The sequence below is a fragment of the Leptolyngbya sp. O-77 genome (genome assembly GCF_001548395.1).
Taxonomy (GTDB): Bacteria; Cyanobacteriota; Cyanobacteriia; order Elainellales; family Elainellaceae; genus Thermoleptolyngbya.
Map to the genome: position 1 here is coordinate 3,498,350 of NZ_AP017367.1, position 461,373 is coordinate 3,959,722.

The 461,373-nt window shown below is 56.0% G+C and carries 395 protein-coding genes, 4 tRNA genes, 1 other RNA gene, 4 pseudogenes and 1 riboswitch (1 of these 405 running past the window's edge); of the genes and pseudogenes, 192 read left to right on the forward strand and 212 right to left on the reverse strand.

Going from position 1 to position 461,373, the window contains the following annotated elements; all coding sequences use genetic code 11:
* Positions 1–25: 25 nt before the first annotated feature.
* Positions 26–1,258 carry an aminotransferase class I/II-fold pyridoxal phosphate-dependent enzyme gene (locus tag O77CONTIG1_RS14865; RefSeq protein WP_068511912.1) on the reverse strand — a complete coding sequence of 411 codons (1,233 nt, stop codon included), beginning with the start codon at positions 1,256–1,258 and terminating at the stop codon, positions 26–28.
* A 201-nt stretch (positions 1,259–1,459) separates the two neighbouring features.
* Here O77CONTIG1_RS14865 and dtd point away from each other — a divergent pair, with 201 nt between their 5' ends.
* Positions 1,460–1,897: a D-aminoacyl-tRNA deacylase gene (dtd, locus tag O77CONTIG1_RS14870; protein WP_068511916.1), complete on the forward strand. Its 438-nt coding sequence runs from the start codon at positions 1,460–1,462 to the stop codon at positions 1,895–1,897.
* Positions 1,898–2,288: 391 nt separating this feature from the next.
* A complete protein-coding gene (locus O77CONTIG1_RS14875; protein WP_068511919.1) occupies positions 2,289–3,440 on the forward strand; it encodes a hybrid sensor histidine kinase/response regulator in 1,152 nt (383 codons plus the stop codon).
* Positions 3,441–3,466: 26 nt separating this feature from the next.
* On the opposite strand, the gene O77CONTIG1_RS14880 is transcribed toward O77CONTIG1_RS14875, so the two are convergent.
* The 5 genes from O77CONTIG1_RS14880 to O77CONTIG1_RS14895 all read right to left on the reverse strand — a co-directional run bounded on the left by O77CONTIG1_RS14880 (position 3,467) and on the right by O77CONTIG1_RS14895 (position 6,357).
* Entirely contained in the window at positions 3,467–4,651 is a 1,185-nt protein-coding gene (locus O77CONTIG1_RS14880) for a DNA double-strand break repair nuclease NurA (protein WP_068511922.1), read from the reverse strand.
* Positions 4,652–4,762: 111 nt separating this feature from the next.
* Positions 4,763–5,353, reverse strand: coding sequence for a peroxiredoxin (locus O77CONTIG1_RS14885; RefSeq protein ID WP_068511926.1), 591 nt, complete (start codon positions 5,351–5,353; stop codon positions 4,763–4,765).
* 352 nt (positions 5,354–5,705) lie between these two features.
* Positions 5,706–5,778: transfer RNA gene (locus O77CONTIG1_RS14890), tRNA-Glu, on the reverse strand.
* 56 nt (positions 5,779–5,834) lie between these two features.
* Positions 5,835–6,002, reverse strand: coding sequence for a hypothetical protein (locus O77CONTIG1_RS24645; protein WP_156435293.1), 168 nt, complete (start codon positions 6,000–6,002; stop codon positions 5,835–5,837).
* A 76-nt stretch (positions 6,003–6,078) separates the two neighbouring features.
* Positions 6,079–6,357 carry an Npun_R1517 family heterocyst differentiation transcriptional regulator gene (locus tag O77CONTIG1_RS14895; protein ID WP_068511929.1) on the reverse strand — a complete coding sequence of 93 codons (279 nt, stop codon included), beginning with the start codon at positions 6,355–6,357 and terminating at the stop codon, positions 6,079–6,081.
* 1,466 nt (positions 6,358–7,823) lie between these two features.
* Here O77CONTIG1_RS14895 and mnmG point away from each other — a divergent pair.
* From mnmG to O77CONTIG1_RS14915, 4 genes are all read left to right on the forward strand, one after another.
* Complete coding sequence (gene mnmG / locus O77CONTIG1_RS14900; RefSeq protein ID WP_068511935.1) at positions 7,824–9,737, forward strand: tRNA uridine-5-carboxymethylaminomethyl(34) synthesis enzyme MnmG; 1,914 nt, start codon at positions 7,824–7,826, stop codon at positions 9,735–9,737.
* Between the two features lie 144 nt (positions 9,738–9,881).
* On the forward strand, positions 9,882–10,475 hold the full coding sequence (locus O77CONTIG1_RS14905; protein ID WP_068511938.1) for a tRNA-(ms[2]io[6]A)-hydroxylase: 594 nt from the start codon (positions 9,882–9,884) through the stop codon (positions 10,473–10,475).
* A 15-nt stretch (positions 10,476–10,490) separates the two neighbouring features.
* Complete coding sequence (locus O77CONTIG1_RS14910) at positions 10,491–11,018, forward strand: GNAT family N-acetyltransferase (RefSeq protein ID WP_068511941.1); 528 nt, start codon at positions 10,491–10,493, stop codon at positions 11,016–11,018.
* A gap of 373 nt (positions 11,019–11,391) precedes the next feature.
* Complete coding sequence (locus tag O77CONTIG1_RS14915) at positions 11,392–12,621, forward strand: glycosyltransferase (RefSeq protein ID WP_068511943.1); 1,230 nt, start codon at positions 11,392–11,394, stop codon at positions 12,619–12,621.
* Between the two features lie 206 nt (positions 12,622–12,827).
* Here the strand turns inward: O77CONTIG1_RS14915 and O77CONTIG1_RS23625 are convergent, their stop codons facing one another.
* From O77CONTIG1_RS23625 to O77CONTIG1_RS24650, 5 genes are all read right to left on the reverse strand, one after another.
* The gene (locus O77CONTIG1_RS23625) at positions 12,828–13,004 is read right to left on the reverse strand and encodes a DUF4278 domain-containing protein (protein WP_084782687.1); all 177 of its coding nucleotides are present in this window, start codon (positions 13,002–13,004) and stop codon (positions 12,828–12,830) included.
* Between the two features lie 582 nt (positions 13,005–13,586).
* Positions 13,587–14,549: a cyanoexosortase C gene (crtC, locus tag O77CONTIG1_RS14920; protein WP_068511948.1), complete on the reverse strand. Its 963-nt coding sequence runs from the start codon at positions 14,547–14,549 to the stop codon at positions 13,587–13,589.
* A 19-nt stretch (positions 14,550–14,568) separates the two neighbouring features.
* A complete protein-coding gene (locus O77CONTIG1_RS14925; protein WP_068511951.1) occupies positions 14,569–15,162 on the reverse strand; it encodes an HpsJ family protein in 594 nt (197 codons plus the stop codon).
* A gap of 483 nt (positions 15,163–15,645) precedes the next feature.
* Positions 15,646–17,790: a glycine--tRNA ligase subunit beta gene (glyS, locus tag O77CONTIG1_RS14930; protein WP_068511954.1), complete on the reverse strand. Its 2,145-nt coding sequence runs from the start codon at positions 17,788–17,790 to the stop codon at positions 15,646–15,648.
* Between the two features lie 305 nt (positions 17,791–18,095).
* Positions 18,096–18,242 carry a hypothetical protein gene (locus tag O77CONTIG1_RS24650; RefSeq protein WP_156435295.1) on the reverse strand — a complete coding sequence of 49 codons (147 nt, stop codon included), beginning with the start codon at positions 18,240–18,242 and terminating at the stop codon, positions 18,096–18,098.
* Here O77CONTIG1_RS24650 and O77CONTIG1_RS14935 point away from each other — a divergent pair.
* Complete coding sequence (locus tag O77CONTIG1_RS14935; RefSeq protein WP_068511958.1) at positions 18,241–19,713, forward strand: sulfotransferase family 2 domain-containing protein; 1,473 nt, start codon at positions 18,241–18,243, stop codon at positions 19,711–19,713. The genes O77CONTIG1_RS24650 and O77CONTIG1_RS14935 overlap by 2 nt on opposite strands.
* Before the next feature lie 41 nt (positions 19,714–19,754).
* On the opposite strand, the gene O77CONTIG1_RS14940 is transcribed toward O77CONTIG1_RS14935, so the two are convergent.
* Positions 19,755–20,819 (reverse strand): hypothetical protein, encoded by a 1,065-nt coding sequence (locus O77CONTIG1_RS14940; RefSeq protein WP_068511962.1) that lies wholly within the window; start codon positions 20,817–20,819, stop codon positions 19,755–19,757.
* 89 nt (positions 20,820–20,908) lie between these two features.
* The gene (locus O77CONTIG1_RS14945) at positions 20,909–21,406 is read right to left on the reverse strand and encodes a DUF4112 domain-containing protein (RefSeq protein ID WP_068511964.1); all 498 of its coding nucleotides are present in this window, start codon (positions 21,404–21,406) and stop codon (positions 20,909–20,911) included.
* A gap of 270 nt (positions 21,407–21,676) precedes the next feature.
* Between O77CONTIG1_RS14945 and O77CONTIG1_RS14950 the strand changes: the two genes are divergently transcribed.
* The 6 genes and pseudogenes from O77CONTIG1_RS14950 (at position 21,677) to O77CONTIG1_RS14965 (ending at position 27,563) form a co-directional block, all read left to right on the forward strand.
* The gene (locus O77CONTIG1_RS14950) at positions 21,677–22,360 is read left to right on the forward strand and encodes a hypothetical protein (RefSeq protein WP_156435297.1); all 684 of its coding nucleotides are present in this window, start codon (positions 21,677–21,679) and stop codon (positions 22,358–22,360) included.
* Positions 22,361–22,636: 276 nt separating this feature from the next.
* Positions 22,637–22,948 carry a PHP domain-containing protein gene (locus O77CONTIG1_RS28005; RefSeq protein WP_317134112.1) on the forward strand — a complete coding sequence of 104 codons (312 nt, stop codon included), beginning with the start codon at positions 22,637–22,639 and terminating at the stop codon, positions 22,946–22,948.
* A pseudogene (gene dnaE / locus O77CONTIG1_RS14955) lies at positions 22,936–24,882 on the forward strand (DNA polymerase III subunit alpha); the annotation flags it as partial. The gene O77CONTIG1_RS28005 and the pseudogene dnaE, both read left to right, overlap by 13 nt.
* Positions 24,883–24,915: 33 nt before the next feature.
* Positions 24,916–25,260 carry a hypothetical protein gene (locus tag O77CONTIG1_RS28010; protein WP_317134264.1) on the forward strand — a complete coding sequence of 115 codons (345 nt, stop codon included), beginning with the start codon at positions 24,916–24,918 and terminating at the stop codon, positions 25,258–25,260.
* Between the two features lie 40 nt (positions 25,261–25,300).
* Positions 25,301–25,960, forward strand: coding sequence for a Uma2 family endonuclease (locus O77CONTIG1_RS14960; RefSeq protein ID WP_068511968.1), 660 nt, complete (start codon positions 25,301–25,303; stop codon positions 25,958–25,960).
* A gap of 265 nt (positions 25,961–26,225) precedes the next feature.
* The gene (locus O77CONTIG1_RS14965; protein ID WP_068511971.1) at positions 26,226–27,563 is read left to right on the forward strand and encodes an OB-fold nucleic acid binding domain-containing protein; all 1,338 of its coding nucleotides are present in this window, start codon (positions 26,226–26,228) and stop codon (positions 27,561–27,563) included.
* A gap of 17 nt (positions 27,564–27,580) precedes the next feature.
* Here O77CONTIG1_RS14965 and O77CONTIG1_RS14970 read toward each other — a convergent pair whose 3' ends face one another.
* The gene (locus O77CONTIG1_RS14970) at positions 27,581–28,858 is read right to left on the reverse strand and encodes a dihydroorotase (RefSeq protein ID WP_068511975.1); all 1,278 of its coding nucleotides are present in this window, start codon (positions 28,856–28,858) and stop codon (positions 27,581–27,583) included.
* Positions 28,859–28,865: 7 nt separating this feature from the next.
* The gene (locus tag O77CONTIG1_RS14975) at positions 28,866–30,188 is read right to left on the reverse strand and encodes a histidine phosphatase family protein (RefSeq protein WP_286132338.1); all 1,323 of its coding nucleotides are present in this window, start codon (positions 30,186–30,188) and stop codon (positions 28,866–28,868) included.
* Between the two features lie 499 nt (positions 30,189–30,687).
* Here O77CONTIG1_RS14975 and O77CONTIG1_RS14980 point away from each other — a divergent pair, with 499 nt between their 5' ends.
* Entirely contained in the window at positions 30,688–32,265 is a 1,578-nt protein-coding gene (locus tag O77CONTIG1_RS14980; RefSeq protein ID WP_068511979.1) for a type II CAAX endopeptidase family protein, read from the forward strand.
* A gap of 29 nt (positions 32,266–32,294) precedes the next feature.
* Here the strand turns inward: O77CONTIG1_RS14980 and O77CONTIG1_RS14985 are convergent, their stop codons facing one another.
* Entirely contained in the window at positions 32,295–34,280 is a 1,986-nt protein-coding gene (locus O77CONTIG1_RS14985; protein WP_317134113.1) for a transglycosylase domain-containing protein, read from the reverse strand.
* Between the two features lie 478 nt (positions 34,281–34,758).
* Here O77CONTIG1_RS14985 and tyrS point away from each other — a divergent pair, with 478 nt between their 5' ends.
* Complete coding sequence (tyrS, locus tag O77CONTIG1_RS14990) at positions 34,759–35,982, forward strand: tyrosine--tRNA ligase (RefSeq protein WP_068511982.1); 1,224 nt, start codon at positions 34,759–34,761, stop codon at positions 35,980–35,982.
* A 301-nt stretch (positions 35,983–36,283) separates the two neighbouring features.
* Here tyrS and O77CONTIG1_RS23630 read toward each other — a convergent pair.
* Both O77CONTIG1_RS23630 and O77CONTIG1_RS15005 read right to left on the reverse strand, forming a co-directional pair.
* A protein-coding gene (locus O77CONTIG1_RS23630) for an IS5 family transposase (protein ID WP_410503466.1) occupies positions 36,284–37,046 on the reverse strand; the annotation gives its coding sequence in 2 pieces (ribosomal slippage) (positions 36,284–36,700 and positions 36,702–37,046; 762 coding nt in all).
* Positions 37,047–37,180: 134 nt separating this feature from the next.
* Complete coding sequence (locus O77CONTIG1_RS15005) at positions 37,181–37,804, reverse strand: hypothetical protein (protein WP_084782689.1); 624 nt, start codon at positions 37,802–37,804, stop codon at positions 37,181–37,183.
* 418 nt (positions 37,805–38,222) lie between these two features.
* On the opposite strand from O77CONTIG1_RS15005, the gene O77CONTIG1_RS15010 reads away from it, so the two are divergent.
* Entirely contained in the window at positions 38,223–40,091 is a 1,869-nt protein-coding gene (locus O77CONTIG1_RS15010) for an ABC transporter substrate-binding protein (RefSeq protein WP_286132339.1), read from the forward strand.
* Positions 40,092–40,172: 81 nt separating this feature from the next.
* Positions 40,173–40,442, forward strand: a complete 270-nt coding sequence (locus O77CONTIG1_RS15015; RefSeq protein ID WP_084782694.1) for a YciI family protein — start codon at positions 40,173–40,175, stop codon at positions 40,440–40,442.
* Here O77CONTIG1_RS15015 and O77CONTIG1_RS15020 read toward each other — a convergent pair.
* Positions 40,439–41,212: a Uma2 family endonuclease gene (locus tag O77CONTIG1_RS15020; protein ID WP_084782697.1), complete on the reverse strand. Its 774-nt coding sequence runs from the start codon at positions 41,210–41,212 to the stop codon at positions 40,439–40,441. The two genes, O77CONTIG1_RS15015 and O77CONTIG1_RS15020, sit on opposite strands and share 4 nt — an antisense overlap.
* Positions 41,213–41,379: 167 nt before the next feature.
* Between O77CONTIG1_RS15020 and O77CONTIG1_RS15025 the strand changes: the two genes are divergently transcribed.
* Entirely contained in the window at positions 41,380–42,357 is a 978-nt protein-coding gene (locus tag O77CONTIG1_RS15025) for a cysteine synthase A (protein WP_068511989.1), read from the forward strand.
* On the opposite strand, the gene O77CONTIG1_RS15030 is transcribed toward O77CONTIG1_RS15025, so the two are convergent.
* The 3 genes from O77CONTIG1_RS15030 to O77CONTIG1_RS15035 form a co-directional block, all read right to left on the reverse strand.
* Positions 42,354–42,959 carry a hypothetical protein gene (locus O77CONTIG1_RS15030; RefSeq protein WP_068511992.1) on the reverse strand — a complete coding sequence of 202 codons (606 nt, stop codon included), beginning with the start codon at positions 42,957–42,959 and terminating at the stop codon, positions 42,354–42,356. The genes O77CONTIG1_RS15025 and O77CONTIG1_RS15030 overlap by 4 nt on opposite strands.
* A 98-nt stretch (positions 42,960–43,057) precedes the next feature.
* On the reverse strand, positions 43,058–43,231 hold the full coding sequence (locus O77CONTIG1_RS25215) for a hypothetical protein (protein WP_172354027.1): 174 nt from the start codon (positions 43,229–43,231) through the stop codon (positions 43,058–43,060).
* A 49-nt stretch (positions 43,232–43,280) separates the two neighbouring features.
* The gene (locus O77CONTIG1_RS15035; protein WP_068511996.1) at positions 43,281–43,472 is read right to left on the reverse strand and encodes a hypothetical protein; all 192 of its coding nucleotides are present in this window, start codon (positions 43,470–43,472) and stop codon (positions 43,281–43,283) included.
* Positions 43,473–43,731: 259 nt separating this feature from the next.
* On the opposite strand from O77CONTIG1_RS15035, the gene O77CONTIG1_RS23635 reads away from it, so the two are divergent.
* Positions 43,732–44,494, forward strand: a protein-coding gene (locus tag O77CONTIG1_RS23635) for an IS5 family transposase (RefSeq protein ID WP_410503467.1) whose coding sequence is annotated in 2 segments (ribosomal slippage) — positions 43,732–44,076 and positions 44,078–44,494 — 762 coding nt in all. Because the reading frame shifts where the segments join, the coding sequence is not laid out codon by codon here.
* Positions 44,495–44,882: 388 nt separating this feature from the next.
* On the opposite strand, the gene O77CONTIG1_RS15050 is transcribed toward O77CONTIG1_RS23635, so the two are convergent.
* Both O77CONTIG1_RS15050 and O77CONTIG1_RS15055 read right to left on the reverse strand, forming a co-directional pair.
* Positions 44,883–45,500 carry a TetR/AcrR family transcriptional regulator gene (locus O77CONTIG1_RS15050; protein ID WP_068511999.1) on the reverse strand — a complete coding sequence of 206 codons (618 nt, stop codon included), beginning with the start codon at positions 45,498–45,500 and terminating at the stop codon, positions 44,883–44,885.
* A 148-nt stretch (positions 45,501–45,648) separates the two neighbouring features.
* On the reverse strand, positions 45,649–46,125 hold the full coding sequence (locus O77CONTIG1_RS15055; RefSeq protein WP_068512002.1) for a hypothetical protein: 477 nt from the start codon (positions 46,123–46,125) through the stop codon (positions 45,649–45,651).
* 312 nt (positions 46,126–46,437) lie between these two features.
* On the opposite strand from O77CONTIG1_RS15055, the gene O77CONTIG1_RS15060 reads away from it, so the two are divergent.
* The 3 genes from O77CONTIG1_RS15060 (at position 46,438) to O77CONTIG1_RS15070 (ending at position 50,881) form a co-directional block, all read left to right on the forward strand.
* Entirely contained in the window at positions 46,438–47,310 is an 873-nt protein-coding gene (locus O77CONTIG1_RS15060; RefSeq protein ID WP_068512007.1) for an MBL fold metallo-hydrolase, read from the forward strand.
* A 70-nt stretch (positions 47,311–47,380) separates the two neighbouring features.
* The gene (locus tag O77CONTIG1_RS15065; RefSeq protein ID WP_068512009.1) at positions 47,381–48,361 is read left to right on the forward strand and encodes a DUF5357 family protein; all 981 of its coding nucleotides are present in this window, start codon (positions 47,381–47,383) and stop codon (positions 48,359–48,361) included.
* Positions 48,362–48,469: 108 nt separating this feature from the next.
* Complete coding sequence (locus tag O77CONTIG1_RS15070; protein WP_172799700.1) at positions 48,470–50,881, forward strand: putative 2-aminoethylphosphonate ABC transporter permease subunit; 2,412 nt, start codon at positions 48,470–48,472, stop codon at positions 50,879–50,881.
* Between the two features lie 47 nt (positions 50,882–50,928).
* Here the strand turns inward: O77CONTIG1_RS15070 and O77CONTIG1_RS15075 are convergent, their stop codons facing one another.
* Positions 50,929–51,465, reverse strand: a complete 537-nt coding sequence (locus O77CONTIG1_RS15075) for a Chromate resistance protein ChrB (RefSeq protein ID WP_068512011.1) — start codon at positions 51,463–51,465, stop codon at positions 50,929–50,931.
* Positions 51,466–51,618: 153 nt separating this feature from the next.
* On the opposite strand from O77CONTIG1_RS15075, the gene O77CONTIG1_RS15080 reads away from it, so the two are divergent.
* A complete protein-coding gene (locus O77CONTIG1_RS15080; protein ID WP_068512012.1) occupies positions 51,619–52,779 on the forward strand; it encodes an MFS transporter in 1,161 nt (386 codons plus the stop codon).
* A gap of 19 nt (positions 52,780–52,798) precedes the next feature.
* Here O77CONTIG1_RS15080 and pta read toward each other — a convergent pair whose 3' ends face one another.
* Positions 52,799–54,934 (reverse strand): phosphate acetyltransferase, encoded by a 2,136-nt coding sequence (pta, locus tag O77CONTIG1_RS15085; protein WP_068512014.1) that lies wholly within the window; start codon positions 54,932–54,934, stop codon positions 52,799–52,801.
* Positions 54,935–55,107: 173 nt separating this feature from the next.
* Here pta and O77CONTIG1_RS15090 point away from each other — a divergent pair, with 173 nt between their 5' ends.
* Positions 55,108–55,683, forward strand: coding sequence for a dihydrofolate reductase family protein (locus O77CONTIG1_RS15090; RefSeq protein ID WP_068512017.1), 576 nt, complete (start codon positions 55,108–55,110; stop codon positions 55,681–55,683).
* Positions 55,684–55,699: 16 nt separating this feature from the next.
* Here O77CONTIG1_RS15090 and O77CONTIG1_RS15095 read toward each other — a convergent pair whose 3' ends face one another.
* From O77CONTIG1_RS15095 to O77CONTIG1_RS15110, 7 genes are all read right to left on the reverse strand, one after another.
* Positions 55,700–57,142 carry an AAA family ATPase gene (locus O77CONTIG1_RS15095; RefSeq protein ID WP_068512020.1) on the reverse strand — a complete coding sequence of 481 codons (1,443 nt, stop codon included), beginning with the start codon at positions 57,140–57,142 and terminating at the stop codon, positions 55,700–55,702.
* An 84-nt stretch (positions 57,143–57,226) separates the two neighbouring features.
* Positions 57,227–57,973, reverse strand: coding sequence for an N-acetylmuramoyl-L-alanine amidase (locus O77CONTIG1_RS23640; RefSeq protein WP_172799701.1), 747 nt, complete (start codon positions 57,971–57,973; stop codon positions 57,227–57,229).
* Positions 57,955–58,980, reverse strand: coding sequence for a hypothetical protein (locus tag O77CONTIG1_RS25220; protein ID WP_172799702.1), 1,026 nt, complete (start codon positions 58,978–58,980; stop codon positions 57,955–57,957). The genes O77CONTIG1_RS23640 and O77CONTIG1_RS25220 overlap by 19 nt, the downstream gene beginning before the upstream one ends.
* A 210-nt stretch (positions 58,981–59,190) precedes the next feature.
* Entirely contained in the window at positions 59,191–59,451 is a 261-nt protein-coding gene (locus O77CONTIG1_RS24655) for a hypothetical protein (protein WP_156435303.1), read from the reverse strand.
* The gene (locus O77CONTIG1_RS15105) at positions 59,405–59,623 is read right to left on the reverse strand and encodes a hypothetical protein (protein WP_068512024.1); all 219 of its coding nucleotides are present in this window, start codon (positions 59,621–59,623) and stop codon (positions 59,405–59,407) included. The genes O77CONTIG1_RS24655 and O77CONTIG1_RS15105 overlap by 47 nt, the downstream gene beginning before the upstream one ends.
* Positions 59,587–59,799, reverse strand: a complete 213-nt coding sequence (locus O77CONTIG1_RS24660) for a hypothetical protein (protein WP_156435305.1) — start codon at positions 59,797–59,799, stop codon at positions 59,587–59,589. Before O77CONTIG1_RS24660 ends, O77CONTIG1_RS15105 begins: the two co-directional genes overlap by 37 nt.
* A gap of 43 nt (positions 59,800–59,842) precedes the next feature.
* Complete coding sequence (locus O77CONTIG1_RS15110) at positions 59,843–61,048, reverse strand: AMIN domain-containing protein (RefSeq protein ID WP_068512027.1); 1,206 nt, start codon at positions 61,046–61,048, stop codon at positions 59,843–59,845.
* Positions 61,049–61,413: 365 nt separating this feature from the next.
* Here O77CONTIG1_RS15110 and O77CONTIG1_RS15115 point away from each other — a divergent pair, with 365 nt between their 5' ends.
* Positions 61,414–62,178, forward strand: coding sequence for a metal ABC transporter ATP-binding protein (locus O77CONTIG1_RS15115; RefSeq protein WP_068512030.1), 765 nt, complete (start codon positions 61,414–61,416; stop codon positions 62,176–62,178).
* Between the two features lie 4 nt (positions 62,179–62,182).
* Positions 62,183–63,028 carry a metal ABC transporter permease gene (locus O77CONTIG1_RS15120; protein ID WP_068512034.1) on the forward strand — a complete coding sequence of 282 codons (846 nt, stop codon included), beginning with the start codon at positions 62,183–62,185 and terminating at the stop codon, positions 63,026–63,028.
* A 70-nt stretch (positions 63,029–63,098) separates the two neighbouring features.
* Here the strand turns inward: O77CONTIG1_RS15120 and O77CONTIG1_RS15125 are convergent, their stop codons facing one another.
* Complete coding sequence (locus O77CONTIG1_RS15125) at positions 63,099–63,461, reverse strand: hypothetical protein (protein WP_068512037.1); 363 nt, start codon at positions 63,459–63,461, stop codon at positions 63,099–63,101.
* Between the two features lie 264 nt (positions 63,462–63,725).
* A complete protein-coding gene (locus O77CONTIG1_RS15130; RefSeq protein ID WP_084782700.1) occupies positions 63,726–64,925 on the reverse strand; it encodes an HhoA/HhoB/HtrA family serine endopeptidase in 1,200 nt (399 codons plus the stop codon).
* A 265-nt stretch (positions 64,926–65,190) separates the two neighbouring features.
* Here O77CONTIG1_RS15130 and O77CONTIG1_RS15135 point away from each other — a divergent pair, with 265 nt between their 5' ends.
* Positions 65,191–65,562 carry a metal-sensing transcriptional repressor gene (locus O77CONTIG1_RS15135; protein ID WP_084782701.1) on the forward strand — a complete coding sequence of 124 codons (372 nt, stop codon included), beginning with the start codon at positions 65,191–65,193 and terminating at the stop codon, positions 65,560–65,562.
* Between the two features lie 20 nt (positions 65,563–65,582).
* On the opposite strand, the gene O77CONTIG1_RS15140 is transcribed toward O77CONTIG1_RS15135, so the two are convergent.
* The 5 genes from O77CONTIG1_RS15140 to O77CONTIG1_RS15160 all read right to left on the reverse strand — a co-directional run bounded on the left by O77CONTIG1_RS15140 (position 65,583) and on the right by O77CONTIG1_RS15160 (position 69,913).
* The gene (locus O77CONTIG1_RS15140; RefSeq protein ID WP_286132340.1) at positions 65,583–66,287 is read right to left on the reverse strand and encodes a glycoside hydrolase family protein; all 705 of its coding nucleotides are present in this window, start codon (positions 66,285–66,287) and stop codon (positions 65,583–65,585) included.
* 68 nt (positions 66,288–66,355) lie between these two features.
* Positions 66,356–67,015, reverse strand: a complete 660-nt coding sequence (locus tag O77CONTIG1_RS15145) for an SDR family oxidoreductase (protein WP_068512042.1) — start codon at positions 67,013–67,015, stop codon at positions 66,356–66,358.
* A gap of 139 nt (positions 67,016–67,154) precedes the next feature.
* Positions 67,155–67,898, reverse strand: coding sequence for an NUDIX hydrolase (locus tag O77CONTIG1_RS15150; RefSeq protein WP_068512044.1), 744 nt, complete (start codon positions 67,896–67,898; stop codon positions 67,155–67,157).
* Positions 67,847–68,458, reverse strand: coding sequence for a nicotinate-nucleotide adenylyltransferase (locus O77CONTIG1_RS15155; protein WP_068512048.1), 612 nt, complete (start codon positions 68,456–68,458; stop codon positions 67,847–67,849). The genes O77CONTIG1_RS15150 and O77CONTIG1_RS15155 overlap by 52 nt, the downstream gene beginning before the upstream one ends.
* 84 nt (positions 68,459–68,542) lie before the next feature.
* Positions 68,543–69,913: a nicotinate phosphoribosyltransferase gene (locus tag O77CONTIG1_RS15160; protein WP_068512049.1), complete on the reverse strand. Its 1,371-nt coding sequence runs from the start codon at positions 69,911–69,913 to the stop codon at positions 68,543–68,545.
* Positions 69,914–70,368: 455 nt separating this feature from the next.
* On the opposite strand from O77CONTIG1_RS15160, the gene O77CONTIG1_RS15165 reads away from it, so the two are divergent.
* On the forward strand, positions 70,369–70,962 hold the full coding sequence (locus tag O77CONTIG1_RS15165) for a MarC family protein (RefSeq protein ID WP_068512052.1): 594 nt from the start codon (positions 70,369–70,371) through the stop codon (positions 70,960–70,962).
* Positions 70,963–71,152: 190 nt separating this feature from the next.
* Positions 71,153–71,881, forward strand: coding sequence for a DUF3153 domain-containing protein (locus O77CONTIG1_RS15170; protein WP_172799703.1), 729 nt, complete (start codon positions 71,153–71,155; stop codon positions 71,879–71,881).
* Positions 71,882–72,050: 169 nt separating this feature from the next.
* Here O77CONTIG1_RS15170 and O77CONTIG1_RS15175 read toward each other — a convergent pair whose 3' ends face one another.
* The 5 genes from O77CONTIG1_RS15175 to O77CONTIG1_RS15190 all read right to left on the reverse strand — a co-directional run bounded on the left by O77CONTIG1_RS15175 (position 72,051) and on the right by O77CONTIG1_RS15190 (position 82,810).
* Positions 72,051–73,097 (reverse strand): glycosyltransferase family 2 protein, encoded by a 1,047-nt coding sequence (locus tag O77CONTIG1_RS15175; protein ID WP_286132341.1) that lies wholly within the window; start codon positions 73,095–73,097, stop codon positions 72,051–72,053.
* Positions 73,084–73,245 (reverse strand): hypothetical protein, encoded by a 162-nt coding sequence (locus tag O77CONTIG1_RS26215; RefSeq protein ID WP_225894591.1) that lies wholly within the window; start codon positions 73,243–73,245, stop codon positions 73,084–73,086. The genes O77CONTIG1_RS15175 and O77CONTIG1_RS26215 overlap by 14 nt, the downstream gene beginning before the upstream one ends.
* Positions 73,246–73,484: 239 nt before the next feature.
* Positions 73,485–75,668, reverse strand: coding sequence for a choice-of-anchor L domain-containing protein (locus O77CONTIG1_RS27010; RefSeq protein WP_286132342.1), 2,184 nt, complete (start codon positions 75,666–75,668; stop codon positions 73,485–73,487).
* Between the two features lie 2 nt (positions 75,669–75,670).
* Complete coding sequence (locus O77CONTIG1_RS27015) at positions 75,671–80,827, reverse strand: calcium-binding protein (protein WP_068512061.1); 5,157 nt, start codon at positions 80,825–80,827, stop codon at positions 75,671–75,673.
* A 96-nt stretch (positions 80,828–80,923) separates the two neighbouring features.
* Complete coding sequence (locus O77CONTIG1_RS15190) at positions 80,924–82,810, reverse strand: calcium-binding protein (protein ID WP_068512066.1); 1,887 nt, start codon at positions 82,808–82,810, stop codon at positions 80,924–80,926.
* A 224-nt stretch (positions 82,811–83,034) separates the two neighbouring features.
* Between O77CONTIG1_RS15190 and O77CONTIG1_RS15195 the strand changes: the two genes are divergently transcribed.
* The 3 genes from O77CONTIG1_RS15195 (at position 83,035) to O77CONTIG1_RS15205 (ending at position 87,984) form a co-directional block, all read left to right on the forward strand.
* Positions 83,035–84,081 (forward strand): AAA family ATPase, encoded by a 1,047-nt coding sequence (locus O77CONTIG1_RS15195; protein ID WP_068512069.1) that lies wholly within the window; start codon positions 83,035–83,037, stop codon positions 84,079–84,081.
* Positions 84,082–84,322: 241 nt separating this feature from the next.
* Positions 84,323–87,103, forward strand: coding sequence for a helix-turn-helix domain-containing protein (locus O77CONTIG1_RS15200; RefSeq protein WP_172799705.1), 2,781 nt, complete (start codon positions 84,323–84,325; stop codon positions 87,101–87,103).
* Between the two features lie 404 nt (positions 87,104–87,507).
* Positions 87,508–87,984: a hypothetical protein gene (locus tag O77CONTIG1_RS15205; RefSeq protein ID WP_068512076.1), complete on the forward strand. Its 477-nt coding sequence runs from the start codon at positions 87,508–87,510 to the stop codon at positions 87,982–87,984.
* A gap of 20 nt (positions 87,985–88,004) precedes the next feature.
* Here the strand turns inward: O77CONTIG1_RS15205 and O77CONTIG1_RS15210 are convergent, their stop codons facing one another.
* Complete coding sequence (locus tag O77CONTIG1_RS15210) at positions 88,005–92,885, reverse strand: filamentous hemagglutinin N-terminal domain-containing protein (protein WP_068512079.1); 4,881 nt, start codon at positions 92,883–92,885, stop codon at positions 88,005–88,007.
* A 315-nt stretch (positions 92,886–93,200) separates the two neighbouring features.
* Between O77CONTIG1_RS15210 and O77CONTIG1_RS15215 the strand changes: the two genes are divergently transcribed.
* The 4 genes from O77CONTIG1_RS15215 to O77CONTIG1_RS15230 all read left to right on the forward strand — a co-directional run bounded on the left by O77CONTIG1_RS15215 (position 93,201) and on the right by O77CONTIG1_RS15230 (position 97,805).
* Positions 93,201–93,914, forward strand: a complete 714-nt coding sequence (locus tag O77CONTIG1_RS15215; RefSeq protein WP_156435306.1) for a hypothetical protein — start codon at positions 93,201–93,203, stop codon at positions 93,912–93,914.
* 103 nt (positions 93,915–94,017) lie between these two features.
* Positions 94,018–94,800, forward strand: coding sequence for a response regulator (locus O77CONTIG1_RS15220; protein ID WP_317134116.1), 783 nt, complete (start codon positions 94,018–94,020; stop codon positions 94,798–94,800).
* The gene (locus tag O77CONTIG1_RS15225) at positions 94,801–96,720 is read left to right on the forward strand and encodes a CHASE2 domain-containing protein (protein WP_068512089.1); all 1,920 of its coding nucleotides are present in this window, start codon (positions 94,801–94,803) and stop codon (positions 96,718–96,720) included.
* A 266-nt stretch (positions 96,721–96,986) separates the two neighbouring features.
* On the forward strand, positions 96,987–97,805 hold the full coding sequence (locus O77CONTIG1_RS15230; RefSeq protein WP_084782707.1) for a DUF928 domain-containing protein: 819 nt from the start codon (positions 96,987–96,989) through the stop codon (positions 97,803–97,805).
* A gap of 154 nt (positions 97,806–97,959) precedes the next feature.
* Here the strand turns inward: O77CONTIG1_RS15230 and O77CONTIG1_RS15235 are convergent, their stop codons facing one another.
* From O77CONTIG1_RS15235 to O77CONTIG1_RS15245, 3 genes are all read right to left on the reverse strand, one after another.
* Positions 97,960–99,258 carry a DUF3086 domain-containing protein gene (locus O77CONTIG1_RS15235; protein WP_084782708.1) on the reverse strand — a complete coding sequence of 433 codons (1,299 nt, stop codon included), beginning with the start codon at positions 99,256–99,258 and terminating at the stop codon, positions 97,960–97,962.
* 8 nt (positions 99,259–99,266) lie between these two features.
* Positions 99,267–99,659 (reverse strand): DUF3119 family protein, encoded by a 393-nt coding sequence (locus O77CONTIG1_RS15240; protein WP_068512093.1) that lies wholly within the window; start codon positions 99,657–99,659, stop codon positions 99,267–99,269.
* Between the two features lie 152 nt (positions 99,660–99,811).
* Positions 99,812–100,603, reverse strand: a complete 792-nt coding sequence (locus O77CONTIG1_RS15245; RefSeq protein WP_084782710.1) for an MlaE family lipid ABC transporter permease subunit — start codon at positions 100,601–100,603, stop codon at positions 99,812–99,814.
* 547 nt (positions 100,604–101,150) lie between these two features.
* Here O77CONTIG1_RS15245 and O77CONTIG1_RS15250 point away from each other — a divergent pair.
* Positions 101,151–101,438, forward strand: coding sequence for a hypothetical protein (locus O77CONTIG1_RS15250; protein ID WP_156435308.1), 288 nt, complete (start codon positions 101,151–101,153; stop codon positions 101,436–101,438).
* A 95-nt stretch (positions 101,439–101,533) separates the two neighbouring features.
* Here the strand turns inward: O77CONTIG1_RS15250 and O77CONTIG1_RS15255 are convergent, their stop codons facing one another.
* The 3 genes from O77CONTIG1_RS15255 to O77CONTIG1_RS15265 all read right to left on the reverse strand — a co-directional run bounded on the left by O77CONTIG1_RS15255 (position 101,534) and on the right by O77CONTIG1_RS15265 (position 106,258).
* Positions 101,534–102,409: a hypothetical protein gene (locus O77CONTIG1_RS15255; RefSeq protein WP_068512102.1), complete on the reverse strand. Its 876-nt coding sequence runs from the start codon at positions 102,407–102,409 to the stop codon at positions 101,534–101,536.
* Positions 102,410–102,468: 59 nt separating this feature from the next.
* A complete protein-coding gene (locus tag O77CONTIG1_RS15260) occupies positions 102,469–103,365 on the reverse strand; it encodes an LD-carboxypeptidase (protein WP_068512105.1) in 897 nt (298 codons plus the stop codon).
* A 76-nt stretch (positions 103,366–103,441) separates the two neighbouring features.
* Positions 103,442–106,258 (reverse strand): S-layer homology domain-containing protein, encoded by a 2,817-nt coding sequence (locus O77CONTIG1_RS15265; protein ID WP_084782712.1) that lies wholly within the window; start codon positions 106,256–106,258, stop codon positions 103,442–103,444.
* A 262-nt stretch (positions 106,259–106,520) separates the two neighbouring features.
* Between O77CONTIG1_RS15265 and O77CONTIG1_RS15270 the strand changes: the two genes are divergently transcribed.
* The 7 genes from O77CONTIG1_RS15270 (at position 106,521) to O77CONTIG1_RS28020 (ending at position 111,769) form a co-directional block, all read left to right on the forward strand.
* On the forward strand, positions 106,521–106,907 hold the full coding sequence (locus O77CONTIG1_RS15270) for a hypothetical protein (protein ID WP_068512107.1): 387 nt from the start codon (positions 106,521–106,523) through the stop codon (positions 106,905–106,907).
* Between the two features lie 176 nt (positions 106,908–107,083).
* Positions 107,084–107,449 (forward strand): YtxH domain-containing protein, encoded by a 366-nt coding sequence (locus O77CONTIG1_RS15275; protein WP_068512110.1) that lies wholly within the window; start codon positions 107,084–107,086, stop codon positions 107,447–107,449.
* Positions 107,450–107,472: 23 nt separating this feature from the next.
* Entirely contained in the window at positions 107,473–108,297 is an 825-nt protein-coding gene (locus O77CONTIG1_RS28015) for a hypothetical protein (RefSeq protein WP_197673203.1), read from the forward strand.
* 391 nt (positions 108,298–108,688) lie between these two features.
* The gene (locus O77CONTIG1_RS15285) at positions 108,689–109,468 is read left to right on the forward strand and encodes a TPM domain-containing protein (protein ID WP_317134117.1); all 780 of its coding nucleotides are present in this window, start codon (positions 108,689–108,691) and stop codon (positions 109,466–109,468) included.
* Between the two features lie 225 nt (positions 109,469–109,693).
* Entirely contained in the window at positions 109,694–110,314 is a 621-nt protein-coding gene (locus O77CONTIG1_RS15290) for a precorrin-8X methylmutase (protein WP_068512116.1), read from the forward strand.
* Positions 110,315–110,510: 196 nt separating this feature from the next.
* Positions 110,511–111,347 (forward strand): FtsW/RodA/SpoVE family cell cycle protein, encoded by an 837-nt coding sequence (locus O77CONTIG1_RS15295; protein ID WP_317134118.1) that lies wholly within the window; start codon positions 110,511–110,513, stop codon positions 111,345–111,347.
* A gap of 32 nt (positions 111,348–111,379) precedes the next feature.
* Positions 111,380–111,769 (forward strand): FtsW/RodA/SpoVE family cell cycle protein, encoded by a 390-nt coding sequence (locus O77CONTIG1_RS28020; protein ID WP_317134265.1) that lies wholly within the window; start codon positions 111,380–111,382, stop codon positions 111,767–111,769.
* 38 nt (positions 111,770–111,807) lie between these two features.
* Here O77CONTIG1_RS28020 and O77CONTIG1_RS15300 read toward each other — a convergent pair whose 3' ends face one another.
* Both O77CONTIG1_RS15300 and O77CONTIG1_RS15305 read right to left on the reverse strand, forming a co-directional pair.
* Complete coding sequence (locus tag O77CONTIG1_RS15300; protein WP_068512119.1) at positions 111,808–112,191, reverse strand: VOC family protein; 384 nt, start codon at positions 112,189–112,191, stop codon at positions 111,808–111,810.
* Positions 112,192–112,222: 31 nt separating this feature from the next.
* Complete coding sequence (locus O77CONTIG1_RS15305; protein ID WP_286132344.1) at positions 112,223–112,429, reverse strand: hypothetical protein; 207 nt, start codon at positions 112,427–112,429, stop codon at positions 112,223–112,225.
* Positions 112,430–112,821: 392 nt separating this feature from the next.
* On the opposite strand from O77CONTIG1_RS15305, the gene O77CONTIG1_RS15310 reads away from it, so the two are divergent.
* Positions 112,822–113,070, forward strand: a complete 249-nt coding sequence (locus O77CONTIG1_RS15310) for a DUF3052 family protein (RefSeq protein WP_172799706.1) — start codon at positions 112,822–112,824, stop codon at positions 113,068–113,070.
* 45 nt (positions 113,071–113,115) lie between these two features.
* Here the strand turns inward: O77CONTIG1_RS15310 and O77CONTIG1_RS15315 are convergent, their stop codons facing one another.
* Positions 113,116–113,373 (reverse strand): DUF3253 domain-containing protein, encoded by a 258-nt coding sequence (locus tag O77CONTIG1_RS15315; protein ID WP_068512128.1) that lies wholly within the window; start codon positions 113,371–113,373, stop codon positions 113,116–113,118.
* A 32-nt stretch (positions 113,374–113,405) separates the two neighbouring features.
* Here O77CONTIG1_RS15315 and O77CONTIG1_RS15320 point away from each other — a divergent pair, with 32 nt between their 5' ends.
* Positions 113,406–114,059, forward strand: coding sequence for a flavin reductase family protein (locus O77CONTIG1_RS15320; RefSeq protein WP_068512131.1), 654 nt, complete (start codon positions 113,406–113,408; stop codon positions 114,057–114,059).
* A 60-nt stretch (positions 114,060–114,119) separates the two neighbouring features.
* A complete protein-coding gene (locus O77CONTIG1_RS15325) occupies positions 114,120–114,593 on the forward strand; it encodes a nucleoside deaminase (protein WP_068512133.1) in 474 nt (157 codons plus the stop codon).
* 82 nt (positions 114,594–114,675) lie between these two features.
* Here O77CONTIG1_RS15325 and O77CONTIG1_RS23645 read toward each other — a convergent pair whose 3' ends face one another.
* The 3 genes from O77CONTIG1_RS23645 to O77CONTIG1_RS24665 all read right to left on the reverse strand — a co-directional run bounded on the left by O77CONTIG1_RS23645 (position 114,676) and on the right by O77CONTIG1_RS24665 (position 116,539).
* Positions 114,676–114,828, reverse strand: a complete 153-nt coding sequence (locus tag O77CONTIG1_RS23645; protein WP_084782713.1) for a ribbon-helix-helix domain-containing protein — start codon at positions 114,826–114,828, stop codon at positions 114,676–114,678.
* 149 nt (positions 114,829–114,977) lie between these two features.
* The gene (locus tag O77CONTIG1_RS15330) at positions 114,978–115,943 is read right to left on the reverse strand and encodes a transposase (RefSeq protein WP_084782715.1); all 966 of its coding nucleotides are present in this window, start codon (positions 115,941–115,943) and stop codon (positions 114,978–114,980) included.
* Positions 115,944–116,257: 314 nt separating this feature from the next.
* The gene (locus O77CONTIG1_RS24665; protein ID WP_156435310.1) at positions 116,258–116,539 is read right to left on the reverse strand and encodes a hypothetical protein; all 282 of its coding nucleotides are present in this window, start codon (positions 116,537–116,539) and stop codon (positions 116,258–116,260) included.
* Positions 116,540–116,844: 305 nt separating this feature from the next.
* Between O77CONTIG1_RS24665 and O77CONTIG1_RS15335 the strand changes: the two genes are divergently transcribed.
* Both O77CONTIG1_RS15335 and O77CONTIG1_RS15340 read left to right on the forward strand, forming a co-directional pair.
* Positions 116,845–117,045 (forward strand): nucleotidyltransferase family protein, encoded by a 201-nt coding sequence (locus tag O77CONTIG1_RS15335; RefSeq protein ID WP_286132706.1) that lies wholly within the window; start codon positions 116,845–116,847, stop codon positions 117,043–117,045.
* Positions 117,046–117,059: 14 nt separating this feature from the next.
* Positions 117,060–117,371, forward strand: coding sequence for a DUF86 domain-containing protein (locus O77CONTIG1_RS15340; protein ID WP_084782717.1), 312 nt, complete (start codon positions 117,060–117,062; stop codon positions 117,369–117,371).
* Positions 117,372–117,649: 278 nt separating this feature from the next.
* Here the strand turns inward: O77CONTIG1_RS15340 and O77CONTIG1_RS24670 are convergent, their stop codons facing one another.
* Both O77CONTIG1_RS24670 and O77CONTIG1_RS15345 read right to left on the reverse strand, forming a co-directional pair.
* Positions 117,650–117,922, reverse strand: a complete 273-nt coding sequence (locus O77CONTIG1_RS24670; RefSeq protein WP_156435312.1) for a hypothetical protein — start codon at positions 117,920–117,922, stop codon at positions 117,650–117,652.
* Complete coding sequence (locus tag O77CONTIG1_RS15345; RefSeq protein ID WP_068512146.1) at positions 117,909–118,622, reverse strand: TetR/AcrR family transcriptional regulator; 714 nt, start codon at positions 118,620–118,622, stop codon at positions 117,909–117,911. The genes O77CONTIG1_RS24670 and O77CONTIG1_RS15345 overlap by 14 nt, the downstream gene beginning before the upstream one ends.
* Before the next feature lie 351 nt (positions 118,623–118,973).
* On the opposite strand from O77CONTIG1_RS15345, the gene O77CONTIG1_RS15350 reads away from it, so the two are divergent.
* The 4 genes from O77CONTIG1_RS15350 (at position 118,974) to O77CONTIG1_RS15365 (ending at position 124,101) form a co-directional block, all read left to right on the forward strand.
* Positions 118,974–119,762: an acyl-CoA desaturase gene (locus tag O77CONTIG1_RS15350; RefSeq protein ID WP_225894592.1), complete on the forward strand. Its 789-nt coding sequence runs from the start codon at positions 118,974–118,976 to the stop codon at positions 119,760–119,762.
* Between the two features lie 1,080 nt (positions 119,763–120,842).
* Positions 120,843–121,057, forward strand: a riboswitch (cyclic di-AMP (ydaO/yuaA leader).
* Between the two features lie 698 nt (positions 121,058–121,755).
* On the forward strand, positions 121,756–122,508 hold the full coding sequence (locus tag O77CONTIG1_RS15355; RefSeq protein WP_225894593.1) for a universal stress protein: 753 nt from the start codon (positions 121,756–121,758) through the stop codon (positions 122,506–122,508).
* Positions 122,509–122,905: 397 nt separating this feature from the next.
* The gene (gene lgt / locus O77CONTIG1_RS15360) at positions 122,906–123,751 is read left to right on the forward strand and encodes a prolipoprotein diacylglyceryl transferase (RefSeq protein ID WP_068512152.1); all 846 of its coding nucleotides are present in this window, start codon (positions 122,906–122,908) and stop codon (positions 123,749–123,751) included.
* A 170-nt stretch (positions 123,752–123,921) separates the two neighbouring features.
* On the forward strand, positions 123,922–124,101 hold the full coding sequence (locus tag O77CONTIG1_RS15365; protein ID WP_068512157.1) for a hypothetical protein: 180 nt from the start codon (positions 123,922–123,924) through the stop codon (positions 124,099–124,101).
* 525 nt (positions 124,102–124,626) lie between these two features.
* Here the strand turns inward: O77CONTIG1_RS15365 and leuD are convergent.
* Positions 124,627–125,223 (reverse strand): 3-isopropylmalate dehydratase small subunit, encoded by a 597-nt coding sequence (leuD, locus tag O77CONTIG1_RS15370; RefSeq protein WP_197673204.1) that lies wholly within the window; start codon positions 125,221–125,223, stop codon positions 124,627–124,629.
* 130 nt (positions 125,224–125,353) lie between these two features.
* Here leuD and O77CONTIG1_RS15375 point away from each other — a divergent pair, with 130 nt between their 5' ends.
* Positions 125,354–126,145, forward strand: a complete 792-nt coding sequence (locus tag O77CONTIG1_RS15375; RefSeq protein WP_068512160.1) for a Uma2 family endonuclease — start codon at positions 125,354–125,356, stop codon at positions 126,143–126,145.
* Between the two features lie 10 nt (positions 126,146–126,155).
* Here O77CONTIG1_RS15375 and O77CONTIG1_RS15380 read toward each other — a convergent pair whose 3' ends face one another.
* Genes O77CONTIG1_RS15380 through leuC form a run of 4 tightly spaced genes read right to left on the reverse strand, consistent with a single transcriptional unit; the run spans position 126,156 to position 128,976 of the window.
* Complete coding sequence (locus O77CONTIG1_RS15380; RefSeq protein ID WP_068516665.1) at positions 126,156–126,977, reverse strand: SDR family oxidoreductase; 822 nt, start codon at positions 126,975–126,977, stop codon at positions 126,156–126,158.
* 5 nt (positions 126,978–126,982) lie between these two features.
* On the reverse strand, positions 126,983–127,372 hold the full coding sequence (locus tag O77CONTIG1_RS15385; protein ID WP_068512163.1) for a type II toxin-antitoxin system death-on-curing family toxin: 390 nt from the start codon (positions 127,370–127,372) through the stop codon (positions 126,983–126,985).
* Positions 127,359–127,550, reverse strand: a complete 192-nt coding sequence (locus O77CONTIG1_RS15390; protein ID WP_068512165.1) for a hypothetical protein — start codon at positions 127,548–127,550, stop codon at positions 127,359–127,361. The genes O77CONTIG1_RS15385 and O77CONTIG1_RS15390 overlap by 14 nt, the downstream gene beginning before the upstream one ends.
* 22 nt (positions 127,551–127,572) lie before the next feature.
* A complete protein-coding gene (gene leuC / locus O77CONTIG1_RS15395) occupies positions 127,573–128,976 on the reverse strand; it encodes a 3-isopropylmalate dehydratase large subunit (RefSeq protein ID WP_068512168.1) in 1,404 nt (467 codons plus the stop codon).
* A 322-nt stretch (positions 128,977–129,298) separates the two neighbouring features.
* Here leuC and O77CONTIG1_RS15400 point away from each other — a divergent pair, with 322 nt between their 5' ends.
* The 4 genes from O77CONTIG1_RS15400 to O77CONTIG1_RS15415 all read left to right on the forward strand — a co-directional run bounded on the left by O77CONTIG1_RS15400 (position 129,299) and on the right by O77CONTIG1_RS15415 (position 132,704).
* Complete coding sequence (locus O77CONTIG1_RS15400; RefSeq protein WP_172799707.1) at positions 129,299–129,652, forward strand: hypothetical protein; 354 nt, start codon at positions 129,299–129,301, stop codon at positions 129,650–129,652.
* 123 nt (positions 129,653–129,775) lie between these two features.
* Positions 129,776–130,273: a hypothetical protein gene (locus O77CONTIG1_RS24675; RefSeq protein ID WP_156435314.1), complete on the forward strand. Its 498-nt coding sequence runs from the start codon at positions 129,776–129,778 to the stop codon at positions 130,271–130,273.
* A gap of 47 nt (positions 130,274–130,320) precedes the next feature.
* Positions 130,321–130,692: a hypothetical protein gene (locus O77CONTIG1_RS27025; RefSeq protein WP_068512179.1), complete on the forward strand. Its 372-nt coding sequence runs from the start codon at positions 130,321–130,323 to the stop codon at positions 130,690–130,692.
* A gap of 5 nt (positions 130,693–130,697) precedes the next feature.
* Positions 130,698–132,704, forward strand: coding sequence for a hypothetical protein (locus O77CONTIG1_RS15415; RefSeq protein ID WP_156435316.1), 2,007 nt, complete (start codon positions 130,698–130,700; stop codon positions 132,702–132,704).
* On the opposite strand, the gene O77CONTIG1_RS28025 is transcribed toward O77CONTIG1_RS15415, so the two are convergent.
* Together O77CONTIG1_RS28025 and O77CONTIG1_RS28030 are read right to left on the reverse strand one after the other, a co-directional pair.
* The gene (locus O77CONTIG1_RS28025; protein WP_286132346.1) at positions 132,691–134,742 is read right to left on the reverse strand and encodes a DEAD/DEAH box helicase; all 2,052 of its coding nucleotides are present in this window, start codon (positions 134,740–134,742) and stop codon (positions 132,691–132,693) included. The two genes, O77CONTIG1_RS15415 and O77CONTIG1_RS28025, sit on opposite strands and share 14 nt — an antisense overlap.
* A complete protein-coding gene (locus O77CONTIG1_RS28030; RefSeq protein ID WP_286132347.1) occupies positions 134,694–136,061 on the reverse strand; it encodes a hypothetical protein in 1,368 nt (455 codons plus the stop codon). Before O77CONTIG1_RS28030 ends, O77CONTIG1_RS28025 begins: the two co-directional genes overlap by 49 nt.
* A gap of 81 nt (positions 136,062–136,142) precedes the next feature.
* On the opposite strand from O77CONTIG1_RS28030, the gene O77CONTIG1_RS28035 reads away from it, so the two are divergent.
* Positions 136,143–136,883 carry a GNAT family N-acetyltransferase gene (locus O77CONTIG1_RS28035; protein ID WP_068512184.1) on the forward strand — a complete coding sequence of 247 codons (741 nt, stop codon included), beginning with the start codon at positions 136,143–136,145 and terminating at the stop codon, positions 136,881–136,883.
* A gap of 199 nt (positions 136,884–137,082) precedes the next feature.
* Here O77CONTIG1_RS28035 and O77CONTIG1_RS27045 read toward each other — a convergent pair whose 3' ends face one another.
* The 3 genes from O77CONTIG1_RS27045 to O77CONTIG1_RS26260 form a co-directional block, all read right to left on the reverse strand.
* The gene (locus O77CONTIG1_RS27045; protein WP_286132349.1) at positions 137,083–137,214 is read right to left on the reverse strand and encodes a hypothetical protein; all 132 of its coding nucleotides are present in this window, start codon (positions 137,212–137,214) and stop codon (positions 137,083–137,085) included.
* Between the two features lie 113 nt (positions 137,215–137,327).
* Complete coding sequence (locus O77CONTIG1_RS15435) at positions 137,328–137,645, reverse strand: hypothetical protein (protein ID WP_068512187.1); 318 nt, start codon at positions 137,643–137,645, stop codon at positions 137,328–137,330.
* 279 nt (positions 137,646–137,924) lie between these two features.
* Entirely contained in the window at positions 137,925–139,250 is a 1,326-nt protein-coding gene (locus O77CONTIG1_RS26260; protein ID WP_068512190.1) for a bluetail domain-containing putative surface protein, read from the reverse strand.
* Between the two features lie 436 nt (positions 139,251–139,686).
* On the opposite strand from O77CONTIG1_RS26260, the gene O77CONTIG1_RS15445 reads away from it, so the two are divergent.
* The gene (locus O77CONTIG1_RS15445) at positions 139,687–140,988 is read left to right on the forward strand and encodes a glycosyltransferase family 4 protein (protein WP_068512193.1); all 1,302 of its coding nucleotides are present in this window, start codon (positions 139,687–139,689) and stop codon (positions 140,986–140,988) included.
* Between the two features lie 130 nt (positions 140,989–141,118).
* Here the strand turns inward: O77CONTIG1_RS15445 and O77CONTIG1_RS15450 are convergent, their stop codons facing one another.
* From O77CONTIG1_RS15450 to O77CONTIG1_RS15460, 3 genes are all read right to left on the reverse strand, one after another.
* On the reverse strand, positions 141,119–142,015 hold the full coding sequence (locus O77CONTIG1_RS15450; protein WP_286132350.1) for a M48 family metalloprotease: 897 nt from the start codon (positions 142,013–142,015) through the stop codon (positions 141,119–141,121).
* A gap of 278 nt (positions 142,016–142,293) precedes the next feature.
* Positions 142,294–144,087: a DUF5942 domain-containing protein gene (locus tag O77CONTIG1_RS15455; RefSeq protein WP_068512199.1), complete on the reverse strand. Its 1,794-nt coding sequence runs from the start codon at positions 144,085–144,087 to the stop codon at positions 142,294–142,296.
* Positions 144,088–144,420: 333 nt separating this feature from the next.
* Positions 144,421–144,960 carry a phycobiliprotein lyase gene (locus O77CONTIG1_RS15460; RefSeq protein ID WP_068512202.1) on the reverse strand — a complete coding sequence of 180 codons (540 nt, stop codon included), beginning with the start codon at positions 144,958–144,960 and terminating at the stop codon, positions 144,421–144,423.
* Between the two features lie 257 nt (positions 144,961–145,217).
* Here O77CONTIG1_RS15460 and uvrB point away from each other — a divergent pair, with 257 nt between their 5' ends.
* Positions 145,218–147,278 (forward strand): excinuclease ABC subunit UvrB, encoded by a 2,061-nt coding sequence (uvrB, locus tag O77CONTIG1_RS15465; RefSeq protein ID WP_068512205.1) that lies wholly within the window; start codon positions 145,218–145,220, stop codon positions 147,276–147,278.
* 158 nt (positions 147,279–147,436) lie between these two features.
* A complete protein-coding gene (locus O77CONTIG1_RS15470) occupies positions 147,437–148,462 on the forward strand; it encodes a glycosyltransferase family 2 protein (RefSeq protein ID WP_197673205.1) in 1,026 nt (341 codons plus the stop codon).
* Positions 148,463–148,469: 7 nt separating this feature from the next.
* Here the strand turns inward: O77CONTIG1_RS15470 and O77CONTIG1_RS15475 are convergent, their stop codons facing one another.
* From O77CONTIG1_RS15475 to O77CONTIG1_RS15500, 5 genes are all read right to left on the reverse strand, one after another.
* Positions 148,470–149,561 carry an AI-2E family transporter gene (locus O77CONTIG1_RS15475; RefSeq protein WP_225894594.1) on the reverse strand — a complete coding sequence of 364 codons (1,092 nt, stop codon included), beginning with the start codon at positions 149,559–149,561 and terminating at the stop codon, positions 148,470–148,472.
* A gap of 39 nt (positions 149,562–149,600) precedes the next feature.
* Positions 149,601–151,598, reverse strand: coding sequence for an alpha/beta hydrolase (locus O77CONTIG1_RS15480; protein WP_068512210.1), 1,998 nt, complete (start codon positions 151,596–151,598; stop codon positions 149,601–149,603).
* A 134-nt stretch (positions 151,599–151,732) separates the two neighbouring features.
* Positions 151,733–152,551, reverse strand: a complete 819-nt coding sequence (locus O77CONTIG1_RS15485) for an acyl-CoA desaturase (RefSeq protein WP_068512213.1) — start codon at positions 152,549–152,551, stop codon at positions 151,733–151,735.
* A 606-nt stretch (positions 152,552–153,157) separates the two neighbouring features.
* A complete protein-coding gene (locus tag O77CONTIG1_RS15495; protein ID WP_156435318.1) occupies positions 153,158–153,841 on the reverse strand; it encodes a hypothetical protein in 684 nt (227 codons plus the stop codon).
* 224 nt (positions 153,842–154,065) lie between these two features.
* A complete protein-coding gene (locus tag O77CONTIG1_RS15500; protein ID WP_068512221.1) occupies positions 154,066–155,421 on the reverse strand; it encodes a S8 family serine peptidase in 1,356 nt (451 codons plus the stop codon).
* Between O77CONTIG1_RS15500 and O77CONTIG1_RS24680 the strand changes: the two genes are divergently transcribed.
* Positions 155,414–155,608 carry a hypothetical protein gene (locus O77CONTIG1_RS24680; protein ID WP_156435320.1) on the forward strand — a complete coding sequence of 65 codons (195 nt, stop codon included), beginning with the start codon at positions 155,414–155,416 and terminating at the stop codon, positions 155,606–155,608. The two genes, O77CONTIG1_RS15500 and O77CONTIG1_RS24680, sit on opposite strands and share 8 nt — an antisense overlap.
* 276 nt (positions 155,609–155,884) lie before the next feature.
* Here the strand turns inward: O77CONTIG1_RS24680 and O77CONTIG1_RS15505 are convergent, their stop codons facing one another.
* Positions 155,885–156,367: an ABA4-like family protein gene (locus O77CONTIG1_RS15505; RefSeq protein ID WP_286132351.1), complete on the reverse strand. Its 483-nt coding sequence runs from the start codon at positions 156,365–156,367 to the stop codon at positions 155,885–155,887.
* 75 nt (positions 156,368–156,442) lie between these two features.
* A complete protein-coding gene (locus tag O77CONTIG1_RS15510) occupies positions 156,443–157,798 on the reverse strand; it encodes a (Fe-S)-binding protein (protein ID WP_068512228.1) in 1,356 nt (451 codons plus the stop codon).
* Positions 157,799–158,061: 263 nt separating this feature from the next.
* Between O77CONTIG1_RS15510 and O77CONTIG1_RS15515 the strand changes: the two genes are divergently transcribed.
* On the forward strand, positions 158,062–159,591 hold the full coding sequence (locus O77CONTIG1_RS15515; RefSeq protein ID WP_068512231.1) for an FAD-dependent oxidoreductase: 1,530 nt from the start codon (positions 158,062–158,064) through the stop codon (positions 159,589–159,591).
* A 171-nt stretch (positions 159,592–159,762) separates the two neighbouring features.
* Here the strand turns inward: O77CONTIG1_RS15515 and O77CONTIG1_RS15520 are convergent, their stop codons facing one another.
* Positions 159,763–160,119, reverse strand: coding sequence for a hypothetical protein (locus tag O77CONTIG1_RS15520; RefSeq protein ID WP_068512234.1), 357 nt, complete (start codon positions 160,117–160,119; stop codon positions 159,763–159,765).
* Positions 160,116–160,241: a hypothetical protein gene (locus O77CONTIG1_RS27050; protein WP_286132352.1), complete on the reverse strand. Its 126-nt coding sequence runs from the start codon at positions 160,239–160,241 to the stop codon at positions 160,116–160,118. The genes O77CONTIG1_RS15520 and O77CONTIG1_RS27050 overlap by 4 nt, the downstream gene beginning before the upstream one ends.
* Positions 160,242–160,376: 135 nt before the next feature.
* Here O77CONTIG1_RS27050 and O77CONTIG1_RS15525 point away from each other — a divergent pair, with 135 nt between their 5' ends.
* Complete coding sequence (locus O77CONTIG1_RS15525) at positions 160,377–161,138, forward strand: HAD family hydrolase (RefSeq protein WP_068512237.1); 762 nt, start codon at positions 160,377–160,379, stop codon at positions 161,136–161,138.
* A gap of 98 nt (positions 161,139–161,236) precedes the next feature.
* The gene (locus tag O77CONTIG1_RS15530) at positions 161,237–161,578 is read left to right on the forward strand and encodes a hypothetical protein (RefSeq protein ID WP_068512240.1); all 342 of its coding nucleotides are present in this window, start codon (positions 161,237–161,239) and stop codon (positions 161,576–161,578) included.
* A 94-nt stretch (positions 161,579–161,672) separates the two neighbouring features.
* Here the strand turns inward: O77CONTIG1_RS15530 and O77CONTIG1_RS15535 are convergent, their stop codons facing one another.
* The 5 genes from O77CONTIG1_RS15535 to O77CONTIG1_RS15555 form a co-directional block, all read right to left on the reverse strand.
* Entirely contained in the window at positions 161,673–162,599 is a 927-nt protein-coding gene (locus tag O77CONTIG1_RS15535) for a TIGR01777 family oxidoreductase (RefSeq protein ID WP_068512242.1), read from the reverse strand.
* A gap of 78 nt (positions 162,600–162,677) precedes the next feature.
* The gene (locus tag O77CONTIG1_RS15540) at positions 162,678–164,729 is read right to left on the reverse strand and encodes a cation:proton antiporter (RefSeq protein ID WP_068512245.1); all 2,052 of its coding nucleotides are present in this window, start codon (positions 164,727–164,729) and stop codon (positions 162,678–162,680) included.
* 62 nt (positions 164,730–164,791) lie between these two features.
* Entirely contained in the window at positions 164,792–165,274 is a 483-nt protein-coding gene (locus O77CONTIG1_RS15545) for a hypothetical protein (protein ID WP_197673206.1), read from the reverse strand.
* Between the two features lie 17 nt (positions 165,275–165,291).
* An RNA gene (ffs, locus tag O77CONTIG1_RS15550) (signal recognition particle sRNA small type) lies at positions 165,292–165,388 on the reverse strand.
* 122 nt (positions 165,389–165,510) lie between these two features.
* Positions 165,511–166,236 carry an amino acid ABC transporter ATP-binding protein gene (locus O77CONTIG1_RS15555; protein ID WP_228721765.1) on the reverse strand — a complete coding sequence of 242 codons (726 nt, stop codon included), beginning with the start codon at positions 166,234–166,236 and terminating at the stop codon, positions 165,511–165,513.
* Positions 166,237–166,541: 305 nt separating this feature from the next.
* Here O77CONTIG1_RS15555 and O77CONTIG1_RS15560 point away from each other — a divergent pair, with 305 nt between their 5' ends.
* Both O77CONTIG1_RS15560 and O77CONTIG1_RS15565 read left to right on the forward strand, forming a co-directional pair.
* Positions 166,542–167,816: a M16 family metallopeptidase gene (locus tag O77CONTIG1_RS15560; RefSeq protein ID WP_068512253.1), complete on the forward strand. Its 1,275-nt coding sequence runs from the start codon at positions 166,542–166,544 to the stop codon at positions 167,814–167,816.
* A 183-nt stretch (positions 167,817–167,999) separates the two neighbouring features.
* Positions 168,000–169,286, forward strand: a complete 1,287-nt coding sequence (locus O77CONTIG1_RS15565) for a M16 family metallopeptidase (protein ID WP_068512257.1) — start codon at positions 168,000–168,002, stop codon at positions 169,284–169,286.
* 115 nt (positions 169,287–169,401) lie between these two features.
* Here O77CONTIG1_RS15565 and O77CONTIG1_RS15570 read toward each other — a convergent pair whose 3' ends face one another.
* Entirely contained in the window at positions 169,402–170,331 is a 930-nt protein-coding gene (locus O77CONTIG1_RS15570) for a response regulator (RefSeq protein WP_317134119.1), read from the reverse strand.
* A 235-nt stretch (positions 170,332–170,566) separates the two neighbouring features.
* On the opposite strand from O77CONTIG1_RS15570, the gene O77CONTIG1_RS15575 reads away from it, so the two are divergent.
* Positions 170,567–171,766, forward strand: coding sequence for a class I SAM-dependent rRNA methyltransferase (locus O77CONTIG1_RS15575; protein WP_068512262.1), 1,200 nt, complete (start codon positions 170,567–170,569; stop codon positions 171,764–171,766).
* Here O77CONTIG1_RS15575 and O77CONTIG1_RS24690 read toward each other — a convergent pair.
* From O77CONTIG1_RS24690 to O77CONTIG1_RS15600, 5 genes are all read right to left on the reverse strand, one after another.
* Positions 171,746–171,895, reverse strand: coding sequence for a hypothetical protein (locus O77CONTIG1_RS24690; RefSeq protein WP_156435324.1), 150 nt, complete (start codon positions 171,893–171,895; stop codon positions 171,746–171,748). The two genes, O77CONTIG1_RS15575 and O77CONTIG1_RS24690, sit on opposite strands and share 21 nt — an antisense overlap.
* Positions 171,896–171,913: 18 nt before the next feature.
* Entirely contained in the window at positions 171,914–172,555 is a 642-nt protein-coding gene (locus tag O77CONTIG1_RS15580) for a Uma2 family endonuclease (protein WP_084782724.1), read from the reverse strand.
* 625 nt (positions 172,556–173,180) lie between these two features.
* Complete coding sequence (locus O77CONTIG1_RS15590; RefSeq protein ID WP_068512270.1) at positions 173,181–174,800, reverse strand: cation:proton antiporter; 1,620 nt, start codon at positions 174,798–174,800, stop codon at positions 173,181–173,183.
* A 176-nt stretch (positions 174,801–174,976) separates the two neighbouring features.
* Positions 174,977–175,360: a dihydroneopterin aldolase gene (gene folB, locus O77CONTIG1_RS15595; protein ID WP_068512275.1), complete on the reverse strand. Its 384-nt coding sequence runs from the start codon at positions 175,358–175,360 to the stop codon at positions 174,977–174,979.
* Between the two features lie 464 nt (positions 175,361–175,824).
* The gene (locus O77CONTIG1_RS15600) at positions 175,825–176,307 is read right to left on the reverse strand and encodes a hypothetical protein (RefSeq protein ID WP_068512278.1); all 483 of its coding nucleotides are present in this window, start codon (positions 176,305–176,307) and stop codon (positions 175,825–175,827) included.
* Positions 176,308–176,662: 355 nt separating this feature from the next.
* Here O77CONTIG1_RS15600 and psbP point away from each other — a divergent pair, with 355 nt between their 5' ends.
* Positions 176,663–177,202 (forward strand): photosystem II reaction center PsbP, encoded by a 540-nt coding sequence (gene psbP, locus O77CONTIG1_RS15605; RefSeq protein ID WP_068512279.1) that lies wholly within the window; start codon positions 176,663–176,665, stop codon positions 177,200–177,202.
* Positions 177,203–177,234: 32 nt separating this feature from the next.
* Here psbP and O77CONTIG1_RS15610 read toward each other — a convergent pair whose 3' ends face one another.
* Complete coding sequence (locus O77CONTIG1_RS15610; RefSeq protein ID WP_068516671.1) at positions 177,235–178,338, reverse strand: serine/threonine-protein kinase; 1,104 nt, start codon at positions 178,336–178,338, stop codon at positions 177,235–177,237.
* A gap of 785 nt (positions 178,339–179,123) precedes the next feature.
* Between O77CONTIG1_RS15610 and O77CONTIG1_RS15615 the strand changes: the two genes are divergently transcribed.
* Positions 179,124–179,474, forward strand: coding sequence for a YbaB/EbfC family nucleoid-associated protein (locus tag O77CONTIG1_RS15615; RefSeq protein ID WP_068512282.1), 351 nt, complete (start codon positions 179,124–179,126; stop codon positions 179,472–179,474).
* A gap of 265 nt (positions 179,475–179,739) precedes the next feature.
* On the opposite strand, the gene O77CONTIG1_RS15620 is transcribed toward O77CONTIG1_RS15615, so the two are convergent.
* On the reverse strand, positions 179,740–181,089 hold the full coding sequence (locus tag O77CONTIG1_RS15620; protein ID WP_068512288.1) for an N-acetylmuramoyl-L-alanine amidase: 1,350 nt from the start codon (positions 181,087–181,089) through the stop codon (positions 179,740–179,742).
* A gap of 245 nt (positions 181,090–181,334) precedes the next feature.
* Between O77CONTIG1_RS15620 and dnaG the strand changes: the two genes are divergently transcribed.
* Entirely contained in the window at positions 181,335–183,341 is a 2,007-nt protein-coding gene (gene dnaG, locus O77CONTIG1_RS15625) for a DNA primase (RefSeq protein WP_068512291.1), read from the forward strand.
* A gap of 109 nt (positions 183,342–183,450) precedes the next feature.
* On the opposite strand, the gene O77CONTIG1_RS15630 is transcribed toward dnaG, so the two are convergent.
* From O77CONTIG1_RS15630 to O77CONTIG1_RS15650, 6 genes and pseudogenes are all read right to left on the reverse strand, one after another.
* Positions 183,451–184,062, reverse strand: coding sequence for a pyridoxamine 5'-phosphate oxidase family protein (locus O77CONTIG1_RS15630; RefSeq protein WP_286132353.1), 612 nt, complete (start codon positions 184,060–184,062; stop codon positions 183,451–183,453).
* An 88-nt stretch (positions 184,063–184,150) separates the two neighbouring features.
* Positions 184,151–184,579, reverse strand: coding sequence for a bis(5'-nucleosyl)-tetraphosphatase (locus O77CONTIG1_RS15635; protein ID WP_068512295.1), 429 nt, complete (start codon positions 184,577–184,579; stop codon positions 184,151–184,153).
* A 391-nt stretch (positions 184,580–184,970) separates the two neighbouring features.
* Positions 184,971–186,392 carry a choice-of-anchor I domain-containing protein gene (locus tag O77CONTIG1_RS26265; protein ID WP_172799708.1) on the reverse strand — a complete coding sequence of 474 codons (1,422 nt, stop codon included), beginning with the start codon at positions 186,390–186,392 and terminating at the stop codon, positions 184,971–184,973.
* A 10-nt stretch (positions 186,393–186,402) separates the two neighbouring features.
* Positions 186,403–187,251: pseudogene (locus O77CONTIG1_RS25605) on the reverse strand (choice-of-anchor I family protein); the annotation flags it as partial.
* Between the two features lie 409 nt (positions 187,252–187,660).
* Entirely contained in the window at positions 187,661–188,839 is a 1,179-nt protein-coding gene (locus O77CONTIG1_RS15645) for a cysteine desulfurase family protein (protein ID WP_068516674.1), read from the reverse strand.
* Positions 188,840–189,004: 165 nt separating this feature from the next.
* Positions 189,005–190,915, reverse strand: coding sequence for a transketolase C-terminal domain-containing protein (locus O77CONTIG1_RS15650; protein ID WP_068512298.1), 1,911 nt, complete (start codon positions 190,913–190,915; stop codon positions 189,005–189,007).
* Between the two features lie 576 nt (positions 190,916–191,491).
* Between O77CONTIG1_RS15650 and O77CONTIG1_RS23665 the strand changes: the two genes are divergently transcribed.
* Complete coding sequence (locus tag O77CONTIG1_RS23665; protein ID WP_156435329.1) at positions 191,492–193,612, forward strand: IS1096 element passenger TnpR family protein; 2,121 nt, start codon at positions 191,492–191,494, stop codon at positions 193,610–193,612.
* 6 nt (positions 193,613–193,618) lie between these two features.
* On the opposite strand, the gene O77CONTIG1_RS15660 is transcribed toward O77CONTIG1_RS23665, so the two are convergent.
* Positions 193,619–194,746, reverse strand: a complete 1,128-nt coding sequence (locus tag O77CONTIG1_RS15660; protein ID WP_068512301.1) for an ABC transporter ATP-binding protein — start codon at positions 194,744–194,746, stop codon at positions 193,619–193,621.
* A gap of 416 nt (positions 194,747–195,162) precedes the next feature.
* On the opposite strand from O77CONTIG1_RS15660, the gene hisH reads away from it, so the two are divergent.
* On the forward strand, positions 195,163–195,810 hold the full coding sequence (hisH, locus tag O77CONTIG1_RS15670; RefSeq protein ID WP_068512307.1) for an imidazole glycerol phosphate synthase subunit HisH: 648 nt from the start codon (positions 195,163–195,165) through the stop codon (positions 195,808–195,810).
* A gap of 90 nt (positions 195,811–195,900) precedes the next feature.
* Positions 195,901–196,479, forward strand: a complete 579-nt coding sequence (gene rsmD, locus O77CONTIG1_RS15675) for a 16S rRNA (guanine(966)-N(2))-methyltransferase RsmD (protein WP_068512310.1) — start codon at positions 195,901–195,903, stop codon at positions 196,477–196,479.
* 173 nt (positions 196,480–196,652) lie between these two features.
* Here the strand turns inward: rsmD and petG are convergent, their stop codons facing one another.
* Complete coding sequence (petG, locus tag O77CONTIG1_RS15680) at positions 196,653–196,766, reverse strand: cytochrome b6-f complex subunit V (protein ID WP_068512313.1); 114 nt, start codon at positions 196,764–196,766, stop codon at positions 196,653–196,655.
* A gap of 293 nt (positions 196,767–197,059) precedes the next feature.
* On the opposite strand from petG, the gene O77CONTIG1_RS15685 reads away from it, so the two are divergent.
* The gene (locus O77CONTIG1_RS15685) at positions 197,060–197,476 is read left to right on the forward strand and encodes a c-type cytochrome (protein ID WP_286132354.1); all 417 of its coding nucleotides are present in this window, start codon (positions 197,060–197,062) and stop codon (positions 197,474–197,476) included.
* A gap of 219 nt (positions 197,477–197,695) precedes the next feature.
* On the opposite strand, the gene O77CONTIG1_RS15690 is transcribed toward O77CONTIG1_RS15685, so the two are convergent.
* The gene (locus O77CONTIG1_RS15690) at positions 197,696–198,412 is read right to left on the reverse strand and encodes a response regulator transcription factor (protein ID WP_068512316.1); all 717 of its coding nucleotides are present in this window, start codon (positions 198,410–198,412) and stop codon (positions 197,696–197,698) included.
* A 231-nt stretch (positions 198,413–198,643) separates the two neighbouring features.
* Here O77CONTIG1_RS15690 and O77CONTIG1_RS15695 point away from each other — a divergent pair, with 231 nt between their 5' ends.
* Both O77CONTIG1_RS15695 and O77CONTIG1_RS15700 read left to right on the forward strand, forming a co-directional pair.
* Complete coding sequence (locus tag O77CONTIG1_RS15695; protein WP_068512319.1) at positions 198,644–200,581, forward strand: tetratricopeptide repeat protein; 1,938 nt, start codon at positions 198,644–198,646, stop codon at positions 200,579–200,581.
* Between the two features lie 13 nt (positions 200,582–200,594).
* The gene (locus O77CONTIG1_RS15700; RefSeq protein ID WP_068512322.1) at positions 200,595–201,401 is read left to right on the forward strand and encodes an inositol monophosphatase family protein; all 807 of its coding nucleotides are present in this window, start codon (positions 200,595–200,597) and stop codon (positions 201,399–201,401) included.
* A 112-nt stretch (positions 201,402–201,513) separates the two neighbouring features.
* Here the strand turns inward: O77CONTIG1_RS15700 and murA are convergent, their stop codons facing one another.
* The gene (murA, locus tag O77CONTIG1_RS15705; RefSeq protein ID WP_225894595.1) at positions 201,514–202,854 is read right to left on the reverse strand and encodes a UDP-N-acetylglucosamine 1-carboxyvinyltransferase; all 1,341 of its coding nucleotides are present in this window, start codon (positions 202,852–202,854) and stop codon (positions 201,514–201,516) included.
* Between the two features lie 344 nt (positions 202,855–203,198).
* Between murA and O77CONTIG1_RS15710 the strand changes: the two genes are divergently transcribed.
* Both O77CONTIG1_RS15710 and O77CONTIG1_RS15715 read left to right on the forward strand, forming a co-directional pair.
* A tRNA-Leu gene (locus O77CONTIG1_RS15710) sits at positions 203,199–203,282 on the forward strand.
* A gap of 318 nt (positions 203,283–203,600) precedes the next feature.
* On the forward strand, positions 203,601–204,293 hold the full coding sequence (locus O77CONTIG1_RS15715) for a TrmH family RNA methyltransferase (RefSeq protein WP_317134120.1): 693 nt from the start codon (positions 203,601–203,603) through the stop codon (positions 204,291–204,293).
* Positions 204,294–204,397: 104 nt separating this feature from the next.
* On the opposite strand, the gene O77CONTIG1_RS15720 is transcribed toward O77CONTIG1_RS15715, so the two are convergent.
* Complete coding sequence (locus O77CONTIG1_RS15720; RefSeq protein ID WP_068512329.1) at positions 204,398–204,628, reverse strand: hypothetical protein; 231 nt, start codon at positions 204,626–204,628, stop codon at positions 204,398–204,400.
* Positions 204,629–205,155: 527 nt separating this feature from the next.
* Here O77CONTIG1_RS15720 and O77CONTIG1_RS28040 point away from each other — a divergent pair.
* From O77CONTIG1_RS28040 to O77CONTIG1_RS15745, 6 genes are all read left to right on the forward strand, one after another.
* Complete coding sequence (locus O77CONTIG1_RS28040; protein WP_317134121.1) at positions 205,156–205,806, forward strand: FAD-dependent oxidoreductase; 651 nt, start codon at positions 205,156–205,158, stop codon at positions 205,804–205,806.
* Positions 205,803–206,591 (forward strand): FAD-dependent oxidoreductase, encoded by a 789-nt coding sequence (locus O77CONTIG1_RS28045; RefSeq protein ID WP_317134122.1) that lies wholly within the window; start codon positions 205,803–205,805, stop codon positions 206,589–206,591. Before O77CONTIG1_RS28040 ends, O77CONTIG1_RS28045 begins: the two co-directional genes overlap by 4 nt.
* 103 nt (positions 206,592–206,694) lie before the next feature.
* The gene (gene trpC / locus O77CONTIG1_RS15730; RefSeq protein WP_068512333.1) at positions 206,695–207,579 is read left to right on the forward strand and encodes an indole-3-glycerol phosphate synthase TrpC; all 885 of its coding nucleotides are present in this window, start codon (positions 206,695–206,697) and stop codon (positions 207,577–207,579) included.
* A gap of 396 nt (positions 207,580–207,975) precedes the next feature.
* Positions 207,976–208,230 carry a DUF5340 domain-containing protein gene (locus O77CONTIG1_RS15735; RefSeq protein WP_068512337.1) on the forward strand — a complete coding sequence of 85 codons (255 nt, stop codon included), beginning with the start codon at positions 207,976–207,978 and terminating at the stop codon, positions 208,228–208,230.
* Positions 208,231–209,103: 873 nt separating this feature from the next.
* Positions 209,104–210,483: a hypothetical protein gene (locus tag O77CONTIG1_RS15740; protein ID WP_156435331.1), complete on the forward strand. Its 1,380-nt coding sequence runs from the start codon at positions 209,104–209,106 to the stop codon at positions 210,481–210,483.
* 103 nt (positions 210,484–210,586) lie between these two features.
* Positions 210,587–210,937: an EamA family transporter gene (locus O77CONTIG1_RS15745; protein ID WP_286132355.1), complete on the forward strand. Its 351-nt coding sequence runs from the start codon at positions 210,587–210,589 to the stop codon at positions 210,935–210,937.
* A 78-nt stretch (positions 210,938–211,015) separates the two neighbouring features.
* On the opposite strand, the gene O77CONTIG1_RS15750 is transcribed toward O77CONTIG1_RS15745, so the two are convergent.
* On the reverse strand, positions 211,016–212,113 hold the full coding sequence (locus O77CONTIG1_RS15750; RefSeq protein WP_068512345.1) for a glycosyltransferase family 4 protein: 1,098 nt from the start codon (positions 212,111–212,113) through the stop codon (positions 211,016–211,018).
* Between the two features lie 1,000 nt (positions 212,114–213,113).
* Between O77CONTIG1_RS15750 and hisG the strand changes: the two genes are divergently transcribed.
* Entirely contained in the window at positions 213,114–213,818 is a 705-nt protein-coding gene (gene hisG, locus O77CONTIG1_RS15760) for an ATP phosphoribosyltransferase (protein WP_068512350.1), read from the forward strand.
* Between the two features lie 468 nt (positions 213,819–214,286).
* Here hisG and O77CONTIG1_RS27055 read toward each other — a convergent pair whose 3' ends face one another.
* The gene (locus tag O77CONTIG1_RS27055) at positions 214,287–214,418 is read right to left on the reverse strand and encodes a hypothetical protein (RefSeq protein ID WP_255548791.1); all 132 of its coding nucleotides are present in this window, start codon (positions 214,416–214,418) and stop codon (positions 214,287–214,289) included.
* A 292-nt stretch (positions 214,419–214,710) separates the two neighbouring features.
* Between O77CONTIG1_RS27055 and O77CONTIG1_RS15765 the strand changes: the two genes are divergently transcribed.
* Positions 214,711–214,980 (forward strand): hypothetical protein, encoded by a 270-nt coding sequence (locus O77CONTIG1_RS15765; protein ID WP_068512354.1) that lies wholly within the window; start codon positions 214,711–214,713, stop codon positions 214,978–214,980.
* A 74-nt stretch (positions 214,981–215,054) separates the two neighbouring features.
* Here O77CONTIG1_RS15765 and O77CONTIG1_RS15770 read toward each other — a convergent pair whose 3' ends face one another.
* From O77CONTIG1_RS15770 to O77CONTIG1_RS28065, 5 genes are all read right to left on the reverse strand, one after another.
* The gene (locus O77CONTIG1_RS15770; protein WP_068512357.1) at positions 215,055–215,588 is read right to left on the reverse strand and encodes a hypothetical protein; all 534 of its coding nucleotides are present in this window, start codon (positions 215,586–215,588) and stop codon (positions 215,055–215,057) included.
* Between the two features lie 149 nt (positions 215,589–215,737).
* Complete coding sequence (locus tag O77CONTIG1_RS28050; protein ID WP_317134123.1) at positions 215,738–216,673, reverse strand: AAA family ATPase; 936 nt, start codon at positions 216,671–216,673, stop codon at positions 215,738–215,740.
* A gap of 63 nt (positions 216,674–216,736) precedes the next feature.
* Positions 216,737–217,636, reverse strand: a complete 900-nt coding sequence (locus O77CONTIG1_RS28055; RefSeq protein WP_410503508.1) for an AAA family ATPase — start codon at positions 217,634–217,636, stop codon at positions 216,737–216,739.
* Positions 217,637–217,741: 105 nt separating this feature from the next.
* Positions 217,742–218,161, reverse strand: a complete 420-nt coding sequence (locus O77CONTIG1_RS28060) for a Clp protease N-terminal domain-containing protein (RefSeq protein WP_317134125.1) — start codon at positions 218,159–218,161, stop codon at positions 217,742–217,744.
* A gap of 37 nt (positions 218,162–218,198) precedes the next feature.
* Positions 218,199–218,324 (reverse strand): Clp protease N-terminal domain-containing protein, encoded by a 126-nt coding sequence (locus O77CONTIG1_RS28065; RefSeq protein WP_317134126.1) that lies wholly within the window; start codon positions 218,322–218,324, stop codon positions 218,199–218,201.
* Positions 218,325–218,929: 605 nt separating this feature from the next.
* On the opposite strand from O77CONTIG1_RS28065, the gene O77CONTIG1_RS15780 reads away from it, so the two are divergent.
* Both O77CONTIG1_RS15780 and O77CONTIG1_RS24700 read left to right on the forward strand, forming a co-directional pair.
* A complete protein-coding gene (locus tag O77CONTIG1_RS15780; protein WP_068512360.1) occupies positions 218,930–220,048 on the forward strand; it encodes a protein kinase domain-containing protein in 1,119 nt (372 codons plus the stop codon).
* Between the two features lie 53 nt (positions 220,049–220,101).
* Entirely contained in the window at positions 220,102–220,653 is a 552-nt protein-coding gene (locus tag O77CONTIG1_RS24700; RefSeq protein WP_068512363.1) for a WG repeat-containing protein, read from the forward strand.
* Positions 220,654–220,812: 159 nt separating this feature from the next.
* Here the strand turns inward: O77CONTIG1_RS24700 and O77CONTIG1_RS27060 are convergent, their stop codons facing one another.
* Positions 220,813–220,944, reverse strand: coding sequence for a hypothetical protein (locus tag O77CONTIG1_RS27060; RefSeq protein WP_286132356.1), 132 nt, complete (start codon positions 220,942–220,944; stop codon positions 220,813–220,815).
* Positions 220,945–221,064: 120 nt separating this feature from the next.
* Here O77CONTIG1_RS27060 and O77CONTIG1_RS15790 point away from each other — a divergent pair, with 120 nt between their 5' ends.
* The 4 genes from O77CONTIG1_RS15790 (at position 221,065) to O77CONTIG1_RS15805 (ending at position 224,042) form a co-directional block, all read left to right on the forward strand.
* Positions 221,065–221,475 (forward strand): ubiquinol-cytochrome c reductase iron-sulfur subunit, encoded by a 411-nt coding sequence (locus tag O77CONTIG1_RS15790; protein WP_068512365.1) that lies wholly within the window; start codon positions 221,065–221,067, stop codon positions 221,473–221,475.
* A gap of 140 nt (positions 221,476–221,615) precedes the next feature.
* Positions 221,616–222,773 (forward strand): hypothetical protein, encoded by a 1,158-nt coding sequence (locus O77CONTIG1_RS15795; RefSeq protein WP_068512369.1) that lies wholly within the window; start codon positions 221,616–221,618, stop codon positions 222,771–222,773.
* 32 nt (positions 222,774–222,805) lie between these two features.
* Positions 222,806–223,591: a hypothetical protein gene (locus O77CONTIG1_RS15800; RefSeq protein ID WP_156435335.1), complete on the forward strand. Its 786-nt coding sequence runs from the start codon at positions 222,806–222,808 to the stop codon at positions 223,589–223,591.
* A gap of 22 nt (positions 223,592–223,613) precedes the next feature.
* Complete coding sequence (locus O77CONTIG1_RS15805; RefSeq protein ID WP_068512374.1) at positions 223,614–224,042, forward strand: VOC family protein; 429 nt, start codon at positions 223,614–223,616, stop codon at positions 224,040–224,042.
* Between the two features lie 37 nt (positions 224,043–224,079).
* Here the strand turns inward: O77CONTIG1_RS15805 and O77CONTIG1_RS15810 are convergent, their stop codons facing one another.
* From O77CONTIG1_RS15810 to O77CONTIG1_RS25620, 3 genes are all read right to left on the reverse strand, one after another.
* On the reverse strand, positions 224,080–224,277 hold the full coding sequence (locus O77CONTIG1_RS15810) for a hypothetical protein (protein WP_156435337.1): 198 nt from the start codon (positions 224,275–224,277) through the stop codon (positions 224,080–224,082).
* Between the two features lie 411 nt (positions 224,278–224,688).
* Positions 224,689–225,306 (reverse strand): ISL3 family transposase, encoded by a 618-nt coding sequence (locus tag O77CONTIG1_RS25615; RefSeq protein ID WP_286132708.1) that lies wholly within the window; start codon positions 225,304–225,306, stop codon positions 224,689–224,691.
* 19 nt (positions 225,307–225,325) lie between these two features.
* Entirely contained in the window at positions 225,326–225,841 is a 516-nt protein-coding gene (locus tag O77CONTIG1_RS25620; protein WP_197673207.1) for a transposase family protein, read from the reverse strand.
* 458 nt (positions 225,842–226,299) lie between these two features.
* Here O77CONTIG1_RS25620 and O77CONTIG1_RS15820 point away from each other — a divergent pair, with 458 nt between their 5' ends.
* On the forward strand, positions 226,300–227,268 hold the full coding sequence (locus O77CONTIG1_RS15820) for a sensor histidine kinase (protein ID WP_225894596.1): 969 nt from the start codon (positions 226,300–226,302) through the stop codon (positions 227,266–227,268).
* Between the two features lie 37 nt (positions 227,269–227,305).
* On the opposite strand, the gene O77CONTIG1_RS15825 is transcribed toward O77CONTIG1_RS15820, so the two are convergent.
* Positions 227,306–228,271: a transposase gene (locus O77CONTIG1_RS15825; RefSeq protein WP_084782715.1), complete on the reverse strand. Its 966-nt coding sequence runs from the start codon at positions 228,269–228,271 to the stop codon at positions 227,306–227,308.
* A gap of 134 nt (positions 228,272–228,405) precedes the next feature.
* Between O77CONTIG1_RS15825 and O77CONTIG1_RS15830 the strand changes: the two genes are divergently transcribed.
* Complete coding sequence (locus O77CONTIG1_RS15830) at positions 228,406–228,828, forward strand: sensor histidine kinase (RefSeq protein WP_197673208.1); 423 nt, start codon at positions 228,406–228,408, stop codon at positions 228,826–228,828.
* A 99-nt stretch (positions 228,829–228,927) separates the two neighbouring features.
* Here the strand turns inward: O77CONTIG1_RS15830 and O77CONTIG1_RS15835 are convergent, their stop codons facing one another.
* Positions 228,928–229,902, reverse strand: a complete 975-nt coding sequence (locus O77CONTIG1_RS15835) for a carbonic anhydrase (protein ID WP_068512386.1) — start codon at positions 229,900–229,902, stop codon at positions 228,928–228,930.
* Between the two features lie 410 nt (positions 229,903–230,312).
* Between O77CONTIG1_RS15835 and O77CONTIG1_RS15840 the strand changes: the two genes are divergently transcribed.
* The 4 genes from O77CONTIG1_RS15840 to O77CONTIG1_RS15855 all read left to right on the forward strand — a co-directional run bounded on the left by O77CONTIG1_RS15840 (position 230,313) and on the right by O77CONTIG1_RS15855 (position 237,118).
* Entirely contained in the window at positions 230,313–232,313 is a 2,001-nt protein-coding gene (locus O77CONTIG1_RS15840; protein WP_068512388.1) for an ABC transporter ATP-binding protein/permease, read from the forward strand.
* 46 nt (positions 232,314–232,359) lie between these two features.
* The gene (locus O77CONTIG1_RS15845; protein WP_068512392.1) at positions 232,360–233,868 is read left to right on the forward strand and encodes a bifunctional folylpolyglutamate synthase/dihydrofolate synthase; all 1,509 of its coding nucleotides are present in this window, start codon (positions 232,360–232,362) and stop codon (positions 233,866–233,868) included.
* Between the two features lie 140 nt (positions 233,869–234,008).
* Positions 234,009–236,102 carry a DUF4912 domain-containing protein gene (locus tag O77CONTIG1_RS15850; protein WP_068512394.1) on the forward strand — a complete coding sequence of 698 codons (2,094 nt, stop codon included), beginning with the start codon at positions 234,009–234,011 and terminating at the stop codon, positions 236,100–236,102.
* Positions 236,103–236,545: 443 nt separating this feature from the next.
* Positions 236,546–237,118 (forward strand): peptidoglycan-binding domain-containing protein, encoded by a 573-nt coding sequence (locus tag O77CONTIG1_RS15855; protein ID WP_084782732.1) that lies wholly within the window; start codon positions 236,546–236,548, stop codon positions 237,116–237,118.
* Positions 237,119–237,423: 305 nt separating this feature from the next.
* Here the strand turns inward: O77CONTIG1_RS15855 and O77CONTIG1_RS27065 are convergent, their stop codons facing one another.
* Positions 237,424–239,286: a bluetail domain-containing putative surface protein gene (locus O77CONTIG1_RS27065; protein ID WP_068512396.1), complete on the reverse strand. Its 1,863-nt coding sequence runs from the start codon at positions 239,284–239,286 to the stop codon at positions 237,424–237,426.
* A gap of 262 nt (positions 239,287–239,548) precedes the next feature.
* A complete protein-coding gene (locus tag O77CONTIG1_RS15865) occupies positions 239,549–241,603 on the reverse strand; it encodes a serine/threonine-protein kinase (protein WP_068512397.1) in 2,055 nt (684 codons plus the stop codon).
* A gap of 407 nt (positions 241,604–242,010) precedes the next feature.
* Between O77CONTIG1_RS15865 and O77CONTIG1_RS15870 the strand changes: the two genes are divergently transcribed.
* From O77CONTIG1_RS15870 to O77CONTIG1_RS15885, 5 genes are all read left to right on the forward strand, one after another.
* Positions 242,011–242,964 (forward strand): glycosyltransferase family 2 protein, encoded by a 954-nt coding sequence (locus tag O77CONTIG1_RS15870; RefSeq protein WP_084782733.1) that lies wholly within the window; start codon positions 242,011–242,013, stop codon positions 242,962–242,964.
* Between the two features lie 154 nt (positions 242,965–243,118).
* Positions 243,119–244,267, forward strand: coding sequence for an AAA family ATPase (locus O77CONTIG1_RS15875; protein ID WP_068512403.1), 1,149 nt, complete (start codon positions 243,119–243,121; stop codon positions 244,265–244,267).
* Positions 244,268–244,465: 198 nt separating this feature from the next.
* Positions 244,466–245,502 (forward strand): ISKra4 family transposase gene (locus O77CONTIG1_RS15880; RefSeq protein ID WP_410503509.1). Its coding sequence is split into 2 segments (ribosomal slippage): positions 244,466–244,598 and positions 244,598–245,502, totalling 1,038 coding nucleotides; the frame shifts between segments, so codons are not numbered across the junction.
* Positions 245,503–245,657: 155 nt separating this feature from the next.
* The gene (locus O77CONTIG1_RS23680; protein WP_197673209.1) at positions 245,658–246,056 is read left to right on the forward strand and encodes a hypothetical protein; all 399 of its coding nucleotides are present in this window, start codon (positions 245,658–245,660) and stop codon (positions 246,054–246,056) included.
* A gap of 184 nt (positions 246,057–246,240) precedes the next feature.
* On the forward strand, positions 246,241–247,842 hold the full coding sequence (locus O77CONTIG1_RS15885; protein ID WP_068512406.1) for a hypothetical protein: 1,602 nt from the start codon (positions 246,241–246,243) through the stop codon (positions 247,840–247,842).
* Here the strand turns inward: O77CONTIG1_RS15885 and O77CONTIG1_RS15890 are convergent.
* The 3 genes from O77CONTIG1_RS15890 to O77CONTIG1_RS15900 form a co-directional block, all read right to left on the reverse strand.
* Positions 247,819–248,103: a hypothetical protein gene (locus O77CONTIG1_RS15890; protein WP_068512409.1), complete on the reverse strand. Its 285-nt coding sequence runs from the start codon at positions 248,101–248,103 to the stop codon at positions 247,819–247,821. The genes O77CONTIG1_RS15885 and O77CONTIG1_RS15890 overlap by 24 nt on opposite strands.
* The gene (locus O77CONTIG1_RS15895; RefSeq protein ID WP_156435341.1) at positions 248,100–248,630 is read right to left on the reverse strand and encodes a hypothetical protein; all 531 of its coding nucleotides are present in this window, start codon (positions 248,628–248,630) and stop codon (positions 248,100–248,102) included. Before O77CONTIG1_RS15895 ends, O77CONTIG1_RS15890 begins: the two co-directional genes overlap by 4 nt.
* A gap of 423 nt (positions 248,631–249,053) precedes the next feature.
* The gene (locus O77CONTIG1_RS15900) at positions 249,054–250,277 is read right to left on the reverse strand and encodes an SH3 domain-containing protein (RefSeq protein WP_156435343.1); all 1,224 of its coding nucleotides are present in this window, start codon (positions 250,275–250,277) and stop codon (positions 249,054–249,056) included.
* Between the two features lie 289 nt (positions 250,278–250,566).
* Between O77CONTIG1_RS15900 and O77CONTIG1_RS15905 the strand changes: the two genes are divergently transcribed.
* Positions 250,567–251,130, forward strand: a complete 564-nt coding sequence (locus O77CONTIG1_RS15905; protein ID WP_156435345.1) for a hypothetical protein — start codon at positions 250,567–250,569, stop codon at positions 251,128–251,130.
* A gap of 110 nt (positions 251,131–251,240) precedes the next feature.
* Here O77CONTIG1_RS15905 and O77CONTIG1_RS15910 read toward each other — a convergent pair whose 3' ends face one another.
* Positions 251,241–251,894: an SH3 domain-containing protein gene (locus O77CONTIG1_RS15910; RefSeq protein WP_068512420.1), complete on the reverse strand. Its 654-nt coding sequence runs from the start codon at positions 251,892–251,894 to the stop codon at positions 251,241–251,243.
* 335 nt (positions 251,895–252,229) lie between these two features.
* Positions 252,230–252,865: a hypothetical protein gene (locus tag O77CONTIG1_RS15915; protein ID WP_068512426.1), complete on the reverse strand. Its 636-nt coding sequence runs from the start codon at positions 252,863–252,865 to the stop codon at positions 252,230–252,232.
* 770 nt (positions 252,866–253,635) lie between these two features.
* On the opposite strand from O77CONTIG1_RS15915, the gene O77CONTIG1_RS15925 reads away from it, so the two are divergent.
* Positions 253,636–254,091, forward strand: coding sequence for a hypothetical protein (locus O77CONTIG1_RS15925; RefSeq protein ID WP_156435347.1), 456 nt, complete (start codon positions 253,636–253,638; stop codon positions 254,089–254,091).
* Between the two features lie 122 nt (positions 254,092–254,213).
* Here O77CONTIG1_RS15925 and glcD read toward each other — a convergent pair whose 3' ends face one another.
* On the reverse strand, positions 254,214–255,689 hold the full coding sequence (glcD, locus tag O77CONTIG1_RS15930; protein WP_068512434.1) for a glycolate oxidase subunit GlcD: 1,476 nt from the start codon (positions 255,687–255,689) through the stop codon (positions 254,214–254,216).
* 321 nt (positions 255,690–256,010) lie between these two features.
* On the opposite strand from glcD, the gene O77CONTIG1_RS15935 reads away from it, so the two are divergent.
* Positions 256,011–257,237, forward strand: coding sequence for a homocysteine biosynthesis protein (locus O77CONTIG1_RS15935; protein ID WP_068512437.1), 1,227 nt, complete (start codon positions 256,011–256,013; stop codon positions 257,235–257,237).
* A gap of 39 nt (positions 257,238–257,276) precedes the next feature.
* On the opposite strand, the gene O77CONTIG1_RS15940 is transcribed toward O77CONTIG1_RS15935, so the two are convergent.
* A complete protein-coding gene (locus tag O77CONTIG1_RS15940; protein WP_156435349.1) occupies positions 257,277–258,596 on the reverse strand; it encodes a hypothetical protein in 1,320 nt (439 codons plus the stop codon).
* 383 nt (positions 258,597–258,979) lie between these two features.
* On the opposite strand from O77CONTIG1_RS15940, the gene O77CONTIG1_RS15950 reads away from it, so the two are divergent.
* Together O77CONTIG1_RS15950 and O77CONTIG1_RS15955 are read left to right on the forward strand one after the other, a co-directional pair.
* Positions 258,980–259,936: a tetratricopeptide repeat protein gene (locus O77CONTIG1_RS15950; protein WP_156435352.1), complete on the forward strand. Its 957-nt coding sequence runs from the start codon at positions 258,980–258,982 to the stop codon at positions 259,934–259,936.
* Positions 259,937–260,000: 64 nt separating this feature from the next.
* On the forward strand, positions 260,001–261,062 hold the full coding sequence (locus O77CONTIG1_RS15955; RefSeq protein WP_068512449.1) for a threonine aldolase family protein: 1,062 nt from the start codon (positions 260,001–260,003) through the stop codon (positions 261,060–261,062).
* A gap of 57 nt (positions 261,063–261,119) precedes the next feature.
* On the opposite strand, the gene O77CONTIG1_RS15960 is transcribed toward O77CONTIG1_RS15955, so the two are convergent.
* The 4 genes from O77CONTIG1_RS15960 to O77CONTIG1_RS24715 all read right to left on the reverse strand — a co-directional run bounded on the left by O77CONTIG1_RS15960 (position 261,120) and on the right by O77CONTIG1_RS24715 (position 265,386).
* Entirely contained in the window at positions 261,120–261,524 is a 405-nt protein-coding gene (locus O77CONTIG1_RS15960) for a hypothetical protein (protein WP_068512451.1), read from the reverse strand.
* An 851-nt stretch (positions 261,525–262,375) separates the two neighbouring features.
* The gene (locus O77CONTIG1_RS25630; RefSeq protein WP_068512455.1) at positions 262,376–263,797 is read right to left on the reverse strand and encodes a hypothetical protein; all 1,422 of its coding nucleotides are present in this window, start codon (positions 263,795–263,797) and stop codon (positions 262,376–262,378) included.
* Between the two features lie 641 nt (positions 263,798–264,438).
* Positions 264,439–264,828 (reverse strand): hypothetical protein, encoded by a 390-nt coding sequence (locus O77CONTIG1_RS15980; RefSeq protein WP_084782735.1) that lies wholly within the window; start codon positions 264,826–264,828, stop codon positions 264,439–264,441.
* A 102-nt stretch (positions 264,829–264,930) separates the two neighbouring features.
* Positions 264,931–265,386, reverse strand: a complete 456-nt coding sequence (locus O77CONTIG1_RS24715; protein ID WP_156435356.1) for a hypothetical protein — start codon at positions 265,384–265,386, stop codon at positions 264,931–264,933.
* A 528-nt stretch (positions 265,387–265,914) separates the two neighbouring features.
* Between O77CONTIG1_RS24715 and O77CONTIG1_RS15990 the strand changes: the two genes are divergently transcribed.
* The 3 genes from O77CONTIG1_RS15990 (at position 265,915) to O77CONTIG1_RS16000 (ending at position 268,281) form a co-directional block, all read left to right on the forward strand.
* Complete coding sequence (locus tag O77CONTIG1_RS15990) at positions 265,915–266,850, forward strand: carbohydrate ABC transporter permease (RefSeq protein WP_084782737.1); 936 nt, start codon at positions 265,915–265,917, stop codon at positions 266,848–266,850.
* A 286-nt stretch (positions 266,851–267,136) separates the two neighbouring features.
* Entirely contained in the window at positions 267,137–267,697 is a 561-nt protein-coding gene (gene coaD, locus O77CONTIG1_RS15995) for a pantetheine-phosphate adenylyltransferase (RefSeq protein ID WP_068512465.1), read from the forward strand.
* Complete coding sequence (locus O77CONTIG1_RS16000) at positions 267,598–268,281, forward strand: ATP synthase F0 subunit B (RefSeq protein ID WP_068512470.1); 684 nt, start codon at positions 267,598–267,600, stop codon at positions 268,279–268,281. The genes coaD and O77CONTIG1_RS16000 overlap by 100 nt, the downstream gene beginning before the upstream one ends.
* Positions 268,282–270,641: 2,360 nt before the next feature.
* Here the strand turns inward: O77CONTIG1_RS16000 and O77CONTIG1_RS16010 are convergent.
* On the reverse strand, positions 270,642–274,700 hold the full coding sequence (locus O77CONTIG1_RS16010) for a hypothetical protein (RefSeq protein WP_068512476.1): 4,059 nt from the start codon (positions 274,698–274,700) through the stop codon (positions 270,642–270,644).
* A gap of 938 nt (positions 274,701–275,638) precedes the next feature.
* Between O77CONTIG1_RS16010 and O77CONTIG1_RS16015 the strand changes: the two genes are divergently transcribed.
* From O77CONTIG1_RS16015 to O77CONTIG1_RS16040, 6 genes are all read left to right on the forward strand, one after another.
* Positions 275,639–277,576 carry a SpoIID/LytB domain-containing protein gene (locus tag O77CONTIG1_RS16015; protein WP_172799709.1) on the forward strand — a complete coding sequence of 646 codons (1,938 nt, stop codon included), beginning with the start codon at positions 275,639–275,641 and terminating at the stop codon, positions 277,574–277,576.
* A 306-nt stretch (positions 277,577–277,882) separates the two neighbouring features.
* On the forward strand, positions 277,883–278,899 hold the full coding sequence (locus tag O77CONTIG1_RS16020; protein ID WP_068507690.1) for an IS4 family transposase: 1,017 nt from the start codon (positions 277,883–277,885) through the stop codon (positions 278,897–278,899).
* 479 nt (positions 278,900–279,378) lie between these two features.
* Positions 279,379–281,856, forward strand: coding sequence for a type I secretion C-terminal target domain-containing protein (locus O77CONTIG1_RS27070; protein ID WP_068512481.1), 2,478 nt, complete (start codon positions 279,379–279,381; stop codon positions 281,854–281,856).
* Positions 281,857–282,257: 401 nt separating this feature from the next.
* Entirely contained in the window at positions 282,258–284,888 is a 2,631-nt protein-coding gene (gene glgP / locus O77CONTIG1_RS16030) for an alpha-glucan family phosphorylase (RefSeq protein ID WP_068512484.1), read from the forward strand.
* Positions 284,889–284,997: 109 nt separating this feature from the next.
* Positions 284,998–285,351 (forward strand): type II toxin-antitoxin system prevent-host-death family antitoxin, encoded by a 354-nt coding sequence (locus O77CONTIG1_RS16035; protein WP_068512486.1) that lies wholly within the window; start codon positions 284,998–285,000, stop codon positions 285,349–285,351.
* Positions 285,352–285,354: 3 nt separating this feature from the next.
* Entirely contained in the window at positions 285,355–285,654 is a 300-nt protein-coding gene (locus O77CONTIG1_RS16040) for a type II toxin-antitoxin system RelE/ParE family toxin (protein WP_068512487.1), read from the forward strand.
* A gap of 6 nt (positions 285,655–285,660) precedes the next feature.
* Here the strand turns inward: O77CONTIG1_RS16040 and O77CONTIG1_RS16045 are convergent, their stop codons facing one another.
* The 11 genes from O77CONTIG1_RS16045 to O77CONTIG1_RS16095 all read right to left on the reverse strand — a co-directional run bounded on the left by O77CONTIG1_RS16045 (position 285,661) and on the right by O77CONTIG1_RS16095 (position 304,612).
* On the reverse strand, positions 285,661–286,335 hold the full coding sequence (locus tag O77CONTIG1_RS16045) for a response regulator transcription factor (RefSeq protein WP_068512489.1): 675 nt from the start codon (positions 286,333–286,335) through the stop codon (positions 285,661–285,663).
* Positions 286,336–286,523: 188 nt separating this feature from the next.
* Positions 286,524–287,948, reverse strand: a complete 1,425-nt coding sequence (locus tag O77CONTIG1_RS16050) for a sensor histidine kinase (protein WP_068512491.1) — start codon at positions 287,946–287,948, stop codon at positions 286,524–286,526.
* Positions 287,949–288,262: 314 nt separating this feature from the next.
* Entirely contained in the window at positions 288,263–289,441 is a 1,179-nt protein-coding gene (locus O77CONTIG1_RS16055) for a cysteine desulfurase family protein (protein ID WP_068512494.1), read from the reverse strand.
* A 38-nt stretch (positions 289,442–289,479) separates the two neighbouring features.
* On the reverse strand, positions 289,480–294,786 hold the full coding sequence (locus O77CONTIG1_RS16060; RefSeq protein WP_197673210.1) for an FtsK/SpoIIIE domain-containing protein: 5,307 nt from the start codon (positions 294,784–294,786) through the stop codon (positions 289,480–289,482).
* A complete protein-coding gene (locus O77CONTIG1_RS16065; protein ID WP_068512496.1) occupies positions 294,783–296,336 on the reverse strand; it encodes a hypothetical protein in 1,554 nt (517 codons plus the stop codon). Before O77CONTIG1_RS16065 ends, O77CONTIG1_RS16060 begins: the two co-directional genes overlap by 4 nt.
* Positions 296,333–298,117, reverse strand: a complete 1,785-nt coding sequence (locus tag O77CONTIG1_RS16070) for a hypothetical protein (protein WP_197673211.1) — start codon at positions 298,115–298,117, stop codon at positions 296,333–296,335. Before O77CONTIG1_RS16070 ends, O77CONTIG1_RS16065 begins: the two co-directional genes overlap by 4 nt.
* 304 nt (positions 298,118–298,421) lie before the next feature.
* Positions 298,422–298,619, reverse strand: coding sequence for a hypothetical protein (locus tag O77CONTIG1_RS16075; protein ID WP_068512502.1), 198 nt, complete (start codon positions 298,617–298,619; stop codon positions 298,422–298,424).
* Positions 298,616–299,227 (reverse strand): Uma2 family endonuclease, encoded by a 612-nt coding sequence (locus tag O77CONTIG1_RS16080; RefSeq protein WP_068512505.1) that lies wholly within the window; start codon positions 299,225–299,227, stop codon positions 298,616–298,618. Before O77CONTIG1_RS16080 ends, O77CONTIG1_RS16075 begins: the two co-directional genes overlap by 4 nt.
* Positions 299,228–299,278: 51 nt before the next feature.
* Complete coding sequence (locus O77CONTIG1_RS16085; RefSeq protein ID WP_068512508.1) at positions 299,279–300,097, reverse strand: phosphoadenosine phosphosulfate reductase family protein; 819 nt, start codon at positions 300,095–300,097, stop codon at positions 299,279–299,281.
* A complete protein-coding gene (locus O77CONTIG1_RS16090) occupies positions 300,084–303,650 on the reverse strand; it encodes a hypothetical protein (protein WP_197673212.1) in 3,567 nt (1,188 codons plus the stop codon). The genes O77CONTIG1_RS16085 and O77CONTIG1_RS16090 overlap by 14 nt, the downstream gene beginning before the upstream one ends.
* A gap of 14 nt (positions 303,651–303,664) precedes the next feature.
* Positions 303,665–304,612: a DUF4007 family protein gene (locus tag O77CONTIG1_RS16095; protein ID WP_068512510.1), complete on the reverse strand. Its 948-nt coding sequence runs from the start codon at positions 304,610–304,612 to the stop codon at positions 303,665–303,667.
* Positions 304,613–304,838: 226 nt separating this feature from the next.
* Here O77CONTIG1_RS16095 and O77CONTIG1_RS16100 point away from each other — a divergent pair, with 226 nt between their 5' ends.
* Both O77CONTIG1_RS16100 and O77CONTIG1_RS16105 read left to right on the forward strand, forming a co-directional pair.
* Positions 304,839–306,905, forward strand: a complete 2,067-nt coding sequence (locus O77CONTIG1_RS16100; RefSeq protein WP_068512512.1) for a DNA phosphorothioation-associated putative methyltransferase — start codon at positions 304,839–304,841, stop codon at positions 306,903–306,905.
* A complete protein-coding gene (locus tag O77CONTIG1_RS16105; RefSeq protein ID WP_068512515.1) occupies positions 306,905–307,423 on the forward strand; it encodes a hypothetical protein in 519 nt (172 codons plus the stop codon). Before O77CONTIG1_RS16100 ends, O77CONTIG1_RS16105 begins: the two co-directional genes overlap by 1 nt.
* A 70-nt stretch (positions 307,424–307,493) precedes the next feature.
* Here the strand turns inward: O77CONTIG1_RS16105 and O77CONTIG1_RS16110 are convergent, their stop codons facing one another.
* The 3 genes from O77CONTIG1_RS16110 to O77CONTIG1_RS16125 form a co-directional block, all read right to left on the reverse strand.
* On the reverse strand, positions 307,494–307,973 hold the full coding sequence (locus O77CONTIG1_RS16110; RefSeq protein ID WP_068512518.1) for a hypothetical protein: 480 nt from the start codon (positions 307,971–307,973) through the stop codon (positions 307,494–307,496).
* Positions 307,974–308,187: 214 nt separating this feature from the next.
* Positions 308,188–308,950, reverse strand: a protein-coding gene (locus O77CONTIG1_RS23700; protein ID WP_410503468.1) for an IS5 family transposase whose coding sequence is annotated in 2 segments (ribosomal slippage) — positions 308,188–308,604 and positions 308,606–308,950 — 762 coding nt in all. Because the reading frame shifts where the segments join, the coding sequence is not laid out codon by codon here.
* Between the two features lie 76 nt (positions 308,951–309,026).
* A tRNA-Ala gene (locus O77CONTIG1_RS16125) sits at positions 309,027–309,099 on the reverse strand.
* A gap of 174 nt (positions 309,100–309,273) precedes the next feature.
* Here O77CONTIG1_RS16125 and O77CONTIG1_RS16130 point away from each other — a divergent pair.
* The gene (locus tag O77CONTIG1_RS16130; protein WP_068512521.1) at positions 309,274–310,383 is read left to right on the forward strand and encodes a RuBisCO accumulation factor 1; all 1,110 of its coding nucleotides are present in this window, start codon (positions 309,274–309,276) and stop codon (positions 310,381–310,383) included.
* Positions 310,365–311,447: an aromatic ring-hydroxylating oxygenase subunit alpha gene (locus tag O77CONTIG1_RS16135; RefSeq protein WP_225894597.1), complete on the forward strand. Its 1,083-nt coding sequence runs from the start codon at positions 310,365–310,367 to the stop codon at positions 311,445–311,447. Before O77CONTIG1_RS16130 ends, O77CONTIG1_RS16135 begins: the two co-directional genes overlap by 19 nt.
* Positions 311,448–311,461: 14 nt before the next feature.
* On the opposite strand, the gene O77CONTIG1_RS16140 is transcribed toward O77CONTIG1_RS16135, so the two are convergent.
* From O77CONTIG1_RS16140 to O77CONTIG1_RS16155, 3 genes are all read right to left on the reverse strand, one after another.
* On the reverse strand, positions 311,462–312,427 hold the full coding sequence (locus O77CONTIG1_RS16140) for an ABC transporter ATP-binding protein (RefSeq protein ID WP_068512523.1): 966 nt from the start codon (positions 312,425–312,427) through the stop codon (positions 311,462–311,464).
* Positions 312,428–312,437: 10 nt separating this feature from the next.
* On the reverse strand, positions 312,438–313,382 hold the full coding sequence (locus tag O77CONTIG1_RS16145; RefSeq protein ID WP_225894598.1) for a glycine betaine ABC transporter substrate-binding protein: 945 nt from the start codon (positions 313,380–313,382) through the stop codon (positions 312,438–312,440).
* Between the two features lie 347 nt (positions 313,383–313,729).
* Positions 313,730–315,292, reverse strand: coding sequence for a hypothetical protein (locus O77CONTIG1_RS16155; protein ID WP_068512530.1), 1,563 nt, complete (start codon positions 315,290–315,292; stop codon positions 313,730–313,732).
* 176 nt (positions 315,293–315,468) lie between these two features.
* On the opposite strand from O77CONTIG1_RS16155, the gene O77CONTIG1_RS16160 reads away from it, so the two are divergent.
* Positions 315,469–316,797 carry a DUF58 domain-containing protein gene (locus O77CONTIG1_RS16160; RefSeq protein ID WP_068512537.1) on the forward strand — a complete coding sequence of 443 codons (1,329 nt, stop codon included), beginning with the start codon at positions 315,469–315,471 and terminating at the stop codon, positions 316,795–316,797.
* Positions 316,798–316,904: 107 nt separating this feature from the next.
* On the opposite strand, the gene O77CONTIG1_RS16165 is transcribed toward O77CONTIG1_RS16160, so the two are convergent.
* Together O77CONTIG1_RS16165 and pdhA are read right to left on the reverse strand one after the other, a co-directional pair.
* Positions 316,905–317,162: a chlororespiratory reduction protein 7 gene (locus O77CONTIG1_RS16165; RefSeq protein ID WP_068512539.1), complete on the reverse strand. Its 258-nt coding sequence runs from the start codon at positions 317,160–317,162 to the stop codon at positions 316,905–316,907.
* Between the two features lie 14 nt (positions 317,163–317,176).
* Positions 317,177–318,205 (reverse strand): pyruvate dehydrogenase (acetyl-transferring) E1 component subunit alpha, encoded by a 1,029-nt coding sequence (pdhA, locus tag O77CONTIG1_RS16170; RefSeq protein ID WP_068512541.1) that lies wholly within the window; start codon positions 318,203–318,205, stop codon positions 317,177–317,179.
* A 1,144-nt stretch (positions 318,206–319,349) separates the two neighbouring features.
* Between pdhA and O77CONTIG1_RS16180 the strand changes: the two genes are divergently transcribed.
* Together O77CONTIG1_RS16180 and O77CONTIG1_RS16185 are read left to right on the forward strand one after the other, a co-directional pair.
* The gene (locus O77CONTIG1_RS16180) at positions 319,350–321,758 is read left to right on the forward strand and encodes an IMS domain-containing protein (RefSeq protein ID WP_084782746.1); all 2,409 of its coding nucleotides are present in this window, start codon (positions 319,350–319,352) and stop codon (positions 321,756–321,758) included.
* A 209-nt stretch (positions 321,759–321,967) separates the two neighbouring features.
* Complete coding sequence (locus tag O77CONTIG1_RS16185; RefSeq protein WP_068512546.1) at positions 321,968–323,035, forward strand: AEC family transporter; 1,068 nt, start codon at positions 321,968–321,970, stop codon at positions 323,033–323,035.
* Between the two features lie 85 nt (positions 323,036–323,120).
* On the opposite strand, the gene O77CONTIG1_RS24725 is transcribed toward O77CONTIG1_RS16185, so the two are convergent.
* The 3 genes from O77CONTIG1_RS24725 to O77CONTIG1_RS26290 form a co-directional block, all read right to left on the reverse strand.
* A complete protein-coding gene (locus O77CONTIG1_RS24725) occupies positions 323,121–323,456 on the reverse strand; it encodes a hypothetical protein (RefSeq protein WP_156435360.1) in 336 nt (111 codons plus the stop codon).
* 652 nt (positions 323,457–324,108) lie between these two features.
* Positions 324,109–324,507 (reverse strand): hypothetical protein, encoded by a 399-nt coding sequence (locus tag O77CONTIG1_RS16195; RefSeq protein WP_286132358.1) that lies wholly within the window; start codon positions 324,505–324,507, stop codon positions 324,109–324,111.
* Positions 324,500–324,682, reverse strand: a complete 183-nt coding sequence (locus O77CONTIG1_RS26290) for a hypothetical protein (protein ID WP_225894820.1) — start codon at positions 324,680–324,682, stop codon at positions 324,500–324,502. Before O77CONTIG1_RS26290 ends, O77CONTIG1_RS16195 begins: the two co-directional genes overlap by 8 nt.
* A 983-nt stretch (positions 324,683–325,665) precedes the next feature.
* Here O77CONTIG1_RS26290 and O77CONTIG1_RS16200 point away from each other — a divergent pair.
* Together O77CONTIG1_RS16200 and O77CONTIG1_RS16205 are read left to right on the forward strand one after the other, a co-directional pair.
* Entirely contained in the window at positions 325,666–326,814 is a 1,149-nt protein-coding gene (locus O77CONTIG1_RS16200; protein ID WP_068512555.1) for a hypothetical protein, read from the forward strand.
* Between the two features lie 62 nt (positions 326,815–326,876).
* Positions 326,877–327,971 carry a sensor histidine kinase gene (locus O77CONTIG1_RS16205; protein ID WP_068512560.1) on the forward strand — a complete coding sequence of 365 codons (1,095 nt, stop codon included), beginning with the start codon at positions 326,877–326,879 and terminating at the stop codon, positions 327,969–327,971.
* 52 nt (positions 327,972–328,023) lie between these two features.
* Here the strand turns inward: O77CONTIG1_RS16205 and O77CONTIG1_RS16210 are convergent, their stop codons facing one another.
* Positions 328,024–328,263, reverse strand: coding sequence for a hypothetical protein (locus O77CONTIG1_RS16210; RefSeq protein ID WP_068512565.1), 240 nt, complete (start codon positions 328,261–328,263; stop codon positions 328,024–328,026).
* 402 nt (positions 328,264–328,665) lie between these two features.
* Here O77CONTIG1_RS16210 and O77CONTIG1_RS16215 point away from each other — a divergent pair, with 402 nt between their 5' ends.
* From O77CONTIG1_RS16215 to O77CONTIG1_RS16230, 4 genes are all read left to right on the forward strand, one after another.
* Entirely contained in the window at positions 328,666–329,478 is an 813-nt protein-coding gene (locus O77CONTIG1_RS16215; RefSeq protein ID WP_084782748.1) for an ABC transporter ATP-binding protein, read from the forward strand.
* Between the two features lie 122 nt (positions 329,479–329,600).
* Complete coding sequence (locus tag O77CONTIG1_RS16220) at positions 329,601–331,337, forward strand: sulfotransferase family 2 domain-containing protein (RefSeq protein ID WP_172799711.1); 1,737 nt, start codon at positions 329,601–329,603, stop codon at positions 331,335–331,337.
* 164 nt (positions 331,338–331,501) lie between these two features.
* Positions 331,502–331,864 (forward strand): 50S ribosomal protein L19, encoded by a 363-nt coding sequence (rplS, locus tag O77CONTIG1_RS16225; RefSeq protein WP_068512570.1) that lies wholly within the window; start codon positions 331,502–331,504, stop codon positions 331,862–331,864.
* A 106-nt stretch (positions 331,865–331,970) separates the two neighbouring features.
* Positions 331,971–332,043: transfer RNA gene (locus O77CONTIG1_RS16230), tRNA-Trp, on the forward strand.
* A gap of 51 nt (positions 332,044–332,094) precedes the next feature.
* Here O77CONTIG1_RS16230 and O77CONTIG1_RS16235 read toward each other — a convergent pair.
* Positions 332,095–334,830, reverse strand: a complete 2,736-nt coding sequence (locus O77CONTIG1_RS16235; protein ID WP_225894599.1) for a GAF domain-containing protein — start codon at positions 334,828–334,830, stop codon at positions 332,095–332,097.
* A gap of 541 nt (positions 334,831–335,371) precedes the next feature.
* On the opposite strand from O77CONTIG1_RS16235, the gene O77CONTIG1_RS27075 reads away from it, so the two are divergent.
* Complete coding sequence (locus O77CONTIG1_RS27075) at positions 335,372–335,503, forward strand: hypothetical protein (protein ID WP_286132359.1); 132 nt, start codon at positions 335,372–335,374, stop codon at positions 335,501–335,503.
* A 274-nt stretch (positions 335,504–335,777) separates the two neighbouring features.
* Here O77CONTIG1_RS27075 and O77CONTIG1_RS23705 read toward each other — a convergent pair.
* The 8 genes from O77CONTIG1_RS23705 to O77CONTIG1_RS16275 form a co-directional block, all read right to left on the reverse strand.
* A protein-coding gene (locus O77CONTIG1_RS23705) for an IS5 family transposase (protein ID WP_410503469.1) occupies positions 335,778–336,538 on the reverse strand; the annotation gives its coding sequence in 2 pieces (ribosomal slippage) (positions 335,778–336,052 and positions 336,052–336,538; 762 coding nt in all).
* A 121-nt stretch (positions 336,539–336,659) separates the two neighbouring features.
* Positions 336,660–337,070 carry a DUF4332 domain-containing protein gene (locus tag O77CONTIG1_RS16250; RefSeq protein ID WP_068512578.1) on the reverse strand — a complete coding sequence of 137 codons (411 nt, stop codon included), beginning with the start codon at positions 337,068–337,070 and terminating at the stop codon, positions 336,660–336,662.
* A 249-nt stretch (positions 337,071–337,319) separates the two neighbouring features.
* Complete coding sequence (locus O77CONTIG1_RS28070; RefSeq protein ID WP_286132360.1) at positions 337,320–337,460, reverse strand: His/Gly/Thr/Pro-type tRNA ligase C-terminal domain-containing protein; 141 nt, start codon at positions 337,458–337,460, stop codon at positions 337,320–337,322.
* Positions 337,461–337,493: 33 nt separating this feature from the next.
* Positions 337,494–339,155, reverse strand: a complete 1,662-nt coding sequence (gene thrS / locus O77CONTIG1_RS16255) for a threonine--tRNA ligase (RefSeq protein WP_286132361.1) — start codon at positions 339,153–339,155, stop codon at positions 337,494–337,496.
* A 179-nt stretch (positions 339,156–339,334) separates the two neighbouring features.
* Positions 339,335–339,673, reverse strand: coding sequence for a hypothetical protein (locus tag O77CONTIG1_RS16260; protein WP_068512581.1), 339 nt, complete (start codon positions 339,671–339,673; stop codon positions 339,335–339,337).
* Between the two features lie 95 nt (positions 339,674–339,768).
* Positions 339,769–340,086, reverse strand: a complete 318-nt coding sequence (locus O77CONTIG1_RS16265) for a hypothetical protein (protein ID WP_068512584.1) — start codon at positions 340,084–340,086, stop codon at positions 339,769–339,771.
* 244 nt (positions 340,087–340,330) lie between these two features.
* Complete coding sequence (locus tag O77CONTIG1_RS16270) at positions 340,331–341,350, reverse strand: IS4 family transposase (protein WP_068512587.1); 1,020 nt, start codon at positions 341,348–341,350, stop codon at positions 340,331–340,333.
* 79 nt (positions 341,351–341,429) lie between these two features.
* Positions 341,430–341,747 carry a hypothetical protein gene (locus O77CONTIG1_RS16275; protein WP_068512590.1) on the reverse strand — a complete coding sequence of 106 codons (318 nt, stop codon included), beginning with the start codon at positions 341,745–341,747 and terminating at the stop codon, positions 341,430–341,432.
* 32 nt (positions 341,748–341,779) lie between these two features.
* On the opposite strand from O77CONTIG1_RS16275, the gene O77CONTIG1_RS24730 reads away from it, so the two are divergent.
* From O77CONTIG1_RS24730 to O77CONTIG1_RS23710, 3 genes are all read left to right on the forward strand, one after another.
* Entirely contained in the window at positions 341,780–341,962 is a 183-nt protein-coding gene (locus tag O77CONTIG1_RS24730; protein WP_156435367.1) for a hypothetical protein, read from the forward strand.
* A 156-nt stretch (positions 341,963–342,118) separates the two neighbouring features.
* Entirely contained in the window at positions 342,119–343,822 is a 1,704-nt protein-coding gene (locus tag O77CONTIG1_RS16280; RefSeq protein ID WP_068516697.1) for a potassium channel family protein, read from the forward strand.
* 89 nt (positions 343,823–343,911) lie between these two features.
* Entirely contained in the window at positions 343,912–346,389 is a 2,478-nt protein-coding gene (locus O77CONTIG1_RS23710; protein WP_084782750.1) for a glycosyltransferase, read from the forward strand.
* 31 nt (positions 346,390–346,420) lie between these two features.
* Here O77CONTIG1_RS23710 and O77CONTIG1_RS16290 read toward each other — a convergent pair whose 3' ends face one another.
* Positions 346,421–347,272, reverse strand: coding sequence for a universal stress protein (locus tag O77CONTIG1_RS16290; protein ID WP_068512592.1), 852 nt, complete (start codon positions 347,270–347,272; stop codon positions 346,421–346,423).
* Between the two features lie 106 nt (positions 347,273–347,378).
* A complete protein-coding gene (locus O77CONTIG1_RS24735) occupies positions 347,379–347,528 on the reverse strand; it encodes a hypothetical protein (RefSeq protein WP_156435369.1) in 150 nt (49 codons plus the stop codon).
* 206 nt (positions 347,529–347,734) lie between these two features.
* Between O77CONTIG1_RS24735 and O77CONTIG1_RS16295 the strand changes: the two genes are divergently transcribed.
* From O77CONTIG1_RS16295 to guaD, 5 genes are all read left to right on the forward strand, one after another.
* Entirely contained in the window at positions 347,735–349,462 is a 1,728-nt protein-coding gene (locus O77CONTIG1_RS16295; protein WP_068512593.1) for an ABC transporter permease, read from the forward strand.
* 145 nt (positions 349,463–349,607) lie between these two features.
* On the forward strand, positions 349,608–350,990 hold the full coding sequence (locus O77CONTIG1_RS16300; protein WP_068512597.1) for a nitrate/sulfonate/bicarbonate ABC transporter ATP-binding protein: 1,383 nt from the start codon (positions 349,608–349,610) through the stop codon (positions 350,988–350,990).
* A gap of 207 nt (positions 350,991–351,197) precedes the next feature.
* The gene (locus O77CONTIG1_RS16305; protein WP_068512600.1) at positions 351,198–351,659 is read left to right on the forward strand and encodes an acyl-CoA thioesterase; all 462 of its coding nucleotides are present in this window, start codon (positions 351,198–351,200) and stop codon (positions 351,657–351,659) included.
* A gap of 131 nt (positions 351,660–351,790) precedes the next feature.
* Positions 351,791–352,729 (forward strand): ribokinase, encoded by a 939-nt coding sequence (gene rbsK, locus O77CONTIG1_RS16310; protein ID WP_068512603.1) that lies wholly within the window; start codon positions 351,791–351,793, stop codon positions 352,727–352,729.
* A 197-nt stretch (positions 352,730–352,926) separates the two neighbouring features.
* The gene (gene guaD / locus O77CONTIG1_RS16315; RefSeq protein ID WP_068512606.1) at positions 352,927–354,288 is read left to right on the forward strand and encodes a guanine deaminase; all 1,362 of its coding nucleotides are present in this window, start codon (positions 352,927–352,929) and stop codon (positions 354,286–354,288) included.
* Positions 354,289–354,874: 586 nt separating this feature from the next.
* On the opposite strand, the gene O77CONTIG1_RS16320 is transcribed toward guaD, so the two are convergent.
* Positions 354,875–355,189, reverse strand: a complete 315-nt coding sequence (locus O77CONTIG1_RS16320; protein WP_068512609.1) for a DUF3155 domain-containing protein — start codon at positions 355,187–355,189, stop codon at positions 354,875–354,877.
* Positions 355,190–356,014: 825 nt separating this feature from the next.
* Here O77CONTIG1_RS16320 and O77CONTIG1_RS16325 point away from each other — a divergent pair.
* From O77CONTIG1_RS16325 to O77CONTIG1_RS16335, 3 genes are all read left to right on the forward strand, one after another.
* Positions 356,015–357,442 carry a sensor histidine kinase gene (locus O77CONTIG1_RS16325; RefSeq protein ID WP_197673213.1) on the forward strand — a complete coding sequence of 476 codons (1,428 nt, stop codon included), beginning with the start codon at positions 356,015–356,017 and terminating at the stop codon, positions 357,440–357,442.
* A gap of 253 nt (positions 357,443–357,695) precedes the next feature.
* On the forward strand, positions 357,696–358,466 hold the full coding sequence (gene aqpZ / locus O77CONTIG1_RS16330) for an aquaporin Z (RefSeq protein ID WP_068512616.1): 771 nt from the start codon (positions 357,696–357,698) through the stop codon (positions 358,464–358,466).
* A gap of 354 nt (positions 358,467–358,820) precedes the next feature.
* Entirely contained in the window at positions 358,821–360,113 is a 1,293-nt protein-coding gene (locus tag O77CONTIG1_RS16335) for an MFS transporter (RefSeq protein WP_068512618.1), read from the forward strand.
* A gap of 64 nt (positions 360,114–360,177) precedes the next feature.
* Here the strand turns inward: O77CONTIG1_RS16335 and O77CONTIG1_RS16340 are convergent, their stop codons facing one another.
* Complete coding sequence (locus O77CONTIG1_RS16340; protein WP_068512621.1) at positions 360,178–361,077, reverse strand: antibiotic biosynthesis monooxygenase; 900 nt, start codon at positions 361,075–361,077, stop codon at positions 360,178–360,180.
* A 622-nt stretch (positions 361,078–361,699) separates the two neighbouring features.
* On the opposite strand from O77CONTIG1_RS16340, the gene O77CONTIG1_RS16345 reads away from it, so the two are divergent.
* The 3 genes from O77CONTIG1_RS16345 (at position 361,700) to O77CONTIG1_RS16355 (ending at position 367,101) form a co-directional block, all read left to right on the forward strand.
* Positions 361,700–363,139: a uracil-xanthine permease family protein gene (locus O77CONTIG1_RS16345; protein WP_068512623.1), complete on the forward strand. Its 1,440-nt coding sequence runs from the start codon at positions 361,700–361,702 to the stop codon at positions 363,137–363,139.
* Positions 363,140–363,823: 684 nt separating this feature from the next.
* On the forward strand, positions 363,824–365,863 hold the full coding sequence (locus O77CONTIG1_RS16350) for an iron uptake porin (RefSeq protein WP_068512627.1): 2,040 nt from the start codon (positions 363,824–363,826) through the stop codon (positions 365,861–365,863).
* 296 nt (positions 365,864–366,159) lie between these two features.
* Positions 366,160–367,101: a YihY/virulence factor BrkB family protein gene (locus tag O77CONTIG1_RS16355; RefSeq protein WP_068516702.1), complete on the forward strand. Its 942-nt coding sequence runs from the start codon at positions 366,160–366,162 to the stop codon at positions 367,099–367,101.
* Between the two features lie 329 nt (positions 367,102–367,430).
* On the opposite strand, the gene O77CONTIG1_RS16360 is transcribed toward O77CONTIG1_RS16355, so the two are convergent.
* The 3 genes from O77CONTIG1_RS16360 to O77CONTIG1_RS16370 form a co-directional block, all read right to left on the reverse strand.
* Positions 367,431–367,751 (reverse strand): Mo-dependent nitrogenase C-terminal domain-containing protein, encoded by a 321-nt coding sequence (locus O77CONTIG1_RS16360; protein ID WP_068512630.1) that lies wholly within the window; start codon positions 367,749–367,751, stop codon positions 367,431–367,433.
* A gap of 476 nt (positions 367,752–368,227) precedes the next feature.
* The gene (gene hemJ / locus O77CONTIG1_RS16365) at positions 368,228–368,818 is read right to left on the reverse strand and encodes a protoporphyrinogen oxidase HemJ (protein WP_068512631.1); all 591 of its coding nucleotides are present in this window, start codon (positions 368,816–368,818) and stop codon (positions 368,228–368,230) included.
* Positions 368,819–369,251: 433 nt separating this feature from the next.
* A complete protein-coding gene (locus O77CONTIG1_RS16370) occupies positions 369,252–369,476 on the reverse strand; it encodes a DUF2811 domain-containing protein (protein ID WP_068512634.1) in 225 nt (74 codons plus the stop codon).
* A 725-nt stretch (positions 369,477–370,201) separates the two neighbouring features.
* On the opposite strand from O77CONTIG1_RS16370, the gene O77CONTIG1_RS16375 reads away from it, so the two are divergent.
* The 6 genes from O77CONTIG1_RS16375 to bchD all read left to right on the forward strand — a co-directional run bounded on the left by O77CONTIG1_RS16375 (position 370,202) and on the right by bchD (position 376,291).
* Entirely contained in the window at positions 370,202–371,041 is an 840-nt protein-coding gene (locus tag O77CONTIG1_RS16375; protein WP_068512635.1) for a prepilin peptidase, read from the forward strand.
* Between the two features lie 241 nt (positions 371,042–371,282).
* Positions 371,283–371,507 carry a hypothetical protein gene (locus O77CONTIG1_RS24740; protein ID WP_156435370.1) on the forward strand — a complete coding sequence of 75 codons (225 nt, stop codon included), beginning with the start codon at positions 371,283–371,285 and terminating at the stop codon, positions 371,505–371,507.
* A gap of 188 nt (positions 371,508–371,695) precedes the next feature.
* The gene (gene accD / locus O77CONTIG1_RS16380) at positions 371,696–372,631 is read left to right on the forward strand and encodes an acetyl-CoA carboxylase, carboxyltransferase subunit beta (protein ID WP_068512638.1); all 936 of its coding nucleotides are present in this window, start codon (positions 371,696–371,698) and stop codon (positions 372,629–372,631) included.
* A 159-nt stretch (positions 372,632–372,790) separates the two neighbouring features.
* The gene (locus tag O77CONTIG1_RS16385; RefSeq protein ID WP_068512651.1) at positions 372,791–373,075 is read left to right on the forward strand and encodes a hypothetical protein; all 285 of its coding nucleotides are present in this window, start codon (positions 372,791–372,793) and stop codon (positions 373,073–373,075) included.
* 110 nt (positions 373,076–373,185) lie between these two features.
* Positions 373,186–374,133, forward strand: a complete 948-nt coding sequence (gene pip, locus O77CONTIG1_RS16390; protein ID WP_068512654.1) for a prolyl aminopeptidase — start codon at positions 373,186–373,188, stop codon at positions 374,131–374,133.
* A 70-nt stretch (positions 374,134–374,203) separates the two neighbouring features.
* Entirely contained in the window at positions 374,204–376,291 is a 2,088-nt protein-coding gene (gene bchD / locus O77CONTIG1_RS16395; protein ID WP_068512657.1) for a magnesium chelatase ATPase subunit D, read from the forward strand.
* Positions 376,292–376,360: 69 nt separating this feature from the next.
* On the opposite strand, the gene O77CONTIG1_RS16400 is transcribed toward bchD, so the two are convergent.
* The 3 genes from O77CONTIG1_RS16400 to O77CONTIG1_RS16415 form a co-directional block, all read right to left on the reverse strand.
* Positions 376,361–377,317 (reverse strand): RNA polymerase sigma factor, RpoD/SigA family, encoded by a 957-nt coding sequence (locus O77CONTIG1_RS16400; protein WP_068512659.1) that lies wholly within the window; start codon positions 377,315–377,317, stop codon positions 376,361–376,363.
* 996 nt (positions 377,318–378,313) lie between these two features.
* Complete coding sequence (locus O77CONTIG1_RS16405) at positions 378,314–379,120, reverse strand: RNA polymerase sigma factor SigF (protein WP_068512661.1); 807 nt, start codon at positions 379,118–379,120, stop codon at positions 378,314–378,316.
* Between the two features lie 1,069 nt (positions 379,121–380,189).
* Positions 380,190–381,020 carry a photosystem II manganese-stabilizing polypeptide gene (locus O77CONTIG1_RS16415; RefSeq protein WP_068512666.1) on the reverse strand — a complete coding sequence of 277 codons (831 nt, stop codon included), beginning with the start codon at positions 381,018–381,020 and terminating at the stop codon, positions 380,190–380,192.
* Positions 381,021–381,404: 384 nt separating this feature from the next.
* On the opposite strand from O77CONTIG1_RS16415, the gene O77CONTIG1_RS16420 reads away from it, so the two are divergent.
* Entirely contained in the window at positions 381,405–381,815 is a 411-nt protein-coding gene (locus O77CONTIG1_RS16420) for a hypothetical protein (RefSeq protein ID WP_225894600.1), read from the forward strand.
* A 118-nt stretch (positions 381,816–381,933) separates the two neighbouring features.
* A complete protein-coding gene (gene clpP, locus O77CONTIG1_RS16425; protein ID WP_068512668.1) occupies positions 381,934–382,545 on the forward strand; it encodes an ATP-dependent Clp endopeptidase proteolytic subunit ClpP in 612 nt (203 codons plus the stop codon).
* Between the two features lie 189 nt (positions 382,546–382,734).
* On the opposite strand, the gene O77CONTIG1_RS16430 is transcribed toward clpP, so the two are convergent.
* The 3 genes from O77CONTIG1_RS16430 to O77CONTIG1_RS16440 form a co-directional block, all read right to left on the reverse strand.
* The gene (locus O77CONTIG1_RS16430) at positions 382,735–383,463 is read right to left on the reverse strand and encodes a lecithin retinol acyltransferase family protein (RefSeq protein ID WP_068512670.1); all 729 of its coding nucleotides are present in this window, start codon (positions 383,461–383,463) and stop codon (positions 382,735–382,737) included.
* Between the two features lie 124 nt (positions 383,464–383,587).
* Positions 383,588–384,346: a M50 family metallopeptidase gene (locus O77CONTIG1_RS16435; RefSeq protein ID WP_068512673.1), complete on the reverse strand. Its 759-nt coding sequence runs from the start codon at positions 384,344–384,346 to the stop codon at positions 383,588–383,590.
* A 235-nt stretch (positions 384,347–384,581) separates the two neighbouring features.
* The gene (locus tag O77CONTIG1_RS16440) at positions 384,582–385,100 is read right to left on the reverse strand and encodes an FHA domain-containing protein (RefSeq protein WP_084782754.1); all 519 of its coding nucleotides are present in this window, start codon (positions 385,098–385,100) and stop codon (positions 384,582–384,584) included.
* A gap of 503 nt (positions 385,101–385,603) precedes the next feature.
* Between O77CONTIG1_RS16440 and O77CONTIG1_RS16445 the strand changes: the two genes are divergently transcribed.
* Positions 385,604–387,658 carry a hypothetical protein gene (locus O77CONTIG1_RS16445; protein WP_068512675.1) on the forward strand — a complete coding sequence of 685 codons (2,055 nt, stop codon included), beginning with the start codon at positions 385,604–385,606 and terminating at the stop codon, positions 387,656–387,658.
* A gap of 59 nt (positions 387,659–387,717) precedes the next feature.
* Here O77CONTIG1_RS16445 and O77CONTIG1_RS16450 read toward each other — a convergent pair whose 3' ends face one another.
* The gene (locus O77CONTIG1_RS16450; protein ID WP_068512677.1) at positions 387,718–388,503 is read right to left on the reverse strand and encodes an FHA domain-containing protein; all 786 of its coding nucleotides are present in this window, start codon (positions 388,501–388,503) and stop codon (positions 387,718–387,720) included.
* Positions 388,504–388,928: 425 nt separating this feature from the next.
* Between O77CONTIG1_RS16450 and O77CONTIG1_RS16455 the strand changes: the two genes are divergently transcribed.
* Positions 388,929–389,897: a S1 RNA-binding domain-containing protein gene (locus O77CONTIG1_RS16455; protein WP_197673214.1), complete on the forward strand. Its 969-nt coding sequence runs from the start codon at positions 388,929–388,931 to the stop codon at positions 389,895–389,897.
* Between the two features lie 831 nt (positions 389,898–390,728).
* On the forward strand, positions 390,729–391,535 hold the full coding sequence (tatC, locus tag O77CONTIG1_RS16460) for a twin-arginine translocase subunit TatC (protein ID WP_068512679.1): 807 nt from the start codon (positions 390,729–390,731) through the stop codon (positions 391,533–391,535).
* A gap of 22 nt (positions 391,536–391,557) precedes the next feature.
* Here tatC and O77CONTIG1_RS16465 read toward each other — a convergent pair whose 3' ends face one another.
* Entirely contained in the window at positions 391,558–391,866 is a 309-nt protein-coding gene (locus O77CONTIG1_RS16465) for a DUF3067 family protein (protein ID WP_068512681.1), read from the reverse strand.
* A gap of 318 nt (positions 391,867–392,184) precedes the next feature.
* On the opposite strand from O77CONTIG1_RS16465, the gene petC reads away from it, so the two are divergent.
* Positions 392,185–392,727 carry a cytochrome b6-f complex iron-sulfur subunit gene (gene petC, locus O77CONTIG1_RS16470; RefSeq protein ID WP_068512683.1) on the forward strand — a complete coding sequence of 181 codons (543 nt, stop codon included), beginning with the start codon at positions 392,185–392,187 and terminating at the stop codon, positions 392,725–392,727.
* A 147-nt stretch (positions 392,728–392,874) separates the two neighbouring features.
* The gene (gene petA, locus O77CONTIG1_RS16475) at positions 392,875–393,825 is read left to right on the forward strand and encodes a cytochrome f (RefSeq protein ID WP_297089015.1); all 951 of its coding nucleotides are present in this window, start codon (positions 392,875–392,877) and stop codon (positions 393,823–393,825) included.
* Positions 393,826–394,230: 405 nt separating this feature from the next.
* Here the strand turns inward: petA and O77CONTIG1_RS16480 are convergent, their stop codons facing one another.
* The 3 genes from O77CONTIG1_RS16480 to O77CONTIG1_RS16490 form a co-directional block, all read right to left on the reverse strand.
* A complete protein-coding gene (locus tag O77CONTIG1_RS16480) occupies positions 394,231–395,019 on the reverse strand; it encodes a transporter substrate-binding domain-containing protein (RefSeq protein WP_068512687.1) in 789 nt (262 codons plus the stop codon).
* 300 nt (positions 395,020–395,319) lie between these two features.
* Positions 395,320–396,339 (reverse strand): 16S rRNA (cytosine(1402)-N(4))-methyltransferase RsmH, encoded by a 1,020-nt coding sequence (rsmH, locus tag O77CONTIG1_RS16485; RefSeq protein ID WP_084782757.1) that lies wholly within the window; start codon positions 396,337–396,339, stop codon positions 395,320–395,322.
* A 23-nt stretch (positions 396,340–396,362) separates the two neighbouring features.
* Positions 396,363–396,887, reverse strand: coding sequence for a hypothetical protein (locus O77CONTIG1_RS16490; RefSeq protein WP_068512690.1), 525 nt, complete (start codon positions 396,885–396,887; stop codon positions 396,363–396,365).
* 299 nt (positions 396,888–397,186) lie between these two features.
* Here O77CONTIG1_RS16490 and O77CONTIG1_RS16495 point away from each other — a divergent pair, with 299 nt between their 5' ends.
* Positions 397,187–397,573 (forward strand): hypothetical protein, encoded by a 387-nt coding sequence (locus tag O77CONTIG1_RS16495; protein WP_068512691.1) that lies wholly within the window; start codon positions 397,187–397,189, stop codon positions 397,571–397,573.
* Positions 397,574–397,795: 222 nt separating this feature from the next.
* Positions 397,796–398,590 carry a neutral zinc metallopeptidase gene (locus O77CONTIG1_RS16500; protein ID WP_286132364.1) on the forward strand — a complete coding sequence of 265 codons (795 nt, stop codon included), beginning with the start codon at positions 397,796–397,798 and terminating at the stop codon, positions 398,588–398,590.
* Positions 398,591–398,654: 64 nt separating this feature from the next.
* Here the strand turns inward: O77CONTIG1_RS16500 and O77CONTIG1_RS16505 are convergent, their stop codons facing one another.
* Both O77CONTIG1_RS16505 and O77CONTIG1_RS16510 read right to left on the reverse strand, forming a co-directional pair.
* A complete protein-coding gene (locus O77CONTIG1_RS16505; RefSeq protein ID WP_068512693.1) occupies positions 398,655–399,011 on the reverse strand; it encodes a Lin0512 family protein in 357 nt (118 codons plus the stop codon).
* On the reverse strand, positions 399,008–399,361 hold the full coding sequence (locus tag O77CONTIG1_RS16510) for a hypothetical protein (protein WP_156435372.1): 354 nt from the start codon (positions 399,359–399,361) through the stop codon (positions 399,008–399,010). Before O77CONTIG1_RS16510 ends, O77CONTIG1_RS16505 begins: the two co-directional genes overlap by 4 nt.
* Before the next feature lie 291 nt (positions 399,362–399,652).
* On the opposite strand from O77CONTIG1_RS16510, the gene xdhA reads away from it, so the two are divergent.
* The 5 genes from xdhA (at position 399,653) to tkt (ending at position 407,783) form a co-directional block, all read left to right on the forward strand.
* Positions 399,653–401,068 (forward strand): xanthine dehydrogenase small subunit, encoded by a 1,416-nt coding sequence (xdhA, locus tag O77CONTIG1_RS16515; protein WP_084782759.1) that lies wholly within the window; start codon positions 399,653–399,655, stop codon positions 401,066–401,068.
* A gap of 2 nt (positions 401,069–401,070) precedes the next feature.
* Positions 401,071–403,401 (forward strand): xanthine dehydrogenase molybdopterin binding subunit, encoded by a 2,331-nt coding sequence (xdhB, locus tag O77CONTIG1_RS16520; RefSeq protein WP_286132365.1) that lies wholly within the window; start codon positions 401,071–401,073, stop codon positions 403,399–403,401.
* Positions 403,402–403,787: 386 nt separating this feature from the next.
* Positions 403,788–404,030, forward strand: coding sequence for an acyl carrier protein (gene acpP / locus O77CONTIG1_RS16525; RefSeq protein ID WP_068512699.1), 243 nt, complete (start codon positions 403,788–403,790; stop codon positions 404,028–404,030).
* A 116-nt stretch (positions 404,031–404,146) separates the two neighbouring features.
* On the forward strand, positions 404,147–405,406 hold the full coding sequence (fabF, locus tag O77CONTIG1_RS16530; RefSeq protein WP_068516713.1) for a beta-ketoacyl-ACP synthase II: 1,260 nt from the start codon (positions 404,147–404,149) through the stop codon (positions 405,404–405,406).
* Positions 405,407–405,770: 364 nt separating this feature from the next.
* Positions 405,771–407,783, forward strand: coding sequence for a transketolase (gene tkt, locus O77CONTIG1_RS16535; RefSeq protein WP_068512702.1), 2,013 nt, complete (start codon positions 405,771–405,773; stop codon positions 407,781–407,783).
* 103 nt (positions 407,784–407,886) lie between these two features.
* Here tkt and O77CONTIG1_RS16540 read toward each other — a convergent pair whose 3' ends face one another.
* The 4 genes from O77CONTIG1_RS16540 to O77CONTIG1_RS16555 form a co-directional block, all read right to left on the reverse strand.
* On the reverse strand, positions 407,887–408,714 hold the full coding sequence (locus tag O77CONTIG1_RS16540; RefSeq protein WP_068512705.1) for an ABC transporter permease: 828 nt from the start codon (positions 408,712–408,714) through the stop codon (positions 407,887–407,889).
* A 21-nt stretch (positions 408,715–408,735) separates the two neighbouring features.
* Positions 408,736–409,674, reverse strand: a complete 939-nt coding sequence (locus tag O77CONTIG1_RS16545; protein ID WP_084782761.1) for an ABC transporter permease — start codon at positions 409,672–409,674, stop codon at positions 408,736–408,738.
* A gap of 39 nt (positions 409,675–409,713) precedes the next feature.
* Positions 409,714–410,916 (reverse strand): PotD/PotF family extracellular solute-binding protein, encoded by a 1,203-nt coding sequence (locus O77CONTIG1_RS16550; protein ID WP_084782764.1) that lies wholly within the window; start codon positions 410,914–410,916, stop codon positions 409,714–409,716.
* A 155-nt stretch (positions 410,917–411,071) separates the two neighbouring features.
* A complete protein-coding gene (locus tag O77CONTIG1_RS16555; protein ID WP_068512708.1) occupies positions 411,072–412,211 on the reverse strand; it encodes an ABC transporter ATP-binding protein in 1,140 nt (379 codons plus the stop codon).
* Positions 412,212–412,749: 538 nt separating this feature from the next.
* On the opposite strand from O77CONTIG1_RS16555, the gene O77CONTIG1_RS27085 reads away from it, so the two are divergent.
* From O77CONTIG1_RS27085 to O77CONTIG1_RS16565, 3 genes are all read left to right on the forward strand, one after another.
* On the forward strand, positions 412,750–412,884 hold the full coding sequence (locus O77CONTIG1_RS27085) for a hypothetical protein (protein WP_286132366.1): 135 nt from the start codon (positions 412,750–412,752) through the stop codon (positions 412,882–412,884).
* A 98-nt stretch (positions 412,885–412,982) separates the two neighbouring features.
* Positions 412,983–414,803 (forward strand): penicillin-binding protein 2, encoded by a 1,821-nt coding sequence (mrdA, locus tag O77CONTIG1_RS16560; protein WP_068512710.1) that lies wholly within the window; start codon positions 412,983–412,985, stop codon positions 414,801–414,803.
* A 307-nt stretch (positions 414,804–415,110) separates the two neighbouring features.
* A complete protein-coding gene (locus O77CONTIG1_RS16565; RefSeq protein WP_068512712.1) occupies positions 415,111–416,634 on the forward strand; it encodes a flavin monoamine oxidase family protein in 1,524 nt (507 codons plus the stop codon).
* A 128-nt stretch (positions 416,635–416,762) separates the two neighbouring features.
* Here O77CONTIG1_RS16565 and O77CONTIG1_RS24745 read toward each other — a convergent pair whose 3' ends face one another.
* Together O77CONTIG1_RS24745 and O77CONTIG1_RS16570 are read right to left on the reverse strand one after the other, a co-directional pair.
* The gene (locus tag O77CONTIG1_RS24745; protein ID WP_156435375.1) at positions 416,763–416,903 is read right to left on the reverse strand and encodes a hypothetical protein; all 141 of its coding nucleotides are present in this window, start codon (positions 416,901–416,903) and stop codon (positions 416,763–416,765) included.
* 283 nt (positions 416,904–417,186) lie between these two features.
* Positions 417,187–417,555, reverse strand: coding sequence for a single-stranded DNA-binding protein (locus O77CONTIG1_RS16570; protein WP_068512714.1), 369 nt, complete (start codon positions 417,553–417,555; stop codon positions 417,187–417,189).
* 949 nt (positions 417,556–418,504) lie between these two features.
* On the opposite strand from O77CONTIG1_RS16570, the gene O77CONTIG1_RS16575 reads away from it, so the two are divergent.
* The 5 genes from O77CONTIG1_RS16575 (at position 418,505) to O77CONTIG1_RS16595 (ending at position 422,682) form a co-directional block, all read left to right on the forward strand.
* Positions 418,505–419,512, forward strand: a complete 1,008-nt coding sequence (locus tag O77CONTIG1_RS16575) for a rod shape-determining protein (protein ID WP_068512718.1) — start codon at positions 418,505–418,507, stop codon at positions 419,510–419,512.
* Between the two features lie 142 nt (positions 419,513–419,654).
* Positions 419,655–420,455 (forward strand): rod shape-determining protein MreC, encoded by an 801-nt coding sequence (gene mreC, locus O77CONTIG1_RS16580; RefSeq protein WP_068512719.1) that lies wholly within the window; start codon positions 419,655–419,657, stop codon positions 420,453–420,455.
* 17 nt (positions 420,456–420,472) lie between these two features.
* A complete protein-coding gene (mreD, locus tag O77CONTIG1_RS16585) occupies positions 420,473–421,048 on the forward strand; it encodes a rod shape-determining protein MreD (protein WP_068512721.1) in 576 nt (191 codons plus the stop codon).
* Positions 421,049–421,367: 319 nt separating this feature from the next.
* On the forward strand, positions 421,368–421,799 hold the full coding sequence (locus O77CONTIG1_RS16590) for a hypothetical protein (protein WP_156435377.1): 432 nt from the start codon (positions 421,368–421,370) through the stop codon (positions 421,797–421,799).
* A gap of 259 nt (positions 421,800–422,058) precedes the next feature.
* Complete coding sequence (locus O77CONTIG1_RS16595) at positions 422,059–422,682, forward strand: Uma2 family endonuclease (RefSeq protein ID WP_068512732.1); 624 nt, start codon at positions 422,059–422,061, stop codon at positions 422,680–422,682.
* Positions 422,683–422,726: 44 nt separating this feature from the next.
* Here O77CONTIG1_RS16595 and O77CONTIG1_RS16600 read toward each other — a convergent pair whose 3' ends face one another.
* The 8 genes from O77CONTIG1_RS16600 to O77CONTIG1_RS16635 all read right to left on the reverse strand — a co-directional run bounded on the left by O77CONTIG1_RS16600 (position 422,727) and on the right by O77CONTIG1_RS16635 (position 430,555).
* Positions 422,727–423,485 (reverse strand): 16S rRNA (uracil(1498)-N(3))-methyltransferase, encoded by a 759-nt coding sequence (locus O77CONTIG1_RS16600; protein ID WP_068512734.1) that lies wholly within the window; start codon positions 423,483–423,485, stop codon positions 422,727–422,729.
* Positions 423,486–423,539: 54 nt separating this feature from the next.
* Positions 423,540–424,241, reverse strand: a complete 702-nt coding sequence (locus O77CONTIG1_RS16605) for a cupin domain-containing protein (RefSeq protein ID WP_068512739.1) — start codon at positions 424,239–424,241, stop codon at positions 423,540–423,542.
* Positions 424,242–424,420: 179 nt separating this feature from the next.
* Positions 424,421–425,002, reverse strand: coding sequence for a sigma-70 family RNA polymerase sigma factor (locus O77CONTIG1_RS16610; RefSeq protein ID WP_068512741.1), 582 nt, complete (start codon positions 425,000–425,002; stop codon positions 424,421–424,423).
* Between the two features lie 70 nt (positions 425,003–425,072).
* Entirely contained in the window at positions 425,073–426,641 is a 1,569-nt protein-coding gene (gene ftsY / locus O77CONTIG1_RS16615) for a signal recognition particle-docking protein FtsY (RefSeq protein WP_068512743.1), read from the reverse strand.
* A gap of 271 nt (positions 426,642–426,912) precedes the next feature.
* Positions 426,913–427,590 carry a transcription antitermination factor NusB gene (gene nusB, locus O77CONTIG1_RS16620; RefSeq protein WP_068512745.1) on the reverse strand — a complete coding sequence of 226 codons (678 nt, stop codon included), beginning with the start codon at positions 427,588–427,590 and terminating at the stop codon, positions 426,913–426,915.
* Positions 427,591–427,650: 60 nt separating this feature from the next.
* Positions 427,651–428,523 carry a DUF502 domain-containing protein gene (locus tag O77CONTIG1_RS16625; RefSeq protein ID WP_084782768.1) on the reverse strand — a complete coding sequence of 291 codons (873 nt, stop codon included), beginning with the start codon at positions 428,521–428,523 and terminating at the stop codon, positions 427,651–427,653.
* 299 nt (positions 428,524–428,822) lie between these two features.
* Positions 428,823–429,752, reverse strand: a complete 930-nt coding sequence (locus O77CONTIG1_RS16630; RefSeq protein ID WP_084782770.1) for a glycosyltransferase family 2 protein — start codon at positions 429,750–429,752, stop codon at positions 428,823–428,825.
* A 23-nt stretch (positions 429,753–429,775) separates the two neighbouring features.
* Positions 429,776–430,555, reverse strand: a complete 780-nt coding sequence (locus O77CONTIG1_RS16635; RefSeq protein WP_068512747.1) for an HpsJ family protein — start codon at positions 430,553–430,555, stop codon at positions 429,776–429,778.
* Positions 430,556–431,136: 581 nt separating this feature from the next.
* Here O77CONTIG1_RS16635 and pgl point away from each other — a divergent pair.
* The 3 genes and pseudogenes from pgl (at position 431,137) to O77CONTIG1_RS16650 (ending at position 434,337) form a co-directional block, all read left to right on the forward strand.
* A pseudogene (pgl, locus tag O77CONTIG1_RS16640) lies at positions 431,137–431,869 on the forward strand (6-phosphogluconolactonase).
* 651 nt (positions 431,870–432,520) lie between these two features.
* A pseudogene (locus O77CONTIG1_RS28075) lies at positions 432,521–433,102 on the forward strand (hypothetical protein).
* Complete coding sequence (locus O77CONTIG1_RS16650; protein ID WP_317134128.1) at positions 433,102–434,337, forward strand: ACT domain-containing protein; 1,236 nt, start codon at positions 433,102–433,104, stop codon at positions 434,335–434,337. The pseudogene O77CONTIG1_RS28075 and the gene O77CONTIG1_RS16650 overlap by 1 nt, the downstream one beginning before the upstream one ends.
* Before the next feature lie 18 nt (positions 434,338–434,355).
* Here O77CONTIG1_RS16650 and O77CONTIG1_RS16655 read toward each other — a convergent pair whose 3' ends face one another.
* Positions 434,356–435,426 carry an AI-2E family transporter gene (locus O77CONTIG1_RS16655; protein WP_286132367.1) on the reverse strand — a complete coding sequence of 357 codons (1,071 nt, stop codon included), beginning with the start codon at positions 435,424–435,426 and terminating at the stop codon, positions 434,356–434,358.
* Between the two features lie 244 nt (positions 435,427–435,670).
* Between O77CONTIG1_RS16655 and O77CONTIG1_RS16660 the strand changes: the two genes are divergently transcribed.
* The 6 genes from O77CONTIG1_RS16660 (at position 435,671) to O77CONTIG1_RS16685 (ending at position 441,934) form a co-directional block, all read left to right on the forward strand.
* Positions 435,671–436,861, forward strand: a complete 1,191-nt coding sequence (locus tag O77CONTIG1_RS16660; RefSeq protein ID WP_068512754.1) for a CobW family GTP-binding protein — start codon at positions 435,671–435,673, stop codon at positions 436,859–436,861.
* Positions 436,862–437,315: 454 nt separating this feature from the next.
* Entirely contained in the window at positions 437,316–438,416 is a 1,101-nt protein-coding gene (locus O77CONTIG1_RS16665; RefSeq protein ID WP_068512758.1) for a sulfate ABC transporter substrate-binding protein, read from the forward strand.
* A 209-nt stretch (positions 438,417–438,625) separates the two neighbouring features.
* On the forward strand, positions 438,626–439,708 hold the full coding sequence (locus O77CONTIG1_RS16670; RefSeq protein ID WP_068516724.1) for a sulfate ABC transporter substrate-binding protein: 1,083 nt from the start codon (positions 438,626–438,628) through the stop codon (positions 439,706–439,708).
* Between the two features lie 84 nt (positions 439,709–439,792).
* Positions 439,793–440,653: a sulfate ABC transporter permease subunit CysT gene (cysT, locus tag O77CONTIG1_RS16675; protein WP_068512759.1), complete on the forward strand. Its 861-nt coding sequence runs from the start codon at positions 439,793–439,795 to the stop codon at positions 440,651–440,653.
* On the forward strand, positions 440,643–441,524 hold the full coding sequence (gene cysW / locus O77CONTIG1_RS16680) for a sulfate ABC transporter permease subunit CysW (RefSeq protein ID WP_068512761.1): 882 nt from the start codon (positions 440,643–440,645) through the stop codon (positions 441,522–441,524). The genes cysT and cysW overlap by 11 nt, the downstream gene beginning before the upstream one ends.
* A 92-nt stretch (positions 441,525–441,616) precedes the next feature.
* Positions 441,617–441,934: an NIL domain-containing protein gene (locus tag O77CONTIG1_RS16685; RefSeq protein ID WP_084782772.1), complete on the forward strand. Its 318-nt coding sequence runs from the start codon at positions 441,617–441,619 to the stop codon at positions 441,932–441,934.
* Between the two features lie 445 nt (positions 441,935–442,379).
* On the opposite strand, the gene O77CONTIG1_RS16690 is transcribed toward O77CONTIG1_RS16685, so the two are convergent.
* From O77CONTIG1_RS16690 to O77CONTIG1_RS16700, 3 genes are all read right to left on the reverse strand, one after another.
* Positions 442,380–442,901: a YqeG family HAD IIIA-type phosphatase gene (locus O77CONTIG1_RS16690; protein WP_068512763.1), complete on the reverse strand. Its 522-nt coding sequence runs from the start codon at positions 442,899–442,901 to the stop codon at positions 442,380–442,382.
* A gap of 114 nt (positions 442,902–443,015) precedes the next feature.
* A complete protein-coding gene (gene mltG / locus O77CONTIG1_RS16695; protein ID WP_068512765.1) occupies positions 443,016–444,107 on the reverse strand; it encodes an endolytic transglycosylase MltG in 1,092 nt (363 codons plus the stop codon).
* A gap of 268 nt (positions 444,108–444,375) precedes the next feature.
* Entirely contained in the window at positions 444,376–444,972 is a 597-nt protein-coding gene (locus tag O77CONTIG1_RS16700; protein WP_084782774.1) for a DUF3727 domain-containing protein, read from the reverse strand.
* Here O77CONTIG1_RS16700 and O77CONTIG1_RS24750 point away from each other — a divergent pair.
* Positions 444,971–445,183: a hypothetical protein gene (locus O77CONTIG1_RS24750; RefSeq protein ID WP_156435379.1), complete on the forward strand. Its 213-nt coding sequence runs from the start codon at positions 444,971–444,973 to the stop codon at positions 445,181–445,183. The two genes, O77CONTIG1_RS16700 and O77CONTIG1_RS24750, sit on opposite strands and share 2 nt — an antisense overlap.
* Here the strand turns inward: O77CONTIG1_RS24750 and ruvX are convergent.
* The 3 genes from ruvX to O77CONTIG1_RS16715 all read right to left on the reverse strand — a co-directional run bounded on the left by ruvX (position 445,180) and on the right by O77CONTIG1_RS16715 (position 447,459).
* The gene (gene ruvX, locus O77CONTIG1_RS16705) at positions 445,180–445,611 is read right to left on the reverse strand and encodes a Holliday junction resolvase RuvX (protein ID WP_068512767.1); all 432 of its coding nucleotides are present in this window, start codon (positions 445,609–445,611) and stop codon (positions 445,180–445,182) included. The two genes, O77CONTIG1_RS24750 and ruvX, sit on opposite strands and share 4 nt — an antisense overlap.
* Positions 445,612–445,670: 59 nt before the next feature.
* Positions 445,671–446,855, reverse strand: a complete 1,185-nt coding sequence (locus tag O77CONTIG1_RS16710) for a GNAT family N-acetyltransferase (protein ID WP_068512769.1) — start codon at positions 446,853–446,855, stop codon at positions 445,671–445,673.
* Between the two features lie 154 nt (positions 446,856–447,009).
* Positions 447,010–447,459, reverse strand: a complete 450-nt coding sequence (locus O77CONTIG1_RS16715) for an NfeD family protein (protein WP_068512771.1) — start codon at positions 447,457–447,459, stop codon at positions 447,010–447,012.
* A 295-nt stretch (positions 447,460–447,754) separates the two neighbouring features.
* Between O77CONTIG1_RS16715 and O77CONTIG1_RS16720 the strand changes: the two genes are divergently transcribed.
* The 5 genes from O77CONTIG1_RS16720 to O77CONTIG1_RS16740 all read left to right on the forward strand — a co-directional run bounded on the left by O77CONTIG1_RS16720 (position 447,755) and on the right by O77CONTIG1_RS16740 (position 452,353).
* Positions 447,755–448,606: a Uma2 family endonuclease gene (locus O77CONTIG1_RS16720; protein WP_068512774.1), complete on the forward strand. Its 852-nt coding sequence runs from the start codon at positions 447,755–447,757 to the stop codon at positions 448,604–448,606.
* Between the two features lie 191 nt (positions 448,607–448,797).
* On the forward strand, positions 448,798–449,475 hold the full coding sequence (locus tag O77CONTIG1_RS16725) for a DUF305 domain-containing protein (RefSeq protein ID WP_156435381.1): 678 nt from the start codon (positions 448,798–448,800) through the stop codon (positions 449,473–449,475).
* 348 nt (positions 449,476–449,823) lie between these two features.
* Positions 449,824–450,378, forward strand: a complete 555-nt coding sequence (locus O77CONTIG1_RS16730; RefSeq protein ID WP_156435383.1) for a hypothetical protein — start codon at positions 449,824–449,826, stop codon at positions 450,376–450,378.
* A 549-nt stretch (positions 450,379–450,927) separates the two neighbouring features.
* A complete protein-coding gene (locus O77CONTIG1_RS16735) occupies positions 450,928–451,638 on the forward strand; it encodes an amino acid ABC transporter permease (RefSeq protein ID WP_068512777.1) in 711 nt (236 codons plus the stop codon).
* Positions 451,631–452,353: an amino acid ABC transporter ATP-binding protein gene (locus O77CONTIG1_RS16740; RefSeq protein WP_068512778.1), complete on the forward strand. Its 723-nt coding sequence runs from the start codon at positions 451,631–451,633 to the stop codon at positions 452,351–452,353. Before O77CONTIG1_RS16735 ends, O77CONTIG1_RS16740 begins: the two co-directional genes overlap by 8 nt.
* 109 nt (positions 452,354–452,462) lie before the next feature.
* On the opposite strand, the gene O77CONTIG1_RS16745 is transcribed toward O77CONTIG1_RS16740, so the two are convergent.
* The 6 genes from O77CONTIG1_RS16745 to cobO all read right to left on the reverse strand — a co-directional run bounded on the left by O77CONTIG1_RS16745 (position 452,463) and on the right by cobO (position 459,542).
* Positions 452,463–454,679 (reverse strand): peptidase domain-containing ABC transporter, encoded by a 2,217-nt coding sequence (locus O77CONTIG1_RS16745; RefSeq protein WP_068512782.1) that lies wholly within the window; start codon positions 454,677–454,679, stop codon positions 452,463–452,465.
* Positions 454,680–455,015: 336 nt separating this feature from the next.
* The gene (locus O77CONTIG1_RS16750; RefSeq protein WP_068512785.1) at positions 455,016–456,194 is read right to left on the reverse strand and encodes a 1-acyl-sn-glycerol-3-phosphate acyltransferase; all 1,179 of its coding nucleotides are present in this window, start codon (positions 456,192–456,194) and stop codon (positions 455,016–455,018) included.
* Between the two features lie 47 nt (positions 456,195–456,241).
* A complete protein-coding gene (locus tag O77CONTIG1_RS16755) occupies positions 456,242–457,114 on the reverse strand; it encodes a universal stress protein (RefSeq protein WP_068512790.1) in 873 nt (290 codons plus the stop codon).
* Positions 457,115–457,619: 505 nt separating this feature from the next.
* A complete protein-coding gene (locus tag O77CONTIG1_RS16760) occupies positions 457,620–457,814 on the reverse strand; it encodes an NblA/ycf18 family protein (protein ID WP_068512792.1) in 195 nt (64 codons plus the stop codon).
* Positions 457,815–458,565: 751 nt separating this feature from the next.
* Positions 458,566–458,730 (reverse strand): hypothetical protein, encoded by a 165-nt coding sequence (locus O77CONTIG1_RS24755; protein ID WP_156435385.1) that lies wholly within the window; start codon positions 458,728–458,730, stop codon positions 458,566–458,568.
* A gap of 116 nt (positions 458,731–458,846) precedes the next feature.
* Entirely contained in the window at positions 458,847–459,542 is a 696-nt protein-coding gene (gene cobO, locus O77CONTIG1_RS16765; RefSeq protein ID WP_317134129.1) for a cob(I)yrinic acid a,c-diamide adenosyltransferase, read from the reverse strand.
* Between the two features lie 230 nt (positions 459,543–459,772).
* Between cobO and O77CONTIG1_RS16770 the strand changes: the two genes are divergently transcribed.
* Both O77CONTIG1_RS16770 and O77CONTIG1_RS16775 read left to right on the forward strand, forming a co-directional pair.
* Positions 459,773–461,008: an ABC transporter substrate-binding protein gene (locus tag O77CONTIG1_RS16770; RefSeq protein WP_068512794.1), complete on the forward strand. Its 1,236-nt coding sequence runs from the start codon at positions 459,773–459,775 to the stop codon at positions 461,006–461,008.
* Between the two features lie 97 nt (positions 461,009–461,105).
* On the forward strand, positions 461,106–461,373 hold the 5' end (the start) of the coding sequence (locus O77CONTIG1_RS16775) for an ABC transporter permease (protein ID WP_068512796.1). It continues 620 nt past the right edge of the window; the window shows 268 of its 888 coding nt (coding positions 1–268); its start codon is at positions 461,106–461,108; its stop codon lies beyond the right edge, outside the window.

Genomic DNA, 461,373 nt, shown 5'->3' on the forward strand with positions numbered 1-461,373 from the left:
GCGTAAGTCCTATTTAGGTTTTGGGTCAGGTTTTTGGGCCAACGGCTGCAATGGCGGCTTCGAGGGCGATCGCCACATGAGTCCAGTGGGTTCCCCCCTGGCAAAAGACCGTGTACGGCTCCCGCAGCGGCCCATCGGCAGAAAATTCCGACGTGCTGCCGTCGATAAACGTGCCGCCTGCCATCACTAGCTCGCTCTCGTAACCGGGCATTTCCGCAGGCACAGGACTGAGGTACGACCCAATGGGGGAATATTCCTGGATCGCCTTGCAAAAGGCAATGACCTTTTCGGGTGATCCGAGGCGAATCGCCTGGATCACATCGCGGCGGGGCGCATTGGGCAGCGGATTCACTGGATAGCCCAACTGGTGAAACACATGGCTCGTCAGGTGGTTGCCCTTCATCGCCTCGCCCACCATCTGTGGCGCTAGGAATAGCCCCTGAAACAGCAGCCGATTTTGGTCAAAGGTCGCGCCGCCCTCACTGCCGATGCCAGGGGACGTGAGCCGACAGCAGGCTTTTTCTACCAAATCCGCCCGGCCGGCCACGTAGCCGCCTGCGGTGACGATCGTGCCGCCCGGATTTTTGATCAGCGACCCGGCGATCAGGTCTGCCCCGACGGTGGGCGGTTCGCAGTCTGCCACAAACTCGCCGTAGCAGTTGTCCACAAAGCAGACGGTATCAGGATTTTGCTGCTTTACCAGGTGGATAATTTTGGCAATGTCGTCGATGGACAGGCTTTGCCGCCAGGAATAGCCGCAGGAGCGCTGGATCAGCACCAGTTTGGTTTCCGGGCGAATTGCAGTGGCCAAATCTGGCCAGGCGATCGCCCCTTCTGGGGTTAGTTCCAACTGCCGATAAGACACGCCAAAGTCCTTCAGCGACCCCTGCCCCTCGCCCCGCAACCCGATGACCTCCTCCAGCGTGTCGTAGGGTGCGCCCGCCACCGCCAGCAGTTCGTCCCCCGGCCGCAGCACCCCAAACAGCGCAGAAGCGATCGCGTGCGTCCCCGACACAAACTGCACCCGCACCGCCGCCGCCTCTGCCCCCATCACCTGGGCAAACACCCGATCCATCACCTGCCGTCCCAAATCGCCATGCCCATAGCCGCTGACGCTGGCAAAGTGATGAACCCCTACGCCGTGATGCCGAAAGGCCTCCAGCACCCGCCGCAGGTTCGCTTTTACCTGGGCATCGATGCGGGCAAAGGTAGGCTGGAGGGCGTGTTCTGCTTGGACGATTAGACTGGCACTGAGCATGATTAAGAGAGCGTTGTGCGAACAGAGGAAAAATTACACGAATCTCCTATGATGCCATGCAAAATCAGGGTTTTGCATAGAAGCATTGGTCTTCAAGCAAGGTTCAAGCAAGGTTCAAACAGGGTTCGGACAGTATTTCGGACAGTATTTCGGACAGTATTCCAGCAGAGAGCCGTTCTGGAACAGCAAGGAGTCGGGAAAATGCGGGTCGTGTTGCAGCGGGTGTCGTCATCACAGGTTACGGTAGCGGGCGAAGTTGTAGGGCAGATTGGGCGCGGGCTGAATCTGCTGGTCGGCATCGCCAGTACAGACACCGAAGCGGAACTGGATTGGATGACGCGCAAGTGTTTGGAATTGCGGGTATTTTCCAATGGTGACGGCAAATTTGACCAGTCGGTGCTGGATGTTGGTGGAGACCTGCTGGTGATTAGCCAGTTCACCTTGTATGGCGACTGTCGCAAGGGGCGACGACCGTCGTTTGATCAGGCCGCAGCTCCCCCGCTCGCAGAGGTCCTATATCACCAGTTTGTCGAAAAGCTTCGCCAGAGCGGGCTGCGCGTAGAGACGGGGCGGTTTGGCGCGATGATGCAGGTGTCGATTGAGAACGATGGCCCGGTCACATTAATTCTGGAAAAATGATATTGGAGCGGGTGTTGGAGAAACTAGCCACCAGTTTTAATCTGGACGCAATCTGGACGCAATCTGGACACACGCGAACCGCAGCCCGTCCCCTTCACAACTCACCCTCTAGATTCCGCATTTTGCTGCAAAAAACACCCTGTTAGGTGAGGGCTTTCCCGAATACCGAACAGTATTATGAAGCCAACCGTAAAGCGCTGGGCGGTGAGCAAGCCCGTCTGAGACGCTTTTGTCGGGGACTGAGTCATTGCTTCTGAAGTGCAATCAGAGTCGCAATGAAAGCAGCGCCATTAAAGCAGTGCCGTTAAAGTAGTGCCGTTAAAGTAGTGCAATTAGTGCAGTTAAAGCGAAATTTCTAACAAGTGGCATGAGTTGGAGCAAGCGTTTGACAATGGAACCTGGCATCGTCTTACTAATTCAGCATGACCCAGAAACGTCGGTTAAAGCGTCGGATGCATTAGATGGAACGGGGTTCAAATTGTCGGTTTGTGAACCGGGCGAAGGGGCAATCGCCGAGGCTGCTCAAATCCAGCCCGCGCTGATTCTCTTGGATGCCGGGTCTGAGGCGATCGCCCTGGAAACCTGCCGCCAACTTCAGTCCAATCCAAACACGAGCAGCATTCCTGTTCTGCTGCTGCTGCCGCCGACCAGCAATCCCGACCAGCTTTATCCTGGCGTGTCTGATGTCTTGGTGAAGCCGCTGTTCACCCAGATGTTGCAGTCTAGAATTCGCATTCTGATGTCGCTCCAGGCGTTGCAGCAGCAGGTACGCTCTCAAAACCAGCGCCTCCAGCAAGAAGTCCTTAGCCGTCAGTGTGCAGTTCAGACGCTGCGGGATGTGATGCATGCGATCGCCCATGATCTGCGCAATCCTGTCTTGGGGATGCAGATGGTGTTTGGGAACTTGCTCAAGGGGACGACCTGTCCCCAGAGTCCCGATGCGGACTTGGTTTCAGTCTCTCGTTCCGAACTAGAACGCATGGCTCAGGGGGTCGATTGCTATCTCGGCTTGATCAATGCCATGCTCAGTGCCCACGCCGAGCCGGATGCATACCTGGCGATTCAGCCCCAGCCCTTGCGTCTGGATGTGCTGGTGAAAGAGGTGATTCAAGATTTGGAGCCACTGCTCAAAAAGTCGCGGGCTACGGTGTTCTGCAATATTGACCCAGAGTTGCCCCCCGTCAAGGGCGACCCAAAGCGATTGTGGGATGTGCTGGAAAATCTTTTGGTCAATGCCCTTAAGCATAATCCGCCGGGGATTCAGTTGACGGTAGAACTGCGTCAGGAAGACGACTCAGTTTGCTTTAGCGTGCAGGACAACGGCATCGGGATTCCTCAGGAGCAATGCAAGCGGCTGTTTGGTCTGCATCAGCGGGGTCCAAATGCTCGACAGGGCTTGGGGCTGGGTCTATACCTCTGCCAGCGAATTCTCCAGGCCCACGGCAGCGAAATTCTAGTAGACAGCCGTCCCAAGGCGGGTGCAAAGTTTTGGTTCCTGCTGCCTCTGGAAAAAGAAGACGCGAAACTAGCGGCGATCGCCTGATTAGCCCGCGTGACCTATTGTCTGGATTAGGCAATGCTGCCGCGTTTGCGTGCCTCTTTATAGGAGGTTCCAATATTTTTCAGCCCGGCGCGGATCATTTCTCGCTCAAGCAGCGCAAAAAACCGAGCGCGATCGCCCCCACGCACCACAGCTTGGTTGTGGGCTTCGGCCAGCGCTACGGGATAGCCATAGCCCTTCTGCACCTGGGCCAGCGTCAGGCTGAGGGCGCTGTTGAGCAAGGCGGCATCTTCTGCGACCCACTGCGGCAGGTCGATGCGGGCAATCTCTGCGCCCACGTTGACATAGCAAAAGTAAACATGGTGCGGGCCGTATAGCTCCAAAATGCGGGAGGAACTGCGCCACAAGGGGCTGCGCTCTCCGGGTCGCAGCAGCAGATTCCACAGCGCTGTATCGCGCAGCGGCGCAAATACCTGACAGGGCGCGTCCTCGGTCTTTCCCGGACAGTGAGTAAGGCAGTCGGGATGGGGATGGGGGCAGGTGTGTAGCCGTAGGAAATTCAGCGCTTCACTGCTGCGGGCAGCGCTGAGGTAGCCCACCAGCGGAATGCGGGCCGCTCGCAGCCGATCCCACGCTTCCAGGATGGGCGGCAGCAGGCGATCGCGGGCTTCCGTTGGCAGCGGCTCCAAAAACCAGTGAATCAGCGACCCGTCTACCATTGCCAGCGCGGGCATCTCTGGAGCCTCAGCTTTCTCTCCTTCGCCCAGTTCTGCCAGCACCGCCGCCTCCGACACCGTGCGCCGCAGCCCCATCCATTCCTCGGTGCGGATGCCCCACTGGCGAGATACGTACAGGTCTTCAGGTCGGTAAAACACCTCCGGCTGGCTGTCCAGCAAGGGATAGCGGTTTTGCCCGTAGTGCAGCACCACGCGCCCGACGTTAATCAAATAGCAATAGGCGATCTCATGATGGCTGGGGGCAATTTGGGAGCCATCGGTCGCCAAAACGGTATGCAGCCGGGGGGCCGGGGCAATGGGGAGGCGCGTGTTTAGCGGCTCCACGGGACGAGCAGCAGAAAACCCTAGGCGATCGCCCCATTCCTGCTGGCGGGTGACCAATTCTGCCTGCTGCCCTTGCACGTCCTGCAATAGCGCTTCAGCCCGTTCTAGCCGCTGGCGGGCGGCGATTGACTCCGCAGTGAGATGCTGGCTAATGCCTTGCATCTGGCGGGCAAGCTTGGTCAAGTCGAGCATAAAAGGCCGCAGTGAGGTTCCCAATCATCCCCCAGTCTGCTCCAGATCCTACCTCAGGTCAGCAAAGCAATACAAGCGTTCTGATTAGAAATGCCTAGATTAACTGGCGGATTAACTGGCTGTTTTTTGCAGTTCGTCCAGTCTTGCCAGCACCTCGCGGCTGTGAACGGCCGGATTGACACCCAAAAACCGCTCACGCAAAATGCCCTCCGGGTCTATCAAATAGGTGTGCCGAAGCGACATAGTACCCAACCAGGACCCGTAGGCCTTGCTCACCGCACCCGTCGTATCTGCTAACAGGGGAAACTTCAGCCCTTCAGAGTCACAAAATTCTCGGTGAGAATCCACATCGTCTACGCTGATGCCCAAAATCTGCGCGTTGCGAGCCTGATATTGCGGCAGGTCCCGCTGAAATCGCTGTGCCTCTAGCGTGCAGCCGGAGGTAAAGTCCTTGGGGTAGAAATACACCACGACCCACTTACCGCGATAGTCTGCCAGAGAAACTGTGCCGTCGCCAATGTTAGTGGGCAGAGAAAACTCTGGGGCGGGCTGGTCGAGTGGGGGCTGCGGGCCGCCCAGCGCTAGGACAGGGGGGAAAGGCGGCACAACCCAGAGCAACAAGCCTAGCAGCAGGCAGGCAGCAAGCCGGACGAGCGATCGCCCCTGCGGTAAAAGTTTCCAAAGCGCTCCAAAGAAAGCCATGACGCTCACCTGAGTAACGGCAAAGGGGGGAGGGGGGAGTAAACCTGGCAACTGTGAGTTCCGTAGCTCACTTTTCTTAGCATACCGTTACATTTCCCTGGCAGGCAGAAGATCGGACAAGAAACCGCAAAACGCCCGACCCGCGCAATTTTTAGATAAGCTTGCTGCTTTGCTTATCGTGTGGCCGAGGTTGCACAGGCTGTAGCGAAAATTTGCAAATCGGCGAAAATTTGCAAATCGTCTGTTCCCAATCTAAGTCAATCTAGCTAAGTCAATCGAGTCTCAAAATCATAAAGCCCCTCTGAAGTTCACTCCAGAGAGGCCTTAACTCATTTACCAACCGTTAGCGGGATACCCCCAGGGGAATTCGAATCCCCGTCGCCTCCGTGAAAGGGAGGTGTCCTAGGCCTCTAGACGATGGGGGCGTGTCCCAGACCTAAACTAGACTAGCGAATGGAAGTGGCGAATGTCAACACCTTTTTCACAAATCTGGCATTATCTGGCATTGATATGTAATCCGGTTGAGGTGGAAGCTCAGTTGCAGCCCGCGATAGAGCTGGGCAGGCGCAACTGAACAGGAGGCAGATCGGCAATAGGCGGGAATCCAGGCGATGGGAGACTGAAGGGCGATCGCCACAATCTCGAACACCGCAGTGCCCAGAGGACCACAGTTGCTGAAGCGTCAAAACCTCAGAGTTCAGTTTGCACAGGCCCATTCTGTTTGGCTAGCTTGCGTCGCTGGAGTTTCTCAGCCGAATCAACTGGCGGCGCATTTGCGGCGAAGCGTTGACTTCGGGAACCTCTTGAGCCGACACTTCTACCTCGATGGGTTCTAGGTATTCATCCGCACCACAGGCAAAGGCATCCAGCAAGGTGTCAAGCAAGTGTTCTCGGTTGCCCAAGGCTCCTTTTTCCTCGATCAGGCGAAACTTGAGGTGAACCTCGCAGTCATAAACACCCACATCGGGATTAACGGGCTGATATCGAACAGAATTGGGTTCCATGTTTGAAAATCGCACTCCTGCGCCGAACAAAGGACCAGTAGAAACTCAGTAAACGCCAACGAAGACCCGGAGCGTAAACAGACCAAATAACCAAATATAAGTACGTCAAACACTTTGGTAAAGCCGTCAGCCATTGATTAGAGGGAGTTGCTGACTCGATGCGGATTTTAAGTAGCGACTCAATCACTTCAGTCCAACGGACTATACTCCAGGATTCCCAAATTGTGGATTGAACTTGCGAACAAACAACTCAAGGTGAGTCAACAAAGTTGGATTGCTGGATGAGTTAAAGTTGCCAACTGAGTCGAAATCTGAGAGTCCCCTGGCAGTGCCCTGCGGTCTGCTATTTGCCACTAACTATCAAACGCTATCAAAGCCCCGGATTTCTCGAAATCAAGTGCCTAGATGGCTCGTAATTTGAACATAGCATTCTTCTTTGGGAGACTGGAGTTAGTTTCTATGAAGTGTATGTGAGGACTTATTCTTGTCTTTATATGTCCTTCAAACGAACTTTTTTGACTTTCAACACGCAGTTGTTAAAGACACTTTTAAATCTGAGATGACACGGAATCTCCCGATTCAAGAGCGTGCTGTTTTTCTGTAGAGTTGCCCCAGGAATTTACGGAGTGAACAACTCACAAACTACACGGAGATTAGTAGTCAATATCCTTCAACCGTCAGGTAAAAAATACGCTGAGGGCGATCGCCCGTCCGCACTATCAAGGGTTTCGGCGCTTCAAGCAGTTTGAATTGACTGTGAATTATGCATAATGGCTTTTCGTACTCCCGCATCATTAGAGACATATATACTTATACCCATGCTTGTACGGAGTATCGATCCGAACTTCGGATTTCCCGCTGTCAACGCTCTGAGCGGTAATTCATGACTGTACAGATAACGCACCAATCTTGTTCTACGTACTTACGTATAGAAGTTGGTGGCTCTGAATGAACTTGAAGTCGGGAATCTGATTTTATCCTCATTACAACCGCGCAATTCTCTACGCAAAACGTCCTATTCTAATCAGGGTTCTACCGTTGGATTCTTCAGCACGCCGGAATTGCCACATGATCGCCCAGAGAAAGAAGGAATTCGCGAGTTCTCAGCAGAATTGAAAGCGAAATTAGAATGTATGAATTGTGCAACTGCTTGCATTAAGAAATCTACTCGGTACAGGTTTTTGCTGGGTTTGTACGGGCATTTTTTAAGTGCTGGTAATATTTATCACAAATCGAATGGGCTATTGTCTGAACGCAGGAGAGTGGACAGGGCGATCGCCCGACTTATGCCCGACCGGGTTAAACCCCTGCACACGCTGGAGAATCGCTGTAGGATCGAGAGTGGAGCAACGCTGGGTTTGGAACTTTACGTTTGAAGCTTTCTACTGCCCGTTCGCCATTCCATCCCCTGCGCTGCAAATTCTTGTCGTGCAATCTCCGCTTGACGTAATCTGTTCAATCTTGCCGTGGATCTTCAGAGCTTGGTCGATTTTCAAGATGCGTTTGATGTCGTGGTTGTGGGTGCGGGCCATGCTGGCTGCGAGGCGGCGCTGGCGGCGGCCCGGCTCGGCTGTCGGACGCTGCTGCTCACGCTGAACTTAGACAAAATCGGCTGGCAGCCCTGCAACCCAGCCGTGGGCGGCCCGGCCAAGTCGCAGCTGACCCATGAAGTCGATGCCCTTGGCGGCGAAATTGGCAAAATGGCCGATCGAACCTATCTGCAAAAGCGCGTGCTAAATGTATCGCGCGGGCCGGCGGTGTGGGCGCTGCGAGCGCAGACCGATAAGCGGGAATACGCAGCCGTCATGCGCGGCATTGTAGAAAATCAGGAAAACCTGACCCTGCGCGAGGGCATGGTGACGGATTTGATCCTGGGCAAAAACGAGGAAGTCGTCGGCGTGCAGACCTACTTTGGCGTGGCGTTTGCCTGCAAGGCTGTGGTGCTGACGACGGGCACGTTTTTGGGCGGCATCATCTGGGTGGGGAACAAATCCATGCCAGCCGGACGGGCAGGCGAGTTTGCGGCGACAGGGCTGACCGACACACTGAATCGCCTCGGCTTTGAGACTGGGCGGCTGAAAACCGGAACTCCGGCGCGGGTGGATCGGCGCTCAGTGGATTATTCTCGACTGGAGCCGCAGCCCGGTGATGAAGACATACGCTGGTTCAGCTTTGACCCGGAGGTGTGGGTTGAGCGGGAGCAACTGTGCTGCTATCTGACGCGCACCACCGCAGAAACCCATCGACTCATCCGCGAAAATCTGCATCTGTCCCCGGTGTACGGCGGCTGGGTGGATGCGAAGGGGCCGCGCTATTGCCCCAGCATTGAAGACAAAATCGTGCGCTTTGCCGACAAGGAATCGCACCAGATTTTCATTGAACCCGAAGGGCGCGATATTCCTGAACTTTATATCCAGGGTTTTTCTACCGGGCTGCCAGAGGCGCTGCAAATCCAAATGTTGCGATCGCTCCCCGGTTTGGAAAACTGCGCCATGCTGCGTCCCGCCTATGCGGTGGAATACGACTATCTGCCTGCGACCCAGTGCTATCCCACGCTGATGACCAAAAAAGTCGAAGGGCTGTTTTGTGCGGGTCAGGTGAACGGCACGACCGGGTATGAGGAAGCCGCGGCCCAAGGACTGGTGGCAGGCATTAACGCGGCTCGCTTTTGTCGCGGCGAAGCAATGCTGATCTTCCCGCGTGAGCAAAGCTACATCGGCACGCTGATCGATGATTTATGCACCAAAGATTTGCGGGAGCCATATCGAATGCTGACCTCGCGCTCAGAATATCGGCTGGTGCTGCGATCGGACAATGCCGATCAGCGCCTCACCCCTCTGGGCCGAGAAATTGGGCTGATCGACGATCGCCGCTGGGACTTGTTCACCCGCAAGCAGGCGCACATCACTGCCGAAAAAGAGCGGCTGCACGCTACCCGCATCAAGGAACACGACGATCTGGGCCAGCAAATCTATGCTGACACGCAGCAGGCCATCAAAGGCTCCATCACGCTGGCGGATCTATTGCGCCGACCCGGTTTCCACTATGGGAATTTGGAGCGCTACGGCTTGGGCAATCCCGACCTCAGTCGTGCCGAACGGGAGGGCGCAGAGATTGATATTAAGTATTCTGGTTATTTGCAGCGGCAGCAAAACCAGATCGACCAGATTGCTCGGCAGGCAAACCGTCCCCTGCCGCCGGATCTGGATTATCACAGCATCGACACGCTTTCCAAAGAATCTCGCGAAAAACTGTCGCAGGTGCGCCCGCTGACGATTGGGCAGGCGGCGCGGATTGGCGGCGTGAATCCGGCTGATGTGAACGCGCTGCTGCTGTATCTGGAACTGCGATCGCGCCGAGTGGAGGCGGTGGGAGGATGAGGAAAGAACGAAGAACGAAGAGCGAAGAGGGAAGAGGGAAGAGGGAAGAACGAAGAGGGCTTGACCCTGGCTTGCTGCCTTCTCCTCATTGGGGCATTCCAACACCCTGTCACGTAGCGTTCTTGTTAATGTGTTACGGAATCTATGCAGGCTGTGAAGACCATTAAGTTTCTCAAGGAGCCGACTTCGGTCGCTTGGGTCGAGCAGGCGATCGCCCATCTCGACACCATCCTGCTCGACCATTCCCACTGCGAACGCAAGGCAGCGGGCGTAGCGCTGAACCTGATGTTTCGCTATCCCTCTAGTGCCAAGCTGGTGCGGAGCCTGACGGCGATCGCCCAGGAGGAGTTGGAACATTTTGAACTGGTGAACCAGTGGCTTGATCGGCGCGGCGTGGCCCTGGCTCCCCTGTCGGCTCCCCCCTACGGCGCAGGCCTATCCAGCCAAATTCGCCGCCAAGAGCCACACCGAATGCTCGACTCGCTGCTAGTGTCGGCGCTGATCGAGGCTCGCAGCCACGAGCGGCTGGGGCTATTGGCCCAACACTGCCCCGATGCAGACTTGGCGCAGTTTTATCGCGGGCTGATGGCTTCGGAGGCGCGGCACTATGGCGCATATTGGACGCTGGCGGCAACCTATTTTGACCCAGACACCGTGAACCAGCGGCTGGCAGAACTAGCAGAGGTCGAAAGTGCGCTACTGGCGACGCTGCATCCAGAGCCGCGAATCCACAGCTAAGGGAGTGCTGGGAAAATGGGGTGGTGGAATAATGGGGAACGGCTGGAGACGGCGCGGCTGTGGCTGGAACCCGTGTCACGGGATGACCGTTTGGCAGTGTTTCAGGAGTTTACTGCGGCGATCGCCACCTTTATGTATCCCAAGCCGCCCCAGGAGATCCGCGAAACCGACGAGTTTCTCAGCCATGCGCTCAAGCAAAATACCAGTGGTACAGATTTGCACCTCACCATCCGGCGACGAGAAACCGCAGAGTTTCTGGGACTGTGCGGCATGACTCAAATCCAAACCCCCACGCCAGAGTTGGGCATCTGGCTGAAGGAGGCGGCCCACGGCCAGGGCTTTGGGAAAGAGGCGATCGCCCGCCTCAAAGCCTGGGCAGACGAGCATCTGGACTACGAATGCCTGCGCTATCCCGTCGATCGGCGCAACCTCGCCAGCCGCAAGCTAGCCGAACATCTGGGCGGGCGCATCGTGGGCAAGTATACGCAGATGAACCTGAGCGGGCGAATGCTGGACGTGTTGGAATATCGGATCTATCCCTAGTGCAGTGTCATGGTTTAGTTTTAGGGTGATGCCTTGGCTCGTAGTGAGCGCTTCAGCGCTAAAGCGCTTACTACCAACCTAAGTTCTAGCTGTGACATAGCACTAAAGCCGAGCTTGGATTTTAGTAGATAGACGACTTTGGATTGCTCAGCCAACCCTCCTATCGTCTGGGGCTAAGAACAAGATTACTGAAAGCTCCGCAGATGCTCGACTGACTATCCAAAGCGCAAATCCAAAATCGAGAGAAAATCCAAAATCAAGAACTGATACAAGACCCAAGAGAACAAAACGCCAGGGTTGGGGGGCAGATATGCCAAAATTGCAGTGACTCATTCAGAACTAGATCTCTGCCTTCAGCCCCAAAAGCACCCAAATGCGCGTCCTCTTTTTGCACAACAACTTTCCGGCGCAATACTTGCACCTGTCGCAACTCCTAGCCGCTGACCCCAATAACACGGTCGTCTTTGGCACCAAGCACACGGAAAACGTGCAGCTTGCCGGAGTGCATAAGGTCAACTTTGCCCCCTCGCGAGAGCCAACGCCCAATATCCACCATTACGTCCGCAATTACGAAAGCGCTGTTTTGCACGGACAGGCGGTGTATCGGTTGGCAGAGCAACTAAAAGCGTCGGGCTTTGTGCCTGATGTGGTCAGCGCCCATTCAGGCTGGGGCGTGGGCATGTTTATTAAAGATGCGTTTCCCGATGCGGGCTATCTGGCCTATTGCGAATGGTTTGGACAGGCACACGGCAGCGATGCCGACTTTGATCCAGCATTTCCCATAACGCCAGATGATGTGCTGCGGATTCGGGCAGGCAATGCGCCAATGCTGGTGGACCTCTATAGCTGCGATCGCGGCTTGGCTCCAACGCTCTGGCAGCGAGACCAGTTTCCGCCAGAATTTCACTCCAAAATTTCTGTCCTCCACGATGGCGTAGATACAGACTACTTCTTTCCTGACCCAGCGCAAAAAATGCTGCTCGTCAATGAACGAGGCGAGACGGTTCTAGATCTGTCCGAAGAGGAAGAGATCATCACCTACGTATCGCGCGGTATGGATGCCTACCGGGGGTTTCCGCAGTTTATGCAGGCGTTGGGGCTGGTGCTAGAGCGCCGCCCAAAGGCTCATGTGGTGATTGTCGCTGCCGACCGCATTGCCTACGGCCCTGCCGCCCCCGAAGGCAATAGTTTTAAGGACTACATGCTAAAGCAAGTGCCACTGGATTTGTCGCGGGTGCATTTCGTCGGCAACTTACCTTACGGGCTGTATAAACTGGTGCTGCGGGCATCGTCGGTGCATGTTTATCTGACTCGCCCCTTTGTGCTGTCGTGGTCCTTTATGGAAGCAATGGCATCAGGCTGTCTGATCGTCGCGTCCGACACGCCGCCCGTCCGCGAAATGATGCAAGACGGGGTGAATGGTCTACTGGTTGATTTCTTTGCGATAGAACAAATTGGCGATCGCATTTGTGATGCACTCGAACATAGAAAAGACATGCAGCACATCCGAGACGCTGCACGTCAAACGATTGTCGAACGCTATTCTCAAAGCATTCTGTTGCCCAAGCATGTGGAATTATTGCAGGAACTGGCCGCAACCTGAAACAGGCAAAGGGATGAGGGCAAGCACAGTTCTGAAGTACAACAAGAAGTACAACAACAACAAGCACAACAAACCACAACAAACAGTGTCACAAAAAGTGCCATAAAAAGTGCAACAAAAAAAGTGCAACAAAAAAAGCACCCCGGAGGGTGCCTTGGTTTCGCCACAGTTGCTAATCCAAACTTGCCAAACGGAAAAACCTAGCGCTACTTGACCCAAGCGCCGCGATACTTCAAACGCAGATCGATGGGCTGGTTGGGAACATTCCGAAACTGATGCTGGCGGACGGGGACACCCCGATACTTGCCAATGACCTCGCCTTCCCACCCTTCAACGGCGTTGTTGGCGGGTTCATAGGTCGCACCACGATAATGAAGTTGCATAGTGACCTCTCAAGACACTCAAAAAGAATTGCTGGTAATCGAATGACCCGATTTGACTAATTCGGTCACCGGAGGGTCGTAGGTTAAACGTTGTAGCGCACTCTCCAACACACGGCTAGCGCTGTTTCAGAGCGGCAAATTAGTGCTGCAAATCAGGCATTGAATTAATTCTGTATTCATTGTTACCGTTTTTCGAGGTTCTGTCAATGCCGACCCACAGGATAGTCGTAAACCTTAACAATTCAAGCCATTCCTGTCTTGCAAACCCTGCGAATAACCTGACACAGCAGAATGGCACGAATCGTTTTTGCGCCGTAGAGCAACGATCCGTGCCTGTTTAGAGCCTCTTTAAGGCACTAATCTACTTCACGCAGCAATTGCAGCCCTCACCCTAAATCCCTCTCCCAGAGCAGGAGAGGGACTTCAACCCCATATCTAGCTCCCCTTCTCCCCACTTGGGAGAAGGAGTTGGGGGATGAGGGCAGTAAGTTTGCTGTCTCAAGTCTGTCAGTGCCCTCTTTAAAGGGTAGGCTGCAAAGGGTAGGCTGCTTTAAAGGGAGGCTGCTTGAACCGGGCAGTGGCTCAAGCCGTCCGACGACGGTTTGCTAGGGCCATCGCTGCGTAGTAGTAGAACGTGAACAGCACGCTAGAAAATAGCTGTCCGCCCCAGTGTCCGTGCCAAAACTTGAAGGCGGCGTCGCCCCAATAGACCGAGGCAATGGTGAGCAGCATGATGCGTGGCACGTTGAAGATGAGCGCCAGCACAGCGCCGATCGCCATCATGCCCAGCACCTTAGGCCAAGTTTGCTTGAGAAATAAACCCATGATCATCCCAGCAGCGGTCATGGTGAACGCCATGTTGAAGCCGTTGCAGCCCCAGTCTACATCCACCGCGCCTTGGGGGAGGGCGACCACCGTGCCATCGGCGATCGCCGAATGACCAATTACCCGCAGCGCTGCGGCCCCCGCCTGCGCCATGATGCGCTCTAAAAACTCTGGCGGGGTTAGCGCTGTCCATACAAGCCGCGCCATCACGCCGGGTTTTGGGTAGGCTGTCAGGATGAGCAACCCGACGGGTAAGGGATAGCGCCAAAAAAAGCTTGCGCCCCATGTGCTACAGGCGATGCCCGCCAGCACCAGCAGCCAAATCACAGACTGGGGCCAAATGTCGAATCGGCAGAAGGGAAACAGCAGCACCCCGCAGAGAATCAGCAGGTGTCCGAGAACCTGGTCTTCTTCGGAGGCGTGCATTTGGGCGAGATGGTCGCGCCGCTTCCAGAGCTGACGCAAGCCCAAAAACACCATGACCGAGAGGAGCGGCAAGCCTGCTGACCCTTGCGCGGCGCGAGTCACCAAGCCCGGTAGCCATGCCGCCAGGTAGCATAGCCCGACCGTCAGCCCCGCCAGCACCAGCCGTCCGTGCCAGGTTTTCACTGCGTCTTTGAGCAGCGGCAAGATTGTATTGCGAATGCTCTGACGAACGCTGGACTGAATGCTCTGGAGAATGCCGGGGCGCTTCTTTTTACGACTTTTGGTTTGGCTCATGAGGTTCCATTTTCAGGCTTTAGCTTCGGCGCGATCGCATCCCGACTCGTCCCAGACCAATCAGCCCCAGCCCCACAATCACCAGATTGCCGACGCTGGCGATGCTGGATTTGGTAATGCCCGTTTTGGCGTTTTGCTTGAGGGAGTCTGCCTGGGCTTGCACCTGGCGGGCGGCTTGCTCAAGCTGCTCTGGAGTGACATTGGGCGGCAACTCCTGATTGCGGCTTTGCTCAATTTGGGTTTGAATTTCGGCGGCGCGGCTGCTGATGTTTTCGACGGTTTCTTGCTGCAAGACCAGTCCATCGCGGATCACCACCAAGCAGCAAATTTGAAAAAGTACACCAACGGCCAGCGCGATATAGGCCAGCGGCTTGCGCTGCGATCGCTCTTCCCAGAAGCCATACAGCAGCAGCGCCATGCCAAACAAAAACACGATGCTGCGATCGCCCAGTTGTTGCAATACGCCAATGCGCCACGCCTCGCCTGCCCCAAACGGCAGGGCGATCGCGCTCATATCCAGCAAAAAACCCGCTAAACAGGTAAATCCGACAATTCGGCAAAGTCCTTTTGCCACCTGCGGATTGACCATCGACTGACCCGGCACGCTAACCATATGCACACCACCTAATGTGAAATTGTGAGATTTTGAAACTGTGGAATGATGTGAAACTGCGGAGCTGTGAAACCTTGCAGCTTGAAGCGCTTCAAGGGTGAATTCACAGATGAATTACGTCCGAATTCACACATGAATTCACGGCTGAATTCACGGCAGGGCGATCGAAACGGAAGCGTTTCGACAGGGCGATCGCATTCCACTTCTTCTTTCACTGACAGAAAACAGTCGTCCGGGTGATGCCAGCACAACTTCTTCCGTGCTTCGCACGGGCTTTGTGAAGGCTTTACATACAGAGGAGAGAGGCTACGTAGCGCCCAGGCTACCAGGCGCAATACCAAACTGTTCAGCACAGATGGGCTGAAGCGTTTCGAGCCTGATCCCCCTCGCCCCCTTAATCAGGAGAGAATTCCAAAAAGCCCGCTTTCAAAAGGGTTTGGGGAATCGAATGGCGTAAACCGTGATAGGCTTCAGGGGCTTCGCTTACTTCACGATCGCCCCAAAGTCGGCCAGCACCCGCGCATGGTTTCGCAATAGCCCCAGCAGGTTGAGCCGATTGCGGCGCACGGCTGGGTCATCCGCCATCACCAGCACGCTGTCTTCGCCATCAAAAAAGCGGCTGACCACAGGCGCAGCTTTCGCCAGCGCATCGATTAGTTTTTGGTAATTGCGCTCGGCTTTGGCGGCTTGCGTTTCGGGCACCAGCGCCACCAGTGCGTCATAAAATGCCTGCTCAGAGGGCTTTTCAAACTGCTTTGGATCGATTAGGGGCCTGGGGTCGAGGGCGGCCGTGTCTAGATCGCCCTGCTTAGCCAGCCGCGCCGAGCGGTTGACCGTTTCATAAATCGCGTCCAGGGTTTTGTCCTGGCGAATGGACTGGAGGAACAGGGCGCGATCGCGCACATCCAGCACATCCTGCAAAGCGCGATCGCCGTATTCAGCGTCATTTTCGCCCACGACGGCGTTTACCAGATCATAGTCAATGCCCCGGTCTTCCTGGAGCAGCGTGCGAATCCGCGTCAGGAAAAAGTCGCGGAGTTGGTGATGCAGCGCGGCGGCATCTTTCACCGTGCCCGTGGGATAGTCGGCAATCACGTCCTGGAGCAGCCGATCCAGATTTAGCGGCAGGTTTGCGCCCCAGGCGATGTGGACGATGGCGTTGGCGGCGCGACGCAGCGCGAAGGGGTCAGAGGAGCCGCTGGGAATCATGCCCAGGCTGAAAATGCCCACCAGCGTATCGATCCGATCGGCCAGCCCTACCACCTGCCCCGTCTGGGTTTGCGGCAGCGAGTCGGATGCGCCCTTGGGCAGGTAATGTTCGGCGATCGCCACTGCCACAGCTTCCGGCTCCCCACTGGCGCGGGCATACTTTTCGCCCATCACGCCCTGGAGTTCTGGAAACTCGCCCACCATCTGCGTCACCAGATCCGCCTTGCACAGCAGCGCCGCCCGCAGGACGTGATTTTTCGCCGTGCCCGCGATCTGGAGCTGGTCGCACAGCCGCTCGGCAATGCTAACGAGGCGATCGCCCTTGGCCCGCATAGAACCCAGCGCTTCTTGAAACGTGACGGTTTCCAGCTTGGGCAGATAGCTCTCTAGCGGCTGCTTGCGATCGCTCTCAAAGAAATAGCGCCCGTCCGACAGCCGCGCCCGAATCACGCGCCCGTTGCCTTCGGCGATGATGTCTGACTTGGCCGGGTCGCCGTTGGAAATCGTAATGAAGTAAGGCAGGAGTTCCAGGGAGCTTTCGGACTTTCGCACCGGAAAATAGCGCTGGTGGCTCTCCATCTCCATCACCAGCACCTCAGCGGGCACCTCCAGAAACTCCGGGTCAAACTGCCCGACGACGGCGGTGGGATATTCCACCAGATCCACCACTTCATCCAGCAGACTGGGGTTAACGGCAGCAACCCCGCCGACCCGCTTGGCAGCAGCCACGGTTTGCTCTTGAATCACCTGACGACGCTCGGCCGGGTCTACTTCGATGAATGCCTTCCGCAGCGTGGTGACGTAGAGCGAGGCGCTGGGAATCTTGACGGGTTCGGGGTGCAAGATGCGGTGTCCCTGGGAGAGGCGATCGCTCGTCACGGTTTCGCTGCCATTCACCAGCGTCAGCGGCAGCACGGCCTCGTTCCACAGCGCCACCAGCCAGCGAATCGGGCGAGAAAACCGCTGCTCGCCGTCGCCCCAGCGCATAAACCGCTTGCCTTCTAGCTTGAAAATCCAGTCGGGCACGAGTTCCTTCAGCACGTCGGTGGTGGGGCGGCCGGGAACCGTCTGCTGCACGAAGACAAACTCGCCCTTGTCGGTTTTGCGAATTTCAAAATCTGCGACCGACACGCCGCGCGATCGCGCAAAGCCCTCTGCTGCTTTGGTCGGCTGCCCGTCCTTAAACGCCGCCTGCACCGACGGGCCCTTGGCCTCTTCGACCCGATCAGGCTGTTGCTCTGGCAAGCCCTCGATCACCACTGCCAGACGGCGCGGCGTGCCGTAGACATTCACCGCTGAGGGATTTAGAAAATGCTCACTGAGGCTGGCGGGAATTTTCGTCTGCCACTGGGCGATCGCGCTCGCCACAAACCCGGCAGGCAGTTCTTCCGTCCCCACTTCCAATAAAAACGTCGCCATAGGTGCGATTCTCTCCAGACGTGGCGGCTCATGCCCCAGCGCCTTGCTAGTCCTAACGGTTCTCAACTTCAACAGTGTATCGCAGGGCCGGGGACGGAACGATCGATGCCTCGTCGAGAGATGGGGGACGCGGGGGCAAAAAGGTCTGCAAGTTTATGCCCAGTCTGCCTCCGAGAAGCCTTGAATAGGGCGACTGAAGTCACCACTACAAGAAGTCACCACTACGAACGGTGAATAGGGCGACTGAAGTCACCACTACAAGAAGTCACCACTACGAACGGTGAATAGGGCGACTGAAGTCACCACTACGAGCGGTCGAAGGAAATTGCTGGAGTCCTTACAGACGCATACTGGCAATCTAAAATCAATCGCCAATCCAAAATCGCCAATCCAAAATCGCCAATCCAAAATCGCCAATCCAAAATAGCAGCGGCGGTTGATAATAGCGGCATGGACGACTCGACTCTCTCGACGCTGTATTGCCCGCTGGCGGCGACCGACCAGCTTTGCTATATCCACATTCCCAAAACGGCGGGGTCTACCCTGACGGCGATCGCCGATGCCCAGTTCGATGTGCGCCAGATTGCGCCAGGGCCGTATCAGTTGCCCGCGCTCGACCCGGCCGCGAAAAATTGTACTCCAGAGGAACTGAGGGGGCTGCTGACCCGCTATCGCTTCATCCGGGGACACTTTAGCCACAATCTGATTCGGCAATTTCTGACGCGCCCAGTCTACATCACTGTGTTGCGCGACCCGGTGGATCGGGTGATCTCGCTGTATGAATTTTTTCGGCGGGCGGCTCAGCGCGGCACTGCGGAAACGCCAGAATACGGAGTGCTGATGCGGGCAGCGGCGGAACACGACCTGCTGGGCTTTGTGTTGCATCCCGACCCCATTGTGCAGCAGCGGACGAGCAATTTTCAGACGCGGCAGTTGGCGATTTGGGATGGAGACGAGGCGGCGCTGTCGGTGGGCGATCCCCAAGGGGATTCCTTGGCGAATTGCCTCCAGTTGGCCTGCGCCAGCGTGGATCGCTTTGCCTGGGTGGGCGTGATGGAGCAGTTTCACGCCTCGGTGCAGTTGCTCAACTATCGTTTTGGCTGGTATCCGGCGGCGGAATATCAAAACCTGCGCGTGGTGACGCATCGGCCGCGGCGGGAGGGTCTGTCGCCAGCGGTGATCGAGGCGATCGCCCAGCACAACGCCCTCGACCAGGCGCTATATGACCACGCCAAAACCCGCTTTGCCGCGCAATATCAGCAGATGCTCAAGGCGCTGCACCAGCACGAAAACCTGCAAGATGCCAGCGACCCGACCGCCGTGCAAGCCGCGCTCCAACAACACTACGCCCGCCACTATGCGGCGACGCATCCGCCAGAAACGTTCTCCGGACTCTCCCGCAAGCGGTTCGTTTACGACTTTCGACAGCCGCTCTCTGGCAAAGGCTGGCATCGGCGCAGCGGTCGCTTTAACGGCATTTCGCCGCAGGATGCCACGCGCTGGTCTGGGCCGGGGCCGGTGTCGGTGCTGGATTTGCCGCTGGCAGGGCCGCTGACGGGCAATGCCGATGTGCGGCTGACGCTGGAAATCGATCGGGCAATCGCCCCCGATGTGTTGGATAGCCTGGAGCTGACGGTGAACCAGCACCCGGTTTCGCTGCGTGTTCAATCGCGCCAGGGCAATGGCGGCGTGCTGACGGGCACGATTCCGGCGATTCGCGAAGCGTTCGCGCAAGCGGTGCAGCGCACTTTCCCTCCGGGAAGCGCCCTCCAACATTCCCAACCCTTTGCCCGCTTTACGTTTCGAGTCCCCCACACGCTGCCGCTGAATGCAAACAATCCTGCGTCAGAGGACGATCGGCTGGTTGGTTTTGCCCTGCGGCAGTTGACGCTAGAACCCCTTCGCCGCTGGCGGATTTGGTAACAAAGTTTAAGGGGCAGGGTCTGGATGACGCTAAAAGCCTGCTAATCCCACTCTCCAGCGGGGTCGCCCTCTGCTTCAGCCATGACCTTGAGGCGGATGCGGCGGGAAGTGCCGCTGGTGGGGTCGCCCAGTTGCAGTTCCAGAATTTCGCCGGAGAGCGGAGTTAGATACGCCAGGAGCGATCGCAAATTGGGAGTGCTGCTGCCGCTGTCGAGGTAGACTCGTTCCGACAGGCTGACGATGCGCCGCCAAGTCGTGTAGAGTTTGGCGATCGCCTGTTCAAGCTGGGCTGCCTGGTTGACCAGGTCGGCAGTGCTGTTCAGGCAGCCGATTCGCATCGCTTCTTCCAAGGCGCTCTCCAGATCCAACCCATCGCGATTGAGTGCCTGCACCTGGGTTGCTGCGTTGAGGTATTTTGCCAAAAAGCGGGCCTCGGCGGTGACCTGCTTCACGGTGTCGATGTCGGGATTTTCCGCTACTTCGTCCCGTAGGTGAACCTGGTGTGCTTCGGGGAGTTTCTCCATTTCGCGCACCAGCGGAGCCAGATAGCGCGTCGGCAGGGTGTGATCAGCGGCTTTTTCTTTCACCTCGATGGGCAGCAGGTCGGAGGTGACGGCAGTCCACTCGTCCGCTAGTTGCCGTACTTCTCGCCGCGTGATGCGATCGCCCCGGTGGGCTGCTTCGCTCACCATTTGCTGCACCTCTGGCGCAGCCTGAGCCGTTTCGATAAAGGCGCGTTTGCTGAACTGGCTCACGTCTTGCGGCTCCAGCAGCCCTTCTTGCAGCAGCAGGTCGGCACTGTCGGCTAGCTCCATCAGACTGTAGGCCTGACTTTTGCTAATTTCCCGATCTGCCAGCCAGCGCAAAAAGCCGGAGCCGCCAGCATTGCCGACACGCTTTTCGCGATCGCGCACCGTTTTCAAAATGCGCCCGCGCCAGATGTCGGTCTGCAAATCAAAGCGATCGCACACCTGCCACGCCGCCTCGATCTGCTGCTGAAACTCGTAGTCAGAAATCTGCTCATCCTCTGGGTCGGGAAGCTGAAAGGTCAGATAAACCTCAGGGGTGGTGGACGTGAGGTCAGAAATATCGGGTGCGGCAACCATATCTAGCGTTTGGCGGGAGCAGTTTGGAGGGGCTGGATTATTATGGCAGGTTTCCCGCAACTTTTCAGAAGACCCGCCAAAAGCTTTGTCTAGCCCACGGCCGTCAGTGCGGCCAGCAGCGCCCTCAGCAGCGAGGCCATCAGCAGCGAAATACCGCCCACAATGGCAACAACGGCGATCGCAATCAGGGCCACGGTTTGGCGATCGGCTGCCTCACGCTGGGCGGGGTTGGCCAGGTGCGCCTCCAGCAGGGCCAGGTTGCGGGCGTTGCTTTTCCACACCGCATCAAAAAAATCGCCCATCCCTGGCAGCAGCCCCAAAATACTGTCTAGGGCGAGGTTTCCCACCATGCGGAACAGCGTTTCCGTGGGCAGGCGAAACCGCAGACACTCCAGTACCAGATAGGCTGACAAAAATAGCCCCACCACGTCGCCGCCCCCCGGAATCAGTCCCATGATCGGGTCTAGCCCAATGCGATAGCGCGTTCCGGGGATGGGAATCGCGTTATCCAGCAGATAGGCCAGGGTGCGAATGCGCTGGAGAGCGCTGGCATCGGCAAGGGCGCGAGAGTCTCGCTGGCGTGACATACAGAACTTAGTCTAAAGGCGCGATCGCCCCGGTAGGGTCTCTCTCAAACAAGCTGGGCGGGTATGGGCACCGGGGGCGATCGCTGGGAAGGACTATTGTGGGGACAATGATCGGGAAGACGATGATCGGGAGGACGATTGTGGTGAGAACTCTGGTGACGATGACATAGTCGGAAAAGGAGTCGTCTAGGGTGTAGAAGCCACGGTGTAGAAGTCACCCTATTGTTCCTGAAGTCTATCTCTAAAGCACTGCGGTTGAGGCCCATGATCATGCGTCCTATTCAAGCAATTTTCGGCAGTTTGGCGATCGCCACGATGCTCTCGGTGGGCTGCTCCTCTGTGCAGCCACAAGCCTCGGTTAGCCCAACGTCTGGGGTTGCCCCGTCCGCCCCGGTCAATCCCCAGGCTGAACCTCAGACCGATGCGAGAGATGGATCAAGGGGCACGTCTCCCAGTCCTGCACCCGACGAACCGTCTGCCCCTGTCGCCCAGTCCCTCGGCACCCCTCTGCCCATTGAGCAAATGGCGATCGCAGGCATTCCGCTCCAGGCTCCAGAGTCAGCCGTCCGACAGCGGTTTGGGGAACCCCTGAACCAGGTGGATGAAGACTGGGCCTGCTGCGGCATGGTGCGAATCTTGGGCTATGCTCCGGATACCACGATCAAGCTGTTAGAAAGCCTGGACGGCAGCACGTTTGAGGTTTTTTCTTTTAGAACGCGCAATCCCGACTTGGCAACGCGGGCCGGCATTCGCGTCGGCGACTCGCACCAAACCCTGCTCCAGACCTATGGCCCGCCAGACGGCATCCGCGAAGAAGAGGGCGACACCCTGCTGTTTTATGGTGTACCCGATGAGTATGCGGCAGCGCTGTGGTTCAAGCTAGAGGGCAATTTGCAGAGCGATCCTTCCAGGAATCGCATTGTCGAAATCGGCTACGACGCTCAATTGACTTAGACGTAGGCAGTGCGAAAGGAGCATCAGTCGCATTCTAATCCCAAATCCCCGGCAGCGGAAAAGGGGAAAATCGAGAGAATGTTTACGCGAAAACCCCGTCGAAATTTGATACCTTAGTACTATAAAATTTCTCGCAACTGCCATGTAGAAACGGGTTTGGCGCTATCTACTTCTTGATCGACAGACTCCACATCTAGAGTTTTCGTTACAAGAATGGCGCTTCAAAATCCAGGGATGGTGTTAATCTGATGCTCAGCCCTGTTTGTGGTTTGAGTTATGTCTTTTGTCGGCCTGCACATCCACAGCGACTACAGCCTGTTAGACGGCGCGAGTCAGCTCGACCAGCTCATCGATCGGGCGATTGAGCTAGGAATGCCAGCGATCGCCCTGACGGATCACGGCGTGATGTACGGCGCGATCGAAATCCTCAAGGTGTGCAAGAAGCGCGACAACGCCGTCAAGCCCATCATCGGCAACGAGATGTACGTGATCAACGGCGACATCACCAAGCAGGAGCGTCGCCCCCCGCTACCCACCAGGTCGTCCTCGCCAAAAACACCCAAGGCTACAAGAATCTCGTCAAGCTGACCACCATTTCTCACCTCCAGGGTGTGCAGGGGAAGGGCATTTTCTCGCGCCCTTGTGTCAACAAGGAACTGCTAGAGCAGTACAAAGACGGGCTGATCGTCACTAGCGCCTGTCTCGGCGGCGAAGTGCCCCAGGCGATTATGCAGGGCCGTCCGGATGTGGCGCGGCGCGTCGCCCAGTGGTACAAGGACGTATTTGGCGACGATTACTATCTGGAAATTCAAGACCACGGGCTGCAAGAAGAGCGCATCGTCAACCCCGAAATCGTCCGCATTGCCCGCGAGCTAGACATCAAGCTGGTCTGCACCAACGATTCGCACTATATCTCCTGCTACGACGTGGAAGCCCACGACGCGCTGCTCTGCATCCAAACGGGCAAATCCATCGTGGAAGAGAAGCGGCTGCGCTACACGGGCACGGAGTATTTGAAATCCGCCGATGAGATGCGGCTTTTGTTCCGCGATCACCTGCCGCCGGATGTGGTGGAAGAGGCGATCGCCACCACCCTCGAAGTGGCCGAAAAGGTCGAGGGCTACAAAATCCTGGGTGAACCGCGCATTCCCAACTATCCCGTGCCCGATGGCTACACGCCTGCTACTTACCTCGAAGAAACCTCCCGATCTGGGCTAGCCAAGCGCCTCCAGGTCGCCACCTACCGTGAAGTCCCCCCAGACTATCAGGAGCGACTGGAATACGAGCTGCAAATGATGCACCAGATGGGCTTCGACGGCTACTTCCTGGTGGTGTGGGACTACATCAAGTTTGCACGAGATCACGGTATTCCCGTAGGGCCAGGGCGCGGATCGGCAGCGGGGTCGCTGGTGGCCTACTCCCTGGGCATCACCAATATCGATCCGGTGCATCACGGCTTGCTGTTCGAGCGCTTCCTGAACCCAGAGCGCAAGTCTATGCCTGATATCGATACGGACTTCTGCATCGAACGTCGGGGCGAGGTGATTCAGTACGTCACCGAGAAGTACGGCACCGATCGCGTCGCGCAGATCATCACCTACAACCGCATGACCTCCAAGGCCGTGCTAAAAGACGTAGCGCGGGTGCTGGATATCCCCTACGGCGAGTCCGACAAGATGGCGAAGATGATTCCCGTCGTGCGCGGCAAGCCGGCCAAGCTGAAGGTGATGATCTCCGACGAAACGCCCGCGCCGGAGTTCAAAGAAAAATACGATAGCGATGCCGTCGTCCCTGGCAGCGAACCGCCTGTCACCTATCGCCGCTGGATCGACATGGCCATGCGGATCGAGGGCACCAACAAATCAACGGGCGTGCATGCGGCGGGTGTGGTGATTTCGGCAGAACCGCTGGACGAAGTGGTGCCGCTGGAGCGCAGCAAGGAAGGTGGCATTACCACACAGTACCCGATGGAAGACATCGAACTGCTGGGACTGCTCAAGATGGACTTCCTGGGGCTAAAGAACCTGACGATGATCCAAAAAGCCGTCGATCTGATCAGCAAGACTCATGGCATCCAGGTCGATCTGGACAACCTTCCGATGGACGACCCCGCCACCTACCAACTGCTGGCGCGGGGCGAGTTGGAGGGCATCTTCCAGTTGGAATCGTCGGGCATGCGGCAAATCGTGCGGGATCTGAAGCCGTCGGGTCTAGAAGACATTTCCTCGGTGCTGGCGCTCTATCGACCGGGGCCGCTGGACGCGGGACTGATTCCCAAGTTCATCAACCGCAAGCACGGCCGCGAACGAATTGAATACGAACATGAGCTGCTCACCTCCATCCTGAACGAGACCTACGGCATCATGGTCTACCAGGAGCAGATCATGAAAATTGCTCAGGACATGGGGGGTTATTCGCTGGGGCAAGCCGACCTGCTGCGGCGGGCGATGGGCAAAAAGAAGAAGGAGGAGATGGAAAAGCACCAGAGCATCTTCACTGAAGGCGCAGAGAAGAACGGCGTGCCCAAGAAGGTGGCGGCGGAACTGTTTGACCAGATGGTGAAATTTGCCGAGTATTGTCTGAGCTACGACACTCAGATTCTGACCGTGGAATATGGGGCGATCGCCATTGGTGAAGTCGTAGAACGCCAGCTTCCCTGCACTGTATTCAGCGTCGATGCGAATGGGTTTGTCTATACGCAGGCGATCGCCCAGTGGCACCAGCGCGGGCTGCAAGAGGTGTTTGAATATACCCTGGAAGACGGCTCCACCCTCCGCGCCACCCCCGATCACAAATTCATGGCAGAAGATGGCGAAATGCTGCCCATTGATGAAATTTTCGAGAAAAATCTGGCGCTAAAACGAGTTACCGTCCCTGTGCCTGCTTGTTCGAGAGGTTAAGCAATGATCTCCCCAAACCTTTACCCTGGTGAGTCCTGAAATGGTCAGCACTGCTCCCCAATTCTCGGTCCCGCGATCGGCGCTCTCTGGAGAGCGCCGCGTCACGATTCATCAGCTCAACTGGCAAGGCTATCAGCAGATTCAACAGGCCCTGGGAGAGCGGCGATCGCCCCGGCTGACCTACGACCACGGCACGCTAGAGCTAACTATGCCCCTGGAAGAACACGAGAGTTTTGCAGAGTGGATTGGGCTATTCATTCGGATTTTGGTAGAGGAATTCGGATTGAAAATTAAGTCCATTGGCTCAACAACGCTGGAGTATCCCAACCAAGCGCGCAGCGCCGAACCGGATAATGCTTACTACATTCAAAACCAGGGGCGGGTGACCGGACGACGGATTAATTTTGAGCAAGATCCCCCACCAGACTTAGTGGTAGAAGTCGATATCACGCACACCGATATTGATAAGAATCGCCTCTATGCCAGCATTGGTGTACCAGAGTTTTGGCGCTTTAATGGTCAAGTTTTGAAGATTTATCAACTCCAGGCACAAGTCTATGTAGAAGTAGAAAATAGTCCCACGTTTCCCACAGTTCCAAAAGAAAAACTCTATGACTTTTTGCAGCAGGCGAGTTGTGATGAAGTCGAAGCGAGTCGTGCCTTAAGAAGCTGGATACACCAGATGCGCGAGTCCTCTTAATATTCGAGATATTCGAGGGAATATAGAGTTTAGAACGCAGTTTGACAGAATTTGACTAAGAGGATGTTTGAAAAGTCCTACTGTTTGTAGCAAAGCGTGCAAGATCCCCCTAAATCCCCCTTAAAAAGGGGGGACTTTAAGGCGGTTTCCCCCCCTTTTTAAGGGGGGTTGGGGGGGGATCTCTGAGTGCTTAACATTACAGGCGATCTTTTCAAACATCCTCTAAAGAATTTGACTCACAAGATAGCAAGGGGCGATCGCCAAGATGGTTAGAATTATCAGCCGCAAATCATTAGGCACCCAATGGGTTTACGATATCGGCGTCGAACGCGATCACAATTTTGTGCTGCAAAATAGCCTGATCGCCTCCAATTGCTTCAACAAGTCGCACTCGACGGCCTATGGCTACGTCACCTTTCAGACGGCGTATCTGAAGGCGAATTACCCCGTGGAATACATGGCGGCGCTGCTGACGGCCAACAGCGACGACCAGGACAAGGTGCAGAAGTACATTTCCTCCTGCACGATGATGGGCATCACCGTGGAGCCGCCGGACATCAACCGATCGGGCGTGGACTTTACGCCGCTGGAGCGCAGTATTTTGTTTGGGCTGTCGGCGGTGCGAAACGTGGGCGCAGGGGCGATCGAGAATATTTTGCAGGCGCGAGAGGCGGACGGCCCGTTTAAGTCGCTAGGCGATTTGTGCAGCCGCATCGACCCGCGCACGGTGAACCGGCGAGCGCTGGAGGCGCTGATCCAGTGTGGGGCGTTGGACTGCATCGAGACGAATCGGCGGCAGTTGATGAATGATCTGGATTTGGTGCTGGAGTGGGCGCAGTCGCGGGCGAAGGATCGGGCGATCGGGCAGGGCAACCTGTTCGATATGATGGGCAGCGTCAGCGAAGCGCCGGGAAGCTTCGAGGCGGCTCCCAAATCTCCGACCGTCGAAGACTTTCCGCAGCAGGAGCGGCTCAAGCTTGAAAAAGAACTGCTGGGCTTTTATGTGTCGGATCATCCGCTGAAGAACATTCGAGAAGCGGCGCGAATTCTGGCCCCGATTAACCTGGGCAGCCTGGAAGAGCAGCCAGAAGGGACGAGCATTAGCGCGATCGCCATGCTGACGGGCGTGAAGCCGGTGGTGACGAAAAAGGGCGATCGCATGGCCATCATCCAGCTCGAAGACCTGACGGGGCACTCCGAAGCGGTCGTCTTTCCGCGCACCTATGAGCGCATCGGCAGCCTGATCGTGCAGGATGCGCGGCTGATGATCTGGGGCAAAGTAGACAAGCGCGACGAGCGCAGCCAACTGATTGTCGAGGATGCCGAACCTGTGGAAGACGTTCAGTTGGTGATGGTGGAACTAGACGCACAGATTGCAGGCGACATTGTGCAGCAAAACACCCTGCGCGAGGTCATTCTCAAAAACCGGGGCGACGAAGACCAGTGCAAAACGCCCATCGTGGCGATCGTCGCCGGGGCGCATCGGCGGGAACTCGTGCGGCTGGGCAACCAGTTTCGCGTGCAGGATTGTCAGGCCGCTGTAGCTGCGCTGAACCAAGCCGGCTTCCGCGCCCGCTCAACAGCGTTGACCAGTGCCTCTTAAAACACGAACGCACTGGGTCAGAAGAAAACCTTTACCACTTGTCCCTGAATCTCTTGACCCAGCCAGGGTGTGTTTGCCGAGCGAGATTGCAGCGTTTGGCGGGTGACTTTCCACAACGGGCGCGGGTCGAATAGGGTCAGGGGGGGAGGCGTGTCAGGGGCGATTCGCGAAGCGCTCCCTACAGGAATCGCCTCTGGTTGCTCTCCCAAACAGCGCAGGGGGTTCGTACTCAGCGCCCGCCACAGCGTCAGCGCGGGCAGGTGTCCTGGCTCCACCAACTGCTGCCAGAGCAGCGGCAGCGCCAGTTCCAGCCCAATCGCCCCCGGTGGTGCTTCGGCAAAGGGGACGGTTTTTTCTTCGTAGGTGTAGGGGCTGTGGTCGATGGCGATCGCCTCAATTACCCCATCACGCACCGCTTCGATCAGCGCCGCCTGATCGTCTGGCGTACCCAGCGGCGGCTCCAGGCGCAGGTTTGGGTCATAGCGGCCGACGGCTTGCGTATTCAGCAGTAGATGATGCCAGGTCGTGCTGGCGGTGATCGGCAGTCCGCTGGCTTTGGCTTGGGCAATTAGCGCCACGCTGCGAGCCGTGGAGACGCGCATCAGGTGAACGGGTGTGCCGATTTGGGCGACGCATTCCAGCAGGGCCGCCAGAGGCGCAGTTTCGGCGATCGCTGGCGCACCGGGTAGCCCAAACCGAATCGCGTCGGGGCCGTCGCGCATCACGCCGTTGCCCCGCAGGGTTTCGTCGCAGCACCAGAGGGCGATCGGTCGGTTCAGCGCCTGGGCATATTCGAGCGATCGCCGCAAGAGTCCCCACTGGCGGATGGGTCGCCCGTCGGCAAAGCCCGCAATATCCGTCTGTGACAGCTCGCCCAACTCTGTCATCTGGTCGCCTTTGGCATCTAGCGTCAGGGCGGCCCAGGGTTGCAAACGGGGCAGTCCGGCTGGGGCGTGTTGCCGTATCCACTCCACATCGGCAGGCGTGGCGATTGCCGGATCGGTGTCGGGCAGCAGCAGCACCCGCCCAAAGCCACCCGCTCGTGCCGCCCGGTGCAGCGAGTCCAGCGTCTCTCGCGATTCGTAGCCCGGTTCCCCAGAATGGCTGTAGAGATCCACCAGCGCCGGGCCCAGCACTAGCCCCGAAGCATCCGTCACCGTCACATCAGCGCTGGGCGGCTCCACATCGTCGGCAATCGCCCGCACGCCGTCCGACTCGAGCCACACATCCACCACTCGATCCGTCTCTGCCATCGGATCGAGCAGCCTGACCTGGCGGAACAGTTCACTCGCCATAGCCCCTCTACAGCGCTCCAGCAGCCGTCTTGTCCAGCACGCCGCTGCCCAGGTGGGTAGTAATGTTGAGCGATTGCAGCATGGGCCGCCCTGTTGGGCCGTGGGGATAGTCGATTACCGTGACTGCGCCGTTGCCCTGCTTAAACACCCAGAACTTTTCTGGGCCCCAGCCCATCAGACCGCTAAGGATGGCTTTGTTGACCGCATCGTGGGCAACGACGAGGATGGTAATGGGGCGATTGCTCGGTGCGCTGGCGACGATTTCATTCCAGGCGGCGATCGCCCGCTCCCACACCTGTTGCAAATTCTCCCCAGCGGGCATCTGAACTGTTTCGGGTGTCACCTTCCAGGCGGCCAGTTCATCGGCGTAGACCTCCTGAATTTCCTCCTCCAGCTTGCCTTCCCATAGCCCGTGGCTGATTTCCTTGAGGCGATCGTCCGTCTCTAGGGCAACATCGGGGTGAAATTGCAGAATCAGTTCCGCCGTTTCCTTGGGGCGCAGCATGGGGCTGGTAATTGCCCGATCGATGGGGATATCTTTCAGAAAGAACGCGGCTTTTTCGCCCTGGACGCGCCCATTTTCATTCAGCGGTACGTCGATTTGCCCCTGAAAGCGCTTTTCGCGGTTCCAATCGGTTTCGCCGTGGCGCACCAGCAGCATTCGCGGCCCGCGATGGTTGCCGCGCACGTCCGGCAGCGGCTTGCCCAGGTGATCGACCAGATTCACCGACTCCAACTGCACGGGTTCGCCAAAGCCGCCCGCAAAATTCAGCACGCTGATGGCGCAGTTGGCTTGATTCAGCGCATGATAGTCCGCTGGCCCCAGACCGACCGCCGTGCCAATTAGCGCCCGGTTGATGCCGCTGTGGGCAACGAGCAAAATCGTTTCGCCTGCGTGCTGCGGCAGTGTGTCCCGCCAAAACTGCGCTGCCTGACGATACAAGTCCACCACCGGGAAAAATTCCTGCTCCCCTTCTGGTGTCAGAAGCCGCATCTTCAGCTTTTCTGGTTCCTGTTGCCAGTGGCGATAGGACTCCGGAAACCGCTCCTTCACCTCGTCAAAGGGCAGCCCTTCCCACTCCACCATGTTGATTTCCTTGAGGTCGTCCCGCAGTTGCAGGGCGGGCGGATTGTCTAGCTGGGCCGTGAGAATTTCGGCCGTTTCCCGCGCCCGCTGGAGCGGACTGGCATACACGGCGGCAAAGGGCAGCCCGCGCAGTGCCAGCCCCGTCAGCTGGGCCGCCTCGCGCCCTTCGTCGGTCAGTGTAGACTCGTCAAAATGTCCCTGGATGCGGCGCAGGGTGTTGTAGGTGCTGATGCCGTGGCGCACCAGGATGACGCGAGTAGCCAGGGCTGTGTCCTCCGTGTATGAAAGGGGTGTACTGGGTGCAGAGGGTTGCTTTCAAATGCTTTCAAATAGAAGCATTCTACCCCGTTCGTTCTCCAAATCTGGGGGAATCTGGGGGGAACCTGGGACGAAATATAGGGAAAATCTGGGGGCGATCGCCCTGCATGACACCCCATCCTGCTACACCTGTTGCTCTGACCAGGGGATCTCCAGGGGATCTATCGAGCGATGGAATTCGCTCGGTCATCACTGCTGCGACTGGGGAACAGTGAGATAATGCCGGGGTAACCCTGCACGATGGCTGAACGTTCGTCACTCCACTTGTCACTCGAAGCAGCAGGATTGAGTCCCGTTGTCAGTGTTCTACTCCCAACATCAAATCCCTCAGTAAATCTCTCAATGTTAATCGTCTGTTGACCTGGCGCATAGCCCCAAACCCGTTATCTCTTCTCCAAATCTCTAACCCTTCTTCCCAAAAGGCATGACCCTCAAACGACTGATTCTCAGCGTGTTGACGCTGTTTGTGGCAATTTTGGTCGGCGGTTCGCTCTGGAGTAGTTTTCAAGAACCGCAAATTACGAACCGTTTACAGCTTTATCAGACCAACTTGCTGCTGCACGCCACGGCGGCCACCGAAATCACGGGAGAGGTCGATGGGGCGGCCTTGCAAAAGGCGCTGCTAGGAGAGTCTCCGCTGAAGACGGCGCTGGAGCAGTATCAAGCCGTTCGGAAGGCGGCAGAGGCCGATCTGGCGAAGCTGGAAAAGCGGTTGGCGACGGTTGATCCGGCGACGCTGGGAGACTCTGGCCCGCCGCCCGCTGCGTCCGCGCGCCCGATTCCGTCGCGCACGGTCGATTCGCAAGCGGCCCGCCTGACTACTGCGCTCCAGCAGCAGCGATCGCTCCTCGATCAGTTGGATTTGAGCATTGGCATTTTGCAGGCGGAGCAGGGCGATTTGACCGCTGCCCAGCAAACCTGGGGAAAACTGGCCGAGAGCGCCGCAGCAGGCAGCCCCGCAGCGGACACCGCCAGAACCCTGACGGGCCTCTGGAACGAGCCGCCTCGCATTGTGCCCGATGCCGAAATGCAGCTTCAGAAGGGGCTAGAGGGCTGGTTTCGCTATACGGCGTTGGATCGACTCTATAGCTTGCAGCAGCGCACTGAGGCGCTGAACGCGCTGCGGGCAGACGAGGCAGCGATCGCCCAGGGAACCCTCGGCAAGCTGGCGCTGGTGGGCACAGTGCCCGTGTTAGGGGCGATCGCCGGGGCAGGGCTACTGGTTTTTCTGGTCGCCCAGCGGCTGACCCAAGGCAAACAGTCGATCCTGGCGCTAAATGGCGAGGTACCGTGGGACGTGCCCTGGGACTGGGAAATCATCTGGCAAGTGCTGATTGTCGGCTTTTTCATTGCGGGGCAGGTGGTGGCACCGCTGATTGTCGGGGTGCTGAGTCCAGTCCTGACGGCGTTTGGGCCACGGGCAAAGGCGGTCTATGCCTTCACCTATTACCTGCTGATGGCGGGGTCGGGGCTGGCGGTGCTGTACTGGTCGATCCGCAAGTGGATTCCCCTACCCAAGGACTGGTTTCAATATCGCGTGGCGGGCCGCTGGCCGCTGTGGGGGCTGGGTGGCTATCTGGTGGCGCTGCCGCTGATGATTGGCGTGTCGCTGGTGAATCAGCAAATCTGGCAGGGGCAGGGCGGCAGCAATCCGCTCTTGCAAATTGTCCTGGAAGAAGGCGATGCGCTGTCGCTGGGGCTGTTCCTGTTCACCGCTGCGGTGGCCGCGCCGATTTTTGAAGAGACGCTATTTCGCGGGTTTCTGCTGCCGTCGCTGACGCGGTATATGCCCGTGTGGGGGGCGATCGCCCTTAGCAGCCTGCTATTTGCCGTTGCCCACCTCAGCCTATCGGAGGTGATCCCGCTGACCACGCTGGGCGCAGTGTTGGGAATGGTCTATACGCGATCGCGCAATCTGCTAGCGCCTATCCTGCTGCACAGCCTGTGGAACGCCATCACCATGATTGGGCTATTTGTGCTGGGGAGCGGGGCACGGCTATAGAGCCAGCAACTTGTTCAAAACTCGCAGCCCTACGGTCGGATAAACGCTGACGGCGGCTGGAAGTTCTCCACAGGCACATCCTTCAGCGCCCGCAGCATAAAGTTTCGCCAAATCGGAGCGACATAGCGCCCCCCCGTTACGCCCTGTCCGACGGGGCTGTAGTTGTCGTTGCCTACCCACACCGCCACCGAAAGCTGAGGCACATAGCCCACAAACCAGATATCTCGTTCCGCAGAAGTGGTGCCCGTCTTGCCCGCAGCAGGTCTGCCGATACTGGCCCCCTGCGCCGTGCCGCGAGTAATCACGCCCTGCATAATGTCGTTGAGCGAGGCCACCGCCCAGGGATCTAGCACAAGCTGCGGGCTGGGCGTATTGTCCAACAGCACGCGCCCGGTGCTGTCCGTCACGCGGACGATAAAGGTCGTGTCCGACTGCCAGCCGCCGCTGGCAAAGGTGGCATAGGCCGCCGCCATCTCCAGCGGGGTCAAATCCACCGACCCCAAGGGCAGCGACACCACGGGTTCAATCGGACTCTTGATGCCCAGCGTTCGGCAGACTTCGATCACGCGGTTAATCCCCACCTCCTGACCCAGCTTTACAGCAGGAATGTTGCGCGACTGCTCCAGCGCCGCCCGAAAGCTCATCGCTCCATAAAAGCCGCCGCCATAGTTTTGCGGACGGTAGGTTTCGTAGCCGTCGGGATAGCTAACGGGCGTGTCCATCACAGTAGACTCTGGCGTGTACTTACCCGATGCCAGCGCTGCGTAGTACACAAACGGCTTGAAGGCAGATCCCGGCTGTCGCAGCGCCTGGATCGCTCGGTTGTATTGGCTGGTCTGGTAGTCTACACCACCGACCATTGCCTTCACGAAATGGGTGCGTGGATCTACCGCCACCAGCGCCATCTGGTCTGCCCGAACGCCCTGGCGACGCAGGCTGCGGTGGCCTTCCCGAACCACCTGCTCGGCCATGTTTTGCATATTCAGGTCGATGGTGGTCTGCACGCGCATTCCGCCTTTCAGCACCGCATCCCGACCAAATCGTGCCTGGAGTTCCTGCTCGACGGCTTCGGTGATGTAGGGCGAGCGGCTGGTAGTGAACGAGGTAATATCACCCAGGATAATCGGCTGTTGCTTTGCGGCGGCGGCTTCCTGGGGCGTAATCCACTTCAGCTCCAGCATCCGATTCAGCACAATCGCCTGACGGCGCTTGGCTAGCTGGTAATTCACAAAGGGACTGTATTCTTCTGGAGCCTGGATTAGCCCAGCCATCATGGCCGCCTCCGCCAAATTTAGCTGCGAGGCGGGCTTGCGGAAATAACTCTGGGCAGCGGTTTGTGCGCCGTAGTTGTTGTGTCCCCAATAGACCTGGTTCAGGTACATTTCCAGGATCTGAGGCTTGGTGAAGATTTGCTCTAGACGCAGCGCCAGCACGGCTTCGGCAATTTTTCGGCTGAGCGATCGCTCTGGCGTGAGAAACAGGTTCTTGATCAACTGCATCGTCACCGTCGAGCCGCCTTCCACTGTGCGCCCTTCTTCCAGGTTGCTGAGCAGCGCCCGCCCGACGCTGGTGGGGTTAATGCCGTGGTGCTGGTAGAAATAGCTGTCTTCAATTGCAAGCACAGCCCGCTTCAGGTGGGGCGATACCTCATCCAGTTCTACCACTTCGCGGTTGAACTCGTCGTGAATGCTGTCGAGCAGCACCCCTTTCACGTCATACACGTAGCTCGTTTCAGCTGGGATATAGTTCCGCAGGACTCGCACATCGGGCAGGTTGCGGAAGCTAATGGCCAACCCCACCAGCCCCCCCGCGATGACGGAACTGGTCAGCATCGTGGTGCCCAGCAGCGTTCCAGCCGTGACCTTGCCAACGGCCTGCACAAACTTGTAGATGGGGGCGAGATTATTGGTCTGAACATAGCTCTCAACCCGAGGCGCATTGGCGGCATTGGCAGCACGCGACTTGGCAGATGCTTTCTTTTGGGGTTTCTTTTGACGGGCGGTGTTTGACGACACGGCAGGAAGGGTTTAAGGATTCAGTCAAGAAATGTTCAAAGCGGGCAGATGATTTCGGGCAGGATTTGGGGCAAGCGTTTGAGCAGATTTATATAAAAACAGCAGCATCAAAAGCAGCAGAGGCAGTGGCAAAGCCGAGCGAGTCGTGAAAAAATGAAACCTTGGCTCTTGCAGATCGCTCTTTTGGCAAGGGTTGGCTTTTTGGGTCTGGACAGTGCAGGCTTTAAGATACCCTGCCCTGAGCTATTCCAGAGACGGTGCCAGCGCTGAGAGCGTCAGGTAACTAAATACGATAGCGAAGGATTCGCGCATTCGTCATAGTTGCTGACAGGGGCTGTCGCCAGGTGGTTGATGAAAATCGCCGCTTTTGTACAGCTTTTAGTAAGTATGGCTGAAGATTACATAATTTTCGAGTATTGTGCGGTTTTCTAAAGCCCCTGAGTTTGTAAGAGTTTGTAACCCCGTCTGGATTAACCCTATGGCTGATTTATCGACTGATCCCTCTTTTCAATGGCTGTATCGGGGCATCAGCGAAATTTTTCCCGATCAGCGAGAATCGCAGAGCGCTGACGAAAACCTGGCGCGACGGCTGGCGGAGAGCGATCGCCCCCTCCGCATCAAGTTTGGCATCGACCCCACGGGCACCGATATTCACCTGGGACACAGCACGGTCTATCGCAAGCTGCGGGCGTTTCAGGATGCGGGCCACACCGCGATTTTGCTAATCGGTGATTTTACCGCCCGCATTGGCGACCCCACGGGCAAATCGGACGTGCGGAAGCAGTTGACCGAGGCAGAGGTCGCCCAAAATGCCCAGACCTATCTGGATCAGCTCCGCCCGATTTTGGACTTTGATACGCCGGGGCGACTGGAGATCCGCTACAACTCCGAATGGCTGTCAAAGCTTGATCTGGCAAAGATTCTAGAACTGCTGGGCACGATGACCGTGGGGCAAATGCTGGCGAAGGAGGGCTTTGCCGAGCGCTACGAAAAGGAGACACCGATTTATCTGCATGAATTTCTCTATCCGCTGATGCAGGGCTACGACTCGGTGGCGCTGGCGGCGGACGTGGAACTGGGCGGCACCGACCAGAAATTTAACCTGGCAGTGGGGCGCGACTTGCAGCGGCACTTTGGGCAGCGACCGCAGTTTGGGCTGCTGATGCCGATTTTGCCAGGAACGGACGGTGTTCAAAAAATGTCCAAATCGCTCAACAACTACGTGGCGCTGCGGGAAGACCCGCTGTCGATGTATTCCAAGCTGGAGAAAATTCCCGACAGCGCCATCCTGCAATATTTTGAGCTGCTGACCAACCTGCCGCTGGATGCGCTGCCCGAAAACCCGCGCGATCGCCAAAAACTCCTCGCCCTCGAAGTTGTTAGCCAATATCATGGCAAAGAAGCCGCCCTCGAAGCCCAAAAGTCTGCGCTGAATCTGGTGCAGGGCGACGCGACAAAAGCCGAAGCAGTGCCAGAGTTTTCCCTCAGCGGCATTCAGTTTCCCGCTAAGCTGGCCTACATCCTGGGAGCCAGCGGCCTGTGCAAGAGCAGCAGTGACGGGCGACGACAGATCCAGGGCGGTGCAGTGCGGCTAGATGGCGATCGCCTCGACAATCCTGACACAAGCTTTGACGCACCCGACGCGCTCACAGGGAAGGTGCTGCAAGTGGGCAAAAATCGCTTTACCCGACTCGTGCCCTAGTGCTGTGTCACAGCTAGAACTTAGGTTGGTAGTAAGCGCTTTAGCGCTGAAGCGCGTACTACGAGCCAAAGCATCACCCTAAAACTAGACCATGACACTGCCCTAGTCAGTGTCACAGCTAGAACTTAGGTTGGTAGTAAGCGCTTTAGCGCTGAAGCGCGTACTACGAGCCAAAGCATCACCCTAAAACTAGACCATGACACTGCCCTAGTCAGTGTCACAGCTAGAACTTAGGTTGGTAGTAAGCGCTTTAGCGCTAAAGCGCTTACTACGAGCCAAGGCATCACCCTAGGGCGTGTCATCAATTAAGCCAAGTCAGGGCAGCCGCCATGTAAATTGCACTCAGAAACGTCTCGGCTAACTTGTCATAGCGTGTCGCAATCGCTCGATACTGCTTGAGTTTGGCAAAGAAGTTCTCAATCAGATGCCGCGCTTTGTATAGCTCCTTGTCGTATTCACGCGGTGTCTTGCGGTTTCGCTTGGGCGGAATCACAGCAGCCTTGCCCTGTTGTTGGAGTCGCTCAACCACCCGTTGGTCTGCGTCATATCCTTTGTCAGCCAGGACTGTATCAGCTTGAATGTTCTCTAGCAGCACATCAGCCCCATCAAGGTCACAGGTCTGCCCGGGTGTGAGGTGAAAGCCTGTCGGATTGCCCAGTGCATCGACAGTCGCATGAATCTTGGTGCTCAATCCCCCTTTACTACGACCAATGGCTTGGGCATTGGCATCCCCCCTTTGCCCCAGCACTATGCTGATGAGCACGCACAATCGTGGTGTCGATCATGGCGTATTCGTTGTCTGCATCTTCAGACAGCACCTGAAACACCCGTTGCCATACGCCCGTCTTTGCCCAGCGCCGAAAGCGGGTGTGAACCTTGCGAAAATGACCAAACCGCTCTGGCAAGTCTCGCCAGGGAATGCCGGCTCGATATCGATATAGCACTGCCTCGACAAACAGACGATTATCCTTTGCTGTGACTCCCACCGCCCCCGCTCGTCCAGGGAGCAAATCTTGGAGCCGTTCCCATTGGTCATCGCGCAGGGCGTAGCGTCGGGTTGTCATAATCGTCAGATAGCTGAATCACTGCTGATTACAGCTTATCTAATTGATGACACTCCCTAAAACTAAACCATGACACTGCCCTAGTCAGTAGCCTGATTGAGGCGAGTTGGGGACGCAAAACGGCTGATTCCTCTCTAGCGGCTACTGTTGGGCAGCAGCGGCCGCACCACCATAAACCCAGCCCCAAAGGCGGTGATAATAATCGCCAGCACCGTGAACCAGAGCCAGAGTCCGCTGAGGTCGCGGGGGCGGCTCTCGGACGGGTCGCCGATGGGCAAACTGCTGGGCTGCTCCGTAAACCGGAGGCTGTTGGCTAGCGCGTGCGCCTCGGAAATGGCGGGCTGCGACGGCGGGGCTTTGGTTTTTGGGGAAGTAGGCGATTTCTTGGAGGGCGGTTGCGAGGCTGGCGGGGCGACGGGGCGGATTTGCTGGGCGATCGCCACTGCGTCTTCCTGGTCGGCGCGAGTGGGCGCGACCCACCCCGGTTGGGACATCCCCGCAATCTGCTGAAGATTTAGCACCGACGCACTCAGCCGCTCAATTTCCTGACGAAACTGCTGATTTTGGCGGGCAAGCTGCTGGTTCTGCTGATGCAGCGAGTCCAGCAGGGCTTTGCTGGCCTGAAGCTCTGCCGACAACTCGCGATAGACCGACATCGGCACTGTCGGCGCGTAGCCCGCAGCAGGGGCGGCAGGGGGATTGGGCAGGGCGGCCCCAGGGTTCCGCAGTGAAGGATCTGAGTTGGATTGGGGTTTCATGCGTCGGATCTTGCGTAAAGGGATTAGGGGTTGTCTAAGGGAGTGTCTAAACGATCAGGACTGGACAGCAGTCAATCACGAGTCTTACTAAGGGTATGGGCAATTTTCAGAAAAGGCGCATTCAGTCCGCTAAATTTTCTGTCGCAGGTTTGTTTCGGGTACAAATGCGAGAAAGTCCTACCGTTCTGAGGAAATCTTTGGGCGATCGCCCTTACTATACACCTAAAACATCTGCACTATCCACAGTCGATTGAATGATCGAATGAATGATCGACAGATCGAAGCAATGCAGTTTCTTAGCCAGGGGCTTCAGTCCTGTTCCTCAGTTCATCACTTCAGATCATCACTTCAGACCAGCCCCTCCAGTTCGCTATGGTATGACTATTGCAGGTCGCTCCCATCATTTTCCATACGAATCATGATTTCCAGGCTTTTCTCACGGCTAATGGGTCAGCAGCGCCGTCGGCGCTCTGGGCAAACGGTCTTTCGCCAGAGCGCTGTCCGAACCGTAGTCTCTATGCCGCGCTGGGTGCTGCCGTCTTTGGGCTGGCTACTCGTCGGGGCGATCGCCCTCACAGGCTGCAACCCAACGCAGTTCACCACTCAGGCAGCGCAAGTGCCGCGCATCGTGCTGGCAGAGCTGGGCGATCCCAAAACGTTTAACCCCCCCATGAGCAACGAGGTCAACCCCTCGCTGGGGCTGATGTTCAACGGGATGCTGTCGCAAAACGGGCAAACGGGCGAACTGGAGCCAGAACTGGCCGAGTCCTGGGAAATTTCCGACGATCAGCAGCGCATTACCTTCACCCTGCGCGACGGGCTGAAATGGTCTGATGGAGAACCGCTGACGGTGGATGATGTGGTGTTCAGCTTCAACGACATCTATTTCAATCCCGACATTCCCAGCGGCGAGAGCGACATTTTGCGGATTGGCGCAGAGGGCAAGTTTCCCACCGTGACGAAAGTGGGCGATCGCCAGGTCGAGTTTGCCTCTCCCGAACCCTTCGCGCCGCTGCTCCGCTTTGCAGGCGGCATCGCCATTCTGCCAAAACACGCATTAGCCGATTACGTCTTCTCCACCGGAGCCGACGGCAAGCCTCGCTTTCTCTCCGTCTGGGGCACCGACACGCCGCCCTCAGAAATCGTCTGCAACGGCCCCTATCGCCTCAAAAGCTATCAGCCCGCCGAGCGCATCGTGCTAGAGCGCAATCCCAACTACTGGCGCAAAGACACCCAGGGCAACCCCCAGCCCTACATCGAGCAATACATTATGCAGATTGCAGGCTCGACTGATACCGCGCTGATTCAGTTTCGCTCTGGCGGGTTGGACGTGCTGGGGGTCACACCCGACTATTTTGCCCTGATGAAGCGCGAAGAAGAACGCGGCAACTTCACCATCTACAACGGCGGCCCGGCGCTGACTACGACATTCCTCGCCTTCAACCTCAACCAGGGCAGCCGCAACGGCAGACCCCTGGTAGATCCCATCAAATCCCGCTGGTTCAATACGCTGGAGTTTCGTCAGGCCGTCGCCTATGCTCTCGATCGCCAGCGCATGATTAACAACATTTATCAGGGCGTTGGCGTGCCTCAAGACTCGCCCATCAACAAGCAAAGCCCCTACCACCTGTCTCCAGAAGCGGGGTTGCCTGTTTATGACTACAACCTCGACAAAGCCAAGCAACTGCTCCAGCAGGCGGGCTTTCGCACCAACGCGCAGGGACGGCTGACCGATGCCGACGGCAACCTCGTCCGCTTCACGCTGATCACCAACGCGGGCAACAAAATCCGCGAGAGCCTGGGCGCACAGATCAAGCAAGACCTGGACAAATTGGGCATTACAGTCGATTTTCAGCCGATCGCCTTCAACACACTCGTCGGCAAACTCTCCGATACGCTGGATTGGGAAGCGCATATCCTCGGCTTCTCTGGCGCAGGCGTAGAGCCAGACGGCAGCCGCAATGTGTGGTCCGTAAACGGCACGCTGCACGCCTTTAACCAGGGCGCACTGAGCGGGCAAGACCCCATCGAAGGGCGCGTTATCGCCGACTGGGAGCAGCGGATTAGTGACCTCTATATTCAAGGTAGCCAAGAGTTGGATGATGAGAAGCGCAAAGCCATCTATGCAGAAACACAGCGGCTCGCCCAGGAATATCTGCCGTTCATCCATTTAGTCAACGCGCTGTCGCTGTCTGCTGTGCGAAATACAGTCGAGGGTGTAAAATTCTCTGCGCTGGGCGGTGCGCTCTGGAATATCTATGAGTTGAAAAAAATCAGCCCAGAGTAAGCCAGAGGGGGAAGATTGAAAATTGAAGATCGAAGATTGAAAATCGAAAACTGACATAGCTTATAGCTCTCAACTGCAAAAATGCCGAAATACGTCATGTGGGGCAGCTACTGCGAAAACGTCGTCGAAAAACGCGCCCCCTATCGCCAGGCCCACCTCGATCGCCTCGCGCAACTCAAAGCCGCTGGTTCCGTCGTCACCCTCGGTCCTACCCAGGATCTGACGATGGTCTTCGGCGTGTATGACGCACCCGATGAGGCCGCCGCTCGCACGCTGATCGAAGAAGACCCCTACTGGAGCGCAGGCATCTGGACGGAATATCACCTGAAGGAATGGATTCAGGCGTTTTAATCCGCCGGGTCGTTTGCTGGAGCGATGTACTGCTGTACTTCTGTCAACGGCAGGCTGAGGGCTTCGGCGATCTGCTCGGCGCTGAGGCCGAGGGCTTGCAGTTTGGGAATGGCTCCGTAGCGCGATCGCTCTGCCGCATCTGCCCGCTGCCGTTCCTGCTCCACCAGTTCCCACAGCTCATCGGGAATCAGCAGTTTTTCGCCCGTGTCTTCTCGATAAAAGGCGATGAGTTCCCCATCGGGTTGTAGCCGCAGGTTTAGCACGGCGCTGCGGCCGTCGGTAATCGGCTCGTACACTTCACGATGCAGCCGAAAGCCCCGCAATTGTTCGGGAATCCATTCGCCCTTGGGGTCAAACAGCCAATATTCCTGTACGCCCAACTGCTCATACAGCGTGTATTTGAAGGTTTCGTCGTGCCGCGCTGTGCCCGCTGAGGTCATCTCAAAAATCACCGCAGGCACTTCGCCCTCTTCCCAGATTTTGTAGCTATCGCGTCCGCCCGGCTCTACGTTTTGGATCACCATCACGTCTGGTGCCACCCGCAGGCGGGGAAACCCCTGGGCGTAATACAAAAACTGATCTGCCAGCACCGTTGCCCGCTGCCCTTTGAGGTACTGTTTCAGCACTTCCAGGGTCACGATAATGGCGTAGAGGTGAATGTAAGTTTCGGCCAAGGGTTTACCGTCGGAACAGGGATAAACGACAGGGGGTGGCGGCGGGGCAGTCTCCGGCGGCAGAATGGGCTGTGTTTGGAGCGGCTGAGTCACCATTGGCGCTGACCCCATCAGTAGAGAGTGATGAAACTAGACTAGCAGCCATAGGGCGATCGCCCTGAAACCAGCCTAAAACCAGCCAGCCCCCATCGGCAGGTTTCCCCAATTCACCCCACGCTCTAAAATGCTGGGAGGACTTCACTACATTTGGGCATCGTTTGGGCATGGATATTAAGAGCGGATTTGTCGGCACGATTGGGAACACGCCCCTAATTCGCCTGCACAGCTTTTGTGAAGAAACAGGCTGTGAAATTTTGGGCAAGGCGGAATTTCTCAACCCCGGCGGTTCTGTGAAAGATCGGGCAGCGCTATACATCATCCAGGATGCCGAAGAGAAGGGACTCCTGAAACCGGGTGGGACGGTGGTGGAAGGGACAGCGGGCAACACGGGCATCGGGCTGGCCCACATCTGCAATGCCAAAGGCTACAAGTGCTTGATCATCATTCCCGAAACCCAGTCTCAGGAAAAGATGGACCTGCTGCGGACGCTGGGGGCGGAGGTGCGCCCGGTGCCCGCCGTGCCCTACCGCGACCCGAATAACTATGTAAAGCTGTCGGGGCGCATCGCCGAAGAAACGGAGAACGCTATCTGGGCCAACCAGTTTGATAATCTGGCGAATCGTCTGGCCCATTATGAAACCACCGGGCCCGAAATCTGGATGCAGACGGGCGGCAAGATCGATGCCTGGGTGGCGGCGACAGGTACAGGTGGCACCTACGCCGGAGCCGCAATGTTTTTCAAAGAAAAGAACCCCAATATCCGCTGCGTGCTGGCTGATCCGATGGGCAGCGCGTTGTATCACTATTTCAAAACGGGAGAGCTAAAGATCGAAGGCAGCTCGATTACCGAAGGGATTGGCACGAGCCGCGTGACGGCCAACCTGGCGGGTGCGCCAGTGGATGACGCGATCCGCATTGACGACCATGAAGTGCTGCGCGTGGTCTACCAGCTTTTGCACAAAGATGGGCTGTTTATGGGCGGTTCAGTCGGCATTAACGTGGGGGCGGCGGTGGCGCTGGCCAAGCAGATGGGGCCGGGGCATACGATCGTGACGGTGCTGTGTGACGGTGGAGCCCGCTATCAGTCGCGCCTGTATAACCGCGAATGGCTGGCAAGTAAGGGCTTGCTGATTGCCAGCTAGGGCAGCAGGCGGGTGCGCTGGAGCCAAAGGCGCATGTCGTCGTATTCCAGTTCGCAGTCGCAGCTTTCGGCTAGCACGATCACGGTTTGCGAGTCTGGAGACCTGAACCAGGCGCGAACTGTGTAGCCCGGTTCGGGGCGAGTAATCAGAACCGGAATTGCGTCCAAATTGCCCGATTGGGCGCTGGGATCTGCTTCGCCCTGCTGCCGGAGAAAGTCCGGAAGTGCGAGGTTCGCTGGATTGGGCAGGCTGCGAATGCGGAAGGAATACATGCCGCGAGGGGCGATCGCCCGTCCCCCCTGTTCTACACAACGCAGCACCTCAAAGGTTCCAGGATCGAGGATTTCTACCGTGCCGTCGGGCAGAGTGCGGGTTCTGAAGTTCTCTGGAATGGCGATCGCCACGCCAAACTGTGGCAGTTCTAGCGTCCGCAGGCTCTCTGAGGCGGGCACTTCGGCGATGTCCGGGCAAGGCGTAGCCCCCAGTTCTGATGCCAGATTGGTTTCTGATGCCAGATTGGTTTGCCCAGAGCGTGGCAGCGCCAGGGGCATTCCTGCACCCAGCAGCGCGCCTGTGAACAACACCAAAAGCTGAATTTTCATCCCCTGAACCTGCTTCTAGACATTCAGCAGCCAGCACCATCGCCAGCGTCTTGATCTAGAACTACAGCAGAACAGGTCGGACTTCCAGGCAGCTCGAACTACCAGCGGCGAGTTTTTTGCACAATATCCACCACGCCTGCGCCAACCGTGCCCAGCAGCAAGATCCACAGCAGCCCGCCAGGAATAAACGTGAGAACGCCCAGCCCGCGCATTACCCAGACTGTAACCGTGATGCCCAATAGAATTAGAAACGCCGCAGTTGTTGGCTTCATCGAAGTCTGTCTTGATAATCAGCCCTATTAGCCACAAAGGGGCGACGGCTTAGCCTCGCCTGCGAACGCCCGCCAAGATGCCCGACCCGATCGCCAGCAGCACCAGCGCATAGACCGCTTCTCTAGGAATTTCCGTCAGCAGACCAAAAGATTGCAGCAGCAGCAGGACTGCCATCATGACCAGCAAAATGCCAGCGACGTAGAGAAAAATAGTGATGGCTAGGTTGGGAGAACGACCCACGGGTGAAACTCCATTCAGGGCAGGGCGGTGTGTTGAGCAACAGGGCACGAAGGGCCGGGTACGATGGTCTATTTTGACACGGGATTGACCCTGCTGGGGAGAAGTTGGCATCTCTTGGTTTTACGGAAGCCGCAGAGCAAGGCAGGATGGGAAAGGATTGGGGCGATCGCCCGCACCAGTTAGACCAAGACCTGCCGATCTAGGGAGTGTAATCAATTAAGTAAGCTGTAATTAGCAGTGATTCAGCTATCTGATGATTATGACAACCCGCCGCTACGCCCTGCGCGATGACCAATGGGAACGGCTCCAAGATTTGCTCCCTGGACGAGCAGGGGCGGTGGGAGTCACAGCAAAGGATAATCGTCTGTTTGTTGAGGCAGTGCTATATCGATATCGAGCCGGTATTCCTTGGCGAGACTTGCCAGAGCGGTTTGGTCATTTTCGCAAGGTTCACACCCGCTTTCGGCGCTGGGCAAAGACGGGCGTATGGCAACGGGTGTTTCAGGTGCTGTCTGAAGATGCAGACAACGAATACGCCATGATCGACACCACGATTGTGCGTGCTCATCAGCATAGTGCTGGGGCAAAGGGGGGATGCCAATGCCCAAGCCATTGGTCGTAGTAAAGGGGGATTGAGCACCAAGATTCATGCGACTGTCGATGCACTGGGCAATCCGACAGGCTTTCACCTCACACCCGGGCAGACCTGTGACCTTGATGGGGCTGATGTGCTGCTAGAGAATATTCAAGCTGATACAGTCCTGGCTGACAAAGGATATGACGCAGACCAACGGGTGGTTGAGCGACTCCAACAACAGGGCAAGACTGCTGTGATTCCGCCCAAGCGAAACCGCAAGACACCGCGTGATTACGACAAGGAGCTATACAAAGCGCGGCACTTAATTGAGAACTTCTTTGCCAAACTCAAGCAGTACCGAGCGATTGCGACACGCTATGACAAGTTAGCCGAAACGTTTCTGGGTGCAATTTACATGGCGGCTGCCCTGACTTGGCTTAATTGATGACACGCCCTAGATTTTAGTGTCACTGAAGATGCTAAGTCGGTAGACCAAATTAAAAACCGGATGCCACAACTTGCACCGCCCGATCAGCAGACAGCGCAGAATTTTTTTATGCTTATTTATGTGCATTTAGTTATATCAATTCTCCTTAGCAGAGCTACGAATGAGATCGCTGGAAGCCCGGCAGGCGCTTGGCTGGCAATCCAAAATCGCAAATCTAAAATCGAGAATTGATATTAGTCAAAGGCAAATTAACCCGAAGACAAATTAACCCGAAGATATTAGCCTAAGAGCAAAGCCAGCTCAAAAATAAATTAGCCCGAAGATAAACTAGCCCAAGGACAAAGCCAGTTCACATCTCAATCTCATACTCTTCACCGTTAGAGCGTTAGTGGCGATGCTCCAGGTCTGCAATTAGCGTGCGGATTGCCCAGGCTACGGCTTTGGCTGAGGCATCGCCGCTTACTCCAAACTCGTCTCGCAGGTGCTTCCAGGTTTCTGCGGTCACGAGGTGTCCGATGACGGCTCGCACTGCTTTGGCTGAGTCAAGGTCACCCGCCAGTGAACTGAGAGCAGTCTCAACCGATTGACGACGCTTGGAGCGAAGGCGGGAGCGAACACTTTTGCCCAGTTCAGATGCCAGTAGAGCTTGCACCAGCACAGCCTGCTGCTCAAATTGGGGAAAGGCCTGCTCTGCCAGATCCGCCACTTCCATCGGCGTTGTAGGGTAGGGGAGATCGCCAAGCTGCTGATCGACCCATTCCCCGACCGCATCGAGCAAGACCTCTCGATTGGGAAAATAACGATAGATGGTGCGAGTCGCCACGCCTGCTCGTTGAGCCGCGTCTGCAATCGAAAAATCTTGCAGCCCTTCTTCTGCCAACTGTTGTGTCAGCGCTTGCAGAATTAGCTCTCGCGTTGCGGCTGCTTGCTTTTGGCGCAGGGTGCTGTGATAAGGGCGCGATCGCCCAATTGAGCGATTAGAGAGATTAGAAGCTTCTTTCATGTCATCCAGTCTGACATAAATGCGATGCTGCTAGCACCCCTCAAATATGGATGGGGCTTACGCAGTTGAAACGAGTCTGATAGATTCTGGATGACTTTCCGCAGGCGCAACCTATAAAAAATCATCCAACTGCGTAAGCCTTGATTGACTATGCTGACGGCAGCGGCGCAGCAAGGACGAGCTGCTCCCAGTTTTGAGGCGTTGAAAAGTTCTTATATTGCTCGGTCATTTCAGGCGTTAAAAGTTCTAGCAAAACTCTATTTTCAATCCAAAACTCAACCACCTGAAAAAACGGGCCCCGGCTCCCCAACAAAGTCTGCCACCCTTCGCGAATGGCAATTTGCTCAATTTGTTGCTGCTCAAGGGGCACCGACACGGCTGCATGGGTCGCCGTGAAGTGAGCAGGCACGCGATTGGCCCGTAGATCGGGCAGGTCGGGGCGGCCAGGAACCAATTCACTGCCCAATGGATAAACCTCAATCGCCGTGCCATAGCTATCTCCGGCAAAAGCGATATAGCTATTGGGATACATCGGAAATGGGTAGGCATGGCCATTCCAAAGCTCTGCCAAAACTGCTGCAACTCGCTGGGGATTTTCGGCCGCGATCGACATGTGATGAATCATAGGGGTTTCCTCGGTGGATATTCATGTCACTCATATTGACATGAATACTCTAGCCATGACACTAAAGATTGCAGAATTTTTACAATGCGCCTTCTCAATCCATTCGGAACGCTTACGCTACATGGCTTAGCTCCCAAAGACCGCGTGTGGGATTGCTGCAAATACCCATGCGGTCTGCCATTACATCGATCGTTTGGGCGTTTGGGCTACAAGTCCATGCCGTGAGATAGGGCTATGGCGCTTGCCAGGATTGCAACCCACAAAACCCGTGGAACTGTGTAGCCTGGAGGTACTCCTCACCGCCCTTGACCTATGGCACACCTCACCCAGCGCCGTCCCGAAAACGTGAGTGGCGATTTCTATGTGGATTCCACCTGCATCGACTGCGACACCTGTCGGTGGATGGCTCCCGAAACCTTTTGCGAAGCAGGCGAGCAGTCTGCGGTTTATCATCAGCCGACGACCGAAGCCGAGCGCTTACGGGCGATGCAGGCGCTGCTGTCTTGCCCCACCGCCTCTATCGGCACAGTTCACAAGCCCCTGGACGTTCAACAAGTCCAGCGCAGTTTTCCGATTCCAATTACCGACACTGTTTCGCACTGCGGCTATCATGCTGAAAGCTCCTACGGCGCAGCCAGCTATCTGATTCAGCGGGCAGCAGGTAATGTACTGGTCGATTCGCCCCGGTTTGCGCCGCCGCTGGTGAAGCGACTGGAAGAACTGGGCGGCGTTCGTTATTTGTATCTTACTCACCGCGATGACGTAGCAGATCATCAAAAGTTTCAGGCGCACTTTGGGTGCGATCGCCTTTTGCATGAAGACGACATCACCCGCGCCACGCAGGATGTGGAGATTCAGCTATCCGGCAGCGACCCCGTTCAGCTTGCGCCCGATTTGCTGATCATTCCGGTTCCTGGACACACCAAAGGGCACACCGTTTTGCTGTATGACGACACGGTTTTGTTCACGGGCGATCACCTGGCCTGGTCTGCTGAGCTTGACCATTTGTATGCATTTCGCCGCGCCTGCTGGTATTCCTGGGCGGCGCTGTTGCAGTCGATGAAACGGTTGGCAAATTACTCGTTTGAGTGGGTGCTGCCAGGGCATGGCCGCCGCTATCAGGGCGATCGCCAAACAATGGCAGACCAGATGCAAAAATGCATCCTCTGGATGGAAACTCAGTAGCATAGAATTGCTCGGCACCCTGTCCCCGGTCTAACCGAGTTTATCCGTTGCTGCATCGGCCCATAGCCCTGTGAAAGAACTGCTCGACGAACTTTGGAACCAGTTGCGGCCGCCCCGGACGTTTTCCTGGCAAACGCTGGTGCTGCTGAGCTTGTTTTCGTGGGCGCTGTCTATCCTGGTCGAAACGCTCATTCTCAAGGATTTGCTGTCGCGGTTTGGCTGGCTCTTTCTGACGTTCGGCGTGGGCTGGGCGCTGTCGGGAAACAAGCTCAATATTCTGGGATTAGAAATTCAAACCGGGCCGTGGATTACCGGGGCGCTGGCTTGTGTGGTGCTATTTGCGGGGTGGGTGGGCGATCTGGGGCGGGTGGCGTGGGTGAGTTGGCCGATCTTTTCAGCAATTTCAGCGGCCGTGCCCTACTTTTTCCCCCGATTTACCTTCAGCATTCCCGACCCCAAGGTGCGACAAGACCTGATTTTGCGGGCGGTGCTGGCGGGCACGATGAGCTGTTGGATTCAATTTCATTTTGTGGTGCAAGACTGGCTACGCGACTATCCCAGTTTGCTGTCGGATGATTTTCGCCGCAGCTCGTTTGTGGTGCGGCTGGATGAGGAGCAGCGCAACCCCGACCACAATATGCCACGGGTAGAACTGTTGATGAATCTGGCAGAGGGCTATATCAGGCGATCGCTCGAAGGGCTGCCCTGGAGCGATACCGAGCGCTGGCTGATTGCGCTCGATCAGCAAGTTCCGCAACTGCAACAGCTCGTCTTTCGACAGGCAAACGAAGCGACCGCACGCCCCCTGCCCGAAGATGCTTTCTGGCGGTTTAGCGCAGTCGTGCCACCCGGCGAACCCGAATACACACTGCGGCTACGGATGCTGTGGACTGGCCCGACCAGCACCAACCTTCCTTATGTATATGAAAAAGCTTGCCTTATTTCCCAAGTCACACAGCCACCGGGCGCGGGCGAAGTGGTGGCAGGTGCGTCCCTGACGCGGGTAGAATGCAACCCAATTCAGCGAATTTCGCTGACGCAACCACCGTAAAATCAAAGCATGTAGCTTTAACCAGGAAGCTAGAGTCAAGCTGCTCAGAACATTTACGCTTGCAGGCCGCAGGCGGGTAGATCTGGTTTGCAAGGGAGAAGAGAAACGGTGAATCTCGGTCGCGTGTGGGTGATTGCCGTAAATGTGTTTCGTGAGGTGATTCGCGATCGCATTTTGTATCTGCTGGGATTTTTTGCGATCGCGCTAGTGGCGATCGCCGCGCTGCTGCCAGAAGTCGCCGCAGGCACCGAGCAAAAGATTTTGCTGGATGTAGGGCTGGCGGCCATCAACCTGACAGGGCTGGTGATTGCCATTTTCGTGGGCACTGGGCTGGTTAATAAAGAAATCGAGAAGCGCACGGTCTACGTGCTGATTTCCAAACCCGTCAGCAAGGCAGAATTTATTCTGGGCAAGCATTTGGGGCTGGCAGCCGTGCTGGCGGTGCTGGTGGCGGCGATGACGCTCATCTACGTGGCGGTGGTGAGCTTTTATCGGCTGCCTTTTCCGCTGGGCAGCATTTTAATTACGGTGCTGTTTCAATTTTTGGAACTGTCGCTAATCGTTGCAGTGGCGATTTTGTTTGGCGTATTCACCAGTTCTTTGCTGGCGATCGCTCTTACGGTCGGCATTTACCTCATGGGTCACTTTAGCCGCGATCTGGTCAGCCTGGGCAGCCTCAGCGAAAACCCCGCCCTGAAACAAGTCACGCAAGGGCTGTATCTGTTGCTGCCTGATTTGGCTCGGCTCAACCTGAAAAATCAAGCGGTCTATGGATTGGCTGCCCTGCCGCCTGCCCCCGAACTCTGGGCTAACGCGGCTTACGGTGTGCTGTATACGGTGCTGCTGCTGGCGATCGCCACATTATTTCTGCTTACGGGCGTGGTGCTGCCGCTGGTGCCGATGATCCAGCGGAGCTTTCAGGATACTGAGGGCAACTGGGTAGGCTGGGCCAACTACGCTCGCTACCTGACCACGCCCTCGCTGCTGGTGTCATTCACAAATACAATCTCGGTGGCGATCGCCAGCACGCTCCTATCCGTCATTTTAGGATTCCTCTACGCCTACGCGCTGACGCGCACCGCCATGCGCGGCAAAGGGATCTTTCGCATTCTCGGTACTTTGCCGCTGTTTATTCCGCCGCTGGCCCATGCGATTGGGCTAATTTACCTGTTTGGTAATAAGGGCCTGTTTACGACTGGATTTTTTGGGCTGTTGCCGCCGTTTGATATCGGACTCTACGGCCCCGTTGGCATTACTCTGGGTGAGGCGCTCTACTGCTTTCCGCAGGCAGTCGTGATTCTGGCGACCGCCCTCAGCCTGACGGATGCCCGCCTTTATGAAGCCGCCGACGTGATGAGAACGCCGCCGCTGCGGACGTTTTTGACGGTAACACTGCCCAGCGTCAAGTATGGGCTGATGAGCGCCATTTTTGTCTGTTTTACCCTGGCCTTCACCGACTTTGGTGTACCCAAGGTGGTGGGCGGCAACTTCAACGTGCTGGCCACTGACATCTACAAGCAGGTGATTGGCCAGCAAAATTTTTCGATGGGCGCAACTATCAGCGTTTTTCTGTTGCTGCCAACGGTTTTAGCGTTTATCCTCGATCGCATCGTGCAGCGCCGCCAGACAGCAATGGTCAGCGCCAAGTCGGTGCCCTACCAGCCCAAGCCCAAGCCCGCCCTCGATTGGCTGATGTTTGCGATTTGTGGGGCGATCGCCTGCTTTGTGCTGCTGGTATTTGCGGCAATCGTCCTGGCTTCGATCGTCAAGGTCTGGCCCTACAACTTTGAGCCAACGCTGCGGCACTACAACTTCAACGCAGTCGGAGGCGGGGGCTACGCTGCCTACTGGAACAGCATTCGCATGTCGCTCTATACGGCGATTTTTGGGACTGCTGCTGTCTTTGCGATCGCCTACCTCGTCGAAAAGGGCAAAGGACTCAAGGGCTTGCGGCTGGCCAATTATTTCCTGGCAACCATTCCCTTGGCGCTGCCCGGACTGGTGCTGGGGCTGGCCTACGTATTCTTCTTCAACAATCCCACCTGGAATATTGGCGGGCTGGTGCTCAGAAACCCGCTGAACTGGCTCTACGGCACGATGGCCATTTTGGTGCTGTGCAACATCATCCACTTTTTCACGGTTTGTTTTCTCACGGCCACCACTGCCCTCAAGCAGATTGATCCAGAGTTTGAGTCGGTATCTGCCTCGATGCGGGTGCCGTTTTACAAAACCTTTTGGCGCGTCACGCTGCCGCTCTGCGTTCCAGCCATTTTAGACATCGGCATTTACTTTTTTGTGAATGCGATGGTAACAATTTCTGCCATCGTTTTTCTCTATCCGCCAACGTTGCCGCTGGCGGCCGTGGCTATTGTCAACATGGATGATGCTGGAGACATTGCGCCCGCTGCGGCCATGTCTACCCTCATCGTGGTCACCAGTATCGGCGTGCGCCTGCTGTACTGGTTTTTGACACGCGGCCTGCAAACCCGAACCCAAGCTTGGCGATCGCAGGCAAGATAATTTTAGATAAGATGATTTCAGGCAAGATGATCTCAGGCGAGAGTAGGCTACAAATCTTGAGCCTCGTAGACTTGCTGGCTAAATCGCTGAAAGTCTTCTTCACAGAGCCTTAGCGCCTCTACTGCCGGAGCATATCCAGCCGCCTCGAACAAGTCTCGCTCGCGGATCTTGGGCAGCCATGAGCGCAGCTTGCTTAGCTCTGCTTCATTTTCGTCGAGTTCAGCAAAGGTAAGATTCTTCTTTTGCCGCTCACGCTCTAGCTCTTGGTGAAAGTCGCGGCAGCGTCCCAGAAATTCCATATACTCGGCCGCTGCCTGCTGCTGAAATCGCTCAATCAGTCTTGAGTTTTGTTTATCTTCTTCAATTGTGACGGTCAGCAGGTCTGCCTCCCCCCCACCGTTAATAATTTCCATTGTCAGTGCCTCTAGCTGTCTCTGCAAATTCTGACGCTGGGGCAGCACGCAAACCGATTGCTGGAGATACAATCCCCCCCACCCTTTTAACTTTCGCCAGACGTAGACCCTCTGCGTGGACGGCTGAGAGGGAACCCGGTAGATCAGCAGATTCCAAGATTGACGAGACATAGGCTTATTGTAACAGGTGTTGCATTTATCCTGGAGACGTGTCAAACTCTGATGCAACACTTGTTGCTTAACCCGCTTGTTGCCTGATGATGCTTTAGAAGCGGTTGCTCCCCTGGAAATTCTGGGAAGATTATTTACTACAAATTCTCTGGCATGAAAAACTCTGCACTTTGGTTCGTGGTGTGTTTGGGGGTGGTGAGTCTGTGCGCGGATGCAACTTATGAAGGGGCGCGGAGCATTACGGGTGCGTATCTGGGTAGCCTGGGCGCAAGCGGCGCGGCGGTGGGTTGGGTGGCAGGGCTGGGCGAACTGATTGGCTACGGGTTTCGGCTGGTCATTGGCTATTTGAGCGATCGCACTCGACAATATTGGCGCATCACTACGCTGGGCTACTGCATCAACACGGCCGTCGTGCCGCTGCTGTCGCTGACCACCGCCTGGCCCGCCGCCGCCGGACTGATGATCGCCGAACGCACGGGCAAGGCCGTCCGCACGCCGCCGCGAGATGTGCTGCTGTCCCACGGCGCAATGCAGATCGGGCGGGGATTTGGCTTTGGGCTGCACGAGGCGATGGATCAAATTGGGGCTGTGGGCGGGCCGCTGATGGTGGCGGCGATGCTGACCTGGCAGTATGGCTATCGCGGCGGCTTTGCGATTCTGGTGATTCCGGCGGTGCTGGGGCTGCTGGTGCTGCTGACAACGCAGCGGATTTATCCGAATCCGAGAGACTTTGAGCCGCCGACTCCGGCGGATTTGCACACGGAGGGGCTGCCGCGCCGCTTTTGGATTTATCTGGGGGCGATCGCCCTCGTCGCGGCGGGCTATGCCGACTTTCCGCTGATTGCCTTTCATCTGCAACGGACGGGTGTGGAATCTACCAGCCAGATTCCGCTGCTGTATGCGCTGGCAATGGGGGTAGATGCGATCGCCGCGCTGCTGTTTGGGCGCTGGTTTGACCGGGTGGGGCTGGGCAGCCTGATGCTGGCGATCGCCCTGTCGCTGCTGTTCGCGCCGTTGGTCTTTTTGGGCAGCTTCCAGACGGCAATCTGGGGGATGGTGCTGTGGGGCATTGGCATGGGCGCACAGGAATCCATCATGAAGGCGGCGGTTGCGGGTATCGTCCCGCCCCAGCGACGCGGCTCGGCCTTCGGCATTTTCAACACGGGCTATGGGCTGGCGTGGTTTGCGGGCAGCGCCCTGATGGGCACGCTCTACGATTTTTCGCGGCCCGCCCTGGTGATTTTTTCGGTGCTGATCCAAGCCCTATCGCTGCTGGTTCTGTTTTTCGTCGCTAGGGGTGTGCATCCGTCCTGACGCTGCCACCGTACTGGGTTCACGCACCAGCACCTACTCTTTCCGGCTCTACACTGCCAGCAGCGGCCTGCACCCGCTGCGCCTGAATTGCAGTGATGGCGACAGTGTTCACAATATCGGGCACGGTGCAGCCCCGGCTGAGGTCGTTGACGGGTTTTCTCAAGCCCTGGAGGATGGGACCAATGGCGACGGCGTTGGCAGAGCGCTGCACGGCCTTGTACGTATTGTTGCCCGTGTTCAGGTCGGGGAAGATAAACACCGTCGCATGACCCGCCACTTTACTATCGGGCAGCTTGGTTTTGGCGACGCTGGCATCCACCGCCGCGTCGTATTGGATCGGCCCTTCGATTTGCAAATCGGGGCGCTGGCTTCGGGCAATGCGGACGGCTTCGCGCACCTTGTCCACGTCTTCACCTTTGCCAGAGTCGCCTGTGGAGTAAGATAACATCGCTACCAGCGGCTCGATGCCAAACAGAGCAGCGGTTTCCGCCGAGCTAATGGCAATGTCGGCCAACTGCTGCGGGTTGGGGTTGGGGTTCACCGCGCAGTCGCCATAGACCAGCACGCGGTCTTCCAAACACATGAGAAACACGCTGGACACAATCGAGCAGCCAGGCTGCGTGCGGATAAATTCCAGTGCTGGACGAATCGTGTGGGCGGTGGTGTGCAGCGCTCCCGACACCATGCCGTCCGCCAGTCTTTTATAGACCATCATCGTGCCAAAGTAGCTGACATCGCGCATCAGGTCGTGGGCAAACTCCAGCGTGATGCCTTTGTGCTGGCGCAGTTCGTAATAGGTCTGGGCGAAATCTTCTTGCCAGTCTGATTCTAGCGGGTCGATCAGCGTTGCGCCGTCGAGATGGAGTCCGAGGGCGGCGATCGCCTCCTGAATCTGTCCCCGATTGCCCAGCAGCGTCACGTCCACCACGTTGCGCTGGAGCAAGATTTCGCTGGCCCGCAGGATGCGCTCGTCGCTTCCCTCTGGCAGCACAATTCGCTGGCGCATTGTCTTTGCCTGCTGAATCAGCTCATATTCAAACATCAGCGGGGTCATGCGCGTCGAGCGGGCCACCTCAATACGGGCCTCCAGCCTGGACAAATCCACCGACGATTCAAACAGCCCCAGGGCGGCGGCGATTTTGCGCTCGGTGAACGGGTTGAGCTGGGCGCGCACCTGGCTGGTGCGGGTGGCGGTTTCGTAGGTATCGGTGGCGACGGCAAAGATGGGCAGGGGCGATCGCCGAAAGCTGTCCAGCAGCGCCCGCACCGACGGAGCCAGCTCCAGCCCGCCCGTCAGTGCGATGCCGGAAATCTTGGGATAATTTTCGGCAAACATCGTCGTCAGGCAGCCCAGCACGATGTCTGCGCGATCGCCCGGTGCAATCACCAGCGCCCCTTCCTGCACATGGGTCAGAAAGTTAGGCAACTGCATCGCCGCCACCTTATAGCCCAGCACGTCGCGGTTGAGCTGGCTGTCGTCGCCCATGACCAGCACGCCGCCCAGCGTGTTCATCACTTCAGCAACCGTGGGCTTGGTGATGCGCGGCTCCTCCGGCAGCAAAAATACGGGGTCTTCCGTCTGCCAGCTTTCCTGGAGGCGATCGCCCAGTTCCTCGCGCATTTCTGGCGCGATCCGGTTGATGAACGTAGCGGCGATCGCGCAGCCGTAGTTGAGAAACGCTTCTCGCTCAGTCCGCACGTTGCTCACCAGTTCTTCCAGCGTTTTGCCCTCGCCGCTGGATACCAGGGCAATTGGCGCTGCTAGCAAATTTGCCACCTGCGCGTCAAAATCATCCACAAAGGCAGAGCCGATCTCCGTCGCGTCCACGCCTTCGCACACGACAAAATCGCACTGTGCCTCCAGCGCCTTATACGCTTCCACCACCCGCTTTAGCAGCGCATCGGTGTGGCCCGCCGCTAACAACGCCTGCGCTTCGTCGTGGGTGAGGGCAAACTGCGACTCGTAGGGTGCGGCGATCGCATAGCGGCTGCGGACCAGATCGATATCGTTGTCTGGCGTGTTGCCCGCGTGGATCACCGGACGAAAAAAGCCCAGCCGCCCTACCCGCTTTGACAGCAGTTCCATCAGACCCAGCAGCACCAGCGACTTGCCGTTGCCGGGTTCGATTGCAGCAATGTAGAGGTTTTTAAGCATAAGATTTTGAGCGGGGGCGATCGCCAGCAGACATTACATTAGCGCTAGCCCGGTTTTACCAGCCAGCCAATACCCAATGCGATTGCTCCACATTCTACGCAGGCGCTTCCCGAAGATTTGGTAATCCTGAACACGACGCACCGCGCACTCTTTTCGCTCAAGAGGAATTTGCAGTGAAAACGCAGTATTACACGGCGACCAGCCTGGACGGCTACATTGCCGACGCAAACAATTCTTTGGAGTGGCTATTTCAGTTTGGCGATCCCGAAAACGGCAGCTACGCTGGCTTTATACAAGAAGTGGGGGCGATCGCTATGGGTTCCACCACCTACGAGTGGATTCTCAATCACAACAGCCCCGACAATCCTGATTCCAACCCGGCGCAGCCCGCCTGGAGCTACACGCAGCCCGCCTGGGTGTTTACCACGCGCACGCTGCCTGCCATTCCCGGTGCAGATATTCGCTTTGTGAAAGGCGACGTGCGTCCGGTGCATGAGGCAATGCGGGCGATCGCCCAGGACAAAAACATCTGGGTGGTGGGCGGCGGCGACCTGGCAGGGCAGTTTTATGACCACGGGCTATTGGATGAAATTATCGTGACCATTGCCTCGGTCACGCTGGGCAGCGGTGCGCCCCTGCTGCCACGCCAAATCACCACGCCGCCCCTCAAGCTGGTGTCTACAACGACCTATGGCACGGCCTTTGCCGAACTGCGCTATGCAGTGCAGCGAAGCGTCGATGCCGTCTAGTCTGGTCTGGCTCGGCCTATGCCGCCGCTTCGACCTTTTGCAGGAGTTCTTGAGCCAGCGACTCAAAGGACGCAAGCGCATTCTCGGCAGCGGTGCGGTCTTGGGCGCTGAGTCCATCCAGAGAATCAATCGCAAACAGCGGACAGCCCTCACTCTGAGACTTGGACACGATGTTGAGGCGGGGCACCCAGGTTGCCTCAGAAAACAGTTGCACCTGATTTCCACCGGGCAGCTTATTTAACCGTCCGTACAACTCTTCAACCATCGACAGGTTAAAGGCCCGCGAGGTGCGGTCGTGCATACTCACCGCAATACCCACGATGGGCAGCGGCGTTTCGCGAAACTGCCCGACTTCTTCGACCTGTCCTAGGACAAATTCCAGCGCCCGGATGGGATAGGGCGAAAGCTGAGTCGGCACTAGCACACCCCCAGAGGCCATCAGAGAAATGCGGTTTACCTTGCCAAAGGAGGGCGGCGGGTCGATAAACACAAAGTCATAGTCCTGGCTTTTGAGCTTTTTGGCCAGAATGCGATCGCTGTCTACAATCTGAATCAGTTGATTCTCCATATTGCTGAGGCGAATGTGGGAGGGCACCACGTCTAAAACCACACTGCCCCAGCGCTTTTTTACAATCACGTCGTCCAGCACCAGCCGGGGTTCCGTCAGCAAGTGGGTAATGTCTTTTCGCCCGACTTTTTCTATATCTTCTAGCGGGTCGATTCCCAAACCAGTTGTCAGGTTTGCCTGTGCGTCGATGTCAATCAGCAGCACCCGCTTGCCCATTTGCGCCAGCGCCGCAGCGAGGTTAATCGTCAGGGTGGTTTTGCCAACGCCGCCTTTGTTGTTGAAAACGGTGATGATCATAGCGTTTCGGGGTGCAGTGAGGGGAGATAAATCGGGCTGTATCGGCAGGACAGAGAGAACTTGGGGGTCGTGCGACAGTTGGGCGATCGCCCGCACAAGCTGTTCGTGAATTTTGCGGTGGCTGCTGCCAAAGACCTCCATGACGCGATCGCAGTTTCGCTTCCACAGCAGCGACCCCAACACCCGATAGCTTTGATACAGGTAGTCGCGGCTGTAGTTCCAGAGCGAGTGAACCGTCTCGCCATCGTTGTAAAGCAGGCGAAATTGCTTGCCGTTGGTCAATAGTCCCAAAATGCTGCCCGAAGCGAGCAGATAATCCCGCAGTTGCCAACTATTGTGGGCGATTGACTGTTTGGGAGATTTGGCTTCGATGATTAGATAGTGGCAGTAGGGAGCAGACTGCTGCGCTCTGAGCAAAAAGTCAACCCGCTTTTTGCCAAATGGAACCTGCTGAAGAATATCCTGCGGCCGATAGCCCAGCAGTTCCAGCATGGGCAAGAGGACTTCGGTTTCCAGGGCTTTTTCAGATTTGCAGTCATCGACGCGCTCCAGCAATGCACACCAGCGCCGATGAAACTCCTCTGAAATTGCCATAGGAAATTGCCATCAAAAATCGCTACAAAGCCCGATCCTACGTTCGTCGCCCAACCTATCTTGGCACAGGGCAGCTCGCCCTAGCTACTCGCTGACCGCCCGCTGCAACCAGGCTTCGATGCCGTCGGCCAGGGCATCGGCCAGCCGCGCCTGCTCTTGGGAATCGACAATCCACTCGAATTCAAAGGGATTGATCATAAAGCCGAGTTCTAGAAGGACAGACGGCGCGACGGCAGGGCGCGTCAGGGCGAGATTGTTCCAAAACACGCCGTAAGAGGGGCGATCGCGCGTTTCGACTAGGTAATCGTGCAAAAATTCCGCCAGGTCTTGCGCCTGGTTTTTGATACCAGAACGTGCCGATGCCTGCGGTGTTGATCGCATCGCCATCGTCGGGGCAGAGCGTTGTAGTGAATGCTGAGGGGCGAGGTGCGGCTCTTGCTCCACGATCATAGCGGCGCGTTCGTTGGGGCCGAGGTCGATGTCTTCGGTGCGGCTCATGATCACCGTTGCGCCTCTGGCTTGCAGGCGATCGCGCAGCAGTTTGGACACAATCAGCGCCACGTCTTTTTCGGGATAGCCCGTGGGGCCGCGAGCGCCGAGGTCATCCGGGCCGCCGTGGCCGGGGTCGAGAAAAATCCGCAGTCCCGTCAGCGGTTGCCGCCGCGATGACGACAGCACTGGCGGGTTTCGCAGCGACAGCACCAGGCTAGTGCCCTCGTAGCGCAGCTGATAGCCCCACTGGTGGCGCGAGTTAAGCTGCACGGTGTATTGCACCTGGGTTGGGGAAATTTGCTGCCAGTCGAAGCGCTGAATCAGGCGATTGCGCGGCACGAAGATCGTGTCGGTTTTGGGCGATGGTGTGGTGCAGGGGTTAGGGAGAGAGTGCGATCGCCCTGATGCAGCGACACGGGCACAGGTGCTTGCAGCGGAAACACGATTTCCGTCCATTCCCCCGCGGGGCGAGAGCGAACGCCGCGAATCAGCGTTTGGGGCGGCGCGGCATTGGGCACGGGCTGCGTCTCGGACTCGCGAATCCACGCGCCATAACCCAGCCGCAGCCAGCCGCCCTCGCGCCCCGTCACCACATCCCGTGTGCCCTGGGGCAAGGGCGTGAGGCGGGAATAGTCGGTGCTGGGGCCAGTGCGGGCGGTTCCCGATGCAGCGACCACCTGCACCACAGGCGGGTTTAACAGCGGCAACAGCAACACGCTGCCGGGAGCCGTCTGGCGCACCGTTTCGCCGCGAAGCTGGAGTTGATAGTCTGGCTGTCCCAGCATGACGGTCTGAGTCGGGTTCGGCAGCACGGCCCCGGTGGAAATCGCGTTGCCGTAGGTAAGGATCGGCTGGCTCAGCGGCAAGCAGCCCTGGTAGCGCTGGGCCGCCTCCACCACCGCGGGCTGGTTCAAGTCCGTCAGCACGGCGGAGTTGGGCGGCAAATCCACGGCGCTGGGCTGGGGCGCGAGGGGAAGGGTCTGCCCCGCAAGGCTGACGGAAACGGTGGCATTGGGCGGGGCGATCGCCCCAAAGCAGACTGTTTCTCCGACCTGCCGCGCCACATCCACCGCCGGCCACAGCGACCCCTCGGCAAAACTAGCACCCACCGGAGCCGCCGCCCCTGCCGCCACGCGCACCACGCGAATCACCACCGCCTCCGCACCGCGCCGCAGCGTGAAGACGTTTTCGCCCAGTTCTAGCGGAAAACTGGGGGCAAAGTGGCCCGCCGGACTGCGCTCGATGGGCTGGCCATTCACCGTCACCTCGCCGCCAGGAGCCGCCGTGCCGATCAGAAAAATGCGGCTGGCGGTGGTTTCGTGTGGCCATCGTCGGGGATAGACCACCCCCCAGGGGCTGCTCGGCGCGGGCGATCGCCGCCATGCTCACCATACCCACCATGCCCACCAGCGACAGCCCCAGCCCGTGTTTGATCCAGTTCATAGTCTACCCAGGTTCAGTCTTTTCAATCCACGCTCAATCTGTGTCGGACGGCATTGCGGCATCGGGCGATCGCTCCCAAAATGGCTGGATTGCTTTTACTTCTGCTTTCACGCCTAAAAGAAGCCGCGTGGCACATCCTGCGTTAGACGAACTTCGATAATCTGGTTCGGCAGGATCGTCGCAGGCTGGGGGGGCAGTGACAAAGGTCGTTGCCGCTCCAGCCCCCGCCCCCCAGGGCCAGCCCCACCAGCCCAATGCCGCCTGTCAGCAGGGCCCAGCAGCAGCGCCCCACCTGCACCAATGGCGGAATTCCGCAGAATGTCGTCTTCAGAGACGCGGCGATCGCCCGACAGTCGATCCCGACCGCCCCTCAATGCGCTGGTTACGCCCGTTCACGCTGATTGCCTGCACCACAAAGCGACTGCCCTCGCGGTTTGTTTCAAACCGTCCCAAAGCTGGCTGTCCCCGTGGAAACACCACGCGCCCGCTGTAGTCGCGCACGGATTCTGTTAATACAAGAACTTCTTTGCCAGGGGCGATCGCCACTCAGCGTCAGCGGTACGCGGCCGGGATACCCGCGCAATCATCGACGTTCCCTGATGGGCAGCAGCACGTTCGGGGTTAAATGGTGTCGCGGCGACCGATGCAGCGGGCAGGCGACTGGCGCTCGACGGGCGACTCGAAACGCCTTCATTCACCACACCCGGCGCAGGTTGCAGCACGGGAAGCGATGGACTGGGCGAGAGGCAGGCGCACGATTCACCCTCAATCGAAACAATGGGGTTCGGGCGTAGACGCAACTGGCGCAGGCGCAATCGGCGGCAGCGGATCGGGCAAAATTGGAGCCGCCGCAGGAGCCGCACTGGGAACTGCACTGGGAACCGCACTGGGAACCGCCGCAGGAGCCGCATCCAGGGGCGGAATCGTCACCGTGACCGGCCGCCCGTCTGGCGCGGAGGGTGGCAAGGTTGCGGGAATCTGCCATGCGCCAGAAGCACTGCTGCTAGGCAGTGTGGGAATCGAAACCGCGCTGGGCGCAGTCGCCCCTGGTGGCGTGGTTTGCAGTGTCGCTGGCATGGTTTGCAGCGCCGCAGCGGGTAAACTGGCGGGTGGTGCTGTCGCCGGGGCTGCGGGCGGAATCTCAACGGGCACAGGCGGGGCGCTTGGCAACGGCGTTTCAACTGGTAGCTCGTTGCGACGAATTCGCACGGTGGTATTGCTGCCCGCTAGCTCAGGCGGAATCGGAGAGGACTGGGACGGCGTTGTGGCAATGACAGGCGGCGGCGCGGGCTGGGGAAGGGGCTGATGCAGGGGGGAAAGCTGCGGCTGGGAAACTTGTGGCTGAACAGATTCAGGCAGAGCCGCAGGCTGGGGCACGACTGGCGCAACGGGCGGCGCGGCAGAAAGTCCGAACGGTTCCGCAGGCGGGATAGACGGCGCAACGGGCTGAGTTGCAGTGGTCGTCGCCCCCACCAGCACCGGACGCAGCACCCAGCGGCTCTGTCCGCTGGACGCAGGGCCCACCTGCTGAAGCTGCACCTGCTCTGGCGCAAGGGTGGCATCGGGCGACAGTTCCATCACAATTCGCGTTAGCCCAGGCTGAAACTGGCTCACGCGCACCTGCCGCACTGCGCCGCCATAGACTTGCCCAGCCGACACTGCGCCCACATCGGTGTTGGGCAGATCCATGACAATTCGCGTCGGCTGCGCCAGCAAAAACGTGCGTGGCGTAACGCCTGCGGGCACCGTCACCTCTAGCTGTGTGCTGGCGGGGTCAAACTGCCACTGGGTGAGGGTGGAGGCCTGGACGGGCGCGGCGGTTGTGGAGAGGAGGGTGGCGATCGCCCCCAGCCCAATCATGGCCGGGTTTGCAGCCATCACCACCAATCCCAAACTTGCGCCCCATCGCTTCAAGCGCGTGCCGCTCAGCGTACTGTTCTGCGTTCCATTCCGCCGTGTTGCCTGTTGCATAGTCCTAATAAAAACCTGACTGGACTAACCCGCCGCGCAGCCCAAACCGTAACTCGACTGTCCCTGAAGCAGACCCAAACGCTGCGTGTAGCGGCTTATGAAGATTTTAACCGCTTAGTCTGGTGTCAAGTCTAAGTCAACCGCTGCCAAATTCTCAACTTTTTTTACAGGAAGACAGCCTATTTCACCTGCCTGTGCGAGGCCGTGGAACTCAGTCGCCGAGTAGAATAGGCTGGAATGATAACCATTCTCAAAGAAGCTGTCTTAAACCTCCCTCAAAGAAAAGCGACTCCATGTGGCTTGAACGAGATTAATGGCAGGTTTGGAACGACAGGTTTAGTGAACGCTCCATCAGGAGGTGTGAATTGCAAGAGGTTGTGTTAGCCGTGGAGGGGCTGACGGTCTATCGAGAATCCTACGCGGCGGTGCAGGACGTGTCCTTTGTGCTGGAGGCAGGCACCGACACGGCGATCGTCGGCCCCAATGGCGCAGGCAAAAGCACGCTGGTGCAAGCGGTTTTGGGAATTTTGCCGCGCCAGTCGGGTCATGTGCAGTGTTTGGGACATCCGCTCAGCCCGTCGGGCAAGTTGCCCATGAGCGTGCGGCGGCGCATTGCCTATCTGCCGCAAAATCTGTTGTTTGACCGACGTATCCCGATGACCGTGAGTGAACTGGTGGGGCTGGGCTGGGACGCGCTGGGAATACAGTGGCCGTGGGCGGGGCAGGGCGATCGCCATCGGGCGGTGCTGGAGTCGCTGGAGCGAGTCGGCGCAAGCCATCTGCGCCATCAGCCCATCAGCGGCCTCTCCGATGGCGAAACCAAGCGGGTGCTGTTGGCCTATTGCCTGGTGCGTCCCCGGCGGCTGCTGATCCTCGATGAGGCTCCGGCGGGGCTGGATGTGCGCGGCGAGTCAGAGTTCTATCGCCTGCTCAGCCAGCTCAAACAAGAGCAGGGCTGGGCGATTTTGCAAATTTCTCACGACTTGGAAATGGTGCGCCGACACTGCGATCGCGTGCTGTGCCTGAACCGCCGCCTGCTGTGTCAGGGCATTCCCGAAGTAGCGCTCGCTCCCGACAACTTGGCTGCTGCCTACGGCTCAGAGTTTGTGCAATATCGACACATGCATTAGTGCCATGTCTCTTCAAGCTGATTTGATTCGCGTAATTGAGCTATTTCAGTTCCCGTTTATGCAGCGGGCGCTGATGGGTGGCGTGCTGACAGGGCTAATGGGCGGCATGTTGGGCAGTTTCACCATCCTCAGACAGCTTTCGTTCTTTAGCGATGCCTTGGGGCATTCCACCTTGCTAGGCATTAGCCTGGGCGTGCTAATGGGCATTAGTCCGTCGATTGTGTTGCTGCCGTCGGCCGTGTTGTTTGCGTTGGGCGTGAATTACTTGCTGCAACGTACTCGCCTCTGGACAGACGCACTGCTGAACATGATCTATTCTTCATCGCTGGCGATCGCCGTCATTATCCTCAGCTTTATTGACTCCTATAAAGGCGGCCTCAACAATCTCCTGTTTGGAGACATTTTGGCTATTCAGTATTCTGACTTGTGGACGAGCGGCATTCTGCTTTGCATCTGTGTTCTATTCGTCAGCCTGTCGCTGCGGACACAAATGCTGATGACGCTGAATGAACCGCTGGCGATCGCCCGTGGGGTATCTGTTGAGGTTCACCGCACGGCGTTTATCGTGCTGCTGTCGCTCGTCGTCGGGGTGTCGATCAAGGCGATTGGGGCGCTGCTGGTGAGCGCCTTTGTGGTGATTCCAGCCTGCGCGTCGCGACTGCTGAGCCGCACTTTCTCCCAGTACGTGCTGCTGTCGGCCGCGCTAGGAGCCGCCAGCGCTCTGTTGGGCATTGTTCTATCGGCCTGGTTTAACCTGCCGTCTGGGCCCAGCATCGTCGTGACGCAGTTGGTAATTTTTTTGGGGGCGATCGCCTTCTCCCAGCTTCGGCCCACCGCCGTCCGCGCCTGACCAGCCCCTTGTTTGGCAGCTAAATCTTTGACCCGCAGATGGTTCAGTCCACCCGACACGCTATGCAACGTCACTCAAAAAAAGAAGTCCTGTAGGACACACGACCCTCTCGATCAATTGAGATATATCGCTTCTTTTGAAGCTCATAGACAATCAGTTCCTTATCCACCTCGGAGATGCCCCCCTGGAACTGAAACATCGCCCCAATCGAGTTCAGTAACGTGGTCTTCTTAGTCGGCTTTGACTTAAGCAGTCGTTCTGCAACGTACTGGATCGTTTCTGGGTCGTGGGCCCGGGATTCTTTTTGATCGGGATGTGCTTCTTCCTCTTCTTTTCGTGCTAGCTGAATGAGATGCTGGGCCAGCCGGAACTTTTCCCGATACGTCAGTTCCTCACAAATATCCAATATTTCGTTGTAGGCTTCGCTGTTCATCTCAGGCTTTGTCCGTCTCAGTCTTTATTCAAGGTATTTGTGTGTCCAGTATCAATTCTCTCTGGTGGCGCTACGAGTGCAACGGGTGGCAGCCCCGTAGACGCTTGACTGGCAATCCAAAATTGCAAATCTAAAATCGAGAATCGATAAACGCCAAAGGCAGAAGGTCGTCTATCATGCGGCTAGAGAGCAGCTAGAAAGCGGCAACAAGTACCGCTTTCTAAAGATACGTCAGATACTTTAAAAAAATACGCTGGTTTCGCCTTAGCGGAGTGCGCTGCTGCTCTTCCCAGCAGGTTGCAGTTCTGCGGTGCGAACCGATAGTGTGCGGGTCAGATCGCCGCGCTTTACCGTAATCTGGAGCGGCTTGCCCAGTTCACTGTTTTCCACAATGGTTTGCAACTGGTCAGCACGGGTAATGGCTTGCCCATTCACCTGCGTAATCACATCACCGCGACGGATGCCGCCCTTGGCAGCGGGGGAATCGGGCACAATCCCCATGACCAGCGCCCCGTTCACCTCTGGCAAAATCAGGGTCGCGTTGGGGTCTTCGTTGTTGTCTCGCGCTTGTTCTGGAGTCAGCGTGGCAATTTGCACGCCCAGGTAGGGGTGCTGCACAGACTCGCCGCGAGCTAGCCGGGTGGAAATGTCCTTTGCTTTGTTTATTGGGATGGCAAAGCCGATGCCCATTGCATTGGCGCGGATGGCGGTGTTGATGCCAATGACTTCGCCCTTCTCGTTGAGCAGGGGGCCGCCAGAGTTGCCGGGGTTAATCGCGGCATCGGTTTGAATAAAGTCTAGGCGCTTGTCGGGAATGCCCACGTCGGCACTGGAGCGGTTGAGCGTGCTGACGATGCCCAAGGTGACGGTGTTATCCAGTCCCAGGGGATTGCCAACGGCGATCGCCCAGTCCCCCACCTGCACCGCGTCCGAGTCGCCCAGCGTGGCCACCGGAAGGCGATCGCTCGTGTTAATCTTCACCACTGCCAGGTCGGTCACTTCGTCTACGCCGCGCACTTCGCCATCAAACTGGCGACCATCTTTCAGGCGCACCGTCACCCGGTCGGCATCGTCCACCACATGGGCATTGGTCAAGATCGTGCCATCGGCGCTGATGATAAATCCCGACCCCTGCCCGCGCAGTCGCTCCTCATAGCGACCGCCAGGGGGCATCATGCCATCGCCAAAGAACTGGCGGAAAAAGGGATCGTTGAACATCGGGTCTACGTTTCGAGAAACCGTGCGCTCCGTGTCAATCCGCACGACCGCCGGCCCGACCCGGTTCACCGCTGCTGCCACAAAGCTGCTCCCGCGCGCTGCCCCCACGGGCACATCAGCCGACGCGGCTGGAGTTGCTAGCGGATTGAGCAACAGCAGCCCACACAAAAACACCATCATCAGCCGCGCCACAACCCGACGCGGCGCTTGTAACTTCAGCCCATTCATGAACCTGTCCCGTTGCATGGCAATTTCTCGTCTCGCGCAATAACTCTGAGCGTGCCGGAACGCCCTTGATGCATACAGCGCTCCATCGTATATCTTAGCGATCGCCCTTCATTAGCGACACTCCAATGGCGGTACGGTTTTCAGGACTGGGCTAAGATGAGGGCAGTTTGGATCGCCGATGAGCGAACCCCGACCACCTGCTCTGTGGCAGTAATTGTCTAGCAGTAATTGTCTAGCAGTAATTGTCTAGCACTGCTCGTTTTGTCCCTTTCTTGCCCCTATCATGACCGCCCCCAAGCTTTCGCAAAACAGCTCTGAGCATTCCCATTCGCAGTCTGATGCGGCGCATCTGCATACCGACCCTGCGACGCCCGAACACGCCCACATCCACAGCGAGGAATCGCTCCGGCAAATCCTCAACCGGCTATCTCGAATTGAGGGGCACATTCGCGGCATCAAGCTGATGGTGCAAGAAAGCCGCCCCTGTCCTGATGTGCTGGTGCAAATTGCTGCTGTGCGGGGAGCGCTGGATCGCGTGGCGCGGGTCATCTTGGACGAACACCTGACCGAGTGCGTCGGCCGCGCTGCCCAGAATGGCAATATCGAGCAAGAACTGGAAGCCCTGAAAGCCGCGCTGGATCGATTTTTGCCGTAGATTCTGCGCTGATGACTGGCTCAGTTTCCGGCGATCGCCAGTTCCTCCCGCAGCATCTCCTCGTAGATATAGGGCAGCGAGGCGCTCATGGAATTGGTTTCGATGCCGTAGCCCAGGCTGGTCCAGGTGGGGGAAAGGATATACAGCACGTCCTCAATCGCCCCTTCACGCAGCAGTTGGGCTAGGTCTACGCCCCAGGCCTGGGGGTCGCTGAGCCAGGCATAGACCACAGCATCCTGATATTCTGGCTCAAAGCTGTAGCTGCGCCAGCGCCACAGGCCAGACGGGTTGGGGTGATAGATCTGCGCCTGCTCTAGCCAGGTGGAGGTGATGAACTGGTAGCGGCCCGCAGCCGTGGTGCAATCGCCCAGATTGGGCCCTGCGACGATGGGAACGCAGCGGTCGGGATGCTGGGAAAAATCCTCGAAGCGATCGCCCCCATAGATCAGCGAATAGGGACGCGGATCGTTGGACTCGCTGGCAGAAATCGTCCGCATTAGCGCTCGAATGTAGGGGTCGCCGCCCTTCATCCGCAGGGGAATCGGCGTGACGCTGCCGACGGGTTCTCCACTCCGGGGCAGAGATCCGTCCCAGCCCATCACTTTTTCCACGACAGGCAGCGCCATCAGCGCCAGCGCCCCCATCAGCAAAATGCGGGTCACGGTGCTGCGCTTGGACGGCAGCGGCTTGGGGGATGAGGTTGGAGAAGGAGGAATCAGAGTCACGAGTTGGCAAGAAGGTTCAGCATTGTGGAGTACCCAGCGGAGTACCCAGTGAATTACCCAGCCTGGATTTAGGCGATCGCCCCAAACAGTTCACCATAGGAACGGGCGGGGGCATCGGGACGGGCCACCACTTCCACAATCTTATTGCGGGCTTCCGGTAAGGTTAGCGCTTCTACGCAGACTTCTGCCACCTTTTGGCGGGGAATGCGCCCGTCAAACAGCGTGTCTGGGCCCTGCATCACCACCGCATCGGGCAGGTCATCTTCCAGTAGCCCACCGGGCCGCACGATCGTATAGGTCAAACCGCTCTGCTGAAGGTATTCCTCCGCCTGCTTCTTCCACACCAGGATCAGCCAGAACAAGTTAAGCGGATGAAATAGCTTGGATACGCAGAGCGACGATACCAGAACAACGTGCTGAATGCCCTGCGCTTTGCAGGCATCCACCAGATTCTTTGTGCCTTCCAGGTCTGTTTTGTAAGGGCCCGTCGGGTCGAAGCTGGGGGCGGCTCCGGTGGCGCAAAGCACGACAGTACAATGGGCGATCGCCGCTTTCAGGCTGTCCGGTTGCAGCACGTCGCCCACCACCAACTCGGCAGCCGGGGGCAACACCTCGCGCCCCCGCTCCAGGTTTCGCACCACCGCCCGCACAGGAATCTCTCGCCGCACCAGCTCTTCCACAATGCGTCGCCCCGTGCGCCCCGTTGCGCCTACCACACAAGCCTTCATCGCGATTCCTCCTGAATTTCAAGCCCTGAATTTCAAGCTTGTTCTGCCCGTTCCCGTTGCAGAACCTCCCAAATCCTACCCCAGCCCGCCCGCTTTCCAGGTCGGGAAATCTCGCTCTGAACTGTGTAGCTACCCGATGTTAAATAAAAACCAGGGGTTTGTCTTTTAGCGGGGCAAACGCATCGGCATCGAAACGGTAGAGGCTGGCGGGTCGGCCTGCGCCGCGCGACACCTTGACCCCGGTGTCGGCCAGAAACCCCAGCTTCAGCAGGCGCGATCGAAAGTTGGAATAGTCTGAAAAATTTTCGCCCAGCACGGTGGTATAAAGCTGGTACAGATCGCCGAGGGTAAACAGTTCAGGCAGCACCTCAAAGGCAATCGGGCTATATTCCAGCTTGTTTCGCAGGCGGCGATAGCCATATTGCAAAATTTCCTGATGGTCAAATGCTAGCTCCGGCAACTGATTCATGGGATACCAGGCGATGCCGCTGACTCCGTCGGCAATCAGTTCGGCATCGGCCAGCCGCACCAGCGCAAAGTAGCTCACCGACAGATAGCGCACGCCATAGCGGTTAGGCGCTTCTCGCGGATCGCGCTGGGGCCCGCCAAAGGTGTAAAGCTGCTCCAGATAAAGATTGTTGACGCGGATTTTTTCGGATAAAACTCGGTAGGCGGCATCTTCTAGCGACTCGCCCTGGCGTACCAGCGTCCCCGGCAGCGACCAATAGCCCAGATAGGGGTCGTTGTCGCGCATGACCAGCAGCACCAGCAGTCGATTTTGTTCCGTATCGACCGAAAAGATGACGTTATCCACGCCCACTTTGAAATCTGCTAGCTGGTGTGGAGTGGAGTCACTAGGCTTGCGGGAGTGTCGTCCTGGCATGAGGTGTAGAGGCGCTGTTGGTGGATATATGCCTCGATGGGAGGAATGAGCAGGTGCGGGTCTTTGTCGGTGCGGTAGGCGGTGGAGGAGGCAGGAATGCCTTCGTGGGGGGCGATCGCCACCGTTGCGCCCAGTTTCCGCAGCGGCTCCAGATCCGTCTCTCGCAGCGGATAGCCCGGCCGGGGCACCACCAGCAGCCGCACTGTTTGCAATAGCGCCTCCACCCGATACCACTTGGGCAACTGCGCCACCAGGTCAGACCCTACCACCAGCGTAAACGTCGCCCGCTTCCATCGCCTCCGTGCCCGGTTCACCGTCACCAGCGCTCGCGGATGGCTGAGGTCAGGATAGACGTGCAGATTCCGGCGAACCGGGCGAATCTCTGCCACCATCAGCCGCAGCATGGCCGTGCGATGCTTCAGGGGTGTTTGGTGCGACTTGAACGGATTGTTCGATGCCCACACCGCCACCTCATCAAACTGATCCGCCAGCCACACCAGGATATCCTGATGCGCTCGGGTGGGCGGGTCGGCGCTGGTTCCAAAGAGGGCGATGTGCATGGTTAGAGGCGAGGGCTAAGGTTAGGGTTCGGAGTTGATTTGAGCGTTGATCTTTTTAGCGCGAGCCAGATAAACCATCAGCAGTTATCCCCGCAGCCGTGCCTGCGTTTCCTCGGTCAGGCTATGCAGCGCGGGCGTGATTTCCGGTGTGTAGGGGTCGATGCAGATGACCTGGCGGAGGGTGGAGGGGAGGGCGGCCACGTTGGCGCGGGTGCGCTGGGCGATCGCCTCTAGGGGTTCGGAATGGGAAAGGCGCTGGCCCTGCTTCATCACCTGTTGCAGCAGGGGTTGGGCGTTGGGGTGAGTTTCGGTGCAGAGACCGAGGCGATCGCCCCCAAAGTGCCCGTCTTCGATGTAGCGAAACACCTGCTTGCGGCCAGGGTAAGTGGCTTTGCCGCTGGAGCCTTTGAGCGTGGGAATGCCGTCGATTTCAACGAGCTTATACACGCCGTTGACCGGGGAACCCGTGACCAGCTTGGTGCCAAAGCCATAGCCGTCGATGCAGGCTCCGGCCTGTTGCAGCCGCTCGACTTCGTATTCATCCAGGTCGCCGCTGGCAAAGATGGGAACGCCAGGGAGGAGCGATCGCACAGATTTCGACAGTTCCACCAGATCGCCAGAATCCAGCCGCACACCGCCCAGTTCCAGCCCCTCGGTCTTGATCCGCTCTGCCAGCCGGGCCGCCGCCGCTTCGGAATCGTAGGTGTCGATCAGCAGGGGCGCTTTGGGAAAATAGCGATGAAACGCGCTAAACGCATCCTGCTCGCTGCCTTCCAGTGCCTCCAGCGCCATCACCAGCGAGTGGGCCATCGTGCCACTGGGCTTGCGACCCAGTTGCAGCGCCGCCAGCACGTTTGAGGTCGCATCCAGCCCCGCCGCCAGAGCCGCCCGCGCCGCCCAGATCGAGGCTTGGGGGCTAAAGGCCCGCCGCGTGCCAAATTCCAGCAGCGTCGCTTCGGGGCCGGCCAGATCTCGCAGCCGCGCCGCCCGCGTTGCAATCAGGGTTTGATAATTCAGCGTGTTCAGCAAGTAGGTTTCCACCAGTTGCGCTTGCCAGAGGGGTGCTTCGATTCGCAGCATCGGCTCGTGGGCAAACACGACCGTTCCCTCTGGCATGGCCCACACGTCGCCGCTAAAATGCCCCGTTTCCAAAATGTCCCAAAATGCGACGGGTGCCTGGTCAAACAGCCCAGTTGCTTTCAGCGCATCGATCTGGGACGTGCTAAATTTCAACTGTTGCAGGTAGTCCAGCGCTTGCTCTAGCCCCATTGCCACCAGATAGCCAAAACTCTGGGGCAGCCGCCGCACAAACAACTCGAAGCTGGCAGGTCGTAATGCCAGGTCTTCGCCGACGTAGCAAGCCGCCATCGTGAGCTGGTAGAGGTCGGTCAGCAATCCGTAGTCTGCGGGCGTAAGGTTCAGCGCAGAGGCAGCCATAAGCCAGTGCAGTGTCATGGTTTAGTTTTAGGGTGATGCCTTGGCTCGTAGTAAGCGCTTCAGCGCTAAAGCGCTTACTACCAAACTAAGTTCTAGCTATGACGTAGCACTAGGTTGACGAGTGAGAGAGAAGTGAGCTTCAGCGTTTATGGCTAAAATTATAGTAACTTCAACCATAAATGTCTATTGCCAATTCAGGTTGTCTTGGAAGAAATGCTCAACAAAGTGATTAATAGAGGGTCGGGCTGGGCCTAGTTTTACTAAAAAAAACCAAAACTGAGGACGAAACTTTTACAAAGATTACGTTGAGATGATTCTTAGAAATCTTAAGCATTTTCGCCTGGACTGGGCTTCTCACCTACGGCTAGTGTTGAAACCAAGCCTCGCAGTCTAGCTAGAGTCATTCTGGATTGGTTTTGGGGCGATCGCCCTCGCCGTCTACACCTTGGGATCTAAAACGCTACAGCCGCCCTATGGACATTTCCGTTCTCACGCAAACATTTCTGGCAATCTTTGTACTGGCTGATCCACTGGGCAACGCGCCGATCGTCGTGCTACTTACCAAAGGCATGGATCTCGACCAAAAAAACCGCGTGGTCGATCGCGCCACGCTGGTCGCTACGCTAATTTTGCTGGGCTTTGCCTTTGTCGGTCAGCCGATTCTCACCTATTTGCACATCAGCACGGCCTCGCTGAAGGTGGCGGGCGGGCTATTGCTGCTGCTCGTGGCGCTGGATATGTTGCAGGGAGAAATTAACACCTATGAGGCGGAGCAAGAGCGCGACGTGGCGATTACGCCGCTGGCGCTGCCGCTGCTGGCGGGCCCGGGTGCGCTGACCACCGTCACGCTGCTCATGGCTGATCGTCCTACGGCTCGCCTGAGCGTGGTGCTAGGGATCGTATTATCAATGTTTGTGACCTGGGTCATTGTGCGCCAGTCTACCCGCATCGAAAAATGGCTGGGCGAAACCGGAACCATCATCGCTGCAAAGCTTCTGGGCTTTATCCTGGCGGCGCTGGCGGTAGAAATTGGCAGCGAGGGAATTCGAGAACTGTTTTTGTCCTGAAGGTTGTCCAGCAGGTTTGGAGTGGGCGTGATGGCGTTTTGATGTGTTGAGAAGAATTGATGGTGGGATGATGAGAGGAAGAGAGCATTGAGGGATTGGAACTTGAGAATCTTGGGCAGCATTTTGGGCTGTATTCAAGATTATGCCTATCCCCCACTCCATCGTCCGTTCCCTTGCTAGATTCCCAGTCATGCGCCGCCTTCTCCCACTCCTCCTCCTCTGCCTCTGCCTGACGGGCTGCATTCAATACGACGTGGGCATTACCTACGACAGCCAGACCCACGGCGAACTGGTGCAGCGGATTCGGCTGGATGGGCAGATTCCGGCAGCACGGCGATCGACAGCGCGGGCGTGGCTGGACGGGCTAGAGCAGCAGGCGCGGAAACTGGGCGGCAAGGTGCGCCACCCATCGAAGCAGGAGTCGCTAATTACCATTCCGTTTAATAATGGCAAAGACTTGGCTGCGAAATTCAACCGCTTTTTTAACCCGTCGCAGGAGGAGCGGCGGCAGCTTTGGGGGCCGGATCTGGCGGAACTACCTGCGATCGCCGCTCGGATGACTGTGCGTGAAACGAATCTGTTGCTGGTGCAGCGCAATCGGCTGAGCCTGGATTTGGACTTGCGATCGCTCGCCGTTCGGGGAGCGGATGGCCGCCTGCTGGTGTCGCCCGGTGGTCTGCTGGATGTCGATTTCAATCTCAACACGCCCTGGGGTGTCCGCAGCGTAGACAGTACGCCAGAACCAAAACTGGGCAATCGCCAGTTGACCTGGATCTTGCAGCCTGGCGAACTGAATCATTTAGAAGCAGTGTTTTGGGTGCCTAGCCCGCTCGGTTTGGGAACTGTGGCGATCGCCGTGATTGTCGGCATTGGTGCCCTGGTCAAGGCGCTGCTGGAGGGGGATGGGGGAGTGGAGTGATGGGGCGAGAAAAAAACGAAAAACGAAAAACGAAAAACGAAAACTGGAATCCCTTAGCCCTTCGTTCTTCGTTCTTCGTTCTTCACTCTTCTCTCTTCACTCTTCGTTCTTCACTCTTCACTCTTCATTCTTCACTCTTCATTTTTCTCTCTTTCTCCCTCCACCCCTCCTAACTCCCAACCTCTGGCTCTCGCTCCGTCCGAATCCACTGGGTTTGACGATTGCTAAAGAAGCCAAAGTAGCGGGGGATTTTGCGAACCACGTAGAGCGGAATACTGAGCAAGGCGCTGGCGGGAATCAGATCTGTGCCGAAGCGCACCCATGCGCCGGAGATCGCGCCCAGCAGCAGGCAGCCCTGAGCCAGCAGCAGCGCCGCAGGTAGGGCAGATGCGCCCAACAGCAGGGCGATCGCCGCTATTCCCAGCACCACAGCCCACAGCATCACTAGCAGCGACAAGGGCGGCACGGCCAGATCGAGGGCGATCGCCAGCAGGTCAACGCGACCCCGCCGCAGCGTTTCGCCTAATAACCGAGGCACTTGAGTCATCAGCGTGTGCAGATGGCCATGCTCCCAGCGAGTGCGCTGCTGGTCGGCGGCGGTTCGGCGGGCGGGCAATAGCCCCATCACATAGGCAGTGGAGCAAAAGAGGGGCGGATGTCCGGCGATCGCCAAGTCCAACCCAAGCTGCATATCTTCCACAATATTGCCGCTGGCCAGGGGTATCCCCCGAATCACATCCCAGGGAAAGGCCATACCTGTGCCCGTCAATAGCGACGGCATTCCCAAGCGCGATAGTCCCAGCAATCTCACTTGATTTTTCACCAGAAACGCGAGAGACGATATGGCTGTGGCTGCACTGGGGCGCGGTGGTGTTTCCATTAGATAAACCGATTGCACCGGGCGATGCGTTGCTGCTGATAGGCTGGCAATTTCGGACAGTGCGCCAGGGTTCATCCAGCAGTCTGCATCGGCCATTACCACCACCTCTGGCGGGTTTTTGGCAAGATAGCGCAGCCCAAAATCTAGTGCATAGCCCTTGCCACGACGGTCGGGATCGCGCCGCTCAATCACCTCAGCGCCAGCCGCGAAGGCGACAGCGGCGGTATCGTCGGTGCAGTTGTCGGCTACCACCAGCAGGCGATCGCCCGCTTGGAGCTGCGGCAAAATCGTGGCGATCGCTGCGCCAATGCCTGCTGCTTCGTTATGGGCAGGCATCAGCACTGCCGTCCGGGGATGCACTCTGCGGCGCGAATTTAGGCGCAGGCAGCGGCAGCAGCGCCATCACGCATTCCACAAACAGTACCGACACAGGCACCAGCAGCAGTCCACCAAGACCCAGTAGCAAAAGATTGAGCAACAGCATAGGGCTTCGCCTTCAGCAACCATTCAAAACACACAAATCAAGACACACAAACTAGCGCTCTCTTAGTGTGGGTGGAGAATGGCAGCGGCTAACTCCGAAAACTCACGCAATTTGCCAATCTTCTGATGCTTGTATCTGTACTTGGTCTTGCGAGATATGCAGTTTTTATCCGTTCCTCAATGCAAAAAGTCCTGGAAAGCGAATGGATGAAAGAATGTTGTGGCTTAGTCTAGGTAGACTTATAGGAGAAAACCAGACAGGAAAGAAAAAGGTGAAAGAGCAGTTGCCTGAATACCTTCTAGCTTCATTAAAAGCTGATTATTACTCGCCAACCTAATCCAGGTATCTGCTGCGTCTGCGCCTGTGCCTTGCTCAATTTTTAAGTCATTGGGCAGCAGATTGCTGATACGCAAGTCGATCAAATCCTGATTCAAATCAAAATCTTTTACAATCGCAGTTCCATCTCTGGATAGACCGAAGATGTCAGCGCCCCCATTGCCAACCAAAATATTAACGCCAGAGCCGCCCCTCAAGATATCATTTCCTGCACCGCCTCGCAAAATATCGTCACCACCCAATCCCAACAAAATATCATTGCCTGCCTGTCCATGAATTACGTCATTGGAATTATCGAAACCTCGAACCGTATTGTTCAACGCATTGAGAAACGTGACAGAATTTGAGTTTAATACCTGGTCAAAGTTCCATTCAGAATTGAATACATCAAAGCTATCCTGAATTTGCTCCTGTCCATCGAACAAAATATTTCCAAGGTCAACGGCTCCACCCGTCTTCTTTGTAAGGTTATCCAGATTTTCCAGCGAAAAGTTTTTGAGAATTACTTTTGTCTCAGAACCTTCAAATGTAATTTCCAGGTCTTGATTGTTTTGGGTTAGCAACAGATTTTTAGCCGTGAAGCGATCGCCCTTAAATTTCAGCGTGTCTAGCTCGGCGATCGCCTCTGCCGTAGGATTCGTTCCGCGACCGATGCCGCCGAAATTGTCGATGATAACGAGGCGATCGCCCTCATCTATCTCGATAGTTTTAGAACCGCCCGCACCGTCTTCTCGCTGGATATCCCCTGGGTTGACCGTTCCCAGTGTTCCTCCTTTTAGAAATACCGCAGAGTCTAATAATCCGTCGCGCACATCCTTTAGCTCAATGACCAACGTGTTCCTGGCGCCAGGTTCAATCAGCCCCACAAAGGTAAGCGGCTTTGTATAACCATCCAGACTAGTTTGATTGCTAAGCGGGCCGGTCAATGCCTCATTCCGAACAAAATCAGGATGGTAAGCGCCATAGGGTCCAAAAGCCAGGTTATTGATCGAAACGTTGTCGCCATTGCTGAGCCGAGCAAAGTTAAACCCATTCAGCGTCAGGCTAAATGAATCATTGAACTGACTCCCTGCAAACTCGACAAATTCTTCAGAACCAAACACATACTCAAAATACAGAAACTCTGCGGTATTATCTGCGTCAAATTCAATCTCAATCTTGATTGAATCGTTTGTGGCTCCTGCAAACCCAAAGTCAGTACTCAAATCATTCAATTCATTAATGAACCTGTTTGATACTGAAATCAATCCATCAGGCGATTCACCTTCGCTGCTTTCCCCCCGACCCGACTCCCCAACATATAGATAAAGCGGTTTATTAACTGTTGAGACTATTTGAGTTAAGTTAAAACCAATTTTTCCATTGTCACCCAAACTCATAGCTCCAACTAATTCATTTGTGGATCCTGTTGAATCAAATCTCTCTAACGTAGCAACTAAATTATTAATATTTCCATTCAGGATACCCCGTAGCTCAGGAGTAATCTCCACATCGTTATCTGCGACAGGAGGACGTTGACTTCCAGGGGCAAGAACAGTTCCAGCAGGCGTAAAGTCAAAAACGTCCAGACCTGGAATTGAATTAACAGCTTCGGCTGACTCAAGTTTGACATTGCTAAGTTTTATAGAGTCTAAATCAAAGCCGCTAAAGGGCCCCGTTGAACCTCCAAAGAAACTGCCGCTATCAGCAAACAAAATGGAGTTAATATCAAAACCAATCTTTGATAGATCGGCATAAAATACATCACTTCCTGATGCTTCATTGGGCCTTCCCGGTAGTTTAATGAACCTTAGCGGGATGCTGGTTCCGGGGGAAAAGCCGCCGTCTGCAATATTCTTGGTTGCCAGGTTTTTCACGTTGCCTGTGCTGAGGACGATGCCAGATTTCAAGTCAAATGGATCGTTCTGAAAGGTGCCAGATGCGTTGGCATTGCCGGTGAGCTTGATGCTGAAATTGCTGAGTCCTTTTGTGTCGCCCAGCAATGCCGTTTTGAGGATTTCAACATCATTATTCTGAGTGATTTTGAAGGCGATCGCCTGATTGTTTTCCATAGATTTTTGCCAAAAACTAAGTGGCGAAATGCTCATCCCTAAATCAGGACTCCTTCGCATTCCGATAGAAAAGTCGTAGCGCCTTTAATTGCATTGACATCAGCAATACCCTGGACAATTCCAATTAACTCTCTAGTGTTATTGAGGTAATTGATGTAAATTCCAACACCAGTGGGCAAGTTACCAGAGACAGCTTCAAACTGATAAGACTTAACACAACCAGATATCAGAATTCGATCTCCTTCGCCCGGATTAAAGTCCGTAATTAGCCCATAATCTTTGTCGCCAGCGACATTATAGAAATCGCAAGGAGTGGTTCCTGTAGTAGTTCTTACAGGCTCTAAACCTAGCCAAAACTCGTCGGCTCCTGTTCCACCCGTGAGGATGTCAATATTTGCCTGTAGATTTACATTGCCGCTATAAGAAATGTCGCCAAAAAGCGTGTCATTTCCCAGCCCTCCATTTAAGCCGTCGCTGCCTTCATTCCCTTGAATTAGATCGTTGCCGTTTTCTCCATTAAGGGTGTCATTTCCCAAATCGCCGCGGAGGGTGTCATTCGATGCGCCACCGAAGATTAAGTCATTTCCGAGAAATCCAGACAATTCATCGTCTCCATCGTTTCCTCGGATGACATCATCTCCGATATCTCCGCCAATTGTATTTGCCTGGTCGTCTCCTTCCAGCGTGTCGTTATAGATAGAACCTAGAAGATTTTCAATGTTAATTAGAACATCGCCTTCGGCGCTTCCTCCGCTGGCAATTTTGTTCTTCAAACTAATGTTTACTGCTGCCGCAGAAGTAACGTAGACAGCGGCATCTATCCCTTCTCCACCATTGAGTGTGTCGGCACCTGCGCCGCCATCTAGCCAATCATTTTCGGCTGCGCCGTCTAAGTAATTTGGCTCGGCATTCCCAATTAAAATGTCACCAAATTGTGAGCCTTCAATCTGCTCGATCGAGATTAAAATATCTCCAACTGGATCAACACTGAGATCTGCAAAGCCCTGTAAAGGAGAATGATTCAAATCAACGCGGACGGAAAATGTAGAGGTGCGATAACTGGCAATATCCCAACCTTCTCCGCCATCTAAGACATCTCCGCCCGGCCCACCAATCAGCAGATCATTGCCCTCATTTCCTCGCAGGAAATCGCTGCCGCTGCTGCCATCTGCTGTGTCGTTTCCCGCGCCCAGAACCAGAATGTCGTTGCCCAGTCCACCGCGAACGCTGTCGTTTTTAATCGTGCCCGTAAGCCGCAGACGGCTGATAGTATCGAAGGCGATCGCATCCAGCGTTCTTGCATTGTCAGCCGTGTTGCGAAACAAGAAGCCACCAGTATCACCCTGAAACCCGCCTGTGATGCCAGTTCCGACATCGTTGATGGAATAGTCCACGACCAAGACATCGTTGCCTGAGACTCCAGATACTGCGTCAATCTTGCCGCTGCTTAGTCCTGGATCAATTTCGTTATCGCCTGCATCACCTGTTAGGGAATCGGCGAACTGGGTGCCGCGAATGTTCTCGACGGTGGCGATCGCTCCATTCTTCTCAAACACATCGCCGCTGGCATCCGCATTAAAGCCGATGCCTGCTAGCAAACTGACGACGACATAATCTGGAGAGTCGCTGTAATCGACCCAATCCAGACCCCTGCCGCCCTCAAAGGTATCTGCGCCTGCACCCCCAAACAGGGTATCGTTGTTGCACCGCCCATTTAGCTTGTCATTGCCGCCGAGTCCTTTGAGGATGTTGCCTGCTAGATCCCCTTCTAGCGTGTCATTGTGGGATGAGCCTTCCAGATTTTCAATCGTGCTGTAGCCTTCTATGGGTTCAACTTTTGGCGCTTTATTGGGATCTTCTGATCGCGTAATACGCCCAGCAAAATCGAGTTGATCGCCTGCTGCGTCCCCGCCCTTACCTGTACCCCGGATCAAGCTGACATCCACCCCCGCCGCAGAAGTAAGATAAGAAGCCCAATCCTGTCCTGGTGATTCATTGACATAGCCGCCGCCATTGAGCGTGTCTGCACCTTTACCACCGAGCAGCCAGTCGTCTCCCAAATTGCCGCTCAGTCCTGCGTTGTCGCCCTCTAGCGAGTCGTCTCCATCGCCCCCATAAAGGCGATCGTCGCCGATAAGCCCTGCCAGATGGTTATCATCATCGTTTCCGAAAATGATGTCGTTATAGGCAGATCCCTGGACGGATTCGATACTAATCAGGCGATCGCCCTCTGCATCGCCACCAAAAGCAACGCCAGTTTTCAGATTGATAAACACTGCGGCTGGCGAAGGAATGTAGCTGGTACTGTCTTCGTCTGCGCCGCCATCAAGCGTGTCGCTGCCCGCGCCGCCCACCAGAAAATCTTTGCCCTTGCCCCCGGAGAGCGAGTCATTTCCGTTCAGCCCTTCCAGCGTGTTTTCATCGTCATCACCAAGTAAAATATCGTCCCCATTGGAGCCTTCGATGTACTCGATATCGATCAGGCGATCGCCCTCTGCATCCCCGCCTGAGCCAATAAACGCCTTTTGCTTGGGCCTGGTCAAATCGGGCGAAAAGCGCACACCGACCAGGGATTCTCGATAGCTGACCTGATCAGAGCCATTTTTGCTCTCCTTCCCTCCGTCGATTTCATCTGCACCCGCGCCGCCCAGAAAATAATCATCATCGTCACCACCCCGCAGCGTGTCGTCTCCTGCGCCACCCATTAAAACATCCTCTCCATCGCCGCCCTCTAGCAAATCATTGCCGCTGCCGCCATAGAGCTGGTCATTCCCTTTTTCGCCTTTCAAAACAGCAGGCAGAAACACACCATCCGCTACGACAATTACATCATCTTCTTTGCCGCCGTCCCCTTGGATTTGGGTAATATTCTGCCATTGCTTGACCAAGCCAAAAGCGCCGATTTCGACATTGCCTGTGGCCGGGTCTTGTGGAAGCTGAATCGTATAAAACTCTGCGATATCGCTTGGTCTTTGCCCATCAATCTCACCGCGCTCCTTCGCTCGATCGCCAATATTCAGCACCAGAATGCCTGGTGAAATCTCAGTTGCCAGACCTTTAGCCAGCTCCTCCTTGTCGCTGCATCCTGTCTCGAAGCTGAGCAGCATGACTTTAGCAATATTGAATCGTTTCTTAAAGCTAAAAATGCCAAATCCAATCTTTATAAATGCATCGAGAAATGCTGAAAGCTTGCCCGTGATTGGATCAAAAAGGCAGGATGAACCAAGTTCATCAACGTGAGCTTTACCATCTTTATTTTCACCGTCACTGAGGAAGATATCCAGCTCTCCCAGGATACCTCCGCCCACTCCGGCTTCAAAGATAAAAACGCTCAATGCGGCATAAGCAGCCAGACTAGCATCCAGGCTGGCGATCGGGTCATAGCCTCCTGGCGCATTAGGATTTGGTCTAGTTGCAATGTAAAAACCATTGGCGATTTTTTCGGGGTCGTTGTGTCCAGCCTGTCCAAATTGAATGAGTCCTCTTGTGTCGAACCCGACATCTAAATCAATGGAACCGCCCAGCAATCCTTCAATTTTTGCGCCGAGCGGGCCTAAGATTGGGAAATATTGGGCGAACTCAGCAGAAAAGCCAAGTCTAGGAATGTCATACCGAATCAAATCGACTTGCTTATTTAGCAGGAGATTAATCACCTGACCTGGTTCATCAAGCAGAGGAATTTCTAGCCCAGTTGTATTGCCAATCTCTGCTTTGAAAAAGCTCTGGGTTTTCTGTGCATCTGTATTTCCGCTCTCAGCAAGTTTTTCTAGCTGAGTGGCGATCGCCTCTACGCCACCATTGAGAATTGCGGTTGCCTTATCGAGGGTGAAATTAGGATCGCGAGGATCAAAGTCAGGATTTAAAGTGTAGCTGCCAAAATCAATCGGGATGTCTCCCAAATCGATCAGGTCACCAACCTTATCCACAATGTTTTTGATCTGAATGACCGCATCAATGAAATCGAAGACAGGCTTGGAATCGCCCAGCGGAAATCGCTCGATAATATCTCTCAGGCTGACTCTGCCATCTTTGTTGAGATCTAATCGAAAGCTGCGACCGAAGTCATCAATGATGGGCAATCGTTTCTGAAGAACGTTAACGATCGGCCCGATGGGAAATGCATTAACGATCGCCTCTACTCTCTGAAAGATGGGTTCCAGAAAGTCTAGAAAAGAGCCGAGATCAAGTTTGACGTTATCAAAGCTGATAGTGGGGCGATCGCCCAGCAAGCCGGTATTTTGAGCCAGCACTAAGCTTTTAGATGAGGCTGGAGCTACAATTGGGTCGCCAAAGTTCCATTGCAGGTTAAAGTCCGTGCTGATGGAAGGCAAAAACTTCGTGCCCAGATCGGTTTTCAGCGTGAGATTAACATTGGCAGCACCGCCCAGTTTCCAGTCAATTAAATCCTTTGGGTCAACAACTTCAAGCTCTGTTGTTGTTAACTGATCGTCGGCATCTTTGAGATCAATCGTGAACTTTCCGCTGAATTTTGTGGGTATATTTCCATCACCGTCTGCGTCTTGCCCTGCATTGTCGGGATTATCGTCTGCATCCTCATCGGTAACTGCTACTTTGAGGAAACCGAGAACCCCTGCTTCAGCTTTCATGTCGGGGATTGTGGCATCCAGCGTAATGGTTAGCTCGTCTGGGTCTTTGGTATTTACATAAAACCCATCAGTTGCATTGATGCCAAAACCCACATCCAAAGAGAACCCTAGCTGAGTTTTGACATCGCCTTCGACCTCTAAACCTAGTCCCGGCAACCCCAGATTAAAATTAACGGGTAATGTGAGTAATTCGAGCGATCGCCCCAATTTCAAGTTAATGCTGAGATTATCGCTGCTCTCGCTAACCTGGACATCCTGCTTATCAACATCGCCATCTCCATCCAGATCCTGAAGCCATCCAGTTTCATCTAGCGCCTCGTAGAGTTTCTGCTGAATAAAAGCAGAAGTTACAGGTTCTCCAGTGCCCTGGGCAAACTTTTCTCGAATCTCGTCTCGAAGCGTAGTTAGAAATTTTGCTGCCGGGTCGCTCGTCTCCTTGAGATGATTGCCGATCAGCGGCAGACTATTTGCAAGGACAATGGTATCAATTGCAGTTTGCAATTTTTCTAGAAACGCATCAACACCAGGCTGAAAAACCTCTAGATTTTCTCCCAAATAGGTTCCAGAAGCTGAAGTTTCAACATTCATGTTATTAATTCCAGAAATTAAGTGAGCTGCTTTTGGGGCTGCGGGCGAGTTCTCGTCAGCTCAGCCAGGTAAGCTACTTGCTGAATCCAACGGCTTTTAACTAAAAACAAGAAAATCAGTATTGGTCAGCTCTAGATTGGGAGATAGCGCAGCAATTTGAGTCTGAATTGCCGTCGTGCCGCTGCCGTCAGCGTCAAAAAAGAGCGCTCCCGTTGTGGGATTGTAGATAAACTGCTGCGTCGCAGTCGAAGCGCTGCTCCCGATAGTAAATCGGTCAGGAGACAGCACCCCTCCTACCAAAGTTGTGTCAAACCCTCTGGAAGAAACGGCGATTTTGTCGCCTTGAATCAAACTAAAATCTGTGATGACATCGTTTCCAGCTTCTGGTCGAGAAAAGGCAAATACATCTGCCCCTCCTCCACCTGTGAGTACGTCATCTCCGAAGCCACCGTCTAGTCGATTATTTCCCACATCGCCAATAATTTGGTCGTTTGCTTGGGTTCCAAATACGTTCTCAATGTTGCGAATGATATCCTGGCTGCCGTCGCTATACGTCACATCGCCCTGAACTAGATTGACCACTGCGGCAATGTTCAAGTCACCCAAGTTGACAGAATCAATGCCCAATCCGCCATCGATAGTGTCTTCTCCTAAACCACCAAGGAGCATATCATTTCCGGCTCCGCCAAAGAGAGAATCATTGCCCTCTTCACCGTCTAAATAATTGTTCTCAGCATCGCCAATTAGCGTGTCATCAAATGCACTGCCAGTAGCCCCTTCAAAGTTCAGAATCGTTTCAGATATATCCTCGCCAAGTGAGTTTTTATAGGTCACTCGGTTTGTTGTCAAATCTATTGTTGCGCCTGCGGGCAGATCGCCTAATAGCACCAGGTCAATCCCATCACCGCCGTCCAGCAGATCAATCCCGGTATTCCCTGCCAGAGTGTCATTTCCCGCACCGCCCACGAGGATGTCATTGCCTGCCAATCCAGATAATCGGTTGTCCCCTTCATCACCGACTAAACGGTCTCTTTGTGCAGTTCCTTGCAGTTGTTCAATGCTGATCAAAACTTCCGAAACTGCAACTCCGTTAGAAATATAAAAGACTCGCTCCTGGGTCAGATCAGCAATGACATCAACCTCTAAATCAAGCCTGATGTCTGCGTTTAAATCGCTTAAAATTGCCAGATCTTCGCCATCGCCGCCATCTAGTTGGTCAATGCCTGCGCCACCTGTTAGCTGGTCGTTGCCTGCGCCACCCCGAAGGATGTCATTTCCGGCTCCACCAATTAGGAAGTTGTTGTGGTCATCTCCCAGCAGCACGTCGTTGAAGGGTGTTGCAATGACCCCTTCCATGTTGAGGATGAGTTCGGTCTGTAGGTTTCCGGCGGAATCTAGATAGGTAAAATTCTTGGCTGCAAAGTCAACCGTTACAGCAGCGGTCATTTCTTCGAGGGTGAAACCATCGATTCCGCTGCCGCCATCCAGCAAATCAATGCCGTCGCCACCGTTCAATATGTCGTTATCTGCGCCGCCTTGCAGGATATCGTCACCTGTGCCCCCGCTGAGCCGATCGATTCCTGCCTGTCCTACAAGCTGATTATTGGCTGCGTCACCGATCAGGAGATCGTTAAACTGAGTGCCTACAATATTCTCAATATTGCGAATGGTTTCAGTGAGAGTCTGTGTACCCCCAAGCGGCAGATAGGTAAACGTCTGAGTTTCTAAATTCACTCTGACGTTACGCTCGGCATCGGAAAGGTAGGCAGTATCGATTCCATCACCACCGTCTAGCGAGTCTGCGCCAATGCCGCCAAAAAGCAGATCGTCTCCTGCACCACCAACCAGCGTATCGTCTCCTGCGCCGCCGACCAGAACATCATCTCCAACGTCGCCTTCTAATAGATTATTTTCTGTGTCGCCCAGCAGAAAACGATCCTCTGCTGTTTCAAGAAGCAGGATTGCTGCTGTATTTCTTTGCATGTTGCCTCAATAGGTTTGCTTATGGGACGAGTGATGCGCGATCGCCCTCTAACTGCTATTCGCATTGAATTGTATGGCAAGGGGATGAGACTGTCAGGGCGATAAAGTCGTGACTGCAAAATAACGAGGTCGGAATAAGCCGCAAAAAGTCGTGAAAAGCCGTATAGTTTTGAAAAATCGACTAAACGTACCGAGTCCGGCGATACACTGCGTGGTGTGAACCTATGGATCTGGATGAGTTGATCAGGGTTGCGGATGCTGTTGTTCGGCAAGAACTGAAACGACCGCTGAGCGATTTGGAGCGCTATGTGCTGCAAGAGTCGTTTAAGGGCAAAAGCTACGAGCAAATGACAGACGGCTGGGCTTTTAAGACGGTGAAAGATGCAGGTTCGCGGCTGTGGAAATGTTTTTCTCAGGCGCTTGGAGATGGCGTAAAAGTTCAGAAGTCTACGTTTCAGATGGCGCTAGTGCGCTTGTCAGAGCGGCTGGGGCATCGCCCGCCCGAACCTGCTCAAGCGGCTCTCTTTCCAGACTCATCCCTTCAAAAAAAGGCAGTTAACTTACCTGCCAATCCATTTGGCGATCGCGGCCGTATTACCGACCCTTCTCGATTCTTTGACCGATATGAGATTCTCAGGCAGATCTTTGAAGCGTTGCATCGAGGGGCTAGTGTGTCGCTTGTGGGCGAGTCGCGGATAGGAAAGTCTTCTTTGCTGGCGATGATTTGTGCCCAGGGTCCAAAAGAGCTTCAGCTATCGCCCACCGCCTTTGTGCAGCTCAATATGCAGTCGATTCGAGATGAAGCTGAATTTTTTGAAGCGCTGTGTCAGGAACTGGGCATCGAGCCGCCCTGTCGGGGCTATGCGCTGCGTCGCAAGCTGAAAGATACGCATCATATTCTGTGTCTGGATGAGGTAGAGCGGATGAGCCATTCTGACGACTTTAGCGGGCGCGAGCGGACGGAACTGCGGGGGCTGGCAGATGGCGCAAATGCTCCGCTGACGCTCGTTACCGCCAGTCGCTTGCCCCTGAGCCAGTTGTTTCCCGATTCGCCAGAGCAAACCTCGCCCCTAGCAGGCATTTGCCAGACGATTCAAGTAGAACCATTTTCGCCTGCGATCGCCCAATCTTTTATCATGCACCGTTTGCAAAATAACCCAATCCAGTTCACATCTGCCCAAATTCACCAGCTAATTGCCCAGAGCGGGGGACATCCTGCGCGTCTACAAGAGAGTGCGTCAGACCTGTATCGTCAGTTGTTGGAAGCCTGAATTGACCGCAATGCCACAGTTTTCTGTAGATTCCCAATGCTCCTGGGCTTCGAGGCGGACTCGCTGCCTTAGCCTGTTGCGAGGGCAACACTATCTCTGGCTACTGTATTGGGTTTATTTTCGCCCAACTCGGTTGAAGGAATATTTCTATCACATTAATCCTGCAATCTATAAGGCTGAACCAGGGCTTCAGACCATCTTTCGCACAACTCAGCTTTCGCCGTATCGGAATCTTTACTGCATGGTTCCTATCCTGAGTCTATGTTTTGGACTGGGGCTGGGGCTACCTTTATTGTGGCTCGCGAGCTGGCACTTGCAGCATTCTGTTGGTCTATTTTGGGCCATAGGTGGGGCGATCGCCGGAGCAGCCGTAGGAAGCTTATTTTTTATCTTATTTCTAGGCGTGCTTGGAACTGCGGTCAGTATTGCCAGAGGACTAATGGCAGGCACAGTGGTTGGCGTTGCCAGCGGCATTATGAATAGTATTTTATTCTGCGTCATCCTTGGCATCTCGCAGGGCTTGCCCTGGCTAAATGTAGAAACACAACCTGGGGTTATTGCGACCTTTGCGTTGTCTTTTGGGCTGGCAATTGGAATTATGGTCGGTGTGACGATCGGTGGCGTAGCGGGGGGCATTGTGGGGCTGGTGCTGGGAAGCGCTGGAAGCCTCATCGTTGGCATGGTGTTTAGCGTGCTGATCGTTGCCCTATCGGCAATTGACATTGCCGCTGAGCATACAGGTATCGTATTTGGATTTGTGTTTGGGTTGGTGGCGATCGCGGGTGGTGGGGCTGCGGTTAGTCTGGTAAAAGGGATTTTTAGCAGCGTCATTATTTCAGCGGCCGTGGGGGTTGCGGTTGGGTTTTCGTCCACTCCGGCTGTCGGTCTGCTGACGGGGGCGATCGCCATCTCCTGCTCACTACGCTTGCCGTTTTATATTATCGAGTTAGTTTGGGCAGGGTGCTGCCCTCAAAAATACAATCTTGCTGCGTGGGATGAACTGCTAGTTATTTATCTTCCTGGGTTGCGACAGCGGCTTTTGCAGCAGATACAGCAAGATTTTGATCATGGTGTGATACAGCTTTGTTATGTAGCCTGCAATCCTTTTCAGCGTTGGGTTGCACAGTCTGCATTAAAACATTATCTTATCCATCACCCTACGCCGCTTCATGAGCTGCATCAATTACTGACTCACCCAGCAAGCCATGCATACGTTTTTGCTCCTCTCAGTCATCACGGCTGGCTGTATATTCCAGCAATTAACCATGTTCTTTTAGGGGAATTACACGATCGCTGGGTCAACTGCACTACTGATCCCAGCAGCCGCTTGTTTGAGCATCTGATTTATCAGATCAGCCGCTGTTTGCGAAACAATAGCCAGGCCCCGCTAACCGAATGGGCTAGGATCTTATTCCAGTTGCAGCTTGCAGAAATATCCCAGCAAAAGCTTTCATTGCGGCATATTGCTGAAATCCAGGCGATCGCAGCTCAGCTTGCCTCCTATCCTGGCGGTGCAGAAATCTGTCAGATGTTTGATGTTATTCATATTTTTCTCAAGGGCGATCGCCTTGTGCCTCTTGCGGAGACAGTCTCTCATACAGATCTCCGCTTTCTCCGCAAACAAGATGCGCTTAATCCACCCGCACTAGAGATTTTGCATCAATTGCAAACGATTGCAATCGACATCTACACATCTGGGCAAACCAGCCGAGTTAATCAACAGGCGGCCTTGCTGCGAACAAGCAACACGCTCAACTTGCTAGAAGAAAAGCTCGACGCACACGTTATTACGCCTGAGCGAATCCTTTTGCGACAAGTGATTCATCACTGGCAGAATCTTGTTTGCATAGCCAGTGGAGAAATTGGCAATGCCCAGCTTATTCAGCCAGTCCCTAATCCCTATGTCATCGGCAACCCAGTGACAGGTAGCCTTTTCGTGGGTCGTGAGGACATTATGCGTCGGCTCGCAGAACTCTGGTTGCCCAGTCAACAGGTGCCGTCTGTGGTGTTGTATGGTCAGCGACGCATGGGGAAGTCTTCAATTTTGCACAATCTTGAAGCTATTTTGGGCGATCGCGCTGTCATCATCGACTTCAATTTGCAAGTCATGGGCATCGTCAATAATACTCACGAATTGCTCTATGCGCTTGCCATAGAAATGTACGATGGGCTGCCTCACCCCTTACCTGTTACATTCCAGGAACCCCAGCTTTCTCAGTTCACTCAGAATAATCCTTATCAATCCTTTTTGCGGTTCCTCAAGCATCTCGACTCTGCTCGTGCCGACAGGCGATTTATTATCACAGTTGATGAGTTTGAGTTGTTAGAACAGCTTATTGAAGCCAATGTGGTAGAACAACGATTAATCACCTTTTGGCGAGGGCTAATTCAAACCTATCCGTGGTTTGTTATGGCCTTTGCTGGACTGCACACTCTTGATGAAATGCGGCAAGACTACTGGTGTCCGCTTTTTAGTAGTGTAACTGCTATCCCAGTAGAGCCTCTCTCGTTTTCAGCAGTGCAGCAATTAATGATGCAACCCTCTCCTGATTTCGAGTTGGAATATGATCCAGCAGTTGTTCAGAAAATTTTTACCCTTACGAATGGACAGCCTTACCTTGTGCAACTTCTAGGACATACGTTAGTTACTTGCTTCAATCGGATGGTATTTGAGCAAAGTGCTATACGAGATAAGAAGATAACACTTCAGGATCTAGAAATGGTGATCAATTCCTCAAGTTTCTATCGAGATGGAGATGCTTATTTTATGGGAATTTGGCGACAGGTAGGAAGTGGCCAGCCTGAGCATCAATCTAAAGTACTGTATTGCTTGTGCGATCGCCCACTCTCTATCTCAGAGATTTCAGACAAAACTGGGCTGAGTGTTTCGACTCTCCAATCGATTCTCTCAACATTACAAAACCGTGGCATTGTTTTGAAAATAGGCGGGCGTTATACCTACACGGTGCCACTCATGCGAGGCTGGATAAAGCGTCTGCATCTGCCTTCTCTGTCTGAGTAGCGCGTTGGCAATGGCGAGACCCAATTTGCAAAATCCTGCAAGGTCATACGAATGGTTGTGATGCGATGCTCCAGATGCAAGGCTCCAAATGCGATCGCTGAAAGCCCAGCAAAATCCCAAATCAGCATTGTAAAACCGTCAACCCAAGATTCCAAATCGGAATGGGTTGCACAAAAGCGCAAAGGCTAGATCGCAAAGCCGCAAATCCAATGACCTGTTTTACCTTATTAGTTGGCGCGAAGGCGTAGTGACTTCTCAAGCTCATCTCGGTAGGCTAATAAGCATCAAGGTAGCGCGTAAAACAAAATCGCAAAACTATTAACAGGGCGATCGCGCTTGACTCTTGAACCCGTTCCGATCTGATTGCACGTCCCCCCTAACCAATCCAGAAGAGGACATTCACCATGACTGCTACACTCGCTCCCACACGTCCGCCTGCGCTAGTTCCGGTTTCTGCTCCCCAGTCTATTCAGAATGCTATCCGTAATGTCGCCTTTCCGCTGTCTCCGGTTCCCGAATTTGAGCGTTCCATTTTTGATTGGACCGTCATCACGCTGACGGTCGGGACGATGATATTGGGCGTGTTGGGTGGGTCGTTTGCCCAGCGGGCCAGTGCCGCAGAAGTTCCCACCACTCCCGCGACCGAGGTGCAGCCGAATCCTGGCACTGCGGCAGATTTGGGTGGTGTAGTGGTGCCATTCTGCTATTTTCCTGAAGACCCGGCGATCTGTTTCACCGGCGTTGGAGGCAACGAAGAACTCGTCCCGCCGCGCCCTGTTCCGCCGATGATCAAGCCGCCGCTGATTCACGTCCGCCCCACCTTTTCGCCAATGGAGCCGGAGCCGCCCGTTTTGCCGATTGTGATTGTGCCGTTCTCTTGAGAATGGTTTTGCGGCTCATGCTATAGGTTTGCCTCAGGGTTGCATTCTCGGCTTAGCACCAGCCGCCCGTCGGTTAATTCATACAAACCCTGCGGCTCGATAATCGGGTCGCCGGGTTGCCAGGAACGGTTCTGGGGCGCTGGCTCTGGAGCCGTTTCGGGTAGCGGCTGCACGTCTCCGGTGGGGAAGGGCGACAGCGACGCATTTCCTGGCGCGTAGGGCAAGCCGCCAGATCCCGTGATGACAAAGCGGCCCGATTGGCGATCGCGCACCACGCAGCTATTAGCCAGCAGCCGCCCTTCGTCTATCGAGGCATCTGCCAGCGGCGTGAGGCTATTTTGAACCCCGCTGGTGTCGGGCGTAGTGATTTGCCCAGGTGCAGCTTGTCCCGATGCGTTTAGATCGACCTGATCGTTGTTATCAAAGTTGTCTGCATTGCCAGGTGGATTGGTTTCGCTAAAGAAGGGTGATAAGGTAATGTCGCCGCCACGGCCTTCGGCGGCACGGCTCACGATGTCGCTGTCGTCGAACGCCACAACCCCAGCGCCGCCGATGGTGATGTTGCCGCCGTCGAGTTTGCTGTCGGTGGTGATGTCGCTGTCGCCTTCGAGTAAGGTAACGCTGTTGGAAGCAAGTTCGCCTGTGTTGATCTCAATGTTGCCGCCGGAGGAGCGTGGGGCGCGGGTGGTGATGTCGCTGTCGGACATTTGCAGGCGATCGCCCACCTGAATCCGGATATTGCCCGCCGTGCCACGTCCGTTGCTGGCGGCGGTGATGGCTGCTCGCTGAGTTAGAAACAGATCGCCCGTGTTCAGCGTAATGTTCCCGCCTGCATCTCGTCGGCTGGCGGCAGTGATGTTGCTGTTGCTGAGTGAGGTGCGATCGCCCACTTGAATCCGGATATTGCCCGCCGTGCGTCCTCCCCTGTTGGCGGCAGTAATCGCAGCATTATCGTCCAGGTTCAGGCTGCCTGTGCGAAGCGTGATGCTGCCGCCTGCGGCAAGTCGTCCGGCTGCCGTGATGTTTGCGTTGCTCAACTGCGTGCGGCCACGAATTGCGATGTTGATATCGCCCGCATCTCCTCGCCCTTCGGTTTGGGCAGAAATGGTAGCGCGATCGCCAAGCTGCAAACTGCCACCGCGCACGGTGATGCTGCCGCCGCGCCCTCTGGAGTTGGGCTGGGTGTCGGCAAACAAGCCGCTCTGTCCATCGCCCGCGTTGGCGACCGCAGTGCCAAATTTTTCGCGGCGATCGCCCACTGTCGGATCACTGCCCGAAAACGTGAGCTCGCCACCGTCGAGCGTAATGCTGCCCGCCCGCCCCCGCCGCAACGCGCTGGCAATCACCTGCCCGCCGCCCGTGGACTCAAACTCGTTGACCGATAGGCGAATGCTGCCGCCCCGACGGTTGTTTTCACTAACCGCATAAACCGCAGCCCCATTTAAAATTCGCAGGCGGTTGGCTCGAATGAAAATTTCGCCACCGCGCCCCTGTGCGCCAGAATTCGTATTGGTAAATAGAGCGCTGGAGCGCCCTGTTTCATTAGTGAAGCCCGCCAGTCGGATATTGCCTGTTGCGATCACTCGGATGTCGCCTGCATTGCCCTCTCCGCGTGTATTGGCAACCAGTTGGGCCCCACGGGTGATGGCCAGCGATCCGGTTCTGATATTTACCCTGCCGCCTTGCCCGATTCCGCCAGTGTCTACACCGCTGAAAATGCTTGTGCCTGTGCCAGAGAGGAAGATGCGATCGCCCGCCCGAATCCTCACTTGACCTGCATTGCCCCGCCCGGAGGTGTTGGCCACCAACGACGCGCCATTGGTAAGAAACAGCGAACCCGTCTCGATATCGATCGCGCCGCCCCGCAGCCGAACGTCGTCGTCCAGCGCTAGCGTATCTGCGCCCACGCTGCTGAAAATAGCGGTGCCGTCGCCGTCGAGGGAGATGCGATCGTTCGCTCGAAGAATCACATCGCCAGCATTGCCCTGTGCGCCAGTGCTGGCAACGAACTGTGCCCCGTTAGCAAGCTCCAATCTATTAGCGTGAATGCGAATATCACCGCCATTTCCAACAGCATCCCCTTCAACATTGGCAAACGCGACGCTGACCTGGCCGCTTGGGCCGGTTCCAGCAAAGCGAACTCGCTCTGTTGCGTGGATAATAATGTCGCCGGAATCGCCTTTCCCCAACGTACCCGAAAACAGCCGCGCCCCATAAAGCACAGAGAGGTTGCGGGCCTGGATGTCGATGTTGCCGCCGCGCCCCACCGCACCATCGTTGACTCGGCTAAAGATTGCGCTGGTGAACTGCTGATCGGCACTGAGTCCCTGAAACAGTACATCGCCAGTTGCCCGAATCAAAACATCTCCTGCGTCGCCCTGACCGTTGGTATTGGACAAAAGCTGTGCGCCGTTTAGCACCGACAGTGACCCTGTTTCAATGTCAATAGTGCCGCCGCGAAGCTGAATGCTGTCGTCCAGGGCCAGAGTTTCTTCTCCCACGCGACTAAAGATGTCGCCGCCGTCGAGTAAGATGCGATCGCCCACTCGAATCACCACGTCTCCCGCATTCCCTTCAGCGCTCGTGCTGGCGATCAGTTGCGCCCCGTCAGCCATCTCTAGCACGTTGGCGGTCAGGCTGATGTTGCCTCCATTGCCTACCGCGTTTCCCTCTGTATTGGCGAATACTACGCTGGTTTGCCCGGTGGGGCTGGTTCCGGCAAATCGCACTCGCCCGGTGGCATTGATGATGATGTCGCCCGAATCGCCCTCGCCCAGCGTGCCCGAAAATAGCCGCGCTCCATCCAGCACGAATAAGTTACGGCTACGAATATCGATATTGCCGCCACGCCCTTGTCCACCTGCACCCACTCGGCTAAAGGCAGAGGAAGGCAACGAGCCATTGGCGCTGCGTCCCTGAAACGTCACGTCTCCCGTTGCTCGGACAATCACGCTACCTGCGTCACCTTGTCCGGTGGTATCTGACTGCAACTGTGCGCCATTGGTCACAGTTAGAGTGCCTGAGGTGATGCGAATATCGCCTGCTCGGAGCTGAATCGTGTCGTCCAAAACCAGAGTGTCCTTCCCAACATTGGTGAAAATGCTGGTGCCACCGCCGTCGAGCGAAACGCGATCGCCCGCAGTAATAATCACGCTGCCTGCGTTGCCCCTGGCACGAGTATCGGCAACCAATTGAGCGCCATCTGCCATCTCCAGAACATTAGTGGAAATATTGATGTCGCCGCCATCGCCTACGCCGTTTCCTTCAACATTTGCGAAGGCAACGCTGGTTTGCCCGTTTGGGCCAGTTCCGGCGAAGCGCACCAAGCCAGTGACATTAACAATAATGTCGCCAGAGTCACCCGTCCCCAGCGTACCTGCAAACAGTCGCGCCCCCTCCAGCACAAACAGGTTGCGGGATTGAATGTCGATATTGCCGCCGCGTCCTCTGGCTCCTTCATCAACGCGAACAAAGGCAGCGGATGGCAGCGAAGTATCCGTAGAGCTGCGTCCCTGAAAGGTCACGTCTTCGCGGGCCCGGATCAGGATGCTGCCTGCGTTGCCCTGCCCTGCGGTGTTGGCGAGCAGTTGCGATCCGTTGAGCAATACCAGAGACCCCGTGGTAATTTGAATGTTGCCGCCCTGAAGCTGAATGCTGTCGTCCAGGGCCAGAGTTTCTTCTCCCACGCGACTAAAGATGTCGCCGCCGTCGAGTAAGATGCGATCGCCCACCGTCAGAATCACGTTCCCCGCATTGCCCTGCCCTAGCGTACTGGTGCTGATCTGGGCCGTGTCTAGCAACTCCAGTTGATTTGCCACAATTTCCACATTGCCCGCGTTGCCAATCGCGTTTTCATTCACGCGGTTTCTCACGAGGCTGCCTTCTGCGATTCGCACGGTGCCCGTTGCATTCAGCCGGAGGTCGCCCGCTTGGCTGCCCTCCGCGCCGAAGGTAGATGCGATGCCCGCCTGCAACTCGCTATCGCCCAGCACTGAGATGTTCCGCGCTGTGACGCTAATATCGCCCTTGTCCCCCAGCAGCACGTCCACAATTGCGCCATTGGTAAAGGTCACGTCACCCCGCGCCACGCTGTCGGGAATGACCAGGCTGCCGTTGGGATTGAGCTGCACCGTGCCGCCTGCGCTCACTGCGCCGATATCAATGCGGCCGCCAAAGGCGCTCAACCGTCCTCCTTCGACCTGCACGTCACCGCCCAGCAGCGTCAGGCTTTGCCCATTGGGAACCCGCAGCCCCACCAAAAACGTGCTGCCCGGAGCAACAGGCGTGACGGAGCGGTTGACGATGCTGCCTGCCGCCACCTGGTTGAAAAATAGCGCTGAGGGATTGATGGTCAGCAATGCCGAGGGAACTTCGGGGGCAGTGGCGCTGAATCGTCCTAGGTCGCCAAACTGGAAGCCGCTGGCGGTAGTAGCCAGGAAAGACCCCTGGAGATCGAGGCTGGCGGCAGGGCCAAACAGAACGCCGTTGGGGTTGAGGAAATACAGGTCGGCGCTGCCCAACACGCCCAGCCGTCCCAAAATATTGGACGGGTCGCCCCCGGTGACGCGGCTAAAGATGGCTTCCACCCCAGCAGGATTGGCGAAATATGCACCCCGCCCCGCGTCGATATTGAATTGCTCAAAGCTGTGAAACAAGTTTGCCCCGCGCCGTGCGCCGCCATCAATGCGATCGCTCAAGATACCGCGAATCAGCACATCCCGCGTCACCACGGAGCTTTCTGCCCCCAGCGTGCCATCTTCAAGAATTGCCTGCGCCTGGGCAGTGGATGGCAAGGCGGTCAACAGTCCCAGGGCCGCCGTGAGCGCAATGGCTGTGACAGTTGCCTGGGGTGGCCCAGACCAATCAGAGCTTTGGGGCAGGGTGCAGGTTTGGGGACGCATAGACGCTTTCCAGAGAGCAAAAGTTGCCCATAGTCTACCATCCTGCTTTTGGGTGAAACGCACCTAAAAAGTTCATTAAATTCAGCAGTTTCAGCCGTTCCTTTAATGAGCGATTGCAGAAAAGTGCAAGCAAGTTTTCAGGTTTTGACAAATCCTTTGAGCAAAAACTTCAGCCCTGCGGCTGGGTGGCTCCGATATAGTTCTGAGTGTGGTGCAGTTCCAGTTTGGAAAGTGTCCCACCCCAGCCCAACTTGAGCGGTTCAGTTCTTAAACCACTATTTCGCGTTTGCGATTCCGGGTTCCTTTGTGATTTCTGTGCTGTTGATCGGTGTCCTGGTTTGGCTGGCAGTGTTTCATTGGCAAACGCAGCGAGCCTTGCGGTGGTGGTTTGAGCAGCAGCACCACTGGCTTTGTCGCGAGGCGGAGCAGGTACGCAACGGCCCTTTGCAGAATATCTTCGTCATGCGGCGACAGTTGGAAATGAACTCGGATACTCTGAGCAAACCCCTCACCGAGCAGCCCGCCTGGATGGCACAGGTGACGCTACTCAACGGGCAACTGGTGCGGCTGAGTGATGACCTGTCGCCGCCGTATCTGGAAACTAGCCTGCCGCTGGCGCTTCAGGCTTGGGCGCAGGAGGCAGAGTTGTCAGGCTGTCCGAGGCTGCTGCTGTGTTTGCCCCCAAGCTGGCCCGTAGAGCCGACGCTGCGGGTGTCGCTGTTGCTGTCGATGTTGAAGCATCTGCTGCGGGGAACCCAGTCGGCGGGTGACGGGCCAAAGGCCGTTGCCCTGGAACTGGCAGAGCGATCGCCCCTTAGCATCGGTCACATTGGCGTACTGACCATTCGTCTGGAGTATCCAACGGTGGCAGCGGCAGAGGCGGCAGGGCGATCGCCCCAGTGGGAGTTGCTCAGTCGTGCGTTTGCGGTGCTGGCTCCGGGCCGCTGCACCCGACGGCGACAGGCACAGCGCATCGTTTGGCAGTTTCGCTGGCGGCTCTCGCCAGACCCATCGGCCCCCCGATGTTAGCAGGGAGTTGAGCCTGGGCTGAAATGCGGATGAGTTTTGCGACCCTCAGTTTCTCTCGGATTCGCCCCCTATCCACGTTATGCAAGAGCAAGGATGACGCATTATGACCCGAGCATTAGCCTTTAACCCCGGTGTCGCGGCGGACAGGAGCCAAAAACGGCGATCGCAAATGGCCGCAGCGCTTGCGCTTAAGCTAGAAAGGGAGAGACGACGGGAGGCGCAAATGGCGGAAACCGCTGCACTCAAGAAAATTGTTGTCGTGGATGACCACGAACTCGTGCTAAACAGCACAGTGGAAGCGCTAAAGCAGCAGTATGCCGATGCCCAAATCACTACTGCCCAAACCGCAGCCAGCGCCCTTGCCCAAATTGCTCAAGCCCAGCCTGATCTGGCAGTAGTGGACTTGGCGCTGCCCGCACAGCCCGGCCAGCCCTCGCGCCCGGACGTGGGATTGCAACTGCTGCGGACGCTGATGCAGCAATATCCTACTCTCAACATCGTGGTGCAAAGCGCCAATGCCAAATCGCTGGTGCGGCTAAAGCCTGCGATCAATGCCCACGAAGGCGGCTTTATTATTGCCGACAAGAGCCTGTCGCTAAAGGAAATGTTAACCAAGGTGGAGTGGGCAATGCAGGGGCTCGTGTTTACGCCAAAGGAAATGCGAACTGGGTTGGAAATCAAACCAGAGTGGTTGGAGGTGCTGCGGTTGGCGTTTCAGGAAGGGCTGCAAGATAAGGCGATCGCCGAACGGATGAACGTCGCCGAGCGCACCGTCCGCCACTATTGGACGCAGGTGCAAGACGCGCTGGGCGTGTATCCCGACACGGGTAAAAACAACCGCATCCAGACCGAAATCCGCGCCCGCGAAGAAGGGCTGATCGACTAGATGAGTAAGCGACAAACGCCCTGGACTGCGCTGCGGCGCGAGTGGCGCATCTGGAAAGCAGGGGCGCTGCCAGGGTTGGCAGTGATTGGGCTGGTGGCGCTGCTAAGGCTGACGGGCGGCCTGCAAGTGCTGGAGTTGCTGGCGCTGGATGCGCTGCTGCGGCTGCGTCCGGCAGAACCCACCGACCCGCACATCCTGATCGTCGGCATCGACGAAGACGACATTCAGGCGATCGGGCAGTATCCGATTCCCGATGAGCAACTGGCGGCGCTGATCCGAACGTTGCAACAGGCAGCGCCAACGGCGATCGCCCTTGACCTCTACCGAGACTTGCCCCAGGAGCCGGGCAGCGCAGAGCTGGCGGCCCTGTTTCGCAGCCAGCCCAACCTGTTTGGCATTGAAAAAGTGATTGGACGGGCGATCGCCCCGCCCGCCGACCTGCCCGATACCCAAGTTGGCTTTTCAGACCTGCCCACCGATCTGGATGGCAAGCTTCGCCGCAGCGCCCTCGGTAGCTACAACGCAGCCAAGACCGAGTTTCGCCTGTCGCTGGCGCAGCGTCTGGCAGAGCGATTTTTGTCTGATCGCGGCGTGTCTCTGGAAGGCGGTCTTCGTGATCCCTATGCCATGCGGTTTGGCCCGGCAGAACTGCCGCGCACCCAACCCAACACGGGCAGCTATCGCCAGTTGCAGCCGATGGAAGTAGAAACGCTGCTGTTCTTTCGCAGCGGCGATCGCCCGTTTGAGATCGTCACCCTGCGCGAGGTGCTGGCGGGGCAGGTTTCAGCAGAAAAAGTGCGCGATCGCATCGTGCTGATTGGCATGGTCGCCCCCAGCGTGCGCGACACCTTCAACTCGGTGGCCGCCGTCACCAGCGTCCCAGAGATGGCGGCGGGAACCCTCGCCGGAGTCGAAGCCCACGCCCACGCCACCAGCCAGATCATTCAAGCCGCGCTCTACGGGCGGCCGCTGCTGCGCGGCTGGGCAGAACCCTGGGAATATGGCTGGCTGATTCTTTGGGGCATTTTGGGCATCGGGCTGGGGCGGTTTCTGGTCAGTCCCCTGCGGATTCTGGCGGGGCTGGGGCTGGGGTTAATCATTTTGCTGGGGCTGTGCTTTGCGCTGCTGCTGGCGGGCTGGTGGGTGCCGCTGGTGCCTGCGCTGCTGGCGTTTTTCCTGAATGGCGTGGGGCTGACGGCAGCACTCTTCTATCGCCATCAGCAAGATTTGAAACTGCAACTGCGCGATCGCCAATATGTCATCGACCACACCTTCAACGCCATCCACAGCGGCCCGCTGCAAACCCTGTCGCGCCTGCTCAGCAAAACCCGCTCAGGCCACCTGCCCGAAAGCCAGTGGGAAACCGAGCTAGAGCTTCTCAACCGAGAACTGCGCGTCGTCTACGATTCGGTTCGCAAAGAAATCCTGACAGAAGATGGCAGCCTCTACCTCTCCGAAGATCAGGCCCTCGACCTGAATGGCCCCTTCGAGGAAGCGCTGTACGAAGTCTATGACTACACGCTGCGGCGAGATTTTGACTGCTTCAGAACCTTGAAGTTGCGACTGACTACCTTCGAGCCGTTAGAGACTTCTGGACTTACGATGGAACACAAAAGAGAACTCTGTCGGTTTTTAGAAGAGACGCTGTGCAACGTTGGCAAGTATGCTGTTGGAACCACACAGTTGAACGTTGTGTGCAAGCAGGAAGACGGGAATAATCTCATCCGCGTGATTGACAACGGCAAGGGATTTGAATCAGAAAAATCTGTCAAATCCTCTGCGGTCGGAGGGCGCGGCACACAAATTGCGGAAAGCATCGCGAACCAGCTTGGCGGGAAGTTTCGTCGAGAGCCAATCACGCCTCACGGAACACTGTGTGAGTTGAAATGGAACCCCAGTAAGATTCGATTTTGGATGTGAAGTTGAACCCTATTCTGATGTCATGTTGTTTTCTGCAAGGGGGATGACGGTTTTGGGCGATCGCCCCCTCCCAAACTCGCCAGCGATCTTTCCAAACTCTTCATAGGCAAAAGAAATTTTCTCCAGTAGCCTAATGCATAGGTGAATTAGCTCATTGAATAGAGTCTTATCGAAGGGACTGGGACCAGGGCAGCTATCCAAAATCCAAATCCCTCCCCTTCCACCGCATTGACCTTTAACCTAGCCCTGAACGAGGAGGTTCCCCCATGACCCGGCGTTCGCGTTTTCATCGACTATCCAGGCGGCGTGTTCTGCCCCCGGCGATCGCCACTGGATGCGTGCTGGGGCTTACCCTCCTGGGTGTCTTATTCCCGGCAACCGTCGGGCAGGCAAAACCCTCGCAGCCCCCCGCTGCGCTCAAGTCCTACATGCCGCCGCCGCCAAATTCAGGCTATCAAGCACCCGCCCCTGGCGGCGGGGTCAGAACCTTTGTCGGTGCTGAGCAGCAGAGCAGTTGCACCAGCCGCACCAACCTACCGCTGCTCGCCCTTGCGCCCCAGTTTCACCAGGGGCAGACCAGCACCCGCCGACCGACCCTCGCCTGGTATGTGCCTGGAGATGTGCCGGGAAGCCTGGCGATTCAGGTATTTCGGGGAACCCTGCGGGATTTTGAACGAGAAACTGAGCCGCCGCTGCTAGACGAAACCCTCATCAGCCGCGCGGGCATCATGACCTGGACGGTGCCGCAGGATCTCGCGGTGGGTGAAACCTACGTGTGGCGCGTGGTGCTGGTGTGCGACAGCAATCGCCCGTCGCTGAACCTGCGCGATGTGGCGGAGTTTGTGGTGGTTGCGCCGACTGCGGCGCGTTCGGCAGACCCCGTGCGCGATGCCCAGCAGATGGCCGAAAGCGGCATCTGGTACGATGCCCTGGCGCTGACGCTCAGTTCGCCAGCATCGCCCCAACTGCGATCGCTCCGCATCAGGATGCTAGAAGCCCTGGCCGATCTAGAATCCCGCAACGATAGTGTGCAAGCCGCTATCCGCGTTCAGGCGTTGCGTCGGATTGTGGCGGCAGAGCAATAGGGAGGGTCAGATTTGGGATTTTAGGTTTGAAATTTTAGGTTTGGGATTTGGGAGTTTGGGGCTGAATTTTAGGCGTGGGCGATTAAGCGTGGGCGATTAGGCGTGGGCGATTAGGCGTGGGCGATCGCCCCAGTTGCCGCCCCTCGCGAGAAGGCTAATACACCATTGGGCGGGTAGGATCACTGGCGAAGGCAATCCACAGCGGGAATTGCAGCAGCGACAGGTTGACCACGTCTTCCGACTCGTCCATGATGATCAGCGGTAGCTGCTTTTGCTTGAGCAGGCGATCGGCCCGCTGGGCCAGAGGCTCCGGCGCTTCAAACAGCACCACGCCCTGGTCTGCCCCAAAATCGGTGCGGGAAATGCCGAGGCAGTCTTGCAGACCGCGCCGCCACTCGCCCAGCCGTTCTGGCGTGTCTGCCAGAATCAGCGTCCGCACCTTGGGACCATACAGCTTCCGCAGGATGGAGATAATCGCCGAGGCCACCAGGATGTTTTGCAGGCGAGACCCCATCGTTCGGGTTGCGCCGCGGCCGCCCTGAGTAAAGAACCAGTTGGCAACGCGCTCGGCGTGGACAGGCTCGAAGGTGCGGCGCAGTTGCCAGGCGGGGCCATAATAGTCGGGCGAGGTGCGATATTGCTCCAGCAGTTTGCGGATCTGCCGGGTTTCTTCTTGAAACGCAGGTTCGCCGAACTTAGGCTTGGGGGCGGGTTCTTCGCGCTCTTTTTCCCGCTCTCGATCGCGCTCCCGCTCTCGCGGTGGCGGTGCAGACAGTTTCAGGTCATCCGCCAGCGTCACTAAATCTTGCAGGCTGCCCACCAGGTAATCTTTGAAGCCCTGGATGCGGATGGCGATATCTTGCGAACTGCCTGCAAAGGTACTCCGCATTTCGGCGCGAATGCGCTCCTGGCGACGCTCCAACTGTTCTACAGACACTTGCAGGGCTTGTTTCCGCTGTTCCAACTCGCCCAAACTTTCGCGGGCCAGGCGACCCAGCATTCGCTCGGTGGCGGCAAAATCGGCCTGGAGTTGGGCGATCGCCCGCTTCAGGTCTTGCTCTTGCGCTCTGAGGGCAGCAACCCGTGCGGCGATCGCCGTTGGAGAGTCATCATCGGAATCCATTGACCCATCCGCTTGAGCGGCCGTCGGCTCCGCACTGGGCTGTGATGCTGCAATCCAGTCGCCGGTCTCTCCCTCAGACAGGTCTAAGGGCGCAGGGTCAGACGCACCTTCTGGCGAAAACTCCGAATGGCTCGTCTCGTCTGAACTGGCGATCGCCCCGACGCTGCTCTCGTCATTACCGGGCTGCGGGGTTGGAGCCGCAAGGCTGAGCGGCGCAACGGCACCGTCGGGCATTTCGCTGGAGGAGGGGGTGAAATTCGCATCGGCGGACTGAGAAGGCTTCTCCTCGTCCGAGTCAAAAAAATCTTCGTTGGATTCGTCTGGGTTCATGAGGCAACTTACTCGGAAACGGTCGGACAGCGCTGCTCCAGGCAGGCTTGTAGGGCTTTGGGGTCAAATAGAATTGGCAAAAAATGGATACTGTTCACCTCTTTGAAATAGAAGAGAATCGGCACGGGCGGCCAGAAAATCGCCCAGTTTTGCCAGTCCTGATAGGGAAAACGGCGGATGAGCGTTTCGCCACGAAAGATGTCGAGGGCAGTGGCGGTAAATTGGAGCCGCAGCGTTGCGGTTTGCACCAGCAGGAACACGCCAAACAGCCCAACCGCCGCACCGACCCAAACCTGGAGCCACACCAGCGGCAGCGCCAGCAGCAGGAGTCCGATGGGCAATCGATAGCTGGGCGCAAGCGTCACAGTATCCGTAGGGGCGATCGCAGAGGGTGAGTTCACGTTGGATTTTCGAGTTGATCTTTGACAGCGACGTTAAGAGATTCCCCTCTATTCTAAGTCGTGTTGCCGACAGCCCTCTCAGAATGCGGTTTGAGAACACCGAGTTGAATTGCCCGCCGTGGTTACCCGTGGAACCCGCTAAGCCGCCAGCATCAGAACGAAGCGCCAGTGTCGATGCTTCTGAACATGAGCCAAGACATGAAAAAGTTGCTGACAAAGATCGCTAGCAGCGCTGTCACCACGGCGGCAGTGGTGGATTGACCAACCCCTTTTGCGCCGCCCGTGGTGGTGAGGCCCCAGCTACAGCCGATGATGGCAATCAGCGCCCCAAACACCACCGACTTGATCAAGGCGCTGATCAAATCCCACTCTCGCAAGAGGTTTTGGGCAGAGTCGAGAAAAACCTGCGTCGAGATATTGTAAAGCGACTCCGCCAGAATTGCGCCGCCTGCCATTCCCGTGACGAAGGACAACACCGTCAGCAGCGGCAGCATGAGGCAGCAGGCAATGACGCGGGGAATAACCAGGTAGTCGATGGGGTCGGTTTTCAGCATGTAGAGCGCGTCGATTTGCTCCGTCACTTGCATGGTGCCGATTTCCGCCGCAAAGGCAGACCCGATGCGCCCTGTGACCACGATCGCCGTGACCAGAGGGGCCAGTTCCCGCGAGAGGGCGATCGCCAAAACGCCCCCCACCGCCGTTCCTGCCCCAAAGGCGATGAATTCTCGCGCCACGCCGATGGTAAACACCATCCCTACGGTCAGCGCAGTCAGCAGGTTGATGGGCAACGACTCTGGCCCCACGACGGCCATTTGCTCTGACGTATTGCGGACGTGGATTTTGCCCGTTAGCAGGTGGACCAGCACCTGCCCGCCCAGAAACACTGCTGCCACGAGCCGTCGCCACCAGCGCCCCAAACTCGAATTTCCCAACTCCGTACTCAAGGATGTTTCCGCCGACTCTCTAGGGTGTGCAATAGATTGATACTATGCGAACTTCGCCCCTCTAACATGACTCGATCGCGCTAGAAACTGAATCGGGTTGCTCTAGAAAGCAGGGGCTTGATTCCGGGTGTCTTTCTTAACTCAGCGTTACAGAATTCAGAAAGGGCAGGACGGGCGATCGCCCCGACCCCGGTTTCTCGGCCGCGCTTTGGGGTTGGAGTGTGCTAGAAGCCGCGAATACTCATCGGTTTCAGGTTGTCTCAGTGATTTCTCTGGGGCGATCGCTCGCAGATTGCGTTTTCTGAGAGCGATTTAAGATTTCTGTCATATTCTGCGGGTCGCCCCAGATTCCGCCTATCTTGGATGCAACAGGCTGACTGGGGCGATCGCCAAAACGGGGTCGAGCTTGCGCTGGTTCAGTCTGCATCGTGAGCGATTGCACCGAATATAGGGCTTATCCATTGCACCTGTATTTTGCTGCACTTGCCTATCGCACTTTGCGTCCTAAACTCTGCCACCGTTCGTTTCCCTGGTTTTGTCACACGTTATGCGTATGTTTCCTAACCTGATGCGATCGCTCCTGATTACAGCCATTTTCAGCTTTTTGCTGCCTGTGGTGCTGGTGGGCTGTTTGCTAGTGCCGCTGCGGTTGCTGCAAGAAATTCCCAGCCTGGAAGTTATGAGTCAGGCCGGCATTGCTCCAGTGGTCGAGTTTTTGCGAGTCTTTGGCAGTGGCAACCCGCTGCATGGAATGCTGGTGATTGCGTCCGTGTCTAGCCTGGTGGGTATTTTGTTCGATTCCTACACACTCTATCGCCACGAAAAGATCGGCTAGTCCGGGCTTTAGATTTTGGATTGTGGGTTTTGGATTGGGGATTGGGGGCGAACGGTTTCCAGCTTTCAATTCCCCAATCTCCCTGTCATTCACCCCTAATTTCCTAGCCAGCGCACCAAGTTGCTGACATAGCAGTGAATATCGGCGATCGCCTGGGGGTTATCTTTCATCCCGGTTCCCGGTGGTTCTGCCACAAAGCTGGGGCAGCCTGTGCCCACATCCCAGTTGTAATCCGCCAGATGATGAAACGTGGACTGGGCCACGATGCGCCCGGTGCGTTGTCCATCCTGCTCAACGCCTTCTGCTGCAACCACCAGGTTAAACTCTCGACCGGTGATTTTGCTGGTTCCGGTAGCGATGACGCGGGCATGAGTTGCGCCGTTGGGTACGCCAACGCCGCCTTCGTGGGGATGGGCAGGAAACAGGGCGATCGCGCTGCCGTCGGATCGGCGCAGCAGGTCGTGCAGCGGCTCTAGCGGCGTGATGTGCTGATAGTCACCATTGCGACCAGAGTGATAATTGGGAAAAGAGATCGTCTTCGTTTCACAGTCGTCTTCGCAGCAGCGCGACTCGTCAGGGTCGAGGTTCTGCGTATGAAAATAGTGGAAACCGCCCAGCGGTGGAATCGCCACCATCGACAGCCCCATGTCTTGGTGGTCGCGGGTGCTAAAGATGCCACCGCCTTGCTGATGGAAGCGCAAGATTCCGGCCTGATCATTGGGGCTGAGGCCATCGCCGGTATCCAGCGCCAGCAGCCAGAGCTGGTCAAAGTCGGTGCGGCTGAGCTGGCTGAGAACGGGGTCGTCGCCGCTAGCATCGGGCTGGCGATCGCGGGCGGTTACTTCACACAAGGGCTTGCCGTTCTCATCGGTCAGCGACTTGAGATAGGCTTCCAGCATGGAAAATCGGTCAATCGTCCAGTCGTCGCCGCCCGATAGCAGCGTCGTTTGCAGCAGGATACGAGTGGGCATAAGGGGGTCAGGGTAGAGATTCGGCAACTGGGGTGAATTTGAACCTGCGCCATTATCGCTTATTCGCCTTCAAAGCTGAGGATGCCGCGATCGCCATCCAGCCAGACGGGTACACCAACGGGCAGCGCTGCATTGCTGCCGTCGTGGCCAAAGGGCAGATCAGACACGACCGGAATGCCCAAATCACTGAGGCGATCGCTCAACACCCCCTCCACCGAAAAGCTGGGGATGTGCTGCGGCGCGTCGCACTGGCTAAAGCGGCCCAGCGCAACGCCGCGCACCTGCGACAGCAAGCCGCTCATGCGCCACTGGGTCAGCATTCGGTCGATGCGGTAGGGCGCTTCCATCACATCCTCCAGCGCCAGGATTACGCCATTCAGATCAGGCTGGAGCGGCGTATGCAGCAAATGCGTCGCCACGGTCAGGTTTGCAGGCAGCAGCAGCCCCTTGGCCATGCCGCCGCCCCAGCCATCGCCCTTCAGCGGGGCAAGGGGCTTGCCTTCTACATAATGGATCAGCCGTTCCACCGACCAGTCTGGCTCGACGCACAGCGTGGTCAGCACAGGCCCATGCACGCCGGAGATGCCCTGCTGCGCCAGCCCCCACAGCAGGCTAGTAATGTCCGAAAAGCCAATCAGCCACTTGGGTTCCGCTGTGCCCCAGTCCCATTCCTCCAGCAGGCGAGTGCCGCCATAGCCGCCCCGCGCACAGAGAATGCCGCGACACTTTGGGTCATTCCAGGCATCGGCAAACTGCTCGCGCCGCTCCAGATCGGTTCCTGCCAGATAGCCCCAGCGCTTGTCGATGTGGGGCGGCACCTCGACTCGATAGCCGTGCGATCGCCAAATTTCCACGCCCAGATGAAACGCCTCCATCTCTCGCAGGGCCCCACTGGGAGTAATCACACGCAGCAAATCGCCAGGTTTGAGCGGCGCAGGAGGCAGGCAGGGACGCATTGGGTTGACAGGAAGACATCTCAACTATTTTTCCCTCCTATCATCGCATCATCTTCGGCTCTCCTGTCTACCACCTTTACCCCACGGTTTGCTTTACAAACTGCACGACTGCCAGGGCGATCGCCTTTCCCAGCCGCTGACGATAGTCGGGATGGGTCAGATTGGTAAAGTCCGTTTCGCCAGTTAGATATCCTAGTTCCAGATGCACAGCGGGAATCGGCTGACGCAGCAGGGCAAAGGCGGCGGTGCGAATGCCGCGATCGCCCATTTCCAGCGTTTGCACAAGATTGGTGTGGATGCCCTGGGCTAGGCGGCGGCTCTCGGCGGAGTCGGGCGCGTGGTAGGTTTCCAGCCCGTTGACGGCGGGGCGCGGCGGACGGGTGGCGTTGAGGTGCAGGCTGATCAGGGCGCTGGGCGAGGGTTGGGTTTGTTGCAGAATCGCAAGGCGATCGCCCAGCGACACCGTGCGATCGTCCGTGCGGGTGAGGCGGGTTCGCACGCCATAGTCTTGGAGCAGTTTGGCCATGTCCAGGGCGATCGCCAGCGTCAGGTCTTTTTCCTGGACTTCGCCCACAACGACACCCGGATCAGCGCCGCCGTGCCCCGGATCGAGGATCACCATTGGCAGATCCGACCGTCGGCCGGCGGGATAGCTGCCTGGCGGAGACGATTGCCCCACCGACGGGGCTGCTGGAGCCATTGCAGACTGCGCCGCCACCTCTGGCTCAACGATGTAGGGAGAGAAAATCGCGGGCGATCGCCCCGCCTGCACCAGCGCCTGATACACCATCGCCGTCACTTCGGCGCGGGTGGCTTCGCGCAAGGGTTCCAGGCGATTGAGATCGGGATAGTTGACCACGAGGCGCTGGCCTGTGGCGCTGGCCACAGCGGGCTGGGCAAAGGTGGGCAGCGTGTCGCGGTCGGTATAGCGGTTGAGCAGCAGCGGATTTCCGGGCGGCAGCCCCAGCCCATTCACCAGCGACAGCAGCACCTCGATGCGCCGCACGTTCTGGTCAGGGCGGAACTGGTTTTCGCCCACACCCGACAGCAGCTTGCCGCGATAGGCTTGCTGAATGGCGCGATAGGCCCAGTGCGTCGTGGGCACATCGGTAAACTCCAGCGCGGGCCGCCGGGGCAGTGGATTGAAGGTATTGACCAAAAGCGCGGCATACTGGGCGCGGCTCATGCCGGACTCTGGCCGAAACGTGCCGTCGGAAAACCCGCTGACTGCGCCCTGGCTGACCAGGCCCTGAATAAAGTCTGCTGCCCAGTGGCGGGTGGTGTCTGAAAAGGCGACAGCGACCGTATCGGGAACCACGATGTAGGGCGAGGGAATGGCGCGAGCCTGGGCAGTAATCACGAGTGCCTGGTACAGAATGGCCGACACCTCAGCGCGGGTGATGTCGTTCATGGGGCGCAGCAGATCCACCTGGGGATGGTTCACCACCAAGCGCTTTTGGGTAGCGGTGGCAATGGGAATCGTGGCGTAGGTGGGAATTTGGGCGCGATCGCGATACACGCCCAGATGCCCCGGATGTCCGCCCGTCAGCCCCAGCCCGTTGACCAGCGCCAAAATAGACTGCACCCGCGTCAGGTTGACGTTCGGGCGAAAGGTGCCATCGGGAAAGCCTGCCAAAAAGCCCATTTCTACAGCGCGGGCGATCGCCGCTGTGGCCCAAAAGTCTGGCGCAACATCGACAAAACTGGAGGGCGATCGCACGGCGGGCAGGTCGAAGGTGCGCGTCAAAATCGTGGCGAACTGGGCCCGCGTCAGCGGCAAATCGGGCTTGAAGGTGCGGTCGGGAAAACCGCCAATAATGCTGCGTTCTACCAGTGCCGCGATAAACGCCTCTGCCCAATGTTCCGATATGTCGGTCAGTCCGGTTTCGGGAATCGGGACGGGCGGCAGTGGGGGAGTTGGCGCTGGCGGTGGCTGCGGCTGTGGCTGCGAGATAGGCCGAATCTGCTCTGCCACCGTACTAGCAATGAACTCCAACCCTTTAGCCGATGGCAATGCGCCCAGGTTGACGCGGGTTGGATTAATCTGGTTGCCCACGGATGCCAGAACAGCGCTGGTGCTATTTCGCACATCGGCCGCGCCGTTATTTTGAAACACGTTGCCGCCGGGGTCCTGGGGCTTGCCGAGATCGGGTGCAGCGTTGCCCACGGTCACCAGACCGTCTTCGCCGTTGCGCTCCACGACATTATTCCGCAGCACTGGCCGGGCATTGCCCGAAATCACAATGCCCACCCGGTTTTGCACCAGCCGATTGCCCACCAGCAGAGGCGCGGTGTTGTCGCTGAGGGTGATGCCTGTTGCGGTCTGCTGGCAGAGGTTTTGCAACAGTTCGCCTTTGGCGTTGCGGCTGAGGGAAATGCCGCTGACGGTGTTTTGCTGAAACAGGCAGTCAGCAACCTCCGGCAGGGCGCTGCCTGTGGCCACGATGCCCTGACCGCAGCGGGTGAAGGTGCATTGCGCCACGCGAGCGGCTGGGTTGGCCCCAGTCGCTCCTTCCAGCCAAACGCCTGTGCCCTGGGGCTGGGGATTGATCACCGTCACGCCGCGCAGTTCGGCCTTGTCCTCCAGCCGCAGCGTCACGTTCTGTCGGGCAAAGGTGGGGCTGAGGTAGTCGCCGCCGCCTTCGATAATCAGGCGATCGCCCTTCGAGGCCGGATCACCTACCACGGTAATCCCCGCACCAATCACCAGCGGAAAGGTTTCGCCCGTCTTGGTGCTGTAGGTTCCTGCCGCAAGCTGGATCACTGTGCCTGAGGTCGCCCGTCGCAGCGCCCGCGTGATGGTGCGATAGGGGGCTGACTGGCTGCCGCTAGCGTCGTCGCGACCTGTAGCAGGGTTGACATAGAGGACTGGGAGGGAAGAAGAGGAGGCCATGTTTCAAAAATCCCCCTTTGCGCGGGGGGCATGATTCAGGATGGAGTCGAGGGACGGTCGAGTTTGGGCGTGATTTCAGCCTAAATCCGGCCAGTTGTGATTAGAATTTAGGGGTCGGGTGCGTTGGAAGGAGGCCTAATGGGGGAACTTCTAGTTCAGCACTGGTTCAGCAAGCGTCTGGTGATTTACGAGCGGTTTACAGGCGACTTGATGACGAGCAACTTCATGAAGTGGACGCAGTGAGTGAGGAAAACCCAAAACCATGCTGATGGCGGTGGTGGTGCTTAATTTTAGCCTGGCTCTGTTTGGGTTGTATGCAGCTTGGTGGGTGTGGCAACTGGGGCAGGGGCTGCGACAGGTAGCCGATACGCTGACCCATGCCGAGCGCCAAACCTCTCGGACGTTGCAAGGCGCACCTGTGGCGATCGCCCAGGGGCAGACCACTATTGAGCAACTGCGGCTGCAACTGCGGCGGGTTGGTCCCCAGGTGCAGCGGCTGCGACAGGCGATCGCCCTGGTCAGCTTAGCGCAATCCCTCTGGTTTGGCGGCAGGGGGGTTGGGTTCCGGAGACGCGCTAAAGCAAAGGCAACGCCTAAACAAGCGCGACAACTCCAAGCCTATCGCGGGCACAGCAAATCCAGGGATTGATGGGCGTTACCTGTTGCGCGTTTGGGTTGGATACAACTCTGGATTGCGAGGTCAGATCTTGAGGTCAGATCTTAGAGTAGAGTAGCGAACTGAACCTCTCAAGCTAGAAACGATAAAGCTTGGGGCAAGGCAGGGCTTTAGCAGATTTTTAGGAGAACAGGCAGGAGGAGAGGGACATGGCAGACAATCGGTCGGGTTCGGCAGGAACCTTCTTGGCAGGGGCAATTGTGGGGGTGGCAATTGGCGCAGTGACGGGGCTGCTGCTGGCTCCGCGCACCGGGCGCGAGACGCGCCGCCTGCTGAAAAAATCCGCCGATGCGCTGCCCGAAATTGCCGAAGATATTTCCAGCAGCGTGCAAATTCAGGCCGACCGCCTGTCGGGGTCGGCGCTGAAAAACTGGGATGGCACGCTGTCTCGCCTGAAGGAGGCGATCGCCGTCGGCATTGAGGCCAGCCAGCGCGATCGCCAGGCTACCGCGCAACAAGAGACTCGCCCTGCCCCTGACCTGCGTCCCCCGGCCCGCGATTCTAGCTTGACGTGAGCAGAGGTTAATACAAGTCTGCCGTGTCTGATCCCCTGTTTTGGCTGGCATTGTCGCTGCTCCTGGTGGCCGTCTCGCTGACGGCTGTGCTAGTGGCGCTCCTGCCTGCGGTTCGAGAACTGTCGCGGGCCGCCCGCAGTGCCGAAAAACTATTTGACACGCTCAACCGAGATCTGCCGCCTACGCTGGACGCGATTCGCCGGACGGGGCTGGAGCTAACTGATCTGACCGATGACGTGAGCGAAGGCGTGCAGAGTGCGGGTCGCATGGTCAAGCAGGTCGATCAGAGCCTTTTGGGGGTGCAGCAGCAGGCAAAAAAAGCCCAGCGCGTGACGCGCAGCCTAGTAGTCGGGTTTCATGCGGCCTGGCAAACCCTGTTGAAGCCTGCGCCGCCAGACAGACCAAGCCACAGCCGCCGCGCCGTGCCGCCGGACTGGGAGGGCGATCGCCCCGATCGATACCCCCACGCATCGCCGAAGCGATACGATGCCCAAGACGATTGGGAGGATTCGGACGGCCCGCTTCGCGCCTATGGGGCTGAGAAGCACACTGAGAAGTATGCTGCCCACTGCCCAGAGACCCACAGCCCAGAGACCCACAGCCCAGAGACCGACTTTGACAGCGCCCACGATCCCGATAGCTATGCGCCCAAGGTCTATAGCTCGGAGCAGTATAACGAGCCGAACCGTTGGGAGGATGCCCCTGCGTCTGAGCCTGCTAGACCCGATGCAGCAGCGCCATTGCTGAGTCGGCGATCGCCCACGTCCACTCGACCTCTGGAAGGCGAAGCCCGCGACGGTTTTGAACAGGATCTTTGGGAAGAAGACCCCCCACCGCTGGAAAATTGACCCTAAAGCCCCCCTCTCATCCCTCTCATAAACGCCGCAGCGCTCGTTGACAGGCGTTCACCCACTGCCTTGTGCTTGCTTACGATTCCCGCAATCGTCCGCGCCACTTCTCGACCGTTGGCGCGGCTGTTTCCGTGTCTACTACTTGTTTACGCCACTTGTTTACACCTGCGGAATGCAGCGCTTCACGAAAAGCTGACGACAATCAGGAAGCCTGTCCGTGGGGTTGAGCGAACGTTCAGTCCTCACTCCTGCTATATTTAGACTAAAGTAAAGAATCGTAAACAATTGCGGCTATCGCTTAAGCTTTGCCCCAGGTTAGGATTCTAGTCATCTCTACACGCTGATGAAGCTGATAAGTTTGCCCATGCTGCGGTCATTGTTTTCACGGTTGAGTCTTGGTTTGTTCGTAACGCTGCTGGTGGTTTCGAGTTGGGCGATCGCCCCGGCCGCCTATGCCTACGACAACCCAGACCTGCTGCCCGATCGGCCGACCAACATCATCGACCTGGCAAACGCCCTCACCGACACCCAGCAAGACCAGCTGGATCAGCATTTGCAAGATTTTGAAGCCGAAACGGGCTGGAAACTGCGTGTCCTCACCCAGTTCGATCGCACCCCTGGTCGCGCCGTCAAAGACTTTTGGGGACTCGACGACAAGAGCGTTATGCTCGTCGCTGACCCGCGCGGCGGCAACCTGCTCAACTTCAGCGTCGGCGACGCGCTGTACGATCTTCTCCCCCGTACCTTCTGGATCGAGCTACAAACCCGCTATGGAAACCAGTTCTTCGTCCGCGACAACGGTGAAGATAGTTCGATCATCCAGGCGCTCCAGTCGATTGAAACCTGCTTGCGCCAGGGCGGCTGTAATGTGGTTCCTGGTCTGCCCCGCGAACAGTGGATTTTGACGTTAATTACCTCTGTGCTGGGGGGCATAGTTTGCGGTTTTGCGGCCCATCCGCGAAAGCCCGGTCAGGTGATTGCATGGCAGTGGGCGCTAATCTTCTCGCCGCTCTGGGGCATTTTGTTCATCGCGTTTGGCATTGCCCCAGTGATTACCCGCACTGCCGACTGGCTGCCCCTGCTGAGGAACGTGGCAGGCTTTGCAATGGGCGCTCTGGTGGCGTTTTTGTCGCCCATGTTCAACGGCTCCACACCGTCTGAAACTTAAGGTTCGGTCGGATGGGGGCACTTCTGCGGGCGGCGGAATGAGCCTTCCCGACGCGAACCGACCTGGTCAGAACCTTCCTTCTTTATCTCCTGGAAATCTCCCTGAAATGGCGAGGCGGCTTCGTGAAGGTGGCTTTTTCCCACAAGTTCTGCGAAGTGCAGGGCAACGGCGGGATGGAAATGTGCCACTATTGAATGTCAGTTAGCACCCTGAGGAACCGGGCGCATGGAGTGGCATATTACCGATGCTCAAAGCCTGAGAATCATTGATCGAGAAATAGGCAATCACGCCTTTTCGCCTGCGGAATATGAAATTGTGCGGCGAGTTATTTATGCAACGGCCGACTTTGAGTATCGGGATCTGCTCCGCTTTTCGGAGCAGGCGCTGCAAGCAGGAGCCGCAGCCCTCGCAGCCCGCAGCACGATTATTGTAGATGTGCCAATGGTGCAGGTCGGCATTGTGCCCATTATTCAGGCGACATTTGCCAATCCAGTTTATTGCAGCATGGACGCGCTGACCCGCCCCCAGCGCGAGAAAACCCGCGTGGCCTGGGGCATCGAGACGCTGGCTCGGCGCTACCCAGAGGGCATCTTTGTCGTTGGGCAAGCCCAAACCGCCCTCTCTGGATTAGTCGATCTGATTGAAAAAGAAGAAATTAAGCCTGCGCTGGTGATTGGCACGCCAGCCGGATTCATCGGCATGGAGTCAGCGGTGGAGCGGCTAAAAGATTCTCTTGTCCCCCATATCCGCATTGAAGGGCGCAAGGGCAATGCGGTGGTTGCAGCGGCAATTGTCAGCGGGCTGGTGGATCTGTCGTGGCAGGCCTACGGCAAGGAAAACGAGTGAAGCTAGAGAGCCACAGAGCCACGAGATAGGCGGCAGGGAACTTGCAGCGAACCGTGAGAGACTGGTTTACTCAGGTTGACCAGCTTTGGGATGGTTCCAACCGAGGCTTCCCTGACTGGATCGAGCGCCCGATCGGTTACTATCGGGGTTGCAAGGTTTCGGATTTTGCGCGGTTTCTCAATCTCTTCTAAGGCCTATGCTACAAAAGTCCTTCATCAGCCGTCTCCGCTGGAAGTCGCTGGTTTATCCCTGGCAGGACGTGGATTGGATGCTGCTGCTGCTGACGGTGGCGCTGACTGTGTTGGGGGGGCTGGCGATCCGGAGTGCAGAGCTAACGCTGCAACTGACGGACTGGATTCAGCATTGGATTACAGGCGGGGTGGGGCTGGTGCTGGCGCTGGCGATCGCCCGCTGGCGCTACGATAACCTGGTGAACTGGCACTGGCTGATTTATGCCATTACCAACGTGTCGCTGGTGATTGTGATTCTGATTGGCACAACGGCAAATGGGGCCCAGAGTTGGGTAACGATTGGCAACTTCAACGTGCAGCCGTCAGAATTTGCCAAGGTCGGCGTGATTATTTCCCTGGCGGCGATTTTGCACGAGCGGACGGCTTCGACGATTCCGGCCATGCTCCAGGCGATCGCCATTACCGCCCTACCCTGGCTGCTCATCATGCTGCAACCCGACCTAGGCACGGGTCTGGTGTTTGGCGCGATTACCCTGGGGATGCTGTACTGGGCGAACGCCAATCCCGGCTGGCTGCTGCTGCTGCTGTCGCCGCTGGTGTCGGCTATTTTGTTTAGCGTCTATTTGCCGGCCTGGTTAGCCTGGACGGCGCTGATGATTTTTTTGGGATGGCGCACCCTGCCTTGGCCGCTGCCGGGGGCAATTGGCGCAGCAACCATCAACTTGGTGGCCGGCGGCATGGGCAAAATTCTTTGGGGAATGCTGAAGCAATATCAGCGCGATCGCCTGACGCTGTTCCTCGATCCTGATAAAAGACCCCCCTCAACGGCGGCTATCACCTGATTCAGTCGCGCATTGCCATCGGCGCTGGGGGGCTGTTTGGTCGGGGGCTGAATCAGGGCACTCAGACGCAGTTGAATTTCATTCCTGAGCAGCACACCGATTTTATTTTTTCTGCGATTGGCGAAGAATTGGGCTTTGTTGGCTGTGTGGCAGTGCTAATTTGCTTTTGGCTGATTTGCTTCCGGCTAGTCATCATCGCGCAAAACGCCAAAGATAACTTTGGGTCGCTGCTGGCGATCGGCGTGCTGTCGATGATTGTGTTTCAGGTGTTGGTCAATATTGGTATGACAATCGGACTGGCCCCGATCACCGGGATTCCGTTGCCCTGGCTAAGTTATGGGCGATCGGCCCTGATCACCAATTTCGTTGCCATTGGGCTGGTAGAGTCTGTCCACAACTTCCGGCAGCGATTGCGCTTTTAGACTGGGGTCGTTTCTGAGTTCTGCGGTCAAACGCACGTTCAAGCAGGCTGATGGCAAACTGCCTCAATGCGATACCCATCGGGATCTCGCACAAAGGCGGCGTAGTAGTTGGGGTGATAGTGGGGGCGGAGGCCGGGCGGGCCGTCGTCGGTGGCCCCGTGGGCGATCGCCGCTTTGTAGAACTCATCTACGGCCTGACGACTCTCGGCCTGGAACGCGAGATGAAAACCAGGCGCAGGCTGAATCGGGTTGGGAAATTCTGCTTTGTGGGCAATCCAAAACATCGGGCGCGAACCAGGGCCGTAGGCCGCAATGTGGGGAAGGGCAAAGCAGCGCGTAACACTTAGTGGGGCAAGGATGGCATCGTAGAAGGCAAGGCTGCGAGCCAGGTCTGCAACGCCCAGCGAGAGATGATCGAACATGTATTTGTGAGTTGGGCGTGAATATCCAGCCCTAAAGTATCACAGACAATTCATCCACAATCTGGACATGGCCGCGGCACACCGCGCGAAGAACCCGGTTGATGGCGTGGCGTTCCTCTTCGCTCAATGAATCTTCTAGAATTGCGGCGAGAAGACCGTAGCGATCTGCCAGCGTCAACACGCCCGTTACACTGGCTTGGGCAAAGAGTTCAGCGATCGCACCGGGAAGCAGGCTCATAGACGGAAACATGGTTAGTGAGAGGCTCTAAGGAAAAGTGACGTTTTCAGGAACGTAAAGCGATTCAGGATGTCTTAAATATCGGGGATTTCTCGGGTTTGGGAAGTGATAGAGCGGGGGGCGATCGCGTGATTCTACCCGTAAGATAAAGTGACCCATCCGGTCGCCAAACGTGACCAAACTGGGGCGATCGCGTGATAGAGATCACAGGAGGAACGGCGAGATGACCCGCACCCTTGCCCAAAAACTTGGCATCAAACCCAGCGCTCGCCTGCTGTTGCTGAATGCGCCAGCCGACTATGCTACGCAATTAGAGCCATTGCCAGAGGGCGCAACGCTGCACACTCAGCCCAGTGCCACCTACGATTTTGTGCAGATTTTGTGCAGATTTTGTGCAACTGTTTGTCAGCAGCAAAGCAGACCTGAAAGAGCATTTGGCGATCGCCCAGCAAGCGCTAAAACCTGGCGGGCTGCTCTGGTTTGCCTATCCCAAAAAAAGCTCCGGCGTGAAAACCGACATCACCCCCGACATGGGCTGGGACGCAGTGACCCAGGCAGGACTAAAAGGGGTTGCCCAGGTTGCCATTGACGAGACCTGGTTGGCGCTGCGGTTTCGCCCGGTGGAAGAGGTGGGGACTTGAGGAGAGAGTGACGGCGTAAAGGGGAGTAGAGTTTACGAGATTTCCTTAATTGCCCCAAGTTCTGGCCTGCTGAAACCGAATTGGTCCTTTGGCAGTCTGGGGGTCAACGGGGATGCCCTTCTGCGTGACGACGATCGCCCCAGATTTCGCCAGGTCTGCCCCGACCTCGCGCACCAGCGGCATCAGCGATCGCCAGGTTTCGCCACCGAGCGATCGCGCCACTTCTGACGGGCAAATGCTCTTGTCGGGCCCGCGCTGTTGCACTTGTTTCAGGATGCATTCGCGAATCATGTCAGAATTCATGCCATCCCCTGTAATTTCTAAACTAACCCTCTATGGAAATTGATCCAGAGTTGCTGGAACCGTCGCTGCGCTACAAGCTGCTGATCGGCAGCGTGGTGCCCCGTCCGATCGCCTTCGTCTCCAGCCTATCGCCCCAGGGCGTGGCCAATCTTGCCCCGTTTTCCTATTTCAATGCAGTGGGGCATATTCCCCTGGCGCTGATGTTTAGTGTCAGCCTGAAGCCCGACGGCAGCGAAAAAGACACGCTGCGGAACGTGCGCCCGCCCAACGAAGGCGGTACCGGAGAATACGTCATCAACCTAGCGATCGAATCCTACGCGCATCAGGTGGCGGAATGTGCCGAGCCGCTGCCCTACGGCGAGTCGGAGTTTGACTATGTGAACCTGTCGCCTGCGCCCAGCAAGGTCGTGAGGCCGCCTCGCGTGGCGGAGTCGCCCGTGGCGTTTGGATGCCGCACGCTGCGAATTGTCCCAGTGGGTCAGTTTCATGTGGTGATTGGGCAGGTGGTGCATCTGTTTGTGCGAGACGAGGTGCTGGGCGATCGCAACCGGATTGATTCTGACAAACTGGGCGCGATCGGCCGGATGGCAGGCTGTGAATATTGCCGCACGGGCGATCGCTTCGAGATTCCCAACGGCTTTCCCAAACCAGCCACAGGACAAAGCCAGACACCAGCACAAGGGTGAAGTCGTGGGGTGAGATGATGAGGGACGTATCGATTGCGGTGTGACCGAGGAGTGACCGAAATGCAGAATATAAGTGAACAGGATCTAGTCATGTTGCGGCGGGCGATCGCCCTGTCTCATAGCGCCCGCGAGTCAGGCAACCGACCCTTTGGCGCGGTGCTGGCGAATCCGTCGGGGCAAATCCTGGCAGAAGCCGAAAACACCCAAATCACCGACCACGACTGCACTGGGCACGCCGAAACCAACCTGCTGCGGCAAATGGACAAAAGCCTCAGCCTGGAGGCGCTGGAGCAATGTACCCTCTACGCCAGCACCGAACCCTGCCCCATGTGCGCCGGAGCCGTGTTTTGGAGCGGCGTGGGGCGGCTGATGTATGCCCTCAGCAGCGATCGCCTCTACAAAACTCAGGGCGAGTCGCCCTACCAACTGCCGCTCAGCGCCGAAGAGGTGCTAAAACACGGTAAGCGCCCGGTCGAAGTCATCGGCCCCGTGCTAGAAGAAGAGGCACTGGAAGCGTTCTCAGGCTTTTTCTAGGTTTTTCTGAACGGGCTTTCCCAGTTAGTCCCGTTCATCGAGCCGATATTTCTCAATTCTGGGCGTTTTTTCACGCTCCCTCTCAGAAAGATTCGCCTCTCGCTGTGAGTGCTTCAATCAATAGCACCTCGATCGTCGCAGTGAGCGATCGCCTATCCCGCTTGGAAATCTCTTCCAGGCGGGCTTTTAGTTCAGCAGGCAGATAGACAGTCACTCTCTCCTTATCGGTAGTCATTAAGCGTTTCAAACCAAGTCTAGACAATCCTAAAGAAGGTGAGGTATTTTGAGGTAGTTCAAAAAAAATTTAAAATACCTCACCCGCAAACCAAACAAACCAGAAGTGTTGAATCCAGATAGAAAACTTTACATTTTAGCTTACAAGAGTCATACGAGTGTTTCGGGCAGCAGATCGTAGCTCCAATGAACCATTGAGCAGCGACGGCTCAGTTCCAGTTGTAAATACCGAAACTTGTCGAGCAATTCACTGCCATAGAATGCTGGAATTTCGATTAACAATAAGATTAAATACGTGATGAGCACCATATAAATCTGAATACTCACCCCATTCACATTCTTGGTGATGAGACGATCGAGCTTTAAGTGCATCTTGAGAAACTTCCATAACACCTCAATTTGCCAACGATGCCGATAGGTATCACTGATTTCTTCGTCGCTCATCTCATTGACATTAGTTGCCAGACGAAACTCGCTCCGACTCTCCAAATCACAGAACCAAACCACGCGGTAACGGTCGTGGTCAAGTTCAGTCTTCATATTGTTCTTGATTCGCATCACAAACTTTGTTTGAGTGAGACTCATTTGGTCGAGAAATTCCCAGCTTGCGAAGCCTCTATCCATGATGCCGATGCCGTTTTCGGGAATCATCGTGCTAATCGAATCGGCAAACTTTGCATCATGTCCTTGCCCAAAATGAATCAAGCATTCACTCGAATATCCTTGCTCTAAGTTGATTCCATTCAGTAATTTAACTTGGTGATATCCTTGCAGCCAAAATAGCTTGCTGGTAAGTGTAACGATGGTTGAATCAATCGGAAAAAGTATCTGAGCCGCGGTCGGCTGTTTGCGCTTTACTTGCTCAATCAACTGTGCATAGATTCGACAAAAGTGCCCATCCGTTCGAGTTTTGCAAGCTTTAGAAAAGGTGGATATATCGACCTCAACACCTGTACGATTTAGGCGGTAAAATAAGTCTCTCATGCTGGTTAAGCCCTTGTCCAACACAAAGGTCAACCAGATTTCAAAGAACAAGCGCGAGTTCAAAACGGGATAGTCATGCGGACAAAGCTGCATCAAGATCGATTTGACAAGCTTCGGAAATGAGGCTATCATCAGGCATCATTTTTTGTTTACTAGGGGACAGAATACTGCATTCTGTCCCTTTTTTTCGTCGCTTAATCTATTTTTCAACACTTCTGGTTCGGCGGTGCATGGCACGTAAGTTCCCCTATGGCGTTCTCTATACAATTGAGCAAGATTACATTTTGATTTTGGCGGTTATGCATTGTAGCCGTGAGCCTGGATACTGGAAAAGTCGCAAATAATTGAAGCTGCCAGCCATCTAACACTACGTTGGTTCGGACGGTACAGAGGCTATCAATGGGAGTCCCAGGCTATCTGCCGCCGCACAACTTCACCGTTAGCCCTCAGCGCTCTGGTTCAGTTAGCTTACGGGTGAGTGGGCGATTCGCCCCCCACTTGCAGAGGCTCGGTTCTTCGAGATCTGGGTCAAATCGAACACTCTCAAACACTGTCGAGTAAGTTGCAAACTTTAAGTCGCGGTAGATTTGGGTCAGTAGTTCGAGGTTCCGAAAGGTGTCGGGGGGCGATTGCCCAAATATGTCGGTACTGGGAGATGAGGGCGATCGCCCAACGGTACGGGTGCTGGGAGATGAAGGGCGATCGCGAAGGCTAACACCTCGCTGCAACGGACGGAGCAGAGATCCTGGCTGAAACCGAGAGCCACTGACCGCCGTTAAGCTACACCGTTGTGCTGCCTTAGTTATCGGTGGGAGCGCAAGCGGCAGGCTATCTGTGGGACGCGATGCCCAAGCAACTGTGAATCTTTGATTGATACGTAATTAGGAGGTGACTGGTGGGCTACAATTCTCGATAGGTTTTTCTCTTCATTGCAGGTTAGATAGTGCGAAAACAGGAAGTCCTTACACTACTGGCAAAGCACCAAAACACGCTGAAGGATTTTGGCGTCAAGTCTCTGATTCTGTTTGGTTCAGTGGCAAGGGATGAAGCACGAACAGACAGCGATGTCGATTTGCTTGTAGAGTTCGATCGCCCGGTTGGGTTGTTCACCTTTGTACGGTTGAAACGATACTTGGAGGAGATTTTAGAGAGTTCGGTTGATCTGGGTACGCCCGACTCCCTCAAACCTTATCTACGGGAACCTGTTTTCCGGGAGGCGATTCGTGCCTTCTAGAGATTGGCAAAATAGTGAGAGATGTACTAGCCGCGATCGCAGAGATTCGAGAGTTCACAGACAACATCACGTTCGATGAGTTTCAAGGCGATCGAAAGACAATCAGGGCAGTTCTATATAACCTTGCAATTATTGGTGAAGCGATTCGTGGTATTCCACCAGAGTTGGAGGCTTTACATCCTGAGATTCCCTGGGACGATGTGCGCGGGATGCGAAATGTTGTGATTCACGAGTATTTTCAGGTGAATCTGTCCATTGTCTGGCAAACAATTCAAGAAGATCTTGTTTCATTAGAAGCCTCTCTTCACCAATTAATAAACCCCTGAGGAGAATGTTATGACAGCAGAATTAACGTCGGCATAACAACCCCAATGCACCCGACCGTCGAGAGCCTATTGGTTAGAGTTAAAGGTTATTTGCGGCGGGTGATTGGGAGCGTTAGCCCTCAGCGCTCTGGTTCTGTCAGCTTGTCGATGGGTAGGCGATGGCTGCTCCGCAGGACTTACGCCAACGCCCCCCACTTTTAGAGGCTGGGTTCTTCGAGGTTTCGGTCATTGCAACACGCCCCAACAGCGTTCGGGTAAGCTGCAAGCGTTAAGCAGTGCTAGATTTGGGTCGCCCGTTCGAGTTCCCAAAAGGTGTTGGGGGCGATCGCCCAAAGGTGCGGGTGCTGAGAGATGAGGGCGATCGCCCAGAGGTGTGGGTGTTGGGAGATGAAGGGCGATCGCCTAGAGGTGCGGGTGCTGCCAGATGAGGGGCGATCGCCTAGAGGTGCGGGTGCTGAGAGATAAGGGGCGTTTGACGCTCCATCACGCGGTTTTTTACGACAAATGATCCCATTTCCTTCACCCCGCGATTTGAAGCTATGGTTTTTCACTGGGATGGGTCAGATTGACTGAGGACGGGCGCTTTGTGGGAGCATTGGGCAGCGTGGCTGGTGGCGGCGCGGTCGGGGGTGTGGATGCGGTGGGCGGTTGGGCGATCGCCCCGTACATAAACAGTTCCACCAGCGCCTCAATAAAACTCTCTCGACTCGGCCATAAATTATTAAATTCACTGGTAAATTCCAGGACTGCATAGCCCAGCAGCATACTATTGAGCAGACTAGCCAATTTTTCGGTTGGCAAGCAAGTTTGTAGCTGCTCATGCTCCATAATCGTCGCCAGGTATTGTGCCGTGTAGCGATTGGCCTGGAGCAACCCCCGTCCAAGTGCGCGTCGGTTTTCATCAGGATAGTGCCCTGCTTCACCAATGAGCGATCGCACAAATTCCTGAATTTGTTCTAGCGCCTGTAGGTGAACATTGGCATAATCTTTGATGGCTTGCGAGGCGCTGCCCATTTGGGTCGATTGTTGGCCTAAGGCCATTCCCAAACGGCTCAGGGCCTCTTTGTCTTGCATCACCGCCCAGCAGCAGCCCCATGTTTTATTACCGAAGTGACGAAACAGCGTCACTTCATTGACACCGGCCTGCTCAGCAATTTGCCGCGTCGTGGTTTCTGCAACGCCCTGGGTCATGAATAAATCCACAGCAACCTGAATCAGGCGTTGGCGAGTAGAGGTGCGTCGATCCGACATAGACAAATGCAAGTGAAACTTGCACAGAAAGGTTGACTACTGCTAAGCTCAGGGTGTAAGTAGCACTTGCATTACCCCTACTGTAGCGACATCTTTACCAAAAAGGCAGGATGCACCCCAGCGAGCAAGTTAAAAAGCCATCGGTATCTCTTGTTCAGGACATCTTTTAATCTCCTGCTTGACCGACTTTTTTCTTCTGGAACCTGTTTATTAGCTAAATATTGCGATCGCCCAGTAGGCCTGCAAGCCTCATCACTAAGGATGATTTATGTCATTGATTTCATTTAGCCCCACTCTTAAGGGTATCAAGCTACCCCCAATGAGTTGGGGACACGTCTTTTTTCTTTGGGGGTGTACCACATTCTTGCGCTCACCGCCCCTTTTCACTTTTCCTGGGCAGCCCTGGGTGTCTTGTTGTTTTTACACTGGCTCACTGCCAGCATCGGCATTTGTCTAGGCTACCATCGCCTGCTGACGCACCGCAGCTTTCAGGTTCCCAAGTGGCTGGAATACATCTTCGGCACGATCGGCGCTCTGGCGGTAGAAGGCGGCCCCATCTTCTGGGTTGCTAGCCACCGCCTGCACCACGCCCACACCGAAGAGGAAGAAAAAGACCCCTACGCCGCCAGTCTGGGCTTTTGGTGGAGCCACTTGCTGTGGATGATTTTCCCCCGCGAAGAATTCTTTAACAAAGAAGCCTACCGCCGCTTCGCCCCCGACATGGCGCGTGATCCCTACTACCAGTTCCTCGATCGCTACTTCCTGTTCTTGCAAATTCCTTTGGCAGCCATGCTGTATGCCCTCGGCGGCTGGCAGTTTGTGCTATACGGCATCTTTGTCAGGACGGTTTTGGTGTGGCACAGCACTTGGTTTATCAACTCTGCCACCCATATGTTCGGCTATCGCAACTTTGACTCCGACGACAACTCTCGTAATCTCTGGTGGGCCGCCCTTTTTGCCTATGGCGAAGGCTGGCACAACAACCACCACACCTATCCCAACATGGCCAAGGCAGGTCTGCGCTGGTGGGAAATCGACATGACTTGGTGGGCAATCCAGGTGCTTCGCGCGACAGGGCTAGCCAAGAAAGTGGTGATGCCGCCTTCCCAGGCGATCGCCAAGATCAGCCCCTCCGCCTAAGCCACCTTTGGGTTTCGCAGCGCTCTCTAGCAATGCGAAGAGGTCCTTCAGACGATTCTAAGTACACAAGCCGCTGCCAAAGTTTTCTCCTTGGTAGCGGTTTACATTTGGTGCGTGGCCCTATACGCTGTCCTGTCGTTGCTCTATACGTCCATCTACCTAATCAGTGAGTTGTAATCGGTGAGTTGCAGAAGTGTTGAATCTCGATACACAACTTTACAAACCTGGAGATTTTTGGCGAGTTTGAGCTTCTGTTAATGAGAATGGGGTCAATAGTCAGACCAATTCGGTATCACCAGCACCAACGCACAACTTGGCACTACCCGCCAAAATCTTAAGATTCAACACTTGTGGGTGAGTTGTAATTGCAATGGCAATAGCAGGCAGCATCCTCAGCGCAAGGATAGATTTTTGCTAATACTTACAATTGATTGTCTTTAAGTTTAAATACTTAGTCATTTTTGCTTGAGGTTCAAATTAAGTCGGTTCCGCTTTTTGTAAAGCGAGTTATAGAGCAAGTTCCAAGCCATTCTCTACTAAAATGCCTGTTGAAATGTTTGGCTCTCTGCAAGCAAATCGCAGCTAGATGCAGCCAGATCATAGATTCAAAAACCTGGCATTTTATGGTCATGATTGAAAAGCTGAGGGTGCCAGATCCTCACCTGCCAGCACATGCAGACCGCGAATATGTATTCTTTGAAACGAAAATTGAAGGATTTTCGCCAAATTGGCACTACAAACTTAAGAACATCTTAAAAGGCAGCACAATTTGGAAATCTGCGAGTAATCTTATGGACAAGATACCTCCTAACTGCGTCTCCAGCCTCGCCCGCCTCCCTCTAGGCACTGATGGGTGAGGCTGATCTTTTTTAGAACTTAACGATATTTTTTGTTTTGTTGACGATTCCTGACCATCATTGTTAGGGTATGCTTGAACAGCTCTAGATGCATCAGCCTAATTCGAGGTCTGGCAACTGTGGTGATTTGCTAAGCTAGCCCTTCGAGTTCCTTGTCTCGATCAGGGGCTGCCTCTGGGGACATTACTCTATCCGGGCAGCATTCATGTTTAGCAGTGCGCGATGTGCGCGATCGCCCCTTTGTGCAGCACACCAGAAGCGGAGGAACCATCCTTTGGGGCGTATCTTTCGTGCGGTAGAAGGCAGCTTTTTGAGCTGCCGCGTATAGTGAAGCTGGCTTTGTCCAGATTTTATGACATTGGCTCTACCGTACTCAATGAGGGGCACCTCTCAGCCCTAGCCCGTCAGCTAACTCCGTCGGCTTTGGGAGGAGACTGAAGTAAAGTTATTCAGTGTCCTCAGAACTGATAGAGCCTCCAGCTGGCACACTCTGCCTGCTGGATCGTTGCATGTGGCGTTTTTCTGAGGAGGCTACAGGTGGTTATAGGCAGATATAGAAGTTGGTAATTGGAAACGTCTCTTCTGGAGATTTTCTTCTCAGGATTCTCTGGTTTAGATGGAGTCATTTCAGGCAAGTTGACTAGGGCAGATTGCTTCACAGAAATGGGGCGAGTCTGCGCCGAGCCTTTTTCCCAGTTCTGGGAAGGATTCATGCTTTTAGGCCATTTGGCCGAGGAGTCTGCCGCTTGTGCAGAGGATTTACCTCTGGTTTAGTGATGGCGATCTGAATCTGTAGCGATCGATCTGTAGCGATCGATGTTCTAATGGGCGATCGCCATCAGGGTCAGCAGTCTTGTTCTGGCAGCGTTAGGGAGTCGCATCTTCAAAATTCTGTTTTGGGAGTTTTGACGATGAAATCAGAGTGCCGCTTGTGGAAGGGGTTTCTCCAAAAGGGCGCTGCACCAAGAGTGCTGGCTGAGCAGATGCCGACTGCATTTTCTGCGCTGTCTCCTTTAGTGCCTTTAGTGATCGAGTCGTCCAATCCCTGCCTGATTTCCAGTTTTAGCGGGTTTGGCTTTCTTTAAGGCTTTGTTTTTAAGTTCTGTCGGTTTATTGTTTCTGACGAGGTGAGTATCGTGAAGATTAAGTCAATGCTGATGCGTCTGCAAAATGCCCTGGGGCAGCCTAAGCTGGTGGAGCAAATGCTGCTGGCATCTGGCAAAACGGCGCTGGATGCCGCAGAAACCCAGTCAGATGAGACGGTGAATCTGGTCATTGGCTACAACGGATCGCCCAATAGCCAGGTGGCACTGGATTTAACGCTGTGGATTGCTCACCAAACCCGACTGGCAACGCAGAAGCAGGTCATGGTGCATGTGGTATACGTGGTCGATCGGCTGCTTAATGGGCGATCGCCCCAACCCTCTCAGAAATCGCAAAGAGCGCGATCGCGCCAAACAGCAACGCTAGAACGACAGACCGAGCGCGTGGGCAACACCCTGACCTTGCCTCGACTGACTCCGGCAGAATCGTTTGTCCCGCTCAGTACGCACATCCACTACCACGCCAACCCAGCTTGCCTGACCGATTGCCACATCACCCCCGCCGAACCACCAGCACAAAATCTGCTGGAACAGGCCGACTGTATCCTCTGGCAGGCTCGCTGTCTGGCCGAAGAATGGCGCGGCGCTCTGGAGGCACACCTCCGGTTTGGCGCGACGGATGCTGAACTCCATCAAGTTGCCGAAGAAGTGGGCGCGGATCTGATGGTGCTGGGCTGTAGCACCAAAGCTCATCCACTGGTCAACAAGCTCAGAGCCAACACACACTGCCCAATTTTAGGTATCCCAGAGCAGTTGGCGGGGGTTCGTCCGCTGGAGCGCGGATAGGACGGGTGAATTGGGCTGGATAGGGCTGAACAGGGTGCAGTTGGGAAAGGCTTATTTGTCCCGTCTGCGCCCATTGCTTTATGTCCGCTTCTTTGCCAACAGCGTTTGCAATGGGGACAACCCAGCGCCCTTGCGCCTGCGATCGCAGCACAAGCCCCCAACACCCAACCGTCCTGGGGGCTTGATATAGTGAAGAGCGAGTGAGCCAAGTTGCAAAGGGCAGAGTGGAGGGCAAAATGTCCGGTTCAAACCTGCCGCCTAAAAACCTGCCACCTAAAATTTGAGGCTGATTTCGCGCTGCCCTGACCGAGCGAAATCAGAATCCAGTGAACACAGATCCAGCGAACACCTGATAAAGCGAACACCTGATAAAGCGAGCGCAATAGACGTTTTGGTTATGCATCCCCCTGTTGACCCCGTTATTTTTGAATTTGGCCCGTTTGCGCTGCGCTGGTATGGGCTGCTGATGGCGATCGCCGTGATTGTAGGGGCAACCGTTGCCAGTCGCGAAGTAGAGCGACGGGGGCATTCCTCCGACGACTTTTGGGACATGCTGATTTGGGTGCTGGTGCCGGGGTTTCTGGGGGCGAGGCTCTACTACGTCTTTGTCCAATCGCCGCGCGATCGCTTGGGAGACTACCTTTCAGACCCGCTGTCCATCTTTCGCGTGTGGGAAGGCGGCATCCATATTTTTGGCGGGTTTATCTTTGGGGCGATCGCCCTCTGGCTCTACACCCGCGTTCGCAAACTGCCCACACTGGTTTTCTTAGATGCGATCGCGCTGGGGTTACCACTGGCCCAGGCGATCGGTCGTTGGGGCAATTTCATTAACCAGGAGCTATACGGGCCGCCCACCAATCTGCCGTGGGGCCTCGCCATCGACTACAGCACCGATCCCACGAAAAACCGTCGCATTCCCCCGTATGACGATATAATCCTGTATCCTGAAAGCACACGATTTCACCCACTCTTTCTCTACGAGTCGCTGTGGAACCTGGCCGGTTTTGTCCTGTTGCTATGGATTTCCCGTCGGTTTGCACGCCAGCTTCGTCCAGGCGATTTGCTGTTGGTCTATCTCATTTGGTATCCATTAGGGCGCTTTTTCATCGAGTTCTTGCGAACCGACTCATGGTTCTTTCCAGGCACACCGTTCAACACGGTACATTTGCTGAGTGCTGTTTCTCTGATTGTCGCCAGCATTTTGCTCTATCGGCGACATCAATCAGCCCCCTCCCAGTCTTAAACTCCTGATATTGACTATCGGCAACACTGGTTTACCAGTTTCCAGCGCAAATTCATGAGGTTCAAGATTGGCAGCCCGTGAATAAATTCACCCGATCAGGTTCAGTCAAAATAAGGAGGTCAGATCCTGTGGACAAGGGTACGCTGACATATAGATAAGAGAGAACGCTCATGGACTCCTACTTAGATTTACTGGTTCAGGAGATTGTTCAGGCAGCACAATCTGAAGAAACGCCTGCCAAACCTAAAAAGCAGCCGAATCCACCCACAGATGAGCTTCCTGCCGAGTCTCACCTCGATCTGTTGCTGCAAGATATTCGCAACATTGCAGATTCCTCATCTGATCCATAGCTTTGGCGCAGGGGTTCAGGGATTGGGATTTGTTGTATTGAGGACAGATGACGCAACTTCTGGTGCTAGTTGGAGTGCCGTTCGGGTCAGGAGCAGTTTGGGCTGAAAATCGTTTGAACGGCATGAAATTTACATGAAATTTAAGTGGGGTTCTCGCTCACTCTGCAAAAGCTGTCCAGTTTTTTAACTCTCAGGATTCACGCAATGAGTGGGTTCTCGCGAGTTGTGCCTCAACAAGTTTTCTAAAATGCAGGCATTCTTTGCAAGCGCGTCAGGACTGGCGCGATGCCCATTTTTTTAACGCGATGCCCATTTTTTATAAGTAGTCGATAAGCAGTCGATACCCTCCCAAAAGAAATTCCCCCGAAACTCAATCGCGTGAGCCTGGGGGAATGTTGAATCAGGGTGCATCTACCACTCCATTGTTCTCAGGCTAGAGGGGAGTATCCGGAGGGTTTTGCAAGGTTCGGAAATTTTTTTGCTGATGAGGCTTCAGAAGTCTGCACCCCTAACCTAGCAAGGACTTCAGGCATGGCTCCAAGCGACGTAGGGCAGCTTTGCTGCTGTGGCTTTAATCTGCTCTGTCTGTGCCACCAGTTGTCCCGTTGCGTCCCAACTGCCAGAGAGAAACATCTGACGCGGCCCCTCACCCATTAGCACTGGAATTGACACGTCGCCGCAGGTGGCGGTCATCGCGCTCAAATCGACTGTTACCGTTGCCTGGGGATGAGCGGCGATCGCCCCTTGCAGCGCCTTTACGTCGTCGCCTGTCGCCGTGACGCAGGGAATCCCCATCGCCACGCAGTTGCCAAAGAAGATCTCGGCAAAGCTCTCGCCCACCAGCGCCTTGATGCCCCACTTGGCGATCGCCTGGGGTGCGTGTTCTCTCGAAGAGCCACAGCCAAAGTTGCGATTCACCACCAGCACCTCTGCGCCCTGATATTGTGGCTGGTCAAACGGGTGCTGCCCCTGCAACTGAGCGCGATCGTCCTCAAAGGCATGGGTTCCCAGCCCGTCGAACGTAACGCATTTGAGAAACCGCGCTGGAATGATGCGATCGGTGTCGATGTCGTCGCCCACTAGAGGAATGCCGCGACCGGAAATTGCTTGAACTTGACTCATGATGTTTACCTCAATTAAAAACAACAAAACTCAAAAACCGACTCGCCTATGATGGATGTACTGATGAATGTCTAAATGAATGTCCCGATAAATTGCCCCTTTCACCCGCGAGTTTAGCCCGCAAAAGCTCATGGTTCTGAATGCGCCGCGCCCGACCCAATCGCTCAAAGTCACCTGGGAAGCGCTCCCCGATGACTATCGCCTGCCCGATGATCCTGTGGAAAATATTCAACAACCGCTGCTGGCCGCTGCCCTCACCGATGCGCTGGGCGAGGCGGGACTGATTCAGCCAGAGATGCTGATCGCCTCGAACTTTGGGCTGGTGGCGACTGTGAACCAGAAGGTCGTGGTGAAAGCGCCAGACTGGCTATACGTGCCCCGTGTGTTGCCCTGGACGGGTGAAGGCGTGCGCCGCAGCTATACTCCCATCCTCCAAGGCGATCCGGTGGCGATCGTCATGGAGTTTTTGTCGGATGAGGAACTGGGCGAGTATTCCATTCGCCCCGTGTTTCCCTATGGCAAACTGTTCTTCTATGAGCAAATCCTCCAGGTTCCCACCTACGTCACGTTTGATCCCTACAGCCAAACGCTAGAGGTACGGCATTTCAGGGACGGAGCATACCAACTTCAGGAGCCAAGTGCCGAGGGGCGCTTCTGGATTCCTGAGCTATCCCTGTTTCTGGGCATTTGGTATGGCCCCCGACTGGGTTCTACGATCCACTGGCTGCGCTGGTGGGATTCGGACGGCAATCTGTTGCTGTGGAGCTTTGAGAAAGCCGAGCTAGAACGCCAGCGCGCAGAGCAAGAAGCTCAACGGGCTGAGGCAGAAAAACAGCGAGCTGAGGCAGAAAAACAGCGGGCCGATGCAGCCGAAGCAGAACTAGCCAGACTGCGATCGCGCCTCAACCCACCCCACCCCTAACGCCCAATCCCTACTTCACCTCCTTGATCATGCCGGCCTTGATGAACTGGGTAAATAGCCCATCGGGGAGGAGCTTTCGCAGTGCCAGCAAAAAGGACGCATTGCCCCCGGCGGGATAGCGCAGGCGAGAACTGCCATCGGTGGCAGCAGTGTAAATCACCTGGGCAGTGACTTCGGGCGGCGAGGCGGTATCGCCCACGTTTTCGAGCTGGGGCAAGACGCTGGCGACGAAGGGATCGTAAGCCGTCAGCCCTTCCTGCTTTGCCACAACGAGCGATCGCGAGAAAAAGTCCGTCTTGATTGGCCCCGGCTCGATGATTTTGACCCGGATGTTGAACGGCTCTAGCTCATAGCGCAGCGAGTCCGAAAATCCTTCCACCGCCCACTTGCTGGCGTGATAAAGGCTGTAGATCGGCAGCGCCATCTGCCCCGCGATCGAGGCAACATTTACCAACACGCCCGATCGCCGCTCCCGAAAATGAGGCAGCACCGCGCGGGTCACATCCATCAGCCCAAACACATTCACCGCGAACTGCTGCTGGATCTGCTCTGGGGTGCAGGCTTCAAAGGGGCCAATCAGCCCGTAGCCTGCATTGTTCACCACGACATCGATCTGCCCAAACTGGGACAGCGTGGTGGCGATCGCCCCCGCAATCGATTCCTGGCTCGTCACGTCCAGCGGCGGACAAATGACGCGATCCAGCGCTGCCAGGTCGCAGCCATCGGGCGATCGCATCGTTGCCGCCACGTTCCAGCCCTGCCGCTGAAACAGTTGCGCCGTTGCGTAGCCGATGCCCGTCGAGGCACCCGTAATCAAAACCGTCTTCGGCACGTTCACTACTCCTGTAGGGCTGCTTGCAGAATATCTGCTAACTCGTCTTTGTTTGGCGCTCCTTCCACCACGCGAATTACCAGTTGGTAGGCCTCGTCGTCGGCGAAGCCGAGCAGAACCCCATTCAGCCGCAAAAACGCATCCATCGCCGCGAAGGCAGTGCGCTTGTTGCCGTCGATGAACGGGTGATTCATCGCCAGATGATACAAGTAGGCAGCGGCTTGTTGGGCGATCGTGGCGTGCAAAAACTCGCCGCCGAAGGTCGCCTGGGGCTGTGCCAGAGCCGATTCCAGTAATCCCTGATCGCGCACACCAGGGCTGCCGCCAAAGCTATCGATCTGGTCAGCATGAATAACTAGCACGTCTGCAATTGAGAGAAATTCAGGAGTTTGCAAGGCGACGATAAACCTCCTCCCGCTCCCGCTTGGAGGCGAGATAGGCTTCCCAAACTCTGGGATTGACCCCTTCCGGCAGTTCGTTTTGCTTGAGCGATCGCACAAACTCAAGCACCGTTTCCACCATCGAGTCGGGCAGCGTCTCGACCTCTTGCGCCAGCTTCTCGCGATTGGTCATCTTAGCCTCCTACAACTTAGTCCTACAACAGCGTGCGAACGTCCGTTACGTGACCCGTCACCGCCGCCGCCGCCACCATCGCCGGACTCATCAGCAGCGTCCGCCCGGAGGAGGAACCCTGCCGCCCCTTGAAGTTGCGGTTAGAAGAGGAAGCGCTGATCTGCCGACCCACCAGCTTGTCGGGGTTCATTGCCAGACACATCGAGCAGCCCGCATTGCGCCACTCAAATCCCGCCGCTTCAAAGATTTTGTCCAGACCTTCGGCTTCGGCCTCCTGCTTCACCCGTTCGGAACCGGGCACCACAAAGGCTTTGATGCCTTCGGCAACGTGGCGACCCTTGGCGACCTTGGCGGCTTCGCGCAGATCGCTGATGCGGCCGTTGGTGCAGCTTCCGATGAAGCACACGTCTACCTTAGTGCCCGCAATCGGTGTGCCAGGAGCCAGATCCATGTAGGTGTAAGCTTCCTGGGCGATCGCCCGGTCTTCTTCCGGCAAAGAGTCTGGCGCGGGGATGCACTCGTTCACACCAATGCCCTGCCCCGGCGTGATGCCCCACGTTACTGTCGGCTCAATCTCTGCCGCATCGAACACTACTACGTCGTCGTATTCAGCATTGGCGTCGCTGCGGAGGCTCGTCCACCAGGCCACGGCCTTATCCCACTCGTCGCCTTTGGGAGCAAAGTCGCGTCCTTTCAGATATTCAAACGTGGTCGCGTCTGGGTTCACATAGCCGCAGCGTGCGCCGCCCTCGATGGACATATTGCAGACGGTCATCCGTTCTTCCATGCTCATCTGCTCGAAGGTGGTGCCCGCAAACTCGTAGGCGTAGCCCACGCCGCCCTTCACGCCCAGCTTGCGAATAATGTGCAGAATCACATCCTTGGCGTAAACCCCCGGTTTCAGCGGGCCGTTGACTTCCACTTTGCGGACCTTCAGCTTTGCCAGCGCCAGCGTTTGGGATGCCAGCACGTCGCGCACCTGGCTGGTGCCAATGCCAAAGGCGATCGCCCCAAATGCGCCATGCGTCGAGGTGTGGCTGTCTCCGCAGGCGATCGTCATGCCCGGCTGGGTCAAGCCCTGCTCCGGCGCGATGACGTGAACGATGCCCTGGCTGCCGGAGCCAATGTTATAGAACCGAATGCCGTTGTCTTTGGCGTTGCGCTCCAGCTCCAGCATCATCTCCTCCGCCAGCGGATCGACGAAGGGGCGTGCCTGGTTTTCCGTCGGCACGATGTGATCGACTGTCGCCACCGTGCGCTCAGGAAACAGCACCTTTAGCCCGCGCTCTCGCAACATGGCAAACGCTTGCGGGCTGGTCACTTCATGGATCAGGTGCAGCCCGATGAAGAGCTGCGTCTGTCCCGACGGCAGCGTCCCCACCGTATGCAAGTCCCAAACCTTGTCGAATAACGTTCCTCGGCTCATGGCTGTGTTCTCTGTGGTTAATATTCTCCCTGATTACACAATAGACAAGTCAAATAATCTCGTCCAATATATTTTTCCACACGTATTGAGATCCAAAAAGTATCAGAGATAGAGCCGTTGCTGAAAGTTAATTGCAAATCGTTTTTAAGTAACGGTATTCAAGTCAGGATTTTTTGTTGAGTAGGCACCAGTTGTAAGACATCCGTTTTTGCAGAAGTACCCGGAAGGGGCCCTGCCTAAATCTGAAATCTAGCCGAGGATAAAAATGGTTGGTTACGTAATCAACTCATTCCATTCAATCTTTTCCAATGAGGCTAGAGTTGTGAAGAAGTTGATACTGACTGAAATTAAATGTGATGGTTTGGCAGATGGGGAAATTAAAAAACTGGTTCCTCGATTTCGCAGGCGACCTGTAGGAAACCCTGTCGATGTAACGAAAACCTGGAAGCGGTGGGGTGATCCGGAGGAAATTCCTGACCCGCAACCGTTTAGAGAGATGCCGGATGAATTTAATGGCAAGATCTATTTGCGATCGCCCGAAAATCAGCCTTTGTTTGAAAGCAGTGAAGATATTTCGGCAAATGACTCTGGGGCAGGGCAGACTTCATTTGTTCCAGTTAACCCATCTACGGCAAGCGCCGGCATTGTTCCGAAACTAAGATACGTCATTCAGTAGAAAAAGAAGCATATCGAACGTCTGAGACTGGCAAACTTCTAAATCTTAAATACGGTAGAGCGGATTATGAAAATCTTGAGATTGACTCGAGTCAAGTGCAAGGGCCTATCAAGTAGCGAGACCTTGGAACTTCGTGCAGTACTCCGAACAGACTACCTGGGTAGCTCAGTAGAATTTACCCAAAATTGGCAGGCATTAGTTTCACAGCATGAAGGAATGATCCCTTCTACTGACTTTACTGGAAACCTCTACTTAGAGTCATCTCAAGGGGTTCGTCTTTTTGTCAGTCGTAACACTGTTTCTTATGCAGATATAGGGAAAAAGGTGGCGCGGTTTAATCCAGTGAATCCTTCAACAGCAGGAAATAGAATTAAGCCACGTGTGGAATATGATGTACAACAGGTTGTGCCGTTTTCTGCTCCGGGCCCTGTTCTTTACTTGTTGCGTCCTGTCTTTTTCCTGTTTGATCTGGTCGTTGGTCTGTCAATCACACTTTCTAAAGCTGCTGGCAGCCTGATTCGCCTGATTATTGACCCTGGCAATCGGCTGTTTGTGCCGTCAGATGACGATGAAGATGATGACACCGATCAAAAGCCGCCAGAAGAAACCATTCCGCAGTAAAAGCGTTTGTGGCGGTTGGTTCTAAACAAGCAATAAGGGAAAAACCGGTGAAGCAGACTGTGCCCTTCTGGAAAGTGCGCTGGTTTTTGAGTCGCAAGTCTCTAAGCAGCGCGATCGCCCTTGTCTTGTTGGGATGGGCGCTGGGCGATCGCGCTTTCGGTCGCCCCATCGCCGACAACAGTTTGGGCGCAGACTCTTCACGGGTCGAGTCTGTGTCTGGGATGAATTTTCAGATTCACGGCGGGGCACAGCGGGGGCGCAACTTATTTCACAGCTTGCAGCGGCTGGATGTCGAGCGGGGCGGCAGCGTGTTCTTCGTGCCCAATGCAGGGGTGCGGACGATTTTGACTCGCGTGACGGGCGATCGCCGCTCAGAGATTCGCGGGCACGCTGGGGGTTGTGGGGAAATGCCAACCTGATTTTGATGAATCCCAACGGCATTTTGTTTGGGCGCAATGCGCGGCTAAACATAGCCGGGTCGTTTGTAGGCACGACGGCAGATGCGATCGCATTTGGTGATCAGGGCGTGTTCAGCGCGCTACCGACAGAAGTGCCCGCGTCTTTGACGATTAATCCTTCAGCGCTGCTGTATCGGCAGATTGCGCCTGCGCCTATCGAGGTCTATAGTCGCCATCCCAGAAGTCTTGAAGATCCGCTCTTTTTCAGTTTCACAGGCTTGCAGGTTGGAGATGCACAAAGCCTGCTGCTGGCAGGAGGAGAAGTTACATTAGACGGCGGCAGTCTCAGCACGCTAGGGGGAGCCGTTGAGCTAGGCGGGCTGAGACTGCCAGGGCGGGTCGGCTTGCAGTGGCAGCGGGCGGGACAGTCGTTTTCTGCGAGGCCGCGCCTGCAATGGAGTCCTGATGCCAGCCTGGCCGATGTCCGCGTGGTGAATGATGGGCAAATTGTGACCACGGTGTTAAATCCAGCGATTGAGGAACCAGGAGGAATTGCGATCGCTGCCCGTCGATTTACTGCTCAAAATGCACAGTTTTTAGCAGGCAGCAGCGGAGTCGATGCAGGTGAAATCTCGCTGATTGCCAGCGAGCGGATTGATCTGCAAAATATTTCTGCCATTGCAACAGATGCCACAAACGGAAACTCTGGAGACATCACACTCTCAGCGCCAAACATTACCCTGTCAAGCACTTACGTTTCCTTCAACACACAAATCGAAGGGAACGCCGGAACGCTGCGAATTCAAGCTAGCGATACCCTACTACTTCGCAACTCAACGCAACTCCGCAGTGAAGTTGATGGCAGGGGGAACTCTGGCAGCATCATTTTGCAGGCTGGACGCTATCTAGAGATTGACAACAACACTGCCATTGACTTGTTCACTGGCGATGGTCAATTTGGCAACATTGAAGTCTTTAGCGGCGGGGATTTAACGCTGGACAACCAGAGCCGCCTCTCAGCCCAGACTGGAGGAAGCGGAAGCGCAGGCGATGTAGTAGTGCAGGCAACAGGCTCGATTGTGATTCGCGGGATGTCTCAAATCGACAGCTCTTCCTTTGCAAACACCCGCCAGCCCGGTCTTTTTGGCAATGCAGGTAATGTCCGTTTGCAAGCAAGCAATATTCTGCTTGATCAGAAAAGTAAAATTACGACTGTTGTTTCTGTGCCCCAAGGACAAGGGGGAAATGTGTTTGTAGAAGGGCGATCGCTCGTCCTCAGAAATGGCAGCAGAATTACCAGCAGAGCAGATATCGACGAACGTCTGGGTGGTAGTAACGGAGGCAACATTTTCGTTAATGCCGACGTGATTGCAGCCGTAGAGTCTGAAAACAGCGACATCGATGCCAGTGCCATAGATGGACGAGGCGGAACGGTTGATTTAACAACCCAGGGACTTTTTGGCATCACTTTTCGTCCAACACCAACCGATCTCAGTGATATTATCGTCAACTCTAGATTCGGCCCAGACGGCACAGTGACAATTAACGGGTTGACGGTTGATCCCAGCCAGGGTTTGACCGAGCTGCCCTCGCAACCTGTGGATGTATCGCGGCTGATCGCTAGGGGCTGCGGCACGGCGGGCACAGCGACAGCTCTAGCACAGCGGGAATTCGTCGTCTCTGGGCGGGGCGGACTGCCTGCTGCACCGGGGGATGTGCAGGGTGGCGAGGTTGTTGCGGCGGAATGGGCAGGGCAGGGGTTAGGGGTTGGGGGTCAGGAGGGGTCAGGTAGCAGGGGTCAGGGGTCAGGGGTTGACTCCAATTCTCCAACACTCCAACACCCCAACACTCCGTCCCCTCATCCCCTCATCGCCTCATCGCCTCATCGTCTCATCGAGGCTCAGGGCTGGGTTCGCGACGACAGCGGGCGGGTGCGGCTGGTGGCGGCGGTTCCGGTGGCTGAACATGGGCGGGCGATCGCGGCGGTTTGTGGGGAAGGGCGATCGCCCACTCGTAACTCTACTCGTCAATAATGGCGCTGCGATCGAGCAGGAGGAGCTGTCGGAGTTGGTCGGTGTCGAGTTCGGTGAGCCAGTTTTCGCCCGTGCCGACGACCTGCTCCGAGAGGGCTTTTTTGCTTTCGATCAGGTCGTGGATGCGTTCTTCCAGCGTGCCCGTGCAGACGAACTTGTGAACCTGGACGTTGCGGGTTTGCCCGATGCGGAAGGCGCGGTCGGTGGCCTGGTTTTCCACGGCGGGGTTCCACCAGCGGTCATAGTGAAAAACGTGGTTGGCGCGGGTCAGGTTTAGCCCGACACCGCCCGCCTTCAGCGACAGGATGAAGATGCGCGGGCCCTGCGGATCGTTCTGGAAGCGATCGACCATTTCCTCGCGCTGCTTCTTGGAGCTGCCGCCATAGAGAAAGATAACTTCCCGCTTAAACTGCTGCTCTAGATACGCCTGGAGCTGCTTGCCCCACTCGGCAAACTGGGTAAAGATCAGCGTGCGATCGCCCTCCGCCAGCAGTTCCTCTAGCATTTCCGTCAGCCGTTGCAGCTTGCCAGAACCCGCCAGGAAATCGGCGGGTGAGTCTATTTCAAAGGGTTCAGCATCATTTCGCTCGTCTTCCCCGATTGCCTTCAGCAATGCAGGATGGTTGCACACTTGTTTCAACCGAGTGAGCAGCGACAGGATCATGCCGTGGCGCTGAATGCCGTCGGCAGATTCGATCTGCTCCAGGGATTGATCGACCAGGCGCTGGTAAATCGCGGCTTGGTCGGCGGTGAGGCCGCAGAAGACGGTCATTTCCTGCTTTTCGGGCAGGTCTTGAATGATGTCGCGGTCGGTTTTGAGGCGGCGCAGGATGAAGGGCTGGACGAGCGATCGCAATATTTTCAGGGAATCCGTGTCGCCATAGCGCTCGATCGGCACGCCAAACCGCCGCTGAAAGAAGTTGCGCGGGCCGAGGTAGCCAGGGTTGAGGAAATCCAGAATCGACCAAAGTTCTGACAGGCGGTTTTCTACCGGAGTCCCCGTCAGGGCAATGCGAAACTGGGCCTCAAGCTGGCGCACCGCCTGAGACTGCTTCGCTTCGGGATTTTTGATATTCTGTGCCTCGTCCAACACGACACCCTGCCAGGAGACGCGCTTCAGGTCTTTTTCATCGCGGTAAACCAGAGCATAGCTGGTAATCACCAGATGGTAGCGCTTGGCCGTGCGGGCAAACTCTGGGCCCTGCGGCCGCTTGTCGCCATGCTGCACCCACACCCGCAGGCTGGGGCCAAACCGCTTCACTTCTCGCTCCCAGTTGCCCAGCACAGAAGTTGGACAGACGAGCAAGACGGGCTTTTCCAACTGTTCCGTTTCCTGCAAGTGCAGCAGTAGAGCAATGAGCTGAATGGTTTTGCCCAGGCCCATGTCGTCTGCAAGGCAAGCCCCCAAGCCCCACTTTTCCAAAAATGCCAGCCACGACGCGCCGCGAAGCTGGTAGGGCCGCAACTCGCCCTGAAAGCCTTTCGGCGTAGGAATTAGCGATAGGTTTTCGTTGCCCGTGGCGAGGGTGCTGATCAGGTCTTGCAATGCACCCGATGCTTCAAAGCTGACGACGGGCAGCTTTTCGATGGTCTGCGTGTCGCCCGTGCTGATGCGGAGCGCATCTTCCAGCGACAGCGCCATCTGGTCTTTGCGGCTGGCGAAAAAGTCCTGGGCGGCACGGATGTCTTGCGGACGCAGTTCCACCCATTCCCCGTTGATCTCCACCAGCGGCGTGTTCAGCGCCACCAGCCGATCAAATTCTGCCTTGGAAATGCGCTGTCCGCCGATGGTCAGTTCCCATTTGAAATTCAGCAGGCTCTTTAGCCCCATGCTCGCGCCGCCCTTGGGTGCTTCAGCGCGGACGCTCAGCCCCAGACGATTGGCCCAGCCCTGCTCTTGCGACAGGCTGGGCGGCAGCACCACGCCAAAGCCGCTGTCTTGCAAGCGCCATGCGGTCGAGCGAATGAATTCGTAGACTTGCAGGGGATTCAGTTGGCAAGACTGAGGCTGGGAGGTTTGCAGGCTGGGTTCCAGCACGGGGTAGAGGCGGGAGGCCAGGCCCAGCCCCGCCAGCAGTGTTTCTTGGGGATGGGGGAATGGGTGCGCTCTAGGTAGACCAAGCGATCCACCGGGTTGTTCCAGATGGTGCGGGCGCTGATGAGAAATTCGGGGTCATCGGTAGCTTGCAGGAAGTATTCCAGCGTCCAGTCGGTTTGTCCGGCGGTGGGGGGATGCAGATAAAAGCAGGTGCGGAAGGCAGCGACCTGCTGATTCAGCACTGAAGCGATGGGTGCAGTCCACTGGGTCAGCGCAGATTGCAGACGCTCGATGCGGGCAGGCTCGGCGGCGATCGCCCCTTCCTCGTCGCCCAGCGCTTGCAGCCATTCTCGCAGGGCAATGTCTTTGGGCAGGGGTGCAGCAGGGAGGGGCTGAGCGGCGATCGCCGCTCGAATTTGTGCCTCCGTCACCCGGTTGAGAAAATCCAGTAGCACCAGCCGCGCCGCCGGGAAAGGGGATTCTTCTGCATGATCCGGGGCGCTGTGGGGAAGCTGGTAGGTGCGGCAGGCGGGCGGCATCCGGCGGGAAAACTGCTGGAGCCGCGTCTGATCGACCTCGCTGTCGAGCAGCACTTGCCAGGTGGCGATCGCCGCTCCATCTTGCAACCGCAGTCCTGGCAAAAACTTGGCCCGTGCCAGCAGATCCAGGCTCCATCGTGCTACGTGCGACCAAAAGCGCAAATCCCCGCTGATGAAGGATTCTGCATCGCCCGCCGCGTCGCCCACCGTAGATAGAGGCAGCGAATTCAGCAGTTGAAACGCCTCTAGCGGCGACAGCAGCAGCCCCTCGATCTGCCAGGGGTGCAGTTCCAGCGAGGGCGATCGCCCAGGTTCATCCGCCTCCCCGTCAGGCAGCGCGACAGAATATTGCGGCAGTCGAGAGATTTCACCCTCAACCTCGGTTGTGTAGGTCGGCAAAGAGAAATGCAGGGTTTGCCAGCGGGCTTCAGGAATCGCGGGCGATGGCTCTAGCGTGGCGGTGCGCTTGCGCCCTCGACCTCTGGCAGCAGGGACGGGTTCTATCAAAGGAACCTCCGCAACTGGCCAGGCAAGCCGACGAGCTTGGTGGAGCGATCGCAACAAATTCAGCAGTTCTACCCGCGACATCGCAAAGGGATGGGGCAGAACCTCACAGTCCAGGTCTGGCTCTCTGCGGCTATTCGTTTCCACCCGTCGCCAGGTTTCACCCCAAATCAAAAATTGCCCGCCTGCGGGCCACGCCGATGATTCGCCGGATTCTGACGTGCTTAGAGAAGAAACCTGGGGCTGAAACAGCCAGCTACCGTGTAAGATTGCCATGCGAGCAAAGGACGATGCAATGAGCAGTGCTGAACCCGAACATCAATTGAGACATTAAGACATTGAGATGAGAACGTGAGAATGCCGCCTGAAACCCGATCTAACCTGGAACTTACTTCACCCCTTGAGCTGCCAATTCGCAAAACCTTGCCCAATGGGGCGATCGCCGAACTGGATACCCTGCGCCCAGAAGAAACCGAAGCCGTGCGGGCGCTGCTGAACTATTTCGTGACCTCATCAGGAACCGAAGGATTAACTTATCCCCATGCTCAGCCGCTCTCTCCGTCAGAGTTTGCGGCCTATTGGCTGAGCCGGGATGCCTTTGTGGTGCGGGCTGTGGGGGATGCACCGCCGCCTGCATCTCAGGATACATCACCCAAAGAGATGTTAGTCGAAGCGATATCGCAAGAAATGTCGCTCAAAGACCCGTTGCCACAGAATCTATCGTTAGACAAGACCTCAACCGAGACTTTACCAAACCGCGCATTGCCTACTACGCCTGCGCGAGGGGAAATCTTGGGAGCCTTTTACCTAAAGCCCAACTTTCCCGGCTGGTGCAGTCATATCTGCAATGCTGGCTTCATTGTACAACCTGCCATGCGAGGACAGGGGATCGGCCGCTGGATGGCAGAAACCATGCTGGCGATCGCCCCCACCCAGGGCTACACCGCCGTCATGTTCAACCTGGTGTTTGCCACCAACGAGCCATCACTCAACCTGTGGCGATCGCTCGACTTTTCCATGATTGGTCGCATCCCTCAGGCCGCACGGCTACCCAATGGAGCAAGCGTTGATGCGATTATGCTTTATCGAGAGCTATAAAGTTTGCCAATCCGAAGAGTTTGCGCGTCTAAAAGTTTGCCAGTCTACAAGTCTCGCCAATCCAAGCAAGATAGGGATATGCTGTCCCCCTCGTCTGGCCCCTCAGTCCTCAAGATTCCAACGCGCAGTTGGGGAATCGGCCCAACTGATTAGCTTCCACAATCGCGTTGCGACAGGTCAGGGCACTCTGGCCCGTCTTTCAAGAAAGCTCATGCAGATTAATCACCGGATGGCTGCCTTCCGCCGCTTGCAAATGTAGCTCATAGGCCACCTCCAAAACCTGGTGATTGAGCATCAAGGGCTTGACCGTCGCTTCGACCAGATTAAACACAGAAACCCTCCCACTTCATGAAGCAAAGGTTTAGGCAACAGGGCTGATGTCGATCAGCGTAAGGGGATTGTCACCGAATTTTTGGGCATTTGCTTCTGTAAAAAGGAGGGCTTCTAGGGTCTATCGAAGGGTGGATCGTCGGACTCTAGCAGATCTGCATCAAACGGCTCTGCATCAAACGGCTCTGCATCAAACGGCTCTGCATCAAACGGCTCTGCATCAAACGGCTCTGCATCAAATAAATGTGGAGGAAATAACACCGCCAGACTGACGGGCAGATATCCCACCGCGCTGATAAATTCCTGGGCATCGATGATGTCCTCTTGCAGCCATTCGTGCAGCAGGTGGGCGATCGCCACGCAGGCCGCCTCAGTCGGGTCGCTAGGAGCGGGCGTTTCATCGCGCCCACCTTGGCAGAACGGGTTAGACATATGGCGCTTTGCTCCTGTGGAATCTTTTGGTAAATTTCTTGGGGCAAATTTCTGGGGTGAATGGGATGCTTGATTCACCCTATAGGTCTTCACTAAAAATGGATTGAATTACGCATAGAGCCGATCACCCGATGCCGCCGCCTCAGATCTATTGCCCTCCGTGACGCTACGAAGGAAGTTGCCGGAAGCCCCGCAGATGCTCGACTGGCAATCCAAAATCGCAAATCCAAAATCGAGAATCGATACAACCCTGGCTATCTATCCAAGTACTACGCCGCGTTATGCAAAATAGTTTCTGACAGACAGAACCCCTGGCTGCTCATCCCCTGGACGAAACTGAATGCCCGTCACCTCCACCAGTAGGTCATTTTTTGGACGGAAGGCAGCCCGGTTGTCATTGACCGAGAGGTAGGTCTGGCCCTGGAACTCGAAGAATAGCGCCTGATTGGCCCCAAGCCGCTGATTTCCGGGCTGGTTGGGGCGCGTATCGGCGTAGGCAGCGTTGACGGCCTGAGCCAGCGTCGTGATGCCGGGTTGATCGATTGCGCCAAACGTTAACAAGGCTCTGGGCAATTCCCGCGTTTTCAGCCGATTGTCAAAATCAAGCTGAATGCGATCGCTCTCGGTTGGGTTAAAGTCAGTTATTCGGTCAGGGGCCCGCAGCAACGATGTACGGAGCGCCTGAGCTCGGTTGCGTCCCGAAAACACAAAGCGATCAGCTCCTGCATCCCCTGTTAGCGTATCGGCTCCTAGACTGCCGATCAGCACGTCTCGCCCTGTGCCGCCCAGCAAGGTGTCGTTGCCCGCTTCGCCGCGCAGGGTGTCGTTGCCGCCGCGCCCGTCGATGGTGTCGTTGCCGCGGCCGCCCGTCAGCACGTCGTTGCGATCGCCCCCGATAATATTTGCCCCACCGACCGAAAATCCCGGCAGCGGCCGCTTATTAAACGAAAGAATCGTGAGGTTGTCGATTTCGTGGTTGTTGGTCAGCACCCCCGTCGCCGCCGCAAAGCCAATTTTGAACGTCGTGGGGACGGGGCCATTGCCCGCCTGCACCACGTTGAACCGATCGACCACCACTTCGCCTGCATCGTTAAAGTCGCGATCGCCATTCAGGTCTACAAACACCGACAGCAGCCCCGCAGGCGACAGCTCAATCTGCACAATCCGCCGCGCCTGGGCGCGGGTGCCGTTGGGATTGTCCAGGCTGATGGGGAGCGTGCGGCTGCCTGTGAGGTAGCGATAGCTGTTGGCGGCGCTGCCGCGCACCCCGACTGAATCTTGCAGCGGCGGCCGCCGACCGCCCACCCGCCCTTCCGTCGCAGTCGAGAAATTGCCCACCGCATCGAAACCAATGCCCAGATAGCCGCCCACCAGGCCTGGCTCGGCGTTTCGCGGCGCATAGCCCAGAGATCCGCCAAATCCGCCTGCCTGGGTCGGTGTAGCGTTGCCGTCTACCAGAAAAAAGCTAACGCCATCACCGCCGCTGCCACCGTAGGCATAGAGGTCAAAGCCAACGGAAAAGCCCGTGCCGGTGCTGATGGTTTGGGGAAACAGGACGAGGGAGCCTTGGTTTGGTTGGGCCGTAGTGAGTTTGAGCAGGGTCATGATGGTTGCAGGGTTGGCGGACTGTAAAACTCTTCGGCTTTGAAGAGACGGAGAAGATAGATGCAGGTCTTTTGAAAGACTTCCAAGACTTTTCTCTGGCTAGATTCTCAGGGATTCCCCGGTCTTTCTTGGTGGCTTTTTCGTAAAGATTTCATGAAACATCATGAAGTAGAGATGAGTGAGAGGGGCTGGCAGAAATGCGCGATCGCCCGCCTGAGCAAGCTTTGGAGTCGATTTAGGGCGATCGCCCCTGTAGAAAACTAGATTTCGGAAGATTGCGAAACGTTTTGCACGCTACTATGTCGAGCCTGGATTCCGCTCTTAAATGACTCTAGCCATCAGTTCATTGACCAATAACTGTGTTTTGACGAATAGCTAAGACAGTTCGCAGTGCAGTTAGCAATGTTTAGAACAACTCAATCAGGGGGGCATTCTTATGTCAGCGGATCAACTCAAGGTCTTGCTATTGATTGAGCAGTGCAATCCTGATTTACCGTCTGTGCCCAGCGTTGGCTATCAGTATTTCAGAACGATTTGTGAACAGGTTAATGCAACCTTGATCACGCATGAACGGAATCGAGATGCGCTGGAGCGAGTTGCGCCCGATCAAGAAATTTTCTATATTGCTGAAAGCCGTTTGATGCGGCGATATTATCACCTGGTTGAGCGCCTGACGATTATCAATAAACGGGTGAATTGGCCGCTTTATAATGCGCTGACCTACTTGCTATATGAAGAGTTTAATCATCGGGTTTATCGCCTGTTTCAATCGGATGTGCGGCGCGGAAAATACGACATTGTTCACGCGATTACGCCGATGATGCCGCGCTATCCGGTGAAGCTGGCGCAAGCCTGTGGCAAAACACCGTTTGTCTTGGGGCCCGTGAATGGCGGTGTGCCTTTTCCCAAAGGGTTTGGGGCGATCGCCCGTCAAGAATTCTCTTACTTCAACTTCCTGCGGGGACTGGGGCTGCTGCTGCCGGGATATCGCGACACCTATCAAAAAGCAGATCGCGTTTTAGCCGGATCTTCTTATACGTTTGGAATGCTGCAAAAGCGCTTTCATTTGGGCGATCGCCTCCAGCTATTTTACGAAAATGGCATTCCCACGGAGTTCTTTAGGCCGGGTGCAAAACAAGAGAAGGGCGATCGCATTCATCTACTTTTTGTTGGTCGGCTAGTGCCCTATAAAGGAGCAGACATTCTGTTAGAAGCACTGGCAAAAATCAAGCCATTTGCCCTATCCAAAACTCGATTGACGATTGTTGGCGATGGGGCAGAACGTAAGCATTTACAATGGCTAACTCAGCGATTGGGGCTACAAGAAATTGTGGACTTTGTAGGCTGGGTTCCCCATCAGGAAACGCATCGCTATTACAGCCGGGCAGACATTTTCTGCTTTCCGTCGATTCGCGAGTTTGGTGGGGCGGTGGTGCTGGAGGCGATGGCGGCGGGGCTGCCCTGCATCGTCGCGGACAACGGCGGCATCGCGGAATACATGACCCCCGACACGGGTTTCACTATTGCGCTACATTCCCGCGACTATCTCGTGTCTACGCTGGCGGAAAAAATTCAACTGCTCGTGGAAGATGAGGCGCTGCGATCGCGCTTCTCGCAAAATGCGATCGCCCATGCCCGCCAGTTTGAGTGGGAACACAAGGCCGAGCAAATTGTAGCGCTCTATCAGGATGTGCTGGCAGAACGTCGGGTGTTCTCGCCTGCGGAAGCGCTGATCTAGGCAGCATCAACGATCCCAGGGTCTGGGCTTATGTCGATTCTAGAGTTTGGATTGGTGATTTTGGATTGCCCATCACCTTTCCCTCTTCGTTCTTCGTTCTTCCCTCTTCCTTCTTCGTTCTTCCCTCTTCCTACACCGACGGACTCAACGCGGTCGGCGGATTCGTCTCTGAACTCGCGGCTTGTGCGGCCATTTCCTTCAGCCGCTTAATCCGTTCCTCCACGGGTGGGTGTGTCATAAACAGCGTCATCAGCCCTTCCCGCGACAAGGGATTCACAATAAACAGCGGCGCAAAGGCAGGATTGCCGTGAATCGGCACTTTTTGACCCGTTGCCTCCAGAGCTTCCAGCGCACGAACCAGCGCTAGCGGGTTGCCCGTAATCTCGGCGGCTCCAGCATCGGCAGCAAACTCCCGCGTGCGAGAAATCGCCATTTGAATCAGCCCTGCCGCCAGCGGCCCAACGATCAGCAGAAACAAGATCGCAATGGGATTATTGCCGCGTCGCCCTGCCCGCGACACCGGAAAATACAATGCGCCCAGCGTCAGAATGCGCCCCAGGTAGGTGAGCGAACCAGCCAGAGTGCCTGCTACAGCCTGCGTCAGCGTGTCGCGGTTGCGGACGTGGGTGAGTTCGTGGGCGATCACGGCATCCAGTTCGTCTGGGGGCAGCAGCTTGATGAGGCCTTCGGTGAGGGCGATCGCCGCGTGGTTGGGGTCGCGCCCGGTGGCGAAGGCATTGGGGGATTCCGACGGTACGATGTAAACCGAAGGCATGGGGATTTCAGCGCGATCGCACAGTTTTTCAATGCGGTCGTATAGCTCTGGCGCGTCTTCTCGTGGCGTAGGCTTCGCTTGAAATGCCGCCAGTGCCGCCTGGTCAGAATAGTACCAGGAGCCAAAGCTGCTCAGCGCCGCAAACGCCAGCCCGTAGTAAAGGCCCGTCTCGTTGCCCACCAGCAGATAGCCCGCCAGCACAATCAAGCCGCTGAGCAGCGCCAGCAGCGCCAAAGTTTTGAACTGATTCATCCCCGCCATAGAACCCTCGTAAATCGACAAGTTTGCTTGAGGTTTCTACAGCATCGCAGACTCTCGGTTTGGCAAGGTCTATCTGAGGAAAGAAAATTGGCAACTGGGAGTATGGTCAGTCCCTCTCCAAAGGAGGAGGCGGCTGAAAACTAGGGGCTGTCATCAATTGTCTACTCGACATGAAGTTTCTTGGGAGGTTCAGCCCCTAGCCTGGTTTGATTGGGCGGGCGCGATCCTGCTGATCCCTTAAAGTTTCTGGACTTAATGGATGACGCGCCCTAGACGCGGGCGGCGGCTTTGGCGGCTAGCGTTGCCAGACCAAAGCAGAGCAGCGCATTTAGAGCCAGGAAACCACGGGCGATCGCCCCTGCCCCCAGCCCCGCCACCTGCGGATCGACCACCGCGCTAATGCCCAAACAGGCCGACACGCCCAGCGTTGCGCCGATGGCCACCCACTTGCCCCAGGAATGCCCCAGCAGCAGCGCCACCAGCCCAAACGGAATCAGCACACTGGCGAATAGGGGGTTCAGTGCTGCGCTGCCAGATACCGCGCCGCCCAGTTCGGGAATCGAGCTACCCAGGAGGCGGAAGGGATATTGCGGCAGATCGTAAATATAAAAGCCCCGGAAGGGGAAAAAGCCGCTGCTGCCCGCCACCAGCCCCAGCCCCAGCGACAAACTCAGCACGGGCACATAGCGCCGCAGCAGCCACGCCAGCAGATAGGACCCCAGCACCATACCCAGCTTGGGTAGGAAAGCCACCGCGCCGCCGTCAAACCAGAAGCGTAGGTTGAGATAGCCGTTGTCGCGCAGCCAGCGCAGGAAGTCCTTCACGTCCAGGTTTTCTTGCTGGGCCAGGCGGACGGCGGCGTTGGCATCGAGCCGCCCTGCGCCGAAGTGGTTGAGCGGGTCTTCTGTGACCTGGCGGGCGGAGGATTTGAGGATTTGGGCGATCGCCTCTGGCTCTGTCACGCCGACCGACTTCACCAGCGCAGCAACAGCGGCAACGTGGGGCGCGGCCATGCTGGTTCCCTGGAAGGCTCGAAACGCGGGTTCGCCCGTCTCCGGATCGATGGTCTGCTGCAAGATGCCGCCTGCGTCGTTTTCGCCCTCAAACGCGCCGCCCGGTGCGGCAATGTCCACGCCCGCGCCAAAGTTAGAATAGGGTGCTTTCGCTCCGGTGGCATCCACGGCCGACACGGCAATCACGTTGCCATAGCGGGCTGGAAATCCGGCAGCATTCGTATTGGCGTTGCCCGCTGCGGCCACAATCACCACGCCTTTGCTGTGGGCATAGTCGATGGCATCGCGCATCACGCTCGCATCGCCGCCGCCGCCCAAGCTGAGGTTAATTACGTCGGCTCCGTGGTCGGCCGCAAAGCGAATCGCCTCGGCAATATCGGTGACAGTGCCGCCACCCTCAGCGCTCAGCACCTTCAGCGGCATCAGGCTGGCTTCGTAGGCAATGCCCGCCACACCGAGGTTGTTGTTGGTCGATTGGGCGATCGTTCCGGCAACGTGGGTGCCGTGGCCGTTGTCGTCGATCGCCTCTTCTCGGTCGTTCACAAAGTCGTAGCCAGGGACGAATTTCGTCTGCTGCAAATCGGGCACCGGCGCGATGCCCGTGTCGATCACGGCAATGGTCATGCCTGCGCCTTTGCTCTCGTTCCAGGCTGACTCCATCTGAATCGCCTGGAGATTCCACTGTTTGGGATAGTCCGGGTCGTTGGGCACGTCGAGCGTGCGGTAAATATAGTTGGGGTCGATGGATTCGGTGTAGCGGCGCAGATCGGAGCGGCGCAGCGCCTGCAGCGTCTGTTTGTCTCCCGGCAAAATGTAGACCTGCTCGGCTTGGGAGAAGGCGCTGTTGAGACGGGGCGTGATGCTGAACTGTTGGGCGATCGCCCCTAGCTGCTGCTCTACCTCTGCCGCCGCCAGATCATCTCGAAAATCCAGCACGATGGACTCGTACTCGCCCCGGCTGCCCAGCCCCGGCACCTGGCTCAGCGCCAAAATCAGCCCCGCCAAAAACAGTCCAACCCACCATATCTGCCCCCACCATGTCCGCCCCATCGCTTCGACTCCCAGGAAGTGTTTCTTCCTAACGATAGCTCAGGCGCTAGAAGAGTTTGAGGAAGGAGTCAGAAAAAGCAACTCAAAACTCCCAACCCGCGATTGGATAAGGTTTGCCACATCCACCTTGTTATGCCGCGTTATGCCGCGAGCAGCTTCCCGCTGCTGTTTCTCCCGCACTCGCGGCAAAACTCGCGCACATCACGTGCGATCGCGCAAAATTCGCAGAGTTTTGTAAGCAGCAGCACTGCATCCGCAAACTCTCGCTATTCGGCTCCATCTTGCGCGACGACTTCAACCCAAACCCTAGCAATGTCTATCACGGATACTTGATTAGACAATCCGCTTCTCCAGGTATTGCCCAATCATCTGCTGTTCACCTTCGCGGGTGATGATGGTTTGGCGGGTGCGATAGAGTTGCCCGATCAGCTTAATTTCTTCCTCGAAAGAAGAGCCTTTGTATTCGGTGCGGAGGCAGAGGGTTTGGGGATTGGTGAAGTAGTAGAGCGCGGTGACGGGCTTGGTAGTGGCAAAGCCGCGATCGCGATACAGCAGATTTCCCATTGCGCCAAAGAGTGTGGAGCCTTTGGACTGGGTGCGTCCTGACACGGCTTCGGCGCTGTTCCACAGAACTTCGGTGCCGCAGGTGAGGCAGGTGTCGTCTTCTAGCTCGTGCAGGCGGGCGAGGTGGCGCAGTTCGTCGCAGCCCTGGCTCAAAAAACGGACTTGAATCTGGCTGACCATTTCTTTGGTTTCGCCGTCGGGCAGGGTGTAGTAGCGCCGCTCGGAGCGCCATTCGCCCGCGGATTGCTGGAAGAACTCGGCAATTTGGGAATCGCCCGTGGTCGTGGTCAAAGAAGTCTGAAACGTCACCGAACTGCCCTCACACTCACAACTAAGGTTAATAGAGCTAATGGGGAAACCTGCACTTTTGTCAACCAGTGCTTGTTCTTCTGTAATTCTTTTTAATATAACCCAGAGGGTGGGATTTGAGGGGCCCCTGAATGGGTAATTATTCTCAGCGATCGCCCAGGGATATTGTTCCCATCCAACCCCGAAAAGGGGCAAATCCGGCATGATGTAAGAAGGCCGCTTGTTCTCCGCCACTTAAAAGCTATCTAAAAACGGGTATGTCATCGTTTAACATTCAGGCACCGTTTGAGCCGAAGGGCGACCAACCAAGGGCGATCGCCCAACTGACGGACTACATCCAGCAGGGACACCGCTATCAGACGCTGCTGGGCGCAACGGGCACGGGCAAAACCCACAGCATCGCCCGCGTGATTCAAAACGTGGGCAAGCCGACGCTGGTGCTGGCGCACAACAAAACGCTGGCGGCGCAGTTGTGCAATGAGCTGCGAGAGTTTTTTCCCGACAATGCGGTGGAATATTTCATTAGCTATTACGACTATTACCAGCCGGAAGCCTACATTCCGGTGACAGATACCTACATTGCCAAAACGGCATCGATCAACGAAGAAATCGATATGCTGCGCCACTCTGCGACGCGATCGCTGTTTGAGCGCAAAGACGTGATCGTAGTGGCCTCCATTAGCTGTATTTACGGATTGGGAATTCCGGCAGAGTATTTGAACGCATCGGTTCGCTTTGCCGTGGGCATGGAGACGGATCAGCGGCAGATCTTGCGCGATCTCTCCACCGTGCAGTATGAGCGCAATGATCTGGACGTGGGACGTGGCCGCTTCCGGGTCAAAGGTGATGTGCTGGAAATTGGCCCGGCCTATGAAGATCGCATCATTCGGATTGAGTTTTTTGGTGACGAAATCGATGCGATTCGCTATATCGACCCGATCACGGGTGCGACGCTGCAAAGCATGGAATCGGTGAACATTTACCCTGCCAAACACTTTGTCACGCCGGAGGATCGGCTAGAGGCGGCCTGCATCGCCATTCAGGATGAACTCAAAGAACGGCTGGCGGAATTGGAAAGCGAAAATAAGTTATTGGAAGCCCAGCGGCTAGAGCAGCGCACCCGCTATGACCTGGAAATGCTGCGGGAAGTGGGCTATTGCAACGGCGTGGAAAACTATGCGCGGCACTTGGCAGGTCGCCCGGCCGGGTCGCCGCCGGAGTGTTTGCTCGACTATTTCCCCAAGGACTGGCTGCTGGTGATTGACGAATCGCACGTTACGCTGCCGCAGTTGAAGGGCATGTATAACGGCGATCGCGCTCGCAAAACCGTTCTGATCGAACACGGGTTTCGTCTGCCCAGCGCTGCCGACAACCGCCCCCTCAAGGACGAAGAATTCTGGCAAAAAGTGAATCAGTGCATTTTCGTATCAGCCACACCGGGCGACTGGGAGTTGCAGGTATCGGATGGCGTATTTGAAACGATTGGTGAAGGGAAGGATGCATCGAGCGTATATGTTCGAGGAACCGGGCGCGTGGTGGAGCAGGTGATCCGCCCGACGGGTGTGCTTGACCCAGAAATCTTCGTGCGGCCGACGGAGGGGCAGATCGATGACCTGCTGGGCGAAGTGCGCGATCGCGTGGAAAAAGGCGAGCGCACGCTGGTCACGACGCTGACCAAACGCATGGCCGAAGACCTGACTGAGTATTTGCAAGAGCGTGGTATTCGGGTGCGCTATTTGCATTCCGAAATCAATTCCATCGAGCGGATCGAAATCCTGCAAGATTTGCGTCAGGGTGCATTCGATGCGCTGATTGGTGTGAACCTGCTGCGGGAAGGATTGGACTTGCCAGAAGTGTCGCTGGTGGCGATTTTGGACGCAGATAAGGAAGGATTTTTGCGGGCAGAGCGATCGCTCATTCAGACCATCGGCCGGGCAGCGCGACACGTCCGGGGTCAGGCCATTCTCTACGCCGACAATCTGACGGACAGCATGGCAAAGGCAATCGAAGAAACCGAGCGCCGCCGCCAGATCCAGATGGAATACAACGAAAAGCATGGCATTACGCCCCAGCCGATTGTGCGCCGCCAGAATAACGCGATTCTGCAATTTCTGGAAGTGTCGCGCCGCGTCAGCGCCCATGAGCTAGAGGAGATCATTGACCAGTCGGACGAGCTGCCGCTAGAAAACATTCCTGATCTGATCGTGAAGCTAGAAGCCGAAATGAAAGAAGCGGCCAAAAAGCTAGAGTTTGAAGAAGCGGCCAAAATGCGCGACAAGATCAAACAATTGCGCGATCGCCTCACGGGTCGCCGTTAGACCCCAAATTCACAAAACAATAAACAATTCAACGGTTAAATAAACAACCAAACCTCCTTCAAGTCCGCATCACAGTTGCTTGAAACCTGTCTCTTCGCAGGGTCAGTTGATGGTGAAGTCTGGATTTCAAAACTATTCGTAGACCCATTCGCAACTCTATGCACACCCACGTCACGCCCATGATTGGACAGTTGAGATCGTCACAATCCAGCGATTTCCCCAAATACTCCATTGTGGTGCCTGTATACAACGAGGAGGCGAATATTCCAGAGCTATATCGCCGCGTCAGCGCAGTGATGGATTCGCTGGATGGAGACGCAGAGCTAATTCTGATTGATGACGGCAGTGGCGATCGCACGCTATCCATGCTGCGCGACCTGCATCAGCAAGACCCCCGCGTTCGCTATCTCAGCTTTGCGCGAAACTTTGGGCATCAGACAGCGGTGACAGCGGGGCTGCACTTTGCGCGGGGCGAGGCGGTGGTGACGATGGATGCCGATTTGCAAGACCCGCCGGAGCTGATCTTGCAACTGGTGGAGCAGTGGCAGCAGGGCTATCAGGTGGTCTACGCCCAGCGGACGCGCCGAAAAAAGGAAGGGCTGCTCAAGCGCGGGCTGGCCTACGGCTTCTACCGCATTTTGCGAAACCTGGCGGACGTGGACATTCCCACCGACACGGGCGACTTTTGCCTGATGGATCGGGCTGTGGTGAACCTGCTGAACCGAATGCCAGAGCGCAACCGCTACATTCGCGGCCTCCGCGCCTGGGTGGGCTTTCGGCAGACGGCGGTGCTGTTTGACCGCGACCCCCGCTTTGCGGGCGAGGTGAAGTATACCTTCCGCAAGTCGCTGGCGCTGGCGATCAACGGGCTGGTGTCGTTTTCGATTATTCCCCTGCGGCTCTCGACCTATATGGGCATGGCGGCAGCGGCGATCGCCCTGCTGATGATGGGGCTGGTGGTTTACTGGCGCTTTTTTGAACCCAACTCACGGCTGACGGGCTTTGCCACGATTGCGATCGCCGTCTTTTTTCTGGGCGCGGTGCAGCTCATCTGCATCGGCATCTTGGGCGAATACATCGGGCGCATCTACGAAGATGTGCGCGGCCGACCGCTCTACACGCTGGCCGAGGCAGGTGGCTTCGAGAATTTACCCAACCCCCAACCCCTAACCCCCAACCCCTAACCCCTAGCTACTGGGCCACATCTGCGGGCTGACTTTCTGGCGCAGCCGAGCTAGCCAGCAGCGCCTCCAGCAGGTTGCCCCGATTGGTGCGAACCGTATCCACCGTTGCCTTGATAAAGCCTGCAATTGGCACTGCCACCAGCAACCCCAACACGCCGCCCACTTTTAGCCCGATATCCAGCGAAATCAGCATCCACACCGGGTTCAGCCCCGTTAATTCGCCCACAATGCGCGGGCCGATCAGGTTTTCGCAAATCTGGATAATCACCGCGCCGACGATCAGCACTTTTACACCCAGCCAAAAGTTTTGCAGCGCCAGCAGGGAACTGACGATGACCAGCGTCGTGCTGCCGCCAAAGGGAATCAGGCTGGCCGCACCGATGCCCAGCCCGAACAGTTCTGCCAGGGGAATTCGCAAAATCAGCATTGCCGCCGTTTGCGACAGGCCCATGATGGTGGCTAGCGTCGCCTGCCCCACAATGAAGCGCTCGAAGTTTTGCGGCAGCGATTGTCGAATGCGATCGCCCCACGGCGCGGGCAGCCAGCCCAAAATGCCCGCCCAAAGCTGTTCGCCCCGCAGCACCAGAAAGATGGTAAACACCACCGTCAGGAAGATATTCACAATGCTGCCGATGGCGCTAAAAACGAGGCTGATGACCTGTGTGGTGAGCGATCGCAGCACGCCCGTCAACCGCTCGATCTGCTGATTCAGCGTCGTACTCAGGTCTACCGGAATCTGCTGCTCAATCGCCCAGGCTTCCAGCGATTTCAACTGCTGCTGTCCCGATTTCAGCCAGTCCGGCAGGCGCGTCAACAGCTCGTTCGACTGGCGCAAGATCAGCGGCACGATAAACACCAGCAGCACGCTTAGCACGATCAGGAACAGCAGAAACACGACTCCAACGGCAATGCTCCGCCGCACCCCGCGCTGCTGCAAAAAGCGGATGGGATAGTCGAGCAAGAAAGAAATGAGCGTGGCGGCAATCAGAGTGCTGATCAGCGGCTGGAGCCATTGGGCAAACAGCAGCAGCAGCCAGGCGTTGAGAAACACGACGGGAAAGATCAGCCCAATCGTAAAAATGCGGGGTAATCGACTCAACGACTCAAGCATGAGGGACGCAGTGGCAAAAACCAGAAGTTAAGGCGCTTCTGATGATCCTATCGCGATGTCGCTCCGTTCGTCCGACTCGACGACGCTCGTGTCAATGTCCACGCTGCCCGGCGTGGGGATGGCGCGATAGAGAAACCGGATCGTGTCTCGCTCATCAAAGCGCTCTAGTTCCTTGCGGACATCTTCTTCGCTGGGCGCAGTCACCTGCATTAAAAAGGGCAGCAGCTTGAATGTCGGTGTGTAAGTAAAAAAGTAGCCGCCATGTACGTCAATGCGTCCTGTCAGATAGAAGAATGTATTAATCGCGTCGATGGGAATCGCGGTGAACGGGTTGAGATCCAGGGCAACCGCGTTCACGCCCTTCATCTTGGAGCAGTCCAGGTAGCTGAAATTTTCAAACAAATCGTAGGCAGACGTGGGACGCACCGCCTGACGAGTCAAAATTGCGCCGCGAATCAGCAGAATCTTCAGTTGCTCTCGGCGGCGCTTGCGGCGGGGCGTTTTTTGGATTTCTTTCTCTGGGTTGGGTGGCAAAAACACGTTGCCCAGGCGCAGCCCCGACATTTCCACGCTGGGTTCGCTAAACCAGTTACCCAGGGTAGAGAGATAGCGCAACACAATGTCGCGATCGCTCGACATCAGGTAAATCTGTTCGCAGCGGCGGATGGCAGAGCGGACGTAGTTGTTTCGCCCTTCGCGCAGCAACTCCAGCGGAATGTCGGGCGAGGCCAGAATCAGCTTGCCTAGCTTGAGGCAGTCGCCCAGTCCGTCCTCATTGGATTCCTGATCGTCTTTGCCAAAGCGATCCGACAGGACGCGCAGCACATTCACCAGCACCAGTCCGCCCATGCTGTGACCGATCAGGTTCACCAGTTTGCGATCGCGCTTGAGGGCCAGTTGGGCCCGCTCGTCTCGTTCTGGCAGTCCCATGTCCTGGAGCATGAGCCGCTTTAGTGACTTATCTAGCCGCCAGAAAAACTCCGCCAGATCCGGTGCGCCATAGTGAATCGCCCGATAGCGATCGCGCTGATAGACCACCGACCGCAGCAGCATCAGCAGCGACAGCCACAGAAAGAAGACCCCAGCGGCGATCGCCAGATGCCACTGCGGCCCCACATCCCGCACAAGGTCAATCTTCTCTGCCAGTTCCGTAATGCCAATCAGCACCACGCTGGGAATGAAGCTGAGTAGCAGCAGGCTACCCAGAAATTTCATTAAAATTTCCAGGTTGCTCATCGAGTCGCGCATCAGCCCCCGGTTAAAAACGGGCTGTTCGCTGGGCCAGTGATAGCCGATATAGAGGTGGTCTTCGCCCAGCGTGTCGGTGGGTTCTGCGCCAGGTTTGGGGCGGGCATAGAGGTAATTGGCTTCGTCCGAGAGAAATTTGTAGAAGCCGCCCGCTGGGTTGGCGTAGCCGTGGGTTCGCAGGGTCAGGGCGCGGACTTTGCGCTGGTGGATGATCTCGGCCAGCTCATCGACGTTAAACAGCGGGCGAAACAGCTTGGGATTGGGGAGCGATCGCTCGACTGCCAGCGACACCGATGCCGTGCTGACGACCAGAAACGTATTCTGGGTACACCATTCGCCGCATTCGCCCTGCTTGCCCGCCTGCCCCAAATAGCGATACACCTCAAAGTTTCGCCCGATCGCCTTGGTAAACTCGCGTCGCTTCCAGCGGTTCAGCGTGTTGATGACGTAATCTTCGTCTACAAGCCGACAAAAGCCGGGATAGCGCTCCTGGCACTGGGCCCAGTCAAAGGCTTGGGCATAGGCTTTGAGTTCATCATGGAGCGCATCGGCGATCGCCCTGGGGTCGGGTTTTCCTAAATACACGGTTGAAGTTTCCCCATCGAGCGGCTTGTAGGCAAGCTGCACGATCCGCGCCTTGGCCCACCAGTCCGAAAACGGGGCCGCGTTGGCCACAATGCCGCCCAGCCAGCGCTGATCATTCGTGCAGGACTCTCGCCCCTCTGGCGTTGCCGCCCAACTATAGGGAAGCGGCTCATCTAGTTTCAATGCACCCATGACGGTTCTCCTTCTGCGACCGTGGTTGATCCAGAACTCGCGGCGGCTTAAAATTCCGCGCCAGGATATTCCCGAAATTTTAGAACCATGTGTCTGGTCTAGTGCAAGAAGTTAACAAAGCCTTAGGTCGGCGCTCAGGCTTTGGAATGGGGCAGCTTGACCTGAGTGGCCAGTCCCAGTTTTTGCAGCAGCACGATCGTCGCCCAGGTGAGGTCAATCTCCCACCAGGCCAGCCCGTGGCGGGCGGAATATTGAAACGCATGGTGATTGTTGTGCCAGCCTTCGCCATAGGTCAGCAGCGCCACCCACCAGCAGTTTGTAGAGCGATCGCCCGAATCGTGGCTGCGATAGCCAAAGCGATGCGTGGCGCTATTCACCAGCCAGGTGCAGTGATACACCACCACCAGCCGCACAAACACGCCCCACACTACGAACGGCCAGCCGCCCAGCAGATAGAGCAGCCCACCAAACGCCACCTGAATCCAGAAGAAATGCCGCTGAAAGAATTGATAAACCGGATCGCCGGAAATATCGCGGGTGTAGCGGTCGGTTTCGGCCATGGCGGGCACGTCATAGAACATCCAGCCCATGTGGCTCCACCAAAAGCCGCGGCCGGAATCGTGGTGGTCGCGCTCTTGATCAGAATGGACATGATGATGGCGGTGCAGCCCCACCCACTCCAGCGGGCCGCCCTGCATACTCAGCGTGCCGCAAAATACCAGAACATATTCCAGCCATTTGGGCACTTGAAAGCTGCGGTGGCTGACCAGCCGATGCCAGCCCAGGGTGATGCCCAGCCCACCCGTCACCCAATGCAGGAAGACGAGGAGGGCGATCGCCCCCCAGTTAAACATTCCTGGCAGCAGCGCCAGCAGCGCCCCCAAATGCACGCCTACCATAAACAGCAGAACAACATATCGAGGCTTTTGTCGAGTCAACGGAGCAATAGTCATAAAATCCAACGAAAACTGTATAAAGGGTCAGGGGGTCAGGGGTTTGGGCTGAGGCGCAGGTCACATGCGCTTGGCTAAGCCGCTAGATAAGCAACTAGTGGGGCAACTAGCGGGGCAACTAGTGGGGCAACTAGTGGGGCAACTAGATAGGCAGCCCAAAATCGCCAATCTAAAATCCAAAATTGGCACAGACGAATCCACTCCGCCCCAATCTCATCATTTCGGGGAATGGTCGCTGGGTCAAGGAAGGCCCGCCACACGCAGGAATACTAGCGGGAAGATTGGCACAGACTCGGATACAAACTTGGGTGCAAACTTGGGCGCGAACTGGGGCGCGAATTAGGGCGCAGATAGGCACTGCAAATTGGGCGCATCCCAGTTCTGCAAGTTTGCCCTCATCCCCCGACCCCTTCTCCCTTTTTGGGAGAAAAGGAGCCGAACTGGAAGTCCCTCTCCTGCTTTGGGAGAAGGATTTAGGGTGAGGGTTACAAAAGTGGGATACCCCCTCCAACTTAGCTCGTGCAACGGATGCAGCAGACTGCAACCGCACAGGAAGGACGAAATGAGAAAACTCCAAGAAAGACCTGATTTTAGAGATAAACCGACTCAGCGAGAGAAGGGCAAAGGACGCGATCGCCGCACTCGCGAACCGTCAATCGTGTGGATTTCCTGGTCTTCCAAAATCGTGCGAACCCGATTGGACTGGGCCAGTGCAGGAATGCCTGCCGCGTCAATTTCGACTGGAACTGCGCCAACCGCGTCGGGAGAGGGCGCAAGCAAATTGGCGTGAAAGGCTTCCAAGATGGGGCGAATCTCCTCCAGAGAACGCTGGGCGGCAGTGCGAATGCGGGCGATCGCCGCTTGTCGTTCCTCTGGCGTTTGGCGGCGAGCCGGGGCAGGCGGCAGTGGGCTACCCGGCCCTTGTCCACCCTCAGAGCGATCAGTTTCCAGCATCACCACCGCCCGAATTTTCTGCTGAGGCTTCAGATGCTCCAGCCGTGCGCCAAATTCTGGGCTGATTTTGGACAGATGCTTGGGTGAACCAACGCGAATTTCAGGCTCAATAATTTTAGGCTCAATTTCGGGTGGGTTTGCTCTAGGCAAGCGCTCTTGAACGCGCTCTTGAACGCGATCATCCTGACGACCTGTGCCATGACTGGCGCTTTCCCGACGCTCTCGATAAGCGGCATGGCAACCCCATGAAGCCTCCGCCTGCGGCATAGGCGAAGACTCCAGAGAACTTATATCGCTATTTAACCAGCCGTCCGTATCTCGCAGCGCGTCTGCCATAGCTCAGCCAACCTCAAGCTCACCTTGGCAAAAGAGTAGGAAATGACCTGCAACCCAAGTGTGTTCCTTCAGCCTATCTGAAAACTCAAAGCAATGACAAAATCTTCAGAAAACTCTGCCAAACGCAGTATGACGCAAGATAGAAAGTTCAGCAAGTGAGCTGTCCACAAGAAAGCGCTCAAACAACCCACACCGTCGCCCAATCAAAGATACTCAAGTCTTGGCTAGGAATTTAGCGCCTTGAGCGCCTCTAGCGGCTGGATCAGACCATAGCCCCAGCGGTTGTCGGGACGATATTTCTCGCCATCGGGGTGCTTGGCAGTTTGGCAGAGGGCTTTCAGGATTTCGGTCGTAGGCACGTCGGGTTTGGCTGCCATCAACAGGGCGATCGCCCCAGAAACGTGCGGCGTGGCCATCGAGGTGCCGTCCATCGCAGCGTACTCGTGCCCTTCCGATTCGCCCTCCGGCGGAATGCAGGAATACACATTGCAGCCAGGGGCGACGATATCAGGCTTAGTCACCAGTTTATGGTTGGGATCGGGATAGACCAGGCTGGCTCCACTGCTGAAAAAGGCGACATCGGCCCGATTGCGAGACATCCGCCCCACTGCGCCGACCGCAAACGCGCTGTAGGCATTTCCCGGAGAGCAGGAGTTTCCGTGGTTGCTGTTGCCAATCGCCACCACCGAGGCAATTCCATACTGCTGCATCAGTTCCTCAAAAATCAGCCCAAATCGAGGGTCATAGTAGCTGAACCCAAGGGACATATTGATCACCTGCGCTCCGTTTTCCACCGCCCACACCAGGCCGCGCACCAGGGCGATTGTGGTTCCAGAGCCATTCAGCACGCCGCCCACCACTAGGTCGGCTTCTGGCGCAACCCCAATGGCGAGTCCTTGCGGCGTTTGCCCCCCTGCAATCGTGCCGCAGACGTGGGTGCCGTGCTGGTCGCTGTCGAAGCTGGTTGAAGTTTTAATCGTGCGACCGAGGGGATCGATCACCACAAATTCTTTTACCCGATCCTGGAGCGCTGAGTGGTCGCCATAAACGCCCGTATCCAGCACGGCCACACGCACGCCCGCGCCCTTGGTCGTTTCCCACAATTCAGGAATTTCCAGATATTGCAGTCCCCAGGTTGCGCCTTGCTCTAGTTCTTGGCGATCGGGCAACTCATAGGACACGTCCTGGGGCTGGATCAGCCTAACGCGCTGGTTGGGCAAAATGGCAACCACGTTGGGATGGCGGGCCAGCATCGGCAGCGAACTGCGAGTCACCTCGACTGCTGCCACGGGCAGCGCCCCAGAGCCAATCTGGGCGATCGCCGGTTCCTCATGGCTCTGGAAATGCTTTGCGCCCTGGGTCTGATAGCTCTCAAACAGTTGCGCCTGGATCGCCTGCTGACGCTTGGCCCGCTCTTTGAGATAGCTGAGGCGCGTCTTGTTGCTCCGCAATTCCTCCAGCGTCGGCAAGTCTTCTAGCTTGGGAGATTCGTAGATGACGATTGCATCGATCTTTTCGTTGGATTTTCGCTCGGCAAGCAGCGGGTCAAAGGCAGGCGAGATCTTATCTTCGATGCTCATCGGTTATGAACCTCCCCTTCTGGTTCGTTGGTATCCTCATTCGTCGCCCAGTTTTGTGGCAGAACCGGGCATCGTCGGCTTTTTGTATGCGCGTTCTAAATACACGTCCTGTAGTACTCTTCAGCAGCGCGATCGCCCATCCCGGTGGTTTTACGGAGTTTTTGGGCGATCGCCCTGTTCTGCGTAACACGAAGACCAGTCATATCAATATATGATATCAAATAGATTTCGGTTGGGGTTGACTTCTGCAACCTCACGCACACCCTGACTGCACAATCTCCAGCCCCAACCCCTACCCTACATGCGTATTGTGGCGATCGCCGCTCGACTCCAGCCGGAGGGCACATCCTCCCCAGTCTGATGGCGAATTCTGCCCAAAAATAGTTCCCCCGCAAAAACAAATTGGTTGCGGGTTAATTGCTCGTGAGCAGATTGGGCATAAACCGGGACTCAAGTTCGGGACTTAGGTTGAAGAGCCGACTTGCGGTGCGTCAGAAGAGGGAGTCGCCGCTTCGGCGTTCACCGTTTCCGGCGATTTGCCGCGCCAGAGCCAGTTCGTGATCAGGTGCGACAGCAGCCCCATCGGCCCGGCAAATAGGCACAGCGCCAGCGAATGCACCGTCCACACACCCGTCCGCTGCCCTTCCCAATAGATCCAGCGGCCCACAAACAAATCCATCACCAGATAATGCACCCAGCCCGTCGCGGCGATCGCCTCATTGCTAAACAGCCGCGCAATGTCCGCCAGCTGAGCGCTGGCAAAATCCTGGGCAGAGGTCGTAGTGAGGTTGCTGGCAAACAGGTACACATACAGCCCCGCCAGCGCCACAAACGGCAAGTAGGACTGCATCACCCGGCGCGTCATGCCCCAGTTTGGCAAGAAAATCATCAGCGCCCAGAAGGGCAGCACGAAGAGGTTAGCAGCGTTAAAAAGGAGTTCGAGCATGATGAGTGACGAGTGGGTGACGGGTTGGGGAGAGCAAAAAAAGGGACGAGAACCGGAATGGGGTGGGACGCGATTTCACACCCCCACACCGCGAATCGAGCAGTCGAGCAACTGCATCGGGTGCAGCACAGGAACCGACTTGCCCTGGCGTTCTAGGTGGTGGCTGATTTGCACGAAGCAGCCAATGTTGGCAGAGGCAATAACCGATGCGCCCGTGTTGAGCAGATTGGTCACTTTTTGCCGCCCCAGTTCCTCGGCTACTTCGGGTTGCAGAATGTTGTACACGCCCGCGCTGCCGCAGCAGAGGGCGGCATCGATGGGTTCCCGAAGCTGCACACCGGGAATTTGCCGCAAAAGCTGGCGCGGTTGCAGGCTGATTTTCTGCCCGTGCAGCATATGGCAAGCGTCTTGATATACCAGCGTCAGCGGGCCGTCTTGCAGGGGATGCAGCGGGGCCGTTAGCCCGACTTCGGCGAGAAATTCCTGGACATCTTTGACGGTTTGCACAAAGGCTTGAGCGCGATCGCCATAGGCTGCATCCCCTTTCAAAATGTGCCCGTATTCCTTCAGCGTGTGCCCACAGCCAGAAGCGTTGATCAGCACAAAATCCACCTTTGCTCGCTCGAAGGTGTCCATCATCTGCCGCGCTAGAGCCTGGGCCTGCTGCTCTTGTCCCTGGTGGTGCGACAGTGCGCCGCAGCAGCCCTGCGCCTTGGGAATTACTACATCGCAGCCATTGGCCGTTAGCACGCGCACCGTCGCCTCGTTCACCTCTGGGTTAAATAACCGCTGCACACAGCCGAGAATCAGCCCGACGCGATACCGCGCCTTGCCCTTGGCAGGGACAAATTCTGGCAGGCGATCTTGAAACGCTTGGGGCGAGAGGGGCGGTAAGAGTGCCTCCATTGCCGCAAGCTGGGGCGCAAGTTGGGGCAAAATGCCGAGCGATCGCACGAGTTTTTGCAAGCCCGATTTTTGGTATAGCTCCACGGGCCGCATGAGTAGCCGCATTCGGTTGGGATAGGGAAACAGTGAGAAGATCAGGCGGCGCAGCAGACGCATGGGGAGCGATCGCTCGAAGTTACGCTCAATCTGCGGGCGCGTCGCGGCGATCAGCTTGTCATATTGCACCCCAGAGGGACAGGTGGTGACGCAGGCCAAACAGCCCAGGCAGCTATCAAAATGCTGTACCGTGCTGGCCGCCAGCGGTGCGTCGCCCTCGTTAATCGCGTCCATTAGATAAATCCGGCCGCGGGGCGAGTCGGTTTCTTTACCAATCACCCGATAGCTGGGGCAAGTCGCCAGGCAAAAACCGCAATGAACGCAAGCATCAATTAGCTTGGGGTCGGGTGGCTCCTGCGCGTCAAACCCTGGCAGGTCGGCCGTCGGGTTGAGGTTGCTAAAGGAAATGGGCGGCTCAGAGGTTTGCATAGGGAAGTGGGCAATGATCTAGAAAGTCAACCCCGGTTCGAGTTGCGGAGGGTTGGGCAATATCAATCTGGACTCATCCTCAGTATGAGCCAAATTGAGGCAAATCAGCGTGCCGCTTGCCTTCTAAGATACAAGGGATAGGCGAAGGGGAGCCACAAGCGAGATAAGCTCAATCCACAAACACCCCCACTCAATCCCTCTTCCCTCTTCCCTCTTCGTTCTTCGTTCTTCGTTCTTCGTTCTTCCCTCCTCCCTCTTCCCCCATGCCCCCTCTCGACTACGACCTGATCATCCTCGGCGGCTCTCTGGCAGCGCGAGAAGCGGCGAGCGCCGCACGGGCACTGCAAGCAAGGGTAGCCCTGGTAGAACCGGACGGAGCCGAAGCAGCGCTACGTCTAGAAACACAACATCAGGCCCTCGTGCAGATCGGGCGCTTGATAGAGGGGCGATCGCGCTTGGCGCAGATGGGGCTATCGGCGTTTTCGTCGCCGCCAGCGTGGGCAGCGGTGCGGCAATGGGCAGAGGTCATAGCAACCGACTTGGCAGAAGAGACCTCACTCTCGCAGGTGGCAGCGGCGGGCGTGGATGTGGTGGTGGGGCAGGGCGAATTTTTTCGACGGCCCCATCTGGGCGTGCGGGCAGGAGAGCGAACGCTGCGATCGCGGGCCTATTTGCTGGCTCCAGGAAGTCGGGTGCTGCTGCCAGAGTCCGGGCGCTTCAATGCTAAGGTTGAACTGAAGACCCTTGCCCAGACTTCGGCAGATTTATGGAATCCTGCCCTGTCCCACCTGCCTGGGCGAATTGCCGTCTGGGGAGACGGCGCACAGGCCGTAGAACTGGCGCAAGCGCTGCATCGACTGGGCAGCCAAGTGACGCTGCTGCTGGATTTGGCCTCGAATGCTGTAAGCCACAGCGGGCTTCCTGGTGGACGGTTGACACCCGCCTCGCGGAGCCGAATTGCCTGTCTCGATGCTGACCTCCGCCGCCTGCTGCTGGCCTCGCTGGAAGCAGACGGCATCGCAATCTACCCGGCGGACACGCTGACCCAGGTTCATTCCCACGCCGGAACCGTGAAGCTGGCGTTGCCGGACGGGGCGCAGACGGTGGATTGCTTGCTCAACGCAACGGAGCCTGTGCCCGACTGGGACGGGCTAAACCTGGAAGCGGCAAATATTCGCCTAGAGGCAGACGGGCTGCGGGTTTACCCAACGCTGCAAACCTTTAATGCGCGAATCTTTGCCTGCACCAGCCCCCGCGCCGCCCGCCAGCAGGCCCAGCTTGCCGTCCGCAATGCTGTGTTTTTGCCCAACCGCCACCTGCGCCCAGAACTGCTGCCGATGGTGATTGCAACGCAGCCCGCGATCGCCAGCATTGGGCTGACCGAAGCCGAGGCTCGCGAGGTTGCTTCGCAACGCGGGCGCGACCGCCACGGGGCAGAGGTAGTTGTGCAAACGCTGCCGTTCAAACTCAACCCCAAAGCGTCCATGCAAGCGGCTCCTACTGGATTCTGCAAACTCATCGCCCGCCGCAATGGTCGCATCCTCGGTCTGCACCTGGCGGGGCTGGATGCCGAAGAAGCGCTGTCTACGGTGGCGATCGCCCTCCAGGAACACTGCCGAGTGCGATCGCTTGCCCAGCTACCCATTGCCGCTTCCCCCAGCACCGCAGACATCTTGCGGCAAACGGCGATCGCCTGGCAACAGCAGCGCCTCGCCCAGCAGCCCCGCCTGCAAGACTGGCTCGAAACCTGGCAAGAAATCCGGCGATCGCGCTCCCGCTGGACACAGCTTTAGCCCCTTTCCCAGCAGAGACGCATAGAAATGCACCGATGAGACACGCGCCCAGCGCCCATCTCAACGGTGATTCAACTGGTGGGTCAGGCAAGAAACCCTCTATGCCGCAATCGCAAAGTCGATGCCCGCCATCCAGGGCGTACCCGCCAGACCCGCTCAATGGGATTGACCTCAGGGCAATAAGGCGGCTGAAACACCAAAATGACATTGTCCGGTATCGTCAGGTTCAAAGCTGTATGGGCTGCGATTCACCTGAATCAGATGTAAATCATCGGGGAACTGAGCCGCAAAGCTGTGCAAAAACGCCTCAAAACAGGAACTGTCGAGATGAGAGCACTCGACTCTCCACGAGGCACCGCTCAGCGGTTCCACTAGACCGTACAGCCACCGATACACAAACTCCCATTGAATTGAACCAATCGGCTGCACCCCAAAGCCCGTCAACTTGCGATGTTGAACCGTCAGCAGTCCGACGCGGCTCTCATCACTGCACCAATAGCGGATGCGCCCGGCATAGCGTTGTCTCAAGGCTGGCGGAATCGACTGGCTACAACCAAAGCAAGGGAGCGCTGTTCTTTGACCTCGACGGCAGCGGCGCGGGTCAGCAGGTGAAGATTGCTCAACTCAACGCTGGCGCGGCTCTGACCCATACTCAGATCTCGATTGCTTGAGAAAGCGTAATGGGGGACAGCGCAATGAAACGCTAGTGTAAGCCACACGGCTTCGTTTAGACTCATCGAGGGTGTTTCCTGGGGAATGCCCTCGATTTTTTTTCGCGTTAAACCATGCTGCTAGACTTGCCAAATTCGATTCGCTTGATTGCCACCGATATGGACGGCACGCTGACCCGCCAGGGCAAATTTACGCCGCTGCTGCTGCAAGCACTGGAGGCTCTGAAAGCGGCTGGCATTCCGGTGGTGATTGTGACGGGGCGATCGGCGGGGTGGGTGCAGGGCGTGGTGTCGTATCTGCCCGTGGCAGGGGCGATCGCCGAAAATGGCGGCGTGTTCTTTCCCGGAGACACTGAGCCGGAGTTTCTGGTTCATGTGCCCGATCTGGCAGCCCATCGGCGATCGCTGGCCGATCTTTTTCACGATCTTCAAAGCACGTTTCCCAAAATCCAGGAAGCCCCCGACAACCGCTTCCGGTTGACCGACTGGACGTTTGATGTGCGGGGCTTGTCGGCGGCGGATTTGCAAACAATGGGCGATCGCTGTCATGAGGCAGGCTGGGGCTTTACCTACAGCACCGTGCAGTGCCACATCAAACCTGCCGCTCAGGACAAAGCCAGCGCCTTAGAACAAGTTTTGCAGCGGCACTTTCCCCGCATCTCACCCGCGCAACTAGTGACCGTGGGCGACAGCCCGAATGACGAGAGCCTGTTCGACAAAAGCCGCTTTCCCTATTCCGTCGGCGTGGGCAATGTGCGCCATTATCTTGATCGGCTGAGCTACAGGCCCCACGCGATGACGGAGGCTGAAGAAGTGGCTGGTTTTTGGGAACTCAGTCAGCAAATCCTGGGTCTGCCGTTGTCAAGTGATGCATAACCGAGTTTGCGATCGCCCACTGCTTTTGCGGTAAACTGTCGTACCAAGGCAAAGACTGTCGTACCAAAGCAAACTGCGAGTTCATCCCATTCTTGCTTATGAACCCAACTCAAAAACGCTTGCTAACTTGGCTGGGCTGCTCTGGTGCAGTGGCGCTGGGGTTGGTTCTGCCAAAGCCGCTGCTGGCGCAAACGGTGCCCATTCGAGAACTGATTTTCTCCAGCACACAGACGGGCGAAATGGTTCCGCCGGACGACTTGGACTGTGGCTGCACGGGATTGGGTGATGGGCTGGCGGTGCTGACTGGCTCAGACGCAGAGGGCGAAATGGCGATCGCCCTGCGCGGCTGCGACTGTGCTGGATGCCGCTTTATTGCCCGCCAGGAGATACAGCGCCAGTTGCAGGCGAGTCTCTCGATTCCAGTACAGTTGCCAGAATAGCTCTGGGGAGTTGTTCCTGGCTTTACAAGTTTTACAAAGTGTCGCGAAGCCTGGGTTGAGTGCTAGGCTCGTTGCAAGCCAGCCCTGCTGCAAACTAGCCTTGCTGCAAGATATTGGCGATCGCCGCCTTTACCTCTGGATATTGGTAGGCAAAACCGCTTTCCTGCGTGCGTTTGGGGAGAACCTGCTGACCTTCTAGCACGACCTGTGCCGCATCGCCCAGCAGCGCCTCCAGCGCAAAAGCAGGCACGGGCAGCCACGACGGACGACCCATCACCTGCCCTAGCGTTTGGCAAAACTCTGCCATCCGCACTGGATTTGGCGCAGTGGCGTTGTAGGTTCCCGACAGGCTGGCATCGGTCAGCGCTTTGAGAATCAGGTTCACCAGATCATCGCGGTGAATCCAGGAAAACCACTGGCGACCCGTGCCCAGCGGCCCGCCCGCAAACAGGCGAAAGGGCGTGAGCATTTTGCCCAGTGCGCCGCCCATGCCGAGGACGATTCCAGTTCGCAGAATCACAACGCGAGTGCCGTTAGACTGGGCCGACTCGGCGGCGGCTTCCCACGCCTGACAGACCTGCGCCAAAAAGTCGTCGCCGGGGGCGCTGCTTTCGTCAAACGTGGCGGTTTCGCTGGTGCCGTAATAGCCGATGGCAGAAGAGTTCACCAGCACCGACGGCTTGGGGTTCGCCTGGGCGATCGCCTCTACGATCTTCTCCGTCCCCACCTTGCGGCTGTCGAGAATTTCCTGCTTGCGCTCTGGGGTCCAGCGCTCGTCGGCGATGCCCGCGCCCGCCAGATTGACCACGCCGTCGCAGCCAGAGAGCGCCTGCTGCCACGCGCCCGACTCCAGTGGCGAATATTCCACCACCTCCACACTGGGAAACGCCGATTTTGGAAAGACGCGATTGCCGTGCGCCTTGCTGCGAGTCAGCGCGACAACGCTGTGCCCCTCTTCGACCAGCCGCTCTACCAGTCGCGTTCCTACAAATCCGGTTGCCCCGGTCACTGCAATTTTCACGATGCCTCCTCTGCAAGCGGCGCGGGGAAGTGTGCGGTTCTCCGCTGCCGTTCGGTTCTCAATCTTGTCTTACTGGTCTTAAGTCTTGTCTTCAGTATATCGGTTGGGTTCGAGCGGAAATGAGCTGCCGTTGGAACTGCCATCGATCAGCGCGGTAAAAGCGTGATGCTCGTCGGCATTGCCCACCACCAGCAGGCGATCGCCCGCCTCTAGCACCGTGTCGCCTAGGGGATAGGCGTGGAGCTGTTTCTGACGCTCGATCGCCATGATTGTTGCGCCAGTGGCGCGGCGCACACGTTTGCCTGGGCCAGGCTCAGCCCCCACCAGCGGCGACTTTGGCTCTAGCAAATACCAGTGCTTGGGAAAACCCTCGGTGGCCGCGTCCAGATCCGATCGCCCCCAATATTCTGCCCGTTCTGGCAGGATGTCGCGATAGCGCCCACTGCGGTAGCGATGCACCACCTGCTGCACCGCAGACACCGAATCGCCCAGCTTTAGCAGCAGATGGGCCCCCATTTCCAGCGAGGCCTCAAACTCTGGCTGCACGACTTCCTGCGCCCCCAGTTGATAGAGCGCGTCGATTTCATCGGTGGCGTGGGCCCGCACAGTGATGTCCAGATCGGGCGCGAGGCTGAGGGCGCGTTGCAGCGTAAGGCGGGTGGCGAAGGGATCAGGCAGGGCGATCGCCATCGCTTTGGCGCTAGATAAGTTTGCCTTTTCCAACAACACTAGACTAGACGCATCCCCCAGCAGGTAGGGAATTTCGCGATCGCGCAGGCTAGCCAGCACCGCCTCGTTGTTGTCGATTACCAGCAATTTATAGCCCTGAAAGTACAGCATCCGCACAAGCGTTTGTCCAACGCGCCCATAGCCCGCGACGACGACGTGATCGGTCAGCTCTTGGGGGCCAACATACTGGGGCGATCGCTGCGGTTCTAGCCAGCCGTGGACTTTGGGAAATTGCTCTAGCCACGTCAGCAAGTGCGGCGTAGCCCGCATCACAAACGGCGTAATCAGCAGGGTTGCGGCGGCAGTGCCGACGGCCAGCCCATACACCCGGTCGGTGAACAGGTTGGCGCTCCGGGCGACACCCGCCAGCACAAAGGAAAATTCGCCAATTTGATTAATGCCCAGTCCGACTAGTAGCGCCGTTTTTAGTGGATAGCCGAAGGCGCGGACGAGGCCGGTGGCGATCGCCGCTTTGCCCAGCATCACCGTCGCCACCAAACCCGCCAAAACCCAGGCATTCTCCCACAAAAATACTGGATCGATCAGCAGCCCAATCGAGGCGAAAAACAGCGTTGCGAACACGTCTCGCATCGGCAGCACCCGATCCAGTGCGTGGTCGGCATATTCCACATTCGACACCAGCAGCCCCGCTACAAACGCGCCCATCTCGATACCCAGCCCAATCGTCGAGGTGAGCAGCGCCACGCCAAGACACAGCACCAAAATTCCTAATAAAAACAGCTCCGACGAGCCGCTCCGCGCCAGCAGCCGAATCAGCCGAGGAATCAGCCAGATGCCCGCGAGAATTGCCCCACCCATAAACAGCAGCGCTTTCAAAAAAGCCGCCAGAAGCGCAGTGCCAATCTCTTCGGGCGATCGCGTCAGAGCGGGCAGCACTGCCAGCATGATGCCCACCGCCAGATCCTGCACGATCAAAATCGTGAGCATAATCTGCCCGTGCAGGCTGTGCATTTCATTGCGGTCGAGTAGGCTTTTCAGCACGACTGCGGTGGACGACAGCGACAGCACCGCGCCCAAAAACACCGCTTTGGGAATCGTGGCGACCCAGCCCAGCCCGTAGGCCAGTCCACCGCCCAGCAAAATTGTCAGCAAAATTTGCAGCGTGCCGCCGCCCAGCGCAATCCGCCGCATCCGCATCAGGTCTTTGAGCGACAGCTCCACCCCCAGCGCAAACAGCAGCAGCGCGACGCCGACCGTTGCCAGCACCTCGATGTCGCCTTCTAGCGCTACCAGACCCAGCCCCGCCGGGCCGACCACGATGCCTCCCAGCAAATAGCCCAACAGCACAGGCTGTCGCAGTCGGTTTGACAAATAGCCGCCCGCCGTAGCTGCCCCCAGCACCGTCACCATCTCGACGATTAGCTTGACTTCGCTGGCCATGCTCCGCTCCCGGTTTTCCTTTCAGCCTACCGGGTTCCAGAAGCTGTGAGTACAGCAGCAGGTCAGAATGATACAAAAGGCAGAATTGCCTTGCGAGATAGCGCAAAATTGAGAACCGCAGCGGCGATCGCCATCATCAACAGGCTCTCGCCACCCAAAATTAATAGCAGCGTTGGGTTGCCGTGCAGCGTCCAGCCCGTCTCAAGCTGCGCCAGACCGCGCACCAGCGCAAACGCCAGCACCGCGCCGGAACTGAGGTGGGGATTTTCGCCCTGGCGCACCACGTAGCGATAGGTCACGCCAAAGAGAAAACCCGCCAGAACCGCGTTGGCAAGATGCAAAAAAATTGCCCAGTTGAGCGAGAGAACGGTCAGCACGCTCCAGTGAGGGGCTAGTAGAGTATTGGCGATCGCCCCCACCAGCACCACCGTCCCGCAGACCAGGGCACTCAGGCCCCCTGCCTTAATCGACTCGATCCGCTCTGCCTGAAGCCGTTCCACCGTCTGCTCAATATCCGGGCTGAATATAATCTGGGCTAAACACACCCTGGGCTAACCACGAAAAAGACCCGGAGACCACGCCTATTACAAGCATCCCGTATTGCTGCTACCTTCCGGTCCTGACAAGGTTTGGGCGTTGTAATCGCGTGGATCCAGGTCTTCTCCACAATAGCATGGTGTGAGGAGTCAAGGATCAGGTGCCAAGGTTTAGGTTTTCGGCAAAGGGCCGATTTCCAACCTTGATGCTCCCTGACCCCTAACCCCTGAGGTCTGATCCCTGCCTACAGAATTTGCGACAGAAACTTCTGCGTCCGCTCCTCTTTGGGATTGTTGAAAAAGGTTTCGGGCGTGCCTTCTTCGACTAGCAGACCGTCCGCCATCAGCACCACGCGATCGGCTACTTCGCGGGCAAAGCCGACCTCGTGGGTGACGCAGACCATTGTCATGCCCGATCGCGCCAGGGTTCGCATCACGTCCAGCACCTCGCGCACCATTTCTGGATCGAGGGCGCTGGTAGGTTCGTCAAACAGCATGATCTTCGGCTCCATTGCCAGCGCGCGGGCGATCGCCACCCGCTGCTGCTGCCCCCCCGAAAGCTGCCCCGGAAACTTCTTCGCCTGCTCCAAAATGCCCACCCGCTCCAGCAATTGCAGGGCTTTTTCCTCAGCGCGAGCCTTGGGCCAGCGGCGCACCCAAATGGGAGCCAGCATCACGTTTTGCAGCACCGACAGATGGGGAAACAGGTTGAACTGTTGAAACACCATGCCGACTTCGCGGCGAATCGCGTCAATATTCTTCAAATCGTGCGATAGATGAATCCCATCGATAACAATCTTGCCCTTTTGATAGCTTTCCAGCGCATTGAAGGTGCGAATAAAGGTGGACTTGCCCGAACCGGAGGGGCCCATCACCACCACCACTTCACCCTTCTGCACCGTCAGGCTGACCCCGCGCAGCACATGAAAATTGTTGTCATACCACTTCTCCACATTTTCAGCCAGGATCACCGGCTCAGAGCCAACATGTCCATTGCCGTTGGTGATTGCGTCCGTGTGATACTGCGTCATTGGAAAAATGTCCTAATCGAGATTCAGTAAAGGGCGGATAGCTTGAATTGTAATAGTACGGGCCGGTGTTTGTGCAGTGTGATTTGCTACGGCACCGATGAAACGACTGAATGAAACGACTGATCATACTGAATCATTCAGTATGGTGACGAGGAAGAATTCGGCAAAGCGAACAGAAGGCGTTAGTATAGTTAGAATTATCCAAATTCTTAACCAAAAATCTTCCGTCAAGGATCGTCAACCACTTGACCACACTTCTTTCGACCCAGATTGCCCAGTTTCCTGCCCAGCGCTACACCCTCGAAAATGGGCTAACGATTATTCATCAACAGGTTCCTACGCCCGTTGTCACGGTGGACGTGTGGGTGCAGGCAGGGGCGATCGCCGAACCAGAGCCTTGGGCTGGTGTCGCTCATTTCCTGGAACACATGATTTTCAAGGGAACTGAGCAACTGCCGCCTGGGTATTTCGACTATGTGATCGAAAACTATGGCGGCGTGACCAACGCTGCTACCAGTCACGACTACGCCCATTTTTTCATCAACACCACGGTCGAGTCGCTGCCCGAAACGCTGCCCTGTCTGGCAGAATTGCTGCTGCGGGCGGCGATTCCCGACGACGAGTTTGAGCGAGAGCGGGACGTGGTGCTGGAAGAACTGCGCCAGTCTGAAGATGATCCCGATTGGCTGGGGTTTCAGGCGCTATCGGAAACGGTGTATCAGTCGCATCCCTATGGGCGATCGGTGCTGGGTGATGTAGAGCGGCTGATGGCGCTGCGGCCAGAGGAAATGCGCTCCTTCCATCGCGCCCACTATCAGCCGGAGCGGATGACCGTGGTAATTGTGGGCAATCTGGACGCAGCCTATGCGATTGATCTGGCGCGTCAGGCGTTTTCAAACTTTGCCCCAGCGGTCGATTTTCCAAAGATTCCCGTTAGTGCAGAACCGCCGCTGGCGGGCATTCGGCGGCAGCAACTGCGGCTGCCTCGCCTGGAAACGGCGCGGCTGATGATGGCGTGGGTGGGGCCGGGTGTCGATCAGCTCCAGAGCGCTTATGGGTTGGATGTGCTGTCGGTGCTGCTGGCGGGTGGGCGTACGTCGCGCCTGGTGCGAGAGCTGCGAGAAGAGCGGCAGTTGGTTCACGATATTGGCAGCAGCTTTTCGCTCCAGCGAGATTCCAGTCTGTTTACCATCACCGCCTGGCTTGAGCCGGAGTATCTGGATGTGGTGGAAGCGATTGTGGGCGATCGCCTCTCAGCTCTCAGCGCCGCCCCCATTGCCGAGGCAGAGCTAAACCGGGTCAAGCGCCTGCTGTGCAACGATTACGCTTTTTCCACCGAAACCTCCAGCCAGCTTGCCGGCCTCTACGGCTACTACAACACCATCGCCCAGGCAGAGCTAGCCGTCACCTATCCCAACCGCATCCAGTCCCTTCAGACCGAAGACCTACATCGTCTCGCCAGCCAGTACCTTTCGCCCTGTCATTATGCGGTAACGACGCTGCGACCGATGGAGGAGTGATGGAGTGACGGGGTGATGGGGTGATGGGGCGACGGGGCGGAAAAAACGAAAAACGAAAAACGGAACCTCTTCGTTCTTCGTTCTTCGTTCTTCTCTCTTCCCTCTTCCCTCTTCCCTCACCCCAACACCCCAATACCCCCACACCCCCACACCTCATCCCCTCATCCTCTCTTTCCCTCACAAATGCCCAACTCCACCCTCCAACCCGCTGCGCTCCCCCTCCACCGGACGGTTCTCAGTAACGGTCTGGTCGTGCTGACGACGGAGAATTCAGCGGCTGATATTGTGGCGGCGCGGCTGTTTGTGCGGGTGGGCAGCCGCTACGAAGTGCCAGAGCAGTCGGGCATTTCGCACCTGCTGACTTCGGTTCTGACGAAGGGCACCACGCACAAGTCTTCGATGCAGATTGCGGAACAAATCGAGTCGGTGGGTGCAAGCCTGGGCACGGATTCGTCGCCCGATTACTGTCTGCTGAGTTTGAAAACGGTGTCGCGGGATTTTGCCGATATGCTGATGCTGGCGGCAGAATTGCTGCGATCGCCCTCATTCCCAGAATCAGAAGTCGAGCTAGAGCAGCGGCTAACCCTCCAGGGCATCCGCTCGATGCAGGAACAGCCCTTTGCGGTGGCGCAAAAGCAACTCCGGCAGGCGATGTATGGCGACCATCCCTATGCCCTGCCGGGGCTGGGCACCGAGGAAACCGTGTCACAACTCACCCGCGCCGACCTGCTGCACTTTCACCAGACTCACTTTCGCCCCGATAATCTCGTGATCAGCATTACGGGACGGATCACCCCCGACGAGGCGATCGCCCTTGTTTCGGAAGCCTTTGGCGACTGGCAGCCCCCGACGGATGACACTGGCGCACCTCTGCCGCTGCTGTATCCACCCACGCCGCCCGTTCTGTCGAACCCACACCGCGTGGCGACGACCCAGGACACCCAGCAGGCGATCGTCATGCTGGGCTATCTGGCTCCAGCGGTTCATGCAGAAGACTATATGGCGCTGAAGCTGATCAGCACGTATCTGGGCAACGGACTGTCGAGCCGCTTGTTTGTGGAACTGCGCGAAAAGCAGGGTCTTGCTTACGAAGTGTCGGCCTACTACCCCACCCGGCTCGATACGTCCCAGTTCATCGCCTACATGGGCACGGCTCCGGGCAACGTGGCGATCGCCCTCGAAGGTCTGCACCGCGAAGTCCACCGCCTCGCCGCCGAGCCGCTGAGCGAAGACGAGCTGCAATCTGCCAAAAACAAGCTGCTGGGGCAATACGCCCTGGGCAAACAGACCAACGCCCAAATCGCCCAGATCTACGGCTGGTATGAAACGCTGGGGCTAGGCATCGACTTCGATACGCAATTTCAAGGGGCGATCGCCCAAATCACGCCAGACCAAGCCCAGGCTGCTGCCCAGCGCTACTTTACCGAGCCGTATGTGTCGCTGGTGGGCCCGGCGAGTGCAGTAGGGTAAGGGAGGAGGGAAGAGGGAAGAACGTCGATTTTCGTTCTTCGTTTTTCGTTCTTCGCTTTTCCTCTTTCCTTCTTTCCTCCATCTCTCACGCTCACTCAACCCCCCTTAGTCTTCCTCACGCCGCCACCCGCCAGTCTCGCCCAAAGCGCACACAGGTCAGCGCCAGCGCGATTTGCTGAGCCGCCAAATACAGGCGCAACAATTCGTCTTCTTGCAGCGAGAAGGGCTTGCCCCAGCGGAGCGACAGCACGGCGATGCTGGCGTTTTGGAACAGCACGGGCATCACCAGATGCGCCAACACGCCTTCCTCAGCGCTTTCGTTGACTTTGACCTGGGGCTTTTGGGTGGCGATCGCCTCTTGCACCACCGGGTCATCGCCGAGTGCAGGCAGCGCAGTGCCGTAGCTGCCTTGCAGTGTGGCGGGTTTGCCTGCTTCCACCAAGTGCAGCGTGCAGCCGTCGGCCTCATAGGTTTCGCCAAAGGTCTTGGCGATCGCCTCCAGCGCTTGCTCCAGTCCGGTTGCCTCCTGAGTCACCTTCACCAGCGTTCCCAGCAGAATGGTTTGCACCTGGGCGCGTCGCAGTTCCTCGGTGCGGTGTTTCTGCACGTCGTAAGTTTCCACCGCCCGCTGCACCACGGCTTTTAGCTCATTGGGGTCCCAGGGCTTGGTGATGTACTTATAAACCTGTCCAGAGTTGATCGCGTCCACCAGGTCTTCTACGTCGGTAAACCCGGTCAGGATAATCCGCATCGTGTCGGGAAACTGGGGCACGGTCTTGCTCAGGAATTCAGTCCCTTTCATTTCGGGCATTCGCTGGTCGGAGATAATGACCGCAACTTCCCCCTCGGCCGCCAGCACCTCCAGCGCCATCACGCCGCTCTCGGCTCGCAGCACGTTAAAGTCACGCCGGAACGTACGATAGAGCAAATCCAGATTGTCTGGTTCGTCATCAACCACCAGCATTTTGGGCTTTTTAGGTCGCTCCAGGCTGGCCAACTGGCGATGTATATGTTCTAGTTCCGGCAGTGCAATGTCCATAACCATCCTTGGCTGCTTTTTGACTGGCTGTGTTCTTTGATAGTGGATTGAAACATGCTGTAGCTGTGCTTTTAGTTTGGGCACATTTGTCGCAGTTATAACGCTACAGAAAAGTAAAATTCAAAACTAGCGCGGGGGAGTGCCAAAAACCAAGAAAAATCGAGCGCTGTATAGTGGAAGATGCGCTCTGGTTAATTGACTCGTCGATGAACTGGCTCCTTATCACATCCTGTTCACTGTCATGGTGTCGCTTCCTCGCATTATTCTCCGAGACAACAAAGCCGATGCTGTGCGGCGGTTCCACCCCTGGATTTTTTCAGGGGCGATTAAGCGGATCGAATCAGACGCGCAGGAGGGCGACTGGGTTGAGGTGTACAGCGATCGCGGCGAATTTTTGGCGGCGGGCTTCTTCGGCGCGGGCAGCATTGCGGTCAAGGTCGTTTCGTTTCGGCCGGTCGAGTCGCTCGACGCGCTGTTTCTGGAACGGTTTCAGCAGGCCTATGCGCTGCGAAAACAGTTGGGACTGGCGATCAGTGATCAGACCAACTGCTACCGCCTGATTAATTCTGAAGGCGACGGGCTGCCGGGGCTGATTGTGGACTGGTATAACGGCGTGGCGGTGGTGCTGACCTATTCTCTGGGCATGGCACAGCAGCGCGATCGCATTGTGGAATGCCTGAAGACGCTCTACGGCTCCGACCTGCGGGCAGTGTATGACAAAAGCGCGGCTGTGCTGCACGGGGGCAAGTCTCAGCCCACCAATCAATACCTGTTTGGCGAAGCAAATCTGGGCGAAAAGCGGCTAGGCGAGGTGCTGGAAAACGGGCATCGCTTTGCGGTGGACTGGGAAGAAGGTCAGAAAACGGGGTTTTTTCTGGATCAGCGTGACAATCGCCAACTCGTGGCGCAGCACGTCGCCGGAAAGAAAGTGCTGAATACGTTTTGCTATTCTGGCGGCTTTTCAGTCTATGCCCTGCAAGCAGGTGCGGCGGTGGTGCATTCGGTGGATAGTTCCGCAAAGGCGATCGCCTGGACAGAGCAAAATGTCTCGTTGAACCCGGCAACCCCAGGCACTCACCAGTCTTACGCTGCCGACGTGTTCAACTTTTTGAAAGACTGCGACGATGACTACGACGTAATCATCCTCGACCCGCCCGCCTTTGCCAAGTCTCTCTCCGCCCGTCATCAGGCGACCCTCGCCTACCGCCGCCTCAACTATCTCGCCCTGCTCAAGATTCGTCCCGGCGGTCTGATTTTTACCTTTTCTTGCTCCCAGGTCGTCTCACTCGACAATTTCAAAGGAGCCGTCACTGCCGGGGCAATCGACGCGGGCCGCCCCGTGCGACTGCTCGGCCACCTCAGCCAACCCGCTGACCACCCCACCAGCCTCTACCACCCGGAAGGGCAATATTTGAAAGGGCTAGTTTTGGAAGCGGGATAGAGGCGCGGCTTGCCACCGGGCAGGATTCACATTCCAAACGCAGGGCAGCCGAAAGGATGGTGTTGCCAAATGGGCGATCGCCCGCCTGGTTTCTTGTCCTTCAACCTCACACACTAGACAGGATGCCACGTTGGGGTAGCGATTTCCTCACGCCATACCGACCTGTTGTCGCACCCATGCGCGAAATTGTCTGACCATTTCGATTTCTCCGAGCGTAGATGCCCGTTGCAAAAAGTTGGGAATATCTTTTACAGGAATTGGCGCAAATGCTGGACTGAGGTCGGTTTCTTCGTAGGCGCTGGCTGTCAATGCGTAGACGAAGAGCGATCGCCCGTCATAGCGCCACACCTCCGGCACACCCAACGCTGCATAAATGGGCAGCTTGTTGAGTGCTGCGCTGGAATACTTAATCTCCACCACCAAATCGGGCGGCGGATCGTCGGGCAGTTGAATTTGGGCATTTTGCCAAATCAGCGGCTCGTTTTGAAGATAGTAGGCGCTGTCTGGCTCCACGCCCCGCTGCAAATCTTCGCGCTTGCATGTCAGAGAACCGACGCTGCGGAAGTTCAGCACTAGCTCCTCTGCCAGGACAGCGATGAGTCGGTCAATGCTACATTTGCTGCTTTCATGGGGCAACAGGGGAGACATCAGTTCCAGCGTTCCTTGGTCATAGGTGAGGCGCACCGCCCGCCGCTCACCCAGCTCTTGCAGCATTTGCTCATACAAACGCCAACTCACGCCTTGCAAGACGACCCGTTCTTCACTCTGGACAGGCGCAGCCGCAGTCATCTCCTCGCCTCACAGTTGAGTTTGGTGCTGTCCCTATCGTAGGCGAATAGCAGGCGATCGCCCTTCTTGGCCCGCCATTGTTCGTGCAGCCAGCAGCGCCAAACCTGCCGCCTCGAAGATACTTTGCCAAAAACGGATTGCAATGGAGTGATTTACCTTAATAGCACTGAAATAGCACTGATCCCAAAGACGAAAAGTCAAGGATTCGCAGAGCCTTTGCCGTCATTTTTGAGAATCTGCTCGGCTCAGAATCTGCACTTTTTGCTCATTCCAAGGTGCAAAATCGGGCAGATGCATCGCCTCACGAATTGCATTGTCGGGCTGCCGTTGCTCCAGAAAGTGTTGCGCTCGACGAACGATAGGTTCGTATTGCAACCATTGCAAAATAGCCTGAACTCGCTTCTGCCAATAGGGATGGCGGCGGACCTGGCTCAGATGTCGATATGCATCCTCAAGCTTGCCTGCTGATAGGCTTGCTCAAACGCTTCCAGGTGCTTCTGATTTTCTATGAAGGCACAGCCAGCAACCCTAGCATTATTCGGGCTTTTGGAGATGCCTATGTTCAAGCGATCAACCAAATTTTGAGTACGGTTTCTTAAGCCCACAGATTGAAAAACCTTCGGAACTAAGCTTGATCGACCACAACGATAGGAATCTCGGCCGTCTCCAGGACGGATTGAGAAACGGAGCCGACCAGTCCCACTTCCCAGAGGCGATCGCCCCGTTTGCCCATAACAATCTCATCCACCCGGAATTCCTGAGCAACGCGCACAATCTCCTCCGGCGCAGGGCCAATTGTGGTGAGGAAGCGGTGGCGAATGTCGGCTAGCAGCGTTGCGGTTTTGTCTTGCAGGTTTTGAATACTAGCGGGGTCGTTGACCTGGACAACGTGCAGCACAATGACGCTGGCATCGGCGCGGCGGGCCAGTTCGGCAGCTTTTCGCAAGACGGCGGGGGCGAGGGGCGAGGTATCGACGGCGGCCAGGAGGGTGATAGGACGGGCGATCGCCACTTTGGTCGGGTCTACATCGCCTCTTTCTAGCAGCCGGGGTGCAAACGTGGGGATGGCCCAGGCTCCCAAGGGTGCTGTGACCAGGATGGAAAGAGCGGCGATCGCCAGAATCGCCGCTCCACCCGCGATACCCTGCGATAGCGGAATTGCGCCGATCGCCGCCTGCACTGTCGCCTTGGCCGAGTTTGCAGGCAGCAGGAACAACCGCTCCTTCCAGTTCCAATTGCTGCCCAGCGTAGACAGATACCAGCCCAGCATCCGCCCAACCAGCGTGCCGATTGCCAGAATCGCCAGCCCCACGCCCAGCGTGTTGCCCAACACGTTGAGCTGAATGCTAGCCCCCAGCAGCACAAACAGAAAAATCTCCGCCACGCCCCACAGCGCATCAAACCCGCCCCTTAGCCGCCGCGCCAGGGGAGCATCCAGTTCGATCAGGAAAAACCCCAGCGACATCACCGCCAAATAGCCCGAAAACAGCGGATATTCCTCTGCCAGCACCACCAGCAGCAGCGCAAACCCTGCCGCCACCAGCGCATCCTGTACGGCGTTTTGCGTCCAGTTTTGCTTGGCCAGCAAAAAGACGAGCAATTGCGCCGTCAGCCAGCCCAGCAGCACCCCCAGCGCAATTTGCAAAATCAGTTGCAGCGGCAGCAGTTGCAGAGGGGTAAGCATGAGTCCGCTGGGGAGGGTCAGCCCCGCCGCCGCGCCCTGGGAGAGAAACGCCAGTAGCAGGCTAAACACCAGCAGCAGCAGCACATCCGACAGGGCGCTGCCCGTCAGGATGGCATCGGGAATGCCCTTTTGTACGCCCCAGCCGAGACTTTTTAGCCGCAGCATTCCGGGTACGATGACGGCGGGCGACTCTGCGCCGATGATGCAGCCTAGAAGCAGCCCTGTGGCAAAGTCAAACCCCAGCAGCCAGATCGCGCCCAGAGCAACGGCGATCGCCTCAAACGTCGCAGGCAAAAAGCCCAGCCGCAGCGCCACGGTTCCCTGCTGTGCCAGTTTCTCGCGATCTAGACCCAATCCTGCCTTCATCAGGATCACCATGACGGCGATTGTTCGCAAGATGCCCGCCGATGCCAGTAGCTCTGGCGCGAGGGACTGCGTCACTTGGGGCCCCAGCACGATGCCCGCCAGCACCATGCCCACCAAAGCGGGCAGTTTCAGCCGTCGGGCTAGTTGTCCGGCGAAGAAGCCGATTAGAAGGGTTAGAAGGAGGCTGGGGAGCATTTTAGGTTTCGAGTTTTAGAGTTTGGTTCTGGTTTCTAGATTTTGAATCGGTGTTGCAAATCGGTGTTGCAAAATTCAAACTGGGCTGAGTCTGCTGCGTTTACTACCTAAACTCTGCTGTCTTGAACCAGGCATTGCAGCCCAACATCCAAAATCTAAAATTTTGACAAACTGCGCTATTCTCTACTCCGCGTGATTTCTTCTCTACTCCGCGTGATTTCTACCGCGACCTGTCCTGTAAAGTCGGGAATCGGTGGGTTGACCTTGGTCAGGCGCACGGTGACTTGTTCAACCTGTCCGCTTGAGAGCATGATTTGGGCGATCGCCCCGGCCAGTCGCTCAATCAGTCGAAACCGTTCGGTGCGAATAAGTTGGAGGACAGTGGCCACATTGTTGCGGTAGTCGTAGGTGTCTTCCAGGCGATCGCTCTCTGCTGCTTTGGACAAATCAACCCACAGGGTCAAGTCCACCTGAAACCATTGCCCCAAGACCTGCTCTGCCTCCAGATAGCCTGAATAGCCAAAGGCCCGCAGCCCGGTTAAATAAATGCAATCTGCCATTAATCCGCAATTCATGTAATTCGACAAAGCCTGGCCCGCCCAACAGTCCCAGCACGCAGTGATGTCCATTCTTCTGGGTGGCACGACGAAGGGAGGTGCTGGACGCTCAGCAGGCGCTGATCTGGCAATCCAAAATCGCAAACCCGCAATCGAGACAGAACCTACGCACTTGCGATAAGTTTGCTGGGTTTTGGACGATTTCTCGCGGGCACAGCCTGCGAGAAATCGTCCAGATGCGTAAGTCCTACGAGAATTAACAAAATTAACAATAAGCCACAATAAGCCAACTGTACGCCAAATCGCATCATCCAAGCGGCGGGAGCGTATCAGGAATTCTGTCATCTCCTATCAGGTCGGCTTTCTGTTCTGCTGCCCGCTGTTTGGGCAGAGCGAAGCCGCTGCTCTGCCCGTTGTCAAGCCGCTGGCTCAGATTGACTTGGGATTTCTAGCAAAGCCTCAAACGGCTATCTCCGATTTCCTTCCAAAACTTCCATCAGGTCTTGAATGGAGCAGCCCAGCACCCGCGCCAGGGGCACCAGCATCGACCCATCAATATCGCCCATTGAGAGCGCTTCGAGCTTTTCTTTGGGTAAGCGATAAGAGTCGCAGAACCGTTCAAATTCGGCATCGGTTACGCCTAGCTCGGTCTGGCGCTGCTTGAGCCAGCGGGCGATCGCCCCCACGCCCGACCGGGGCTGCGTCGCCCTCGCCAGATACTTGTTCACCAGTTCCTCAATCTCGCTGTTGCCGCCGCCCGCACGGCTCACCAGGTCATAGCACGCCAGCCGCAGCGCCCTGCGAGCGCGGTATTCTTCGTTCAAGATATCGGCAACGCGAATCGCAATATCGGGCTTCAGAAAGCCCACCAGTTCGTCGTCATAGTGCAGCGGCACCAGGGCATCGTTGGGACGAATCTCCCAAGCGGGCGTGTCGTCAGGTAGAGGCATAGGGACGGGTTCCGAAAGGGCGAGTTCCGCAAGGGGATCTGAAGATTTCTGAACGGGGAAGGGGGCGATCGCCCACAATGACTTGGATCTTAATGCAATCCGAGCAGGCCATCTAACATAGGTCTGCGGCTCGCTCCCAGTAGCCCTTGATCCACCCTTCATGCGTTTCCCTAATTTGCCCAGATTGATTCCTAAAATTTGTCCTGATCCCCCCCCCACTTTCCGTATAAGTCATTGGTAGATGCACCCTGATTCAATAACCTCCGGTTTCGCGGCCGGAGGTTTTTTTTTGCGCCTGACAATCTTGTGGGAAAGCCACCGTGGGACAATAGAACCGCTGCGTTTGGAATCCTCCATGCTAAAGCGATGGATTGTCACGGTGCTGGTCGCGATTGGTCTGACGATGCAGGGCTGCACATCCGTCACGGCGGCGCTCGATCGCTATGTAGACAGCACCGAGGGCTACGAGTTTCTCTACCTCAACAGTTGGGTGCCCGTCACGGTGAAGGACGGCCCCCAGCTCGTGCTGCATGACCTGATCGAAAGCACCGAAAATGTCAGCGTCATCATCAGCCCCGTGCCCGACGACAAAACGCTGGAAGACCTAGGCAGCCCCAGCGAGGTGGGCTATAAGCTGTGGAAAAACGCGCTGCAACCCAACCCAGCCGGGCGACGGGCGGAGCTAATCAGCGCCGAATCCCATGAGGTCGATGGGCAAACCTATTATTTGCTGGAATTTGCCGTGGACGCGCCCGATCTCCAGCGCCACAACTTGGCAAGCGTTGCTGTGAAGCGAGGGAAATTATACACCTTCAACCTATCCACCACAGGACGGCGCTGGGCCCAGGCCGAGAAAACGTTTCGGACGATTGTGGAGTCGTTTTCGGTGAGCTAGTGATGAACTAGCCCATTGCGCGAACCTGCCCCTCAGCCCCAAAAACCGGAGCTAACCAGTTCGCCATTGTTCCAGGCTTGTCCCTGCTGGCGCTGCTGGAGGCGCGATCGCCACTGGCGAATCTGCTGGGCGGTCTGGGCAAAGGGCGAAAACCGGGGCGCAGGCTCAACGACCGCTTCCGCAGCACCCGCAGCAGACAGGCGGCGGTTGACGTTCATACAGTCGGCCAGGTTGTCCAAGTATGGCTCCAGGTCGAGCGATCGCTGCACCTGCTCGACCGACGTATAGCGATCGCGCAGCGACACCCGCAGCAGCTTAGCCAGGATCTTGCCAAAGTGGTCGCTGACGTGAACGTAGTCTTCCCAGAGCATTTCGCCCGTGTAAGCGTCATACTCAAACTCCATTGGCGGCTTGCCCGTCAGCAGATACAGGCAGGTCACGCCGACCGCATACAGGTCGCTGGCGTAAGTGGGGCGCAGGGCAAGCTGCTCTGGTGGTGCAAAGCCGACCGTGCCTACGAACTGGGTCGTGGCGGTTTTGTGGGTCGCTTCTTCCACTTCGGCAATCTTTTCTTTCACTGCGCCAAAGTCAATTAGCACCAGTCGTCCGTCGTCCTCGCAGCGAATCAGATTGGGCGGCTTGATGTCGCGGTGGATGACTTGCTGCTGATGGACATATTCCAGAATCGGCAGCAGCTCTCGCAAAAAGCGCTTGACGGCCAGTTCCGAAAAGGGGCCATTTTGCTTGACTTGCTTGGCCAGAGTATAGCCTCGCACGTATTCTTGCACCAGATAAAACTCGCCCTCAACCTGAAAATAGTCCAGCAGACGGGGAATACTGGCATGACTACCCAACTGACTGAGGGTCTTGGCTTCCCGCTCAAACCGCTCGGAGGCCCGCTTTATCACAGCGGCATTGTCTATCCTGGGACAAAGCTGCTTAATCACGCAGAGGGGGCTACTGGGCAGCGACACATCCCGGGCCAGAAAAGTGATGCCAAAGCCGCCGCGCCCGAGCGCTTTTAGCACCTGATAGCGATCGCGAAACAGTTGGCTATTTTGGCAAAGCTGGCCGGGCTGAGTCAGCAGTTGCCGGGAGGATCGGGCTGCATTTAGGGGGGGGGTGGAGGACGCCATCATTAAGTTTGAGATGTGAAGTCAAAATTAAAGAAGCCAGCGCTGATCCGAAAAATCCCTGAGTCCGAGCCAGATGGTTCTGATATCTGCGCCAATGAAACGCACGAGCGGACTCTCCAACTGTCTGGAGCAGCGTTCGCTGCCCTTCACAACCTACCCAGTAGCATAAACCAATTTAGGAAATTCTGTGGATTTTCAAGGGATTTGCCATCTCCAGATAGGCTTGGCATTCCTGATGCTCCAATCACATTTCCAATAGATTTCCAACCTTGGGATGATTCTGGTTCTAAACCGCATTCCCTCATTCTGGATAGGGGCTATACCCAAGCTTCATCTACTTAAAGCCCTAGCAAAATTCTGACCCGCCTTGCCGGATAAAGCCTGCGTGGATTTTGGGAAATTCGTCTTGAGAGTCTGGAAAGGCTGGTAGGCAAGGCGAAGCGCGAATCTCAGGAGACAAATTGTGAAGCGTCCTTTGAAGGAAAGCGGGGCTGGTGATGCGAGGCTAATTGGGGCAGGCGCAGCACAATCATGGCTCGATGCCCAAGACACAAGGTGGGCGAAGGCAATGTGAACCAGGACAATGGGTGAATGACAAGCAAATGACAGGCAAAGAGGGCTAGAAACTTATTCTGGCGAGGGCGATCGCCACCCGGAGGCTTCCCTGCCAAGTCTGGGCGAACTCCGCGATTATTGCGAAGTCCACAACTCTTGACGATATCGCGATCTAAAAGTGCTAAGGTTTTAGCATTCGAGTGTGTGTAATTCACAAAGCGCAACTAATTATGACGAAAGGACAGGGACTCGGCGGCTTTGGACTCGGCAAAATGAAAGAGCTGACCGAAGCGTTCAAAAAAGCTCAGCAGGTGCAGGAGGGTGCAAAGCGCCTGCAAGAGGAGCTAGAAGTCATGGAAATTGAAGGCGAAGCGGGCGGCGGGTTGGTAAAGGTGGTGCTGAGCGGCAACCAAGAGCCTCGCCGGGTCGAGATTACGCAAGACGCGATGGGCGAGGGGCCAGAGGTGCTGGCAGACCTTGTGCTGGCGGCGGCCAAAGATGCTTATAACAAGTCCACTGCCACTATGCGCGAGCGAATGGAAGAATTGACGGGTGGGCTGAACCTGCCTGGAATGGGCTAGTCTAGCGGGGACTTGTAGCCAAAGTCTCAGGCTCAAGGGTTTGGGTCTTCAGGTTCTGAGCGCTTGTAGTCCTTGACAGTTCTAAATCTCAGCAATTCTGAGTCTTGGCAATGTCTTTGTAACTCTGAGAGGAGGCGCAGTTTGCGGCTGCGTCTCTTTTATCGTTCCGAAGCCTGCTATTACAAGAGGAGCGGGCGATCGCCCTTCCCTCTGCCTCTTTGCAACTTTCTGCAAAACGCCCTGGGACAGTCTTGTAACAAGATTCCTACAAAATCCCCGCCGACTCGTACAGCCGCCGCACCAGCGCCATAATCTTGTCGCCATATTGTGGATCGGCTGACCAGCGCCCGCTGAGCTGCCCCACCAGCGGCGCAACCCCCCGCGCCACAAATCGAAAGCGCGGATCGACTAGCCCCTGCACCAGCGGAGCTGTGCTGCCGTAGGCCTTGAGGTGCTGAATGTGGGCCCGCACGCCAATGCGAGCGCTGGGAAAGGACGCACCGCTGGGGCTGCCCGCCGCATCGCCCAACCCACCAAAGTTGTTTTGTCCTGGCTGGATTGTGCCGCCAAATTGCAAAAAGCTCGTCTCGACGCACATCTGGCAAAAGGCGAGGTCATAGTTCACGCCCTCCACGCTGCCTTCTTCGCGGTAGAGGCGCGGCAGATCAGGAAACTGGTTCAGCCCGGCTTCGTTATTGTTTTTCAAAAACATCCGCAGTTGCAGTTCTGAAGTCTGCCCAAGTCCCATAATTCGGTCGATTTGCCCCGGACAGATGCCAGAGTTTTGCAAAATTACGGTGCGCGTGGCCGCGTCCCAAGTAACGGAGACATTGAATGGCCGCAGTTCCACTGCCCGCACGTAGACAATATTGCGATAGGTGACGCGGCGGATGTCGGGCGACTGGCTGATATCGATGCCCAGGCGATCGACCAAATCGGCGGGAATAAAGGCATTGCCGTTGACGATAATGCCGCGCTCCTCATACAGCCCGCCGTTGATGTTAATGCTAATACTGGGGTAGGTTTCACCGCCGGGGTCGGGGGGCAGTCCGGCTACGGCCCGGCTCCAGGACGAGAGTCCGTCGGCAATGCCCAGCGCCAGGTCGCGCCGCTGGTTTTGCAAAATGCTGCGGTCTTCTGGGCTGGTGAGGAAGCCGACATTCATGAGCAGCGACGGCACAATCAACTGGCGGCAAAAGGCGAGGCTGCCTGTGCCTGAATCTGTGTCGGGCTTTGCGCCACGACTGGGCAGTTGGGGAACGCGCCGCAGCAGCGCCAGCAGCAGCAGTTCGGCATGGGCTTTGCGCTGGCTGTTGGTGGGAATGTAGAACACCGTTGCGCCGCGCACGGATGGGTTGGGTGAGGCATCGGCATGAATTTCTAGCGCCACATCTAGGTTTTGCGCCCGGGCGTTGATCCAGGCGAGGGTCTGGGCCATGCTCAGTTCGTCTGGCACGGACAGCACCTCCAGCCCCCGCGCCCGCAGTTCGGCCACAATCAGGTCGCGGGTCAGGATCATCTCCCGCGCCTCCGTTGTGCCTGCCACCACAATGCCAGGGTCGATGCCTGCGCCTTCTGTGCCGCCATGCCCCGCAGAGATAAAAATCCGTCCCATCGACTGCTGATCCTCGTTTGCGTGCCCGTTTCTAATTTGGTGGCGATCGCCCCTTGCACTCTGTAAGCTGGGAACGGGCGATCGCGCTACCCGTAAGACTAGCTAAATTCCGCACCCTTGGCGCAGGTTTGTGGGCAGCAGAAATTCGGAATTAGAAATTCGGAATCCGCCCTGCCGTGCAAGTGTGTAGAAAAGCGTCAAAATAGTCAAAGTAAAAGATACGCCCTGGCTCCCCTTCTAGCCGCATGGTTACGCCTCGCCTCCACCCCGACACTATCGAAGACGTGAAGCAGCGGGTCGATATCGTCGATATCGTGTCCGAGCATGTGGTGCTAAAAAAGCAGGGCAAAGATTTCACCGGCCTGTGTCCGTTCCACGATGACAAATCGCCCAGCTTTTCCGTCAGCCCCAGCAAGCAGTTCTACTACTGCTTTAGCTGTGGGGCGGGGGGCAACGCCATCAAGTTTTTGATGGAGATTGGCAAGCAGTCTTTTGGGGAAGTGGTGCTGGATCTGGCGCGGCGCTATCAGGTGCCTGTGAAGACGCTGGAACCGGAGCAGCGGCAGGAGTTTCAGCGGCAGTTGTCGCAGCGAGACCAGCTTTACGAAATTCTGGCGGTGACGGCCAAGTTTTTTGAACATGCGCTGCACCAGAGCCAGGGGGCGATCGCCCTCGACTATCTGCGCCACAAGCGCAAGCTCTCCCCAGAAACGATTCAGCGGTTTCAGCTAGGCTATGCCCCCGGCGGCTGGCAGACGCTCTACGGTTATCTGGTGGAGCAAAAGCGCTATCCGGTGGAGCGGGTAGAACAGGCGGGGCTGCTGGTGCCGCGCCAGGGCGGCAGTGGCTATTACGACCGATTCCGCGATCGCCTGATGATTCCCATCTGCGACGTGCAGGGGCGGGTGATTGGCTTTGGCGGCCGGGCCTTGGGCGACGAGCAGCCCAAGTATCTCAATTCGCCCGAAGGCGAACTGTTCGACAAGGGCAAGACGCTGTACGCGCTGGATTTGGCCAAAGGGGCGATCGCCAAGCGGGACGAGGCAATTGTGGTGGAGGGATACTTTGATGTCATTGCCCTGCACGCCGCAGGCATCACCAACGTCGTCGCGTCGATGGGCACTGCGCTGACCCAGGGGCAGATCAAGCAACTGCTCCGCTATACCGAATCCAAACGCATCATTTTCAACTTTGACGACGACAAGGCCGGCCAAAAAGCTGCCGACCGGGCCATCGGCGAACTGGCAGATCTGGCCTATCGCGGCGAGGTGCAGGTGCGGATTCTGAATCTGCCCGACGGCAAAGACCCCGATGAGTTTTTGAAGGCTCATTCCCCCGCCGCTTACCAAGACCTGCTGCAAGCTGCCCCCCTCTGGCTCGACTGGCAAATTCAGAAACTCTTGGCAGACAAAGACCTGAACCAGCCTGACCAGTTTCATGCCAGCACCCAGGCGATCGCCCAACTCCTGGGCAGCCTGCCCAACGCCACCCTCCGCACCCACTATATCCACCGCTGCGCCGAACTGCTGAGCCAGGGCAACGCCCGCCTGGCCGTGCAGCTTGAGCAAGATTTGAGAACGCAGGTGCGGGGGCAGCGCTGGCACGGGCGATCGCAAAAATGGCAAACCCCGGGCGATCGCACCCTGCTAGAAGAAGCCGAAGCCCAACTGCTGCGCCTCTACCTGCACCAGCCCGAACACCGCGCCGAAATCCGAGCAGCGCTAGAATCCCGCGACCTAGAGTTCAGCATTGCCCACCATCGCCTGCTGTGGCAGCAGATTTTGGAGATTGAGGAGACTACGACCGTGGAGGATGCAGTCGAGAGAAATGAGGGCACGGAGTGGTTCGCGACCTCTCAGCCCGCCGCCCCTTCGTCACGCCCATCCTCCCCCTCATCGTCTTTGCTCTCTCGCCTCCAAGACCCCCTCGCCGAACTCCCCGGCCAGCACGAAGCCCTCTATTCTCTCTTTCAGCTTGACGAAAAGACCCGACGTGACTTGGCGCGACCTGCCCTGGTCATTCGCACCGCCACGGCCTGCATGGAAATGGTGATGTGTGAGAAGCGGCGGCGGCATTTCCTCGACCTCTGGAAAAAAACGGACATCAGCACGTCGCCGGAGTTGGGGCAGTATTATCAGCAGCAGCTTTATCTGGAAGACCAGCGCATTAAGGTGCTGGAGCGAGAGCAGCGCAGCACCACCTTTGCCGATTTGGCACAGAGTCCCTGGGTTGGGGCCGGGGGGATCGAGTGATAGAGCAGCGGGGTCGAAGGAGCGCGGCCAGATCACAACCAGCCAGATCGCAACCAGCCAGATCGCAACCAGATTGCTCCGGTGGCCGACGCGAACCCTTCAACCGTGATCACGCCTTCCCTGGCCCATCCACTGCTCCCAGGGGGGTCACCAGCCCGTCCAGGCTGATGCGATTCTTGGTCTGGCGATAGGCTTTTAGCGCGTCTTCGCCTTTTTGTTCAGCCCATTGCACCAGATCCTGCCGCTGCTGCTGATAGTGGAACAGCGGCACAGCCATTCCGCAGGAGGTCTGGACTTGGGTGACCTCAACGTGGAGGATTTGGCGAGCGCCGGGCAGCGGTGGAAACAGCGGATAAAGCGCGTCCCATTTGGGAGATTGGGGTAAAACCGTCGTGCCGCGGCCATAAATCCGCAGAATCATAGGCGGCCCCTGAAACGCGCAAAACATCAGAGTGATGCGGCCATTTTCCTGGACATGGGCGGAGGTTTCGTTGCCACTGCCTGTTACATCTAGGTAGGCGACCCCGTGGGGCGACAGAATGCGAAAGCTATCGAGTCCTTTGGGTGACAGGTTGATATGCCCGTCGGCGCTGAGTGGGGCACTGGCAACAAAGAAGAGTTGCTGCTGGGCGATGAAGTCCTGAAGTTTGGGGGTGAGGGAGTCGTATTGCTGGGCCATGGCAGGAAGGGCGATCGCCAAAAGAACGACCAGAGAAACCACCAGAGAATGGCAGCCATTCTAGCGCAGTCTCGCATCGTCCCGCCCGATCGGGGCACTTTATTCTAACTACACAGCCCACCTACACAGCCTACGACAGCGCTCCGGAGTTTTTTAGATAGGCATAGACTTGCGACAGTACTTGTCGCGCCGGATTAAACGTGATCTTCTTCACCGCATCGTTATAGGGCAGCCAGGCATAGTCTTTGATTTCTTGAGCCTGACAGGTGACGACTGCCGACCTGACCAGCGCGGGAAAGTAGGTCACGGTCTTGTCGATAGGCTTTTTGTCACGCATGAAGCGGTAGTGTTCCATAAAAGCGTCTTCGCTGAGCAGGTCGTAGGCGGTGATGCCTGTCTCTTCCTCAAACTCGCGGCAGGCAGCGGCGATCGCCGTTTCGCCGGGGTCAGCATGGCCTTTGGGAAAGCCCCAGTGGCCGGCGTGGTGCTGAATTAGCAAAAACTTGTCGCCGTCCTCTTGGCGCAAAATGGGCACAATGCCAAAAGCCTCGTCTTTCATAGCAAGTTCAGTCGTGTGGGAGTCAAACCTGGTCGTTTGTCCAGAATGCTTGCATCACAGTTTAATCGATGCGGATTCTAGGATGTCGTATCTTGCGACAGAAAAATGCACCCCAGTCCTACTGACCTGAGGTGCGTCGTGAATTAGGGGTCTTGAGAGTGGCGTAATATCAATTCTTCTAAAGAGCGCTGCGAATTGAACTGTCGGAAGTTCTGCTACAGCATTTTCTTGCGGGGTGAGGCACATGCTGCCCTCACAAGGCAAGGGCTTATTGACCATCCGTGCGCCTCACTAGCTTCAAAAACGCTGTAGCGGCTAATTGGCAATCCAAAATCGCCAACTCCAAAATCGAGAATCGATATTGCCCGTATGCTACAAACTCGGCACTGGACTAGACAAACAGCCCTGCGTTGATTTGGGCGACGCTGAAGTTTTTCAGAATGGCGATCGCATCACTGCCCACGCTGATCGTGGCTTCGCGGTTATTGCCTGTCACCGTCAGGTCGGCAAAGGTGAGGCCGCCGGTGAGCTGAATGCGATCGTTTAACCCGAAGCGGTTGATGGTGGCCACGCCGCTGCCTGCCCCCAACACAAAGCGATCGCTGCCACTGCCCGCATTAATCACATCGTTGCCGATGCTGAAAATCAGGTTATTGCCTTCTCCGGCATTAATGGTGTTGTCGCCTGCCCCCCCATAAATCGTGTCGTTGCCTGCCCCCGCAAAAATCAGATCGTTGCCGTCGCCGCCGTCAATCCAGTTGGCCCCTTCGCCAGCGTAGATTGTGTCGTTGCCTGCGCTGCCCAAGATTTCATCATTGCCTGCGCCTGCATAGACCAAATCGTTGCCGTCGCCCGCCAAAATCAGGTTATTGCCCTCTCCGGCATAAATTTTGTCGTTGCCCGCGTTGCCATAGATTGTGTCGTTGCCGCTGCCTGCGTACAGATTATCGTTGCCGTCGCCGCCATAGAGTCGGTTCTGACCTTCGCTGGCATAGAGGCTGTCGTTGCCTGCGCCGCCATTCAGCACATCGTCGCCGTTGCCTGCGTAGACCTTATCATTGCCGTTGCCTGCATAGACGCGGTTGTTGCCATCCCCTGCAAAGATATCGTCATTGCCATCAAAACCGTAGAAGATTTCGGTGGCGCTAGTTCCATTCAGGCGGTTGTTGCCACTGGTGCCATTGATGACGGGCACAGTGCCTCGGCCGCTGGCGGTAGCAATTTCATAAGTGGTGGTGGTATTGCTGACTTCATGGGTCACAACCAGCAGCGGCTTGCCCGTGGGACTGTCTTCAGCAACCACAAACGCCAGTCCTTCTGGTGAGACATCGTCGGGCGTGTTGATGTATTGCACAAAAGCAGGGCTGGTAGGATTGCTAATGTTGTAAACCATCACCCCACCCGTGCGTTCTAGCCCAATGAAGGCATAGGTCTGACCATCGATTGTCCCAGTTACTATTCCTTCGGGTTCGGGGCCCTTGTTGTCGCTGCGGGTGTCGAAGGTGCTTGCGGTGCCATTGGAGTTAAACAAGTCCGGCACTTGGACGGCGGTAATCTGCTCAAACTGGTCGCCACTGTCGTAGACTAAACTGCCGTTGGCGTTCCAAATTGAAAAGGAGCGAGCGCCAAATACATAGATTTGGTCGAAGTCGTTGTCTCCGTCAGGGTTGCCCAGTGCATTTGTAACAGTGAGCCGTCCTAGATTTGCATTGTTTTTGAGTGTGGCAGCGTTGGGGAACGCGGTTGGGTCGAGCCGGTAGCTGTTTGCCCCCCACGCGCACTTCTTCGGCAAAGCCAGTGTAGTCGCGGGCATCGCCTTCATTGGCGGTGATCAGATAAGTCTGCCCGTTGACCGTGAAGCTGGCGATCGCATCGGGTTGATACATCCCCAAGACGGGCCAGTTTTGGATGTTGATGCCACTGTCGCGATCGCTCGCATCTAGCCCGCTCCCTGACAGGCTGTGATCTTTGAAGCCCAGCGGCTTGATTTCTTTCACCGTTGCCGTTTCCAAATCAACGATTGCCAGGGCGTTATTTTCTTGCAGCGTCACCCAGGCCGTTTTGGAATCGGGCGACACAGTGATGTATTCTGGCTCCAGATCTTGAGCAACGGTCGCATTGGGCCCAAAGATCCGCACCCCAGCAGCAACTAGTGCATCCTTTAATGCATTAAAGGCAGAAAAATCCGCCGTTTTGACGCTGCTCTGATCAAGCCGCAGCACGCCTTTTGACAGGTCGATAATGCTAATCGAGCCTTCTGGGTCTACAGAGTCGAGTTGGTTATAGCTATTTGGCTCACCTTCATTGGCTACGACGATCTTTTTGCCGTCGGGGGTAAAGGTGAGCATATCGGGCAATGCGCCAACCGTGACGGAATTCAGCAGGTTGCCATCCAGATCGTAAAAAGCCACAACGCCCGGAGCCTGCTTGTTCGCTCCATTTTCAATGGCCACGGCAACAATGCCGTTTTTAACCGCGATGCTGTTGGCAATCCCAAAAGCAGAGGTGTCGATGGTTTTCACGAGCGTCGGCGCGGTGGGGGTGCTAACGTCTAGCACCTCTAGCGCACTGGTGCCTGCCACAACGTAGAGGCGCTGTGTGGTTACGTCATAGGCTGAGATTTCCGAGCCTGCGCCTTGATAGGTTCCAAGTTTTGAGAGCGTAATTGCCATAATCTTCGTAAAAATTAGAACAACAGTTGAGCGATCTACGTGAATTTACTTGGGCAAGAGATGACCGTTCTTGCAAAGCGGTCTCAAACGCGCACCAAAACTTGAGGGCTGCAAAGGCAACCCTGAAATCTGGTTCCAAGGACAAGCTGAAGCCAGATGACCGATCTCATCAGCAGATCGTCACCCTGATCCAGTTGCCATATTTCTGAGGAAATACTTAGCTAGAAAATACCATTGGTCTTTTCACTGACTCATGTATTCCTAAGCACAGAAGCCAACAAGAATGTGTAAAGCAATACTTTTTTGTAAACGGGCTTCACGTCCAGGGAATTGTTTGAGCCGGAAAGGCTTGATCAGGGAATCGAGCAGAACTTCCTGTGTTCCTTATTGGAGTACTGGAGGGCTGACTCTAGGCGGGGGCTGAGGAAATGGAACGCTGGGAGCGCAACGACTGCACTGCCTGCACCACGGCTGCACCTGCCTGCTCAATCTCCGTTTCTGTGGTAAAGCGGCCGATGCCAAAGCGCAGGGATGTAAAGGCCAGGTCGGGCGATCGCCCAATCGCCGTCAGCACATGGGAGGGGGCGATTTTTGTGGAACTACAGGCCGCACCGGAAGAAACTGCGATTTGCGACTGCAACGCCAGCAGCAGCGCCTGGCCGTCCACGCCTTCGATGCTGAGGTTCAGGTTGCCAGGAAGCCGCTGGGTGGGATGGCCGTTGAGATACACGCCGCCAAGGGGCTGGATCAGGGAAAAGAGGCGATCGCGCATTTCCGCCAATCTTGCCCCCTCTGCTTCCCGACTCTCCAGCGCCAGCTCCACCGCCTTCGCAAAGCCCACAATCTGCGGCACATACAGCGTTCCCGACCGCAGCCCCCGCTCATGCCCGCCGCCGTGAAGCTGGGGCGCAAGCTGCACACGCGGGTTGCGTCGCCGCACGTACAGCGCCCCAATGCCCTTCGGCCCGTAGACCTTGTGGGCCGTCAGCGACATCAGGTCAATCTGCATCGTCTGCACGTCCAGCGGAATTTTGCCAATCGCCTGCGCCGCATCCGTGTGAAACAGCACGTTGTGGCGATGGCAGATTGCGCCAATCGCCGCCAGCGGTTGCAGCACGCCAATTTCGTTGTTCGCCGCCATCACCGACACGAGGATCGTGTCAGGACGGATCGCCTTTTCTAGCGCTGCCAGATCCACCAAGCCATCGGGCTGCACGCCCAGCCGCGTGATCTCAAACCCCAGCGATTCCAGATAGGCGCAGGGGTCGAGGACGGCGCTGTGTTCCGTCGCCAGAGTAATCAGGTGTTGCCCCTGGGAGAAGTAAGATTCCGCCACGCCCTTGATCGCCAGGTTGTTGGCTTCCGTCGCACCACTGGTAAAGATCAGTTCTTCGGGTGCGGCATTGATGGCGGTGGAGAGAATGGAGCGCGATCGCCCCACTGCCGCCTCTGCCTCCCAGCCGTACTGGTGTGTCGTGCTAGACGCATTGCCAAAATACTCCGTGAAATACGGCAGCATCGCCTCGACCACTCGCGGATCGACAGGCGTGGTCGAGTGATTGTCCAGGTAAATCGGGCGATGGGGCATCAGCCAATGATTGCTAACAAAAGGCTTTGCAAAGAAAGCTGAGCCAGAAGAGATCCCCCCTTCACCCCCCTTAAAAAGGGGGGGAATGTTCAGCAAAGCCCCCTTAGCAAATGAGGAATGCCTAGCAAAGCCCCCCTTGCTAAGGGGGGGGTGGGGGGATCGCTTCTACACCAGCTTTTTCACTTTGTCGATAATACCCACAGGGTCAATGCCCTGATGGGGGAACTGCTCCCACAAGCCACCACAGCCCTCTTCGTGCGTGCCGTAATAGGCGAACTTCGGCGTGTAGCCCCGCTCTAGCAGCCAAGACCCAAAGCGACTGCCCAGCCCTGTCCGGCGGTTAAAGGCTTCTACCACCACGACAAAGGGTGACTTGCCAATCTTCGCCATTACGTCTTCATCCACCACATTCAGCGTGGACTTGTTGATCAGCCCCACGTCCAGTCCCTCTTGCTTCAGCCGCTCCACGGCATCCAGGGCGCGATAGACCGCATCCCCGACGGCGACAATGTAGCCCGCCGTGCCTTCCCGGACGACTTCATCTTTGCCGGGGACAAACTTGTAGTTGGCACCGTAGAGTTCGTTGCCGCTGCTGTCTAGCAAAATCGGCGTTTTGGAACGGGTAGAGAAAATAAACCGCAGCCCCGGATCGAAGAAGATCGCCTCGACGCAGGCCTTCATCTGGTTGGCATCGGCGGGGAAATAGAGCTTGGTATCATAGCCATCATCCAGCCCGTTGTCGGCAAAGAAGTTGTTAATCCCAAAGTGGCAGGTGTTGTCGGCCATGTCGTCGATGCCAGAGTGCGAGAAATGGCACAGCAGGTTGGAGTAGTTCAGCCGCGCCATCGTGATTTCGGAAATGCACATTTCCAAGAAGGCGGCGAAGGTGGCGAAGATGCCCTGCTTGCCCTGTTCCATGCCAAAGCCCGCCGCTGCCGACAGGTTGCCCCGCTCCATGATGCCAGAGGGAATGAACACTTCCGGGTAGGCATCGTGAATTTTCTTCAGACCGCAGGAGCCTTCCAGGTCGCTATCGACCACCAGCACTTTTTCCTTGCGCTCGGTTTCGCTCATTTTGGCCAGCACGCCATTTACCGCGTCGCCAAACACATTGCGGTTGGAATCCCACTTGCTGCTGATGCCCAGGAAGGTGTAGTCATTCTTGGGAGCCTGGATGCTGCTGAGGTGGGCAGCGGCGGCGGCATGGCCCCGCTTTTCCAGGTAGGACACGGCCAGTTTCACCGAAATTACGTCGTGCCCGTGGTTGGAGCCTTCTAACCCTTCGATGCCGGGGCACATGGGGCGCTTGCAAATAACGGCGATTGGGCCGGGCGTGTTCACGGCTTCGCAGATGGCGGCGTAGAGCGCGTCGATATCTTCACCATTAACCTCCAGCACCTTCAACCCGTGCCCTTCCAGAGTCCGCTTGACGCTGTAGCCGGGGAGGTACTTGGAGGGGTGTCCTGCAATGGTGACATCGTTGTCGTCGATGATCAGCTTGACGTTGAGGTGCTGCGCCACCGCCAGGCGAGCCGCTTCCGCATCGTTCCCTTCTTGCTGGGAGCCGTCGGAGCCGAGGCAGAAGACCGTCTTGCCAGGATTTGCAAAAGCTACACCGTTGACGTAGGGCCACATATGCCCCAGACGGCCAGAACTGAACTTGACACCGGGTGTTAGCCCCAGTTCTGGGTGGCCGGGCAGTTTGGAATGGGCCAGGCGATAGCTCATAAGCTGCTCAGCGGGTAGGTCGCCATTCAGCGTCGCCATCAGGTATTGCGTGCCGACGCGGTGTCCTGCCTCGTCGAAGAAAATTGGCACAAAAGACTCTGGCTTGCCACGAAACAGCGCGTCCAAAATCATCACTTCGGGCACGGTGTCGTAGGGGCCGCCCGTGTGACCGCCAACGCCGTGGGCTGCACCCGTAGCGGTGAAGAACACGATCGCATCTCGGCAAAGCTGGATATTAGCCTGGAGGGCCGCTTTTTGATCGGCTGTGAGCGTGGGTACGGCAGGATCAAGCGTCAGTTTTTGATATGCGCTGAGGTCGATGGGGAAGGTTGCGCCAGTTGCAGTCATAGCGTTTGTCCATAAAAGATTTTGGGGCAGTGCAAGCGATCGCCCGCGTCGGAGCATCGATCGGCTGCTATCGATTTTCCCTGAAAACCAGGGCACTCACCTCACTAGGGTTGATCCTAGAGATAGGCCTACCAGAATGCAAGTTTAGTGGCGAACGTGCCTCTGCTGATTAACTATTGATTAATAACTATTGATTAATAACTATTGATTAAATTGTTTGCAAACCTGTCTGAGGAGGTTCATGAGCGGCGAGCCGCAGAGGTCTGGGTTTGCGAAGATCCAGAGCGCTGCTGTAGCGCCAAAGTGCAAGCTTCAGTCGGCTGGAGGTGTGATGGAGCGATCGCCCATTTGCATAACCCGTAACACCTCATCTCGAAAACTACAGTAAAATCAGGGCACGCTTGCAGGTGGTGTGATTGGGCAAGGCATAGCACGCAACGAATTTACGCTGAACTTACGCTAGAACAAATCTTACGCTAGAGCAAATCTTACGCTAGAGCAGATCTAGAGCAAGTTCGCCAGGTTTTTTAGAGCAGCGATCGCCTTCTGTCCCACGTTTTGATTCTGGAGGAAAAGATGTCTTTTCAGTTTAACCAGATCGATCGGATTAAAGATTTTGACAAGGCGATCGAAGCGCTGGAGTCGGAATACTTGCCGGGGCTAGTTGAGGCGTTTGGCAACTCTCCCGAAGGGCAGGCGTATTTGAACTCTCAGCCAGCGGAGGAGGCTTATCTGGGCGACTGGGTTGGCAATTTCGTCTATCTTGGCTATTCGTATCTGAACGTGACGCTGCCCAAAATGCAGAAGCGGGATGCCGAGGTCATATTGCAGCAGCTTTTCCCCAGCAAAATTGCCCTTTCGGAACCGGACGATGCGAACCGCATTGTGCCAGAGATGATCGCCTTCTGGGAGTTTGTGCAGCGGGAATACAAACAGCGCCACAGCGGCAAAATCCTGACATTTCTCCACAAAATTGAGCCGACCTTTGCTGCCACAATGAACGACCCGCGAAACTTTGGCACTGCCAAGTCGTTTTTCATGTCTGGGCAGGCGAGCGGATTTGACATGACCACTCCAGAGGGGCTTGCCGCCTATCAGGAGCAGTATAACCAGCAGGTTCGCAACGATCCATCAGCATCGATCTTTCCCCTGCAAGGGATGCAGGGAATGCCAATGGCGCTCAATCCCTTTGCTGGGGGCGTGCCGGAGGGTGTGCCGCCGGAGTTTGTGGCGTTGATGAGCCAGCAGCTTGGGCTTGGCCCGGTGCTAGGGCTGGAGCATTTACCGACCGATCGGGAGGAGCTAGTGAGCGCGATCGCCCAATATCTGGTGCGTGAGGGGCTGGTCACGCTTGAAGCTATGGAAGGCTCAGAGCGAGAAGGTGAAAACGATGGCAACTTGTTGGGCTTGCTGGATTTTCCGTCCCAACTCCAGCAGGACTTTTTGCGGCAAGCCGCTGAGTCCCAAGACCTGGCGCTATCCGAAGAGGCGATCGCCCTCCTGCAAGACCTCCGCATCACGCCCACCACCCCCGGCACCATTGTTCAAGATTTTGATCGGCTGCTGGAAAGAATCGGCGCGGACGGCATTCCGGTTAGCAACACCCGTCAACAGCTTAATCTCAACATCCTCAAAGAGCTGAACGCTTTGCTGAGCCAGCCGATTCAAATCGACCTCAAGCGGCCGCAGCAAAAATCCTACCCCAATCTGTACGGACTCTATCTACTGCTGCGGGTTACGGGACTAGCCCAGATCCGCCAGATGGGCAAGACACCCAAGCTAGTGGTCAATCCTGACCTCTACGCGGCGTGGCAAACGCTTAACCCCACCGAAAAATATTTCACGCTGCTAGAGGCCTGGCTGATCCGGAGCGATCTGGAACTGCTAGGAGAAGACCGGAATCCGCTGAATGAAGGGAGCCGAGTTCTAAAAGCTTGGACTGATTTGTCGAAGCAGCCCAAAACTTACCGAAACTACGGCGAACAAGATCGGCTGAACTACTGGCCAGGATTTCACAATCTGACGCTGATGCAGATGTTTGGCTGGGTGGAGTTGGTCTGCCCCCGCCCCGATGCGGGCAAGGGCTGGCGCGTTAAACAGGTAAAGCCCACGCCGATTGGAGATGCGATCGCCACTGTAGCGCTCAACGCCTATTACGACCAAGAATTCCAGTGGGCCTCGGAAAGCGACTTTACCCTGCCCTGGGGCGACTTTCAGCCCTATTTTCAGCCCTATTTCCCCGAATGGCGACAAAATCTGCCCGCGCTCCAGCCCCCAGCGCATCAAACCGGAACCTACATCTTCAAAGTTTCGCTCGGAAAAATCTGGCGGCGACTGTCGATGTCGAGCGAGTCTACTCTAGAGGCATTGGGTGACTTGATTCGAAAGTCGGTGGATTTCGACTCTGACCACCTCGATTTGTTTTCCTTCAAAGACGCGATAGGTCGCACGGTTGAAATTCATAATCCTTATATCAACTGGCGCGAGGGCAAAGCCAGTAACGAAGTGCTGATTGGCGACCTGCCTTTACAGCCTGGTATGGCAATGACTTACCTATTCGACTTTGGCAACTGCTGGGAATTTAACGTGCAGCTTGAAGAAATTCAGCCCGGAAAACCCAAGCGGGGCAGCAACAAGATTTTGGAGCGCCACGGCAAAGCGCCGGAGCAATATCCCAACTGGGACGAGGACGAATAGATCTGGTTACAGGAGGCGATCGCCCGTTTGCGAGTCAAACAGGAACAATGCGCGATCGTCGAACTGGAGCGAGAGGCGATCGCCCACCGCAACCGACTGCTCTGGCGCAACCAGCAGGCTGATCGGACGCTCCTCTCCTGGCACCATCGCCCGCACCAAAGTTTCGCGCCCCAGCGGCTCCACCAGCGTCACCTGCGCGACTAGTCCAGCGTCTTCCGCAGACCCAAGGCGCAAATGCTCTGGCCGGATGCCCAAGTTGACAGACTGATGGGGGTGATTTGCGAAGCGTTCGCGCAAGCGGTGCGGCGCACTTTCCCTACGAGAATCGTCCAGCGTAGACTGCCAAATTGCCGGGCAGGGCAGCGCCTGTTCGCCAATGTGTAACTGATCGTGAGCGTAGGTCGCGCTCAGCAGGTTCATCGGTGGATTGCCGATAAAGGTCGCCACCATCTGGTTTGCGGGCTGGCGGTAAATTTCTTGCGGCGGGCCAATTTGCTGAATCCGCCCCCGGTTCAGCACGACGATCTGATCCGCCAGGGTCATGGCTTCGGTCTGATCGTGGGTGACGTAGATCGTGGTGATGCCGAGGCGCTGATGCAGTTGCTTGAGTTCGGCGCGGGTGTCGTCGCGCAGTTGGGCATCCAGATTGCTCAGCGGCTCATCCATCAAAAACGCCTGGGGTTTACGGGCGATCGCCCGCCCCAAGGCCACCCGCTGCTGCTGCCCGCCAGAAAGCTGACCCGGCTTGCGATCGAGCAGGTGCGTCAGGTCAAGCGACTTGGCCACCGCCTCAATGCGCGGCCGAATTGTGTCGGAATCTGCCCCGCGCATCCGCAGCCCAAAAGCCAGATTTTCCGCCACCGTCATGTGCGGATACAGCGCGTAGTTTTGGAACACCATCGCCACGTCGCGCTGGCGGGCGGGCACGTCATTCACCCGGCGATCGCCAATATACAAATCCCCTGAAGTCGCCGCCTCCAGCCCCGCAATCGTCCGCAAAATCGTCGATTTGCCACAGCCCGACGGCCCCACCATCACCCAAAACTGCCCATCCGGCACCTCAAAGGTAATATCGGCGATCGCCGTCGTCGCGTTAAAAATTCGGTTAATTTGCTTTAGCGCAATTCGAGCCACAGAGCAAAGATAGCAGTATTTTTCTATTCTCCATCTATCTAAACAAGGCAGGACTTACGCACTTGCGATAAGTTTTCTAAGTTTTGGACGATTTCTCGCCGGCTGCGCCCGCGAGAAATCGTCCAACTGCGTAAGTCCTACAAGGAAAAACGAAAAACGAAAACCTGGCCTTCCCTCTTCCCTCTTCGTTCTTCCCTCTTCCCTCTTCGTTCTTCGTTCTTCCCTCTTCGTTCTTCCCTCTTCGTTCTTCCCTCTTCCCTCTTCCCTCTTCCCTCTTCCCCCCCGTTCGGCCAAGTTTGACAACGTTTTAGCTATCAAATGTAGCAAATCTTGCAAATCTCTTTAGACCCGGCGTTCGTTTTACCTCCGCGCTTAGAATAGGAAAATTATTCTCCACCCACCCAGGAGCAACTGTTATGACCCTGATCGCCGTTGTGGACTACGACATGGGCAACCTACACTCGGCCTGCAAAGGTCTGGCCAACGCTGGAGCCACTCCCCACGTCACCGATTCGGCCAAGGATATCGGACGGGCAGATGCCATTGTGCTGCCTGGCGTGGGCGCGTTTGACCCGGCAATTCAGCACTTGCGCGATCGCGACCTGATCTCACCACTCAAAGATGCAGTCGCCAGCGGCAAACCCTTCCTGGGCATTTGTCTAGGGCTGCAAATTTTGCTGGATGGCAGCGAAGAGGGGCGTGAACCCGGTCTGGGCATTGTTCCCGGTTGGGTGCGCCGCTTCCGTCATGAACCGGGCATCACCATTCCCCATATGGGCTGGAACCAGTTGCAGCTTCGGCAGCCCAATCTGCCCCTGTGGAATCAGCTTGGAGTCGATCCGTGGGTTTATTTCGTCCACTCGTTCTATGCAGACCCGGCGGATGCAGGGGTGATTGCTGCGACGACCACCCACGGGTCGCAAACCGTAACCGCAGCGATCGCCCGCGACAACCTGATGGCCGTCCAGTTCCACCCCGAAAAATCCTCCGACACCGGGCTAAAGCTGCTGGCCAACTTCGTCGCCTCGGTGCAGGCCAAAGAACTTGCGGGTATTCGCGGCTAGCTGCCGACCGTTGGGGCGATCGCCCTATGGTGAACCTAGACTGGACATTGGGGGGCAACAGACCCCCTGTTTTTTTGCCGACCGCCAACCATGTCTCTCCGCATCTATGGCAATCGTCTGATTAAAACCCTCCCTGGCGGCGACACCCGCCCTACGCCCTCGCGGGTACGGCAAGCACTGTTCAATATCTGGCAGGGGGAGATCGAGGGCTGCCGCTGGCTAGATTTGTGCAGCGGCAGTGGCTCTATGGGGGCCGAAGCGCTCTGTCGCGGTGCGGCGCTGGTCGTCGGCATCGAGCAGTCGGGGCGGGCCGCCGCCGTGATTACAGAAAACTGGCAAACCGTCGCCAAACCGAATCAGCAGTTTCGGCTGCTGCGCGGCGATGTGCGGCAAATGCTGCCGAAACTGAGTGGGCAACGCTTCGACCGGATTTACTTTGACCCGCCCTACGCCAGTGAGTTGTATGAACCTGTGCTGGAGGCGATCGCCCGTCATCAGCTTCTAGCCCTCGATGGCGAACTGGCAGTCGAACACGCGGGCGATCGCTTTTCTGAAACGGCTCTGGCGACCTTGCTGCCCCGCATCGCGCCCCTGACTCCCCGTCGCGAGAAGGTCTATGGCAATACGGCGCTGATGTTTTTTGGGTGGCAAAATGAGGGGCTGGCGTGAATGGGGATCTAGGGAGTGGAGCGAGCTAAAAAAAAGACCCCCGAAAGGGCCTCCATTCCGACAATTTTCCAGAAATTTCTAGAGATAGTTCACAAGGTTTTTTCAAGTGTTGCTGGGGTTCGTCTCAAATGCCCCCTGCGGGATCTCAACACGGAGAGCAGGCAGAAATCCGCCTACAGACCCAACTGGTCGCCCCGGCGATATTGCAGATAAGCCGCAACGAACAGACCAGCCAGCGTCACGGGAATCAAGCCCAACACAATTCCAGAAAGCAGCGGTTCAACCACGGTTCAATCTCCTTAACGTTAAGTCAAATTTTAGCAACGAATGGTTGAGCAGTCAGCCCTGTGGCGATTTTTTGGCACGGCTTTTAAGGTTTTTTACGTTTTCGCTCGCCCCTTCTCAGAAAAGGGCGATCGCCCTCTCATCTGATCCACTCCGCCAGGACTTGGGGTCGAAACCGTCAGACCCAGCAAAACCTTGCCATTTGCACTCCTTAAATAAATCTGTGCAGAGTTGCCGTCTCCGCTCAAGAAACTTTAAGCTAGGTTATAAATCGAAACGCTATTCACACCCCGCCTTGACCCCGAATCTCTTGAACGAGCCAATTCTAGAATCGCAAGTGACGAGTGCAGCCAGCGATGCTCCGGATCGGTCGCGGCAGGCGCTCTGGTTGCTGCTGGGTTCGGCGGTGGTGATGCTGGTGGCGATCGCCGCCCTGCTGCTGCTCCGCCATCCCGACCCCTACGTGCGGAGCGTGCTGGCTCTAGAGGGCAACCCGTCCCAGGGGCAAGTTATTTTCCAGATGAACTGTGCAACCTGCCACGGATTGACGGGGGATGGCGTAGTTGGCCCCAGCCTGCATCATGTTTCTGCCCGCAAGTCTCGCATCAAGCTAATCGAGCAGGTAATCAGCGGCAAAACGCCCCCCATGCCCCAGTTCCAGCCCAACGCCCAGGAAATGGCTGACCTGCTGGAGTATCTCGAGTCTTTATGACTGTCCCTAGTCGCGGCATCTACACTGCGTTGGCCCACAGTCTCTCGGTTGGTCATCCACGCTTTGTTGGGCTTATTGGGCTGACTAAAGTCAGCACGATGAGCATTTTTGGCAGGGTGCGGCACGCGCTGCCCGGACGAGATGAGGGCTTCTTGACTATCTGCATACCTCACTAGCTTCAAGAAACCTGTAGCCGCGTCTAGCAGGTTCTATCGATCTCTAGCTGCTGGGTGCATCTTCAAACTTATAGCCTACGCCGATTACCGTTTTTACAAAGCTCGGCGTTGCTGGGTCGAACTCAATTTTTTTCCGCAGGCGGGCAATGTGCGTATCTACCACGCGCTCATCCCCGAAGAAGTCGCTACCCCAGAGTTTTTCAATCAACTGTGCCCGGTTCCACACGCGGCCGGGATAGCTCATGAAGGTAGTCAACAGGTCAAATTCCAGCGTAGTTAGGTCAAGCCGTTCGCTCTTTTGTCCTGGCCCGTCGCCGTGGCGATAGGCCGCCCGCTGGTCTACGTCTACCGTAAAGTGCTGCGTATGGTAGGTTTTGCTCTGTCCACCCTGGCGCAGGGTGCGCCGCAGCAGCGCCCGGACGCGGGCCACCAGTTCTCGCGGACTAAACGGCTTCACCATATAGTCATCCGCGCCAGTAGACAGACCGATCACTCGATCCATCTCTTCGCCCTTCGCGGTCAGCATCAGGATGTAGGGGTCTTTGTGGCCGGGCTTTTGGCGAATGCGGGCACACACCTCTAGCCCGTCTAGCTCTGGCAGCATCAAGTCCAGAATAATCAAGTCGGGCTGGAGTTCTTGAAATACGCGAATGGCCGTCTGCCCGTCACTGCAAACGCGACAAGAAAAGCCTTCTTTCTCTAGATAAAGCTGGATCAGTTGGGCAATTTCGGCTTCGTCTTCAACGATTAAAATATCCATGACCTGCGGAGGATTCGTCGCTTGCGTTTACCATTAAACCTGAGTGGTGGTATGAGAGCAGTTTGTAAGCCGCTCGCTGCATCAGTCCTGGTTAATTCCTCTGGTCAATTGCTCTGGTCAATTGCTCTGGTCAATTGATTTGGGTAAGCATCCAGGGATATGGGACTCGATCCTAGCGTAGCGGTGTGGCAGACCGCTGATCTACGGTTCTTCTAGAGCATGATAGACGGCATGGTAACAGCAACCCCCCCTTCGGAATTGCATCGGCTGGGCTTCCAGTTGCAAACCTTGTTGCAGAGGGCGCAGCCAGGATTGCCGCCAGTGCAGGTGCGGTGTGCGCTGCGGGAAGGCGTGCTGATGGTGTTGGTGCAGCAGGTTTCGCCTGACCCTGGAGCGGCTTCCGCCGTCCGTCGGTTAGAGACTTTTGAGGCTTCAGAGATGTTCGCTTGTCTGGAGGATGAACTACGGCGATCGCCCCCCAACCTTTCCCCAGCGAAATCTCCCGATTCTCCCACCCCGGTTCGGCCGCTGTCTGTGCGGGTCTATTTGCGGGCGGCTGGACAGCCTCGTCCCTATGCGATTCACCAGTTTCGCCTGGACGGGTCAGTGCCCTCTGCGAGCGATAGAGACCAGACCAGGCCTCAGGAGGATAGTCAGCATAAGGATAAAGAGGATAAATATGAAGATAAATTGAACACCTTTGTCTCAGCCGCAGCGCCAGAGCGGTTGTCTCGTTCTACACAGGATGCTGCCAGTCTGGATGCGGCAGACTCAGCAGAGGCGTTGCTGCCGGATTCCGCGCAAGACCTGATTATGGCCGAAACGGGGAGATTTGCGCTGCCTAGAATGGCGATCGCCCTGGCGGTGGGGGTTGCGGCGCTGGCCTTTGGCGGCACGTTTTACGCCCTGACCCGCCCCTGTGTGATGGGCGGCTGTGCGGAGTTGCAGACTGTAGAGCGGCTGCATCAGGCAGTGAGCCAGCAGTTGAGCCAGGGCGCGACGCTGCAAGACGTGTCCAAGTCTTACACGCAGCTTACTGATGCCAGCTATCGCCTCAGTCGGGTTCCTCGCTGGTCGCGCCACTATGCAGCGGCGAACCAGATGCAGCAACAGACCGAATCGACGGTCGCCGCGCTGGGGCAAGTGCTGTCGGCCCAAGCGACCGCAACCGAAGCCGTCGAGATGGCCCAAAATCCTCCCCATCCGCTGGAGGTGTGGCAGCGGGCGCAGGCGCTCTGGGAAAAGGCGATCGCCCAGTTGCAGCAGGTGTCAGAATCCAGCCCGGTCTATGATTTGGCTCAGCAGAAGCGGCTGGAATATGCCGAAAATCTGGCCATGATTGAGCAGCGCATCACCCTGGAGCAGCAGGCGCAGGACTGGGTGAATCGGGCGCGGCAGGCGGTGGAACTGGCGGAAGCACGACAGGGTGCGGCCACGTCGATGGACACTCGGCTGGAGGCCCACGGCACCTGGCGAACGGCGATCGCCCTGTTGCAGCAGGTTCCCGAAACGGCGATGGCCTACGCCGAAGCTCAGCAGTTGTTGGCGCTCTACCAGCCGCGTCTGCTCGACAGCAGCGCCCGTCTCCAGCAGGAAGAAACGGCGGTGGCTGCCCATCGGCGGGCACTGCGGCTGGCAGATCTGGCGGCGCTGGCGGAGCAGCGCAGGCAATGGTCGCAGGCAGTGCAGCACTGGCAGGGGGCGCTGGCGGCGGCGCAGCAGGTGGCCGTGGGCACGACCGTCCATCCCCAAGTGCAGCCGCTGCTGTCGTCTTATCGGGCATCCCTGGCGGCGGCGCAGGAAAAGCTGAAAGGGGCGATCGCCGCTCAGGCGGCCGAGCAAGACCTAGAGCGAAACTGTAGCGGTACGCCGCGCATTTGCACCTACGCGCAGCAGGGCAGCGTCATGCAGGTGCGGATCACGCCCAGCTATGATCGGGTGCTGCAAGAGGCGGCCGCTATTACTCAGGTCACGCAAGAGACTGATCCGGACTCGGCCATCATGGCCCACTTCAACCCACTGCTGCGGGCGATCGCCACCGTCGGCGAAACGGCTCAAATCCCGATTGAGGTCTACAACGCTGACGGCTCCCTGTTTGGCATCTACGATCCTGCCCTCGACGGCTACGTTTCGCGCGAAGTCCGCAACCAGCAGCAAAAGCGTCCCTAACCCCCAACCCCCAATGCACTGGCCCGACATTCTCGACTTTGCCGAAGCCGCTACTCACTCAGTTGGCCAGCAACTGCTCCAGGACTTTGGGCAGGTGCAGGCCGACGAAAAGACCGACGGCAGCCTGGTGACGGGGGCTGACCGCTGGGCCGATGAAACCCTGCGGGGGGCGATCGCCCAGCGGTTTCCCGACCACGGCATCCTCAGCGAAGAGTTGACCCACGTTTTTCCGCATCAGGACTGGTGCTGGATCATCGACCCGCTCGACGGCACGACCAACTTTGCGCGGGGCATCCCGATTTGGGGCATTTCGCTGGGGCTGCTCTATCGCGGCACGCCCGTCTTTGGCTATGTGTATCTGCCGCCCATCAGCCAGTCGTTCTACGGCTACTGGCCCGGCAACAGCGGACTGGAGATGCCGACCGGAGCTTTTTGCAATGGACGGGCGATCGCCCCTAGCCCCGACGCGCCCAGCGGCAACCATTTCTTTAACCTGTGCGCCCGCAGCATTGCCATCCTCCAGCAGCAGCCGTTCCCCTGCAAAGTTCGGATGCTGGGCGTTGCCACCTATAACCTGCTCACGGTAGCAGCAGGAGCGACCCTGGGCGCAGTCGAAGCCACCCCCAAAATCTGGGACATTGCCGCCGTCTGGCCGATTGTGCAAGCTGCCGGAGCCGTGTGGCAGCCGCTAGAGCCGGGGCCGATTTTTCCGCTGGTATCAGGACAAGACTATGGCGATCGCCCCTTCCCAACGCTCGTCGTCAGCCAGCCCGCCTTTCTGGAAGTGTTTCTCCCCAGAGTCGCTGTTTTAAGCAAGTAGGAAGAAGGAAGAGGGAAGAACGAAGAGGGAAAGGGAAAGAGCGAAGAGGGGTTTCTGCCCAGGATCGCTCTGAATCCTTGCCCCCTGTCTTGGTGTTATAGACCTGTAGTCTCTAGCTGCGCGGCATCACAGGCAGGGATGAAACCGACTCGGCCCCCGCATCACCTTTCACCCGGCGGATCTGGGCCCCCAGCAGCTTCAGCTTGCCTTCCAGGTCATCGTAGCCTCGATCCAGATGGTGCAAGCCCTGAATAATCGTGGTGCCGCGTGCTGCCAGACCGGCCAGTACCAGCGCCGCCGATGCCCGCAGATCCGTCGCCACCACAGGCGCACCCGTGAGGAACGGCACGCCGCGAATCACCGCGTGATTCCCCTTGGTGCGAATATCCGCGCCCATGCGGTTTAGCTCTGCCACATGGCCCATGCGGTTTTCAAACACCGTTTCAGTGATGATGCTATCGCCTTCGCTGAGGGTCAGCAGCGCCATAAACTGCGCCTGCATATCCGTCGGGAAGCCAGGATAGGGTAGCGTTTCGATGTCGGTGCCCCGCGAAGCACCGGGCACAATGCGGAGGCGGTTGGGCGTTTCCTGAATCACTTCAGAGCCGATCGCCCCCAATTTGGCAATTACCGCTGTCAGATGGTCGGGCACCACCGGAGCCAGCGACAGTTCAGACTGCGTAATCGCGCCTGCCACCAAAAATGTGCCCACTTCTACCCGGTCAGGAATTACGGCGTAATCGACCGAGTGGAGGCTGGGCACGCCCGAAATCACGATGGTATTCGTGCCCGCGCCGCGAATCCGTGCGCCCATCGCTCGACAGAAATTAGCCAAATCCACCACTTCCGGCTCTTGGGCGGCGTTTTCTAGAATCGTCTCGCCATCAGCCAGCGTTGCCGCCATCATCAGCGTTTCTGTTGCGCCGACGCTGGGATAGTCGAGGTAAATGCGTGCCCCCTTCAGCCGCCGATTCACACCGGGAATGCAGGCGTGAACTGTGCCATGCTCGATCTGCACATCCGCGCCCATCGCTTGCAGGCCGCGCACATGCAGATCGACTGGACGCGCTCCAATGGCGCAGCCGCCGGGTAGGGGAATTCGGGCAATGCCCAGCCGTGCTAGCAGCGGCCCAATGATGAAAAAGCTAGCCCGGAGTTGGCTCACTAGCTCGTAGGGCGCTTTCGACTGGCTGAGGTGGCGGGCATCGATTTCCAGCGCATCTTCGCTGCGGGTAATCTTGACACCCAGGGCGCTCAGCACTTCGCCCATGCGGGCCACATCGGCCAGAGAGGGCACATTGCGAATGCGGCAATCCTGGCTGCACAAGAGCGAACCAGCCATCAGCACTAGCGCTGAGTTTTTGGCACCGCTGATACGAACTTCGCCGCTTAGGCGGTGTCCGCCAATGATTTCCAGAACGGGGCTGCGTTCTTCAGGTGAAGAATGAGTCACGGGTGAATTAAGAGAGGGGTTAATGGGTCTGTCCTCCAAGTGCGCCTGTCAATCTTAAAGCCTTTCTTTCGTTTGTCCTATTTCTTGCTTTTGTTTGTCCTACCAGTTCATGTCATACCATTCCCCAGCTTGATGCCCGACTTTCGTGTCTTGGCAAATCTCTTGACGGAATTTGGTCTTGATTTTACCGGAAAGGATTCTTGTGTCTATAGCTTTGCCCATTACCTGAATAAAGTTGCGCGATCGCCCCACTGCAAAAATCTTCAAAAAAATTGTCCGCAAGAGTTGACGAAAGTTTCATCTATGCAGCATGATGGTAAATCGCAGCGTTGATATGCGTTGATGCGGAACTGGCGGAATTGGTAGACGCGCTAGATTCAGGTTCTAGTGTCTGCAAAGACTTCCGGGTTCAAGTCCCGGGTTCCGCATTGAAAGGATGGCTGGCAGCGATCGCTGCTGGTCATTTCTTTTTATGGGGTCTTATATGGGGACTCCAGGCTGGGGCTTTGCGCGGATCTGGTTTGGGGCGAGTGAATCCTGAATTCCTCGGCTGAATTCCTCTGAAAATCAGCCATTTCTCCAGGGAATCTGCGACATTTGATTGAAATGGCGGCGAAAGGGCGATCGCTCGTTTGATTTGCTTATCATTCCATTGCAGATTGCAACAAAAGATTAATCAGAAGCGCTCGCCTGGGCTTTTCGCTGCCAGAGCGCCAAAGCAACCCCAAACTTCTCCTATTCTCGCCATGCTGACCAGCCTGCAAAATCCCCTGACCAAGCAACTCCGTAAGCTGCATCAGGGCAAAGGCCGACGCGAACAGCAGCAGTTTTTGCTGGAGGGGACACATCTGCTGCAAGAGGCGCTGGCGGTGGGCTATCCGCTGGCGGTGGTGTGCTGCACGGAAAGCTGGCGATCGCGCTATCCCGACTTGTTTGCGGCGGTCAGTGGGCGAGCGGAGCGGCTGGAGCTGGTGAGCGAACCCGTGCTGGAGGCGATCGCCACGACGGTTCACCCCGATGGCGTGGTGGCGACGGCTCCGCGCCAGTCTGCCATGCCGCAGCCCAGCGCCCGACTCAGCCTGGGGCTGGCGCTGGAGACGGTGCAAGATCCGGGCAACCTGGGAACGGTCATTCGCACTGCTGCGGCCGCTGGAGCAGACGGGCTGTGGCTCAGCGCCGACAGCGTAGATCTGGATCATCCCAAGGTGCTGCGGGCGACGGCGGGGCAGTGGTTTCGGCTGCCGATGGGCGTTGCCGAGAATTTGACCAGCGTGGTGCAGCAGTTTCGGAGCGCAGGCGGACAGGTCGTGTCTACGCTGCCCGGTGCCGCCCAGACCTACTGGGAAACTGATTTCACTCGGCCTACGCTGATTTTGCTGGGAAACGAGGGCGCGGGGATTGTCGCCTGCGCTGTCGGGAACTGGCGGATTGTGCCGTGAGCATTCCGCTGGCGGCTGGCGTGGAGTCGCTGAATGTGGCGATCGCCGCTGCTCTGCTGGTTTATGAGGCGCGACGACAGCGTAGCCAGTCTTGAAAGCCAGGCTTACGCGCTCCGCTCTTGCGTAAATTGCTCGATGTCTGCCACAGCGTCTTCCAGATCTTGCACCGTGAACTGGGGCGATCGCGCTCTGGTGGTGTCTCGGCTGGTGTCTCGGCGGGCTGGCTCAGCCGCTAAAGCTGGATCGGGTTGGCTGAGGCGATCGCTCAGTTGATCAAGCGACTCGATAAACGCCTGAGATGCTGCATACCGTAGCTCTCTTTGCTGTGAGATCATAGCAGACTCCTGATCGACGCTGGGAAAAACAGTCTCCTAAACAGTCTCCTAATGTCTCCATTCATAGAACCCTCCATTCATGGAAACCCCGGCGAGAGGAAACTCGTTTGTTCACGCGGTCTGGTCGGAAAACCCTTCCCAGTCTAGTGAACTGCTTTGAAAATGCCCAGCTCTGCTGGAGAAATGGGAAAGCCCAATGGACTTGAAGGGTATGATCCGGTTTCTTCAGCTTGCCCCTGTGGCTTTCGCAATGCGTCAGAAAATCTGCTTAATTTCCGACATTGAGGGGCGATCGCCTGCCTGTGAAATACGCGGAATTATGTGCGACGTTCCCCATATCCACCTTCCAAAGCCGTGCCCGAAATTCACGTAGAATTTAGAACATAGGACTTACGCACTTGCGATAAGTTTTCTGGATTTTGGACTATTTCTCGCGGGCTGCACCTGCAAGAAACACTCCATGAGTAGCCCCTAGAACAGATAAACAATTAAGAAATTCAAACGGACATCCCTTCGGAGAAGCAGACGTGAGCGAAGCATTTGATTACGACCTGGTGATTATTGGCGCGGGCGTGGGGGGGCACGGCGCGGCCCTCCATGCCGTCAGCAGCGGACTGAAGACCGCCATCATCGAAGCGGCAGACATGGGCGGCACTTGCGTCAACCGGGGCTGCATTCCCTCGAAGGCGCTGCTGGCTGCGTCGGGGCGGGTGCGCGAGCTGCGCGATGCTCATCACCTGAAGAATCTGGGCATTCAGCTAGGCAACGTCGGGTTTGATCGACAGGCGATCGCCGACCACGCCGCCAATCTCGTCAGCAAGATTCAGGGCGACCTCACCAACAGCCTCAAGCGACTCGGCGTGGACATCATCCACGGCTGGGGAAAGCTGGCAGGTGCCCAAAAGGTGAGCATCGCCACTGCCGAAGGCGAAAAAATTGTAACCGCCAGAGACATTATTCTCTCGCCCGGTTCCGTGCCCTTTGTGCCGCCGGGAATCGAGCTAGACGGCAAGACGGTGTTTACCAGCGACGACGCAATCAAGCTCGACTGGTTGCCCAACTGGGTCGCGGTGATCGGCAGCGGCTATATCGGTCTGGAGTTTGCCGACATCTACACTGCGCTGGGCAGCGAAGTCACCATTGTTGAAGCGCTCGACCAGCTCATGCCCGGGATTTGATCCCCGATATCGCTAAGCTGGCGCAGCGCATTTTGATTGCGCCCCGCGACATCGAAACTCGCGTGGGGCTGCTAGCCAAGACGGTGAAGCCCGGTTCCCCTGTGGTGATCGAGCTGGCGGACGTGAAGACCAAAGAAGTCGTGGAAGTGCTGGAAGTAGACGCTTGCCTGGTAGCAACGGGCCGCATTCCCGCCACAAAGGATCTGGGGCTGGAAACCGTCGGCATCGAACTCGATCGGCGCGGCTTTATTCCCGTCAATGACCAGATGCAGGTGCTGATAGACGGGCAGCCCGCACCGCATCTGTGGGCGATTGGTGATGCCACGGGCAAGATGATGCTGGCTCATGCGGCCTCGGCGCAGGGCATTGTGGCAGTAGAAAATATGTGCGATCGCCCCCGCCAGGTGGATTACCGCAGCATTCCCGCCGCCGCCTTTACCCATCCCGAAGTCAGCTTTGTCGGCATGACGGAACCCGCTGCTGTGGAACTGGGCAAGGCTGAGGGCTTCAAGGTCGCTGTTTCTCGCTCTTACTTCAAAGGCAACTCCAAAGCCCTGGCCGAAGGCGAAACCGACGGCGTGGCCAAGGTGATCTACCGTGAAGACACGGGCGAAGTGCTGGGGGCCCACATTATCGGGCTACACGCCTCCGACCTGATCCAGGAAGCCGCCAATGCGATCGCCCAGCGCCGCTCCGTCAACGACCTCGCCTACCTCGTCCACACCCACCCCACGCTGTCGGAAGTGCTGGACGAAGCCTATAAGCGGGCAGTTACAGCGCATTAAACGAAAAACGAAGAACGAAGAACGAAAAAAGAAACCTTTTATCTCTTCGTTCTTCCTTCTTCCCTCTTCCTTCTTTCCTCTTTCCCCACCCCCTTTTCCCTCAATGCAAATCCGTCGTCGCCCACCCAACCCCGCCGTTGCGGTAGAAAACCTGCGGTATCAGATCAGTGCGCCAGACGCGCAGCCGCAGCATATTCTCGAAGAAATCGTCTGGCACAAGGAAACCGAAGTCGATCAGATGCGCGATCGCGTCTCGCTGCTGGACTTGCAAAAGAAAGTAAAAGATTTGCCGCCGCCGAAAGATTTTTTGAACGCGCTGCGACAGGGCAAGACGAGTCCGGCGCTGATTGCCGAGGTGAAGAAGGCATCACCCAGTAAGGGCGTAATTCGAGAAGATTTTGACCCGGTGGCGATCGCCCGCGCCTACGAGCAAGCTGGGGCCGCCTGCATTTCCGTTTTGACGGACGAAAAGTTTTTTCAGGGCGGTTTTGCCTATCTTCAGCAGGTGCGCGATGCGGTCGATGTCCCCCTGCTGTGCAAAGACTTTGTGATTTATCCTTACCAGATCTATATGGCCCGATTGCACGGAGCCGACGCGGTATTACTGATTGCAGCAATTCTCTCGGACAAGGATTTACAATACTTTATCAAGATAGTTCAGGCACTTAACATGACTGCCCTGGTCGAGGTTCACACCCTCGAAGAGTTGGATCGAGTGCTGGCACTGCAAGGTGTCCATTTGGTCGGTATTAACAATCGCAACTTGCAGGACTTTTCCGTAGACTTGCAAACCTCTTGCAGTCTGTTGGCCGATCGGCAAGCTCAAATTCAAAAACAGGGCATTCTAACGGTAAGCGAGTCGGGACTGCACACTCCGACAGACCTCCGCCGCGTAAAGCAAGCAGGTGTCGAAGCCGTGCTAATTGGGGAGTCGCTGGTCAAACAGCCCGACCCCGCAGCGGCGATCGCCAGTCTGTTTGCCAGCTAATCCTCTAAGGCGGAAGTTCTGCCGCTAGCTTGTAGTGCAGACTATTAGACTGCCTCTGAGGGACTAGCCGTGAATAGCGACTGAAGTCACCACTACGAACGGCCAGCCTATTGACGCAGCCTCATAGTAGACTGCCGTCACTCGATTGGGTCAGCCGGATGGGCAACCGACCGCAGTCATGCTCAGCGCTCCGATATCAGCAATAGATAGCGGTTTATGCCTAAGCATGGAGGTGGTGTATCTCAGGTTTGAACAAATTTGAACAAATCTGAGACATTTGTTCACCGATTCTTTGGGTCGCCCCTGCCTGCCTCGCTCCAAGCTGCGCTGGACAAGACACTTTTCTGCATCTTTTTAGCCTTTTTAGCCCTGATTAGAGTTAGCCTTTAGAACCCCATGGAACCGATCCCCCTGCCGTCCCATATTCACTACGAACTGCTGCTGCAACTGCTGGAACGCCAGACCACGCCCGCTGCTCAGCACCAGTCTCAGCATCAGGCCCAAGTTCATGAGCTAATCAGTACGCTGCGAAAGGCGCTGACCCAACAGAAGCGCCTAGAGGAAAGCCTGAGCCGCGCCAATGTGCCCATTGACTATCGCTGGTCGCTCAACAGCGCGGGTCTGGAGACAGTCTCTTCTGACGTGCGCTGAGGTGACAGTCCGCGCCTTGTAGATTTCAGATTTCTTTAACAAATCGGGCGATCGCAGATGGATAGGCAGTGCTAGCTGGGCTGGCGCGACAAGAAAGCGGATTCAGCCTTGCTTCTTTCAAGTTGAATCTCGGATCTGCTGAACACATCCTGTAAACTAGGATCAATTAGAAGCAAGCATCGGTTGCAAAGGCTATGTTCTTCATAGACTGCATGGTGATTGCTTGGTCTTCTTCACTACGCTTCTGTTTTTAATAGATTGTTAATAGATTGATCGTGCATCTTCTAGATCAGTTTTGTTCAGGTAAACTTGCCTGAGCGCTTCGACATAAGCTTGACTTTAATTCCCTGGGTTGATCCTCTCGATAGAGGACGAACCTGTTGTTACGCTATTCATGAGGCTCAGACACATGGGGAATGACACAGATAATTTAATAATTTAAATGGTCGAGTAAATGGTCGAGTTCAAATAGTCGAGATCAAAAATTAATCGAGATCAAATAGTCGAGTTTTGTTCGTTGTTGGAATCTTCTAGGAGTTGGTTTGGTAACTGCTCATTGGTAACTGCTTAGCTGATGTTATAAGTGGCTTAAGTTAATACTTTTGGCATTTACTCTTGGCATTTTTGCTCTTGGTATATGTTGACATTCCCTAGAGCGCTAAGCATTGAGCAAGATTGAGCAAGTTTAATTCATTTTAATGGGTCGGTTCTTGTCATCCTGGGCATAAGGTTTAGTTTGTTGCTTTGATTAGTTTCTGCTGGCTACGCTTCTGATTTAAGTTTCCTTTTAAACCCACTGGTTATCCCACGGTTGGCTGAGTATTGTGTGGCAAAACGATCGGGAGGCGCTGCGTGTCACAACCAGATTGGACAATGGTTTCCGCGACACCAGAGCGGTCATCTCTTTCCGTCGAAGCCAGTTCTGACGGAGCGAGCTTTAGTGGCAATGATTTGGGCGGCAGTCCTCTCAGGGGAGAGGATTCGAGTCCAAGCGTAGTGGCTGTTAAAGCGCCAGTTGTGGAACTATCAGCCGAATTGCCCGTTGAATCGCCACAATATACGCGGCTGTTGAGTGAGTTGGCCCAATTGCGATCGCAAGATCGAGAGCGCACCGCCCGCATTCACCATCTCGAAAAGGCGCTTGACCAGGCCCTGTCTTGCATGGATGAGCTGCGGCTGCAAATGCAAGACCAGGGTTTGTTAGAAACGCAGCTTGCCGCCACCGAAAAGTTTGCCAGCGTGCAGCAGCAGGCGATCGCCCGCCTCAAAGTTCGCCTCAAGCAGCAGCAGCAGATCATTGATGCTCAGCTTGCCGAAGCCTACGAGCGCGATCGCCAAACCCAGGAAAAACTTGCCGCAGCCGAAGCCCGCTTTCAGGCGCAGCAGGAAGAACTGGATCGGCTGCGAATCCAGCTTAGCGGTCTGAGCCAAGGCCACGGGCGCGATGGATGGAACGGCCGAGAATCGCCAGACGCAACCCACCAGCGGATGCAGCAGCTCGAAGAAGCGGCCCAGTACGCGCAAGAACTGTCCTATCGCCTCCAGGGACAGCTAGAAGCATCGCAGCAGCAGGTTCAGCATCTAGCCATTGCCCTGAGCGCCGCCGAAACCCGAGTTGCCGAGATGGAATCGGCGCTGGCCCAGATTCAGGCATCCCGGGGCCCAAGCCAGGAACCAACGGGTGGATTGCGGTCGGCGCTGCCCTCGTCTGCGATCCGAACTCGCCCTGTCGCTCGCCGGACAAATGCGATCGCCACGCTGGGGCAAGACCTGGCCCGCGCTCAGATCAAAGCCGATGAGCTAGAAATTGAGCTAGGACGGCAGATGCGGCTGCAAACCCTATGGCTGCAAAATAACCGGGAGTTGGAAGCAGAGTGCGATCGCTATCGGGCCCGCATCGCTGAGTTGGAAGCCCAAAATAGCGACATCCAGGAGCAAATCTTTCACCATGCCCGCCAGGTCAGCGAGTACGAAGCCACCATCCACTATTGGAAAGATCAGTACATTGCCAGCCAGCGCCAAATCGCCGGCTTCAAAGAACTGCTCGACAGCGTACAGGTGCATCTACTCGCCAGCGAACAGGTCGATCCAGAGCTAACTGCGATTTTCTCTGAGCTGATGACCATGATGGAAGTTGTGGCCACCCTCGACAGCAACAGCCTCAACAGCCTCTCTGAACCGCTTGTCTCGCGGTTCAATCCGCTGGATTTACCTGATTTTCTGGTGCGCTGCCGCAGCCACCGCCATCGCTAGCGACCTGATATACCCATCGCAAACGAGTCGATGGCTTTAGAAACGCTGTAGACTGATGAAGACGTTTTCAGCGTGACTTGCCGTGACCCCAGCCGAGCTTGCTTTGCTGCTTTCCTCTATTGCCCTTGGCGTTGCGGGGCAGTTTTTTTTGAAATCGGGCGCACTAAAGCTGGGTCGCGTTGAGGCGAGTAATGCCATCAGCCATGTGTTGAGCATTCTCACCGTGCCGGATTTGCTGATCGGGCTGGCTTGCTACGGGTTGGGCGCAGTGGTGTATATTTTGGTGCTAACTCGCGTCAAACTCAGCGTGGTGGGGCCAACGGTCGCGCTCAGCTACGTGTTTTCGGTGCTGTTGGGCTATTTTGTCTTCAAGGAAACGATTCCTGGTGTGCGGCTGGTGGGGCTGGGGCTGATTGTGGCGGGTGTGATTTTGGTGGTGTGGCAGCCGAAGTGAGGGGCGGGGTGGCTTGCTGCAAACGCTCCGGGAGCTAGTTGCGATAGACCTTGCTCAAGCGCTTGCTATAAAAATTGGCTACAAAAATTGACTCAGCAGTGCGCGAGTCGTGGCTCCGGTTTTTTCCCAGCTAAACTGGCGGGCGCGGGCCAGTCCAGCGGTGCGGAGGTGCGATCGCACGTCGGGTTCTGTCACCAAGCGCTGCATAGCATGGGCGATCGCCCCGGTATCTTCCGGGTTCACCAGCAGCGCCGCCTTCCCCGCCACCTCTGGCATTGCCGAGCGATTCGACGTGATGACGGGCGTGCCGCAGGCCATCGCCTCCAGCACCGGAAAGCCAAACCCTTCCCACAGGCTGGGAAACAGAAGCGCGATCGCCCGATTTAGCACCTGGGGCAGGTCGGCGTAGGGCACGTAGTCCAAAAACTTTACCTGGGCTGCGATGCCCAGCGCTTCGGCGTGCGTAATCAGGTCGGGCGCAAAGCGGGGATCGGTCGAACCCACCAGCCACAGTTCATAGTCTTGGCGGCGGGGCAGCGCTGCAAACGCATCTAAAACGCGGTGCAGATTTTTGTAGGGATCTTGCCGCCCTAGATAAACAAAATAGTTACTGGTGGGTAAATCGAGCCAGCGAAAATGGTCGGCATTGTAGGCCAGCGGAATCGGCGTAATCTTATCCGCCGAAATGTTGTAAAAAGCAACAATATCATTCGCTGTCGCCTGCGAGTTGCAGACAATATGTAGCGCCTGATTTAGCACCAGCGGCACATAGTATTTGGCATAAATTGTGAGGGGCGATCGCCAGTTTGGAAACCGCAGCGGAATCAGGTCATGCACCATCACCACTGAGCGACACCGACTCCATAGCGGCGCTTCGGGGAGTGGAGAAAAAACGAGCTTTGCCTTCAAAGTCTGATAAATTTTGGGAAGCTGAGCTTGGGTCCAGCGCAGTCGCCTGGCGTGTCCTGCCTTGCCATGTTCAGCGCTCATTCCAGCAGGAATTTCATAACAGGAAAGTCCTTGCGCCTGGGTTTTAGAAATTTGACGCTGTGCTTCCAGGGAGGCTAAAAGCAGTGTGTTTTGAATGGATAAATAGGGCGCAACATTGAGCGCGTAGGTGGCTAATCCAGTTGGGCGATCGCCCACCACCGACAAACTCACCATCAGATCAACCAATTAGAGATCTCCTCCATTCTCAGCGTCCCAATTACAGCACCCACTGCCCGGTTCACACTCCTGCCAACATCCTACAAGACATCGGTTCTCTGAGTTGCGATTGGATGTCCAGCAGTGGCGCAAACAGCGAGATTCAGCCACCTCAAAAGAGTAAACACTGTCTGAAGTGATATCTACATTCTCTATCATTTGTTCTTGCATCCAGAAACCGCTAAATTCATCTGCTGGAACGTCCCGTTGAGCGTCTTTGGTTGTATGAGCCAGCGGTTCAGGCGCTTCACGATCCGTTCTCGATTCCTCTGGAAGGCTATCCGAAGAGTTTGTTTGCCCAGATTGGTTGCTGCACCAAATTAGCGAAAATAGGCTGGGCAACCATAAGGTAATTCTATTTACGTTAGATAAGAGGAGACTAAGATAAAGCCTGGATCGACCTTGCCGCTGCAAGGATGCCCCAAGCATCATCTGAGGAAGCTGTATTGCATGGTAACCGTACATAAAATCAACCCCAAACTAAGCTAAGTGTTTTACAAAATTGATTAAGCTTTTGCGATTGAAGCATCAAAGCTATGCAAAAAGCCATGAAAATAAACTTACAAAGAGTCATTTCTGCCTATTCAGGCTAGCTTGCTTCAGTACAGCATTTTCTTTCAGGGTGAGGCATGCACTGCCCTCACGAGGCGAGGGATGCTTGTTTATCCGCGTATCTCACTAGCTTCAAAAACGCTGTACTGGATTCTGCCACGGAGTGTCAGGTCTGAATCTTCACTCCAGAAATTGAAAGCCAAAATATTGAAGGCCAAAACTTGGGAGTGAGCTTCACAACTCAATTCCCTCCCATCAAGAAACATATTTAAAGAATACTTTGAGATGCTGGCGATCGCCTCACCCGCTCGCCTCATCCAAACGAGTCATTTCTGAGTTTGATTAGCGCTAGATTCGGTTCAATGAGTACAGAAATCAACTAAAATTTACATCAGTAAAGCCATCTATTTTCTTCTCTATGTTGACCGTTGCGCTGCCCAAAGGTGGACTGCTAAAAGACAGTATTCAGCTTTTTCAAGCTATCGGGCTTGATTTCAGCGAGTTTCTCAACCCAGCCAATCGCCAGCTTGAAATCCTTGATGCCAGCGGACGGGCGCACGGGCTGCTAGTTCGTAATTACGACGTGCCCGTTTATGTGGAATATGGACAAGCACACCTGGGCGTAATTGGTTACGATGTGTTGCGTGAAAAACAGCCCAAGGTTGCCCATCTGGTGGACTTAGGATTTGGGCAATGCCGCATGTCGGTCGCGGTCAAAGCGACCAGTCCCTACCGCGCCGCACTTGATCTGCCGCCCCACTGCCGAGTTGCGTCCAAGTTTGTGCGCTGCGCCCACGACTATTTTCAGAGCCTGGACTTACCCGTAGACATCGTGCCGCTCTATGGGTCTGTAGAGCTGGGGCCAATCACAGGGATGTCAGAGGCGATCGTGGACTTGGTGGCGACCGGGCGCACCCTCCAGGAAAATAACCTGATTGAAATCGATCGCCTGTTTGAAAGTACGGCCCGACTGATTGCCCATCCGCTCAGCTATCGGCTCAATCAAGACGGCGTGCAGGATATTGTGGAGCAACTGCGGGCACACACTTCTCAAGTAGTCGCTGGCAAAGCCTTGGCTGAGGCTGCAATTAAAACTGCGGCTGAAACTCCGGCTTCTGCCTGAGTCTTGACTCGACCGAGATTGCAAGAATGGCGCTTATTCCGATTGCCGACCCAAAAGCGCAAAGTGTAAAGAAATATTTAGTTTTCCCGACAGACCCCATATACAGTTGATTTTTTTCGATCAGACAACTATATATAGTAGTTACAGGAACAACTTGGGTCAGCAGTAGCGTCTTGAGGCGTGTTTTGCATACTTCTGAGCGGCGAATTATAGGTGTTGTTTCCTAGGCTGAGTTTCTGCATTGTGCTGTCTTTTTGTCTGTAAAGACTGTGTAATGACTCGAAAATCCGCTCTGGGAGCGCGTCTAGATTCTTGAAAAAGAAGTTAGAACGCCAACGGTCGGTTATGCTGGTGAGGCTGTGGAGATGATTTCGATCGGACGCAATTTTGGTTGAAGTCGATCTGGCTTTGATGTTCCGGGTTTGATTTGGATTTGGATTTGATCTGAGTTTACGCTACGGGTTTCGGTTACCACTCAGGCTTCAAGACTGTGGGCAGCGGTTCAAGCGCTGCTAGAGGTTGTTTGACATAAGTTGTTTGAACTGCTGATTCTTCAATGTTTCTAGCATTGAAGATCTGCTTTTTGTCGGCTTGTTTCATGCCGCAGGTTGAAGATCAGGGTGCAGCGTACCTGCGTGGGCGCTGGAGATAGATTCGGCTTCACTGAAGCAGATTCAACCAGGTCTTTCAGGCAGTTCTTTCAGGCAGTTCTTTCAGGCAAATCTTTCAGAACTAGACGCTGCTTTAGAGAGCGCTCTGTCTGGAGTGCGCTACCTGGGATGCGCTACCTGGAATATGCTCCAGGGTTTTGCTCAACAAGCTGCTTTTCAAGTCCGGCGGCAACCATACCATTGCTTAAATTTCAACTAAATCTCAGCAAGGAGCCATTATTATGACCTATCAAGATCAGCTTAGCCCTTGGGTTGTCTACAAGTTGCTGCCCACTATGCAGAATGCTCCCGTAGCGCGGTTTCGCTATCGCAACGATGCGGAGTCCTACCTAAAACTGGTGAGTCGCGTTTTGCCCCAAACTTCGTTTCTGATTTCCTTTGATGGGCCGATTCGACCTGCGGCAGAGCAGCCTGCTAAAGCTACTCCGGCGACTACTACGAAGACGGCTAAAAAAGCACGAACCACCCGCCGCAAAGCGTCGCTAGCCTGATTGGTGATCTTTCAAGCTGTCGATTGCTGAAGTGATCAGGCAGCTTGAAAGATGCGTGGCGGATTCTGAACGCTCTACGGGCGAACGGTTTCGCGTTCTAAATAGGTCGTCACGCCGCTGCCCATTTGCATCAGGTTGGGGCCGATCTTTTTGCCCAGAAAGTCTTCTACGATGCCGCTGACCATGCCTGCCAGGAACGGCGGAACGTCCTTGAGCTTGCGGGGATCAATAATGAGTTCCCCCCGACTTTCGATCACGGTCATCCCCTGGTCTTCAAAGAAGTGGTTGGTGCCCAAGCAGCGCACCGCTTCGGTAAAGGCGTGGGTTTCAATTTGCCATTCGGTGGTGAAGCGATCGCCATGCCAGACGGCGTGTTCCGTCCAAGACAGCATCGATTCATTCAAAAAGGCGCGGGCGGCGGTTGGGATATCGCCGCCTCCCTGCCACTCGTTGACGAATTTTATCCAGTCGCCGCTGCCCTCGCGCGATCGCACCTGCACGCCGCGAATATTCGGCATATAAGGCACCAGTTCCATGAGCTTGTCGCGGTAGGTGGAATAAACCAGCGGGCGGGGAAACGGAACGCGAGTATCGGCAGAGATGAGCATTGGCGGTGTCAGGAATTCACTATTTCCAGTTATAGAGGTTTTGGGTGCAAACCCGATGTGTTCAGGACTGGGCTTGAAGTGGGCAATCCCGATCCCCCCTTCAGCCTAAAAAGGCCAAGGGGGGATGCAAGAGTTGCCTCATCGCGCCACTAGACGGTGGTTAGCTCGGCGGGCAGCCGCTTGAAGGCTAACCGCTCGTTCTCCACATCGACGCAGATCGTGTCGCCGTCGGTGAATTCGCCGCGCAGGATGGCTTTGGCGATCGCCGTTTCCAGTTCGCGCTGGATGGCCCGCTTCAGCGGACGAGCGCCATAGACCGGGTCGTAGCCCACCTCGGCGAGGAAGTCGAGGGCGGCGTCGGAAAGGCGCAGCGCCATCTTGCGGTCTTCCAACCGCTGCTCCAATCGCGCCACTTGCAGCCGCACGATGTTCCGCAGTTCCGACTTTTGCAGGCTGTGGAAGATGATGAACTCGTCTACCCGGTTGAGAAATTCGGGGCGGAAGTGCGATCGCATCGCCTCGATCACCCGACTCCGCATTTCGTCATAGCGGCTGTTGTCGCCGGCCACATCGAGGATGTACTGCGAACCGATGTTGCTGGTCATGATGATGATGGTGTTTTTGAAATCGACCGTGCGCCCCTGAGAGTCGGTAACACGCCCATCATCCAAAATTTGCAGCATCACGTTAAACACGTCGGGGTGGGCTTTTTCGATTTCGTCGAACAGCACCACAGCATAGGGGCGGCGGCGAATGGCTTCGGTGAGCTGCCCGCCTTCGTCATAGCCGACATAGCCCGGCGGTGCGCCGATCAGTCTGGACACCGCGTGCTTCTCCATGTATTCCGACATGTCGATCCGCACCATTGCCTCTTCGCTGTCGAACAGGTAGCTGGCCAGGGCTTTGGCGAGTTCCGTTTTGCCCACGCCCGTCGGCCCAGGAAGATGAAGCTGGCGATCGGGCGGTTGGGGGTCGGAGAGTCCGGCGCGCGATCGCTGGATCGCGTCCGCCACAGCGGTCACGGCTTCGTCTTGCCCAATCACGCGGCGGTGCAGTTCGTCCTCCAGGTGCAGCAGCTTCTGCATTTCCGACTCCACCAGCTTGCTGACGGGGGATGCCCGTCCACTTGGAGATGATTTTCGGCAATGTCAGATTCGGTGACTTCTTCCCGCAGCAGGGGATTTTGCCGCTGGTTTGGGGTCTGGGGCTAGGCGCGTTTCGGCATCGATTAGTTCTTTTTGGAGACTAGCCAGCTTGCCATACTTCAACTCGGCGGCGCGGTTGAGGTCATAGTCGCGCTCAGCCTGCTGAATCTCGATGTTGACCTTTTCGATCTCCTGCTTGATGCGCTGGATGTCTTGAATGATGCCCTTTTCCGCATCCCACTGAGCATTTAGCGCGGTTTGGGTTTCCTTCAGGTCGGCCAGTTCTTTTTCGAGCCGCTCCAGGCGATCGCGCGAGGGCGGGTGTCTGTTTCCTTTTTGCAGCGACAGTTTTTCCATCTCAAGCTGCAAAATCTTGCGGTCTACCTCGTCCAGTTCTTCTGGCTTGGAGGTAATCTCCATCTTCAGCTTGGCGGCGGCTTCGTCCACCAGGTCGATCGCCTTGTCGGGCAAGAAGCGGTCAGAAATATAGCGGTTCGACAGCATGGCGGCGGCCACCAGCGCACTGTCGGAGATCTTCACGCCGTGGTGGTTTTCGTAGCGTTCGCGCAGACCCCGCAGAATCGAGACCGTATCTTCCACCGTCGGCTGATCTACATATACCTGCTGGAAGCGGCGCTCTAGGGCAGCATCTTTTTCGATGTACTTGCGGTATTCATCCAGCGTGGTCGCGCCGATGCAGCGCAGTTCGCCCCGCGCCAGCATGGGCTTCAGCAGGTTGCCCGCGTCCATTGCGCCCTGGGTTGCACCTGCGCCGACGACGGTGTGGATCTCGTCGATGAACAGAATAATTTGCCCATTGGAGTCGGTGACTTCCTTCAGCACTGCCTTCAGGCGTTCTTCAAACTCGCCGCGATACTTCGCGCCCGCGATCAGCGCACCCATGTCCAGCGCAATCAGCCGCCGATCTTTCAGCGATTCTGGCACGTCGCCCTTAACGATGCGCTGGGCTAGCCCTTCGGGCGATCGCCGTCTTACCCGACACCAGGCTCACCGATCAGCACGGGGTTTGTTCTTGGTGCGGCGCGACAGGATTTGGATTGTCCGGCGAATTTCATCATCCCGCCCAATCACGGGGTCGAGCTTGCCCTGCTTGGCGGATTCGGTCAGATCGCGGCCATATTTTTCCAGCGCTTCGTACTTGCCTTCGGGGTTTTGGTCAGTCACTTTTTGGCTGCCTCGCACTTGTTCTACGGTTTGCTTGAGCTTGGCTTCGTCGAGCCGGATGTCTTGAAACAGCGATCGCCCAAATCGGTCATCTTTAGGATAAGCCAGCAGCAAGTGTTCGACGGAAATATAGTCGTCGCCCAGCTCCTTGCGGGCGGCTTCGGCGCGATCCAGCAGCGTATCGAGCGATCGCCCCAGATACACCGACGAGCCACCGCCCGACACCTTTCGGCTGCCGCGCAATATAGCTATCGGTAAACTCGCGCACCCCGCTGCACGTTCACACCCGCCCGGGTTGAAAATGCTGACGGCCCAGACCCTCTTGCTCTAGCAGCGCCTTCATCAGGTGCTCGGTTTCGATCTGCTGCTGCTTGGCCTGGCGGGTAATTTCCTGGGGTGTTGACAATGGCTTCCCAGGCTTTTTCAGTGAATTTGTCAGGACTAGTCGGGTTGCATAGTGTCTTTAGAAGTGAGGGGTTGGGGGAATAGGAATTTTAGATTTTGGGGATTTTGGATTTTGAGACTTTGGACGTTTAGGAGCCATCGGGGGTTGAGCCCGAAATCGAAAATCGAGAATCCAAAACCCGGTATCTGAATCCCTGAAGCGTGAGATCATACAGTCCGGCTAACCCGGTACATAAACTCATTCTACGGGAGAGAGGAGCGATCGCCAGGATCGGGCTTCCCACCCGGGATAATACGGGTTTCCATTTAATTTTTCTTAAAGCAATGGGGCAATGCCTAGACGAGGGCAATTTGGCTGGGTTCACGCTTGAGAAATTGCCTCCAGGAAGTGGGCATTCTGAAGCAGGGCAGTCTGAAACAGGCATCCACGTTTTCAGGGTTTGTCTAATACAGCTAATCCAGCGGTGAGCGCCGGGGGGGGGCGCGATAGGGCAAAGCAATGTTAATCGGCGGGGCGATATGAAACGATTCGAGAATTAGGACGGGGTGGCTTCGGCAAGACGTATCTCGCCGAAGATACCTATCGTCGCAATAGTCCCCAAGTGCGTGGTCAAAAAGATTCAGCCCCAGTCGAAGCTGCCATCGGTGCTGGCGCAGGCGCGATCGCTCTTTGAAGCCGAAGTCGAAAAGCTGTACGTGATCGGCAAGCACGACCAAATCCCCAAGCTCTACGACCATCTGGAGCAGGGCGGTGAGTTTTATCTGGTGCAAGAGCTGATCGACGGGCACGACCTGCGGCAGTCGCTGTTTTTGGGCGATCGCCGCGATGAGAAAGAAGTGCTGGGCTTTTTGCATGAGGTGCTAGAGATCCTGGCAGTGGCCCATGCCCAGAACGTCGTGCATCAAGACCTGAAGCCACAAAACCTGCTGCGCCGCTGGAGCGACAAAAAGCTAGTGCTGATCGACTTTGGCAATGTCAAGGTGATCCGCCATTTAATGGTGAATGCCGAGGGCAAGCCCTACTTTACGCAGACCGTTGGTACGGCGGGCTACGTGCCGCCCGAACAGTCTGCCGGACAGCCCGTTCCTGCCAGCGACCTCTACGCGCTGGGAATGCTGGCGATTCAGGCGCTCACGGGGCTATTCTCCCAAACAGCTTCCCCGCGATCCCGGCGACGGGCGAAATCGCGTGGCGGGGACGAGGCGCGGGTCAGCGCTCAGCTTGCCGATGCGCTGGATGGCATGGTGCGTCAATCGGTCGAGCAGCGCTTCCGGTCTGTGGCCGAGGTACGGGCGGCGCTGCCCGTGCTGCCGACTGCAAAAACCCTTTCCCCAGAGGAGCTTGCCCAATTTTTGGGCGAACCGGAGCGACCACGCTACGAACTGGCGATCGCCCCTCAGTTTGACCTGGCACGAAACTTTTCTGAAGGGCTGGCGGCCGTCGTGCTAAAGAATCGCCTCGGCTACATCAGCAAGTCTGGCGACATTGCCATCCCGCTCAAAATCGAAGTCGATCCCATCGGCATCTACCGCGAAGGGGCCTACGAGTTCTCGGAAGGACTGGCGCGAATCTCCGTCGGGCAGCGCTGGGGCTACATTAATGATCTGGGAAAACTGGCGATCGCCCCCCAGTTCGACAGCGCCGAAAACTTTTTCGGAAGGGCTAGCGCGGGGTCGAGCAAAACCACCGCTACGGCTACATCGACACCCGCGGGCAATGGCTGATCAAGCCCCAGTTTGAAAGCGCGGCTCCGGCGTTTCGCGAAAAGCTGGCCGGCGTGGAAATCGACCACCGCTATGGCTACATTAACCCAGCGGGCAAAGTCGTCATCCCGCCCCAGTTCGACAGCGCCGACGAATTTTCGGAAGGTCTGGCGCGGGTCACGCTCCAGGGCAAATACGGCTTCATCGACAAAACTGGCGCACTGGTGATTCCTGCCGAGTTCGACGTGGCTCACACGTTCCAGCACGGGCTGGCGCGAGTCCGCATCGACGGCCGCTATGGCTACATCAACCCTGCTGGAGAACTGGTCATCCCCGCCCAGTTTGACGACACCTTCAGCTTCACCCACGACCTCGCCCTCGTCCGCCACGAAGACCTCTACGGCTACATTTCTCCCCAGGGCAAAGTCCTAATTCCGCTCCAGTTTGAAGATGCCTATCCCTTTTCCGAAGGACTTGCCGCCGTGAAGCTGGGCGGACTTTGGGGCTATATCGACACGCAGGGAACCTTCGTCGTCGAGCCGCAGTTTGCCGATGCTGGCTCATTTCACGGCGATCGCGCTGCGGTTAAGCAGGGCGGGCGGTGGGGCTATCTGGGCAGGGCGTGAGCGAAGAGGGAAGAACGAAGAGGGAAGAACGAAGAGGGAAGAGCGAAGAGGGAAGAACGAAGAGGGAAGAGCGAAGAGGGAAGAACGAAGAGAGAAGAACGAAGAGAGAAGAACGAAGCGTTTTCCTTTTTCGTTTTTCCTTCTTCATTTTTTCTCCCATCACCCCGTCATCCCGGCGCACCCCTGAAGCCCCACATACACCAGCGCCAGCAGGCTCAGCAGCGCCAAAACTTTCAGACCCTTGATAAACCGCTTAGGGAAACTTTTTGCCAATTTGCGAGTCGGAGGCATGAGTACAGCGCTGTCGTGCAGCGTGGGTTGATTCTGTGCCTAACATTTTAGTTAGCTTGAACAAGCTTAGCTAGAACAAGCCGATCCTGATTCTCCGGAAACACTCTCCCGAAATAGTCTATGGAACGTCGCACCTTTCTCGGACTGACTGCCGCCAGCGCCGCCAGCGCTGCTCTGCCTGCTTGTCGATCTGCCGAACCGCCCAGCCCGCCTGCGGCAGGAGGCGCATTTCAGCAGGTGGGAACCCTGAGCCAGCTTGCCCAGAGTGGCGATCGCCTCGATACGCAAGTCGGCACTGCCCCCATTACACTACTCAAAAATCCTGACAGCGGCGACCTCATGGCCGTCAGCCGAATTTGCCCCCATGCAGGCTGCACCGTCGAATGGCGGACGCAAACCGCCCTCTTTGCCTGCCCCTGCCACAATTCCCTCTTTTCACCGACAGGCGGAGTCGTGCAGGGCCCTGCAAACCGGGCACTGGCGACCTATCCTGTCAAGGTAGAGGGTGAGACGATTTTGGTACAGGGGTAAGACGAGTGGCAGAGGGTTGGAGTATTGAAGTGACAAAAAGTGACAGCGTTTTGAAATAATCCAACCCATCACCCTCATCCCCCTAGACACGGTTCAGCCAACGGTCTAAATTCTCTAAATAACGTTTTGGCTGCGATGCGATGACTCAGACCGTCAAGCAGGTTGGCGAGATGCAGGTGCGCCCAGTGCTATCGCCGGGCGACCAGGAGCTATTCCTGGATGTGCCGTCGGTGGTGTATGCGGGCGATCGCCACTGGGTTCCGCCCCTCCGCAGCAGCATCGCCAAGTATTTCAAACCTGAGAATACCTTTTTTGAATACGGGCGCTTGCAGCAGTTCATCGCCACGCGCTTTGGGCCAAACGGCACGCAGCCCGTGGGGCGTGTGGTGGCTGCGGTGAACGATCGCCTGATTGCGCGAGAGGGCGAAAATATTGGATTGGTGGGCTTTTTTGAATGCATCGACGAAGCCGAAGTCGGCAAGGCCCTGCTCGACTCTGCCTGCGACTGGTTGCGGCAGCAGGGAATGACTCAAGCGCGGGGCCCCATCGACCTGTCTACCCATAACAACTGCCTGTTTTTGGTAGACGGGTTCGACTCCATGCCCTACATGATGATGCCCTACAACCCGCCCCACTATCCCCGCCTGTTTGAGCAGCACGGCTGGCAAAAAGCCAAGGATGCCTATGCTTACCTGCTAGATCTCACAAAACCCCTGCCGCCAGAGTTTGAGCGGGCATACCGGATTGCCTCAAAATCAGGCATCACCTTCCGCAACCTGCGGCTCAAGGGCGATGAATTTATCGAAGACTGCACCGCAATTTATCACCTGTTCAACAAGGCATTTGCCAACAACTGGAGTTCTACGCCGCGCACGCTGGAAGAATTTCTGGAAGAAGCCAAATCGCTTCAGGATATTGCCGATGCCGACATCTTTGTGATTGCGGAATACGAGGGCGAAATGGTGGGCTTCTTTATGGCACTGCCCAACTATAGCCCCGTGCTGCAAAAGGTGAACGGCAAGCTCGACTGGCTGGGCATTCTGAAATTTCTCTGGTATCGCCGCAGCATCGACACGGGGCGCGTCGTAGCGATCTGCTCCCTGCCGGAATACATCCGCAAACTGGTGCCGATGGCAGTAATTTATCTGGGGCGAGAGGGCGGTGTAACCAAGCGCAAACCCTACCGCGAAGCAGAACTCTCCTGGGTATATGAAGACAACATGCCATCGCGTAAGATTATCGAAGCGACGGGTGCAAAGATTTACAAAACCTATCGCATTTACGAGAAGATTTTGTGATGGGGGGATCAAGAATAATGAGCTACAGACGGATGGGTTGGGTAATGTTGGCGATTCTGGGGGCGATCGCCCTTACCTCTTGTCTCAATTCACGAACCAGCGATAGCATTCCCGCTCCAGCCACACCTGCAACACCCGTCGCGCCTGCCCCGCCCAGCAGTCCTATAGCTATGCAGCCTGTCACCTGCAACACGACCAACTACTTTGCCGAAGTGCTGTGGGAAAACAACCAGCCCTTGATGTCGTTTTTGCAAAAGCCTAATCTAAACAACCTCAGCCGCGCACAGGGCGTAACGGTCACCAGCAATCCCGACGGCAGCACCACCTACGGATATCAGGGTGAGACCATTTTCTACGCCCGCGTCTTTCCTGATGGCACCTGCTTTGTGCAATCCCTCACCAGTTCTGGGCAACTCCTCGTCGAAGAGTCCGGCAGCATAGCCGAGTTCACGCCTGCCCCGCCGCCCCCCGCACCGACTCCCGCGCCGCCCGTCACCGTAGCCCCAGAAGAACCCAACCAGGATAATTTATCCATGACCTGCAACGGCACGGTGCAAGACCGGGTTGATTTCATCGCCTTCTACACTCGCGAAGCCGGGTTTAGCCGCGTCGAGTTTCGCCCCCGCACGTCCACCAACGTCCTCACCTCCAACCTGTCCTACGTCGGCAAAAACGCCGCCGGAGAAACCATCTGGAAAGGCAATGTTGCCCAGATGGCAGACACGACGCTGGTTCACCTGTCGCCCTTTCCTGCCAAGCCCGGCGATCAGGTGTCGGTCAGCTACGACGGTCAATGGGGACGAGCGACCTGCCAATAATCCAAAATTTCAAATCCCTAGTATGCCTCGTCCGTTTCACGTTGCGTTTCCTGTCCGAGATCTATCTGCAACCCGCGTCTTTTATGAGGCTGTTTTGGGTTGTGCGGTAGGCAGAACCGATTCGCGGTGGATTGACTTCAACTTGTTTGGGCATCAGGTGACGGCACACTTGGTGGATGATACCCCAGAGGCAAGGGCCACTAATGCCACTAATCTAGTCGATGGCAAAGCAGTGCCCACCCAGCACTGGAGCGTAATTTTGGAGATGAATGAGTGGGAGGCGCTGGCAGACAGGCTGCGATCGCACGGCGTGGAGTTCATCATTGAACCGTACATTCGCTTCAAAGGCGAAGTGGGCGAGCAGGCAACGATGTTTCTACTCGACCCCAGCGGCAATGCGCTAGAGTTCAAAGCATTTGCAGACGATGCGGCGATCTTTGCTACGTCGTAGCTTGGGAAATCCGTCATGACTGACTTACATGACTGACTTAAAGGAGAGAGGGAGGGCGATCGCCCTCGACAATCCATAGAGCCTCCATACCCTCGAATTTTCCCGCCGAATTGGCCAAGTGACGCTTCACAATGCGTCCCTCCATTCCACCCCAATCGTCTCCGCGCTTATAGAAAAAATTCAGCCGTACTGCCGGATAGCCTCGCAAATTTAAGAAAAACTTAGAGTTGGGCATGGCTAGAATATCCTCAACTGCTGCCTTGCTGCACCCCAACTATATCGGCAGACCATCCAGCAGCTTTACCCAGAAAAATTAGTCTGCCGTCGGCGCAAAATAACCTGCCATCGATACTGTTCAAATCAACGCACCTACTTCTTTGTGCGCGATTGGTTAAGCGATTTGCTTTCGCAAAGGATATTATTCTTGCGGCAGATTGCAGTTAAACATCAGCGCCTTCCTCTCTTTGGTTTCTTTGGCAATCTTCATCCGGCCTGTCATTGCTGCAATAAAGCTGCTTCGATAAAAACACCTAGTCGCAGCAACAGCCAAACAACATTAACCTTCTCTTAGCTTGCTCTTATCCCAATAATCGCCGTAGTTACATCATCATATTTGGTTCTCCCGTCAGTACGGTGATAACTTTATTTAATCAGAGAAGCAGGCTAATAGTCTTTCTCGAAAATTGTTGAAATTGACAAAGCCATAAGCTTGCCGTTTAATCAATTTAATTCGGTTGTTGATTCCCTCCATTGCGCCACTCGTTGTGCGATTCCGAAAGTAGTTGCTAATTCCATCTAAATGGTTACGAATCGTTGTGCTTGCTTCTCTATAGACGACTCGCGCTTTATCGAGCCACCCTTGGATCTGACGCTTGCCTTCCTCAACGGTTAATGGTTGTTCATAAATCGCGCGAAACTCTTCTTTCCACTCATAGGCTTTTCCTAATCGCTTTGACCGTTTCAGAATCTCTTCTAACTTTGTCTGTTCTTCTGCGGTTAAATCCTTGCCATTCTTGAGCAAAATGAATTTGCTACCTCGGTCTGATACACCCGATTGTCTACGAATTTTATTTAACTCCTCATTGACTAATTTCATGACATGAAAGCGGTCAATCACTACCACGGCATTGGGAAACACTTTCTTGACTACCTTTGGGAATCCTCCCCACATATCCACGCTCACCTCTTCAACTTTTGCACGCACCTCTAGGGGCTGCTGCTTCAGGGTTTCAATAATGTCTTCCTGTTGGTGACTGTCAATCACTTCAATCAATTTCCCGGTCTCAACGTCGCCGATAACGGTGGCGAATTTTGATGCCCTTTCCGCTTGCTGATTTCATCAATCCCAATGCGTTTGACTCCTGCCCATCCCGTGTTTTTTTCTGTGCATACTGATGTTTGAAAATCCCTTCAATGCGCTCAAAGCTTAACCCTTCTACGCGACCCACTTGCTCCATACTTGACAGTTTTACTTGCTGGTAAATATGCTCCTCATAGCGTCGAGTGTACTGCCGTCCTGCATCCATAAATGTCAATGACTCAGTAAAATAACGTTGGCAATCACGACAATAAAACTGACGACGAGGAATTTTCAAATAAGTGACTTGACCAAAAATCGATAGGTCTCGAATCAAAATCGGACGGTTTTGATGCAACTCTGAACTTGATTTCTTACAGTGTGGACAGCTAGATTCTTGATTGAGCAAGCGCAACTTTAAGTACACTTCATTGTCTTTTTGAATGCAACTTTCAACCGTAACGTGAGGGAAGTTAAGCAATCTATCAAGATGTATGTCCATTGGCGCAACCCCTGACTTAAAGTATCATATTATACGATTTTCACCCCGGATCCGGAAGAGCCTCATATTTAGAGGAACGAGGGTATTAAAAAAGACCAGGGTGTTGTAGAGGTTAGCTTTCAAGCTAGGAAAAGTCACTAGAAGTTCATTAGGGAGCCTCGATTAATTGCAGTATCGAGAAAATAAGCCACAGCATACAGCATTTTTTATGGGGTAAGGCACGCGCTGCTCTGTCAAGGCGAGGATCGCTTGACCATCCACACACCTCATCGGTTTCAAAGACGCTGTATCTAGCTTTTCTCAAACAGCAACCCTACTTTCGAGGCTCCCATCAGTTACTTCTACTACTCCTAATCTCCTAATTTAGTGTCTAACTTCCTAGTGTTTGATCCCCGTCTCAATTACTAGATTGAAAAATCATCCCAACAGTTCTGTCTTTGAGATTCTATATGTCAGCTATGTCAGCGGCAAAATCCAACTCTCCGACTTATACATCGACGACGCTTATCCAGCTTCATCTAGGCTCGACATTGCAAGAACTAACTTCACATTATCTCGCTGTTGACATAGAAATACCTGGCGGACAGTTGTTTCAGTACTTTGAACAAGAGCCACTACTTCCAGGTGTTATTTTGACAGAATATGGAACACTTGCAGGTATTATTTCGCGTCGTCGATTTTTTGAACGAATGAGTCGTCCCTATAGTTTGGAGTTGTTTACTCGAAGACCTCTCCGAATTTTGTATGATTTCGTGCGTACAGAGCCACTAATTTTACCCGGGGATACGCCGATTCCAATTGCATCTAAATTAGTGCTGGAGCGACCCGCTGACGAGCTGTATGAGCCTGTTTTAGTTGAGACAGCGCCTGATAGCTATCGGTTGCTTGCTGTCGATCACCTGCTTCTGGCGCAATCTGAAATGCACCAACTTGCGCTACAGGCATTGCAACATAGTCAGCAGGCGCTAGCAACAGAAAAAGAGCACCTGGAGCAGCGGGTACTGGAGAGGACTCAAGCTCTGGCTGAAGCGCTACAACATCTCAAACAAGTTCAGGTTCAACTAATTCAAACAGAAAAGATGTCGAGCCTAGGTCAAATGATTGCGGGCATCGCACACGAAATTAATAACCCCGTGAATTTTATTTCTGGAAATTTGAACCATGTCATGGACTATGCCAACGATTTGCTAGAGCTGATTTCGCTATACCAGCAAGAGTGTCCTCAGCCTACTTCTAGGGTACGCGAAAAGATTGAGGCTATCGATCTTGATTTTTTGCAAAGCGATCTGCCAAAGACGTTGACATCCATGCGAGTCGGAACACAGCGAATTCAGCAAATCATTCTTTCGTTGCGTAACTTTTCTCGGTTAGATGAAGCATCCACAAAGCCTGCTGATCTTCATGCTGGGATAGAGCAGAAGTGTTGAATCCAGATAGAAAACTTTACATTTTAGCTTACAAGAGTCATACGAGTGTTTCGGGCAGCAGATCGTAGCTCCAATGAACCATTGAGCAGCGACGGCTCAGTTCCAGTTGTAAATACCGAAACTTGTCGAGCAATTCACTGCCATAGAATGCTGGAATTTCGATTAACAATAAGATTAAATACGTGATGAGCACCATATAAATCTGAATACTCACCCCATTCACATTCTTGGTGATGAGACGATCGAGCTTTAAGTGCATCTTGAGAAACTTCCATAACACCTCAATTTGCCAACGATGCCGATAGGTATCACTGATTTCTTCGTCGCTCATCTCATTGACATTAGTTGCCAGACGAAACTCGCTCCGACTCTCCAAATCACAGAACCAAACCACGCGGTAACGGTCGTGGTCAAGTTCAGTCTTCATATTGTTCTTGATTCGCATCACAAACTTTGTTTGAGTGAGACTCATTTGGTCGAGAAATTCCCAGCTTGCGAAGCCTCTATCCATGATGCCGATGCCGTTTTCGGGAATCATCGTGCTAATCGAATCGGCAAACTTTGCATCATGTCCTTGCCCAAAATGAATCAAGCATTCACTCGAATATCCTTGCTCTAAGTTGATTCCATTCAGTAATTTAACTTGGTGATATCCTTGCAGCCAAAATAGCTTGCTGGTAAGTGTAACGATGGTTGAATCAATCGGAAAAAGTATCTGAGCCGCGGTCGGCTGTTTGCGCTTTACTTGCTCAATCAACTGTGCATAGATTCGACAAAAGTGCCCATCCGTTCGAGTTTTGCAAGCTTTAGAAAAGGTGGATATATCGACCTCAACACCTGTACGATTTAGGCGGTAAAATAAGTCTCTCATGCTGGTTAAGCCCTTGTCCAACACAAAGGTCAACCAGATTTCAAAGAACAAGCGCGAGTTCAAAACGGGATAGTCATGCGGACAAAGCTGCATCAAGATCGATTTGACAAGCTTCGGAAATGAGGCTATCATCAGGCATCATTTTTTGTTTACTAGGGGACAGAATACTGCATTCTGTCCCTTTTTTTCGTCGCTTAATCTATCTTTCAACACTTCTGGGGATAGAGGACACGTTACTGATTCTTAATAATCGACTAAAGCTTGGCGTGGATGTTGTTAAACAATACGGTGACTTACCGCTAGTTGAGTGTTGTCCGGCACAGATTAATCAGGTTTTCATGAATTTATTGAGCAATAGTATTGATGCGCTTCTCGAAGTACCTGAGGATCGTCCAAAGCAAATAACTATCTGCACTCGGCAAGTGGATGAGAACCAAGTCTGCATCTCTATTGCTGATAATGGCCCCGGTATTCCCAAAAATATACAGAATAAGCTGTTTGATCCGTTTTTCACAACTAAGCCAGTTGGAAAAGGAACGGGTCTGGGGCTGTCAATCTGTTATGACATCGTGAAAAAACATCAGGGCAAAATCTGCGTTCAGAGCGATCGCCCACAGGGAGCAGAATTTCAGGTTTTCTTGCCGATTCGGCTGAGCTGTGCCGTTGATAAGGCCGCGGTGAGGAAGTAAGGATATCGGGGGGCGATCGCCAAAGTGCATGAATGCTAGGAAAACTGGGCGATCGCCCTCCTAGCACCTTTATGCCACGGACTTCAGCCCATTACCCTCTTAACGTGAGCTAGAGCCTCGATAAATGCGATCCTGCTGTTCTGGCGACAGGCGCGTGCGAGGAAACCAGTGCGCCCTGCGAGACGCGCCTGGGCTCGCAGATTCTGACGCAGTCGGTGGAGCAGACGTTACGCCCTTAGATGCGCTATTGCCGTTCGATGCGCCATTGCCATTTGCCGCCGCAGCACCACCGCTGCCGCTAGAACCTTTACTTGTGCTGTTAACATACCAGGTGTTGCTGGTCGTTGCGCTGCTGCTTTTGCTGTCGGGGGCGCTCACTGCCGAACTCACTGGCATATCGCAGGCGACTGGTGCATCCGTCAGCAAATCAGGATCTAGATCGTCCTCCGGAAGCTGGGCATGGGGCGGAATATAGGCGTGCTTTTCGGCATCGTAGGCCCAGACCTCACCGCGATCCATGTCGTAAATCCAGGCATAAATCTTGAGGGTGCCGTCGTATAGCTTGGAGTGAATCGACGGATAGGTTTTCAGATTTTCGATCTGCGTCAGGACATTTTCTGCAATCGTGGCGTTCAGCAGTTCCTCACCCTCCAGGTGGGTATAGTTTTCCTTGATCAGCAGACGGGTTGCCTCAGCGTGTTTTAGCCAGTTATAAACCAGCGGCATTTTTTCTTCTAGCGTGTTCAGCTTGAGTAGCCCTTTCATCGCGCCGCAGTGGGAGTGCCCGCAAATCACAATGTTGCGAATGCCCAACGCTTCGACCGCATACTCAATCGAGGCGCCCTCGCCGCCGTTGGTGGCACCGTAGGGCGGAATAATGTTGCCTGCATTGCGAATTACAAAGATTTCACCAGGCTGTGCATTGGTCAATAGTTCTGGCCCGACTCGCGAGTCTGAGCAGCAGACGATAAGCGCTCTCGGATGCTGCCCCTGTGCTAGTTCTTCGTAGAGGTCAAGGTGAGTACAGTAGAAGCTCTTTTTGAACTCACGCAGACCCTTGATTAGTTTTTTCATGGCTCGATGCCTTGGGCAGTAGAAGTGCGGGACGAGGGGGAGAATGCGCTTTCTCTGAACTAATTTCAACTTACAGAGAATGAGCAGCCTCAGCATGTTTTAGCAAGCAATCTTTATTATCGAACAGCGCGGCCCGTCCTCGTGTTTATGGATGCTAATCGAAGCAATAAGCAAGGGAGAGAAGTCAGCAGCCTAGACTAAACCCGCGCCAAAGCCTTGGCTCCTGTCCTTGTTTCCCTGAAATCGGCAGCAATTCTTCCTGCCAGCGTCTCTCACACTACAATGAGATGCAGTCTGCTGAAACGCAGCATTGAGATACAGCCTGCTGAAATGCATTGCGACAATACATTGCAATGATGCAGTGCAATGTAGCCTATAAACGCCCTCTGATTTAACTCGCAATACAATCCATGACCGCTGACACCCCGAATCCATCCCTGAATCGTCTCAATCGTTTTGACTGGCGGCTGTGGAATCGCTTCGTGGCGATCGCCCAACCCTATTGGTTTCCCACCGGGCGCGGCGGCTGGCAGTTCTTTGTGCTGCTTGGGCTACTGATCGTGTTTCTGTTTGCGCTATTGGCGACGGTGGTGGGCCTGATCACACTTGCGATCGAACGGGGCTTTCCCGAATTCATGGCAGAAACCGCAGGCGGCATGGTGTCCCTGGCAAACACGCTGTTCAGCCCGCCAATGGTGTTTGTGCTAACGGCGGGGCTGATTGTGCCGTGGCTCGCTTTCTTTTTGGCGCGAGACAAGGTGCTGCCCCGCTGGCAACAGTGGACGTTTTTGGCGGCGCTGCTGCTGCTGCTGCTGTGTGTGAGCGGCATGAATGTGGTGATTAGCTTCGTGGGCAATTTCTTTACCACGGCGCTGGCTGAAAAAGACGCGCCCACGTTCTGGCGATTTTTCATGGTGTATGCAGGCGTGTTTGCGATCGCCACTCCCTTTGTCGTGTTTTACCGATATGTGCAAGACCTGCTGGGGCTGCGCTGGCGCGAATGGATGACTAACAATTTTCTCAATAAGTACCTTACTAATCGCGCCTACTACGACATCAACTCCGACGAAACAATTGACAATCCCGACCAGCGCATCTCGCAGGATATCAACTCCTTTACGACCTACAGCCTCAACTTTTTGCTCATCTTTCTAGGATCCATTATTGATGTCATCTCTTTTACAGGCATCCTGCTGTCGAAGTCTGTCGGGCTGACCATTTTCCTGGTTATCTATGCCATTGCTGGGACGATCGTGGTAGCGCTGCTAGGGCGACGACTCATCTTGCTCAACTTCAACCAGCTCAAAAAAGAAGCCGATTTTCGCTACGGACTGGTGCATGTGCGCGACAACGCCGAGTCAATCGCCTTTTATCAGGGCGAAGCACAGGAAGCGGGGCAACTGCGTCGGAGATTTGTAGATGCGCTGCAAAACTTCAACTTTCTGATCGGCTGGCAGCGGACGATGGGGTTTTTCCGCACACCCTATCGTTATCTTACCTTTATTCTACCGTCTGTGATTTTGGCCCCCATGCTGTTTCAAGATCAAATCCGATTTGGGGACATCACCCAGGCCAATTTTGCGTTTGCTCAAATCTTCGATGCGTTCGCGCTAGTGGTCACGCAGATTAACCAACTGAGCGAATTTGCCGCCGGGGTGAACCGTCTGGAAACCTTTACAGAGGTGCTGGAAGACAAGGTAGACAAAACACCCGAACCGGGAACCACCGTCATCGACACCGTAGAAGATTCGCAAATTTCGCTAGAGCACATCACGCTGGTGACCCCCAAAAATCAGCGCCTCCTGGTGCGCGATTTGTCCGTCAAACTGGAGCCGGGCCAGGGGCTAGTGATCGTGGGCCACAGCGGCGCGGGCAAGAGTTCGATTTTGCGGGCGATCGCCGGATTGTGGAATCAGGGCACCGGTCGCATCGTCCGCCCCAACCTGGACGAGATGCTGTTTTTGCCCCAGCGGCCCTACATGGTGCTGGGCACGCTGCGCGACCAGTTGCTCTATCCTCATCCTGACGCACTCATTGACGAGGGGCAGTTGCGCTATGCCCTAGAACAGGTGAATCTGTCGGATTTGCCGGAGCGGGTCGGCGGTTTTGATGTAGAGCTAGATTGGGCCAACGTGCTGTCTTTGGGCGAACAGCAGCGCCTCGCCTTTGCCCGCTTGCTGCTGACCCGGCCGCGCTACGCCATTCTAGACGAAGCCACCAGCGCTCTGGATTTGGCAAACGAGCGCCGCCTCTACGACCAACTCCGCCAAAAAGACACGACCTACATCAGCGTTGGCCATCGCCCCAGCCTGCTGAAATATCACGACTACGTGCTGGAACTCACAGGCGACACCACCTGGCGGCTCACCCCCACGGCTGAATATCAGCCCGATGACTATGTTTTCGCCTAATCGACACGCTCCTTAACTCCCAAAACCCGACTCCTATTTGCGATTGATGGCTTTTGACGCTGACCTTGCGCTTCCCAGCGATCTACCCCTCGACCCAGTAGATGCGCTGCTGAATCGGTTTACTCATTTTGGCGTAGAGCTGGGTCTGGAGCGAATTACGCGGCTGCTAGCGGCTCTGGGAAATCCGCAGCGGCAAGTGCCCGTGCTGCACGTTGCGGGCAGTAACGGTAAAGGGTCGGTGTGCGCTTATTTGTCTGCGGTGCTGATGCAGGCGGGCTATCGAGTGGGACGCTATACGTCTCCGCATTTGGAACACTGGTGCGAACGGATCTGGCTCAACGGCGAGGATATCTCGGCGAACGCGCTGCACTCGCTTCTGGAAGAGGTTGTGGCCGCGATTGATCCTAATCACCCGTCGCCTACCCAGTTTGAAGTTGTCACTGCGGCGGCATGGCTGTACTTTGCGCGACAGCAGGTCGATGTAGCAGTGATGGAAGTGGGGCTGGGCGGGCGGCTGGATGCGACCAATGTGTGCGATCGCCCCTTGGTCAGCCTGATTACTTCCCTCAGCCGCGAACACTGGCAGCGCCTCGGCCCCACCCTGGCCGACATCACCCGCGAAAAAGCCGGAATCCTGAAAGCCCACTGTCCAGCGGCGATCGCCCCCCAGCCGCCAGAAGCCGCCGCCGTGCTGCAAGCCCGCCTGCAAGCGCTCCAGTGTCCTGCGATTTGGGTGCAGCCTGCGGTCGATCTGGGCAACGGCTGGGCCGAGTGGCAGTGGGATGGCGGATTAGGCAATGAGGTAGGCAATGAGGTAGGCAACGAGATAGGTAACGAGGTAGAAAACGCCCCACGCCCCAAAGCCGTCATCTCCTACCCGCTCCCCCTCCCCGGCGCACACCAGCTCACCAACTCCGCCGTTGCCCTAGCTGCCTTGCAGCTGCTGCGGCTCCAGGGGTGGGTCATTTCGGATGCAGACATCGTGGCAGGCATGGCCAGGGCGCAGTGGCGCGGACGGATGCAGTGGATGGACTGGCAAGGGCATCGGCTGCTGATCGACGGGGCGCACAATCCGGCTGGGGCGATCGCCCTTCGGCAGTATGTCGATCAGCAGATCGAGCAGCAAATCGAGCTGGGCGATATTGCGTCAGAACGCTGGCGCGATATTGCTCCACAACGCTGGCGCGACCGCCTCTCGCCTCCCATCACCTGGGTCATCGGCATGATCGGCACGAAGGATCACGCGGACGTATTTCGGGCGCTGCTGCGGCCGGGCGATCGCCTCCATCTTGTGCCTGTTCCAGAGCATTCTCCCGTTGACCTGGAAACGCTGGCCGCGCTGGCCACCGAGGCACAGCCGCAACTGGCGCGATCGCAGCAGCATTCAGACGTATGGTTGGCACTGGAGGCGGCCTTCAGTGCCCCTGAAGCGTCTGTCCCGATTGCTACACAATCGGCTAATGGCGCACCCTCCGTTGTGTTGTGTGGATCGCTGTATCTAATCGGGCATTTTCTGAAGCGCTGTCGGCTGACAAGCACCAAGAATCTTGCGTAATCTGGTTCATTTTGGACGCAAGTGACATAGGATGTAAGCGCATAGAGAGCAGGCGATAGACAAACTCGTTTAGAGCGTCCGCTTGGTTTATCAAAACGCCAAACAAGACCGTTTCATCTGATTCATCTGAGATTTGCGCTATGAGTAGGATTAAACATCGGGGAACCTCCGCCGCGACGCTGGTGTTTCTGCTGTCGGCAGCGATCGCACCGCCCATCGCGGGGACTGTTGCCTGGAAAACAATGGGCATAGCGCCGGCCCTAGCTCAAAGCGGCACAACCGGATTTGCGCTGCCTGCCAGCGTTCCCAGCGGCACTCGCATTAATATCAACGGTTCTCCCAGCCTCAGCGCAATTAATCAGGTACTCAAACAGCAGTTTGAATCGCGCTATGCCGGGACGCAGGTCAATCTTTCTGCCGACGGGGCCGAGGATGCGTTGCAAGCGGTGGATGCGGGCCGGGTAGACCTAGCGGCGATCGCCCGGCCGCTGACGGATGCCGAAACAGCGCGAGGGCTAGTGGCGGTGCCTGCGGGACGGCGCAAAATTGCCTTTATCGTCGGCAGCAATAACCCATTCAACGGCAGCCTCAGTGATGAAGCCGTCTCCCAAATTTACTGGGGCGATGTGACGGATTGGTCTGCCTTTGGCGGTGCGCCAGGAGCCATTCGCCCCATCGACCGCCCCGAAGGCAATGACCTGCGGCAGGCGATCGCCACCTATGACAAATATCGCAGTCGTCCTTTTGGTAGTGGCGGCAACGTGGTGCGGCTGAATCAAGACACCACCGATGAACTGGTGCGGCAGTTGGGCAACGATGGCATTGGCTATGCGATCGCCGATGAAGTGCTGGGCCGCTCAGACGTTCGCGCTGTACCGATGGACGACGTGCTGCCATCCGACCCCCGCTATCCCTTCTCGCTGCCGGTGTTTTATGTCTATAAAGGGCCCCAGCCCAACGAGGCGGCCCAGGCGTTCCTAGGCTTCGCGACCGATGCCAATGTGCAGGCTGCGGTCAGCCCTGGTGCCAGCGGCGCACCTGTTGCCCCGCCCCCGGTCGCCGTCGCGCCGGCCTCGCCCGTCGCGCCGGATGCCTCGCCCGTCGCGCCGGATGCCTCGCCCGTCGCGCCGGATGCCTCGCCTGCGGAGCCTGCCGCAACGCCCGCACCGGGCGAACCCGTGCCAGGAGAAACGCCTGCGGGAGCCGTTTCCCCTGCGCCAGAGTCTCCCGTTGAGACTGCCGATGAGCCTGCGGAAGGCGGCAGTTTCCCCTGGTTCCTGCTGCTGGCTGTGCCAGTGCTGGGTGGGCTACTATGGTGGCTATTCCGCAAGCCCGAAGACGAAGCCTTGCTGGATTTACCAGGCACTAGTCGGCTGGTGTTGACTCCCCGTTCTTGCCGCGATGTCTATGCCTATTGGGAACTGTCGGAGGCGGATCGAGCCTTGCTGACGGAGCAAGGCGGGCGCAATCTCCAGTTGCGGCTGTATGACGTGACGGGAAAGGACGCAAGCCGCGCCGATGAGCGCAATATGCAGCAGTTTGACTGCGATGAAAATACGCAGGATTTCCACATCCCCGTTGCCGAAGCAGCCGGAGATTACGTTGCAGAAATTGGCTATCTTTCGGAGCGAGAAGAGTGGCTGCCGCTGGCGCGTTCGGCGGCGGTGCATGTGCCTGCCTGCGTGCCGGGTGAAACCGAGGGCGGTTGGGCAGAGTCGGGCACTGAGTCGGGTACTGAGTCGGGGATTGCGACGGGTACAGTGCCTCCCGTTGGCGTGCCAGCCCCGACTGCGCCGCCGATTGGGGCGATCGCCCCCAGCCGCATCATCCTGGTGCCCCGCGATGAGAGCGATGCCTACGTGTATTGGGAAGTGTCGGAACAGCGGAAGGCAGCGGCGCGGCAAAACGGCGGCGAGGTGATGGCGCTGCATCTCTACGACGTGACTGAGCGCGAAACGGGCGGTGTGTTGCGCCCTGTGCGCCAGTTCCAGTGCAACGAGGCCATACCCGATTGCCACATCCCAATTCCGCAGCCCCACCGAGATTATCTGGTGGAACTGGGTTACGTGACGCGCGATCGCCGCTGGATCAAGCTAGCCCAGTCTGAACCTGTCCGAGTTCCCCCAGCGTCGGACGTAGTCACGGCGGAACAGGTGCTTGCGGCGGAACCTGACCCGCTCAGCAACTTAAACCTGAGCGACCTGGATCTAGACGACCTGGATCTAGATCTGTAGGACGACGCTAGCCACAGCGTGGTATCCTTAAAACTTTGAAGAAGCTGCCCGGACGAGAACCCACGGCGATTGTAGTTTCACAGTATAATCGCCGATATGGGCGAAGTTTTATTGACCTTGCCCGGTGAAGTTTTCAACTCACAAGTCCTCTACCTTAGAAAGCATCGAAGACGCGGCCTGAGTAGACGGATGCCCATAGGTCAAAGCTGGGAGTCCTGCGCGTGTTGCAACGCAAGGCGCATGGGTTCTAGCGCGGCTCGAAGGTGTCCAACTGCTGAGAGCAGCACGTCGGAAAAGCATTCTAAGGCTACTTTCACGAGGTAATCCTCACGACCCAACCATGAAACAAAAGCCGTGTGCGGTGCGGGGCATTTTGTCCTAGAGCCAAGCCACGCGGCGACACGCACACAATCAAGTCCCACGCCAGGGGAAGGAGACTCGAAATGACCCTAGATCAACAGCGGGCGATCGCCAGCAAGCCACTTGCAGCGGCAATCGTTTCTGCCAACCCAACCTGTTTGTACCCCTGGGATACGGGACACGCCGTTGCCGAAGTGCAGGAATTGCTTTGCGCTCATGGCTATCGGGTCAAGGTGGATGGAGATTTTGGCTGGCTGACGGAAGAAGCAGTTCGCGCCTTCCAGCGGCGGCAAAATCTGCGGGTAGACGGGATTGTTGATCCCACCACCCTCGCCACCCTCAAGGCCACCCTCCAGCCCGGCTGTCGCACCCTGCGTCCTGGTCATTCTGGAGCCGATGTCTACGTATTGCAGAAAGTCCTGAATCGATTGGGCAACGCCTTGACCGTGGATGGCGTGTTTGGCGAAAAAACGGCTGAGGCGGCGATCGCCTTTCAAGCCCAAAACAGCCTCACCCCCAACGGCACTGTCTGTCCCCGCACCTGGACGGCGCTCCACAAAGCGCTCAATCCTGACCCCCAAACGGCTCAACCTGAGCAACCCAGGGTGAAAATGCATCGTCTGCGCCGTCTGGTGCCCGCTTTTGGGCGAGTTTAGCCGGTCGTCGCCATTGTCGAGTTGAGAGGTTTAATTATTTTGGATAGCCATAGTTGAGTGGGGCGCTTAATCAAGTGCCCCATTCTTGTTTTAGAGTGACTTTTGTAGCGTGTTTTGTAGCGATTTTGTGTAGCAACACTGAATTTTAGCGATACAGATTAGCAACACTGAATTTTAGCGATACAGATTAGCGATACGGGTCTTGCTGCGAAACAAAACACGGTTACGCACAAAACATGGTTACACAAAATATTACACAAGATAATTGCTAACCCGCAGCGCCCCCCCGGTTGGCATCGCCCCCATCAAACTGCATTCCCGGGCATCGCCACCAGAAAATCATTGCGGGGACTGAAGCCTGCCTTTTGGTCATTCAAGGTCAGATACGCTGTACCTCGATAGATAAAGAACGTCGCCTCCAGCGCCCTCAGCGCTTGATTGCCTCGCTGCTTCTGGTTTTTGTCGGCAAAGGCGAGCCGGGTGGCATCCAGCAGCGTTCTGGCGCGAATTCTGCCTGCGTTGAAGAGCTTCCTGGGCAGATCGGGAGTGGCAAGATTATTGTCAAAATCAAACTGAATGACATCGGTCTGCCCAAAGTTCAAAATGCGATCGGGTCTGCGAACTGGAGAGGTTTGCAGGGCTGCTCTGAGCGTTGCGCCTGCAAATACATGCACATCGGCCCCAGGCCCGCCGTCGTAGGTATCTTGCCCCAGCCCGCCAACCAGCGTATCGTCGCCGTCGCCGCCCATCAGCAGGTCGTTGCCTGCCAATCCCCAAATTCGGTTATTCGCGGCGTTGCCTGTCAGGGTATCGTCGTTTTCTGTGCCGATAAATTCGATTTGCAGGGGTGTGCCGCCTGTGCCGCCACCCGTTCCACCACCCGTTCCACCACCCGTTCCACCACCCGTTCCACCACCTGTACCACCACCTGTACCACCACCTGTACCACCACCTGCGCCGCCTGTTCCACCACCTGTACCGCCGCCCGTACCGCCGCCCGTACCGCCACCTGTGCCACCCGCTTGAATCGTGATAGTCGCGGTTTCAAAGGCTGCGCTGAAGGGAGTAGAGCCGCCGTTTGTACTGGTATTCGTGCGATCGCCATTCGACTTGCCATCTGTCGTGTCCCACGCCCGAAAGGTGAAATTTGACGTGCCGCTAAACCCTGCGTTCGGCTGAAACCGCACCCGCGTCTGGGTTTGCAGCGCCAGTTGATAGAAATTTACCAAGGCCCGCGCGGAAGTCGTATTGTCGCCCAGGAAAATGACATTGGGTTCTTCGTAGGGATCGATCGGTTCCGTACCGCCCGGTGGTGTAACTCCTTCAAACGCCGTATAGTTTCGCAGTGGCCCAGACAGAATTTGATTCCCGTCGGCAAACAGCGTGTAGTTATTGCCCAGAATTGTCAGTCGGTAGTCGGCAACCTGATTGGTGTTAAAACTGACGGACTCTGCCGCTACAAACAGGTTGTTCGGCTCTCCGCCGGGATTGGGCGTGATACCGTCACCCTGGGCAAAGATCTTACCTGTTGAGCTATTAATCTGCTGAAAGCCCAGTTCAATCGCCTTGGTGTTGGTCTGGGTTGTCACGAGGATGCTGAAGCCGGCCCGGTTTTCGTTGCTGCGAGCCTCCGAGACTAAGTTAATGCTAAAGGCAACCGTAAAACCCTTCTCAGCATCTAGTGTTGGAAAACCGGGGTTGACCAGATTGCCGCTGGTGTTTTTGTTGCCGTATCCGGCATAGGTCAAGTTTCGGATGCCTCCAGGAAGCGCAGAGTCACCTAGCGTATTCAGATTCACGCCTTCAGCGATCAGTGATTCGGTGATTGTCCCCAAATTGCCAAAGGCCAGCCAGGGCTGGTCGGTGGGTTTGGTGCCCAATAGTCCGCTGTAGAGAGTGTAGGCTCCCAGAATGAGGGAAGAACTCTCGGAGACAGAGCCGAAATCAAGCCAGGTGGTGCCGCCGTCGAGGGAATATTGCCAGGTGCCGTTGGTATTGTCTGCGCCCGTGATGGCGATGCCCGTGGGGTCGCCGTTGGTATCGGTGATTTGGCTGCCGACGAGCTCCGACAGGCTGATGCCGAGGTTGGCGGCTGGGGAAATATCAGAGGCGATCGCTCCCAAGGTGAGCGTTCCTGACGCAGCCAGCACAGGTGCAAGATTTGCCATAAAACCTTCCTATTTCCCCTAGTTTCCGAAGCCAACGAAAATTCTCTCGCAGCGATTCCAGATTGGCACAGTCAATTTGAGGTTTTCATGAAGTGCGGCTAACGCTACGTAATCTTTGGGAGAAGGTTCCGTATAAACAATTCAGCAGAGGATTTATTTACAATTTCGTGGAAAGGCTCACTGCTAATTCCTCAGTTCCCTGGCCGCACTGGCTCATCAGACTGGCGCGGCGTGGGGCGATCGGGGTTGGCGGGGGTCGTGATCACGCGATCGACCGCCAGATTAAGCCGATAGCGCAACCCATCTCGACCTCTAGGCACCACGACAAATTCGTAAATAGCCGCTCTGGGGCAAGGTTCCCGCCCCAGCGGGTCGTCTCAGAATCTTCCAGCATCGGCGGCACCTGGGCGCTGGGGCTAGGCGGGTATATGGAAAGCAGCGCTGCGCCAGAATTGGTTTCCAGGTCAAACCGGGCGGGTTGGTCGGCTTGCAGGTTGGCAATGTAGACCCCTGCCTTCCCCAGGTTCAGGTTGCCGGTTGCCGATTCGCTCAGCGCTCCGGGTGCAAACTCGATGCGGCTGAGGGTTTTGCCTGCCTGCATCGCCGCCACTTGGTCGGCCGCCATCCCCTGCCACACCTGGCCGATGGGGGCGTTGATAAAATCCTGCCCGCGCAGGTCGGGGAAGCGGTTGAAAAATTGCGCGTCGGTTATGTCATTCAGGGCGCGGCTGCTGACGTAGAGCTTGTTCACGGCCTCTCGCCAAGCCGTGCGATCGCTCGCCGAATATTTCCCCAGTTTGCGCCGAGCCGTGCTGCTGAGTTCCTGCTCAAAGATGTCCAGCCATTCAGCGGCGATCGCATCCCATTTTTCGCGCCATTCCGCATCTTCCTCGCCCTTGCTGAGGCTGCGGCCACCCAGTTCGGGATAGCGCTGGTGAAAGGTGGTGTCCGTAATCCGCACCAAAAAGCCAGAGTCTACGCCCAAATCTTGCCGTCGTTGGGTGAGGGCTGCTTTGCGCTGGCGCTCCTCTGCCGAAAATTCTGGCTCTGGCGATGGGCTGACGGTTTCCACCACGTCGGGCGGCGACTCGCTCCCCGGCAGCAGCGATAGCCACACGTCGCGCGTGCCCCACACCGCAGCAGACACCCCAGCGGCGATCGCCACCGTCGCCAAAATCGGCCCAATGCCAATGCCGCCCGAGGGAGCCTTCGTCGCAGGCAGACGGGGCGCGGGCGCAGGCGCAGGCACAGCCGCCGTGGGTACTGGGTTCGGCGGCGGCGAAGCCGGAGGCTGGGGCGAAACAGCGTAGGTCGGCTGGGTCGAGGGCGGGGCAGGGGGCGTGTAGGCGGCGGGTGGCAGCGTTCCCGGTGTGGGCGCAAGGCTGGGATTCGTGCCGGGAAGTCCTTGCAGCGCTTGCAGCACCTCGGCTGCGGTCTGGAAGCGATCGCGCGGCGAGTCCGCCAGCATTTTCATCAGGGTACGGCTAAGCGTCGGACTCAGCTTTACCCATTGCCGCCAGTTGCCCGCCGACAGATCGCCCAACTCCCCTGGCTCCTTGCCTGTCAACAGCACCAGCACCGTCACCGCCAGCGCGTACAAATCGCTGTGGGCATAGACCTGACCGTGATCCATCTGCTCATCGGGCGCGTAGCCCACCTTCCCGACGCGGGTCGGCGTAGGGGCGCTGGGGGTATATTGCGAGGCGACGGACGCAGCGACCTGCTTTACGCCACCAAAGTCGATCAGCACAGGCAGTTGATCGGCGGTTCTCAAAATCAGGTTATCTGGCGAAATATCGCGATGCACCACGCCCAGCCCGTGGATGTAGTGCAGCACGGGCAGCAGGTCGCGCATCAGTTGCGTCACTTCGGCTTCGGAAAAGGTTTGCCCCTGGAGGCGGCGCTGATCCAGCAGTTGGCGATAGGTCGGCCCGTCCACATAGTCCTGCACCAAAAACAGGCTGGGCTTGCCGTTAAACTGGGCGCGGCAAAGTTCTCGAAAGCGCGGAATCTGGGGATGTTGGAGCTGATACAGCACGCCTGCTTCTCGCTGAAACAGTTCCTCTGCCTTTTGCAGGGCGTAGCTGCTTTGCACCTGGGGCGCAAACTCCTTCAGCACGCAGGATTCCCGAAAGCGGTTCTGGTCTTCGGCGAGATAGGTCCGCCCGAAGCCGCCGTGCCCCAGCTCGCGCACAATTTTATAGCGATCGCCCAATAATTCCTGCCCGCCCGCCGCCGCTGATAGCGCCTCTCCACACCAGTTGCAAAAGCGACTGCCGGGGGTGTTGGCGTGGCCTTGGCTGCAATAGAGCGACATGGCGGGAAGGGTGGGGGAGGGTTAGGGTTGAGAAATCTGGAATGGCTGAGCAGTCGTTTGATTCTGGTAATTCTGAACTGCAAGCTGACCTGGCTAAACCTAGCCTAGTCTAGCAAAGGGAGTCGGGAGGAACTGCAAAGGAGCCTGGCCGATCGATAGACGAATCGGCCCGGGCGAATCTGCCCAGGCGAATCGGCGGTTGCCCATTCGTGTTTTACTGGCATTTATGATTGGGTGTTTAATCCTTCTACAACCGTTTTTGCGAACGGTCTGGACACTGGATCAACGTAGTAATCTGGATCAACTGTTGGAACTGTTTTGCGCCTGCGATCGCCCTCTATAGCAATCGGGATGGGGGGCAATCGGGATGGGGGGCAATCGGGGTGTGGGGGCGATGGGCTGAACCTATGACCAAGCTGATTATTCAAATTCCCTGCTACAACGAAGAAAAGACGCTGGGGCTAACGCTATCGGAACTGCCGCGCCATGTTCCGGGAGTAGACGTGGTGGAATGGCTGATTATTAACGACGGCAGCCGCGATCGCACGGTGGACGTGGCCAAAGCCTACGGGGTCGATCACATCGTCAACTTTTCGACCAATCAGGGCTTAGCCAAAGGTTTCATGGCAGGCTTAGAGGCTTGCCTCAGGGCAGGGGCCGATATTATCGTCAACACCGACGCAGACAATCAATATTGCGCCGAAGACATTCCCCGGCTGATCCAGCCAATTTTGCACAAGCAGGCGGAAATCGTCGTTGGCGAACGCCCGATCTGGGAGACAAAACACTTTTCCACCACCAAAAAGGTGCTGCAAAATCTGGGAAGCTCCATCGTGCGGCTGGCCAGCAATACCGACGTGCCCGATGCGCCCAGCGGCTTTCGCGCCTTTAGCCGCGAGGCCGCCATGCAGCTCAACGTGTTTAACAACTACACCTACACGCTGGAAACGATTATTCAGGCGGGGCAAAAAGGGATGGCGATCGCCTCCGTGCCGATTCGCACCAACCCCCAAACCCGCAAGTCACGCCTAGTTCGCAGCATTCCGTCCTATGTGTGGCGATCGGCCACCACCATTCTGCGAATTTTCATGCTCTACCGGCCGCTGCGCTTTTTCCTGATGGCGGGCACGCTGCCGATGGGACTGGGCGCACTGCTAGGGCTACGGTGGCTGCTGCTGTTTTTCTTCGACGACCCCACCCGCGCCCGTGCGCCGAGCCTGATTTTGGCGGCGGTGCTGGTGCTGATCGGGTTTCAGCTCTGGATGTTTGGGCTAATCGCCGATCTGATGGCGGCAAATCGGCAACTGCTGGAGGAAAATCGCCTGCGGCTACGGCGCATCGAGTTGGAGAATAAGGAGTGAGATCATGTCAAGCTGCTTTGACCCTCGGTAAAGGTAGGTGTGAATTCTTGCTAAATTTGGAGTATCTATCTAAAAGTACTCAACAAGCATTAACTCAAGGTAGAAAAGAAATCGCTAGGAAACTGAAAGTTAAAGAGGTATTCATTCGTAGAAAATGATTATTACTCACATAGTCTTAAAGAATTGGAGAAACTTTCGAGCAGTAGATGTAAGCCTGAGAGATCGCGTTTTTCTTGTTGGGCCTAATGCTTCAGGTAAATCTAATTTTCTCGATTCTTTAAGATTTTTACGGGATCTTGCAAAAGACGGAGGAGGATTACAGAAAGCCGTAAGAGATCGAGGTGGGCTTTCCAAGATCAGATGTCTTTATGCAAGGCGATATCCCGATGTTGAAATAGAAGTGCGTCTATCAGAGAACGAACTGGTAGAACCCACCTGGAGATACGGCGTTGGAATTAAGCAAAGAAAGGGAGGACAGAATGAGCCTATCCTCTCTTATGAAAGGGTCTGGAAAAATGATGAGCAGTTAATTAATCGCCCAGATTCTGAAGATGAGAGAGATGAGCTACGGTTAACTCAGACGTATTTAGAACAGATTAATGCAAACGCTGAGTTTAGAGAGGTTTCAAAGTTTCTTGAATCTATTTTATATCTTCATCTAGTTCCTCAGTTGTTACGATATCCAGAGGCTTTTAGTGGGCCGGGAATTCAAGATGATCCATTTGGAAGAAACTTCTTGGAGCGAGTTATTAGAACGCCGGAAAAGACTCGCCGTTCTCGCCTGAGAAAGATTGAAGACGCTTTGAAGATTGCAGTTCCTCAGTTAAAACAGTTGACTGATGTCAAAGATGAAATGGGTATTCCTCATTTAGAAGCAGTTTATGAACATTGGAGACCTGGAGCTGGCAAACAAAGGGAAGACCAGTTTTCAGATGGGACATTGCGCTTGATTGGTTTACTGTGGTCTCTTCTTGAAAGCAATTCTTTACTGCTTCTTGAGGAGCCTGAGTTGTCCTTAAACTCTGGAATCACAGCTAAACTGCCTTCTTTAATACATCGTTTACAAAAGTCAAGAAAAAGACAGGTTATGCTGAGTACTCATAGTGCTGATTTGCTTTCCGATGAAGGTATTGGAGGTGAAGAGGTTTTATTGATGACCCCAACTTCTGAAGGGACAAAAGTCGAAGTGGCTTCTTCAATTCAAGAGATTCGTGATCTTCTTGATGGCGGCCTTACCATCGCTGATGCAGCTTTACCTCGTGCTACACCTTCGCAGGTTGAACAGTTGAGTTTGCTCCAATGACAGATATCCCTATTAATTTAGCGGTTGAGGATGATTTAAGCGAAGCAGTGTTGAAGGAAATACTTAAGCAGTCTCAACGGAGTGCATCCCACTTTTGCGATGAGTAAAAGTGCTTAGTTCTAGACTTTGGCGATAGCGATAAACTTTGAGTATTGTACTTTTACCCGATACCGTCATGGACGCTGAGAAAAAACCCAAATCCAAGCCCATGCTCGTGCCCTTGCCGCTCTGCTATACGAGGAAACTGACCCAGAGCAAGTGAAAACGTTGGCAGGGATTGAGGCGGCAGTGCGAGGACATCTGCTCGAACATGTCAGCCCAGAGATCGGGGATTTTTTATTGCAACAAGTAGCGGCACGACAAGTGGACGAAAGCGTCGCATCGAGAGCATCCTTGGACAACTGCAAGTGAGTGAGAAACAAGCTCAAATTCTGGAGGTGAAAGCGTACACACGATGGAGTCCTTACCTGGAGCGGTGTTGTTTGTTGGTGAGTGCCAATGAATCGTATGAGCGGGCGGCAGAAGACATTGAAGTGTTGACTGGGATAAAGGTTTCTCACAGTACTCAACAGCGATTAGTGCATCGTCAAATCTTTGAGTTACCGCAAGTGGAAGAAACGGTTGAGGAGATGAGTATCGATGGAGGTAAAGTGCGATTGCGAACACCCGAAGGAGAACCGAGTGAATGGCGAGATTACAAGGCAGTGAATCTGCACGAGTCCTGTGTTGCTGCCTTCTTTCAAGACAATGAGCAGTTGGTCAACTGGGTCAATGTTCAGTCTTTATCTGACCCATTGACTTGTATTGGAGATGGGCATGATGGGATCTGGAATGTCTACACCCAGATTGGCAACCAGACCCAAAGACGGGAGATTTTGGACTGGTATCACTTGGTTGAGAATTTGGGCAAAGTGGGTGGTTCTGTGCAACGTTTAGATGCCGTGGAAACCTGTTTGTGGCAAGGCGATGTCGAGGGCGCAATTGCACAGTTTGAGGATTGGCAACACGAGCGGGTTACGAATTTCGTTAGCTACCTTAACAAGCATCGACAGCGGATTGTCAATTATGGCTACTATCAAGCTGAAGGAGTCTCCATTGGTTCCGGGGCAATTGAATCGACCGTTAAACAACTTGGGCGGCGAATCAAGATATCGGGGGCGCAGTGGGACAAAGATAACGTTCCGCAGGTGCTGAAGCAACGTTGTGCCTACCTCAATGGGCAATTCTCAACATGAGTCTTGCAAAATTGGGATGCACTCGTCTCAACGTCCTTTTTCTATTGGAAGTTGTCTAAAAAGAAATGGTTATGGTTATCTTAAAAAAATTCTTCCAGGTGTAAACCGAGCTGCAAAGGGTTCACCCTACTTAGTGCTAACGGATCTGGATAATAATGAATGTCCATTGGTGCTTTCGGGATTGGCTGCCTTGTCCAAAACACCCAAATTTAATTTTTCGAGTTGCAGTTGTAGAAGTAGAGGCTTGGTTGCTGGCACATCGTGAAGCATTTGCAGAGTTTTTGGGCATTTCAGTAAACTTAATTCCTCACAATATAGATTCTGAACCTGATCCCAAACGTTTGTTGATTGAGTTGACTAAAAGGTCAAGGAGGCGCAGCCTGCGTGATGCGATTGTTCCTCCTCAAGGTAGTACTGCCAAAATTGGCAGAGATTACAACGGTCAACTTATTCAGTTTGTTAACCAAAACTGGCAAGCTAATACCGCAAGAGCTTGCTCTCGAAGTTTGGATAGAGCAATGAACGCAATCGCTCATTTTGAACCTACCTGGTAGGTTCAGTACACGAAATGCTCAGGGTTCGGCATTTTTTGGGAGATCCGTTCTCCTTTTTGAATCAAGCAGTAAAAATCCTCAATGTTAATTGCTAATTTGTTCGTTGCACCAGGTGAAAAGAAACGAAAATCTAGCGTTACTACTTCTCTAGCAAGCCACTCTATCGTCTTATTACTCTAAAGCAATGCGTGACCTCTTCGCCCGTGAGGCGCTGGCCCAAATTCCCAAGATCCTGACGCTGGGCGATCGCAATCCCCACAGCCCCACCTACGGCTGTTTCGATCGCAACTTCTGGCATTACAAAATCATCGACTTTCCCAGCGGCATGGCGCAGGAGTTTGTGCTGCCGCTGGCGTTGGCCTACGAGACGGACGCACCAGAGAATCCTTATTACCGACAGATTGCCATCCGCAACTGGGTGGAGGCAGGAATCCTCTACGCGGCGAAAAGCGCCCACAAAGATGGCTCCTGCGATGACTATTTTCCGTTTGAGCGGGCGGGCGGCGCGGCGGCATTTTCGCTGCTGGCGTTTGTCGAAAGCTATCGGCGGCTGGGGCTGCAAAATGACGAGATCATCCGCTTTCTCGTGCGGCGGGCCGACTGGCTGGCGCATCATCAGGAGAGCGGCCGGCTGACCAACCACCAGGCGCTGATTGTGCTGGGTCTGGAGCTGTTGTCGCGGATGCTGAACACATCCCACTGGGACAGCGCCAAGGCGCAGCGGCTGGAGCAGGTGCTGTCCTGGCAAAGCCCGGAAGGCTGGTTTCAGGAATATGAAGGCTGCGATCCGGGCTATCACACGCTGACGATTTCCTGCCTGGCGTGGCTGCATCGGCTGATTCCCGATGTTCGCCTGAAGGAGTCGCTAGAAAAAGCCGTGGGGCTGGCGGCGCATTTCGTTCATCCCGACGGCTCCTTTGGCGGCGAATACACCAGCCGCAATACCTACAACTTTTTCCCCTACGGCTTTGAGTTGGTGGGGCAGTGGATGCCGGAGGCGCTGAGCATTAACGATCGCTTTTTGCGCGGGCTGGCAGATGGCAAAGCCCCCTGCTATGCCGACGACCACATCATTGGCCACCACACCTGGAACTATCTGCTGGCGTGGCAAGACTTTGTGCCGCAGCGCCCGACGGTGGACTATCGCCCCAAGGAAAGCCTGTGGCTGCCGGAGGCGAAGATTTTGGTCGATCGCCGGGGCGATACGGAGCTATACCTGGGGCTGAATAAGGGCGGCGTGTTTAAGCTGTTTCGGGGCGATCGCCTCCTGCTTTCCGACACGCAGTTCTCTCTGCAAGTACAACAGGGCCGCAAGCTGAAAAACGCCGTGGGTCACCTCGTCGGCCGCTATGATATTCACCTGGAACCCGACGACCTCACAATTCAGGGAAATCTCGGCTGGGCCAAGCAAAAGCAGATGACCCCGCTCAACCTGATGATTTTGCGCGTGGTCATGCTAACGGTGGGGCGCTTCTTCCCCAACCTAATCCGCAAACTATTGCAAAAAATGCTAATTGTCGGCAAAAAGCCTGCCCCCTTCCGCTTTTCGCGGCGGCTGCGCTGGGTGGGCGACGGAGAAACCGGACGGTGGCGCATTACCGACGAACTCCGCGCCGAGGATTGGCGACCTGTGGTGAACGCAGGCATTGGCGGCGATCAGACCTCGATCTACGTCGTCATGAGCCGCACGTTCCAAGCGGGCCAGCTTCAGCCTTGGCTCGACCTGACCGACCAAGTTAGGGCATTGCGTCCCAGTGAAACGCTAGTGGTGGAGCGAGAGATTTAGCGGGTTTGGAGCATAGACAAAGGGCGATCGCCCCCTTTCAAAACCGCCCCAATTCAGTAAGGTTTCGTATGTGATTTCCACAACGCGCCCGTTTTCTAGCGCGAAGGAAAACCACTCGGATTCATACGCTCCGCTAACGTAATAAGTCAGCATTTCGCCACTTGCCACAGAAGGCGAACCATAGGCATTAGTCACCGCCTCGTGGGTGTCTCCCACGCGCACCCCTGCCCCCGTCGCCACATCACGATGGGTGGCAGTCATTTGAAAAACGCCATCCTCGGATAGCCCCAGCGAAAAATTGGGGATATTCCAAGTAAATTAGGGGGGCCGCAGCAGCCCGTGTCCTCAACCTTTTCAGAGAGCGGCTGGCCTAACCGCTGCTTTACCTGGGCGACGGTCATATCGACGGAAATGCCGCCCAACACAACCTGCTCTCGCGAAATCACTGGCGTGTCAGAGACGATAAGATCCGCGTCAGCCGTTTGCAGCGCATCGAGTAAGCTAGAAATGACCTCGTTCGACAAGCCCAGGAGCGTCAGTTGACCGGTCTCAATGCTGGAAGCGTGACCGACCTTGTCTATAATCGTCCACTGACCATTTTGCTTCCTGAGCAGGTAATACCCATTAATAATGGGCAGGTCTTCATATCCTCCCTCAGCTTTTGCCAGAGCATAGTTCTCGACAATGGCGATCGCCCCCACCGACAGCGGCACCAGTGTTCGATCTGGCGTGTTATAGTCTGCCAGAGCTTGCTGAAGTTCTGTCTTAAGCGATGGGTCATTGAGCAAGGCCTGTCGTACTGCTTTCTTTGCGCGCTGGCGCTACTTTTAGCTGCTGCTGGGGTGGCTGGTGTCTGTAAGCGATCAGCCTGTGCTGCTGATCCTTCAGGTGACGTCCCAGTGGACGTAGACGCTGCCGATGCACTGGCTGTCTGCTGGGCAGGAGTGCTGGGCGCACCGCCGGCACCATCTTCTTTCGACAGCGAGGCTGAGGTTGTAGATATTGGGCAACCCGCGAGCAGAAGGGCGATTCCCGCAGGGATCGCTTTGTGAATCGCCCCCGGCAGCACCATCGGCAAAATCCTGACAGGTCTACCTAACCGTTGGACTAGAGCAAAGTAAGTCCATACTTTCATCGCTTTCATAAAAGTTCCTGCAAAGGCTTTTTTCGATGGGGTCGTTTGGCTCATTTCAGCTCGGCATCGAGCAGGCTTAGGGGTTGAGCGAGCGCCACGTTTTTAGGGTCGGCGACAAATCCAATCGATTGAGCAGCGCCTCGTTAAAGTTGGCCCTAGCTTGAGGATGCATTCCTGAGGCGATCACCTGCTGCAACACCTGGCGGCGAACTTCTTCTGTATGTCGGTCGAGGGCTGCTTCGAGGGCGTAGAACTTATCGATGGCGAACCCATTAAAACGGGCGATCGCCGCTTCAGCAAAGGCTCCATCCGCACCGCGATAGAGATAGCGCACTAGTGTATCAGCGGCTTCGACAGCGAGTTCTTCTTCCTTTGCCTGCAATTCATCCAGGTTCCGTTGCACTTCTGCAAGCGAACTGCCGCAGGACACCCGCGTCAGATTCATCGACACCCAGCCCACCAGCGGCTGCCGAATTTTGAGCCAGCCGTCCAGCGGCGCGATGACTGTAAGAGAAGTGCCGTTGGGGAGTTGCCCAATGGCATTATCCGAAGCCACTACAGGTGTGAATCGAACATTGGTCGGTGGATTGGGGTCGTCAAGTCGGGTCACACAGGGCATGATGGGTTCATACATGGGCATATCAGAAACCTCAAAGTTTGCCCCAGCTTGCCGAAATGCGTTCAACAACTGTTGAATCGTCGCCTCTGGCAAGCCCAAATTTGCCATCTGAGCCGTCACAATTTCTCCTGGAAACCCGATGCTGTCGAGCATGAGCCACCGATTGTTTTGTCGGATAAGCAGCCCATAGCCATCTATTGGCAAATCGCCTACGCCAGCAAAGTATTCTGCCAAGGCGTAGTTTTCAACGACGGCGATCGCCCCCACTTGCAGCGGATGGATATCTGCCGGGTCGCGCCCTGACACTCGCTCAAATTCTCGAGTAATAGCTGCACTGAGCAATGGATCGTTAAGTATTGCCTGCTGCACAGCCCAATTCTCCTCAGTGCCGCTTTTGGTAGCTGCCGCTGGTGATGCAGTGGTCTGCAAACCGCTTTCTGTCGGTGTTGATGGTGTCTTAGAACTCGCCAAATCTGCTGCTGGCTGCGGCGATGCTGAATTGCTAGCGTCGCTGCTAATTTCAGATTGTGAAGCAGAGGTTGTAACTGCTGGACAACCCGTGAGCAGGAGGGCGATTCCCGCAGGGATCGCTTTGCGAATCGCCCCTGGCAGCATGACCGAAACAGGCCTCCAGCCCAACGTCCATTGCCGAGTCGTCGCCGAACCGACTTGCGTTTTCATAAAATTCCCTGGAAATTCTGTGCGTTTTGGAGCGTGCGTCTCGTGACCGTGACCCAACAAACAATCGATCCGAATCCAGCGTCACCGGATGCCTCGCGGCTCCTGAAGGGACATTCCCATTCACAGTTCAGAATTCCCAAAATTCACGCTCAAAGCAGGATGATTTTACGTGAACTTTGCAGAAAAATAAGAAATTGACGAAATCGAGGGCGATCGCCTTGATTTCATAATTAAGAGCATTTGTGGTGTGACTATGGCAAACCCCCTATGAGAAATATATGAGGTAGATATGCCCCTCTCACGACAGTTTTGGCGTTTGATGGTGACGACAATCGGCGTGATTGGACTGGTGACGGGTTGTGCCCCCTTGGATAGTTCTCAGCTTGAGCTTGCTCAAAGCGGCTGGATCGATACGCTACGGCGGTTTGGCGAATGGTCTACCCTCTGGCTGTGTTCTGTGGCTGGGGTGTGGATCTTCTTTCGGCTCCCCCAAGTGGATCTGGGCTGGATCGGTTCAGAAGTAGGGTTTCACCATCGAGATCGAAACTTCGGGCTGCTGGAACGTTGGGAAACGCAGCCCCTCCCCGGCGATGCAGAAAAAGCCAATGCCCTGGCGACCTATTGGGCGATCGCCTATCTCATCGGCGCAGCCTACATCCCCTGGGCCAGCACGCTCCAGCTTCCCGTTGTGGTCAAAAATCTGCTGATTCCAACCGCGCTAGCCATTTTGCTGGCGTGGCTACTGTGGAAAATTGCCAATTCCAACACGCCTGCCAGCAAAGCCCTCAAGCAGCTATGGCGTACGCTGATGATTCTTAGCTTGGTGAACTGGCTGGTCTGGTTGATCGTGTGACGGGTTCCCAGAAACGGAAAAAACTGCTGTGCGGCGATGCTGCACAGCAGTCTTGAAAACGAAATCGAATCAGTCGTCTAAACGCGGTTGGTCAATCCCAGAGGCAGCCCCTAGCGGTTGGCATAGCCCGTGAACGCTGCGTCAATGTACTGAGACTGCACCCAGCCGCCCTCGGCCAGTTCCACCCAGTTGTTTTCGCGGCGACCTGTCAGCGCAACGCGCTGCCCGTCGTAGAGCGTGCTAGTGACGCGGTAGCTGCTGTCTGGGCCAGAGTGGACATTGACCGACTGGTCCGCAGAACGGACAACTCCCTCCGGACGCACTTCACGAGCGCCCACATAGCGGGGGTCTTCAGCCACCGTGCGAGTCACGGTATCCCGGCCGCGGAATAACGCCAGCAAGAGGGGGAAGCCCACGATCGGCAGCAGCAGCCACCACCAAGGGAAGTTCCGGGCAGCACCCACCGCATCGTCAAACGTCACGCCGCCATCGGCCACGCTGTAGTAGCAGGTCTGACGAGCATCTGCACCGTCCTTGGTCACCATCAGCACCACCTTCGCATCCTTACCAGGACGGTCAGAAGCACCCGCTTCCACGACTTCCTTAAGGGCAAAGCCATTCTGCTGGGCATTTCTAATGCAAGAATCAGTAGCCGTCTGCACCACCGCTGGATCTTGAGCAAAAGCAGGAGCCGCCAGCGTTGCACCTGTCAGCAGCACAGCCACGCCAGCCGAACGAATTGCTAAAGACGTTAAGTTCTTCATGTTCAAACAATCCTATTTAGAAAAGAGGGGCAAAAAGCTAAACGGGAATCAATATTCAGACAAAATTTGGACAAAGTGGACGAATTGGACGGATAAGATACTTCTCCAAAATCGACCAGCCAATTAGAAAACCAAGCGTTAGATAAGGACAAGTCATCAAACAAAATCGTTAAATCGAGTTCGTCAAGCAAGCAATCCAAGTCAACAAATACCGAGAAAAGCAGATGCACTAAGGCTCGATCGAGGACGGGCTATCAGGTCACCACTGCAATCACCGCTGCAATCACAACCGTCACCACAACTGCAAAAGCAGTGTGACCCGATAAATCACCCTGCTATTTGCTGGTCAGCGAAGAAGCCAGCTCGACGACCTTGCTCAAACTGGCCAGGTGCTCAGAAATCGACTTGACATCGACAGACCCCGTGCTGATGCTGCTGGCATCGTCTGCAAGCTGCTTAATTGCCTGAGCTGCCTGAGAAACCAAGTCCTTGGAGCCGAAGACCTTAGTTTCGATCTGCTCCTTCAGAGCGTTTCCAGCATCGTCAGCAAACGCCTTCAGATCAGCCTGGAGCTTGCTTGCAGCAGCCTTAGACGCATCAGCCACGGTGTCAGATTCGACTTTTAAGGCATCCAGCGCAGCGACCGACTCATTCAGCTTGGCGCTAGCTTTAACAAAACTCTTGGAGAGTTTGGCTTGCTCAGCAGAACCCGCAGGCGCAGTCGCCAACTTGTCCAGAGTTAGCTTCAGGTCATCTGCCAGCTTCTGAGCATCTTTGAGACTCTTCGGCACGAGTTTGCTGACATCCGAAGCGTAGTCATCAATAACTTCCTGGGTATTGGACAGGGTTTCGATGAAGCTCTTGAGTTGGGAGGACAGCGTTGGCTCGGCAACCTTGGCTAGCACTGGAGGTGTGATGCTCATCGGAGCGGCGATCGCCCCATCGCCGACTAGCGCAGACAGCAGTAACAAAACTCCAGCGAGGAACCCAACAAGAACCCGATTGAAAAATGAAGTCATAAAACTACAAAATCCCTTTGAACTCAGTAAAGCTGACTCAGCAGAATCTAATCACAGAACGTAGACTCGCCCTATTAAGAAATCCCAAAGAAATTAATGGTATTGCATCACAACTAGAGTCGAGCAAGCGCGATGGAACAGACCGAAACCTTCAAACAATGAGAATCCTAGAAACAGAATCCCTAGAATTGGAATTAATAAAACATTAGAAAATGAACACTCTATCGATCGCGCTACTCCTGCACTACTCCACGCAACTTAACAATGGCATCGCAGCAACTATTTCTATGTTTGAGCAGAGTCAGAAAATCTTTAAGAAACTTGATGACCGTAGATTAATAGAGCGCACTCCTGAGGTCAAGTCGCCTGTGCTACAAGGAGGAAGGAGGGGTAATCTACGAATTTTTTAAGCGTCAATCTCAAATTTACTCTTTGAACTTACGGAAGGTTTTCGATTTAGATGTATCCGATTTTTGTCAACACTACGGAATCCCGAACCACCTGTTTGAAGAATAGATCTGAAGGGCGAATTTCATCCTTTTCTAGGCAATCAACGTTTCAAATCCAATCCAAGCTCCGCTTCTGACTTCATGTGAACGCAAGAAGCTAACAGGTGTGATTAAACCATGCAAACTTACCTACTGCTTAGTCTGGTTGTCAGTCCGTTGATTGTCGGATCTGTGCTTGCTTTTGTGATCAGCGCATCGTGGATATCGATGTTGATGGTTTTGCTGGGTGCGATCGCCGGAGCAATTTTGACTATGCCCTCAGGGATTTTCTGGTTACAAACGCTGCACCAGGAGTGGATACAATCCCAGGCTGCCGGGTTTGTTTTTGTCCCGATCATTCTTCCATTCTTTGCGTATGTCGGGGCGATCGCAGGCGCAAGTTTGGTGGTTTTCCTCTATGGCTACGACGGAAACCCTGCGTCTGGCATGTGGCTTCATCTCGTGGCAAGTTGCCTCACGGTTGTCGTGGCTGGGTTGATTCCCTCGGCGATCGCCGCGATTCCCTCTTTTCCCAATTCCGCGAATGCAGCAGGGCAAGCAGACGAACGATTGGTGTTTGTCCTTCTGTTTGCCATAGGCGCTGGAATTGCAAGTTCCTGGCTGGCAAGCCAACTCGCTTACCTGCTGATCCTCCTGATCATTCAGGGATACAGCAGCTTGGTTAACTAAAGCCCAGCGCCGAAGGGATAAGGCGAGAAATAGGCGAGCAATAGTTCTATCAACTCATTTTGGGCGAAGATGCTTGGGCGCAAGTCAGATCGTTGGTTCGGTCATGAGGCTTATCTTATCCTCTAGAACCGTTCTAGGGTGGGAAATGCGCTAGGGGCGATCGCCCTTGCGGCTTCTCCACAAGTCTTGGGCGTAGGAAAGATCTTGCCCGGATTCGCCAGCCCTTTGGGGTTAAACACCTGGCGGACGTATTGCATCGTCTCCAAATCGGCAGCAGAGAACATTTCGGGCATATAGCAGCGCTTGTCTGCACCAATACCATGTTCACCCGAAATACTGCCGCCCACCTTCACGCACAGCTTCAGGATGTCGCCGCCCAGCTCCTCGACTTTCTCCAACTCTCCAGGAATCGCGTTGTTATAGAGAATTAGCGGGTGCAGGTTGCCGTCGCCCGCATGAAATACATTCGCCACACGATAGCCGTGCTTTTGGCTCAGCGCCTCAATTTCTTGCAGCACATATTGCAGCTTCGTCCGGGGAATCACGCCGTCCTGCACGTAGTAATCGGGACTGATGCGGCCCATCGCAGCGAAGGCGGCCTTGCGGCCTTTCCACAGCGTCAGCCGCTCTTGCGGATCGCTGGCGGCAGTGATGTTTCGCGCCCCGTTTTGGCGACAGAGGGCTTCGACGCGCTGCGTGTTGGTGTCCACTTCTATCTTGGAGCCGTCTAGCTCAATCAGCAAAATCGCCTCAGCATCGCGGGGATAGCAGTTCGTGCCGACGACATCTTCCACGGCGTTGATGCTGAAATTGTCCATCATTTCCATGCCGCCGGGGATAATGCCCGCGCTGATAATGTCCGACACAGTTTGTCCCGCTGCTTCCACGCTAGAAAAATCCGCCAGCAGCACGCGGATGGTCTCCGGGGCTTTTAGAATCCGCAGCGTAATTTCTGTGGCAATACCCAGCGTCCCTTCGGAGCCGACGAAGATTCCAGTCAGGTCGTATCCGGGCATTTCAGGGATCTTGCCGCCCAAATCGACAACCTCGCCGGTCGCCGTCACCACTTTCAACCCCAGGACGTGGTTTACCGTCACACCATACTTCAAACAGTGAACCCCGCCAGAGTTTTCTGCCACGTTGCCGCCGATGGAGCAGATAATCTGGCTGGAGGGATCGGGCGCGTAGTAAAAGCCAGCGCCGCTGACGGCTTGCGTCACCCAGTTGTTGATCACACCGGGCTGCACCACGACGCGCTGATTTTCTAGGTCAATGTCCAAGATCTGGTTCATGCGGGCGGTGACGATCAGCACGCAGTCTTCCACAGGCAGCGCCCCGCCGGAGAGTCCCGTGCCTGCGCCTCTGGCGACAAAAGGGACTTGATGGCGATCGCACACTCGAATCACCTGCGCTACTTGCTCCGTCGTGCGTGGCAGCACCACCACCGCCGGCCGCTGCTTGTAGCTGGTCAGCCCGTCGCATTCGTAGACCAGCAGTTCTTCCTTGCGCCGAATCACGCCGGACTCGCCCAAAACCGCGTCAAATTCTCGCAAAATCGGGGCCCAGTCGCGTTGGGAAGACGTTTCGAGTGTCAGCATGTCCAGAGGTTCAGAGTAGTAGGAGAAGGAGTCAGGAATTGAAGATTAACTATAGATAAGGGGTTGACCGAGATGCGAACGAATCATTTGCCCTAACCTTATCATCAGGCGTTTTGCTGAAAGATGCTAGTCGTCGCCAAGGATGCAGATTCTCCTATACCTTTCCTATCTAGCCTATCTAGGAGGGACTTGAAATCCGCCCAACTCTTGCGTCCCCTGGCGTAAAGATCCCCTCCCCTTCACCAAGGGGGACTTCTAGCGCCCCCATCCCGAAGCCTGACTCCTGACCCCTGCAACCCCACTCCTGCACCCCGATCCCCTATGAAAACGATCGCCGAAATTAACGACAAGATTCAGCAGCAAACAGCCGTGGTGTGGACGGTGGAGGAGCTAAAGGCGCGGGTGGCAGAGTTGGGTGTGGCCCAGGTGGCGAAGACGGTGGACGTAGTGACGACGGGCACATTTGAGCCTGCGGAGTCATCTGGGGCGGTGCTGAACCTGGGGCATACGGACCCGCCGATTAAAATTCGCCAGTGCTGGCTGGATGGCGTGATGGCCTATTCGGGCTTTGGGGCGGTGGACTTGTATCTGGGCGCGAGTCAGATGGCGGAGATGGGCGGCGCGTGGGATACGCCTGATCCGGAGGAACTGCGCGAGGGCAAAGGGCGCAATGTGCCGCGAGAGCGGGGCGGCGGCCATGTCATCGCCGATTTGATTGCTGGCAAACCTGTAAAGCTGCGGGCGATCGGCCAGGTGACGGACTGCTATCCCCGTGCGTCGGTAGAGACGACGATTACCCGCGATACGATTAATCAGTTCTATCTATTTAACCCACGCAATCTGTATCAGAACTTTATCGTGGGCGTGAATGGGGGCGATCGCCCGCTTTATACCTACCTCGGCCCGCTCCAGCCGCGCCTAGGCAATGCAGTCTATGCCAATCCAGGAGCGCTGTCGCCCCTGCTCAATGACCCCGATTTGAAACTGGTAGGCATTGGCACGCGAATTTTTCTGGGGGGCGGCGTGGGCTATGTGGCCTGGGAGGGAACCCAGCATTTCCCCCTGCAAAAGCGGCTGCCCAACCGCACACCCATCGGCCCGGCAGCGACACTGGCGCTAATTGGCGATGCCAAGCAAATGAGCGATCGCTGGGTTAAGGGCTGCTATTTCAAAGGCTACGGCCCGTCGCTGATGATTGGCATTGGCGTGCCGCTGCCCGTGCTGAATGAAACAGTCGTGGAGCGCTGCGCCGTGCAGGATGCCGACTTGGTGGCTCCGGTGGTGGATTTCTCGATTCCTCGGCGGGTGCGTCCCACCTTCGGACTGGTCAGCTATGCCCAGCTCAAATCAGGTCGCATCACCCTCGACGGCCGCAGCGTCCGCGCCGCGCCGCTGTCTAGCATTTTTCTGGCGCGACAAATAGCCCAGGAGCTAAAGCAGTGGATCGAGGCGGGAGAATTTACGCTGACGGAACCTGTGGCTCCCATTCCGGGCGATCGCACATTTCTAGCGCAAGATCGACTGGGGCCACAGCTCAGCCTGGAATAGCGGTTAGCCCAAAGCCAAAACCACCCTCAAGCATCTTCCTCAAACATCTTTCTGACGCTTGATAGGCTTAGACACGCCCTCGCGCCGCACGGGAGCCGACGCTGCCCCACCCTCGCCAGCGCGAACGGGACGAGACGGCGCGCCGCCCCGATCGGGGAATCGCTTCTTGCGAGCAAAGTTGCTCCGTGAACCGCCCCCCTTCGACTTGCGCTTCTTGGGTGGCACAAGTCCAATCATCGTGCCGTTCTGCAAGGTCAGGTTGTTGCCCTGTCGCTGTACGTGCAAATCCCAGAAATAGCCGACGGTTTTGCCTTCCAGAGTTCCATGCAGGATGATTTTGAACACCCGCTCCTTGTCTTCGCCAGGTTTATCAGTCTTTTTAGGAGACTGCTGGACGCGCACAACGACGCGGTTGTCTTCGGGAGAAACTGACATTACCTCGCCCCGCACCGAGAAGTAGCCGTCGGTAAGCCCATCCGGCATCCCAGTCTCCACAGTTTTAGATGCAGTTTCCGAAGCGGTTTCAGAAGAGGCTTCATCCGCTTCTGGTTCATCTGTGTCTCTGGATTTAGTTAAACTTTCAGGCTCCCAGACTCCCACAATCTGAGCATGGAGATCTGTTGCCTTTTCGCGGGTGCGGGGATACACCACCCACAGGTGCGCCTGGGTCAGGTCGAGATGCTTTTTCACCAGGCTCATCACCCGTCCCAACAGCACGGCATCGATCACGGTGCCGTCTTCTGTGGTCAGCGTGCCACGGGTAAACTGCTCCTCAGAGGGGGCATACACGCCGCGCACCAGCCCAATGGCGCGATACTGCATGGGTTCGCTGGCGGGCGGAATGGGGTGATTTCGCGGGGTGTTCTTTTCAGCTACGCCTGCGTCAATGGTTCCAGAGGCTGCCTCAGCGTTCCCTTGAGTTCCCACCTCCGCCACGGGTTCAGTCGCCGCTGGAGATTCAGCCACCGTGCTGTCTAGCTGGTCTGGCATTGCTGCGGGTTCTGCGACCGAAGGCTTAATGCTCTGAGGCTTGGGGTCTTCTTCGGGTTTGGCGGCGGCCGGGCGGACAGGCGGCTTGGGCGGCCTGGGTGGTGTTAGCGGCTTCACAGTAGCCGTCTTGTCATCCTGCGATAGGCTTTCTGAGGCATCCGGCTGGTGGGCATGAGCGTCAGCACCGTTGGGCGTGGGCAAATCGGATGGCACGGTCGGGGCATCGCTGGACAAAGCGGGGGCGGAAATCTGATCCATATCGGTCGGTACTGGTGAGGATAGCTCAGGTGCAGATGATGCCTGAGACGGTTCATTGGGGGACGACGATGACCCAGAAGACTTGGACGACTGAGCGCGAGACGAACTCATGCAACCTCCTTATTGCGGGAACCCATCCACCCGCAAACGCTGACAGGTAAATGCCAGTGAAACAACAAGCGAACCACTTGGAAATAAACACTAGGTTAACATCCAGGTTGATGCTGGCTGCCAGTCTTGATAGGCATTTTTATCGACTGAGCGTTTCAGGGTCAATCGGCTAAGGGCGGTTGGGGCATGTCCCCACTTGCAGGGAGTGAGCCTAGACAGGCCCAGAGTTGCCCGTTGCAAAGCGCGGGGCATCATTATTCCCTGCTGATTTATACAGAGGCGATCGCCCAGGATCAGGGATTTCGGCTGATGTTTTCGATGTTGGATCATAATGGAATGGCATTTGACAAATGCGAATTTCTATTTGAGTTTGGGGTTTGGCCGTGTTTGACAAGCGCAATCGTTGGATTGTTAACGGGGTGATGGCGATCGCCGCCTTCGCTTTCTTGGCCCTGCTGTTTCTGCCGTTCATGACGGCGCTGCGGTCAGGAGTAGCCAGTTCGGGTGCGTCGCCCAGCGCCACGCCCGGCGCGTCTCCTGCGTCGCAACAGGCGGAACTGGCAGATCAGGCGCGGGGCTATGAGCTGGTGCTGCAACGAGAACCCGACAATCAAACCGCGCTGCGGGGGCTGCTGGAAACCCGCATTCGCCAGGGCGACGTGCAGGGCGCAATCGAGCCATTGGAAAAGCTGGCCAAGCTCAACCCTGACCAGAGCGACTACACCGTGCTGCTGGCCCAGGCAAAACAGCGCGTGGGCGATCGCGAAGGAGCCGCCCAGGCCTACCGCAGCATCTTGGACACCCAGCCAGGAAATATCAACGCGCTGCAAGGGTTTGTGGATCTGATGCTAGAGCAGCAGCGCCCCGAAGCAGCCGTCAGCCTGCTGCAAGACACGCTCCGCACCGCCGATGAGCGAAATCGGGTGGCTCCGGGCAGCGTCGATGTGGTTTCGGTGCAACTGCTGCTGGGGCGGGTCTACGCGCAGCAGGGCAGGACGCAAGAGGCGATCGCCCTCTACGACCAGTCCATCGAGCAAAACGCCCTCGATTTTCGCCCAGTGCTGGGCAAGGCGCTCGTTCTGCAAGCCGCCGGACGCACCGAAGAATCCAAGCCCCTGTTTGACAGCGCCGCTGCCCTAGCTCCAGCGCAATATAAAGATCAGATCAACCAGCTTGCCAGCGGCGGACAGGGGCAAACTGCTGCATCGCCCTTGGAATCGGCTCCAGCGGAGGCACCCGCAGGCACAACGCCCCTGCCCAGCCCAACGACCCTCCCAGCAGGCAGCCCTGCGGCCGAGAGCAGCCCTTCTTCGCCATCCCGCGTCACGGGCAATCCCTAAACGGTTCGCAATCTGCCACATCCAACTCCCTTAAAATCTGCAACCAGCACTCTCTCAGCCACCCATGAACTTTTGCAGCGATAACGTGACCGGAGCGTCGCCCGAAATTCTGTCTGCGCTGATTGCTGCCAATGGCGGGGCCGCGATGCCCTACGGTGATGACGAAATCACGCAGCGACTTCAGCAGCGGTTTTGTGACCTGTTTGAAACGAACCTGTTGATGTTCCCGGTGGCCACGGGGTCTGCGGCAAACGCGCTGGCTCTGTCGGTCGTTGCGCCGCCCTACGGCGCGATCTACTGCCACGCCGAAGCCCACATCAACGTAGACGAGTGCGGCGCACCGGAACTGTTTACTGGCGGCGCAAAGCTGGTGACGCTCCCAGGGGAAAACGGCAAAATCACGGCAGAGGCACTGGCAAACGCGCTGGCAACAGCCGGAATCGGGTTTGTGCATCATGTCCAGCCGGCTGCCGTCAGCATTACCCAGGCAACCGAAGCGGGCACAGTGTATACGCTGGAAGAAATTCGGGCGATCGCCCAGGTGGCCCATCAATACCATCTGCCGCTGCACATGGACGGAGCGCGGTTTGCCAATGCTCTAGTCAGCCTGGGCTGCACGCCCGCAGAGATGACCTGGAAAGCAGGCGTAGACATGCTCTCCTTCGGGGCAACCAAGAATGGGGCGATCGCCGCCGAGGCCGTGGTTTTCTTTAATCCGCAGCAGGCGCAAGGGTTTGAATATCGCCGCAAGCGGGGCGGACATCTGTTTTCCAAGATGCGCTTCCTCTCTGCCCAGCTCGAAGCCTACCTCACGGACGACCTGTGGCTGCACAACGCCACCCACGCCAACCGCATGGCTCAGCGCCTCGCCACCGGCCTCCAGCCCCTCCCCGGCGTGACCCTCGCCTATCCCGTCGAGGCCAACGAGCTATTTGTTCGCTTTCCAGACCCCGTGCTAAAAGGACTCCAGGCAGATGGCTTCCGATTCTATGCCTGGGAGTCAGACGGCCGCTCGATGGTGCGCTTGGTGACGGCGTTCAACACCGCAGAGGCCGATGTCGATGTCTTCCTCAGCGCTGCTCAGCACCACAGCCGACAGACAGTAGAAGGGGCGATCGCCTCCTAATACCAGGATGTTTGATCAACTTTGCCCTTTTTGCTCTGCTCTTTTTTTCTCTTTCGACTAGCCAGCTCGGTGCAGCGACGCAGGCACGCTTAGGTGACAGGTTCGCAGCGGCGGGAAGATCGTCTCTCCGTTCACCTCTACACCGACGGCTCCCTCTACGCCCAGCGCCAAGGCGACCAGTTCGTGCTTGGTCTGGGGGTTGGGAAAGCGACCGGTCAGCAAGACGATCGCCCCTCGCTGGCTCACGCGCAGCCCCAGCAGGTCATCTTCGCAGCAGTGCTGTCGGAAGCAATGCTCGACCCGCTTAGAGAGTCCGTTGTAGTCGTATTCTCCGCATAGCCCAACCCGCTCTGGCGGAATGCGCCGGAATAGCGGCAGAACAGGAGAAAAAACTGACAGAGCGCCAGAGCTGTCGCTACTCTGGTTCTCTTCTGGCTCTGAAAAGGATTGCCGTAAGCTCATCTTGAAGGATGTCACCTGAGGGGTTATCAAAGCCAAGACATCAACAAACGGGGAAGACACGAGATCGAGAAGACACAAAACAAGCGTGATCCTGAACCTGCAATCCGGAGGGCGATCGCCCAAATCGTCTGCCCTAAAGTCGCCTCATCATAGGAGCAGCCCTACGCAAAAAAGCAGCAGGGAACACATTTAAGTAACTGCCCTGAGTGACTGCCCATTTTGCTCCTGAGTCATGCAAGTCATGTGTAATCGGGTGACAGGCAAGTAAGAGGCAAGTAAGGGGCGAACGAACGATGTGGGCAACGCAGGGATTGCCTACTGAAAAGCCGCTCTGCGCGGAGACTCAGTTGCTTCCGAAAAAAGTCTAACGAGAGAGCTATTTCTCAATAGAAACTTTTCACAGACGTTTGAGCTTTCCGTATTTCAACTGAGTGCGCCGCATAGCGTATACATAAACATACCGTGTACTCCGCAAAAAATCAACCGATTGTTGTAATAATTATCACTTTAGCTGATCCATTTGCGGATCTTTGAGCGTTGAGTCCGTAAAACTCCGTAAAGCTCTGATGAGGAAAGGCTGAATCTTCATGGTTGCACCAATGGTCGGGCAAGACTGAGGATTCACTCAGGAAGTTCCCGGCAGACTGGCTTTTCAAACTGGCTTCTAAACTGGCTTCTCAAAGGCTTCTCAAAATTGAGCGCGACTTCCCTGAGGCGAGAGACCCTAGTGCCCTATTGCCGAAGTTCCATTGCCGTAGTTCCATTGCCGTAGTTCCATTGCCGAAGTTCAATGACCTGAAGCTATCCTGTTCCATTCAGATGACGTAGGGTTACAGCAGGTCGAATGACAGTCAGCGACTTTCTGCATCGCCGGTGTTTTTAGCTACAGGCTGAGACAGCAAAATTTCGGGTCGTGAAGCCAAGGATTGTGCCGAGGGCGCAGCAGCGGAGGGTGGGGTTGTGGATAGACCAACGAGTGCGGCCTTCGTGAGATTGAGGGCGTTGGCGCTAGCCTCGCGGAGCGATATCGCCCGCTGCACGGCCACCATCCGGCGGGCCTGGTCGCGGGTGATACTTTCGGTCGTGTTGCCCAGCCCTGGCGCATTCCAGCGCTGTGTGTCGGGGTCGAGAAAGGCGCGGGTGCGGGCCCACAGAATCGCTTCTTCGCCCGTGATCCCCTGCTGACGCGCTTCGAGCAGACGATCGAGATAGCCGCCTCGACTCAATGCCGCACGGGGCGATTGATTCGCTAGGTCAATGCCGTTGAGTTGTTCTGCCAAACTTAGCTCCAATCCCAGGTTGGCGGCAATTTGCTGGAGTTGATGTGCCTGCCGCTGGAGCCGCTGGATTTGCTTGCGGTCGGCTTCGGCCGGGGAAGCAGCACCGTGCTGGTAAGAAAAGGTGCCCAGGTTCCACACGCCATTGCCCGGATCGGTGTGCCCCTGGTAGGCGGCTGTGTAGTCGCCGCGCGGCGTGCGTGTGCCCTCGGCGCTGCCCACGGCGATCGCCACCAGCGAGTCTATTCCACCTGCAAAGGCCGCCTGAAGCATGGCGGGTAATGCAGCGGCAACCGCTGAACCTTCTAGGGATTCTGAGGTGGCAGCAGGGGCGATCGCCGCCGGAGCCATTTCCAGGTCAAAACTCAGGGCCGGATCTTTGGCAACGGGCGGCGATACCACCAGCGTCATAGAAACAGGCACTTCAGACCAAGAAACGGGCGGAGAGGTTTCTGATGGCGGTGCCTGCCCCAGGGACGATACATCGGGCAGTGGCGCAGGCGGCGCGACCTGGATATTTGCAAGGTTGGGAGCGGGTGATCTGGGCGGCGGGGGTGGCAACTTTAGCTGGGCGGCGGTTCGTCCTTTTCCTAATGGTGGTTCGGTCGCTTGAGGGGGCACGGCCAGCGGTACGATGGGCGGCTGAGCAGCAGGTTCGGGTGGCGCGGAGGGGGCGATCGCCGCAATCGTAGAGCCTGGTGGATTGGAATCTGTGGGGCTGGAGGCAGGAGGCGATAACTCCAGTGATAGGGGAGTTGATAGGGGAGTCTGGGAAGGGGCGATATCGCTCCGCGAGGCCAGCGCCAACGCCGTCTGGTTTACCACCGATCCCGCCAGCACCAGCGCCATCGATCCCGCCAGCAGCCCTCTAAAAGTAGACCAGCGGATGGTACAGGGCGACTCGACAACCAGCGTCAGCGACGGGCCGGGCGAGTCGTCCGCCCAGTCCAGCGGATAGCCGCCGACGATATAACCCAGGATTGCCAATTCTGCCATGTTGGAGGTCGGTCAGGGAACGGTTTCGACTTTGGATTGGCGATTTTGGATTGCCAATTGAGCGTCTACTGAGACTGGGGCGATTCGCGCAGCGATCCCTATGGAAATCGCAGCACTCGGGTGAGCAGCGCGGCCGATGGTTCCACCCAGGGCCCAGCGGCCCGTCGGTTTGTTTTCTGAGAGCGGCAAAATGCAGTATCTCGCCCCGCCCCAGCGGTTGCCCTTCTCGCACACTGCCCAGGCTGGATCGCCGCAGCCCACACAGCCGCAGCAGATATGCAGGCACTTCGGGACTGGAAAACACCACGCAATCGCCCGCAGTTGGTTGTATCTGTCCATCAAACGGGGCATAGACTTGCCCGCCTGCCAAATCGATGGAAATATCGCCTAGCCCCGCCAGCACACGATGACCTGCGATCGCACTTCCTGGCTGGATTTGCCAGGTCTGATGGATGGGCACACTGCGAGCAGTTGGCGGTTCCTGGGCTATGCCGCAAGCTGCCAGAGGAAGCAGCAGGGCGATTCGCAAAGCGTTCGCGCAAGCGGTGCGGCATACTTTCCCTACGGGAATCACCCCCCAGATTTGCCATCGACTCTGGCGGTTGCTGTGAGCGTTCTGGGTTTGCCGCCCACTCAAGATGCTACTTCTTAAACACAAAGTCATAGCCTGCATACTCGTTGCCCTCGTACAGCACCACAAACCAGGTCTGCGGGTCAAATGCCAGCGGATAGGCCTCGCGCTCGGCGGGCACTCCAGCGCGAATTTCGATCTGCGGCAGCCGACAATAGGGTTCGCTGATCACTGCTTTCACCTGATCCCGGCTACTGCGCTCAGGAATGCTGAGCAGTTGTGAAAGCTTGTCGCGGTGCAGCACCGACTGCGACTGCACCACCTCCAGACACTTGTTGCTGACCGGCTTAGGGCGGCGATCGCCCAAATCCGTCATCAGCATCGCCAGCATCAGCAGCGCCCCACCCATCACCAAATAGGATGAGGGGGTTTTGCGTTCGGGTTTACGGTGCTTCATCATTTCCTCCTTCGCCAACTAGCACAAAGCAAGACAGCACAATTAATAGCCAGGCCGCTCCAAGAAGTACGCTCATAGGAATTAAGGGGGGTGAGGGGGTTAACTTTAGAGCCAAAATCCGGTCAGGAAGAGTCCAGCAGCAATCAGACAGAGGTGATAGCCCAATAGCAGCGACAGACGCGGAACTCGGAACGACAGGGCCGTTGCCACGATTGCAGGGGTGAGCAGGGCGATCGCCACGGGAACCCAAAGCTGCGGCAGCGCCACTAGAATTTGGTGCGTCACCACCCGAAACAGCACACCACCCGCCAACCAAACCCCCGCTTCGGCACAAAACGACAGCGGCCCGGTCGGCGGTTGCAGCCATTTCGCCAGCCTTCGCCCCCAAGCTGGATAGCCAGCCGACGATTGGGGGCGAGTCCGTCTGACCGCTCGCCCTCTAGAAAGAGCCGGGTCAGCCGACGCTGAAGAACGCGGAGTAGCTGGGGCAGCCGCTGGGGATGAACCGTTTGCTTTGGGCGGAGCGGGGGCAAGCTGAATTTGCATAGGGCGGATTTGCATGGGGCACGTTAGCGCGAGGGAAGATTGGGAAGCCCAAAGCCTGATCCATCCAAAAATTGGAAGCATTGCAGGCGATTCGGGAATTCAGAACACCAACTTCAGGTCGGGCTTGCAACAAAGCGGGTTTACAGTAGTGCAATCCAAAACAGGCAGTACAAGATAACGCTCTGCAAGATAGTGCAATCCAATAAGGAGTGGGTAGTAAGCGGTGAGCAATTCGCAGTGGGCAATTAGCGGCGGGGTGAGTGAAATTGGCGATCGCGCTATCGTTGCAGAGCAACATCGCCCCTACAAAACTGCGTTCCTTTAGTTTAGTACAATTGTACTTAAAACGTAAATGATCTAACGCCCTAGCTTTTGTGCGCTTTTTCCTGAGGCCGGCGTCTGGCTCGTATTCCCGTTCTCTGAACGATTTCCGCCCCTCTTTTCCCACGCCATCGCGCCTATCTCGTGCGCCCAGCGACGCAGCAACGTTATGATTCCTTCTGTATCACACACTTGCTGGGCCGTCCCCCGATCCTCAAACGCATGGCCTCCCCCCTGTCTACTGAACACGCTTCGGCTGCCCGCCCAGTCCGCACCAGGGTATGGCTTTCACGGCTCACGCCCTACCTGTTTCTGGCTCCGGCGCTGCTGGTGTTGGGGCTGACGATTTTTTACCCCGCGCTCAACGCCTTCTACCTCAGCTTCACCCGGTTTGAATTTGACATCACCCAGCCCCCCGCCTGGGTCGGCACCGAAAACTTTCAGCGCCTCCTCGGCGATCCCATCTTCTGGCAAACGCTGCGAAACACGCTGCTCTATTTAATCTGCGTTGTTCCAATCCTGGTGACGCTGCCGCTGGGGTTGGCGATCCTGGTAAACCGGGCGCTGCCGGGGATTGGCTGGTTTCGGGCGGCGTTTTATACGCCCGTGGTGATTTCGATGGTAGTGGCGGGGATCGCCTGGCGCTGGCTCTATGCCGAAACGGGGCTGCTGAACCAATTGCTGCGCTGGCTGGGGCTATCGGAAGCGGGTGTGCCCTGGCTGACCAGTCCGCAACTGGCCCTGTTTAGCGTCATGGCGGTGACGATTTGGAAAGGGCTGGGCTATTACATGGTGATTTACCTGGCGGGGCTGCAAGCAATCCCAGCGGATTTGTATGAAGCGGGGGCGATCGATGGCTCCACAGGCTGGAAAAAACATTGGGATATTACGGTGCCGCTGATGCGTCCCTATCTGCTGCTGGTGGCGGTGATTTCTGCCATTTCAGCGACCAAGGTGTTTGAGGAAGTGTTTGTGATGACGCAGGGCGGCCCGCGCAACAGTTCCAAAACAATGGTTTACTACGTGTACGAGCGGGCGTTTCAGGATTTGGAGTTGAGCTACGCTTGTACGATAGGGCTGGTGCTGTTTCTAATTATTTTGGGTTTGTCGGTGCTGCGGCTGATGCTGCGTTCGGAATCGCTAGATTTGCCTGGATGACGCATGATTTCTGACGATTTCTAACAAAACCTCGGCAAAACCCTTGCAAAACTTTAGATAAAACTTTCCGGTTAGCTTCTAGAAAGCTTCGCCGTATAATGTCTGGGCATCTATCATTTTCATGAACCGAATTGTTCTGAGTGCATCCCATTCATTAACCCGACTAAACTCGTCCTATAAGCTGCTCGGTTACATTCGATACTTGTTTCGCTGATTGGACAAGATTTGCTTCTTGCCTGCATTGTCACCGTTGCCATCGATCCTTAAAATCTGACTACACAATCCTGTGATAGCGGTTTATCCTGGTAGTTTTGACCCCATTACCCTGGGGCATCTCGATATCATCGAGCGCGGCAGTCGGCTATTTGGTCGGCTGATTGTCGTCGTTATGCGGAATCCAAGCAAAACGCCGCTGTTTCCGGTTCATCAGCGGGTGGCGCAGATTCAGCAGGCCACTCAGCATTTGCCGAATGTCGAAGTTGACACATTTGATGGATTGACCGTGACCTATGCCAGAATGCAGGGAGCAAAGGTTTTGCTGCGGGGGCTGCGTGTTCTCTCCGATTTTGAGAAAGAGCTGCAAATGGCCCACACCAACAAAACCCTGGCTGAGGATATCGAAACTTTCTTTCTAGCGACTTCGAGCGAGTATAGTTTTTTGAGCAGCAGCCTAGTCAAAGAAATCGCCAAGTTTGGCGGCCCCGTTGATCATCTCGTCCCTTCCGCCGTCGCGTTAGATATCTGCCAATGCTACGCCAAGACTCCCCCAACCGCATCGCCCCAGACCGCAATGGAACCAGCGCCAACGCCGGCCTCAACGGAGAGGCGAGCCGAGTCGGTGGAGTAGACATCCAGCGCGAACTGGCCAAGCTGGAAGAGATGATCCTGGAAGGGTCACGGCTGCCGATTATCAATCGGACGCTGATCAACGAGGATCAAGTGCTGGATCAGCTGGAGCTGGTGCAGATGAACCTGCATCCGGCGTTTGAAGAGGCGAAGAAGCTGCTTCAGCACAAGGAAGAGATTTTGCTGGAGGCGGAGCAATACGCCCAGGAAATCATTGAAACGGCAGAGCGACGGGCAGCGCAAATCCTCGACGAGATGGGGCTAGTGCGGCAGGCGGAGCTAGAGATGAAGCAGATTCGCCAGCGCGTGCAGCAAGAGTGTGAAGTGGCCCATGAGCAGGCGATGGTGGAAATTGAGCGGATGCGGCGGCAGACTCAGCAGGAAATTGAAGAGATGCGGCGGCGGGCGATCGCCGAGTGTGAGGAAATCCAGGCTGGCGCAGATGACTACGCCGATCGCATTCTGCAAGACCTAGAGCAGCAGTTTTCCGACATGCTGCGTGTTGTTCGCAACGGCCGGGGCCAGCTCCAGCCCGCAGCTCCGGCGCGAAATCTGTCGCGGGGGGGCGATCGCCCTAAGAAATAGAGTCAGAAATAAAAATAGAGTCAGAAATCAAGTCTTGGGGCTGAGTCTTAGGGCTAGCGACTGAAGTCTAGCCCTGATCTCTGCCGCTCTGCTTTCTGGGTTCAACCAGCGCCCCTTGCAGCGGCTCGGTCAGCTTCTGGTAGGTGGTGGCCAGCAGCATATCCAGGTAGGCGCGGAGGCGGTGCCACTGTCGGAGGTTAGGGCGATAGGTCTGGTTGTCTTGCTTGAAAAACAGCGGTGCTTCTAGCAGTTGGGCCGCATTAGACTGGCTGGCGGTGGTAGGCATGAGCAGCGCTGTGTCCAGCATCGGCACCAGGCCGGGCGGCAGATGCCCCTCTAGCAGCGCAAGAACATGCTGGCGACAGGCAGCGGTATCAATGCCGCGCCGTTCTAGCGTGTGCAGCACACTGTCGAGGGTAACAGGGTGTTCAGGGAAGGTTCGCAGCAACTCCATCAGCAGATAATAGTCGCTGGTTTGGTGGCGCGGCCGGTTTAGCACCTGCGGATGCAGCGGCAGCACCGCTAGACCGTAGGCGACGCGGCTACAGGCGGTAGAGGCATGACCCGCTGACAGGTAAGTGTCCTGGATGATGGTGGCGTTGGGCAGCTTTTGATGCAGCCAGCGGGCGATCGCCACTAGCGAGGCGCTGCCCCCAGAGCAGATCACCTGGCGAATTTCCAGCCGCGACAGGCCGGTTTGCCGCAGCAGTGTGTTTAGCTCCCGATTCAGCCGCTCTATGTAGGGCAGCAACACCCGACTGCTGAGGTCGTGGCGCGTCAGGCTGAGGGTCTGGTTGCCCAGCGTGAGGCTGACTTGCTCCTGCTGCTGGAGCGCAATCTTGACTTGCTCGGCAATATGCAACAGCCAAAGTCCCAGATCGGAACTCCGTAGCCGTTGCAGCATTCGGTGGCGATGAGCTGGGTCAGGCGCGCCTACTGCGGGCAGGGTCAAGTCGTCCCATCCTACGGCGAGCCAGGGGTCGGCTGCCGCTTCGGGAGAAACGGGAGGTTCGTGCCAGTCTGCTCCGCTAGTTTTGGGGGACAAAACGTTTGACGATGTTGGGCGATCGCCCCCATTCTTGGGAGTTTCGACAATAGGGCGCTGCGGGCCGTGGGTCTGGCGCACCCAGGCAGGATACACCAGTTGGCTCAGAATGTCCTGGTCGAGGGCGGTGCCCGCGTAGGGCAGCGTGCGAGTTACGAAGTCGCAGGGGCTGAGGTGCTGCAACTGGCTGGGTAAGTTCACCAGTGCTAACTCCGTCAGCGTTGCGCCTGCGCTCAGCACCAGGGTTCCGCCCTGCCAGTTGCTGCTGTAGAGGTCGGCGGGCTGGGCCGGGGCAGGCGAGAGCCGCAGCGGACGCGCATCGGGGCTGGGCAAGCCAGACAGCAGCGTGGCGATCGCCTCTTCCAGCAGAAAAATCTGCTCAGGCCGGCGAACCAAACGAGCCGACAAAATCGCCTCCCGCAGGTTGAAGCTATAGGTATCTGACCAGTTGGCGGGATAGCTGACAATCACGCCCGTCAACTGCCGTAGCGCAAGCTGAAACTGGTCTTCTTCCAGATCCACTGCGCCGCAGGTGAGCAATGGGGTTGTCGTAGCAACGTCTTCGGAAGCATAGCCGCCCGTTGAGAGTGCAAGGCTCACCAACAGCGTCCGCAGCGCTTGCTGAAACAGGCTCAGCGGCAGGGCCTGGGCATCACTCCAGCGGGCGACGGGTTCCCATTGCAGCGTCTCGGTGGAATAGTAAGGCACGCCGACTTGCAGGTAGGGCTTGAGGTGGCTGAGAGTGAGCCGATGGGGCTGTTGGGTGCGCGGCTGGCCGAGGCTGATAGAGAGGGGGGCGATCGCAATGGGAGCTGTATTTTGATCGCTCTCATCTGCCGCGCTGAGTTGCACCTGCACGGGCAGCCGAAACGTCTTGCGGGCGGGCAGGCGATTGCGCTCCGACGCAGGTGGCAATTCCAGCCAGTAAACCGGGTACAGCGCTCCCGCTGGATATCTCAGCAGCACTGCCGAAATGCCCGTTGTTCCAATGTCCAACCCCAGATACCACTGGACATTCTCAGCTTGCTTTGCCGATGCTTCAGCGGGTTTGCCTGCCTGGGGCGAACCAGATCCAGACACCTCCGATAGGGCAGACAGCAGCCGCGACAGCGCCTCCGGAGCAATCCCCAGAGTTTGCATCAAATCCTGTAGCTCTAGATCTGGCTCATAGTCTTCTGGATCAAAGCTTTCGAGCCAGGGTTGCGATGGGTCAGTTGCAGACAGCGGCAACTCGGCCGCAGGAGCAGCGGCAAAATCTGGGTTTGGGCCCGAATTGCCTTCAGCGGCGAGCGACGGCTCCCAAGCTGGCTCAATGCTATTGGGGACGGCGGGTGTTGGGCTGGAGCCGTCCGAAGCCTTTGGGTTCGCGGGGGTTGGGCGGATTAGAGGATTTTTTTTTTGCCTCGCTGGAGGAATCAGGCAAATCCGCAGGCTGCGCCTCATCCACCGGATTCACTGGATTCCCCAAGTCAGCCGCAGGAGTGGGTTCTGCATCATCCAACAAACTGGTCAAATCGGCTGCGGTTAGATTGGTGCTGGGCGACCCCGGCGGCGGTACGGGAGTTACCTCACCCACCGACGGCAAATCCTCAAACAGGCTCTCTAAGCCGCTCAGCGTAAACGCTGCCTCACCTGGCGGCGGCGCAGGCACCGATAGCGATAGATTTTCCAGGATGCTATCCGGGAGGGAGTCGCTGGGTGGGGGGACGCTGGGTTGGCGCAGACTGGGCTGCGGGGCAGGCGGCACTTCTGCAAACAGATCTTCAAGGCTGTTGGGAATTGCCGGAGGGGGAGCGAGGTCAGGGGGGAGCGCAGGAACGCCCTGGGACGGCGCAGGCGAGGCAGGCACAGCAAAATCCGCCGAAAAATCGTCGAGGCTGGTAGACGCTAGCCCGACATCCTCAGCAGGCATGTCTGAGGGCATGTCCGAGGGCGTGGGTGCAGGCGCGGCTGAGGGCGCTTCTGCGAGAGGTACGGCGGGAGATACGGCGGCACTGCCTGGGCCAAAACCTTCTAGGCCAGAGACTTCTAGACCAGAGAATAGATCCTCGGCAAGCAGATCGCCGGAAAAATCACTGGAGAAATCGCCAGAGAAGTCATCCGAAAAATCGTCAGCGAACGAGTCCTCTAATGACTCCTCCACTGACTCCTCCACCAGGGACGACTGATCCGCTGGGTGGAGGGGTGTTTGCACATTGGCGATCGCCCCCATCCCGTCCGACGGTATAGGCTCCGTTTGCATCACCGCCTGAAAGTCGCTCAGGCTCAGGTCTTCTCGGTCGGGCGGCAGTTCGGTTTCATCCAGCGCGTTGACCCAATCCGCCAGCGATTCTGGTGTGGTCAGAGGAGCGATCGCTTTTTCGGGCAAGGGAGTGGAGAGTCCCGGCGGCCTGTCCAGCAGCAGCGTCATCTCGTCGTCCGACCCATCTTCGACAGGAAACAGGCTGGAGATAAACAGATCCTCTTCCGTCGGGGCATTCTGAGCGAAAGAACCGCCCTGCCAGTAGGATTGGCCCTCGTTGGTCAGTTCGGCAGCCGAACCCGCAGCGGGGAACGGATCGGGCGATTCGCGCAACGATTCCTGCGGGAATTGCCCCCAATCTGCCAGCGAATCTGTAAAGCTACTGCTCGTTTCAGAGTCCGTTTCAGAGTTCGTTTCAGATACGCCTGTGGCGGGCGCTGCTGCGGACGAACTGAGGGCAGCCAAGTCGGTGCTAAAGGCATCCGCCGCCAGCCCCTCCAGATCTGATAAATCAGCCGCCAACTGCTCCAGCGTGGTCTGGGTCACCTGTACATCGGGACGGGGACTGGACAGCACATCGTCGCCACCCAACAGGTCTTCGCCCGGATTTGCAGGCTCGTAGCGATCTTCGGCATCGGTCGCCAGTCCATTTGCTGGCAGCCCCACCGCCGACTCTTCTGCGGATTCTGCCGCCATCAGTTGCAGCAGGTCGTTGAGGGAGCGGATCACCTCCGGCTTGTTGGGCTGGGGCGAAAACAGTCCACCGTCCGGCTCCTCGGCGGGAGGCGGCTCCGGAGATTCCCCAAACAGCAGATGCTCGACTGCTTCGGGCGATCGCTCTGTGGAATAAGGCGCTGTGGAATGAGGCGGCTGAAAGGCGGAGGACTCGGTTTGCGCCGTCGGCTCGGCTGGCTCTGCTAGTTCTCCAGCACGGGCTTCCCCAGCAGGGACATTCATGAACTCGCTCAACAAGTCCACCAGTTCATCAACGCTGGGGCTGGCGATCGCCGCATCGGTCGCATCGGCTGCATCGCTGGCTGGGTCTGCCTGTCCGCCAAACAGAGCCTGATCCAGGCTGTCCAGGCTGCCCAACTCAGCATCAAGGGGGGGCGTATCGCTCAGATCTGTCGAACCAGACAGATCAGACTCATCAGACTCATTCACCGAACCGGGTTCTGCGACGTCCGTCAGATCGGGGGCGGGCTGAACGAGCGATCGCTGATCCGCATCCGACAGGTGTTGATCGACTGGCTCATCATCTGCCGTGTCTGCCGCCTCTCTGGTGGCCCCAGCCGCGTCTATGCCAAACAGGCTCTCGTAAAACGCATCCAGTTCGTCATAGGGGTCTGTACCGCTAACGGAGTCAGCATCCAGCCCAGATCCCGTCGTCAGGTCGGCGCTATTAGGCCCGTCGGTGGAGCCTGCCTGCTCTAGCTCGGCATCCAGTTGGGTACTAATTTGCCCTAGTAGATCTAGCGCCGAGTCCAGATCTTCAATTGACAAGCCTAGGCTGGCGGGGGCTTCTTTAGCTTCTTCTGTCGCTTCAGCCTCTTCGGCATCCTCTTCAGCCTCTTCGGCATCGACCTGCAAGACCGTGCGCGGATCGCCCAGTGGCTCATCCGCCGAGAAATCCGTCATCGCCGACTCGTCAATCTGGAACATCGTCAGGTCTTCGTCGCCATCATCTAGCGATGCAAACTCCGCGTCGTCCTCCAGTTCTGGCAGTTCCGGCACCGATGCCAGTTCCAGCCGCTCTAGCTCCTGAGTCAGCAGTTCCAAGGCTTCCAGGTCATCAATTTCGTCCAGCAGTCCCGGATAGGCAGTGGAACCCATCGGGCGGGTATCGGCGGACATTGGGTCTGACCCGCTTTCGGGGGCCACACGATCAGCCGCACCAGATTCCGGGCTGGGTTCCGGAACCTGGAATACCGTCAGTTCCTCATCCAAATCGGATTCCGGCACCTGGAATACGGTCAAGTCTTCATCCGAAACAGGTTCCGGCACCTGAAATACCGTCAGTTCGTCTTCCAGTTCGCTGAGGAGTTGGTCGATTGGGTCGAGGCTGTCGGACTGCGGGCGGGCAGAGGAAGCGGTGGTTTCCAGCGAGGCGGGTGGCCACTGTTCCGTCGCTGGCTCTGTCGTTGGCTCTGGGACGGGCGGGCGGGCGGACGACTGGGGCAGGCTAGTAGCGGGCTGCCATTCGGCATCTTGAATCGATGCCTGGAGATAGTGGGAGGCTTCTCGGCTAAGCTGTTCGGCTAGGCGATTCACCATTGCCGCAAAGATGGACTCGCCCTGCTGCCCCAGGGTATTCATCTTGTCTAGCCCCAGGCTGAGCGATTCCTGATAGGTTTCGATGTTGCTCTGGAGCGACTCGAAGATGACGCGCAGGCTGTTGTCTAGCTTCAGCAGCAGTTGGTCAGACTGAGCCTGGATGCGCTGAATTTGCTGGAGGCGCTCGGCAGGCGTGAGGGCGGGCACCTCAGTTGCAGATAGGGGCACAGCCGGGTCGGCTGTTTCTGATGCAGTAGAGGGGCGATGTGGCTCTGCAACGCTGGCACCAGCACCCGCAGCCTGGGCCTCGATCTCCGTCAGCATTTGGGCGACCTGCCCTGACAAATCTGCCTGCAACCGGCCCATCAGCGTTTGCAAAAACTCGGAGATGAGGCGCTGCTGGTCGGCGGCGGGCAGCGTGACCGCAGGCGGCGGTGTGGCATCCGTCAGCACGGCCTGCTGGCGCTGAGCCTCAAGCTCGTGGATTTCTTGCAGGAGGCGATCGCGCTGACGATACAGCACTTCCAGATCCTTCCGCAGCGGCTGCATTACCGTCGTCCGCAAGTAGGTCATCTCTTGCAGCATGGCTTGTAGCACCTGCTGGGCTGACTCCGCTGGCGAGACTGGAGACAGAGACACCCCATAGCCCTGATTCACGGGGTCGTGAGCAAGGGCGCTGCTCACCGCCGTAGCCCCCTGCTGCTGCATCTGCGCCAGATACCGCCGGGTTTCCTCCAAGATACGACGCTGCTGGTCTGCCTCGCCGCTCATCACCCAGGGCAAGCGGGGGCTGGATTTGCCCAGCACCTCGTCAATCGCCCGAATTAAGTCTTGAAGTTGCGCCGGTTGATACGTCACGGTTGTCTTGAAGGAAACGAAGGGAGGGGCTTGGAGTTGCTGAAACTAGCAGGTTGGTTCCACTGGGAGCGCCTAAGTACGCACCTACTCTATGCACCTACTCTACAAAGTACGCCTCTACAAAGTACGCCTCTACAAGTGCGCCAAGAAGTACGCCAAGTACGCCTCATTTAGCTTAGGATTCCCCGAAAATGCCGCTATTCTTCCCATGTCGCAAGAAAAATCAACGTTTTGGGGTTGGATTTTGGCTTACAAACCTGCCCATGCTTGCATTTCAGGGCTTGAGTGCGGGCGCTGATGCAGCGTTGTAGAGCGCGTCCAAATTCTAGTGCGGAATTGCGTAATTAGAATCACGGTTTATGTGCGATCGCTCTTTTAGTCTAGATCGGTGTTCTTCGGAATAGACGGGCATTCTGCAAGATTTTTGGCAGCTTACTCTCTCTTGAGAGGGACTAACTTTGCGTTTCACGTTAAGATAGCGCAGGGCTATGGTGTCTTTAGCACACTACACCGACCCACGCGATGTCTGCGGGGGGATTACCCTGCTTCAGCCGTGCCTGCGTAAAATCCTTGCCGATAGACAGATCGCGCCTCATCATTTGTTACTTTGTTTGTTGCTTTATATTGGGTGTGGTTAAGAGATTTCGCATTTTCTCGTTTTTGCGAACTTAAATTTTGCGAACTTAAATTTTGCGAACTTAAATTTTGCGAATAGTCAAGACGCAAAGGGCACGGAGGTCATAGCAAGCCGTAATTTTTTGTTTTGATATCGTTTTGTTGATTTTGATATTGGTTTCATTCTGTTTCTTGCTTTTGCATCGTCAGCTCAGTCAGCACGTTGTTTGAAACGTTTGAAACGGTCGGCCCAACGCAGAGCAATCCCAACGTAGAGCTAGCCAAAAGCCAATATGGACAGCCCTCTTACATCACTTAGAGAGATGCGACTTGGAAAGATGCAGCGCCGCAGCTTTGTGAACCGAGTGAATCGAGAGGAAGCCCCCACCACCTCAGGCACTTCCTTTACCCAGCGCCCTGCCTTTGTGCGGTCGGGGCTGACGGGCGCAGTCATGATGGCGGCTTGCTGGGTTAGCATGGGCGATTGCGCTTTGGCTCAAACTGCGCCCCCGCCCAACCCCGTGCTAAAAATCGGCATTGTGCAGCGCTTTGGCGACGAACCACAGGACGTGCTGACGCTGCAACCCGCTGAGGGCGATCGCCTCTCGCTCCGCTTCAAAACCGAAGACGGACAAGACCGGATCGTGACCACCGCCGCTCCGGTGAAGGTGGGCGTGGTCATGGAACCGCTGCCAGAACCAAAGGTGGTGGAAAAAGTGGTGTTAGGCAACCACCGCAGCTTTGAGAGCGCAGAAGACCAGGCCAATCAATGGCGATCGCGCGGCATCGAGGTCGAGCTGGCCCAGCCGCGCCAGTGGCAGGTGTGGGCCAAGCGCGACACCTACAAAACGCCACTGGTGCGTCGGCTGTTGCTGAAGAATTTGCAAGCTCAGGGCGCGCGCACCGCCTTTATCGATCGCCGGGTGCAGCGGCAGGTGCCCCGCGCCGTGCTGGAGGTGGAGGGCAACCGCCTGATGCGCGATGAGGTAGAAATCGTCTCGTCCTACAGCCGCGTGTTTGTCACGGAGGGCGAACTGCCCCCCAACGCGGCTCGCAATGCCAATGTGCCAAACCGTCGGCTCTATGGCGGCAGTCTGCGCCTCCAGCCCAACGCCTACGGCAACTATACCCTCGTCAACTACGTCCCCACGGAAACCTACCTGCGCGGGGTCGTGCCCCACGAAATTGGGCCGTCTGCGCCGCCTACCGCAGTCCAGGCCCAGGCGATCTTGGCGCGCACCTATGCCCTGCGAAACCTGCGACGATTTGCCATCGATGGCTATGAACTCTGTGCTGATACTCAGTGCCAGGTTTATAAAGGACTGACAGGCGCGGTCGAATCAGCAGATCGGGCGATCGCCGCCACGCGGGGGCAGGTGCTGACCTATCGCAACGAGCTAATCGACGCGCTCTATTCCTCCACCACGGGCGGCATCACGGCTCCTTTTGCTGACGTGTGGAACGGGCAAAACCGTCCCTACCTGAGGGCCGTGGTGGACTCCGTAGAAGGCGTGTGGGATTTGGCCAATCGCCCCCTGTCAGACGAGATGAATCTACGCGCTTTTCTGAACCTGCGGCAGGGCTTTAACGAAGCGGGCTGGGACAGCTTCCGCTGGCGCAAAGAAAGCACCCTAGAAAACATTGCCGAAGGGCTACGCCGCTATTTGCAGAGCCAGCGTCATCCCTTTGCCAACCTAACGCGAGTCGAGTCGGTGCAGGTGGTGGAGCGATCGCCCGCCGGTCGGGTGCAAAAGCTGCTCATCCAGAGCGATCGCGGCCCAATCACTCTAGAAAAAGACGAGATTCTCCGGGCGCTCTATGCCCCCACTAGTACCCTGTTCTACCTGGAACCCGTCTATGCCCAGGTGCCTATTCCCCAAAACGCGCCTAGCTCAGCCGCGCCAGAGGACGGAGAGGCGGGTGCTGAGGTTAATCTAGCCCCTTCGGTGTCTAAGCCATCCCCCATTGCGGCCGAACCTGACCCCGCCGAGCCATCGCCTATCAAAGCTGCAAAGCCCGCCGAGGAAGCGACAGGCGATTCGCTAGAAGCGCAAAACCGCGTGCCGACGATGACGGTACTCAAGGGCTACACCTTTGTCGGCGGGGGACTGGGCCACGCCGTTGGCATGAGCCAGACAGGGTCTTATCGATTGGGACGACTGGGCTGGTCAGCCGCCCGCATCCTCAGTTTCTACTACCCCGGCGCTCAATTGGTCACGCTCAACGAAAACATTGTCTTCTGGCGCGATCCGTCGAACTAGCGCCATCACGCTGCTAGTTGTGCGGACAGAAAATTTACGGCGAAGTCGTTCTTTATACAACGGCACTAGTGTATCGTGCCGACCCCGCACCGATGCTCTGGGGCATTCACTGGTGCATCAGCCTGCGTAGATTTCCGAACGCTGCCTGACTATCCTTGCATCAAGTCAGCCCATTGAACATCTGCCAGAATCCTTTGCTGAAAGGTGTTTGACGGCAGAAGTGTTGAATGATAGCAAATATGTTTAAAAAAATAGCCCCTAATCGTGTAAACTAGAGGCTATAAAAAAGAAAATAATGTTAGTATCATGATATCAAACTTTCCTGAGATCGTCAAAAAGCATCTGGGCCACCTCGCCACGGATGACTATCCGGTTCTCAACAGCTTTCTATTTGTTTCTATTTGGCTCTCCTTGGTTCTCGATCAGAGTCAAAGCAGTATGAGGAGCGTCTTCAAGCGCTTAAATATTCGTGGCATCAAGGTCAAGATTTCTACTTTTTCTAAAGCCAGCAAGAACCGTGATCCCCAGATACTTTATGATCTTTTTTGGGTATTGAAGCAGGAACTCCACAAAAGGCATAAGATTGATGCTGCAAAGCTGACTTTATTTCCGCTGGATTCAACCATTGTTAGTTTGACGAGCAAGTTGCTCTGGGCGCAGGGTATTCACCAAGTAAAGCTGTTTAGTGGTTTAGATTTAATGACACATGAGCCGGGGGGTGTTTTCATCCACTTTGGTCAAGGTCATGACAGTAAACATGGGAAGGAAACGATCGATGCTGTGCCTGATAATAGTGTCGGGGTCATGGATCGGGGCTTTTTTAGCCTAGCTCGAATTCGCTATTTACTGAATCAAGAGAATCGCTACTTTATCGTCAGAATCAAGAATAATATTAGTCTCAAGATGCTAGAAAATGGCAACTTCTTGATTGGCACGGGTAAGGAGCAAGTTGAAGCACGGGTTGTCGCCTTTTGTGATTTAGAATCACAAACAGAATATCGCTTGTCAACGAATCTACCGATAGGGGGAGAAAATACCATTTCCAATGAGGAAATTAGCGAATTTTATCGTTTGCGTTGGCAGATAGAGTTATTTTGGAAATTTCTGAAGATGCATCTGAAACTAGATCGACTAATTACTAAGAATGTGAACGGGATTGAGATGCAGATTTATGCGTGTTTGGTAGCTTATGTGATTTTGCAATTGGTGACAATTCCGAAAGAATTTGGCAACAAAGTATTAGATAAGCTACGATATTTACAGGCTTTTATGTGTGAAAATATCAGTTATGCCCACTGGCTCCAAAAATTAGTGTTTTGTTGACAAAACCAGCTTGCCACAGGATTAGTGTGTCTATTTTTAGAAAAGAAAATCTTAAGATTCAACACTTTTGGTTTGACGGTATTGGGGCGACTGAAACATTTGGATGCTGCAAAGCACGACGTGCCAATTCCTCGTGGCGTTTTGCAATATCCGGAAAAACTCTGAGAAAAATTTTTACAAGCCTTACGTAGATTCTCGCAACATAAAGGCTCCGTAAAACTTACTAGATTTCCTTTGCAAGGGGCGATCGCCCTCAGGTACTTGTATAAGAGATCACGCTTAGTGTCGCTTTAGGGAAGAGTGCAGACTCTCTAAGGGGGGTCATAGTCGCCCAGGGCGAGGTTGATTTGGTGTGCGTACAAGTCGATTTCGCGACCTGGCCTGAGCCAAGGGTCATGGTCTGAAGGCGACTGCTTGACGATTTGGCATTCTCAGCCTGCTGAAGTTTTGCAGATTTCATAGATTTACCAGAAGCAGTTATGGCTACTTTTTCTGTTGCTACGTTCCTGGAGTTAGTCAACGCCATCAATTCGGCAAATACCAACGCCGAAGCGGATGTTATTGAAATTACTGACAATATTGTCCTGACCAGTGCGCTGCCCTTTATCAAGGAATCCGTTAGCCTCACCATCCGCAGCAGCACAGGTAACACCTTCAGTCTCAGCGGCGATGCCAACAATAACAGCATCAGCGACGAGGGCGATGTCCGGATTTTCTTCATCGAAGGCGGCACCGTCACACTAGAAAACCTGACGCTAACGCAGGGACGGGCTGAAGGGGGCGACGGTTCTGGCGGTGGTGGCGGCTTGGGCGGTGCGCTCTTTATCTACGATGGCAACGTCACCCTCAACAACATTACCCTCAGCGAAAACGTAGCGGCTGGCGGACAAGGGCGAGCTGGGCTGGGCCAGGGTGGCGGCGGCATGGGCGGCGATGGCGGCGCTGCGAACCTCGTGTCGGGTGCTGCGGGCGGCGGCGGCGGTTTCGGCGGCAACGGCAGCCCTGGAAACGCCGACGGCACAGGTGGCGCGGGCGGCCCTGGCGGCTTGTTGAACAGCGCAGGCATCGGCGGCGTGGGCGGCAACAGCGCGGGTGTAGACGGCGGCGGCGGCTCTGGCGCGAGCGGTGGCTTTGGCGGCGGCGGCGGCGGTGGTGGCGGCGGCAGCTTTGGCGGCAACGGTGGCGATGGCGGCTTCGGCGCGGGTGGCGGCTCTGGGGCAGCCAATCCCAACGGCAGTCAGGGCGGCAAGGGCGGCTTTGGCGGCGGCGGCGGCGGAACGACCCTAACGCTATCGAGTGCGGGCGGCTTTGGCGGCGGCAATGGCAATAGCAACGGCGGCGGTGGCGGCGCAGGCATGGGTGGTGCCATCTTCATCCGCACGGGGTCTCTGACGATGACCGACACGCGCTTCATCAATAACAGCGCTCAGGGCGGTGCGGGCGCAGGCGGCGATGGTCAGGGCTTGGGCGGCGCGATTTTTGCGCTCAACTCGTTGACCAATAGCAACGGCAATAATCTGGGGATGCCGACTCGTCTGCCCACCGTGACGGGCGATCGCCTCTTTGCCCAAGGCAACAGCGCCAGCAGCGACAACAACTCGCCCGCCAACAACGACAATTTCTTTGGCGTGATTCTGTCGGCAGAGTTGCCAGGCCCGGCTCCCCGCGTATTCGCCATTTCCCGCGTCGGCCCCGAAGCCACCAATGCCCCAACCGTCAGCTTTTCGGTCATCTTTAGCGAACCCGTCACGGGTGTAGATGTCACCGACTTCAGCCTGTCCACGACAGGGCTGACCGGGGCAAGCGTGGCCAGCGTCACAGGCACAGACGGCAAATTTACGGTGGTGGCCAACACGGGCACAGGCAGCGGCACGATTCGCCTGAATGTGCTGAATGACGGCTCCATCAAGGACTCCGAAAACTCGTCTCTGGTGGCTGGTGTCAACGGCACTGTCGCTTTCACCATCGACCGCACGGCTCCGACCGTCGATATTTTAGATGTTGCGCCCGATCCTCGAACGGCGGCGCTGGGTTCTATCACGATCCAGTTCAGCGAAGCCGTCAGGAACTTTGACCTGAGCGATTTGCAGCTCACCCGTAGCGGTACTGCGCTGGATTTGAGTACCGCTACGCTGTCAACGGCCGACAACAGAACTTTTACGCTGGGCAACCTGAATCGGCTGACCAGCCGCGCCGGAGCGTATAACCTGGCGCTAAGCGTGAGCGACATCACCGACCTGGCAGGCAATGCGCTAGCCGCAGCCGCTTTTGACACCTGGGAGATGACCGCAGACGATCTGGGCCCCGGCAATGAAGAACTATTGCCCGTGCCGTCTGCGCCCAGTGGGCAACTGGGAACACCCCTAGTGTTTTCGCTGGGCCGTCGTCCCAACGTTGTCCGAGGCACCAACCGAGCAGAAACCCTGCGGGGAACCAATCGAAATGATCGGATCATTGCGCGGAGCGGCAACGACCGCGTGATTGCTCGCGGCGGCAGTGACTTGGTGGATGGAGGCAGCGGCAACGATGACCTGCGCGGCGGCGGCGGCAATGACCAACTCGTCGGCGGCGCGGGCGATGACACGCTGCGGGGGCAGGCAGGCAACGATATCTTGATCGGTGGCGCAGGCAACGACGTGCTGATCGGCGGCGGCGGCAAGAATATGTTCGTGTTCAATAGCCTGGCCGAAGGCGTTGACACGATCGCCGATTTCAAGACGACCGATGTCATCGACCTGCGCGGCATCTTTCAGCAGCCCGCCTTTTTAGCAGGGGGCACGCCGTTCCAGCGGCTCAGCGCCTACGTCAAGCTGTCGCAAGTGGGCACAGCGACGCGCATTTTTGTCGATGTAGACGGCAGCGGCGCAGGAACCAACTTCGTGGCGATCGCCAACCTAAGCAACACCCTAAGCAACACCCAGGCTAGCAGCGTCACCTCCGCCAACTTCGTCATCTAGCAACATCGATGCAGTCTTTTGTTTTCTAACTCCTGTTTTCTAGCTCAGAGTTCTCCTGAGGAGCGGCCGCTGGTCGCTCTTTTTTTGCTTATTTTTTACTCATTCGTAACGCAACGCAATGCAGTAGAGAAAAAGTATTAAGCCCCGCATCCTTAGAATCTGCTCAGGACACAATACAGGAGTCAGAATCAATTCTCGATTGTGGATTTGCGATTCTGGATTGCCAGCCCATGTCTGCTCCAAATCTCCCAGCAACCTCATCCCCAGCCCCCCACCATTTCCCCTCAGAAGAATTCCCCCCCTTCCCTCCATATTCTTCGTTCTTCCCTCTTCGTTCTTCGTTCTTTTTTCTTCCCTCTTCCCTCTTCGTTCTTTTTTCTTCCCTCTTCGTTCTTCCCTCTATGAAACCCATCCGCACCTTCAACGTCACCCCTGCCCTGCCGCCCCAGCTCGAACCGCTGCGGCGCATCGCCTACAACCTGCACTGGGACTGGAATTATGAAGCCACTGACCTGTTTCGACGGCTGGATCGGGATCTGTGGGAAACCAGCAAACACAACCCCGTGCTGATGCTGGGTACGATTAGCCAGACACGCCTGCGGGAGGTGGCCGAAGATGACGGATTTCTGGCACAGATGGAGCGTGTGGAGCGGCAGTTGGATGACTATTTGCGGCAGCCGAGCTGGTTTCGCAAGCGGCGATCGCCCAAATCTGCCACGCCCAACGGCAAAACGCCCCAGGCGATCGCCCCCGACGCTGGGCTAACCGACTGCTATGCCTACTTTTCGGCAGAATTTGGGCTGACTTCGTGCCTGCCGATCTACTCCGGCGGCTTGGGCGTGCTGGCGGGCGACCATTTGAAGTCTGCCAGCGACCTGGGTTTGCCCCTGGTGGGCGTGGGTCTGCTTTATCAAAAAGGCTACTTTGCCCAATACCTCAACGCCGACGGCTGGCAGCAGGAGCGCTACCCCATCAACGACTTTTACAATATGCCGCTACATCTGGAGCGTCACCCCGACGGCTCCGAGATTCGCATCACGGTAGACTACCCCGGCCGCCAGGTCTACGCCCGCATCTGGCGCGTGCAGGTGGGTACGGTTCCCCTCTACCTGCTGGATACCAACATCGAGCCAAACAACCAATACGACCAGGACATCACCGACGAACTCTATGGCGGCGACCTGGACTTGCGGATTCATCAAGAGATGATGCTGGGCATTGGCGGCGTGCGGATGCTGCGGGCACTCGGCCTTAGACCCACTGCATATCACATGAACGAGGGGCACTCGGCGTTTTTGGCGCTGGAGCGGATTCGCCTGATGATTGAAGAAGACGGGCTGACCTACGAAGAAGCGGAACAGGTTGCTCAGGCGAGTCAGGTGTTCACCACACATACGCCCGTGCCCGCAGGCATCGACTTGTTTCCCGCCGACAAAATCATCTACTACCTGGGGCACTATGCCGAAAAGTTTGGGCTGGCGCGGGAGCAGTTTCTCTCGCTGGGACGCGACAATCCGGGCGATCTGGCGGCTCCCTTTAGTATGGCGATTTTGGCGCTCAAGATGGCCTCATTTGTCAACGGCGTGAGTAAATTACACGGCGAGGTATCGCGGTCGATGTTTGCCACGCTGTGGCCGGCGCTGCCGTTGGCAGAAGTGCCGATTACCTCGATTACCAACGGGGTTCATGCCCGCAGTTGCGTGGCCAAGTCTACCCAAGATCTCTACGATCGCTACCTCGGCCCAAGCTGGAACATGGCTCCTGCCAGCGATCCCTTGTGGGAGCGGGTAAGCAACATTCCTGATGAGGAGTTTTGGCGAAACCACGAGCGCTGTCGGTCGGAGCTGGTGCTGTTTGTGCGGGAGCGGTTGCAGCAGAGTTTGCGCGATCGCGGCGGTTCCCCAATCGAACTCAGCCAGACGCAAGACGTGCTAGACCCCAAAGTGTTGACCATTGGCTTTGCGCGGCGCTTTGCCACCTACAAGCGGGCGACGCTGTTTATGCGGGATGTGGAGCGGATCAAGCGGATTATGCTGGGGCTGGGCGATCGCTTCAAGTCCAACCATCCGGTGCAGTTCATCATTGCGGGCAAAGCCCACCCCAAAGACAATCCTGGGAAAGAACTCATCCGCCAAATTGTCCACTTTACTCGCGAGGCCGACATTCGCCACCACATCGTGTTTATTCCCAATTACGATATTCACGTTTCGCGGATGATGGTGGCGGGCTGCGACATCTGGCTAAACACGCCGCGCCGCCCGCGTGAAGCCTCTGGAACCAGCGGCATGAAGGCGGCAATGAACGGCTTGCCCAATCTCAGCGTGCTAGATGGTTGGTGGGATGAGGCAGACTACGTTCGCACAGGCTGGGCGATCGGGCATGGCGAAGATTACGACGACCCAGAGGAGCAGGACGAGGTAGAAGCAAATGATCTCTACGACCTGCTGGAGCAGGAGATCGTGCCGCTGTTCTATGACCGCGACGAAAACGACATTCCCCACGGCTGGATTGCCAAGATGAAGGACGCGATTCGGCTGAATTTGCCGACGTTCAACACGGCGCGGATGGTGGCGGAATATGCAGAGCGGGCCTATTTTCCGGCGAGCGATCGCGCTCGTGCCATGATTGCCAACGACTATGCCCCCGCCAAAGACCTGGCCCGCTGGCATCACCACCTGTTTGAACACTGGTACGACATGAAGGTTGATCGGGTAGACGTGTCTTCAGATGGAAACGTCCAGGTGGAGCAGGAAATTCTCGTCACCGCCTATATCCGACTGGGCAAATTGACTTCTGACGATGTGCAGGTGGAACTGTACCTGGGCGCAGTGGATGAAAACGGCGAGATCGCCAACGGGCAGCCTGTGGTGATGGATTATGCTGGGGCCGATTCCGAGAATCCTGAAACGAGTGTGTATCGGCGGGCGATCGCCTATCGCAACAGCGGCTTTCAGGGACTTTCGCTTCGCATCCTGCCCAAGCACGAAAACCTCAGCAGCCCCTATCAGCCGGGGTTGGTGCTTTGGGCGTAGTTTGGCAAAAGACCAAGAGAGTCATAGAGTGATAGGGCTAATCCTTAGCTCTTGGAACGATCACCGAATGCATTAGCATTGAATCAGGTTTGAATTCAGTGCAGAAACCGTGATTAATGTAAGCAATATCTATTCGCTGACGGACTTCAAGCGTAATGCTAAAGAGTTTGTAGAGCGCATTCGCCAGACAAATTCTCCGCTCGTGCTGACGGTCAACGGCAAAGCAGAGGTCGTCGTGCAGGATGCTAAAGCATTTCAAGAAATGGTCGATCGGCTGCGATTGGCTGAGGCAGAATTGCAGCAAATCAAGCTAGAACTGCTTCAGCGCGACCTTGCGCTTGGAACAGCCCAACTTGACCAGGATGAAGCTTCAGACTATGACGACGCTTCTTTGCCCTTGCTGAGAGAAACAATTCGGGCGAGGGGAGAGCGCCGCCTCAAACAGGCTCGCAGCGATGGATGACGCATGAACCGCTACAGGCTGTCGCGCAAGGCAGAGCAGGATTTAGAAAACATTTGGGTTTGCACCGCCAACCGAGATCCAGTTGCGGCAGATCTGATGCTCGCAAAGATCCTCGATCGGTTGCCGATGCTGGCGCAGTTTCCAGCGATGGGGCGAAGCCGTGACGAACTGCTGCCCAATTTGCGGAGCTTTCCCATCAAGCCCTACGTTGTGTTCTATCGAAGCACCGAAAAAGGGTTGGAAATCATCCGAATCCTGCATCAATCTAGAGATGTAGCTAGAGATGTAGACACCACGCTTTAGCGCGTCTTAATCCCGCAGCACATAGCCCACGCCGCGCACGGTTTGGATCAGCCGTTTGTCGCCCTGGTCTTCGAGCTTCAGGCGCAGGTAGCGGATGTAGACTTCGATGATGTTGGAATCGCCCATGAAGTCGTAGCCCCACACTTCTTCCAAAATGCGATCGCGCGTGATCACCTGTTTGGGTCGGCGCATGAGATGCTCCAGCAGGTCAAACTCCTTGGCGGTGAGTTCGATCAGGCGACCATTGCGGAACACCTCGCGGGTGCGGCGATTCAGCGTCAGGTCGGCAAACTCCAGCGCGTCGGGGTCGGGTTCCTGGGTGCGGCGCAGGTGGGCGCGGACGCGGGCCAGCAGTTCCTCAATGCTGAAGGGTTTGACGACGTAATCATCGGCTCCGGCATCCAGCCCCGTCACGCGATCGCCAATTTCGTCCTTCGCCGTCAGCAAAATCACCGGAATCTTGCTGCCCGTCGAGCGCAGTCGGCGGCATAGCTCCACTCCCGTCATCCCCGGCAGCATCCAGTCCAAAATTGCCAGGTCGGGCGGCGTTTCTCGCGCCAGCGTCAGCCCGCTCAAGCCGTCGTGGGCGACGTTGACCTGATAGCCCTCGCAGCCCAGTTCTAGCTGAATGAAGCGAGCCAGCTTTTCTTCGTCTTCAACTAAGAGGATAGTAGACATGATCAGGGGTTGGGGGTTAGGGGTTGGGGGTTAGGGGTGTTGGGGAGAGAGCGAGAGGGCGGGAGGGGGTGAGAGCGGGAGTGGGTGAGAGCGGGAGGGGGTGAGAGTGAGATATCTCCTCATCTCATTACTCCGTCACTCCATCACTCCATCACTCCATCACTCCGTCACTCCGTCACTCCATCACTCCGTCACTCCAAAAGCGGCAGCTTTACCGTAAACACGCTCCCCACGCCAAGGGTGGATTCGACGCTAATCTGCCCGCCCATGCCTTCGACGAGGGATTTGGCGATCGCCAGCCCCAGGCCCACGCCGCCTGTGGCCCGGCTGCGGGAGGCATCGACGCGATAAAAGGATTCAAAAATTCGCGCCTGGTCTTCTTTGGGGATGCCACAGCCGCGATCGCGCACCTGGATCAGCGCCCAGGGCGCTCGACGGCTGAGCGTCAAGCTGATGGGCTGGTGGGGTTCGGAATACTGAATCGCGTTGTCTATCAAATGCACCAACACGCGCAGCAGATGTTCGCGGTCGGCCCGGGCAACAATCGGCTGGCTGGGTGTTTCCAGCTTCAGCGATCGCTGCTTGAACTGTTCCGTCATGCGGATCACGTCGTCTACCACATCGCCAATCGCCACGGGTTCCAGGTTGAACAGCACGGCGCTGCTGTCGGTGCGGGCGAGTTCTAGCAATCCCTGGAGCAGCTCGATGGTGCGCTCGGTTTCGGAAACCGCCATCGACAGCATCTCCTGCTGCGCCTCGGTGAGGTTGGGGCTGCGGCGGAGGGTGCTTTGCAAATAGCCGTAAACCAGGCTCAGCGGCGTGCGGAGTTCGTGCGACACGTCGTTGGTAAACTGGCGCTGCTGTTCGGCGGTTTGCGATAGGCGATCGACCAGTCGGTTGCAGGTGTGAACCAGCTCTTGCACTTCCACGGGCACTTGCTTTGGGTCGAGGCGAGAGATGCTGGTGCTGCCAGCGCTGTAGGCTTCGGCGATCTGGTTTGCCTGCCGCAGCGGCGAGAGCGATCGCCAAATTAGCCAGGCCGCCAGCCCGCTCATCGTCACCACCCCCATGCCTGTGCCCATCATCAGGTCGCGGTTGACCGACTGCAACATGCTGTAGTCGCGGGTCACGTCCTGGGCGACATAGAGTTGCCCGATGATTTGCCCGCTATGCTCTAGCGGATAGGTACACCAAATGATGAACTGCCCCTGTAGCCGCAGGATTTTGGGCGTAGGGGTTGTTTCCGACAGCTCCAGCAGCGCATCCTGGTTTTCAGAAACCTGAAGATTGTTAGAGCGGGCTAAGATGTCGCCATTGTTATCTCGAATCCACAGCCACGTACTAGCCGACGACAGCCGATTCACCATGTCCTGCAAGTCGCTCTGGGAGGCAGATCCGTGGGCGATCGCCACTTCCTGATCGGGCATCTGCTGCACCACGGCCGACAGCTTAGCCCGGTGATCTGCCAAAAACATTCGCTCCGTCCGCCAGGACATCCACAGCATCCCCAACCCAAGCCCGCCCCAAATTGCGGCGATCGCCCCCAGCGTCAGCCTCATTTGCAGAGACGCTCGCAGCGGGCGTTGAGAATTGGCTCCGTCAGCCGGGGAAAACATGGGTTTTGGCAAATATAGCGGGTACATTGCAAGCCCAGCGGCTATCTTCGGAATGTCTCCAATTTAACTGGATGCCCGAAACCAGAAATGAGTTTTTCCTGAGCAGAAGGGACGAACTCGCTGAGCAACAGCAAGGGTGCATGGTCAGAATTTGAAGGTCAGGTAGCGCTTTTGGTCTCCTCAAAGTTCGGTTTTTTAGGGGCTGCAACCGGGTCTGGCTAATCGTCAGCCGAAACATCTCCAACAAAGCTGGCTCTAAATATTCTTCGACCGTCAAAAGAGCTTAACAGATTGAATTACAGATTGAATTAGTCCTAAGCATACAAAGCTTGACGGGTCATTTCATAGGCTTCTATTAAGAAGTCTGCTGCTGTGTCAATCTCCTTATCCTGACTAAACTTACCAATCCCAATACGAAGTGCCCCATCAATCACTTTGTCTTGTAGCTTCATTGCACGCAGCACATGGGAAGGTTCTTCCACCCCGGAAGAACAAGCTGATCCAGTTGATATCGCTAATTTAGAACGAACTCTAGCGATGACAGCACTATTGGGAATACCAGGAATTGAAATGTGAAGATTTCCTGCCAGCCGATGCTCTGGATCTCCATTAATGACTAGGTTAGGGATCTTCTCTAGGAGCAGATCTTGAAGTCGATCGCGCTTCATGGCAATCGCCCGCTCATCTTCTTCCATCTCCAGCGATCGCAACCGACAAGCTTCTCCCAACCCAACGATTCCAGAGACGTTGAGAGTGCCCGATCGCATTCCTTGCTGATGACCGCCACCAAATATAAGCGGCTCCAGGTGATAGCCTCTACGAACAGCTAGTGCGCCAACCCCCTTGGGTCCATAGAACTTGTGAGCAGAGATTGCTAGGTAGGTGATGCCCCATTCCTCAAACTGAATGGGAATCTTGCCGACTGCCTGAGATCCGTCACATAGAAAAGGAATGCCGTAGTGTTGGGAAATCTGCCCAATCTTTTGAACAGGGTAAATGTTGCCAATCTCGTTGTTAGCCGCCATGACACAGAGCAGGGACAGCCCCTCGGCGCAGACTTGTTCCAAATGTTCCAAGTCAAGTCTGCCCGTGGAATCTACTCGGAGATAAATTAATTCAGCCCAACCTCGCTTCTCTAAAGCATGGCAGGTATCGAGGACGGCTTTGTGTTCGATCGGCATTAAGCCAATTCGATGAGGTTTCGTTGGGTTAGGGGTTAGGCTTCCCTGAATTGCCAGATTGATGCTCTCGGTCGCACCAGATGTCCAAATGATTTCCCTCGGTGAGGCTCCTATGAGGTCAGCAACTTCTTTAGCAGCTTGCTTGATGGCAGCTTCAGCGCAATCGCCCCACTCATGATCGGTGCTGCTAGCATTTCCAAACTCATCAGTCATGTAGTGCAGCATTAAGCTGGCAACTCGCGGATCTGTAGGCGTAGTCGCGTGATAGTCCAGATAGATAGGTTTGGGGAGGGTGCTTGCTCGCTCGTTCATGCCCCAAATTATAGGTTAGGAAGTCCTCGTAGGGTTTCTTATTGCTGCTTAATGATTTCAGCGATCGCAGCCATCTCTTCATCCGCTAGAAATGGCACCTGGGCGTAAATAAGATCAGATTGGTTGGTCAGGCGGGCAGCTAGATGTCCCTTGCCTAAAAGGTTTTCTGCTCCTTTTTGACCCAGTGAAATCTCCGAAGTGCCGACACTCTCGACTCTCAGGATTAAACGATTTCCTAAGTTGTCTCGAAGCTGCACCGGAAGGACATTCGCATCAGGACGCTGGGCAGCAAAGATGAGATAAATCCCTGCGGCTCTTGCTTTTACCCCCAATCGTTGTACTGCTGCCGATACAGCCGCTTTATATTCATCGACCAGCATCCACTCAGCAAACTCGTCGTGAACCAGCCATAGCACCGGAAGCCTATCCTGCTCAGGAACTTTGCTGTTGTAGTCCTGCAAGGATTTCGCTTTTTGAGGAAGAAACTTTCGATATCGATTGTCCATTTCCTCGACCAGAAGATCCAAAACCTCGATCGCACGGTCTTGATCAATAATGATTCCTTCTTTGAGATGAGGTAGGTCGCTGATGTTGGCATAATCAACGCCCATTTTGGGATCGATTAGATAAATGCTTGCCAGTTTGGGAGAGTTTGTTGCACAAATATCGAGAAGGAGGTTTTGCAACAGAACCGATTTACCGCTGCCTGTAGCGCCAGCAATCAGCGTATGTGGAGCGTGTTGTTCTAAATTCTCGAAGCTACTGCCTAGATTAAGGTAAAGCAATTCACCATCCAGTTCTTTAACTCCAATGACAAAGCTAAGGTTCACACCCGAAGGCGATCGATTGATTTTTCGTTTTGCCCACACTTCTCGTAGGGAAATCGTTTGGCGCTGGGGACGGGCAACGGTGACAACGATTTCACCAGGCTGACCATAAACGCTAATAACGTTTAGAGAGTGAGTGGTCAGGAGTTGCGATCGCTTCTTCTCGATGTCATCTAGCTTCAGATTGTCTGAACCTTTGAATCGGACGATCGCTGCGTTTGGAGTCAGGCGCTTACCTTCAATTTTGGCTTGCAGGTTGTATCCCAATAAAGCCGTCCGCAGTTTTCCAGCCGCTTCCTCCAACCATTTTTCTGCCACTGCATCGCCTTGGCTGGTCTGTGCCTGTCCCTGCTGCCACCAGGAAACCAGTGCTGGACTCGCCCAACTATCTACGCTTTCAACAGATGAGGCACCCGGAAGGATAGTAGTTTCAGGTTCGATTGGCTGGTCAGACAGGGTTAGCTGAAGAGGACTGTCAGGATTTTCAGGCGGATTAATTTTTGCAGGTGTTGCTGGGGGAGGCGTTGCTGTATCTACCTTCCCAATTTCTAAAACCCATGTGACTCGATCCGCAGGTTGTAATGCTTCTGCTACTGCCCAAGGCTTGTCATCGCCAAGCTGTTCCCTTATGGGAAGGAGTAGATCTCCTGTCTCATAAGCCAGAACCAGTTTACGGACAGATTCCCGATCGAACACTTCTTGGAAGCAGCGTTCCACCTTAGGAATCGGCGATCGCTCCCCCTCTACATTGCTCTCATTCGTTCCGGATACAAAGACTTGAGAGTAGCCGGATAAATCAATCCGAAGCGTCCCTGAACGGATTTGTTCGCGCCATTGTTCAATGTTCAGTTTGTTGTTGGAGCTAAATTCAATGCCATCGAGCAGAAGATCGCTAAGGCGAGATAGCCAGAGGTCCCGATCAAGACGACCTGGACTGATAAAGAGGGCATCGGCAATGCGATCAACTGTTTGCCGGAGCTGGTTCTGGGAAGTCTTGCGAGCATCAGCCAAGCCCGCTACATCAACGTATTTTGCCTCAGAAACAATGACTTTTAGAATGGGTTCGCCATCAACATACTGGGGTGAAATTGCCATGATGTCAGCAATTTGACCTTCTTTTTGCCCTAACCAAGAAGCGTAGTCATCCAGAAAGTACCAGCCGATCGGGTTTTGCGCTCCCATCTCTGCTGTGATTAAGGCTTTACTGAGAACAACGCCCATTAGCTCGCTGGCGAATCTACCGCATTTTGCGGCTCGTAACACGATGTCACCGGAAACGGCGTTAGCTTCGTTAATTAGGCGTTCTACCAGTTTGTCGATTCTGTTGCTTTCCAAGCCTAAGTTCAAGGCTTCTAAGCGCTTCCTGACTAGCACCTTAAGGACATTCAGAGATGCGTCCGAAGAGACAAGGAAGTTCCGTTCATCGGTACGGTTCTGTTGATAACGGATAACCTTTACGCCCTGGTTAACGAGTTGTCGTCGTTCCAGCAAATCATCGTAATTGACTACCCACTCTCCTAAACGGTGGCTTTCGTCAAAAGTTGTCTTTGTAGTTTCTTCCTGGAAGGAGATCTGACGGGCAGGTAAAAAGTGCTGATCAGGAGAGCAATCTTCACCTTGAATCAGGCTATACACCATATCGAGGTAGGCTTGACCCACCATCGTTTGCTTCGGACAGGTGAGATAAACGGTGGATTTAAGCTCGTCTTTAGCAGACGGGCGTTTCCGTGCCCAACGAGCAGGAGAATGGATTAAGATTTCGGCTGTGTTGCTGTCAAACGGTGAAGGCTGCCAAACCACTTTCGCCTGCCGGGAGATTGCATCTTGCAGAAACACAATGTCGGCAAATTTGCCTTCTGTAGGGGTTGTGGAAGGAACGTCGTTGGACATGACTGAGATCCGCAGTCTTGCCATAAAGTCTTGAGAAACCTCACTGGCAATGAAGGCATCGGGGTCAGCGTCAGAGCTTTCCAACATCTGCTCATAGAGTTGAGCGAGTTTTTGTCCATTTCGATGGCGCAGAACAACCTGACAACGAACTTCTTCGCGATCGTCTTGCAGTTCTTCACTCAGCTTGTTAACGATCGCTTGAGGCAGTTTGATCGAGTCGGTTTGGTACAGAACTACGCTCAAATTCGTTTTCTCATGGGGCAACAGTTCCACGTAGCGACGGATGATCCCTAGCAAGCGATCGGCTGCTTCAGCCGGATTTTCGTTGGTTGTGCGATCGCTCTCGTCCCGCGTGGGGCGCTCCATCAGGCTGTAGTCGTTGACCGTATCAGAGACAGACAGCAATTCGGGCTGCTGCCCCTGGTAGCCAACACAGACTTCAGGATAGTAGGGATGATCGAGTTCGTTTCGCAAATCAGCAAAAAATAGGCGGGAATCGCCAAAGTTGACCTCTGGTGTGGAGATGATGTACCTAAGGAGTCCTGCTAATTGGCGGGCTTTGACGGCTAGGGAGGCTAATCGTAGCGGATGCCAAGGGGCGATGATGGCAGCGGGTTTACCAAGCTCCACTCGAATGCAGCCCAAGCGCAAGATAGGTTGATAGAAGTCAATGCGATTGAGATCGCCTTTGACATGTTCTAGAACAGTCTTGAGTAGGTTGCCATAGGCTTCACACTGGTGCAACAGTTCTGGACTGGCAATCCCTTGTCCTTCGTTGGTAAAGCTGGCGATCGCTGCTCTGTATCTTTCTGCAAAAGTTTCCCAAGCAATGGTGATTTCTGCCGCCGCATCCTTTGAGAGACGAGCATCTGCGACGGCTTGTTTGAGTTTTGCGGGAAGAACTTTATCTAGATCGCTCTTGCGATCATATTTATTGACTAAAGAACCCCGATCTTGACGATATGCGGCCATTAGGGTTCCAACATCTGATAGAGAAATGCCCTGCAACCGCCCCTTCTTACTGACTAGCTCCCGCGACACCTGGGACAGTTGGAAAGGTGAGTCTTTGCGTAGCCGTTCCAAATCACTACCCAATTCCATTCCAATTGAATTTGGATTACAACGCCAGACCAGTTGAGTCTTTGCAATTAGCTCCTGGGCGTTATCCCGCATCTCGACATAGAATTTGATTTCCGTCGCAGTTCTTGCTATCGAAGTATTCTCTCGGTACTTTGTTTTCTGCTTCTTTTTAGTCTCTTCTAACAATGTGTCGTACTCGAACAACCAATGAGTTTCCCATTGAATATGAGGGTTTGTTAGTTGTTCAATACCTCGATAGCGGGTACAGAAATACCGACCTACATCGGCATTGAGTTCTAACCATTTACTTTTTCTACTGCTTTTCTGAGTTTCAATTTTGAGAAATTTAACGCCAGCAGTATTTTCTGCTTGATCAAACAGTCGCTCGAATGCTTGTAGTAAACCAATCAGAAAATCTGTACATTCAATGGGTTGTCCGTAAACGAATTTATCCCACTTTGCTTTGAGTTTGCGATCGCCCTCAAGTTCCTGACGGTGCGCGTCATAAAATTCCCGATCCTCGTCTAGCGCCTCACGTTTATTGCGCTTTTTCAGAGCGTTGATGTACTGAGTTTCTGACTCCGTTAGGGTATCGGGATACTCATCATTAAAGAAGTCCAGGGTGAGAGAAGCAATATCTGTCTTTTGAGCTTGTAGCCCAGAGAACAGCGTGTTGATATTATCCGATTCCCACTCAAACTTAGAAAGGGCTTCAGTTTCAGGAGTCCAGCCAGCAGCACTGCCAATAAAGGAATGAATGGTAGGATGGGCGATCGCAGGAATATCATCCTTCACCTTGTCAAAGGCAGTTTGAAGATCCTGCTCATCAATTGGTTTGCGGCTAGGGGTTTGCTTCAGTAGTAAACACGCACGTTTCGCAAAGGCTTGCTGAAATAGCTTTTCCCATCGTTGAGTCTGTCCTAATTGAGTTTCAGGGATGGCACGAAAGTAGCCAGAATCACGAGGAAGCCGTAGAGCGGGAAGTGCCCATCCAAGTGCATCGATGACTGGAAGGCTTTCTTCAAGAATGCGCGATCGTGTTTGAACAATGTATTCCGCAAAATTTTCTAGACTGGGTGTGCCGACTCGTTGGAGTCCGTTGAGGGCTTTACGCCAGTATTCAATCTGCTCAGCAGGAATTGCCAGGTCTTTTGCAGCCAGGTTAATCCAGCACTCAATCTGTCCCTTCAGTTCCTGAGCGCCAACCGAGGTAATGTCATTGAGAGATTGGGCTTGGTCGTCGCTGATGTTAGCCAGCAGTAGTGCAGGGCGATCGCAAGCTGAGTGACGCAGGTGAACTGTGCGTTCATCGGTCAAAATCTCGTCAGGTAAGCCGAAGCCTGCCACGAGATCTCGTGGAACTTGAATTTTGATGAGCGGGGCAAGTTCAGAATCCTTCAGAATGGTTTGAGAGACGGCAGCAACCTGCTGAGCAGTAAGGCGATTTAGCAGAAACCGGGCTACTCCCTCGTTGGTCTCGTCGGTTTGAATTGAGCGTTTTAGGAAGTCAGCCGCAACTTGACCAATCAGTTCAATGGTCTGCATCATCTCACCTCCGAGGCAAAGGGATTTTGAACGTAGGCACAAGCATCGGAAAGGCGTTTGAGCAGCCCAATGCTGGCAAGGCGGCGTTCAAGCCGTTCGGCATTGGCTACAAAATCTTCGCGATCCGCATCACCGGAGTTGATCAAATCTGTTGCTTGGCGATCGCCAATAATAAACCCATATTTCTGGTACAGTTTCGCCAAAAACTCTTGAAACTCCATACGAGTTGGTACAGAAGCGAGTACCAACGTCCTCAGCAAGGAATCAGTTGGGGCATAGCGAGTGCGACGACTACCTCGACTGGACGATAAGCCGATTTCGCGTGACCAGGTTCTATGAAACTTACCAAGGTGCTTCTGGTGCCGCTCAACCGCATCTTTGCGTAAGTCATCTAGAAGTGCATCAGGTGAGGAGCCACCTGCACTTGACCATGAGAAGTACTGTTTTAACAGATCAGTAGCATCATCAATAGAGCTTCCGGAATTAAGGCAATCTTGCCACTCTGGTAAGTCAGCAGTACTTCGGATGTAGTGCTCAATTGCTTGTTGTGGCAGATTATCGTTCTTCTGAAACTCATCCGAAGCCAACTCACGCACTGTTGTTTTCTTAGGTGCGACAATCTCTAGCACAAATTGCGGCGGAGTAGACTCACCTAATGTCGCCTTGGCACGGCTTAACAAGTAGATAATCAGGTGCAGCCCAGTAATAGTGACAATGTGAGGTAGAGAATCGTAGTCAGGTAAATTACAATTTAGGATGTCAAGCCAGTCCTCAGCTAAACGCTCATACTCAGGTAGCTGAGCATAAGGAAGATAAGGTGGATTTCCGCTAGATTTAAAGCTAGTACGATCTTGTTCAGGCTGAAGAGCAAGTACTAGCTGGTTCCACTTGGTTCCTTTATAACTGGGAGAGTAATCCTTTGCTATGAGACCTATTTTTTCTAGATGACTTAGGATCTCTTTGCCCCGACCACTACGGCATAGCATTAAGTAAAGAAGTTCACCTGTTCTCTTGAAAAAACGACGATCTGCCGTAGATTCTGTCTCTTTTACTTGTAGATCTGTAAAGAGACAATCAGGACCATAGGGAAATATAAATTGAGAACTCCATCGTTTATTTGTGTCTTTCTCTATTGCATTTCGCTTTAAAAATCTCACGACTTCAACAAAATCTTTGAAAGAATTGAATCGGCTTTTCAAGTAGCTAAAATCAGGTAGCGCAATTCCTCCAACGCTGCTTTGAAATAAAGCGAGCCATTTTTCCCACCTTTCTTTGTCATTTGAAGGATCATCAGCAATGACTTCAAGATGTGGATTATTGAAAAGTAAGTTCCGTAGATATAAGCGTGTGAAGGGTTTATATTGAAGCACATTATAACCCTCTTCGGAAAAAGCTACTCCTTCAGATGCTTTTGACTGGACTATAAGCAAAAATTCCAAAATCGTAAGCCAAGGTAGTTGCTCATCATAAAGTCGAACTCCCCAAATTGCTTCATCAATCCACATTTCATAATCATCAATATTCTGTGGAGGAGGTAATACATCTAATCTCATACATTAATCTCCAAAGGTCTTGGGATTGCTGTTCCATCAGAGTTAAGTTCCAAAAGTTTTAATTGAGTATTCTCTTCACCATCAGCCTCTTCTCCTTCTCTTTTTCTTCTAATCTTTAGCTGCTTCAATATCTGTGATTTAAATGCCAATAAGTCCTCGTAGCATTCTTGAGAAAAGTTACTTGGTAAAGCCCCCTCGGCAACACGGCTTAGGTACTCATATCGAGTTAAATTTAAGCGTAGTAAAGCAGGGGCAACATTAGGATCAGAGGAAAGGTAAACAAGAAGGCTTAGTGTCCTCAACTCAGAATTCAAAATTACATCAACGCGCTCACCTCTCTTGGGCCAGGTAGAAATAGATTCCTCATGAATTCGGCTAATTCTGGCTTGTGAATGGCTTCCTGAAGTTGCCAAAACTAGTTCATTTTGGTTACTAACCAATAATCCTGTAAAGATGCGATTTAGTCCTTTGACCAACCGTGCAACAATTGGCTTAGGAGTCTCCTTGCCCTTCTGTAAAACCCTATAAACGTCATTTAAATACTCGCCAGCATATTGAAAGATCGTGAGATCCCAAAGCTTCATGTCTGTTGTGCGATCGCCAGGAATAGTAAAAAACAACCGCTGCCGTTGGGCTTGAAGAACGCCAAGAAACTCTTCTCGTCCCTTAGCAGCATCCCCTTCCAAATAGGAACGCTGTTGAGCTTGGTACTTTAAGTCGGCTCCGTAGAATGAATCAGATAACACTAAGTCAGCGTAGAGCGGTTGTAGTTCTGGATCGTCTGCTCCAAAAATTAGAATGTTGTCAATTTGATTGCTGGTTTCCACCCCAATACCAAAGCTACGTAGAACTTTGAAGACTTCAGTTGATTCACGCCGCCGCTCAGGTAGGTTCTCGCCAAAGATATTGCGATAGAGGCTGGCACGCGATGCCGTTTCAGCCGCAATAATATCAGGAACTTGCCGACAATTGAGTAACCGATCTTTTGCGTCTGGATGACCTAATAGTGCATTGGCAACCAACAGAAGCAATTGGCGAACTGGAAGATGCATCTGGTTTAGTTCGCACAGTTCGAGAAGGTCGGTCAATCGTTCTCGTGTGGTTCGATCCGCATCAGTTCCCTCTAGACGCTGTTTGTTCTGCCAAATCGGACATCCCTGGCTCTGATAAGCACATTGATTGCAGTCGTTCCAACCCGGATGCTCCAAAACGGCTTTCAGAATCCGGGGAAACAAAACGGCAGCGCTTTGACGGCTGAGGTTGTAGAGTTTGACTTGGAAGCCTTCTAATTCACGTAAGTCTCCCACTAAAAGATCTTCGATTGCCTTTCGTACAGGCTCAAGTTCTTGAATTTGTGCTGCTTCTGCCCACGCTTCCACTAGCTGTCCATCGTTCGCTGCAATTAGATAGACCTTGGAAGTGTCCGTACCCAAGATAGCAGTTGCTATTTGTGGCAGGAGCGACTGTTTTTCCTCTAGAGTAAGTTCGCTCAAATCCTTGATGACGATTAGCTGGCGTACCGAAGGGCTGCTTGGAGCATCGCTCAACACCAAGCGTTGAATCTTGCTATCCTTTTGCCAATCATCAACAGACCCACCAAACTCTTCCCAAATCTGCCGACAATAGTAGGTTTTACCATCCCCAGCCGTACCCGTTAAAATAACCGACTTGGGCGAAGTTGAACGGAAGTTATCCAGCAATTCACCTAGATACTCAGTTTCAAAAGCGATCGGTTGAAGCTTCTTGCGCCGTAAAGCACGCTGAATCACCTCGTCATACATATTGTCATTGCGAGGAATTGGTCCGTACTGACGTAGAAAACTTATCCAATCTGATGCAGGGCAAGATGACTGTTGAAAAGGCATATCATAATTTTCCTGATGACGCAATGTGAACTAAAATTCCTAAAATCTGTTCGACTGGCGGCATCGCATACTCCTTCAGATCAAACGTCACAGTCCGGTGTTCTAGCTTGAGAAATCGCCATAGGCTACCGCTGGTCACGGTGCAATAAATTGTAGCAACTGCATTTCCTTGTTGCTGGTTAAACCTTCTGTGCTGCCACCATTTCCGCAATACATTGCCCTAGCCCTGCATCCAGATCACCTTTTTTAGCCTCCACGATAACCGCGACCGGGTGCGATCGCACCACAGCCATTCCAGACAGGCCACCAGCAGCGCCAACTGGGCATAGTGTAACGAACTTTCCATCTCTGGTTCATCGCTCTCCAGTTGACGGGCATCGGGCATTAAGTCTGCCAATTCCTGAGCCGTTAGGGTCATGATGGGTTCTCTCCACAAGGAAAAACTTGGGCAAGGGCGAGGGTCTGGTCTCCCACCGGCAGGGCGATCGCCCCAGACGGCGTGACAATCTGGCGATTCAGATAGCCAAACTGCCCCGGTGTAATTTGAGCCGGTTCGCTGTAGGCTTCCAGCGTGCGATCGATGAGATTAAATAACCAGTAGTGGGGAATGGCAGCCTCAGCATAGAGAGCCAGCTTCACCGTGCGATCGTACTCTAGCGATGAATCCGCTACTTCCATAACTAGGAGCGTGTCCGCAGGGGTTGGATGGGCTGATTCATAATCATCATCTCGGTTCTTCACGATTGCAAAATCTGGCTCTGGCTCTCCATCGAACGCAAGCGTGATAGGAGACTGACACCGAAGAGTCGCCCTATCTCCAATGATTGGGAGTAAGATCCTAAGTAATCGAGTGATACAGGTTTCATGAGCAGTGCCCTTTGCTGCCATTTGAATAAGCTCCCCCCGAATTAGCTCGATATGGTCATCTTCGCCCAGAAAGCCAAGGTCCACTAAACGGTGATAGTCCTGCACTGTGAATCGTACAGGTTGAGGGGTTTGAGTGGGTTGGATGGCGGTGGTGATCATCAAGCCTCCTGGATGGACATCTCGAACGGTACTCAATCCTGTGAGTTCAGCTTATAGATGGCACGCAAGACAGGGCAAGGTGTCGTCCTCCTCATCCAAAATAGCTTCCAGGCTCTCCACCAGGGGGCGATCGGGCTTTTGTTGGGCCTCTCGTGCCATTGCCTTGTGATGATCGGCAATAATTTGGTCTTTCCGCTCTAGCAACTCCAGCAACGTTTCGCCCTGGGTCCAGGTGTAGGTTCTGCCGTCTTTGTGCTGGCTTTCATAGTCCACGGCTCTGGCAAACAGGTCGGGGTGGGTTTCATGTAGCATCACCCATTCGTACTTGCGCTGAAAGAAGCAGAAAAAGCAACCAGAGCGCGATCGCCAGCGGTAGTAATCGGGCATTCCGATACCGCTTTCTTCCAGCAGGCGAAGAATATCCGCTTTGACCTTTCCGTGTTCTTTAAAAGGGAATACGGGAGTGATATTCGGTTTAGTAGAGATATAACCATCACGGTTTTCATCAGCTCGAATACCAATGTAGCTAAACACCTCATCATCACCTACCCACTTTTCAAGAGGCCTAATTTTCATTTGTTCTGTACACCACCTTTGCCTGGGCGAAGGTAGATACCCACTATGAATCTGTAGCCAGTGATCAAACCCTCGCTCTGCATCTAAGTAGTGAATTTTAATCTCAAGGTAATTTTCAATTCGCTTGAGATAGTTGTAGGTTTCAGGCAATTCCTTATGGGTATCGCAGAAGAAGTACTCAATCTCTAGGTCAGGATATTCTCGACGCATAAAGATAGCAAGAGCGGTACTGTCTTTGCCCCCTGACAGCCCTAAGATATGTCTTGGTTGTTTGTTGGTACTAGTGTTTTCCATACTGTTCACATCGTTTGCGTCTGCTTGATTGCCTCTCTATTATCGGCAAGGTTAAACCATTGTGGATTTTGGATGGCTTAGCTGATGGTTGGTTGATTGGCAGCGGCGGCGGCGAGGTTTCTGCCAGCACGCGCTCGCTGAGAAGAGTTAGAAAAGCTTGGCGTAATTGAGGGTCAGAACATTCTGCCAGCACTCGTTCAACTAGCGGCTCAAGGCGTTGCTGCTGTTCCTGATCCATCCAGACCATGCGGTGAATTTCGCTGCCATCCGGTCGCGTCACCGTCAACCGTCGCGCCTCAAAGCCACTTCGACTCTGGGCAGCGACATCTTTTTGCAACGCTTCTAAATTTTTGAACCGTCGCGCCAGGTCACTCAGATTTAACTCAAAGGCTGTGATATCCTGATCCGTCCAGGCTTCTGCGGGTTTGTCGGCCACAATCATCAGCAACGACTCTAACCAAATGCGATCGCTGACCGTTTCATCGGCTGCCGCCCGCACAAATCGATTCAGCTTGCTCTCCAGACAATTCCCCAGCAAGTACTTTGCCCGAAACTGCAAATCCAATCGCAGTTGATCGCGATCGCTCCTCAGCCCAAAGGCGTTGTACAGCATCACTTCACAGTCTTGCAGCAAGACATCGTAGGCCGTGTGGATTTCCCGCAAGATCTGCACCAACTGTTCCCGAAACCGTCGCGCTGTTGCTGAATCCGTCGCCGTTTCATGCTCCGGGTCAATCCGAATTGGGTCTAAACCCAGTGCCCTGGGCAAATCCGCAAACAGTAATTCATCCGGCTCCTGGGTTTGCCGCAGTGTTTGAATGACAGCTTGAGCATTGGCACTGAGCCGCTTCGATTTCACCGTATACGCGGGGAGCTTACGGACAAACTGCACCAACGGTTTCACGACTGACAAAATCGTGCGATTACGGGTGCCCGGTTGCCCCTTCGCAGGACTGCTTCTGAGGATTGCCTCCAGTTCCCGGAACACCTGCGATCGCACTCCCATCACAGCAATATGTTTGACAGCAAACCGGGATGGATCTTTGACCAGTAGCTCAAAATGTTCTGCCCCCAGCACCGGGATAAACGTGCCATCTTTATAGATCGAAACTTGATCGACATAATGCAGCAACACAGCAGCTAATAATAGCGGTAATACTCCTGACTTCACCCCATGGGGCGGATCGGCCAGTTGCTGATAGAGTTGAGCGATCGATCGCGGCTTGTCGGTGGCTTCCAGACAAAACCGGGCGATCGCCTGCCACACAATTGCCACGCCTGAATCAGCGATCGCAGGATAAAATCCCCACACCCCATCCTCCTGCCGATGGATTCCCGTAGCTTCCAGCACCGAACCATACATGGCGACTTCCGGCCCATAGCCTGCTAACCCCAAGCGTTGCTTGTCAGCGTGTTTGAGCATGGCCTCAATCAGTTCGCGCCGCGCCTTGGCCCCCTGGGAGGTCAGTTCACGGCGATTGATCAGTTCATTGTCGAGTACTAGGCCCTGGCAATAGGTGCGATCGCACAAGTCTGAAAGCGCAGATTGGAAGCCTCTGGAGGACTCAATGGCAGTGAGTTGCCCATCAATCCAGCAGGTATTTTTTTGTGCAGACCAGTTGAATGCTAGAGCGACGGTTTCATTCAGCAGTTGCTCTGCTTCGATTAGGCGTTGTCTTACCTCTCGCTTTGCCACACCATCCGTTTGCAACTCAGGGGCATCTTTCCAGATCTGCTTCAGTGCCCAAAAATCTTCACTCCGCATTCGCAAAAGTTCAAGATTAGCAACTGTAATCACAATCAGTGGTTTGCCATCCGCAGTCCGTGCTGGAACTGATTCAGGTGACGCGGTATCTAACCAGTAAGCAATTAAGCCGTCACTCCCTGAATTAGCACCAGTTAACGCCTTCAGGTCAACCCGACTATCCACATACCGCTGCTCAAAATAGCGGAGATTACCCGTCGTGGTGTAGTGGCGTTGAGCAACCAGCGGTTTTAGCGGATAGGTGGTGGTCAACAAATCGGCTAAGGGATTGTAGGCTCGTTCGATTTGCCCTTGAATGGCGGCTTCCACATCGAAATCAGAGCCTTGCCAGATTCGCAGTTCGTCTTGAGCGCTGCGGTGGGTGATTAATTTTTTCTGCTTCAGGTATTGGATCGTCTTCTGCCAATGCTGACGGCCCTTTTCATCGGTGGGGGTGTCGCACAATGCCAGTGCTACTAATTCAGGCGTTGCGCGAAACTTTCCAGTTGAGGTGACCAGGTTGAGAATTCCAATGGTTTTCAGGACTTTGAGCACATCCTGGCTCTGGTCTCTGGCATCCTGAATCAACCCCTGTACTTCCACCCAACGTTGTAAGTTGAGTCGCGATGCCAATCCGGTGACGGCATCCACAAAGTAGTCATAAAGCTGGTACAGCTTCAGGGTGGGGATGTGATCTCCCTGAATGGCAGTGGATTTAAGAAACTGCGGCAAGGCGTAAGGCTCGTCGCTGGTGAGAAAGGTAAATAAAGAGCGATCGTTCTGGGCGTAACGCACACAGAGCATGGGCAGCACCAGCGCCGTCAGGGGGTGCAGGGGATAGGCATCTGCTAGCACCTTTGCCGAAATTTCGTATTCTGAGAGTACCTCTTTTAACGCCTCAAACCAGCGTTCGGCCTGCAGGTGAATGCTGGGTCGAATTTGACTGGAGCGAACGATCGCTTGCCCAATTAAGCGAGTCATCTGACTGGGCGATTCAGTGAGAACAATGTCCGTGAATCGTCCGTGAATCTTTGTCCATTCGCTTTGTTCTACTGTCGAGAGGCGATCGCCATACCCGGCAAAGGACTGATGCAGAATCCCCACCAGGTGAACTTGGTAATCGCCCTCTAGCTCTAATTCGGCAATTTGTTGCAGCAGGTATAGATCTTGAATTCCCTGATGATGCGCCGCATATTCCAGATTCTTGCCCAACTCATCAATCATGAGCAGCACATCTGTTTCAACCGTCTGGACGATCGCCCGAAGCAATTTCAGCACTTGTTGGTCGGTAACCTGGCAGTTGCCCTCCTCCGCCTGGAAGCGCCACTCATTCAAATCCATCCAGAAATCTGGCTTCCGCCTTTTTTTCCAAAATCGATCAAAGCCGTAGGACAGGGCGCGTACCACCGTCCAACTCAGCGGTTCTCGTTGAGCGGTGGCGATGGCTCTCACTAACCCTGCTTCAGGAATGCGTCTGATCGCTTCCATTTCGGGGCTATTGGCCGGAAAAACCGATTCAGCGATCGCCCAAGCTGCCTCAGCAACCGGACTTTCTTCAGGGGCACACAACGCCGCCAAAAAATGGGCAAAGGCTGACTTCCCTGTTCCATAGACTCCAGTTAATGTCCAGGCGCGGTGAGCATTCGGATCGCCAATGGCAGATAAAATCCGCCGCAACGCTTCAGCCGATCGCTCAGTCGGAACATAACCCTGCACCGCATCAGGCTTATCTAAATCTCTCTCTAGGTTGACGGATCGGTAGTAGCGGCGGTGTAGCTCAAAGTAAGTTGCAAGCGTCTTATGGGTCATCTTACTCACCTTGCTCACCTTCCCGTTCGCGGAGCGTCTCCAGAGGAGAACCGATAATACCCATCTAAGATAGCCGCTGCTAGGCTCAGTGGCTCCCCTTCAAAGGAAAATTGCAGCTTTCCGGCAGCATCAGACAGTCGAATTTGCTCCCATCGTCGAGCCATCACCTCGATCGCGTTGCAGATGGCGCTCTCAGTCAGCTTAAACACGAGTCCTGGGCTGCCGAGGTCGTAGAGCAAATTGGCAATGGGCATCGTTTTAGCAGGGCTACCCGTTCGAGCATGGTGCTGTAAGCAGGCATAGACTACCACTTCTGGCGGCAAGTTGGGTTTCTGTCCAACGCGAAATAGATAGTGCCGCGAGTCCCCTGCGGTGTGAATCAACCCTAGTTCCGTAAAGGGGCAATCCAGTGAATCTTCGCTGACTTGAGCCTTACCACTGGGTTGCACAACATACATCCGCAAAATGCAGCTCACATCCTTTCTGAGTGAAGACTCAGAAATACGGGGGGCTTCGCGATCGCGGTACTCACAAAGCTGGTAGAACAAATCTTCAGTCGTAAACTCGACCTGACGAAAATAATTGAAGGCAACATCCCAGGCAGTTGCCAAGTTAGGCGCTTCTAGCAATTTCCAGTGCAGCAGCCAAAGGGAGGCAGGATCTTCTAGATAAGAGTCCCAACCTTCCTGCCCTAAGAGTTGGTGACCAAATTCTGTCGGCTGGTCATCCTTCAGCAGCTTAAAGGCAGAACACCAGTACCGAATGGAGCGCACCATGTTCTTTCCCACGCCGAGCCGAACAGGGGCATCCTCCCTTAAGAAAATCTCTGAATCGATAGAGGCACGATCAAAACCCTTCTTCAACCAACCAAAGCGGGGATGAAACGTTTCATGACGAGCAAAGACGATGGCTTTAGAATTGCCATTGGTCTCTGTGTTGCGATTCGCTTGCTCTACCGCCATAATTTTATAGAACGAATGTACCCATTTTCTACGATTCAGAGCGTACTGGAAAGCCCCAGCCATAGCGTGCATCTATTATGCTACTCCATATATAGGGGGAGGAGCTTAATTGTCCTTAATTAATAGGGATTACGCAGAATAATGAAGCACACAAAGTGATCAACCGTTTAAGGTCAGTAGCATAATGGGTTCAAATTGCGACTTAGGCAGATGAAGTCTTTTGCGGATGTTTTGTAGCCTTGATGACTTTAGTGCGATCGCCATTACCTGCCAACGCAGCAAGGTGGGTAAGCTTCTGCCGGATGCTTTATACGTCCACGTCTCAGCCCTAGAATCACTAGACCCGCTTCTTCAAGAGTATGAGAGTGCAGCAAGGGAAATTGCTGCCCGCCCAGAAGGGATCACACTCGTTAAGTTCAATCTGGAAAAGCCAAGCATCTCCTATCTCTCATACCCAGAGTTTGATAGCGATCCCCACCCTGCCCTTCAGTCCAGCATTCAGGTGAACCTGCAAAGCCGTGAGGTGAACTATCGAGATTACGGTGAGGCAGGCAACCCTTTTATTCTTCACAGAAAAGAAACCTTTGTTACGACTGATTATCCCCACTACCAGCAGTTCGCTGCCCTCACTCGTCAAGAAGAAGCTCTAGGACTATTGGATAATCCGAAGGCGATCGGGACGCGGTTGGCTTGGGAGGAACGCTTAGCCCAATTTAAGGTGGCGTTTCAAGGACATACGCTGGTTCATCGCTCTCTACTGAATTCTCGTTCTTCTCAGGTCAAGATCGATCGCCACAAAGCAGCCATCAGCCGCAACGACTTCTCTAAACCTGTACGTCTGGCATTAGAGGCAGGGCTGCTGAACCAGACCACAACCTTCTTTGACTACGGATGTGGGCAGGGCGGAGACCTGGAACGGGTGGGCAAACTGGGCTACAAGAGCGCAGGTTGGGACCCCTACTACCGTCCAGATTCTCCCCTAGTGGCTGCGGATGTCGTGAACTTGGGATACGTCATTAACGTCATTGAATCTCAGGCAGAGCGGCGCGAGGCTTTGATTAAAGCCTGGGAGCTAACCAGGCAGGTGCTCATTGTCGCTGCCCAGGTTCTCATCGCGCAGGGGAATAGCCAGATTGCCTACGGGGATGGGGTAATCACAAGTCGCAATACTTTTCAGAAGTATTACGACCAGGAAGAACTAAAGATTTACATTGACCAGGTGCTTGGGGTCGATGCAGTTCCAGCAGCATTAGGGATCTACTTTGTTTTTCGAGACGAGTCCCAGGCTCAGACTTTTCGGGCCTCCCGATTTCGATCGCGTGTCTCTGTGCCCAAAGTTCAACTGGCGAATAAGCGGTTTGAGGATTACAAAGAACTGCTCACTCCGTTGATGGCATTTTTTACGGAGCGGGGACGACTACCAACCCTAGAGGAACTGCCTGAGACAGAAGCCCTCAATACCGAATTTGGTAATTTGCGACGGGCATTCCAGATCGTCCTACAAGCCACAAACCCACAGGAATGGGATGAGATTAGCGATCGCCGCCGTCAGGACTTGCTGGTTTATCTAGCGTTAAGCCATTTTGGTCGTCGTCCCAAGCTGCGGGACTTGACACCTGTGGTTCAGAACGACATCAAAAGTCTATTCGGTGGCTATCAGCAAGCCTGTGCTGCGGCAGATTTGATGCTGATGAGTTTGGGCAATCTGGAAGTCATCGAGAAACGTTGCAAGAGTAGTGCGATCGGGCAGAGGCGACCGAATTCGCTGTGGGTGCATGTGTCGGCGATCGAGGCACTTGACCCGCTGCTCAGGCTTTACGAGGGTTGCGCTTCTCGCACGATCGGTCGCCCCCAAGAAGCCAATGTCGTCAAGTTCCACTTCCGTAAACCCAAGATTTCTTACCTGTTCTACCCCAATTTTGACACCGACCCTCATCCTGCCCTGCACACTAGTATGGAGATCGACCTGCGAGATCTCCGCGTTCATTACCAGGATTATGACCCCAACGATAACCCACCCCTGCTGCACCAAAAAGATTCAATAGTGACAGCCGACTATCCGCTCTATGAGAAGTTCGCGAAGCTGACCCGGCAGGAGGAAGGGTGGGGTTTGCTGGATGATTTGCGCCTGATTTATGACACTCGTGGCTGGCAGAAATGCCTAGAGGAGCATTGTGCTGAATTAAAGGGGCATCGTGTGGTGTGGCGAAAAGATGCTGATCCCTATCGGGTGAAGTTGGTGCGATCGGCTATCCAAGCAAAGCAAACAGGGCGAAAGAATGAGGAAGAATAATGCTTGAGCTAGAGAGAATTCAGTCGCTTGCTCAGTCCTACTCACCTCAGGAGCTATTTGCGGCTCTAGTCTGGCAACGTCGGTTTAACGAATTTGATGGACAAGAAGTAATCACAGATCTCACTAACCATCACCATCTGTGGAAAAGTTTTCTTTTTACTAAGCCCATCTATGCGCCAGATAAAGATGGATTGAGTTTTAATGGAGTGCTTGAAACGCTACTGGCAATGGCAAACTATCGTCCAATGCCAAAATCAAGCATCATTCACTTTGTTCCTTATCCAGCAGACACACTGTATGTCTTAACAGAAAACCGAGACACGACGGTAGCTCAATTAATGGATTTGGGAAAGAAGTGGCGAGCAGATTGTGTAGATGTGTGTGATGGCACGAATGCTGAGGAGACTGAAGATTGGGAATTTCGAGACTATGTATCACTTCGTCTCCGCAAAGCTTTATGGAGTGAAGACTTGAAACGCGATCAAGATGCTGTGATCATCTCTTATTGGTGGGATTAAGATATGTACCGTTCTTTAATTACACAATGGATTCGTAAACTACGTTCTCGGCGTAGTCAAGGTGGAGAATTTAAATATAAACCTCTTTTAGTTCTAGCTGTTCTAGAGATCTTAGATAGAGAGCCTGAACATCCAAACTCTTGGAACAATAATACTTGCCATTTCGATTTTTCTCATGTGCCATGTGCTGATCCCGGCTTGGGTCAACCCGACCATTCTTGATGCCTATCTCTGGGTCTTTCTGAGCCAGAAACCGTTTCAAATCCCTTGAAAGGACATCGAGCATGAACCCATGCTGCCCTAACCGATAGACAAACCCACCGCCCAACGACTGTCCCAATTTCTCATATCGCATTCCCACCCCAAACATTGCCATCTGTAAGGCTTGCCGCAGTTGAGAATAGGAAAATCGCCAACTGCCATGATGGGGAGGGTTTTCTGACTGATAGTCAATGATCTCCGCCCACTGTTGCAGTGTGGAGGCATCAAGCCCATCGAGACTGGTGAACGTTGGTGCGCCGAACGTGTGGGATAATGCCTGCCACCACAACTGTTCTGGTGCAAGGGCAGCGGCGGCAACAGCAGGTGCGGTAGCACGTATCGCCTCTACAACTCACCCTCGAAGAATTTGGCTCAGTAATCGACGAAAATATTCCTTCGATAGCTTGACAAAACTTGACGGAAGCGAATCTTGGAAAAGTTGTCCAAAATTCCAGGCGCAATCTCACTCACCCACTAAGCCTTCTACTTTCTAGGGCGTGTCATCAATTAAGCCAAGTCAGGGCAGCCGCCATGTAAATTGCACTCAGAAACGTCTCGGCTAACTTGTCATAGCGTGTCGCAATCGCTCTGTACTGCTTGAGTTTGGCAAAGAAGTTCTCAATTAAGTGCCGCGCTTTGTATAGCTCCTTGTCGTATTCACGCGGTGTCTTGCGGTTTCGCTTGGGCGGAATCACAGCCGTCTTGCCCTGTTGTTGGAGTCGCTCAATCACCCGTTGGTCTGCGTCATATCCTTTGTCAGCCAGGACTGTATCAGCTTGAATGTTCTCTAGCAGCACATCAGCCCCATCAAGGTCACAGGTCTGCCCGGGTGTGAGGTGAAAGCCTGTCGGATTGCCCAGTGCATCGACAGTCGCATGAATCTTGGTGCTCAATCCCCCTTTACTACGACCAATGGCTTGGGCATTGGCATCCCCCCTTTGCCCCAGCACTATGCTGATGAGCACGCACAATCGTGGTGTCGATCATGGCGTATTCGTTGTCTGCATCTTCAGACAGCACCTGAAACACCCGTTGCCATACGCCCGTCTTTGCCCAGCGCCGAAAGCGGGTGTGAACCTTGCGAAAATGACCAAACCGCTCTGGCAAGTCTCGCCAGGGAATGCCGGCTCGATATCGATATAGCACTGCCTCGACAAACAGACGATTATCCTTTGCTGTGACTCCCACCGCCCCCGCTCGTCCAGGGAGCAAATCTTGGAGCCGTTCCCATTGGTCATCGCGCAGGGCGTAGCGTCGGGTTGTCATAATCGTCAGATAGCTGAATCACTGCTGATTACAGCTTATCTAATTGATGACACTCCCTAACTCTACTTTCTAAAAATGGAGCTAAGCGGATTCGAACCGCTGACCCTCTCAATGCCATTGAGATGCGCTACCAACTGCGCTATAGCCCCTAGTGCGTTTTCTATCATGCCTGACGAATAGCAACTTCGTCAACTAATCTTTGGGTTTCAAGTGAGAGATTTGGCGTTTAATGGGGAATAGCCTGATTGCGATCGCCCTCTGGCACAAAACCTCACAACTTAGTTCTCATTAGTTCTCACACTGCTCCACACTGCTCACACGTTATGATTGACCTGCCACCTGAACCTGCCGAACCCTCTCCAGCGTCGCCGTCTCCTGACCGCGCCCCCGCCGAGCCAGACGTGGAGGCGCTGCTCTTGTCGCTGCGGCGCAAGCAGGGCACCTGGATGGACTGGGGCAAAGCCTGCTTGCAGTTGCAAAAAGCGGGCTATTCGCCGCAGCAAATCTTTGAGGCGACGGGGTTTGAACCTGTGCAGCAAAACCAGATTGTGGTGGCGGCGCAGGTATATTTGTCGATGCTGAAGGTGGGCGTGTCGGATGCAGTGCGGGCCCGTTTTGAGCGGACAGGTAGCGACACGCTGTATGAGTTTCGGGTGCTGAGCCAGGGCGATCGCGCGGCAGTGGCGGAGCTAGTCGTGCAAAAGGGCGTGGACTCGGAAGGGGCCCGGGATGTCGTGCGAGCGGTCAAGGAATATTCGCGGCTGGCGGCCCCGCCAGAGAAGTTTCCCCTATCACCGGGAGATGCGGTGGCCTATTTTTGCTGGAACCTGGCGCGGCAGCAGGCGGATCTGCAAGCGCGATCGCGCCTGATTGCCCAGGGGTTGAAATTCGCCAGCAGCGACAGTGCCCGCCAGCAGCTCGAGCATTTGCTGACGGATTTTGGCGTGGCTCGTGTGCAGCAGGCTCCCCGGCTGCCGTTCTATCGGCTGGAAACGGAATCGGAAGTGCCGAGGGTGATTCCGGTGGCGGGTCGGTTGCCGCTGTCTCGCGCCCACCTCCAGGCGGTGCCGATTCTGCAAGAGGAGGAACCCTTTGGCATTGTTAAGTTTTCGGGCACGGGGGCGTGGGTTCCAGTTCCCGGCTGGCAGGTGATTTTGGCGGCCGAAGACCCAGTGGCGCTGATCACCGACAGCGACCAGTTGCCCAATGCGCCGGAGGGCCCGTCGGAGCCGGTGTTAGTGATTCTTGACCGGGCGCAGCGCCAGTGGGACGAGTTTAGCTACTTTGTGGTAGATCAAGAGGGACAGTTGGATATTCAGTGGTTTGACGTGCCGCCTACCAAGCCAATCCTGGGGCGAGTGGTGCTGATCATGCGACCGAAGCGCGTACTGGACGAAGACTTTAATAAAGAGCTGTGGCAACTGGAAGAATAGGGTTCGATCTGGGCGTGGAGGGCGGTCTTGAAGAGTCTGGCGATCGCCCGGCCAATTCGGCTGCCAATCCGCTGAAGGCAACTGCGGCGGCGATTGACCCGGTGATTTGGAACGACTGGTATGTGGTGGCTCGGTCGGTGGATGTGCCCATTGGCACAGTGGGGCGATCGCGCTTGCTCGATACGGGCATCGTCCTCTGGCGCAGCGCAGATGGGGCGGTGCAGGCGTGGCGCGATCGCTGTCCCCATCGCAGCGTGCAGTTGTCAAAAGGGCGGGTGGCGGGCGATCGCCTTGTGTGTCCCTATCATGGGCTGGCGTTTGACCCCAGTGGGCGCTGCGTGTCGGTTCCGGCGCACCCCGGCTATACGCCGCCGCCCCAGTCCTGCGCCAAAACCTACGCCGTGCAGGAGCGCTACGGGCTGATCTATGTCTGCCTGGGGAGTCCGGAGCAGGGAATTGTAGACTTTCCCGAATGGCGCGAACCGGGCTATCGCGGGCTGATCGCCGGGCCCTACACCATCCACACCAGCGGGCCGCGGGCAATCGAGAACTTTTTGGACGTAACCCATCTACCCATTCTGCACGCTGACATTCTGGGTTCTCCCCAGCGCCCTGAAATCGCCGACTATGAGGTGCAGGTCACGCCCGCAGGCATCGTGGCCCGCAATCTACGCATCTGGCAGCCCGACCCCTACGGCACAGGCAGTGGCAGCGAGGTAGTCTATGATTACCGCGTGGAGCGTCCGCTAACGGCACACCTCCGCAAGCCCAATCCCAACGGCGAAAATCTGGCGCTGCTGTATCACGTTACGCCCGTCAGCGAGACGGAGTGCGTCGGCTGGATGGCAATGGCGCTGAACTTTGGACAGGAGATTCCGAATGCAGAACTGATTGCCTTTCAGGATCGCATCGTGCAGCAAGACCTAGACAATCTGGAATCCCACGACCCGCCGCAACTGCCGCTAAATCCTGCGGTCGAGTTCCACCTGCCGGGCGATCGCACGTCGCTGGCCTACCGTAAGTGGCTCCGGAAACTGGGCGTGCGGTATGGAGTAATGGTCTAGCTTCCGAAATCCCTCTAGCCCCTCGCGCCCACGCTGGCAGAGTCGCGAATATGCTCCAGGGTCAGCGTGCCCACGGGGGAACCATCTTCTAGCACGGTGAGCTTGGGTGCGCCGGTGCGGAGAATCAGCGACAGGGCATCGCGCAGGCTGTCTTCGCGGGCGATGGTGGGGTGACCGTTGAGGGCGTAGCCGTCGGGCAAGCGAGTCATGGCGGTGGCCACGCGCAGCAGGCTGAGCTGGCGCACCATGTCGTCTGCGCCCACCAGGTTATGCACAAACTCGTTCGTGGGCTTGGTCAGAATATTGAATGGCGTGTCGTATTGCACGATCTGTCCCGCCTTCATAATCAAAATGCGATCGCCCAGCCGTAGTGCCTCTTCAACATCGTGTGAGACAAACAGAATCGTCTTTTTCAACTGCCGTTGCAGCCGCAAGATTTCGTCTTGCAGCGTGGCGCGGGTAATCGCATCGATTGCTCCAAAAGGTTCGTCCATCAGCATCACCTGCGGGTCGCCCGCTAGCGCCCGCGCCAGCCCCACCCGCTGCTGCTGTCCGCCCGAAAGTTGGGCGGGATAGCGATTGCGATATTCCCCCGGCGGCAGCGCCACCAGATCCAGCAGTTCGTCGATCCGCGCCTGAATGCGGGGATTGGCCCAGCCTAGCAGCCTGGGCACAACAGCTATGTTCTGCGCTACGGTCATGTGGGGAAACAGCCCCGACTGCTGAATCACATAGCCAATCTGTTGGCGGAGGCGGGTCTTGGGCAGTTGGCGAATGTCCGTGTCGCCCAGATAAATGGTGCCTGCTGTCGGCTCGTACAGCCGATTCACCATCTTCAGCAGGGTCGTCTTGCCGCAGCCGCTTGGCCCCAAGATGACGACCAGATTGCCCGACTCCACCTCACAACTGACGTGATCCACCGCCGCCCGCGCCATGCCCGGAAAGCGGAGCAGCACATTGTCAAATCGGATAGCGCTCATGGAGTAGCCCCTAAATCAGCCCTTCGCTCGTCAGAAACTCGCGGGCCACGTCGGCGGGTTCCTTCTGGTTGCCGCTGACTTCAAAGTTGAGGGTTTGCATCACATCGTCGGTGAGCTTGGGCGCAAGGGCATTCAGCGCGTCGGCAATTTGAGGATTGGCATCCAGCGCCTTTTGCCGAACCACAGGCGCAACCTGGTAAGGCGGGAAGAGGTTTTTGTCATCTTCCAGCAGCACCAGATCAAAGGCTGCGATTTCACCATCGGTGCCAAAGGCAACAGCGACATCTGCTTCGCCATCCACCAGCCCTTTGTAGCGCAGACCTGGGTCAACGGCTTTGTAGCCTTTTAGCTGGAAGTCGCCGTAGGCTTTTTTGATGCCAGGGAGACCGTCTTCACGCTGCTCAAACTCTGGCGGGCCGATAATCGTCAGTTCGCTGGCTCTAGCAGCCATCTCAGAAATGGTTCTAATGCCCAGTTCCTCAGACTTGGCGCGGGTCATGGCTAGCGCCTGGGTGTTGTTCATGGGCGACGGTTCCAGCCACACCAGGTCAAATTGCTCTTTATAGCCTTTAGAGACGGCTTCAAACACGGCCTGGCGATCGCTCTGGGCAGGCAATTTCAGCACCGTTAGCAGCCCCGTGCCCGTGTATTCGGGGTACAGGTCGATTTCGCCACTCATCAGCGCTGCTTGGGCCACAGGCGTTCCCCCCAGGTTCAGCTTGCGGTTCACCGTTAGCCCCGCCTTTTCCAGCACCAGCGCATACATCTCGCCGATGATAAATGCTTCGGTGAAGTCCTTGGAGCCGACGGTGACCGTCCCCCCAGAGGTGGAGCCACTGGGGCCGCCACTGCCCCCCGCGCAGGATACCACCACAAAGGCGGAAAACAGCGCCACCAGGGGCAAAATCAGCAGTCGGCGCAGGGACTTGGAAACGTGCATGTTGAAACCTTGCATAGTCTAGTTGGGCACGATGGAGGAGTTAAGAGTTAGGGGTTAGAAAGCCGACCTAATCAGGGCTTTTAAAGCCTCTAACTGTTCTGATAACTGTTCTGAGGAACCGTTCTAAAGATTGCGCTAACGCTGTGCAATTGCCAAAGGCCCGAAGCCTGAAGGCCGATTTACAGCCAAAAGTTGCTCAGCGAAAAAGGTTTCACTCATCATAAAGGATTCAGCCCAAATCCAGGCGTTTCGCTGGGCAAACTCCGTCCAAGGGGGCAAAAATTTTAGCGCGTCTCCCTTCGCTGGGTGGATCGAGTCGTGCCTAAGGTTCCATTCGCAGACCCCGTTCTCGACAGGCTTGCCTATGGCAACCATCGCGGTCGCAGCCCCGCCACTGCGAGCGGCTGGGGGGCAACTTTTTGGGGATTGCCCGCTTCGTCGAGTTGCAGGGGCAAAAACCAGAGGCGACTGGTGGCGATCGCCCGTCCGTCGCTGCCCTGGGCGATGCCCTCCTCAGTGGTATCCGAGGCAGACACCACCTGGTCAAACAGCAGTCCCAATCCGTCTGGGGCCAGCGCGATTTGGATATCCCGCTGGATGGGTAGCTTCAGCAAGTCAGTCCGCTTTCCCGATTTCAGATTTATGGCCACGAGGTAGGGCTGTTCGACGTAAATATCCCCTGGCAGGCGGGTGGAAACCAGACAGTAGAGTAGCGAGTTTGTGGGATCAAACTGGGCGGTGAAAATAGAGCCGTCGGTGGTCAACAGTTCCTTTTCTTGCCCCTGATTGGTGACGAGAAAGAGCGATCGCGTCGGGTTCTGCGGGTCGCGGTTAAAACGCACCATCGCCGCCGCTGCGCCATCGTTGCTAAAGCTCAGTGCCACGCCATACTTTGGCAAAAAATCCAGCGGCTTTCCCTCTTCGGCTGCATCTTCCTCTGGCGTGAGCGACAGGATTGCCATGCCTTCGCCCTGGGCCATGGCTAGCGTTTTGCCGTCGGGGGCAATCACAAAGTCGCCGCCCGGTTCAGTCGGCACGGGCTTGGCAGGCTCACCTGGCTCGATCACCCACAACCCAAACTCGGCCGGATTTTGCCGATTCACCCGCTGCACGGCAATGCGCTGCCCGTCGGGCGACAGGTCAAATTTCAAATTCTGGTACTGATTGTCGCCCAGCACCAGTTGCACGATGCCCGCTGGCTGGGGGGAGCGATCGCCCTGCACTCGCTCTCCCGCTTTGATTTGGCTAATGGTGGGGGCGGGCGCTTCCGGCAGCAGCCCCGTGGTGACCGTGTAGAGGAACGGGCTGATATCGTCGGCGCGATGTTTGCGATCCACGGCCGAGAACAGGATGCGATCGCCCTCTGGATACGGCTCGTAGTCGAAAATACCCAAATCCGCTGGGGTGAGAATCGTCTTTTCGTCGCGGGTCAGGTTTTGCAGCACCAGCCGCCCTGCCTCTTCACCTTCGGCACCAAGATACACAAAGGCGCGATCGCGCGTCTGAAAAGTGCTTTCAAAGGGTTGCAGCAGGTTGGTATCCGTAGACTGATTGAAGCGATCCCGGGCCCCTTGAAGCCTCACTTGATATTGTGTTCCGTAGGGGGCTGGCGTGTCGAGTGTGTAGGCCATGCGCCGCCCCGCCCAGCTAATCTTGCCCGACAGCGGCGGCTCGATTCGCAAATTTTGCTCCACGCTCTGGCGATCCATCGGGCGGCTAAAGGTCATCAAAAACGCCCGGTCTTCTGCGCCCACCTGTCGCCCATCCCAGCTAAAGTCACGCACCCGTGGCGAAGCGTGATCGCCCCCCGCCAGCAGCAGCCCCGTCAGCACCAGCAGCACCACCATCATCAGCCAGGCCACCCGGTCAAGCGGCTGGAGCCAGCGAGCAGCAGAACCAGCAGAGGGAGCAGTGCGACGAGCCATACGCAAATCTAAAAATTCTAAAAGCGGAGCGAATCGACATTGCTTACCTTAGCAAATGACGGGGGGAGAAGCAGGCAGCGAAACCAGACGAGGTGCTGTGTTCGGTTCAGTGAGCAGAACGCGCTAGCTCAGCCGCACTTGAGGCATGATTGGAGACATGATTTCACTTTGAGTGTATGCTTCCTGCGGCGCGACTGTATCAACTCATCCTGGCTGGGACGGGGGCGGGACTGGCGATCGCCCTCCTCCTTTCCAGCCAGACTCGCCCCTCTGGGCTAGCGATCGCACTGGGGCTAACGCTGCTGTATGACGCGGTGGTGCTGGGGCTGGGCGTGGTGGATGCGCGGCGGGGGCGATCGCGGCGGGTGCAGGCGAGGCGGCAGCCGCTGGACAAGCTCTCGATTGGGCGCGACAATCCGGTGCATTTGACCATCACGGCGGGCAATGCGCCAGCGCTGGTGAAAATTCGAGACGACTACCCGGCAGACTTTGGCGGGCCACAGGTGGAAGAGACGCGGGCGATCGCCCCTCAAGAAACTCAGGAAATCACCTATACCGTTGTCCCAAAGCGGCGCGGAGCCTATGCCTGGGGCGACATTTATCTGCGGCAGCTTGGGCCGTGGGGGCTGGCGTGGCACGACTGGCACATTCCCCGGGCGGCTTCTGTGGCGGTTTATCCCGACCTGATCGGGCTGCGGGAGCTGTCGCTGCGGCTGACGCTGCAAACCAGCGGCAACATCCGCAAGGCGCGGCGCATGGGTATGGGCACCGAGTTTACGGAACTACGCGACTACAGCACGGGCGACGACCTGCGGTTTGTAGACTGGAAGGCGACGGCCCGCAAAAGTCGGCTGCTGGTGCGCGTGCTGGAGCCAGAGCAAGAGCAAACCCTGGTGATTTTGCTGGATCGGGGGCGGCTGATGACGGCGCAGGTGGCGGGGCTGGCGCGATTTGACTGGGCGCTGAATGCGGCACTGGCGCTGGCGCTGGCGGGGCTGCATCGGGGCGATCGCGTCGGGGTTGGGGTCTTCGATCGACAAATGCACGCCTGGATTTCGCCGGAGCGCGGCACACACCAGTTACCAAAACTGCTGGCTCAGCTCACGCCCATCGAGCCTGTATTCCAGGAGCCAGACTATCTCAGCGCCGTGACCACCGTCGCCCAGCGCCAGACCCGCCGCGCCCTCGTGGTGCTGCTGACCGATATTATTGACCAGACCGCTTCGGCTGAGCTATTCGGCGCGATGGCTCAGCTTGCGCCGCGCTATCTGCCGTTTTGCGTGGCCCTGCGCGATCGCCGCGTAGACGACCGAGCCAACCGCCCCGCCGAAGACGTGCAGTCCGCCTATAGCCGCGCCGTTGCTCTCGATCTGCTCGCCCAGCGTCAGCTTGCCCTGGCCAAGCTAAAACAGCGCGGCGTGCTAGTCCTGGATGCACCCGCCAATCAGATCAGCACGCAACTGGTCGATCGCTATCTCCAGCTCAAAGCCCGAAATCTCCTATAGTCGGGTATGGTCGGGCTGATAGTCGGGACTGTATTGATCCTAGATTTTGGATTTGCGATTTTGGACTGCTAGTCGAGCGTCTGCGGGGCTTCCAGTAACTTCACTCGTTACTTCTCCAACCGCACTGCATACCATTGCAAAAACTGCCCCGGCCCGATGTCTAGTTCGCAGGCGGTGTCGAGCAAGTGACGCGCTTGCGCTGCCGACGTGGGAATGTTTTGCAATTCGCGGGGCAGGCTATCCTGCATGGTCTCTAGCACCGATGCCAGCTTCTGCAACAGTTCCTCGGCGGTGAGGAATTGTTCTGGCTGGTTGGTTTCCAGCACGACGAACGCATCCTCTCGAAACATGATCGGGTCGGGCATGGGAGAGTTGGGTTTTAGTCTTCTGCAAAGACGTACTTATACAAATCAGCAGGATTTGGCTCAGGGCTTTCCAGCGCAAACTGAACTGCGTCTTCCACAGTTGCCTGAATCTTGCGGTCAATCGCCTTCAGTTCCTCATCCGTCGCCAGGTTTTGCTCAATCAAGTGGGCCGCGAGGCGCTTGATCGGGTCACGGGCAAACCAGAACTCCTTCTCTGCCTTGGAGCGGAGTTCGTCAGGGTCGGCGAGGGAGTGCCCCCGGAAGCGGTAGGTGAGCGCTTCGATCAGGGTGGGGCCTTCGCCTGCGCGGGCCCGGGCGATCGCCTCTTGGGCCACAGCCCGCACCGCCAACACGTCCATCCCATCGACCTCCACGCCCACCATGTCAAACACGCTGGCTTTTTTGTAAATTTCTGGCTGCGATGTCGCGCGGTCGTGGGCCATGCCGATCGCCCACTTATTGTTTTCCACCACAAACAGGATTGGCAACTTCCACAGCGCCGCCATGTTCAGGCATTCAAAAAACTGACCGTTGTTGCTTGCGCCATCCCCAAAGAAGCAGGCCGTCACCTGATCTGCCGATTCGTCCCCTAGCGCTTCGCGGCGATATTTGGTCTGAAACGCTGCGCCCGTCGCCACGGGAATACCCTCTGCCACAAACGCATAGCCACCCAGCAGGTTATGCTCTGCCGAAAACAGGTGCATCGAGCCGCCGCGCCCTTTGCTGCATCCGGTCACCTTGCCAAATAGCTCTGCCATCACCTCGCGGGCAGGCACGCCTGCACTCAGCGCATGGACGTGGTCGCGGTAGGTGCTGCACACGTAGTCATCGCTCCGCATGGACTTGATCACCCCGGACGATACTGCTTCTTGCCCGTTGTAGAGGTGAACGAAGCCAAACATCTTGCCCCGATAATACATCTCGGCGCACTTGTCTTCAAAGGTGCGTCCCAGCACCATGTCTTCGTAGACCACCAGCCCATCTTCCCGGCTGATCTGGGAAGGGCTAGCGGAAAAGGCGGGCAATACACGTTCCTGAACCATGAGACTGTCCTATGGGGTCGAGAAGGATGGGGCGAGGGCGATCGCCCCTACTGAAAAGCTTGGCAAACCCAAACTGGCACGTACAAGCCAGCGGGTAAATCTGGGAAAAGCAGCTATGGCTATTAAAATACCTGAGCGACCTATTCGCCAAATGCCACTGCCAAATGCCGCTGCCAGAAACCAGCGCCAGAAACCCAAGGGCCGTCAGCTTGCCAAATGGCTTGGATCTCCGCCAATGGCTTGACTTGCCCAGTAACAAATCGTAACAGGAATTCGGTTGCCTACACTAAACTGGATGCTGGTTTTGTTTGCACCGGAGGTTCGCGTTGTTAGATACGGCGGAATATTTAGATACGGCGGAATATTCGGATACAGCGGAATATTCGGATACAGCAAAATATAATGTCGCGAACCTTAACCTTTTCCTTCACTGACAAATGCAGGGGTTTACGTGAAACTATAGGGACTGGAAACTATAGGGACTGGCACTGGATCGGGTGCATCGGTGTATCAGGGTGCATGGGCCGTCAATGAAGTTTGTACAGAAGTTTGCACAAAATTCGCATAATGCCAAAAACCTGTGGCATTTTTCTGGGTTTTTTGTATGCTGATGAGTAAATTTTGTCGCAGGAGTCGCTACCCGACGCAGTTTGCGAAGAGAGGATGACTGGGATAAGAGAGATTGACGTAGCCTGGACTGGCTTGATTCATCGCAGAACTCGAACCAGGACTTGGGTTCGGAGGACACGTTGAGGTTGCTCATCCAGCAGTTAATGCTGATAATAGGTGTCCGCCTGTAAACAGATGTCCGCCTGAAGATGTCCGCCTGATGAGCCTGCCCAATGGAGTAGTGCCAAGAATATGCAGGGTCAGAGGGGTTTACGAAATGTGCTTCTACCTGCACGGGGTTTTGTTGAGCATGGGTTGAGTTGTTGTAGGTGAATCGTTGCTTGATAGCCTCTTAGTTCAGTTTGCTGAACTTAGAAACTGCTTTTAGAAGCTGCTTTGGGAGCCTGGATTTGGCAAATGCTAAAGCCTGTTGGAAGTTAGTCTGGCTGATCTTACAAGGCTACGTGATGCCGCCTGCTGGCATGGGTCGATTTAGAAAATGTCTTGATAACGTTGAGTTTTGGGGAAGTGGGCCGTGAGAATTCCGCTTGATTACTACCGCATTTTGGGGCTACCTATTCAGGCAACGGCTGACCAGCTTCAGCAGGCCCACCGCGATCGCACGCAGCAGCTTCCCCGACGCGAATATTCCGAAGCGGCGATCGCCTCTCGCAAGCAGCTTCTGGACGAGGCCTACGCTGCCCTGTCGAACCCGGAGCAGCGCCGCGCCTACGATGCCACCTTTCTCGCCAGCACCTACGAACCGACGGGCGATCGCTTTGCCAGCGCCGACTCGGGGGCGATCGCCCTGGAAACCGAGGCAGACCCCTACGCCCCCAGCATCGACATCGACGACCGCCAGTTGGTCGGGGCGCTGCTGATCCTGCTGGAGTTGGGAGAGTACGAACTGGTGCTGAAGCTGGGGCATCCCTACCTATCTAATAGCGCCTTCAGCGGCAGCGCGGGCCGCAGTGCCCAGGCCGATATTGCCCGGTCGGATGTCGTGCTGACGCTTGCCTTCGCCTATTTGGAACTAGGCCGCGAACAGTGGCAGCAAGGACAGTACGAAAGCGCTGCCGAATCCCTTGAAGCGGGACAGGAACTGCTGCTGCGGGAGGGCATGTTTGCCGGAGTGCGCGGCGAAATGCAGTCCGACCTCTACAAGCTACGCCCCTACCGCATTCTAGAACTGCTGGCACTGCCCGAAGCCCACGAGATTGAGCGGGGCCAGGGCATGAACCTGCTGCGCGATATGCTGCAAGATCGCGGCGGCATCGACGGCACCGGCGACGACCGCTCTGGGCTAAATGTGGAAGATTTTTTGCGGTTTATGCAGCAACTCCGGGGCTACCTCACCGCCGCCGAGCAGCATGCCCTGTTTGAGGTCGAAGCCCGTCGCCCGTCGGCTGTGGCGACCTACCTGGCAGTGTATGCCCTGCTGGCCCGCGGCTTTGCCTATCGCCAGCCCGCCCTGATTCGTCGGGCCAAGCAAATGCTGATGCGTCTGGGCACGCGCCAGGATGTGTATCTGGAGCAGGCAGTGTGCGCCCTGCTGCTGGGGCAAACAGAAGAAGCCACCCGCGCCCTAGAACGCAGCCAGGAGCATGATTCCCTAACCTTCATTCGCGAACATTCCCAAGGCTCACCCGACCTGCTGCCGGGGCTGTGTCTCTACGGCGAACGCTGGCTGCAAAACGAGGTGTTCCCCCATTTCCGCGACTTGGCCCAGCAGCGGGCATCCCTGAAGGATTATTTTGCCGACGACCAGGTGCAGGCATATCTAGAAGAACTGCCCAGCGAACCGGACACAGCTCAATGGGAGTCGGCTCCGGCTCCAGTGGGCAGCACGACCACGCCCTTTGCCCGTCGGGCGACTGTGCCCCAAAGCCGCTATGACCAGTCCAGCACGGCAGGTAATGGACTCGGCATGGGTGGCACGGCGACGCTAGAGCCTGCGGCCGCCGCCTACACTGCCACAAGCGGCACTTCAGCCGTTCCAACGGCCGAGCGTGTGTCCCAGATGTCTCCTTCGGGACGGCTGACCCCGGGGGACGGCGGCGGGCGATCGCCCCGGACTTCCTTCAGCGACAGCAGCCGCCGCACCGCCACCTCGCTGCCCAGCAGTTCCGGTGGCGGGGGCATCACGCTGCGGCTGGATCGGCTGATGCTGCTGCTGGCGCTGGGCGTGCTGAGCTTGGGACTCCTGTGGCTCTTGTTTAGCTGGGTGGCCCGTTCGTTCAACAGCGGCCCGGTGCTGGAGGGCGAACAGCTCAGCATCAGCCTTGCAGAACCCGTCGTTCCAATTCCCGAAGAAACGGAGCCGTCGCCCTCCCCTGCTGACCCCAGCGCCCCCCTCACGGCTGAGTCTGGGAAGACACTAGTCGAAACTTGGCTGCGGGCGAAATCTGCCGCAATGGGCAGCAGCTACGACACCAGCCAGCTTGGTCAAATCCTGGCAGATCCCATGCTGTCGCAGTGGCGCAGCAACTCCGAGGCAGCGCGACTGGCGGGCGAACCCCTGACCTACACCCACCAGGTGCAGCAGGTCAATGTGTTGCCTCCGACCGCTTCTAGCAGCACCGACGAAGCCCAGATTGACGCGGTGGTGGTGGAAAACGGCGAAACCCTAAATGTCCGCTACTACCTGACGCGCCAAGGGGGACAGTGGCGGATTCGCAGTAATGAAATTTTGCCCGATGGGCCGCTAGAGAGCATGACCACCAATGAATCCTCTGACCCGGCCAGCAACCCTGCTGCGTTGCCCATGACTTCTCCAGGCTTGCAGCCTGCGCCCTCCCCTACGCTGCCCCAAAACTCCGGCCCTAGCCCGCTCCCCGAAGGTTCCTTGCCTGCACCAGGCAGCGCGGTTCCCGGTGCGCCCAATGCCGCTCCTGCGGGGAGTGGGACTTCTGGCAGAATCGATCCGGCAGATGCCAGTAATTAGGGTTCGTAAGGCATTTCGGTGAGGCATTTCGGTGAGGCATTTCGGTCAGGCATTTCGGTCAGGCATTTCGGTCAGGCATTGAGATGCATTCAAGTCATAATCTGGCTAATGACCGGGGTATAAGTGCGGGCTGGCTTGGCGAATGGCGGCTGTTCCCGTAAAGTACCCAGTAGTCGAAGGCGCTGATTGCTGACACTCTGGTGCTGAAAATGTCTGATACGCTGCTCCACGCCTATGGGCCGCTGATCTTTTGGACGGGGCTGGGGCTGCTGTCCTGTTCGCTCTTGCCCGATTCGCTGCCGCGCGTGCTGGGGCGCGGTCTGTATTGGGTGGGTGTGCCCGTGCAAATTTTTACGCTGGCCCGGCAGACGGATTTTTCGTCTCAGGTGGGGCTGGCTCCGCTGGTGGTCGTCTTGGCGCTAGTGGGCGGGCTGGGTGTTGCCTGGGGGACGCTGCAAGGGCTTCGCTGGCTTGAGCAAGGGCGATCGCCCTTGAATCCACTCGTCCCAAATCTACCCACCGTCATCCCCAGCGTCTCTAATTCTGCCGCAAGCGCGACCCCGCTAACGGCGGCTCCAATGCTTGAGGAGCCAGTTGCAGCACGCCCGGTCGAGTCCAGTTGGGAAGATTCGGCGCGGCGCGGCAGCTTCCTCGTGTCTGCGGTGCTAGGCAACACTGGCTTTGTGGGACTGGCGATCGCCCCCAGTCTGATTTCCGAGCCTTACCTAGGCTGGCTAGTGTTCTACAGCGTTACACAGAACGTGGTCGGCACCTACGGACTGGGCGTGTGGCTGGCGAGCATTTATGGGCGATCGCACGGCGGCAAAGCCTGGTGGGTTCACCTGCGCGATGTGCTGACCGTGCCATCGCTGTGGGCCTTTGGGCTGGGAATGCTGACGCGGACGATTGCACTACCGTCTGGCGTGGACGCAGTGCTGCATGGAGCGCTATGGTGGGTGATTATTCCTGCGGCGCTGCTGCTGATGGGGCTGCGGCTGCGGCAAATTCACGGCTGGCGTAGCCTCAAGGGGGCGATCGCCCCAGCATTGCTCAAGGTCATGGTGCTGCCCGTTGGGGTGGCCGGACTAGCCACGCTGCTGGGCCTGTCTGCCGAGCCAAGATTGGCGCTGGTGCTGATGTCGGGAATGCCGACAGCCTTTGCCGGACTCATTCTGGCTGAAGAATACGACCTCGAGCGTGAGCTGATCGCCAGCAGCATTGTCCTCACAACGGCCATGCTGCTGTTTACTATCCCGGTGTGGCTGCTCCTTAGATAACCCAGATAGCAATAACCCAGATAGCAATAACCCAGATAGCGATAACCCAAAAGCCAACCTGGGTTCGGCAGCCCAGCACCCAGCGCTAGAAGGATCTCGGCAGCAGCGATGGCGCTTCCCCAGCCGCCGCCGCCACAGGCTCCAGTTCTGGCCGGGGGGCTTCGTCTACAAACATCTCAACCAGTAGGGCAATGGGCTGAGGTTCTGGAAGAACGAGCGGCGGGCAATGAATCACCTGCTCGACCTCCGCCACCGCAGCGGCGATCGCCACTGGCAAAAACTGTGGCTGCGCCATCGGGCAAGCGTCCCAAGCGCCCTGCACAGGAACCCCCAAGAGTTGGCAATGGCCGCCGCGTCGCCCCTCAATGTGGTAATGGGCACAACGACGGCAAGAAGAAATGCTGTGATGTAAATCATCCATTTCGAGAGGAGCGGTAAAGGAGAGCAAAGACCGGATCTTCTCTACTATTCTGAGTCAACAAATTTGGTCAAAAATCATCAGAAAAACGTTGCTTTGTAGAGCAGGCAACCGTTTCAGCGATCCCAAAGAAAAGTAAGTATTTAGATTGTTTTTAGCTTCAGATTCTGAGAGATCTCTAAATTTAGAATTCCCCTGATTCAAGCAAGCACACCAATAAACCCCGTAGTTTTGCTTAAAACTGAGCGGGGATCACGAGGAAATGAGACGTGTATGAGACAAAAATGATTTTTCTTGAATGCCTTTAAGAATTGAAAATAATAGTTTTAGAACTGTAAGCAAAAGCAAAAATAGAAGACTATTGAGGCTTAAGTGGCAGGCTAATAAAACTGCTTCTCACTATAGAACGACAAGAAGATAGACGATGGGCGATCGCCACAAAGCAGCCTTGAAAGCATCGACTCAACCATCCCAAAGCTGCAATTGGCAGGCTGCCTGAACTGACCTGCCTGGACTGACTTGCCTGGACTGACCTGCCTTGAACCTGTACTTCAGCGCATACCTGCTCGCTTAAAGGCTAGCAGCCCTCCGCAAAGACCGTTACGGTGAAACTACTGTGAAATGATCGTGAAATTACGGTGTTACGATTGCGGGTTTACCACTGCTTGACCGCACACAGCCCACAGCAAGACCAGCGCTCAAGTTCTCCCTGGGGGGTGGGGCACTGACAGCGGGGACACAGCGGCATCTGAGCCGTGCGCGATCGCATCTGGTTGGCCCAAGCACGAAAGGCTGATTCGGGGTCTGTGGGTTGAGCAGCCGCGCCGTGGGGAAGGTGATCGCCCGGTGGCCTGTCCAGTCGGCTGGGGTGTTCGCGCCAAACCCGTGCTGATTCGGTTTGCAACTCGGCCGGGCTGTGGAGCGATCGCCGATGCCACCAGGTCGTAGAAAAGCGGATATCGGTAATGCGGTAGGGCAATCTGGCATTCAGCTTTTCTAAAATGCGGAGTCGCTCAAACATCAGCGTTTGCACACCCAAGGGGGAGCTAGACACGCCCACCTGAAGCACCCCCGCTTGTAGGGCCCAAGGGCGAGTCTGGGCTGCCCACCCGCCGGGCCGACCAGCTCTGGGCCAGACCCGCGAGAATCTGCTGGATCTGTCGGTGCGATCGCCAGGATGGCTGCCGATCCAGGGCACCTAAAACACGCTGGAGAGATTGAAACGTCATGAGCAACGAGTTTTGTAGATAGTGAGTGCAACAAAGGGTGATTCCTTAATTACAATTCCAAATAATCACAATGCTAAATAGCTGTTTTGAACGAGAATTATAGACAGTCAGGGTGCGCTGTGATTTGGCGCGTGATTGAGATTAATTAAGATACACTGAGCTTCTATCAACCTCTACGGGGCGGCTGGGCGCTGTGTTGACTTAGCCCTAATACAGCATTTTCTTGCGAGGTGAGGCACACGCTGCCCTCACGAGGCAAGGGCTTATTGACCATCCGTGTGCCTCACTAGCTTCAAAAATGCTGTAGCTGATTTAGCCGTGTATGCAAAGCCCTGCATCTAAGCCCCCATGACAAGGCCCTATGCATAAAGCCCCATGCATGAAGTCCTATATCGAACCCGAGATTCTTCGCTAGAATTTCCTCGGTTGCCTGTTACTGGGCGGCTCCTGGCCTTGTCGAAAGACTGGCTTCAGGATAGCCTAATCGCCGGGAGATGTTTGAGCAGAACTGATTTAGATTGATATTGATTTAGATTGATTTGGACAGGATTGCTTTACAACGATACTGAACGGTACTGAGTAGCCACCGTTTCATTAACATAATCGCTACTTAAACTTAGCCTTGGCAGGAGTTCTGCGATGCGTCGCTCACCCGCTACCCCGTCCCAATCTAGCCCCTCTACGTCGCTGCATCCAGCGCTGCAAGCTATTTTTGAAAATCTGGATTTGCGACTCGAAGATGAGCTAGCCCGCTATCGTCGTCAGCAAGCTCGTCGGGGCGTTGCACCTACGCTTCAGGGCAATCGACGAGCAGACTATCTGGCGACTGAGGCTGAAGCGCGATCGCTCCCAGCAAGATGGAACGAGTCATCCAGGGGTGCTGCTGAGTCTCGCCCCGATCTCTGGCTTGCGCCAGACGCAGCCAGGAATACCGATTCGCATCGCCCATTGCCAGATCTGGGGTATGCCCCTGAGCCACAAGTTTGCCCAGAACTGCTGCTGGGTGGGGCGATCGCCCCTCAAATGGCTCCCCCTACGGCGGATTATGGTGCAGTTCCGCTGCATCCTCAGCATGGGCCAAGACCTATACCCCACCCGCCGAACCAGCGGCCGAGCCAGACAATTATCTGGAATCCTCTGAGTATCTGCTGCGGAATCTAGCAGAAGACGAGCGCGACTTGCGGGCCAGCCAGCAAGAGCCAGGAATGCTGCAAAGCTTGCTCACGCCACTGGGCATCGGGTCGATGATTTTGCTGCTACTGTCGAGCCTTAGCTTTGGCTATCTCGTGATGAATCCGGCTGGATTGAGCGTCATTGGTCTGGGCGAAGCGGCTCGCAGGACGGCAGACAGCTCTACGCCAGGGGCAAATGTGGGCGCAGACGGCTCCCTAGCAGCGGACGCAGGGACTAGGAACAGCGGCATTTCTCCCGATTTGTCTGCTCAAGAGTTCCCTGAGGTCAATCTGGATACCCTGAGTACGCTTCCCAGCGGGCGCACTGCCATTCTGGAACCCTCGGCTGAAGCTGATTCATCGGCCGAGCCGCCCGTTCTGTCGGGTTCACCGCTCCCCGCAGAGGCTCCAACTGCTCCAGCCGAAGCTTCCACAACCGAGCCTGTTGCACCGGCCCCACCTGCTGCTAGAAGCACACCTTCTAGCCCAACCCCTCCTCACCCCGCCAGCCGAACCAGTGCTCCGGCCCGTTCTCAACCTGCCGCCAGTTCCCGCCCTGCCGCCAGTTCCCGCAGCGAGAGCCGTCCTGCTGCCACCGCTGTCGCACCAGCGCCCCGTGCTAGTGCCTCCAATCCCGTCAGCCGATCAGCCGAGCTAGCCCCGCGTCCTGCGCCCCGTGCTGAGCCTGCTGCACCTCAGGACGTGGCTACTGCGCCCCGCCAGCCTGCGATCGCCCCGACCCCGGCCGCTGCTTCGGCAAATCGCTACTATGTGGTAGTAGACTTCAGCGGCGATCGCAGCCTAGAGCAAGCCCGCGAACTGGTCGGCGATGCCTGGGTTCGCAACTTCGACAACGGCGCAAAAATCCAGCTTGGCGTATTTGGCGATGCCGCTAGCGCCCGCGACCTGGCCGCCTCGCTCCAGCAGCAGGGACTTCCCGCTCAGGTCTACCAGCCCTAAGCCTCTAGCCCTAAGCCTTCCAGCCCCACTCTGATCGCGTCTCATCCAAATCCCCACACGGCATGGCCAAGCCTGATCTGCGATCGCGCCTCTTCCTCTCTCACTTTGCCGTGATGCTGGTGGGTTTGGTGACGCTGACGGTGATTGGCAAGGTGTCATCACCCCGCTTTTTTGTAGTTTATCTCCAGCACATCGAAGGGCGCGTCATCAGCATTCGCACCCTGCGAACCGAGCTAGTGCGCGGCTTTGAGTTTGCCTGGAGCCGGGGCGCACTCTGGTCAATGGCACTGGGAGCCAGTGCTGCCGGAGCGCTCAGCTATCTGGTGGCCAAGCGGATCGTGCAGCCGCTAATCCAGATGGAAGAGATTACGCAGAAATTTGCCGCCGGAAAACTCGACGAGCGGGTTCCCGCCAGCGAAATCCCAGAACTCAACCAGCTTGCTGCCAGCTTTAACCGAATGGCGGCTGACCTCCAAGGGGTCGAGCAGCGCCGCCGCGACCTAGTGACCGACCTGACCCATGAACTGCGAACGCCACTGACGGTGCTGGAGGGCTATCTGGAAGGGCTGTCAGACGGAACGATTGCCCCAACTCCAGAAGTTTACGAACTGCTAGGCAAAGAAACCGTGCGAATGCGCCGCCTAGTCAACGATTTGCAAGAGCTGTCCAAGATTGAAACGGGCTATTTGCCCATCGATGCACAGCAGATGGATCTGTATCCGCTGCTGACTTCGGTGGTGCAGCGCTTTTCAGATCAGCTTTTGACCGGCGACGGCCCGCTGATCAGCCTGGAATATCCGCCGGAAACGCCGCTGGTGCTGGCCGATGCGGGGCGGGTCGAGCAGATCCTTGTGAACTTGCTGAGCAATGCATTGCGCTATACGCCTGTCGGCAAAATTACGCTCCAGGTCTGGCATACCGAAACCCACGCCTGGATTGCTGTGAGCGACACGGGCCAGGGCATCGCGCCCGAAGACCTGCCCCACGTCTTTGAGCGGTTTTGGCGGGCCGATCGCTCCCGCAATCGCCACTCTGGCGGCACGGGACTGGGGCTGGCCATTTCCCAGCGGCTGGTGCAGCTTCAGGGGGGCGAGATCGAGGTGGAAAGCGAAGTGGGCAAGGGCAGCACGTTCCGATTTTCGCTCCCGCTTGCCTGAGCCGAGTCCTAAACTGAGTCGGGCTGGAAAATCCCCAATCCCAAAATCACCCTCAGCCCCAATCCCGCACCAGCTCGCCGCTACTTAGCTTGTCCCAGATTAGGGTTTGCACCATTTCCATCTCTTCTGGACTCACAATGTGGTCATGATTGATGATCTGCTGAATTCGGTCTTGTTCGTCTGCGGTTAGCACGCCATCCGCGATCGCCCCTTCGATCACGGCCTTGAGGTGATCCAGATTTGCCAAATCTTCGCGAGTCAGCGGTTTTGCGTTCGGACGCTCGACTTTCATCAGAACTTACCTCGTGAGGATGCAGAGTGTAGCTTTACCCTATCGGCGGGATCACAGCCGCCCCAAATTTCACCAAATCTTTTAATAACCTCTAGCTACTGGGGCGGCGGTGAATGATCAAGCAGGCGATCGCCCTAATGCCAGGTGCAATTTGCGCTGCCTTGAACTGCCACAAACTTGCCGGATGCTGAAGCGGGCAAGAGTAGAGTATTATCAGCCTTGGAAAGCCACGTCTTTAAGATTGGCTTTAGATTTAGCCATTGGTCGGTCTCAAAGCGCTCGAATGCTTCGACAGAGTATGTTCCAGGCATAGGGCGATCGCCCTCTGGCAACATAGCATTCAGGAAGCGCAATCTTACAAAGAGAAGAGAGCGCCGTTCGTTTACAGCCTGCGGATGTGTCATGCAAGAACCGGTTATCAGCTTTGATCAGGTTTACAAGTCCTACCCGATGTATCACCACGTCCGGGGAGTCAAAAACCTGATGTTCAACTTTCCCCATAACCTGAAAGCACTCCGCAGACAGCAGTTTGAAGCGCTCAACAATATCAGCTTTGAGGTTTATCGCGGCGAAAAGTTCGGCATTGTGGGCTATAACGGCGCAGGCAAAAGCACCACGCTGGGATTGATCGCAGGGGTGCTAAAGCCCAGCAGCGGGCACGTGGTGGTGCGCGGGCGCATTTCACCGCTGCTGGCGCTGGGAACGGGCTTTCATCCAGAGCTAACGGGCCGCGAGAATATTTTGCTCAACGGCGTGCTGCTGGGGCTGACCCGCCGCGAGGTGAAAGCGCGGCTAGAGGAAATTATCGAGTTTTCAGAACTGGGCGATTTTATTGAGCGGCCGATTCGCACCTATTCTACGGGCATGATGGCGCGGCTGGGCTTTTCGGTGGTGGCACACCTCGACCCAGAGATTTTGCTGATCGACGAGGTGCTGGGCGTGGGCGACATCCGCTTTCAGCAAAAGTGCATTAACAAAATGGCGGAGTTTCGCGACAGCGGCGTAACGATTGTGCTGGTGAGCCATTCTATGACGAGCGTTTCGGAAATTTGCGATCGCGCGCTGTGGATTCAAGACCACCATGTGAAAATGATCGGCAGCGCCACCGAGGTCGCCGAAGCCTATACCGCTGCCGCCCAGCTTGACATCGCCGCCGCGGGGAAACGCATCAATCGCCGCAAGCTTTCAGAAAAGGTCAGCGGGCCGCTGTTCTAGCCCGGCCTGGTTTTGGCTGGTCTGGTTTCGGCTGGACTCGTTTTAGCCTGGTACGGTTCGCTTGGTATAGTTTTACCGTAATGCGACAGCCGGGCGATCGCTCTGGAAAGCTCTGGGGAACAATGAGACATTTTCCTGCCCAATACGACTTGCAGCCCGACGACACACTCTATTTCTGCCACATTCCCAAAACGGCAGGGATGACGTTTCGGACGATTCTGGAAGATTACTTCGCCTGCGAGGAGATTTGCCCAGCCACGCTGTCCAACCAGATTGCCGACTACACACCCGAGCAACTGCGCGAATATCGCCTATTTCGCGGGCATTTGGGCTTTGTCAACATTCCAGGGCTGCTAGCAGGCAAAAACCTGATTAAGGTAACTGTGCTGCGTGAACCCGTGTCGCGGGTGATTTCGCACTACGAATACATCCGCCGCACACCGGATGACCCCTATTACGAATCCGTCAGCCAGATGACGCTGGAGGAGTTCGCCACGGGCGAAGGGCCAGGGCGCGTTGGCAAGAACGTGCAGGTGTACCACATTGCGCGGCTGCTGCAATACGACATTGGCAGCCTGGAGCCAGAGGAGGCGCTAGCGCTGGCGCAAAAAAGCCTGCACCTGTGCGCCTATGCTGGAATTTTGGAGCGGTTTCAAGAGTCCCTGTTTCTGCTGTCCTACATTTTTGGCTGGAAGCCCATTGTCAACAGCCGCCGCGAAAACGTCGCCAAGTCCAAAACGCCCCTGAGCGAGATTCCGCCGGAAACGCTGGCGCGGATTCGGGAAGCCATGTCGCTGGATCGGGCGCTGTATGACGATGGCTGCGAGATTTTTCAGCAGCGGTTTGACGAAATGCAGCAAGATCTGGTGCAGCGCTATGGCGATCGCCTCGCTCTGGATGCGCCGCCACCGGGTCAAGTGCTGGAGTTTGCCACGCTGCAACACCTGCTGGAATGGCACTCCCAAGACCGCTACCAGGCGCAAAACCCGCCCCCTTCGGAGGTGTCGGTTTACAACTTCTGTCAGCCGCTACGAGGGCTGGGGTGGCAGCGGCGCGACTGTGCCCAGAACCGGCCCAACGTCGCCCATCGCTGGACGGGCCCCGTCACCACGTCAACGCTGGATCTGCCCATTGCCCCCACGCCGACCGATTATCGAGTCGAGTTGCAGGTGTCTCAAGTCTGGGCCACCGAACCGGAGGTGCTGGATAGCCTGAAATGTCTGGTCAATGGGCATCCAAGCGATCTGGCGATCGCCTATAGCAGCGACACCACGCGACTCTATCAGGCACAAATTCCGGCAGATTGGCTACCGCCGGATCGACTGTTTGCAGAACTGACGCTTCAGGTGGACCGAGTTGCGCCAATCAACCACAAGAATCCCGACCCCAAAGATAAGCGGCTGGTAGGCGTGGCGCTGAGCTATGTGCAACTGTTCCCTGCTGCGCGAGAAGCAGAATTCAGCCTGCTGCGATCGCTCTTGCGGGATGCCCTAACCACCGCAACCATCGACTTTGTGCGCGATCGCCTCAAGCCCCAAGAGCAGATCGCCGCGCCGCCCCAGTTTCGGCTACCGTTTTCGGGCCAAGTAGAAGGATATGCAGACTTTTTGCAATCGCCCGGTCGCTATCACTGGCTCGTGTTGCACAAAGGCATGGCGCTGCCTGTGGAGGCACTGCTGTTTCAACTTGCCCGCTGCGGCTTTCGTCCGGTGTTTGCCAATGAGGTGTACGTGGTCTTTGTCCGCCGCCGTCCAGAGTTGCCCGCGCTGTCCTATTTCACGCCCGATGTCCGGCATCTCTACGTCGGTCGCTACCTCAACCGCCTCCGCAAAGGGGTTGCCAGCTTGAAGCGATCCTGATGCAAGCAATCTGGGTTATTGTAGCCCCGTCGTCACGGCTGAGCCTGGGGCTAGTCACCCACTTGCTGAGAAAAAATATTAGATTTGGGCGATCGCACTAGACGGGGAGCGTCATGGCAGTCTAGTATAGAAGACTGTGAGTTTTTGCAAAGAGCCAGAGAGCCATGAAAGCCCAGGAGATCATCCGCTCCATTGAGTCGGAACAGTTGAAGACCGATTTGCCCATCATCCACGTCGGCGATACGGTCAAGGTCGGAGTTGTGATTCAAGAAGGTGGCAAGGAGCGGGTTCAGCCCTATGAGGGCACCGTGATCGCCATGCGGAATGGCGGCATTAACGAAACCATCACGGTTCGCCGAATTTTTCAGGGCGTTGGGGTAGAGCGGGTGTTTTTGCTCCATTCGCCCCGTGTGGCTAGCATTCAGGTGTTGCGCCGAGGCAAGGCCCGTCGCGCCAAGCTCTACTATCTGCGCGATCGCGTGGGCAAGGCAACCCGTCTGAAGCAGCGCTTCGATCGCCCACTCTAGGTCTGGTTTCTCAGGGGCGATCGCTCAGCAATCTTCAAAACTGGGCTAGGCTGGGCGATCGCAACCTGATAGACTGGACTCAACATGGTCTGAAAGCTGTAGCTTTGCGTCCTTAGTTCAGTTGGTAGAACGCAGGTCTCCAAAACCTGATGTCGGGGGTTCGAGTCCTCCAGGGCGCGTTTTCAAATATTCATCCAGTTGCCTCCGCTCGGCGCAGCGCTCTGACCTTCCTAGCGTTTTGGTTTGTCGGGCGGCATTCCTAGGGCAATCGGCAGCAGCATCCGGCTGAGAATGCGACCGTCTTCAAGCTGATACAGGCTCAGTTCGCTGCCCATCTGCTGCATGAGGGACTGGCAGATTTCCAGGTGCAGCCCTGGTGGCGTGTCGAGGATGGAGGGCGCAAGCAGGTCTTCGGGGCGGCCCGTTTGCAGTTCTTCAAGCAGGCGCGGTTCGATGATGCCGTTGTCGGTGATAGACAGTTCCAACCAGCGGGCATCCAGCGGGCGACACCACACGTCCAGGCGGCTGCCAGCAGGCGATCGCAGGCAGGCATTGGTCAACACTTCATGCAGCACGAGTTCCAACTTGGGGATATCGCCGCCGATGTTGAGGCTGCTTTCTTCGTTATGCACCTGATGCCAGAGCTGGCGCTGGCGAATCAGCGGCTCGACGCGCTCCATTGCCCGCTTGAGTAGCGATGCCAGGGGCGTGGTTTCATACTCGCTATGAAGCTGCCACTGCTCGTTTTTTAGCACGGGGGCGATCGCCGACAGCAGTCCGCCCAGTTGCCGCACGACCTGCTGATAGCGGTTGTGGGCCAGGGGGTCTTTTTGGTTGCTGAGTTCGTTGAGCCGTTTCACCCCAATACCCAGCGCCCGGTAGATCTCTTCCAGTTGCCGATGTTTGTACCAGTTGATTTGCTCCAAATCGCGCTGTCGCAGGGTGAGGGCTTCCGACAGGATGAGGTAGCGCCGCGACCAGGCTAGCTGGCTAACGAGGGTTCCAAAGGCATTCAGTTGGCGCTCGTGCCAGTAGCGATCTAGGTGGTCTGCCACGATGACCATGCCACCCGGTTCATGCTCTGGGGTCGTCCGCAGGGCCATGACCAAAATTTGCCCAATGTCGCTGCCGTTGAGCCAGCGGCGTGTTTCGGCATCGATGTCGTCGATGGTGAGCGGGAGGAGGCCGTCGGTGTGCTTGGCCCACTGCACGAGGGAGTCTGAATGGAGGGCGATCGCCGCATCCAGGTGAATCGAAAAGCGAGCATTGCCCACCACAGCGGCGGTAATGTAGCCCAGATTGCGACCGGGCTGCCAGGTGATCAGCGCCGCCAGGGGAACCTCAAGAATTTGGGCAATTTGCTGCATGGCTGAGCGCTCAAGCGTTTCCAGCGTGTGGATTTGCTGGAGGGTGGTCATGCCCCACTGGATAGTCTGGTTAATCTTTTGCTGCTGCTCGGTCTGCCGCTGGAGCTGCCACTGGTGCAGGATAACCCCGATTTGCTGGCTGGCGACGCGCAGCACGGCCCGTTCGGCGCGGTTCCAGGTGCGGGGCAGGTCGTGACCCAACACCACCAGCCCTTCGAGCGATCGCCCAATCGCGGTATGGCACACCACCACCGATTGCAAGCCCGCGTCTAGAAACGCCTGCCGCCAGGCCATCAGCTTCAGGTCTTCGGTCAGGTTTTCAATGCCGACGGGATCGGTGCTGCGTTCCAGCATTTGCCAATCGACCTGGTTGAGCGCGTCCAGCCAAGGGGGCAAATTGCGCCGCTGCGACCCGTGGCTTTGATACACCACCTCAAAGCCCTCCTGCTCGGAACTGTAGAGCAGCACCGCAAAAGTTTCGGCCCGCAGCCGTTGGCTCAGCAAGTCGGAGGCCCGCTTCAGGGTTTGGTTCCAGTCGTAGTCGCTAAAGATGGCGGTGGACAGTTCAGCCGTGAGCGCCTGATCCAGCTTCACCTGCTGAATGGTTTCTTCCATGCCTTCTAGGGGCGCAGTCAGAGCGATGAGTTGGGCCGCGCCGCGCACGTAGCTCTTCTCCTCATCTGACCAGATGCGCGGCTCGCTGCCCTCGACGGCTAAAAAGCCGTGTAGCTCGTTATGCAGCAGGATGGGAGCCACCAAGAGCGATCGCGCCTGGATTTGCTGCATCAGTCGTCCCGTTACTTCTGCTTTCAGCGAACTGTGGGCCTCGCCCACCGACACCAGTTGATCCGCCGCCAGTGCCTGATAAAAGCTGTTGACTTCCTGAGCCGTGAAGCCTGTCACCGCTTGCCCGCTGCCATAGCCACTGCCATAGCCGCTGCCATCGCGACTGCTGGCCCGCAGCCAAAAGTAGCGTCGTTCTGGCTCAAACCAGTAGACATTGGTGCGCGTAGGGGCGACAAAGCGCTGGGTTTCGTCTACCACTGCCGCCAGCCGCGCTGAGAGATCGGGGAGCGATCGCAGCTTGCCCAACAGCGACAGCAGCGGCTCGGCCGGGCGCTTGGTTTGCTGGCGCTGCCGTTCTGCTTCAAGCTGAAAGAGCGACGATGCCAGCGCCCCAAACACCATCGACAGTCGGGTGCGTTCGTCAGCGTGGGGCGACACGCCCCAGAGAAACGACCCCAAAATCACCACGCCCAGGCATTGATCTCGATGCCGCAGGGGAAAGATAGACGCTCCTTGAATGGCATACTTTTGGGCCAGCTTGCGCCAGTCGCCTGCCCGCATCTCTTCGCGCAGATCCGGCACGCCCATCGGCCGCTGCTGAATCACCACCTGCTCCATCAAATCGCCCGGATTTAGCCCAAACTGCTGCCGTAGCGGCCCTGGGTCGCCATTGGGCACGCGCCCACCCCGCCCGCGCAGACAGTGCCCCACGCGGTCGTAGGACGCGATCCAGATGAGCGAATAGTCGCATTCTTCCTCGACATAGGCGATCGCCGTCTCTACCAGCGCATCTTCAGTTTCCTCTTCACGCAAAGCCTGAAGAGTCTGTTTTAGAGTCGCCAGTTGTTTCTCAGGGTTTGACGGCTTTTTGGAAGAACCCATGTCAGCGTGACGATCGTGCGCGGGTATAACTATCTGGGAAAGTCCTGGGAAAAGTCTACAGAGAAATTTACAGAGAAATTTACAGGGAATAATCTGCGAAAAGCCTGGGTCAGCCAGTCGATAGGCAGCTACCGCAAGACTGTTGTCGGGCAGAGCGACTGAACGAGTCAGGTCAATCGTCTGAGCGTGAAGCAGCCTAGCGCAAGTTTAAGAACACCCGCTGACCACTGTCGATTTCAAACGCTTTCAAACGCAGTCTTCGGGGCGGGGCTGGACCATCTGATGTGCGGGATCGACTTATTTTATCGACTTGTATTGGCTTGTATCGACTGAAATCCCGATTGGGATAGCACCCCAAAATTCTAATTACACCCTGCTGCTGAGTGCCAGTTTAAGTCTAATGACAGCTTAAATCTAGCGACAGTGTCGAAAGCTGTCTGTTGGGACAGAACGTTTTATAAGCTGCATCTGGATGGAGGTAGCCCTGGCGGTCAAATCCCAGGCCTTGATTGTCGAACAGGGTTTGTCGAATGAGCGGTTGGCGCGGGGTCTGTTTTTTTTGGGATGGCGCGGGCGATCGCCCCCCATGAATCTCCTGGGCTAAACATTCCTTGATCTACAAAACCGAGGACGCTCCCTGACGTGATCTAGAATGCCCCATCAGCGGGCGAGTCTATCTGGGAAGGCTCAAATATGGCTCGGCCCTGCTCAGCGTGGAGAGGTGTTTATCCCACGGGTCAAGCAGGGCCAAAATTCAAAAAGGTGCAGCGTTAAAACTACACGCTAGTGCTATGTCACAGCTAGAACCTAGGTTGGTCGTAAGCGCTTTAGCGCTGAAGCGCTCACGACGAGCCAAGGCATCACCCTAGGGCGTGTCATCAATTAAGCCAAGTCAGGGCAGCCGCCATGTAAATTGCACTCAGAAACGTCTCGGCTAACTTGTCATAGCGTGTCGCAATCGCTCGATACTGCTTGAGTTTGGCAAAGAAGTTCTCAATCAGATGCCGCGCTTTGTATAGCTCCTTGTCGTATTCACGCGGTGTCTTGCGGTTTCGCTTGGGCGGAATCACAGCAGCCTTGCCCTGTTGTTGGAGTCGCTCAATCACCCGTTGGTCTGCGTCATATCCTTTGTCAGCCAGGACTGTATCAGCTTGAATGTTCTTAGCAGCACATCAGCCCCATCAAGGTCACAGGTCTGCCCGGGTGTGAGGTGAAAGCCTGTCGGATTGCCCAGTGCATCGACAGTCGCATGAATCTTGGTGCTCAATCCCCCTTTACTACGACCAATGGCTTGGGCATTGGCACCCCCCTTTGCCCCAGCACTATGCTGATGAGCACGCACAATCGTGGTGTCGATCATGGCGTATTCGTTGTCTGCATCTTCAGACAGCACCTGAAACACCCGTTGCCATACGCCCGTCTTTGCCCAGCGCCGAAAGCGGGTGTGAACCTTGCGAAAATGACCAAACCGCTCTGGCAAGTCTCGCCAGGGAATGCCGGCTCGATATCGATATAGCACTGCCTCGACAAACAGACGATTATCCTTTGCTGTGACTCCCACCGCCCCCGCTCGTCCAGGGAGCAAATCTTGGAGCCGTTCCCATTGGTCATCGCGCAGGGCGTAGCGTCGGGTTGTCATAATCGTCAGATAGCTGAATCACTGCTGATTACAGCTTATCTAATTGATGACACTCCCTAAAACTAAATCATGCCCCTGCACTAGCCCGCAGTGGCTTCCTCATGCGGCGGATTTAGACGGATTAATACTGAATCACGCGGGGCAGTTCCTTTGCCTGGGCGACCCAATTGGCAACGAGTATGGCTTCGGGCAGCAGCTTGACGATATTCTGTTCTTCGTTCAAGCGGACAATTTGCTGATGCAGGTTTTCGGGGTTGCGCTGGGCCAGTTCGGGCACGGTGTCTACGCCCGCCAGTTCCAGCAGGTCGGCATATTCTCGCCCGATGCCTTTGATGCGATACAGGTCGGCCAGGTTGAGCCAGCGCAGTAGATTGGCTTCGGGCAATCCGGTTGCCTGGGCCAACCGCTTGCGTCCGGTTGGGGTTGCGCCTTTTTCGAGCAGGGCTTCGGTGGTTTCGATGCCTGCTGCTTGCAGGGCTTTGGCGGCCGCGTCGTCAATGCCTTTGATTACGGTTACAGCGTTATCTCTCATTTTTAAGGCGATTAGATTGGGAGTTTGGAATGTGGGGCGATCGCCATTCTGCCGTCAGCCTGACCAGCCATCTGCTTGAGACAGCGGTCAGCAGTGCATCCGCATGGCAAATCCCTAGCCCCTAATATCCGCTGTGGGCTACATCCCTGTAGGTAATCCGGGTGACATCCGGCAACGGGAAGAGAAATTTGATTTAGGGCGACACAGGCGACCTGAACCCTTATTGCATCGGCCGCCTAAAAATTGCCCCTAAAAATTGCCGTAGTGGGCGATCGCCCCGGTCAACCGCTCCAGCACCTCCGCCACGGGGATTGCCCCCAGTTCACCAGAGGCGCGGGTGCGGATGCTGAGGGCGTTGGATTCCATTTCTTTCGCACCGATCACCGCCATCACGGGGGATTTTGTCCTTTTCGGCATTGCGGATCATCTTGCCCCAGGCGTTCGCCGCTGTTGTCCAGTTCGGGCGCGGATGGAGCGCGATCGCATCTGCTCCACCACCAACTGGGCAAAGGGCATCTGCTCCTCCGTCACGCACATCAGCCGCACCTGCACCGGAGCCAGCCACAGCGGAAAGTCGCCCGCGTATTCTTCAATTAAAATCCCAATCAGCCGCTCCAGCGAGCCAAAGGGGGCGCGGTGGATCATCACCGGACGCTTGCGGGAACCGTCTTCGGCAACGTATTCCAAATCAAACCGCTCCGGCAGGTTGTAATCCACCTGCACCGTGCCCAGTTGCCACTCGCGATCGAGCGCATCCTGGAAGATAAAGTCCAGCTTTGGTCCATAGAACGCGGCCTCGCCAATGCCCAAGAAGTGATCCATGCCCAGGGTTTCCACGGCGCGGCGGATTGCGCCCTCGGCCTTGTCCCACACTTCATCGGAGCCGATATATTTGTCCTGTTCGGGATCGCGGAAGCTGAGGCGGGCGCGAAAGTTCTTAAGCTGGAGGCTCTTGAATACGCTGAGAATCAAGTCCACCACGTTCAGGAATTCCTGATCGAGCTGCTCTGGCGTGACGAACAGGTGCGAGTCGTCCACGGTGAAGCCGCGCACGCGGGTCAAGCCGCCCAGCTCGCCCGATTGCTCGTAGCGATAGACCGTACCAAATTCCGCCAGCCGCATCGGCAGTTCCCGATAGGAACGCAACTGACTCTTGTAAATCTGAATGTGAAACGGGCAGTTCATCGGCTTCAGCACGAAGCCCTGCTCCTCCAGGCGCGACTCGTCATCGTCCGCCATCATGGGGAACATATCTTCTTTGTACTTTTGCCAGTGCCCGGAGGTCTTGAACAAATCAATGCGGGCAATGTGCGGTGTGACGACGGGGAGATAGCCGCGTTTAATCTGCTCCTGCTTGAGAAAATCTTCCAGGAGCGATCGCAGCAGGGTTCCTTTCGGTGTCCACAGCGGCAGTCCGGGGCCCACGATATCGGTGAAGATAAATAACCCTAGCTCCTTGCCCAGTTTGCGGTGGTCGCGGCGCAGGGCTTCTTCTTTGCGGCGCTGATATTCGGCCAGTTGTTCTGGCGTTTCCCAGGCGGTGCCATAGATGCGCTGGAGTTGAGCTTTGGTTTCATCGCCGCGCCAATAGGCTCCGGCCACGCTTTCTAGGGCGATCGCATCTGGATTCAGTTCAGCGGTCGATTCCACATGGGGCCCGGCGCACAGATCCCACCACTGGTCGCCCAGGTGATAAATCGTAATCGGTTCCTTCAAATCCGCCAGAATTTCTAGCTTATAGGGTTCGCCCAGTGCTTTAATGCGGCGCTCGGCCTCTTCCCGCGAGACCTCTTCTCGGATCACGGGCAGCTTGCGATTGATGATTTTGGTCATCTCTTTTTTGATTGCCTTCAGATCCTTTTCAGTAAAGGGTTCTGGGCTATCAAAGTCGTAGTAAAAGCCGTTCTCGATCCAGGGCCCAATGGTGACTTGGGCTTTGGGAAAGAGCTTCTGCACAGCCATCGCCATCACATGGGAAGTTGTGTGCCGAATCTTCTTCAGCGTTTCCGATTCGCTGGTGCGCGGCAGATAAATCTTCTTCGGTGATTCGTCTTCGGGTTGTGCAGAAGGAACGGCGTTCGACATGGATTGGCTAACGGTTTGAGTAAAAAAGCAGGAATGGAATGGACGCTTTCTATCTTACACGCGAGGCTGGCTGACCGAGGTTCTGCCGCAGTTCTGAGGCTGGGCGGAATCGGGGCGATCGCCTCCATTACTGCTTTCGAGATCAGCTTCCCAAGCCATCGCGACTTCCAAACCCATCGCTATCCGCCGCCGCCAGCATCGAGGGTTTGCCGCAAATAGCCATAGATGCCCAGCAATATCAGCAGAAACGCGCCGTAGCCCAGGATCGTGCTGCGGAGAAGCCTCCCGATCGGTTGCCGCGCCGCAACCCAGCCCAGCCAGCTGAGCCACAGAGCGATTGGCAAACTGACCCACAGAAAAATTAGACCCAACAGTTTTTTGGCGCGATCTAGCTTGGTCAAAAAGCCATCTGGAAAGCCCAACCCCTGCACTTCGAGGTAGACCCATCCCGACAGCACGAGCAGCAGAGAAGCGCCGAGAAACGCAGCGATCCGGGTTCTTGCTGAGGTCTGTCTCATGGGCGATCGCCCTCTAAATCCATGCTGTATGCATACTCGCTATTAGGGCTTGATTGTGAGCTGCGGGGAGGGAGCTACGCTTCAAAAAGCGCACTCTACGGATTACTTGAAGATTGATGTTGCGCGATGTATGCGTTGATTGCATCAACCGCTTCTCGCAGCGTTACGTTTGTTTCTTCTTTATAAAGCCGAATCGCTTCAACTTTACGTTCGGGATCAAGCGCAATTTGTTTAATCCGCTCGGAAAGCTGAAACGGTGTGTCAATTTCCAGTCGATCGAGGATGAGATCAAGGCAAAGCTCTAGGCGCTTGGTTCGCCGATCAATCCGCTTGACAGTAGAATCCAAATCAAAAAATAGACCCACAATCATGCAGGCAAAAGCAAGGCTGGTAATTAGCTCCAGAGTCGTCATGGGGTTGGTTTTGCCGAGTGGATTCGACTGTTTGAACGTTGGAACTGTTTGAACTTGGAATTAAATTGAGATTCGCTTGGCGATTTCAGAGCTCGGCAACGATGCCACGACTGGCTACAAACAATCGCTACTAAATCATGGCTACAAAACCGCGACCTAATATTCCAAAAACACCAAAAGTGTTGAATCTTAAGATTTTCTTTTCTAAAAATAGACACACTAATCCTGTGGCAAGCTGGTTTTGTCAACAAAACACTAATTTTTGGAGCCAGTGGGCATAACTGATATTTTCACACATAAAAGCCTGTAAATATCGTAGCTTATCTAATACTTTGTTGCCAAATTCTTTCGGAATTGTCACCAATTGCAAAATCACATAAGCTACCAAACACGCATAAATCTGCATCTCAATCCCGTTCACATTCTTAGTAATTAGTCGATCTAGTTTCAGATGCATCTTCAGAAATTTCCAAAATAACTCTATCTGCCAACGCAAACGATAAAATTCGCTAATTTCCTCATTGGAAATGGTATTTTCTCCCCCTATCGGTAGATTCGTTGACAAGCGATATTCTGTTTGTGATTCTAAATCACAAAAGGCGACAACCCGTGCTTCAACTTGCTCCTTACCCGTGCCAATCAAGAAGTTGCCATTTTCTAGCATCTTGAGACTAATATTATTCTTGATTCTGACGATAAAGTAGCGATTCTCTTGATTCAGTAAATAGCGAATTCGAGCTAGGCTAGCTAAAAAGCCCCGATCCATGACCCCGACACTATTATCAGGCACAGCATCGATCGTTTCCTTCCCATGTTTACTGTCATGACCTTGACCAAAGTGGATGAAAACACCCCCCGGCTCATGTGTCATTAAATCTAAACCACTAAACAGCTTTACTTGGTGAATACCCTGCGCCCAGAGCAACTTGCTCGTCAAACTAACAATGGTTGAATCCAGCGGAAATAAAGTCAGCTTTGCAGCATCAATCTTATGCCTTTTGTGGAGTTCCTGCTTCAATACCCAAAAAAGATCATAAAGTATCTGGGGATCACGGTTCTTGCTGGCTTTAGAAAAAGTAGAAATCTTGACCTTGATGCCACGAATATTTAAGCGCTTGAAGACGCTCCTCATACTGCTTTGACTCTGATCGAGAACCAAGGAGAGCCAAATAGAAACAAATAGAAAGCTGTTGAGAACCGGATAGTCATCCGTGGCGAGGTGGCCCAGATGCTTTTTGACGATCTCAGGAAAGTTTGATATCATGATACTAACATTATTTTCTTTTTTATAGCCTCTAGTTTACACGATTAGGGGCTATTTTTTTAAACATATTTGCTATCATTCAACACTTCTGCAAAAACACCATGTCAAAACTTTCAGGAATGGGGTGAGCCAAACCGGGCAGCGAGCGAGAGGCAGGTTCCTCCTGTTCGCGCAGGGACTCAACGCGGGTTTCCAGGGTGGCGATCTGGCTGTCTAGCGCCGAGAGGCGATCGCCAATTTGCTGGCGGCGCACCTCAAGCGACTGAAGCTCTTGCTGGAGCCGCTTCTTTTCAACGGAGAGTTTATACAAATCCAGAAACGCAGCGGCTTCGGTTTTTGGGCGGGGCATGGTGCTGATTTTGGGGCGAATTGCGCCGGAATTGGAGCGAGGACGCATGGAAATCACCAGGGTTGAAGGGTCTTGTTGAAATGTCTTGTGAACTGTCCAGCCTTAGTGTGCCCAGTCTGGTTCAGCGCTATCAGGCGTTGGGGACGGGCAACAGAGCGATCGCCCCATCGCCCAAAACCCTTACATCGGGTAAACATTTGCAGCATCGTGCCTGGGGCTACAGTTTGCCCGTTTCGCCTGACAAACAATTAATAAGTAACTAATAAGCAATTAATAAGCCAGAAGTTGGGTTTTTTTGAGACTTTGGAGCGCAGCGTGCGATCGCCTTTTCTATCACCTTTTTTAAGGTTGGCAGGAAGGCTATCAGGCGTGAATCCTGCGTCCCGCTGACGGGAAATATGGCTGACAATCAGGAATTCATGAAACCAAGAATTATCGTTTGTGGTCTGGGTCGAGCGGGGTACAAGATTTTCTGCCTGCTGAAGCAGCAGGGCGCAGCGGTGGTGGGGATCAACAGTCGCCCGGTTGCCCAGGCTGAGCATGGCGGCGCAGACATTATCGTGGGCGATATGCGCTCGGCAGCAATTTTGCTGGAGGCAGGCGTGCAAGAGGCTCATACGCTGGTGTTGGCCAGCAGCGACGACGCGCAAAATCTGGCCGTGCTGACGCAGGCGCGAGTGCTGAATCCCCGCATTCGCATTATCAATCGCCTGTTTAACACCAGCCTGGGCGATCGCCTCGACCACACGCTGCCCGATCACGTCAGCATGAGCGTGGCGGCACTGGCGGCTCCGGTGTTTGCCTTTGCCGCGATGGGCAGTCGGGCGATTGGGCAACTGCGTCTGTTTGATCAGGTCTGGCCGATGCGGGAGGAGTTCATCGACGAAACCCATCCCTGGCTGGGGCGACCGCTGAGCGAACTCTGGGAAGACCGCTCGCGGATGCTGATTTATTACCTGCCAGAAAATAGCCGTATGGATCTGGTGTCGGGGGTGGTGCATGGGCAGCTGCTGCAATGGGGCGATCGCCTGATAGTGGCTACCAAGCCCGAAGCCCAAGTCAGCGGGCGATCGCTCAGTGAAACGCTGCTCGTTTGGGGCAACCACCTGCGCCAGTTTCAGCAGCATGTCCGCCCGACAGTAATGGCCATCCTGCTCTTGCTCGCGGCGATTCTGGGGGCTACGCTGCTCTACACCGAGCATGTCCGCGCAGATTTCATCGATGCCCTCTACTTTTCGGTAGGGATGATCACAGGGGCAGGCGGCAACGAAGGCGTGGCCGAAGGAGCGCAGCCCGAAATTAAACTGTTCACGGTGTCAATGATGCTGATCGGTACGGGCGTGGTTGGCATCTGCTACGCCCTGCTGAACGACTTGGTGCTGGGAACTCGGCTACGGCAGCTTTGGCAGTCGGCCCCCATTCCCCGCCGCAATCACTACATCGTCTGCGGGCTGGGCGGCGTGGGCATCCAAACCGTGCGCCAGCTCCACGCCAGCGGTGGCCGCGTGGTGGTGATTGAAAAAGATCCAGGCAATCGCTTTTTGAGCGCCGTGCGATCGCTGCGCGTGCCTGTAATTCTTGGAGATGCCAGTCTGGCCTGCACGCTCCAGGATGCCCATATCGCTTCAGCACGGGCCCTGATCGCTGTCACCAGCGATGACGTAGCCAATCTGGAAATTGCCCTGACGGCTAAGGGCATCGCGCCCCGCATCTCCGTCATCGTTCGCAACCAAGATCCGCAGTTTGCCCCGCTAGCAGAACAGGTCTTTGATTTTGAAGCCGTGCTGAGTCCGGCGGATCTGGCGGCTCCCTCCTTTGCGGCGGCCGCACTGGGCGGTCGCATCCTGGGCAACGGCATGGCCGGCGACAGCCTGTGGGTTGCCCTGGCGACGCTGATTACGCCGGGTCATCCCTTCTGCGATCGCCCCCTCAAGGAAGCCGCAATGGATGTCGATTTTGTGCCGCTGTACCTAGAGGCCGAACGCAAAACCACCCACGGCTGGAACCTGCTGGATGTCACGCTGCAAGCCGGGGACGTGCTTTACCTGACCATGCCCGCCACCCATCTGGAGCAACTCTGGCGCACGGTGCCGTCAGAGGTGGGGCTGAGGGGAAGAGCGTAGGAACGCGGGGATGATGGGATGATGGGAGGTTGAGAAGCCCTCTCTTCTCTGGTTCATCCTGTCTCTGGTTCATCCTGTCTCTGGTTAAAATGCCGTTTCCCCTCACCGACCCCGCCTGGATCGAAACCCGCGATTTCCTAAAGCAACACGCCCATGAACTCGACGCGATTCTTGCACCAAACGAGTTCATGGAGTTCTTTCCGGGCAACTATCACTACAACATCACCTACCTGCTGCCGCCGTCCCACTTTGACTATGTGGTGATGCACAAGGGCATGGTGGCGGAAATCGAGCCACCCTTTGCGCTGGAGGTGCTGCGGACGTTTCAGCCGATTTTTGCCAATGCGGTGTTTGTGGTGTTTGCCAAGCAGCCACCAGAGAACGCGCCGAAGGCAGCAGGGGTGCATCTCCAGCCCTTGCTGAACCAGCTTGCGGTGGTGGAGGCGCAGCAGCGGGGCAAGGTAAAGCCGATTCGCTATGGCGTGACGATTACCACCTACAACCGACCAGAGAGCCTGGGGCGATCGCTCCCCCAGATCCTTCAGCTCGGTGCGCCCGTGGTGATTGTGGACGACGCTTCCACCCCCGAAAATGCCGCCGCCAACCAGCGTATTGCCGACGAACACGGTGTTCCCCTCATCCGCATTCCCGAAAATCGCGGCCTGCCCAACGCCATGAACGTCGGCATCGGCTACTGGCTAGCCGACCCCGCCATCGACTGGATTTCCTACTTCCAGGACGATGTGGACGTGCATCCCGACCTGTTCAAGATTCTGGAGCAGATCCAAGACCCGCTGGAGCGACCGATTCTGGCAGGGCGCGACGCGCTGGAGCATCCCACCTTTGCCAGGGGCAGCATTGCCGGGTACGAAGTGCTGTTTAAGCGCTCTATGCCGGGGCAACACCTGCACGCCCATCGGGACTATTGGGCTGGGGTGATGCCGATTCCTACGCCGTACCTGGGCGCACCCAAGCCGACGGGCGGCAAGCCGGGTCAGGGAGCCGATGAGGACTGGTGGATCACTGCCTGGTCGCCCCATGCCATTCCCAAGCGGGGCAAGTACTTGGTCTGCGTGCCGGGGCTGGTGCGGAGCTTCCAGATTACGGAGCAGGGTTCCACTTGGGGCAACATCAGCGAACGGCAAGAGGACGGGCAGCCGATTCTGGATGCGGCGCTGAAGGATCTGGCGGTTCCGGCGACGAGTCGAGACGGGGGGCTGGAACTGGTGGAGCGCGATCGCCCGCCAGAGCCACCCCTGGCCGACCCCGTCCTCGCCGGACTCAAAGTTCTCGTAGATGGCTACAACCTGCAACTGACCACGGGCACGGGCATCCGCACCTACGCGGTGAACCTAATTCGGGCGCTGACGGTGCTGGGGGCGGACGTGGACGTGCTGCTGAGCCGCAACAGCAATAAAAAAGATGCCATCCTGGACGAGGTGCTGTTTTTTGATGAGCAGGACGTGGGCGGGCGCAAGCTCGTCGAAAACCTGATGCTGATCAAAGACCTGCTGAAATCCTCCGTGCCGTCGCTCTATCGGGCGTGGGCGGCGGAAACCGTGGGCGAAGTGGTGCTGAAGCAGGGCAAGTTTACCGAAGATTTCATCGAGCTGGCCCGTTCCTACAACCTGCCGAAGTGCTACAGTGTCGCCAATGCAGCGTTTAACCTGTTTGGACGATCGACCTCGGTGACGATTCCCGAAAAAATTGACCTGTGGCACGCCACGTTTCCGCTGCCCGTCAGCATTCCCGGCGCGAAGAAAATCACGACGATTCACGACCTGATTCCCCTGCGCCTGCCCTACACGACGCTGGACAACAAGAAAGATTTCTATAACAAAGTGAAGCGATCGCTCAAGGATTCCACCCTGACGATCGCCGTTTCGGAACACACCAAAAAAGACGTGCTGGCCTATTTCGATGCCGACCCCGATAAAATCGTCGTCACCTACCAGCCCGTCAATATCAAGCCGCTGGACGCAGAGCCGGAGGAAATCGGTGAATTTCTCAAGCGCTATCGGCTGGGCTACCAGAACTATCTGCTGTTTGTGGGGGCGATCGAACCCAAGAAGAACGTCGGGCGCTTGCTGGAAGCCTACGCCGCGCTGGAAACTGACCTGCCGCTGGTGATCGTGGGCAAAAAGGCCTGGTCCTTTGAGGACGACCTGGGGCGGCTGGATTATCTGTTTGACCCCGGTGCCAAGCAGGACGTGCGCCTGCTGGAATATGTCCCCGGTGATGCCCTGCGCTATCTGTATCAGGGGGCGTACTGTTTTGTCTTCCCGTCGCTCTACGAAGGGTTTGGGCTGCCGCCGATCGAGGCGATGACGATGGGCTGTCCGGTGGTCACATCGAGCGCGTCCTGCTTGCCAGAGGTCTGCGGCCCGGCGGCACTGTACGTGAATCCCTACGACGTGGCGGATATTCAAGCCAAGCTAGAACAAATCTTGGGCGATCGCCCCCTACGCGACCAGCTTGCAGAAACCGGGAAACAGGTGGCCCAGAACTTCAGCCTAAAGAACTACCTGAACCGGCTCAGCGCTGCCTACCTGAGGGCGATCGGCTAAGGTACGTCCTGTTGTGAACGGTCGCTCCTGGCTACGGATTCGGGATTCGCACCAGCAGCACGGGGCACGGCGCATACACCCGCACGTAGTCTGACAGCGACTGACCCAGCAGCCGATCCAGATCGGGCAATCCCTTGGCAATGGTGGGGCGGCGATCGGGCGAACCGAGCATCAGCAGGTCTACGTTCAGGTCTTCCGCAAGCTGACAGATGCGTTCGCCGGGCTTGCCTTCGGGGGCGGCTGCTTTGTAGGAGATGCCGTATTTTTTGGCTTCAGCGATCGCCGGAATCAGCACCGGATCTTCCTCTGGGTTCGCTGCAATTTCACCGGGCTTGAGCTTCATCTCCGGGTTGGTATGCACCAGCACCAGTTGCCCGCCCTTGATGTCGCGCAAGAAGGTAATAGCCAGCTTCAGCGTTTCCTTCGCCGAATCAGACTTGTCCATCGCCACCATGATGCGGTTGATTTTCTTTACGTAGAGATCATCCCGCACCAGCAGCATTGGCCGCGAGGCGAGCTGAAACACATACTGGCTGACGGAGTTTTCCAGAATTGACTGAATCCGCTTTAGCCCGCGAGATCCCATGATGATCAGGTCAGCATCCACTTCATCCGCTACTTTTAGCACCACGTCTTTGGGTTCGCCCTCGCGCAGCACCGCCGTCACCCGCGCCGGGTCAAGCTTCAGGTTTTGGATCGCCTGAGACAAAATCCTGCCGCCCTCTTCCCACTTGGCCACCATGTCATCGGCCGTCACCTGCGGTGGCACGACATGCAGCACGGTCACCGTCGCCGCCTGAAAAATCGGAATCTCCATCAGGCTTTTGAGCATTTCTTCGGTATGCCCAGTGCCAGAATCTGCCAGCAAAATTTTCTCGATCATGCTTGCCTCTTAACAGCTTTTCAGTCAGAACAAGTTAAGTCAGAACAGATGTCTTAAAAAGAATGCTCAAATGACTAGAACATTCACAAAACACGCGCTGGAACGTTCACCGAAACATCGCAACGATGCCAATCCAGATGAATAGGCTGGCGATCGCCCCAATGCCCGAATCCCTTGCAATATCCGTATTCCAGCTTAAAATACAGCGGTCTGGGCTGCGGCGGAAATGATGTAAAAATTGACGTGCCTCAGACAAGAGTCAGATTGATGTGTCAGATTGATGTGTCAGATTGACGTAGACGTAATCGACGTAGTTAGAGAGCAAGCAAGGGCGATCGCCTATTCTGCCGTAGACTGCGTGTTCTACTGATCTTGGCCAACCAAATTCTCTTCCTCTAATCTGAGATGCTCTAAAGCATCTCAAAAGTCATTCAATGTCCGCCCAGCGAGTGTATCCGCGCCATGCGTACCTTCCCCACACCTGAAGCCCTCAAACGGTTCCCCTTCGGCCTTGCCGATATCGCCGTGATTCTGGGCACGATCGCCCTGCTTGCGCTGATCGGTCGCTTGGGGGCAGACATGATGGTTCGCTTTGCGCCGCCCGAAGTCTCACCCGAAATCGACCTCGATCCGCGCAATTTGCCTTACTATGCCGGGCGATCGACGCTGCGGATGTTCATCGCGCTGGCGTTCTCCACTCTGTTTACGCTGATCTATGGGTATATTGCTGCCCGCAGCCGCCGCGCCGAGCGCATTATGATCCCGCTGCTGGATATTTTGCAGTCTGTCCCCGTGCTGGGGTTTCTGTCGATTACGGTGACGGGATTTATTGCGCTATTTCCAGGGAGCCTGCTGGGGCTGGAGGCTGCGTCGATTTTCGCCATCTTCACCAGCCAAGTCTGGAACATGACCTTTTCGTTTTACCAGTCGCTGCGGACTGTGCCCCAGGAACTTATGGAAGCCGCTCGGCTGTATCGGCTATCGGGCTGGCAGCGGTTTACGCGGCTGGAAGTTCCGTCGGCCATGATTGGGCTGGTGTGGAACGCCATGATGAGCTTTGGGGGAGGCTGGTTCTTTGTGGCGGCTAGCGAAGCCATCAGCGTGCTGAATCAGGAATACACGCTGCCAGGGATTGGCTCCTACGTGGAAAAGGCCATTGTGGAGGAGAACCTCTCCGCTCTGGGTTGGGCCATCCTAACCATTGCCATTGTGATTTTGCTGGTCGATCAGCTATTTTGGCGACCGATTGTCGTCTGGTCAGACAAGTTCCGCCTGGAGCAGAGCGCTGGGGCTGCGTCGCCCACTTCCTGGGTCTACGACCTGCTGCAAGCGGCCCGTATCCCGCGCACGCTGGGGCGGCTGCTGCGCCCGATTGGAGAATCGACCAAGCGGGCCCTGTCGGCCCTCACGCCGCCACGCAGCACCTATCCAGAGCGCGATGGGACTGGCGAAAAGGGCGATCGCCTGTTCAATCTGCTATTACTGCTGATTATTGGCGCAATCATCGCCTGGATGCTGCACTTTATCTTCAGAACCGTCGGCCCCGCCGAAGTCCTGAAAACCTTTTGGCTGGGGCTTTTGACCCTGCTCCGGGTAATGGTGCTGATGGTCATTGCCACGATCATCTGGACTCCCATTGGCGTGGCGATCGGGTTCAATCCCAAGCTGGCACGACTCTTGCAGCCCGTGGTGCAGTTCCTCGCCTCCTTCCCCGCAAACTTTATCTTTCCCTTTGCCACCCTTTTCTTTATCCGCACCAACATCAGCATCGAGTGGGGCAGCATTCTGCTCATGGCCCTGGGCGCTCAGTGGTACATCCTGTTCAACTCCATCGCTGGGGCCCAGACAATTCCCACCGACCTCCGGGAAATGGCAGACAACATGGGGCTGCGAGGCTGGCAGCGCTGGAGAAAAGTGATTATTCCGGGCATCTTTTCGGCCTGGGTAACGGGCGGGGTCACAGCTAGCGGCGGTGCTTGGAACGCCAGCATCGTGTCTGAGATTGTATCCTGGGGGTCTAGTACCCTCACCGCCACGGGTCTGGGGACTTACATTACCGAAGCCACCACTCTGGGTGACTGGCCCCGCATTACGCTGGGCATTGCCATGATGAGCCTGTTTGTGGTGGGTTTCAACCGCCTGTTTTGGCGGCGACTCTATGAGCTAGCTGAGACGAAATATCATCTCTAGTGCTATGTCACAGCTAGAGCTTAGGTTGGTAGTCAGCGCTTTAGCGCTGAAGCGCTGACTACGAGCCGAGGCATCACCCTAAAACTAAACCGTGACACTGCACCAGAAAACATTCCTCTGAAATCCCCCCCTTTAGGAGTGCCCCATGACCCCGAAGACCCGTCTAGACACCGCCTTGATTGCTGTTGAGCAGGTGAGCAAAAGCTTTGCCTCTCCTGAAGGGAAAGGAAGCTTCACGGTTCTGAGCAACATCAATCTTGCGATCTATCCTGGGGAGGTCGTGGCTCTGCTTGGCCGCAGCGGGAGTGGCAAGAGTACGCTGCTGCGAATCATGGCGGGGCTGCTGTCGCCCAGCGAGGGCAGGGTCTACAGCAACGGGCAGCCCCTCAAGGGAACAAATACCGACGTAGCGATGGTGTTTCAGAGCTTTGCACTGTTGCCTTGGTTGACGGTGCAGGAAAACGTTGAACTAGGGCTGGATGCTCAGGGTGTAGAACTGGCAGAACGACGACGGCGATCGCTCGAAGCAATTGACCTCGTGGGGCTGGATGGGTTTGAAAGCGCCTACCCCAAGGAACTATCGGGCGGCATGAAGCAGCGGGTCGGCTTTGCGCGGGCCCTGGTGCTACAGCCCAAAGTGCTGTTTATGGATGAGCCGTTTAGCGCCCTCGATGTGCTGACCGCAGAAAACCTGCGGGGCGAAATTGACGATCTCTGGAATGCAGGCCAGTTCCCGTCTCAAAGTATTTTGATCGTCACCCACAACATCGAGGAAGCCGTGTTTCTGGCTGATCGGATTGTCGTGCTGGGCGCACGTCCGGGTCGAATTCGTGGCATTATCGATGTCGATTTGCCCCGCTCCCACGATCGCACCCAGCCCCGATTTACCGCATTGGTGGACTATCTTTACACCGTCATGACCAACCCCGACCTGGAGGTGACTGGACTGGGAGTGGCTGGAGCAGTCGCCGCCAGCCCCGTTCCTGCCGCCCGATTCGAGGGTGCAGCCGCTAACAGCGTGCGGCGATCGCCCTACGAAATGCACCTGCCCCACGCCCGGGCCGGCGGCATCAGCGGACTCCTGGAACTGCTGGTGGAAAAGCCAGACGGACAGGAAGATTTGCCCCGCCTGGCCGAGCGCCTGGGGCTAACGGTCGATGATCTACTGCCCATTTTGGATGCAGCCGTTCTGTTGGGTTTTGCAACGGTTGCCGCAGGCGATGTGAGGCTGACGGAAGTGGGTCGAGAATTTGCCACGACCACCATCCTGCAAAGCAAAGACCTGTTCCGACAGCAGCTTCTGCGCCATATCCCCGTGTTTGACAGCATTTGCAGCACCCTGCGCGAAAAGCAAAACGGCTCCATGCGGGCAGACTTTTTCCTGGATCTGTGGGATGAACACTTTCCCCACGCCGAAGCAGAGCGCCAGTTTGCGACCGCTGTAGATTGGGGACGCTATGCAGAGCTATTTGAGTATGACGCAGACGAGGAGCGGCTTTATCTGCCGGAAGCGCAGCTTGTGGCATAGGCGCACTGCTGGCATTAGCCTGCTGGAGTCATGCCCCCATGACCGGGCGATATGACCGGGCGATCGCCCCTCACGCCCGCCTAGCCTCTCCCCTCCCTCGGTTGCAGCCCTCTGGCAAATTGCCCCAATCGCGCTGATAGCATAGAGGAGGCCGCGCCCAGCGCTCGGCCGCTTTCGGAGGACTTTTGATCTGTTTGCAGCCCATCCATGACCGAACTCCCCACCCACGCCATCCAGCCCGCCGTCGCTGCCAGCGACACCTGGTTTGACTATCCGGTGCGCGTCCAGCCCCACCACACCGACTATGCAGGCGTAGCCTGGCACGGCACCTACATCGCCTGGCTCGAAGAAGCCCGCGTCGAGTACCTGCGCTCCATCGGCGTGAACTATGAAGACCTCGTGGCGATCGGCTGTGAGCTTCCCGTCGTCGAACTTTCGCTGCGTTATCACCGGGCGATTCAGATGGGCGAAGGGGCGATCGTCCGCACTCGGTTGCAGATGGACGGCGTGCGCCTCAACTGCGACTATCGCATCCAGTCTCCCGATGGCGAAATCCTCTACGCCACAGCCCAGGTTACGCTTGTCGCGGTCGATCGCGAAAAGGGCAAGATCATGCGCGTGCTGCCGCCAGCGGTGAAGAGTGCGCTGATGCGCCTGGCGAGTCCGTGATCAAGGGTCAAGATGATGTCAACACAGAAAGGGAAAACCCAAAAACGAAACCCTTTCCCTCTTCCTTCTTCCCTTTTCGTTCTTCCCTCTTTCTTCGTTCTTCCCTCTTCCCTCTTCCCTCTTAACTCCCTATGTCCGTCATCGTCTTCGGCAGCCTCAACATGGATCTCGTCGCCCGCACGCCGCGTCTGCCCAAGGCGGGTGAAACGCTGACGGGACATATGTTTGAAACCGTGCCGGGGGGCAAGGGCGCAAATCAGGCGGTGGCAGTGGCGCGGCTGGGCGTGCCGACGGCGATGGTGGGGCGCGTGGGCGGCGACAGTTTTGGGCAGGACTTGCTGCGGGGGTTGCAGGAAAGCGGCGTAGCGTGCGATCGCGTTTTGATCGACCCCAGCACCCACTCTGGCATCGCCATGATTGCAGTGGATGATGCCAGCGAAAACACGATTATTCTAGTGCCTGGTGCAAACGGTCGGGTGGATGAATCCGACGTGGCGCGGCTTGCAGAAATTTTGCCCCAGGCGAAGGTGCTGCTGCTGCAATTGGAAATTCCCCTGCCGATGGTGGTCGCCGCCGCCAAAGCCGCCAAAGCTGCCGGGGTGACGGTGCTATTTGACCCTGCGCCCGCTCGCACGGATCTGCCCGACGAGCTATTTCCCCTAATTGACATCATCACGCCCAACCAGGTGGAAACGGGGCAGCTTGTGGGGTTCCCAGTGACCGACCTAGAGTCGGCTCAAAAAGCGGCGGCTGTGCTGCACGAGCGGGGGGTGGGCACGGTTATTAGCAAGCTGGGCAAAGCCGGAGCGGTCTGCATGACGGCGGACGAAACCTTTGAAATTCCTAGCTTTCCGGTGCAGGCCGTAGACACCGTAGCCGCAGGTGACTGCTTTAATGGGGGGCTGGCTGCCGGACTGGCCGCCGGGCTGAGTCTGCGCCAGGCAACTACGCAGGCCGCCGCCGCCGCCGCTATATCCGTCACCCGGCCCGGCGCACAGCCGTCTTTGCCCACCCGCGAAGAGTTGCAGTCATTCTTGCGAGAGCGATCCGTATCGCTACCTGGTTTTTGAAGGGCAAAATTTCTCAGCACCCGTTTTCAGCACTTGACTGATAGCGACGCTACAGCAGCCTGGACAAAACCCCTTAATCTGGGCATAGGCTTTTGTAGTGGGGATTTGGCTTTAGGACTCGTGCCCCGGAAGTCTTTGAGCTTGCTCCCTTCGGGGCCTTTGCCCTGCGACTCCTGACCTCTGAATCTTTCTATCCTATGACCCTCGCCTACGCCAACCCCTCTACCGACTCGACGCTTCATGCCATCCGAGGTGCGTTTCTCGATTTTCTAGATGATCCCTATTACGTGCCTGAATCGGAAAGCGTCCGCTATATTCATGACGGGCTGATGGTGCTGGAAAACGGCTGCATCCGGGCGCTGGGCGAATATGCAGCGGTGCGGGCGGAATATCCGAATGTGCCCGTGACCCATCAGCGCGATCGCCTCTTAGTACCCGGATTCATCGATACGCATGTGCATTACACCCAGACGGAGATGATTGGGGCCTACGGCGAACAACTGCTGGAGTGGCTGAACAAATACACTTTTCCAACGGAGGCAAAGTTCAAAGACAAACACCATGCCCATCAGGTTGCGGCCTTTTTCTTAGAGGAACTGATAAAAAATGGCACGACGACCGCAGTCGTTCTGGCAGCGGTGTTTCCGGAGTCGGTAGATGCCTTTTTTGAAGAGGCGCAGCGGCGAAATATGCGGATGGTGGCGGGCAAGGTGATGATGGATCGCCACGCACCGGACTATCTGACGGACACGGCCGAGAGTGCTTACACAGATAGTCGGGCGCTAATTGAGCGGTGGCACAAGTGCGATCGCCTCCTCTATGCCATCACGCCGCGCTTCGCTATCACCTCTACGCCAGAGCAACTGCGGGCCGCGGGCAAGCTGCTGGAAGAGTTTCCCGATGTCTATCTACACACGCACCTGTCAGAAAATCTCAAAGAAGTGGCGTTTACTCTGGAGCTATTTCCAGAGTGTACCGATTACCTGAATGTGTATGAATCCTTTGGGTTGGTGCGCGATCGCTCGATTTTTGCCCACGGCATCCAGCTCAGCGATTCCGAATTTGAGCGGCTGTCGCGGTCGGGTGCGACGATCGCCTTTTGCCCCACGTCAAACCTGTTTTTGGGCAGCGGCCTGTTCAACCTGAAAAAGGCGAAGTCGCCAGAAATGCCCGTGCGCGTTGGGCTGGCCACCGATGTCGGCGGTGGCACTAGCCTGTCGATGCTGCGGACGGCCAGCGAAGCCTATAAAGTAACCCAACTGCGGGGCGATCGCCTGTCTGCGTTCCAGACGTTTTACATGATGACGCTGGGGGGAGCGCGATCGCTCTTGCTAGAGGATAAAATTGGCAATTTCCAGGTCGGCAAAGAAGCCGATTTGGTGGCGCTGGATTTGCGATCGACACCGATCTTGGCGATGCGAAACCCGGTCGCTGTGCCCGCCGATTTTCAGGAAATGGCAGATGCAGTCTTTGCCACGATGATTTTAGGAGATGAGCGGGCGATCGCCGCGACCTATATCGCTGGGCAGCTTGCCTACGCGCGAGACGCAAACACGTAAAGTTTTGCATCTTTTTTCGTTGGATTTCGGCTAAAAGTGCCTATCAGTTACATAAACTACATCCACCGCCTGGTAACGGTGTTATCCCTAATGTCAACTTAAAACGCGAATGCGAATAAAACCTCCAGATCCGGTTCACTGGCACGCGAACGCGGCTAACTCTTGCCAAAACCTTGGGCGATTGCCCAAAACCAGCCTCTCCAACCTAAAACCCCAGGTGTCAAAGAAAAAGCGGAGCTATTCAATAGCTCCGCATTCCACTAGATGAAAAGCTAGCAATTTCTAATGAAACTTGGAAACCGCTTGCTCTAACTTGCTCTAATGTCTTGCTCTAATGTTGTCTCAGCTTATACGCTTACTATTGCGCTTGCAGCTTTGCCACTCCTGCTCCTGAATGCCCTGACTGCTCTTTCATTCGGATTAGCAGCGTCTAGCTATCTACTCAGCGATTCGCTACTTTTGCTGCCTGAACAGCACCGACATCAGAACATCAAAAGAACATTGAAAAAGAGCATTGAAGATTCGGATGAACCTTTCAAACTGACTGTAACAGCGCAATATAAGCTAGCCCCTGACCGAAGCGAGACTACCGACTTGAAGCGAGGGAAAGCTCATCGGACTCATCTTCCGACAGCCGCAAACTGGGGAACAGGAAATGGTTTTCCTCGACGTACTGCGCTCCAAAAAGCCCCTTTTCTGCCCAGAAATAGCGATCGGTGGTGTGTTCGTTTCGCTTGACGAGCAGCAGTGCTGGCGGCGCAATGCCTTCAGCTTGGATGAACTTTCTAGCAGCCGTGACGGGTTTATCTTCGCCACTTTCAATACTATACTGAGGCACCAACTCCAGGATTCTACGCCCCTCCAGGCGGCGACGACTCTTACGCTTGCGTCTCCTTGCCAACCTCCTGACCTCCTCTCTCTAGGAATAGATGTAACTGTAGTTACAAAAAACTAAACCGTCGCCAGTATAGTGTCCCGGCCTCAAAATTTCAACTTCTTTTAACCTAACGACATAAAATCTTAGAGATGTCGGTCTCAAAGCCTCGATGTTTCGCAGAATCGCTTAATTTATCTGCGGAGATGCTTAATATTTCGTTATACTTCACTCCCTGCCCTGGGCAATTCAGCCCTGCTGAAATCTGGCTTGGGCTTGACTCTTTCTCCCAATCTGAGGGGATGGGCGGTTGGCGCTGGCGTTGAGTGGATGCCCTATTGAGCTTTATCGATTTGAATCGACCTGACTATTGAGAATCCGAATGCTCTGAATGCTTTAAATGTCAGGAAATTGACAGAATGTTCTAAAGCGTGACCCGCCTCGGGTTTAATCCGTCTGATGCTCTTATCGCTTCTATAATGATAGGACTTGTGATAGGACTTGTGCAGTTGGGGACTTGTGCAGTTGAACAATTTTTCACAGGCTGCGCTTGTGAAAAATTGTCCAGAATCCAGAAAATTCATCGCGGGTGCGTAAGTCCTGTAACAAGTGGCTTAATCTAAGTGGCTAATGGGGATCAGCAGCGGCAATCTCGTTGAAATTGCTGAAACTGCCCACCCCATTTCCTGATGTGGTGAGGTACGCGCCACCTTAGAGAGGCAGAGGTGTGGTGAGCGACTTGTGCATCTTGTGTATCTCGTTTTGTATCTCAATTACCTCAATTACCTCAAGGGTGTATCCCAACTTCACACCTCGTTAGCTTTAACGCTGTAATAAGCTTGCAACATGTTGATGCCAGCCAGCCCTGAGTTTGTTTTGCTGTGTCAGTCGCAGATTGCGGTGCTGACGCAGGGGCTTGGTGCGGCCTTGAGCGTGGTGTATTTAACTGATGATCCAACGGCGGGTGGTGAGGCCGATCTAACGCCTGTTGCGGCTTATCCTGAAGAAGCAGTGGATTGGAGTCAGGAACAAATTCTGCGGCTGTTGTCTGGCGGGCCGTCTACCCCCCCTTTGCCACCCCAGCGGTTATTGACAGATGCAGGGCGATCGCCCGACTCTGCTTCTAAGGCTGCGAAATCAAGCTCGCCGCCGTCGGAGCGTACATCAGTTGAGCCAGAGACTGCCTTTCAAGGTTCTGCTGGGGCCTTTGCCGAGCCAGGGCTATATTCTCAAAAAATTGTCCTGCCACTCGTTTACGAGGGCATGATGATGGGGCTACTGGTGACTGCTTGTTCGGATTGCCTCTGGGGAGAACAGGAGCAGAGCCAAGTCGAGCATATTGCCCAAACGCTGGCGATCGCCCGTTTGCTGGATCAGCGATCGCAGTGGGCTGAGTTTGAGCTACATCAGCGCCAGGTGTTGCAAAGCCAGCAGCGCGACCAGATGGATGACCTGCTGCATCAGTTTCGCAATCCGCTGACGGCGGTTCGCACCTTTGGCAAACTGCTGCTGCGTCGCGTCCAGCCAGAAGACGAAAACCGCACCGTGGCAGAGGGCATCGTGCGAGAGAGCGATCGCCTGCAAGATCTGTTGCGCCAGTTTGATACCGTCATCGATCTCGACCCTGCTTCCCTGCCCGAAGCCAGTCCTGCATCGCCACCCCGTGATGCAGAGGTTCGTTCTGGCGGATCGCCGCCCTTGGCATTGCCATCTCAGGCAGTCCCGACCTCATTAGAACCTCGCTCTGTTACTGGACAAATGCAGATCGAAGCACTGGATTTGGCGGCTGTGGTCGAGCCACTGGTCAGTTCTGCCAGTGCGATCGCCCAGGAACGGGGCCTAACGTTGCAAACCGAACTGCCGCCTGACCTGCCCTCTGTGCGGGGCGATCGCCGCGCCCTGCAAGAAGTCCTGAATAACCTGCTAGACAATGCGCTGAAATATACTCCGTCGGGTGGCACAGTGCGGTTGATCGGCGGCATCGAGCGCGAGTTGGATGGACAGACCCAGCAGGCGATCGCCATTCTCGACACCGGCCCCGGCATTCCCAAAGCCGACTTTGAGCATCTGTTTGAACGACACTTTCGCGGCGTACAGTCCCAGGGCGAGATTCCTGGAACGGGGCTAGGATTGGCGATCGCCCGCGACCTCATTTCCCAGATGCAGGGCGAAATCCAAGTCTTTAGCCCAGCCGACGAGAGTGGATTAATCGAACCCAGCACCTCACCCGGCACTGCCTTTTTGGTTTGGCTTCCAATCCATGTCGCCAGCCAGGATTAAGCTTTCCAATGAGTTCCTTAAGCTATCAATATTTCCTGACGAAATTGCGACGTTTGTGTCGCGCAACAACTTGTCTTTCCATGCGGTTACGTATATCCTGCTACCAAATGGAATATTGTTGCTCTAAGGCAATCTGTTTTCCGTCTTATCGGGGTTGACATTGAGCGCAATCTTGACTTTGCGCGATTCCGTTTAAATTCACAGATTAAGTGTCTAGTCTCTAGCCACATTCTTTTGAGGAGCTTGTGTAAATATGTCCCTTCCTGTTCCCCTTACAAAGCGGCTAATCGCCGAGTTTATCGGCACTTTCTGGCTGGTGCTGGGCGGCTGCGGCAGCGCCGTGCTGGCAGCAAACTTTCCCTATGGTGACGGCGGCAATCCGCTCGGCTTGGGCTTTCTGGGTGTTGCCCTGGCCTTCGGTCTAACGGTGTTCACCCTGGCCTATGGCTTCGGCCACATTTCTGGCGCACACTTCAACCCCGCCGTGTCCTTTGGTCTGTGGGCGGGCAAGCGCTTCTCTGGTGCAGACCTGCTGCCCTACATCATTTCTCAAGTGCTGGGTGCAATTCTGGCTGGCGGTGTGATTTACCTAATCGCCCAAGATCGTCCCGGCTTTGCGCTATCCGGTTCCAACCCGCTGGCAACGAATGGCTGGGGTGTGCATTCTCCCGGTGGCTATGGCTTCTGGTCGGCCCTGCTGATCGAAGTCGTGCTGACCTTTGTGTTCTTGCTGGTGATTCTGGGCTCCACCGATCGCCGCGCCCCCAAAGGCTTTGCCCCCGCTGCCATCGGTCTAGCGCTGACGCTGATTCACCTGATCAGCATCCCCGTGACGAATACCTCGGTTAACCCTGCTCGTAGCACAGGCGTTGCCCTGTTTGCAGGTTTGTCCCACGTTTCTCAACTGTGGCTGTTCTGGCTGGCTCCCATCGGTGGTGCTGTTCTGGCTGGGTGGCTCTACTACAGCGTGTTTGAGCCTTCTGTCACAACGGAAGAGTACGTGCGCGAGCGGGAAGTCGTGTAGGAAATGGGAACTGCCAAAGCAGTTTGACCGCTTCTGACAACGCTCGAATACCTTCCAGCTTAAACACCTTCAAGACAAATGCCTGGGGCCTGGCTCCGGGCATTTTACGTTTGTTTGAGAACATTAGCTCACATTGATTCTTGATTTTGGATTTGCGATTTTGGATTGCTAGTCAAGCGTCTGCGGAGCTTCCAGCAATTTCAGTCGTAGCACCCCTTAAAAGAATTGATATTACAGACCGTGATGTTTGCCCACAAGCTGTGTCAGCGGGTTTTGACAGCTCGAACCCAGGGAGTAGCCACACAGTCACCAGTCCTTTACCCTTAAAGAAATCTCGTGCCCCTGAAGCCGCCTATGAACCTTCTGTTTGCCTCTGTCCAATCTGCCAACCGACTTGTCTGGATTCAGGCAATTGGTCGGCTACTCTGCCAGATTGCCTACGGACTGATCAGCTTTTATATCCCGATCCTGTTTGTAAACCATATTGGTCTGTCGGCGGCTTCTGTGGGTTTTGCGGTGGGGCTGAGTGCCGTCAGCGAGGTCAGCGGTCACTTCATCGGCGGCACGCTAGCAGATTTGTCTGGCTGGGGACGCAAGCGAGTACTGGTTTTGGCGGCGGCGCTGGGGATTGGGGTGTCGCTGATGCTGAGTGTGGCCACGACTTTGCCGCTGCTAATTGTGGCGAGCTTGGTGCTGGGCATTAGTTTGGGGTTTTATTGGACGGCTTCTAATGCAGCGGTTATGGATGCTGCGCCGCCAGAAGAGCGCCATCATGCCTTTGCGCTGATGGGCGTTTCGGAATATGTCGGTGTGGGGGCTGGGGTGTTTGGCGGCAGCCTTTTGCTGGGCGTGATTCAGGACGTGCCGCAGACCATTTTTCTAGGCTGCGCGGCGATTTTCCTGGCTTATCTGCTGCTGATGCAGTTCACCATGCAGCCAGGGCAGCAGCCCCAGGCAAAACCGGGCGCGGCAGAGCAAGGCATTCTGGTTGCGTTGAAAGATAAGCTGCTGTTGGTGTTTATGGCGGCGAATGTGTTTTTTACAACCTATGTGGCGCTGGTCACCAGCACTATTCCGCTGTACTTTACGAACTTTGTGGCAGGGGCTGACCCCACACCAGGGGTGTCGGTGTCGAGTACGGCCAGCCTGTTTACCTGGTGCTATATTGGCGTGGGGGCGGTGTTGCAACTGCCGCTGGCGCAATTACTTACGCCCTATCCCAGAGTGCGAGTGCTAATGGCGGCGATGTTGCTCTGGGGGGCAGGGTTTTCGCTGCTGTGGGCAACGGGTTCCTTTGAGGAGGGTCAGTTTATCTGGGGTGTGGTGGCGCTGTGTCTATTGTCAATTGGTTCGGTGGCTTATAAGCCTTTCTTTTCGGCGATTGTGTCTGATCTGGCTCCCGATACGCTGCGTGGGGCCTATATGGCCGTTAGCTCTCAGTGCTGGACGATTGGCTATTTTATTGGGCCAGTGATAGGCGGCTGGGCAATGGATCAATCAGCTTCGGTGGCTCATGTGTTTTGGCTGGTGGTTGGGGCAAGCTCGCTGCTGTGTGTGGGAATTTTGTGGATTTTTGAGGCTATGAATCCGGCGATCGCCCATTCCACAGTCACCCCCTCAGCGCTCTCGTCCAAGCCCGAATCCTAATCACAAAATTTTTCAGCACGGACTTACAGGACGGGCTTGTTTAACAGACAGGTTTTTTCTGTGGTTAATAAGACTTCTTGCTGTACTGCTTGGGCGGCTTGGGCGCGATTACGTTCACTACTTTATAGAGGTGTTGATCGACTTTGAGAGGGACTGGAAGGGCGATCGCCCCTGCTTCCTCACCATCTTCCGCTTCAACCGCACCCAGTCCAGACAGCACATCCACCGCTGGAACCTGGGCCAGGTCTTGAAACTCCTCCGCATAGCCCCAATAGGCCATTAGCAAGGCTTCCGAATTATCGACAGACTTCAGCAGCATGACTGAGCGTGGGGCAGGATACATTTTGGTGACGGCTGGCAGCGCTTGCTCTACCTCAGACAACACCTCTGGCAAGTCCTCTGTTTCTGCTACCGAGACCTCGCCCAGTTGCACTAGCGCCCCCTGTCCGCGGATCACAGGCACCATGCCGCTGGGAATCTGCATATCCGCGAGTTCAAATACTTCTGTTTTGGCGGGCGTTACCGTCATCGGGGGTTGACCGCCTTTGGAAGACTCTTTCTGATACTCCTTCTGATACTTGGTGTAGTCTTCAACGGGCTGGGCCATAAATGCTTCATAGCTAGCGGCATCCGTCCACTGAGTGAGGGCAACCACGCGAGAGCCGTCTTCGCTCTGCAACACCGATAGCCCCTTAAAACCTTCTGCACCCTTGAAGAATGCCTTACTGGACTTGAGTACGGTAGAAACGGCATTGAGCTGGGTGTCAGGTGTGGTTTCGTAGACCGACATCACGCTAACTGCCTCTGGCTCCGTGTCAAACACGAGTACCTGGGGCGCTTTGTCAGCATAGGCGGCGATCGCCCCACCCAGCCCGAACCACAGCACCAGTCCGATCGCAAATACACTCCGAATCCAATACCCTCCCCACAATCGACGGATTAGACTGCCCAAAACACTCTGCATCACGCCTCCCAAACATCTGTGAGCTTGCGCCATCAAGCTCAGTATCGTAGCCGCAGGTTTTAGCGATCTTTTGTATTGCGAGATACCCTGTATTGCGAGAGACCCAACTTCGGGCAAGGTTTAATCTCCCAACAGTCCCTCATGAGCGGCCAACCGTGGCTTTATGAGAACGAGGCAGGCTGTCGTATCTGAAGCTACAGCATCCGGGCGATCGCTCGATTACAGTTGTAGCCGTGGGCTGTATACAGTATTTTGTATGCAATCTTCCTGCTGCCTCACGGTGAGTATCCTTGGCAAACCTTTGCTCGAATGGTGCTTTTTAAGAGGTGACAGGATAAGCAGTGCAAGATTCTGTATCCAGGTCTTGGGGAACAGTCCTGACCGCAGCTTTGTTGAACAAAGGTCTGATTGCCCCCATTTTTTAAGGTTCTGTACTGCCTTTCAAAGGCGGGTTTCTTGATGCGTTTATCTACCTCTGTCTCAGATCTGTCTCAGGTGATTTACAGATTAATTTCGTATCTTTTGACACAAATAAAATTCTGATTGGTTGCGAACCTTTGATGCAACCCTCGTTTTATAAAATTTCTGTTCTAGCTTTTATTTCAGGAGATATGGAAGGGGAATGGCACAAGCAGATCATGATTTAACGCTGGAGGAAACCTCCGCACCGAGCGAACCGATTATTAAATCAGAACTACTCTATGGGCTAAACGACAAGCCTCCAGTAGGTGAGTCTCTGTTCGTGGCGCTTCAGCATGTGCTGGCATCGTTTGTAGGAATCATCACACCGCCGTTAATTATTGCAGGCGCATTAGGGTTAGATCCCGTCAATACGAGCTATTTGGTCAGCATGTCGCTCTTTGCGTCTGGGCTTTGCACCTTTATCCAGTGCCGCAAGATTGGCCCAGTCGGCTCTGGCTTGCTCAGCTTGCAGGGAACGAGCTTTGCCTTCTTAGGCCCTATCATCGGCGCAGGCACAGGCGCAATTCAGGGCGGAAGCACCCCGGAGCAAGCGCTGGCGCTGATCTTTGGCGTATGCTTTTTTGGCTCTGCGGTAGAAATTATTCTGAGCCGCTTTCTGCATCTGCTCAGCAAAATCATTACGCCAGTGGTTTCGGGTACGGTGGTGATGATTATCGGTTTGGGGCTGATCCGAACTGGAATTATCAGTCTGGCAGGCGGTGCGGCGGCCCAGAGGGCGGCGGATGGTAGTTTTGGAAGCTGGCAGAATCTGGCGCTGGGTGGGCTGGTGATGGCGATTGTTGTGATTCTCACCGTCTCTGGGAATCGGTTCCTACGCATGGGGGCGATCGCCATTGGTTTGCTGGTGGGCTACATCATCGCTGCTTTCATAGGTCTGGTCAATTTCAGCGCCCTGAGCAATCTGTCATTCTTCAGCCTGCCCATTCCGTTCCGCTATGGGATGCGCTTCGACTTGGGGACGTTCCTCCCCTTTATTTTGCTGTACGTTTTGACGGCAATTGAAACCGTGGGCGACTTGACTGCGACTTCGGCCGTATCTGGCGAACCCGTGAAGGGACCGCTCTATGTTCGCCGGATCAAGGGCGGCGTTTTGGGAGATGGGGTCAATTCGGCGATCGCCGCTGTGCTAAATACCTTCCCCAACACCACCTTCAGCCAAAACAACGGCGTGATTCAAATGACGGGTGTAGGCAGCCGCTATGTGGGCTTCTTTGTCGCTGGTATCTTCGCTATCCTGGGTCTGCTGCCTATCGTCGGGGGCGTGTTCCAGGCCATTCCTCAGCCTGTGCTGGGCGGTGCAACGCTGATTATGTTTGGCTCGATCGCCGTTGCTGGCTTAAACATCGTGTCTTCTGCAAATCTGGATCGTCGGTCGATGATCATTGTTGCCGTTTCTCTGGCGCTGGGCTTGGGCGTGCTATATGCCCCAGAGATTTTTGATGGCAAGCCGCCTCTTTTCAGAAATCTCTTTGGTTCCAGCATTTCCACGGGCGGCTTGACGGCAATCCTGCTAAGCTGGTTGCTGCCTCGCAAGGATGATGCAGAGGAAATTTCGCAGGGCTTCGTTGAAGAATCATAGGCTTGATGCACTATTTTGATTCGAGTTTGATTTGAGTTGGCGAAGCAATTTAGCCTCGCAAAAAGTGTTTCTAGAGTGGGCATGGTTGTCGTGAAGTAAGCACGCGCCATGCCTTCTTTGTTAAGAAGCTTACGAATTGATTGAAAAGCCTTGGAAGAGGTCTTTTCTAAGGATTCTTCAATCCGTCTTTAACTCTGAAAGGCTCTTTCAGCAAGTGTCTTGAACTATATTGGGATTGGGCTTTTTGCCAATTACTTTTGTCGATGCCTTGATCTGAAATCACGACGCAATTTAACTTTTCAGATTTGGATTGGCAAACTGGAATATTCTTTTGCAAATGTGACTCGGAATACAAATTCGAGATTCGGCTGAGATTAGCCTATATGAAATGTTTCTGGCTTGCTTGATAAGTTATATCTCTAAGTCTTCATGTCTCGATTTCTATTGGGTGTGGCTATTTAGAAAAAATGCATTGCAAGGATGCATGAAATACTTTAAGACCCGACAGAAATGCATTAAGACATACTTAATTTCTAGCAAGCTACAGCGTTTTTGAAGCTAGTGAGGCACACGGATGGTCAATAAGCCCTCGCCTCGTGAGGGCAGCATGTGCCTCACCCCGCAAGAAAATGCTGTATCAGATCGTTCTCGACCGTTCATCGTGGTGCTTGAGGAGCTTTTGAAATGAGATTTGAGGTGTTTAGACCTCTGCTAGCGGCGTTGGTCGTGGCGGGGGCATTTGGAATGGATCACCGGGCGATCGCCAGCCCAGTTGCGCCCTCCGAAGCTGAGACGCAACCCGCTCTGGATACCCAAGCTGAAGGTTCAGCAGTCGATTCCAGCCTGCCCATGTCAGACCTGGGACATGTAAGATTGGCCGACGCAGCCTTGTCTGAGCCGTCTCCAGTCGCCGATCTAGACCCTGCCCCTGCAACGACCGAGCTGCTGGAAGTTTCACCAGAACTAGCTCCAGAGGTAGAGCCGCTGGAGGCTCCTTCGACACTGCCCCCCGAAATGGATGGCGCATCCAGTGCCGTAGACCTGTCGGCCTCGGAGATCACCAGCGAGGCGATCGCCATTCCGGTAGACATGCTGCTAAGCGGCACGCTGCCAGTGGATGTCAACCCTGCAATGGCGCAGGTCACCTCGGTTCAGCAGTTTTCCGATGTACAGCCGAGCGACTGGGCCTACGAAGCCCTGGCCTACCTGGCAAACGCTGAGGCAGAAGGCGGATTAGATTGTTTAGAAGGCTATCCCGACGGCACGTTTCGGGGTGGCCGCGCCATGACCCGTTATGAATTTGCCGCGGGTCTGGCCTCTTGTTTGGATGCGATCGTGGGTCGGCTCGACTCCCTCGACCCAGAAGCCCTGGCGCGAATCGAAGCCCTCCAGCGAGAGTTCGCCGCCGAGCTAGCTGTGCTGCGGGGTCGGGTAGACGCGCTGGAGGCGGCCGTAGCCGAACTAGAAGCCAACCAGTTCTCGACCACCACCGTTCTGCGAGGCAACGCCTGGATGAACCTGACCCAGGCATTTCCCGACGGCAGCATTCTGACAGAGCGCAACCCCTTCGCGCCAAACGCCTTCGCGCCGCCCATTCGAGATGCCAACGGTCGCCCCAGCCGCGTCTTCCGCGACCAACCCCAGCTCACCTTTAGCTACTACGTCAACCTGAACCTGAATACTTCCTTCACCGGGCGCGATTCACTCGTCACGCAGCTTGCGGTTGGGAACGGCAACTCGCCTGCCAATGAGCTAGTCTCGTCTGGCTTTTTCAATAGCTGGGGGGTTCCTTTTACCGACCAAGGCGCTGGTACACCCAACAACGTCGTCGTGCGGGAACTGTTCTACTCATTCCCGATTGGCGACGCAGTACAGGTGGATATCGGCCCCCGCCTTAACTACTATCGCTATTTTGATGGCAATCGCTTCACCTTCTTCCAGACAGGTGCGTCTACCTTCAACTCGTCGGGCAGCACCCTGCTGAGCGCTATTGACCGGGGCAGCGGCATTGTCATTCGGTGGAAAATTATTGACCCACTGCAACTCACCGTGGGCTACCTGGCTGAAAACGCTGAGTTCTTAAATCCTGCCTTTGGGTTCAATACGTCCAGTAACCCTGGCGATGGTCTGTTCAACAGCAGCAACATTATTACGGCTCAGCTTGCCTTCTCCCCCTCCCGCAACTTCAACCTGCGTTTGCTCTATGCCCGCTCTAGCCTAAAGCCCTACAACGGCTTCATTGGAGGGGCTGTGGGCGAGCCAGTGCCCTACGGCTATATCGACGATGGCTTTGGTGGATTTTTGAATGACTCTGGCGCAGACACGCTGATGGCCAATTTTGACTGGCAAATTGCCGACTGGATTGGTCTGTTTGCCCGCTATTCTTGGGGACGGGTGGATGTGAACCCGGTGGCCCGCGAGGAGGGCCGACAGGTGCGGGTACAGTCCTTCCAGGTCGGTCTGGGCTTCCCTGATTTGTTTAAGCGGGGTGCGCTGGGCGTGATTTCGTTCCTGATTCCCCATGACTATTTGGCGGGTGAGCAGTTTTTGCTGTCGGGCGGCGGCGATGGGGGCACCCAGGCAGAGCTTGAAGTGTCTTATCGCTATCCTGTGAGCGACAACATCTCTCTGGTTCCGGCCTTTTATGCCATCTGGAACGCCAATAACTTCGACAGCAACCCGCCCGTGTATGTCGGCAACCTGCGATTCCAGTTCTCGTTCTAGCGGTTTTCTAATTTCTTCCGTGAGTTTTTTCCATGCATTGATTGACTGACCGCTGTGCTACCAGAGCACTGTGGCATGGGTAGTTCTACGAATCGGGTCTTTCCGAGTTTCCTGAAGTGGAGGCTTGTGGAGGCCCGTTTTTCTGTCCGTGGAGCGTCGCCATAAAGCCGTCTGCTAGGATAGGCTGCAAAATGTGAGGCTGTGGAGCTCAGACTCGCTATGATTTGAGCCGTAGCGTTTACGGAATTTCTGTGCCTGTTATTGCGCCTGCTATTGCGCCTGTCATTACAAACTTCATGCCCACCCCCTCTCGATTTTTCCAGTTTTTCACGCACCTGCGTCCGGCTGTGGTGCGCCGAGTCGCTCAGCGGGCCGCGACTCATCGCCTGCCAGGTTTATCCGCAGAGATGGCCTACAACGCCATGCTGGCTTTGTTTCCAGCGATTCTGGCGATTTTAACGGCGATTGGCTTGTTCCAGCCGTTGAATACGACTTTTCTGCGTCTGATGGATCAGGTCAGCGAAGTGGTGCCTGTGGAGGCGTGGCGGATTATCCAGTCTTTTACTGAGGAACTGAGTACCTCCCGCGATCGCACTCTATTCTCTCTCAGCTTTTTGGTGGCAATTTGGGCGGCATCGGGGGCGGCGAGTGCGGCCATGACCGCCCTGGATCAGATTCATCAAATTCCGCGCGATCGCCTCCGTCCCTTTTGGAAAGCCAAGCTCGTCTCTTTGGGGCTGACCGTCAGCGGATTGGTGCTGCTGATGCTGGCGCTGGCGATTGTGTTTATCGGAGATCTGCTGGTGCGCCAAGTGTCGATTCAGGCTCCTACGCTGCGACCCTGGCTGCTAACGCTATGGCAACTGCTGCCACTGCCTGTGGTCTTACTGCTGATTTCCCTGACATTTGCAGCGGTCTATCGCTTTGGCCCCAGCCGTTGGGACAAGCGGCGGCCCATTCTGCCGGGGGCGCTGCTGGCGGCAATTTTCTGGGCTGTGTTGTCCAATCTATTTCGGCTATACGTTGCAAATTTTGCCGACTATAACCGCGTCTATGGGGCAGTGGGTGCGGTGATTATTCTGTTGCTGTGGCTCTATCTCACGTCGCTGGTCATGCTGCTGGGGGACGAGATCAACGTCACCGTGGGCGAAGCGATGGAGCAATATGAGCAGCGGCGACAGCTACACTTTGAGGAAATGCGGGAAGAAATGCAGCGGAGCGCAGAGGCAATAGATTAGCAGAGCCAATTGCTCATCTAGTTGCTCAGCCAGTTGCTTAGCCAATTGCTCAACCAATTGCTCAACCAAGGTTTATCCAGGTTGTTGATGTAATTGTTGATGTAAATCGCTGTTCGGATTGCTTGAATCGCCTCGTATAAGAAACCGAATTAAGAAACCAAAACCGAATTAGAACAGGCAAATCAGCAGCAGGAAGCCCAGAATGCCCAGGCTAGATTCTAGGAAAAAGGGAAATTCGGCTTTGGTTTGGGGGGTGGTGGGTTGCATGGTGAAACTCCGGGGTGAAGTGTTGGGAGATTGGGGGGGGTAACGTCTAGACGCTGTTCGACCTAGCAGTAGGCGCTGATGTCTTCGCCGCACTGATCAGCGAGATAGCAGAGTGATCGGAATCGCAGCCCGACAAACTGTTCGTATAGCGGGTTTAGCTTGCACAGGGGCGGAATGTGCCCGACTTTGCGACCTAGCACGATGATGTCGCGCTCGAAGGGGCACTGGGCGGGAATGAGCCGAGAAATGAAGTGGGCAGTTTGGCGATCGCGGATTTGCAGATTATCCAGCCAGTTGCGGAGGGGCTGGAGCCAGGAGGGGCGATCGCTACCTTGATGACTACCTTGATGACTACCTTGATGAAGAGAGGATGTGGCGTTCATAGGACTCACAGGTTCGATGCAGTTCTCTACTTATTACTTCTCAGTTCCAGTCGCAAATTTCACGCAGCATTCAGTAAGAAATGATGAACTTTTCTGAGAAATGCTGATCCAGTTGCCGAAAGCAGTTCTGAGAGAGCATTTCTGCTGCCAAGCAATACCTATATCTCAAGCTTAGGAAGCGCAGTCGGGGGATCAATGAAGGAATTAAGAAGCTCCCCGAGAGTTGACTGAAGCTGAGGTGAATTTGTTGCTGGCTTCTTTACGGTGGAGTCAAAATACCTAGTGAACGAATTTTCTCGATAGACTGGCTCGATGAATTTGCTCAACCGCTGGCAATTAGTGGCGATCGCCCCGACAGTCTGGTGCTGCTGAGCAAATACTGTTTAGCAAAAAAAAGGACTGGAAGCTCCAGTCCCTCTTAGCTTTCTAGTTTCCTGTTCCAGTTGTGGGCAACGCCCCCATCTACCGTCCTCTTGCTAGGTCGAACTGCCCACGCCAGTATCGGGCAACTCGGCACCAAGGGCGCGTTCGCGGTCGAGCCGTCGCTTGCGGGCGTAGAGTTGGATGGCAGCGGCAAAGGCAATCAGCATTGCCACCACGCCATAGGCGGCAATATCCGTCGGCAAGTTGTTCTTAAACACTGCCAGCATTACCACTAAGATAAATAGAATCGTGGGGATTTCGTTAAACCAGCGGAACTGCTGGCTAGTCATTTTGCATTCGTCGGCCGCCAGCTTTTTCATCAGCCGCTTGCAGTAGTGGTGATAGCCGATAAGCAAGACGACCAGGGCAAGTTTAGCGTGCAGCCAGGGTTCCTTGAGGACTTCGGGTTCTGTGGTGATAAGGGCGATCGCCATCACCACGGTCAACAGCATCGCCGGGGTCATAATGATGCTGTAAAGCCGCTTCTCCATAATCTGATACTGATTTTTCAGAATGCTCTGGGCAGGTTCAGGCTGCTCATACGCCTCAGCATGGTATACAAACAGGCGCGGCAGGTAGAACAGCCCTGCAAACCACGCCACAATCCCCACAATATGAAAGGCCTTAAACCAAAAATAGTTCATCTAAAATCTCTTTCCGCAGCGTCAAAGTCATGCAAGCCCGATCATATCAAGCAGTCTTGGGGTCAGGGTTGGCTGGCTTTAGATTTCTTGAAATTTTCTGCATAAAATTCTGATTACTATTTAACACAGTGCTGACCTATACGCAGTGCTGACCTGTGATGTTTACCCATGACCTACCTGTGACCTTCACTCATGACGGTTCTAGAGGTGAATGACAGATCAGCACAGTTGTCTGTGGGCAGTTGTCTGTGGAACCAGGGTGCATCTGCTCATTCAGAAAAAAGCTCCCCGCTCAAGGTTAAACTCTGGGCGGGGAACTATTGAAGGAAACGGCTAGATGCTGTCGAGTGTGGCGTGAGCGAGCTTAGCCGTTTGGGGATCTGCCACATCACCCTGTGTCGCTTAGACAGCATCCCAAGCCCGTTAAACGGCCTTAAACAGCGTGCTTAAACAGCGTGTCGAGGTAAACTCGTGCCGCCCGACGGTAGCAGTGAGCAGTCGTGGGGCTATTGCTGCTGACGTGTTGCAGCAAAAACAGCGACAGCGCAGCACAGAACACCCGGTCTTGATCCCAATCGGGATGGGTTTCTAAGTAGCTCTTAAGAGACAGGTGCAAATCTTCAGGAATTTCGGCCAGAATGCTGACAGTTGCGTTCATGTAGGAAACCTCAGTAATGAAGCTGTGGACGGTAAAACAGAAGCTCAGACGCAGGATCTAAAGTCGGTAAACCTTCTCGCTTGGCTAGAGGCAGCCAGCATGAGGTCAGACTTTAAAGCAGCACGCACCTGATGGTGGAAGTGAGGGGAGTCAGCAAGTTGCTGCTTTATCCCAGCGCTCAGACACACTAAAGCAGCGCAACCTCTCGTCAGAGGGTAGACGGCGACACGCCAGATCGAAAAAGTCGAGCGCTGGTAGACGGTCGGCCCCCTCTGCCAAGGAGCGCTTTAATTGAGTAGGTCGCATCATTTTGCGCTAGGAGGGGGTAGGGTTGTCAACCTTAAGAACTGTTACAGAGGGCTTTAGATTTAAAGAAGCTTTACGGCAGAATCAGGGTTTGAGGTCAGTTTTTGTTACACAACTTCATTAAAGCCCGATGATTCTGAGGGGGCGATCGCCCTTCGGCGAATTCCCCAGAAAATTCCTCTAGCCCCAATGCCACCGTAGAAGCCTGTGGAAAACTGCCCGATCCCCTGTGGAAAACTACGACATTGCTGTGGAAAGCTTGTGGAGACTGTGGGGAGAATCGCCCCGAAAGATAAGAATTGCAAACTGCTGGAAAGCACCCTGACTTTTGGCCATAGCTTGACATTGCAGCGCCTATAGAGACTAGGATTCAAGGGCTTTCTGTCACTTTGGTCTAAGTTTTTGTCTAATTTTGGTCTATGGAGCTAATTCTTGAAGGACTGAGGGCACTGATCGTGTTCCTCATCGGCGCATCGGTCGGCAGCTTTCTCAACGTGGTGGTGTATCGGATTCCGGCAGGGCTGTCGCTGCTGCATCCGCCGTCTCGCTGCCCCTCTTGCCTCACCCCCATCCGGCCCTACGACAACGTGCCCGTGCTGGGCTGGCTGTGGTTGGGTGGCCAGTGTCGAACGTGCAAAGCGTCGATTTCTCCCCGATATCCGCTGGTGGAACTGATTACAGGCTTGCTGTTTGTCGCCGTGGCTCAGTCCTTTGCGCTACCGCTGCCTGGGGTGGGCTACTGGGCGCTGGTGAGCTGGCTGATGGCGCTGGCGCTGATCGACCTGGATACGCTCACCCTGCCCAATGTGCTGACCCAATCGGGACTGGTGGCGGGGTTGGTCTTTCAGGCGGCGATGGGCTGGTCGCAGGGGGTCGCCACTGGGCAGGGCGGACTGATGGGCAGCGCCGCAGCGGTGATGGGCGGCGTAGTGGGCGCAGTGCTGGGCATCTGGGGGCTGGATCTGATAACGTTTGTTGGCTCTGTGGCCCTGGGGCAAACCGCAATGGGCGGCGGTGATGCAAAGCTGGCGGCGATGATGGGGGCGTGGCTGGGCTGGAAATTGCTGCTGCTGGCGGGGTTTTTGGCGTGCGTGCTGGGGGCGTTTGTGGGCGGTGGGGCGATCGCCCTTGGCCTGCTCAGCCGTCGCCAGCCCATCCCTTTCGGCCCTTTTCTGTCCCTTGGCGCGATCCTCGCCGTCTTCTTTGGAGAAAGCCTGATTCGCAGCTACTTGGGGTTCTTTTGGGGCATTGTTCAATAAATTCCCTAATTTCCTAAATTCCCCAAACAGCGCCCCAGAGGAAATGGCTGGAAGCCTTACAGCCCAACAAACTAGCAATCTAAAACTGGCAATCTAAAATCGCTAATCTAAAAGCCAGAATCAAGATCTCAGGGCAAAGCGACAGGATGCAGAACCGCTCCGGCCCCCAACCCCTAACCCCTGATCTCCCCCCGCCTCTGATAGAATCAACATCGTAGTTTGAATCACATACGCTACGGATGTGGCTTGGACAACGTTGAGAACCACCAATACTTATTTGGAAGCAGAACTCATGCAGCAAATGCTGGCGGCCCATGAGATTCCGGCGCGGGTGGTGGCGCAGGGCGTTCAGGCGCATTTCGGCGGGGGAACGCCTGCGGCGGTGCAGGTTGACCCGCGAGACTGGTGGACGGCGCTGCTCCTTCTAAGTCCCATTGATGACGCAGAGGACGTAAAACCGGAGTAGCGCAGAGGGGCGATCGCCCTCTCCTTGCACACTAGAAACGCCCCCCCCATTTATCCCTTTAGTCAGAATCTCCCGTTTTTAGAGAATCTTCCCCGATCCACGCTTTCCATTTTCTTTTGCCATAGATCTTTTCCATCGATGGCCGCCTCAGCGAAGTTTAACACCACCCTTTATCCCCTGTTTTTTTCATGTCTCTGTTTGACTGGTTTGCAAATCGACGCAAAGCTGGTGCCATCAGCCAGAATCAGCAGGAGCGAGAAATCGCTGACGGACTCTGGAGCAAGTGCCCCAACTGCGGTGTGTTGACCTATACCAAAGACTTGCGGGCAAACCTCATGGTCTGCCCAGAGTGCAAGCATCACAACCGCATCTTTAGCGACGAGCGCATTCAGCAACTCATCGACCCAGGCACCTGGACCCCGCTCGACGAACACCTGTCGCCCACCGATCCCTTGGGTTTTCGCGATCGCAAGTCCTACAGCGATCGCCTCCGCGACACCCAAGACAAAACCCGCCTGAAAGATGCAGTGGCGACGGGCGTTGGCCGACTCAACGATTTGCCCGTGGCGCTGGGCGTGATGGACTTTCGCTTTATGGGCGGCAGCATGGGGTCTGTCGTGGGCGAAAAGCTGACCCGCATGATTGAACGAGGCACGCGCGATCGCCTCCCAGTGATTATCGTCTGTGCCTCTGGCGGCGCACGGATGCAGGAGGGAATGCTCAGCCTTATGCAAATGGCGAAAATTTCCGGGGCCTTGGAGCGACACCGAGAAGCCCGCCTGCTCTACATCCCCGTGCTAACCCATCCCACAACGGGCGGCGTAACGGCTAGCTTTGCTATGCTGGGCGACCTGATCCTGGCGGAACCCCAGGCCACTATCGGCTTTGCAGGGCGGCGCGTAGTCGAGCAGACCCTCCGCGAAAAGCTCCCCGACGACTTTCAAACCTCGGAATATTTGCTCAACCACGGCTTTGTAGATACCATCGTGCCGCGCACTGAGTTGAAAAAGACCCTGGCGCAACTCATCCTGCTGCATCAGCCTACACAGCCCGCAACCCACGCGGTTCACGTCCCCGACACCGTACCCGAAACCTTGCCACTCAAAATTCCCCACGAGTTGTAGTTTCGTTGTGACTTCGATAGTAATCTCAGAGTAATTTCAGTAGTTTCAATAATTTCACACCGCATACAAGTCGTCATTGCAAGCGGTCACCATCCGGACAGGAAAAAGCTTGTATGGTGGATCTAGTTGTCTTTGCTGAGATCCTGCTGCCACGCCCCTATGCAACTCATCGCCGCAATGCAGGAGGTGTTTCGCCAGCCTCCAATTCCCTACGAACCGCAAAAGCATTCCCTCAAAGCCTGGGCAAAATATTGCCTGCAAGACCGGGGCTACAAGATCCTCTATGCCGATCGCGCAGATTTCGCCATTGAGTCTCGCACCGACGGCAAAGTATTCTTTCGCGTCACCGAAAACCCCGCCGACGTGACTCCAGACTATGGCTGGATCGTGTGCGATCGCACCTCCCAAGTCACCACCGTCATCGCCCCCCACACTCCCGAATAAGGATACAGACTAGCACCACCATCCCTCCCCCCGACCTCTTCTCTTTTCTCTCTTCGTTCTTCCCTCTTCTCTTTTCTCTCTTCGTTCTTCCCTCTCTCCTTCCCCCTCCCATGCGGGATCTCTACCCCCCCATCGAACCCTACGCCTCCGGCACCCTCCAGGTTTCCGACCTGCACACCATTTACTACGAAGAAGCGGGCAACCCCCAAGGCAAACCCGTTGTGTTTTTGCATGGTGGCCCCGGCGGTGGCATTACACCCAGCTATCGCCAGTTTTTTGACCCGGAAAAGTGGCGCGTGGTTTTGTTTGACCAGCGGGGCTGTGGTCGCAGCACGCCCCACGCCGAACTGCGCGAAAACACAACCTGGGACTTGGTGAATGACATTGAGAGAATTCGGACGCACTTGGGCATCGACCGCTGGGTCGTTTTTGGCGGCAGTTGGGGCAGCACACTCTCTCTCGCCTACAGCCAGACCCATCCCGACCGCTGCAAGGGGCTAATTTTGCGGGGCATTTTCATGCTGCGGCGCAAGGAATTGCTCTGGTTCTACCAGGAGGGATGCAGCTACATCTATCCCGATGCCTGGGAAGACTACCTGAAGCCGATTCCGCCGGAGGAGCGGCACGATTTAATCAGCGCCTACTACAGACGGCTGACCAGCGATGACCCGGCAATCCGGCTGGAGGCGGCCCGCGCCTGGTCGGTCTGGGAAGCCAGCACCAGCAAGCTCTTGCCCGATGCCAACCTGAAGGAGCGCTTTGCAGAGGCGGAGTTTGCCGATGCCTTTGCCCGGATTGAGTGCCATTATTTCGTAAACAAAGGCTTTTTTGAACCAGACGACCAGCTTCTGCGAAACGTCGATCGCATCCGCCACATTCCCGGTGTGATTGTGCAGGGGCGCTACGACGTGGTGTGTCCGGCGGTGTCTGCCTGGGAACTTCACCGCGCCTGGCCCGAAGCGGAGCTAATTCTCGTGCCAGATGCAGGCCACTCGATGAACGAACCAGGAATTCGGACGGCGCTGCTGGAGGCGAGCGATCGCTTTTCTGCCCTCTAGCCCCAACCCCCTGCCCTGCTTCCTGATATGCTGAATATGCTGGGAGCCTGAACATGCCTGGATTTTCGCCATGTCTGCCGCCACGTTGACTGACCAACCCCTCAGTTTTCCCCTAACCGCCGTCGTCGGGCAAGAGGCGATTAAGCTTGCCCTGTTGCTCTGCGCCGTTGATCCAGGGCTAGGCGGCGTGGTGATTGCGGGTCGTCGCGGCACGGCAAAATCCGTTATGGCTCGCGCTATTCATGCGCTGCTGCCCCCGATCGAAGTGATTGAAGGCTCCTGCTGCAATGCCGACCCGCTCCAGCCTGAAGCATGGGACGACGATACGCTCAAAAGATACGCTGAGATCAAAGCGGCAGCGGCCTCCGATGGAGACTTTTCTCTGCCAAGGCACGTTATCCCGGCTCCCTTTATTCAAATTCCGCTAGGCGTAACGGAAGATCGCCTGATCGGCTCGGTGGATGTGGCTCAGTCCATCAAGGCAGGAGAAACGGTGTTCCAGCCGGGGCTATTGGCGGAGGCGCACCGGGGTGTGCTGTATGTGGACGAAATTAATCTGCTGGATGACCAGATTGCGAACCTGCTGTTGACGACGCTGACAGAAGGGCGCAACCAGATCGAGCGCGAAGGCATTAGCTTTCAGCATCCCTGCACGCCGCTGCTGATCGCCACCTACAATCCTGAAGAGGGCGACCTGCGAAATCACTTGCTCGATCGAATTGCGATCGCCCTCTCGGCGGACGAAATCCTGGGTCTAGACCAGCGCGTGCAAGCAGTGGAGCGGGCCACAGACTATTCCCAGTCGCCAGAAGATTTTCTGAGGCTCTACCGCGAAGAACTGGACAATCTTAAAACCCAGATCATCCTTGCCCGCGAGTGGCTCCAGGATGTCACCATTTCTCGCGCCCAGATTGAGTATCTAGTTCAAGAAGCCCTGCGCGGCGGCGTGCAGGGGCACCGGGCAGAACTGTTTGCGGTGCGGGTAGCCAAGGCAAACGCAGCGCTAGAAGGGCGCACCGAGGTCAGCGCCGACGATCTGCGCGTGGCTGTGAAGCTGGTGATTGTGCCCCGGGCGCTGGATCTCCAGCCACCGCCCGAAGACGAGCCGCCCCCACCGCCCCCGCCGCCCCCGCCGCCCCAGGATCAGCAGCCATCTGACCAGGATCAGGACGAAGACGAGCAAGAAGACAAAGACGAGGACGACAAAGACCAGTCCCAAGATCCGCCGGAACTCCCGGAGGAGTTTATCTTTGACCCAGAGGGTGTGCTGCTCGATCCGTCGGTGCTGTATTTTGCTCAGATGGCGAATCGACGCGGCAAGTCTGGGTCGCGCAGTCTGATTTTCTCGGAAGACCGGGGACGCTATATCAAGCCAATGTTGCCCAAGGGCAAGGTGCGGCGGATTGCCGTGGATGCGACGCTGCGCTCGGCTGCGCCCTATCAAAAGGCCCGGCGATCGCGCTACGAACAGTTTTCGGGAACAAATGGGCAGACTCGCAAGCGGGTGTTTGTGGAAGAGTCGGACATTCGCGCCAAGCGGCTGGCCCGCAAGGCGGGGGCGCTGATTGTGTTTGTGGTCGATGCCTCTGGATCAATGGCGCTGAACCGGATGAACTCTGCCAAGGGTGCAGTTCTGCGGCTGCTGACGGAGGCTTACCAGAACCGTGACCAGGTGGCGCTGATTCCCTTTCGGGGCGACCAGGCAGAAGTGCTGCTGCCCCCGACTCGCTCCATCACCTCGGCGCGGCGGCGACTGGAGCGGATGCCCTGCGGGGGTGGCTCTCCCCTGGCGCATGGGCTAACGCAGGCAGTGCGCGTTGGGGTGAATGCCCGATCGTCAGGGGACATTGGTCAGGTGGTGATTGTGGCCATTACCGACGGACGGGGCAACGTGCCGCTGGCAAAGTCTCTGGGGGAACCCATCCTCAGCGAGGAAAAGCCCGATATTAAGGCGGAACTGCTGGACATTGCAACCAAAATTCGGGCGCAAAATATTCAGCTTTTGGTGATTGACACAGAGAATAAGTTTGTGTCTACGGGTTTTGCTAAGGAGCTAGCGAAACAGGCAGGGGGCAAATACTACCACCTGCCCAAGGCCACCGACCAGGCGATCGCCGCTGCAACAATGGGCGCATTGCGCGATGCCAAGAACGGCTAGAGAACCTGAAAGGGGAAGCGGCGAATCACCACCCCCCCTCAAAGTCCGAACCCCAAAGCTCAATTCGTGCTAGCTAGCCAGATACTCGCGAATATCGGCCCGTCGTTTCCGCAGTTTGGTCAAGGCTTCCCGCTCGATCTGGCGCACTCGTTCACGGCTGATGTTCAGGCGATCGCCAATTTTAGCCAGCGTGAGCGATCGCCCATCTTCCAGCCCAAACCGCAGCGACAGAACCTCACGCTGTTGCGGTGTCAGCTCCGCCATCAACTGCTCCAGCTCGGTTCGCAGCGAAGAATTGGCAGCGTAGTCCTCTGGAGATGGCCCCGTGTCTTCCAGCAATTCGCCCAGTTCTGTGTCCTGGTTGTCGCCCACCCGCAAATCTAGCGAAAGGGGCTGGCGAGCCCGTTCCAGGTATTCACGCACCTGCTTCACCGACATATCTAGCTCCGTCGCCAGTTCTGAAACGGTGGCTGCTCGGCCAAGTTGCTGGGCAAGCTGTCGCTGCGCCTTCTTAATTTTGTTTAGTTTTTCAGTGATGTGAATTGGCAGGCGAATGGTGCGACCCTTCTCGGCGATCGCCCGCGTAATTGCCTGCCGAATCCACCAGTAGGCGTAGGTGCTAAAGCGATAGCCTTTGGTCGGGTCAAACTTCTCTACGCCTCGCTGCATCCCAATTGTGCCCTCCTGAATCAGATCCAGCAGATCCACATTTCGCTTGATGTACTTCTTAGCCACAGACACCACCAGGCGCAAGTTGGCCTCGACCATGCGGCGCTTGGCATTTTCGCCCTCGGCCACCACCTGCTCTAGCTCATCGACCGACAGGCTGGCCTGGTCTGCCCATTCTTCCAGGCTGGGCGATCGCCCAAGCTGCTCCGACAGCGCCGCCTTCACGTCCTGCAACAGGCTCAGCCGCTGAACCTGCTTCCCATACAGAATTTCCTGCTCGTGCGTCAGCAGAGGAACCCGTCCAATTTCTCGAAGGTAAGTGCGAACCAGATCGGTGGAGGCTTGACTCGTTTTCATGACAAGACACGTGAGGAGTTGGAAAAACACAAAACAGGGCAGCTACCGGACAACTACCCAACCGAGAGAAGTCAAAAACGTCAAAGACCAGAGCGCTGAGGGCTGGATACAACTCTATTCAATTGCTATTCAGTTGCTATTTGATTGCGAACCCTTAGCTACCACTCAATGGCTAAGCTTTGGCTGCTACCCTTTGGCAACAGATGCCGCCTCCCGACCAGAGCGATCGCCTCTCAGAAAAGCACCTCAGACCCAGCATCGAACCCGAAACCTAATCGCAGACTCATCAGGTGAATAACTTTTGGAAGACACGCCTGGGAAACAATCACACGAAGCATCTAATACGCTCCGATACTCACCACCCAGAAACCTTTCGCCCAATCTGAATATTAAAAAATGTAACACTTATGAGAGATGCTGTCACGCCCCTAGATCAGCGAATTGGGAGCATATCCAGAAACATTAGACCCAACATTACCGAGATTTTCCCGATATGAATGCATCCTGTACAACAAAACCAGTGTGATCAGAGTCAGCATCGGTCACCTCCGCAAGTAGCTCGTTCGTAATGTTTTTTTAAAAATTCAGCCCAAGTCCTAATCGCTGACAGAATGCGAACTGTAGAAATGCGAACTTAGAAATGCGAACTGTAGAAAGCTGGCTCAGACAACTGGATATGCAACGCACACAGCAATCTATCGACTCTGGGTATCATGCTATGCACCTGCGTCAGCCTCTCCCGCCTGCATAAGCCAATCATTCGGGCAACGCTTCCGACTGAGATACCTCAATCTACAAGACTTGCGTTGATTACTGCCTGTGCCTAAGGGGCCGGTTTAAACGCTTTCTGCTCTACAGAAAGCAAGAAGTTGGCTGAAGATGTGACTGAAAAATGCAAAAACCCGACACTGCCTAATTCTGAGAAGCAGTATCGGGATCTGGCGAAGCCATGAACTTGAAAGGTAAGCTGAGCAATTCAGCAAGAAACGCTGAACCCTAAGCAGAGCGTCCAATCTCTCGCGATGCACTAGCTGCCTCCGCGCCCAGCATAGACTCTTTCAGGAGTTTCAGTCCTTTCTTAACGCGGCGGGATACAGTAACCGCGCTAATGCCCAAGCGCTCGGCTGTCTCCTTTTGCGTCAGGTCATAGAGGAAAACGGCTTCTAGAACCTCGCGGGTTCGCTTTTCAAGCTGATACAGGGCTTGTTGAAGCCGGATCTGGTCTTCCTGAGCAAGCTGGAAACTGCGGTATTGCGAATCGGGCAACATTTCACCCAGCGTTGCGCCTTCCTCTTCTTCACGCATGGGCGCGTCGAGGCTGAGGGGCAGCCGATTGCGGTAGGCGAGTTTGATTTCTTGCCACTCGTTGAGCGAAACTTGCAGTGCAGAGGCAAGTTCAGCATCGGTTGGCGGCCGATGAAGCTCTGCCTGGAGGGTGCGAGTGATGGTTGCAGCTTGGTGCTGAAGCGCCTGCCAGCGGCGAGGAATCCTGACTGAAGACCCCTTATCACGCAGATAGTGCTGAATTTCGCCACGAATGTAGGGAATGGCGAAGGAGCTAAAGGCATGGCCTTTGCTCATGTCAAACCGCTCAATGGCGCGGATGAGTCCCAAGCTTCCTACCTGGAGGAGGTCATCATAGCTTTCGGTGCATTGATTGACCCAGTGATGCGCTTCTTTGCGAACCAGACCAAAATTGAGTTGCACCAATTGATTTCGGATTTCGGCGGTTGGAGAGGTTTGATAATCTCGCAGGAGTTGTAAACTTTCGGTCTTAAGTTCTGCAGAAATGGGTGTAGACATGACGAGATTCAGGTAGATGGGGTTAGCCGAGAGACCGTAACCTAGATGCATCCCTACGAAAGGCACAAGGGTATCAAACTGAGAAGTTGAAACTCAAGTTACCTGGCTTACTTGACTCAATGGCTGACTTAAATTCGGCAGGTTAGCAGAGGCTTAAACAGCCGCTTGCAGGTTGTGAACCCAGGCTAGTGAGCGCAGAAACGCTCCTGCTTGTTAACTGGAGCCTATCTGCTGCTTAGAGCCTGGTTACTACTTGCAAACATTTGGAGCAGCGAATTTAGAGCAGTGAGCTAACGTATGAAGCCAGAGGTTTCAACCGTCCTAAATTTCTAACAACGAACTCTAATCACTAAAGCCCCAGTAACGTTGCTTGAGTAACGTTGCTTGATAGTAATAAAAATGCCGCTTGACGAGGCCCCAAAAAATTTCTGAATTCAAGGTATTTGGTTTAGGGCAACGCCTACAACTGCATTTTTACGGAACCTGAAAGAAGCGTCGAAAAACCTGAATCGCCTCATTAGATGAAGATCGGGAGAGATCCTCTAAAAGTTTGAGATGGCTTGATGAATGAATTAGGAGGAAAGAATCAGACGCGAGTCTGTGGAATTCACTGACGAGTAGTTTACATTTTAAGATGAAAGCTTGCAATATTATGGAGCAATATCATGAGAAAGCGTTAAGCGCGATCGCCCCTCGGCGGAGCAGTGAACTGGACATCACCTTTAAGACAAAGAGGGCGATCGCCCTTCAAAAACAGCGTTTAACTGACCCAATACGGAGCCTACAGTTGGTTCTCAGTGAACTTTTTAACCCCTAACTTTGAGGATTACATGGTGTGAAAACTGTGATTCTCTCTAGATCCAGACTTTACAAAAGCGTGATTCCAAACTGCACTCTTTAAAGTTTTAGTAAAGTTTAGCTTTATGGAAACCTCATAAATTTAGCCCAAAAACTTAGCCCAAACATGAAAAGACCCGCCAGCGCCTTGCCAGCAGGTCTTTTCGTTTCAAAATCTAGAGAGGCTAACGGATCAAAATCTGTAGCCAGTTATTCTTAAGGATTTTGAGGACTACGCAGCGGGTTCAATCCGAGCGTAGAACAGCCCTTGAATTTGGACATCAAGAGGCTCCTTACCGCCCATATCAGTATCCGAAGGCTGCTCACTCAGGAAAGTTCCAGCGATTTCACCCGTTGCAGCGTTGATCTTGGCGATCTGAAAGGAGATATTGCCACGACCCGTCTTAAACGCTTTCTTGTTTTCGCGCTGAAGCTCGTCACTGTCGGCCTGGGCAGGCAGCGCAACCGCATTATCATAGCCCGCCGTCAGACCGCGACCTTTGGGATCAAGGAAGTTAGACGTGCGGTAGGAGGGCACCTTAAACTCGCCCTCGAAGTCCGTGGAGGCAGAGATGCTATCCAAGCCAGGCTGAGTTGTAGCAACCAAGTCCTTGATGGTGAACAGGAAAGGAACTTCCTCTCCACCAGGCAGCAGCACGGTGATGGGCTGGAAATCAAAGCCTTCTTCTTCGATGAAGGTAAGGCTACGATCGGGATTGACCTTCAGCGTGCCTCGCACCTGGTCGAGGCTAGAGGTATAGCGGGTCAGCGGTCTGCCAGTCACAAATTCTGCCTCTTGGCGTTTGTTTGCTGGCTCTGTCTTCACAGCGTAGTTGGTCGGTTCAAGGCAAAGATCGACGATTTTGTAAGTCTCATTGGGGTCGATCGGAATGGCACCCCGCTTGATGGTGTCAAGGGTGGGGCATTTGTTAGCTAGACCAGTGCCTCGGATTTGCTCATAGGTGAGCGGGCCGCTGGCGGCGGTAGGGGTGCCACTGCTACAGGCAGTGAGAAACCCCATACAGAGCGCAATCAGCGCGACAATTAGAGCGCGATACCTCATGGTCAACCTCGATATCTCAATCTTGATATGGCTTGGTGGTGGATGAATTCTAGTGGATGAATTCGTAGGTCTGTTGGGTCAAATGCTTGATCGAACAAGATTAGTCGAGCAAATCTAACAGATTGTGTCTGATACTCTAATGTTGAATTTTACAAGACCTTGTGCGTTTGTTTGTGGAACAGACCGACTTCATGAGACTTCAGGGCGAGACTTGAGAGTAAACCCTAGCTTTAGCGCAAATGATCAGGGACGTGAATTGTGTAGAAATGTATAGAAAATTGCACGGAACAAGTGTTTCATCGGTGTTGCATAGTTCTTTAGCAGTTGTTTCTCAGCAGTTGTTTCTCAGCAGTTGTTTCTCAGTTATGTGGAGCGTGGAGCGGCATGAGTGAGCAGGATAATGGAGGCGATCGCCCATCTCATCCAGATCTGGCAAATTTGGAGCAAGCGCTCCAGCCTCAGGAGACCCTTCAGCGCCATCTAGAGGCGATCGCCCAACAGGTGCAGGAAATCGCCAAAGCGTCTGAAGGCGATGGCGTTGCGCTGTTGCGGCTATTGCGCCTGCTAGAAAAGCTGCATCAAGAAATCCGCGACACGATGTTTCAAGAAACGCTGCCCAAAAATCGCCATTCGCTTTATGCCCTACTGCGCGATATGGAGGCGGAAGGTGGCTGGCCCTATATCAGTCGCATGAAGCTGCGATCGCTCTTGCGACACCTGCTAGATGAGCCGCCCACCGAATCACCCAACCCGCTGAACCCGATCGCCGACCCAGAAGACTTTCCGCGCCGATAGAGCAAGATCGGCAGGGGCAGGATTTTCTGGGTCTGAGCGGCCAGCTTTAAACCCTCAGCAACGACTTTCAAAACACGGCTTAAAATGAGTAGAAAGGTTCTACTTGGGAAAAGGCTCCATGATTCCTACCGTTATTGAACAATCGGGTCGCGGCGAACGCGCCTTTGACATCTATTCGCGTCTGCTGCGGGAGCGCATCATTTTTCTAGGCCAGCCTGTCGATTCTGATGTTGCCAACCTGATCGTGGCGCAAATGCTGTTTCTAGAAGCCGAAGATCCCGAAAAGGACATCTACCTCTACATCAACTCTCCGGGCGGCTCTGTCACCGCTGGCATGGGCATTTTTGACACGATGAACCATGTGCGCCCGGATGTTTGCACGATTTGCGTCGGGCTAGCCGCTAGCATGGGCGCATTTCTCCTGAGCGCGGGCGCTAAGGGCAAGCGGATGAGCCTGCCCCACTCGCGGATTATGATTCACCAACCCCTCGGCGGTGCCCAGGGTCAGGCGACGGACATCGAGATTCAGGCAAAAGAAATCCTCTACCACAAGCAAAATCTCAACCGCTGGCTGGCAAAGCACACCGGGCAGCCCCTAGAGCGGATCGAGCGCGACACCGAGCGCGACTTTTTCATGTCTGCCCAAGAAGCGATGGACTACGGCTTGATTGATCAGGTGATCGATAAGCATTCGGTCGGCAGTCGCCCAACAGTGGTCAGCGCTAACTAGAGCTTTTGGGGGGCTTTTGGGGGGCTTTTTGGGAGCTTTGTTGGGTTTTGCGGAGGCTTTCGGCAGTCCCCCCAGAAGATCGGCGATTTTGGATTGTAGAGTTTGGATTTTGGGCGCTGCCAAAAGCTTTCATCCAAAATCGTCAATCTAACTAAGATCCAAAGTCCAAAATCGGCGCAAAACTCAGGTTCAGCCCCAATCCTGATGCTCTGGCGAAGTAGAGAGCGCAATTCGCTGATGTAGGGCTGCCGCGTTGCGCTCTAGGTCGATTGCAAGGGTGTCGAGTTGGTCTAGCTGAGTTTGATAGTCGGTGAGTTCGCGTTTGGCGGCAACTTTTCGCTCTAGGGCGGCGCGGGCAGCGGGTTCTTTGCCCTGCTTGAGAGCCAGTTCTGCGACCCGATGCCAGGTGTCCATATCTTTCTGGGCTACCTGCATTTGTCGCTGGATCTGGTCGCGGGCGATCGCCATATTCCGTCGCGCCTGGTCAAATTGTTGCAACGCCATCGCAGGATCACTCGCCAGCACTGCATCTTCCATCATGCGGCGAGAACTGCGGGGGTTGAGCATGGCGGCATCGAGTCCAAAGGTTGCAAGCTGTTCGCTGACGCTGCGGCCCGTTTTGCACCAGGTCGCAAAGTGTTCGCAATTATTTTCGAGCAAGCTGTACCGCTGTTCGCCCAGGCGACTCTCGGCTCGCTCAATCACGATGTCTGGTAAGTAGCAAACGCTGTACTGCTTGACGAATACCCGGTTGCCCCAGGAAAATGCCGAAAACTCTGTTTGGCGAATCGTCGGCGGCTCGGTGGCTTTGCTGTAGTGGATAACGGTGCCATCGCCGCAGTCAATGCCGTGGTGTTGATATACACCGTCCATACCAGCAAGCGGTCGCATGACGTAGATTTGGTCGCCTCGTGCCATGTTGGGAGTTAGGGATTAGGGGTCAGGGGTCAGGGGTTAGGGGTTAAGGGTTAACAAGAGAAGGCTAGCTTTAAAGACCTGATCCCTGACACCCGATCCCTAGTCCCCGACTCCTGACCCCTCATCAACGGTAGGCAGCCTGGAGACTTTTGACCAGCAGCAGCAGCGAGGCGATCGCCATTAGCCCGCCCCAAAACCAGTAGGGCAACAGCAGGTTTTGAGCGATTTGCCCAGAGTCCGACAGGAGGACTTGCCCGCCGATATTGGCTTGGCGGGTGAACAGATAATCCATCTGGTGGTAGGTGCTGACGCACGCCTGCACACCCAGAAATTGGATCGCGAAGACCTGGAGCCAGGGATAGCTGGAGAGGGCGATCGCCAACACTGCCGCCCCCAGCAGCGGCACGGCCACCAGCCCAAAGAGCGATCGCACCCAGATGAGCGCCGACCCAATCAGCATTGCCCCCAGAAACAGCAGCGCATAGCGGGCCATCTGCCGACTGCGCGATGCCAGAATAAACAGCGCTCCGGCGATTGGCGGCCCCATCGGCCCGGCCGCCGCCACCAGCGCCCGACCAATCGGCCCCAAAAATAACCCGCCGCTGTGAACCGCAAAACCAGAGCCATTGGGAAACATCTGCAACTGGCGGAAATTGCCGCCCAGTAGCATGGCCATTAGCCCATGACCCATTTCGTGAAACCAGGTCGCCAAAATGCTGAAGGGATACAGGATGTAATTGCCGATGGGCAACTGCCAGAGCAGACTGGTGGCGATCGCCGCTGCAACCAGCCACGTCAGCCCTACCCGGTCAGCCTTGGACTTGGAGGCATCCCACAGTTGCGGGTCATCAAACGGATTGTCTTTGTTCCAGCGATTCGTCATGGCAGGGCTTGAAGGAGGAGTCTTGCAGAACCATGACTCAACTCTAGCGCTTGCCCCCTTGGATTGCCTGCTGCGCGACTCCAGGCATCATTCCAGGTATAACTCTGGGGTACTGGGTGTAGCCCGCTCAAAAACTCGCCAGTTCAGCCAGTGGCTCAGTCAGCAGTTCGCAACACCCGAAATCCCGGGAGAGATAGGGACGTACTAGAAGGCAACTAGAGGCAACGCCTCCCACTCAAGTCGGCGGATCGGGCAACTGCAAATGGGGCGGTACTGGAATTACCCCGCCAGGAGCAGGGGGGCGATGAATTTTAGTCGCTGCATCGGGAGAGTCCGGATCGCCGTCCTGCCGACCTCGGGTGATTTCGGTTGGGGCTTGGGGCAAATCAGAGGCAGGTTGCCCAACCGTGCGATCGCTCACCAGCCCCGTCGTGGGCGGATCATCACTGTTCTCACTACCCAAGCGAATCTTGATATTGGGCCCAGAGCGAGCCAGCCGAATCACTGCACCATCCGTCAGTGGAACTTGCGTAATTCGCTTGCCGTCCAGGTAGGTGCCGTTTGTGCCCAAGTTGACAATTTCCCAATTTGCGCCAACCCGACGCAGCTCTACATGATGGCGAGACACGACAGCGCTGTAGAGAATCACGTTATTATCGGTCGCTCGCCCAATGCGAATCACCGACTCATTTTCAAACTTCCAAACCTGGGCTGGAATCTGCTTGACCGGATGCAGAAGGGATAAGGTAATCACACTCGTGACGCAAAACCTACAGCGAAAGAACAGAGTGGCCAACTTTCAGGAAGAGATGCACGGTGGCAGGGTGACTAAATTGGGTGACTAATATTCTATGACTGAACCTTATGGATGAATCTTATGGCTGAATCTGGGTCTTAAAGATTATGACTGATCAAGTATTGTGACTGATCCGATGGGCTGCTGGGTGTGGGGCCAAACAACTGCTGGCATCTATCATCCACTCATCCTAAATCCTATGCTGCAATCCTATGCTGCTTTTTAGAACAGAGCCAAACTTTATAGCCAATAGCCAAGTCTGGGCAAACTGGCCCTCTTGCATGAGCAAATTCGGACAAGACAGCCTCAATCTAGAATAGGCTGGGAACCCTAGAATCTGCCAGGGTTTTGATTTTCTAAGCAAAACCGCCAGGTTATTTGAGGTAACTTCGGTCTGTCTCAGATTTTCTAGACTGGTTCTTCTGGTTCTTGTTGACAAGTTGACAAGGAGGGGACTGCTAATGATGCCCAACTTACCGGTAAAGCGCATGGTGCTATACAAGCACGGGGTCGGGTTCTTTGAGCGATTGGGATCTTTGGGCAGTGAGTCCTCCGTCACGTTGACGTTCAAAAAAGAGGAAATGAACGATATCCTCAAAAGCTTGGCGGCTTTTCCCCAAGGCGACGGGCAGGTGGTGAACGTGTCCTACGAAACGCCAGAGGAGAAGCAGAAAGCGCTGAGCAAAGCGCCGCTGGTCTTGAGCGATCGCCAGGCCTGGCTCGATTTAGTGCGATCGCTCCGAGGCTGCCAAGTGCGGCTTCACATTACTGGCGGCGAAACCGACGGGGCACAGGAGCGGATCATCAGCGCGTCTGGCTCCGAGTTTGTGGTCAGCGGCTGCATGGTGGGGCTAAACCAAATTGCCCAAAAGCCAGAGCAAACCCTGGTCGCCATCATGACTACAGGCAGCGAAGCCGACAGCACGCCCAGTCTGCGGACGTTTTTGCTGTCTCAGGTTCGGGGTCTGGATATTTTGGACGCTCGCAGCGGCGATGATCTGCGCTACGTGCTGGACTTGAGCCAATCTCGTGAGGAACAGCGCAGCGTCACCATTTTTCTCGATCGCCCCAATCAAGACCTGCTGGTTAGCTATGTTGCTCCCAGCCCTACCTGGCGCGTCAGCTATCGCCTCGTCTATACGCCCAATGCACCTGCCGAGGGTAGTGATGTTGCCGATCATAGCGACAGTGGGCAGTTATTCATCCAGGGCTGGGGCATTGTGGACAACCAGCTCGATGAAGATCTGGAAGATGTCTCCCTGACGCTGATCGCCGGACAGCCCATCAGCTTTATCTACGACCTCTACACGCCCCCGCTTGTCGATCGCCCCACTGTTGAGGACGAAGCGCGAACGGTGGCGGGCCCCGTCAGCTTTGCAGGGGCTCCCCGATACAGTTCCCCGGAATCTTTGAACGATACTACAGCTTACGGCTTTTTCGATTCTGATTTCGACCTGGATGAGGAGCCAACTGCCCCAGGAATTGGCGGCAGCCAGTTTAAGTCCGCCCGTCGCAACTTAGCCCAGGCAACTCAGGTTCAGGCGACGGGCGTAGCGCGGGGCGAGTTGTTTCAGTATGACGTGGGCATTCCGGTCACGATCAAGCGGGGTCAGAGCGCAATGGTGCCGATTTTGGGCGCAACGCTGGCCAGCCGCAAACAGCACTGGTTCAACGCTGAAAAATTGCCAGACCATCCAGTGGTGACCATCGTTGCAACCAACACGACTGGGCTGACTTTGGAGCGCGGCCCGGCAACGGTACTGGAGGCAGAGAACTACGTGGGGGAGGCGGTGCTGAACTTTACGCCTGCGGAGGGCGACTTTTTTGTGCCCTATGCTGTGGATTTGGGCGTGCAGATTTCGCGGGAAGACGAGTCACGTCTGGAAACGGCGGCGATCGCCCTTGGAAAAGGCGACTACCTCGTTCATGACCAGTGGGAAACCCGCCAGACCGTCTACCATATCGACAACCGCAACACCTATCCCGTTGTTTTGGTGATTGAGCAGCGCATTCTCAGTGGCTACGAGCTATTTGACACAGCGGAGCCGATGGAGCAGACGGCTGAGTTTCAGCGCTGGAAGCTGGCGATCGCCCCTCGGCAGCAGAGCGAATTTTGCGTGCAGCAGCGCCGGAAAATTTCTCGCCACGAACAAATCCTCAACCTCAATTACCAGACCCTCCAGGCATACCTGCACGACAAATTTATCAACGCCAGCCTGTTTCAGGAGTTGCGCGGCATTTTAGACCTGCATCAGCAGATCGCCCAAATGCAGCAGGAAATCCAGAAGCTTGCCAAAAAGCGCGATCGCCTCTCTGAAGAGCAGGAGAGCATTGCCAAGAAGTTGCAGCCCCTGAAAAACAGCGGCAGCGAAAATGACCTGCGCGAGAAGCTGGCAGCCAAAATGAGCCACCTAGAAGACGAGCGCGATCGCCTCCAAGACACCATCACCGCCCAGGAGCAAACGCAGGATAGCCTGAAGCAGCAACTTCAGCAATTGCTCCAGGAGTTGCATTAGCCTTGCCTTCGATTCAGCGTCAGGTCTAGCGCTGAACCCTGAGCAAAGTCATTGCCCGCTTAGGAAAGCTGGAACAGAAACGTCACGCGATCGCCCTTGCCCAGCGAGATGCGATCGCCCGGACGTAAGCGATGGCGATTGCCCATCGGCAGCGGCATATTGTTCACATAGGTTCCGTTAGAACTGCCTACATCTTCCAGGTAATAGGCATCGCCCTCCACCCGGATATCGGCATGAACCCGCGACACAATTTCCGAACTAGGAAAACCAGACACATCAATATCCGGCGGAATCCGGTCGTTGGGTTTGCCAATATGAATCACAGGCAGCGATTGGGGCAGTTCCACCACCTGATTGGTCTGCACATGCAGCAAACTGGCCCGCTGTGTCTGGAGTTGGGTCGGCCCCAAGGAAGCAGTCGGACTAGCTACTGGCAGCACTGCGACGGGCGGCGTGACAGGCGATGGCGGCGCAACGGGCGGCGTGACAGGTGGTGGCGGCGGTGGCGGAAGTTCAGAAATGGGCGAAACGCCCGAAGTTGCAGACGAATCCGGTGTTGCTGCAATCGGCGGCGTAATTGGCAATGGATCGGGTGGAACCAAGGGTTCTACCGCTGGCAAATCGGGAATTGCAAAGTCAGGCGCGACCGTTGGCGTGGATACCTCTGGCCCCGCTGCCACAGCCGCCCGCAGGTTAAACCCACACTGTCCACAAAAGCTAGCATCGGACTGAACCGCAGCCCCGCAATTGGGACAACTCATCATCGTGGGCAGCGGCGTGTAGCAGGCTTCACACTGCACCGCCCCGTCGGGATTTTGATGGTTGCAATTCGGACAAACAATCATAAATAGACCGCTCCCCTTACCGTGGGTCTTAGCTCCAGTGAATGAACAGGGCATCTGCGCGAGGCAGGCTGGGCAAGTCTGAGCCGGGAGAGGCTTAAGCTGGCACGGTTCGGCCTGCAATTTCAGCCTACAATCAGCCTACAATCAGCCTACAAATAGCTTGCCCCATTAATGACTCTACAAGCGCACTGGTGCATTTCCCGCCTATTTCTGGAAATGTTCTGCCTCGGTAGCAGCCCAGACCCGTCGCCCAGCCGTTTCACCCCTGGCTAACGATGCTGATTAACCAAAGAATCGCTTATATTAAAAAAGCTCAATTGAAGCCAATTGCCTACTTCAAAATCCGCCAGACCTGAGCCAATCTACGCTCAGGGCAGCCCAAGAGCGGCGGGTTCTCTAGATACCTGCTTGAGGAGGTCAGTCGTTTGTCGTTTTCCAGTGATGACTTTGCCAAAGCCCTAGAACAGCACGACTATGCGTTTCAGAAGGGACAAATCGTGCGGGGCAAGGCCTACAGCTATGAATCGGACGGAGCTTATGTCGATATTGGCGGCAAGTCCGCTGCGTTTTTGCCGCTAGAGGAAGCGTCTTTGCGGCGCATCAGCAATGTGTCGGAAGTGCTGCCGCTGCAAGAGGAGCGAGAGTTTCTCATCGTGCGAGAGCAGGATGCCGATGGCCAGGTGACGCTATCGCTGCGCCAGCTCGAACTGCGCCAGATCTGGACACAGTTTGCCGAAATGCAGGAAGAAAACAAGACGATCCAGGTGCGGGTGAACGGGTTTAACAAAGGCGGCGTGACGGTCGATGCGATGGGGCTGCGGGGCTTTATTCCGCGATCGCACCTGAGCGAGCGAGAGAACCTGGAGTCTCTGATTGGCAAGTCGATGACGGTGGCCTTTATCGAGGTGAACTCGACCACCAAAAAGCTGGTGCTGTCGCAGCGACTTGCTGCTCAAGCCGCTAGCTTTAGCCAGATTGTGGAGGGTCAACTGATTAGCGGTAAGGTGTCGGGTATCAAGCCTTTTGGCGTGTTTGTGGATTTTGACGGCGCGACGGGGCTGCTCCACATTAATCAGATCAGCAAGAACTACATCTCGTCCCTTGGCGACCTGTTTCAGCTAGGGCAGCCTATCCGGGCGCTGGTGAACGAGGTGGATGAAGTCAAGCGGCGCATTTCGCTGTCTACCAAGCCGCTAGAAAACTATCCGGGTGAAATGCTGGAAAACATGGCGGCGGTGATGGCCGAGGCCGAGGCTCGTGCCCAAAAGCTTCAGCAATCAGCCGCCAGCGCGATCGCCCCTGAACAGGCAGATAGCAGCGTCGAACCGACTGACGAAGCGGTGGAGGAGCCGGTCGCATCGCACGACTCACCCCCAGACGAAGCGGCTGAATAACCTGGGTCGGCGTTTTGATGGTGAGCCGTCCCTATGCCTGCAACGCAAATCACAATTCAAGATTGCAACCCACGCTGACAATCCACAATCACAATTCACGCTCACAATCCACAATCACGATCGAACACAATCAAAGCGGAACGGGGCCAGCAGGCGCTTTTGATCTTTGCGCTTGCTGGCCCTGTTGCCGTTCTGTTGTTGTGACCAGTCAGTGAACCTGAATTCAGTGTGGCTCAAACTTAGGTATAAGTCATCACATTACTCGGTTCTTTTACGGAAACTATGTTTTTGCCCCTGAGCGATCGCATATTCCACAAGATCCTCAAAAACCGCGCTTGCCTATTTTCCATAAATCAACGGATTCGCTGACTGAGAAATGCTTTCAACCCAATTTGTGGGGGATCGGTTTGCGTAGAACCCTGGAGGCTGCTGCAAGGAGCGGGCGATCGCCCCTCAGCGAAAAGTGCGTGCTTTCAACCGGTCGGGGATTGGGCTGGTATAAAAAAGACTGAAAAGATGCGATTTTTGGGGAAACCTCGCGGGTCAATTTCCTGGCTGAGGCATCGTCTGCGACTGAGCTACCCATACGAACGATAAATATTCTTTAAAGCACCCGCCCAACCGATTGACTCCTCTCTTCTTGCTCCCGACTCATCGTCTACAGAATCTATAGAACCCTTTCAGAACCCTTGTAGAAAACCGTAGAACATCGTTCTGAGAAATTTCCCAATAGCCAATTCCGCAACGGAGCTTAAACAGGCGCTAGGCTAGTATTGACTACACAACTATTGGCTACACGATTGCTCTATCCCGTTGCCATAAAGCTTGCCCATGACTGCCCCGACGGAAACCGACCTCGCTACCCAGAACGGACTGAACGCTGCTGCCGCCCCTAGGCGATCGCCCGCTGTGGATGTGCAGACAGATGACGTTGCCGATCTAGATGTAGAAATGTCCCTGTTCGACCATTTGGAAGAACTGCGGATGCGAATTTTCTATGCCCTGATCGCAATCGTGGTAGGCGTGGTGATTTGCTTCTGCTTTGTCAATCCCATTGTGCAGCTTCTGGAAGTGCCTGCTCAAGGGGTCAAGTTTCTCCAGCTTTCGCCAGGGGAATATTTTTTCGTGTCCCTAAAAGTAGCGGGCTATAGTGGTCTGCTGATTGCCAGCCCGTTTGTGCTGTACCAGATTATTCAATTCGTGCTGCCAGGGCTGACACGCAAAGAGCGACGCATCATCGGCCCCATCGTTCTTGGCTCTAGCTTTCTGTTTGTCGGTGGGTTGGTGTTTGCCTATGTGGCGCTAATTCCGGCAGCCCTGAACTTTTTTATTAACTATGGCGCGGATGTTGTAGAACAACTCTGGTCGATCGACCGCTATTTCGAGTTTGTGCTGCTGCTGTTGTTCAGCACGGGGCTGGCGTTCCAGATTCCGGTGATTCAGGTTTTGTTGGGAATCTTGGGGCTGGTCACATCTAACCAAATGCTGTCGGGCTGGCGCTATGTGGTGCTAGGCGGTGCGGTGTTGGGTGCAGTGCTAACGCCTTCTACCGACCCAGTGACGCAGAGCTTGCTGGCCGGAGCCGTGCTGAGTCTTTACTTTGGTGGCACCGGCATGGTGAAGCTGCTGGGTCGATAGGGCGATCTTGCTCTTTCCGAGACTAAATCATCCACTCCGAAGCGCGATCGCCCAAATCAATCGGATAGCTTACAGCCTTCCCCAGACGAGGCTTTTCGGTTGTCTGCTCGATGAATTGCTGGACTCGTTCGGCGCTGCCCAGAGCGGTGAGGTAATTTGCTACTTCGTCGAGATGCTCTAGATACTCATCCTCTGTCATTGGAAAGGACACCTGCTCCAGGTACTTCCACATCACCTGAAACAACACCTTTCCCTGCACCTTCCGTAGCTGCACATCAAAGGATCGGCTCCATTTGGTCAGTAATAGCTGATGCAGTTCCTCGCCAGTCATAGGGGCTAGGGGATTAGGGTTTAAGAATTCAGGGGTCAGATCAGGCTGGGCTGTCGGGTTAGGCTGTCGGGTTAGGCTGTCGGGTTAGGCTATCAGGTTGGGCTGCTCGATTTATTTTAGGAGATCTGAAGTTTTACGTTTCGTTACGATACCGCTGTTCAGAGGGGCTATCTGCGGTTTCTGGTGCGGTCAGCGCTATAGAATACTTCATAGAAAACTGTAAACCATTGCCGAACAAGGACTGCTGCCAAGGATGGAGGCCTTGCACCGGACAGGGTTTTACCCAACGTTACTTCTCTAAACTCACCGTTCATAATCATGACTCAAGCTTCTGGAACGCCTGATGTGCCCGATTTGGGCCGGCGGCAGTTTATGAATCTTCTTACTTTTGGGGCGGCCACGGGCACGGTGTTGGGAATGCTGTATCCCGTCGTGCGGTACTTCATTCCTCCCTCCAGCGGCGGCGCAGGCGGCGGCGTGATAGCCAAAGATGCCCTGGGCAACGATGTGGTGTTGAAAGATTTTTTGGCGACCCATGCGGTGGGTGAGCGCGTGCTGGCGCAAGGGCTAAAGGGCGACCCGACCTATTTGGTGGTAGAAGACGCTGGGGCGATCGCCAGCTACGGCATCAACGCCGTTTGTACCCACCTGGGCTGCGTCGTTCCCTGGAACGCCAGCGAAAATAAATTTATTTGCCCCTGCCACGGTTCTCAATACGATGCAACGGGCAAGGTGGTGCGCGGGCCGGCTCCGCTCTCGCTGGCGCTGGTGCATACCGACATTACTGAAGACGGCAAGATTGCCATGACCCCCTGGACAGAAACCGACTTCCGCACGGGCGATGCCCCTTGGTGGTCTTAAGGGTCTGCCTTTGTCTGATTCTGACCTGCCCCATTTTTGGGTTTAACGTTGGGCGATCGCCCATTTCTGCCGAGCCTTTTTCTAAACCGAACACGCACTCTAAAAATGAACTTCAAGGTTTGCTCATTTTCCTCTCGTCGCCGGAGCGTGACCGCTCTGATTCGAGGGCTGATGGTGGCGGTGCTAACGCTAGCGGTGCTGGTGTCGAGCGATGCCCTGCTGCCTCAGTCCGCTGCTGCCTATCCCTTCTGGGCACAGCAAAACTACGCCAATCCTCGCGAAGCCACGGGTCGCATCGTCTGCGCCAACTGTCACCTGGCCGCCAAGCCTGCCGAGATCGAGGTGCCTCAGGCGGTGCTTCCGGATTCTGTGTTTAAGGCCGTGGTGAAAATTCCCTACGATCATTCTGTGCAGCAGGTGCAGGCCGATGGGTCTAAGGGCCCGCTGAACGTGGGGGCTGTGCTAATCCTTCCGGAGGGCTTCACCATTGCGCCGGAAGACCGGATTCCTGAAGAGATGAAGGACGAGGTTGGCCCTAGCTACCTGTTCCAGCCCTACGCCGAGGATAAGCAAAATATCGTGCTGGTGGGGCCGCTACCAGGTGACCAGTACGAGGAAATCGTTTTCCCGGTGCTGTCGCCTGACCCCACCACGAATAAGAGCGTTGCCTTTGGCAAATACTCGGTTCACTTGGGCGCAAACCGGGGTCGCGGACAGGTCTATCCCACGGGTGAAAAGAGCAACAATGCCGTTTACAATGCCTCAGCGGCGGGCGTGATTACGGCGATCGCCAAAGCAGACGACGGCAGCGCTGAGGTCAAGATCCGCACCGAAGATGGTACGACCGTGGTGGACAAAATCCCTGCGGGCCCAGAGCTAATCGTTTCTGAAGGCGAAGAAGTCGCCAGTGGGGCTGCACTGACCAATAACCCCAACGTCGGCGGTTTTGGTCAAAAGGACACCGAAATCGTGCTGCAAAGCCCGAACCGTATTAAAGGTCTGATTGCATTCCTGGCAGCAATTACGCTGACTCAAATTCTGCTGGTGCTGAAGAAGAAGCAGGTCGAGCGCGTCCAGGCTGCTGAAATGACCTTCTAAAGGCTGCGTTCATCGCAGGTTGATAGGTACAGGGGCGTTCTGCTGGAACGCCCTTTTTTGTTTTTTGTTGAACTTTTTTTGAACGTAGAATACTAAAGCGGACGATGAGATTGTGGTGTTCATTCGTCTGGGTAGCGCTACAAATGAATTTGCTGGAAGCCCAGTAGACGTTTGACTAATCACCTACTTTGACTAATCACCTACTTTGAAAATCCAAAAATCGCAGACCCAAAATCGAGAATCGATACCAAAAGAGTCAGAGAGACTTGATTCTCCCTGACTCTTTTGAGTTCAGCCCATGAGTTTAGCCGATACAAGTGTCCAAGCTGGAGTTCAGCGTCTGAATCCAGCGACGGCTATTTCTTTGCCCTGATTGGGGTCGCCATGATGGGGGTTGCCAGGTGACTAGGAAGCGGGTGTGTCGCTACCAAACCACTTAACGATTAGCTTCTCTAACTCGCCGTTGGACTTCATTTCCGAAATGATGGGGTCAAACTGGCCGAGCAGTTCAGAGCCTTTGGGGAAGGCGATCGCCGAACCAGATTCGCCCTCATTAGGGAGGACATTCATCTCCAAGTCGGGGTTAGATGCTATGTAGCCTTTGGCAACCGTGTCCTCCATCAAAATGGCATCAATCCGTCCGGCCTTTAGCTCCTGAATCATCTCATTGATCCGGTTCAAAGCCTTAACATTCACACGCTGAAACTCTTTAGCAGCTTGCTCTTGAATCGAACCCAACTGCACACCCAGAGTTTTGCCGCTCAAGCTTGCAGCACTGGTCAAGCCCGCGCCAGACTTAGACACAATTGCATTCTTGGCTTCGTAATAAATCTGAGAAAAATCAACGTTTTGCTTGCGCTCCTCTGTTGGGGTCATGCCCGCCATCACAAAATCAGCCCGCTTCGACTGGAGGGTTGGAATTAAGGCATTGAAGTCAATGTTGTCAATTTTGAGATCGAAACCTAGCTTGCTGGTGATGTATTTGGCGATATCGACATCAAAGCCAACGATTTCCTGGCTGCCGCTCGACGTGTCAATGAACTCGTAGGGGGGATAGTCCGCAGAGGTGGCCATAGTCAATGTTCTGCCAGCGTCGCCGCCCGCAGTGGGGGTGCTGGAGTTGCAGGCGGTCACCAGTGTAATTGTCAACAGGGCCGTCAAAAAGGCCGTGAACAAGAACTTGAGTCGCTTCATAATCAAAGTCTGTAGGGGAACTAAAACCAACTCGTGCAAACGTTGCAGTCTAAAAGTTGCAGTCTAAAACTCGTCATCTTTTCACTGCTCGCGCAATGCCTGCTACACAACCGTTTTTAGCCTGAGGGATGAACCGTTTTTACGACGATTCAGGTATAGTGGCATTTTCCGAGTTGGGTCGGTATCTCGAAATACCAAACCAAATAGCCTCGCCTGCAATTAGGCTGGCCAGTTAGCTATTGTGCCACCTAAATTCAAGGTTGTGGGGCTTGCGTCTCTAAAAGCTGCTTTCTAGGTGTTTTAGCGGTTGAGTTTTGGCGGTGATGCTGGCGTTGCTTCTGCAATTCGCTCTGCAACGCGCAGCTTGGCCGAGCGAGCACGGGGATTGGCCGATAACTCTGCATCGGTAGGCTGGACGGGCTTTTTGGTGATGACGCGCAGGGCGGGTGTGGCTCGAAGGGCGTGTTTGACGAGTCGATCTTCCAGGCTATGGAAGCTGATAATGACCAATCTTCCATTCGGCGCAAGCCAGTCTGGTGCGATGTTTAGAAACGTTTCTAAGACCTTGAGTTCGTCGTTGACGGCGATGCGGAGGGACTGGAAGACGCGAGTGGCGGGGTGAATGCGCCCGTGTCGATAGGCGGGGGGAACGCTGCGGGCGATCGCCTCTGCCAGTTCTGTCGTCGTCTCAAACGGGCGCTGTTCCACGATGCGGTGGGCAATGCGACGCGATAGCCGCTCCTCGCCGTAGCGATAAAACAGGTTGGCCAACTCGACTTCATCCCAGGTGTTGATGATGTCGGCGGCGGTCAGGGACTGCTGGCGGTTCATCCGCATATCGAGGGGGGCCGTGTGGCGAAAGCTAAAGCCGCGATCGCCCCGGTCGAACTGCACCGAACTCACGCCCAAATCTGCCAGGATGCCATCGAATCTCACCTCGCCCGGATCGTAAGCCGAAAAGTTGGTATGGCAAATCGAGACGCGATCGCCAAACTCTGCCAAGTTAGCCCGAATCGCGGCGATCGCCTGCTCGTCTTGATCCAGGGCCACAATCTGCGTGTCGGGCGCTGCTTTAAGGATCAGCCGACTGTGGCCGCCGCCGCCGGCTGTTGCGTCCAGATAGCGCCCGCCAGGTTTGACCGCCAGCCCCGTCAGCACCTCCGCGCCCAGCACGGGAATATGGTGAAAGGCGGGTTCAGACGTAATGTGTGGCGGGGCGATCGCCCCGCTAGTCGGGTCTGCGGCTAAACGGTCTGCCGCTGGGGAGTCGCTGTGCAAAACCTTCCCGTCCGCCTCATCCGGCGGTGGGCCAGTAGCCATCTATCCACCCTCCATCCAATGGCTCACTGCACCACACGCCCCGGCGTGTCTACTGCGTCGATGCAGGTGGCCAGGGCCCGGTCGGTGGTCAGGGTGCTGCCGTTTTTGATGCCCACTACGCAGTTCGCAAACTCGTTGGGCAGCAGGCTGCGGCGACAGTGGCTCAGCACGCTCGACAGGTTGGCTGTCTCATCATCCCCCACGATTTGGTTGAAACATTGCGCCAGGTCTTCGGGACGACGCACGCTGCGGCAAGCCTCTAGCACATCGCTGACCACTAGCGTCTCGCCGCCGCCAATGCCTGCCACGCAGCGCGACACTTCTCGCGGGTGAAACGCGCTGGCGCAGGCCGTCGCTGCAACTGCCTCCGCTGCCCCTCGACCGATCAAATCCGCAGTACATTCGTCATAGTCGGACGTTCTGACACGACGATAGCGATAGCTGGCCAGCGCGGATGATGTGGGCAACCCCAGGACAAGTAATCCCGCCGTCGTCAGCACCAGGGCAGATACACGAGCAAGGGGCGATCGCAGTGCAGAATGTGGCATAACAAAACCCGTGAAAGAGACCGTGGAGAATGCGTCAAACGCCCCAATTCTACGACAACTTCCGTCCGCCCGCTGCGCCAACTGTTTTATTTCATGAACATCTAAAAAGAAGTTGCCAAGAAACTGTGCCAACTGCCCCAAAACGCGCTAGAACTCTCCAGATCTGCCTACTTTCAGGTTGGGGCTGCATCAAAGCCTCTCTGAATCTCTCTGAATCTGAACCTCGCTGAAAATGCCGTGCCCCGGTTCTTTGCCCCTTCGTGCTGATTTGCTACCCTCGCCCATTGAATCCATCCCCCATGCAACCTTTGGAACAACTTCTGGAACAGGTCAACCAGCAGCGTGTGAAACACATCATCAAGCTCTACGCGCTCGATAGCGAAGAGACGCAAGACGTTTATACTTGCCTAGACGCTTTGTTTCGCCGCTATCCGCCGCCGCTGATTGAACTGGCGCTAGTGGAAACGCTGGTGGATTGCTGGGCTGCTGTGCCCCTGCCCAAAGGACTGCCATTTATCAGCCAAGTGCGCGATCGCCTCCGCCAGTGGGAAGCTCAACGAGAGACAGAGCCACTACTCAGCACCCTCACGCCCCAGCAGTTTCACCACATTACCGGACTCGACCCCGCGCCGATCTTTGGGCTGGGGCTGGTTGATGCTGGGGGCGATCGCTCTGACCCTGCCTAAAGCCGAACAATCTGGCAAAAGAGCAAATAAAACGGCAAAAAATTTCGGATAAAGATTTCGCAACTCTTGTACCGTGGCAAACCAGAAAATCCTAGCCCTGGATGCTACTCTAAGTAGAACTACATAAGGCATTAACCTTTCAAAGACGAACTGGAGAGCAGGAGGCCCACTATGCGCTGGGAGTTTGGTCGGCGAAGCACCAATATTGAAGATCGGCGTGGAATGAGACCCTCTCGCGGCGTGGTTGGCGGTGGGCTGGGGGCTTTGCTGCTGGCTCTGCTGGTGGCGCTGCTGGGGGGCGATCCGTCAATGGTGCTGAACCAGTCTCCTGTGTACGAGGGCCCAGCCCAGGTCGCCCCCACTCCCCCGCAAGACGACAAAGCAGCCGCCTTCGTTTCGACGGTTTTGGGCTACACCGAAGATACCTGGTCGCAGATCTTCCGCGAAAAAGGCTCAAAGTATGTTGAGCCAAAGCTGGTGCTGTTTTCAGGCGTGGTGAATTCGGGCTGCGGCACAGCGCAGGCCTCGATGGGGCCCTTTTACTGCCCGCTGGATCAAAAAGTCTACTTGGACATGAGCTTTTATAACGACATGCAGCGTCGGCTGGGGGCGGGGGGCGATTTTGCCTACGCCTACGTGATTGCCCATGAGGTGGGGCATCATGTGCAAAACCTGCTGGGCATTTCCGACCAAGTGCAGTCTGCACAGCGCCGTGTCAGCAAAACCCAAGCTAATCAGCTTTCGGTTCGGCTAGAGCTTCAGGCGGATTGCTTCGCAGGCGTGTGGGCAAATCGAACCCACCAGGCTCAGCAGATTTTGGAGAAGGGCGATGTGGAAGAAGCGCTCAATGCCGCTGCTGCCATTGGTGACGATCGCCTCCAGAAGCAAGCCCAGGGCTACGCGGTTCCCGATTCCTTCACCCACGGCACCTCAGCACAGCGCGTCCGCTGGTTTACCCAAGGAATCAAGACGGGCGACGTGAATCAGTGCAATACGTTTGAGGCGACGACGCTTTAGAGTTTGGGGATGAGGCAAAGCCGGTCAGCCCCAAGCTTGCTCTCTTAGGCTGCGTTTTTAGGGATTACACCCAAACGGTGACGGCGGCCACGGCAATTAGCATTTCGTCGTTTTTGTCGTCGAGTTCTGGAATGGCTCGTCCTTGAACCACCATGCCGCCGGATTCCAAGATCAGGCGTTTTTGTCCAAAGGGAAGCACTGCCAGCACTTCTGCCTGCCGCACTTGATCTGGATAGGGCACGCCGATCTGCACTTCGACGAGCATTTCATCGGGGTGGTTGAGACCCGCGACTTCCCAGATACCGGGAAGGGCATTGTGGGCGATCGCATTTCGCACGGCCCGCGCTGCGGCAACCGTCGGGTCTTGTCCGTGCTGGTCGATCCCCATGCCCATTTCGATGATGAAGCGTTTTCGGGTCATATCCGCAACTCGCTAAACAGCATCAGCAGCCCACCCAGCACCCCGATTACCGCAATCGTTCCCAGCGCGTTGAGTTTTTGGGGTAGCGGCTGGGCAGCGGGTTGCAGCCAAAAGGACAGCGTGCGTGTGACCCACAGCATCACCAGCCAGGTCAGGATTGAACAGGAAATAAAATTGTCGAGCAGCATGGCGCTGGGGTGGGGTAGGTTTTTCATAATGCCCAGTGCCCCCAGCAGCACCGACTGAATCATTAGCGTCGGGTATAGCCCCAGCACGACTACTAGGTTTTGCTTCCGGGCAGGCGGGCCCAGCCCCATTGGCTCACCGCCGATTGATGTATCGGGTTGCACAATCCTGCTGCTGGCTTTGCGTTAGTTCTAGGCTGTTAGTTCTCGGCTAGATGATTCTACATTAGTCGGCATTAGTTGGCGTTAGTCAGTAACCGAATAATTCTAGTAGTCGGTGCAAAGCTTGTACCAAGCAGCCAGACCGCTTTTAAGCAGCGCTTTGAAAGGGCGCATTCTGCAAAATTTTGGAAGCTTGGGGCGATCGCCCATTTCACGTCATAAAACCACTCTAATCTTTTGCCTCCTGAGCAAAATCGAGTTCATCTACCCTCAGACACTACTCTTGCCGATCCTGTGACACAGCAACTTGAAACCCAACTGGCGATTACCATCAATGGCGATCGCGTCCGCCTTAAGGACATTCCCCTGACGACGACCCTGCTCGACTTTTTGCGGCTGACGGGGCGCGTCGGCACCAAGGAAGGCTGCGGCGATGGCGACTGTGGAGCCTGCACCGTGGCGATCGTCGGCACTAGCGTAGACGGCAAACCCAACTATCAAGCGGTGAATAGCTGCCTGATTCCGCTCGGCTCGGTGGTCGGTCGCGAGGTGATCACGGTGGAAGGCGTGGCGAATGGCAAGCTGCATCCCGTCCAGGAAGCGATGGTGAAGTTGGGCGGTTCCCAGTGCGGCTACTGCACGCCGGGATTCATCATGAGTATGTTCGCAGCCTACTACGACGGCAAGCTGGATGATGTGGCGGTGGAGGGGAATCTCTGTCGCTGCACGGGCTATCTGCCGATTCGCCGGGCCGCGCAGGCTGCTGCTGCCGAAACGCCCTGCGACCACTTCAGTGAACATCTGACGGAAGCCGATGCCGACCTGCTGCCCTACAGCTTCACGGGCGACGGTCAGTTCTATCGCCCGACGCAGCTTCAGGAAGTGCTGGAACTGCTGCGCGACCATGCCGACGCGACGCTGGTGGCGGGCGCAACCGACCTGGGGCTGGAGCTTCAGCGGCGCGAGTTTCCGGTGCTGATTTCTCTGGAAGCGGTGGCAGAACTGAAAACGCTGGTGCAAACTGATGAGTTTGTGGAAATCGGCGCGGCGGTTCCCCTCAGCCACATCGAAAGCCAACTCCACGGCGTGTTTCCCTGCATGGATGAGATGATTCACTGGTTTGCGGCGCGGCAGGTGCGGAACCGGGCGACGCTGGGCGGCAACATCGGCACCGCCTCCCCGATTGGCGATTTGCCACCCGTGCTGCTGGCGCTGGATGCGGAGCTAAAGCTGGTGAGCCTGGCGGGCGATCGCTGGTTGCCGCTCTCCCAGTTCTTCAAGGGCTACCGCCAGACCGACTTGCAACCCGGTGAAGTCATCGCCGCCGTGAAAATTCCCAAGAGCATCACGCCAGGAGCAACGCAGCGCCTCACCCAGTCCTACAAAATCGGTAAGCGCGGTACGGACGACATCAGCATTGTGGCGGCGGCCTACGTGGTGGATTTGGACAGTGAGAAGCGAGTGATTCATGCGCGGCTGGGCTATGGCGGCGTAGCGGCGACTCCGGCACGGGCGACGGCTGTGGAAGAGTTTCTGGTAGGCAAACCCTGGAGCATGGACACGGTGCAACAAGCCAAACCTATGCTCTATAGCGCCTTTACGCCGTTAACCGATCTGCGGGGCAGCGCCGACTATCGCAAGATGCTAGTGGCCAATTTGTTTGAAAAGTTCTTTGTCGAGTTTGCAGCAGCAGCGGGGGTGGAAGTATGAGCATGGTCGGTCAACGCAAGAGCCACGAAAGCGCCGAAGCCCACGTCAGCGGCAAGGCAGTCTATACCGACGACCAGCGGATGCCCAGCGGCATGCTGTCGATTTATCCGGTGCTGTCGCCCCACGCCCACGCTCGCATTCTCAGCATCGACACCGCCCCCGCGCTGGAAGTGGATGGCGTGGTGACGGTGCTGACGGCGGCGGATGTGCCGGGTGCCAACGACACGGGTGTGATTCGCCGGGATGAACCGCTGTTTCCCACCGATGAAGTGAGCTACTGGGGACAGGCGATCGCCTGGGTAGTGGGCGAAACCGAAGACGCGGCGCGGCTGGGAGCCGCCAAGGTGACGGCGGAATACGAACCTCTGGAAGCCGTGCTGACCATTAAAGGGGCGATCGCCGCCAACAGCTACCACAACGACCCGCAGTTCATCCGCCGAGGCGAGGTGGATCAGGCTATGGCCGAAGCCGCCCATGTAATCGAGGGTGAATTGGAGATGAACGGGCAGGATCACTTCTACCTAGAAACCCACACAAGCTGGGTCATTCCCGATCCTGAAGGCAATTACCAAGTTTACTCGTCCACCCAGCACCCCAGCGAAACCCAAACCATCGTGGCGCGAGTGCTGGGCGTGCCCACCAACCGTGTGGTCTGCACCTGCCTGCGAATGGGCGGCGGCTTTGGCGGCAAGGAATCCCAGGCAAACCCGATGGCGGCAGCAGCAGCCGTTGCAGCGCACAAAACGGGTCGCCCCGTGCGCGTCAAGCTAGAGCGCCACCACGACATGATCCTGACGGGCAAGCGCCACGGCTTTTTGGGGCAATACAAGGTCGGCTTCGACAGCGAGGGCAAAATCCTGGCACTGGATGTGGCGCTCTACGCCGAGGGCGGCTGGAGCCTGGATCTGTCGCCGCCCGTGCTGATGCGGGCCATGCTGCACGTCGATAACGCCTACTACATTCCCAACATGCTGGTGCGCGGGCTGATCGTGAAGACCAATCGCGTGTCCAATACGGCCTATCGCGGCTTTGGTGGGCCGCAGGGAATGCTGGTGATCGAAGACGCGGTGGATCGGGTGGCGCGGCATCTAGACCTGCCGCCGGACGTGGTGCGAGAGCGAAATTTCTACCACGGCGAGGGTGATAGTAACACCACACACTATGGCCAAGTAATTGTCGATAACCGTATCGCCCGCGTCTGGAATGAAGCCAAGGAACGCGCCAGCTATGCCGAACGGGTCGCCGCAGTAGTCGAGTTTAACCAGCAAAATCGTTACAAAAAACGGGGTCTGGCAATTACCCCGGTGAAATTCGGCATTTCCTTCAACAAGGTGCAATATAACCAGGCGGGCGCGCTGGTGCATATCTACACCGACGGCAGCATCCAGCTCAACCACGGCGGCACCGAGATGGGGCAGGGGCTGCATACCAAGATGCAGCAGGTAGCGACGCGGGCGCTGGGCGTGACGCTCGACCGCATCCGCATGATGCCCACCAGCACCGACAAAGTGCCCAACACTTCCGCGACCGCCGCCTCCAGTGGAGCCGATCTGAACGGGCAAGCCGTGAAAAACGCCTGCGAAATCCTCAAATCGCGGCTGGCTCCAGTCGCCGCCAAACTGCTGGGTTTTGACGCAGCCGAAGAGATGGTGTTTGAAAATAACGAGGTCTATTGCCGCACCTATCCGACGGCGCGGGTGTCGTTTGATGCGGTGGTGCAGCAGGCCTATGGCGATCGCATTAGTCTCTCTGCCACAGGTTACTACCGCACGCCGATGATCCACTGGGACCCGGTGACTGCGACGGGTCGCCCCTTCTATTACTTTGCCTATGGCGCAGCGGTGAGCGAGGTGGAAGTAGACGGCTTCACGGGCACGTTCAAATTACGCCAGGTGGATATTGTGCATGACGTGGGCGAATCGCTGAACCCGCTGGTGGATCAAGGGCAAATCGAAGGCGGCTTTGTGCAGGGCATGGGCTGGCTGACGATGGAAGAACTCGTGTGGGACGACCAGGGCCGCCTCCGCACCTTTGCCCCCAGCACCTACAAAATCCCCACCATCAGCGAAATCCCAGAACATTTCCAGGTGCATCTGATCGAGCGGGGCAGCCAGGACGGTACGATCTATGGCAGCAAAGCGGTGGGTGAGCCGCCGTTTATGCTGGCGATGTCCGTCCGCGAGGCGATTCGGGCTGCCGTGGCCGCCTTTGGCAATGCCGCCGTTGTGGAACTGGCCGCACCCGCTACGCCAGAAGCCACGTTGAGGGCGATCGAGGCGGTTCGGAGCGCTACCCCTGCGACAGAAGCTGCGCTATCGTCTACGTCGGTCTAGGGGTTAACCTGGTTTAATTTCGACCCAAATCCTCAAGGGAAAAACGAGCTTTGTGAATGGAGGGGCGATCGCCCCTCTTTTTATGTCTTTACCCAATTCCCCAGCGCTAGCGTTGTGGAGCAATCACCCCTAATCCCTAGTTTTCTAGTTTTTCTGCCCTCCGTTTTAGCTCGTCACGCTTTCAGATAATATGAAGGAATGCCTAATTTCCCACTGGGCCAAGCGCATCGTCGGTTCCCGGCAAATCGCACGCTTAGCGGACAGAGACAGGCAGTGTCCAGTTCTGCCGAGTTTCAAGTTTTTGGATTTCGGCTAGACTTGCACAACAGATTGAATTTCTTTGAATTTCTCAACTTGCATCCGCGTTGGGTAGGAACACAAAAGCTATGAGCGACGAGATTCTCACAAAGGTCAAAAAGATCGTATCCGAGCAACTGAGCGTCGAAGAGAGTGAAGTCAACCCTGAGTCTAACTTTGCCAATGACTTGGGCGCAGACTCTCTAGACACGGTTGAACTGGTGATGGCGCTAGAGGAAGAATTCGACATCGAAATTCCCGACGAAGCCGCCGAAGGCATCGCTACGGTTCAAGCTGCTGTGGACTACATCAAGCAAAAGGTCGCTGCGTAGGACTGGACGCAAGTTTCCACGCCTTCTCGAACCTCCTGCTGTTCTCTGCCCTGGCTACTTAGTGGATAGGCCTCGGCTATTCTGTGGTTTGGGCAAAAGCCCACGAATTTGCTGTCATGACAACTTTGGATTCTGGATTAAAGCGCGTCGTAGTTACGGGTCTGGGTGCTATTACGCCCATTGGCAACACCCTGGCGGAATACTGGGACGGCTTGATGAGCGGTCGTAACGGCATTGGCCCGATTACGCTGTTCGATGCGTCTCGCCACGACTGCCGCATTGCGGGCGAGGTCAAAAACTTTGACCCACAGCTTTATATGGATCGCAAAGAAGCGAAGCGCATGGATCGCTTTGCCCAATTTGCGGTGTCTGCCAGCAAGCAAGCCCTCGCCGATGCCAATTTTGTCATTAACGATCTGAATGCTGAACAGGTCGGCACGCTAATCGGCACGGGCATTGGCGGTCTTAAGGTCATGGAAGACCAGCAGGAAGTGTTTCTAACGCGCGGCCCCGATCGCTGTAGCCCGTTCACTGTGCCGATGATGATTGCCAACATGGCGGCGGGGCTGACGGCGATTCAAGTGGGGGCAAAGGGGCCCAACAACTGCACAGTGACGGCCTGTGCGGCTGGGTCAAATGCCATTGGCGATGCGTTTCGCATTTTGCAGCGGGGATTTGCTCAGGCAATGATTTGCGGCGGCACAGAGGCGGCCGTCACGCCTTTGTCTGTAGCGGGCTTTGCTTCGGCCAAAGCCCTATCCACCCGCAATGATGATCCACTCCATGCCTGCCGCCCGTTCGACAAGGATCGCGATGGATTTGTGATGGGCGAGGGCGCTGGCATTCTCATTCTAGAAGAGTTGGAACATGCCCTCAGCCGGGGGGCGCGGATCTATGCCGAGATTGTTGGCTATGGCATGACCTGCGATGCCTATCACATCACCTCGCCTGTTCCCGGTGGCGCAGGGGCTGCCCGTGCGATGCAGCTTGCGATGAAAGACGCAGGCTTGCGTCCCGACGAGATTCACTACATCAATGCCCACGGCACCAGCACGCCTGCCAACGACTCTACGGAGACGGCAGCGATTAAAACTGCGCTGGGTGATCAGGCGTACAAGCTCACCGTCAGTTCCACCAAGTCGATGACGGGTCACCTGCTGGGTGGGTCGGGCGGCATTGAGGCGGTGGCGACCGTGATGGCCGTAGCCAACGATCGTGTGCCTCCCACGATTAATCTAGAGAATCCAGACCCCGCTTGCGATCTGGACTACGTGGCAAACGAGAGCCGCAGCCAGACGGTCGATGCGGCGCTGTCCAACTCTTTTGGCTTTGGCGGCCACAACGTGACACTGGCTTTCCGCAAGTACCAGGGCTAGAGTCTAGAGCTCTTGCGATTTTCCTTACATCCGACGGGAAGTCGGGCTGTCAAAACTCTGAAGCAGTGCCCTAAAGTAGCCAAACCAACCTCTCGGCTGCCAAGCTGCTTATACAGTATTCGGCTTTACAGAAAGCTGTGCTTAACCCTTGTCCAGTTTTCCATAAACCGTTAAGCTAATTTTATTGAGTATATTTGCTTAGCGCGATCGCCCAGGAAATCTTTCACCTGTGATCCCCTGTAGTGGGATGATGGGGGAGATGCCTTTGGTGATTCAGGATTCTTCTGTTTGCCTATCCGCCTTGCCTGCCTATTTTGGCGTGTTTGTGAGCGCCTGTCACCCGTCGTTGAGTAGAAAGAAGACAATGGCTGTTGCGACCCTAACCCTCGAACAACTCTGTATTAATTCCATCCGGTTTTTGGCGATCGATGCTGTTGAAAAGGCAAAGTCTGGACACCCCGGTTTGCCGATGGGTGCTGCGCCGATGGCGTTTGTGCTGTGGGATCAGTTCATGCGGTTTAACCCCAAAAACCCCAAGTGGTTTAACCGCGATCGCTTTGTGCTGTCGGCTGGGCACGGCTGCATGTTGCAGTACGCCCTAATGTACTTGACCGGGTACGACAGCGTCACGCTGGACGAAATCAAGAACTTCCGTCAGTGGGGGTCGAAAACGCCCGGCCACCCCGAAAACTTCGAGACCCCTGGTATTGAGGTAACGACCGGGCCGCTTGGCCAGGGCATTGCGAATGCCGTTGGTCTGGCGATCGCCGAAGCACACCTTGCTGCTAAGTTCAACAAGCCCGATCTGACGTTGGTCGATCACTACACCTACGTCATCCTGGGCGACGGCTGCAACATGGAAGGCATTTCGGGCGAAGCCTGCTCGCTGGCGGGGCACCTCGGTCTGGGCAAGCTGATCGCGCTCTACGACGATAACCACATTTCGATTGACGGCTCCACGGACATTGCCTTTACCGAAGACGTGTCGAAGCGCTTTGAAGCTTACGGCTGGCATGTGCTGCATGTGCAGGACGGCAATACGGACTTGGAAGGGATTGCGAAGGCGATCGCCGAAGCCAAGTCCGTCACCGACAAGCCGACGCTCATTAAAGTCACCACCACCATCGGCTATGGCTCTCCCAACAAAGCCAACACCGCTGGCGTTCACGGGGCAGCACTCGGCGATGCTGAAATCAAGCTGACCCGCGAAAACCTGAGCTGGCCCTATGAGCCTTTTGTAGTTCCCGATGAGGCGCTGGCCCACACTCGCAAAGCCATCGAACGCGGTGCCAGCTACGAAGCCGAGTGGCAGGAAACCTGGGCACAATACAAGACCAAGTATCCTCAGGAAGCAGCGGAGTTTGATCGCCTGTTGAGCGGCAAACTGCCCGATGGTTGGGACAAAGTGCTGCCCACCTACAAGCCTGAAGATAAGGCGCTAGCCAGCCGCAAGCACTCGGAAATCTGCCTGAACGCGCTGGCTCCCGTACTGCCGGAACTGATCGGTGGTTCCGCCGACCTAACCCACTCCAACCTGACGGAACTGGAGATCAGCGGCAACTTCCAGAAGGGCGCTTACGAAAACCGCAACATCCACTTTGGCGTGCGCGAACACGGTATGGGCGCAATTTGCAACGGCATTGCGCTGCATGGCTCCGGGCTAATTCCCTACGGCGCAACCTTCCTGGTGTTTACCGACTACATGCGCGGCGCAATTCGCCTGTCGGCGCTGGCGGAGTGTGGTGTGATCTGGGTGATGACGCACGATTCCGTGGCCTTGGGCGAAGACGGCCCGACCCACCAGCCTGTGGAAACCATCGCCTCGCTGCGGGCTATACCTGACCTGACGGTGATTCGCCCTGCGGACGGCACAGAAACCTCTGGTGCTTACAAAGTGGCGATCGAAAACGCTCGGAAGAACCGTCCGACGCTGCTGGCGCTGTCGCGCCAAGGTCTGCCGAACCTGGCAGGTAGCTCGATCGAAGGCGTGGGCAAAGGCGGCTATACAGTGATCGAGTGCGGTGGCACACCCGACCTGATTCTGATTGGCACGGGTTCGGAAGTGAATCTCTGTGTCAAGGCCGCAGAGCAACTGGCCGCAGAAGGCAAGAAAGTTCGCGTGGTTTCTATGCCGTCTACCGAATTGTTTGAAGCGCAGGACGCTGCTTACAAAGAATCGGTGTTGCCCAAAGCAGTGACCAAGCGCCTGGTCGTGGAAGCAGGGACGACCTTTGGCTGGCACAAGTATGCGGGTAGCGAAGGGGATATTCTCGGCATTGACACCTTTGGCGCGTCGGCTCCTGGCGGCGTTTGTATGGAGAAGTTTGGCTTCACGGTAGACAATGTGCTGAGCCGCGCTAAGGCGCTACTTGGCTAAGCCGTTACTTTGCTAGAACGTTTCCAAAACCCAAGCCCAGCCAAGAGCAAATCGAGGCTGGGCTTTTCGTAGGGCTTTTGCGTTTCGGAACAGTCTGCTTGGGCTACCCGTCTAGCCGCTGCTGCTCGCTGCGATAGCGAATAAACTCTGCCGCAAACGCCAAGGTTCCAGAAGCCAGAATCAGCACGACGCTCAGTGCGTTAATGTCGGGCTTTACGCCGGTGCGGACGCGGCTAAAAATTTCCATTGGCAACGTTGTGGTGCCGCCGCCTGCGGTGAAGCTGGAAATCAGCAGGTCATCCATGCTTAGCACAAACGCCAGGAGACATCCGGAGATAATCGCAGGCATAAGCTGGGGCAGCAGCACCTTGATAAATGCTTGAAACGGCGTTGCGCCCAGATCCAGCGCTGCTTCTTCTAAGTGAGGATTCATGCCTGTGAGCCGCGTCGAGACGACGACCGCGATATAGGCGAGGCAAAAGACAATGTGTGCAGCCACGACTGTCCACAGGCTGAGCGGAATTGCCAGGGAAGCTAGAAACACTAGCGTTGCAACGGCGATCGCAATGTCGGGAATAATCAGCGGTAGGTAGGAAACGCCCTGATATAGGCTTTTGCCGGGAAACGTGTAGCGAGCCAGCCCCACCGCCATCAGCGTGCCCAGCACCGCCGCAATGCCCACCGCCAGCAGCGCCACCGCCAGGCTATCCATTAGCGCCGACAAAATCCTCGTGTCGCCAAGCATCCGCTGATACCACTGCAACGAAAAGCCACTCCAGCCCGCACTAAAGGGCGATGCGTTGAAGCTAAAGAACGCCAGCACCAGCACTGGGATGTACATGAACGCAAACATCACCAGCGTAAAGAGAAACTGCCAGGAGAGGCGACGCTTAGCGACAGTGGTTTTGGGTAGGTCGAGGGTTGCGGTCATGGTGGGGAAACGGGAGGGGTATTAGTAATTCTCTAGCTTGCGATCGCCATACTTCAGCAGCAGTACAATGCCCAGCCCCATCGCGCCAATCAGCACCATGCTCAGGGCAGAGCCAAAGCCCCAGTTGCGGGTTGCGCCGAGAAACTGGTTGTAAATCAGACGGGCCATAGTCATGCTAGACGCGCCGCCCAGCAGTTCAGGCACCACAAAATCGCCCAGGCTGGTGATGAACACCAACAGACAGGCTGCGGCAATGCCAGGGAGCGTCTGGGGCACGGTGACTTTCCAAAAGCCCTGCTGCGGCGTTGCGCCCAGGTCGGCTGCCGCTTCTAGCAGCCGCTTATCGAGCCGCTCCAGCGAAGCATACAAAATCAGCACCATATAAGGCAGAAAATTGTAAGCCAGGCCGATCATCACAGCAGTCTGGGTATTCAGAATATCCAGCGTTGGCAGCCTGATGGCGCTGAGCAGGGAATTCAGCACGCCCGATGGACGCAGGATGGTGATCCAGGCGTAGGAACGCAGCAGCGAGGAAGTCCACAGCGGCAGCACAAAGCTGACCAGCAGCAGATTTCGCCAGCGGGCCGGAGCCATCACCGCAATCCAGTAGGCGACGGGAAAGCCCAGCACAAGGCAAAGGAGCGTACTGGCGATCGCAAAAAACACCGATCGCCCAATCACCCATAGATAAATCGCCTGACCATCAATCAGCTCAAAGATCTTGCCGTAGTTGCCCAGTCCGTAGGGGGCAGGCTGGGTGCCAGGGCGAAATCCTGGAATCAGGCTCAGTTCCAAAATCATCAGCGTCGGCACGACCAGCAGCAGCAACAGCCAAAGCCCTGGTGGCCCCAGCAAGACAAAGGGCTGAATCAAACCCATCAGCCGCTGCTTTAGGCCTTTGCTGGCAGGGCGCTGGGGTTCGACCTCTGGAGTCGGGGAGAGCGGAGCGGAGGTTGCCATAGTGGAAAAAAAATTGAGAGCGATCGCTCAAAAACGAGGTTAGGCGCTGGTCAACTGCGTCCAGTACCGATCATAAATATCGACCGCTTCGCCCACATTGGCAAGAACCTCACACTTCGCCAGAACTTCTTCGGGGGGGAAGAGATCTGGGTTCTCGACCAACTCCTTTGGCAATAGTGTTAGCGTTTTCTGGTTGGGCGTGGGCAGTTTCAGTCGTCCCAGGTTCTTTGCTGCTGTCTGCGGCTCGACTGAATACTCAATCCATTTGTAGGCAGCATCGACGTTGGGAGCCGTTTTGGGAATGGCGATGGTGTCTGTCCAAACCGTTGCGCCACTGGACGGCACTACGTATTCTAGCTGGGGATTTTCCAGCACCATGTCGATGCCATCTACCGAGTAGGCATGGGCCACGGCCAGGTCGCCCACCGCCATTTGATCTCGCCAACCGTCGGTTGTAAAGGCATTGATGGCAGGCTTGAGTTCTTGCAGCTTTTTGTAGGCGGCTTCAATTTCTTTGGGGTCTTGGGTGCTATTGGAAAAGCCCAGCATCTTTAGCGCCATGCCCATGACCTCACGCACGTCGTTGAGCAGGGTCATTCTGCGAGATAGCTCAGACTTTCGTTCCCACAGGTCAGACCAGTCGGTAATGGGCTTCTTCACCAATTCTTTGTTGTAGACCAGACCGGTTGTGCCCCAGGTATAGGGCACGCTGTATTGGTTGCCAGGGTCGTAGGGGGGATCTCGCCACTGATCCAGGAGATCAGCGTAGCCAGGAACTCGAGCTTGGTCGATCTCGAGCAGCATGTCTTCCTCGATCATGAGTTCTACCATGTAGTCGGAAGGATAGACGATGCTGTACTGGCTGCCGCCGCCGGCCTGCATTCGCGCCAGCATGGTTTCGTTGGAGTCATAGACATCAGCAATGACCTTAATCCCGGTGTTTTGCTCAAAGCCCTTCAGCAGGTCTTCATCGATATAGGCTGACCAGGTGTAGACGTGGAGGGTATTGTCTCCACTGCTGGGCGATGAGGTGGCAGAGTCTGTGGCCGAAGAACTGCCCGTTGTACCAATATTTCGGGCGCAGTTGCTGAGCAGCACGCCAGAAAAGGCTGCTCCCGAAAGCTGCAAAAAGCGGCGGCGGCTGGCGAGGTAGGGCGAATAACGGGGCGATCGCCCACCACCAGGATTCCGCCTCAGCAAGGATTCAGAATTGGAACGACCAGAAAATCGATAGGGAGGCATAGCAAATCTCCTAAAACTGTGGTGTCCATACAAAGAATGACCACCCCTTTTGAGGGCAGTAATTCTAAGGAGTGCATCCAATCTTGACTCCCCAACGCCTTCGTGCTTAGTCCTGGGGTTTCAGGCTTTAGGTTCCAGGCTCTAGGTTCCAGGCTCTAGGTTCCAGGCTGAGTTGCAAGGGGCAAGGCATCTGCCGCCGACCAGGACACGTACACAGGCGTATCAATCTGGGGCATCGATTCTGGGCGATTTGGGCGCATGACCGTCACCATATCTCCCGTCGGCAAATCGACCACATAGTGGACATGGGTGCCCAGGTACATAGTGTGCCGGAGTCGCCCTTCAAAACAGTTCATTTCGCTACCAGGATGCTCCAGCGACAGCCGCACCTTTTCAGGGCGAATGCTAACCACCACAGGCTCCGCTGCTACACCAGGGCAAGCCTCTGTCGGCTTCACGACTATCTGGAGTCCGCGCTCAGTTTCCACCTTCATCAGCGTTGGATCTGCTGCCGCCACGTACCCCTGGAATAGGTTCGTCTCGCCAATAAAATCTGCCACAAAGGGCGTAGCTGGAAACTCGTAAATCTCGCTAGGCGTGCCGATCTGCTCCACCCGCCCCTCATTCATCACGGCAATCCGATCCGACAGGCTGAGGGCTTCTTCCTGGTCGTGGGTCACCATGATGAACGTCACGCCGAGTTCGCGATGCAGCGTTGAAAGCTCCACCTGCATTTCTTTTCTCAGCTTCAGATCCAGCGCACCCAGCGGCTCGTCCAGCAGCACGACGGTCGGCTGGTTTGCCAGGGCCCGCGCCAGGGCGACCCGCTGCTGTTGCCCGCCAGAGAGCTGGGCAGGATAGCGTCGGGCAAAGGATTCCATTTTGACCAGTTGCAGTGCTTCGCCTACAGCCTTTTGCACCTCGGTCTTGCTCTTATTTTTTAGCCGCAGCCCAAACGCCACGTTATCCCACACCGTCATGTGGCCAAACAGAGCGTAGCTTTGAAACACCGTGTTGACTGGGCGGCGATAGGGCGGCACACCCACCATCGACCGACCCTGAAGCAGCACCTCGCCTGCCGTTGGCTCATCGAACCCCGCCACCAGCCGCAGCGTCGTGGTTTTGCCGCAGCCGGAAGGGCCGAGAATACTGAAAAACTCCCCTTGCCGCACGTTCAGATCGATGCCGCGAACTGCCGTGTAGCCATCAAAGACCTTGAAGACTTTGCGGAGTTCGACATCGTATTGGGTTTCGGTTTCTACCGTGGACTGATTTGGGGTGATGGTCTGTGCCATGTGGCAAATTCCCTGTAGAAATTCTGCTAGAACGGGGCAGTGGTCAAGGCTTAGGTCTGAGATTTTAGCAGTTGAGTCCTTACGTGAGTATGTGTGTCTCTATGGGCGACGAGGGGGAAGACAGGCACCTGATTCTATATGATTTTATGACTCGTACTTTGATGACTTGTAAATATCCTAAGGGATGAAGCCTGGAGACTTGTGAAATTGCTGGATTGTGAAATTGCTGGATTTGAAACTGTTTGGATTTGAAATTGCTGGATTTGAAATTCGCAAGATGGAAATTCGCGAGATGGAAATGCTCGAATGCCGGGGCGTTTCCCAATTCAGGGACAGCGACTCAGCTTGTAAGTCAGTTTGCCCGCAACGGGGTCACGACTATCGCTATGCGCTTTTCAAGCTGGATCTACGCAGACAGCCGCCGACATGCCATGACAGACATTGCAGGACAGATGTTGCATAACAGACATTCCATCCGGCTAACTTTTCCTTCATCTTCAAAGAAGCCAGGGTAATCAACGGTTGTTTGGTATACCGTTTGGCGATTTGGGCTGAGTCATTTCGGCAGCGGCTATGGCAGGTTTGGGATGTGGGGGCGATCGCCCTGTACCCAGAGATAGACAAATCCGAGTCCGACAGCGCCGGGGATCAATACTGGGATCAATGGCGGTAAACTATGTAAATTGATTTACTAATGATTTACTAAGCATCCAAAGTTTCTCTAACCTGCACTGGTTTTCAGAGGTTCTGTCAGAGGGCGCGTTTTCATTTATGACGCTGACGCAAAATCCGCCAACCGTGCGGCAACCAACGGGCCGCACCGTGGGCAAGTCCTACCAGTCGCTGGTGGTGATGCTCACCGTCACCGTCGCTCTGCTGGGAGGCATTGGCACTCGCCTGGCCTATCTGCAACTGGTCGAAGGGCAATACAATCGGCAACTGGCAGACGACAACCGCGTGCGGCTGATTCCCCGACAGCCGGAGCGGGGGCGAATCCTCGACCGCAAAGGGCGGACACTAGCAGGGAGCCGTCTTTCCTACGCAGTGTTTCTCTGGCCGATTGCCAATCGCCAGTCCAACTGGCGACCGATTGTGAAGCGATTATCCACAATCCTTAACATTCCTGAAGAGAATATCCAGAAGCGGCTGGATCAGGCCGGCTACAGTTCGCCAGAACTGCTCCGCATTGCTCGTGGCATCAGCCCCGCCCAGGTGACGGCGCTGGCCGAGTTTAGCCAGCAGATGCCGGGGGTGCAGGTACAGGCGGAGGCGGTGCGCTACTATCCGCATGGCGATTTGGCGGCCCATGTCCTGGGCTATACCGGGGAGCTGTCGGACGAAGAACTGGAGCGACGGCGCGAAGAGGGCTATCGTCTGGGGGATGTCGTGGGGCAGATGGGCGTGGAGGCAGCGTTCGAGCGGCAGCTTCGAGGACAGTGGGGCGGGCAGCAGGTCGAGGTGGACGGGATGGGCCATGTGCTGCGGGTGCTGGGCGAAAAGTCGGCACGGGCGGGCAATACCGTGACGCTGACGCTGGATCTGGATTTGCAAAAGGCGGCGGAAACGGTGCTGGGCGATCGCAGAGGGGCGATCGTCGCCCTCGATCCACGCAACGGAGCTGTGCTGGCACTCGTCAGCCGTCCTGCCTTTGACCCCAATCTGTTTTCTACCCACATTACCGATGCTCAGTGGCAGGAGCTTCAGAGCAAGTCCTATCCGTTTGTCAACCGGGCGCTCCAGGGCTATCCACCTGCCAGCACCTTTAAGATTGTCACTACTACGGCAGCGATTGAATCGGGGCGCTATTCCCCCAGCACCGTTCTCGGTACGCGCCCCTACATCGAAGTCGGCGGCATCAAGTTTTGGGACTGGAACAATGCAGGCTTTGGCCCGCTGGATTTTCGCGGAGCCATGGCCTGGAGCAGCGACACGTTTTTCTATCAGACTGCGATGGGCATGGGCCACGAACCGCTGATTGAGTGGACACGGCGCTACGGCTTTGGACGGAAAACAGGCATTGAGCTGGCCGCTGAAGAATCGGCGGGACTAGTGCCTGATCCGGACTGGAAGCGCGAAAACCTGGATGAAGAGTGGTTCATCGGCGACACCATCAATATGTCCATTGGTCAGGGCTACATGCAGGCTTCGCCGCTCCAGGTGGCAGTGATGTTCGCTGTGCCCGCGAATGGCGGTGATTTGGTGCGTCCTCATTTGCTAAAAGACCAGGAAGCGAGCCGCTCTTGGCGGACACCAATTGGTCTAAGTCCCACCACGCTGAGAATTTTGCAAGATGGGCTGCGGCGGGTGGTTAGTAGCGGCACGGGTAAGGTGATGAACACGCCCAGTCTGCCGCCCAATGCGGGTAAAACGGGCACAGCCGAAGACCCGCCGCGCAAATCCCACGCCTGGTACGGCGGCTATGCTCCGCTGGATAATCCAGAAATTGTCGTGGTGGCGTTTGTCGAGAACTCCCCGGAGGGCGGCGGCGGCAAGGTGGCTGCGCCGATGGTGAAGCAGGTGTTGGAAACCTATTTCAACAACACCCAGCCTGATAGTCAGGCTGCGCCCCAGGGTGGGGTTGTGTCTGATTAGGTTGATGTTAGGTTGGTGCTTTTAGGTATAACGTGCGCTTCTATGCGGGGGCGCGTGGGGATGGCGATCGCCCATCAGGTTTACACCCGTTCGCTAAAAAAAGCGCTAGCGTGACGATTGGGGATGCAGGATGGCAAGGTGTAGCGCCCGTGAGAAGCCGCTACTGTCACTCTAGATAACGGCTGGCTTTTGAGCCGGGGGCCTGTTCCCAGTCTTTCTCAGTTTTTCGTTTTGTATGTCTAGAAGTCGATTAATTACGCTTTTTCGTCGAGCTTATCGAATTTCGCAATGGTCTGAGCAAACACAAATGTCTCTGCCCGAAGCGGCGGGATGGCTGGATGCACACTTGTCGCGGCGGCGCGTGTTGCAGGCAGGCGCGGTGCTGGGTGGCACGCTGGGGCTGAGCGGTTGGCGGATGGAAGACTTGGTGGGGGGCGATCGCCCTCATGCCTCTGGGCAGTCTGCTCGCTCTAGAGCAAACCCATCGCCTGTGCTGATTGTGGGCGCAGGCGTGGCAGGATTAACGGCTGCCTATCGCCTCCAGCAGGCGGGTGTGCCGTTTGAGCTAGTCGAAGCCAGTGCCCGCATCGGCGGTCGGCTGCGGACGGTGCGAAACCCGGATGGACTACCAGGAACCGTGGAACTGGGTGGCGAATTTATCGACACGCGCCATACCCACGTCCGCGCTCTGGCCGCAGAATTGGGTCTGGAATTGTCTGACCTGAGGGCGGCCGATGCAGGGCTAGAGCCGGAGGTGCTGTATTTTCAGGGGCAAAAGGTGAGCCATGAGGCAGTGGTGGAGCGGTTTGCACCCCTCGCCAAACGAATCACGCAGGACTTGCTGGCGATGGGGCGAGGCATCACCTATCGCCAGCATAATGACCACGCCGCCCAGCTCGATCGGCTGTCGCTGGCAGAATATCTGGATGCGGCAGAGATTGACCCGGTGATTCACCAACTGGTGCGGGTGGCTTACATCACCGAATTTGGGCGAGACGCAGAAGACATGTCCTGCTTGAACATGCTCTATCTGATCGGGACAGAGGTGGGGCAGTGGAGCACCTACGGCGACAGCGACGAGCGTTGGCATGTGGTCGGCGGCAACCAGTCGATTCCTGAAGCGCTGGCCAAGCGGGTAGAGGGGGCGATCGCCCTCAACACTTCTCTGGAATCCATCCGCCTTGCCCCCGATGGGCGCTATCGCGTCAGCCTGCGACAAGACGGCAACAGTATCGAGCGCAGCTACGAGAAGGTGCTGCTAGCAGTGCCATTTTCGGTGCTCCGACAGGTGGAACTCGCGATAGACCTGCCGCCCGTGAAGCGAAAGGCGATCGCCGAGTTGGGCTATGGCACCAGCAGCAAGCTAGCCGTTCCCTTCCGGGAGCGGATCTGGCGTACCCGCTACGGCTCTACCATTAGCGTCTACACCGATCTGGATTTTCAAAATACCTGGGAGAGCGCCCGCTACTCGCCGGGGCCAAGCGCCTGGGTAACAGACCTGCGGGCGGGACGACAGGGCGTATTGCTGGCGGCCGATAGCCCCGCCACCCACGCCAAGGCGCTCGCCGCTGATCTAGACCAGATCTTTCCAGGCATTGCTGAAGTGCAACAAGGGCGATCGCTCCGGGCAATTTGGGCGGCCGAACCCCACGCGCTGGGGTCTTATTCCTGCTATCGGCCCGGGCAGTGGACGGCGATCGCCGGAGCCGAAATCGAGCGCGTGGGCAATCTCTGGTTCGCAGGGGAACACTGCTCTCTAGAATCCCAGGGCTATATGAACGGCGCAGTAGAGACGGCTGAAATCGCTGCCCGCAGCATTCTTCAGACCTAAAAGTTTTAGGCGTAAAAGCTGCCAAGACTGGCTAATTTCATCAGAAACCCTGGCAAAATTCCAATCTTCTGCCAGGGTTTTTTATCGGTTATATCGCAGCTACATCACAGCGGTGCGATCGCCCAAACCTAGTCGCCGCCGCCACCCGACCCAACGCAGCGAGTTCCGTTCAAAGGGCAAGTGCTGGTTCCTCTGCGAGCAAACGCCGCTGGGGCAACGGCGGTAGACAGCACCAGCGCAAACAGCGCCATGAGAACAATCCGTTTCATCGAGAACCTCCTTGATGTTAGTCAATCTGTGGAAGGTTCCGGCCTGCCATTGGCAAGGCTTGGGAGTCCTTTCCGAGATAACTCACATCTTGGCGGCTCTGGCTGAGGGGAACCTGAAACAGCACTGAGTGCCCCAGAACCCTTTTGTGAGGAAACTGAAGCGACCGTGAGAATATTCCGAACCTTTGGGAGAAAGCTCAAGGGCACACGCAACAGGTGAGCTTTTGTCCAAGGGGCGATCGCCCCTTGCTAAAACTCAAACCGCGCTGTCTAGAATTCATTCCTAGAACTCATCGTCGGCATATCCGCCAGAGGCTGCTGCCGCCTCATTGTCTCGTTTAGATCCCAGCAAATCTAACCGATCTACTCGGATTACAGGCGCAGAGCGATCGGCTCCAGTGGTTCGATCTTTCCAATATTCAAATTTCAGGGAACCTGTAACCCCGATCAGGCTGCCTTTGCGGACATAGTTTGCAGCTACTTCAGCGTTTCGACCCCAAATTTCCAGCTTAAACCAGTCTGGCTCATCGCTATTTTTTCTGCGACGATCGACTGCAAGATTGATATTGCAGACCACGCTGCCCGACTCGAAATACTTTACATCCGGATCACGACCCGCTCGACCCACCAGGGTAACGACGTTTAAGCTCATAGGACATTCCCCAAACTTAAAATCAAAACTTTGGAAACAGAAATTAAAGCCAGATACGCAGAAAACTGAATCGATCAATCCTTTCAAAACTAATTCCTAAAAAATTGAGAGGAATGATTAGAATTGCATATCGCTTCAGATAGTATACCTGTCCTATTCTAACAGGATCTCGCCAGATTTTGAGGCGGTTGCTCCCCTAATTGCCGCACTATTCTGCCCAAACTTTTTCGCTTTAGCAAGCGCCGGACACACCGTCGAATTGGCATCGGTTGGCGATCGCACTGTTGGCGATCGCCCCCATCCATCCACCTTCCGGCAATCTTCCTGGTATCTTGCGCCACAGGGGTCAGTTTTGCGGTATCGTGAGCGGGGTGCAATCTGTCAGGGTCCAATGACCGGATCAAGCTGGGAGATAGCAACAGGATGTTAGCGGCTGACCTTCAAGCAGGGGCGATCGCCCTCATTCACTCAGTCAGCCCAAACTCGATCAGCATCTTAGGCATATTCCGACTAGACGGTTGACAAAAATCGTAATACAATCCCATCGACGGAGTTGGAATGCTTTGCTTGAGTCTCTTCCATACTCATAGGTTTTTGGAATCAGGTTGAAACTCTGAGATATTGTTTGGAGACATTAATTTTGAGGGCATCGGCTTAGCAGCATAGGGCAGATGGAGTGAGCTTAAGGCATAACGAATCCGGTCAGCATTGATAGCAAAGCTGCTTTTCAAAAGCAAAGTGGCTTTCTGAAAAGGGGAGTCCGGTTCATCGAGCAGCATCTGCAAGTTTACCCCTGAGCATCGTCATCACCTCAGAATCGTTAACCAGGTGCCAGCCAAGGGTCTTACCTGAGTTATCGGGACATTTAGAGCGATCGCAGTAGTGTTTTTGTAACTAGGAGCTTGTTAGGCTAGTGGGACTTTTTAACCGCTTCTCGTTGTCACGCGACATGGGTATCGACCTGGGCACCGCAAACACCCTGGTCTACGTTTCGGGTCGGGGCATTGTGCTTCAAGAACCATCAGTAGTAGCCATTGACCAAAACGAGAAAGTACCCCTAGCCGTTGGCGAAGATGCCAAAAAAATGCTGGGGCGGACACCCGGAAACGTGATGGCGCTGCGTCCCCTGCGAGATGGGGTGATTGCAGACTTTGACACAGCTGAGCTCATGCTCAAGCACTTCATCCGCCGCGTCCATGAAGGTCGGACGCTCGTTTCCCCCCGGATTGTGATCGGCATTCCCAGTGGCGTGACGGGCGTTGAGCGTCGGGCTGTGATGGAAGCTGCGTCCCAGGCGGGGGCTCGAGATGTTTATCTGATTGATGAACCCGTGGCAGCCGCCATTGGGGCTGGCTTGCCCGTGGCAGAGCCGACTGGAAACATGATTATCGACATCGGCGGCGGCACCACCGAGGTCGCAGTGCTGAGCTTGCAGGGCACGGTGCTGAGCGAATCGGTGCGGGTCGCTGGCGACGAGCTAAGCGAGGCTATTTCCCAGTACATGAAAAAGGTTCACAACCTGGTGATTGGGGAACGCACAGCAGAGGAAATCAAAATCACGGTCGGCTCCGCCTATCCAACAGACCACCATGACGACATCATCATGGACGTTCGAGGGCTGCACTTGCTATCTGGACTGCCCCGTACCGTTTCGGTGAAAGCGCCAGAGATCCGTGAAGCGATGGCAGAACCCCTGTCGGTCATCATCGAAGCCGTTAAGCGCACGCTGGAGCGCACCCCTCCCGAGCTGGCGGCAGATATCATCGATCGGGGTATCATGCTGGCAGGGGGAGGAGCCTTGCTGCGCGGGCTAGATACCCTGATCAGCCATGAGACAGGAATTGTGGTTCACGTTGCAGCGGATCCGCTGAGTTGCGTAGTGTTGGGCACTGGGCGTGTTCTAGAAAACTTCAAGCAGCTTGAGCGGGTCTTTAGCGGACACTCTCGCAATATGTAGCGTAAGGCTGTATACCTTACAGGTATTCCGAATTGGTGTTCTGAGCGAGTATTTCCAGTTTTCGTGGGGACTCCTCTCAGGGTCCATATCAGGTATCTCAGGACTTGTGTGAAGCGCTGGCGGTGAGGATTGAGCGCAGCTAATGTACGTACTGCGTCGATGGTGGGGGAAGAATGGGTTGCGGCTGGGGCTAGCAGTGCTGGCTCTCAGCACTGCATGGATGCTCAGGCAAACCCAGGGTGCATTTGTGCTGGAGCTATATCGAGCGATCAGCGCTCCGTTTCAGGCTAAAGGCCCGACTCGCGCTGAAATCCTGGATAACGCCCAGGTGCAGGAGTTGCAGCAGCGCTTGATTGAGCTAGAAAGCCAAAACCGCCGACTTCAAGAGTTGTTGAACTACAATGCAACGCAGCCACAACCAGGGATTGCGGCTCCGATTATTGGGCGCAGCGCCGACCACTGGTGGCAGCAGGTGACTCTGGGGCGGGGCCGGCGAGACGGGGTAAAAGTTGGCTCTATTGTCTCCGGAACGGGCGGGCTAGTTGGGCGGGTGGTACAGGTGACGGCGAATACGAGCCGCGTGCTGTTAGTCAGTGACCCCACAAGTCGTATCGGCGTGACGGTTAGCCGTTCTCGCTTTATGGGCTATATGCGGGGGCAGTCGGGTAACCGAGCGGTGATGGAGTTTTTTGAGAAGGTGCCGGATGTGAAGCCGGGGGATGTGGTGTCTACGTCGTCGTTTAGCCAGTTGTTCCCGCCGGGGCTACCGGTCGGGCGTGTTGAATCAATAGACTTTAGCAAAAGCCCAGCTCCAGAGGCGATTGTTGAGCTATCGGCCCCGATTAGCACATTGGACTGGGTATTGGTTGCGCCTAATCCAAAACCTGCTGCAACTGAACCGCCCCCGCCGCCCTCGCCTTTACCAGATTCAACCTTGCCCTGATTTTATGCCTGATTGCCATGAATGATTTGCTGCTTCTGAGTCCCTATTTGAGGCAGGCGCTGAATGTACTGGTGACGGCTGGCTCGGTTTTGGCGTGTTTGCTCATCTTGCCAACCCGGTTTGTGGGCATGGAACTGCTGGGGGTGGGGCCGAACTGGCTGCTGATCTGGGTTGTGGCCTGGAGTATCAAGCGATCGCCCTGGCAGGGTGCGATCGCCGGAATTGCACTGGGACTGCTGCAAGACGGCATGACAGCGGCCAATCCAACCCACACGCTGAGTCTCGCGCTGGTCGGCATTCTCACGGCGCTTATTCAAAAGCAGCGCTACATCCAGGAAGACTTTATTTCAGTGGCGCTGATCGTGTTCGGCATGGCGGTCATTGCAGAAACCGTGACCGCGTTTCAATTTATGCTTCAAGACCTGCGGATGCCTGATCGCCTCTCCTCGCGCACGCTTTCAGAAATTTGGAACTATCATCAGCAGATTGCCCTCTGCTCTGCTATTCTCAGTAGCCTCTGGGCTCCGGCACTGTATTACCCGCTGAATCGCTGGTGGCAGCGAGTGAGTCTGGCGGATCAATTCCAGGCCTAGAGAGGAACTGGGGCGTTATCACTGATCCACGGTGTCTAAAATTTTTTGATCAACTTGGTCAACAACGCATCTCTCGATGCCCATTGACAGGGATAATAGGGATTAGCTGAAATCTTGCTCAGTCTGGCTTCCAGAGAAAGCTCTAAGTACTTTTACTCAAAGCTGATAAGCTAAGCGACCGGAGCAGGACTTTCAGCTAGAAGATTAGATGACGAGCGAGAGGATGTAGGGTTTTCCTGCATTTTCTGGACGAAAAAAGCTTTTGCGAACACCTAGACGCATTGAACACACAGACGCATTTCTTGGAGCGATCGCAACAATGGGTTTAATTAAGAAACTACTTGGGGGACTGTTCTCGTTATTGAGTGGGCTGGGCAAGCTGCTGGGCTTGGGCAAGTCTTCAGAATATTTTCTAGAGGCTGAGCCTTCTAATAGTGCTGCTCCTGCAGCTCCGGTAGCGGCTGCCCCTGCGACAACCGAAGTGCCTGCGGCTGCCCCTGCACCTGCGGCGGCTGTGGCTGCGGTTGCGCCTCCTACAACGGATATCACGTCTAATGGCAAGGCTCCCGCGGCTCCGGCACCTGCGGCTGCCCCGGCTGCCAAGCCTGCACCTGAGGCTGCGCCTGCGGCTGACCAAACCTTTGCGCCGAATTTTGTGGTGTTGAGCAGCAGCCGGAGCGGCCGTCGTCGTCCTGGTCCTAGCCTCAATCCGTTCCTGGACATGGCGCGTCAGGTCAGACCCCAGGGCTAGGGCTGGTTTTTGCTTAGGTCTTGGCTAGATTTTTTGAGATTAGATTAAATTTTTGGCTGGATTGGAAGCTGCTGTTGAAGGGTTCAACGGCAGCTTTTTGTTTAGCTTTTTGTCTTGAAATTTGATCTTGTGCCAAGTTTTTGGAATTCTCGCGGGCGCGGCTCCTAGCCATCATGCAGATGCATAAGTTCTATTCTCTCTGTGTAAATCCTGTTTAAGCTAGAGGTAGCCAACTCACTGAAACCAGAGATAAGTCGCGATGGTTGCAATTGTCAAAAAGCCCCTTACCTTTGAGGAATTTCTCAACTGGGATGATGGCTCCGGCAGGTCCTTTGAGTTGGTGAATGGAGTTGCGATGCCCCTCAGCGAACCAACTGCGAAACATGAGGATGTCGTGGAGGGATTATGTCGTCTTTTGGTTGATCATTGCCAATCGCTCAAGCTGCCCTACGTACCTCGCCAGGGCAAACAAGTAAGGCTTGTCGCCAGGTCCGGTGAACCTCAATCCAGCCGCAAGGCAGATATCGTCGTGTTTGCCAAAGAAGAATGGGACAGAATGCGTGAAAGTTCTGCCCCGGCTGCGGCGTATATTCCACCGCCTCTGGTGATTGAAGTGGTTAGCACCAACTGGCGCGATGACTATCGAATTAAACTGAATGAGTACGAAACCTTGGGAATTTTAGAGTATTGGATTGTGGATTATGCAGGGCTGGGCGGTGTGCAGTATATCGGCTCTCCCAAGCAGCCAACCATCACAGTTAATTCCCTGATTGATGGGGAATACCAGGCGCAGCAATACCAGGGCGAAACCTCGATTGTGTCGCCGACGTTTCCGCAGTTACAGTTGGCGATCGCCCAGATTATTGCCATGACTGAAACGTAGGATTCATTCACCCGACTTTGTATCAACTCAACCAATCAAAAAAATTAGCCGCTGGAAGACGTGTCTTGCTCCAGGGCCGCTGCAAGGATTGACAGCGCGGCCGCAGGTGCGGTGGTGGCTCGCAGCACGCGCCGCCCCAGCGACACGACTCGATAGCCTACGGCGATCGCCCTGTCGATTTCGGCATTCGTCCAGCCGCCTTCTGGGCCAATAGCGATCGCAATCGGTTTTGTTGATGGGGATGCGCTATGCGCTGATAGGAGGATACTGAGCAAATGGGGGCGATCGCCCCTTGCTTCGCACAGATAAGCGTCATAGGTTCCCGCATTCCAAACGTTTAGCGCCTCGCTCCAGGGCTGTGGATCGAAGATCGTTGGCACAAACTGGCGTTCGGATTGCTCAGCGGCCTCTTGGGCAATGCGCCGCCAGCGGTCGAGCTTTTGGGGACTGGGATGGAGCAGCGTGCGATCGCTCAAAATCGGCACAATCTGCGCTGCGCCTAGTTCCGTTGCTTGGCGGACGACATCGTCCATGCCCTGACCCTTGAGCATGGACATCAGCAGCGCGACAGAGCGTGGCAGTTCCGTTGCTGCAATCGGGGTTTGTTCCTCCAAAATTTGCATCTGGTCGGGCGGCTCGACCGAAACCAGCCAGCAGTGCCCCAGACCGTCCATTGCCAGAAGGCGATCGCCCCCCTGAAGCCGCAACACCCGCCATAAATAGTGCTGCTGCTCTGGCGTAAGCCAGATATCAGACCCGCTGATTTGGGCGGGTGCAATGGTAAGCCGCTGAAGCTGGGACACAGGGGATGCAGCAGGAATCAGGGATTGGCAAATTAGCGCTCGAACACCTATCGCCTAGCGCATTTGAAGCTGAAAATACTCATCGTCTAGCGAAGTCCGCACCAAAAACATGCAGCCCCCCACCGTTTCAGATGGCTCATGCACCGTTCCCTGGCGAGAGCGAATATAGTCCCCCGCGCCGTATACTTCACCATCGATCCTCAAGTCTCCATCGAGCATGTAAATCTCTTCGGGAGCTGCATGACGATGAATCGGATAGACTGCACCCGGTTCTGCCTTGAGCAGTGCGGTTACTTCTCGCTTTGCCAGATCTACGTAGAGCGGCGCAACGGAAACGCCAGGAACCCGGTAGGGCTGCCAGTCGAGGTCGCGGCCGCGCACCGTCAGTCGGTTGCCGCTAGAAAACTGGCGCATCAATATCCGTGCGGCTGCGACTGCCTCTCGCATCTGGCGGAACGAAAAAGCAGCGAGGGGTTCTGCGGCTGGCGGAGGAGCGGCTTCGGACAGGCTTGAGCCAGCAGGCTGAACCGCGTCCTGATGGAGGCGCTGAAACAGTCGATCTTTTAAGTCGGCAGCGGGCGACATCCAATCCAAACTGTAGGGCAGCGTTGCCACAGTTTCTTCCAGTTCGGCCATTTCGGTAGCCAGTTCTGGACATTCTTCTAGATAGTCGTTGATTTGCTGAAGACCAGTCTCGTCGAGCAACCCCAGGGCATACAGCGCGGTCAGGTCACACAAGCAAGGGGCGTGATCCATAGTTACTACTGTCGTCATTTCTTCATCCTAGCTCGTGGATTGGATAGGTAGTCTGAAACCCCCAAACCAGTTGTTCAATGCTGATCCAATATCTCCCCCAGTGGCTTTTTAGGCATTTTGCGCTTTGCATCTGCGCTGGTTAAGCCGTGGGCTTTACAAAGAACCCTCATAGAGATCAATCACTCCAGCCAGTCGAGCGCTTCAAGTGCTTGCCGGAGCTTGTTCAAACCCAGACGGATGCGCGTTTTCACTGTTCCCAGGGATTTCCCCGTCTTGGCTGCGATTTCTACATGAGTTAGCCCTTGATAGTAGGCTAGCTCGATTACCTCCCGTTGTTCTGTGGGCAATCGCTGCATTGCTGCCAACACGCGATCGCGCCGTTCATTTATTAATACGTCTTCCGTTGGGTCTGAGATCTGTGTCTGGGAGACTGTTTTTGCGGCTTCGGTAGAAGACTCGACAGCTTTGCTAACCCGCTGGAGCGATCGCAGTCGGTCGAGCGAGCGGCTGCGGGTCAGCATAAACAGCCATGCGTCTACCCGGCCGCGCTGGGGATCATAGCGTTTTGCCAGCTTCCACACCTGGCTAAACACATCCAGCACAATTTCCTCTGCTTCTTCGACTGATCCCAAAATCCGAAACGCTAGGGAATACAGCACTCGCGCATAGCGATCGTACAGGGTCGAGAGAGCAGATTGATCCTGCTGGGCAATACGGGCCAACAGGTGGGATTCCTCGGAGGTTGAGGGCTGAGAGGTCATGAGTCAGGATTTGGGGGGGCAAATTGGTCTGTATCCCAGACTAAGACATGTGAGTCTAGACCAGTCCAGACTAGCCGCTCAACAGTGCTTCAACAAATTCATAGCTGGAGAAGGGGCGCAAATCTTCGATGCCTTCGCCTGCGCCGATAAAGCGAATGGGCAACCCCAACTGCTGCACTACCGCCAGGGCAATGCCGCCTTTGGCTGTGCCATCTAGCTTGGTTAACACGACCCCGCTTAGCTGGGCAGCGTCCGAGAAGACTTCTGCCTGACGCAAACCGTTTTGCCCCAGGGTAGAGTCCAGCACCAGCAGCGACTCGACACGCGCATCCGGCGCTTTTTTGTCGATGATGCGGCGAACTTTGGCGAGTTCATCCATCAGGTTTTTCTTGTTTTGCAGCCGGCCGGCTGTGTCAATGAGCAGCAGTTCAGTGCCTCGTGCCTGGGCAGCCGTGATTGCGTCGAATACAACGGCTGCGGGGTCGGTATTTTTGCCAGGGTTGGCGATGACTTCTACGTTGCTGCGATCGCCCCACACTTTCACCTGCTGCACGGCGGCGGCTCGGAAGGTGTCGGCTGCGCCAATCAGGGTTTTGTAGCCCGATTTTTGGGCGATGTGGGCGATTTTGCCGATGGTTGTGGTTTTGCCTGCGCCGTTGACCCCTGTGATGAGCCAGATGTTCAGGGTATCCTTCTCTGGGGCAAAGGTGGGGCTAATAGGCTTGCCGCCGGGGTTGTCGAGCATGTCTCGCAGGATTTGTTTGAGGTAGGCGATCGCCGCTTCGGGGGGCAGAGATTCCTGGCGTAGTTTGTCCTGCAAGCGCTCGATAATCAGATCTGTTGCTTCCACGCCCACATCTGCCTGGAGCAACAGCGACTCGATCTCCATCACCGCGTCCTGGTTGAGCGGCCCCTGACCCACGATCGCCCGCAGTTGGTTCACCAAGCTGCGCCGCGTCTTGTCGAGGCCCTGGCGCAGCCGCTTCAGCCAGGTGATTTCCTCTAGGTCTACTTGGTCGGCCCGGCGGCCCTGGGAGGCTAGCACCTGCGCCGACCAGAGAAAGCTTTCATCCAGGGGGAGATCTGGCTCTGGGGCTGAGTCCGTTGGGCTAGCTGCTTCAGGAGCCAGTTTTTCAGCTTCCGCTGCTGCTTCAGCCGCTTCTGCTTTGAGTTGCTCCAAGCGGGCCTGACGCTCGGCCTCAGCCTGTGCCCAAAAGGGGAGCGGGGGCGCAGCCGTCTCTGGCGCGGTTTCTGGCGCGGTTTCTGGCAGGGTTTCTGGCGCGGCAGCCGTCGATAGTCCGCTGGGCGCTACTGCTTCGGCGGGTTTCAATGCGGTTTCTCTGGCAGCAGCCGATTGGGCCGCCCCTAACGCTGCTTCGTCCGTCGTAGCGGGTTCTGTTTCTGGCTCTATGGCAGTTGCGGGCGCAGTGACCACAGCGGCTTCTTGCTGGCGCTTTTGAATATTTTTGTAGGCAGACTTGGCCCAGGCGAGATAGTCTTGGGCGATTGCCGCTTCACCCGCAGCAGCATCGGCAGACGCTTGCGACTCTGGCGCTGGGGCAGCGTCTTTCTGTGGCTCTGGCTCTGCCTCGGCGGGCTGGTTTTCGTATTGACGGTTGAACCAATTAAACGACGACATAGGGAGGGTCGGGGAGTTAGGGATATTGCTCTGGATCAGGAGCAAACGCCCAAGAGCGCCTGGAGCCGCTGCATCCAGATTTCCGCTTCATCTAGCTTATAGTGCTTGCGTCTTTCCTGGTGAAGAGATTTCCGCCAGCCTGGGACAGGGCAAGGCTGAAAGTGCGGCCCATCAGGATGGCTGCTGGGAAAGTCTGATAGCGCCTTATACGGAGCCTTATCTAGAACATTTAGAACTGGAAAGCCTGGGCAGCGGATGATCTGAGGGGTCTTCAGGCTTTTTCGAGCTTGTCTTCAGGTTTGTCTTCGAGCTTGTCTTCGGGCTTGTTTTCGGGCTTGTCTTCGGGCTTTTCGACCACCCGCCGCAGCACGCCATTGATAAAGCGATGTCCGTCGTCGTCGCTATAGCGCTTGGCTAGCTCAACGGCTTCGTTAATGGCCACTTTGTCAGGAATGCCCATGTACTGAAACTCCGCCACGGCCAGCCGCAGAATATCGCGGTCGATCTGGGGAAGCCGATGAAGCTGCCAGTCTATCATTGCGGCGGAAATAATCTGGTCAATTTCGGCGCGGCGGATGCTGACGGTTTGCAGCAGCGCCAGGGTGTAGTCGCGCACCTCCTGATGGTTAGCGAGTTGCAAAATTTCCGGCAGTTCGACGGCGGTGCCAATCCGGTTGATGGCTGCCTGAGCTAGTTCCAGCGCTTCTTTCACCATGACGCGGGCGCTGTCCAGATCTTGGGCTTTGGTTTCACTGGCTAATAGGCGATCGCTCCCCCGCTCGACCTCGGCGGCGGCGGTTTCCAGCAGGTCGTGAACTTCGCCTGTCAGCGTCCGCACAGCGGCCAGGGCGACGGACTGAAGCTGTTGAGCCTCCAGTTTTTCGGGCTTGGAGGGAAGCTGGCTCATGCTCAGCAGCGCCAGTTCTCGCGCGATGCGTCGAGCTTGCATTTCGGGTTCTCAATCCTTAAAAAATTCGAGTGGAAACAGAGGGCCGGCTGGTGGAAAGGCTCAAGTTGGGTCGGATGGCAGTGGCATGGACTGACGCTTGGCTTCGGGGGAGGCGTTTTCAAACGGCGGCTCCATCAGTGGTTCATCCAAGACCAAATCGAGGGGACGGATGTCTTTGACCGCAGCAGGGCGATCGCCATAGCTGCTCGTTCCTAGGTTAGCAGGGTTCAGCCCGCCCGTCGCAAGGGTTCCCGTGGGCAGGTTTCCGGGTGGCAGTCCGCCTGCGGGCAGCGCACTGGCCAGGTTGGGGCCGACAATGCCGCCAGAGACAACCACCTTAAAGGCATCTTCTACCGACATTGCCAGGTTGATGACTTCGGTCTCTGGCACGACTGCATACCAGCCCGTCGTGGGGTTGGGGGTAGTGGGAATGAACAGGCTCAGCATCTTGCCCGACAGGGGGCCGGCGATATCGGCGGTGAATGCGCTGGTAACGAAGGCGATCGCCCACACGCCGCGTCGGGGATATTCCACCAGCACCACTCGCCGGAAACGGTCGTTCGTATCGCGCAGCAGCGTTTCCAGCAGTTGCTTCAGGGTCTTGTAGACTGCTCCTGCCAGCGGAATGGCTTGCAGCAGGCGCTCGCCCACGTCCAGCAGCCAGCGTCCAGCGATGTTGCGAGCCATCAGCCCAATCAGCAGAATCAGCGCCAGCGGCACCGTAAAACCCACCACCAGGTTCAGGAAATCGCCTAGAATCGGCGGAAAATCGTTGAATGGGTTGATTTGCTTAGGAATTCGCGTCAAAAAGGCGATCGCCCAACTGGCGATCGTAAACGACAGCCAGATCGTCGTAGCCAGCGGAATGACGACCAGTAGACCTGCGATCAGGTCGTTTTTCAAATCCTGTTTGAAGCGTTGAAGAACGGACAACCCAGTATCTCCCTGATAAACAAGCTGAGATAAACAAGCCCAGTGCGGATGAGCGGGTGAACAAGCGTCTGTAAAAAAGTATCTGAATCTACAATCTAGCAGGTTAAGGCGGGGTTATCAGTGCTGCCTCTAGGGGAGCCTATTTTAGGGGATTGCTCTGGGAGACTGCTGCCCTAGTTAGCAGGTTACTTTATTTGTACGATTTGTAAAGAATTATTTCAAGTTTCAGGGCTACATTTGCCGTTTCTCAGGGGAGATGCAGGAGCAGCGATCGCCCGTTCCAAGCGAGTTATACCGAGTTATATCCTTGGCGAAGGGCGATCGCCCGACTCGACTGCTTCCGGCTGCTGCATGGCTGCATCCACCCTAGATTTGGCGAATCCTGACTCAGCTTGCGGGGGGGCTGCCGCGTGCTGCAATTCCCACACCTTGAGCAAAATCAGGTATTCGTAAAAGGCTTGCAGAACGCACCAGGTAAACCCTGGCCCACCATCCCGCCAGCCCCCCAACCCAACGTACATATAGAGAAACCGCAGCAGCGGACGGCCGGGCAGGCGGTGAGAAAGGTCTTTTAGGGCGCGGCGACGCTCGACCTCCGAAGCACCCCAAAAGAGCGATCGCCAGTTGACGGTTCCCTGCTGCAACTGCCGCAGGGTTTCGGCCGCTTCGTCTGAGGAATAGCGGTTGTGCTTGTCAATCCAGCGGCTAAAGCCCTTGCTGCACGTGTAGTGGGGATAGGTTTCCTGCAAAAAGCCCGTGGGCCCGTTGCAGACCTCGCGCTCGGCGTGGCCGTAGTCGTCAAACCAGACCTTGCCGTGGCGCAGCAGCCGGAGCTGATAGCGGGGATACTGCGTGCTGCGGCGAATCCAGCGGTTCATAAACATGACCCGCTCCGCGACGTAGTAGCCCACCCGCTCGTCAGACTGAATCACCCGGCAGCACTCCTGAAACAGCGCCGGAGTCATCCGCTCATCTGCCTCCAGGATGTAAATCCAGGGATGCTTGGGCGGAATGGACTCTAGCATCCAGGTGCGCTGTTTGCCGTGGCTCTCGAAGGCATGCTGCACAATCCGAACGGGATGGCGCTCGGCAAATCCAGCGGCGATTTCTAAAGTGCGATCGCTACTACAGGAATCCACCACCACCACGTCGTCCGATAGCAGCGCCGACTCCAGACAGGCTGCGATGTCGATCTCTTCGTTGTAGGTGAGGATGTAAATCGAAAACATCAAGACGCTTCGCTGCAAAACCGCTAATCCAGCGATTTTAGCCCCGTCCAGCCAATAATGATGTAGCCCACGGCCAGCACCAGGCTGCCCAGCCCAATTCGCAGCCCCGACTTGATGGATTCTGTGCGAGCTGTGGATTGAGCATCTTCCTTGCGAGTGCGGATTTCAGTCTGTCCCCGCGAGCGGAGTTCTTGCACGCGCTCCTGCAAAAACGGCTCCAGCCGCTCTGGATTTTGCTTAAACTCCCGAATTTGGTTCGCCTGCTCCTGGTTAATCTGGTTTGCCCGCACCGCCTGCTCGATCTGCTCGTCGCTGGCGTTGAGCAGTTGAGCAATCTGGGCCCGCTGCTGCTGCAATGCGGTCGCCAGACTTTGATCTAGCCGTCCTTCGGCCTGCTCGGCTTCTTGGTTGATTTGCTCTTGGGCCGCCGCATTGTTGAGCCGCAGGTTGTTGAGATGTAGGGGGAACAGCAGCACATAAATGAGACCCAAAAGGCTGGCTAACAGTAGCGCCCAAAATCGCAGATCTCGCGTCCGCCCCGGTCGCCGCTCATCGAGCGTTCCGGTTGCATGGTCAATCCAATATCCTGCAAACAGCAGCGCTAACCCCACCAGCGGCACGATGCCCCGATCGACGAATTGGGTCGTAAAAGCAAGCTGCCATTGGCGATCGAGCAGTCGATAGGGAATCGGCAGAATAAAGAAGTCGATCAGCGCGGAGAGCGTGATAATGATTCCGACTGTTTTCAGAATGCGGGAAGCCAGCGGAGCAGTGATGCGGCCAGCAGGTTTAATCGATGTCATAACGGTAATTTCGATTTGTTGGGATTCACAAGATTAGGGGTGAACAAAAACAAACCCGCCCGCATCAGCCTATCGTGAGGGTTCACAGGTCGGTTTCATCGGTCGGTTTTACAGGTGAGTCTCACAGGTGAATTTTACAGGTCGGTTCATACAGGTCGGTTCATACAAGACACAGGTAAATCAGCCGTTGCAGTTTCGCGCTTGTCATTCTCAAACTGGCCATTCTCGGAATCTTTAGGGATAGCGATATTCAGCGACTTTCAGCGACATTTAGAGACAAAGACAAGGTTGATCGCGTTGCTCAGAGACAGCGACCCGCTGGAGACGGCAGTTACTTAAAGAGACGGCATCTCAGAGACGGCATTGGACAAGCGCGATCGCGCTTGAGGATCGAACTTCGTCAAAGCTTGGGAAAGCGAAGCCTTAGGAAAAATGAGATGCTTTTGCACAGGTGTCCATCGGTCAATTAAACACCAAACAGGATGCAAGTCTGAAAAAAAATAGCGGTTCTATCGTGCTTTTCGACTTGTGCCGATACGCTTGTCGGAGTGGTGACATGCTGTGGTGTAAGTGAGGGACGCATGACTCAACAGGTAACTCGACAGGTTGAAGTATTGCCAGACGTGGCAGGCATTGTGAATCGGGCGCTGGCGCTAATTTTGGAGCGGGCCGAAGCGGCGATCGCCCAGCGGGGAACCTTCTCGATTGCGCTGTCGGGCGGCAGCACGCCCAAGCCGCTATACGAGGCGATCGCCCAGCAGCCCCTCCCGTGGGACAAAATCCAGGTCTTTTGGGGCGACGAGCGCTACGTCCCGCCCGACCATCCCGACAGCAACGAAGGCATGGCCCGCCGCGCTTGGCTCGACCAGGTGCCCATTCCCGCTGCAAATATCCACCCAATGGACACAACGCCTGCCGACCCAGCCGTCGCCGCCGACCTCTATGAACAGCATTTGCAGCGGGTCTTTCAGCTTGCACCCGGAGACTTTCCCACGTTAGACGTGGTGCTGCTGGGCATCGGCGACGACGGCCACACCGCCTCGCTGTTTCCCCACACCGATGCGCTCACAGTGGGCGATCGCCTGATCACCGTTGGCAACAAAGACGGCCAGCCCCCGCATCACCTTCACCGCCCCCCTGATCAACCATGCCCGCTGCGTCATCTTCCTCGTCGCCGGAGCCAACAAACGCCCCGCCCTCACCCAAATCTTCGCCCCCCAAGGCGATGCTGACACCTACCCCGCCCGCCTGATCCAACCCGCAGGCGAACTCTGGTGGCTGCTCGACCAAACCGCCAGCGTCCCCGTCCCCTAGGGGCTGTCATCAATTGTCTGCTCAACATCAGGTTTCTTAGAAGGTTCAGCCCCTAGCCTAGTTTGCTTAGGCAAGCGCGAGACTGCTGACCCCTTAAGGTTTCTGAGCTTAATTGATGACGCGCCCTAAGTAGCAGCGCCAAGAGGATCTTTCCGCACAGTCGCTTTTTAGCACAGTCGCTTTTTAACACAGTCGCTCAGTGCAGTCGCTTTTTAGCACAGTCGCTCAGTGCAGTCGCTTTTTAGCACAGTTGCTTTTTAGCACAGTCGCTTTTTAACACAGTCGCTCAGTGCAGTCGCTCGGTGCAGTCGCTAATTGAGGCCCATGCAATGCGAAGCGGCCTTCGGGACTCACCAAAACGCCCTTAGGAGGGGGTGTGGGGGGACGCTTCGTCCCCTGCAAAAGGGGGTTTGGGGGATATCCCCCAAGGCTGCTGACTCGGAACTCAGAACCCCTGCAAAGCCAGCGCCATTTCTGAGAGACATTTCAAAGTTTAATAACAAGCCGCCCATCAACCCCGCCATCCTCTTACCCGTAGTCCCTCTCGTCTGATACCTTTGATGGGGTAAATACATTTGCGCCTTCTGTGATTTCTGGCCCATCAGCTTCATCCGCGTCGGGGATCACAGAGCGGGCGGTGCAGCGAGGGCTATGACGTTAATCGTTCAGAAATACGGCGGGACATCAGTTGGCACAGTCGAGCGGATTCAGGCAGTCGCGCAGCGCGTGATGCAGACTGTCCAAGCGGGGAACTCGGTCGTAGTAGTGGTGTCTGCAATGGGCAAACCACCGACGGACTGATCAAGCTGGCATCGGGAAATCTCCAGCAACCCCAGCCGCCGCGAAATGGATATGCTGCTATCCACGGGTGAACAAGTGTCCATCGCCCTCCTCAGCATGGCGCTTCAGGAACTCGGCCAACCCGCCATCTCCCTCACAGGCGCACAGGTCGGCATCGTTACCGAGTCAATCCACTCCCGCGCCCGCATCCTGCGAATCGAAACCGATCGCCTGGAACGGCATTTACAAAAGGGCGAAGTCGTCGTCGTAGCAGGCTTTCAGGGCATCACCGATAGCGAAGACCTGGAAATCACCACGCTAGGGCGCGGCGGCTCCGACACCTCCGCCGTGGCGCTAGCGGCTGCCCTGCGGGCCGATGCCTGCGAAATCTACACCGACGTACCGGGTATCCTGACCGCCCGACCCTCGCCTGGTGCCCCGATGCCAAACTGATGGACGAAATCACCAGCGACGAAATGCTGGAACTGGCCAGCCTGGGGGCAAAGGTGCTGCATCCCCGCTCAGTAGAGATTGCCCGCAACTACGGCGTGATGCTGGTGGTACGCTCTAGCTGGACGGATGATCCGGGCACCCGTGTCATTTCGCCCCTGCCCCAGCCGCGATCGCTCGAAGGGCTGGAAATCGCCCATCCCGTCGATGCCGTCGAGTTCGACACCGACCAGGCCAAAGTCGCTCTGCTGCGCGTGCCCGATCGCCCTGGCATCGCCGCCCGCCTGTTTGGCGAAATCGCCTCCCAGGATTTGGACGTAGATCTGATTATCCAGTCGATTCATGAAGGCAACAGCAATGACATCGCCTTCACCGTCACCCGCAACTCGCTGAATCGAGCCGAGGCCGTGGCAGCGGCGATCGCCCCGGCCCTGCGCTACGACCCGTCGCCCACCTCCGGCGAAGCCGAAGTGATGGTGGAGCGCGACATGGCTAAGGTCAGCATTTCTGGCGCGGGCATGATCGGTCGCCCCGGCGTGGCAGCGCAAATGTTTGAAACGCTAGCAGCGGCAGGCGTGAATATTGAAATGATTTCCACCTCCGAGGTGCAGGTGAGTTGCGCTATTCGGGCTGAAGACTGCGATCGCGCCATAACTGCTCTGTGCAGCACCTTCGAGGTCACGTCTTCGCCCGTCCACCAGGCGCAAAAATCCCTTGCCTATGCCGATGCGCCACCCGTGCGCGGAGCCGCCCTCGACCGCAACCAGGCGCAGCTTGCGATTCGCCATGTGCCCGATCGCCCTGGCATGGCCGCCCGCCTGTTCCGCCTGCTAGCCGATCACAACATCAGCGTAGACATGATCATTCAATCCCAGCGCTGTCGCCTAGTCAACGGCATGGTGACGCGGGATATCGCCTTTACTGTGGCAAAGGGCGACGTAGATGCAGCAAAAGCGGCCTTGGAAGCAGCCGCCCCCGACTTGGGCTGTGGGGAAATTGTGGTAAACCAGGCGATCGCCAAAGTCAGCATTGTCGGCATGGGCATGGTGGGTCGCCCCGGCATCGCCGCCCGTATGTTTGAGTCGCTGTCGCAGGAGCAGATCAACATCCAGATGATCGCCACGTCGGAGATCAAGATTAGCTGCGTCGTGTCAGAAGAAGACGGTATTCGCGCCCTGCAAGCGGTTCACGCCGCATTCGGGCTAGCGGGGACAGAGCGGGTAGAAGTGCCCGCATGATGGCTGCCAAGGATTCTGCTACTCGTGTTTGGCTCGTAGCGCCTCCACATCAAATAGGCTAATCAATACCCCCGCCCCTGGAATCGCCAAAAATAGACCCAGCAGCCCCGCCACGCGCACCCCCACCAGCAGCGCCAGGAACATCACCACCGGGTTCATGTTGATCGATCCCTGCATGATCTTGGGCATGAGCAAGTTTTCCTCCACCTGTTGCAGCAGCACGCAGCAGACCAGGATCAGCAAGCTCAGCCAGATACCCTGGGGCAGGAGGATGAGGCAGATGAGGCTGATACCCAGGGTTGCGCCGATGCCAGGGATCAGATCAAAAAATCCGGCGATCGCCGCCAGCAGCAGCGCATAGGGCGCACCCACCAGCAGAAAAATAATCAGACAAGACAGCGCAAAAAACAGCGACAGCAAAAACCGTCCCCAAAAAAAGCCCAGCAGATTTTGCTGCACGGCTTCAGTGAGGCGCGGTTGCAGCGAGTCAGGAAAGCATTGCAGCACCCAACCCCAGAGGCGATCGCCATCCAGCAGCATAAAAAAGCTGACGATGCCAATCAGCAGCAGATCCAGCAATCGTTGCAGCAGCACTTGCAGCCCAATGAGGGACGTTTTCGCTGCCTCGATGGTTTGAGATTGCAGCAAATCCTCCAATGCAGAGAAATCTGCCTGGAGATTGAACCGCCGCAAAAACTCTTCGATCTGCTCCAGCGAGTTTAGCAGCACCGCCGCAATGCCCGGAGCCTGAGCCAAAAGCGCCTGCCCCTGCGCCAGCATGGCCGAGCCAATCGTAAACACAAACCCCGCCAGCAACAGTAGACTTAGGAAAAACACGGCCACCGCCGCCGCCGGGCGAGGCAGCCAGCGCTGGAGCCATCGCATGGGATAGCTGAGCAAAAACGCCAGGATTGCCGCGAAGGTGAAGATGACAATCACCGACGAAAAATAGGCAAGCACCTGGGCGATCGCCCAGCCCAGCAGCACCAGCAACAGATAGCGCAGTAGTCGAGCATTGTTTAACTGCGCCCACAGCGGCTGCATTGGCTGATCGTCCCGATTCACGGCAGTCCCACCCTCCCTATCCATAGCGCAGTCGAATTGTGGAGAAATCGGCAATAATAGAGTTTGCAATTGCGCCCTGAAATCTCGCGCACCAGCCTCTACGATTGAAATAGTTGAGACAGGATATTTGAGATGGAAATCGTCTCTCGCTGAAATCCCGCTCAGTCTAGCAGCATACGGCAGGCTCCAGGCTCAGGGCGATATTCCTTCCGAGCGACATTTTCTCCATTTTCCGACCCATCCTCGTTCCCCCTCTCCCCATCACGCTATGCAAACTGCTGACACGCCGCAAGCGATCGCCCGCATGGACGACACCAAGCAGGGTCTCCCAGTCACCATCATCACGGGCTTTTTGGGTAGCGGCAAAACCACTCTCCTGAACCACATTCTGACCAATCAGCAGGGACTAAAAACCGCTGTGCTGGTCAACGAGTTTGGCGAAATTGGCATCGACAACGAGCTGATCGTCGCCACCGACGGCGACGACAGCATGGTGGAACTGAGCAACGGCTGCATCTGCTGCACCATTAATAATGACCTGCTAGAAGCGGTCTACAAAATCCTGGAGCGGCAAGACAAGATTGACTACCTAGTGGTGGAAACTACCGGGCTGGCCGATCCACTGCCTGTCGCCCCTCACCTTTTTGGGAACACAGAACTGCGCGACCTGACCCGACTCGACTCGATTGTGACGGTGGTGGATGCGGCAAACTACAGCCTGGATCTGTTCAACAGCGACGCTGCCCATAACCAAATTGCCTACGGCGACATCATCCTGCTCAACAAGTGCGATCTGGTCGATGAAGCTGATCTGGACGCGCTAGAAATCAAGATTCGCGATGTTAAAGAAGGCGCACGGATTCTCCGCACAGTCAATTCGCAGGTGCCGCTGCCGCTGATCCTCAGCGTCGGCCTGTTCGAGTCGGCTCAATACTTCAAGCCCGAAGAGAAGAATCACGATCACGATCACGCGCACGATCACGCGCACGCGCATGACCACGCACCTGACCACGCGCACGATCATCATGCCCATGATGATCATCACGATCATTCAGCCTGCGATCATGACCACGGGCATTGCGCCCACGATCATGACCACGATCACCACCATCACCACCACCACCACTCCAATCACCTGGAGGTGGATGGCTTTACCTCGGTGTCGTTTCAGAGCGATCGCCCCTTTGCCATCAAGCGCTTCCAGCATTTCCTCGACAACCAGATGCCCGCTAACGTGTTTCGCGCCAAGGGCATCCTCTGGTTTGACGAAAGCCCCAAGCGCCACATCTTTCACCTCAGCGGCAAGCGCTTTACGCTGGACGACAGCGAGTGGAAAGGAAAGCCCAAAAACCAGCTTGTGCTGATCGGGCAAAACCTGGATCGTGAAACGCTGCTGGAGCAAATCGAGGCTTGTGTCTGCTTGCCGACCGCATCTCGTGGGCGCGGCTTTGGCAAATAGTTAGATTTTGACCATCTTGGGCTAGGGCGCGTCATCAATTAAGCTCAGAAGCCTTAAGGAATCAGCAGTATCGCGCCCGTTCAAACAAATCGGGCTAGAGGCTGAACCTCCCAAGGAACCAGATGCTGGGTAGGCAATTGATGACAGCCCCTAGCGCAGCCGCGCAAAACCCAAACCCGCAGCCAAACCCAAGCAGGCGATCGCCCATCAATCGAAAATCCGTTTAGGCGGGCAGATATCGGAGAACTCCGCATCTGCCCGTTTTTGCATCTCTATTGCCGCGCTCTAAAAGTCTCGTATCTCGATCTAAAAACCGTAGATTAAAAACTGAATTCTATTGTATGATGACTTCTCATGAGGTAAAAGCCTATATTCCGACCAGTAAACCGTAGATTAATTGTCTGCCACTGTTCACTATTTCCTTTATCAGGAACTATCACTCAAGGAGAATCCGATGGTTGCAAACTTTGGACTGCGATCGCCCAAAAAATTTCTCGCGCTTGCGGCTACAGGACTCAGCCTCAGCATGGCGATCGCCGCTTGCAGCCCCAGCAGCCCAGACACCGCCAGCACCACCACTAGCCCCGCCGCCGGAGAAAGCCCCGCCGCCGTCGCTAGCGGCGAAAAAGTCGAGATCACGCTCGTCTCTTACGCCGTCACCCAGGCTGCCTACGAAAAAATCATTCCCCAGTTCGTTGAAAAATGGAAAGCCGAAACGGGGCAAGATGTCGTGATTAATCAAAGCTATGCTGGCTCTGGAACCCAGGCCCGCGCTGTGATTGACGGTTTAGAAGCAGATGTGGTGGCCCTGGCTCTGGCCCTCGACACCAAGAAAATCGAAGAAGCCGGACTGATTGAAGCGGGCTGGGAAAAAGAGTTGCCCAACGACTCCATCGTTCACAAATCGGTGGCTGTGCTGGTGACCCGCGAAGGCAACCCCAAGGGCATTCAGGACTGGAGCGACCTGGCCAGAGACGACGTAAGAATCGTCACCGCCAACCCCAAAACCTCTGGTGGGGCCCGCTGGAACTTCCTTGGCGCGTGGGGTTCGGTAACGCAGAACGGCGGCACGGATGAGCAAGCGCTGGAGCTAGCTACCAAGCTTTATCAAAACACACCAATTTTGGCGAAAGATGCCCGTGAATCGACCGATATCTTCTTTAGCCAGAAGCAGGGCGACGTGCTGATCAACTACGAAAACGAGGTGCTGCTGGCGAAGCTGAAAGGCGACGTGCTGCCCTATGTCGTGCCCAAGACCAATATCTCGATCGACAACCCCGTAACGGTGGTGGATGCCATTGTCGATAAGCGCGGCACGCGAGAAGTAGCCGAAGCCTTTGTGCAGTTCCTCTTCACGCCCGAAGCCCAGGAAGAGTTTGCCAAAGTCGGCTTCCGCCCGTCGGATCAGACAGTGGCAGCTAAGTATGCCGACCAGTTTGGCGCAGTGGATAAGCTGTTTACCGTGGCGGATTTTGGCGGCTGGGACGATATTCAGGCCAAGTTCTTTGACGACGGTGCCGTGTTTGATCAGATTCAGTCCAAACTGGGTAAATAATCGCCACAGGTTGGGCAAAGGAGCGCGTTCTTGCGATCGCAGTCCGGCATCAATCGATGACATCTGCTGAGAACGATATTCTCGAATCCCTTAATCTTGACAGGGAAACCGTAGATTAGTCAGTGCTTCTAGTGTATGATGGCTCTCCAGGCAGCTTGAAAGCAGCCATGCTTTTTCGCCTGATATTGCATCAAACGCTGGAGAAGTCGATGTTTGCCCATTTTGGACTGCGATCGCTCAAACGGTTCCTTGCGCTGGTAGTAGCTGGAGTTGGGCTGGCAGTGGCGATCGCCGCTTGCAGTTCCAGCCGTCCGCCCGTCGCTCTGGATGGGCAAGCCCCAAACGGCAGCATGGTCCCTGCTAGAACCGATATTTGCCTGGTGTCCTTTGCGGTCACGCAATCTGCGTATGAAAAAATCATCCCCATGTTTGCCGCAAGGTGGAAAGCCGAGACAGGGCAAGAGGTGGTGGTTTACCAGAGCTACGGCGGCTCTGGCCCCCAAGCGAGAGCCGTCATCGAAGGGTTAGAAGCCGATGTTGTTGCGCTGGCAATGGCGCTCGATGTCGAAAAGATCCAAAAGGCTGGATTGATTCAACCCGGCTGGAAACAGGAACTGCCCAACGGCTCTATCGCCCACCGCTCGGTGGCAGCGCTGGTGACTCGCGAAGGCAACCCCAAAAATATCCGCGACTGGCGCGATCTAACCCAGGACGGCGTGCGGGTCGTCACGGCAAACCCCAAGACCTCCGGCGGGGCCCGCTGGAACTTCCTTGGCGCGTGGGGTTCGGTAACGCAGAACGGCGGCACCGAAGACGAGGCATTGACCCTGGTGACCCGATTGTTTCAAAACACGCCCGTTTTGGCGCGAGATGCCCGCGAGTCTACCGATGCCTTTTTCAAGCAGGGTCAGGGGGATGTCTTGATCAATTATGAAAATGAAATTTTGCTAGCGGGGCAGCGAGGTGAAACCATGCCTTTTGTCGTTCCCAGAACCAATATTTCAATTGACAATCCTGTGGCGGTGGTGGATGCCATTGTCGATAAGCGAGGAACCAGAGCCGTAGCGGAGGCCTTCGCCCAATTTCTGTTTACGCCGGAAGCGCAGGCAGAGTTCGCGAAGGTGGGATTCCGCCCGGTTGATCCGGCGATCGCCACTCAGTATGCCACCCAGTTTGGCAAGGTTGACACGCTGTTTACGGTGGATGATCTGGGCGGCTGGGACGAAATCCAACGCAAGTTTTTTGAGGATGGCGCGGTGTTCGACCAAATCCAGGCCAGTCTGGGCAAGTAATGATTCATCCGTTATGAATCCGCCAGTGTTAGCGGATCTTTTCCGAATCGTTGTCAAAATTTCGCTCCCTAACCATTACGCTTCATGGCTACTTCCCCTGTAACGACTACATCTATCAAGAGCGATCGCTCTTTTTGGTATCGCCTCACCCATTTGTCCTGGCCCTGGCGCGTGACGTGGGTCTATCTATCGGTGATGCTGTTCGTACCCGTGATCGCCATGCTGCTGAAAGCCAGCACGGTCGGCCCGGCAGAGTTTTGGCGCATCGCCACCAGTGAGATTGCCCTGTCTACCTACAGCGTCACCTTTGGCACGTCCCTGGCAGCGGCCCTGCTGAACGGCGTATTTGGCACGATCATCGCCTGGGTGTTTGTGCGCTACGACTTTCCTGGCAAGAGAATCATCGACGCAGCAGTTGATTTGCCCTTTGCCTTGCCGACCGCAGTCGCTGGGCTGACGCTGGCCACGGTCTACAGTGAGGCGGGCTGGCTCGGCTCTCTGTTTGCGCCCTTTGGCATCAAAATTGCCTTTACTCGTCTGGGCGTGTTTGTAGCGATGGTGTTTATCTCGCTGCCGTTTGTGGTGCGGACGCTCCAGCCCGTGCTGCAAGAAATGGAAAAAGAAGTCGAAGAGGCTGCCTGGTGTCTGGGCGCGTCGTCCTGGCAGACTTTTTGGCGGGTGCTGCTGCCACCGCTGCTGCCAGCGATTTTGACCGGTGTGGCGCTGGGCTTTTCGCGGGCAGTGGGCGAATATGGCTCGACGGTCATCGTGGCGGGCAACGTGCCGTTTCAAGACTTGATTGCGCCGGTGCTGGTGTTTCAACGGCTAGAGCAATATGACTACGCCGGAGCGACAGTGATTGGCACGGTGCTGCTGCTGATTTCGCTGCTGATGCTGTTGGTGATTAACGTGCTGCAAGCCTGGGGGAGACGCTATGACGACTGATGCAGAATTGTTTAACGTGCCAGAGTCTTCATCGGGACGCAGAGCCGCACCTCGCAGCCGGGGCGCGTGGGTCAAGTGGGTGCTGATCGGCGTTTCGGTGCTGTATTTGACGCTGATTTTGTTTATTCCGGCGCTGAATGTGTTTGTGCAGGCGTTTAAAGACGGAGTTGGCCCGTTTTTCTCGAACCTGACTTCTCCAACGTTTTTGAATGCAGTCAAGCTGACGCTGCTGATTACGGCGATCGCCCTCCCAATTAACACCATCTTCGGACTCTGCGCCGCCTGGGTGATTGCGCGTCACCAGTTCCCCGGTCGCACGCTGCTGCTCAGCATTATCGATATTCCTTTTGCGGTGTCGCCTGTGGTGGCAGGCTTGATGATTGTGCTGCTATACGGACGAAACGGCTGGTTTGGCCCGTGGCTCCAGTCCAACGACATCAAGATTATCTTTGCGGTGCCGGGGATGGTGCTGGCGACGATGTTTGTAACGATGCCGTTTGTGGCACGGGAGGTGATTCCGGTGCTGGAGGAAGCGGGCACCGACCAGGAAGAAGCGGCGAAGACCCTGGGTGCCAGCGACTGGCAAACCTTTTGGCGAGTGACGCTGCCGAATATCCGCTGGGGCCTGCTATACGGTTTGATTCTCACCAATGCGCGGGCGATGGGCGAGTTTGGCGCGGTGTCGGTGGTGTCGGGCAATATCATTGGCAAGACCCAAACCCTGCCGCTCTATGTGGAAGAGGCCTATAAGCAGTACAAAACGCCGGAAGCCTACTCCGCAGCCGTCTTGCTGGCGTTTTTAGCCGTAATTACGCTGGTGCTAAAGGAACTTGTGGAGCGCAAAACGCGCATTAAAGACGTTGAAGAGTAGCGCCTGTGCTGTGGAATAGCGCTGAACAGTCTCGCTCTGTGGTTTTGAATCCGCTGCTCGTCAGACCTCATCGAACTATAGGAGATTTAGCCATGACTGTGCCCACGACCTCGATCGCCCATTCCGACGGAGACGACCTGGATCACGGGGGCGATCGCCCCACCCAGACCCGTATCCGCGTCCGCATTCCCAAGCAGTATCACGAAGAACCCGTCATTTCCCGGCTAGTTTCCAAGCACGGGCTGACGGTAAACATTCTGGCGGCGCTGCTGGGTGCAAACGCCCGCGACGACGGCTGGTTTGACCTGGAGCTGCGCGGCCCCGCCCAGAACATTCAAAGCGCCCTGATCGACCTGAACGATCTAGATCTGGAAATCTGGCAGGGGGGCGATCGCCCCGACGGTTGGTAATCGCGATTTTGGATTTGTGATTTTGGATTTGTGATTTTTTGCTAGGCGAGCGTCTGCAAGACTGCTAGCAATATCACTTGCAGCATCGACAGCAGCATCGACAGCAGCATCGACAACTGATAGATAAGTCGTCAAGAGTGCAACACAAAAAACAGCCAGCCCTACAGCAGGCTGGCTGGGTTCGCTGTGTTGGAAAGAGATGTGATGCTAGGAGAACGAAGTCACTGGCAGACTGCCTGGATGAACAGTTGAAGTCGTCAGTGCGATCGCTTCGCAGGAATCTCTGTAAAGTAATGTAACACTATCACCCCGACAGCGCAACATTTCGCAATAAATTTACAGGCTGCTGGATTCGGCAATCCAAAATCGCCAATCCAGCGGGCGGCAATCCAGCGGGCGGCAATCCAAAATCGCCAATCCAAAATCCAAAATCGGCGCCGCCTTTCTACCGCCGGGGCGTGAGCGATGCCCCCAAGGCCTGCGACACCCACACTTCAAAGTTGCGAACGGGGCTGCGGCGCACCTCCACGGCGGGGTCTGCCATTGGCTCCACCAGGATGGTGAACATGCCCAGGCGATTGCCCGCTAGCACATCGGTAAACAGGCGATCGCCCACCATTGCCACCTGTTCAATCGGAATGCCCATTGCCTCCACGGCCTGCCGCAGCTTGCGCCGCGAGGGTTTGCCCGCACCCAGCAGATAGGGCAACTCCAGTGAGTTGGCAATGCTGCTGATGCGCGACTTGCTGATATTGTTGCTCACCAGCCAGATGGCGATCGCCGGCCGCAGTTGCGCTACCCACTCGCGCAGTTCCCCAGAGGCCTGGGCCACCCGGATTGGCACTAGTGTTTCATCTACATCCAGCACCAGCCCCCGCAGGTTATATTGCTGCAATAACTCTGGAGTCAGCGCCAAGATGCTGCTGCCCAACACCAGGTCAGGTTGTAAGAGTTTTCCCCAGGACATTTTTTCGTAAAGGCGAATTGAGGCGTAGCGCTGCGCTTCCTCAGCCAGAAGCCCAGCCTAAATTCTACCTGGTAGACCTGATGCCGTTGGATGATTTTCTGTAATCTCGAAGCTCTAGTTTTGCCGAGACAGTTCCGCATCGACCGCTCGCTTGGCGGCTTCGTGTTCGGCCAGCGTCCGGCTAAAGATATGCGTACCGTCGTATCGTGCCATGAAAAACAGGTATTCTGTATCGCCAGGATTGAGGGAGGCTTCCAGGCTAGCCAAACCGGGCGCGGCGATGGGCGTAGGGGTGAGGCCAGGGTTAATGTAGGTGTTGTAGGGCGAGGGCTGGCGCACCTGGGCGTAGGTCAGCGGCTGCTCAACGGTTTGCCGGATACCCAACCCATATTCCACTGTGGGGTCCGCAGCCAGAGGAATGCCCTCGCGCAGTCGCCGTGCAAATACGCTGGCGATGGTAGGACGCTCTTCCTGAACGACGGCTTCTTTTTCGACAATGCTGGCCAGCGTTACCCATTCCATAAAGCTGTAGGGCGATCGCCCTTCGTCATAAATTGGCAGGGCGACTTGCTCAAATCGACGGAGCATCTGGTCGATTGCCAACTCAGGCGTGAGTTCTCCCGCAAACTGGTAGGTATCGGGAAACAGGAAGCCTTCTAGAATAGGCAGGTTTTCGGGCAGCCAGGGAAAGCGATCGCGCGGAATGTCTTGGGCGGCAGCCATGAATTCCTCAGCGGGGAAGTAGCCCTGCTCCTCAAAATACTCCGCCATTTGGCGAATCGTCCAGCCTTCGGGAATGGTGAAGCTGTTTTGCACGACTTCACCCCGCCAGATCTGGTCGGCAATCGCGGGCAGCGGCTCAGCGGGTGAGAGGGCGTAGGTCCCTGCCTGAAAGCTGCCCGGCCGCTTTTGCACGGTTTGCCAGCGTGTCCACAGGTTCCAGGCTTGGGTTGAGCGAATGATGCCTTGAGCTTTCAGGGTTTCGCCGATTTGCTGGGCGGTGCTGCCTGGGGGAATTTTGACCTGCACAGTGCCCCTCTCCGTTGCGCCTTCCAGAGGGTCGCCACTATCGGTTGTTGAAGTTGCCGGGGCGATCGCCCCCAGCCACCAGCGCCAGCCTTGCCAGCCGCCCAGCAGCAACGCCAGCAGCACCAGCGTCAGCAGGATTAACCCCTTAGACCATCCAGACAATCGTTTAACCGACATGGCTGTCTTCTCCAAACCCAGAGCTTCCGAACCCAGAGTGGTAGGGCGATCGCCCTGCGGGTTTCTGCATCAAATCCCTGAACGCAGTCTAACCTTAGTCCAACGACAACAGACCTGCGATCTGCCTCCTGATTGATTGACGAATTGACCAATAAGGCAGGGAGCAGGTTCCGCCTGTGCCGTTTTAGCCAGGCGACCGCACGCTCAACCAATTAACTGAATCAACTAACGTATCTCCCAAAGACTCGTCCAAATTACGCATTCCAAATTACTCAAACGAGTCAAACAACTGCTCCTCGAGCTGCGGGCGGATTGCCTGAAACTCTTCTGGAGAGAGCAATTCAGGTTCGCCGCTGGCGTTAAGGCGGGCAAAAAACATGAGCGGATCGAGGGGCGTGCAAACGTCGTATTCCTGCTCTTCGTGATAGAAGGAGGTGAGCCGCTGAAACTGTTCGGAATCTACCAGACCGCCTTCTTCGCCCATGTCAATCGTGATCACGTCTTCTTCTGAAACTTCGGGCAGATCGCCCGCCGCCGTCAGCGTGTAGGCGGTGCGCTTAAGCGTTAGATCTTGCTCTGCCAATACGGCCCGGGCGGTTTCAAAAATCTCTTCAACCTGCGTATCTGCCAGGTCAACAAGCGTTTCTGCGTCTGCGTCTTCGTCGTCTTCCCAGGCAAAGATTTCAATCGGCGAATCGACTGGCAGCAGCAGCAGGTAGGCTTGTCCGTCTACTTCGACCGAATGCTCCACATAACAAACGAGCGATCGCCCGGCCTCGTCTGTCAGGCTGACGGTAGGCAACTCCTCTTCCAAATCGCCCTGGTTTGTCTCAAAGTCATCATTATTTTTCCCGACCTTTGCCATGCCAATATCCTTAAAAAAACTTCGCCAGCAAGAGTTCACAAGCGCATTGCTACTGAAAACTTTACCGCATCGCTGCGCCGCAATTGATGAAAAGGTGGATTCTGGTGGACTCTTCGGCGAATGGAAAACAGGAGCAGCTTTGGATTTTGGATTTTGGGTTTTGGATTTTGGGTTTTGGGTTTGTAAACACTCAGATCGGGTAAAAGGCTAGGTCTGAGGGGGCGATCGCCCGTCTAGCCACTGCTGCAAGATAAGGGCGGCGGCTTTGCGGTCGATCAGCGCCTTGTTGTGGGAGGGCGATCGTCCCTCCGCGTGAATTAGCTCTTCCGCCGCAACAGAAGTCAGCCGTTCATCCACATACTCCACTGGCAGATTCAGCGCCACTCCCAGCCGCTCGGCAAACCGCTGCACCTGCCGCGCCTGCGCCCCCACTTCGCCATCCAGCTTGTAGGGCATTCCCACCACCAGCACCGTTGCCCGCCGCGCCTCGACCAGCGTCCGCAGCCGCGCCACATCTTCGGCAAAGGATCGCCGCTCGATCGTCTCTAGACCCGTGGCAATCAGCCCCGTGCCGTCGCAGCCTGCTACGCCGATGCGCTTCCTACCCACATCCAGCCCCAGCGCCGAGATCCGCGTCATGCCGTAGAACTTAGTTGAGATTAGTGTTGAGATCAGTTAGTTGAGATCGGTTGGAATCTTCAGTTGGAATCTTTAGACAGCCCCGGTGGCTTGGTGTCGGGCTTGCCGTTGCCGTTGCCCGATTCCAGCGAGAAGCGGCTGGGCACTGGCTTTCGCACAGGCTGGAGATTTTGCAGCACGTCGGTTAGTTGCAGCCCCTCTAGCGGCTTGGCTTCCCGCAGCTTGTGCCACACCGAGCGCGACATCATCAGCGTGTGGTGGGTTTGCGCTGCGCCCAGTTGTTGCAAAAAGTCTTCCCGCTCCGGCTGATAGTCGGCCGAATCGACCATGAGCGCCTGCTCCGGATAGCCCCGCACCACCTGCGCCATCTGGCAGAATAGCTCTGGATAGAGCCAGGTGTAGGCCGGGTGAACCGTTAGCTTGGCTTCGTGGGGGTGGCTGCCGTCTTTACAAAGTTGCAGCCGAAAATAGCCGATCGCTGCTTTGCGCTGTGGCTCGAACACGTAGCCGCTAACCACCTGCACCGGAGTGAGCCAACTCCCCACCCCGTCTGTGACGCTGCCCAGCAGGCCAGTCTTGAAGTCGGTGATGTGGCGATCAAACACTTGACGGACGTGGGGCGGCATCGAGGCTGTGTCCAGTTGGCACAGTAACCCCGCGTCGGCGTTGCCCACAGGCAGCAGGTTAGGCAAATCGGGCTGTCGCTCGGCTAGGGCTTGCCACAGCTCGGGGGCGATCGCCCAGTAGGTCATCTGCGCCAGCGGTTGAAAGCCTGTTTTGCGGCATAACCCAATCACTGAGTTGTCGTTGACATCCACCTCAATCAGCCAGGTACGGGCTTCCCAAATGGCTTGCAGGCAGTAGCGCAGGAGTTGGGAACCCACGTCCATCAGCGAGGTTTGTCTGAATTCGCCGGGGGAATATTGCCCGACCGCAATTTGCTCAATCCGCCAAGTGCTGCGTGTGCGGTTGAACGGCGAAACCTGAATGACCCCGCGCACCTGATCGTCTTGCTCAGCCACGTAGGTTGAAAGCAGATGTTGCAGGGGATTGGGGAATAAACTTAACCCTTTGAGTAGCCCGTACCAGCGTCGGAGTTGCTGCACTCGCTGCGTTACCTCTAGACGGTTGCTCTCGGTGTCCGTTTCTAGTGCATCCAGCATCAACCGCTCCACGACTTCCAGGTCACGACGAAGCAGCGGTCGAATTTGCAACTCAGGAGTTTCCGCAGGAGATGAGGCCATCAGGGTTTGAATAATTGCACTGACTCTATGCTACATCCGAATCACGGGTTAGGGGAGGGTTTGCGGTGACAGGGGATTGGGGCGGTGGGACGATGGGGGAGTTCGCCCGAATACTCAAATTAATACTCAATAAATACTCAAACTGGGCGAATACTCAAACTGGGCGATCTTGCACAAACCCTGCGGGGAGAACGATTAGCGTGTTCCCCTGGCGACCGACGACGTGAACCGTCTGCCCAACGGCGATCGCCACGTCCGAAACCTGGCTGCGGGCTGACCAAATTGTGCCTTCATAGGTCACCTCTCCGACCCCGCCGCGTGGAATCGTCACAGAGACCTGGGCCTCACTCGGAGCTGCCAGAGCTTTGGACGATTGGGGCACTAGCCCGCGCATAACGATCGCCAGCGCCACCGACAAAATGCCCCACAGCATCATCTGAAGCCCCACGCTGGGCAGGCTGAGGGCGGCGATGGAGGTAATGATGGCCGCAATGCCCAGCGCTGTGATGGTTGGCTCAAACACCAGCAAATTCAAAAACAAGCAACACATTCCTCCCACCAGCCAAAGCAGGTAGGCAGGCTGATTGAAGACGGACTGCATCATGGTAGAAAGCTCCCGCGCATGGAAGACGGCAGACCGGGAAAGGAGGAGGATTTGGGAGCAGGCCAGCCGCTATGTTTCAAGACTACACGCTGGCGATCGCCAATTACAGGTAGCCCCAGCGAAAGGCTTCAATGTGCGATCTCAGTCTGGGCGATCGCGGGGAGAGCGGGGTTCAGCAGACTGCCTGGAATCAGCAGTCGCTCAAGGGCGTGAGGAAAAGAGATCTCTGACTCGCTTGACTAGACTCGCTTGACTAGAATAGACGGTATTGCTGTATCGGGTTGGATCATATTCTATGGCACACAACCTGCTAAACGACGACGCAATCGTGACGGAACTGGACATCAGCCATCTGGTCACCGAGGACGACACACCAGTGGACAATTTTCAATCCGAAAAACAGCAACGACTCCTAGTGGAACCGCTGTATAGCTCCTGGTCGCCGGGAATCCCGTTTATTGCTGCTGCCAATGTGGGGGTCTTCTATGCGCTCAAACAAGACCCGATTGTTCCCGATGCGATGTTGAGTTTAGGGTTGGAAATGCCAACAGACTGGAGCCAGAAGCAAAACCGCTCCTACTTTGTCTGGGAGTTTGGCAAAGTGCCGGACGTGTGCATTGAAATTGTCTCCAACCGAGAAGGAGATGAATTAGCGCTGAGCCATAAATCTCAGCAGAAGGGCAAAACCCTGAGTAAGAAGGACCTCTATGCCCGCATTGGGGTGCCCTACTACGTTGTGTTTGATCCGCTGGAACAGCTTCAGGCTCCAGAAGAGATGGATGGATCGCTGCTGCGAACCTGGGCGTTGAGGGAGGGGCGATATCACCTCTTGCAGCCGCCTGTCTGGTTAGAGGCAGTGGGGTTGGGGTTGACGCTCTGGGAGGGCGAATTTGAAGGGGTAAGCGGACACTGGCTACGCTGGTGCGATGCTCAAGGGCAGGTGATTTGGACTGGAGCAGAGGGACAAAACGCCGAACGCCAGCGGGCAGAAGCCGAACGCCAGCGGGCAGAAGCCGAACACCAGCGGGCAGAAGCCGAACGCCAGCGGGCAGAAGCCGAACGCCAGCGGGCAGAAGCCGAACGCCAGCGGGCAGATAGACTGGCAGAGCGACTGCGGGCTATGGGCGTTGACCCAGATGAGGTTTGACCGATCGAAGCCCCCTTCCTGGAAGAGCCACGGGGTGGGGCGTGGGATTTGAGCGATCGCCCGCCCAAGGTTTCAGTCCCACCTTTTACACGGGCTTGACTCTCCAGCAAACTGGAGACTCTAGAGTGGAATAACGTCCTTAGATCTCAACTTCTTGATCTCAACGTGTAGACTTTAATCCACATTGACCGATGAACCTTAAAAAAGCGAACGTCAAAGCAAACGTCCAAAAAGTCCTCCTCGCGGTTGTTTTTGCTGGAAGTCTGGGCTTAGCTGCCTGTAGCCACGACTCTGGCCACCAGAACAGCCAGTCCACCGCCCCAGCAACGATGGGTCATAATACGGACGGCATGGATCACAGCAGCATGAGCTTAGGGCCTAAGGATGAATCCTTTGACCTGCGGTTTATCGACGGCATGATCCCTCATCACGAAGGCGCGGTGCTAATGGCGCAAGAAGCGCTGGAAAAGTCCAGTCGTCCTGAAATTCGCACCCTCGCCGAAGCCATCCTCCGCGCCCAGGAACAGGAAATCAGCCAGCTTCAGGCCTGGCGCAAGGCGTGGTATCCCAACGCAGGCGATCAGCCCGTGATGTGGCACGACAGCATGAACCACATGATGCCCATGACCCCAGAAATGCGCGACGCAATGAGGATGGCGGGCGATCTGGGCGCTGCGGATGACCAGTTTGATCTGCGGTTTATCGAGGCGATGATTCCGCATCACGAAGGGGCGCTGGTGATGGCGCAGGAGGCGCTGGAAAAGAGCGATCGCCCTGAACTCCGCCAGATGGCAGAAGAAATCTACGCTTCCCAAAAGCAGGAAATCGAGCAAATGCAGGCCTGGCGCAAAGCCTGGTATGGGAAATAGCGTCCCCATTGCTCGTCTTACCGTCACCTCCCACTCTCTGAGGTTTCAAACTAGCCCTCTGGCTTGAATCGTTGGGCGACGGTGCTGCCCGACAATTCACGCTTCCAGAAAAGCATTGATGCAAGAGGTTTACTGAAGTCTCAAAACATCAAGACAAGCAACCGCCTGAGAAAATTGCTCAGTCAGCAGGTTGCCTGTCCTGATTCGTCGCCGTTGGCACGTATGTATTAAGTGAGGGACGCTGCCTTCGTTTGGAGTCTTTTGGCGCAGGCCAGCTTGGACAATGCGGCAATGATGCAGGCAGGCGACCCGATTGCTGTTTCTCTCCTCACCCCCTCCCTGAGACTCATGGCTAAGGCGCTTTCCCATGTTGCGGTTTACACGCTAGCGGCGCTGGCCGCCCAAGATGCACCCCAGGCGGCAATCGCCCAATCGCTGCGAATCGACGCGCCGCCGATGCTGGTTGGGCTGGCCGCTTCTCAACCCAGCATTCACAGCCCGGCAGCCTCGCCCCATGTCACGGTTGCTCCGCCAGAGGTTGCAGCAGCTAGCTTCGGAGAATGGGCACCCCCAGCCGCAGAATGGACCGCGTCTGTCGAGTTTTCGTCTTCTTCAGCGATCGCCCCCGCGCCGCTGCCTCAGCCCATCGCCGCAATTGCGCCGCCAGAAGATCTCGACCAGGCGATCGCGCTGCTGGCGACCCAGGCTGCGCCGCTCTGGCAGCCGCTATCTGCACCCTCAACGGCGATCGCGCCACCGGAGATGCTGTTTGAGGATCTCGCTGCGCTGCAACCCGCCACGTCCCTGTTTGACCCGTGGATCGACGCAGAAGAACTGAGCCTGCTAGATCAAGAATGGTCTCAGCTCCAGCTTCAGGATGAGCTGTGGGAATGGCCGGCATAGCTGCCGATGGACGCACCAGGCGTTGCTGTTAAATCTTAAGTAATGCTGAATACAAAGATGAATTTCGAGACGGTCTGCGACGCATCTGATGCTTGAGCAAGGCCGTCTTTTGGGCTGTGAAATTGGCCGGGCGATCGCCCAAGTCGCTTCAGCGGCGCTTGCGCGGCCTGGGTTTCGCCATTCCCGAAAAAAGAGCAGAGATCGTCGCAAAATAAGCATTACGAACTTTTTTTGACTGTCTCCCTTCGCACTATTTAAGGATAAAAGCCATAGTATGCTATTGCTTTGAGTTTTAAGCTTCTCAGCTTCAAACTGAAGAACTCACACTGGAGATTAACAGCCTGCGGCGCTGTAAAGCTGAAAGCTTGCGTTTCTTTGAAATTCACTAAACTTCAATGAAGCATTTTTTTCAGGAGTAGGTGTTAACATAACTCCACCTGATTTGGCTAGAGCAAGTTAACCCCAGCCCCAGTTGCCGTATTCGCTTTAGTTAAATATCTGCGAGGCAATTGTTTTGCGCTATCGGAACATCTGAGGAATTCAAACGGCATGGATTGCAGTACGTTTATATTAAACTTTCCCCCACTCTTGCTAGGGCAGCTAAATCTCGATTTCGGCAAGATTGCACCTAATATTCCCTATATCTTGGGGGGCATTCAGGTTACGCTTCTATTTACCCTCCTATCGGCTCTTTTTGGTTTTGCTTTAGCTATTGTTCTCTCTTTCTTCAAGGTTTCAACGTTTAAGCCATTGCGGTGGTTTGCGGATATTTATACTTCAATCTTTCGGGGCACGCCGCTCATTTTGCAGTTGGCTTTAATCTACTTTGCAACGCCCCAGCTCACGGGATACCCAATTACAGGTCTGCAAGCCGGTGTGATTACCTTTGCGCTAAATTCAGCCGCCTACAGTTCAGAAACGATTCGGGGTGGCATTTTGGCGGTAGACAAGGGGCAGCGCGAAGCGGCGCAAACGCTGGGCGTGGGCTATCCCATGATGATGAAAGACATCATCTTGCCTCAGGCGTTTAAGAATATTTTGCCTGCGCTGGTAAACGACAGTATCGCCCTTCTGAAAGACTCGGCGCTGGTGTCTACGGTGGGGGCGTTGGACGTGATGCGGCGATCGCAGGTGGTGGCCGCAGAGAAATTTATCTACTTTGAGCCATTGCTATTGGCGGGTGTGATTTATTACGTTTTGGTGATGGGGCTGACGCTGTTTGCACGACGATTTGAACGGAGGATGCGGAGAAGTGATTAGAGTTGAGTTTTTGACAAAATCCTTTGGCAAGCTGGATGTATTGAAAGACATTTCCACTGAGATTAAAGATGGCGAAGTAGTGGCCGTCATTGGCCCCTCCGGTTCTGGAAAATCGACGTTTCTCAGATGTTTGAATTTGCTGGAAACGCCAACTCGCGGCCGCATTTATATCAACAATGTAGAAGTCACCGATCCCAAATGTGACATTCAAAAAGTGCGGCAAAATGTCGGCATGGTGTTTCAGCATTTCAACCTGTTTCCTCATATGACCGTGTTGGAAAACCTGACCTATGCGCCGCGCAAGGTGAAGGGCTGGTCTAAGGCGCAGGCCGAAGAGAAGGCGATCGAGTTGCTAGATCGCGTCGGGCTGGCAGAAAAGGCGGGCGTATATCCTTCGCGCTTGTCGGGCGGGCAAAAGCAGCGGGTGGCGATCGTGCGGGCGCTGGCGATGGAGCCGGAGTATATGCTGTTTGACGAGCCGACCTCGGCGCTCGACCCAGAAATGGTGAAGGAAGTGCTGGATGTGATGAAGTCGCTGGCTCAGACGGGCATTACGATGGCGATCGTGACGCACGAAATGGGCTTTGCGCGAGACGTGGCGGATCGGGTGCTGTTTTTGGAAGGCGGCAAGATTGCAGAAGACGCGCCACCAGACGTGTTTTTCTCTACGCCCAAGAGCGCCCGGGCGCAACAGTTTTTGGAGAAGGTGCTGTAGCGCTTTTGCTGTGCATTTTGACCTGTGGGTGACGCGCACTGGCTGCGGCGCTGGCGACGAAATCGTCCAAAACCAGAAAGCTTGTTGTAAGTGCGTAAGTCCGTTGCAATTAAACGGTCAGGAAGTTGAGGTGGTCGCCTGCCTGCGATCGCACGTCCTCCATCGTCCCCGCGAGCTTCAAGCGTCCCTCTTCCAGAAACACGACCCAATCCGCCAGCGCAATCACGTTGGGGCGATGGCTGATCAGGATCGTCGTCTTGCCCCGACGCTGCCATAGTAGTTTGTCGAGAAGCTCGGCTTCGCTGACCGGATCGAGACCGCTGGTGGATTCGTCGAGAATCATAATCGGCGGGTCGGCGAGCAGGGCGCGGGCGATCGCCAGCCGCTGGCGCTGGCCGCCGGAGAGGGTAGAGCCAAATTCGCCCAGAATGGTCTGATATCCATCTGGTAGCTTTTGAATAAAGTCGTCTGCGCCCGTCATCTGGCAGACGGTCTGAATGTCTGCTTGGGGGACATGGGGCTGAGTCAGGCGAAAGTTTTCCACAATCGAGCGGCTCCAGAAAAATGAATCCTGGGGCACTAAAATGACCTGTCGCCGCACGCAGGCAAGGGACAGATCCTTGAGCGCATGATCGCCAATGCGAACCGTGCCCGACTGGGGCTGGTGCAGTCCGGCGATGACCTTGGCGAGGGTGCTTTTGCCACAGCCCGTGCGGCCGATCAGGGCGATCGCCTGTCCACCGGGCATTGTCAGCGAAAAGTCCTTTAGCAACTCGACTCGACCGGGATAGAAGAAGCTGACTCCATCGCAGGCGATCGCCGCATCGTCGGCCAGCGTCTTCCAGGGTTTGTCCAGGCGATCGGCTTCGGGCGTGGCGGCGATCACCTCATGCAGACGGGCGTTGGCGGTCTGCACTCGCGCCGCGTCGTCTACATAGTTCACCAGCAAATCCACCAGCCCCACCACGTTGCGGTTGAGCGTGGTAAAAGCCAACAGTTGCCCCACCGACAAATCCTGGCTGAACACCAGCAGTCCACCGATGCCCAGCAGCAGCGCGTTGCCCAAGTCCGACACCAGTGCGCTGAAGTTGCTGTTGATAATGCCGATTTGCATGGTTTCCAATAGCAGCGCCGCCAGCTTGCGAAATCGCTGCTGAAACTCTTCCCAAAAGGGCGATCGCGCATCCAGCACTTTCAGCGTCAGCGCCCCCTTAAAGGTTTCCACCAGCACGCCCTGGTTTTCGGTTTCCAGCACCATTGCCGCCCGCGTTTTTTGCCGCAGCACAGGCTGAAACCAGATGGTGGAGAGGGTCATGGCGATCGCCACCAGCACCGCCACCAGCGTCAGCCGCCAGCTATAAAACAGCATCAGCCCAAAGGACACCGCCGCCACCAGCACCGTACTCGGCAGACTGACGACTGCCTCCGACACCAGGCGGTTAATTTCCTCAATATCGCGCAGTCGGCTGACCACCTCGCCACTGCGCCGCGTTTCGTAGTAGGTCAGCGGCAGCCGCAACACCTGCTGCCCAAACTCCAGCACAAAGCCCAACTCTAGCCGCTGGGCAAACCGCGCAATCAACAAATCCGCTGCCAGCGATAGCCCGCTACGAAACACATACAGCAGCATCACCGCCGCCACGATGCCCAAGAGCATCTGCCGCCGGGCGGGCAAGGCTCCCGTTTCCTCAGCAGGCAGCAGCACCTCGTCCGTCAAAATTTGCAGAAACACGGGCGAAGCCAGCGACAGCAGCCCAATCAGGCTGGCGCAAATCACCGCTTGCAGCAGCACCCAGCGATAGGGGCGAATTCGCTGCCAGAGTTGGGCCGCCGTCACCGTCGGGTCGTCGGGTTGGCTGAAAAAGCGCTCCGGATCAGGTTCCAGCAGCAGAATCACGCCGTTTGCCCAACCCTCTAGCAGTTCCACTCGCGACAAAAAGCGCAAACCGACTGCTGGATCAGCAATCACAAGGTGATCGGAGGGACGCTCAAAGGGGCGATTCCCGTAGGGATTGCTTCGCGAATCGCCCTTCTGTCCATACAGCACCACCCAGTGATTCCCCTGCCAGTGCAAAATTGCGGGCAGCGGCATCCGATCGAGCGCATCCAGCACTTCGGCTGACGCGACCACCGACTGGGCACGAAACCCCAGCGACTCCGCGCCCCGCCGCAGCCCTAGCATCGTCGTGCCCAATTGCCCCGTGCCGATGGCTTCGCGAATGCGGGTAAAGGACACCGTGCGTCCGTAGTGTTTGGCAATTGAGGCCAGACAGGCCACGCCGCAGTCTTCGCGACTGTGCTGGAGAATGAGGGGGTAGCGAGGCATGGGGAAGGGGGAAGAACGAAGAACGAAGAACGAAGAGGGAAGAACGAAGAGGGAATTGGGGAGGGCTGCGGTTAGATCCTTCTGAGTTTCTGCGCTGACGGGCTGCTTCGCTGAAAATAAGGGTACTTCTGAACTGGCTCGGTTCTCCCCTTTGTTTAAGGGGGGGCGAGGGGGGATCAGGCTCAGACACTTCAGGTGGGTAAGTTCTGTCAGAGATTGTTCCGCAATGCTATCGCAGGGTGGGTTTGGGGGTCAGTCCCTCTTTGGGCAGACTGTCCCTCTTTGGGCAGACTGAGGACTTGGAGCGATTAGGGTTGCTTGATCTAGTTGCTTGACCTACATGAGATCCAAGTTGGTCTGCACGGTGCTGCGGAGCTTTTCGGTTAACTGCTCGACGGTCTGGGTCCGGTCTTGGATATAGTCGTCCAGGTATTGCGTCAGGTTTACGGGTTCGCCGACGCGGAGGATGACCGTGCGATCGCCCTTAGGGGGCGGCCGGTCGATGCCAAATACGGCCCGCTCTAGCCGGGTGAGCGTGTCCAGAAAGCGCTCTGGCGTGGGGTTGGCAGCCACATAGCCATCTGAGATGGCGTTGAAATTGAGCAACTGGGCAGCGGCGCGGGCGATCGCCTCATGGGTTCGCAGATCGAGGGTGCCCGCCTGCGCCTCCAGGCTCCGCTGGATGCGATAGACCCGCTCTCGCAGCGGCTCCTGGAAATTCGGCGAAATTTTCAGCGTGCGCTCGCAATAGTTCAAAATGTGGTCTTTGACCTGCTGAATGCGGTCATCGCGCGATCGCTGCACGGTTTCTGCGATCGGCAGCCCATAGTCGCGCTCGAACCCCAGCAACACCTGCTCGCCAATCACCAGCAGCCGCTCATACCAGTCGGGGCTGCTAGGAAACACCCACAGCGCCTTCTCTAGCTGCTTCAAAGTTTGTTCGATCGCCGGAGCCATGTCGCCCTGATAGCGATACTTCAGCGCAATTGGTACAACGTACAGGTCATCCAGAGCCTCGGCGGGTGTACCCTGCTTAAGCTGCCGCTGCATCGCCTGCATCGCCAGTTGCACCGCGCCTGTGCGAAATGGCATCACCGTGTCATTTTGAAAGGAAAAGCCACCCTCTGGAAACATCACCAGCCGACAGCGGGGCTGCGACAATAGCTCCAGCGTTTTGGACATACTGGGGCGATCGCCCAGTCCCCGCCGCAAAGAATAGGCCCCCATCCGCTGGAGAAACCAGCCCGCCGCGCCACCAAACCGCTCATACGCCGCCAGATAGTGAAACGGCTGCCCCCACCGCGCCGATAGCAAAAACAGCGCAATCCAGTCGTAATGCGTCGGGTGATTGGCCAGCAGCAGCAGACGATGGGGCTGAAGCGTGCGGAGCGTCTCCAGGTCACTGGGCTGCACCTCTAGCCGCATTTTGTAGCGATATTGGGCAATCAGCGGCGACACGCGCTGCACCGCCCACACCAGCGGCGGCGACAGCTTGGGCGGATAAAAGTCCGGCATGGCGGAGCGGGCGGGGCTAAACAGAGGCGCTGGACAAGAGCGAATCGTCAGGACGGCGGGAAGAACAGAATCGGATGCCAGCTCCGGCGCAGCAGGTCGCCCGTAAAGCTAGGAACCGACAGCTCCACCAACCGCCCGATCGTTTTAGACGAAGCAGCGATCGCCGTGATGTCGATATCAATCGCCGTTTCCAGCGCTTGCGTCACCGCATTGCCATGCGCCACCACCGTATCCGTTTTCACGCCCAGCGCCTCTAGCTCTCGCTTTGCCGCTTCCAGGTTCTTCGCCGCCTCTTCGCGCTTTGCATCCCGCAGCACAGCGCTACGAGCCACATCCTCAATGGACGTAAACAGCAAGGCTTTCTCTAAAGTTCCGGGGGGGCGATCGGCGGCCAGTTGCTTCACCTGGCGGAGCATTGCCTGTCCGGCTTCACTGCCATCATAGGGCAAGAGCAAGTAGCGGAACAGGTGGCGGGCCCGCAGGTCTAGCTCCTCTTCGGTGTAAGCCGAAATCAATTGGGGACGCAGAATCAAGAGTGCCGTCGTTCCTTGCTGACAGAGAGAAACTGGCGTGCTGCCAAAGAGTTTTTCCTTCAGCAGCCCATCTCCCGCAGTCCCAATAAAGACGATATCGCTTTGATATTTCTTACGGGCTGAAAGGATATGCTCGACGGGCTTACCCCAGGCCACCTCAACTTGCACGTCAACCCCAGCAGGCACATCGCCCAGCAGCTTTGCAAAACGCTCTCGCGCCTCCACAAACGGCTTGTCAGATTCGCGAGGGATTTGCCCCTCCAGAACGGGAACCGTGTGTAAAAACGTAATCTGCTCTAGCCCGGATGCCGAGAGGCTGGGGACGAAGCGGGCGAAGCGATAGAGACCGTCTTTAAAGTCGGTGCAAATCAAAGCACGCTTGAACATACGCGATGAGGGGGCGCTATTAACTGCATGGTGAGAATTGCCTAGCGAGTTACGGCTGCAAATTGGCACGGCAAAACTCTACCCAACCCTACCATCTCAACGCGACAAACTCGAACCCTTTTCCCCTGAAACTACTCTATCGAAACGTTAAATAGGCATCAGGGCTGTTATTTGGTGGGTGAAACCAGGATAGAACGCTACTAGGCTGTAGATTCTTGGTCAACTACTCAGCAAAGTCATGAAAGGATTGGCACAGGGTAACTGTCGGTGCGCCGCTCAAACGCGCAACCTGAAACGATTGACAGGAGCAAGGCCGAGAAAAAGTATGGAGTGCAATGCTTAGAGAATTTGCAACGATCTAGTGCTAGTCAGCAGAAACCGGAGAAGGCAATCAGGCTTTTGAAATTACTTGAGATCGAGCAGACGCCCCAGCATCCCCAGCTCCTTTCCCAACAGGACAGGAATCGAGCAAGAGAGGGAGGTCGCCGACTGCGACTCTAGCGGACTAGAACTGGGCCCCGCCTTCGATGCCCCACTGGTGCTTCAGCAGGCTCTTGTAGGTGGCATCCTTCAGCATCATCTGCTCGTAGAGCTTGACCAGGAAGTGCTGGGCCTGTTCTCGGCTCATGTTTTCGACCTGGGTTTCAAAAGACCGCAGGCTGAACTGCTGTTCCAGAGAGAGTTCAATTCGTTCGTTCATTGGAATTCTCCTTGACTGAGGTAAACAACGTCAGAAGTCGAACATGGTTGAATTCGAGCTTCCTTGGGAAGCTAGCTGGATAGGTTCCTCGTAGGGTTCCCTAAAACAGGCTCCGCGCTCCCACCTTTCTATTAAAAAAGATAACAATCGTTTGACAAAATGCACAGTCCCCCCGTGGGTGAGTCTTTGGAATCTTAGGCAAGATCTTTGAATCGATGCTTGGTCAAGGTTCCTGCTAGCTTATCCATCAGGGTGTGTACAGTGTGTCGGGCGATCGCCATCCTCCGGTTGAGGGATCATTCCTGGCGGCCGAAGTGCAACCAGGTTGGAGTTACTTTTAGCAAGTGAAGAAATGTAAAAAAGTTCGGATTGAACATCCTGAGGACTTGACAAAAATCACATCGTTCTGAACTTCTTATAAAGATTCATCAGTATGGCTTTGGTGGAATACGCAAAAAAAGCTTAAAGAAAGCCTGAATAGGGTTTTGGGGCAATTATGAGAGCGTTTGTAACACTGGTTTGTAACACTGGGGCGATGCGATCAGTGAGATAAGACACAAAAAATGGCGATCGCCCTGGGGATAGAGGCGATCGCCATTGATGTAATCTGCCAAATAGAAAAATGTTAATCCGGGGTCAGTTGGATTGATTGAGCGCTAACAGCGCCAATCCTTTACCTTGTCGTGAGCAAGCCTTTACATGGCTATATAGCCAAAGCTCAGCCAAGGCTCAGCCGAGGCTCAGCCAAGGCTCAGCCAATGTAGTCGGCTTCGGCTTCGAGCTGACGCACAAGCGACTCATCGCCCTTGGCGCGAGCAGCTTCTAGACGACGCTGAATGTTTCGGCGCAGGTTTTCGTGGTGCATTTGAGCAACCTGTTCGCGAGAAACCCGATTTTTTCTGTTAAGTCCCAACATTTGCAATTCTGATGAAGGTAATAGCGAAATACTTTCTTCAGAATAGCATCGCCCACAGCAAATGGTAGCTTTTGCTACAAAAATTAGGAATTCATGGGCGCTGGTGGGCGATCGCCCTAAAACTCAATTCCCGGCTGGGCCTTCACGCCCTGCTCCCGAAACGGATGCTTCACTAGCGTCATCTCCGTCACCAAATCCGCCCGGTCGATCAGCGCCTGCGGTGCGCCGCGCCCGGTGAGGATGACATGAGACTCCTCTGGCTTTTGCGCCAGCCCGGCCAGTACGCTATCCACTGCCAGATAGCCCAGCTTTAGCGCAACGTTGACCTCATCAAGCAACACCAGCTTGATGTCGGGATCTTGAATATAGGTCAAGGCAGTCTCCCAGGCTTCGTGCGCTTTTTGAATGTCGCGATCGCGGTCTTGGGTTTCCCAGGTAAAGCCCTCGCCCATCGCGTGAAACAGGAGCTGCGGCGCGTCGCCTTCTGTCCAGGGTTGCAGGACAGTCTTTTCGGCGGGTTCCCATGCGCCTTTGATAAATTGCACAATGGCGACGCGGTGGCCATGGCCGAGCGATCGCAGCACCATGCCCAGCGCGGCGGTGGTTTTGCCTTTGCCGTTGCCTGTGTGGACGATGATGAGGCCTTTGGAGAGCGATCGCTCTGCTAGCCGCTGTTCCTGAACTTCCTTTCGGCGCTGCATCTTGCGACGATACTGCTCATCCGTGAGTCCGGGCGCGATCGCCTCCTGATCAAGCTGCTCGGCTTCTTGGTCGGCTTGGGGCGTGAGGGCAGGGTTTTCGGTCATCACCATAGAACCTGAAACAAGAACCTCCCCATGCTATAGCAGAGGGCGCAGGATAGTCAGAGGTGGGTCACAGGCTGGAAATTAGCGGATTGTAACAAAGTCGCTGTCAGGCATTGATAATTCTACACGCCAGCTTTAACCAGTTCTTAGCCTGACAGTAATCGCTGCTTTAACTCCTGGTGGTGTACTTAACATTGGCATGATTCTGAACCTTTCGGCACTGAGAGAACTTCCCTATGAGTCAAGACCCCCAATCCAAGTCTCCCCTGCGCGTTTCTCGCCGCTCGTTTCTGGGCTGGAGCGCTGCTGGGTTTGGTAGCGCAATTCTGGCATCCTGCACCCAATCGACCACTACTCCGACGGCTTCTCCGGCAGCCAGCCCTGCGGGTGCTTCTCCGGCGGCCAGCCCTGCGGCAGGTGGTCTACCGTTGACTGCGGCCGAAGCCGGTGGGCTAGAGGCCATCATTGAGCGGGCCAAGGCCGAGGGTGAGCTTTCAGTCATCGCCCTGCCTGATGACTGGGCGAACTACAAGGAGATGAAGTCTAGCTTTTTGCAAAAGTATCCCTTCATCAAGCTAAATGACCTGAACCCAGATGCAAGCTCTGCCGACGAAATCGAAGCCATCAAGGCCAATAAGGGCAACAGCGGGCCCCAGAACCCCGATGTGATTGACGTGGCCTTTAAGTTTGGGGAAGAGGCAAAGCGAGAAGGACTCCTGCAGCCCTACAAGGTAGCAACCTGGGAAACCATTCCAGCGGCGCTGAAAGACCCCGAAGGCTTCTGGTTTGGGGATTATTACGGCGTGATGTCCTTCGAGGTGAATACCGACGTGGTGAAGACGCTGCCAGAGGACTGGAGCGACCTGCTGAAACCGGAATATCGCGGGCAGGTGGCGCTAGCGGGCGATCCGCGCAAGTCGGGGCAAGCTATCAACGCCGTGTGGGCAGCCGCGCTGGGCAACGGGGGTTCCCTGGAAGATCCAGGCCCGGGTCTGGAGTATTTCAAAAAAATGAACGCAGCGGGCAACCTGCTGCCCGTGATTGCCAAGCCTGCGACGATCGCCAAGGGAGAAACCCCGATCGCCCTCCGGTGGGACTACAACGCCCTGGCCAACCGCGACGCAACGGGCGGCAATCCCGAAATTGCGGTGATTCTGCCGAAAACGGGACTGTTGGCGGGTGTTTACGTGCAGGCGATTAATGCCTTTGCGCCCCGTCCCTATGCGGCTCGCCTGTGGATGGAGCATCTTTATTCCGACGAGGGGCAGTTGATCTGGCTGAAGGGGTATTCGCGTCCCGTGCGCTTTGACGACTTGAACAAGCGCAACGTGATTCCGGCTGACCTGAAAGCAAAGCTGCCCGATGCCGCGATTTATGAAAAGGCTGCATTCCCCACGGCAGCGCAAATCACCCCTGCCAACGACAAAATCACCAAGCAGTGGGATAGTGTAGTCGGCGCTGATGTGAAGTAGGTTCCTGCTGCGATTTGGCTGGCGGTCTGATCAGGCTGTTCAATCGAACTACCTTGTCAGACCGTTTAGTCAGGTTGTGACTTTCGGGACATAAACCATGACGCTTGTTCAACCGCTGGAATTAATTCAATCGGCTGCGAAGGGCGATCGCCCCTGGGACTGGCTGGGGTTAGTGCCGTTTTTTGCGTTCGCCTTGGCGTTTTTGGTGCTGCCTGCGCTGTCGATTGCCGTTCGCAGCTTTCAGGACAATGCGGGCCAGTTCACTTTGCAAAATATTCTGGATTTGCGCCAACCGAATATTATGTCAGCCTACGCGGTCAGCATTCGCCTCAGCCTGGTGACGGCGCTGATCGGTGGCGTGCTGG

Coding starts and splice junctions, on each gene's coding strand:
- O77CONTIG1_RS14865 (WP_068511912.1), bottom strand. CDS start 1,258: ATGCTCAGTGCCAGTCTAATCGTCCAAGCAGAACACGCCCTCCAGCCT.
- dtd (WP_068511916.1), top strand. CDS start 1,460: ATGCGGGTCGTGTTGCAGCGGGTGTCGTCATCACAGGTTACGGTAGCG.
- O77CONTIG1_RS14875 (WP_068511919.1), top strand. CDS start 2,289: ATGGAACCTGGCATCGTCTTACTAATTCAGCATGACCCAGAAACGTCG.
- O77CONTIG1_RS14880 (WP_068511922.1), bottom strand. CDS start 4,651: ATGCTCGACTTGACCAAGCTTGCCCGCCAGATGCAAGGCATTAGCCAG.
- O77CONTIG1_RS14885 (WP_068511926.1), bottom strand. CDS start 5,353: ATGGCTTTCTTTGGAGCGCTTTGGAAACTTTTACCGCAGGGGCGATCG.
- O77CONTIG1_RS14895 (WP_068511929.1), bottom strand. CDS start 6,357: ATGGAACCCAATTCTGTTCGATATCAGCCCGTTAATCCCGATGTGGGT.
- O77CONTIG1_RS14905 (WP_068511938.1), top strand. CDS start 9,882: ATGCAGGCTGTGAAGACCATTAAGTTTCTCAAGGAGCCGACTTCGGTC.
- O77CONTIG1_RS14910 (WP_068511941.1), top strand. CDS start 10,491: ATGGGGTGGTGGAATAATGGGGAACGGCTGGAGACGGCGCGGCTGTGG.
- O77CONTIG1_RS14915 (WP_068511943.1), top strand. CDS start 11,392: ATGCGCGTCCTCTTTTTGCACAACAACTTTCCGGCGCAATACTTGCAC.
- O77CONTIG1_RS23625 (WP_084782687.1), bottom strand. CDS start 13,004: ATGCAACTTCATTATCGTGGTGCGACCTATGAACCCGCCAACAACGCC.
- crtC (WP_068511948.1), bottom strand. CDS start 14,549: ATGAGCCAAACCAAAAGTCGTAAAAAGAAGCGCCCCGGCATTCTCCAG.
- O77CONTIG1_RS14925 (WP_068511951.1), bottom strand. CDS start 15,162: ATGGTTAGCGTGCCGGGTCAGTCGATGGTCAATCCGCAGGTGGCAAAA.
- glyS (WP_068511954.1), bottom strand. CDS start 17,790: ATGGCGACGTTTTTATTGGAAGTGGGGACGGAAGAACTGCCTGCCGGG.
- O77CONTIG1_RS14935 (WP_068511958.1), top strand. CDS start 18,241: ATGGACGACTCGACTCTCTCGACGCTGTATTGCCCGCTGGCGGCGACC.
- O77CONTIG1_RS24650 (WP_156435295.1), bottom strand. CDS start 18,242: ATGCCGCTATTATCAACCGCCGCTGCTATTTTGGATTGGCGATTTTGG.
- O77CONTIG1_RS14940 (WP_068511962.1), bottom strand. CDS start 20,819: ATGGTTGCCGCACCCGATATTTCTGACCTCACGTCCACCACCCCTGAG.
- O77CONTIG1_RS14945 (WP_068511964.1), bottom strand. CDS start 21,406: ATGTCACGCCAGCGAGACTCTCGCGCCCTTGCCGATGCCAGCGCTCTC.
- O77CONTIG1_RS14950 (WP_156435297.1), top strand. CDS start 21,677: ATGCGTCCTATTCAAGCAATTTTCGGCAGTTTGGCGATCGCCACGATG.
- O77CONTIG1_RS28005 (WP_317134112.1), top strand. CDS start 22,637: ATGTCTTTTGTCGGCCTGCACATCCACAGCGACTACAGCCTGTTAGAC.
- O77CONTIG1_RS28010 (WP_317134264.1), top strand. CDS start 24,916: ATGGTGAAATTTGCCGAGTATTGTCTGAGCTACGACACTCAGATTCTG.
- O77CONTIG1_RS14960 (WP_068511968.1), top strand. CDS start 25,301: ATGGTCAGCACTGCTCCCCAATTCTCGGTCCCGCGATCGGCGCTCTCT.
- O77CONTIG1_RS14965 (WP_068511971.1), top strand. CDS start 26,226: ATGGTTAGAATTATCAGCCGCAAATCATTAGGCACCCAATGGGTTTAC.
- O77CONTIG1_RS14970 (WP_068511975.1), bottom strand. CDS start 28,858: ATGGCGAGTGAACTGTTCCGCCAGGTCAGGCTGCTCGATCCGATGGCA.
- O77CONTIG1_RS14980 (WP_068511979.1), top strand. CDS start 30,688: ATGACCCTCAAACGACTGATTCTCAGCGTGTTGACGCTGTTTGTGGCA.
- tyrS (WP_068511982.1), top strand. CDS start 34,759: ATGGCTGATTTATCGACTGATCCCTCTTTTCAATGGCTGTATCGGGGC.
- O77CONTIG1_RS15005 (WP_084782689.1), bottom strand. CDS start 37,804: ATGAAACCCCAATCCAACTCAGATCCTTCACTGCGGAACCCTGGGGCC.
- O77CONTIG1_RS15010 (WP_286132339.1), top strand. CDS start 38,223: ATGATTTCCAGGCTTTTCTCACGGCTAATGGGTCAGCAGCGCCGTCGG.
- O77CONTIG1_RS15015 (WP_084782694.1), top strand. CDS start 40,173: ATGCCGAAATACGTCATGTGGGGCAGCTACTGCGAAAACGTCGTCGAA.
- O77CONTIG1_RS15020 (WP_084782697.1), bottom strand. CDS start 41,212: ATGGTGACTCAGCCGCTCCAAACACAGCCCATTCTGCCGCCGGAGACT.
- O77CONTIG1_RS15025 (WP_068511989.1), top strand. CDS start 41,380: ATGGATATTAAGAGCGGATTTGTCGGCACGATTGGGAACACGCCCCTA.
- O77CONTIG1_RS15030 (WP_068511992.1), bottom strand. CDS start 42,959: ATGAAAATTCAGCTTTTGGTGTTGTTCACAGGCGCGCTGCTGGGTGCA.
- O77CONTIG1_RS25215 (WP_172354027.1), bottom strand. CDS start 43,231: ATGAAGCCAACAACTGCGGCGTTTCTAATTCTATTGGGCATCACGGTT.
- O77CONTIG1_RS15050 (WP_068511999.1), bottom strand. CDS start 45,500: ATGAAAGAAGCTTCTAATCTCTCTAATCGCTCAATTGGGCGATCGCGC.
- O77CONTIG1_RS15055 (WP_068512002.1), bottom strand. CDS start 46,125: ATGATTCATCACATGTCGATCGCGGCCGAAAATCCCCAGCGAGTTGCA.
- O77CONTIG1_RS15060 (WP_068512007.1), top strand. CDS start 46,438: ATGGCACACCTCACCCAGCGCCGTCCCGAAAACGTGAGTGGCGATTTC.
- O77CONTIG1_RS15075 (WP_068512011.1), bottom strand. CDS start 51,465: ATGTCTCGTCAATCTTGGAATCTGCTGATCTACCGGGTTCCCTCTCAG.
- O77CONTIG1_RS15080 (WP_068512012.1), top strand. CDS start 51,619: ATGAAAAACTCTGCACTTTGGTTCGTGGTGTGTTTGGGGGTGGTGAGT.
- pta (WP_068512014.1), bottom strand. CDS start 54,934: ATGCTTAAAAACCTCTACATTGCTGCAATCGAACCCGGCAACGGCAAG.
- O77CONTIG1_RS15095 (WP_068512020.1), bottom strand. CDS start 57,142: ATGGCAATTTCAGAGGAGTTTCATCGGCGCTGGTGTGCATTGCTGGAG.
- O77CONTIG1_RS15110 (WP_068512027.1), bottom strand. CDS start 61,048: ATGCAACAGGCAACACGGCGGAATGGAACGCAGAACAGTACGCTGAGC.
- O77CONTIG1_RS15120 (WP_068512034.1), top strand. CDS start 62,183: ATGTCTCTTCAAGCTGATTTGATTCGCGTAATTGAGCTATTTCAGTTC.
- O77CONTIG1_RS15125 (WP_068512037.1), bottom strand. CDS start 63,461: ATGAACAGCGAAGCCTACAACGAAATATTGGATATTTGTGAGGAACTG.
- O77CONTIG1_RS15130 (WP_084782700.1), bottom strand. CDS start 64,925: ATGCAACGGGACAGGTTCATGAATGGGCTGAAGTTACAAGCGCCGCGT.
- O77CONTIG1_RS15135 (WP_084782701.1), top strand. CDS start 65,191: ATGACCGCCCCCAAGCTTTCGCAAAACAGCTCTGAGCATTCCCATTCG.
- O77CONTIG1_RS15145 (WP_068512042.1), bottom strand. CDS start 67,015: ATGAAGGCTTGTGTGGTAGGCGCAACGGGGCGCACGGGGCGACGCATT.
- O77CONTIG1_RS15150 (WP_068512044.1), bottom strand. CDS start 67,898: ATGCCAGGACGACACTCCCGCAAGCCTAGTGACTCCACTCCACACCAG.
- O77CONTIG1_RS15155 (WP_068512048.1), bottom strand. CDS start 68,458: ATGCACATCGCCCTCTTTGGAACCAGCGCCGACCCGCCCACCCGAGCG.
- O77CONTIG1_RS15160 (WP_068512049.1), bottom strand. CDS start 69,913: ATGACACTGCACTGGCTTATGGCTGCCTCTGCGCTGAACCTTACGCCC.
- O77CONTIG1_RS15165 (WP_068512052.1), top strand. CDS start 70,369: ATGGACATTTCCGTTCTCACGCAAACATTTCTGGCAATCTTTGTACTG.
- O77CONTIG1_RS15170 (WP_172799703.1), top strand. CDS start 71,153: ATGCGCCGCCTTCTCCCACTCCTCCTCCTCTGCCTCTGCCTGACGGGC.
- O77CONTIG1_RS15175 (WP_286132341.1), bottom strand. CDS start 73,097: ATGCCTGCCCATAACGAAGCAGCAGGCATTGGCGCAGCGATCGCCACG.
- O77CONTIG1_RS26215 (WP_225894591.1), bottom strand. CDS start 73,245: ATGCTGTTGCTCAATCTTTTGCTACTGGGTCTTGGTGGACTGCTGCTG.
- O77CONTIG1_RS27010 (WP_286132342.1), bottom strand. CDS start 75,668: ATGAGCATTTCGCCACTTAGTTTTTGGCAAAAATCTATGGAAAACAAT.
- O77CONTIG1_RS27015 (WP_068512061.1), bottom strand. CDS start 80,827: ATGAATGTTGAAACTTCAGCTTCTGGAACCTATTTGGGAGAAAATCTA.
- O77CONTIG1_RS15190 (WP_068512066.1), bottom strand. CDS start 82,810: ATGCAAAGAAATACAGCAGCAATCCTGCTTCTTGAAACAGCAGAGGAT.
- O77CONTIG1_RS15195 (WP_068512069.1), top strand. CDS start 83,035: ATGGATCTGGATGAGTTGATCAGGGTTGCGGATGCTGTTGTTCGGCAA.
- O77CONTIG1_RS15200 (WP_172799705.1), top strand. CDS start 84,323: ATGGTTCCTATCCTGAGTCTATGTTTTGGACTGGGGCTGGGGCTACCT.
- O77CONTIG1_RS15205 (WP_068512076.1), top strand. CDS start 87,508: ATGACTGCTACACTCGCTCCCACACGTCCGCCTGCGCTAGTTCCGGTT.
- O77CONTIG1_RS15210 (WP_068512079.1), bottom strand. CDS start 92,885: ATGCGTCCCCAAACCTGCACCCTGCCCCAAAGCTCTGATTGGTCTGGG.
- O77CONTIG1_RS15220 (WP_317134116.1), top strand. CDS start 94,018: ATGACCCGAGCATTAGCCTTTAACCCCGGTGTCGCGGCGGACAGGAGC.
- O77CONTIG1_RS15225 (WP_068512089.1), top strand. CDS start 94,801: ATGAGTAAGCGACAAACGCCCTGGACTGCGCTGCGGCGCGAGTGGCGC.
- O77CONTIG1_RS15230 (WP_084782707.1), top strand. CDS start 96,987: ATGACCCGGCGTTCGCGTTTTCATCGACTATCCAGGCGGCGTGTTCTG.
- O77CONTIG1_RS15235 (WP_084782708.1), bottom strand. CDS start 99,258: ATGAACCCAGACGAATCCAACGAAGATTTTTTTGACTCGGACGAGGAG.
- O77CONTIG1_RS15250 (WP_156435308.1), top strand. CDS start 101,151: ATGCGTATGTTTCCTAACCTGATGCGATCGCTCCTGATTACAGCCATT.
- O77CONTIG1_RS15255 (WP_068512102.1), bottom strand. CDS start 102,409: ATGCCCACTCGTATCCTGCTGCAAACGACGCTGCTATCGGGCGGCGAC.
- O77CONTIG1_RS15260 (WP_068512105.1), bottom strand. CDS start 103,365: ATGCGTCCCTGCCTGCCTCCTGCGCCGCTCAAACCTGGCGATTTGCTG.
- O77CONTIG1_RS15265 (WP_084782712.1), bottom strand. CDS start 106,258: ATGGCCTCCTCTTCTTCCCTCCCAGTCCTCTATGTCAACCCTGCTACA.
- O77CONTIG1_RS15270 (WP_068512107.1), top strand. CDS start 106,521: ATGCTGATGGCGGTGGTGGTGCTTAATTTTAGCCTGGCTCTGTTTGGG.
- O77CONTIG1_RS15275 (WP_068512110.1), top strand. CDS start 107,084: ATGGCAGACAATCGGTCGGGTTCGGCAGGAACCTTCTTGGCAGGGGCA.
- O77CONTIG1_RS15290 (WP_068512116.1), top strand. CDS start 109,694: ATGGAGTGGCATATTACCGATGCTCAAAGCCTGAGAATCATTGATCGA.
- O77CONTIG1_RS15295 (WP_317134118.1), top strand. CDS start 110,511: ATGCTACAAAAGTCCTTCATCAGCCGTCTCCGCTGGAAGTCGCTGGTT.
- O77CONTIG1_RS15300 (WP_068512119.1), bottom strand. CDS start 112,191: ATGTTCGATCATCTCTCGCTGGGCGTTGCAGACCTGGCTCGCAGCCTT.
- O77CONTIG1_RS15305 (WP_286132344.1), bottom strand. CDS start 112,429: ATGAGCCTGCTTCCCGGTGCGATCGCTGAACTCTTTGCCCAAGCCAGT.
- O77CONTIG1_RS15315 (WP_068512128.1), bottom strand. CDS start 113,373: ATGAATTCTGACATGATTCGCGAATGCATCCTGAAACAAGTGCAACAG.
- O77CONTIG1_RS15320 (WP_068512131.1), top strand. CDS start 113,406: ATGGAAATTGATCCAGAGTTGCTGGAACCGTCGCTGCGCTACAAGCTG.
- O77CONTIG1_RS15325 (WP_068512133.1), top strand. CDS start 114,120: ATGCAGAATATAAGTGAACAGGATCTAGTCATGTTGCGGCGGGCGATC.
- O77CONTIG1_RS23645 (WP_084782713.1), bottom strand. CDS start 114,828: ATGACTACCGATAAGGAGAGAGTGACTGTCTATCTGCCTGCTGAACTA.
- O77CONTIG1_RS15330 (WP_084782715.1), bottom strand. CDS start 115,943: ATGATAGCCTCATTTCCGAAGCTTGTCAAATCGATCTTGATGCAGCTT.
- O77CONTIG1_RS15345 (WP_068512146.1), bottom strand. CDS start 118,622: ATGTCGGATCGACGCACCTCTACTCGCCAACGCCTGATTCAGGTTGCT.
- lgt (WP_068512152.1), top strand. CDS start 122,906: ATGCATCCCCCTGTTGACCCCGTTATTTTTGAATTTGGCCCGTTTGCG.
- O77CONTIG1_RS15365 (WP_068512157.1), top strand. CDS start 123,922: ATGGACTCCTACTTAGATTTACTGGTTCAGGAGATTGTTCAGGCAGCA.
- leuD (WP_197673204.1), bottom strand. CDS start 125,223: ATGAGTCAAGTTCAAGCAATTTCCGGTCGCGGCATTCCTCTAGTGGGC.
- O77CONTIG1_RS15375 (WP_068512160.1), top strand. CDS start 125,354: ATGGTTCTGAATGCGCCGCGCCCGACCCAATCGCTCAAAGTCACCTGG.
- O77CONTIG1_RS15390 (WP_068512165.1), bottom strand. CDS start 127,550: ATGACCAATCGCGAGAAGCTGGCGCAAGAGGTCGAGACGCTGCCCGAC.
- leuC (WP_068512168.1), bottom strand. CDS start 128,976: ATGAGCCGAGGAACGTTATTCGACAAGGTTTGGGACTTGCATACGGTG.
- O77CONTIG1_RS15415 (WP_156435316.1), top strand. CDS start 130,698: ATGAATCCCAACGGCATTTTGTTTGGGCGCAATGCGCGGCTAAACATA.
- O77CONTIG1_RS28030 (WP_286132347.1), bottom strand. CDS start 136,061: ATGGCAATCTTACACGGTAGCTGGCTGTTTCAGCCCCAGGTTTCTTCT.
- O77CONTIG1_RS28035 (WP_068512184.1), top strand. CDS start 136,143: ATGCCGCCTGAAACCCGATCTAACCTGGAACTTACTTCACCCCTTGAG.
- O77CONTIG1_RS15435 (WP_068512187.1), bottom strand. CDS start 137,645: ATGTCTAACCCGTTCTGCCAAGGTGGGCGCGATGAAACGCCCGCTCCT.
- O77CONTIG1_RS26260 (WP_068512190.1), bottom strand. CDS start 139,250: ATGACCCTGCTCAAACTCACTACGGCCCAACCAAACCAAGGCTCCCTC.
- O77CONTIG1_RS15445 (WP_068512193.1), top strand. CDS start 139,687: ATGTCAGCGGATCAACTCAAGGTCTTGCTATTGATTGAGCAGTGCAAT.
- O77CONTIG1_RS15450 (WP_286132350.1), bottom strand. CDS start 142,015: ATGAATCAGTTCAAAACTTTGGCGCTGCTGGCGCTGCTCAGCGGCTTG.
- O77CONTIG1_RS15455 (WP_068512199.1), bottom strand. CDS start 144,087: ATGGGGCGGACATGGTGGGGGCAGATATGGTGGGTTGGACTGTTTTTG.
- uvrB (WP_068512205.1), top strand. CDS start 145,218: ATGTCATCGTTTAACATTCAGGCACCGTTTGAGCCGAAGGGCGACCAA.
- O77CONTIG1_RS15470 (WP_197673205.1), top strand. CDS start 147,437: ATGCACACCCACGTCACGCCCATGATTGGACAGTTGAGATCGTCACAA.
- O77CONTIG1_RS15480 (WP_068512210.1), bottom strand. CDS start 151,598: ATGGGTGCATTGAAACTAGATGAGCCGCTTCCCTATAGTTGGGCGGCA.
- O77CONTIG1_RS15485 (WP_068512213.1), bottom strand. CDS start 152,551: ATGACTATTGCTCCGTTGACTCGACAAAAGCCTCGATATGTTGTTCTG.
- O77CONTIG1_RS15495 (WP_156435318.1), bottom strand. CDS start 153,841: ATGGCAGACGCGCTGCGAGATACGGACGGCTGGTTAAATAGCGATATA.
- O77CONTIG1_RS24680 (WP_156435320.1), top strand. CDS start 155,414: ATGCTCATCGGTTATGAACCTCCCCTTCTGGTTCGTTGGTATCCTCAT.
- O77CONTIG1_RS15500 (WP_068512221.1), bottom strand. CDS start 155,421: ATGAGCATCGAAGATAAGATCTCGCCTGCCTTTGACCCGCTGCTTGCC.
- O77CONTIG1_RS15505 (WP_286132351.1), bottom strand. CDS start 156,367: ATGCTCGAACTCCTTTTTAACGCTGCTAACCTCTTCGTGCTGCCCTTC.
- O77CONTIG1_RS15510 (WP_068512228.1), bottom strand. CDS start 157,798: ATGCAAACCTCTGAGCCGCCCATTTCCTTTAGCAACCTCAACCCGACG.
- O77CONTIG1_RS15515 (WP_068512231.1), top strand. CDS start 158,062: ATGCCCCCTCTCGACTACGACCTGATCATCCTCGGCGGCTCTCTGGCA.
- O77CONTIG1_RS27050 (WP_286132352.1), bottom strand. CDS start 160,241: ATGGGTCAGAGCCGCGCCAGCGTTGAGTTGAGCAATCTTCACCTGCTG.
- O77CONTIG1_RS15525 (WP_068512237.1), top strand. CDS start 160,377: ATGCTGCTAGACTTGCCAAATTCGATTCGCTTGATTGCCACCGATATG.
- O77CONTIG1_RS15530 (WP_068512240.1), top strand. CDS start 161,237: ATGAACCCAACTCAAAAACGCTTGCTAACTTGGCTGGGCTGCTCTGGT.
- O77CONTIG1_RS15540 (WP_068512245.1), bottom strand. CDS start 164,729: ATGGCCAGCGAAGTCAAGCTAATCGTCGAGATGGTGACGGTGCTGGGG.
- O77CONTIG1_RS15565 (WP_068512257.1), top strand. CDS start 168,000: ATGCCCAACTCCACCCTCCAACCCGCTGCGCTCCCCCTCCACCGGACG.
- O77CONTIG1_RS15570 (WP_317134119.1), bottom strand. CDS start 170,331: ATGGTTATGGACATTGCACTGCCGGAACTAGAACATATACATCGCCAG.
- O77CONTIG1_RS15575 (WP_068512262.1), top strand. CDS start 170,567: ATGGTGTCGCTTCCTCGCATTATTCTCCGAGACAACAAAGCCGATGCT.
- O77CONTIG1_RS15580 (WP_084782724.1), bottom strand. CDS start 172,555: ATGACTGCGGCTGCGCCTGTCCAGAGTGAAGAACGGGTCGTCTTGCAA.
- O77CONTIG1_RS15590 (WP_068512270.1), bottom strand. CDS start 174,800: ATGCTCCCCAGCCTCCTTCTAACCCTTCTAATCGGCTTCTTCGCCGGA.
- folB (WP_068512275.1), bottom strand. CDS start 175,360: ATGGCAGATTGCATTTATTTAACCGGGCTGCGGGCCTTTGGCTATTCA.
- O77CONTIG1_RS15600 (WP_068512278.1), bottom strand. CDS start 176,307: ATGCCTCTACCTGACGACACGCCCGCTTGGGAGATTCGTCCCAACGAT.
- psbP (WP_068512279.1), top strand. CDS start 176,663: ATGCTAAAGCGATGGATTGTCACGGTGCTGGTCGCGATTGGTCTGACG.
- O77CONTIG1_RS15610 (WP_068516671.1), bottom strand. CDS start 178,338: ATGGCGTCCTCCACCCCCCCCCTAAATGCAGCCCGATCCTCCCGGCAA.
- O77CONTIG1_RS15615 (WP_068512282.1), top strand. CDS start 179,124: ATGACGAAAGGACAGGGACTCGGCGGCTTTGGACTCGGCAAAATGAAA.
- O77CONTIG1_RS15620 (WP_068512288.1), bottom strand. CDS start 181,089: ATGGGACGGATTTTTATCTCTGCGGGGCATGGCGGCACAGAAGGCGCA.
- dnaG (WP_068512291.1), top strand. CDS start 181,335: ATGGTTACGCCTCGCCTCCACCCCGACACTATCGAAGACGTGAAGCAG.
- O77CONTIG1_RS15635 (WP_068512295.1), bottom strand. CDS start 184,579: ATGAAAGACGAGGCTTTTGGCATTGTGCCCATTTTGCGCCAAGAGGAC.
- O77CONTIG1_RS26265 (WP_172799708.1), bottom strand. CDS start 186,392: ATGCCCGCGACTACACTGGCTTTGCCGAAGAAGTGCGCGTGGGGGGCA.
- O77CONTIG1_RS15645 (WP_068516674.1), bottom strand. CDS start 188,839: ATGCCCCATCGCCCGATTTACCTGGACAATCACTCGACCACGCCTGTC.
- O77CONTIG1_RS15650 (WP_068512298.1), bottom strand. CDS start 190,915: ATGACTGCAACTGGCGCAACCTTCCCCATCGACCTCAGCGCATATCAA.
- O77CONTIG1_RS23665 (WP_156435329.1), top strand. CDS start 191,492: ATGTCTTTTCAGTTTAACCAGATCGATCGGATTAAAGATTTTGACAAG.
- hisH (WP_068512307.1), top strand. CDS start 195,163: ATGACCCTGATCGCCGTTGTGGACTACGACATGGGCAACCTACACTCG.
- rsmD (WP_068512310.1), top strand. CDS start 195,901: ATGTCTCTCCGCATCTATGGCAATCGTCTGATTAAAACCCTCCCTGGC.
- O77CONTIG1_RS15690 (WP_068512316.1), bottom strand. CDS start 198,412: ATGGATATTTTAATCGTTGAAGACGAAGCCGAAATTGCCCAACTGATC.
- O77CONTIG1_RS15695 (WP_068512319.1), top strand. CDS start 198,644: ATGGTAACAGCAACCCCCCCTTCGGAATTGCATCGGCTGGGCTTCCAG.
- O77CONTIG1_RS15700 (WP_068512322.1), top strand. CDS start 200,595: ATGCACTGGCCCGACATTCTCGACTTTGCCGAAGCCGCTACTCACTCA.
- O77CONTIG1_RS15715 (WP_317134120.1), top strand. CDS start 203,601: ATGCTGACCAGCCTGCAAAATCCCCTGACCAAGCAACTCCGTAAGCTG.
- O77CONTIG1_RS15720 (WP_068512329.1), bottom strand. CDS start 204,628: ATGATCTCACAGCAAAGAGAGCTACGGTATGCAGCATCTCAGGCGTTT.
- trpC (WP_068512333.1), top strand. CDS start 206,695: ATGCAAATCCGTCGTCGCCCACCCAACCCCGCCGTTGCGGTAGAAAAC.
- O77CONTIG1_RS15735 (WP_068512337.1), top strand. CDS start 207,976: ATGGAACCGATCCCCCTGCCGTCCCATATTCACTACGAACTGCTGCTG.
- O77CONTIG1_RS15740 (WP_156435331.1), top strand. CDS start 209,104: ATGGTTTCCGCGACACCAGAGCGGTCATCTCTTTCCGTCGAAGCCAGT.
- hisG (WP_068512350.1), top strand. CDS start 213,114: ATGTTGACCGTTGCGCTGCCCAAAGGTGGACTGCTAAAAGACAGTATT.
- O77CONTIG1_RS27055 (WP_255548791.1), bottom strand. CDS start 214,418: ATGAAACAAGCCGACAAAAAGCAGATCTTCAATGCTAGAAACATTGAA.
- O77CONTIG1_RS15765 (WP_068512354.1), top strand. CDS start 214,711: ATGACCTATCAAGATCAGCTTAGCCCTTGGGTTGTCTACAAGTTGCTG.
- O77CONTIG1_RS15770 (WP_068512357.1), bottom strand. CDS start 215,588: ATGCTCATCTCTGCCGATACTCGCGTTCCGTTTCCCCGCCCGCTGGTT.
- O77CONTIG1_RS28050 (WP_317134123.1), bottom strand. CDS start 216,673: ATGCAGAAGCTGCTGCACCTGGAGGACGAACTGCACCGCCGCGTGATT.
- O77CONTIG1_RS28055 (WP_410503508.1), bottom strand. CDS start 217,636: ATGGGTGCGCTGATCGCGGGCGCGAAGTATCGCGGCGAGTTTGAAGAA.
- O77CONTIG1_RS27060 (WP_286132356.1), bottom strand. CDS start 220,944: ATGCCTCCGACTCGCAAATTGGCAAAAAGTTTCCCTAAGCGGTTTATC.
- O77CONTIG1_RS15790 (WP_068512365.1), top strand. CDS start 221,065: ATGGAACGTCGCACCTTTCTCGGACTGACTGCCGCCAGCGCCGCCAGC.
- O77CONTIG1_RS15795 (WP_068512369.1), top strand. CDS start 221,616: ATGACTCAGACCGTCAAGCAGGTTGGCGAGATGCAGGTGCGCCCAGTG.
- O77CONTIG1_RS15800 (WP_156435335.1), top strand. CDS start 222,806: ATGGGTTGGGTAATGTTGGCGATTCTGGGGGCGATCGCCCTTACCTCT.
- O77CONTIG1_RS15805 (WP_068512374.1), top strand. CDS start 223,614: ATGCCTCGTCCGTTTCACGTTGCGTTTCCTGTCCGAGATCTATCTGCA.
- O77CONTIG1_RS15810 (WP_156435337.1), bottom strand. CDS start 224,277: ATGCCCAACTCTAAGTTTTTCTTAAATTTGCGAGGCTATCCGGCAGTA.
- O77CONTIG1_RS25620 (WP_197673207.1), bottom strand. CDS start 225,841: ATGGACATACATCTTGATAGATTGCTTAACTTCCCTCACGTTACGGTT.
- O77CONTIG1_RS15820 (WP_225894596.1), top strand. CDS start 226,300: ATGTCAGCGGCAAAATCCAACTCTCCGACTTATACATCGACGACGCTT.
- O77CONTIG1_RS15825 (WP_084782715.1), bottom strand. CDS start 228,271: ATGATAGCCTCATTTCCGAAGCTTGTCAAATCGATCTTGATGCAGCTT.
- O77CONTIG1_RS15835 (WP_068512386.1), bottom strand. CDS start 229,902: ATGAAAAAACTAATCAAGGGTCTGCGTGAGTTCAAAAAGAGCTTCTAC.
- O77CONTIG1_RS15840 (WP_068512388.1), top strand. CDS start 230,313: ATGACCGCTGACACCCCGAATCCATCCCTGAATCGTCTCAATCGTTTT.
- O77CONTIG1_RS15845 (WP_068512392.1), top strand. CDS start 232,360: ATGGCTTTTGACGCTGACCTTGCGCTTCCCAGCGATCTACCCCTCGAC.
- O77CONTIG1_RS15850 (WP_068512394.1), top strand. CDS start 234,009: ATGAGTAGGATTAAACATCGGGGAACCTCCGCCGCGACGCTGGTGTTT.
- O77CONTIG1_RS15855 (WP_084782732.1), top strand. CDS start 236,546: ATGACCCTAGATCAACAGCGGGCGATCGCCAGCAAGCCACTTGCAGCG.
- O77CONTIG1_RS27065 (WP_068512396.1), bottom strand. CDS start 239,286: ATGGCAAATCTTGCACCTGTGCTGGCTGCGTCAGGAACGCTCACCTTG.
- O77CONTIG1_RS15865 (WP_068512397.1), bottom strand. CDS start 241,603: ATGTCGCTCTATTGCAGCCAAGGCCACGCCAACACCCCCGGCAGTCGC.
- O77CONTIG1_RS15870 (WP_084782733.1), top strand. CDS start 242,011: ATGACCAAGCTGATTATTCAAATTCCCTGCTACAACGAAGAAAAGACG.
- O77CONTIG1_RS15875 (WP_068512403.1), top strand. CDS start 243,119: ATGATTATTACTCACATAGTCTTAAAGAATTGGAGAAACTTTCGAGCA.
- O77CONTIG1_RS23680 (WP_197673209.1), top strand. CDS start 245,658: ATGAATGTCCATTGGTGCTTTCGGGATTGGCTGCCTTGTCCAAAACAC.
- O77CONTIG1_RS15885 (WP_068512406.1), top strand. CDS start 246,241: ATGCGTGACCTCTTCGCCCGTGAGGCGCTGGCCCAAATTCCCAAGATC.
- O77CONTIG1_RS15890 (WP_068512409.1), bottom strand. CDS start 248,103: ATGACTGCCACCCATCGTGATGTGGCGACGGGGGCAGGGGTGCGCGTG.
- O77CONTIG1_RS15900 (WP_156435343.1), bottom strand. CDS start 250,277: ATGAAAACGCAAGTCGGTTCGGCGACGACTCGGCAATGGACGTTGGGC.
- O77CONTIG1_RS15905 (WP_156435345.1), top strand. CDS start 250,567: ATGCCCCTCTCACGACAGTTTTGGCGTTTGATGGTGACGACAATCGGC.
- O77CONTIG1_RS15910 (WP_068512420.1), bottom strand. CDS start 251,894: ATGAAGAACTTAACGTCTTTAGCAATTCGTTCGGCTGGCGTGGCTGTG.
- O77CONTIG1_RS15925 (WP_156435347.1), top strand. CDS start 253,636: ATGGTTTTGCTGGGTGCGATCGCCGGAGCAATTTTGACTATGCCCTCA.
- glcD (WP_068512434.1), bottom strand. CDS start 255,689: ATGCTGACACTCGAAACGTCTTCCCAACGCGACTGGGCCCCGATTTTG.
- O77CONTIG1_RS15935 (WP_068512437.1), top strand. CDS start 256,011: ATGAAAACGATCGCCGAAATTAACGACAAGATTCAGCAGCAAACAGCC.
- O77CONTIG1_RS15940 (WP_156435349.1), bottom strand. CDS start 258,596: ATGAGTTCGTCTCGCGCTCAGTCGTCCAAGTCTTCTGGGTCATCGTCG.
- O77CONTIG1_RS15955 (WP_068512449.1), top strand. CDS start 260,001: ATGAACTTTTGCAGCGATAACGTGACCGGAGCGTCGCCCGAAATTCTG.
- O77CONTIG1_RS15960 (WP_068512451.1), bottom strand. CDS start 261,524: ATGAGCTTACGGCAATCCTTTTCAGAGCCAGAAGAGAACCAGAGTAGC.
- O77CONTIG1_RS25630 (WP_068512455.1), bottom strand. CDS start 263,797: ATGGCAGAATTGGCAATCCTGGGTTATATCGTCGGCGGCTATCCGCTG.
- O77CONTIG1_RS15980 (WP_084782735.1), bottom strand. CDS start 264,828: ATGATGAAGCACCGTAAACCCGAACGCAAAACCCCCTCATCCTATTTG.
- O77CONTIG1_RS24715 (WP_156435356.1), bottom strand. CDS start 265,386: ATGCAAATCCGCCCTATGCAAATTCAGCTTGCCCCCGCTCCGCCCAAA.
- O77CONTIG1_RS15990 (WP_084782737.1), top strand. CDS start 265,915: ATGGCCTCCCCCCTGTCTACTGAACACGCTTCGGCTGCCCGCCCAGTC.
- O77CONTIG1_RS16000 (WP_068512470.1), top strand. CDS start 267,598: ATGCTACGCCAAGACTCCCCCAACCGCATCGCCCCAGACCGCAATGGA.
- O77CONTIG1_RS16015 (WP_172799709.1), top strand. CDS start 275,639: ATGCGACTTGGAAAGATGCAGCGCCGCAGCTTTGTGAACCGAGTGAAT.
- O77CONTIG1_RS16020 (WP_068507690.1), top strand. CDS start 277,883: ATGATATCAAACTTTCCTGAGATCGTCAAAAAGCATCTGGGCCACCTC.
- O77CONTIG1_RS27070 (WP_068512481.1), top strand. CDS start 279,379: ATGGCTACTTTTTCTGTTGCTACGTTCCTGGAGTTAGTCAACGCCATC.
- glgP (WP_068512484.1), top strand. CDS start 282,258: ATGAAACCCATCCGCACCTTCAACGTCACCCCTGCCCTGCCGCCCCAG.
- O77CONTIG1_RS16040 (WP_068512487.1), top strand. CDS start 285,355: ATGAACCGCTACAGGCTGTCGCGCAAGGCAGAGCAGGATTTAGAAAAC.
- O77CONTIG1_RS16050 (WP_068512491.1), bottom strand. CDS start 287,948: ATGTTTTCCCCGGCTGACGGAGCCAATTCTCAACGCCCGCTGCGAGCG.
- O77CONTIG1_RS16055 (WP_068512494.1), bottom strand. CDS start 289,441: ATGAACGAGCGAGCAAGCACCCTCCCCAAACCTATCTATCTGGACTAT.
- O77CONTIG1_RS16060 (WP_197673210.1), bottom strand. CDS start 294,786: ATGATGCAGACCATTGAACTGATTGGTCAAGTTGCGGCTGACTTCCTA.
- O77CONTIG1_RS16065 (WP_068512496.1), bottom strand. CDS start 296,336: ATGAGATTAGATGTATTACCTCCTCCACAGAATATTGATGATTATGAA.
- O77CONTIG1_RS16070 (WP_197673211.1), bottom strand. CDS start 298,117: ATGTATGACGAGGTGATTCAGCGTGCTTTACGGCGCAAGAAGCTTCAA.
- O77CONTIG1_RS16075 (WP_068512502.1), bottom strand. CDS start 298,619: ATGACCCTAACGGCTCAGGAATTGGCAGACTTAATGCCCGATGCCCGT.
- O77CONTIG1_RS16080 (WP_068512505.1), bottom strand. CDS start 299,227: ATGATCACCACCGCCATCCAACCCACTCAAACCCCTCAACCTGTACGA.
- O77CONTIG1_RS16085 (WP_068512508.1), bottom strand. CDS start 300,097: ATGGAAAACACTAGTACCAACAAACAACCAAGACATATCTTAGGGCTG.
- O77CONTIG1_RS16090 (WP_197673212.1), bottom strand. CDS start 303,650: ATGACCCATAAGACGCTTGCAACTTACTTTGAGCTACACCGCCGCTAC.
- O77CONTIG1_RS16095 (WP_068512510.1), bottom strand. CDS start 304,612: ATGGCGGTAGAGCAAGCGAATCGCAACACAGAGACCAATGGCAATTCT.
- O77CONTIG1_RS16100 (WP_068512512.1), top strand. CDS start 304,839: ATGTTTTGTAGCCTTGATGACTTTAGTGCGATCGCCATTACCTGCCAA.
- O77CONTIG1_RS16105 (WP_068512515.1), top strand. CDS start 306,905: ATGCTTGAGCTAGAGAGAATTCAGTCGCTTGCTCAGTCCTACTCACCT.
- O77CONTIG1_RS16130 (WP_068512521.1), top strand. CDS start 309,274: ATGATTGACCTGCCACCTGAACCTGCCGAACCCTCTCCAGCGTCGCCG.
- O77CONTIG1_RS16140 (WP_068512523.1), bottom strand. CDS start 312,427: ATGAGCGCTATCCGATTTGACAATGTGCTGCTCCGCTTTCCGGGCATG.
- O77CONTIG1_RS16145 (WP_225894598.1), bottom strand. CDS start 313,382: ATGCAAGGTTTCAACATGCACGTTTCCAAGTCCCTGCGCCGACTGCTG.
- O77CONTIG1_RS16155 (WP_068512530.1), bottom strand. CDS start 315,292: ATGGCTCGTCGCACTGCTCCCTCTGCTGGTTCTGCTGCTCGCTGGCTC.
- O77CONTIG1_RS16160 (WP_068512537.1), top strand. CDS start 315,469: ATGCTTCCTGCGGCGCGACTGTATCAACTCATCCTGGCTGGGACGGGG.
- O77CONTIG1_RS16165 (WP_068512539.1), bottom strand. CDS start 317,162: ATGCCCGACCCGATCATGTTTCGAGAGGATGCGTTCGTCGTGCTGGAA.
- pdhA (WP_068512541.1), bottom strand. CDS start 318,205: ATGGTTCAGGAACGTGTATTGCCCGCCTTTTCCGCTAGCCCTTCCCAG.
- O77CONTIG1_RS16185 (WP_068512546.1), top strand. CDS start 321,968: ATGTCTGATACGCTGCTCCACGCCTATGGGCCGCTGATCTTTTGGACG.
- O77CONTIG1_RS24725 (WP_156435360.1), bottom strand. CDS start 323,456: ATGGATGATTTACATCACAGCATTTCTTCTTGCCGTCGTTGTGCCCAT.
- O77CONTIG1_RS26290 (WP_225894820.1), bottom strand. CDS start 324,682: ATGACGTTTCAATCTCTCCAGCGTGTTTTAGGTGCCCTGGATCGGCAG.
- O77CONTIG1_RS16205 (WP_068512560.1), top strand. CDS start 326,877: ATGGCCAAGCCTGATCTGCGATCGCGCCTCTTCCTCTCTCACTTTGCC.
- O77CONTIG1_RS16210 (WP_068512565.1), bottom strand. CDS start 328,263: ATGAAAGTCGAGCGTCCGAACGCAAAACCGCTGACTCGCGAAGATTTG.
- O77CONTIG1_RS16215 (WP_084782748.1), top strand. CDS start 328,666: ATGCAAGAACCGGTTATCAGCTTTGATCAGGTTTACAAGTCCTACCCG.
- O77CONTIG1_RS16220 (WP_172799711.1), top strand. CDS start 329,601: ATGAGACATTTTCCTGCCCAATACGACTTGCAGCCCGACGACACACTC.
- rplS (WP_068512570.1), top strand. CDS start 331,502: ATGAAAGCCCAGGAGATCATCCGCTCCATTGAGTCGGAACAGTTGAAG.
- O77CONTIG1_RS27075 (WP_286132359.1), top strand. CDS start 335,372: ATGGAGGTAGCCCTGGCGGTCAAATCCCAGGCCTTGATTGTCGAACAG.
- O77CONTIG1_RS16250 (WP_068512578.1), bottom strand. CDS start 337,070: ATGAGAGATAACGCTGTAACCGTAATCAAAGGCATTGACGACGCGGCC.
- O77CONTIG1_RS28070 (WP_286132360.1), bottom strand. CDS start 337,460: ATGGCGGTGATCGGTGCGAAAGAAATGGAATCCAACGCCCTCAGCATC.
- thrS (WP_286132361.1), bottom strand. CDS start 339,155: ATGTCGAACGCCGTTCCTTCTGCACAACCCGAAGACGAATCACCGAAG.
- O77CONTIG1_RS16260 (WP_068512581.1), bottom strand. CDS start 339,673: ATGAGACAGACCTCAGCAAGAACCCGGATCGCTGCGTTTCTCGGCGCT.
- O77CONTIG1_RS16265 (WP_068512584.1), bottom strand. CDS start 340,086: ATGACGACTCTGGAGCTAATTACCAGCCTTGCTTTTGCCTGCATGATT.
- O77CONTIG1_RS16270 (WP_068512587.1), bottom strand. CDS start 341,350: ATGATATCAAACTTTCCTGAGATCGTCAAAAAGCATCTGGGCCACCTC.
- O77CONTIG1_RS16275 (WP_068512590.1), bottom strand. CDS start 341,747: ATGCGTCCTCGCTCCAATTCCGGCGCAATTCGCCCCAAAATCAGCACC.
- O77CONTIG1_RS24730 (WP_156435367.1), top strand. CDS start 341,780: ATGTCTTGTGAACTGTCCAGCCTTAGTGTGCCCAGTCTGGTTCAGCGC.
- O77CONTIG1_RS16280 (WP_068516697.1), top strand. CDS start 342,119: ATGAAACCAAGAATTATCGTTTGTGGTCTGGGTCGAGCGGGGTACAAG.
- O77CONTIG1_RS23710 (WP_084782750.1), top strand. CDS start 343,912: ATGCCGTTTCCCCTCACCGACCCCGCCTGGATCGAAACCCGCGATTTC.
- O77CONTIG1_RS16290 (WP_068512592.1), bottom strand. CDS start 347,272: ATGATCGAGAAAATTTTGCTGGCAGATTCTGGCACTGGGCATACCGAA.
- O77CONTIG1_RS16295 (WP_068512593.1), top strand. CDS start 347,735: ATGCGTACCTTCCCCACACCTGAAGCCCTCAAACGGTTCCCCTTCGGC.
- O77CONTIG1_RS16300 (WP_068512597.1), top strand. CDS start 349,608: ATGACCCCGAAGACCCGTCTAGACACCGCCTTGATTGCTGTTGAGCAG.
- O77CONTIG1_RS16305 (WP_068512600.1), top strand. CDS start 351,198: ATGACCGAACTCCCCACCCACGCCATCCAGCCCGCCGTCGCTGCCAGC.
- rbsK (WP_068512603.1), top strand. CDS start 351,791: ATGTCCGTCATCGTCTTCGGCAGCCTCAACATGGATCTCGTCGCCCGC.
- guaD (WP_068512606.1), top strand. CDS start 352,927: ATGACCCTCGCCTACGCCAACCCCTCTACCGACTCGACGCTTCATGCC.
- O77CONTIG1_RS16325 (WP_197673213.1), top strand. CDS start 356,015: ATGCCAGCCAGCCCTGAGTTTGTTTTGCTGTGTCAGTCGCAGATTGCG.
- aqpZ (WP_068512616.1), top strand. CDS start 357,696: ATGTCCCTTCCTGTTCCCCTTACAAAGCGGCTAATCGCCGAGTTTATC.
- O77CONTIG1_RS16335 (WP_068512618.1), top strand. CDS start 358,821: ATGAACCTTCTGTTTGCCTCTGTCCAATCTGCCAACCGACTTGTCTGG.
- O77CONTIG1_RS16340 (WP_068512621.1), bottom strand. CDS start 361,077: ATGCAGAGTGTTTTGGGCAGTCTAATCCGTCGATTGTGGGGAGGGTAT.
- O77CONTIG1_RS16345 (WP_068512623.1), top strand. CDS start 361,700: ATGGCACAAGCAGATCATGATTTAACGCTGGAGGAAACCTCCGCACCG.
- O77CONTIG1_RS16350 (WP_068512627.1), top strand. CDS start 363,824: ATGAGATTTGAGGTGTTTAGACCTCTGCTAGCGGCGTTGGTCGTGGCG.
- O77CONTIG1_RS16355 (WP_068516702.1), top strand. CDS start 366,160: ATGCCCACCCCCTCTCGATTTTTCCAGTTTTTCACGCACCTGCGTCCG.
- O77CONTIG1_RS16360 (WP_068512630.1), bottom strand. CDS start 367,751: ATGAACGCCACATCCTCTCTTCATCAAGGTAGTCATCAAGGTAGTCAT.
- hemJ (WP_068512631.1), bottom strand. CDS start 368,818: ATGAACTATTTTTGGTTTAAGGCCTTTCATATTGTGGGGATTGTGGCG.
- O77CONTIG1_RS16370 (WP_068512634.1), bottom strand. CDS start 369,476: ATGAACGCAACTGTCAGCATTCTGGCCGAAATTCCTGAAGATTTGCAC.
- O77CONTIG1_RS16375 (WP_068512635.1), top strand. CDS start 370,202: ATGGAGCTAATTCTTGAAGGACTGAGGGCACTGATCGTGTTCCTCATC.
- accD (WP_068512638.1), top strand. CDS start 371,696: ATGTCTCTGTTTGACTGGTTTGCAAATCGACGCAAAGCTGGTGCCATC.
- O77CONTIG1_RS16385 (WP_068512651.1), top strand. CDS start 372,791: ATGCAACTCATCGCCGCAATGCAGGAGGTGTTTCGCCAGCCTCCAATT.
- pip (WP_068512654.1), top strand. CDS start 373,186: ATGCGGGATCTCTACCCCCCCATCGAACCCTACGCCTCCGGCACCCTC.
- bchD (WP_068512657.1), top strand. CDS start 374,204: ATGTCTGCCGCCACGTTGACTGACCAACCCCTCAGTTTTCCCCTAACC.
- O77CONTIG1_RS16400 (WP_068512659.1), bottom strand. CDS start 377,317: ATGAAAACGAGTCAAGCCTCCACCGATCTGGTTCGCACTTACCTTCGA.
- O77CONTIG1_RS16405 (WP_068512661.1), bottom strand. CDS start 379,120: ATGTCTACACCCATTTCTGCAGAACTTAAGACCGAAAGTTTACAACTC.
- O77CONTIG1_RS16415 (WP_068512666.1), bottom strand. CDS start 381,020: ATGAGGTATCGCGCTCTAATTGTCGCGCTGATTGCGCTCTGTATGGGG.
- O77CONTIG1_RS16420 (WP_225894600.1), top strand. CDS start 381,405: ATGAGTGAGCAGGATAATGGAGGCGATCGCCCATCTCATCCAGATCTG.
- clpP (WP_068512668.1), top strand. CDS start 381,934: ATGATTCCTACCGTTATTGAACAATCGGGTCGCGGCGAACGCGCCTTT.
- O77CONTIG1_RS16430 (WP_068512670.1), bottom strand. CDS start 383,463: ATGGCACGAGGCGACCAAATCTACGTCATGCGACCGCTTGCTGGTATG.
- O77CONTIG1_RS16435 (WP_068512673.1), bottom strand. CDS start 384,346: ATGACGAATCGCTGGAACAAAGACAATCCGTTTGATGACCCGCAACTG.
- O77CONTIG1_RS16445 (WP_068512675.1), top strand. CDS start 385,604: ATGATGCCCAACTTACCGGTAAAGCGCATGGTGCTATACAAGCACGGG.
- O77CONTIG1_RS16450 (WP_068512677.1), bottom strand. CDS start 388,503: ATGATTGTTTGTCCGAATTGCAACCATCAAAATCCCGACGGGGCGGTG.
- tatC (WP_068512679.1), top strand. CDS start 390,729: ATGACTGCCCCGACGGAAACCGACCTCGCTACCCAGAACGGACTGAAC.
- O77CONTIG1_RS16465 (WP_068512681.1), bottom strand. CDS start 391,866: ATGACTGGCGAGGAACTGCATCAGCTATTACTGACCAAATGGAGCCGA.
- petC (WP_068512683.1), top strand. CDS start 392,185: ATGACTCAAGCTTCTGGAACGCCTGATGTGCCCGATTTGGGCCGGCGG.
- O77CONTIG1_RS16480 (WP_068512687.1), bottom strand. CDS start 395,019: ATGAAGCGACTCAAGTTCTTGTTCACGGCCTTTTTGACGGCCCTGTTG.
- rsmH (WP_084782757.1), bottom strand. CDS start 396,339: ATGGCTACTGGCCCACCGCCGGATGAGGCGGACGGGAAGGTTTTGCAC.
- O77CONTIG1_RS16490 (WP_068512690.1), bottom strand. CDS start 396,887: ATGCCACATTCTGCACTGCGATCGCCCCTTGCTCGTGTATCTGCCCTG.
- O77CONTIG1_RS16495 (WP_068512691.1), top strand. CDS start 397,187: ATGCAACCTTTGGAACAACTTCTGGAACAGGTCAACCAGCAGCGTGTG.
- O77CONTIG1_RS16500 (WP_286132364.1), top strand. CDS start 397,796: ATGAGACCCTCTCGCGGCGTGGTTGGCGGTGGGCTGGGGGCTTTGCTG.
- O77CONTIG1_RS16505 (WP_068512693.1), bottom strand. CDS start 399,011: ATGACCCGAAAACGCTTCATCATCGAAATGGGCATGGGGATCGACCAG.
- xdhB (WP_286132365.1), top strand. CDS start 401,071: ATGGTCGGTCAACGCAAGAGCCACGAAAGCGCCGAAGCCCACGTCAGC.
- acpP (WP_068512699.1), top strand. CDS start 403,788: ATGAGCGACGAGATTCTCACAAAGGTCAAAAAGATCGTATCCGAGCAA.
- fabF (WP_068516713.1), top strand. CDS start 404,147: ATGACAACTTTGGATTCTGGATTAAAGCGCGTCGTAGTTACGGGTCTG.
- tkt (WP_068512702.1), top strand. CDS start 405,771: ATGGCTGTTGCGACCCTAACCCTCGAACAACTCTGTATTAATTCCATC.
- O77CONTIG1_RS16540 (WP_068512705.1), bottom strand. CDS start 408,714: ATGACCGCAACCCTCGACCTACCCAAAACCACTGTCGCTAAGCGTCGC.
- O77CONTIG1_RS16545 (WP_084782761.1), bottom strand. CDS start 409,674: ATGGCAACCTCCGCTCCGCTCTCCCCGACTCCAGAGGTCGAACCCCAG.
- O77CONTIG1_RS16550 (WP_084782764.1), bottom strand. CDS start 410,916: ATGCCTCCCTATCGATTTTCTGGTCGTTCCAATTCTGAATCCTTGCTG.
- O77CONTIG1_RS16555 (WP_068512708.1), bottom strand. CDS start 412,211: ATGGCACAGACCATCACCCCAAATCAGTCCACGGTAGAAACCGAAACC.
- mrdA (WP_068512710.1), top strand. CDS start 412,983: ATGACGCTGACGCAAAATCCGCCAACCGTGCGGCAACCAACGGGCCGC.
- O77CONTIG1_RS16565 (WP_068512712.1), top strand. CDS start 415,111: ATGTCTCTGCCCGAAGCGGCGGGATGGCTGGATGCACACTTGTCGCGG.
- O77CONTIG1_RS24745 (WP_156435375.1), bottom strand. CDS start 416,903: ATGAAACGGATTGTTCTCATGGCGCTGTTTGCGCTGGTGCTGTCTACC.
- O77CONTIG1_RS16570 (WP_068512714.1), bottom strand. CDS start 417,555: ATGAGCTTAAACGTCGTTACCCTGGTGGGTCGAGCGGGTCGTGATCCG.
- O77CONTIG1_RS16575 (WP_068512718.1), top strand. CDS start 418,505: ATGGGTATCGACCTGGGCACCGCAAACACCCTGGTCTACGTTTCGGGT.
- mreC (WP_068512719.1), top strand. CDS start 419,655: ATGTACGTACTGCGTCGATGGTGGGGGAAGAATGGGTTGCGGCTGGGG.
- mreD (WP_068512721.1), top strand. CDS start 420,473: ATGAATGATTTGCTGCTTCTGAGTCCCTATTTGAGGCAGGCGCTGAAT.
- O77CONTIG1_RS16590 (WP_156435377.1), top strand. CDS start 421,368: ATGGGTTTAATTAAGAAACTACTTGGGGGACTGTTCTCGTTATTGAGT.
- O77CONTIG1_RS16595 (WP_068512732.1), top strand. CDS start 422,059: ATGGTTGCAATTGTCAAAAAGCCCCTTACCTTTGAGGAATTTCTCAAC.
- O77CONTIG1_RS16605 (WP_068512739.1), bottom strand. CDS start 424,241: ATGGATCACGCCCCTTGCTTGTGTGACCTGACCGCGCTGTATGCCCTG.
- O77CONTIG1_RS16610 (WP_068512741.1), bottom strand. CDS start 425,002: ATGACCTCTCAGCCCTCAACCTCCGAGGAATCCCACCTGTTGGCCCGT.
- ftsY (WP_068512743.1), bottom strand. CDS start 426,641: ATGTCGTCGTTTAATTGGTTCAACCGTCAATACGAAAACCAGCCCGCC.
- nusB (WP_068512745.1), bottom strand. CDS start 427,590: ATGCAAGCTCGACGCATCGCGCGAGAACTGGCGCTGCTGAGCATGAGC.
- O77CONTIG1_RS16630 (WP_084782770.1), bottom strand. CDS start 429,752: ATGTTTTCGATTTACATCCTCACCTACAACGAAGAGATCGACATCGCA.
- O77CONTIG1_RS16635 (WP_068512747.1), bottom strand. CDS start 430,555: ATGACATCGATTAAACCTGCTGGCCGCATCACTGCTCCGCTGGCTTCC.
- O77CONTIG1_RS16650 (WP_317134128.1), top strand. CDS start 433,102: ATGGACGAAATCACCAGCGACGAAATGCTGGAACTGGCCAGCCTGGGG.
- O77CONTIG1_RS16655 (WP_286132367.1), bottom strand. CDS start 435,426: ATGGATAGGGAGGGTGGGACTGCCGTGAATCGGGACGATCAGCCAATG.
- O77CONTIG1_RS16660 (WP_068512754.1), top strand. CDS start 435,671: ATGCAAACTGCTGACACGCCGCAAGCGATCGCCCGCATGGACGACACC.
- O77CONTIG1_RS16665 (WP_068512758.1), top strand. CDS start 437,316: ATGGTTGCAAACTTTGGACTGCGATCGCCCAAAAAATTTCTCGCGCTT.
- O77CONTIG1_RS16670 (WP_068516724.1), top strand. CDS start 438,626: ATGTTTGCCCATTTTGGACTGCGATCGCTCAAACGGTTCCTTGCGCTG.
- cysT (WP_068512759.1), top strand. CDS start 439,793: ATGGCTACTTCCCCTGTAACGACTACATCTATCAAGAGCGATCGCTCT.
- cysW (WP_068512761.1), top strand. CDS start 440,643: ATGACGACTGATGCAGAATTGTTTAACGTGCCAGAGTCTTCATCGGGA.
- O77CONTIG1_RS16685 (WP_084782772.1), top strand. CDS start 441,617: ATGACTGTGCCCACGACCTCGATCGCCCATTCCGACGGAGACGACCTG.
- O77CONTIG1_RS16690 (WP_068512763.1), bottom strand. CDS start 442,901: ATGTCCTGGGGAAAACTCTTACAACCTGACCTGGTGTTGGGCAGCAGC.
- mltG (WP_068512765.1), bottom strand. CDS start 444,107: ATGTCGGTTAAACGATTGTCTGGATGGTCTAAGGGGTTAATCCTGCTG.
- O77CONTIG1_RS24750 (WP_156435379.1), top strand. CDS start 444,971: ATGCCAATATCCTTAAAAAAACTTCGCCAGCAAGAGTTCACAAGCGCA.
- O77CONTIG1_RS16700 (WP_084782774.1), bottom strand. CDS start 444,972: ATGGCAAAGGTCGGGAAAAATAATGATGACTTTGAGACAAACCAGGGC.
- ruvX (WP_068512767.1), bottom strand. CDS start 445,611: ATGACGCGGATCTCGGCGCTGGGGCTGGATGTGGGTAGGAAGCGCATC.
- O77CONTIG1_RS16710 (WP_068512769.1), bottom strand. CDS start 446,855: ATGGCCTCATCTCCTGCGGAAACTCCTGAGTTGCAAATTCGACCGCTG.
- O77CONTIG1_RS16715 (WP_068512771.1), bottom strand. CDS start 447,459: ATGATGCAGTCCGTCTTCAATCAGCCTGCCTACCTGCTTTGGCTGGTG.
- O77CONTIG1_RS16720 (WP_068512774.1), top strand. CDS start 447,755: ATGGCACACAACCTGCTAAACGACGACGCAATCGTGACGGAACTGGAC.
- O77CONTIG1_RS16725 (WP_156435381.1), top strand. CDS start 448,798: ATGAACCTTAAAAAAGCGAACGTCAAAGCAAACGTCCAAAAAGTCCTC.
- O77CONTIG1_RS16730 (WP_156435383.1), top strand. CDS start 449,824: ATGGCTAAGGCGCTTTCCCATGTTGCGGTTTACACGCTAGCGGCGCTG.
- O77CONTIG1_RS16735 (WP_068512777.1), top strand. CDS start 450,928: ATGGATTGCAGTACGTTTATATTAAACTTTCCCCCACTCTTGCTAGGG.
- O77CONTIG1_RS16745 (WP_068512782.1), bottom strand. CDS start 454,679: ATGCCTCGCTACCCCCTCATTCTCCAGCACAGTCGCGAAGACTGCGGC.
- O77CONTIG1_RS16750 (WP_068512785.1), bottom strand. CDS start 456,194: ATGCCGGACTTTTATCCGCCCAAGCTGTCGCCGCCGCTGGTGTGGGCG.
- O77CONTIG1_RS16755 (WP_068512790.1), bottom strand. CDS start 457,114: ATGTTCAAGCGTGCTTTGATTTGCACCGACTTTAAAGACGGTCTCTAT.
- O77CONTIG1_RS16760 (WP_068512792.1), bottom strand. CDS start 457,814: ATGAACGAACGAATTGAACTCTCTCTGGAACAGCAGTTCAGCCTGCGG.
- O77CONTIG1_RS24755 (WP_156435385.1), bottom strand. CDS start 458,730: ATGTTGGGACTTAACAGAAAAAATCGGGTTTCTCGCGAACAGGTTGCT.
- cobO (WP_317134129.1), bottom strand. CDS start 459,542: ATGGTGATGACCGAAAACCCTGCCCTCACGCCCCAAGCCGACCAAGAA.
- O77CONTIG1_RS16770 (WP_068512794.1), top strand. CDS start 459,773: ATGAGTCAAGACCCCCAATCCAAGTCTCCCCTGCGCGTTTCTCGCCGC.